This is a genomic window from Aliivibrio fischeri ATCC 7744 = JCM 18803 = DSM 507, assembly GCF_023983475.1.
Classification (GTDB): Bacteria; Pseudomonadota; Gammaproteobacteria; order Enterobacterales; family Vibrionaceae; genus Aliivibrio; species Aliivibrio fischeri.
In genome coordinates this window covers 634,383-1,095,755 of the sequence record NZ_CP092713.1, presented here as the reverse complement: position 1 = coordinate 1,095,755, position 461,373 = coordinate 634,383, and the positions used below count along the sequence as shown (strand labels likewise).

Genomic DNA, 461,373 nt, shown 5'->3' with positions numbered 1-461,373 from the left:
CACAGGATTTCATATAAAGTATAATTATCAAGGCTATTAATTAGATCTAAAATTTCTTTAGTTGTCGATTTAAACTCAAGCTGTAAATCAACGAAATCCCAGTCTTTATAATGAGCCTGGAAGCTTTGAGCTAATTCACCTAGTTGATTCCATTTATAACCGGTTTCAGGGAAATCTACAGGCTTTCCATCTGATTTTAGCTGATACCATTTAAGAACAAGCTTACCCCAACCTATTAAATATGAAAGAGTATCGCAAACACTAACTTTTGTATTTTTTACGTTTCCTTCAATTTCCAAATCACGAGATAACTCCGGTGGAATAGATTGATAATCAACCAATAATTTAGATGAAATAGAGCTAATCGCATCAACTAACTCATCTTTATTTTTTTGGACTGAGGACATTTTAGACTCCATTCACATAACGCCTGCATAACACGTTTGCTGCCATACAGATTAAGCCCAAATTTACCACTTAACACGGTAAACTCAAAGAAATCTAGAATGCCGAATGTAGCAAATCGTGTTGATGCAATTGTTAGCTGCGATTTAAATTTTTAACCTTGCTAATTGATGTTGGCTTGTAACTTTAATACCGTGATTTTCAAGTAAAGTGCAAGTTACGCCCTTTCCTGAGACCTTAACACCTTCAAACTTACCATTATAAATACTGGAGCTGCCACAAGATGGACTTGATTCAGTTAAAATTGCATATTCAACGTCATTATCTAGGCACATTTTAAGAGTTAGTTCAGCGCCGTTTAAAAAGGCCTTCGTTACATCGCTACCATCTTTGCCAAGTATTTTAGCTGAGCCATCAAGGACATCATTTCCTGTACCACCGCATATTTCTGCGGGAATGCGTGGTATCGGCAAGCCGCCAGCAACTTCAGGGCAAAAGGATATAATGTCATTTGATTCAATAAACTCATCAAACTCGCTCGTATTTACCTCAAGATTATTCCCGTCATAGCGGACTTTGCAGCCTAATAAACAAGAACTCACTAATACTTTTGCCATTTTAATTGTCCATAAAATTAAAAACTAGACCTATTGCTTGCATTGTATACTATGAAATCGAGGGCTAATTAAAACATATATGAAAATCCATAAAACTAACACGACAAAGAAGCAGCTAACGCCGCAATAACACGTGCGAACGACTTACTTTCCAAACCAATTACACTCCAAACCGCGAATGCCGAATGTAATTAGCATCGTGTTGATTGCTTTGTTACACGATCTTTGTCAACGCTTCGCTTTAATTGGTAAAGAACTGATTTACCGAGATTTACGGTGAACTGAGTTTAATTAGACTAACTCAATTAAGCGAGCAAAATATCACTTCAACGGCAAAAACTGCGAGATGAAACAATCCCTTTTTCTTACACCATTTGTACGATTTTGTTTCAGCAAGTTTGGAGCTGATAAACCAAATATCCTCGCCACAATTGGGATTGATAATGCTGAGAAGAAAACACTAATGCAGGATAAAATGAGGCAAAACCACGAACAATTGAAGCGTGAATTAGTTTCTGAAACCAATGAACTTTTGGAAATAATGTTCAGTTGCCGAACCTAATGAAATGAAAACTAAAAGGAAACAAAGAAGAAGGAAAACCACCCTAATTTCACATCTAAAAATCGGATGGTTCTATCGCTGAACTGAGCAAAAAACTGCTATCTTTAGTTCGTGTAACGCCTGCATAACACGTTTGCTACGATACAGGCTTAACTGAATTTTACTGCCTTAATCACTGAAACTAAAGACAAACTGACAACGCCGAGTGTAGCAAATCGTGTTGATGCATTTGTTATGTGCGTAACCAAATATTCATGCGTTCTTCAGATTTTTTAACTGCATCGATAGAAAAAAGTTTAGGGTATTTTAAAATGACTGCTTCAAATGCATATTTTTCTAATCCCATTTCAACTAAAGCTGTATATCCTTGTGTTACTGATTCTCGATTAACTGCTCTCTCAACTGCTTCAATTATTCCATGACGCTTTATCATTTGCCAAGTGCGACTAGCTCGTGTTGTTTTACCATTCTTTTTAGTTAAAATAGCTTCATACGCATAAACTGCTTCAAGAGATAATTTTTCCGCCATTGTTTGGCATCCATATAGCTCAGCCCTAATTTCGATAGCTCTAACTTGAGCTTGTTGTGCCAAGTCACTCTCTCCCAATCTAAGAGCGTTTTTTCTAAACTTCGCACATGAATCTACAGTTTTAAGATTTCTAACTCGATTATCCATATCAATTTCCTTTTGAAAGCACATAACGCTGGCATAACACGTTTATTACTATGCCAACCAACCTGAATTAACCGCCTTAATCACAAAACTAAAGACAAACCCAGAACGCCGAGTGTAATAAATCGTGTTGATGCGATTGTTGTGCGGACTTACTTTCGGCTTGGCTAGCTTGGCTAGCTTGGTAACGAACTGCTCTGCCAAGATTTTCTAAGCCCTGATTCTAATTTACCGATGACAATTAAGCGAACAAAATGTTCTTAAATTGCGAGATAAAGTGAATGGAAAACAGATACATTTTTTACGCCATTTGAACGACTTGGTTTCAGCAGATTTTTAGCTGATAAACCAAATATCCTCACCACAATTGAGATTGAAAATGCGGCGAGTAAAACACGGATGCAGGGTAAAATGAGGCAACACCAAAGAACCATTGAATCGTAAAAATGCCTCTGAAACGCCTGAACTTAGGCCGACAATGCTTAATTGCCGAACCTGATGAAACGAACGCTAAAAGGGAACAAAGAAGAAATTTACGCTTACTAAGCCGAAACTACGAAAGCTGCGATTCTATTGATGAACCGTGCAAAAAATTTCGGACTCAGTACGCACAACGCCTGCATAACACGTTTGCTACGATACAATCCTAGCTGAATTTTAACGCCTTAGTCACTGAAACTAAAGGCAAACTGACAATGCCGAGTGTAGCAAATCGTGTTGATGCATTTGTTATGTGCGTAGCAAACTTTAAATACCATATTTATTTACTTAGGTTTTGATAACCCTCTTTTCTTATATTCTTTTTCGTAAATCACTTCATTTATTATCCACCCAAAGTAATTCAGGATTAGTCCAAAAACGAACAAAAAAGGAATTTGAACGTATAAGTCTAATCGGTATTCTTCCCATGAACGAACTTTGTCGAAAACAATAAACCCAACCAAATACCCAAAAAAAACCGCGCCACCAATGAGCAAAGTTTGTTTGAGCACATAATTTAGCTGTCCTTTTTTACGTGTAAGAGCCCAGCGTTCAAAGCGTTTATTTTTCCATTGTTTGATCATAACTCACACTCTTTGCTTAATTAATACAAAGACTAAGGTATACCTTTCACGATAAATAAAATGTGCACTAGTTCAATAGAAAAGAAAGACCACCTATAAGCAACAAAAAAGCACATAACGCCTGCATAACACGTTTGCTACCATACAGATTAAGCTCAAATTTACCACTTAACACGGTAAAGCAAAAGAAACCTAGGATGCCGAATGTAGCAAATCGTGTTGATGCATTTGTTATGTAGCGATTACAACTATAAAATACATTAAACTTTCACCGCTTGAGTTCTATTCACAAACTCAAGCTCGACTTCTTCTTCTGGAGTCATAAAATATAAATCAAGAGGTATCTGTATAGATAACTCTGATAATTCAAATTTTATTAAATCAAGCTCTGAAAAATGATTATAAATAACTAACACATCAACATCACTTGAGTTTTTCTCATTATCCAAAATTGAACCAAAAAAATAAAAATCCACATTTAGTCCAGATGCATTTAAACGTACGTTAATTGCTTTAATTCGCTCAATTATATTAATCAAGTCCAAACTCTATTTAAATCTCCCATTAACTCACCCCAAGATAAGAGTTTTATTCCTGCACTGTCAGCTGCAGTTTGACTACTAGTTGATCTTCTACAATTAGGGTTTGAAGTCAAAATCGCTTGAAATTCACCAAATGTTGTTATGCCATTTCTGACGGATGCAGCAGTTAAGTCATAATCATTTAGAACTAAAATTGTGACCGGAGGCAATCCATCTCTTTCAATATAAAACCTTCGATTGTCCAACCTTTGAATATTATTAACACGAGAATGCTGTCTAAGTCCTGGAATCACAAACTCCATTTCAGCATCCAAGTATCCAGCCATTCCACCTAAGGCTAACGCTCTAAATGCATCACCGAGCCCCCCTATACCAAATCCGGCAGAATTAGCTAAAGCATAAACATCACCGACGATATATGCATCCTTCTTAATATTTAGCAAGAAATCAATATTACCCACATCAATCCCACTTAATGAATCTAGAGTAGTACGATCTTCTGAAATACATGCCACATTAAAAATGTGTCCATTCTCATGAGTTATTCTTAATAAATTCTCTATTATTTCAATACTCTCAACTTTATCATGATCTAAAAATCTTTCTTCGCACCAACGACTTAAACTCATAATTACCCCAAAATATTAAGTATTTCTTGTGGGAAAGTAATGCCATTGGCATTACTTCTACCTGTATGTTTAGCATTAAAATCATCTACATGCTGCTTATATTCTTCAAATACTCCCTCTTCACATTCAATAAGTAAATGTCTATTTTCTTCAATTATTTCAACGATTTTATGATTGTTTGGCAAAATAAAATCAGCTATTTTTCTTAACCATTGTTCAGGCATATCACTTTCAGGGTTAAAACGCTCTTCAGTCATAGGTCCATATGTATCAAATATCTTTTTATTCTGTATAAAGAAAGGAGTTATTGCTTTTTTTACTTGCTCTCTTGTTTCAAATAATTCTTTTTCAGGTATTGATTTAGCTTCGGAGTGCAATTTAAGAAGATCTAATAATTCATCTTTTGTTAAACCATTTACAATGGTTAAATCTCTTCCAGCCATGTAATTGTTTGAATTATCGCCAGAAGATTGCTTTTGAGTACTAATCATCTGTTTTTCCTATTTTAAGATCTCGACCAGCCATATTGTTAGTTGAGTTTTTTCCTGATTTTTGTTGTTGCCCTGAATCGCTCCCTTTAAAAAAGAATTTCCAAATTAACGATATTCCTACGACTCCAATACCACTAAGAAACCACTCATGATTAGCACCTAACCATTCTTTAATCGATATCATCATTTCCATTATTACTTCCTTAATTGTTAAACTTTTAAGCTACATAACGCCTGCATAACACGTTTGCTATTATGCAAATTAAGCTTAAATTTACCACTTAACACGGTAAACTCAAATAAACCTAGAATGCCGAATGTAGCAAATCGTGTTGATGCAATTGTTAGCTTTCTTAATGAATACGTGAATACGTCTTTCCACTTATAACCCTCTGAATTTGTAGAATATTTTTACCTTTAATTATTTCAAGAATTTGCTGTTCAGTATAGCCACAAGAATTCAACTCACGTACTTTTAGAACTTGTTCTACTGATAACCTGTCATCTGAACTACAAATTACTTTTGCGGCATATTCATCGTCTTTCCATAATTCACTGATAAGTAAATTGGCGATACCGGATCTAGGGTTTATTTTTTGATACTCTAAAACCGCAGCATCTCTTTCAGCAATAGTAACCCTGTCACTATTTAATAATCTAAATTTGTGGAGGAACTTCATACCTTTAAAGCCGCCAGGTATCATATTTAAAGACACCTTGTTTTTCATACACTGGTCAACCATAGTTTCTTCCCAAGCCATTATCTGCTCGTATGTATGGTCACCAACAATGAGTTCACTACTTAATAGGACATTTTTATTTCCAGTAAACTCTCTCCACGTTTTGTGAAAAAGCTTGTTACTTCCTGATTTTATTTCATTAAAATGTTCACTCATTCTTTTTAACCAATCACGGCTAGTCACCCCAATATATACATATTCTTTTTCTATATCTCCATCTTCACTACGAAGAGCTATTTTATGACAATACCCATAGTGTTGTTTTTTAATTTTCGGAAAACCTTTCATTATATATTGTAATGGAAACGAAATAGCCCATGGTGTACCATCAAATTCAGCAACGACTGCATGTACAATTACCCTTGATTCTTCTTTATTTCTTTTAAACTCTTCAAAAGCAAAGTAAGGTTTAACCATTGTTTTAACTGGTTTATCTTTTATACATTCGTGGACTATATCGAAATCTAAATCCCAAAATAAATTCCACGACCCTTGTATATAATTTTGGTTGCTTTTTAATAATTTTTTCCCTATACCAATTAAGGATTCTGGTACATTAGGTATATCTGTTTTATACGCGCCTTTAGCATCCATAATACTAATACCTGAATCATTCATTGCAGATAGAAAACATTCTAATAAGTATGAAAAATTAATTACAGAAATCGGAGTCCACTTTCCGACAATACTTCTGACTGCATCTTGATCAATATACTGATACTTATGATTTCTAGCATTTTTGGTTAACTTCTTAATCTTAGACTTAACATCATGCATTTCATTCATATCTAATACAGGTGGATAAAATTTCTTCTTAAACATATTTACCTTCTAGGGAACGAAATTCTTAACATGAGAGCTAACGCCTGCATAACACGTTTGCTGCCATGTAGATTAAGCCCAAATTTACCACTTAATACGGTAAACTCAAAGAAACCTAGAATGCCGAATGTAGCAAATCGTGTTGATGCATTTGTTATATTTGAGCGTCATAGCCTAATGCTCGACTACATTTTTCAAAATTTGCTATATTTGATATTAATTTTATTGCACTCTCGTTAACTTCCTTTCCAATTGATAACTGTTTAAGAAAAAACAAAATGTTCATCCATGATTTCATATGCTGACTACTCAATTCAGTGCATGATTGTGTTATTGACATTAGTAATTCAAGCTCGAATTTAGCCAGATTTGCAGCTTCTTCATAAAAAGCACTATCAACAGTTTCTTCAGAAACTTTAGACATAAGCTCAACAAAAAGAGTCTGATTTTCTAGGTATTTATTTGCGTGGAATTTAAAATCAGCACAGGTTTCTTCATGTATGATTTCAACATCTTCAAATATTCTTCTGATTAAAACTCTCAATTGATGCCTTAATCGCCGTTCAATTTCTATTTTTCTACGTAACTCAGACAGTTTTTGATTTTCTTCTAACCGCTTTAGTTCTAATTCTGCTTTTTTCTCTAATTTGACGCGTTCAAATTCTCGTATAACATCAATAACAAATAGAAATAGTAAAACCTCAATAACCATTCCCGATATTTCCGGTAACAAATTACCTGAAAAATAGTCCCACAATGGGTAAGTTATACCATTTTCATTTTGTTCAGTCGTAGGGTAAATCTCAAGGGTTATCCGTAATAAACTCAAAAAGAGTAAAATTAAACCAATATATACATTTTGCATCGCTCTACTTGAATCAAAGAATGCTCGGAGAATTGTCCTTCTCACCTATTTACCTCATTTTTAGCCAAAAGCTAGATTAAAAATATAACGCCGCAATAACACGTGCGAACGCCTTAATTACCAAACCAATTACACTCCAAACCGCGAATGCCGAGTGTAATAGCATCGTGTTGATTGCTTTGTTACACGATCTTTGTCAACGCTTCGCTTCAATTGATAAAGAACTGATTTACCAATAATATTTAGAAACCAATTCTAAATTACAAAAGCTAATTTAGCGAACAAAAGAACCGTTCAACTGCAAAAACTGCGAAACGAAGTAATCCTTTTTCTAGCATCATTTGTACGATGTAGCTTCAACAATTGTTTAGCTGATAAACCAAATATCTTTGCCACAATTGGGATTGATAATGTTGCGAGGAAAACACTGATGCGGGATAAAATGAGGCATAACCAAAGAACAATTGAAGCGTAAAAATGTCTCTGAAACGCATGAACTTAGACCGACAATAGTCAATTGCCGAACCTGATGAAATGAACACCAAAGGAAACAAAGAAGAAAGAAAACCACCCTACTTTCACATCTAAAAATCGAATGGTTCTATCGCTGAATTGAGCCAAAAAACTGCTATCTTTAGTTCGTGTAACGCCTGCATAACACGTTTGCTACCATGCAGATTAAGCTCAAATTTACCACTTAACACGGTAAAGCAAAAGAAACCTAGAATGCCGAATGTAGCAAATCGTGTTGATGCATTTGTTATAACCATCTGATAATGTTACTGAAACCGTAACTGTTTACCTTCAACATTATAATCACTACCTTGATCATCTTATTTCCAGCAAGTCATGCTCTTTGGCACCGATAACTATCAATTATTTGCTTTATTTTTTCGTCGTAACAATAACGTAATTAACTAGAGTTAATCCAATGACAAAACACCAAAATTGTAAGCTAGGTAGCACCGTTGAAACAGATCCAACAAGTAAACCAGATCCAAGCCCTATTGCAATTTTTTGAAGAGTTGTCATTTTCAAAGTCCTTTTTTATTCAATGATTACTAAATAGCTGCAATCTATAGTATTAAATCAATTCTACCTTAACTATCACTTAAACAATTAATATTTAAGTGTATTTGAGAAATATCTCACCTAGGTTATAACGCTGGCATAACACGTTTATTAACATGCAGACCAACCTGAATTTTATTGCCTTAATCACAAAACTAAAGGCAAACCCAGAACGCCGAATGTAATAAATCGTGTTGATGCGATTGTTGTGCGTGCTTACTTTCGGCTTGGCCAGCTTGGTAAAGAACTGCCCTGCCAAGATTTTCTAAGCCTAGATTCTAATTTACCGATGCCAATTAAGCGAACAAAATGTTCTTAAACTGCGAGATAAAGTGAATGGAAAACAGATACATTTTTTACGCCATTTGAACGACTTGGTTTCAGCAAGTTTGGAACGAATAAACCAAATATCCTAACCACAATTGGGATTGGAAATACTGCGAGCAAAACACTGATGCAAACTAAAATGAGGCATAACCAAAGAACAATTGAAGCGTAAAATAGCCTCTGAAACGCCTGAACTTATGGAAATAATGGCTAATTTGCCGAACTTGATGATACGAAAACCAAAAGGCAACAAAGAAGAAATTTACGCTTACTAAGCCGAAACTACGAAAGCCGCGATTCTATTGATGAACCGTACAAAAAATTTCGGACTCAGTACGCACAACGCCTGCATAACACGTTTGCTACCATACAGATTAAGCTCAAATTTACCACTAAACACGGTAAACTAAAAGAAACCTAGAATGCCGAATGTAGCAAATCGTGTTGATGCATTTGTTATAAATACTATTTAGACTTAGATGAAGAGATTCCGCTCTAATTCTAAAAGGCGTTTTTTCAATGATAAACCGCCACCATAGCCAACAAGCTCACCTTGGCTGCCAATTACCCTGTGACAAGGAATTATAATTGCCAATCCATTTGCACCATTAGCATTTCCAACCGCCCTAACCGCGCTTTCATTGCCAATTGATAAAGCCAAATCTTGATACGTTACAATGTCACCGTATTTCACTTTATTTAATGCGCCCCACACCGATTTTTGAAAATCCGTACCAACCAGTAATAAAGGAATATCGAAAACACTTCGTTCACCAAGAAAGTATTCTTCAAGTTGCGTTTTGGTCGATTCTAAAACATCGTCGTTTCTTTCTACGAATTCAGCGTTAAGGCTGCGCTTAATACGATCATCAACTGTACTTCTCATTTTACGATATCGAAAGTCACAAAGACAAAGCTTACCGTCATATGAGCCAAGCACAAATTCGGCATAAGGATGTTTAAAGTGTTGGATATTAATCTGATTCATTGAATGTCCTTATTATGAATAACTTACCCGTATTTATAACGCCTGCATAACACGTTTGCTACTATGCAGATTAAGCTCAAATTTACCACTTAATACGGCAAACTCAAAGAAACCTAGAATGCCGAATGTAGCAAATCGTGTTGATGCATTTGTTATAAGCACATTCTCACACGGTTCATATGAACAAATTGAGCATCTTCGGATGTTACTTGGAAACCAAATTTACGATATAAACCGCCTACCCGATTACCTTGCAAATAACACAATTTCACTGGTTTATTTTCACTATCAGCAAACTCTAAACATTGACTTAAAATCTGACTTCCTATGCCTTTTCCGTGAAAACTTGGTAATAAAAAGAAACGGCAAAAATAGAAATGATCACCTTTGTTTTGAAGCAAATAGCTACCTACTGCGTCACCTGATATTTCAATAATGGTTGGCTTTTCTTCATCCCATTCATCTTGATGCATTTCACGTTGGATTTTATCGTCCCAACCAAATACAGCCTTAATTGGCTCAAATTCAGCTGCCTTTTTAAGTTCAAATAAGAACTCAAAATCACTATCTTTCGCTGAACGCGTAGAAAATTTCAAACCTTTACCTCTGGCTCAAATAACCTTAATAAATCGGTGCTTATAACGCTGGCATAACACGTTTATTACTGTGCCAACCAACCTGAATTAACCGCCCTAATCACAAAACCCAAGGCAAACCTAGAACGCCGAGTGTAATAAATCGTGTTGATGCGATTGTTGTGCGGACTTACTTTCGACTTGGCCAACTTGGTAAAGAACTGCTCTGCCAAGATTTTTGATACCCTGATTTTAATTTACCAATGGTAATTAAGCGAACAAAATGAACATAAAACTGGAAATAATGTGAAGAAAAACAAATACATTTACAACGCCATTTGAACGACTTGGTTTCAGCAGATTTTGAGTTGATAAACCAAATACACTCGCCACAATTGGGATTGAAAATGCGGCGAGGAAAACACGGATGCAGGTTAAAATGAGGCAACACCAAAGAACCATTGAAGCGTAAAAATGCCTCTGAAACGCCTGAATTTAGACCGACAATACTTAATTGCCGAACCTGATGAAACGAACACTAAAAGACAACAAAGAAGATAATTTTCGATGACTAAATAGCGCTTACAAAAGTCTCGTTTCCATTGAGGAACCGTGCAAAAAATTTCGGACTCAGTACGCACAACGCCTGCATAACACGTTTACTACCAAGCAATTATACTTAAAATTAACACCTTAAAACGAGAAACACTCGGCAAACTGAGATTGCCGAGTGTAGTAAATCGTGTTGATGCATTTGTTATAAGCACATTCTCACACGGCTCATATGAATAAATTGAGCATCTTCTGATGTTACTTGGAAACCAAATTTACGATATAAACCACCTACCCGATTGCCTTGTAAATAACACAATTTCACTGGTTTATTTTCACTATCAGCAAACTCTAAACATTGGCTTAAAATCTGACTTCCTATTCCTTTCCCGTGAAATTTTGGTAATAAAAAGAAGCGGCAAAAATATAAATGGTCGCCTTTGTTTTGAAGCAAATAGCTACCTACAGCTTCACCTGACATTTCAATGATGGTTGGTTTTTCTTCATCCCATTCATCTTGATGCATTTCACGTTGGATTTTATCGTCCCAACCAAATACAGCCTTAATTGGCTCAAATTCAGCGGCCTTTTTAAGTTCAAATAAAAACTCAAAATCACTATCTTTCGCTGAACGCGTTGAAAATTTCAAACCTTTACCTCTGACTCAAACAACTTTAAAAAATCGGTGCTTATAACGCCTGCATAACACGTTTACTACTATACAGACTTAGCTGAATTTTAACGCCTTAATCACTGAAACTAAAGGCAAACTGCAACGCCGAGTGTAGCAAATCGTGTTGATGCATTTGTTAGCTGCGTCGTTCAATAATTGTATGAATTAAATCAGTCACTAGCATTTGTAATGTTGTGTGTAATAAACGAACATCCGTCGCTGCTACTTTTATATGATCTCCAGATAAATGCTGATCGTAGCCCAACTTTTGTAGCCTTACAGTTACCTTACCGCCATTATGAACAATCGAGTTACGCAATTCTCGTGAAATAGAAATCGATTTAGATGACCAATATCTAGATAGTCCGCTTTCGCCAAAATATTTTATCAATAGACTGTTAAATTTACGGTCAGTAACTCGGAGATCCTCCTGCTCTAAATAGCTTAATAATGAAACTAGTAAACATTCATATGCATAATAAAATGAGCAATAGGAACTTTCTGCAACTTTCCAAATTGCACCATTAAATCCAATATTGTTAAATAAGCTATCCCACCTTACTATTTGGGTTTTCTCTAGATTATCATCCGGTATTGATGCCAGCCATGGTAAAGTAAACATTCGAGCAGTTCCCCACCATTGATTTACAAAATCATCAACAATGCTATCTAATCCTTTACCTTTAGTGATGATAAATATATTTTCAATCCATTTCTTATCATGTAAGTCTTCAAAGCTTGAATAGCTTTCCTCAACAAATATTGTTTTCAATTTTCCCCCTAAGCAGTGGAGTTACCCACGTTTTGTAGACACCACATTAAGTTAGAACTACAGTCTAATCAAGGGGTGTTATATGAGTAAACAAAGAAAGTCAGCGTACACGGAAGAGTTTCGAAAAGAAGCTGTACGTCTCTCACAACTTCCAGACCGAACTGCAACACAAGTTGCTAAGCAGCTTGGTGTCAGTGCGCAACAAATAGCTAATTGGAAACGTCAATTTACACGCCTCTCTGATAAACAATTCAATACCCTTGAGGGTATTGATTATTCAAAGCAGGAGACGAAAGAAATGCAGCAATTAAAACTTGAAAATATGCGACTCAAAGAAGAGTTAGAATTCTTAAAAAAGGTCTCTGCGTACTTTGCGAAGCGCCAAGAGTAAAGTACGAATATATTCATAGCTTTATCGGAGAATACACGGTGACGCTGATGTGTCGCGCTTTGAAGGTATCTAGATCTGGATATTATCGCTGGAGATGCCGCTCACCGAGCGAGCGGCTATTGAGAAGACAACATTTTGAGCTGCTAATTATGCAAACTTATGCTGAGTTTCGAGCTCGTTATGGAGCAGTTCGAATTACCAGGGAATTAGTCGCACAAGGTGAGACCTGCAGTGTTAATTATATTGCTGATATTATGGTAGAAAAGCAGATAAAAGCACGTAATGGCAAGTCATTTAAATATATCAAAGATGTTGCTGCTATAACGAACGTAGCTGATAACTTATTACGTCGAGATTTTGAATCGCCAGTAGCAAATCAAAAATGGGTAACAGACATTACTTATATCTGGGTTAAAGATCGTTGGCTATACTTAGCTACAGTAATGGATTTACATTCTAGACGTATTGTTGGTTGGTCATTGAATACAACAATGACTGAACAACTGGTGACTGATGCTTTGAAAATGGCATTCACATCACGTAAGCCCCCTAAGGGGCTTATTATCCACTCAGATCGCGGTGTACAATATCGTTCTCAAAAGTACCAAGACTTTATGCGTAGACATGGCGGAGAGCCAAGTATGAGTCGTAAAGGTAACTGTTGGGATAACGCAGTAATGGAATCATTTTTCAGTCGACTAAAAGTCGAACTGATTTATGCGGAAGATTATCAATCTATAAATGAAGCCAAAGCTGGGATCTTCGAGTACATCGAAGTGTTCTATAATCGTAAAAGAAGGCACTCAGCGTTAGGCTATGTAAGCCCAGTTGAGTATGAAAATAAGTAAAATAGAGAGTGTCTACTTTTCGTGGGGTACTCCAGCAGCTAACGCCGCAATAACACGTGCGAACGCCTTACTTCCCAAACCAATTATACTTCAAACCACAAACGCCGAATGTAATTAGCATCGTGTTGATTGCTTTGTTACACGATCTTTGTCAACGCTTCGCTTTAATTGGTAAAGAACTGATTTACCAATAATATTTAGAAACCAATTCTAAATTACAAAAGCTAAATTAGCGAACAAAAGAAACGTTCAACCACAAAAACTGCGAAACGAAGCAATCCTTTTTCTAGCACCATTTGTACGATTTGGTTTCAGCAAGTTTTGAGTTGATAAACCAAATATTCTAACCACAATTGGGATTGAAAATGCTGCGAGCAAAACACTGATGCTGACCGAAATGAGGCAAAACCATGAACAATTGAAGCGTGAATTGGTTTCTGAAATCCATGAACTTTTGGCAATAATGGTCAATTGCCGAACCTGATGAAATGAAAACTAAAAGGCAACAAAGAAGAAGGAAAACCGCCCAACTTCCACATCTAAAAATCGAACGGTTCTATCGCAGAACTGAGCCAAAAAAACTGCAATCTTTAGTTCGTGTAACGCCTGCATAACACGTTTGCTACCATGCAGATTGAGCTCAAATTTACCACTTAATACAGTAAACTCAAAGAAACCTAGAATGCCGAGTGTAGCAAATCGTGTTGATGCATTTGTTATATTCACTCTTACGTCTAAATGAATAACTGACCGACTGTTTTCATCGGAATGAACATTCTTACACGACCATTGATTTCACAAAGAACCTCGAAACCATATTTTGCGTAGAATGACTCTGCTTGTTCAGTTAAACAATCAACAACAATGGCATAAGCTCTCATGTGAGAGTTAATTTCCCAAAGGTATTCGAGAGCTTTGATTAAGCTAACTTTACCTAGCCCACTTCCATGAAATTCTTTATGAACTGCAAGTTGAGCTAAAAGGAAAACAGGAACTGGATAGCGCGGTAATTTTTTAGCCATCGATTGTGGCAACGTATCACGACTAATCGAACTTGGCGCAATACTATAAAATGAACAAATTGGATATTTCTGATTTGGTAATGGCACTAAAGCAGGCAAAACCATTGTGCGGCTGATACCTGCTTGCATATGTTTAGCAGCTTGAGTTTGGATAAAATCATTTAACTCTTTTTCCCCACAGTCAAATGATGCTCTATCGTGCTGTGATTTATCCAACTCTTTGAAAGTTTTGGAATAACTCACTTAAACTCACCACTTTTAGTAAATGCAGCCGCTTCAAGTAATGCGTTATTCGGAGCCTTAGCCTCATCACAAGCAGCCATGAATTGGTCAAATACATTTGCTTCAACAGTGATGCTTTCATGCTCAGAAATCACCTGAGTTGAATCTTCGTCCATTAGACGAACAACATATTCTGTTAAGCTTTTTAAACCAAGTAAAGCTGATGCTTTTTCAGCCTTAGCTTTGATTTCTTCATCCAAGCGGATATCAAGTCTTGCAGTAGCCATAAAACCTCCAATTGTACGGAGTAATTCCGTATTTGATCTAAGTATAAGATTTAAACAACCAAAGCGCAACTTGTACGGAATTAATACGGATTTAATTTTTAAGCTTTGTGAATATAACGCCTGCATAACACGTTTGCTACTATGCAGATTAAGCTCAAATTTACCACTTAATACGGTAAAACCAAAGAAACCTAGAATGCCGAATGTAGCAAATCGTGTTGATGCATTTGTTATGTTGCTTAATCCGCTAGAAACTAGAATTTGGCTGTTTGAGGAATTCTAATTCTTCTTTTGTTGAAATACGGCCAAGAATATCATTTCTATGTGGATAACGACCAAATTGCTCAATAATCACTTTGTGCTTATGTTCGAAGTCGATATTACTTTCAATTCCAACGGATTCAAATAATTTAACGGCTTCAATATGGATTAACTTTGATTCGCTATGCATAAATGGCATATACATAAAAATACGTTGTGCATCTGTTAATTGCTTATCTAAACCATTAGATATCGCAAATTGAGCTAAAGACAAAGCCATAGGGTCACAAGAAAATGAGTCTGGTTTATCACGATAAATGTTACGTGAAAACTGATCTAAAATGATGATTTCAGCCAATGCTCCTAGCGCGGTTTGACGCCAAGAAAATAATTCACCAGCTTTTGCTTCATTATGAATATCTGAAAAACGAGTTTGAATCATCAAATCTAATTCTTCATTTTTCTGCCACCAGTCCTTTGGCTCAAGTTCATTAAACCAAAAGTCTATGATTTGATTATACATTCTGCCCCCTATTTATATGAATTTTCATTGCAACATAACGCCGCAATAACACGTGCGAACACCTTACTTTCCAAACCAATTATACTTCAAACCACAAACGCCGAGTGTAATTAGCATCGTGTTGATTGCTTTGTTACACGATCTTTGTCAACGCTTCTATTAACTTGGTAAAGAATTGATTTACCAAGATTTACTGTAAACTGAGTTTAATTAGACTGACTCAATTAAGCGAGCAAAATATCCAACCAACGACAATAACTGTGAAACGAAACAATCCCTTTTTCTTACACCATTTGTACGATTTGGTTTCAGCCTGTTTTGAGCTGATAAACCAAATATACTCGCCACAATTGGGATTAAAAATGCTGCGAGCAAAACACTGATGCAGACTAAAATGAGGCAAAACCATGAACAATTGAAGCGTGAATTGGTTTCTGAAACCCATGAACTTTTGACAATAATGTTTAATTGCCGAACCTGATGAAATGAAAACTAAAAGGCAACAAAGAAAAAGGAAATCCACCTTACTTTCTCGCCTAAAAAACTAACGGCTCAATCGCTGAACTGAGCCAAAAAAATGCATTCTTAGAGTTCGTGTAACGCCTGCATAACACGTTTACTACTATGCAATTATACTTAAAATTGACGCCTTAAAACGAGAAACACCCGGCAAACTGAGATTGCCGAGTGTAGTAAATCGTGTTGATGCATTTGTTATACGATTAATTTAACCCAAAATTTGAATTAGCTTCCTCACTGTAGATTCCATAGCCTTTGCCAGTTGGCTGTTTTTGTATATTAAACTGCCCAATTGCATCAATTAACGGTGCTTTCTTAAAAGGAATATGAATGGCATTAACTGACCCGTTTTCTATTCTCTGTTTCAAAGATTTTGGCCAATAATGCGATAAATTCTTAGGATTACGAATCGCATTCTCTGTATTAATAATAGAAGACGCATACACAATAATTACTGGCATTTTGCATTTATCAATTGCGTGTTCAATTTCAAATGGCACCCAGTCAGTATCATCTTTCGTTGTTTTACCAATAATTAAAACAAGGTGCTTAGAATTATTAAGTCTTTGAACTAAACGAGAACGTAACGTTATTTTTTTACTGCTATCACGTACGGATGCTGTCTTTTCATGACTGTTAATAAATGAAAAATCATCATCAGTTTTATTTGTCCAAGCTTTCATCAAATTATAAAATTTGATATCTGAGGCTGTAGGATCTGTTGTTCCATTCGCATGAAATGCGATATATGTACCATTTCTATATGCCATCTTTATCCCTATAATGTTTGATAATAACTTTCTATGATATTAAGACTAACTTCATCTTTAACACTTTGATGTAAGACAATATCAAGACCATTAATTAATGTAAGTTTGTCATTTAATGTTATAGATAACAGTAAGAATTCAAGTAACTTTTGTTTCGGTAGTTCAAGTCCTGAATGCCCCCCACCAATAAGAGGTACATTAACTCTATTTCCTTGTGAGTTTTGTTCAATATAATCAAATAAATCACATAATACTCTTTGGTACTCTGATTTAGTAACTTCAGCTCGATAGTTCTCATTAAATTTAGTCAATGCAACTAAAAAGTATCGCTTGCCTTCATAAGGAACACAAGCAACCGTTCCAAGTGCATAGCGAGAATGATTACCTTGCTTTCTAGTTTTATTTACTTCAACCGGCACTATATTTTTTAATGATGCTGAAATTAAACGTTTCAGTAGTTTTTCGTTACCTGAAAAAAAACGTTTCACGAAAATACCATGTATCGTATTAGAACTAACAACTTTTTCATCAACTAACGTATCAAAATAATCATTAACAGGAATGACGACAACCCCTTCTTTTTGAAAAAGATCACCAAACCCAACATCAACCTTTAAATTCTCTCCCAGTTTCAACTTAACACTATTTTTAGGCAATACAGATATAACACCATAAATGATATTTATAATAATAATCGAACCTAAAAACAACCATTCACAATCTTTAACCAGATCATTTAATTGAGCTGAAAAGATTGCCCACAAGACAGTAACTATACTGCTAGTTATCCCTAAAGAGAGTAGAGTATTACGAACAAACAATCTAAAAGTCTTCATTATTACCTCTTTTAATCGTATAACGCCTGCATAACACGTTTGCTACGATACAGACTTAGCTGAATTTTACTGCCTTAATCACTGAAACTAAAGGCAAACTGACAACGCCGAGTGTAGCAAATCGTGTTGATGCATTTGTTACACGATCTTTGTCAACGCTTCACTTTAATTGGTAAAGAACTGATTTACCAAGATTTACTGCTAACTGAGTTTAATTAGACTGGCTCAATTAAGCGAGCAAAATATCCATTCAACGACAATAACTGTGAAACGAAACAATCCCTTTTTCTTACACCATTTGTACGATTTGGTTTCAGCAAGTTTTTAGCTTATAAACCAAATATCATTGCCACAATTGGGATTGAAAATGCTAAGAGCAAAATACAGATGGTGACCTAAATGAGGCAAAACCATGAACAATTGAAGCGTGAATTGGTTTCTGAAATCCATGAACTTTTGGCAATAATGGTCAATTGCCGAACCTGATGAAACGAACACAAAAAGGCAACAAAGAAAAAGGAAAACCACCCTACTTTCTCGCCTAAAAAACTAACGGCTCAATCGCTGAACTGAGCCAAAAAACTGCAATCTTAGAGTTCGTGTAACGCCTGAATAACACGTTTGCTACCATGCAAACCAAGCCAAATTTACCACTTAACGCTGCAAACCAAAAGAAACCTAGAATGCCGAATGTAGCAAATCGTGTTGATGCATTTGTTATATTTCAAATGCATAGCTTCCAGTTTCTCTGTCAAGTACTATGACTTTTCTAAATGCTTTCTTATCAATGCTAGACTTCAACATTCCAACATATTCGTCATAATCACCATATCCTAATGTATCAACTAAAACTAACCACCATTCTTTATAAGAATTTATATAGGGCTTAATTTTTGATGACTTGATATTAATACAATAAGTTATATTGTTTAATACCTCTTCACCAACCCAACCTCCCGTGTCATGCTCAGAGAAACATCCTAATCTAAAAGCAGAACTTAGCTTATCTGAATCACATCTTAAAAATTTAATTGAAAGAGCGTCCGTAACTTCATATTCCTTAACACAATCGATATTTGTAGCTGATTCAAATGAAGAAAGTAAATTATTTAATTTTCTTCCCGTTTTTTTTCTATCCCCAAAAGGTCTCTTTACCTTAATTTCAACCCAAAATTGACCGTCAGAAAAATCTGGTTGAAATGAGTGTAATATTCTTTTGATAAAGGAAATAATTGCTGACCGATCATCATCTAATCTTTTAATTTTACCTTGGATCTCAATATGTTCATTTAATCTAGTAACTTCAATAGCTATATCTTTATTTAACCGAAAATCAGGAGGTCTATTTCCATCTGGTTCATAGCATATTTTCCCAATGTTTAGTCCTTCGAGATAATTATGAGCTACTATTTCTTCTATATTCATACCTACGGTTTTCCATTAAAAAATATAACGCCGGCATAACACGTTTGCTATCATGCAGATCAAGCCTAAATTTACCACTTAATACGGTAAACCAAAAGAAATCCAGAATGCCGAATGTAGCAAATCGTGTTGATGCATTTGTTAAATTGCAAAAAACTATTTAGCTTTATTATTCTTAGCTTTTTTCTTTTCTCTTACCCAATAAACAGAACCATGCGTCTTTTTCATTTCGAATAAATCGATAGCTAAAAATAAATCGCTAAGTTTTTTGAAACCATAATTTCGAGGATCAAACGACGCATGATTTGATATATGCGTACCTATTTGCCCAAGCATTGTCCAACCATCATCTTCATCAACAGCACCAATAGCTTGTCTTAATAAATTCATAAGCTTAGTGTCACTTTTTATACTTTGGGTTTTCTTTTGAACAGGTTTATTTTCAACATCTTCTTGATCAAGATAGAGGAATTTAGAACAACTATTAACAAAAGCAGAAGGTGCTTTACGTTCACCAAATCCGATTATAAATTTCCCGTCAGCTAAAGCCCTAGTGACCAATGGAGTGAAATCACAATCAGAAGATACTATACAGATAATATCTACATCCTTTGTATACAAAACATCCATTGCATCAATCACCAAAGCAATATCTGTCGCATTTTTACCTTTTACTAAATCAAATTGCTGTATAGGCTGTATTGCGTACTCATGTAATACATCTTCCCAAGACTTCAAGGTGCAATTTTTCCAGTTACCATAAGCTTTACGAATATTAACAACTCCGAACTTAGCTAATTCAGAAAGAATTGAATCAATTTTAGCTGCTGGAGCATTGTCTGCATCGATGAATAATGCAATTTTCTCTTTATCTTTCAATATACTTTCCTTTGCGATTTAACGCTGGCATAACACGTTTATTACTATGCAAACCAACCTGAATTAACCGCCTTAATCACGAAACCCAAGGCAAACCCAGAACTCCGAGTGTAATAAATCGTGTTGATGCGATTGTTGTGCGTGCTTACTTTCGGCTTGGCCAACTTGGTAAAGAACTGCCCTGCCAAGATTTTCTAAGCCTAGATTCTAATTTACCGATGCCAATTAAGCGAACAAAATGTTCTTAAATTACGAGACAAAGTTCATGGAAAACAGATACATTTCTTACATCATTTGAACGGTTTGGTTTCAGCAGGTTTGGAACTGATAAACCAAATATCCTAACAACAATTGGGATTGAAAATGCTGCGAGGAAAACACTGATGCAAACTAAAATGAGGCATAACCAAAGAACAGTTGAAGCGTAAAATAGCTTCTGAAACACCTGAACTTAGGGAAATAAGGGCTAATTTGCCGAACTTGATGAAACGGAAACCAAAAGGTAACAAAGAAGAAATTCACGCTTACTAAGCCGAAACTACGAAAGTCTCGGATCTATTGATGAACCGTGCAAAAAATTTCGGACTCAGTACGCACAACGCCTGCATAACACGTTTGCTACCATGCAGATTAAGCCCAAATTTACCACTTAACACGGTAAATCCAAAGAAACCTAGAATGCCGAATGTAGCAAATCGTGTTGATGCATTTGTTATGTGTTTGAACTCATCGTGTATTCCATGTGCCCTGTATGCTCACACACTTGCTCACTGATTACAGTAAAACCTTGAGATAAATAAAATTGATAGCTTGCCACATTCTCAGAATATACATTTAGAGCAAGCACTGGGCATTGCTCTTTGGCATGGGAAATTAACTGCTTACCAATCCCCTTACCTTGATACTCTGGTGATACAAAAATTGCAGCTAACATATTTTCATACAAAGAATAGAATCCAACAACTTTTGAGTCCACCTCGGCCACATAAGTTATAGATGCAGGGATGTAAATATCACGCATATTATCAACTTGCGATACCCAAAATTCAGCAGATACGAAATCATGCGCTTTAATTGAGGAGTTAAGCCAAATATCTAAAACTGCATTGATATCTTGTGGAGTATATTGTCGTATCATTTCACTCTTAACCTTTTGTTTAATTGATAATAAACCTACATTATTTTCTATTCTGCAATCAACGTATTGAAGATTTACGACAAAATAAGCCTATATTTCCATCGGAAACACATAACGCCTGCATAACACGTTTGCTACTATGCAGATTAAGCCTAAATTTACCACTTAACTCGGTAAACCAAAAGAAATCTAGAATGCCGAATGTAGCAAATCGTGTTGATGCATTTGTTATATGCAAACAACCATTCTTACTATGAGGTCATTACTTTGATGCCAAAAATGGTAAACAATCCACCAGTGACATAATCTATAACCCTAGAAATGCGAGCATAAACGCTTTTAGCTGATTCATGGGAAAACACCGTAGCTAAGAATAAATGCCAACCAAGTGTAATTGAAACCATTGTTATCATAATTGCTAATATCATCGTTGCACTCATGTTTTCAGGCATGGAAACACTGAATAAACTAACGACGAAGAAACCCGTTTTTGGGTTTAAAATACTGGTGATAAAAGCTGAAATAAAAACCTTTCTTTTCGATGGTAATATCGTTTGATTGATTTCTGTTAACTCACCTAACCTCCTTATTTTTCGAGTTAGATAAATCTGACGCATTCCCAAATACAATAAATAACTACCACCGACCACTTTCATTAAACCAAATAATTTAGGGAAATGAGAAAAGAGAATAACTAAGCCTGAGCCTCCAAAAAACGACCACAATAACGTCGCACAACTAACACCGAAAGCAGAAAAAGCCGCAATTTTACGATCGTAATTAAGTGCAGTGTTGATCGTTAAAAGAACATTAGCACCAGGGGTCGCGACAGCTAGCATCCAAATTAAAGCTACATGAAGAAGAACCAATAAATATTCCATCATCTACAATCCAATAAAATAGCCTTTAAGCTTAAAATGCATATAACGCCTGCATAACACGTTTGCTACGATACAGGCTTAACTGAATTTTACTGCCTTAATCACTGAAACTAAAGACAAACTGACAACGCCGAGTGTAGCAAATCGTGTTGATGCATTTGTTATGTGTGATTTAATGAGTTGACTATTTAGCCGAGTATTTCTAATTTCTTTTTCTTAAACTCTTCATCTGAAATAATACCATCCTCTTTAAGTTGATGCCATTTTAGTAATTCGTCAGCCGAAGTGTCACTCTTATTTTTTGCGATACTATTAGGTTTATTACTAAAATTTGTCAAATAAATTAAAAGTCCAAGCAAAATACCAGGAATACAAAAAACTATGAAACCATGCGGTTGGTTTGCAGCTAAACCGAAAAGTGTTAAACCGCAAGCTACTAAAATCAATACAATTTTATACTTTTGAATGATGCCTATCATTAAAATAATCTCAAGAATATATAAGCCATTATTTTACCACAGGTAAATTGCAGAGATCTAGAACATCACATAACGCCTGCATAACACGTTTGCTACGATACAGACCTAGCTGAATTTTAACGCCTTAATCACTGAAACTAAAGGCAAACTAACAACGGCGAGTGTAGCAAATCGTGTTGATGCATTTGTTATGTGATATTTGCTTAAACTCTTCTTTATGAACAGCTAATTGGCTACATACAGCCATAACTGAAAACATAAAATCAGCATTTTTTAAAGTACCCAACTCACTATTTTTAGCTTCCTCAATCTGAGAAGGTGCGCATTCATACACATACTTATTGAAAGCAGCTATCGAATCACTCACCCCGTTTGGTTCCAGGTTATGAGCTAACTTATTTCTTAATCTATTTAATCGTTTAGCTGACTCCCAAACCCAATCAATTTGATCACTAAAAGGATAAAATGCTTGAACAATACAAATTGCTTGATGGCAATCAAATGATGTTCCTGAATCACCTTTTAACGCTGCTGGATGACTAGTTAATACAATTAAGAATTCACGGATAGACTCTTCAAGTAATAAGTGACCTTTAAGCACCTGTAGTGTTTGATCGTTACCTATAGGGAAATGTAATCCAAATTTTTTTGCATCTGACATACGTTGATATCTCCAATCACATAACGCCGCAATAACACGTGCGAAAGACCGACTTACAAAACCAATTATACTCTAAACCGCGAATGCCGAATGTAAATAGCATCGTGTTGATTGCTTTGTTATACGAGCCTTGCTTTCGCTCCGATAAACTTGGTAAAGAACTGATTTACCAAGACTTGCTGTAAATTGAGTTTAATTAGACTGACTCAATTAAGCGAGCAAAATATCATTTCAACGGCAATAACTGTGAAACGAAACAATCCCTTTTTCTTACGCCATTTGTACGATTTGGTTTCAGCCAGTTTTGAGCTGATAAACCAAATACCCTAGCCACAATTGGGATTGAAAATGCTAAGAGGAAAACACTGATGCAGATTAAAATGAGGCATAGCCAAAGAACAATTGAAGCGTAAATTGGTTTCTGAAACGCTTGAATTTGGGGCAATAATAGTTCAATGCCGAACCTGATGAAACGAACACCAAAAGGCAACAAAGAAAAAGGAAAACCACCCTACTTTCACACCTAAAAAGCTAATGGTTCAATCGCTGAACTGAACCCAAAAACTGCATTCTCAGAGTTCGTATAACGCCTGCATAACACGTTTGCTACGATACAGGCCTAGCTGAATTTTAACGCCTTAATCACTGAAACTAAAGGCAAACTGACAACGCCGAGTGTAGCAAATCGTGTTGATGCATTTGTTAGCTGCGCCTTTCCAGTTTGAATAACAAACTAGCTTTTACGGCCAGCCACTCACTATTAATTATCGAAAATACAACGGTATCTCGATAGCTACCATCTGCCATTTGTTGATGATTTCTAATTACACCGTCCTGCTTTGCGCCCAAACGAGCGATTGCATTACGTGAAGCGTGATTATGCCAATGAGTTCTAAACTCAACTGCGATTGCTGAGAGGTTTTCAAATGCATGAGAAAGAAGAAGGAACTTACATTCGGTATTTACTGATGTTCTCTGGTAGCTTTTCGCATACCACGTATAACCGATTTCTACCCGTTTATTCACACAATCAGCGTGGCATAAACGAGTTGTACCGATTATGGTTTGAGTTTCATTATCAATGACAGAAAAAGCCAAAGAACACCCAGCGCCTTGTTCGCTTAAAGCCAATTCAATATAACCGTTTACAGTCTCTTTATTTGGTATTTTCGTATACCATAAGTCCCAAAGTTCACCATCAGAAGCCGTTTCAACAAGAGCTGACGCATGATCTAGTTGTAGTGGAATTAATGTGACTATTTTCCCTTTGAGCTCCGTACCTGAGAGCCATTTCTCATCTTGCATACTAAATTCCTTCTTTGAAGCAGCTAACGCCTGCATAACACGTTTACTACCATGCAACTATACTTAATATTGACGCCTTAAAACGAGAAACACCCGACAACCTGAGATGCCGAGTGTAGTAAATCGTGTTGATGCATTTGTTATATTTTCATTTCACTAAGCTTGTGGATGTACCTTCGCGGAGCGACTCTGTTTTACTAATTTTGTTAATTCATCAGATGAAAGAGTTTCTAAGTACTGTATTAGTTCTCTTTGTACTTTCCTTTCAGGAGTATCCTTTAATGGATCAATAGACAAAAGATAGTCTGTTAAGCCTTTCTTAATTATTTTCACTTGAGCTTGGTAAATTTTAAGAAAATCAGGAATCTCATTACAATACGGGTTAGTAATCGTTAGCTGGTTATCCGAATTTGATAGCCACTCAAGCATAACTTCATTAACGTGCTCATCACCGAAACCGTAACCAATAACTACTAACTCTTGAACATTGTTGATTCTACTTTTAAATGCATTAAACAATGCAACAGGAGCGATCTGCTCAAATTTACCTTTGAATTTATGACCCCCAGATAATAATGAACGCCTTAGAAATTGTAGCTCACCAGAAGAGTCATTAACAAACAATTCATTAACCCCTCGGTTTTGCATTTTTTGGCAAACTTCTAAACTCTTTGATTCAATATTTCTGATTGCAGACACAAAAGAACCGAGACTTCCATTACCTACTGATTTTAAATATGTTTTCTTATCTTCAATGGCGAAAATATCAAAAGATCCGTGAAGTTTCAGTAGGTTTATTCCTTTCTCATTTTCTTCATAGAAGTCTAATTTTTGTTCCGATAGTTCTTCCGAAGTAATTAACCTAAATTCACCTAGATTCATGTAGTTGTGCTCTCTATTGGCGTAAAAACCGTCTTTTAAGCCCAAACAATAATAAGCACATAGCTCTTCGATAATCAGATCATGATTAAGAGAAAATATTTCGATTTTACCTTGTTGCTCAAGCAATGCCTCCAATCCAAAATAATTTTTAAACCTAAATTTCATTTTAGGTAAGCACTTTTCTTGCATCTCCAGTAACAACAACTGAATACACTCAGTAACCTGCTTGATTAAACCGCTAACAATCTCTTCTTCTTGAGGTGTTTCCGCTTCTAGTTTCCAATTTTCTAAATACTTCACCATTTCTTCATAGTGCATAGTTTCACTTTGAAAAACTGAAACAAATCTCTTTTTTATACTTTCGTCATCGTGAAAATTGAATAAATTTATATCCAATCTAGATAAAATATTTTTCGACAACGTACTCGTAAACGCCCAAACAAGCGGCATACCACATTCGACTGAAGCACCTGCACCTAAAAATAAACCTTTCACTGAACCTCCTTGAAAATATAACGCCTGCATAACACGTTTACTACTATGCAATTATACTTAATATTGACGCCTTAAAACGAGAAACACTCGGCAAACTGAGATTGCCGAGTGTAGTAAATCGTGTTGATGCATTTGTTATAAGCACACTCTCACACGGTTCATATGAACAAATTGAGCACCTTCTGATGTTACTTGGAAACCAAATTTACGATATAAACCGCCTACCCGATTACCTTGCAAATAACACAATTTCACTGGTTTATTTTCGCTATCAGCAAATTTTAAACACTGACTTAAAACCTGGCTTCCTATTCCCTTTCCGTGAAAACTTGGCAATAAAAAGAAACGGCAAAAATAGAAATGGTCGCCTTTGTTTTGAAGCAAATAGCTACCGATTGCTTCACCTGACATTTCAATGATGGTTGGTTTTTCTTCATCCCATTCATCTTGATGCATTTCACGTTGGATTTTATCGTCCCAACCAAACACAGCCTTAATTGGCTCAAATTCAGCCGCCTTTTTAAGTTCAAATAAGAACTCAAAATCACTATCTTTCGCTGAACGCGTAGAAAATTTCAAACCTTTACCTCTGGCTCAAATAACCTTAATAAATCGGTGCTTATAACGCCTGCATAACACGTTTACTACTATGCAATTATACTCAATATTGACGCCTTAAAACGAGAAACACCCGACAACCTGAGATGCCGAGTGTAGTAAATCGTGTTGATGCAATTGTTAAATGCCTTACAGATCATCTAATACAGTAGGGTCAAAACTCCAAAGGTGATCAGGATTACGGGTACATCTTACTATTGTTTTTTTATCATTTTCAGGTCCTATACTTCGTAACTTAAGTTTTCCTGTACATTTCGGACAATCGCCTTCAATTACCGTTTTATAAATCCTATCATCTATTCCTGCTTCAATATTTAAAAATGCCCAAAAATGAGCAAATTTTTGTCTTTTTAAAGCAATCCCCATTACAAAGGCAAATCCACCTAATGGCATTAATAACAATAACCACGTACTACCAAAACTCCAGACACTAAAGATACTTGCAAAACTACCTAACATCGAAATTATACCACTATAAATCAACCATGTTGTTTTTAAGTGAAAACCAAATAAACTCAATGGCTTAATTTGTTTTCTTTCAATATAAGCAACATCTTTAGGGTCATCTTTTGGTCCGGTATACAGATTGATAGTGCTATTATCAATAGTACTATTAATACCTACATTTACAGAGTTATCACCAGTAGTAATATCCGTGGATGACACTGGTTTTAATTTTGTACCACACTCAGAACAAAACTTATTTTTATCACTTTGTTGTAAACTACAGTTTATACACTTCATAAGATCACCTTTGATTTCACATAATGACTGTATATAAACACATGTGTTGATTATTTAAAAGAGATATATAAACCTTAGGCATTTAACGCCTGCATAACACGTTTGCTACGATACAGACCTAACTGAATTTTAACGCCTTAATCACTGAAACTAAAGGCAAACTGACAACGCCGAGTGTAGCAAATCGTGTTGATGCATTTGTTATAACCGTTTTTCCATGCGTGACAAATCCCAACTCTCACCATCAAATGATAAGCTATTAGTTACCTGCTCAAATTCTACAAAACCCAGTTTTTCGTAACATGAAATAGCTGATTTATTGTGACTGAAAACACCTAATGTCAGTAAATTAGCTTTGTAATTAACCTGAGCCTTTTCAATAAGTAGCTGTAGCATGGTTTGAGCTAAATTCTGGCCTCGATATTCAGGTGAGATAAATACGCGACAGATACGAAATTCATTAACTGAAACTTGGTAAAGCTCCACAAAACCAACCGGATTATTCTCAACAGTAAATAGAAATGGAAACACCTGTAACTGCTTACAATGAGTTTCAATTTGTTCGTGAGTAAGAGGATATTTATAAGCTGGCCCGCCCCACAAATAACAAAGTTTTTCGCTATCTATCCAGGCAGTAAGCTGATCATAATCCTTATATCCAAAAGCCTCTAATTCCATGATTTCCTCTTGAGGTTATAACGCCTGCATAACACGTTTGCTACGATACAGGCCTAGCTGAATTTTAACGCCTTAATTACTGAAACTAAAGGCAAACTGACAACGCCGAGTGTAGCAAATCGTGTTGATGCATTTGTTATACCTTTTATATGACTAGTAAAAGATCAACCTGTAATAATTTACAGTAATAACATAACTAAAATTGTAATAAAATCATTATGACGTAGATAAAAGAAATATCTAATATCTTAATTAACTACCAATATGGAGTTTGTAGTAATGATACATAACCAAGAGTCACTAATTAGTAAATTTGGTTCTCCTTTTGAACGTGTCGAGCAGGCTATAAAATCTGTTCAGCAAGGTAATGGCGTTTTGTTACTTGATGATGAGTGTCGTGAGAATGAGGGAGACCTTATATATTCAGTAGATTATCTGACCTCAGAACAAATGGCTCTAATGATCCGTAATTGTAGTGGTATAGTATGTTTATGTCTGACAGAAGATAGAGCTGACGACCTTGAACTTCCACCAATGGTTAAAGATAATGAAAGTGTAAATCAAACAGCATTTACTATCTCAATAGAAGCTAGAAAGGGTGTAACAACAGGTGTATCTGCATCCGATAGAGTTACAACAATTAAAACGGCCTGTAAAAAAGAAGCCATAGCATACGATCTTGCCAGACCTGGACATGTTTTCCCGTTAAGAGGAAAAGATGGCGGTGTTTTAACTAGGCGTGGACATACTGAAGGAACAATTGATATAATGGTGTTGGCTGGACTCACCCCAGCAGGTGTTTTATGTGAAGTAACAAATTTTGATGGTTCAATGTCCAAGACGCAAGAAATAGTTACTTTTGCAGATAAACATAACTTGCCTGTTTTAACCATCGATGATATCGCGTTATACAGACAAAAAATCAGAAAGTAATGCTTTATCAAAATTAGTAAAACAATAGAAATTTAAAACTAAGAATTGACTTTTTTATCTACTTAATTAGAGAGTTTCTTATGGAGAAAATTGCATTAATAACCGGAGCTAGCCGAGGAATAGGCAAAGCTATTGCCCATTACTTTGCTCAGGAAGGTTATTCATTAATCTTGTTGGCACTTACAAAAGAAAATCTAGAACAGATAGAAACAGAATTACAAAAGTTATATTCATCGTGCGTAATAAAAACCGTAGCAGTAGATTTCAACAACCCAAGTGCTGTTGAGTCTGAAATAAAATCCATTATTAATTCATATAAAAAAATTGATGTTGTTGTTAATAGTGCTGGAATATTAAGAGCAGGAAACACCAGCTTAACTTCCTATGAGCTATCTGAGTTAATGAATGTCAATGTACTCTCCACTATGATTATTTGTAATTTATTAGCCGAAAAAATGAAAATTCAAGGCTTTGGAGAGATATATAACATAGGGTCAACAGCAGGTTTAAAATCTGTACCCAAAATAGCGGCATACTCAGCAACCAAATCAGCAATAATAAGTTATAGTGAATCACTCTATAATGAGCTTCTCCCTTTTAATATTAATGTTTGCTGTTTATGCCCTAGTGTTGTTAATACTGACATGACAGATGATGGTCGAGTTGATAATAATTTAAAAATAGAAACTCAAGACTTAACTAAATGCTTTGAGTTTGTACGAGACCTTTCTTCTAATGCGAAAATAAGTATATTACCAATACGCTGTAAAGTAATGGATTTAGAAACACACTAAAGGTTGGTGTGCCCCTCGAAAAGCGAACACTTTATTTTACAAATTTACTTTCAAATTCAAATGGACTCAAGTTGTTTAATGTTGAGTGACTGCGCTTACGATTATAGAAGATCTCAATATATTCAAATATGCCAGTTTGAACATCGGTAACTGTTTGATAATTCTTTGGGTAAATCAGTTCGACTTTTAGTCGACTGAAAAAGGATTCCATTGCTGCATTATCCCAGCAGTTTCCTGTTCGACTCATACTTTGGACGCAACCATTATCATTTATAAGTTCTTGATAATTGTTAGAACGGTATTGAACTCCTCGATCTGAATGAATGATTAAACCTTGTTTAATCTTTCTTCGACGGAAGGCCATTTTTAATGCATCTGAAATAAGAACCTCAGTCATTGAGTCGTCTAATGACCACCCAATTATTTTCCTTGAAAATAAGTCCATAACAACGGCCAGGTACATAAATTTATCGTTAACCCAAATGTACGTAATATCTGTTGTCCAACGTTCATTGGGGCTTTCAGCGGTAAAGCGCCGGTCTAAAATGTTGCCTACCACATTACGAGTTGATTCAACTCGTCGTCCATAACGGAAGCCTTTTCCGTTATGGGCTCTAATACCTCGATCCTTCATGATCTTTGCTACATAATTAGTTGAACAAGGATATCCTAGCTTTACAAGCTCATTCCTAACTCTTCTAGAGCCGTATTTAGCCTCAAACTCAGCAAAGGTTGATAATATCTTCTTTTCAAAGTCTAGCCTCCTTTTGGAGGCTTTGCTTAATGATTTATTATGCCATGCATAAAAACCAGTTGAAGATGCTTTTAAAACTCGGCAAAGAAAACGAACACTATAGTTACTTCTAAAATCACGAATAAGTGCGTACTTTACTCTTGGTTTTTGGCAAAGTACGCCGCTGCCTTTTTTAAGAACTCATTCTCTTTTTTTAGGTCATTTAGCTCTTTTCTCATCTTACGCATTTCTGAGTTTTCTTTTATTGAATAATCGATACCATCATGAACCGTAAACTGTTTATTTGTCAGAAGGTTAAACTGTCTTCGCCAGTTATAAATTTGATTAGGGTGTAACCCTAATTCCTTCGCGACGGAAGCCGTCGTTCTATCTTTTTGATCTGCGAGTCGGACAGCTTCTTTACGATACTCTTCAGGGTAAGATTTAGTATAATGCTTGCTCATGGTAGCCTCCAGATAGGTATAACCTAAGTATAGAATGTGTTCTAATTCTGTGGGCACACCAAGGTATAACGCTTGCATAACACGTTTACTACTATGCAATTATACTTAATATTGACGCCTTAAAACGAGAAACACCCGACAACCTGAGATGCCGAGTGTAGTAAATCGTGTTGATGCATTTGTTAACTGCGATTCAATTAGTAATGATAACGACAAGAAATTATCGTCAAATGTGAATCATTAACGGTATAAACCAGTCTATTTGTATCATCAATCCTACGTGACCAAAAACCAGCTAAGTTTTCTTTCAAGGGCTCAGGTTTGCCAATGCCTTCAAACGGTGAACGCTTTGCATCTGTGATTAACTTATTAATACGTTTAAGCGTTTTCTTATCCTGCCCTTGCCAATATAAATAATCATCCCACGCTTCATCAGTCCAAGCTAACATTCGACTCATTCAAGCAAGCCTCTTTCCGTAGTTTGACCTGCATTGTATTGAGCTATTGATTTGTTTAAATGAGCAGCATTCGCAGGAGAACGTGATAAATATATCGTTTCCATTAAACTGTTATAATAGTCCATAGACATTACAACCGCGTCTTCAGAATCTCGACGAGTGATAACTGTGCAGTCTGCATCATTAACCACGCCATCAAGAACAGATTTAAGACCATTTCTGGCTTCAGTAAAAGAAACTATACGCATAATTACCTCTTTGTTGAGTTGTACCTAATATTGAACAAGTATAATTCATAAAAACAAAATGTACAATATATTGCACAGGTAACAAAGAAGCAGTTAACGCCTGCATAACACGTTTACTACTATGCAATTATACTCAAAATTGACGCCTTAAAACGAGAAACACCCGACAACCTGAGATGCCGAGTGTAGTAAATCGTGTTGATGCATTTGTTAACTGCGATTCAATTAGTAGTGATAACGACAAGAAATTATCGTCAAATGTGAATCATTAACGGCATAAACCAGTCTATTTGTATCATCAATCCTGCGTGACCAAAAACCAGCTAAGTTCTCTTTCAATGGCTCAGGTTTGCCAATGCCTTCAAACGGTGAACGCTTTGCATCTGTGATTAACTTATTAATACGTTTGAGGGTTTTCTTATCCTGTCCTTGCCAATATAAATAATCATCCCACGCTTCATCAGTCCAAGCTAACATTCGACTCATTCAAGCAAGCCTCTTTCCGTAGTTTGGCCAGCATTGTATTGAGCAATTGATTTATTTAAATGAGCTGCATTTGCAGGAGAACGAGATAAATATATCGTTTCCATTAAACTATTGTAATAATCCATAGACATTACAACCGCATCTTCAGAATCTCGACGAGTGATAACTGTGCAGTCTGCATCATTAACCACGCCATCAAGAACAGATTTAAGACCATTTCTGGCTTCAGTAAAAGAAACTATACGCATAATTACCTCTTTGTTGAGTTGTACCTAATATTGAACAAGTATAATTCATAAAAACAAAATGTACAATATATTGCACAGGTAACAAAGAAGCAGTTAACGCCTGCATAACACGTTTGCTACGATACAGGCTTAGCTGAATTTTACTGCCTTAATCACTGAAACTAAAGGAAAACTGACAACGCCGAGTGTAGCAAATCGTGTTGATGCATTTGTTACACGATCTTTGTCAACGCTTCCATTAACTTGGTAAAGAATTGATTTGCCAAGATTTACTGTAAACTGAGTTTAATTAGACTGGCTCAATTAAGCGAGCAAAATATCCAATCACCGCCAATAACTGTGAAACGAAGCAATCCCTTTTTCTTACGCCATTTGTACGATCTGGTTTCAGCAAGTTTGGAACTGATAAACCAAATATCCTTTCCACAATTGGGATTAAAAATGCTAAGAGAAAAACACTGATCCAGGCTAAAATGAGGCATAACCAAAGAACAATTGAAGCGTAAATTAGCCGCTGAAACGCCTGAATTTAGGACAATAATAGCTCAATGCCGAACCTGACGAAATGAAAACCAAAAGGCAACAAAGAAAAAGGAAACCCACCCTACTTTCACGCCTAAAAAACTAACGGCTCAATCGCTGAACTGAGCAAAAAAACTGCAATCTTAGAGTTCGTGTAACGCCGCAATAACACGTGCGAACGCTTTACTTTCCAAACCAATTATACTTCAAACCACAAACGCCGAGTGTAATTAGCATCGTGTTGATTGCTTTGTTACACGATCTTTGTCAACGCTTCGCTTTAATTGGTAAAGAACTGATTTACCAAGATTTACTGTAAACTGAGTTTAATTAGACTAGCTCAATTAAGCGAGCAAAATATCACTTCAACGGCAAAAACTGCGAGATTAAACAATCCCTTTTTCTTACATCATTTGTACGATTTTGTTTCAGCAAGTTTGGAGCTGATAAACCAAATATCCTCGCCACAATTGGGATTGATAATGCTGAGAAGAAAACACTAATGCAGGATAAAATGAGGCAAAACCACGAACAATTGAAGCGTGAATTAGTTTCTGAAACCCATCAACTTTTGGAAATAATGTTCAGTTGCCGAACCTAATAAAATGAAAACTAAAAGGAAACAAAGAAGAAGGAAAACCACCCTACTTTCACGCCTAAAGAACTAACGGTTCAATCGCTGAATTGAGCCAAAAAACTGCGTTCTTAGAGTTCGTGTAACGCTGGCATAACACGTTTATTACTATGCAAACCAACCTGAATTAACCGCCCTAATAACAAAACCCAAGGCAAACCCAGAATGCCGAATGTAATAAATCGTGTTGATGCGATTGTTGTGCGGACTTACTTTCGGCTTGGCTAACTTGGTAAAGAACTGCCCTTCCAACATTTTCTAAGCCCTGATTCTAATTTACCGGTAGTAATTAAGCGAACAAAATATCCTTAAATTGCGAGATGAAGTAAATGGAAAACCAACACACTTTTTACATCATTTGAACGACTTAGTTTCAACAAGTTTAGAGCTGATAAACCAAATATCCTAACCACAATTGGGATTGAAAATGCCAAGAGTAAAGCACGGATGCAGACTAAAATGAGGCATAACCAAAGAACAATTGAAGCGTAAAAATGCCTCTGAAACGCCTGAACTTAGGGAAATAAGGGCTAATTTGCCGAACTTGATGAAACGGAAACCAAAAAGCAACAAAGAAGAAATTCACGCTTACTAAGCCGAAACTACGAAAGTCTCGGTTCTATTGATGAACCGTGCAAAAAATTTCGGACTCAGTACGCACAACGCCGCAATAACACGTGCGAACGACTGACTTTCCAAACCAATTATACTTCAAACCACAAACGCCGAATGTAATTAGCATCGTGTTGATTGCTTTGTTACACGATCTTCGTCAACGCTTCTATTAACTTGGTAAAGAACTGATTTACCAAGATTTGCTGTAAATTGAGTTTAATTAGACTGGTTCAATTAAGCGAGCAAAATATCCAATCAACAACAATAACTGTGAAACGAAACAATCCTTTTTCTTACATCATTTGTACAATTTGGTTTCAGCAAGTTTGGAACTGATAAACCAAATGTCCTAACCACAATTGGGATTGAAAATGCTGAGAGAAAAACACTGATGCAGGATAAAATGAGGCATAGCCAAAGAACAATTGAAGCGTAAATTAGCTTCTGAAACGCCTGAATTTGGGGCAATAATAGTTCAATGCCGAACCTGATGAAACGAACACCAAAAGGCAACAAAGAAAAAGGAAATCCACCTTACTTTCACACCTAAAAAACTAACGGCTCAATCGCTGAACTGAGCTAAAAAACTGCGATCTTAGAGTTCGTGTAACGCCTGCATAACACGTTTACTACCATGCGATTATACCTAAAATTGACGTCTTAAAACGAGAAACACCCGACAACCTGAGATGCCGAGTGTAGTAAATCGTGTTGATGCGATTGTTATGTATACTGGTTATTGTTACATTGATTCTGACGATATTTAATGAACTCATCTCGCCAACTTTCTAATTTTGGAATAACTAGAGATAATGAAAGTTCGTTCTCAGCACATAAATGCGAAAGTATATTGGAAAGTGGATATTCAACAGACCCTGAAACATTCAAAACATCTTTAAACGTTTGTTGATCTATTTCACCTTCACCAAACCAATCCCATTCAGCTTCATGTTTCCACCAATTTGCAGCAAAATTGATTATCGCAATATAAGGAATACCTTTAGGTGATTTATTACCAAGGTTAAGAGCATTTTTTTTACTTACTTTAGAGTTAAACATCGTATCTGCTATATATTGCTGCATTGCAACGAAACCGATGCCAATAAAGTATTCAGCTCTATCATACAAACCAAGTGCGTCTGGATCCTCTGATTTATTACTTTCTAAAATTAATGAGCTTAACTTTTGATCTAGCATCTCAAGCAACTCAGTTAATTCTCGAGTTTTGAGATCGCAAACCTGGCCTTTTTGAAAAATATACACTTAATTTCCTTCAGATTGTATACATAACGCTGGCATAACACGTGCTGACGACCAACTTTACCAAACCAATTACACTTCAAACCAAAAACGCCGAATGTAATAAGCATCGTGTTGATGCGATTGTTGTGCGTGCTTACTTTCGGCTTGGCCTACTTGGTAAAGAACTGCCCTGCCAAGATTTTCTATGCCCTGATTCTAATTTACCGGTAGTAATTAAGCGAACAAAATGTTCTTAAATTGCGAGATAAAGTGAATGGAAAACAGATACATTTTTTACGTCATTTGAACGGCTTGGTTTCAGCCAGTTTTCGGCTGATAAACCAGATACCCTAACCACAATTGGGATTGAAAATGCTACGAGGAAAACACTGATGCAAACTAAAATGAGGCATCACCAAAGAACAATTGAAGCGTAAAATAGCTTCTGAAACGCCTGAACTTAGGGAAATAAGGGCTAATTTGCCGAACCTGATAATACGGAAACCAAAAGGCAACAAAGAAGAAAGGAACGCTTGCATAACACGTTTATTACTATGCCAACCAACCTGAATTAACCGCCTTAATCACAAAACTAAAGACAAACCCAGAACGCCGAGTGTAATAAATCGTGTTGATGCGATTGTTGTGCGGACTTACTTTCGGCTTGGCCAACTTGGTAAAGAACTGCCCCGCCAAAATTGTCTGAGCCCTGATTCTAATTTACCAATGGCAATTAAGCGAACAAAATGTTCTTAAATTGCGAGATGAAGTAAATGGAAAACAGATACACTTTTTACGCCATTTGAACGACTTGGCTTCAACAAGTTTGGAACTGATAAACCAAATATCCTCGCAACAATTGGGGTTAAAAATGCGGCGAGGAAAACACGGATGCAGGCTAAAATGAGGCAATACCAAAGAACCATTGAAGCGTAAAAATGCCTCTGAAACGCCTGAACTTAGACCGACAATGCTTAATTGCCGAACCTGATAATACGAATACTAAAAGGTAACAAAGAAGAGGATTTGCGATAACTAAATAGCGTTTACAAAAGTTTCGTTTCTATTGATGAACCGTGCAAAAAATTTCGGGCTTAGTACGCACAACGCTTGCATAACACGTTTATTACCATACAAACCAACCTGAATTAACCGCCTTAATCACAAAACTAAAGGCAAACCCAGAACGCCGAGTGTAATAAATCGTGTTGATGCGATTGTTGTGCGGACTTACTTTCGGCTTGGCTAGCTTGGTAAAGAACTGCCTGGACAACATTTTCTAAGCCCTGATTCTAATTTACCGATGCCGATTAAGCGAACAAAATGTTCTTAAAATGCGAGATAAAGTAAATGGAAAACAGATACATTTTTTTACATCATTTGAACGGTTTGGTTTCAGCAGATTTTGAGCCGATAAACCAAATATCCTCGCCACAACTGGGATTGAAAATGCTGCGAGGAAAACACGGATGCAGGCTAAAATGAGGCAACACCAAAGAACAATTGAAGCGTAAAATAGCCTCTGAAACGCCTGAATTTAGGCCGACAATGCTTAATTGCCGAACCTGATGAAACGAACGCTAAAAGGCAACAAAGAAGAGAATTTGTGATAGCTAAATAGCGCTTACAAAAGTCTCGTTTCCATTGAGGAACCGTGCAAAAAATTTCGGACTCAGTACGCACAACGCCTGCATAACACGTTTGCTACCATGCAGATTAAGCTCAAATTTACCACTTAATACAGTAAACTCAAAGAAAACCTAGAATGCCGAGTGTAGCAAATCGTGTTGATGCATTTGTTAAATGCCTTTTTACGTTATATACTGAACCCACATACTTAATGCGCATGAGTGGTAACGTTATGAGAAATCAATATAATACACAAGCGGTAAAGAAAGCGACCAATTTAACTTTAAATAGTGACCTACTTGCTGAAGCAAAACGTTTAAAAATAAACCTTTCAGCAACAATGGAAAAAGCACTTTCACAAGAAGTGAGTAAGTTGAAAAGACAAGAATGGTTAGAGCAAAACTCTGAAGCTATTGATGCTTGCAACGAACTAACCGAGAAACACGGTCTTTTTTCCGATTCATACCGAGTATTTTAAATGTCTCAATTTACGCTATATAAAAACAAAGATAAAAGTTCAGCTAAAACCTACCCATATTTTGTTGATGTTCAAAGTGATCTACTTGATAACTTAAATACTCGATTAGTCATTCCATTAACACCAATCGAACTACTTGATAAGAAAGCACCAAGTCACCTTTGTCCTACAATTCATATTGATGAAGGTGACTTTATAATGTTGACTCAACAAATGACAAGTGTTCCAGTTAAAATCTTAACCGAACCTGTTAATGAGTTATCGACTTTCAGAAATGAGATCATTGCTGCAATTGATTTTTTAATCACTGGCATTTAACGCCTGCATAACACGTTTGCTACGATACAGACTTACCTGAATTTTAACGCCTTAATCACTGAAACCAAAGGCAAACAGACAACGCCGAGTGTAGCAAATCGTGTTGATGCATTTGTTATACCTTTTATATGACTAGTAAAAGATCAACCTGTAATAATTTACAGCAATAACATAACTAAAATTGTAATAAAATCATTATGACGTAGTAAAAGAAATATCTAATATCTTAATTAACTACCAATATGGAGTTTGTAGTAATGATACATAACCAAGAGTCACTAATTAGTAAATTTGGTTCTCCTTTTGAACGTGTCGAGCAGGCTATAAAATCTGTTCAGCAAGGTAATGGCGTTTTGTTACTTGATGATGAGTGTCGTGAGAATGAGGGAGACCTTATATATTCAGTAGATTATCTGACCTCAGAACAAATGGCTCTAATGATCCGTAATTGTAGTGGTATAGTATGTTTATGTCTGACAGAAGATAGAGCTGACGACCTTGAACTTCCACCAATGGTTAAAGATAATGAAAGTGTAAATCAAACAGCATTTACTATCTCAATAGAAGCTAGAAAGGGTGTAACAACAGGTGTATCTGCATCCGATAGAGTTACAACAATTAAAACGGCCTGTAAAAAAGAAGCCATAGCATACGATCTTGCCAGACCTGGACATGTTTTCCCGTTAAGAGGAAAAGATGGCGGTGTTTTAACTAGGCGTGGACATACTGAAGGAACAATTGATATAATGGTGTTGGCTGGACTCACCCCAGCAGGTGTTTTATGTGAAGTAACAAATTTTGATGGTTCAATGTCCAAGACGCAAGAAATAGTTACTTTTGCAGATAAACATAACTTGCCTGTTTTAACCATCGATGATATCGCGTTATACAGACAAAAAATCAGAAAGTAATGCTTTATCAAAATTAGTAAAACAATAGAAATTTAAAACTAAGAATTGACTTTTTTATCTACTTAATTAGAGAGTTTCTTATGGAGAAAATTGCATTAATAACCGGAGCTAGCCGAGGAATAGGCAAAGCTATTGCCCATTACTTTGCTCAGGAAGGTTATTCATTAATCTTGTTGGCACTTACAAAAGAAAATCTAGAACAGATAGAAACAGAATTACAAAAGTTATATTCATCGTGCGTAATAAAAACCGTAGCAGTAGATTTCAACAACCCAAGTGCTGTTGAGTCTGAAATAAAATCCATTATTAATTCATATAAAAAAATTGATGTTGTTGTTAATAGTGCTGGAATATTAAGAGCAGGAAACACCAGCTTAACTTCCTATGAGCTATCTGAGTTAATGAATGTCAATGTACTCTCCACTATGATTATTTGTAATTTATTAGCCGAAAAAATGAAAATTCAAGGCTTTGGAGAGATATATAACATAGGGTCAACAGCAGGTTTAAAATCTGTACCCAAAATAGCGGCATACTCAGCAACCAAATCAGCAATAATAAGTTATAGTGAATCACTCTATAATGAGCTTCTCCCTTTTAATATTAATGTTTGCTGTTTATGCCCTAGTGTTGTTAATACTGACATGACAGATGATGGTCGAGTTGATAATAATTTAAAAATAGAAACTCAAGACTTAACTAAATGCTTTGAGTTTGTACGAGACCTTTCTTCTAATGCGAAAATAAGTATATTACCAATACGCTGTAAAGTAATGGATTTAGAAACACACTAAAGGTATAACGCCTGCATAACACGTTTGCTACCATGCAGATTAAGCCCAAATTTACCACTTAATACGGCAAACCAAAAGAAACCTAGAATGCCGAATGTAGCAAATCGTGTTGATGCATTTGTTATAAGCGTACTGATTATTCAGATATTTTCTGTTCGATGTGCCTACATGCTGGAAATGAACTACAACCCCAAAATTCATTGCCAACTGATTTACCCTTTTTAGCCACTTTAAGAACCATATTCGACGAACATTTAGGGCACTGTTTATCGGTGGAATCAAGGTCAAAGCTAGGCATTTCAGGTTCAGCATTTGATAAGACACTTTGTAAACTGAGTCTGATACTTTCGATACTGTAAGCTTGTTTAGCTGGTATACGAATAAGTGGGAAATGAGCCGATTCACAAGCGCTCTCTAAAAATTGGTCTCTAGACTTTCGTTTAACATTATTATGAGAACTGTCGTCTAGCTCGATTGCACAGATAACTGACAAATCATCTTGATTACACAAAACAAAATCGAAGTGCTTAGCTGATATTTTATTAAACGCGATCTGCCATGCTGATTTTGTCATTCCTTTTTCAGGCGCAATAACATCAGCAACACGAACTTTACCAAAAACTAGCACATTATCAGTAGCAACGGTTTGTTGTAGCACACCAAAAAATGAACGTTCTGCGGGAGTAAATAATGCCCCGAGTTGACGATAAGAATGTTCACTTTTAGGCGATGATTGGCTTAATTTAAGCTTAGTAACAAAAGACAAAACTAGAACAAAAATCAAAGCTATTACGATTATAATTTCCACGATATCTCCATTAATTCAACCTTTTACTTCCATATCTTGGCCTAGTTTAAAATAACCAAGAAACCGCTGTAATTATCATTTCAATTTAAGCTTATAACGCTTGCATAACACGTTTATTACTATGCCAACCAACCTGAATTAACCGCCCTAATCACAAAACCCAAGACAAACCCAGAACGCTGAGTGTAATAAATCGTGTTGATGCGATTGTTGTGCGTGCTTACTTTCGGCTTGGCTAGCTTGGTAAAGAACTGCCCCGCAAAAATTGTCTAAGCCCTGATTTTAATTTACCGATGCCAATTAAGCGAACAAAATGTTCTTAAAATGCGAGATGAAGTGAATGGAAAACAGATACACTTTTTACGCCATTTGAACGACTTGGCTTCAACAAGTTTGGAACTGATAAACCAAATATCCTCGCAACAATTGGGATTGAAAATGCTGCGAGGAAAACACGGATGCAGGTTAAAATGAGGCAACACCAAAGAACCATTGAAGCGTAAAATAGCCTCTGAAACGCCTGGACTTAGGGAAATAAGGGCTAATTTGCCGAACCTGATGATACGAAAACCAAAAGGCAACAAAGAAGAAATTCACGCTTACTAAGCCGAAACTACGAAAGCCGCGATTCTATTGATGAACCGTGCAAAAAATTTCAGACTCAGTACGCACAACGCCGCAATAACACGTTTATTACTACGACGGCTTAACTGAATTTTACTGCCTTAAACACCGAAGCCAAAGACAAACCTACAACGCCGAATGTAATAAATCGTGTTGATTGCTTTGTTATACGTTTGCAACCCACACTTTATGGACTTTCTTTGAAGAAATCATCCCCGACTTAACTAGTCCTGTTAAACAACCATACCTAGAATGACCTTCGACCAAATGATAATTAGATTTACTTAACAACATAATTGGGGATCTTAACCATGTTGAATATTCTTTCCAATGTTGCACAATTGCTCGGTTGTGACCAATTAAATCCCAGTCATTATCAATAGATACTCGTTCCGACTTCATTGCACAAATTATTGACCAACGTTCAAATTCAGGAAATATTGATGCACAAGCAATATCATCGAAACTTAATTCAATTAATTCCCATTTTAATTTAGAAATATCAATTTGTTCATATTGTTCTTGAAATTCACTATTTCCGCCATGATCAGAATACAGCTGCTCAATTACATCTAGCGGAGTATTCGGCAAATGAAGTACAAGCTCGCCAATATCAATATTACCCGCTTCATCAGCCTTAAGTTTCATTAGCTCACTAAATTTCATAGATTCCTCATCCAAATTTTCCGAAACGTATAACGCTGGCATAACACGTTTATTACTATGCAAACCAACCTGAATTTTACAGCCTTAATCACAAAACCTAAGACAAACCCAGAACGCCGAGTGTAATAAATCGTGTTGATGCGATTGTTGTGCGTGCTTACTTTCGGCTTGGCCAACTTGGTAAAGAACTGCCCTGCCAAGATTTTCTAAGCCCTGATTCTAATTTACCGATGCCAATTAAGCGAACAAAATGTTCTTAAATTGCAAGATAAAGTGAATGGAAAGCAGATACGTTTTTTACGCCATTTGAACGACTTGGTTTCAGTAAGTTTGGAACTGATAAACTAAATATCCTTGCCACAACTGGGATTGGAAATGCTGCGAGGAAAGCACTGATGCAGACTAAAATGAGGCATAACCAAAGAACAATTGAAGCGTAAATTAGCTTCTGAACGCCTGAACTTAGGAAAATAAGGGCTAATTTGCCGAACCTGATAATAACGAAAACCAAAAGGAAACAAAGAAGAAAGGAACGCTTACTAAGCCGAAACTACGAAAGCCACGATCCTTTTGATGAACCGTGCAAAAAATTTCGGACTCAGTACGCACAACGCCTGCATAACACGTTTGCTACCACAGACTTAACTAAATTTTACTGCCTTAATCACTGAAACTAAAGACAAACCGACAACGCCGAGTGTAGCAAATCGTGTTGATGCATTTGTTAAATGTAATTTACGCCATACCTACGTATCCTGGGGTTGATTGAATTCGATGACACCAATTTTGAATTGCTGGATATTGAGTTAAATCGAAACCACCTTCATCTGCAACATGACTATAAGCATAAAGAGAAATATCAGCAATTGTCATTTCATCACCAACTAGATACTTAGTTTTACTCAATTGGCTTTCCATTAATTGTAGAGCTTTATGGCCACCCTCTTGAAGTGAAACATATTCAGCTTCCCTTTCTTTTGGCATACCTAAATATTTTTGAATAAAACGAGCGACAGCAATGAATGGCTCATGACTGTATTGTTCAAAGAACAACCATTCATACACCTTTGCTTTTAAGTACGTATCTTTTGGTAGAAATGCTGTATTTTCAGAAAAGTACCCTAAAATTGCATTTGATTCACACAGATAACGTCCATCATCTAATTCAACCGCAGGAATTTTTCCATTCGGGTATTTAGATAGAAATTCAGTTGTTTTTGTTTCACCATCTAAAATATTCACATGAATCCACTCATGCTTAATATTTAAAAACGATAGTAACATCTTAACTTTCAAACAGTTTCCTGATTGTAGGTCACCATATACTTTCATTTACGCCCTCCTTGACGATTACATTTAACGCCGCAATAACACGTGCGAACGACCGACTTTCAAAACCAATTACACTCCAAACCACAAACGCCGAGTGTAATTAGCATCGTGTTGATTGCTTTGTTACACGATCTTTGTCAACGCTTTGCTTTAATTGGTAAAGAACTGATTTACCAATAATATTTAGAAACCAATTCTAAATTACAAAAGCTAATTTAGCGAACAAAAGAACCGTTCAACTACAAAAACTGCGAAACGAAGCAATCCTTTTTCTAGCACCATTTAGACGATTGGTTTCAGCAAGTTTGGAGCTGATAAACCAAATATCTTTGCCACAATTGGGATTAAAAATACTGAGAGCAAAGCACTGATGCAGAGTAAAATGAGGCAAAACCATGAACAATTGAAGCGTGAATTAGTTTCTGAAACCCATGAACTTTTGGCAATAATGGCCAATTGCCGAACCAGATGAAATGAAAACTAAAAGGCAACAAAGAAAAAGGAAATCCACCTTACTTTCACACCTAAAAAACTAACGGCTCAATCGCTGAACTGAGCCAAAAAGCTGCAATCTTTAGTTCGTGTAACGCCTGCATAACACGTTTACTACTATGCAATTATACTTAAAATTGACGCCTTAAAACGAGAAACACCCGACAGCCTAAGATGCCGAGTGTAGTAAATCGTGTTGATGCATTTGTTATATGCTTATTTTTTCTGCTGAGATACTGGCTCTTTAGATTTTCTAACATACTCAGTCGTTGGCGGTCTTTGATTGCTTTGTGGAACTTTTTGTTCTGTCATTTCGTTACCTCAATAATTATCGTAATAAAGCCTAATATCCCTAAAGCCCATGCGCTATAGATTAATTCATTATATGCGTGCTCTAAATTTATTGATTTGTCATCAATCACAATTGAGAGTTTTTCAAGAGTATTAATATAACTATCAAAAATATACGAGGTACGCTCTTCGTCATCAGAATTTTTGATATACAAGATAGCAGCACTACTTTTAGGTAACACTGGACAAGCACCAATTTTGATAGCTAAAATCGCGTGCCCCCATGAACAAACGGCACAAAACAAAGCAACACAAAATAAGATTAATTGTATCCATTCTTGTGGCTCGACAGGAACAAATAAAGAATCTTTAGAAAAAGCCCCCCATGCAGAGATTCCACCAACTACGGCAGTAAGAAAAGCTAGAAATTTAGAACACTTCTCTTCAAAATGCTTAAAGCGTGACTGTTCATCATCGTACCGTTCTTTCAAGTAATCTAAACTATTAATTTTAACCTCCTTATTGCATATAACGCCTGCATAACACGTTTGCTACCATACAGATTAAGCTCAAATTTACCACTTAATACGGTAAACTCAAAGAAACCTAGAATGCCGAATGTAGCAAATCGTGTTGATGTGATTGTTATGTGTTAACAGGTTAAATTTTAGACAATAGTTTTTCTTTCTGATTATTATATTCACTTTCCGTAATCGCATTTATATCCAATAACTTTTTCAATTTTTCTATATCGTCATATACGTTAGCATCATTACTCGTTTCTTGAGATTTAGCAGTCTCTACTCGAGCTATTTCCATCAACAACATATTTGTATACTTTTCTATTTCATCAACGGTCGTTTTTGTTGAACTTGTCATTTTTTTACTCGATAGTTCATTAAACATCTTTTTCAGAATCGGATTTCCAGTAACTGTTGATTCGTTTGAACAATAAATTTCAATATAATCTTGTTGTGCACGCTTCAGCCTTTCAATGTTATCCAAAATTTCATTTTCATCATTTTTCCCTAAAACAAGTAATATAATACCCGAAATTAGAGGTGATAAAATACAGGCTAATAGAAACCATAAAAAACCACTTCGATTATAGTTTGAAGCAAAATAACCCACTAAAACTGCAAATAAGAACCAAAGAAAAAAACCGCCAAACATAATAATACCTCATATAAATTTAATAGATTGAATTATACAGGATGATAACTCAAAAAAACACATAACGCCGCAATAACACGTGCGAACGCCTTACTTTCCAAACTAATTATACTTCAAACCACAAACGCCGAGTGTAATTAGCATCGTGTTGATTGCTTTGTTACACGATCTTTGTCAACGCTTCGCTTTAATTGGTAAAGAATTGATTTACCAAGATTTGCTGTTAAACGATTTTAATTAGACTGGCTCAATTAAGCGAGCAAAATATCCAATCAACGGCAATAACTGTGAAACGAAACAATCCTTTTTCTAGCACCATTTGAACGATTTGGTCTCAACAAGTTTTGTACTGATAAACCAAATATCATCTCCACAATTGGGATTGAAAATGCTACGAACAAAGCACTGATGCAAGCTAAAATGAGGCAAAACCATGAACAATTGAAGCGTGAATTAGTTTCTGAAATCCATGAGCTTTTGGCAATAATGGTCAATTGCCGAACCTGATGAAACGAACACCAAAAGGCAGCAAAGAAGAGGGAAAACCGCCCAGCTTTCACATCTAAAATCGAACGGTTCTATCGCCGAACTGAGCCAAAAAACTGCAATCTTTAGTTCGTGTAACGCCTGCATAACACGTTTGCTACCATGCAGATTAAGCTCAAATTTACCACTTAACACGGTAAAGCAAAAGAAACCTAGAATGCCGAATGTAGCAAATCGTGTTGATGCATTTGTTATAACCATCTGATAATGTTACTGAAACCGTAACTGTTTACCTTCAACATTATAATCACTACCTTGATCATCTTATTTCCAGCAAGTCATGCTCTTTGGCACCGATAACTATCAATTATTTGCTTTATTTTTTCTTCGTAACAATAACGTAATTAACTAGAGTTAATCCAATGACAAAACACCAAAATTGTAAGCTAGGTAGCACCGTTGAAACAGATCCAACAAGTAAACCAGATCCAAGCCCAATTGCAATTTTTTGAAGAGTTGTCATTTTCAAAGTCCTTTTTTATTCAATGATTACTAAATAGCTGCAATCTATAGTATTAAATCAATTCTACCTTAACTATCACTTAAACAATTAATATTTAAGTGTATTTGAGAAATATCTCACCTAGGTTATAACGCCTGCATAACACGTTTGCTACGATACAGACTTAGCTGAATTTTAACGCCTTAATCACTGAAACTAAAGGCAAACTGACAACGCCGAGTGTAGCAAATCGTGTTGATGCATTTGTTAAATTTATATTTCGTGAAAATCAAAAGTAATAGATGAATGAGCTCGATTACAAAACCCATGAATAGATTTATCGACAATGTCTGCGAAATTTAGAACTTCTTTATCTGAAATACACACCATAGATGATATCGTCTCTGTATAGTGAGGACTAACTAATCTAGTTACAAATTTAAGCCTCAAATGATGAAATATATCTTTTAGGATAAAGTACTTAGAAACTTGCAAACGCTGTTTCATTAACTCTTTTGGATCGCTCGATATAATAAAATTTCCTTCCGAAACTTCATAGGAATACTTTTCAAAATCCATTAATACATTTCTACCTGAAGGAAAGATGAATCTTGAAAGTGCATAAATCTGCATGTCCACAAATTGTAGCCAATTTGAATCTACGCTTGAAAAATCCTCTTTAGGCACAGGAGGATCAAGTAACACTTTTCGCTCTAGAATATTAACTGAGTTTTCGATCGCTTGTTTTAGCCCTTTCAATTGCGCGCCTTGTACATTATCAGTAACTACAGTAATTTTACTATGTCTATTTTGCTCCAATGTCTTGAACAAAGCTTCATATGCACAACGATATCTTTCAATATTCTTCCATTTCGGTTGAGACTCCGAATATATAAATTTCTTCTTGTTTAAAGACACAGAGTGAAACCTGTAAAAACATGGAAATGTTTTTAAAAATTTCGCCCACAGAATCCATCGTGACAAAGCATCATCTCCGTTATCTTTGTCAACACCAGCATGCATTCCGCTACCTTTTAAAAACCATTGTTCGGCATTATTTTCTGGTCTAAAAGTGTTCTTAAATTGACTAAGTTCCGGCAAAATTTCATGTTTTTCTTTTGCTGAAACTAAGCAGCCACCAATAAATAAATGATCATCATTTTCTCTTTCATCTATATACAAAATAGTTTCATCATCAGGGTGGAAATATTGTGTAAGAAACCCTGACCAACCATTAACACCCGGCAGAATTTTATGCCCTAGCATCAACATTTGGTCTATAGTGACCTGATTAGCATCAGGCATAAAATAATCAAAATCTTCAAGTTTTAATTTATAAGGCACACTGCCTCCTATATAGATTTAACGCCGCAATAACACGTGCGAACGACCGACTTTCAAAACCAATTACACTCCAAACCACAAACGCCGAGTGTAATTAGCATCGTGTTGATTGCTTTGTTACACGATCTTTGTCAACGCTTTGCTTTAATTGGTAAAGAACTGATTTACCAATAATATTTAAAAACCAATTCTAAATTACAAAAGCTAAATTAGCGAACAAAAGAAACGTTCAACTACAAAAACTGCGAAACGAAGCAATCCTTTTTCTAGCACCATTTGAACGATTTGGTTTCAGCAAGTTTGGAGCTGATAAACCAAATACCCTAACCACAATTGGGATTGAAAATGCTACGAGCAAAGTACGAATGCAGGATAAAATGAGGCAACACCAAAGAACAATTGAAGCGTAAAAATGCCTCTGAAACGCCTGAATTTAGGCCGACAATGCTTAATTGCCGAACCTGATGAAACGAACGCTAAAAGGCAACAAAGAAGAAGGAAAACCACCCTATTTTCACATCTAAAAATCGAATGGTTCTATCGCCGAACTGAGCCAAAAAACTGCAATCTTTAGTTCGTGTAACGCCTGCATAACACGTTTGCTATCATGCAGATTAAGCTCAAATTTACCACTTAACACGGTAAACTCAAAGAAACCTAGAATGCCGAGTGTAGCAAATCGTGTTGATGCATTTGTTAGTACTCTTTTCACCTAAAACGGAATATCATCATCAAAATTCATAGGTGGATCAACTGGTGCTGATTGTCCCCAAACTTGAACTTGTTTTTGCTGCTTACTTTGACATTTAGAGCATCCTTTAGATGTATCTTTATCTATGTCAACTTTACTTAAATGAGAACCACACATTAAGCATTCTGGGATTTTAAATAATTCATTTCCACATCCTCCGCAATACTGAGTATCTGCTATCGGATAACCGCATCGGCATTGATAGATCAGTTTACCTCCACAAGACGTACAATGAATATCAGTACATTGCTCTTTAAAATTAGCACCTTTATAAAAACCATTTGGTGACCAGTGTGCATCAGGACATTTTAAATGATTACATAAAGCTTTACTTGGTGTGTTAATAGTAAAAAGTCCTGTATTTGATAGCCCTCTTAATTCTCTTATAACTTCATCGACAGTCTGATAACGATCTTCTACTTTATATTCACTCGCTTTCATAATTAATTTACGTAAAGCATAAGAGATTGAAAGATCTGGCTTATCCAACGCTGAAAGTGTTGGAACTCCAGTTAGAAGTTTACACAGTGTTAAACCAAGAGAATAAATATCTGCTCTTTGGTCTACATTTTTCATATCTACATTTTGTTCCGGCGATATATATTCGGCAGATCCTAAATGATCACCAGTCCTCGTTGCTCTCGTAAAATTAGGATTACCTGAAGGAGCAAAGCCTATAGAGAAATCTATTAAATAAGCATGGCCATTCGTAGATAACATAATATTTGACGGTTTAATATCACGATGAATTATACCTTTTGAATGCACTAACAATAGAGCGTCTAATATTTGAGTAGCAATATTTATAACTTTATCTTGCTCTAATGCACCATTTTTAAGTATATATTCATCTAAATTTATTCCATCAATATGCTCCATCACTATATATGGGATAGAAGTATCATTTAGCGGCACTTCGCCATGAGTAATCACATAAGGGATTGCTGGATGCTGTGCTTCTGCGAGAATAAACGCCTCACGTTTAAATTTTTTTCTTAACTCAGCATTATTTCGAACAAACAAACTATCGAAGAACTTTATCGCTACAAAGCGCTCAAGAGATGGCTGCTTTGCTTTCTTTGTTTTGCCTGAAAGCCCTGAACCAATATCTTCAAGTAATTCAAAACCCTGACGTTTCAGGTGACTAACATATTTTTCCAAATTAACCTCTAAACTGCTGAGAGTACTAACGCCTGCATAACACGTTTGCTACGATACAGACCTAGCTGAATTTTAACGCCTTAATCACTGAAACTAAAGGCAAACTTACAATGCCGAGTGTAGCAAATCGTGTTGATGCATTTGTTAACTGCCTATGCCGAGGTCTCGCTTTTCCATATATTCAGCTAATTCATTAGCTCCTGAATATTTACTCTCTTTCAACGCAAGATGAACTCCATGCTGATCTTCTATTTTTCTTTGTTGCCCTAGTTTTTCTACACCTTGATAATCATCAATTACAATCTTAAAAGCTACTATCGCGTTTTTTAGCTTCGCTTGATATTCAGTTGACATTATATCTGAATTTAAAAGTAATTCAGGTTCATGAGCTAAAATTGTATCGTCCATAACCTCATTTACGCCCTCACCATCAATAATTTCTACTATTCCATAACAGTGAACAGCGGCATAATTCCATGTTGGTACTGCTGGTTTATATAAATACCAAGTTGGTGAGATATAAGCATGAGGTCCATTAAAGACAATTAACACTCTTTGATTTTGAAACTGTTTCCAGTGCTTGTTAGCTTTAGTAAGATGACCATACAAAGTACCTTTATTTCCTTCATCCGATTTCAATACAAATGGAATGTGTGTTGCGGTTAAATCTGATGAGGTTAATACCCCAAAGTTATTATTTTTTATAAAGTTACAAATCAAATTATGATCTTTCATTTCCATATTTCTAGGTATAAACATACGAATCCTTTCTCGTTGATTAAAAAAGCAGTTAACGCCTGCATAACACGTTTGCTACGATACATACTTAGCTAAATTTTACTGCCTTAATCACTGAAACTAAAGACAAACTGACAACGCCGAGTGTAGTAAATCGTGTTGATGCATTTGTTAAATGCCTTTTTACGTTATATACTGAACCCACATACTTAATGCGCATGAGTGGTGACGTTATGAGAAATCAATATAATACACAAGCGGTAAAGAAAGCGACCAATTTAACTTTAAATAGTGACCTGCTTGCTGAAGCAAAACGTTTAAAAATAAACCTTTCAGCAACAATGGAAAAAGCACTTTCACAGGAAGTGAGCAAACTAAAAAGACAAGAATGGTTAGAACAAAACTCTGAAGCTATTGATGCTTGCAACGAACTAACCGATAAATACGGTCTTTTTTCTGATTCATACCGAGTATTTTAAATGTCTCAATTTACGCTATATAAAAACAAAGATAAAAGTTCCGCTAAAACCTACCCTTACTTTGTCGATGTTCAAAGTGATCTACTTGATAACTTAAATACTCGATTAGTCATTCCATTAACACCAATCGAACTACTTGATAAGAAAGCACCAAGTCACCTTTGTCCTACGATTCATATTGATGAAGGTGACTTTATAATGCTGACACAACAAATGACAAGTGTTCCAGTTAAAATCTTATCCGAACCTGTTAATGAGTTATCGACTTTCAGAAATGAGATTATTGCTGCAATTGATTTTTTAATCACTGGCATTTAACGCCTGCATAACACGTTTACTACCAAACAATTATACTTAAAATTGACACCCTAAAACGAGAAACACCCGACAACCTGAGATGCCGAGTGTAGTAAATCGTGTTGATGCATTTGTTAGCACTAATTTATCTGAAGTTTCTTCTTACACTGTTTATGTAATTAAAGTCTGTTTGACATTGTACTGAAGGCATCATCATACTTTTAATTCCAGTAACTAATCCAGCCCCAGCAACTCCAGCAATTAATGGATACATTTGAATCATAGATGCTAACCCTGCCGAACCAAGTCCAGCTCCGACTACACCAGAAAAATCTGAATTAATTACATGCTTTAAATTAGTTGTTATACGTTTAAAACCAGATTCATTTATGGTTCTATCTATATCTTTTAATGATAATTCTAGACGTGATAATTGAGCGTTTTTTGCGCGAGGGATATCTTTAGATGTTATTATTTTTTCATTTAACTCATCTAAATAACAACGAAAAGCTACTAGCTCATCATTCCGTTTATGTTTAAATTCAAGAATATCTAATAATGGCGTATCTTGGCTAGGTACTGGAAGCATGTCATAAAGTTCAACTTCAACCCCTAAACCAATAGATGACTGTGTATAAAATGGAACATTTGATAATTGAGCCATAGTCCAACAGCCAGGTTCATCTTCCTGATTCTTTTTAAAAGCAGCTTCTTGCGCTGCAATGAAAAATTCACCTCTACCAGAACTAACTGTCCCTCTAAAATTTACATGAGTCCTTTTCAGTACTCCGGTAGTTTGAAGGTAATCAATGTCATTGGAACTAATATGAATTAAAGTATTTGTTGGATAATCAATCTCATCCCAATAAAGAAGATATTTCCTAAGTTCAAGTGGGTCAGGGTCTCCGCCACAACTAATCCCACCAGTATAAACAGATTCAAATGGTGGTGACACAACAATCCCTTTCTTATTCATTTCTAACCTCTATACTCAAAAAAGTAGTGCTAACGCCTGCATAACACGTTTGCTACTATGCAGACTTAGCTCAAATTTACCACTTAACACGGTAAACTCAAAGAAACCTAGAATGCCGAATGTAGCAAATCGTGTTGATGCATTTGTTATGAGCGTACTTAAGGTTTAAGAAAAGCGATATAAACCTGAAGTGCCCCAATAATTATTAATACAAATGTAAGTACACTCATTGCTTTCGATTGGCGAAGAGTTTCTTTGTGTTTTCTGTCATCTTGTTCATACTGTGATAATGAGACCATTGCATAGCTAGAAATTTTATATAAATTGCTTTCTTTTGTGAGGTCACCACTCGCAACTAATGATTCAAGTAATAAATCATTATAGTTAGAATTACGATCGCGGTCAGGATGGTAATACCAACGCTGTGTATGCAACAAATCCGATAATCCTAAAGAAGTTACAGAAAATGATTTATCATCAATAGTTTTTTCTAAGATCAATCGAAGCGTTTCCATTCTTTCTGAACGTGCTAATTCTTTACTATTATAAAATATCTGCGTCGCTTTATTGGCTCTAATTACAAATTGATAATATGGTAGTACACCTTTTAACAGATAATCATTTAAACTAAAATATTGAATGTTATTTGTTTTATAAAAATGCGTAATTTCTAATTTTGCATTTTTAACTTCTTCGAATGAAATTGTTATTTCTTCAGTATAACCTTTAGCTCCCCATGCTTTACCATGCACTCCTTTGTTATCAATACTTTCCGCAAGCATATTACAAGAGTCATCTCCAACTATATACATTACGTAACAATCAACATCTTGAGCCTTATCACCAGTACGAGGGACTCTACTTGGTGCTGGTTTTGACAAAATCCTTTCGATTGCCCACTTATAAATTTTATTCAATTCCCACCTCCATTCTATCTAAAACCAATAAAGCTCATAACGCTTGCATAACACGTTTATTACTATGCCAAACAACTTGAATTTTACCGCCTTAATCACAAAACCCAAGGCAAACCCAGAACGCCGAGTGTAATAAATCGTGTTGATGTGATTGTTGTGCGGACTTACTTTCGGCTTGGCTAGCTTGGTAAAGAACTGCTCTGCCAAGATTTTTGATACCCTGATTTTAATTTACCAATGGTAATTAAGCGAACAAAATGAACATAAAACTGGAAATAATGTGAAGAAAAACAGATACATTTTCCACGCCATTTGAACGACTTAGTTTCGGCAAGTTTAGAGCTGATAAACCACATACACTCACCACAATTGGGATTGAAAATGCGGCGAGGAAAACACGGATGCAGGTTAAAATGAGGCAACACCAAAGAACAATTGAAGCGTAAAAATGCCTCTGAAACGCCTGAACTTAGGCCGACAATACTTAATTGCCGAACCTGATGAAACGAATACTAAAAGGCAACAAAGAAAATGAGTTTCGATGACTAAATAGCGTTTACAAAAGTCTCGTTTCTATTGATGAACCGTGCAAAAAATTTCGGACTCAGTACGCACAACGCCTGCATAACACGTTTACTACTATGCAATTATACTTAATATTGACGCCTTAAAATGAGAAACACCCGACAACCTGAGATGCCGAGTGTAGTAAATCGTGTTGATGCGATTGTTATATTTTACTACGCCATAGCAAAATTGATCGTGTGCACCTTAGTTAAATTCACATTTTGTTTTGCTTGCCAGAGATCGTAATTGTCTTGCATTGTTAGCCAACTTTCAGGCGTACGACCGAGTGACTTTGAAAGACGTAACGCCATTTCAGGTGAAATTGAGCTCTTACCCTTTATCACTCGATTTAGAGTTGAAGCAGCAACATCAAGTTGTTTAGCAACAAAGCGACAACTATAGCCAAATGGTTCCATATAAACGTCATGGATAAACTCACCTGGATGTGGGGGATTGTACATAGCCATTAATGGTAATCCTCGTAATTTAAAATGTAAGCATTACCATCGACAAACTCGAAAGTAACACGCCAGTTACCATTTACTGTAATTGACCAAATGCCATCTCTATCCCCTTTCAGAGGATGAAGTTTGAAACCCGGCAAATCAACATCATCAATAATGGTTGCAGTATCTATCGCGGCTAATTGCATTCTCAATTTGCGATCATGTTTCGCTTGAATACCCGCTTTACTGCCAGTCTCAAAAAACTTTTTAAGACCTTTGTGCTTAAATGTTTTAATCATACGAAGAGTGTAGCGCGTTGCGCATTATGACGCAAGTTTCAATAAAAAATATAACGCCTGCATAACACGTTTGCTACGATACAGACTTAACTGAATTTTACTGCCTTAATCACTGAAACTAAAGGTAAACTGACAATGCCGAGTGTAGCAAATCGTGTTGATGCATTTGTTAACTTTATTTTTTATATACAAAAAAATCAGAATATTTATTATTATAACGACTATTCAAGTGTTCCGTTAAATTTCCAACTTTTTCATTAAATAAAGCAAACTCAGACAACATTCCTGACATATCTTTTGTGTCCATAGTATAGTAATAATTAATCTGGCTTTGCAATGACCCTGTAATTACAATAATACTTTGCAGCTCTTGTAATATTTTTTGGTGCGTTTTTTCAGATATTGAGGTTAAGGATACTCCCCAGAAAGCGAGTTCAGCATGCACTAGAAACAATTTTCTTCTTTCTGTGACAAGTTTATGCAATGCAAGGTTACTCATTGTTAATAACTTTTGACACTGCTCAGAATCAATAGGAATACCTCCAGCTTGTGGGACTGATAGATTAAACGGGTACATTAGCTCAACAACGTGATCCCCTATTGCAACCAAAGCCGATATATAATCTTTTGAAGTTTGATAAGAATCTTCCCTTTTTCTTGATTCAAGCCACATTGAGTATGTTTTGTATACAATTAAAGCTGTAGCGAACGTTGATATTGCTGCTATTATGTCAGTCCATGAAACATCCTTAACCAAAGCTTGATAATCAGTAGCTTCAATTAGCACACCAAGTAAAAAAATAGCTATATAACTTATAATTTTAAAAACCATTACACTTACCAAAATAGAGTTAACGCCGCAATAACACGTGCGAACGACCGACTTTCAAAACCAATTACACTCCAAACCACAAACGCCGAGTGTAATTAGCATCGTGTTGATTGCTTTGTTACACGATCTTTGTCAACGCTTTGCTTTAATTGGTAAAGAACTGATTTACCAATAATATTTAGAAACCAATTCTAAATTACAAAAGCTAATTTAGCGAACAAAAGAACCGTTCAACTACAAAAACTGCGAAACGAAGCAATCCTTTTTCTAGCACCATTTAGACGATTGGTTTCAGCAAGTTTGGAGCTGATAAACCAAATATCTTTGCCACAATTGGGATTAAAAATACTGAGAGCAAAGCACTGATGCAGAGTAAAATGAGGCAAAACCATGAACAATTGAAGCGTGAATTAGTTTCTGAAACCCATGAACTTTTGGCAATAATGGCCAATTGCCGAACCAGATGAAATGAAAACTAAAAGGCAACAAAGAAAAAGGAAATCCACCTTACTTTCACACCTAAAAAACTAACGGCTCAATCGCTGAACTGAGCCAAAAAGCTGCAATCTTTAGTTCGTGTAACGCCTGCATAACACGTTTACTACTATGCAGATTAAACTGAATTTTACCGCCATAAACACAAAAACCAAAGACAAACCTACAATGCCGAATGTAGTAAATCGTGTTGATGCATTTGTTATGTGTTTGAACTTAAAGTAAATTCCATTTCTATTAGCCCATTCACTTCCACGGTTTGCGTAAACCCTTTTTCTTTATATAACTTGATTGCTGGATTTTCACTGAACACACGAAGAAGTAACTTTTTTGATTGATGCTGTCTAGCGTGATTTATAATCATATCGAGACTTTTCGCACCGATACCCTTACCGTGAAATTCTGGGCTTAACTGTAAGTCTCGCAGAAAAGTGGTTGATTCGTTATAGCTAAAACGGACAATACCAACTCGATGATTATCCACGAATATTTCAAAGTTATCCAAGAGAGCCCAATTGTTGATAAATAGATTGCTATCCCAAACGATATTCCGAGTTAAATAATAACTAACCATATTGGATTGAGTTAGTGACTCAGCATATTTTAGCTCAGAAGCTCTTTTAAACTGGATATCCATACTTACCCCTTGGGAACACATAACGCCTGCATAACACGTTTGCTACCATGCAGATTAAGCCTAAATTTACCACTTAACGCGGTAAATTCAAAGAAGCCTAGAATGCCGAGTGTAGCAAATCGTGTTGATGCATTTGTTATATTCACTCTTACGTCTAAGTGAATAACTGACCGACTGTTTTCATCGGAATGAACATTCTTACACGACCATTGATTTCACAAAGAACCTCGAAACCATATTTTGCGTAGAATGACTCTGCTTGTTCAGTTAAACAATCAACAACAATGGCATAAGCTCTCATATGAGAATTAATTTCCCAAAGATATTCGAGAGCTTTGATTAAGCTAACTTTACCTAACCCACTTCCATGAAATTCTTTATGAACTGCAAGTTGAGCTAAAAGAAAAACAGGAACTGGATAGCGCGGTAATTTTTTAGCCATCGCTTGTGGCAACGTATCACGGCTAATCGAACTTGGCGCAATACTATAAAATGAACAAATTGGATATTTCTGATTTGGTAATGGCACTGAAGCAGGCAAAACCATTGTGCGGCTGATACCTGCTTGCATATGTTTAGCAGCTTGAGTTTGGATAAAATCATTTAACTCTTTTTCCCCACAGTCAAATGATGCTCTATCGTGCTGTGATTTATCCAATTCTTTGAAAGTTTTGGAATAACTCACTTAAACTCACCACTTTTAGTAAATGCAGCGGCTTCAAGTAATGCTTTATTCGGAGCCTTAGCCTCGTCACAAGCAATCATGAATTGATCAAATACATTTGCTTCAACAGTGATGCTTTCATGCTCAGAAATTACCTGAGTTGAATCTTCGTCCATTAGACGAACAACGTATTCAGTTAAGCTTTTTAAACCAAGTAAAGCTGAAGCTTTCTCAGCCTTAGCTTTGATTTCTTCATCCAAACGGATATCAAGTCTTACAGTAGCCATAAAACCTCCAATTGTACGGAGTAATTCCGTATTTAATATGAGTATAAGATTTAAACGACCAAAGTGCAAATTGTACGGAGCTAATACGGATTTAATTTTTAAGCTTTGTGAATATAACGCCTGCATAACACGTTTGCTACGATACAGACCTAGCTGAATTTTACTGCCTTAATCACTGAAACTAAAGACAAACTGACAACGCCGAGTGTAGTAAATCGTGTTGATGCATTTGTTATAAGCACCTTTCACCAGATAAACTATTTGTAATGGATTGATGATTTAGTTTCAGGTATTCGATGTCAGCTAAATAAGCAAGATGATGTCCATTACTGATATTTTCAATAAATGCCTCATTACCGTTGTCAGCTTCACTTTGCATAAAATCGACTAAGGTTTGAACCCTATCTATCATAGTTTCAACTAAATTCTCACGTTCAGCATTTGATAAACCATAAGAATCACAAAACAACTTAGCCCTAGTCGATTGTGAGCTTAAATCACCTAATGCATCATACTCATTGGTCTTAAATGGTGCCCAACAATAAACAGCATAAGCAATATCCCAAAGCCTTGGTGCAGGATGAGCCGTATCAAAGTCAAAAATACCGACAGTTCGATTTCCATTTAAAGCTACATTGTAAGGAGCGAAATCTCCATGACAAATAACTTCATACGGTTTTCTACTTGGTAGCATCCATTCTGTTTTTTGAAATGACGGACTAGAAATAAATGAAACTGTTGAATCATGATATTGACGCAAAAGCTTACCAGCAGAAATTAATGCTTCATCCGTGGCAATATTTCCAGTTAATGGATAATTGTAAACCTCACCCAAAACATAAGACAAAATCTCATTTCCATTGTCGTCAAAACCAAATGATTTTGGAGCGCCATTAAAGCCTTCACTTTCGAGGTGAGACAGTAACTTATGAATTGAAACAGACCAAAAACCACTTGGTCGATATACTTTATCTTCAGAGCGAAAAACTAGCCCTTCGCGCCCACCTTGAAGTTCTTCCATCATAATCCCTTTTCATGAAAAAACCGTGCTTATAACGCCTGCATAACACGTTTGCTACGATACAGACTTAGCTGAATTTTACTGCCTTAATCACTGAAACTAAAGGCAAACTGACAACGCCGAGTGTAGCAAATCGTGTTGATGCATTTGTTATAAGCGTACTGATTATTCAGATATTTTCTGTTCGATATGCCTACATTTTGGAAATGAACTACAACCCCAAAATTCATTGCCAACTGATTTACCCTTTTTAGCCACTTTAAGAACCATATTCGATGAACATTTAGGACAATGTTTATCGGCGGATTCAAGACCAAAACTAGGCATTTCAGTTTCATCATTTGATAAGACACTTTGTAAGCTGAGCCTGATACTTTCGATGCTGTAAGCTTGTTTAGCCGGTACACGAATAAGTGGGAAATGAGCCGATTCACAAGCACTTTCTAAAAATTGGTCTCTAGACTTTCGTTTAGCATTATTATGAGAACTGTCGTCTAGTTCGATTGCACAGATAACTGATAAATCATCTTGATTACATAAAATGAAATCAAAGTGCTTAGCTGATATTTTATTAAACGCGATTTGCCATGCTGATTTTGTCATTCCTTTTTCAGGTGTAATAACATCAGCGACACGAACTTTACCAAAAACTAGAACATTATCCGTAGCAACGGCTTGTTGAAGTACACCAAAAAATGAACGTTCTGCAGGAGTAAATAATGCCCCGAGTTTACGGTAAGAATGACCACTTTTAGCCGATGATTGGCTTGATTTAAGCTTAGTAATAAAAAATAAAACTAGAACAAAAATCAAAGCTATTACGATTAGAATTTCCACGACATCTCCATTAATTCAACCTTTACTCAATATCTTGGCCTAGTTTAAAGTAACCAAGAAACAGTTGTAATTACCATTTCAATTTAAGCTTATAACGCCTGCATAACACGTTTACTACTATGCGATTATACTTAATATTGACGCCTTAAAACGAGAAACACCCGGCAAACTGAGATTGCCGAGTGTAGTAAATCGTGTTGATGCATTTGTTAAATGCCTTCTAACTGTATATACTGAATCCACATACTTAATGCGCATAAATGGTAACGTTATGAGAAGTCAATACAATACACAAGCGATAAAAAAAGCAACCAATCTAACATTAAACAGCGATCTACTCGCTGAAGCAAAACGATTAAAAATAAACCTTTCAGCAACAATGGAAAAAGCATTATCACAAGAAGTAAGTAAACTAAAAAGACAAGAGTGGTTAGAACAAAACTCAGAAGCTATTGATGCTTGCAACGAACTAACCGAGAAACATGGTCTTTTTTCTGATTCATACCGAGTATTTTAAATGTCACAATTTACGCTTTATAAAAACAAAGATAAAAGCTCAACTAAAACGTACCCTTACTTTGTAGATGTTCAAAGTGATTTACTCGATAACCTAAATACTCGATTAGTCATTCCATTAACGCCAATTGAACTACTTGATAAAAAAGCCCCAAGTCACCTTTGTCCTACAATTCATATTGATGAAGGTGACTTTGTCATGCTAACTCAACAAATGACAAGCGTTCCGGTTAAGATCCTAACCGATCCAGTTAATGAATTATCGACTTTCAGAAATGAAATTATTGCTGCAATTGATTTTTTAATCACTGGCATTTAACGCTGGCATAACACGTTTATTACCATGCAACCCAACCTGAATTTTACCGCCTTAATCACAAAACCCAAGGCAAACGCAGAACGCCGAGTGTAATAAATCGTGTTGATGCGATTGTTGTGCGGACTTACTTTCGGCTTGGCTAACTTGGTAAAGAACTGCCCTGCCAACATTTTCTAAGCCCTGATTCTAATTTACCGGTAGTAATTAAGCGAACAAAATATCCTTAAATTTCGAGATGAAGTAAATGGAAAACCAACACACCTTTTACACCATTTGAACGACTTAGTTTCAGCAAATTTGGAACGGATAAACCAAATATCCTCACCACTATTGGGATTGAAAATGCCAAGAATAAAGCACGGATGCAGACTAAAATGAGGCATAACCAAAGAACAATTGAAGCGTAAAAATGCCTCTGAAACGCCTGAACTTAGGGAAATAAGGGCAAATTTGCCGAACTTGATGAAACGGAAACCAAAAGGCAACAAAGAAGAAATTCACGCTTACTAAGCCGAAACTACGAAAGTCTCGGATCTATTGATGAACCGTGCAAAAAATTTCGGACTCAGTACGCACAACGCCGCAATAACACGTGCGAAAGACTTACTTTCCAAACCAATTATACTTCAAACCACAAACGCCGAGTGTAATTAGCATCGTGTTGATTGCTTTGTTATACGAGCCTTGCTTTCGCTCCAATTAACTTGGTAAAGAACTGATTTACCAAGATTTGCTGTAAAACGATTTTAATTAGGCTGGCTCAATTAAGCGAGCAAAATATCCAACCAACGACAATAACTGTGAAATGAAACAATCCCTTTTTCTTACACCATTTGTACGATTTGGTTTCAACAAGTTTGGAACTGATAAACCAAATATCCTAACCACAATTGGGATTGAAAATGCTGAGAGAAAAACATTGATGCTGGATAAAATGAGGCATAACCAAAGAACAATTGAAGCGTAAATGAGCCGCTGAAACGCCTGAATTTGGGGCAATAATAGTTCAATGCCGAACCTGATGAAACGAACACCAAAAGAAAACAAAGAAAAAGGAAATCCACCTTACTTTCACGACTAAAAAACTAATGGCTCAATCGCTGAACTGAACCAAAAAACTGCATTCTCAGAGTTCGTATAACGCCTGCATAACACGTTTATTACTGTGCAAACATACTTAAAATTGACACCTTAAAACGAGAAACACTCGGCAAACTGAGATTGCCGAGTGTAATAAATCGTGTTGATGCGATTGTTAGAAAAACGTTAGCGCAATTCGTACGACGAAAATTTACTCACTAAAAGAATAGAAATCAACCTCAATACCTGCCTCTACAAACATATCATATGCCGTTTTACCACTAATATCCCATTTAGAGTCAGATTCACCAGGTTTTAAGGCTACAACTCGTTTAACCCCAGCTTGAATAATTGGGCCTGCACATCTTGCACAAATAGGTTTTCCCCATACATACAATGTTGAGCCAAAAGAACGAGAACCAGCAGCAATAATAGCGTTCACTTCTGCATGAACAACTAATTCTAACTTAACATCTGAGTCATTTAATCTATCGGCTGAATCTTCGACTCCCATTGGAAATCCATTATAACCTATAGATATATCGCCACCTTTCTTTGAAAATAGAGCGGCTCCCACTTGTGCATTTGGATCTTTAGACCATTCAGATGCGTGTTTTGCCAACTTACAAAATCGAATATCCCATTTACTCATAGGTTTTGATTCAATTAAAAAATTCATTACTATAGCCTTCTTTATTATTATAACGATTATTTACCAAGTAACATCAATAATGACATTACCTAAATTATCAGTTTGATTTAATGTTTGTGTTCTTTGGAAACCTCGTATTGCCGTATGATCTGTATGCTTAACGCTTCCAACAACATCACCATTAGAATTAAGAACAGAGTATGTATAAATATCCATCTCAGCCATAGTCCCTTTAGAGCGGCTACTAATTAGTTTAATTGTTTCACCTTCATTTAATTTTAATCTTGTTTTCAAAGTTTACTCCTTTATAAAATTAGTTTTTCTAACGCCGCAATAACACGTGCGAAAGACCGACTTACAAAACCAATTATACTCTAAACCGCGAATGCCGAATGTAAATAGCATCGTGTTGATTGCTTTGTTATACGAGCCTTGCTTTCGCTCCGATAAACTTGGTAAAGAACTGATTTACCAAGACTTGCTGTAAATTGAGTTTAATTAGACTGACTCAATTAAGCGAGCAAAATATCATTTCAACGGCAATAACTGTGAAACGAAACAATCCCTTTTTCTTACGCCATTTGTACGATTTGGTTTCAGCCAGTTTTGAGCTGATAAACCAAATACCCTAGCCACAATTGGGATTGAAAATGCTAAGAGGAAAACACTGATGCAGATTAAAATGAGGCATAGCCAAAGAACAATTGAAGCGTAAATTGGTTTCTGAAACGCTTGAATTTGGGGCAATAATAGTTCAATGCCGAACCTGATGAAACGAACACCAAAAGGCAACAAAGAAAAAGGAAAACCACCCTACTTTCACACCTAAAAAGCTAATGGTTCAATCGCTGAACTGAACCCAAAAACTGCATTCTCAGAGTTCGTATAACGCCTGCATAACACGTTTGCTACTATGCAGATTAAGCCTAAATTTACCACTTAACTCGGTAAACCAAAAGAAATCTAGAATGCCGAATGTAGCAAATCGTGTTGATGCATTTGTTATATGCAAACAACCATTCTTACTATGAGGTCATTACTTTGATGCCAAAAATGGTAAACAATCCACCAGTGACATAATCTATAACCCTAGAAATGCGAGCATAAACGCTTTTAGCTGATTCATGGGAAAACACCGTAGCTAAGAATAAATGCCAACCAAGTGTAATTGAAACCATTGTTATCATAATTGCTAATATCATCGTTGCACTCATGTTTTCAGGCATGGAAACACTGAATAAACTAACGACGAAGAAACCCGTTTTTGGGTTTAAAATACTGGTGATAAAAGCTGAAATAAAAACCTTTCTTTTCGATGGTAATATCGTTTGATTGATTTCTGTTAACTCACCTAACCTCCTTATTTTTCGAGTTAGATAAATCTGACGCATTCCCAAATACAATAAATAACTACCACCGACCACTTTCATTAAACCAAATAATTTAGGGAAATGAGAAAAGAGAATAACTAAGCCTGAGCCTCCAAAAAACGACCACAATAACGTCGCACAACTAACACCGAAAGCAGAAAAAGCCGCAATTTTACGATCGTAATTAAGTGCAGTGTTGATCGTTAAAAGAACATTAGCACCAGGGGTCGCGACAGCTAGCATCCAAATTAAAGCTACATGAAGAAGAACCAATAAATATTCCATCATCTACAATCCAATAAAATAGCCTTTAAGCTTAAAATGCATATAACGCCGGCATAACACGTTTGCTATCATGCAGATCAAGCCTAAATTTACCACTTAATACGGTAAACCAAAAGAAATCCAGAATGCCGAATGTAGCAAATCGTGTTGATGCATTTGTTAAATTGCAAAAAACTATTTAGCTTTATTATTCTTAGCTTTTTTCTTTTCTCTTACCCAATAAACAGAACCATGCGTCTTTTTCATTTCGAATAAATCGATAGCTAAAAATAAATCGCTAAGTTTTTTGAAACCATAATTTCGAGGATCAAACGACGCATGATTTGATATATGCGTACCTATTTGCCCAAGCATTGTCCAACCATCATCTTCATCAACAGCACCAATAGCTTGTCTTAATAAATTCATAAGCTTAGTGTCACTTTTTATACTTTGGGTTTTCTTTTGAACAGGTTTATTTTCAACATCTTCTTGATCAAGATAGAGGAATTTAGAACAACTATTAACAAAAGCAGAAGGTGCTTTACGTTCACCAAATCCGATTATAAATTTCCCGTCAGCTAAAGCCCTAGTGACCAATGGAGTGAAATCACAATCAGAAGATACTATACAGATAATATCTACATCCTTTGTATACAAAACATCCATTGCATCAATCACCAAAGCAATATCTGTCGCATTTTTACCTTTTACTAAATCAAATTGCTGTATAGGCTGTATTGCGTACTCATGTAATACATCTTCCCAAGACTTCAAGGTGCAATTTTTCCAGTTACCATAAGCTTTACGAATATTAACAACTCCGAACTTAGCTAATTCAGAAAGAATTGAATCAATTTTAGCTGCTGGAGCATTGTCTGCATCGATGAATAATGCAATTTTCTCTTTATCTTTCAATATACTTTCCTTTGCGATTTAACGCCTGCATAACACGTTTGCTACGATACAGACCTAGCTGAATTTTAACGCCTTAATCACTGAAACTAAAGGCAAACTAACAACGGCGAGTGTAGCAAATCGTGTTGATGCATTTGTTATGTGATATTTGCTTAAACTCTTCTTTATGAACAGCTAATTGGCTACATACAGCCATAACTGAAAACATAAAATCAGCATTTTTTAAAGTACCCAACTCACTATTTTTAGCTTCCTCAATCTGAGAAGGTGCGCATTCATACACATACTTATTGAAAGCAGCTATCGAATCACTCACCCCGTTTGGTTCCAGGTTATGAGCTAACTTATTTCTTAATCTATTTAATCGTTTAGCTGACTCCCAAACCCAATCAATTTGATCACTAAAAGGATAAAATGCTTGAACAATACAAATTGCTTGATGGCAATCAAATGATGTTCCTGAATCACCTTTTAACGCTGCTGGATGACTAGTTAATACAATTAAGAATTCACGGATAGACTCTTCAAGTAATAAGTGACCTTTAAGCACCTGTAGTGTTTGATCGTTACCTATAGGGAAATGTAATCCAAATTTTTTTGCATCTGACATACGTTGATATCTCCAATCACATAACGCTGGCATAACACGTTTATTAACATGCAGACCAACCTGAATTTTATTGCCTTAATCACAAAACTAAAGGCAAACCCAGAACGCCGAATGTAATAAATCGTGTTGATGCGATTGTTGTGCGTGCTTACTTTCGGCTTGGCCAGCTTGGTAAAGAACTGCCCTGCCAAGATTTTCTAAGCCTAGATTCTAATTTACCGATGCCAATTAAGCGAACAAAATGTTCTTAAACTGCGAGATAAAGTGAATGGAAAACAGATACATTTTTTACGCCATTTGAACGACTTGGTTTCAGCAAGTTTGGAACGAATAAACCAAATATCCTAACCACAATTGGGATTGGAAATACTGCGAGCAAAACACTGATGCAAACTAAAATGAGGCATAACCAAAGAACAATTGAAGCGTAAAATAGCCTCTGAAACGCCTGAACTTATGGAAATAATGGCTAATTTGCCGAACTTGATGATACGAAAACCAAAAGGCAACAAAGAAGAAATTTACGCTTACTAAGCCGAAACTACGAAAGCCGCGATTCTATTGATGAACCGTACAAAAAATTTCGGACTCAGTACGCACAACGCCTGCATAACACGTTTGCTACCATGCAGATTAAGCTCAAATTTACCACTTAACACGGTAAAGCAAAAGAAACCTAGAATGCCGAATGTAGCAAATCGTGTTGATGCATTTGTTATAACCATCTGATAATGTTACTGAAACCGTAACTGTTTACCTTCAACATTATAATCACTACCTTGATCATCTTATTTCCAGCAAGTCATGCTCTTTGGCACCGATAACTATCAATTATTTGCTTTATTTTTTCGTCGTAACAATAACGTAATTAACTAGAGTTAATCCAATGACAAAACACCAAAATTGTAAGCTAGGTAGCACCGTTGAAACAGATCCAACAAGTAAACCAGATCCAAGCCCTATTGCAATTTTTTGAAGAGTTGTCATTTTCAAAGTCCTTTTTTATTCAATGATTACTAAATAGCTGCAATCTATAGTATTAAATCAATTCTACCTTAACTATCACTTAAACAATTAATATTTAAGTGTATTTGAGAAATATCTCACCTAGGTTATAACGCCTGCATAACACGTTTGCTACCATGCAGATTAAGCTCAAATTTACCACTTAACACGGTAAAGCAAAAGAAACCTAGAATGCCGAATGTAGCAAATCGTGTTGATGCATTTGTTATAACCATCTGATAATGTTACTGAAACCGTAACTGTTTACCTTCAACATTATAATCACTACCTTGATCATCTTATTTCCAGCAAGTCATGCTCTTTGGCACCGATAACTATCAATTATTTGCTTTATTTTTTCGTCGTAACAATAACGTAATTAACTAGAGTTAATCCAATGACAAAACACCAAAATTGTAAGCTAGGTAGCACCGTTGAAACAGATCCAACAAGTAAACCAGATCCAAGCCCTATTGCAATTTTTTGAAGAGTTGTCATTTTCAAAGTCCTTTTTTATTCAATGATTACTAAATAGCTGCAATCTATAGTATTAAATCAATTCTACCTTAACTATCACTTAAACAATTAATATTTAAGTGTATTTGAGAAATATCTCACCTAGGTTATAACGCCTGCATAACACGTTTGCTACCACAGACTGAACTGAATTTTACTGCCTTAATCACTGAAACTAAAGACAAACCGACAACGCCGAGTGTAGAAAATCGTGTTGATGCATTTGTTAAATGTAATTTACGCCATACCTACGTATCCTGGGGTTGATTGAATTCGATGACACCAATTTTGAATTGCTGGATATTGAGTTAAATCGAAACCACCTTCATCTGCAACATGACTATAAGCATAAAGAGAAATATCAGCAATTGTCATTTCATCACCAACTAGATACTTAGTTTTACTCAATTGGCTTTCCATTAATTGTAGAGCTTTATGGCCACCCTCTTGAAGTGAAACATATTCAGCTTCCCTTTCTTTTGGCATACCTAAATATTTTTGAATAAAACGAGCGACAGCAATGAATGGCTCATGACTGTATTGTTCAAAGAACAACCATTCATACACCTTTGCTTTTAAGTACGTATCTTTTGGTAGAAATGCTGTATTTTCAGAAAAGTACCCTAAAATTGCATTTGATTCACACAGATAACGTCCATCATCTAATTCAACCGCAGGAATTTTTCCATTCGGGTATTTAGATAGAAATTCAGTTGTTTTTGTTTCACCATCTAAAATATTCACATGAATCCACTCATGCTTAATATTTAAAAACGATAGTAACATCTTAACTTTCAAACAGTTTCCTGATTGTAGGTCACCATATACTTTCATTTACGCCCTCCTTGACGATTACATTTAACGCTTGCATAACACGTTTATTACTATGCCAAACAACTTGAATTTTACCGCCTTAATCACAAAACCCAAGGCAAACCCAGAACGCCGAGTGTAATAAATCGTGTTGATGCGATTGTTGTGCGTGCTTACTTTTGACTTGGCCTACTTGGTAAAGAACTGCCTGGCCAACATTTTCTAAGCCCTGATTCTAATTTACCGATACCGATTAAGCGAACAAAATGTTCTTAAATTGCGAGATGAAGTAAATGGAAAACAGATACATTTCTTACACCATTTGTACGGCTTAGTTTCAGCAGATTTGGAACTGATAAACCAAATACCCTAACCACAATTGGGATTAAAAATGTGGCGAGGAAAACACGGATGCCGGCTAAAATGAGGCAACACCAAAGAACCATTGAAGCGTAAAAATGCCTCTGAAACGCCTGAATTTAGGCCGACAATGTTTAATTGCCGACCTGATGAAACGAACGCTAAAAGGCAACAAAGAAGAGGATTTGTGATAGCTAAATAGCGCTTACAAAAGTCTCATTTCTATTGAGGAACCGTGCAAAAAATTTCGGACTCAGTACGCACAACGCCTGCATAACACGTTTGCTACGATACAGACTTAACTGAATTTTACTGCCTTAATCACTGAAACTAAAGACAAACTGACAACGCCGAGTGTAGCAAATCGTGTTGATGCATTTGTTATGCGTACGGTTTATCCGATAGTTTCAACCATTCAGATTCTGAAGGCATTGTGGCAAATTCTTCGACGTTATCGCAGATAAATGCCTCATCCCAGTTTGCTCGCGAATTAACATAGACATGAGCCTTGATTGTTGTTTCTAAATCTTCAGACATCAATCCTGCTGGTACCCAATATTTATCTTTGCTTGAGCTAAGGTTCGGCACAGGGCTTCCACAACACTGGCAAAATTCCGATTTAAAGCCTGAACTTGAAACATAACGACCAATAGAATTTGTACCCGAAAGCCATTTGAAACTATCCGCTTTAACAATTAAAGCTGAATTCGATGACGACCCAGATACTTTGCGACAAAGCGAACAATGACACTGATAAATCGGAGGTAAGGCACCAGATAGCTCAAACGACACCTCGCCACACAAACAAATACCTTTCAAACTCAAACTCCCTTAATCAAAAAAGTACGCATAACGCTGGCATAACACGTTTATTACTATGCAAACCAGCCTAAATTTAGCTGCCCTAATCACAAAACCCAAGGCAAACCAAAAACGCCGAGTGTAATAAATCGTGTTGATGCGATTGTTGTGCGTGCTTACTTTCGGCTTGGCTAATTTGATAAAGAGCTACCCTACCAATACTTCCTAATTTTAATTTACCGAAAAAATATCACGCATTTATAAATCTTATGAACATCAATCCTAGGTGATGGTACTTTACCTCTTTCAACGAATAAAGCATCATTCGGTATATAGGCTTATTAATTTCCATTCATCACCTTTAATCTCTCAAGTTGGAGTTTTTGTAGTAGCGTTAACAACTTCAAAGTTATCAGACTACAAGCTATCTATCTCAAGATTAATGATAGTTTTAGACCGTCGCTCATAATTACCTCTATTATTTATCGTTTAAATTGTTTCGCTTGTTGCAAGTTGAATAAAGTTTATCAAATACTTTTGAGAAACCATTCAACGAAATCTTATCAGTCGTAGTAAATACTTTGTCATAAGTAGTAGCACGAAACTGAATTGAGTTTCCAGACTTCATAGCTTTAATTAGATTATATTGCTCTTTATAATGACCAATATACCAATCAGGATTATCTTGAAACGTTTCAAATCGTTTATCTCCCATTTCTCCCGGCGTTAGGATCTCAAAGTAACCTTGAATAGTTTTTTTAAAACCATAACCTTGACTTTCACCACGGGATTTATTGTCAGTTACCCAATTTATTGTAGTTCCAACTTCACCTATCCAATCATTGAACAGTATGATGCGTTTAATGTCACCAGAATCATCACAACTGAAGCGCATATTACTTTTCGGAGAAGTAATTTGAGTTATAGTTTCACCAGTAAATTCATCAACATTATTTTCAAAGTCCCAAGATCCAGCCATAGTCGTAGTCGATAAAAGAATAGGAAATAATGCTAGTGCTGATTTTATTACTTTCATATTACGCTCCAATTTTGTTATTTCATTTAAGTGAGTTAAATATATATATTCCTCGTGAAGAATGGAAATTTTTTGCATTATTCGAACGATTTAATTTCAGAATATTTGGAATTGATAAACAAAATATTCTCGCTATAATCGGGATTGAAAATACTGCCAACAAAACATTGATGCAAACTGAAAAAGGCATAACCAAAGAACAATTGAAGCGTAAAAATGCCTCTGAAACGCCTGAATTTAGGCCGACAATACTTAATTGCCGAACCTGATGAAACGAATACTAAAAGGCAACAAAGAAGAGGATTTGTGATAGCTAAATAGCGTTTACAAAAGTCTCGTTTCCATTGATGAACCGTGCAAAAAATTTCGGGCTTAGTACGCACAACGCTGGCATAACACGTTTATTACTATACAAACCAACCTGAATTAACCGCCTTAATCACAAAGCTAAAGGCAAACCCAGAACGCCGAATGTAATAAATCGTGTTGATGCGATTGTTGTGCGTGCTTACTTTCGGCTTGGCCAGCTTGGTAAAGAACTGCCCTGCCAAGATTTTCTAAGCCTAGATTCTAATTTACCGATGCCAATTAAGCGAACAAAATGTTCTTAAATTGCGAGATAAAGTAAATGGAAAAAATACATTTTTTACGCCATTTGAACTGCTTGGTTTCAGCAGATTTGGAGCTGATAAACCAAATATCCTTGCCACAACTGGGATTGAAAATGCTAAGAGGAAAACACTGATACAGGCCAAAATGAGGCATAACCAAAGAACAATTGAAGCGTAAAATAGCCTCTGAAACGCCTGAACTTGGGGAAATAAGGGCTAATTTGCCGAACCTGATGAAATGAAAAGCAAAAGGAAGCAAAGAAGAAATTCACGCTTACTAAGCCGAAACTACGAAAGCCTCGATCCTTTTGATGAACCGTGCAAAAAATTTCGGACTCAGTACGCACAACGCCTGCATAACACGTTTGCTACCATACAGACCTAGTTGAATTTTACTGCCTTAATCACTGAAACTAAAGACAAACTGACAACGCCGAGTGTAGCAAATCGTGTTGATGCATTTGTTACACGATCTTTGTCAACGCTTCTATTAACTTGGTAAAGAATTGATTTACCAAGATTTACTGTAAACTGAGTTTAATTAGACTGGCTCAATTAAGCGAGCAAAATATCATTTCAACGGCAATAACTGTGAAACGAAACAATCCCTTTTTCTTACACCATTTGTACGATTTGGTTTCAGCCTGTTTTGAGCTGATAAACCAAATATCCCAACAACAATTGGGATTGAAAATGCTGCGAGCAAAACACTGATGCAGACTAAAATGAGGCAAGGCAATGAACAATTGAAGCCTGAATTAGTTTCTGAAACCCATGAACTTTTGGCAATAATAGTCAATTGCCGAACCAGATGAAACGAATATTAAAAGGAAACAAAGAAGAAGGAAAATCACCTACTTTCACACCTAAAAAACTAACGGCTCAATCGCTGAACTGAGCCAAAAAACTGCGATCTTAGAGTTCGTGTAACGCCTGCATAACACGTTTACTACTATGCAATTATACTCAATATTGACGCCTTAAAACGAGAAACACCCGGCAAACTGAGATTGCCGAGTGTAGTAAATCGTGTTGATGCATTTGTTATATTTTATAGTTATTCTTACTTGTCCAGCCAATTCGCCCTATACAAGTGCCATTTAAAATTCTAACTTTAATCATGCTTGTAAAAGGAGTTTGCTCCTCGCTTAGTAATTTAACTTTAGATCCTGATTCCGCATAACATGCATCTTTATAATCAAAAACATCAGATGTTTTGGTTATAGCAGTAGTTCCGCCATCAGGATTGCTTAAATAAGGTTGTTTTTTTTGTTGTTCTTTTGTATTTTTCTGCCAACCTTCTCCTCCAAAATCTTGCATTACTAAAGTAAAAACCTGACTCTTACAACTGTTACTATTTTTCATTGCTTCAGCAAGTTCCTCTTGCCTCACACCTAGCCAATCTTCCTCTGTGTACTCTGCATCCACTTGACTTTCAGCAGATACCAGATTTCGTATAATTTTGCCTACATTCGCCTTAGCACTCGCAGAAATTTTAAGACTTGTTCCATTGCCAAATTGCTGCGGTGTTGTACATAGGGCTTGCGCAGCTTCCATTGCCATATTGACTTTATCACTCGAAGCAAAAGAAGAAAAAGAAGAGACGGACAACATCCATACAATTGCAACTCTATTTGTACTTTTCATAACTTCATTCCTATTAATTACAATCAACGGAACTGTACATAAACACAACTGTGAATGCAAACAGTAAATATCATATAGGAAAAATATAACGCCTGCATAACACGTTTGCTACTATGCAATTATACTTAAAATTGACGCCTTAAAACGAGAAACACCCGACAACCTGAGATGCCGAGTGTAGTAAATCGTGTTGATGCATTTGTTATGCGCACGCCTCAGAACGGGATATCATCATCAAAGTTCATTGGTGGTTCAGCATATTGCTTTGGAATAGCTTGAACTTGAGGCGGATTAAATATCTTATCTAAACTATCTTCATTATCTAGAAGATAGTCACCTCCATCACCTGTGAGTTTATAACCAAACCACTCATTACCATTAAAATCACTATCTATAACTCTTTCGATTAAATTGAGTTTCTCAAGCTTAATTAAAGATAAGTTGAACTTATAATCTGGGATTGAACTTTGAAATTCAGAAGAATTTAAATACATACGATCTGTTAATGTTGGTAATAACGTCCCCATCATTTTAATCATCGAATCCGTAATTTGGTGTTCAGGCATCCCTTTTTTGCTATTAACTTTTACAATATCTCTAGACTGACGTTGAAAAAAACCTAGTTTTTTAATCTGTGTTATAAATCTAGTACAAGCTGCATTTACTGCCGATTCCATATCTCCATCACCACGATTTGGAGCATAATCACAAGTATTTATCCCAAGAAGGTCGGTTGGCATATGCAGCTTTTCATCTCGCGGTTTTAATATAAAACAGCGTTCTTTTCCTAAAGCACCTATAAATAATCCAAGTTCAAATAAAACATTATCACGGACGGTTGGCTTTAAGTTTTCTCTCATATTAGTGAGGTCATCAGGAGTAAAGATAAATAATGCAAAATCCACATTATTTGCTTTAGTTAACAATGAGCTTAAAGTATCACCGCCAGGTTCAAAGATTTTATCCCAAATGGTTACTTCAACTTTTCGATCTAAACAGACATTACAAGCGCTTGCGACATCATAGCTTTCCGAAGACGATCCAATAAATAATCGTGGTTTTTCCATTTACTTTACACCTACTTTTAACAAGGCTTTTATTATAACACAGGCAATTCAATAGGTTAATTTGACTGCGCATAACGCCGCAATAACACGTGCGAACGACTGACTTTCCAAACCAATTATACTTCAAACCACAAACGCCGAGTGTAATTAGCATCGTGTTGATTGCTTTGTTACACGATCTTTGTCAACGCTTCACTTTAATTGGTAAAGAACTGATTTACCAAGATTTGCTGTTAAAGGATTTTAATTAGACTGACTCAACTAAGCGAGCAAAATATCCAATCAACGGCAATAACTGTGAAACGAAGCAATCCTTTTTCTAGCATCATTTGAACGATTTGGTTTCAACAAGTTTTGTACTGATAAACCAAATATCCTCGCCACAATTGGGATTGAGAATGCCGCGAGGAAAGCACTGACGCAGAATAAAATGAGGCATAACCAAAGAACCATTGAAGCGTAAAATAGCCTCTGAAACGCATGAACTTAGACCGACAATAGTTAATTGCCGAACAAGATGAAACGAGAGCTAAAAGGCAGTAAAGAAGAAGGAAGGCCACCCTACTTTCACGCCTAAAAAACTAACGGCTCAATCGCTGAACTGAGCCAAAAAAACTGCAATCTTTAGTTCGTGTAACGCCTGCATAACACGTTTGCTACTATGCAGATTAAGCTCAAATTTACCACTTAACACGGTAAACCAAAAGAAATCTAGAATGCCGAATGTAGCAAATCGTGTTGATGCATTTGTTATGGTGCAACTTTTAGTTATCGATTAAGTTGAGTCCAGCTTGATTGCCCGTCGAGTTTAATCATATTGAGTTCATGAGAAAGCCGAAAGCGTATACCAATATATTTTACACTTGGAACTAATGACAACCCTTTAACAAACAGTTTCGCAGAAGATTTCTTCTCAAAAAGTGGGACATTTAAACTTTCAAGTTCAGAAAGAATCTTACTGTTAACCAGTATGTTACCCTCATTATCGTACTCAACATGAGTAAGACGAACCAATTTATAATTTATTTGATCCATTGGTAATGTTGGATCAAAAGCATATAACATTTGGTTTTTATCACCTTTATTAGCTAACAAATAAACCATTTTAATCTCCTGCACCATAACGCCTGCATAACACGTTTACTACTATGCGATTATACTTAATATTGACGCCTTAAAACGAGAAACACTCGACAACCTGAGATGCCGAGTGTAGTGAATCGTGTTGATGCATTTGTTATATGGCTTTTTTTCTGTGTATTTCTAGTGACCGCATGACATCACCTAACTCTTGGTTTAACAAAGACCAAGAGCTTGCTACTTGTTGGTTGAAAGCCTCATAGGAGGCTTGCTCAATTATTAATTGTGAAATCGTTAAAGAAGAAAAACTACTTATTAAAGCTAACTTATTTAACGCAATGTCTTCGAGTGGCAATAAATCATTTACACGTTCTTCAGTTTGTTTATTAGCTACAATTTGACGACTCCCCCCAACCTGCCCACAAAACACCGCTAATTCTGCGTAAGCAAAATCGATAGTCGTTTTAGTTTCCTTAGCTAAATTAACACCACTACAGATTGACTGTAATGAGTTTGAGATAGATTGAATTAATAATAATTTTTGTTGTGATTCAGCCAAGTTAGCTGATTTTTTTGCTGAAAATGCTGACATAAATGCAGCACAAGATGACAAAAACGCCGCTACTACTGCTAATAAACTAATTACCTGACTCCAATGCTCAATTACTAATTCTACAAATTTCATTTTAACTCCATAAATGATGAAACCATATAACGCCTGCATAACACGTTTGCTACGATACAGACCTAGCTGAATTTTAACGCCTTAATCACTGAAACTAAAGGTAAACTGACAACGCCGAGTGTAGCAAATCGTGTTGATGCATTTGTTATGTGTTTATACTGTTGGATAGACCAATTTCTCATTATTGTTTCTATAATCATCAGCCCAAAGTAGTTTAATTGTATGCTTACTCGGCGTTTGCGTATGTACTATTGCAATTAACTCAACAGACCCAAAAGTTTCTAAAGATTCAAGAGGAAACTTATCATGAATTTCCGAATCAATGACAATATGATTACCTTCAGGAAATTCAATTCTAACATTTCGAGCAACAGATTTACCTTTATTCAAAACCTTGAGCTTATACTTATTATTACCAAGATGAATAATATTAGCGCTCAGATCAGCCTTTTTATCGCTTAATACTTCACCTGTTTCTTTATCAACTAACAGCTTATTTAGTCTCTCTTGACTATCAATAAGTGACTTTTGACGTTTGTTAAAAACCACTGTTTTCCAAGTAGCATACGATGACAAAATCAAAGCAAATGTTGAAACAATATCACCAAAATCAATTGTAATAGCCATTATTTAAACCTAATATTCTTGTTGCCCTTAACTGCATTATGTAACATTTCCCGTATTTTATCTGCTGCGTCTTCAAGTATCTCTGGCTTGACTTCTTGAATGTTTTCATGAACAGCTTCACTATTTTCTAGCAATAACTCATCCTTAGTGAGTGAGCGGTTGCACCGTGCACATTCCATTACTTCTATTGCATGGTCTGCTCCACGCTCAATATTAAAATCACTACAACCACATGTAGGACATAACATGCGAATACTTCTCTGATATTTCTCTGGGTTCATAGTTTTCTCCTAAAACACATAACGCCGCAATAACACGTGCGAACGCCTTACTTTCCCAACCAATTATACTTCAAACCACAAACGCCGAGTGTAATTAGCATCGTGTTGATTGCTTTGTTATACGAACCTTGCTTTCGCTCCAATTAACTTGGTAAAGAACTGATTTACCAAGATTTGCTGTAAAACGATTTTAATTAGACTGGCTCAATTAAGCGAGCAAAATATCCAATCAACGACAATAACTGTGAAACGAAACAATCCCTTTTTCTTACACCATTTGTACGACTTGGTTTCATCAGGTTTTGAGCTAATAAACCAAATATCCTAACCACAATTGGGATTGAAAATGCTGAGAGGAAAACACTGATGCAGGCTAAAATGAGGCAACACCAAAGAACAATTGAAGCCTAAAATAGCCTCTGAAACGCCTGAATTTGGGGCAATAATAGTTCAATGCCGAACCTGATGAAACGAACACCAAAAGGAAACAAAGAAAAAGGAAAACCACCCTACTTTCATACCTAAAAAACTAATGGTTCAATCGCTGAACTGAACCAAAAAACTGCATTCTCAGAGTTCGTATAACGCCTGCATAACACGTTTGCTACGATACAATCCTAGCTGAATTTTAACGCCTTAGTCACTGAAACTAAAGGCAAACTGACAATGCCGAGTGTAGCAAATCGTGTTGATGCATTTGTTATGTGCGTAGCAAACTTTAAATACCATATTTATTTACTTAGGTTTTGATAACCCTCTTTTCTTATATTCTTTTTCGTAAATCACTTCATTTATTATCCACCCAAAGTAATTCAGGATTAGTCCAAAAACGAACAAAAAAGGAATTTGAACGTATAAGTCTAATCGGTATTCTTCCCATGAACGAACTTTGTCGAAAACAATAAACCCAACCAAATACCCAAAAAAAACCGCGCCACCAATGAGCAAAGTTTGTTTGAGCACATAATTTAGCTGTCCTTTTTTACGTGTAAGAGCCCAGCGTTCAAAGCGTTTATTTTTCCATTGTTTGATCATAACTCACACTCTTTGCTTAATTAATACAAAGACTAAGGTATACCTTTCACGATAAATAAAATGTGCACTAGTTCAATAGAAAAGAAAGACCACCTATAAGCAACAAAAAAGCACATAACGCCTGCATAACACGTTTGCTACGATACAGGCTTAACTGAATTTTACTGCCTTAATCACTGAAACTAAAGACAAACTGACAACGCCGAGTGTAGCAAATCGTGTTGATGCATTTGTTATGTGCGTAACCAAATATTCATGCGTTCTTCAGATTTTTTAACTGCATCGATAGAAAAAAGTTTAGGGTATTTTAAAATGACTGCTTCAAATGCATATTTTTCTAATCCCATTTCAACTAAAGCTGTATATCCTTGTGTTACTGATTCTCGATTAACTGCTCTCTCAACTGCTTCAATTATTCCATGACGCTTTATCATTTGCCAAGTGCGACTAGCTCGTGTTGTTTTACCATTCTTTTTAGTTAAAATAGCTTCATACGCATAAACTGCTTCAAGAGATAATTTTTCCGCCATTGTTTGGCATCCATATAGCTCAGCCCTAATTTCGATAGCTCTAACTTGAGCTTGTTGTGCCAAGTCACTCTCTCCCAATCTAAGAGCGTTTTTTCTAAACTTCGCACATGAATCTACAGTTTTAAGATTTCTAACTCGATTATCCATATCAATTTCCTTTTGAAAGCACATAACGCCTGCATAACACGTTTGCTATCATGCAGATTAAGTCCAATTTACCACTTAATGCGGTAAACCCAAAGAAATCTAGAATGCCGAACGTAGCAAATCGTGTTGATGCGATTGTTAGCTGTTTTCATCACGATAGTAATAAACTTTTGTTTTGTTAATCCGTGAATAAATCCATAAACCCAATACGATTAAAGTGATAAAGAAAATACTAACAAAGAATAGAAAAAGTGGAGCCACTACCAAGGCCATCACACCTATTACTGGCGTCTCGTTCAATTTAATCGATGACATATCGAACATGCTTGAAATTCCAAATAAAAGCCCTACAGGTAAAGAGCCTATCAGAGCTCCGATTGTGAGGTGTTTATATATTGTTCCTGCACTTAATTTTTTAAATTCCATATTAATCTCTTTTATTATGATTAGTTACGTCCTTGGGGTATCTTAGGTTAAATTAGAACAGCATAGAAATTCAGCTTATACGGTAGTTTTCTAAAAGAAACGGTATGTTAATCACGACTTTCTGAGGAAATCACTCCAGAGTAACTAGCTCACTAGGAGTCACTTCACAGTAAATAAGAAGATAATTGGAAATCTCAATTTAAATTTTCATTAATAATTACTTCAATATGCATCGAAATGCTCAAAACCTACTTTTCATTGAAATAGAAATATGAAGTAGTTCAACAGCTAACGCCTGCATAACACGTTTGCTACCATGCAAACCTAGCTGAATTTTACTGCCTTAATCACTGAAACTAAAGGCAAACTGACAACGCTGAGTGTAGCAAATCGTGTTGATGCATTTGTTATATGCGCTTATTTTCGTTCACAATAAGTTAAATCGTGAACATAATCATGCATTAAATTTTGTTTATACCCCATTTTATCAGAGCATTGAAGTAAGCCATTTGGCTTAATAACTAAGAAATAATTTGCATAATTGACAGTTAATCCAATAACTCCAAAAATTAGCATAGGATAATATTTTAACTTTCTAACCACCCTGTTTTTATAATTAAACTTATCTCTTATTGCTAAGACTCCCAAATAAAGTAATTCAAGAAAAAATCCATTAGCAGTAAACACGACCACAGGAACAAATGAATCGAAACTAAACAATAGCGAATCACCGACTTCAACACCAAAAATTAGAGGTGTAATTAATTGATAGCTAATCCAAAATATGATAAACCAAAAAATAAATATAATTAAAAAAGATATTATTAATTTTTTTCTACTGTGTTCCATCAAAAACCTCAATAACTTCATTCACTACAGACTCAAGAAAATTAGTACTATTAACAACTAACTTTTCTTGAAAATCCGTTTGCTTATCTGTCCACCAAACTACGACACTAGTTGCAGCAAAAATAACACTACCGCCCACAAATGTTACAGGAACTAAAACTGATGCAGCCATTCCAACACCTAACGAAATACCTGAAACTATAAGGACATTAACAAATAACTTTGCCTGTTCTACCCCTAACTTAGTTAACGTATATTCATCATTAACTATAAATTGCAGTACGTTTATTCCTGAGCCAACCAAAATCTCCATTGGAGCACTAACTTTAACAAATCTAGCCATCCCTTTAACGGAATCTAGAGCGCCTAAACCTAGTTTTATAACTTGAGCATTATTAGCTTTAAATACACCACCATGAAGTAACGTTTGGCTCCATTTGTCATAATTTTTAAGAATAACATAATCTACACCATCAATATTCTTAACTAATGCCGTAACCCCTAACCCTCCTAGAGCTTTTGCCGTTTCTTTGGCATCATAAAGTCCAGTAACCGTATTCTTTAATGTTTTCAATTTATCGAAAGAATCAAAAAAAACAGCCCACTCATCAGGTTCAAGAACAGCAAACTTAACAATATCTTGTGTATATTCTACATTTAGCTCCTTTTCCCCATCTTTGGCTAAAGGGTTATAAGGTGGCCAATATCCCGAACCACTTGGTATTCTGATTGGTTGTGATGTTTGCGAATTAGCGCTATTAGTGCGTGCTGTGGTTATTCTCTTGCTTTCACCTGATTCTAATTCCGAAAGTGGACTACTTGTAGGTGGTTGATATTTGTCTCCGATATTAACTGTCCCACTTCCAATAGTTACCCCTCCACAACTAATTTCACCACCCGTAATAGCAGCAGGTTTACCATTAATAAAGACAGTTGAAGAGCCTGATGATATTGTCCTAGGATGCGGAGGATGTTTGGGCTTACTATGTGGAAGTAAAGGGTCACCGACCCTTGCTGCTGGTTGGCCATCAAATTTTACATCTGGTGAACCAGATAAAATTGGGGTTTCAGGGAAACCATCATGAGCCGTACCTATATCACCAACTTTAACGCCTTTAGACATAACATAATCCTTTATTTATTATACTGATGCTAGTATATGACTATTGTCTGCACGAGCTAATAAATAAGAGATAACTTCGGCTTTCTTCACGTTTTTGATAAGCATATAACGCCGCAATAACACGTGCGAACACCTTACTTTCCAAACCAATTATACTTCAAACCACAAACGCCGAGTGTAATTAGCATCGTGTTGATTGCTTTGTTACACGATCTTTGTCAACGCTTCTATTAACTTGGTAAAGAATTGATTTACCAAGATTTACTGTAAACTGAGTTTAATTAGACTGACTCAATTAAGCGAGCAAAATATCCAACCAACGACAATAACTGTGAAACGAAACAATCCCTTTTTCTTACACCATTTGTACGATTTGGTTTCAGCCTGTTTTGAGCTGATAAACCAAATATACTCGCCACAATTGGGATTAAAAATGCTGCGAGCAAAACACTGATGCAGACTAAAATGAGGCAAAACCATGAACAATTGAAGCGTGAATTGGTTTCTGAAACCCATGAACTTTTGACAATAATGTTTAATTGCCGAACCTGATGAAATGAAAACTAAAAGGCAACAAAGAAAAAGGAAATCCACCTTACTTTCTCGCCTAAAAAACTAACGGCTCAATCGCTGAACTGAGCCAAAAAAATGCATTCTTAGAGTTCGTTGGTGTGCCCCTCGAAAAGCGAACACTTTATTTTACAAATTTACTTTCAAATTCAAATGGACTCAAGTTGTTTAATGTTGAGTGACTGCGCTTACGATTATAGAAGATCTCAATATATTCAAATATGCCAGTTTGAACATCGGTAACTGTTTGATAATTCTTTGGGTAAATCAGTTCGACTTTTAGTCGACTGAAAAAGGATTCCATTGCTGCATTATCCCAGCAGTTTCCTGTTCGACTCATACTTTGGACGCAACCATTATCATTTATAAGTTCTTGATAATTGTTAGAACGGTATTGAACTCCTCGATCTGAATGAATGATTAAACCTTGTTTAATCTTTCTTCGACGGAAGGCCATTTTTAATGCATCTGAAATAAGAACCTCAGTCATTGAGTCGTCTAATGACCACCCAATTATTTTCCTTGAAAATAAGTCCATAACAACGGCCAGGTACATAAATTTATCGTTAACCCAAATGTACGTAATATCTGTTGTCCAACGTTCATTGGGGCTTTCAGCGGTAAAGCGCCGGTCTAAAATGTTGCCTACCACATTACGAGTTGATTCAACTCGTCGTCCATAACGGAAGCCTTTTCCGTTATGGGCTCTAATACCTCGATCCTTCATGATCTTTGCTACATAATTAGTTGAACAAGGATATCCTAGCTTTACAAGCTCATTCCTAACTCTTCTAGAGCCGTATTTAGCCTCAAACTCAGCAAAGGTTGATAATATCTTCTTTTCAAAGTCTAGCCTCCTTTTGGAGGCTTTGCTTAATGATTTATTATGCCATGCATAAAAACCAGTTGAAGATGCTTTTAAAACTCGGCAAAGAAAACGAACACTATAGTTACTTCTAAAATCACGAATAAGTGCGTACTTTACTCTTGGTTTTTGGCAAAGTACGCCGCTGCCTTTTTTAAGAACTCATTCTCTTTTTTTAGGTCATTTAGCTCTTTTCTCATCTTACGCATTTCTGAGTTTTCTTTTATTGAATAATCGATACCATCATGAACCGTAAACTGTTTATTTGTCAGAAGGTTAAACTGTCTTCGCCAGTTATAAATTTGATTAGGGTGTAACCCTAATTCCTTCGCGACGGAAGCCGTCGTTCTATCTTTTTGATCTGCGAGTCGGACAGCTTCTTTACGATACTCTTCAGGGTAAGATTTAGTATAATGCTTGCTCATGGTAGCCTCCAGATAGGTATAACCTAAGTATAGAATGTGTTCTAATTCTGTGGGCACACCATCGTGTAACGCCTGCATAACACGTTTGCTACTATGCAGATTAAGCTCAAATTTACCACTTAATACGGCAAACTCAAAGAAACCTAGAATGCCGAATGTAGCAAATCGTGTTGATGCATTTGTTATAAGCACATTCTCACACGGTTCATATGAACAAATTGAGCATCTTCGGATGTTACTTGGAAACCAAATTTACGATATAAACCGCCTACCCGATTACCTTGCAAATAACACAATTTCACTGGTTTATTTTCACTATCAGCAAACTCTAAACATTGACTTAAAATCTGACTTCCTATGCCTTTTCCGTGAAAACTTGGTAATAAAAAGAAACGGCAAAAATAGAAATGATCACCTTTGTTTTGAAGCAAATAGCTACCTACTGCGTCACCTGATATTTCAATAATGGTTGGCTTTTCTTCATCCCATTCATCTTGATGCATTTCACGTTGGATTTTATCGTCCCAACCAAATACAGCCTTAATTGGCTCAAATTCAGCTGCCTTTTTAAGTTCAAATAAGAACTCAAAATCACTATCTTTCGCTGAACGCGTAGAAAATTTCAAACCTTTACCTCTGGCTCAAATAACCTTAATAAATCGGTGCTTATAACGCCTGCATAACACGTTTACTACCAAGCAATTATACTTAAAATTAACACCTTAAAACGAGAAACACTCGGCAAACTGAGATTGCCGAGTGTAGTAAATCGTGTTGATGCATTTGTTATAAGCACATTCTCACACGGCTCATATGAATAAATTGAGCATCTTCTGATGTTACTTGGAAACCAAATTTACGATATAAACCACCTACCCGATTGCCTTGTAAATAACACAATTTCACTGGTTTATTTTCACTATCAGCAAACTCTAAACATTGGCTTAAAATCTGACTTCCTATTCCTTTCCCGTGAAATTTTGGTAATAAAAAGAAGCGGCAAAAATATAAATGGTCGCCTTTGTTTTGAAGCAAATAGCTACCTACAGCTTCACCTGACATTTCAATGATGGTTGGTTTTTCTTCATCCCATTCATCTTGATGCATTTCACGTTGGATTTTATCGTCCCAACCAAATACAGCCTTAATTGGCTCAAATTCAGCGGCCTTTTTAAGTTCAAATAAAAACTCAAAATCACTATCTTTCGCTGAACGCGTTGAAAATTTCAAACCTTTACCTCTGACTCAAACAACTTTAAAAAATCGGTGCTTATAACGCTGGCATAACACGTTTATTAACATGCAGACCAACCTGAATTTTATTGCCTTAATCACAAAACTAAAGGCAAACCCAGAACGCCGAATGTAATAAATCGTGTTGATGCGATTGTTGTGCGTGCTTACTTTCGGCTTGGCCAGCTTGGTAAAGAACTGCCCTGCCAAGATTTTCTAAGCCTAGATTCTAATTTACCGATGCCAATTAAGCGAACAAAATGTTCTTAAACTGCGAGATAAAGTGAATGGAAAACAGATACATTTTTTACGCCATTTGAACGACTTGGTTTCAGCAAGTTTGGAACGAATAAACCAAATATCCTAACCACAATTGGGATTGGAAATACTGCGAGCAAAACACTGATGCAAACTAAAATGAGGCATAACCAAAGAACAATTGAAGCGTAAAATAGCCTCTGAAACGCCTGAACTTATGGAAATAATGGCTAATTTGCCGAACTTGATGATACGAAAACCAAAAGGCAACAAAGAAGAAATTTACGCTTACTAAGCCGAAACTACGAAAGCCGCGATTCTATTGATGAACCGTACAAAAAATTTCGGACTCAGTACGCACAACGCCTGCATAACACGTTTACTACTATGCAATTATACTTAAAATTGACGCCTTAAAACGAGAAACACCCGGCAAACTGAGATTGCCGAGTGTAGTAAATCGTGTTGATGCATTTGTTATGTGTTTTAAGTTACTTATAAATAATTATTTCCATTATATTTTTGCGAGGAATCACTTGGATAACATTTTGCTGGATTACTATTAAGAAATCACCAGAAGTAGTAAGAAGCATTCCCTCAATAGAACTAATATCAGCTTTATTAACTGAATATTTAACAGCCACTTTAGTTGAATAATTTGTAGTTTCTATTTGGTTAGACAGAAATTGTCGAGCTTCACTTTCAATTTTCTTTGATAACTCACCACCAGATAGGTATGTAATTAAAGAAAAAGGTAAAATAAATAATATTGAAGCTATAGATAATTTGAAACCAGAATCACGCCCCTTTGTAAAACGATATATTACAATAACATAGATCACTAGCATTACCCCAGAGACTTTAGGGTAGAACATTAAACTCCCAAATAACGCATAAAAACCATTAACTAAAATAGAATAAACATTAGGAGTGTTTACCACTGCTGAAATATTTAATTGGTTGTAACCTCCTGCAAAATAACTCAAGCCCAATATATACAAAAATGCAGAAGCTAATACAGGTAACAGTGTTAAATCTATAATTTTTTTCTTTATTTCTTTTGTAGTCATTAACTCAACCTTTTAAACACATAACGCCTGCATAACACGTTTGCTGCCATGTAGATTAAGCCCAAATTTACCACTTAATACGGTAAACTCAAAGAAACCTAGAATGCCGAATGTAGCAAATCGTGTTGATGCATTTGTTATATTTGAGCGTCATAGCCTAATGCTCGACTACATTTTTCAAAATTTGCTATATTTGATATTAATTTTATTGCACTCTCGTTAACTTCCTTTCCAATTGATAACTGTTTAAGAAAAAACAAAATGTTCATCCATGATTTCATATGCTGACTACTCAATTCAGTGCATGATTGTGTTATTGACATTAGTAATTCAAGCTCGAATTTAGCCAGATTTGCAGCTTCTTCATAAAAAGCACTATCAACAGTTTCTTCAGAAACTTTAGACATAAGCTCAACAAAAAGAGTCTGATTTTCTAGGTATTTATTTGCGTGGAATTTAAAATCAGCACAGGTTTCTTCATGTATGATTTCAACATCTTCAAATATTCTTCTGATTAAAACTCTCAATTGATGCCTTAATCGCCGTTCAATTTCTATTTTTCTACGTAACTCAGACAGTTTTTGATTTTCTTCTAACCGCTTTAGTTCTAATTCTGCTTTTTTCTCTAATTTGACGCGTTCAAATTCTCGTATAACATCAATAACAAATAGAAATAGTAAAACCTCAATAACCATTCCCGATATTTCCGGTAACAAATTACCTGAAAAATAGTCCCACAATGGGTAAGTTATACCATTTTCATTTTGTTCAGTCGTAGGGTAAATCTCAAGGGTTATCCGTAATAAACTCAAAAAGAGTAAAATTAAACCAATATATACATTTTGCATCGCTCTACTTGAATCAAAGAATGCTCGGAGAATTGTCCTTCTCACCTATTTACCTCATTTTTAGCCAAAAGCTAGATTAAAAATATAACGCCTGCATAACACGTTTACTACTATGCAATTATACTTAAAATTGACGCCTTAAAACGAGAAACACCCGGCAACCTGAGATGCCGAGTGTAGTAAATCGTGTTGATGCATTTGTTATAAGTACATCACACCGCAAAACCAAAGTGACTACCATCTGACATTTCAACATCAAGACGTAACTTGCCACCCGTAGCTTCAATATATTTTTTTAGTGATGACAATTTAATATCTTGCCCTATTTTTTCCATACCAGAAATAGTCGGTTGTTTTACACCCATAGCTAGAGCTAATTCATTCTGAGTTAAAGCAGCTCTTTCACGTAATTCTGCTAAATGAATGTTTAATAACATTTCTGTTGCCAACTCTTGAGCTTGAGCAACAACTTCTGGCTTTTCATTCGCCATTATTTCTTGAAGTGTACGAGCCATATTATTACCCTCTATTATTCAAATGAGCTTGAAATTCTTGATCTGCTATTGGGATCATCTGTTTGTAAAAACGTTTTTCATTACCGCCTTTGTTACCAGCACATAATAAAATACCTTTACGCTCAGGATCGAAAGCAAAAAATGCTCTCAATGGGTCACCGTTACTTTGAACACGAAGCTCTTTCATATTTGTAAACTTCGAGCCATAAACAGTATCAGCGTAAGGCCTAGAAAGGTGCGGACCTTTATTTTGAAGTAACAACATACCTGCGATCACATTTGCACGTTCTGAATCGTTTAGTGAATCAAACCATTCATCAAATGTATCCGTAGTAATAACTTCCCACATAATAATTCCCTACAACCTTAATATAGGCCACATATTATATAGGATCAAACCGATGATCAAGTATTGATGCAAATTTGTACTTATAACGCCGCAATAACACGTTTACTACAACATAAACTAAGCTAAATTTTACCGCCTTAATCACTGAAACTAAAGACAAACCTAGAATGCCGAATGTAGTAAATCGTGTTGATTGCTTTGTTAACTGTCATCTAAAGGGATGAGACGATTTTGATAATGATAAATATACTTTGTAGAGACACCCAATTTAGCTAGTAAATGGGAAACTACAACTAATTGAAAAATTCTGCCTACATCAACATAATCATCAATTGATAATTTTTTCATCATTACTTTAGGTCGACCAACATGTGCTAATTCATTCCTTAGATTCGATATATTCTTTCCTAACTCTTCTTCATTAATTTTACTAAATACCTTTTTCAAACTTAATATTAATTCTGGCGAAGCATATGTCTCTATTGGTCGAGTGTATTTTTCACCTGTCTTTCCGCCAAGGTCTGCATTAATGGCCTCTAGCTGAGTTGAGTATAGAATAATATCACTATGTGCATAATGAAGAGTCTTAAATCCCGTCTCATATTGATGCGATACGGAAAGCACTTGAAAATCATCATATAAGTCAAACCAACGACTCAAAGCAGACTCCATATCAATTTGCTTCCAATTTAGAGGCATCAACATATGACTTATATCTTGTTGAGCAAGTTTTATAGTTCTCCTTTCCAAGCACATGCTATTCAATACTTGTACCGAATCTTCATTATCAAAATAAAACTCAATTTCATCTGGGAATTTAGGTCGAGCCATTAATATAGAAAATAGCGCAGCTATTTTTATAATATTTTGAAGTGTTTCATCCGTATTCAGGGCTAGAACAGATTTATATTTAAAAGTATACTGAAAAGTTTTTCTTAGCGTAAAATATAACTTTGGATGCTCTCCTTTTATTTTCTCTAACGAAAGCTTCAGCTTTTCTTGAGCTTCATCATCTCTAGTATGTATCAGATTAATAATGTCATCACCAACGACCGAATATGTAGCGTTATTTCTAACTTCAATCAGCCAATCATTTCCTTTTGTAGTTAGGATTGGTTCGTCTTGATATTTAAGTTGGCTAATAAATCCTTGGGGATGAATAAATTCTTGCATACCATTAAATGTAAAGTTGGCAAATTTAACATTTGAAATATCGTTAACAAAAGCTCCAATTAGTAGATAGTAAAAACCATGTAATCCTGATTTAACAGTTACATCACCTAAATAATGAGTTCCACGATCAAAGTCAAATTGACCAACCAAAGTACATTTTTTACCATTATTTAAAAATCCAAATAACTTGTCACATTTTGTCGGCGCAGCACTATTTGATAAACAATATTCTAACTGTAATCCATTTTCAGGAGAATATTTTATTTTACCGGCAAACCGTCCATCATTAGAATCATAGCTCGGAAAAAACTCCCCAAAAAACTCATAAGACTCAAAACAATTGTATTTTTTCTTTGTCAATTTAACCTCCAATGACAGTTAACGCCTGCATAACACGTTTACTACTATGCAATTATACTCAATATTGACGCCTTAAAACGAGAAACACCCGACAACCTGAGATGCCGAGTGTAGTAAATCGTGTTGATGCATTTGTTATGCCTATACGTTTCGATAACAATAAATAAATTCTTTTATAGAAATCAATCTCGAAACTTAAAATGAAATGCTATTCGTACTAGCCTTAACCCGATAAATATTGATAGACCAAATACAGTCCCTAATAATGCAGACCAATACGAATAACCACAAAGTATGCTGAATATTAATTGAACAATAGATTGAACAGTAATGAACCATGCGACGAAATGAAAAAACACAATTGGTTGCTTTTTTGTAAATGGGTTTATTTCCCAAGACGGAACAACCCACAGTTTACTTGAATACGGATTAAATGCCTGAATACCAATGATAAAAAACAAACCTAAAAGACTTGCAACAAAAATAAGCAGTAGAGATTTTAATTGTTCAATTAATGGTAGATTTGTACTTTCTAAAGGAACTGTATAGTAAGTTGACATGATACTTATGCATGTGCTCAAAGTAATAATTATTATCCGAAAAATACGCCAATTCATAAGTATTCCCATAAATGCTTTATAACATAGGACGAATACTTAACTAAAAATACAATTTGAACAATATGCTCTATTATAAAGTTGCTGCATAATGAGCAAAACCGTATTTCAAAGCAAAACTGAGGCATAACGCCTGCATAACACGTTTACTACTATGCGATTATACTTAATATTGACGCCCTAAAACGAGAAACACCCGACAATCTGAGATGCCGAGTGTAGTAAATCGTGTTGATGCATTTGTTAGGTGAAATTAATCGAAGCCTGAAAATCGTTCATCGCCAGACACTAGAACTATTGTTTTTTTATTCTTTCTAGCTAATTTAGCTCTGGCAATTCTAGCTTGCAATCTAGGTTGTATATAATCTCGATCAATAGAGGATTGAATATAATCTCGATTAATAGAAGACTGAATAAATGCAGCTCTGTAAAAATCAGCGAGTGTAGTATGAACATCATATACATTTGTTCCGATTTTCATAGTATGCATAATTGTTATCTGTCTACGAATCGCTAATACTTTCACAGATTGTACTGTTGTATCACGTTTACATAATAAATTAGCATATAACATAAGCAGCTCCGCATTCTTTATCTTCATACCTTAGTGTTACTCTTGATACAGGAAAATGCAAGTTAATTCCTAGATTACCATTCATCGCTTTTTTATAAATTGAATCCACATTTTCAGATATAGGTAGTGCTATATATGGAAATGCACCAATCTCAGATCTATGCCTTTTAATTATTTCATTAACTGCACCAATCACATTGATAATCTCCTGCTTATTGAGTCGCTTCTCTCTATCATAAGTTTGAGGACGTTTATTCAAAACTTGGCTTTCAGGTGTGAACTTAATGCCTCTTGGCATATTAAATTGCCCCCAATCAAATACAGGCCAACCATGATCGTATGTATTTTGTAACTCTTCTAATTTCAAAACCTCTTCACTTTTTAATGTATTACAATCTAAACAACCACAAACAGGATAACAACGCTGTCGGTTACAGACATGATTAGGAACTAACTCATCCAAAAAAGCCCAAAATTTATGTGTTCTTTTTTTGGTAAAATTAATTATTTCAAATTCAACTGACTCATAAAATGGATCTGAACATCTAGGAGATTCCTCACGAATAATTTCATATACCCGAAAAGTAACTGTATCTTCAACTTTTGACAACTATTAACCCTCTTAATTTTCACCTAACGCCTGCATAACACGTTTGCTACCATACAGACCTAGCTGAATTTTACTGCCTTAATCACTGAAACTAAAGACAAACTGACAACGCCGAGTGTAGCAAATCGTGTTGATGCATTTGTTACACGATCTTTGTCAACGCTTCACTTTAATTGGTAAAGAATTGATTTACCAAGACTTACTGTAAACTGAGTTTAATTAGACTGGCTAAATTAAGCGAGCAAAATATCATTTCAACGACAATAACAGTGAAACGAAACAATCCCTTTTTCTTGCACCATTTGTACGATTTGGTTTCAGCCAGTTTTGAGCTGATAAACCAAATATCCCAACAACAATTGGGATTGAAAATGCTGCGAGCAAAACACTAATGCAAACTGAAATGAGGCAAAACCATGAACAATTGAAGCCTAAATTGGTTTCTGAAACCCATGAACTTTTGGCAATAATGGTCAATTGCCGAACCTGATAAAACGAATATTAAAAGGCAACAAAGAAAAAGGAAATCCACCTTACTTTCACGCCTAAAAAACTAATGGCTCAATCGCTGAACTGAGCCAAAAAAACTGCAATCTTTAGTTCGTGTAACGCCAGCATAACACGTTTACTACTATGCAATTATACTCAATATTGACGCCTTAAAACGAGAAACACCCGACAACCTGAGATGCCGAGTGTAGTAAATCGTGTTGATGCATTTGTTATAACAAAGATTTCTGGACAATTGCTAAGGCATCTTCATACGTAGAATTAGCTTCAATAAACTGCTTAATGAGAGACCTATTTTCAGGGGTTATATTTGCCCAACCTCTATTCCAAGCTTTATAAGCATGCCATGAATAACCAAAATAAAGTTCACGCCTCATTGTTTCCATCGAACGTTTCACTGCTTTTAGATATATATCTGTCTCGTCCTGAAATGTGTTTACACATTTAGGACTTTTATATGACAAATCAAGAAAAAACAAAGAATAAGCGAACTCAACGCGATTATTCATTAGGCTTTAAATTGCAGCTTGTTGCCGCTATAGAAAAAGGCGATATGACCTATAAGCAAGCTCAAAACATTTATGGCATTCAAGGTCGATCTACCGTACTTACTTGGTTAAGAAAACACGGTAAGATGGACTGGTCTCAATCACCTAAGATTATTATGCCTAAATCCCCGAAAGCGAAAGAATCGCCTGCACAAAAAATTAAACGTTTAGAGCGAGAGCTTGATGATGAAAGAATGCGTAATTTATTACTTAATGAAGTAGTGAATATCATGGACGCAGAACATGGTGCAGGCCTTAGAAAAAAGTATATTGCCAAGGAGCAAGAAGTCTTCAAAAGCAGAAAATGATCAGCTTAGAGCGAGCTAGTCAGCTACTTGGCATTACAAGACAATGTATATACCAACAAGAACGTAGAGCTCTGAAACGTGCCGTTGAACTTTCACCGGTTAAAAATATGGTGCAAGAAATTCGTCGATATATGCCTCGTATTGGAGGTAAAAAATTATATTTTTTACTTAAGCCCAAATTCATCACTCATGGCATAAAGTTAGGCAGAGATAACTTTTTTTCCTATTTAAGAAATGAGTGCTTATTAGTAAAACCTAAACGAAGTTATACAAAAACTACCTATAGTAAGCATTGGATGAAAAAACATCCTAATTTACTTAAAGAAGTAACACCTCAAGCATCTGAAGAGGTTTTTGTTAGTGATATCACTTACGTTCAATCACAAAAAGGTATTCATTATTTATCTTTAGTAACAGATGCTTATAGTCGAAAGATAATGGGATATGAATTAAGTGATGAAATGAAAGCTACTGATGTAGTCAAAGCTCTTGATATGGCGATAGATAGCCGTCAATATCAAAGGAGTACGATTCATCATTCAGACCGAGGATTACAGTATTGTTCAAAGGTTTATCAGGAAAAATTGAATAAAAATGATATTAAGCCATCAATGACGGATGGTTATGATTGCTATCAAAATGCATTAGCAGAGCGAATAAATGGGATACTTAAACAAGAGTTTCTTTTGTATGACTGTAAAGATTTAGAGGAGTTAAGGCATTTAGTTGAAGAATCTATTTTTATTTATAATGAAATGCGGCCACATTTAAGCTTGGGAATGAGTACACCAAATCAAGTACACAAAAAAGCCAAGTGCGTACGCACTTAGCTTTCAATTAAAAATCGTCAACGTATTTTAGGACGAGACAATCTTCAAGGGATGTACCTTTTATATCTAAAATACTAGCAATATATATCAACCAATTAGCCAATTGAACGTATTGATCCCACGCATTATTTTCATGAGTAAGTTCCGTTTTTGATTCTATGATCTTACCTAGTGCTTCTACGACCCTTGTATTATTAATACTAAAACCAGCAGCTGCAATTGAGGAAATAACTTCATAAAACGAGTTATACACACTCAAATAAGTCTTTTTATATGAATGATTTTCGAGAATAACCTTTTTAATATTACTAACTGAGAATTCAACACATTTTTCAGCTTCGGCTAAGCGATCATTAAGCAATATGAAAAATTCGAGAACATCAGTGTTATCAATAACTCTTATTCCATAGCAATGCGAGTAGTAATCTTTGACCTGCTGAACAACCGGTGATCTAGAGACAAGAAAAATATTTGAGCTAACTACATGGTTTTTAGAAAAACCTTTATAGTCACTAATAATTGCTTTTAAGTTAGTATCACCAAGTGAGTAGCCTAAAATAACTACAGTGTTTTCATGTAGAACTGTGCTTAATTTCCTAGAAAAGTACGATTCTCCATTTAAAAACTTAAAGTAATCATCTGAAGTGATAATCATATTATTAGCAGAATCAATTGAACCATGTACATGGTAAACTTTAGCTCGAGATAGTGACCTTGGAATTGGAAGCCCTGGTGCGATAGAGTGACAATCAGATTCACCAGAAATTTGCTCAAGTAGCTTATCGTAGTTAGTTGTCACTGCACGAAAAGATCTTTTAGACATAAATTCAACTATAGGTTCTATATCATCAGAAATATCTACAGACTCTATCAAACGTGCGGTTTCTGTATGTATATTTAAGCCAATACTCGACAACTCTATCCCGATGACTTGAGCACACTCTTCTAAGCTCAAAGGATTTTTTCCATCTTCTGGGAATAATGCGTTCTTCGTATCTTTTCCATTTGGCAATAAATCAGTCAAATCTTCCAACAATCCTTGCCAACTTGGAGCCCTTCCACCTGTAACTGCTTTTGAAAAACCTGTACCAGTGAAAAAACATATTCTATTGGAAGCTGCTGCATATGCTATTTCAAATATTTCACTCAAATTTAGAACTCCTCTTTGTTATAACGCCTGCATAACACGTTTGCTACCATGCAGACCTAGCTGAATTTTAACGCCTTAATCACTGAAATTAAAGGCAAACTGACAACGCCGAGTGTAGCAAATCGTGTTGATGCATTTGTTATGTGTACGCTTACACCGATACGCTAAGATGATATATTCATTTCGATAAGTTTCAAACCATACATCTCACCCGATAAATCATATGCCGCAGAACGATTGTTCATAAAACCATGCTGAAAAGGAGTGATGTCTGTGTTTACATTTTCATAGGATAAAACCCTATTGCTAATATCGAGCACATCAAATGCACTCTCTGTACAGGGGAAAACTACCTTTAGTGGAAATTTAGGCTTAATATCAAGATGATTTCGTATTTGTGCCGGATAAAAACAGATTGCTCCCCTGCACTCTAAATTATCCAAATTAGATACCCTCCACACCGCGCTTGCTCCTGCACTAAAACCAATAATTAATTCCGGCTTCTCTATTGAAAGAGACTTAGAAACCAAAGAGAAGTATTTATCATGACCGCATTGCTCAATAAAAGCTTCATAAGCGTCTTGCTCACTAAGAAAGTTATAACGTACGCCTTGATATGGCTCAATAACCACAGGATTTATCATATAATGAGCTAGATGCCTGATTAGGTTATCAATCGACTCACATAGTCCGAAGATATCTGTAACTATTACAATTTTCATTTAATACCGAGTCCTTTTGGTAGAGTCTCTATGTACACATAACGCCTGCATAACACGTTTGCTACCATGCAGATTAAGCCTAAATTTACCACTTAATACGGTAAACCAAAAGAAATCTAGAATGCCGAATGTAGCAAATCGTGTTGATGCATTTGTTATGTGCTTACTAAATATATGCTTGAAATTCATCCACATTAAATCGTATTAGTTTATCTTTTTCTATACGAAAAGAGTCACTGTACCGAGGACTAATCTGTGTAAATTTATTTTTTTTACAAAACCTAATTAAATCTTTATTCTCTATTTGCTCAATTGCTATTGTCGGCCAAGGTGTAACATCTGATAAATAATTAAGAAACGATTTTAATCTGCCTTTATTCTGCAATTTTTCATCAAGCCGTATTGTAGCAATAACCATACAATTACCAACAATATCATTAGTTCTACACCTCAATAATAATTGCCAGCCATCAGCTTCCATATCACAACTAGACCATTCATCTGCTCCATATTTATCGATTAAGTCCAACCACATTTCAATTTGCTGAATTAATGACGGTGCTTCCATAAGCTGCCACATTTTCCAATCCATTTTAGTTTTCAACTTTTCCTACCTTGCACATAACGCTGGCATAACACGTTTATTACTATACAAACCAACCTGAATTAACCGCCCTAATCACAAAACCCAAGACAAACCCAGAACGCCGAGTGTAATAAATCGTGTTGATGCGATTGTTGTGCGTGCTTACTTTCGGCTTGGCTAGCTTGGTAAAGAACTGCCCCGCAAAAATTGTCTAAGCCCTGATTCTAATTCACCGATGGTAATTAAGCGAACAAAATGAACATAAAACTAGAAATAATGTGAAGAAAAACAAATACATTTACAACGCCATTTGAACGGCTTGGTTTCAGCTAGTTTGGAACTAAAAAACCAAATATCCTAACCACAATTGGGATTGAAAATGCGGCGAGGAAAACACGGATTCAGGCTAAAATGAGGCAACACAAAGAACCATTGAAGCGTAAAAATGCCTCTGAAACGCATGAATTTAGGCCGACAATACTTAATTGCCGAACCTGATAAAACGAACACTAAAAGGCAACAAAGAAGAGGAGTTGCGATAACTAAATAGCGTTTACAAAAGTCTCGTTTCCATTGAGGAACCGTGCAAAAAATTTCGGACTCAGTACGCACAACGCCTGCATAACACGTTTGCTACCATACAGGTCTAGCTGAATTTTAACGCCTTAATCACTGAAACTAAAGGCAAACTGACAACGCCGAGTGTAGCAAATCGTGTTGATGCATTTGTTATGTGAATTGCCTAATTGATCCCATGAGCCTTTTTAAAGCGTCTTACTTTTGTTCTCATATTTTTCATTGGTGACGATGTATTAAATTGGATCATTCGTCCTAACGTCCATTGCTCATACCACAGGATTTCATATAAAACATAATTATCAAGGCTATTAATTAGATCTAAAATTTCTTTAGTTGTCGATTTAAACTCAAGCTGTAAATCAACGAAATCCCAGTCTTTATAATGAGCTTGGAAGCTTTGAGCTAATTCACCTAGTTGATTCCATTTATAACCGGTCTCAGGGAAATCTACAGACTTTCCATCTGATTTTAGCTGATACCATTTAAGAACCAGCTTACCCCAACCTATTAAATATGAAAGAGTATCGCAAACACTAACTTTTGTATTTTTTACGTTTCCTTCAATTTCCAAATAACGAGATAACTCCGATGGAATAGATTGATAATCAACTAATAATTTAGATGAAATAGAGCTAATCGCATCAACTAACTCATCTTTATTTTTTGGGACTGAGGACATTTTAGACTCCATTCACATAACGCCTGCATAACACGTTTGCTACGATACAGACTTAACTGAATTTTACTGCCTTAATCACTAAAACTAAAGGCAAACTGACAATGCCGAGTGTAGCAAATCGTGTTGATGCATTTGTTAGACGAATTACTTTGACCAAAACTCATTTGCTACAAATTCATGATGCTTAATCTCATTTCGACTATCAAAGTGAGATTTTGTAAACAGAGAATATAAAGAGAAAATAATATCATGAGATGCCTCTAGAATGTCTGCTGCATCAGAATAAACCAAGCCAAAATCTGATGCATCAAAAACTCTACGTCCATCTTCCTTCGTGGTTTGGAACTCTTTATGAGAAATCATTTTATTTCTTGCGTTATTAACCCTTATCCCAAGCTCAGACGAAATTAAGTTTTTATAATTCTCCGTAGCTTTATATAAAAGTTCGTCAAAGTATAATTCTTTATCCTTAGCTTCTTCTTGACGAATGTACTCAATTGATTCTTCAGATAATGAATCACCTATTGAATACACCTGACAACTAGATACATCGCAAAACCATTTTTTCAACTTCTTCCGAAAATCTAGATCATCGAGTACCTTGATTATATTTGGTACACTCGCAACTTTAGAATGCGAATCAAACATAATAGCTCTAACTTCAGAAAGTACGTGCATATATAAAGAAAAACGAAGTGTATTTACTCCGCTTGCTGCATAAGAATCCTTCCAACGATCTAGGTGCTTTGATTCTCCAAGTAAGTGAATGAGTAATTTACTATTTTGGTCTGCAAGAAAATAGGTATTGACTATAGTCGATACTAACATTTCACATTTTTCTATTCGTTTAATAATTACGCTCATATTAACCTCAATTCGCCTAACGCCGCAATAACACGTGCGAACGACCGACTTTCAAAACCAATTACACTCCAAACCACAAACGCCGAGTGTAATTAGCATCGTGTTGATTGCTTTGTTACACGATCTTTGTCAACGCTTTGCTTTAATTGGTAAAGAACTGATTTACCAATAATATTTAGAAACCAATTCTAAATTACAAAAGCTAATTTAGCGAACAAAAGAACCGTTCAACTACAAAAACTGCGAAACGAAGCAATCCTTTTTCTAGCACCATTTAGACGATTGGTTTCAGCAAGTTTGGAGCTGATAAACCAAATATCTTTGCCACAATTGGGATTAAAAATACTGAGAGCAAAGCACTGATGCAGAGTAAAATGAGGCAAAACCATGAACAATTGAAGCGTGAATTAGTTTCTGAAACCCATGAACTTTTGGCAATAATGGCCAATTGCCGAACCAGATGAAATGAAAACTAAAAGGCAACAAAGAAAAAGGAAATCCACCTTACTTTCACACCTAAAAAACTAACGGCTCAATCGCTGAACTGAGCCAAAAAGCTGCAATCTTTAGTTCGTGTAACGCCTGCATAACACGTTTGCTACGATACAGACTTAGCTGAATTTTACTGCCTTAATCACTGAAACTAAAGGCAAACCGACAACGCCGAATGTAGCAAATCGTGTTGATGCATTTGTTAAAAGTAAAATTCACCTAATGTTACTATCCATAATTTTCATTAATTCCTGTAAATTACAAATCATTGGTTTGGGACAACGTTCAAATATATCTTCGTACCCAGATTTAGTAAATGATTCTAAGTTAGTATATTCATCATCAGGAAAATGTTTATTCATAGTTTGAGCTATACAATCTAATGATTTGTTTAAATTAATAATTGTCTCGTCTACGCTTTCAATCATTTTCTCAGTAGTATCATACAATCTGCATAGGTTATTATAACCAAAATGTTCAACAATTAAATGTATACCTATATTATTGCCCATCTTAACTTTCTTATCGAGACTAGTTCTATAACTATCGTAAAGTTCGTTTCTACGTTGGATCAAAGAAATTGATTTTTGATATGAATTCTGGCCCTTAGCCATGGCTTTATAAACAGGTAACTCTTTATATTTAGCTAAAACATAACCAACCTCACTATTAACTAATTCCTTCATTATTCCACTATCTAAGCACCACATGATCGCTGTAGCTCGAAGTTTTTCATTATAATTCGGCTTTAAAATACATACTTTATAATCAAGCAATTCATTAATTTGTGCACTCATTACATAAAAGCTATTGAGTAATATTGAATGATCTTTTTTACTTTCAATTTTAAGCATTTGACGAATAGAAAATTTATACGCTAGATACGCACCTAAAGCAGCACCAAAAAATGCAGTGCTAATTGGCATAACCAAATCTTTAAGTAATGAAATCGTCGTTGGATTGGTTTGAACTCCAAAAAATGCACCCAAATCGACTTGAAAAGCTAATAATGTAACGAGAAATACTAAATTTACAAATACCGAAATTATGATCAACATGAAATAATCCTTTTTACTTTTAACGCTTGCATAACACGTTTATTACTATGCCAAACAACTTGAATTTTACCGCCTTAATCACAAAACCCAAGGCAAACCCAGAACGCCGAGTGTAATAAATCGTGTTGATGCGATTGTTGTGCGTGCTTACTTTTGACTTGGCCTACTTGGTAAAGAACTGCCTGGCCAACATTTTCTAAGCCCTGATTCTAATTTACCGATACCGATTAAGCGAACAAAATGTTCTTAAATTGCGAGATGAAGTAAATGGAAAACAGATACATTTCTTACACCATTTGTACGGCTTAGTTTCAGCAGATTTGGAACTGATAAACCAAATATCCTAACCACAATTGGGATTAAAAATGTGGCGAGGAAAACACGGATGCAGGCTAAAATGAGGCAACACCAAAGAACCATTGAAGCGTAAAAATGCCTCTGAAACGCCTGAACTTAGGGAAATAAGGGCTAATTTGCCGAACTTGATGAAACGGAAACCAAAAGGCAACAAAGAAGAAATTCACGCTTACTAAGCCGAAACTACGAAAGTCTCGGATCTATTGATGAACCGTGCAAAAAATTTCGGACTCAGTACGCACAACGCCTGCATAACACGTTTGCTACCATGCAGATTAAGCTCAAATTTACCACTTAATACGGTAAACTCAAAGAAACCTAGAATGCCGAATGTAGCAAATCGTGTTGATGCATTTGTTATAAGCACATTCTCACACGGTTCATATGAACAAATTGAGCATCTTCGGATGTTACTTGGAAACCAAATTTACGATATAAACCGCCTACCCGATTACCTTGCAAATAACACAATTTCACTGGTTTATTTTCACTATCAGCAAACTCTAAACATTGACTTAAAATCTGACTTCCTATGCCTTTTCCGTGGAAACTTGGTAATAAAAAGAAACGGCAAAAATAGAAATGATCACCTTTGTTTTGAAGCAAATAGCTACCTACTGCGTCACCTGATATTTCAATAATGGTTGGCTTTTCTTCATCCCATTCATCTTGATGCATTTCATGTTGGATTTTATCGTCCCAACCAAATACAGCCTTAATTGGCTCAAATTCAGCTGCCTTTTTAAGTTCAAATAAGAACTCAAAATCACTATCTTTCGCTGAACGCGTAGAAAATTTCAAACCTTTACCTCTGGCTCAAATAACCTTAATAAATCGGTGCTTATAACGCCTGCATAACACGTTTGCTACCATGCAGATTAAGCTCAAATTTACCACTTAATACGGTAAACCAAAAGAAATCTAGAATGCCGAATGTAGCAAATCGTGTTGATGCATTTGTTATGTTTTAGTTGTCATTCAAAGTTGAAAGAACTACTTATAAAAGCATCTTTATTTTCGTCACACAGCTTAAGAATTGCTTGTTTTACATCGTTTGTATAAAATTGCCACTTGGACAAGTTATACTCTTTTATCGCACTGAGCACATACCAATGAATAGAGTTCATTTTATGGTCTGTATTTTTAGGTCTATAAGCTTTCAATGCTGTGTAATAAAGATGGTAGTCTAGCTTTCCCTTATCATTAGTTAGAGGAAACTCTTCATTTGGTAACGATTTTGAAAACTCTATAACCTCTAGCATAGTTTCAATTTCGCGCTCATCACGTAAAAAACAAAACGTTTCTTCTTGATGCCTATTTTTAATAGACTTTAAAGTAATTTCCTCAAACCACCTCTTATGATTGTACTCGGGTAACGCTTTGATGCTTTCATCGTTGATTTCCAGATTAAAAGATATTACTGACTTTGAAATTTTGTCTTTAATTAACTTTTGTTTGTCTGTAGGGAAATTGCCCTTAATTGCACTATCTATTCGCTTATTGGTACTCTTTTCTGGAATGTCTCCATCGTTTACTGCAACAATGCCAAATGAAGGTATACTGAAACTATCTTGCAACTCCATACCATATGTAAAAAAACCGTAGAGGCAAGAAACTTGATTCATCCACGAGCCTGAAAAAATATACTTAGCAGAAACACTTTCATTTCTATCCCACAAAGTTTCAATAACTGACTTTGCTAGTTTATCCTCTATAACTATGTATATTGACGGAATGAACTTATAATTATACGATCCAGTCCTGTACTCAACTTTTGTACCCAATATGTCCAAACCTATATCTACATCCACTTTTATCGAATTATTCATGTCCTACCTACCCTAACCAATCTAAAACATAACGCCTGCATAACACGTTTGCTACCATGCCGATTAAGCCTAAATTTACCACTTAATGCGGTAAACCCAAAGAAACCTAGAATGCCGAATGTAGCAAATCGTGTTGATGCATTTGTTATACCGTTGATTTACGCTGCTGCTCTTTAAATTTATCTATTGAGGTTCGGATCGTTTTTTTTGACTCAAACTCTGGAGTACAAGAGTAGATCAGCCACTTATGGATAAGGCTGGGCTTCCCTTTGAAGGCAACAAATGATCGTATTTTTGCGTACCGTTGAAGTTGTTTAGAGTCAGTATAGATATGGGTTATAACAAACGCCCTCTCGTAAGCCAAAAGATAATAAAATACATACACATATGGTAGTAAAGATACCGACAGCAACATCGGAACCAAGAAATCCCTGAATGTATCAACACTGATAAACTTACCTGGCTCATTATATATATTTAAGATTGAGTCGATGAAAATCAAAGTTCCCATTATGGCTAAAATATAGTCAGATATTTTTTGTGCTTGCTTATACTCTGGTTTACCTTCGGTAAAAGCACTACAACACGCAAATAGTGTAGCTGTCGTTACTAGAAATAATTCAGTTATAAAACCGTAGGAATGAAACGCTACTAGGAACTCAATTAGTACAATCAGCTTAACTTGAGAATTTAACGATGCTTTCAAGTACTCTTTGGGTTCGGTGATCTTAGTCGTATTCATAAGCTGAACAAAGCCAATAAACACAAACCACAGTATCGTATTTTTAAGTTGCCCTGCATTCCAAACATCTACGCTATAAAGTAAATATACGACAACTGAAATATATAAAAGTAGAGTGCCAGTAGTTATCAGTATGGCTTTTTGACAAAAAGATTTTAGGACTAACTCTATAGCCGGTAGAACTTCCTTACTTTTTATCGAAGTCCAAATGAAGACAACAATGACCAGAGTAGCTGTAGCTAACTCTCGATTATTAAAAATATCCAAATGCCCTCCTGAGCCTAAAAACGGTATAACGCCTGCATAACACGTTTGCTACTATGCAGACCAAACTGAATTTTACTGCCTTAATCACTGAAACTAAAGGCAAACTGACAACGCCGAGTGTAGCAAATCGTGTTGATGCATTTGTTATGAGAATGTCTCACCCAGTGTGAACGACATAAATTGGCTGTGTGGATCAGGTTTGTAATCAGCAAAGGGATCACAATATTGAAAACCAAATTTTTCATAGATATTACGAGCTGGTTTGAAGAACTCTTGTGAACCGGTTTCCAAGCTAATTTTCTTATAACCCCTATCAGGGTCCGCGCATGTTATTTACGCAGTGATTTCTAATATTTCGGGATATAATTTTTTAAAATAGCTTGAATTCGAAGTTTAGAAATGATCTTATACTGTTAACAAAACAGAAGAAGACAAAATAATGAATTACGACGAGTTTAAAGACCATTTTAACATATTAAGCGATACACGTCAGTCGAGAAAATCGACGTATAATTTCTTTGAAGTCATGTTCCAAGTGGTTACCGCAATGTTGTGTGGAATGAAGACCTGGGACGAGATAGATACCTTTGGTGAAGAGAATTTAACGTGGTTTAGAAAATTTAGCGATTACTCTCATGGAGTACCGAGTCACGATACCATTGCTCGAATAGTTAGTTTGGTTGACCCCGATGAATTTTCAATTTGTTTTACACGGTGGTGCAATGATATTCAGCATGAAAAATCATTAGATACGACTCATGTAGCGATTGATGGGAAATCATTAAGAGGAACATATGACTATAGTAAAAACAAATGCTTAACTCATATGGTAAATGCTTATTCTGTTGATACAGGCTTGGTTTTAGGCCAATTAAAAACAGATTCCAAAAGCAATGAAATAACGACAATTCCTGAAATACTAAAGCTAATTAAAGTTAAAAACAGAATTATTAGTCTTGATGCAATGGGCTGTCAGAGAACAATTGCAGCAGATATTGTTAATAGAAAAGGTGATTACTTATTAGCAGTGAAAGGTAACCAAGAACGTTTACGTAATATGTTTTTAAATAAATTTTCTTTTGCTCAACTTGTTCATTTAGAGTGTGATAAATTTGAAACGGAAGAAGTCGGTAAGCGCGGAAGAAAAATGGTTAGGTCTTATTATGTTGTGCCATTTACAGAAGCATTTGGAGACTTCTCTGTTGATTGGGACGGTCTAGAAAGTTTATGTATAGCAGTGACTTATAATAAACATAACAAAAGTAACTCAGGGTCTTTAGGTATTAGATATTTCATATCATCTAAGAAATTATCAGCAGAAGAGTTTGGTAAATTATGCCGAGGCCATTGGGGTGTAGAAAGTATGCATTGGTGGTTGGATAGCGTAATGAAAGAAGACGACAGTAAGATAATGTATCAGCATGCTGCAGAGAATTTATCTAGGATCCGCCAGATGTGTATGAACTTCATAAAATTGGTGGATTTAAAAGGAACGTTAAAGAAACGGCAGTTGAAATGTGCACTTAATACAGACTTTAGAGAGATGGTATTATTTGGCACTTAGCTGTAATTTAACATTTTAGCAACTCATGCGTGGACCCTGTAACCCCTATCCGATGAAACCTTTAATACATGATTGAGAAGAAGCGTACCTACACCCAATTTTCGCGCATGATTAGAGGTTCTCATTGACTTCAGTTCCGCATGATTTGAATCCAATTCCTTAATTGCTGCACAACCTAATAACTGCTCACCTTTCCAGCAGCTAAAGAACGTAATCTCGGGTACTTTTAGAGCGCTGACATCTAAAGCGTGCACACTTTCAGGAGGAGACATTGCATACATATCTTCCAGGTGTTCTTTTAATAACTGAACAACTTCACCGCCATTCAAATCATCTATTTTAATATCCATATTTAAAATTATCCCTTAATTCTCATAACGCCGCAATAACACGTTTGCTACCATGCAGACTTAGCTGAATTTTAACGCCTTAAACACCAAAACCCAAGACAAACCTAGAATGCCGAATGTAGCAAATCGTGTTGATTGCTTTGTTATGCGCGACTTGACTAATTTGAATTTTATACCATAATCACCATATTATTTGGTATTTTAAGGTTAAGGCAATGGCTAAAAACACAAGTATTACTTTAGGTGATCATTTTGAAGGCTTTATTGGCTCACAAATTCAATCAGGAAGATACGGCTCAACCAGTGAGGTTATTCGATCTGCATTACGTTTACTTGAAACACAAGAAACAAAATTGCATACATTACGTAACTCTCTTATTGAAGGAGAAGAAAGCGGGGTCGCTGATTACGATCTAGATTCATTTATTAATGAACTTGATAGCGAAAATTCAAAATGAAGCCATTCACATTAACGATTTCAGCAAAAAATGATCTTAAGGACGTAGCTATATTTACGGCTCGTCGTTGGGGAAAAGAGCAACGAAATATTTACCTTAAACAGTTTGATGATTCTTTTTGGTTGTTAGCGGAAAATCCAGATATAGGTAAAGGCTGTGATGAAATTAGGAATGGTTATCGAAAATTTCCCCAAGGTAGCCATGTAATATTTTACAAACAAACAGGTAGCCAACAAATACAGATAATTAGAATCCTGCACAAAAGCATGGACATCTCCCCTATTTTTGGCGCATAACGCCGCAATAACACGTTTATTACTACGACGACTTAGCTGAATTTTACTGCCTTAAACACCGAACCCAAAGACAAACCTACAACGCCGAATGTAATAAATCGTGTTGATTGCTTTGTTATGTGTGTGTTTCCACATCAAACGAAAACTCTCCCCAAGGTAATTCACAATCAGTTGATAAGTTAGCTATTTCAGAAAATGTTTCACTAGCTAGTCCCGCGAATTTTCTGTACGGCAAACCAGATAAGAGATTTCTTTTGGACATAGATTCAAGCATCCAAATTGTACCAATACATTCTTGGTATGCTGCTAATGCAATAAAAAAATAATTTTCTTGAAACTTTTTCAGCTTACTACGCTGTGATGGAGTTGAAGATATAAAATCTCTAACTATTGAGAGCTTATCTCTTTTAAATTGTAACCAATTCTCAAAGCCTTCTGATTGCAAGTCATGTTCAAATAAAGCAAAACGTGCCTCATCAAAGTCAAATTCATCGACAATTTCTTCAACAATACCTTTTAATTCGGAGATGTAACGATCTAAATCCATATTTTTTCCTATAAACACATAACGCCTGCATAACACGTTTGCTACCATGCAGATTAAGCTCAAATTTACCACTTAACGCGGTAAACTCAAAGAAACCTAGAATGCCGAATGTAGCAAATCGTGTTGATGCATTTGTTATATGCTACAGGCTTAGTCAGCTTGATTTAACTGCAATAAGTCCCATTTTGTACCGTATAAGTCTTTAAATACAACAACTGTGCCGTATTCTTCAACACGTGGCTCTTCAGTAAATTCTACACCTTGAGCTTTCATAAACTCATAGTCACGCCAGAAATCATTAGTTTGAAGAAATAAGAAAACACGACCGCCAGCTTGATTGCCAACTGATTTTAATTGGTCATCATTACTTGCTTGAGCCAATAGTAAATTTGTGCCCGTTGAATTAGGTGGAGATATTTGAACCCAACGTTTACCACCGCCTAAATCAGTATCTTCGACAAGTTCAAATTGTAGTTTTTTGGTATAAAATTCAATTGCATCATCATAGTTTTCAACAACTAAGGCAATATTACCAATTCTTTGTTCGATAGACTTATTCATTTATGGCTCACTATAGTTCAAAAATGGAATTCTACCCTATTTAGCTCATAAACTCATTTTTGCATATAACGCCTGCATAACACGTTTGCTACGATACAGACTTAGCTGAATTTTACTGCCTTAATCACTGAAACTAAAGGCAAACCGACAACGCCGAGTGTAGCAAATCGTGTTGATGCGATTGTTAAATGAACTCTTACTGCAAACCACGGTCATTGAGAACAAATTGGCGTAACTCGCGCTCTTCCCTCATGACGTAAAGAATATATACAATATCATCGTTAGTTACTTTGTAAAAAATACGGCATGGCGGCAATACAATTTCACGATAATCTAAATGAGGAAGCTCAGGAACACTACGGCCTGATAATGGAAAATCCTCTAAACACTCAACACGATGGAAAACTGATTGAACTAACGCCTTAGCCGCTAAGATATTATTAATAGCGATATATTCTGCAATTTCGTCCAAATCTAATAATGCTGATTCAGTCCAATTAATTACAGCCATTTATTCATCTTCTCTTTTGCGACTTCATGAGAAACTACACGATTATCTGAAATTGCTTTTTCACCGCGAGCAATACCTTCAAGAATAGCAATTCGTTTTTGCATAAACTCGTAATCATCAACATCTAACAAATAAGCCGACGGTTGACCGTGCTCTGTAATTAACACTGGTTCTTTTGAAGCATGAAGTTCAGAAAGAATCTTGGTTGCTTGACGTTTTAATGTAGTGACTAATTCAACTTTCATATTCAGTTTCCATTATCGAAAGAACAAAGTATCACTATTGTATCACTTAATTATCCATTGAGACAGTTCATTTAACGCCTGCATAACACGTTTGCTACTATGCAGATTAGGCTCAAATTTACCACTTGATACGGTAAAACCAAAGAAACCTAGAATGCCGAATGTAGCAAATCGTGTTGATGCGATTGTTATGATTCGTTTTCTCGCAACGTACTACCTATAAAATAAAAATTATATTTCTTACAAGTTCTCTCTAACTTGTCAGAATTAACTGTCTCTACAAGGCTAAAACTGTTGTGATCATTTAACTCGTTATAATTGCCGACATATTTAACTGAAGGGTTTATACGCACAATATTGAACCAAAATGAGCCATAATGCTGTGTTCTTACAACATAAAGAGTTGAATAAGGGTCTCCTTCATCTGCTCTGACTAATTGCAATGAGACACGCTGACCGTTATCCATTGCATCAAATGAATAACTATAAGCATACTCACCATTATCTGACGGCTCAATCAAAAACAAACCTGGAGCATAGTAATTTTTTGGTAACTCTTGAGGAAACAAAAAGCCATTTGACTCAAGGAAATAGCTTAAATAGAAAACAGTATTATTCATCTCTTTAGCCTTATAACTTTGTTCCCATTCAGGTAGCTCTCACCTTTTTTTGACTCCCATTTGTGCTGATCTGAATATACTTTAGGTCCACCAATAATTGGAGACCATACGACATCCTTAGAAAACTTAAATGTGCGTGTTTGATTCAGATGTCGAATCAGCCCTCGTTGATCTGCTGCCTCTGCAGCAGTCAAACTTAATATGTCGAAATCCCAGAAATCATTATCGTCAATCTGGAACTCTACAACAGTTTCACACCCATGCATTTGGACAGCCCAAGCCTTAGCTGCATAAAGAGCAGTACCCAAATAAAATCCTTGCCCAAGTTCTCCACCGCCAAGGTTTACACTTACATTCCCTTGTAAAAGATCGTCCGCATATTCATCGGACGTGCCATGATATGTTGATGTTTTATCCAAATTATTCATGTCTTCCTCATAGAATCATAACGCCTGCATAACACGTTTGCTATTATACAGACTTAGCTGAATTTTAACGCCTTAATCACTGAAACTAAAGGCAAACTGACAACGCCGAATGTAGCAAATCGTGTTGATGCGATTGTTATGGTGATTGTCTTGCACCTAACTGAAATGAGCAATATAACAATTACTTTAAACTTGCTTGGATGATTAGCAATTCAATGTCTTCGGCAGAATTATTTAATAAGCCATGAGTACCAAAACGTTTATTCACAATCATATCGCCAGCAATAACTCGTTTAGTTTCACCCTCAATAATCATTGAGCCTTCACCTTTGAGGATTATATACATTTCTTCATCATCTTCGTGAGAATGCTCCCCCATTGAACTACCTGGCGGCATAATGACACGAATAGCAAAGTCCCAAGCACCATCAAAATCTTTACGTCTAAAGGCACGGTAAATATCAATAGAGCCAACACCATCATGGCTATTGTTATCAACTTCTTTATCACAGTTGTAGAAATTACGAATCATTGCTATCCCTTTCTATTCTTGTCCAATTAATAATATTTCTTACCGCTAAGAGGTTAAATTAAAAACAGTTTACGCTCTACCAAAACCACACAGAAAATGTCACAAAAATTACCATAACGCCTGCATAACACGTTTACTACTATGCAGATCAAGCTGAATTTTACCGCCATAAACACAAAAACCAAAGACAAACCTACAACGCCGAATGTAGTAAATCGTGTTGATGCATTTGTTATGCCTGTTCTGATTTTGCCCACGAACTATTTGGGTGAACTTCATATCCTAAACTTTCTAACCTAATCCGTTCCTGTTTCAAATCTTTAATTACTTTCTTCAATGCACGATTTGATACTTTATGTTTATTCAATGTCCCATCAATTACAAATAATTTTTTAGTGCCTGAACAAAGTAAATGCCCATTTGTTATCGTGCCAACAATTGAATCATTAGGAGCAATTTCATTTGGGATACCCAAAGAACAACTAGGATAAAATAACTCTCCACGATCATCTATACCTTCAATTCCACTATAATATGCAGTTTCGCTGCCAGAGTTAGAAATAAAAATCCGAGCACACAAATAAGTACCAACACCATCCTTATTTATTTCAACACCTCGATTTATACGTATTTTTAATTTCGGCTTTCTTTGTCGAAATTGATAAATATTGACTCCAATACTCATTAACGCAACTATTGTGGAAATAATCTCATATTTACTCATAATTCCCTCAAAAGGCATAACGCCTGCATAACACGTTTGCTACCATGCAGATTAAGCCCAAATTTACCACTTAATGCGGTAAACCCAAAGAAATCTAGAATGCCGAATGTAGCAAATCGTGTTGATGCATTTGTTATAAATTAAACTTTACTAAGTTGATTATCTTTGAAGATACACTGAATTGATAGCCACTTAATTAAAGGAATTGCTAAGCTTAAATTATCTGATTCAGGCGTATAAGGTTCAAATATTGCAGTCGTTTTGCCTTTCCGAGTTTTTTTTGAATGAACAACAGCACACCTTATTGAGTACAACCAATTTGCAACATTTGTGATTAAATTATCTTTATCATCAGAATCAAAACCATTAATTGAAACACTAGACGATGATTTTATGCATTTTGTTAACTGAACTTTATATCCCCCCTCTTGTTTAGATATAAAGTCATAGATTTCACTTTCATTTGATATTAATTCAACCACACATTTTAGTTGTTCTCTTTCAATGTTAGCTTTTTTACTTAACAATAAAGGTGCTTCTTCAAAATAATATTCAAGAACATTATAAAAACCAACAAAACCCTGTAAAGGATTGCTCTCTTTTAAGCCGGAAAAATAATACGATAATAGTAATGGATTATATAACGCTGTACTTTTTATCGTCTCAACTGGAATAACCAATTCAGAAGTATGCTTATAGCTACTATCTAATGTGAAATATTCTTGATTAGGCTTAATATCTCTTGGCGTGATTGAGTAATCTAATTTTTGAGCTTGATAATAATCAAGTAGACCATCTCTACATTCAATTAACTTTATTTTCCCAAAATATCCATCACGATCTTCATCGGGTAAAACCTTTACTATGGCTTTTTTATCAATTAGTTTAGCCATTTGACTAACATAATCATCTATTATTGATTCAGAATAGTTTTCAATTAAACACCAATGACTAAAGTCAGTATTATCATCAGAATCAATAGTCTCTATATCAATAACCGATTCATCATTTGCTTTATCAAGAATCAAAGCTTCTGTACAACCTTGATCATAGTATGAATACATATGATTATTTGATACTACATATTTCATATCCGTTACTTTTGTAGAAATTCTACTACTATCATCAGTCGTGCTATAAACGAACAGATAATTATCTAATAAATACTCTATTTCTCGATCACTCATTCGATCAGAATGATTTTCAAATCTAACTTCAGCAACACATTCTAAATGCTCTAAATAATAAAAAGCTTGAGAGGTTAAAATCGGTTCACCATGAATGGTTGGATGAACAACGACACTATAGTCTAATCCATAAAAGTAAAGGATCTTAGATAAGCCTTTCGTTTTTGATAATTGACATCTTATTTTTATTGCCACAATAATACCCTTTAATTTATAACGCCTGCATAACACGTTTACTACTATACAATCATACTTGAAATTGACGCCTTAAAACGAGAAACACCCGACAACCTGAGATGCCGAGTGTAGTAAATCGTGTTGATGCAATTGTTATGTAACTTTCCAATTTTGTTAATATAACTTTAAATACTTAATAAGCTCAATTGGCTGAAATGGTTGTGTGAACTCTTGATTTATAAATTCAATTACATTTTCAGCACCAACAGAGTCCACGCCTTCAATTGTATATTTATTAGATTTATTTAAACCAAGCCAATTATCCAAAAGCTCTTTATCTCCGGTCTCTGCGGTATAACGTAAAAGAGCGTTTGAAAAACTTAATTCTTCCAATTTATAACATTGCTTACTCGCATAATCACTTGCAAATAAAATAACATCTTTCTTTTGTTGATCTGTCAAAGTACCAAACCAATTACTTTTTATTGGTTTTAATACAAAGCTTTCACGCTGCTTACTGCAAGCATCTACTTTTACATTTAAAGCTTGGTACTTATAGCTAAGATCTTTTTTTAAAAATTCAGCCCAACTTTCAGATAAGACAGAAGACGAAAATATACAACTAACAATTAATAATATAGCTTTATAATGCATTGTATACACACTCCCAAAATTTACGTTCCTCACCACTTGTGTCTAACATTGCTCTCATAGCAACATTTTCTAAGCGTTCTCTTTCAATTGGAGCAATCGCTTTTACTGCACTTTCATACAACTGCCAATCATACGTTGAAACATTATAAGAAGCAGATGCTAAAGCTACTCCTTTGTAAGAATCTCTACCTGCAAAAATTTGGAAGAAAGGAATAGCAAACAGGATCTTCTCCAACACCGAAGACATATCAGTAATGTGCTCCATTTGTTCGATATATTCTTTTGTTCTATTACTTGGTTCAAATCCTTTGATTGAACAATACTCTTGCTTGGCCATGATACCCTCCATCATTTGATACGTTTTATTCTATACCAAATTAATAGGCATCAATAGATGTCAAAATAACTGAAATTACAGTGATTTTGACCATTACCTTTTGTTACATAACGCTGGCATAACACGTTTATTACTATGCAAATCAACCTGAATTAACCGCCTTAATCACAAAACTAAAGGCAAACCCAGAACGCCGAGTGTAATAAATCGTGTTGATGCATTTGTTATATTTATGACTTTTTAGATTCGTTTAAAGTTTCACTTCCTTTATTTGACTCAGGAATAGCATGATCTAGAACCATTACAACCCGTGGCGGAGTGGCATCAAAATCAGGCTCAGGTTGAGTACTTTGTTGTTGAGTCTGTGTAGCTTGCTGTTCACTGTTATTTTCTGGCATATTTATATCCTCTTTGATTAATGTTGACACCGCTAGAAATACTAACGATATTGATAAAAGCCATACTGATATGGATATTTCACTATGAGCTTTAATTAGAAACTGTGATTTTCTTGTATTTGCTTCTCTAGCTAAGAGTAAAGCTTCTTTACAAGTAACCGTTAATCCATATTGATTTGTAGGTAAACTTTTAGCTTTATAATCAAGTAAGAATTCATCATCTAGCGGGAGTCTTGGCATATCTGTAAATTTTAAAGCTCGGAATAACAGACTCCATGATGATATAAAAGAAATATATGTAATCAATACAGCTGCGATCGTTACCCAATCTATGATATTTTTTGGTTCCAGTAACGATGAACCAGAAAATCGAATCAAAGCAGTGAACCCGACAATTAAAATAGAAAATAAGCTTATATACTTACTTGCTTTATCTTCGATATTTTTAAATCGTTGTAATTCATCATCAAATGAAGAACGGGCATAGTTGTATAAAAATTCATACTTATCATTTTTCATTTCAACATCTCAATTATCACCTGAATAAATATAACGCCTGCATAACACGTTTGCTACGATACAGATCTAGCTGAATTTTACTGCCTTAATCACTGAAACTAAAGACAAACTGACAACGCCGAGTGTAGCAAATCGTGTTGATGCATTTGTTATATTTTTATAAATTGGCAAAGAAACCACGATGCGCATTAACTTTATTCTTAATTTCTTCGAGTTCAGAATTGAACACTGCACCATCATTAAAGGCTAAAAGCTCTCCTAAACTAAGTTCTATCACTTTATTTAGTGGCTTTACTAATATAAAACACTTACCAAAACCTAATGAATCAACTAGATCCGGGCTAACACGCTCACTTTCGGTACAACTTATCAACCAATTTAACTTCCTATTTATATTAAGATTCAACGCAATGTGCCCATTAGTGGGAATTAACGAAATTGTTGTACCAAAATCCACGCCACATTCTTGCTTTAAAAAAGTATCATTTTGATTATAAGCACCTGCCCCTTTTATCTTTGGTTTTTCATCATTAGGCTTAAACCACAAAGCTTTATATAGTTCCTCAGCAGCAGAACCAACAATCGCATCTTTTCCAAAATAAACATAAGAAAGCCCAATTGCTAGTTTAGCCAAAAAACGTATATCGAAATCAATATACATTGAAACTTTATTCTTACGCTCTTGTCCATTTGAACAATTTGATTGAAAATAACTAATCCGTTTTAAATCTAACTCGTTGGGTTCAGAAAACTCTATAGTTTTAGGATCTGCACCATCAACAATTGTACACATTATTTTATCTACTTTTTTACCGATAAATACGTCCTTAAATGCATTCCATGATATTTCAGGAGCTTTTAAAGTGCGATTCGAAAACATAAAGTACGCTTTAGAGCGTATTTTCTTTACAGTTCTAGGATTTCCCCCTGTATACCAGTATTTCTGATCATCATGTGGTCGAACCCAAAAAACTTGTTCGCCTAAAGGCCCTAACCAATATTCACAAACCTCATCAGCTTTCATATCTGGTGGGGAAAGATCACAAATTCCCATACATCGAAAAGGTAAACCATTAGTTAGCTTTGGATCGAACAATGAATATGCGACTTCACTCAGTTGATTAAAAACCATAAAATCTTTTTCAAATGCGGCATCTACAAACAGCCCAAGGTTGCTATTACAATCGATACAGACATCTCTAGTTTTTAAACTATCTGGAGCTTGCGAGCCACCTAAAAATTGCGGAATAACATGCTCTAAACTAAACTTCTTAATTTCTTTTTTCTGTCGACAATAAATACAAGTTTTCATAAAACCTCGAAAAAAATATAACGCCTGCATAACACGTTTACTACTATGCAATAATACTTAAAATTGACGCCCTAAAACGATAAACACCCGACAACCTGAGATGCCGAGTGTAGTAAATCGTGTTGATGCATTTGTTATGAGTAAATTACAACTTCAGTCCTTTTCTGTACATTAAAACGGAACAAAATGAGAGCCATAACACTTCTATTATTACAATAATGCCCAAAAACAAACTAAACTTTAAAGCAAATATATATGCAGCGATTAGGCATCCATAAAGTATCGTCGAAGAAAAAATCCCACTCAATACACCAACATGCTGAAAGTCATAATTATCATCTTTGCCATAACCCATAACTGCGGGCATGAATACACAATTTAATATAAACACAGGTAACGATAATGACGAAGCAAGCAATACAAATTTAATCCCATCTAATTCAAGAAAAAGTTCGGGAAGAAAAAGGTAAATAATTAGAACACCAGGAGCAATTACCGATAAAAAAAGAACCAATAATGTTGTTGTGAATAATCCATCTATACTTTTCAAATCTGAAACTATTGTCATTTTTATACATTTCTCCATTTTACTCATAACGCCTGCATAACACGTTTGCTGCCATGCAGATTAAGCTCAAATTTACCACTCAACACGGTAAACTCAAAGAAATCCAGAATGCCGAATGTAGCAAATCGTGTTGATGCATTTGTTATATCAATATTGAATCGCGTCCAGAGCCTTTTTAACATCAAAAGTATCCCCAAAAATACCGGAGTTACTTAACCTAACAACGTTATTTAAAAATGACTCATCAACAATTAACTTGTGATTTTCTATCAATGTGTTTTCCTTAAAAGCTAACCAATTAGATAAAGGGACTATATCACCTTCAAGCTTATACTTTAGGTACAATTGATATACATATTCTTTTTCTTCAGCATTTACACATTTATGCATTAAATGATCTTTAATTAAGAGTAAAGCTACCTTTCTTGAGTTATCATCTAATGATCTTAGCCATGAGTCATTAATTTTTGTAACCGTAGCTTCAGGCAAAGAAATACATTGCTGCATTTTTTTCTCAAAAACATGTTGAGCGTCACCTACACTAGCATAGGCGCTAGTGGCAAAAAATAACAAAAAAATACTAACGGGTAGCTTCATAAACACACTCCCAAAACTTAGCTTCATTACCATTAGAAAAAATTCTTGCTTCATCTGCAATCTTATTTACTTCATGCTTAGTCACAGCATGTGAAGACAACAAAACATGATTAAATACTTCCCAATCATGTTCATAAATTTTCTTTAGTTGTTTTCCTGTCGATACTCTTCCAGTAAAGATCTCAATAAGTTGAGTTGAAGCAACTGAAGTTGCTAACAGATTTCCTAGTTCAACTTTACTATTAACTCGATCTAAATACCCTTTCATTTTCGATGACACTTTAATTTCATCGACCTTACAAAACCTTAAAACTGACATTATATTCCTTTATTGTTAATATATTTTGCGATTGATACTACCTTGAATCTTGAATTTTAGCACGCCTAAAAGAGTAGTCATTATGAGCTTTTCACCAGTGCTTTTATTGATATAACGCTTGCATAACACGTTTATTACTATGCCAAACAACTTGAATTTTACCGCCTTAATCACAAAACCCAAGGCAAACCCAGAACGCCGAGTGTAATAAATCGTGTTGATGCGATTGTTGTGCGTGCTTACTTTTGACTTGGCCTACTTGGTAAAGAACTGCCTGGCCAACATTTTCTAAGCCCTGATTCTAATTTACCGATACCGATTAAGCGAACAAAATGTTCTTAAATTGCGAGATGAAGTAAATGGAAAACAGATACATTTCTTACACCATTTGTACGGCTTAGTTTCAGCAGATTTGGAACTGATAAACCAAATATCCTAACCACAATTGGGATTAAAAATGTGGCGAGGAAAACACGGATGCAGGCTAAAATGAGGCAACACCAAAGAACCATTGAAGCGTAAAAATGCCTCTGAAACGCCTGAACTTAGGGAAATAAGGGCTAATTTGCCGAACTTGATGAAACGGAAACCAAAAGGCAACAAAGAAGAAATTCACGCTTACTAAGCCGAAACTACGAAAGTCTCGGATCTATTGATGAACCGTGCAAAAAATTTCGGACTCAGTACGCACAACGCCGCAATAACACGTGCGAAAGACCGACTTCCCAAACCAATTATACTCCAAACCGCGAATGCCGAATGTAAATAGCATCGTGTTGATTGCTTTGTTATACGAGCCTTGCTTTCGCTCCGTTTAAATTGGTAAAGAACTGATTTACCAAGATTTACTGTAAACTGAGTTTAATTAGACTGGTTCAATTAAGCGAGCAAAATATCATTTCAACGGCAATAACTGTGAAACGAAGCAATCCCTTTTTCTTACACCATTTGTACGGCTTGGTTTCAGCAGGTTTTGAGCTAATAAACCAAATATCCTAACCACAATTGGGATTGAAAATGCTGAGAGGAAAACACTGATGCAGGCTAAAATGAGGCATAACCAAAGAACAATTGAAGCGTAAATTAGTCGCTGAAACGCCTGAATTTAGAGCAATAATAGTTCAATGCCGAACCTGATGAAATGAACACCAAAAGGCAACAAAGAAAAAGGAACCCCCCCCTACTTTCGCGCCTAAAAAACTAATGGTTCAATCGCTGAACTGAACCAAAAAACTGCATTCTCAGAGTTCGTATAACGCCGCCATAACACGTTTATTACGATGACGACTTACTTGAATTTTAACGCCTTAAACACCGAAACTAAAGACAAACCTACAATGCCGAATGTAATAAATCGTGTTGATGGCTTTGTTATAAGCAGAATTCAATGCTAAAGAAATCAGTTAGTTGATGATTGTGATTAGGTTTCCAATACTGCCAACCATTCTTTTGATAAAAGCTAACTGCCCGTTTATTTTCTCGGCTAACTGATAATACCGCACCGTTACAACCCATTAATTTCAATTGCTCGATTAGGAATTTATGGATGGTTTCAGAAAGACCTAAACCTCGATAATTTGGAACTAAATAAATCAGGTGAATGTACCCAAAACCTGCAATTTCAGAATGAGACTTAAACTCCAGTTGCCCTATCAATTCATCGCCAGACCATAAATGGAAATAACCCCATTCAGGCGAGCCAAGTCTAGAAAGTAGTTTGGTATAATAAACCTCACCATTTTGACCAATCGTTTCGAGGTAGCCTTCAGAAGTACCAAAACTACAAAAATAAGAGTCTTCACGAAACTGAACACAGTCTGTAAAATTGGCATCTAAATCTATTGGTTCAAACCGACAATCCATTGTAACCCCTTGAACTAAAAAAAGCTTATAACGCTGGCATAACACGTTTATTACTATGCAAACCAACCTGAATTAACCGCCTTAATCACAAAACCTAAGACAAACCCAGAACGCCGAATGTAATAAATCGTGTTGATGCGATTGTTGTGCGTGCTTACTTTCGGCTTGGCCTACTTGGTAAAGAACTGCCCTGCCAAGATTTTCTAAGCCCTGATTCTAATTTACCGGTAGTAATTAAGCGAACAAAATGTTCTTAAATTGCGAGATAAAATGAATGGAAAACAAATATACTTTTCACGCCATTTGAACGACTTGGTTTCAGCAGATGTGGAACTGATAAACCAAATAGCCTTGCCACAATTGGGATTGAAAATGCTGCGAAGAAAACACGGATGCAAACTAAAATGAGGCATAACCAAAGAACAATTGAAGCGTAAATTAGCTTCTGAAACGCCTGAACTTAGGGAAATAAGGGCTAATTTGCCGAACCTGATAATAACGGAAACCAAAAGGCAACAAAGAAGAAATTTACGCTTACTAAGCCAAAACTACGAAAGCCGCGATCCTATTGATGAACCGTACAAAAAATTTCGGACTCAGTACGCACAACGCCTGCATAACACGTTTGCTACTATGCAGATTAAGCTCAAATTTACCACTTAATACGGCAAACTCAAAGAAACCTAGAATGCCGAATGTAGCAAATCGTGTTGATGCATTTGTTATAAGCACATTCTCACACGGTTCATATGAACAAATTGAGCATCTTCGGATGTTACTTGGAAACCAAATTTACGATATAAACCGCCTACCCGATTACCTTGCAAATAACACAATTTCACTGGTTTATTTTCACTATCAGCAAACTCTAAACATTGACTTAAAATCTGACTTCCTATGCCTTTTCCGTGAAAACTTGGTAATAAAAAGAAACGGCAAAAATAGAAATGATCACCTTTGTTTTGAAGCAAATAGCTACCTACTGCGTCACCTGATATTTCAATAATGGTTGGCTTTTCTTCATCCCATTCATCTTGATGCATTTCACGTTGGATTTTATCGTCCCAACCAAATACAGCCTTAATTGGCTCAAATTCAGCTGCCTTTTTAAGTTCAAATAAGAACTCAAAATCACTATCTTTCGCTGAACGCGTAGAAAATTTCAAACCTTTACCTCTGGCTCAAATAACCTTAATAAATCGGTGCTTATAACGCTGGCATAACACGTTTATTACTATACAAACCAACCTGAATTAACCGCCCTAATCACAAAACCCAAGACAAACCCAGAACGCCGAGTGTAATAAATCGTGTTGATGCGATTGTTGTGCGTGCTTACTTTCGGCTTGGCTAGCTTGGTAAAGAACTGCCCCGCAAAAATTGTCTAAGCCCTGATTCTAATTCACCGATGGTAATTAAGCGAACAAAATGAACATAAAACTAGAAATAATGTGAAGAAAAACAAATACATTTACAACGCCATTTGAACGGCTTGGTTTCAGCTAGTTTGGAACTAAAAAACCAAATATCCTAACCACAATTGGGATTGAAAATGCGGCGAGGAAAACACGGATTCAGGCTAAAATGAGGCAACACAAAGAACCATTGAAGCGTAAAAATGCCTCTGAAACGCATGAATTTAGGCCGACAATACTTAATTGCCGAACCTGATAAAACGAACACTAAAAGGCAACAAAGAAGAGGAGTTGCGATAACTAAATAGCGTTTACAAAAGTCTCGTTTCCATTGAGGAACCGTGCAAAAAATTTCGGACTCAGTACGCACAACGCCTGCATAACACGTTTGCTACCATGCAGACTTAGCTGAATTTTACTGCCTTAATCACTGAAATTAAAGATAAACTGACAATGCCGAATGTAGTAAATCGTGTTGATGCATTTGTTATGTTTACTCTATCGATTTTATTAAAGAAATCGTAGCGTCAGCATACCTATTAGAATCAAGTAAATCGTATTTTCTTCCTATAGTTCCAGAAGCTATTTTAACAATAGTTTTAATATCTTCGATTAAAAGCTTAATTTGATCAGGAGTGATCTCATTTTCATTATAAATTTGCTCAACTGTCTTATGTGTTTTTCGATGCCCTATTGATTGATCTCGTATTCCCTTGATTGAGATAATGTAATTCTTATTTCTATTTAAAATAAAATCTATTTTATAAACCGCTCCATCCTTACCATTTTCCAAAAGCGATTTTTTCAAAGAGCGCATTCCAGAAAGGTCTTCCGCACGATCAAATATTTTTGATAAATTAAGGAATATACTCTGTAAAAAAATAGGAATTGACGCATGAAAAAAATCAACATGAGCAAGCTTATCTAACGCATTTTTATGTTGTGACATTCCTTCTCCAACTATAGTCCACCAAAGTTGGTAACTCGCTTCAGCTTTAAGTAGTGAATCTTCGATATCCATTAGTGTTTTTTCAATTTTGCTCATAACCTTCCCGTAAACATAACGCCTGCATAACACGTTTGCTACCATGCAGATTAAGCTTAAATTTACCACTTAATACGGTAAACCAAAAGAAACCTAGAATGCCGAATGTAGCAAATCGTGTTGATGCATTTGTTACATGCGACTCAAAGAATGAGCAGAAACTCTATCTTTAGCCAATTCAATAACTGCATGACCTAATTGAACCAAAGTACCAAAACTTGGTGTCGTTTCAGGTTTTAATGAACGATAAGCACTCGTTCTACTTTTAATTCCTGCACGCTCAATTACAACACTGTGGCCAAATTGTTCAACATAAGAACGAATAGCCGCTTGCAAAATGTCAGCTCGACCTTCTTGCATTGAATCCCATGAAGCCTGCTTTATTACCATTTCCATTTCTTTAACGTCAAAAGGCGTTAAATCAGATTCAGTATAACTACCAACCGTGATTTCTTTTAACGTTGCCGCTGATAATTCAACACCACTCCAATCAAGAGAGCCATCAGCAGTTAATGCAAACTTTTGAAAATTAGTCACATGCCTAAATGCTTCTTTTTGGAAATACTCAGTTAAGTTAGCTTCACCGGTATAACCGTCACTAAAAGTAAGCTCAAGTGTAAAATCAGCTACCAAATCAACATCAATTACTTTCAACATACGTCACCTATAATTTACCCGGATTAATACCAGCAACTGCTTGTTTCCACATTGCCATCAATTTTACTCGATTGCTTTCAATGTGAGCTTCTGCTCGTTTTCGTTGCTTATTTGGTAAATAACCCTCTAAGCACTCTCCTGTTTCAATTGCTATGATTAGCTCATAGCTACCATATTTGACATGAATATGAGGCAATTTATGCTGCTTGTTGTCGAAAAAATACAGACAAAATGAAAGCCCAAGCAATGCATCTATCTCTGGCATAGCAACCTCTAATTATCAAATCTGGTTAAACTATAGCACCGTATCTCAAAAGAGACAACCTTAGCATGTAACGCCTGCATAACACGTTTACTACTATGCGATTATACTTAATATTGACGCCCTAAAACGAGAAACACCCGACAATCTGAGATGCCGAGTGTAGTAAATCGTGTTGATGCATTTGTTAGGTGAAATTAATCGAAGCCTGAAAATCGTTCATCGCCAGACACTAGAACTATTGTTTTTTTATTCTTTCTAGCTAATTTAGCTCTGGCAATTCTAGCTTGCAATCTAGGTTGTATATAATCTCGATCAATAGAGGATTGAATATAATCTCGATTAATAGAAGACTGAATAAATGCAGCTCTGTAAAAATCAGCGAGTGTAGTATGAACATCATATACATTTGTTCCGATTTTCATAGTATGCATAATTGTTATCTGTCTACGAATCGCTAATACTTTCACAGATTGTACTGTTGTATCACGTTTACATAATAAATTAGCATATAACATAAGCAGCTCCGCATTCTTTATCTTCATACCTTAGTGTTACTCTTGATACAGGAAAATGCAAGTTAATTCCTAGATTACCATTCATCGCTTTTTTATAAATTGAATCCACATTTTCAGATATAGGTAGTGCTATATATGGAAATGCACCAATCTCAGATCTATGCCTTTTAATTATTTCATTAACTGCACCAATCACATTGATAATCTCCTGCTTATTGAGTCGCTTCTCTCTATCATAAGTTTGAGGACGTTTATTCAAAACTTGGCTTTCAGGTGTGAACTTAATGCCTCTTGGCATATTAAATTGCCCCCAATCAAATACAGGCCAACCATGATCGTATGTATTTTGTAACTCTTCTAATTTCAAAACCTCTTCACTTTTTAATGTATTACAATCTAAACAACCACAAACAGGATAACAACGCTGTCGGTTACAGACATGATTAGGAACTAACTCATCCAAAAAAGCCCAAAATTTATGTGTTCTTTTTTTGGTAAAATTAATTATTTCAAATTCAACTGACTCATAAAATGGATCTGAACATCTAGGAGATTCCTCACGAATAATTTCATATACCCGAAAAGTAACTGTATCTTCAACTTTTGACAACTATTAACCCTCTTAATTTTCACCTAACGCCTGCATAACACGTTTGCTACCATACAGACCTAGCTGAATTTTAACGCCTTAATCACTGAAATTAAAGGCAAACTGATAACGCCGAGTGTAGCAAATCGTGTTGATGCATTTGTTATGTGCTTATACAAGGTCACATTTTTTAGCTTCATCTAACAACTTTTTCAAACTAGTTAGTAAATGACCAACGCTATTAACCACCAATTTTTTGTCCAGTAAATGTATACGTCTCATACGTTCTTTATGAGCATCAATCAATGGTAAATCAATCGATTCAACATCAAATTTAAATTCGTTAGATACTCCTACCGATGCTAACTTAGAATTTGGTGAACGCTCTAATTGATCTTTTGCCCAACTTTTAAATCCAGTGGAAGTTATAAAATTTGGTTTGCGATTATTTCCAGTATTCACTTCCATGTAAACTTGCTTGTCATAAAAAGTAATTACATTTAATGTTGATGGTTCATAAATATCTATTATTTTCATATTGAGATCTTATTGTTTTAGATAACTTTTCAATTAAAAAACTATTTTTGCACATAACGCCTGCATAACACGTTTGCTACCATGCAGATTAAGCTTAAATTTACCACTTAATACGGTAAGCTCAAAGAAACCTAGAATGCCGAATGTAGCAAATCGTGTTGATGCATTTGTTATGTGTTTGAACTCATTGTGTATTCCATGCGCCCAGTATGCTCACACACTTGCTCACTGATTACAGTAAAACCTTGAGATAAATAAAATTGATAGCTTGCCACATTCTCAGAATATACATTTAGAGTAAGCATTGGGCATTGCTCTTTGGCATGGGAAATTAACTGCTTACCAACCCCTTTACCTTGATACTCTGGTGATACAAAAATTGCAGCTAACATATTTTCATATAAAGAATAGAATCCAACAACTTTTGAGTCTACCTTGACCACATAAGTTTTAGATGCAGGAATGTAAATATCACGCATATTATCAACTTGTGATACCCAAAATTCAGCAGATACGAAATCATGCGCTTTAATTGAGGAGTTAAGCCAAATATCTAAAACTGCATTGATATCTTGCGGAGTATATTGTCGTATCATTTCACTCTTAACCTTCTGTTTAATTTGATAATATGCCTACATTATTTTCTGTTGAGCAATCAGTGTATTGAAGATTTACGACAAAGTAAGCCTATATTTCCATCGGAAACACATAACGCCTGCATAACACGTTTGCTACCATGCAGATTAAGCTCAAATTTACCACTTAACACGGTAAACTCAAAGAAACCTAGAATGCCGAGTGTAGCAAATCGTGTTGATGCATTTGTTATGTTTTAATTTTTACGTGTGTGTGATTTAATGGAAATCACAAGCTGCCATATCAGAGTTGCATACATGATATAAAATATAAGACTTATAAATTCTATACCACTATAAAGAAACCTTGAGAACGGTATAATACTTAAAGCAATACCATTAAAAAAATCAACAACGCTTGCAATTTTCGAATTATACTCAGGGTAAATTTTATAAAGGTAATTATTTTCATACGAAAATACGATAGCTTGAAATATTAGAGATAATACAACAACCAAACACGCAGGTCGAAAATAGCTTCTACCAAACTTAGAGATTTTATCATTAAGTAAAAAAACTATTTTCTCTTGAGACCATGACTCTCCTGCCATATCATTTTTATGCCTTTCCATTTCCAAAGAAAAGTACTTATTTGCTTCTATATGATTACCTACTTTATCAAACGAATGTTTTATTATTCTTAATGTTTCTCTATTTGTATTATTTGATAAAAGCTTTACGTTTAGGAAATTTGGCATTTCTTTCAGGTTTGCATTTTCCAAATCTAATCCAGAGTTGAATGTCGCATTCCTGAAGTTAACGAAAGACAAAAAAGTCACATATTTAAAAGTTGTCGGCTTTTCACCCTCATAACCAAACTCACAACACTCAAAACCAGCAAAGTCACTGAAAATACTTTTGAAGAAGCTAACTTTTTTAACTTTAGAGTCATACATATCAAAAACTTTCCCAAAATTTGAATTTATAATATTCAAGTTTCTAATATTGTTTTCTTTAAATTCAAATTTGGACTCAAACTCAACATTCTTAATAGTAATCTCATCAAATGAAGTTTTATTTAATATAAATTTTGATTTTATCGTGCTGTCGGAAATAGATAGTTTACTAACATTCTGCTGAAATGAGTTTGAGTTATTGAAAATAGAATTATTTACAATGATTCCATTAATATTTATTTCAGAGTTAAATTCACAATCATTAAATACAGAGTAATCAGATTTTTCTAACAAGTTAAAATGGTCACTAAATGAGACATTACCACTAAACTTACAATTTTGATATAAAACTCGATTTACGTTTCCAAGCATATCTAACGGATAAAGCGTCCATTCCTTAAGAAATTCACAATCTTGAAAAAATGATTGGAAATCATTCAAATCAAAGTAAAGATACAAGAATTGGCAGTAGTTAAAATGTGCTCCCTTTATCTTTTTTAGCAGATTAAAATAATCAAAACGATCACGACTATCTCTTTCAGGGAACTTAATATGGTCAAAAACTATTATCTGTTCACGAGCAAACGCCTCTACCGCCTCGGACTCTAACTCATCTAATAAAAAAGATCTAAAGTCATCTTTCGATACAATTGGTCTAGTCAATGGCAGTTCGTATACCTGTTTTAAGATGTAATTAATTAATTCATCATAGAATTTGGATAATACAAAATTGTTATGGAAATCTATCCCATAATCATTTTTCTCGCAATGCAGAGGACATTCACTCTGTTCTCGTACAGCAGAGTTACTACATAAATCAGTAGCACATTGATTTTCCAACGACTTTCTCCTTACTTAATTTTAAAACATAACGCCGCAATAACACGTGCGAAAGACCGACTTCCCAAACCAATTATACTCCAAACCGCGAATGCCGAATGTAAATAGCATCGTGTTGATTGCTTTGTTATACGAGCCTTGCTTTCGCTCCGTTTAAATTGGTAAAGAACTGATTTACCAAGATTTACTGTAAACTGAGTTTAATTAGACTGGTTCAATTAAGCGAGCAAAATATCATTTCAACGGCAATAACTGTGAAACGAAGCAATCCCTTTTTCTTACACCATTTGTACGGCTTGGTTTCAGCAGGTTTTGAGCTAATAAACCAAATATCCTAACCACAATTGGGATTGAAAATGCTGAGAGGAAAACACTGATGCAGGCTAAAATGAGGCATAACCAAAGAACAATTGAAGCGTAAATTAGTCGCTGAAACGCCTGAATTTAGAGCAATAATAGTTCAATGCCGAACCTGATGAAATGAACACCAAAAGGCAACAAAGAAAAAGGAAAACCCCCCTACTTTCGCGCCTAAAAAACTAATGGTTCAATCGCTGAACTGAACCAAAAAACTGCATTCTCAGAGTTCGTATAACGCTTGCATAACACGTGCTGACGACCAACTTTACCAAACCAATTACACTTCAAACCAAAAACGCCGAATGTAATAAGCATCGTGTTGATGCGATTGTTGTGCGTGCTTACTTTCGGCTTGGCTAGCTTGGTAAAGAACTGCCCTGCCAAGATTTTATAAGCCCTGATTCTAATTTACCGATGCCAATTAAGCGAACAAAATGTTCTTACATTGCGAGATAAAGTGAATGGAAAACAAATACATTTTTAACGCCATTTGAACGACTTGGTTTCAGAAGATTTGGAACTGATAAACCAAATATCCTTGCCACAATTGGGATTGAAAATGCTGCGAGAAAAACACAGATGCAGGCCAAAATGAGGCATAACCAAAGAACAATTGAAGCGTAAATTAGCTTCTGAAACACCTGAACTTAGGAAAATAAGGATTAATTTGCCGAACCTGACGATACGAAAGCAAAAAGGCAACAAAGAAGAAAGGAACGCTTACTAAGCCAAAACTACGAAAGCCGCGATCCTTTTGATGAACCGTGCAAAAAATTTCGGACTCAGTACGCACAACGCCGCAATAACACGTGCGAACGACTGACTTTCCAAACCAATTACACTTCAAACCACAAACGCCGAGTGTAATTAGCATCGTGTTGATTGCTTTGTTACACGATCTTTGTCAACGCTTCACTTTAATTGGTAAAGAATTGATTTACCAAGATTTACTGTAAATTGAGTTTAATTAGACTAACTCAATTAAGCGAGCAAAATATCATTTCAACGGCAATAACTGTGAAACGAAACAATCCCTTTTTCTTACACCATTTGTACGATTTGGTTTCAGCCAGTTTTGAGCTGATAAACCAAATATCCCAACAACAATTAGGATTGAAAATGCTGCGAGCAAAACACTAATGCAAACTGAAATGAGGCAAAACCATGAACAATTGAAGCATGAATTGGTTTCTGAAATCCATGAACTTTTGGCAATAATGGCCAATTGCCGAACCAGATGAAACGAATATTAAAAGGCACCAAAGAAAAAGGAAATCCACCTTACTTTCACACCTAAAAAACTAACGGTTCAATCGCTGAACTGAGCCAAAAAACTACAATCTTAGAGTTCGTGTAACGCCTGCATAACACGTTTGCTACCATGCAGATTAAGCTTAAATTTACCACTTAATACGGTAAACCAAAAGAAACCTAGAATGCCGAATGTAGCAAATCGTGTTGATGCATTTGTTACATGCGACTCAAAGAATGAGCAGAAACTCTATCTTTAGCCAATTCAATAACTGCATGACCTAATTGAACCAAAGTACCAAAACTTGGTGTCGTTTCAGGTTTTAATGAACGATAAGCACTCGTTCTACTTTTAATTCCTGCACGCTCAATTACAACACTGTGGCCAAATTGTTCAACATAAGAACGAATAGCCGCTTGCAAAATGTCAGCTCGACCTTCTTGCATTGAATCCCATGAAGCCTGCTTTATTACCATTTCCATTTCTTTAACGTCAAAAGGCGTTAAATCAGATTCAGTATAACTACCAACCGTGATTTCTTTTAACGTTGCCGCTGATAATTCAACACCACTCCAATCAAGAGAGCCATCAGCAGTTAATGCAAACTTTTGAAAATTAGTCACATGCCTAAATGCTTCTTTTTGGAAATACTCAGTTAAGTTAGCTTCACCGGTATAACCGTCACTAAAAGTAAGCTCAAGTGTAAAATCAGCTACCAAATCAACATCAATTACTTTCAACATACGTCACCTATAATTTACCCGGATTAATACCAGCAACTGCTTGTTTCCACATTGCCATCAATTTTACTCGATTGCTTTCAATGTGAGCTTCTGCTCGTTTTCGTTGCTTATTTGGTAAATAACCCTCTAAGCACTCTCCTGTTTCAATTGCTATGATTAGCTCATAGCTACCATATTTGACATGAATATGAGGCAATTTATGCTGCTTGTTGTCGAAAAAATACAGACAAAATGAAAGCCCAAGCAATGCATCTATCTCTGGCATAGCAACCTCTAATTATCAAATCTGGTTAAACTATAGCACCGTATCTCAAAAGAGACAACCTTAGCATGTAACGCCTGCATAACACGTTTACTACTATTCAATTATACTTAAAATTGACGCCTTAAAACGAGAAACACCCGACAACCTGAGGATGCCGAGTGTAGTAAATCGTGTTGATGCATTTGTTATGCGTATTTTTCTGGCAACACTATATTTAAACTTTCATCTGCACTCGGCGGCTCAAAATATTGAGTAACATGATGAAAAACAGCCTCTGTATCAAAGCCAGCTCTCTCTGGTTGTTCGATACGACGTTTTTCTATTTGATATAAACACTGACTATCAGTTAAATCTAAATAGATTAACTCGTGCTTACAATTCAACTCTGAGCAAAGTGAAGTAAACCATAACCTTTGTTTTACTGTATTCGCGGGAAAATCCATCACGACATTTGTGCCCACTTTCAAAAGATTTTGGACATGACTTTTTATAAAAGGCTTAATCGCACCTGAAAACTGAATGTAATCATCGAATGTTTGGATTTGATTCGGAAAATGAGCCGATAGCCACTCATCTTCTGATATTAATACTGCATTATTATCAATAGCTACAACCTTCGATTTTGTAGATTTCCCTGCTCCCATTTTCCCACAAAAGAAAAACAGCCTTCCCTGATGTTTCATTATTACCTCCGAAATACGCATAACGCCTGCATAACACGTTTACTACTATGCAATTATACTTAAAATTGACGCCTTAAAACGAGAAACACCCGACAACCTAAGATGCCGAGTGTAGTAAATCGTGTTGATGCATTTGTTAAATGAATTTATAAATAGCTACAAAACTCAAATATGACAATAATAAGATTCGAAATAAGTAAGTACCCTAAAAGTAAAAAACCGATAACAAAGAACACCCAACACAAACTCTGACCACATACTCTACTACTTTCATGATAATCATAAACTTGCCAAAAAACATCAGGCATATCGCTTGATTTGAAAGAATAATTCTTTGGTTCTTTACCAATACTTATAGTCATCGTATCAACATTAGGGCTATCTATATCACTTGTTGATGCTTTAATAACGTTAAACTTAATTTTATTAAATAAAATTTCAGATTCTTTATGGTTCAATTTTAATATTGTTTTATTTAAAAAGTTAATTGATAAGCCTTCTTTACAAAAATCAGAATAAGAGTTAAATTTCTTTATAATCAAGGGACACATTGATATATATATCATCGATGATAAAAAAAATGCAATCGCGCTAAAGTATAAACAAAGTAAACTAAATGATGAAACTATACTAATACTGAAAACACTATTCATATATTCTTCTGTTACATTACCCATTTTAGTTATAGCAGGAACCAAGAATATCCAAATAGATGTAGAAGTAATTAACTTTCCGGTGGATAATTCTTTAATTGTACTCCAACTGTTCATGAAAATAACCCGCCTTTTAATTCTTCTTTTTTCACTATATCTATGGCAATGTCCAGCTCTTTTAGAACTTTAGGTTCAATGATTAAACTTACATGCTTGATAAAATCATTTTTTATATCCATATCATCTAGAAACCCCATTAAATCCATATAATGAATATTTCTAATTTTACTCCCTCTTACTTTATAGGACTCTTCTACTTTAGATATTGATATTGTTTTATTTTTCAATAAAGCCCTAATGTACTTAGAAATTACCTCATCAAAATCTTTACATAAACATTTAATAATGAAATTATCTGTACTTAGGAAAACCCCCATTGTATTTAGTATAAATTCTTCATGGTTTTCAATAGATCTAGTACCAACTAACGATGATGAAATCAGACTATCAATTATATTTCTCTTTAATTTATTCTTACTATTAACAAAAACTTGAATACTTGGTATTAAGTAATACTGATTATATCTAACCTTATCAATCGTTGACAAAAAACTCAATTCACCATCAAATTTCTGCCAGTCGTTAATTCTATTCTTATAAAATTCAGATGCATTAGTTTCTGTTTGTAAATTAATAAATAATGCACTAAAATATTGAGCAACACTTTCATGGATATATTCATAATCAAATCCATCTCTTTTTAGCAAACAAGTTACATGTGTCAAATCATATAGGTAATCACTTGAATCAGTTAGTTTAAATCCTGAAATATTGAGAGCTTGCCTTATAAATCGGTTAACTTCACTTTCAGTGAATGTTCTTATTTGCTCTTTTCTTGTAAGATAGCATAACGTACTAAAAACAGATTTTATTTCATCATCAGCTAATTTTGATTTACTTGCTCTATTATAGCTTCCTTTAAAACCATCATGCCTTGATAATATTGCAGAAAAAAGATCTTCATAAAAGCCTAATTTTGTTTTCGGTATTTTTAATCTTTTATTATACACTACAATAAACCAAGTAAGCATTAATGGAGTATCTAATACTTCATAGTCAAATTGGTTTGATTCTTGAATCTTTGCTAAAATGGGTTTAGATAATGACTCATTATTCAAAGTGACTTTTATAAAAGGTGCTATATCATCTTTTTTCAATAAAGAAATATTATATTTTTTAAAATTTGTATTTTTCGATATTTCCGTATTATCTCGACTAGTCACAATTAACTTTACATTAGAATATTTTAAGCATATGCTGCTTAAAGATTCATTAAATTCATCCCTAACCTCTAATGATAGTTCATCAAAACCATCTAAAAATAATGAAACTCGTCCTTCATTAAGTAAAAAATCAAATAATTTATTTGAACATTCAAGTCCCATATCATTTAGTTTTTCACAAGCACTCTCAATAATTTGATTCGCTTGTTTTATTTTTCTAAGCTCTAAAAATATAGGCAATGTATCACCTGTATTCAATTCTAAAAACTGAAGATACTTCAATAAAATTGATTTCCCCTGCCCTAACCTACCATTAATTAATATACCATTCTTTCCATTGATTCTAATCAATTCTTCAATGATGGTTTCTTTACCCCTTGGGCACAATACTTTAGGAGGATGAAAAAAACTGTTAATCAATTTACTTGTTTCTGGAGAAAGTAGGGTATAAACCTCTTGTTCCTTTTTTACATTTAAATGAAACTTTTCGATAGAAGGCTCGTCATCTATCCATGCTTGAATTTCTGAAAGGTTAGACCCAGCAGCCTTACTGGTGTACGTTTCAATATTCTTTTTTAAATATGTACTAGATTTATTTATCTTAGGTATTTTCATTTGATTAGCCAACAAAAAAACGTTGATTTTACAAGGTATAACACACGGTATCAATGGTTAATTGTATAAATTAATTTAACGCCTGCATAACACGTTTGCTACCATGCAGATTAAGCTCAAATTTACCACTTAATACGGTAAACCAAAAGAAATCTAGAATGCCGAATGTAGCAAATCGTGTTGATGCATTTGTTATGTTTTAGTTGTCATTCAAAGTTGAAAGAACTACTTATAAAAGCATCTTTATTTTCGTCACACAGCTTAAGAATTGCTTGTTTTACATCGTTTGTATAAAATTGCCACTTGGACAAGTTATACTCTTTTATCGCACTGAGCACATACCAATGAATAGAGTTCATTTTATGGTCTGTATTTTTAGGTCTATAAGCTTTCAATGCTGTGTAATAAAGATGGTAGTCTAGCTTTCCCTTATCATTAGTTAGAGGAAACTCTTCATTTGGTAACGATTTTGAAAACTCTATAACCTCTAGCATAGTTTCAATTTCGCGCTCATCACGTAAAAAACAAAACGTTTCTTCTTGATGCCTATTTTTAATAGACTTTAAAGTAATTTCCTCAAACCACCTCTTATGATTGTACTCGGGTAACGCTTTGATGCTTTCATCGTTGATTTCCAGATTAAAAGATATTACTGACTTTGAAATTTTGTCTTTAATTAACTTTTGTTTGTCTGTAGGGAAATTGCCCTTAATTGCACTATCTATTCGCTTATTGGTACTCTTTTCTGGAATGTCTCCATCGTTTACTGCAACAATGCCAAATGAAGGTATACTGAAACTATCTTGCAACTCCATACCATATGTAAAAAAACCGTAGAGGCAAGAAACTTGATTCATCCACGAGCCTGAAAAAATATACTTAGCAGAAACACTTTCATTTCTATCCCACAAAGTTTCAATAACTGACTTTGCTAGTTTATCCTCTATAACTATGTATATTGACGGAATGAACTTATAATTATACGATCCAGTCCTGTACTCAACTTTTGTACCCAATATGTCCAAACCTATATCTACATCCACTTTTATCGAATTATTCATGTCCTACCTACCCTAACCAATCTAAAACATAACGCCGCAATAACACGTTTATTACTACGACGACTTAGCTGAATTTTACTGCCTTAAACACCTAAACCAAAGACAAATCTACAATGCCGAATGTAATAAATCGTGTTGATTGCTTTGTTAGGCATTTACCATCGATGCATTCTATTAATATCTTCTGATACAGAGTTAGCTTGCGCGAAACCATCCATATCTGGAAAAATGTTTGATTTATTAATATCAAAAACTTCAAATAATATATCTAAAGCTTCTTCTTTAAGCTCCGGAGTTAATTCAAATTTTCTATACGCTCGCTCATCAGATGGGAAAGCCAAACTGCCAGCAGCACTATCTATGACCTTGCTGTACATAAACTGACTATGCTGTGCTGCAATACGCGCTGATACACCAGGAGATTCCCACGTTATAGGGTCATCACGAAAATCATCGACGATGCTTTCATATGAACGAACTTCAAGTTCTTTTTCATGCCCCTCTAAATACCATGTGTCAAAAGCTACAAGTAAGCCGGATTTATCTGGATTTTCACTACATGCAAACCAAATTCCAATTAATGCATTTCTCGTAAAGTCAACTAACCGAGTTGCAGCTCCGTGATGCTGTAATTTAGCTAATAATTCAAAATCTGATAACTCTTTTCCATTTTCATGTCTATATCCACGATGAGTTGCATGTTGAAGTAAAGTGGTCTCGTAATTAATCATTGCTCGGTTAGAGTCTGAACTCTTATACCCATTAGAGTTTTGTAAACGACGATATGCCGAACTATCTAAACGCCACTCAATATTACTCTGTCCACGCCACATCCAAACTCGATGCTGATGCTTACCTGAAGGTTCACATACATTTGATAATAATTCAGAAAAACTCACTGGTTTAAGAACTTTACCATGTAAATGATGTTTAACTTGTTCCATTCTTACCTCAATACCTGATGCCTAACGCCTGCATAACACGTTTGCTACCATGCAGATTAAGCTTAAATTTACCACTTAATACGGTAAGCTCAAAGAAACCTAGAATGCCGAATGTAGCAAATCGTGTTGATGCATTTGTTATGTGTTTGAACTCATTGTGTATTCCATGCGCCCAGTATGCTCACACACTTGCTCACTGATTACAGTAAAACCTTGAGATAAATAAAATTGATAGCTTGCCACATTCTCAGAATATACATTTAGAGTAAGCATTGGGCATTGCTCTTTGGCATGGGAAATTAACTGCTTACCAACCCCTTTACCTTGATACTCTGGTGATACAAAAATTGCAGCTAACATATTTTCATATAAAGAATAGAATCCAACAACTTTTGAGTCTACCTTGACCACATAAGTTTTAGATGCAGGAATGTAAATATCACGCATATTATCAACTTGTGATACCCAAAATTCAGCAGATACGAAATCATGCGCTTTAATTGAGGAGTTAAGCCAAATATCTAAAACTGCATTGATATCTTGCGGAGTATATTGTCGTATCATTTCACTCTTAACCTTCTGTTTAATTTGATAATATGCCTACATTATTTTCTGTTGAGCAATCAGTGTATTGAAGATTTACGACAAAGTAAGCCTATATTTCCATCGGAAACACATAACGCCTGCATAACACGTTTACTACTATGCAATTATACTCAATATTGACGCCTTAAAACGAGAAACACCCGACAACCTGAGATGCCGAGTGTAGTAAATCGTGTTGATGCATTTGTTATGCCTATACGTTTCGATAACAATAAATAAATTCTTTTATAGAAATCAATCTCGAAACTTAAAATGAAATGCTATTCGTACTAGCCTTAACCCGATAAATATTGATAGACCAAATACAGTCCCTAATAATGCAGACCAATACGAATAACCACAAAGTATGCTGAATATTAATTGAACAATAGATTGAACAGTAATGAACCATGCGACGAAATGAAAAAACACAATTGGTTGCTTTTTTGTAAATGGGTTTATTTCCCAAGACGGAACAACCCACAGTTTACTTGAATACGGATTAAATGCCTGAATACCAATGATAAAAAACAAACCTAAAAGACTTGCAACAAAAATAAGCAGTAGAGATTTTAATTGTTCAATTAATGGTAGATTTGTACTTTCTAAAGGAACTGTATAGTAAGTTGACATGATACTTATGCATGTGCTCAAAGTAATAATTATTATCCGAAAAATACGCCAATTCATAAGTATTCCCATAAATGCTTTATAACATAGGACGAATACTTAACTAAAAATACAATTTGAACAATATGCTCTATTATAAAGTTGCTGCATAATGAGCAAAACCGTATTTCAAAGCAAAACTGAGGCATAACGCCTGCATAACACGTTTGCTACTATGCAGATTAAGCTCAAATTTACCACTTAATACGGTAAAACCAAAGAAACCTAGAATGCCGAATGTAGCAAATCGTGTTGATGCATTTGTTATGCGAATCACCTACGATACTCACTAAACGCCATCACAGCTGACGGTCTAGGTATACAAGAAACCCATTCTTGAGCTTCTAAAACTTCTACATTTAGATTAAATGAAGAGCTATCCGCGTGCATTCTATAAAATTTAACGTTGGAATTTTCATTGTGTAATAACTTAATTATACTAGCAACAATCCAAGTATCACATCGCATTCCAAAATATATACCAGTCAGATAAAATGGTGCTGATTTACTACCATAAGACTTTGAAAGTAGACGCCATTCTGATTCATAACTCCATTCACTTGCCTTAGTGAAAAAATATTGTTTTTCTATTAATTCACGAGCTTGAGCTGAGTCACTACAAATATATTCTTGAATTAACTTTGCGCTGATGCCTCTAGTTCCTTTGTAATCGATTTCCTTTGGTTTCCTAGCTGCCGTTTCAATATCAAATTCTAAACAGACTCCTTTATGCTCATTCGCATAATGGCTCCACATTAATGGCGAATCGTTTTTACGCGATAACGACAAAACTCCAATGTTTTTCATAACTAGGTCTAACTGATTTTTAATTTCATACAGCAACTGAAAACTTAATGATTTTTCATACTGACCTTCATATTCGGTGGCATAGTATTTAAATCGTTCTATATTTTCTTTTGCTGCAATCTTCCCTTTATTCTTACACAGCATCATATAGCACAAATATTCTAATTCTTTTATATTCAAATCGTTTTCAATTATTGGTGAACAATCTAAAGGGTCATTAAAACAACTAGGATCAGAAAAATAGATTTCACTACTACATAATTCTTTAATTAAGAATTCACTAAACTTTCTATATTTATAAAGTTTCATTTTTATCCCACTATTCGCATAACGCCTGCATAACACGTTTGCTACGATACAGACTTAACTGAATTTTAACGCCTTAATCACTGAAACTAAAGGCAAACTGACAACGCCGAGTGTAGCAAATCGTGTTGATGCGATTGTTAGTTTCATCATTGCCGACTAAGTAACAAATTAATCCCTGACATAGCTAAAAACATAGAGCAGGCTTTATTAAAACGTCTTGCCATGCATGGTTTTGAAAACCAACTTCTAAGGTATAAACCAAAAATAGCATAGATTGATATAGCAAACATTTCTAAAATCAAGAATGTAGAACCCAAAATAAAAAACTGCTCATTAACGTTACCACTAACATCAACAAATTGTGGTAAAAAAGCAGTAAAAATCAGAATAGCTTTAGGGTTCCCTGCCGCCAATGTAAATTCTTGTTTTACTAATTCAACATAATTTCTATTTGTTGTTTCATTAGACATTGGACTCTCTTTTGAGCACCAAAGTTTAAAAGCAATCCAGAGTAGATAAGTCGCTCCAATTAACTTGATGAACAAAAACAACGTTTCAGAGGTATATAACACAACAGCTAAACCAGAAGCTGTTAATGCTATCATTACCGAAAATGCAGTGATCCGTCCAAGCCCCGCAATAAAGGCGGTCTTAAATCCATAGCACCGAGCATTATTCATTGCCAATAGGTTATTAGGGCCAGGTGTCATATTTAGAGCAAAACACGCTGGTATAAAAAAGATAAGTTTCCAGATTTCCATTACATCCTCCTTGATGGAACTAACGCCTGCATAACACGTTTGCTACCATACAGGCTTAGCTGAATTTTAATGCCTTAATCACTGAAACTAAAGGCAAACCGACAACGCCGAGTGTAGCAAATCGTGTTGATGCATTTGTTACACGATCTTTGTCAACGCTTCGCTTTAATTGGTAAAGAATTGATTTACCGAGATTTACTGTAAACTTAGTTTAATTAGACTAGCTCAATTAAGCGAGCAAAATATCATTTCAACGGCAATAACTGTGAAACGAAACAATCCCTTTTTCTTACACCATTTGTACGGCTTGGTTTCAGCTAATTTGGAACTGATAAACCAAATATCCTAGCCACAATTGGGATTAAAAATGCTGCGAGGAAAACACTGACGCAGGATAAAATGAGGCAAAACCATGAACAATTGAAGCCTGAATTGGTTTCTGAAACCCATGAACTTTTGGCAATAATGGCCAATTGCCGAACCAGATGAAACGAATATTAAAAGGCAACAAAGAAAAAGGAAATCCACCTTACTTTCACACCTAAAAAACTAACGGCTCAATCGCTGAACTGAGCCAAAAAACTGCGATCTTAGAGTTCGTGTAACGCCTGCATAACACGTTTGCTACCATGCAGATTAAGCTCAAATTTACCACTTAACACGGTAAAGCAAAAGAAACCTAGAATGCCGAATGTAGCAAATCGTGTTGATGCATTTGTTATAACCATCTGATAATGTTACTGAAACCGTAACTGTTTACCTTCAACATTATAATCACTACCTTGATCATCTTATTTCCAGCAAGTCATGCTCTTTGGCACCGATAACTATCAATTATTTGCTTTATTTTTTCTTCGTAACAATAACGTAATTAACTAGAGTTAATCCAATGACAAAACACCAAAATTGTAAGCTAGGTAGCACCGTTGAAACAGATCCAACAAGTAAACCAGATCCAAGCCCAATTGCAATTTTTTGAAGAGTTGTCATTTTCAAAGTCCTTTTTTATTCAATGATTACTAAATAGCTGCAATCTATAGTATTAAATCAATTCTACCTTAACTATCACTTAAACAATTAATATTTAAGTGTATTTGAGAAATATCTCACCTAGGTTATAACGCCTGCATAACACGTTTGCTACGATACAGACTTAGCTGAATTTTAACGCCTTAATCACTGAAACTAAAGGCAAACTGACAACGCCGAGTGTAGCAAATCGTGTTGATGCATTTGTTAAATTTATATTTCGTGAAAATCAAAAGTAATAGATGAATGAGCTCGATTACAAAACCCATGAATAGATTTATCGACAATGTCTGCGAAATTTAGAACTTCTTTATCTGAAATACACACCATAGATGATATCGTCTCTGTATAGTGAGGACTAACTAATCTAGTTACAAATTTAAGCCTCAAATGATGAAATATATCTTTTAGGATAAAGTACTTAGAAACTTGCAAACGCTGTTTCATTAACTCTTTTGGATCGCTCGATATAATAAAATTTCCTTCCGAAACTTCATAGGAATACTTTTCAAAATCCATTAATACATTTCTACCTGAAGGAAAGATGAATCTTGAAAGTGCATAAATCTGCATGTCCACAAATTGTAGCCAATTTGAATCTACGCTTGAAAAATCCTCTTTAGGCACAGGAGGATCAAGTAACACTTTTCGCTCTAGAATATTAACTGAGTTTTCGATCGCTTGTTTTAGCCCTTTCAATTGCGCGCCTTGTACATTATCAGTAACTACAGTAATTTTACTATGTCTATTTTGCTCCAATGTCTTGAACAAAGCTTCATATGCACAACGATATCTTTCAATATTCTTCCATTTCGGTTGAGACTCCGAATATATAAATTTCTTCTTGTTTAAAGACACAGAGTGAAACCTGTAAAAACATGGAAATGTTTTTAAAAATTTCGCCCACAGAATCCATCGTGACAAAGCATCATCTCCGTTATCTTTGTCAACACCAGCATGCATTCCGCTACCTTTTAAAAACCATTGTTCGGCATTATTTTCTGGTCTAAAAGTGTTCTTAAATTGACTAAGTTCCGGCAAAATTTCATGTTTTTCTTTTGCTGAAACTAAGCAGCCACCAATAAATAAATGATCATCATTTTCTCTTTCATCTATATACAAAATAGTTTCATCATCAGGGTGGAAATATTGTGTAAGAAACCCTGACCAACCATTAACACCCGGCAGAATTTTATGCCCTAGCATCAACATTTGGTCTATAGTGACCTGATTAGCATCAGGCATAAAATAATCAAAATCTTCAAGTTTTAATTTATAAGGCACACTGCCTCCTATATAGATTTAACGCCTGCATAACACGTTTGCTACCATACAGATTAAGCTCAAATTTACCACTTAATACGGTAAACTCAAAGAAACCTAGAATGCCGAATGTAGCAAATCGTGTTGATGTGATTGTTATGTGTTAACAGGTTAAATTTTAGACAATAGTTTTTCTTTCTGATTATTATATTCACTTTCCGTAATCGCATTTATATCCAATAACTTTTTCAATTTTTCTATATCGTCATATACGTTAGCATCATTACTCGTTTCTTGAGATTTAGCAGTCTCTACTCGAGCTATTTCCATCAACAACATATTTGTATACTTTTCTATTTCATCAACGGTCGTTTTTGTTGAACTTGTCATTTTTTTACTCGATAGTTCATTAAACATCTTTTTCAGAATCGGATTTCCAGTAACTGTTGATTCGTTTGAACAATAAATTTCAATATAATCTTGTTGTGCACGCTTCAGCCTTTCAATGTTATCCAAAATTTCATTTTCATCATTTTTCCCTAAAACAAGTAATATAATACCCGAAATTAGAGGTGATAAAATACAGGCTAATAGAAACCATAAAAAACCACTTCGATTATAGTTTGAAGCAAAATAACCCACTAAAACTGCAAATAAGAACCAAAGAAAAAAACCGCCAAACATAATAATACCTCATATAAATTTAATAGATTGAATTATACAGGATGATAACTCAAAAAAACACATAACATTTAATTATACCCACCACATTCGTAATCTCTACTGAATATATTTCTGTACGTATAAACTCAACATTCTATTTCAAAACCAATAACCTAGCACCTAAAACCACTGAAATTTCAAAATAATTATACGTAATTGGTTCGTATATCTCACTTTTAACCTCACATCCATGTAACTGATTAAATAGACAATTCCATCAAAATTTAATCAAACCTCCAAATATACGAACCCAAATTGAAACTCTGAATAGGTGACTTACACTCAATACACCATTAACCACCACATACAAAGCAAAATGGATATCCCATTAGATCTAAAACCTGATTCGCAACGCTTCACCGATCAACTTCGAATCTTCATTCGAACACGAGCACTAGCTTATAACACAGAGAAACAATACATATATTGGATAAGTTGCTTCATTCGTCATAACAACTACACATCAAAAGACGAAATTAACGCTTTTGACATACCAGACTACCTTGAACATTTGGTCGTTAAACAAAACGTATCGCCAAATACACAAAAAACCGCTTTAAACGCACTCATATTTTTATGTCGTGAATATCTACAACAATCAGTCGATAACCTTGAATTTAAGCGTTCTAAAAAAGCGACTAAATTGCCAACAGTATTTTCTCATAGTGAAGCAATATCCGTTATAAATGAACTTAACCACCCCACTAAGCTGATAGCACAGCTTATGTATGGAAGCGGTTTACGAATAAACGAAGCATTAAGGCTAAGAGTCGATGACATCGATCTTATCCATAAAACCATCACCATAAGAAACGGGAAAGGTAATAAAGACAGGACGACTGTACTACCCGATAGCATCATTCCAGAGCTTAAAACGCAACTCGCCTTTGTAAAACAGCAACATAAAATGGATGCGATAAATGGTGATGATGAAGTTTATCTACCTAATGCCATTGCAAAAAAATACCCTCACAGAGCAAAAAGTTATGGTTGGCAATATGTATTTCCATCAAAACAGATCAGCAAAGATCCACGTTCAGGCCAGCGTCGTCGGCACCACATGTTAGATAGAAGCGTTCAAAAGCAAGTAACCAATGCAATAAAAAAACTTGAGATAGATAAGAAAGCCAGCAGCCACACATTTAGGCATAGCTTTGCGACACGAATTTTAGAACGGGGTGGAGATCTAAGGACAATACAAGAATTATTGGGTCATTCTGATATCAAAACGACCCAAATTTATACTCACGTAATAGGCTTACACTTCTCAGGAACGAAAAGCCCATTAGACTTTGATTAAAAATAGTTACATTTCATATTGGCGATGTTTTAGTGAATAGAAAATAGCTCTAATCGCTTTCGCCAAAAAGAAAACAGCAACAACAACAAAAAACTTACTAACAATAAAGCCCGGAGTTAAATAAGAAACAATCGCACAAAAAGCGCCAATTAAGGCCGATAGCATCCACTCTTTTTGCATGATTACACAACTAATCGAGCCATTTCGACACCCGAACCTCTTACTTCATCAATGTGCTCAATCACATTCTCATTCACAAATAAAATATCCACTTCGATCTGCTCAGAAAGCCATACTTTTTTAGCATCACGAGTTTCAAGTTTATCCCACTCACGATTAATCGCATTCGCTAAACGAACCGTTGCTGCCAGTGGAGAATAAATGTTATCAACTTTTGGCTCGTATTGTTCTGAAATAGCAAAAACCAACTCTTTAGAGAAACTCCAACTCTCAGCCAGTTTAGCTCCTAAAACAGCACTATCCGTATTGATAGTTGAACGTTGTGCACTAACTTTCGAGCTACCCGCTTCCATTTTCTCAAAGATCTCAGGAACTTTATCTGCCATAACAGTATAAATCATCAAATCACCGATGTTATGCAGCATACCCGCAGTAAAAGCGTCATTAGGATTAACTGCACAACTTTCACCAATGGCTTTACTTAATACGGCAACTTCAAAAGTTTCTTGCCAAAAGCTTTCAAGATCAATCACTTCAACATAAGGAAAAGCACTGACAAGCGAAGAAGCAATAATCAGAGTCTTAAGCGGTTCAAGGCCTAAGCGTACAACCGCTTGATTAACTGATGATACGCTCTTGCCACGCGAGAAATGCGCAGAGTTAGCCAAACGTAATACACGACCACTCACCACTTGCTCAAGTGAAATTGTTTTTGATAAATCTTGCAACTCAACGTCAGGATCATTTACCAATTCCATCATTTCACGGATCACTTTCGGAATTTTTGGTAACTCGTGAGCATGACTTAAAATTTCATTTTGTTCCATATTCTTTCTCCACAACAAGTCGCTACTTTTTCTTTTTCATCACAGCCACAGTAAAGCGGCTTGTGCAGACTAAGCGGTCTCGTTGATCTTTAATATCAATCACCCAAACGTGGGTAGTTGCACCTAAATGTAAAGGCTTGGCCGTGGCGAAAACAGTTCCTTCACGTACAGCTCTAATATGGTTGGCATTTATCTCTAAACCAACACAATATTTTGATTCATCAACACACCAGTTTGCCGCGATAGAAGCAACAGACTCAGCTAATGCAACTGATGCCCCGCCATGCAGCATGCCTAATGGTTGGTGAACCGTCGAAGTCACAGGCATAGATGCAGTAATCGAATTATCATCATATGCACAATATTCAATGCTTAACGCTTCCATCAAGGTATTACGAGACGTCGTGTTTAAGACAGTTAAATCCATCTCACGTTTCCAAATACTCATTTTCACTCCCAATGTAATCGTTAATATATATATCGACAGTTTACACTCAACCTGTACGTTGAAAAACATATTTTCGCTTGTTGAACGCTTTTACTAACTGATAAACTTCACAAAAATATTTGGTTTAACTCATGTAGGATAACTATGTTAAATAAAAGCATGATTACTAACTTGATTTCGTTAATCTTGTTAGGTGTTGGTTATTACACGCAACAAAATACACTCTATTATATTGGCCTATTTGCTTTCTCTGGGGCATTAACAAACTGGCTTGCTATTCACATGTTGTTTGAAAAGGTTCCAGGTCTTTATGGTTCAGGAGTTATTCCTGCACGCTTTGAGGAGTTTAAAGCCAGCATTAAGCGTTTAATGATGGATCAGTTCTTCACCAAAGCGAACGTAGATAAGTTTTTATCAAATGAAATGAGCTCTGCTACGAACATTAACCTAGAGCCTGTGATTGATAAGATTGACCTTTCACCAGCCTTTGATTCTTTGGTTGAGGTGATCATGAACTCTCAATTTGGTGGCATGCTTGCAATGTTTGGTGGTCAAGAAGCCATTGACCCAATGCGTGAACCGTTTATTGAAAAAATGAAAGCATCAATTACTGAGATCAGTCAGCAAGAGCAATTTAAACAAGCACTAAAAGAAGAGCTTGAAGCCCCAGAAATGATGGAAGACATTCAATCGACGATTGAGGATATTATTGACCAACGCCTAAATGAACTTACTCCTAAAATGGTGAAAGAAATGGTTCAGGATATGATCAAAAATCACCTTGGATGGCTTGTTGTTTGGGGGGGAATTTTCGGTGGTGTTATCGGAATGCTTTCCACGCTAATTTAATCCATACCAAACTCTAAGATACCCATGTTTTAAGTACCAATGTCTTAGATACAAAAATGCCAGCATTAATACGCTGGCATTTTTTATGGGTTCAATCTCAAATTAATGGATTGGTGCGCTATCGTCAGCACTGAATTTACCAAAGTGTGCTTCAAGCACTTCTGGTGTTAACTCACCCGCTTCTTCAAGACGTTTTAGCTCAGCAACAATCGCTTTTTGCTCTTCAATTGATGGCAACGCTTCTTCTGGTTTATCAGCTTCTTGTTGAACCATTTCTTGAAGTTCTTTTTCAAAATCACTCATGATTATTTTCTCAATTCATAAAAACAATTAGAGGGATTCTACAAGAGAACCCCTCAAAAGGTAAACCTAAAGCCGTCTGTTAGACTTTAAAAGCACCAACTAATTGATCTAATCGTTGTGAAAGTGCGTTCAATTGCTGACTTGAATCCGCAAGTTCTTGTGCTGTGGCGGTGGTTAACTCATTAATACCATTAATCTCTTCGATGTTTTGGTTAATCGTATAAACCACAGTAGATTGCTCTTCTGTTGCCGTTGCCACTTGCGTATTCATATCAGAAATATCCGTGATACTTTTTGCAATACCCGCTAACACTTGTGTTGCACTGTCTGCAGATTCAACACCACGAGCCGTTACACTGTGACTTGCTTCCATCGCATCTACCGCATTTTTCGCTTCATTTTGCAGTTGATCAATCATCTTCTGGATTTCATCCGTCGATTCTGATGTGCAACTTGCTAATTGACGAACTTCATCTGCAACCACAGCAAAACCACGACCATGATCACCAGCACGAGCGGCTTCAATGGCTGCATTTAACGCAAGTAAATTGGTTTGCTCTGAAATACCACGAATAACGTCAAGGATAGAGCCAATGTCTTGTGTTGTACCCGCTAATTGCTCCACCACATGGCTGACTTGAACTAAATCACCTTCAAGTTGGGTAATTGCATCACGAGAATCAATCACAGTTTGACGACCATCTTGAGTACTTGCTTCAGCTTTACTTGCTGATTGTGCTGCATTCGCCGCATTGGATGCAATTTCGTTAATCGTACTACCCATTTGGTTAATAGCCGTTACGACTTGAAGCGTTTGGTCACGCTGCATTTCACTGTTATCACGCGTTGATGTTGCTTTTAACGCTACATTTTCAGCCGTAGTGTGTAATACATGGCCAGTTTCAACCACTTCAGAAACCGTATTGTGAATTTTCTCGACAAAACTATTAAAGCCTTTTGAAAGTTCGGTTATTTCATCATTACCTTTCACTTCGATACGATGCGTTAAGTCACCTTCCCCATCACCTAGTTCTTTAAAGCGATGTGCAAGTTCGTTCAGTTTATTAGTGATTGAGCCTGCGCCCCAAATCGCTAAAGAGACAAATACCGCAATAATCACCACAATCCACATAATGATGTCTTGGGTAGAGGCATGCAAACTTTCAAACACTTCAGAAACCGGTACTTCAGCAACAATAAACCACTCCATTGAAGGAATGTAATGCGAAGCAATAAAGATCTCTTGGCCACCTTTTTCCATGCGGCTCAAATTGAAGTTTTTCTTTGTTAGTAATACCGATGCTTCAGCAGAACCAACCACATCTGTAATGGTTTGCTTGCCCATAATCGCTTTGTTTTTATGGATTTTGATATTACCATCACCATCCATTAAATAAACAAAACCCGTTTGTTCAATTCTAAATCCATTTAACAAAGCCACCATATCATCTAATGATTTAGATAAACCAGCCATTGAAACGCCATTTAGCTGTTGGAAATTAACAAACAGTTTTACTTCACCGTTTTGTTCGGTAAATACATTCAACATACGCTCAGGGCCACTCTGTGTGAACCCAAAAAACCAACCGTCTTGTTGTTTGTTTAGTTGACGTAAAAAACCATCCTGATTCCAATAGTTTGCTGTTTGACGGTTAGCAACAGATGCATCATTTAGATTATGTTGTTGTTTTAGTTTATTTAATTGACCAATAAGAACATCTTGGTCTTCAGGAGAGATGTAAGGATCAGAAATAGCATCGATAATGAAAGGGTTATTAGACATTTGCTCAGCAGCAGCAGAAAGTACTGCCACCTCTTTATCTACTTCTCCACCAATTCGATCAAGAATAGTCGGAAGTTCGAGCGTGGTTAGCCTTTCATCTAAAGTTTCGTACGCTTTTTTTTGGGCAACAATACCCACAAGAGAAGTTGAAGCAATGATAGCGATAACGATACCGGCGACGAGTTTCTGTTTTATTGTTAGATTAATCATAATTTTTCCACAGCTAAAATAGACCCTTCATATAACGACCGCTCATTCCATAACTTTAATAAATAATTAGAAAAACATTCATTAATTAAATAGTTGAATAATTTCGAACTAAACCCAATCTTATTAGGAACTAATGTGACTTTATTGAGTCACAGACAATAATTACTAAACAATCCAGACATTGGGTGAACTATGCCAGCGTTAAAAATTCAACAATTACAAACTTACCTTGAATCTCAAGTCATTGGTCAACCAGATTTAGTAAAGCAGTTATTAATTGCCCTACTTGCAGATGGTCATATTTTAGTTGAAGGTCCTCCGGGTCTTGCAAAAACGCGTGCAGTTAAAATTTTGGCAGACTCTATTGAGGGAGATTTCCACCGTATTCAATTCACTCCTGACTTATTGCCATCAGACTTAACCGGTACCGATATTTACCGTCAAGAGACCGGAGAATTTACATTCCAACCGGGTCCAATTTTCAACTCATTAGTATTGGCTGATGAGATCAACCGTGCGCCAGCCAAAGTCCAAGCAGCGATGCTAGAAGCCATGGCTGAAAAACAAATTACAGCGGGTCGAAATACCTATCAACTGCCTGAGCTATTCCTAGTCATGGCAACGCAAAACCCAATTGAACAAGAAGGGACTTACCCACTACCAGAAGCGCAGCTTGATCGTTTCTTAATGCATTTAGATGTGGATTACCCTGGCGCACAAGACGAACTAGCCATTCTTCGTTTAAATCGTGGGGAAGCCTTAGGTGAACAAGCACAAAGACCGCAACCATTAGCACAAAGTGAAATATTCAGTGCTCGTAAAGAAGTGTTATCCATTTACATGGCACCTGAAATTGAGCAGTACATTATTCGTATTACAATGGCGACACGTAAGCCTGCGCAATACTGCCAAGAGTTAGCAAACCAACTTGAAATGGGGGTTAGCCCACGTGCGACATTAGCGTTAGATCGTTGTGCTCGTGCACATGCATGGTTAGCTGGTCGTGATTACGTAAGCCCTGAAGATGTTCAAGCTATGGCTTATCCTGTGTTACGTCACCGATTGCTATTAAGTTTCCAAGCGCAAGCAGAAGGCACAACGGCAAATAAAGTCATTGAGCGTTTATTACAAATGGTAGCGGCGTCTTAATTCAATCAAGACACATTGCTAAACGTTAATTCGACATAAGCAGATATTGTGAAGAAAACAAATACACTAACACTGCCACCACACAGCAATGGCGTTACCTTGTCACTTAATGAGTTGGTTCACTACAAGAACCACTCATTACAGTGGTTACCGCCAGCACAATCTGTATGGTCAAAAATGAATGGCAGTCATCAAAGCCGTCAAAAAGGCCGTGGCATGGATTTTTCTGAAGTACGCCAGTATCAACCGGGGGATGACATTCGCTCTATTGATTGGCGTGTCACTGCACGTACAGGAAAACCACATACCAAGCTCTACAGTGAAGAGCGAGAACAACCAACCATGCTTTTTGTGGATGTCAGTGACACCATGCGTTTTGGTTCACAGCTTCTATTCAAATCCGTTCAAGCGGCGCATTTTGCCAGTTTGCTCAGTTGGATAACCTTAGCTGAAAAAGATCGCGTTGGTGGGATCATCTTTGATGGTAAATCGACACTCGATTGTAAGCCCTCTTCTCGTCAGAAAATGGTCTTACAATTTCTTCAAAAGGTCATTGAGCGTCATAACACCACGTCATCAAATACAGAGCAAACGACAACGCAACAAACGGATTCTTTTGTTAAAGGGTTACAGCAGTTACAACGTTTGTGTCCAAAAGGCAGTGAAATCGTCATCATCAGTGATTTCTACGCACTTACGGACGATTGTAAAGCGATATTCAGTCAATTAAGCAAACACAATCGCATTCAGTTTGTGATGATAAACGATCCATTAGAGCAAGGGGTGACCCGTTTTAATGGCGTAGAGCATGTGTCTGATAACAAACGTTCGGCATGGTTAGACTTCTCCTCTCTTTCCACTAAAAATGCCTTACAACAACAGGCGAACCTACATAAAGCGTATGTACAAAACATGGCAATGCAATTGGGCATTCATTTACATACCCTATCGTCAGGTTTTCCTTTATTAAATCAATTAACCACTGCACAGGATAAAGGAAGTAACTAATGTCTTTATCTTCAACAGCAGCACCAAATGCTGAATCACCGTCCGCCCCATTGCCTTTAGCGGATTTACACTTACCAGAAGCACCAAGCTTCTCGCTGTCATGGCAAGGTTACGGATTCATTTTTCTTATTATTGCTTGTATTGCTCTTCTTGTTTGGGCTTTTATGGCTTATAGAAAAAAACGACGCCTTCAACGTGTCGCTTTATCGGAATTAGCGAAATTAAAGCCAGAACAGACTCGTGATGTAGCAAAGCTATTAAAACAAGCGGCATTGAGCCATTTCTCTCGTCAGCAAATTGCAGCACTGCATGGACTCGCTTGGTGGAATTTTATTGAACAAAAGCTTCCGACTAAAAAACAAGCCAATGTTCACTTTGCTACTCGCTCAGAAATGCTCGAGAAAGCCTTATACGGCAAAGTGCCTTTATCTGAAACCAATCAAAAACGCTTTTATGATGATGTGCGTTACTGGTTGATTCATGCATTGCCTGCAAAACAACAAAAAGCAGAGCAAGGAGCAAAACATGATTGAATTTATGTGGTGGTGGGCATGGTTTTTCTTGCCAATCCCATTGGTGATCTATTTCTTAATGCCAGAAAAAGAAGCTGGCGAAGCGATTCATTTGCCTCGTTTACCAGACCAAGGTGAATACAAACAACCGAATAAACGCATTAATATCGGCTTATTATCATTGGCTTGGCTTTTATTGGTAGCGGCACTTGCACGTCCTGTCTGGTATGGTGAACCTGTGGATATTCAACCAGAGCACAGAGACATGATGCTGGTGGTGGATTTATCTGGTTCCATGGCTGAAGAAGACATGAAAACCAGTAATGGTGATTTTGTTGACCGCTTAACCGCGGTTAAGCAAGTGGTGTCCGATTTTATTGACCAACGTAAGGGCGATCGCCTTGGCTTGGTGCTGTTTGGTGATCACGCTTATCTTCAAACACCCCTCACCTTTGATAGAAACACGGTACGTGAACAATTAGATCGTACCGTGCTAAATCTTGTAGGCCAACGTACCGCAATTGGTGAAGGCTTAGGGCTGGCAACCAAAACCTTTATTGAAAGTAATGCACCGCAAAGAACCATTATTTTATTAAGTGATGGTGCTAATACGGCCGGTGTACTAGAACCATTAGAAGCGGCACAACTGGCAAAAGATAATCATGCCAAGATTTACACCGTTGGTATTGGCGCTGGTGAAATGCAAGTACGTGGATTCTTTGGAAAACAAACGGTAAATACCGCTCGTGATCTGGATGAAGATACCTTAACCAAGATTGCAACAATGACTGGCGGACAATATTTCCGAGCTCGTAACGCCGATGAACTTGCAGAAATTTATCAAACCATTGATGCATTAGAGCCTGTGACTCAAGCAACACAAACTTGGCGTCCCCATGAAGAGTGGTTCCGTTACCCACTAATGGGCTATTTGTTTGTTCTTTTCATTATTGTTGGAGTAAGAAAACGCCATGGTTAATTTTACTTTTCTCTATCCGATGTGGTTTTTAGCCCTCATACCATTAGTGGCTTTGATTGTTATTCAACGAAAAAACCAACATCACGGTGGCTTAATCGCCCCACACATAGCAAAACAACTTGGCATGATTCAAAAAAAGAACGGCCATGGCTTTTTATACGGACTCATCGTTATTTGGTTTTGTGTGACAACAGCACTTGCTGGACCAAGTTTTGGCTATAAAGAAACACCGAGTTTTCAGCTTTCTGGTGCTCGAATTCTTGTTATGGATATGTCTCGCTCTTTGTATGCGACGGATCTTAAACCCAACCGTTTAACCCAAGCAAAATACAAAGCCAAAGATCTTCTGCCTTACTGGAAGGAAGGCATGACAGGGTTAGTGGCTTATGCCAACAGCAGTTATTTAGTAAGTCCGTTAACAGGTGACAGTAAAACGTTAGATAATCTCATTACTAACCTATCTCCTGAAATCATGCCTTATAAAGGGAAAGGAAGTAATTTATCGGCAGCGATTACTCAAAGTATTGAGATGATGAAAAAATCTGGCCATCAACAAGGCGATATCGTTGTCTTAACTGACGGTGTTTCCTCATCACAACTTGAAAAAGTGACCGCATTAGTTGATGGCACTAAATGGCGTATTAGTTTATTGGGTGTCGGTACCACTAATGGTGCACCTATCGAGCTACCTAATGGACAATTATTAACGGATAACACGGGTAAAACGGTCGTCGCAAAACTCGATCCACAACCATTACAGCAAATAGCGACGGAAACGAATGGTGTGGCGCAGCTTATCCAATCGGATAACAGCGACATTGATGCTATCGTTCGGTTAACCAAAACACCTTTAGAGCAAGTAACAAAAAACAGCGATACACAAGTGAACAGTCGTGCAAACCACGGATACTGGTTACTCTTCCCTATTGTATTGCTTTCACTATTTGCTTTTCGAAAAGGAATGATTTTAGCTTTATTGCTTGTATTGCTGCCTGTTGATAAATCCATGGCGAATACGTTGTTATCAAACGATTACAACGCTCACCAACAATATGAACAAAAAGAATATCAAGCGGCCAGTGAACAGTTCCAATCCAAACAATGGAAAGGAGCGGCTCAATATAAAGCGGGAGATTATAAAGGCGCTATTGAAAGCTTAACTGGCCTTAGTGATATCCAATCACAATATAATCTTGCGAATGCATTAGCGCAAAATGGACAACTTGAAGACGCTAAAGCTCAATATGAATCTTTATTGCAAGCCCATCCCGATATGAAGGATGCTGAAGATAATCTGAATTTAGTAAAAAAAGCTTTAGAAAAACAGCAAGAACAAAAGCAGAAAGATGATAGTTATAAAAAAGACAAAGATGGTGATACATCATTAAAGAAAGATTCGAATGGCGATAAAAAACAAAGCCAAGATAATAAGGACGGCTCTGAGCAATCTTCAGATTCTAAAGACTCGCAATCTCAAGATTCACAGCAGAATCAGCAGAATCAGCAGAATCAGCAGAATCAGCAGAAAGATAAATCTCAATCTGAAAGCGAGTCAAAATCAGATAAACAAGAAAAATCCGATGCTTCTTCTCAAGATAAAAAGAAACAAGAACAGAAAGAAAAATCAGCACAAGCAAGCGATAAGCAAAAAGAGCAAAGCAACGCTGACAAAGAGAAGAAACAAGCTCAAATGCTGTCTCAACAAGGTCAAGTTGATAGCGATGCAAAAACAACGGATCCACGTTTACAAAAACTAGAGCAATCTGGTGCTAAAGAAGACGAACTGCTTCGTGCCCTACTCTATTTACAAGCTCAACAACAAGAGCCACCACAAGCTTCTGAGAACGAATGGTAATACCGATGAAAAGACACTTAAACTACCAATCTTCAATAATGAAAATATCACTGATGAAGAAAATACTATTACTGATTACCCTAACTCTTAGCGGGGTGTCATATGCCAACGCCCAAGCTATTGCAACCGTTAGCAAAAACAACATTACTGAAAACGAAGTTATCCAACTGATGGTATCAGTAGATAAAAGCGCAGATCAAAGCAAGTTTGATATTAGCCAGCTCGGACCGGATTTTCGTTCAGGCCAAGTCAGCTTTGGGAGCTCTCGTTCATTAGTTAATGGCGATTACAGTGTTCAAAGCCAATGGACTGTATCGATTGCACCAACCAAAATGGGGATATTAACCATTCCAAGTATGGAGGTTGCAGGTGAACAAACAAACCCAATCAATATTCGTGTAAATAAAGACGCAACGGCACCAAAAAGCAGCGATATTATCAAAGTCAGTGGTGAGTTAAGTAAAAACGAATTGTACGAAGGTGAAACGGCACAGTTTAATGCCAAAATAGCCATCTTTGCCGATATTCGTCGTTTAAAAGATCCAAATATCATTACTCCTCAAGGAAGCGGTGTTGAATTTTCTCCTATTGGTGAAAGTAAACAATATCAAACGGTTATTGATGGTTTACAAGCAACTGTGGTTGAACAGGTATTTAGTCTAAGCGCAAACAAAGCAGGTAAATTAACCTTTGATGGCTTGGCTTTTACGGGTGGGTTAATACAAACCGATCGTTACGGTCGTAGCACCAAGTTAATTCCCTTAAACATAAACCCAAAACAATACTCAATTAATGTCTTAACGAAACCATCTGATTACAAGGGAACATGGTTACCAACCAGTGATTTGAAATTAGGTCAGCAATGGCTCGTTGATGGCAAAGTCCTAACCAACACAGAGGTTGAAGCTGGCACAGCCATTACTCGCCAAATCACTCTAATGATGGCTGATGTACCACCAGAAAAGTTACCATCTATTGATATCAACTATCCAAAATCAGTTCGTATGTACGACGAAAAGCCGACCATTGGTAAAGACAGCCAAGGGAATAGTGTTATGACCATTAAACAAGTGATCATTCCACATACATCGGGCCAAGTTGAATTACCAGCGGTATCAATTCAATGGTGGAACAGCAAAACGCACAAAGCAGAAGTCGCAAAGTTAGATTCATTAATGCTAACCGTGACACCAAACAGTCAAAACAGCGAACAAATGATCGAGCGGCAGACAAATGAGCAATCAAGAACCGTAATAAAACGAGAAGTTGATCACGGTATTTGGCCTTATACCACCCTAGGTTTTGCTATTTTATGGCTATTAACACTTATTGCTTGGTATAAAGCGCGAAACAGTGTGAGCAAAGAAACATTAACGGTTACATCGAATCACGGCATATCAAACAGTGATATTTCTGTATTAATTACTGCACTTAAATCAGACAATACCATACTTGCACATCAGATCATTCAAGACCATGCTGATGACTGGAAAGCAAAAGGAATCAATACAGATAAAGTCAAAGTGCTCATTGAGAAATTAAGCTATGCTAAATACTCAAATAAATCAGAAAACCCTGATAAAGAAAGGCTTATTAAAGAGATAACTCAACAATTAAAGGTGAGTAAAAAATCAAAATCAAGCCCAGCAGAACTTGAAGCATTATAGGCTTTAACTGCATAAATGAATTTAAGGCTGGCTATATGTCAGCCTTTTTTATGTCTCACCACACCTCAGCACTTCCACTCTTTCTTAATCTCATCCAGATAAGTACTTTCTTCGTATTTTTAATTAACTTTTTTAATTTTTCACTAATGGTTTGCGCAAACGATCACGCTCAAATATTCAGATAAAAATGGATGTATCTTCACACAATGTTCGATTTACCATTGACTTATTCGACGGAAAGCTCAATTATCACCTTATCAAATGTTCACTACCATCGCATTTGCTCAAACAAGCACAGATGGAAGCGAGACGGACTTTAAAAGAATGTGCTAAATCGCATATGACAAGTAAGGGTAAGTAGTATGACAACTAAACTAGAACAACTTCGTAAACTAACAACAGTAGTAGCTGACACGGGTGACATTGAAGCAATCGCAAAGTACACGCCTGAAGATGCAACAACGAACCCTTCTCTAATTCTAAAAGCGGCAGAAATTACTGAATACGCACCACTAATCGATGCATCGATTGAATACGCTAAAGCGCAAAGCAACGACAAAACGCAGCAAGTTCAAGATACTTGCGACATGCTTGCAGTTAACATCGGTAAAGAAATTCTTAAAGTCGTACCTGGACGTATCTCAACAGAAGTAGATGCTCGTCTTTCTTACGATACTGAAGGCAGTGTGGCAAAAGCACGTCAACTGATCAAAATGTACAACGATGCAGGCATTACTAATGACCGTATCCTTATCAAACTGGCTTCTACTTGGGAAGGCATCCGTGCTGCAGAGATCCTAGAAAAAGAAGGCATCAACTGTAACCTAACTCTTCTATTCTCTTTTGCTCAAGCTCGCGCATGTGCTGAAGCGGGTGTTTATCTGATTTCTCCATTTGTTGGCCGTATCATGGACTGGTACAAAGCGAAAGAAGGTCGTGACTTTGAGCCAAGTGAAGACCCAGGTGTTGTTTCAGTTACTGGTATTTACAACTACTACAAAGAACATGGCTACAACACAGTTGTGATGGGCGCAAGCTTCCGTAACATTGGTGAAATCCTTGAATTAGCAGGCTGTGACCGCCTAACAATTAGCCCTAACCTACTTCAAGAACTTGAAGAAGCAACAGGTGAAGTGGTTGAGAAACTGGTTGATACAAACGGCAATAAAGCGCGTCCTGCAGCAATGACTCACGCAGAGTTCCTATGGGATCATAACCAAGACGCAATGGCAGTTGAGAAACTGGCTGAAGGTATCCGTAACTTTGCGGTTGACCAAGGTAAGCTAGAAGCAATGATTGCTGCTAAGCTATAAAACTAGGAACTAGGAGCTAGAACGCTTCGCTACGATAAGAGCAAAAGCAATCACATCGTATGTATTCCTTGCTCTTATCGTTTCTAGAAGCGAAGCGCATATCGTCTCTAGCTAACCACCATATTCAAATCGGGTTGAACTTCTTCAGCCCTTCATTTTCAAATATTCGAGTTAAAAAACATTATGAACCGTAAACATCTAGCAAATGCAATCCGTGCTCTAAGCATGGACGGCGTACAACAAGCAAACTCTGGTCACCCTGGCGCTCCTATGGGCATGGCTGACATCGCTGAAGTTCTTTGGCGTTCTCACTTAAATCACAACCCAGCAAACCCAGAATGGGCTGATCGCGACCGTTTCATTCTTTCAAACGGTCACGGCTCTATGCTAATCTATTCTCTGCTTCACCTTTCAGGTTATGAGTTATCAATTGATGACCTTAAAAACTTCCGTCAACTTCACTCTAAAACTCCGGGTCACCCAGAGTATGGCTATGCGCCAGGTGTTGAAACAACTACGGGTCCTCTAGGCCAAGGTATTACCAATGCTGTTGGTATGGCGATGGCTGAAAAAGCATTAGCGGCACAATTCAACAAAGAAGGCCACGATATCGTTGACCACTTCACTTATGCATTCATGGGTGATGGCTGTCTGATGGAAGGTATTTCTCACGAAGCGTGTTCACTTGCTGGTACATTAGGTCTAGGCAAATTAATCGCATTCTGGGATGACAACGGTATCTCTATCGATGGTGAAGTTGAAGGTTGGTTCTCTGATGACACACCTAAACGCTTTGAAGCGTACGGCTGGCACGTAATTCCAGCGGTTGATGGTCACGACTCAGACGCTATCAATGCAGCAATTGAAGCGGCAAAAGCTGATCCTCGCCCTACTCTTATTTGTACGAAAACTATTATCGGTTTTGGTTCTCCTAACAAACAAGGTACACATGACTGTCACGGTGCTCCACTAGGCGCTGACGAAATTAAAGCAGCAAAAGCACAATTAGGTTGGGAGCACGGCGCATTTGAAATTCCGCAAGAAGTTTACGCAGAATGGGACGCGAAAGAAGCAGGCGCAACTAAGGAAGCGTCGTGGAACGAGAAATTTGCAGCTTATGAAGCAGCATACCCAGAACTTGCAGCCGAATTTACTCGCCGCGTAAACGGTGATTTACCAAAAGAATGGGAAGAAAAAGCATCAGCTATCATTGCTGATCTTCAAGCTAACCCAGCAAACATCGCATCACGTAAAGCGTCTCAAAACGCATTAGAAGCATTTGGTGCTATGTTACCTGAATTCATGGGCGGCTCTGCTGACCTTGCACCTTCTAACCTAACAATGTGGTCTGGTTCTAAGTCTCTAGAAACAAATGACTTCTCTGGTAACTACATTCATTACGGTGTTCGTGAATTTGGTATGACAGCAATCATGAATGGTATTGCTCTGCACGGTGGTTTCGTACCATACGGCGCAACGTTCCTAATGTTCATGGAATACGCTCGTAACGCAATGCGTATGGCTGCACTAATGAAAGTGCAAAACATCCAAGTTTACACGCACGACTCTATCGGTCTTGGCGAAGATGGTCCAACTCACCAACCAGTTGAGCAAATCGCTTCTCTACGTCTAACGCCTAACATGAGCACATGGCGTCCATGTGACCAAGTTGAATCTGCTGTAGCATGGAAACTAGCTATCGAGCGTAAAGATGGTCCATCTGCACTTATTTTCTCTCGTCAAAACCTTGCACAACAAGAGCGTGATGCAGAGCAATTAACGAACATCGCTAAAGGTGGCTACATCCTTAAAGATTGTGAAGGCCAACCTGAGTTGGTCCTTATTGCAACGGGTTCAGAAATTGAACTAGCAGTTGAAGCAGCAGCACAACTGACAGCAGAAGGTAAAGCGGTACGTGTTGTTTCAATGCCATCAACAGATGCATTTGATAAGCAAGACGAAGCATACCGTGAAGCAGTGCTTCCATCAGCGGTAACTAAACGTATCGCAATTGAAGCGGGTATTGCTGACTTCTGGTACAAGTACGTTGGTTTTGGTGGCAAGATCATCGGTATGACAACATTTGGTGAGTCAGCGCCTGCTGATGAGCTATTCAAAATGTTTGGTTTCACTACTGAAAATGTAGTAAACACAGCAAAAGAATTGTTAGCTTAATAACAAACGCTTTTATAAACAAAAGCCTCGCTAATTCAGCGAGGCTTTTTTATATTGAGAAATAATTTTGAATTAAATACAACTTTTATGCGTATCGATTCATCTCTTCTGAATCTTCTGGCAACGTTTTAAAGCGTTTATGTAGCCACATCCATTGTGATGGTTCTTTCTCAATTAAACGTTCGATCTCTCTATTCAATACATTTGCAGCCGTTACAGCATCACGGCGTGGAATATCATCACTAATGTCATCCCCTATTTCTAGAGTATAGTGGTTATCAGTACGTATACTGGTACCCGACATAACAGCACACTTTGTCATATCAATTAAGAAACTTGAACCCATGGTTGTTGCCGCTTCTTGAACAGCAAAAAATGGAACAAACACTGAGTTACGGCGGCCATAGTCATGATCAGGTAAATACCACAAACGATTCCCTGACTTAAGAACTTTAATCATGCTTTTAACATCATGGCGATCAATCATCTTATGACCTTTACGTGTTCGTCCACGATGTTGAATAAATTCATAAACAGGATTGCTATTAGCACGATACACGCCATAACCAGGAGCAAAAAGACTAAAGATTCGAGCTGTCATTTCAAGATTTAAAAAATGACAACACAGCACTAATACGCCTTTACCTTCTTGCTCTTTTTCTAACATTTTCTCTTGGCCAATAATGGATATATGACGCTTAACACGCCAATCAGGCCAAAACCAAGCCATACCGGTTTCAATTAATGCTAATCCAGTATTCTTAAAATTTTCATTCACTAATCGCTCAATTTCTGTTTGTGAATAATGAGGAAAACATAATGCTAGATTTTTTCGAGCAACGTTCGCACGCTTTTTTAAGCAAAATTTAGATAAACATCCGATTCCATTTCCTATTCTTTTAAGGACGACGAACGGAAGTACATTAACCAATACAGCAAGAAAAGAAAAAGATAGCCATACAAGCCAGTACTTTGGAGACAACAGCGCCCATGTAAATTTAGGACTTGGAACTGTTTTCATTTTTTCACCCATCAAAACTAAGACACCTGTCTCGGAAATATAATTAAAGTGAAATTTTAGTTGAAAAGTTTAATAAGCTCAATCAAGTTTGATTAAATTATTTTCAAAAATATCAATTACCTTGATTGAGGCTTATTCATTATAAATAGTTACGTTTTGAATCATTATTTAATTCGACAAATTAGAACTGTGTCGAATAACTTATAAAATACAATATTAATTATAATACTTCATCACTATTAATTGTTTCATAAAGTTCTTTTAACAAACCTGATTCAATATTAATCAAACCATCAGATAAATGTATATAATTACCTTCAGTTACATTTAGCAATATATTCTTTCTGATATCTTCACTTTCTTTTGATTCTTTATTTTGAAAATGAAAATGTTGTATTTTCTCATAAACCATTTCTGAAACCTGATCAATTTGTTCTTGTGTTAAACAAACTCGAGACATTCCTACTACTGGTCTTTTTGCTTGTGATAATACTTCAAGCCTTAATTTCTCGGTAAACAAAGTATCTAATTTAGAACCTTCAAAAAAGGTATAATAAGGAGGAGTAAGAAAGCATGGTGAACCATCACTTTTCAGTTCAACCAAACCCATAATTTCCAATGCTCTCAAATAGATATAAACACTCTGTTCATTCAAATGGTTTTCATTAGCCACCTCTTGTACATCTCTTCCTTTGACATGAACTTCATAGAAAAAATCATACAAATAAGGGTGGTTATAAAAGATTTCGTCAAGAACTTCGGTTCTCGTTCCTTCTTCTTTATTGTGAATGTCACGTGCAATTTGTGAAAGTTCTTCTAGATTGGTATTTAATACGGTTGCATATTCCATTAATTTATCAATACCAATTGAATTACTATGAAAATGTCTTTTTAATGTCGAAATAGGTACATTTACTTTTAATGACAATTCATTATAAGTAAGATCATTTTCTTTTAATTTAACTCGTAATGCATTTAATAATAAACTAGCACAAAACCCCATAACGACTTCCTTGATGTTATTTCTTATTTTTTCAATTTACTTTATATCATTCTAAATTACTAGTTCGGTTTCATTTTTTGGAGTGAAGCAACTCATAAATTAAAACCCTCTTAGTTATAAAACTGTAATCATTGCACCACTTTCGCGCAAAGGTTACAAATATGTAACAACGTCAATTTAATGACAAATAATAATAACAACGTCAGTTATCGCTCATGATGAGCACTTTATCGACATGGAAGTCATATATGCGGACAAAACAATTAAAACAGTCAGCACTATCGAGCTTCATTTTTTGTACTTCAGCACTAGTTCACAATGCCTATGCTGAAGATACGAACAAGGAAGAAATACCTGCTGAATCCACAGAGATAGACCAAGACTCAAATTTAAAATGGGGCGGATCATTAAGCCTTGGGTATGACAGTAATCTTTACTCAGCTTCTGATTATCGCTCAAGTCGTGCTATTTCATTTCATGGTTCACTTCATTTGGCATTTTGGGATCACTACTCTCTTTATTCCAATACAGGTGGTTACCGTACATTACAAAATGCTGAAGGATTCTATTCTACAGATACTGTTGTTGGTCTATCGCGCTCATCACTGCTCACTTTTGGTGATACAGGACGTATGTCTATCAGTGGGCAATTTTCAATCCCAACATCACAAGCGTCTCAAGATAGTTTTCTCAATACAGCTTTTCGTATACAAACCCCATTTACTTTCAAGTTAGCGGACGTTGGTTTCCTTATTGCACCTCGTGTTCGTAAAAACTTTCACCAGTACACTACCTCACCATCTGGCAACGTAAATATATCGTGGGGATTATCTTTATTATTAGGGGCAAATTATAACTATGGCGATGCTTTCTTCTCAGTATCGGCATTAGGAGGAACCTCTATAAATTATAACGGTCGCTGGGCAGATGGTTACAGCTATGGTGGTAACGTCAGCGCCGGTTATAACCTTTTAGAGGACCTTTCTATTTCATTAACACTGGCTTCTTCCGGTGTATATACAGATGCAGCACAAGGAACATTAGGCAGCTTTGATCTTTTTGATGAAGCAAAAGCTACCTATTCACTTGGCATGACTTATTCGTTTTAGGGATAAAATAATAAAAACAGGATGTGAACAATATGACATATAAAAAGCTTACATTAGCTGCAGCGGTAACCGTTGCACTCACTGGCTGTGCGCCAGAAGAACAAGAATATGACACTCTTGATAAAGACCTTACTGAAGTTAAAGTACAAGATTTACGTGTTGAAGGCCGTTGGTTTTACGCTCCAACTACCGGAGCTGCACCTCGCTTTGCTGTAACTCAATTTCCTTTTTTACAAGGTATGGGACGTTATGTTGAGCTTTGCTTTTCAGATGAGGGCTTAGAAGTTCGTGGCTATGACAATAATAATCCAGAACTTTTACTACCAAAAGATAAAAATGGCTTCTGTTTACCGCAAGATGAAAGCAATATCGGCTCTGATGACCAAGTTAACTTTCCTCATGTTATGACCATCCCTGGTAGTTATGCGAAATACCAATGCCGTGAAGATAACTACGGTGATTGTACTAACGTCGAAGAAAAAGATTCAGATCCAAACCTTGGCAACACTACTTTTAGAAACAATACCCACTTTACGCCAAGCCCAGAATCGACACTAGTTAGTGACTTAAACTGGGATGAGTTATATGGAACCAAAGACGGCTTAACACCTCAAGGTTCACCAGAAGTGATCTCGTGGGAATTTGATCCAAAGAAAGGAGTATTAAACTTCGAGCTTGAGCAAACATTTAAGATCAATTTTGACAAACTATCTCGCTATATGGATTGGTCAGCAATGGAAGAAGAGATGGCAAAAGGCTCATTTAAGTCTCGCTTCTATTACTCCCTTGTTCATGAAAGTCATTTAGCGTCTGAAGACTATACACCTATTGTTTATCCTGATGGAGATGACGATGATTTTGGTTTCTTTACAACAACCACACTAAAACTCGATCCTATTACTAATAAATACAACGATATAACCTATTTAAACCGCTTTAATCCAGCAAAAAGCAGCATCGACTATTATCTGTCTGACAATTTCTTTGAAGATAAAAACAAGATTTATCTTGATGCCACCATTGAAACCATTAATAAAATGAATTTAACATTGAATGTGCTTGAGCCAAACAGTGGAAAGCCATACATCCAAATTGTTAATAAAACAGAAGGCATGGGTATTCATGCGGGAGATTTACGTTATAACGTGATCAACCTTGTTGATGAGCCTCTTGATAATGGCCTACTAGGTTATGGTCCATCCATTGCCAACCCAAGAACGGGAGAAATAATTAAAGCACATGTAAACCAATACTCGGGCGTAGCTCGTACTGGATCGTCGTACTACTGGAATAATTTAGTCCGTTTATACAATAATAAACAATTAGCAAATGTGGATTATTTTGTGCCTGCAGAAAAGCCTGTCGTTCCTAATGAAGCACCAGATCAAGAAGCAGACGTTGAAAATCAGCAAGTTCAACAAGCAATGAATAATCAAGTTGTTAGGCAACTTGAAGCAAATCGAGTTGTAAATGCAGATCCTTATGGTTCTCAACTAGCTCAATATATTGAACCAATTCAGGACAATTATTCTCTTCCTCCTGTTCAACTAAATCACCTTAATCCAGTTCATGATCACTCTAGTTTTGAAGACGTAGCTAAAGCAGACATGCAACGACTTCAACTTTGGTCAGAAAATAGCGTATACCCTATTGAAGCAATGTGGATCTCAGCCACACAAAAAACCATGCTCGAAAATCTGAATTTATCGGACGCTTATTTCACAGAAGTTTATGATGGTGATCATCTACAAGCCAAAGTATTGAAAAAATGGAAGCAACTGTCTCCTGAGCTACAAAGAAAAGCGGCAGATATGCTTACTATCACCACTTACACGAATACCTTAGTGCATGAAATAGGACATAACCTTGGGTTACGTCATAACTTCAAGGGATCTAACGATTCAAATAACTACCTATCGCCAGCGCAAGCTGAAGCATTAGGCATCAATGGTATTCCGGCATATAGCTCAACAATGGATTACGCACCAAGTATGTTTGATGAGATCCCTACGTGGGGACTTTATGATGTCGCTGCATTTAAATTTGCTTACGGCCGTAAAGTAGATGTAATCGACTTTTCACCATCACCGCAAGTAGATAAACCAGAAGATCTTATTGAGCAAGCACCTGAGTTCATTGCCCCTGATGATCGTGAATTAACAGAAGAAGAACAAACGCAATTAAATGCATGGGAAAAAACTCAAGCCATCCTTGATCAATACGGAACGTGGAATAATTATTTATACGCTCACAACGAACAAACAGAACAGTATAATAGCTATCAAAACTTTGCCTCTAGTGGCATTGTGGCTCACTTAAGTACAGATAATCCATACATCACATGTACAAAAGTTGAACCGCTTGGAGATATCAATAGTGATGGCTCTGATATGTCTAAATATACTTGTGATTTAAATAAGTTTGACCAACTGGCATTACAAGAGCATCAAACGGATGCCGTTAAATATGGTGTTATGCATTATTTTAAGCAAGTTGAAAACCAAAATGTTAGTAGCAAATTTGAACGTGTTGATTTTGACTTCTGTACCGATGGAAATGTCAGCCTGAATAGTGACTGTAACCGTTTTGATGAAGGGACCAACTTAGAAGAAATCGTTCTTTATAAATGGCAGCGTTATCTTGATAACTATGAAAATACAAACGCTGGGATCTTAAGTGACTCAGGATTAACAACAGGAAATTATATTCGATACATTCAGAGTCGTTTTTCATTCATGAACGAAATTCGAGAAGTAATCGAAGATACTGAACTTCAGGATAACTTTTTTTCTAAGCTAGGCTATACAAGACCAACAGATAAACCCCTTGATTTTTTTGGTTTCATTACTGAATCAAATTGTCGAATTGGTAAGACAAACGACTTATGGTATTGTGAATACGGAAATGCAACAAAACAAGCCGCAAGCTTCTTTTTGAGTGTATTAAAAACACCTGAGCATCAATGTATTATCGAAACAAAACAAAGCACATCTCCTGAAGCCGCAGTTATCGACACTCAACTTGTTTCATTTGGTGAATATCTATCATTAAAACTAAGACGCCACATTCCTGAAGATTATGATATTTCTTCTGCCTCTTGTTTTGATGATGTCATTCAAGAAGCAATCGCAATAGTAAGCAATGATATAGATACTAAGAACTTCACCCAAGCAACACTGGAGACCAAAGGTGGCAAATTTTTAAACTCTGTAAGTAGCTTTTCTCCAGATAATAACTACTCTAACTCAGTATCAACATTAGGTATTTGGCCAGATAAAGCTTTATCTTCATACTTCTTAGCTCGTCGTAATACTTTACGTTACACTGATGAACCAAGCTTTGCTGCACTAATGGATTGGCCCGGTGTTAAGCAAGAGTTTGATAATATAATGGAGCACTTAGTAGCAGGTACCCCACTTGCTTCCCCGGTTGAAATGATTAACAGCAAAGGTGAAACAATCATTCCTGAAATACCAGTAAGCCTTCACTTTACTGATAAATTAGAAGCTTTACCTCCTATGCCATGTGGTATTACTGATTTTTTAAATATATCGTGTACTGCTCGTGCAGACATACCTACGATGTTAATCGCAATGGCAGCAAATAATATTCACTCTCCTGATTATGACGTTCGTGATCGTTCACTCAACCAATTTAACAGTTGGGTAAAAGAGAGAGACAGCTATTATCTACCAGATGAGAATATAACCTTCGTATTAAACAATAAAAAATACGCAGCAACTCAAAAAAATACACTTGCTTGGAAATACGCTCATCAGCTAGAAGCACTTTCACCAAGTGAATTAACAACAACTTTAGCCGCATACACAAGAGCAGAATTACAAACGGTTCTTAATACGTGGGATAAATTCCTAAATATGACAACTGTACCTGTATATCAAACTGTTATTGCGTTTAAAAATCATGAGTTAATTCGTTCAATGTCAAACGAAGTAAAACCTGTTGTAGATCAATTACATGCTTGGGGTTTCGAAACATTAACAAATGACGCGCTAAACTATGGTATTAATACCGTACTTGGTAACTTAATCGAAAGTGGCGTTCTAACTCGGTTAGATAATGGGGATTTCAAAGAAGAAGCAACAGGCAAGGAATATCCTATTAATGACATTATTAATATAACTGTTTACCTTCAATTTATTTACCATAGAGACCCTGATAATTTTGAATTAATTCAAACCGTTACCCAAAATTATCAAGAGAAAATAGAGTCAGCAGTAGAACCGCGAGAAATTACTTTGTGGGAGCAGGATCCTTTATTAATAAAGGCCTACTTAGATAATGATTTCCGCGTAATTGACAATAATTACCAAAGAGTAAAAGAAACTTTAAATAGACTTCCTACCGTAGTAATACGCCATTAGGAACATTTTGCACAAACAAAAGCCAGCTAAATCGCTGGCTTTTCTTCATCTCAAACATTAAGAATCTAAAGGATGGTAATTACGTCTTCAAATGCCTTACGAGACTTAGGCAAAGAGGCATTATAATCTTCGCTTGGATGATGATAACCAATGGCTAAAGCAACATGACATTCATACCCTTTTAATTCATCAGCAAAAATTTCACTCAATAATTCAGGATCAATGCCTTCCATTGTTGTTGAGTCAATGTTCAGTCTAGCTAATGTATGCAGAGCATTACCAAGAGCTAAATAAGCTTGAGGCTTAGTCCATGCTTTATGCTCACCATTTTCATCACAGTTCAATTCTACAAACTTAAACGAAGCAAAAGCAGCTTCTTTTTGCTCTTCAGTAATACGCTTGTCAGCAACCGCTTTAGATAAAACCACATCATAATCATCTCGTGTATACGAAAGCTTATTTGCAAATAAAATCACATGAGAACACGCTTTGATGTGAGGTTGATTAAACTGATGCATATTTGCAAACGAATCATGCATACGTTGCTTCGCTGCATCGGATTCAATAACAATGAATTTCCAAGGCTGTGAATTAATTGAAGAAGCAGATAAACGCAGAGCCTCAAGCAAAACCGCTAAATCTTCTTGAGATACTTTCTTTGATGGGTCATATTTTTTTGATGTATAACGATTTTCAAGATCATGAATAATTGGATGCGTCATAATAATAAACCTTACTTGTGAAATTTTAATCCACAGACATTCTTGTCTGCACAACTTATGATGTCAACAAGCAAGGCATACTCAATATTTAATTTGCCATAGTGACACGGTTTCGTCCGTTATTCTTAGATTGATACAGAGCAGCATCGGCACGTTTGTATGCATCTGAAAACGTCGTATCATCATCTACAACACCACCAATTGATACTGTTACCTGTAGATCTGCAATTAACTCTTTTTCTATCTCTGATCGTATTCTTTCGGCTTTTTCTTCTGAATTCGTAACGCTAACCGAGTCCAACAAAATGATAAACTCCTCTCCACCCCAACGAATACAATAATCTTGATTACTTCTTACTGAGGCTAAAATACGTTGCGCAATTTGTTGAATGACTTCATCACCTTTCTTATGACCATAGGTATCGTTAATTTGTTTGAAGTTGTCTATATCAATAATCAACAATGAAAATGCCTTCATTTTTTTTAGGCGTTTTTCATAAAAGTCACGACGAAAAAACCCTGTCATCGTATCATATTGCAACAAAAACTTGCTGCGCTTTACATTATAGCCAATTGCAAACAAAGCTAAGGTAATGAACAACGAAGGAAAAATTATTTTCTTTATTAAATCAACAAGGTTTATTCCTAATGTAAATGGATCTAACTCAGAGCATGGGAGATAGGCCGACTTTTGATATAAATTATTTTTGTTTTGACTGTTTACAACCATGTTTTTGATTTTGTTATAGTGCTCTATTCTCTCATGTAAAAGTGATGCTTTAATATCAACGACTAACAGTGCATCTAAGTGTCGTTTATTATAAATAGGATAATATATCGAGCGAATATTCTCACCCGTACCATCTTCTATGTACTTTTCCGTCAACTTCAAGTTACAACCATAAAAAGATTGATAGGTTTGTTTTAAATTTTCATTATCTACAATGCGTGCGATAACGTTATCTTCCTCTATCTTCTCATAAAACAGCTCATAGCTATCTCTGATCGGATCTAAATGAAAATAACTCGATGGGTTCTGGAAGACAGCGATTGTCCATAAATTATCGCCAATGAGCTTCTCTAACTCAGTTCGTAATTTACTTATCCCTTCTGATAAAACCTTAACTTCTGTATCTCGAGTAACAACGACTGTGACACCATTTCTAGAATAACGCCCTTCATCTAATGTGATAGACGTAGCATTATTATAATAAGATGAGAAACGTCGGCTTATCGAATAGACATTTTTGTAATCATCTACAATTTCACGCTCTAATCGATTCACTGAAATGACATTGAAGAAAAAATAGCAAACTAAACAGACGCAAAAGATCAAAGTCCACATTTTCAAAATAATAAAAATATAGCTTTTTAACTGTGGCAACATTAATCGTCTTAGCATTGTCATTCTTTGAGTAGTAAAAGGGGCGAAATATATAGCAACAATAAAAGGAATCAATCTTTGTTTTTTATAAAGTGAGACATTGTCTCCAATTGGAGAAAGCCTAACATAATTACTCACAAGAGATATTCATTTGAATTATAGAGACTTAAAATTCATTCACTAAAGCAACAATTAAAACAAAACTTACAACATAAATTAAAATCCTCATCGAAACATCACGATACAAAAAAGCGTATTTTTTGTGATCTAAGTTGTCATTTTAGCTAAAAATGTATGCTAGGGTTTTAATGTATTGTTATCAAAAGGAGAGAAGTAATTATGAAACCTGAATTTGTTTATCAAGTGCCAGCGGAATTTGGTGCTACAGGTTTGGCAACAGCAGAAAAAGAAGCAGAAGCTTTGTATTCTGAGTTACTAGGTAAAGGCGCAAGAAACATGACAGAAGTGAAAATAGAATTGAAAGATTCTAATGTCATTGGCAGCTGGGTTATTGATGGCGAAAGATACTTCATGTAACTAACATAACAGTAGCAAAATGGACCTATTGTTTGATAGGTTCATCCATTTTTTAAAACCTCACATCGAATACCACTACACGACCTATTGTTTCTTCAGCGCTCATATTTCATATGTTTTTTATAATTTTATTTTAACAATGCCATTATTCATAATATAATGTGAAGTATCTCGCATAATTGACTTTATATATGTTTAAACGTGTAACATTTGGTTTCAGAATAAGAAAACAACTTAAAAACAATAGAGTAACTCTTCCTCCGAGGTTATCTCTATTCCAAAGAGTTAGGCTACCATCCTCGTTAAAAATAGAAGAAAACGTTGCGTTTCGTGCCGGCTATTTATTATGGAGCATGGGGGCATACTCATATAGTTATAGTCAACTTGAAAGAAATACAATCGTTGGACGTTATTGCTCAATCGCTAAAGATGTGACTATTTTAGGCTACCAACACCCTCTACATCGTTTTACGACAAGTACTGTAACCTATTCTAATGATGAGTTTGCACTATCTGGTTTGCAACATGGTTCATTAAAAGAAAATAAAGACTACGTTCCACAACCCATCATCATTAAGAATGACGTTTGGATTGGAGCTAACGTAGTACTAAAACCAGGCATTACAATTGGTAATGGCGCTGTTATTGCCGCTAATGCAGTCGTAACTAAAGATGTTCCTGATTACGCTATTGTTGGCGGGATCCCAAGTAAACTTATAAAGTATCGTTTCAAAGAAGAAGTGATTAATGACTTATTAGATATAAAATGGTGGGAATATGACTTTTTAGACTTCCAATCTATCCCATTAGATTCTGATATTAATGACTTTATTCGAGATTTTAAACAGTTAGTTGATAGTAATAGCATCAAAAAATACCATCCAAAAACATTTACCATATAATTTTATTCTACGTACACAAAAAAGGGCCGCAAACTGCGACCCTAACTTATTCGTTATTTCAGAGAAAGTGAGTTATCACTCTTTACCGCTTATTCTTTACCAAAAACGTTGTTCTCTTGCTCTTGTACTCGGATGAAAGTAGTACGCTTAGTTAGCTCTTTAAGCTGTGCTGCACCTACGTATGTACAAGTTGAACGTACGCCACCAAGGATGTCAGAAATCGTGTTATGAACAGAACCACGGAATGGTAATAGTACAGTTTTACCTTCAGCAGCACGGTACTTAGCAACACCACCAGAGTGTTTGTCCATCGCGCTTTGTGAAGACATTCCGTAGAATTTCATGAATTGCTTACCATCTTGTTCAATAACTTCACCGCCCGACTCTTCGTGACCAGCTAACATACCACCAAGCATTACGAAATCAGCACCGCCGCCGAACGCTTTAGAAACATCACCAGCGCATGAACAACCGCCATCACCGATGATACGACCACCAAGACCGTGAGCAGCGTCAGCACATTCGATAATTGCAGAAAGTTGTGGGTAACCAACACCTGTTTTAACACGTGTAGTACATACTGAACCCGGGCCAATACCTACTTTAACAATATCTGCACCAGCAAGGATAAGCTCTTCAACCATATCACCAGTAACAACGTTACCTGCAGAAATCACTTTATCAGGGAATTCAGCACGTACTTTTTCAACATACTGCACTAAATGCTCAGAGTAACCGTTTGCTATATCAATACAAATAAAGATCAAGTCATCTGTCAATGCCATGATGTCTTTAGTTTTTTGGAAATCAGCTTCTGAAGTACCAGTAGAAACCATTGCATTTTTAAGAACAGATGCATCGTTCTCTTTAATAAACTCAGCCCAATCAGCAACAGTATAGTGCTTATGTACAGCAGTCATTACACCATGCTCAGATAATGCTTTCGCCATTGCAAAGCTACCTACAGAATCCATGTTAGCTGCAATGACAGGTGTACCAGACCATTGACGTCCGCTATGTTTGAATGTAAAATCGCGGGTTAATTCAACCTGAGAGCGACTTTTCAGCGTTGAACGCTTAGGACGAAACAGTACATCTTTGAAGCCTAACTTTAATTCTTGTTCGATACGCATGATAAATTCCTCGTCTTATCGATAAGGCTCTACTATCTCTTGTTGCCTTTGGCAGAAGGCAGTTAACAAACCAAGATAGCAGGCACAAAAAAACCGGGGCGCTGGCAGGCGCTCCGGTTTTCAGTATTATAGGTCCAGAAACCTTTTTAGCAAGTCTGATAATTCTATTTTTTTTGTGATACCATTGATTAAATTGCAAACAAAAAGCACTTACCAGTTAATTAGACTTTTAAAATATAATAATTAGATAATTACTCTGCATTTCTTCCAACTCTTAGACTTTTATAAAACCACCTAATTAACGCCCATCGGTAACTTTCTTCAAACAAGTAAACGTTTGCTATTATCAGTTAATATCCAAGACGATCAACTTCTCATTTTTTTACTATTTTCATGAATGGATATCGAATTTAATGTGATATACTCACGGAAAATTCACTCATTAACTGATCTTTAATACATGAAGTTTCCTGGCCAACGTAAGTCTAAACACTATTTTCCAGTTCACACTCGCGATCCTCTAGTGAATCAAATCAACCAAACGCCTAAACTTGAACGCACTCATCTTATCGGTGTTGGTCAAACAATCGTAGATATCGAAGCAAAAGTAGATGATGACTTCCTAAACCGTCATCAATTAAGTAAAGGTCATTCACTAGTTCTTGAAGAATCAAAAGCTGAAGCTTTATATAAAGAACTATTTGAAAGAAACTTGATCAGTCATGAGTATCCTGGCGATACTATTGGTAATACTCTTCATAATTATTCTGTTCTAGCTGATAGCAAATCTATTCTTTTAGGTGTTATGAGCGAAGACATCAAAATCGGCTCTTACGCTTATCGTTACTTATGTAACACAACAAGCCGTATGGATTTAGACTACCTTCAGCCAGTTCAAGGCCCTATTGGTCGTTGTTACACATTAATTTCAGAAGACGGTGAACGTACGTTTGCTATCAATGAAGGTGACATGAACCAATTATGCCCAACTCATGTTCCAGAGCATATTTTCGAAAAAGCATCAGCACTAGTGATTTCTTCTTACCTTGTTCGTGGTAAAGAAGGCGACCCTATGATGGACGCAGTGCGTAAAGCTATCGATTGTGCAAAATCTCATAACGTTCCAGTGGTTCTTACTTTAGGTACTAAATACGTTATCGAAGGTAAAGCAGAATGGTGGCAAACCTTCTTAAAAGAAAATGTGACTGTTGTTGCAATGAATGAAGAAGAAGCAGAAGCATTAACTGGTGAAAAAGATCCTCTACTAGCGGCAGATAAAGCTCTTGAGTGGGTTGATCTAGTTCTTTGTACTGCAGGCCCTATCGGTCTATACATGGCTGGTTTCACAGAAGAAAGTATTAAACGCGAAACAAGTAAGCCCCTTCTACCGGGTAACATTCCTGAATTTAACCGCTTCGAATACAGTCGTCCAATGGTTAAAGCGTTATGTAAAAAGCCAATTAAAGTATCTTCTCACATTGCTCCATACATGGGCGGCCCTGTTGAGATTAAAAATACGAATGGTGCTGGTGATGCTGCATTATCAGCTTTATTGCATGATATGGCTGCAAACTTCTACCATAAAGAGAATGTGCCAAATTCAAGCAAACATGATGCTGAGTATTTAACCTATTCTTCTTTCTCTCAAATTTGTAAATACTCTAACCGTGCAAGTTATGAAGTATTAACTCAACACTCTCCTCGCTTGTCTAATTCAATGCCAGAGCGTGAAGATTGCTTAGAAGAGGCATACTGGGAACGTTAGTCCCATTAGTATGGTTTATTTATAAAAAATCCGACGGTTAAACGTCGGATTTTTTGTATATATAGCCCTAATATAAATTAAGTGCGGTACAACACTTTAACCACGTGCCAACCAAATTTAGTCTTCACTAAGTGCGGAACCAGAGTTTCACCACTGAAGCACACCTTATCAAATTGAGGAACCATTTGACCTTTCTTGAATTCACCTAAATCACCGCCTCTTTTACCAGAAGGACAACTTGAATACTTCTTCGCTAATACGTGAAATTTAGCGCCTTTTTTAAGCTGTTGGATAATGTCTTCTGCTTGTTCTTTATGCTTAACAAGAATGTGTAACGCAGCTGCAGTATTCGCCATGAATGCCTCAATTAGTTTAAATAACGATTTATCATAATTATATCGTTTATATCGCCATAATTGATAGTCTCACCTTTAAAAACCGTCTCAAAAAAACTACAATCTCCTTTATAAAAGAACATCAAAAAGGCTATCACTTATGAAAAGCAAGGCGAATCAATCGCAAGGTATGCTGCTATTCAAACTCACGCTTTCACAACGGTTTGCTATTGGCACCTTGAAAGTTCGTGAGATCGTACCTTTCCAGCCTCTCACATCTATCCCCTATTCTCATCATCATGTTTTAGGTACCGCAACCATAAGAAATATGGCGATTCCCATTATCGACATGGCAGCAGCGGTTGGATTTCGACCATTACAAAAAGAAGAACTTGATAGCTGTTATATCATCATTACTGATTGCATGCGTACTGTTGTTGGGTTCGCAATCAGATCTATCGATAAAATAATAGAATGTGATTGGAAAGCAATTGAAGCCTCTCCACCAACCGCGGGTTCTAATGTTTTTGTTACTGGTATTACACGAGTTGAAGATAAAATCGTTCAATTACTTGATGTTGAGCTGTTACTATCAAAAATCTATCCAGAAGATACTTCTAATTTATATCCTATCTTAGCGGACGTTGAGAGGGAGAAACTAAAACCGTTAAACATACTATTAGTTGATGACTCTTTTGTTGCACGTAAACAGCTTTCAACTGCACTCGACAGTATTAATATCCCTTATGATGTTGCAACAAACGGTTTAGATGCTTATGAAATACTAAAAAAAGCATCTGATGAAGGTAGACCATATAATATCGTTGTTAGTGATATTGAAATGCCGGGATTAGATGGATACGAATTGGCTTTTGAGATTCAAAATGACAATCGACTAAAAGATGCTTATGTAATTCTTCATACCTCACTTTCAAGTGAGATCTGTGTAGAGCAAGCACACCAAGTCGGTGCTCACGAAGCCCTAACAAAATTTGAAGCGACGGAATTAGTTCAAGCAATGCTTCGTGGTGCAAACCACAACAACCGAGCTGCTTAATTAACGCATACAAAAATAACTTACACATACAAAAAACCGCATTACCCTAGGATAATGCGGTTTTTTTATATTTTTGTTTATTACTTAAAATTAAAGAATTAAAAGTACAGACGAATTACCGATACGGCTACACACCCAGGACGGCGACACTTTTCGATTTCAACTTTAACTTCTGTCTCAATCTCTAAACCACGCTTGATTGGTGTCACTGACATCAGTGTGCTTCTTGCTCGAATACGCTTACCCGCTTTAACTGGATATGGGAAACGCACTTTATTTAAACCGTAGTTAACAGTCATTTTTGCTGTTGGGAACAGTAAGTTATCACTACCAACGTTATCTGTCAGTTTTGATAACATAGAAAGCGTAAGAAAGCCGTGTGCGATAGTGGTTTTAAAAGGAGATTCTGCCGCTGCTCTCTCTGGATCCGTATGAATCCATTGTGGATCTTCTGTTACTGCACCAAAACTGTTAATTCGCTCTTGATCCATTAATGACCAATCGCCAACGTGAATTTCTTCACCTAAACGAGCTGTTAGCTCTTCAAAAACGTTTTGTGTTTCTAAGTTCATTTCAATTGGCTCAGGCTGAACAGCTTCTTGCGCCTGTCCATTAACAGTACGCTTATGCTCTTTAACCCACGAAATAATGTGAATATTGTTGGCTTTATTTAAAAATTCAATCCAGTAATCATATATGGTCGGTGACATCCAGTCTTTCAACTCGAACGGATGTTTCGCAAGATATTCACGCTTATGCTTTAGAAAATCGACAACCTTCATAGAGAAACCTTATTTGATATCTAATCGTAAAAACAATGCTTAATAGCCAGATTGCGTAATTGTGTTACACATCACGTTTTTTTTGCAAATCTTTTCCTAGCTTACACTTGTTCGCTGTAATCAACTTTTTCTTTATTAAACAAACTACTATCGATAATGAACACTGTTCAAAAAAAATCCATTATGAGAAGTAATGCTCATATTTCAGCAAAAACATCATAGAAAGACGTTAAAATACACACTAATTTCACGCTTATTTTAGTGGCTATTGTGCTCTAATTATGAGTTTTCAATCGCATTTCTGATAATTAACACAAATTAGTTTAGGTTAAACATTCCCAAAATCAATAAAACAAAAAACCTCTGCAGTAAATACAGAGGTTTTTCTAGTAACTCGAACTTATTAAGGATCACCAACGATCACACATTTCTTGTTGTTATTAATTATCCGCGATAATAACGCTGAGGAACAAATGGCATCTTCTCAACCGTCATTGGCAGTTTTTTTCCTCTTACATCTGCAAAAACTTCAGTACCAAGACTAGCAAGATCAGTTCGTACATATGCCATCGATACTGGCTTCCCTGCTGTTGGCCCCGCTGTACCACTTGTTACAATGCCAATTTCATTATCATTCGCATCATAAAGCTTACATCCTTCACGCACAGGCGCTTTAGTTTGCCCAACAAGACCGACACGTTTACGATTTACATCTTTTGTTTCAATCTGCTTTAAAATAACATCAGCACCAGGGAAACCAGCAGCACGTTCACCATCAGCACGACGGTTTTTACTTATTGCCCATAAAAGGCTAGCTTCTAGTGGTGTCGTTGTCGTATCTAAATCATGTCCGTACAAACATAGGCCGCATTCTAGACGCAATGAATCACGAGCACCTAAACCTATCCATTCTACTTCTTCAAATGACGTTAAAGTCTCTGCTAATTCTGCTGCTTTATCATTTGGTACTGATATTTCATATCCATCCTCTCCTGTATAACCAGAGCGACTGACATAGCATTCAATACCATTGATCTCTACCACAGCGGTATCCATAAATAGCATATTAGCCACAGATGACTGAAGTCGAGACAATACGTCGGCAGCTTGTGGGCCTTGAAGCGCTAATAAAGATCGATCTTCAATCACCTCTATTTCGACATCAGCAGGTAAATTAGCTGCTAAGTGCGCAATATCTTGTTCTTTACACGCCGCATTAACAACAACAAACAGATGAGCACCAAAGTTAGCCACCATCAAGTCATCCATAATTCCGCCATCATCATTCGTAAAAAATGCATAGCGCTGCTTTTGAGAAGGAAGATCAATAATATCAACAGGAACTAAAGCTTCTAATGCAGCAGCGGCATTTTGTCCTTTCAGTCTAAGTTGCCCCATGTGCGACACATCGAACAAACCAGCGGCATTACGAGTATGAAGGTGCTCTTTTTTTACACCAAGTGGATATTGCACAGGCATTTCATACCCTGCAAATGGCACCATCTTCGCGCCTGCTGCTACATGAATATCGTAAAGTGCGGTTTTATATAATTGATCTGACATTCTTCTATCTCCATTTGCCTTATTGTATGGCTGAATTTGTCGTTATAAAAAGTGTTGAGCTGTTTATTCTATTTTGCTGTCACCCAAAGAATTTGAGCGTCTTCTTTACTGATCGAAATTAATACATGCCCCATGCTCGCATCGTAATAAACGCTATCTCCAACAGCCAAGTTTACTGGTTCATAAAATTCACTGTAAAAACAGACTTCCCCTTCAAGAACTAATAAAAACTCTTCACCATCGTGACGAACCCATTCTGCATATGCATCAAAATCTCGTGCTCGAATTCGACTTTTAAAAGGCACCATTTTTTTATTAGATAATTGCGTGGCAAGTAACTCATGTTCATAGGTTGCTGTTGGATGAGGCTTACCTTGCTCAGCTAACGTAATATCACGTCTACCTGCCGCCCCTTTTGTTTTAGGTGGTTCAAAGATTTGTGGGATATCAATATCCAACCCTGTCGCTAACTTTTGCAATGCTTGAAATGTTGGTGAAATCTGTTCATTTTCTATTTTTGACAAGGTTGAACGTGCAAGTCCAGTTCGCTTACTTGCTTCTTCGAGTGTTAAACCAAGTTGGATTCGTATGTCTTTTAATCTTTGACCAAGATCCAATGGAGCAATCGGTTGCTCTTCGTTATTTTTCTCAACTTTAACGATTTTCGCTTCCTGCATGTTTATTTTTTCTGCGCTCACATAGCGCTCCTTGTGCTTATGAATCATCCAAATTGCTTTATTAATATTCACTTTACTGAAAGAAATTGCGAGATAAAAGGAAACAACAATGTCTAAATAGTGCGCTAGGTAGCAAAAAAGGAAACAAAGTTTCTTATTGGAAACTTCGTCGTTGAATGTTGCATTTCACACTTGTATGTTTATCGAATGTAATGTGATGGCTGTTATTAATACAGATAACACTCTATTTGGTTTTATTTTATACAATTTCGCTTAACGCTATTTGCTTAATGCAATTCACTCTGGAGAAGTATCATGGAAAAAGATCTTAAATTTACAGCAAGCCACGAATGGGTACGTGACAATGGCGACGGTACAGTAACGGTTGGTATCTCTGATCACGCTCAAGGTCTACTTGGTGACGTTGTATTTGTGGACTTACCTGATGTTGATGATGAAGTAACCGCCGGTGAAGGATTCTCACTCGTTGAATCAGTTAAAGCTGCATCGGATATTTACTCACCAGTGACAGGGGTGATTGTTGAAATCAATGAAGAGCTTGAAGACAGCCCAGAGCAAGTAAACGAAGAACCGTACGAAAGCGGTTGGATTGCTCGTATTAAGCTTTCAGATTCATCTGAATTAGAAAGCCTAATCCCGAGCGACACTTATCTTGAAAGCCTAGACGAAGAATAAAAATCATAAAAAGGATTAAGATAATGAGTCAGCTCCTTCAACAATTAGGCACGGATAACGAGTTTATTCGTCGCCATAATGGACCCGCTTCTTCTGAACATCAGCATATGCTCAACACTATTGGTGCTGAAACGTTACAACAATTAATTGAAGAAACCGTTCCAAGCTCAATTCGTTTGCCTCAGCCAATGCAACTCCCTCATGGTTTATCAGAAAATGCCATGCTTGCTGAGTTAAAACAGATCGCTCAACAAAATACACTCAATACCAGTTATATCGGTCAAGGGTATTACAATACTCACACACCTAATGTAATTTTACGTAATGTGTTGGAAAACCCGGGCTGGTATACCGCTTATACTCCTTACCAACCTGAAATTTCTCAAGGTCGTTTAGAAGCTTTACTAAATTATCAACAAATGGTGATGGATTTAACCGGACTTGAGATTGCTAACGCTTCCCTACTTGATGAAGCAACGGCAGCAGCAGAAGCCATGACTCTATGTAAGCGCGGCGGAAAAAGCAAAAGCAATATTTTCTTCGTTGCTGATGATGTTCACCCACAAACATTAGCGGTTATTAAAACTCGTGCAAAGTTCATCGGTTTTGATGTCATTGTTGATAATGAATCCAATCTTGATTCTCATGATGTGTTTGGTGCCCTACTGCAATACCCAGGCACAACAGGTGAAGTAAAAGATCTTACGGATCTTATTGCTCAAGCTCATACCAAGAAAACACTCGTTGTTGTTGCAACCGATCTATTAGCGTCTGTGTTACTTAAACCTGTTGGTGAGATGGGGGCAGATATTGCGATTGGTAGTGCGCAGCGCTTCGGTGTACCAATGGGGTACGGTGGTCCTCACGCCGCATTCATGGCGACACGTGAAAAATTAAAACGCTCAATGCCGGGCCGTGTCATTGGTGTCTCGATTGATTCAAAAGGCAATCAAGCACTTCGTATGGCAATGCAAACTCGTGAGCAGCATATTCGTCGTGAGAAAGCGACATCGAATATTTGTACCGCTCAAGCATTACTGGCGAACATGGCTTCTTTTTATGCCGTGTATCATGGTCCAGAAGGGTTGAAAACCATTGCTCGTCGTGTCCACCACTTTACGGCTATTGTGGCAAAAGCATTACAAATGGCAGGTTTTGAGCTAGAGCACCAACATTTCTTTGATACCTTAACCGTTAAGACTGAACAGCAAACAGATATTTTGTACACTAAAGCGTTAGCTTCAAGTATTAACCTACGCAAATTTGATACAAAATTAGGGATCAGTTTTGATGAAACAACTACGGCTTCGGATCTGGTTACCCTATTAACGGTATTTGGTATCGATAATGCGGAATGTGAAACCCTATCTGCTGAAGTAGGGAAAGATGAATTTGCTGCCATACCTAAACATTGTCAACGAACGTCTTCCTTCTTAACTCATCCAGTATTTAATACGTACCATAGTGAAACACAAATGCTACGTTATTTGAAAAAACTGGAAAACAAAGACTTTTCTTTAACTCATGGCATGATCCCGCTCGGTTCTTGTACCATGAAATTAAATGCCGTTGCAGAAATGCTGCCTGTTACATGGCCAGAGTTTGGTGGTATTCACCCATTCGCACCACTAAACCAAGCCGCAGGTTATACAACACTAGCAACATCACTAAAATCCATGTTATGTGAAATCACAGGTTATGATGAGTTTTCATTGCAACCAAACTCAGGCGCTTCTGGCGAATACGCAGGTCTAATTGCGATTCAACGTTACCATGAGAGCCGTGGTGATGCTCACCGTAATGTTTGCTTGATCCCAAGCTCTGCACACGGTACTAACCCAGCTACTGCATCTATGGTATCGATGAAAGTTGTCGTGGTGAAGTGCGATGAGAACGGCAATATCGATATGATCGATCTCGCTGAAAAAATTGAAAAGCATCAAGAAAATCTATCAAGCATAATGATCACTTACCCTTCTACGCATGGCGTATATGAAGAGCAAGTACGTGAAGTGTGCGACATGGTACATGCAGCAGGTGGTCAAGTGTATCTTGATGGTGCCAATATGAATGCGCAAGTTGGTTTAACAAGCCCAGGTTTCATCGGCTCAGATGTATCTCACTTAAACCTACACAAAACCTTCTGTATTCCACACGGTGGTGGGGGTCCGGGTATGGGTCCTATTGGTGTTAAATCACACCTTGCGCCTTTCCTTCCGGGACACTCAGAAAACGGCGTTCAAGGAACGGATTATGCTGTTTCAGCTGCGGATTTAGGCAGTGCCTCTATCTTACCAATATCATGGGCATACATTGCTATGATGGGTGAAATGGGTCTAACTGAAGCGACAAAAGTGGCGATATTAAATGCCAACTACGTAATGGAACGTCTACGCCCTCACTACCCTGTTTTATACCGTGGTACCAATGGTCGTATTGCGCACGAATGTATTATTGATATTCGTCCATTAAAAGAAGCAACAGGCATCAGTGAAGAAGACATTGCAAAACGATTAATGGACTTTGGTTTCCATGCTCCAACCATGTCATTCCCAGTTGCAGGAACCTTAATGGTTGAGCCAACGGAATCTGAAGACCTAGCTGAACTGGATCGTTTCTGTGACGCGATGATAGCGATTCGTGAAGAGATGAATAAAGTTGAGCAAGGTGAATGGCCATTAGACAACAACCCACTGGTTAATGCACCACACACACAAGTCGATTTGATGTCTGATAGCTGGGAACATCCATATACTCGTGAAGTAGCATGCTTCCCATCATCACAATCAAAAGATTCTAAATACTGGCCTACCGTCAACCGTGTAGACAATGTGTATGGTGATCGTAATTTAATCTGTTCATGCCCAAGCATTGAGAATTACGAAGAGTAACACTCACCACTAACAACCTATCTATATAAAATAGACAAGCGTATGTTTGTCTATTTTTTATCTAAAAAATGAATCATTCCTTTCCCTTTTGTTACGGTGAAATAACCGTAATCATGATGTAACTCACTAATTTATAAATAAAAGATTTTATTTTTAAAAATAATGATAATGAGCACAAATTAATACTAGCAAGATGGTAACCTGTATGTCAGAATCCATCGCTTTTTTATGCTTGTTTATTAAGACGTTACATACAATTTATCTATTGATAGCATGATTTATCATTGTTGAAACCGTTAGTTTACGGACCTTTTCAATATCTCAACAATGTAATCAATTATTGGAATTTCTCATTTGAAAATAGCTTTAAATCTTAATTTTGTTAGTAGTGCGCTATCAGGGTTAACCTCTGTGTTTAAACGTAAGAATTCGCAGTCTTCATCACGCTCTTACATTTATGATTTATCCGCAATTGCATTACTTCTTTTACCTCTAACGTTATCGAACGCAACCGCTGTTCTACTCGGGCATTTATTTAACTTTTTTGAATTTAAAGAACTTTCAAGCCTTCTTTTTCATTTATCGAATTTATTAATTAACATCTACCCACTCTCTTTTTGTGTTATTGCAGGGTATTACTTATCGCATAAAACGACCTTTAGTAGCGCAACGTTTATCATCTACGCTTTAGCTCTGTTTTATCTGCTTTCAATAGAGAATGGAAGTTTATCTACGCCATTTTATTTTCCGAATAATCCACTACTTGCTCTCTTAAGTGCTCTGATCACATTCATGTATTGCACTCGCTTTAATCTACAGCAACTAGAACCACAGGCTTTGGATTTTTCTTCTCGTTTGTTTAAGCACGTCTTCCACTTTTTTACTTTTATCAGCGCCGCCTTTTTATTGTCTAAATTGATGATGAAAGTCATTAATTACATGACGGCCTTAATCGGCAACATGAGTGCTGACCCTTTAACCTTTACTGGTGGGCTAATCTACCAAACCATTCTTGGGTTATTAGGCGCGATTGGCATTAATGGCCACAACATGTTGTTTGCCGTTAAACAGACCATCTATTCTGAAACTCAACAGAATATGACGGATTGGGCAGCAGGAGAAGCAACGTTAAATATCATAAACCAAGGATTTTATGATGCGTTTATGTCAATGGGTGGATCTGGGAACTCCATCAGTTTATTACTTTGTATTCTTCTATTTTCAAAAGAAAAAAATCATATTATGTTGGCTCTCGCCGCCTTCCCATTGGTCATGTTTAATATCAATGAGGTTTTGCTGTTTGGCTTACCAATCATCTTTAATCCATTACTGATCGTCCCATTTGTTGCGTTACCATTAATCAGTTTTTTAATTACTTATTTAGCTATCTTTTCAGGGGTGATATCTCCAGTCGTTAATATCGTTAACTGGATGACTCCACCATTATTTAGTGGTTATGTTGCAATGGGAGAAAGCATAGAAGGTTCAATATTACAGCTTGTTATTATCATTGTAGGTATTTTTGTATATCGTCCTTTTTATCTTGCATTTGCAGGGAAATACGCACTCAATCACCCTGCGGTACTGAGTAATACGAATATAGAACAGTCTATTTTTAAAAGCCTATTAGATAATGTTAGAAGCTCTGCAGCGACGAGCTTAAAGCATTCTTCAACCCAGCAACGCTTATCTCGAATGCTGCACGAAGATGGCTTTGTAATGCATTATCAATTACTTCAATCTGTTGTTGAGAAAGACGTTATCTCTTTTGAGGCATTATTGCGCTATCAAGATCGTGAAGGCAATTTATGCCCGCCTACCTTTATTAGCGATTTCCAACTGCTTAATATGATGCCAACACTGGATAAATTGGTTATTGATAAAGTCTTAACTGATATACAGAAAATGGATCTCAACGAAGATCGACGTGTTGCTATCAATATTTCTGTCGCTTCTATTGAAGAACATGGTTTTGCTGAGCACGTAATCGATCGTCTAAAGTTCTTTTCAATTCCACCACATTGGCTAGAAATTGAGATAACAGAAGAAGCAATTTTGAGTGATAACCATAATCTGCTGAGTACATTAGAGATCTTAAAGTCCCATGGAATTAAAATCGCTATGGATGATTTTGGAACCGGTTATGCTTCGTTCCCACATCTACTAAAATACCCATTTGATAAAATTAAGTTAGACCGCTCTTTGCTATTAGATGCTTCTACAACTAAAGGTAAACAGTTATACCAATTAATCGCTCAAATGGGTGATGTAGCAAATTGTGAAGTGGTAGCAGAAGGTGTTGAAACAGAAGATGAATTTAAATTTGTTGCCGAGTGTGGTGTTGATAAAGTACAAGGCTTTTTGATTGCGCGACCACAACCGCTTTCAGAGGCGCTAAAACTAATAAAACTTAACGAGCAGATTGATACCAATCGTAATAAATAACGGGTCATCTTAGTCGCTGATTAGAAGGCTTGATAACTGCGTTAGAATTTTCGATTATTAAATAAAGGACTATTCCACATAGTCCTTTTTACTACCACATAACGAACACAGCAGCGATTGCTATCAATATTAACGCTAATATATCTTTTCTTTTTATCCCTTCTTTTAGCCAAAAGAAAGAGATCAACATAGTAAAAAAGACTTCAACTTGACCTAAGGTTTTTACTAATGGCACCGTTTGTAATGACATAGCACTAAACCAACCAAGTGATCCTATAAAGCTGGCTATACTGGTCATAACAACCAATTTAGGCTTTATAAACATCGCCTTAAGTGTATTGAAGTCTCTAATTAAAAGATAAGAAACAAGCGCGATGGTTTGAAATAGAATCACCAAGAATAAAACCCAAGCAGCACGATGTGGAAAAGGCAGTGATAAGGTTAAACTCGCCTCTCTTACCCACAATGACGTTAACGCAAAAGAGGTACTGCACGCCAAACCTATGATTGCCGTTTTGAATGAAATACTACGAAGGCCATCAGGACAACTTAATAAGAAGACAGCAACCGCGCCTATTGCCACCCCTAACCAACCAAATAATGATAAAGACGTGCCAAAGAATAAAACGCCAAGAAAAGCAGACACAGGGGCTTCACTCTTTGCGAGCCCAGCTCCAATGGCAAAGTTTTTCTGTTTAAACAATACCACCATCAAACCTGTGGCGATGATCTGCATTACTGATGCAGCAATAATGAAAAAATACGAATAAGCCGTAAAGCTTGGTAAATTAACAGGTTCAAAGTAATAAAGAAGCCACAAATATATTGCCGCTAATGGTCCTGCCCACAAAAATCGTGACAACGTCACACCTGTCACATTCAATTCTTTACTTAATCGACTTTGAAACGCATTCCGCCATGATTGGCTAAACGCTGCAAGTAACGTAAATAATATCCAACTCACACATCATCCTTTATGAATCACTTCCTTTTCTCACATGATACATAAGTGAACCTCTATAGATAGTCGTTGTGAGTGATTATTTTATACTTTTACCATCGCTCTATAATCAGAAGGGGTATAACTGGTTTTATTCTTAAATACACGATAAAAATAGTTCACATCTTGAAAGCCACAACGTGTTGCTACCTCAGTTAAACGGAAGGTGTATTTCTTTAGCATAAACTTAGCACGTTCAATTCTCACCCAAGTAATATAATCAGCCAATGTCATATGTCCTTGTTGTCTAAACATACGCGATAAATGATTTGGTGAAATATTAAAACGATTCGCAATCGTGGTTCTATCTATGCTTTTATGGAAATTCTCTTGAATATAAATGCAAATTCCCTGATACAGATCTTCACTGCGCTTTTTAGGTGATACTGTTTCACTTGGCTCACCTAACATAGACTTACTGTAACTGAGTAACGCAAGAAGCAGATATTCGTCGATCTGTTTTTTGTTTGGTTCGCGGGCTAACGCATTTAACGCTTCTAAAATATTATCAATAGCGTGACCTGTACGAGTCTGGATACTGTACTTTTGTACGTCGTAAAACCCCTCTTCTCCTTTACGCTTACTCACTAAGCTAAAGCCAACTTGTCTGCGACCAAAGAGCAAACTAAGTACAGAGCAATCCTCACTCCAATCTGGCTTATTCCAACAGTTCGGTGGGATATACAAGGCATCACCAGCCATGACTTTAACTTCAGTAATGCCAAATTCGGGATCTTCTATTTGGTTTCGGTATTCACCACTAATCACCAATTCTAGACGAGGAAAGTTTACCTGATAACAACATGCAGGAGGCGTTACTTTATCTCCAGCAAACCAGATCTGATTAAAGCTTTCTCTCTCAGCCAACAAGGCCTCTAAAACGGTATTAAATACTAAATCCATGATAACCACTTTACGAAAATAACCGCATTTTTATCCACTTTAATAATCAAGTGCATGATTACTATTGATAAAAACCACAATGAGAAACACACCAAACAATCATGTAACTCTTTATTTATTAAATATTTTTTTGATTTGTACATTATAGATATTTCGTTTTATAAAAATAAGAGCTGAATCACACTTGCTGACAGATGTTACAATAATCCAGTAAATGTCTTTCTCGCACACTTACACAAAGCCCTTATTCCATTCAAACTGTCCCTACATAAGTAACCCATCATTAACAGGGAATATTTCATGATTACTGACTTAATCAATGAACAACTCATTTGTTTAAACCTGAAAGCTCAAACTAAAGACGACGTTTTTTCTGAAATGGCTGAACATTTGTTCCAGCAAGGCCGCATCAGTGATAAACAACAATTTTTAGCGGATATCTATGCTCGTGAAGAGTTAGGAAATACCGGATTTGAAGAAGGCGTTGCCCTTCCTCATGCTAAAAGTGCGGCAGTTATTTCTCCTGCTGTAATGATTGGTGTTAGCAAAGAAGGCATCGAATACGGTGCTGAAGATGGTCTTCCATCTCGTCTATTCTTCATGATCGCTTCACCGGCAAATGGTGCAGATCACCACATTGAAGTACTTGCAGAGCTATCATCTAAGTTAATCGAAGACGGCTTTATTGAGAAATTCTTAAACACGACGTCTTCAAAAATGGCACTTGAATTACTGCTTCAAAAAACTGACGAAGCAGAAGCTGTTGAAGCGAATAAAGGGTTCTTGATTGGCGTTACTGGTTGCCCTGCAGGTATTGCACATACTTACCTTGCATCTGAAGCGCTTGAGAAAGGTGCCGCTGAATTAGGTTATCAAATCAAAGTAGAAACGAACGGTTCTATTGGTGTTAAAAATAGCCCAACAGCCGAAGAAATCGAAAAAGCAGAAGCGATCATCGTGGCTTGTGATAAGCAAGTGGATCTGAATCGTTTTGCTGGTAAAAAATTAATTCAAACTGGCGTAAAAGCGCCAATTAAAGATGCGAAAGGGTTAATTACTCAATCACTTTCTCAACCACCTTTTGTGGCTGATAACTCTAATGCATCATCTGAAACTAAAGACAAAACATCACAAGCTCGTTCTGATCTATACCGTTACCTAATGAATGGCGTATCTCACATGATCCCATTTGTTGTTACTGGTGGTCTATTGATCGCACTGGCTCTAGCGCTTGGTGGTCAACCAACAGAAAGTGGAATGGCAATTCCTCCTGGTAGCCTATGGAATAAAGTGCTTGATGTGGGTGTGGTTGCCTTTACTTTAATGATCCCTGTTTTAGCCGGTTACATTGCTTACGCTATTGCTGATCGCCCTGCTCTTGCTCCTGGCTTGATTGGTGGTTGGATTGCAAACAACGGTTCATTCTACGGTGCCGAAGCGGGTACTGGTTTCATTGGTGCTATCATCGCTGGTTTATTAGTGGGTTACTTCGTTAAATTTGTTGCTAACATTAACTACAACAAATTTATTCAACCGCTTGTTCCTATTATGATTGCCCCTATTGCAGGCTCTCTATTTATCTCAGGTCTGTTTATCTTTGTTATTGGTGCTCCAATCGCAAGCTTAATGGATTCATTAACTGCGCTGCTTACTACAATGAGTACAGGTAACGTTGTATTACTTGGTATCGTACTGGGTGGTATGGCTGGCTTTGATATGGGTGGTCCATTCAACAAAGTAGCCTTCCTATTCTCTGTAGGTATGATTGCAAGTGGTCAAACTCAATTTATGGGTGCAATGGCATGTGCGATTCCTGTTGCTCCACTAGGTATGTCTTTAGCAACCGTTATTGGTCGTAAATTCAATATCTTTGAAGAATCTGAAACCGAAGCGGGTAAAGCGGCTGGTGCAATGGGCTTAGTAGGTATCTCTGAAGGTGCGATTCCATTTGCAGCTCAAGATCCACTGTCTGTTATCCCTGCGAACATGCTTGGTTCAATCACTGCTGCAGTAATGGCTTTCTCATTTGGTATTACAAACAGTGTTGCTCACGGTGGTCCAGTTGTTGCGCTTCTTGGTGCAATGAACAAACCAGTACTAGCAATTGCATGTATGGCAGCAGGTACTGTTGTGACTGCTCTAGTTTGTGTATCACTTAAAAAGATGCGCCAGAACAAAAATTCTGCTCCTGTAGCTGCTTAATTGCTCTGACACTATTGACGACAATCCCCCTGTCGTTGATAGTGTCTTTCTAGTTTTATGACGAGTACATTATGAACGCATTAAAACCTCAAACTTTTTACCCAATGACCAACGTAATTCAAGATTATGCTTGGGGAAGTCACACTTCAATCGAAGCCTTATTTGATATAAAAAACAACACAGGTAAACCTCAAGCTGAACTTTGGATGGGTGCTCATCCTAACGGTTGTTCTGCAGTTACTGTTAATGGCGACTCTGTTCTTCTATCTGATTTAATCAATCAAGATAAAGAAGCTTTTTTATCAAAAACAACAGCTGATGCCTTTGGTGAATTACCGTACCTTTTTAAAGTACTGGCAGCAGAAAAAGCCCTTTCTATTCAAGTTCACCCAAATAAACAACAAGCGGTTGATGGGTTTGAAAAAGAAGAAAAAACAGGCATTGCCCTAACGGCTTTCAATCGTAACTACAAAGATAACAACCACAAACCTGAATTGGTTTACGCATTAACTGACTATAAAGCGATGAACGGCTTTAGAGATTATCAAGAAATCGTCTCTTTGTTCTCTGCAATGCAGCTTCCAACTATCGCATCTTATGTTGATGACTTAGCTCAAGAACCAAATTCAAACGGTTTACAACGTTTCTTTAAAGCGATTCTTTCTTTAGAAAATGAAACCAAAGAGCGTGCTGTTGCTGAATTACTTGATTACGCATCAAGCAGCACTGATGAGCTATTTGTACTGCTTCAAGAGCTTGCGATTCAATATCCGAATGATGTAGGTTTATTTGCTCCACTTATGCTTAATGTTATTACGTTAAAACCGGGTGAAGCCATGTTCCTAAGCGCATGTACACCGCACGCTTATATTCATGGCACAGGGTTAGAAATCATGGCAAACTCTGACAACGTATTACGTGCAGGGTTAACACCTAAATACATGGATATTGATGAATTAATGTCTTGCACTGAGTTTGTAAGCCAACCTCTTTCATCATTACTTACTCAGCCAAATACGGTTGATGGTGGTATGAGCTACCCTATCCCTGTTAATGATTTTAAATTCTCAGTATTTACCGCAACCGATGCGTTAACGCTAGAAACCAACAGCGCAGAGATCTTATTCGCTATTGATAGTGATTTAACTTTAACTCACGAAAATGGTGAATCGGTAACAGTTGCAAAAGGCCACTCTGTTTTTATTCCTGCTTATGCAAAACGTTACTCGTTAACCAGCAATGGTAACGTAGCGAGAGCGTATAACTAAAGGGTCTAGGGTCTAGGGTCTAGGGTCTAGGGTCTAGGGTCTAGGGTCTAGGGTCTAGGGTCTAGGGTCTAGGGTCTAGGGTCTAGGGTCTAGCAGAATGCTGGCTTGGCGGTTGTCGTTAAGCCAGCTTTTTTATGCCCGCAATTTACATTATTGCCGTTACAATAATTGGCACATTGCATATAAGATTAAGGCTTGAAGCCCTTTAGGCTGCCTTGTGTGTACCAATCTTTGACTGAAATCCTCAGATAATAAACTCCGCGTTAAATACGTCGCAGCCATGATCATCTCTTTGGTTGGTTTTTCAGGAAGCACCAAAGCAATAATGACATTCACATCTCCCATCTTGGATGCCCAATCAACTGGGTAATCACTGCGAATAATGGCGATTGTCGGTTTTTCTACATAAGGGGAAATAACATGTGGTAACGCGATCTGTTTTGCCATTGCTGTCGATGAACGCTCTTCACGCTTTATCAATGCAAGCAATAGCTCATCAGATTCTTTTGGATAAATAAGTTGAGACAAACCTTTTAGGATTTCAAACTTAGACAGTACGGCTTGCGCTTTTACGTAGTGGAAATCCACCTCACACTGGGGGGTTAATTGAGGGTAAGTATTGGTAATGGTTTCTGAGAAATCACACAATTTATCTGAAGCAACAAAATCAAACGTCGACGACAATAAATCCGTTAAAACAAAATTGGCCCACTCCGCATCCATACCCACTGTAATTAATTGACAAAAATCACCAGGACACAGACCGACTTGAAGTAATCCCAATGAACTTTCAGCGTTTGTACTTCTATTTTGAGTAATATTATCGATATAAACCAAACTCTTAAACTTTTTAGCAAGACGGGTTAATTGACTTGCAACTTGAGGTGGCAAGCCCTGATCTTTTACAAAAAAAGTAATTCGGTAATCGATAGTATTAAGCTCCATTAGAAAAGGTGTTTTTTCAGTATACCTTCAACATCCGTTAATATGGTTTCAATTGGGAATTGTTTTGAATTAATTCCTAAAAAACGGTTCTTATCTTCAATCTCGATATCCGATGCAATAATAACCAAATCAGCACTGACGATATCAACGGGTGTCAGTACATTTTCTACCCCCATTGCACCTTGTGTTTCCACTTTAATTGAGACACCTAACTTTGCTGCCGCTTTTTTCAATACATCCGCAGCCATATAAGTATGTGCGATTCCTGTAGGACAAGCGGTAACTGCTACAATTTTCATTATTAACTCTTTTCTTATTACAATTTAAATGTTCGATATATATCTGTTATTTATGATAAATTGCTTTATATAAATGAATAAGGATGAAACTCACACTTTACCAATTAGGTTACAATAATCCAGTAAATGTATTTTTTATCCAGTTATAAAAACTCAAAGATCAACTAAGATTACGCCCTATTACCGGTAGATAATGGAATTGTTATGGATATCACCTCTCTTATAAACGCCAATGTTATCTGTTTAGACCTTAAATCCACATCTAAAGAAGATATCCTTCAAGAGATGGTTCAAATTTTAGATGATGCCGGAAAACTCTCTAATAAAACACAATTCTTAGCCGATGTGTGGGCCCGTGAAGAGATAGGCAACACAGGTTTTGAGGATGGTATTGCTATTCCTCACGCAAAAAGCTCTGCCGTACTCACCCCTTCTGTCGCTATTGGGATCAGTCGCACCGGTATTGATTATGGTGCTGAGGACGGTGAACCTTCTGATATCTTTTTTATGCTCGCCTCAACTGATGGTGATGATAACCAGCACATTGAAGCCCTAGCACAGATCTCCAGTCGTTTGATTGAAGATGGTTTTACCAATAAACTCAAAAAAGCCGACACAAAAGAAGAAATACTCGATCTTTTTACGGATATTATTCAACCAAGTACTGAATCAACCGACATTGAAAATGCTCCATCTCAAATAGAGAAAAGTGAGTTAACGCGTAAACTAGGCCGCACCAAAGAACATTTATTATTTGGTACATCGCACATGATCCCATTCATCGTTGCTGGTGGTGTATTACTTTCCCTATCTGTGATGATCTCAGGTCAAGGGGCCGTACCAACAGAAGGTATTTTGGCTGATATCGCTCAAATGGGCATCGCAGGGTTAACGCTATTTACTGCGGTATTAGGTGGTTATATCGCCTACTCTATTGCAGATAAACCGGGACTCGCTCCTGGCATGATAGGTTCATGGATTGCAGTTCAACAATACAATACCGGTTTTTTAGGTGCGATCATCATTGGATTCTTTGCTGGCTTTGTGGTTCGCAGTTTAAAGAAAATTAAACTGCCTGAAAGTATGGCTTCGTTAGGGTCTATCTTTATTTATCCCCTTGTTGGCACCTTCCTCACTTGTGCAGCAGTAATGTGGGTAATAGGTGCTCCTATATCTAATGCCATGGCAGCGCTAAACGAATGGCTCGCTAGCATGGCAGGCTCAGGAAAAATCGCTTTAGGTGCAATTCTAGGTGCGATGGCCGCTTTTGATATGGGTGGACCAATTAATAAAGTGGCAACCTTATTTGCTCAAACTCAAGTGAACACTCAGCCATGGTTAATGGGCGGTGTTGGCATCGCTATTTGTACTCCACCACTGGGAATGGCACTGGCGACGTTCTTATCTCCAAAGAAATTTAAACGTGATGAGCGAGAAGCCGGTAAAGCGGCTGGTATTATGGGAATGATAGGCATAACTGAAGGTGCGATTCCATTTGCTGCTGCCGATCCCGCTCGTGTTATCCCAGCGATTGTTGCTGGTGGCATTGTCGGTAATATTACTGGTTTTGTATTTAATGTATTAAACCATGCTCCTTGGGGAGGATGGATTGTATTACCTGTTGTCGATGGCAAAATTGGCTACATTATAGGAACACTTTTAGGTGCATTCACCACTGCCGCTATTGTTATTTTACTTAAGAAAAACGCGGTAGAAGATGATGAACAGATACAACAAGAATTCACTTTTGAATCCGTTAAAAATGAAGGTGAAGCCGACGTATTAGCAGTCACGGCTTGCCCATCAGGAGTCGCTCATACTTTTCTTGCGGCTAAAAGTTTAGAAAAAGCGGCTCATAAACTCGGTATTAAAATCAAAGTAGAGACCCAAGGCGCTGATGGTATTAATAACCGTATTACCCCTCTTGATATAAAGAACGCCAAGCTGGTCATTTTTGCTCATGATGTGGCAATCAAAGAACCTCTTCGTTTTAAAGGAATGCGGACACTGGATATTGCCACCAAAGATGCCATGTACAGTGCAGAGCAACTGCTCAATGATAATTTAACGAAACATCACAAGCGTTTTTCAAGAGCGTAAACTCAGTCAGGGTTGATATGGTTGTAGTATCAACCCTTACCTTAAAACCGTTAATCATCTCCACACTTATTCAACATTTCCAACAATCAGATACACAGAATCTAAACCATTTTCTGCTCGTCCATAAGACAGAATAATCGGCCCAATAGGCGTATCTATTCCTCCAAACAATGAACCAGAGAAAATAAGCGGTGCGGAGCTAATGTCTGTTGATTTCATTGACCATAAACCACCGTATTCTGCTGATGCCCCCAAATAAACCGCTGTTTTAAACATGCCTAAATCATTCTCAAACCAACGGTATCGATAAGTTAAGCGTCCATAAATTTTATTTGCACCAATCAAACTGTTTCGTGGCAAGCCTGATAAATGATTAAACCCGCCAAGCTCAATCGGATTAACTGGAACCAAGTAATCATCGCTATTCGTTATCCCATATTCCGCACTACCAATGAAAGTGTGTCTTGCAATGCTTCTGGCAAATAACGCTTCTGCTGTAAATTCATCAATGTATTGTTCTGAATGATCAGAGCCATCTACATCTCGGCTATTTACCTTATCGAATGCATATAAGTAACGTGCATTTATTAACGAACCATGCGTTGGCAATGAAATACTGTCTAAACTATCAAAATTGTATTCGAACGTTGCACCTAAGCGTTCATATTCCGTTCTCCCATACGCTGAAAGTCCGGTTAATTCATGGCTTCCTTTTGCATATAAGATCCCTGTTTTTAACTGCTGATCTTTTGTTGCTTCTACACCAAACAAAGCATCCACGGTAAAATCTCGAAGATTAACAGGATAAAAGCTCATGCTGCTGTTTGGCTCTTTATCTTCTAAACTGCTTGTTGAAATTGAGCGTTTTTTATCGCTATACATCATGTTTGATTGCACAAAGAAATGATGATTCAGATAAAGAGGATAATGAATGGTCGCATCAAATATCTTATCCGTACCTAATTCAACATTTGTACGTAATTCAGCACCATAATTGTTTAAATCGGTAAAATTAATTGATGCTCCAAGACCATACTGACTGTGCGTATCAAAATCCTCTTCTAAGAAAAAACGAAAATTTAAGTAATTAGGTCCCCACTCTTTCTCTTTGGCGGTCACTTTTAATACATTTTCATTGTTATCTTCTTCAACTAAATAAGTAATTGTTTCAAAACGATTGGTTGCATATAGAGCGTGAATTTTGCCTTCAATATAATCACTGTTAAGCGATGTTCCTTTCTCAAACTGAATAAAACGCTCTAGTTTGTCGCTCTCATAATGACTTCGATTTTCAACTTCTACTTTATCAATGATTGCGCCTTGAGCTAAGCGAACGTTAGCTGATTGCTGTTTTTTCCTGTTGCTGTATTGAGCATATTCATTAGGAGTAACCGCTAAAGATTTTAGACGTGATTTCAGCGTCATTGCTGTATCGTAGCCCTCTTGATACGCTCTTGACATACTTGAGAAATCCGTCGTTTCAATATCACCAACTCGAGGCTGCAATAAAATATCTTTATCTGTTAAAAATTCCGCTTGCTCTTGAGTACTGCGTTTAACCATAAAATTAGTTAATTGAGATGCCACATCAAATAATGAGCCTATCTGCTCTTTAGTCATATAATTTGAGCTAATATCCACCGCGATGACAATATCCGCCCCCATCTCTTTTGCCAGTTCAACGGGCATATTATTGGTTACGCCACCATCGATAAGCAGCTTATCCTCAAACTCATAAGGTGGTAAGGCGCCAGGTACCGACATGCTTGCCATCATCGCATCAACTAAAAGGCCATGATCGATAACCACTTCTTCCATTGAAACAATATCAGTCGCAACTGAACGGTAGCGAATAGGGAAATCATCAAACGATGCAACGGACACGGGATTACCAGATGTTTCACGTAAAATCTTGAGCATATTCTGCCCTTGAATCGCTGACTTTGGTGATTTTACTCCCTCTTTTCTGATTCCTAGCGATGGATTTATTGCAAACCTGTCTTCGTACTTTTTATCTCGACTATTTTTCTCTTCTCTGCCAACCTCATCTTGATAGCCACTGTACCAATCTACGGTATGCAAATACGCTTCAATCTCAGAGGCCGATTTCCCTGTAGCATAAAGCCCACCGACATACGCCCCCATACTAGTACCAGTAATAATATCTATGGGTATATTTAACTCTTCAAGCGCTTTTAATACGCCAATGTGTGCCGCCCCTTTTGCACCACCACCAGCAAGTACCAAAGCAATTTTAGGGCGAGATGGTTCTTTTATTGGCTCTGCATATAAATACGGTGTAAAAAGAAATGTAGCTAAAAAAACAAACCATAATTTCAAGCGAAAAACATGACGCATAATCACCATCCAGATAAGAATAATCATTAATTTTCATAAGAATATCAGGTTTAAAAAAGCAGAATTTGATCGGGGTAACGCTATTAGATTAACACTCTTCTATAAACAAACCGTCACTTTCACTTTAACTGAATTGCCTGTCATTTTGACTATTAAAATAGTGATTCCGTGTGTTTTTTTATAAGCGCGAGTTATCGTATTGAAATAAACAATTAAGTTGATATTTTGGCAAGCTAAATAAAATAGAACAAAAATATTTTGCTAGAGGATTAACAAATGGCTAAGCCAATCCAACTGGGTTTTATGGCTTTAATTATGGCTTGCTCTTTACCTGCATTTGCTAAAGGTGAACGCTACGGTATTGCTGCCAATTTTAAAACGATAGAATCTACTGAGTACGAACAAGGAATGAGTGGCGAACTCAGCACAATCAGTTATGGCTTAGTTCATACGAGACCAATTGACGAAAACAATAACCGTTGGCGTTGGTTGTTTGGTTTTAATTATCTTTCTGATTATATTGAAGCGCCAGCAAATGGTGTGTATCAAGAAGTCACCAATTATGAATTCCGTATTGTTCCTCAATATGCACTTGGTAATTGGTGGGCTTTTACACCATACGTAGGTGCAGGATTATCATTAGGATATAGCCAATATGGAAATCGTTGGAAAGTAGACCACGAAGGTTACAAATATGGTAATCAATTAGATGACATTGATCAATTTGAAGTAGGTGCAGTTCTATCATTTGGTACTGTTATTAAGCTTGGAAGTAACCCAGATGCTCATTTACAGATCATCCCTCAAGCTTCTTACATTCAACCAATTTATAACGATGGCCTAGGTGGGCTTGAGTTATCTGTATCTTTGTTATTCTAAGGACGTCTTGTGCATTTAAACCAACTCACCCTGTTTATCACAAAGTCACCAGAAGAGTATACAGGTAGCAAACATATTGAAATGCCAGAAGGCGGAGGTTCATTAGGTCGAAATCCAAGCAATACGGTAAGTTTAGTCGACCATAACCGCTTTATTTCTGGCTCGCATTGCTTAATTAGTATTTACGGTGATACCTATTACCTAAGTGATGTTAGTACTAATGGTACGTTAGTTAACGGAAATAAGTTATTAAAAAACCAGCCAATTTCACTTTACGATGGCGATACGATTGTTCTTGGTCGATACGAAATATCTGTTGGATTAGAAAAACTATCTAACTCAGTAAACATTGCCGCGGATATTTCGGAAGAAACAGACTCAACCGATCCGTTAGTTAATCTTGCTGAATACACTCCAGATGAAGAACAAGATAAAGGTAACATTGCAGATCTGTTTAAAGAAACTCGTATAGATAAAGTTGATAGCAGTGATCCTGTTGCTCATCTAAATTTCATTACCCAAACCAATAATGATGATCATTTATTGCATGGGAATGAAAAAAAACACGAACAAAAAATCAATGAACCAGTCCATACTCGTCAATTACTTGATGATAGCGATAGCGTACACTCAGAATTTGATGTCCCTAATTTAATTCCTGAAGATTGGTTTTCTAATGATTTAGCTAATACATCAATGCCACCAGTTCAAATTGATGAACCAATAGCCACATCTTCAGAGTCAGAACCCATGGTACATTCATTTGTTGACTCTACACCAGAGACAATAATTCCATCAGTTACTGAGCAGTTGGCTTGGGAAGATGTGACTCAAACCATTCAACCGTCAGTCTCAACAACTGAACCGAAAAGTGATGAGTTTTTTATCGCACCTTCAACATCTATGGATGTGTATCCATCACAATCAATAGAAACGTCATTCAACTCAAAAATGAGTGATGATGCCGCATCTGCTTTTTACAAAGGTTTAGGAATGTCAGCCTCGCAAATAGAACAAACAGACGAGCAATTCTTCCAACAGATGGGGAATTGTTTACGCCTATGTATCAACAATTTGCAAAAAGAACTCTCTGAGCTAAAAGCAATAAAAAATAATGAACAAGACGATTCAATGACTAATATTGTTGAACTCATGCTGTCTTTAAATCATCAACAACTGCTATCACCTAACGAATTGATAGAACAGATATTAGATGAACTAGACAGTCATAAATTAAACATGACTAACGCAACCAATGACGTCATCAACAATAAGTTACTGATGCTGCATCCTGAAAAATTTGCTCAAGACGTGCGTTCACAATCACGCTTTAAAGCAAGCGGTAAATTATGGAAAGAATATATCGAGTTTTATCAAAACCATAATAACGAAAAGATTGATATATCCAGCTCAGTCGTTCAACAAAAAATCAAAGAGCAATACACAAAAAGATTAAAGGCTTAACATGCGAAAATTACTCACGTTTTCTCTTATTTTTTTATTATCTGGCTGCACTATGTGGGATCAGTTTAAAGAATCAACAGGAATTACCCCTGAAACCTCTTCTATCGAGTTAATTATTACAGCAGATAAAGTATTAAATGTTCGTGAAGGTGGGCAATCATCACCCGTCATATTGCGGATTCATGAACTAAACTCCCCTGTTCTTTTTCGTAACCTTGATTTCTTTGCGTTATTTGAAAATGACAAAGATGCACTTGGTGATGAATATATAAAACGATACGAATACCAAATTCAGCCCGGGGATGTAGTTCATGAGACTCTGGTATTAGACCCAGCGACTCGAGCTATCGGTTTCTCTGTAGCATTTAGAGACATAAACGGATCATCTTGGCGTAAAGTCGAGTTAATCGAAGAAAAAAGCGAATACTTCTTAAAGCTAAACCTAAAAGAAAGTGAACTTAGCTCCAACAATACTCGCGGTATTGAGCAAATATATTTTTAAGGATATCAATAATGTCATTATATAACCCTGTCGTTTGGCAAGATGGAATGTTCATGAAACCGCAACATTTCCAGCAGCTAGATCGCTTTCAAGGTAAACAAAGTGGAATGCTAAGTGGGTTTGAATCACCTCTTCACTGGGGCATAAAGCGCATTGAAATTAATACCGAGTTACTGGCTTTAGGAAAAATTGGTATCACACACGCAGAAGGTATCTTGCAAGATAGAACCCCTTTTGATTTACCACTGCACGCTTCTTTACCAGAGGTAAAAGATGTCGATGCATCCGTTGCGAATAAAGTGCTGTACCTATGCTGTCCATTGCCTTCTGAACGTTCAGAATTATTTGGTACAGGTAAAGATGGTGCTCGCTATTCTATACACACACAAGATGCAGTAGACGCGTGTTATGACAGTGAAGAAATTGCCAATATTACCATTGGTAAACTGAATTTTTGTTTAATGTATGAAGATGAAGATAAGAGTGCTTACACCTCTATTCCAATCTTAAAAATTTCAGAAGTAAAACCAGATGGCAGTATTATTCTTGATAATGCTTACATCCCTACATGTATTGATATCAACGCATCTACGGTATTAAAGAAATTTACTACTGAATTTGCCTCCATGCTTCGTCATCGTGCTGAATCCATTGTGCAACGCTTAGGTGTGGTTGATCAGCAAGGTGTTTCATCGGTTTCTGATTTCATGCTACTTCAAGCATTAAACCGTTATGAACCTTTATTCTGGCACTTTGCCAACATTGAAGGCGTACACCCTGAAGCGTTTTATCGTGTTTTATTGCAAGCAGAAGGTGAATTAGCAACCCTATGTTCGTCGTCACGCCGACCACAAGAATTCGTTCCTTATAATCACGGTAATTTAACGAGTTGTTTATCAACCATCTTACATAACTCGAAAGTGACCTTAAGCGTAATGTCAGAACAACGCGCTATTCCTCTTCCTCTTAAAGAGCAAGGTTATGGTATTCGTATTGCGCCAATTTCAGACAGAAGTATCGTTGAATCAACTACCTTTATCTTGGCAGTTAAAGCTGACGTTACTCTTGATATACTACATACTCAGTTTGTATCTCAAACTAAGATTGGCTCTATCGATAACATTCGTGAACTTATCAATCTACAACTGCCAGGTATCAATATTAAACCTATGCCGGTGGTTCCTCGTGCATTGCCATATCACGCGGGTTACACCTACTTTGAGTTAGATAAATCAAGCGAAGAATGGGCGGCACTAAATAAAGCTGCAGCCATTGCAGTTCATGTTGCAGGTGATTTTGCAAACTTATCTCTACAGCTTTGGGCCGTTAGACTATGAGTTATGTTGAAGACGACGTAACAGTTGTACTTTTTCAACCTGAGCCGGGCAAACCCATGGAGGTTATGCCCGCCCCTGATTTATCTCGCAATATTTCAGTCAGTGAATTGGATATTTCATCTATGGGGATCAACCCATTAGTTGACCAATTCTCATGGCTTATTGCGAGTTTATCTTGTATGTCTTCCATTCCATGGCTTGATGATCCTATGCCTTTTCGTGAGCAAGTCGCTCGTGAAATACGTAAAGGTGAACGTATGCTCAACGAAATGGAAGTCGACCGTGCATCTATTCTGGTTATCCGTTATTGCTTATGTGCTGCAATGGATGAATCGGTATGCCGTCAAGAATGGGGAGCCAACAGTAACTGGAGTCAGAACAGCTTATTGTCTGAATTTCATAATGAAACCTCAGGTGGCGATAAGTTTTTTGTCATTTTAGATAGATTAAAAGCAGATCCTCGCAAGTATCGTCATGTAATCGAATTCTTATATTTACTCCTACAACTGGGTTTTAAAGGTAAATATGGTCGAGCTGAGCGTGGTGCTGAGAGTTTGACTGAGATCGGCAACACTATCTACCGTTTAGTTCGTGACGAGCGTCTGGCTGAGCAAGAGAAAGTAGCATTAGTTGATGTCAAATCTAAGTACTTAAAAAAACCATTAAAACGCGTACTGCCTCCAAAGTTGATCCTTGGCGTCAGTGCTTTACTATTTGCGGTCATGTATGCCGCTACGTATCTCGTTATTGATGTTCGATTCCAAAAGCTACTGTCTCTTTATCAGTAGGTTTTCTGCATTTCGACATTATAGAAAAGGTCATTAAATTATGGGCGTTACTGTTGCGGCAAATGGATTAAGTGTGGTTCATCAAGGCTCTGGGGGTGAAGCTAATGCTACCCTGCCTGATGTGTGCTTAACGAAGGTAGGTAAACCTATTGTACCTATCCCTTATGGAAATAATGCTAAATCCGCTGACTTAGCTAAAGGCACAACCACCATCACAATGGACGGTGGAAACCCTGTTGCAATTAAAGGAAGCACATTTTCAAAAAGTACTGGTGATGCCGGTGGTGATAAAAAAGGCGTAGCCTCTGGCACCATTGAAGCTGAAGCCGAATTTATTTCCGCCTCTCCTACCGTTAAATTTGAAGGTAAGGGTGTTTGTCGTTTATCTGACCAAATGACAATGAACAAAGCCAATACCATGTGTTTAGGTGGTGCACAGAATCCTTCTGTGTCACTAACTCTTGAAGAAGAAGGAACTTATACGGTTGATATTACATGCAAATACCCAAATGGACTTGCTTACGCTAATGCTCCATTTGAATTAAAAGATTCGCAAGGTGGTATTCTTGATGGTGGTATATTAGATTCAAATGGTAAAGCTTCCTGCTCTGGCTTGCCTCCATCTGAGTGTTCATTGATTCTAAAAGAAAGTAATGATTCATACTCACCAATCGCACCATTAATAGCAAATCAGCCTTCAGAATTGTACGAAGACCCACAAGACTTTTGTACTTTCATTGCTGGCAGACGAGCGCCTTTTTGGGAAACAAAAATTGGTGTTAACAGCGATTGGGGAATATTAATTTCACCATCATTAAGTGACGATGACTTTAAAAATATGGTCTTTGAGCAAAGTAGGTTATTATCTCCTTTTTCCATAAGCCTAAATCATTTAAATGATTTTGCTAACGCGTTCATTTCTGCGCTTTTCCACATTCAAGAAGACCGTGAAACATTACATAAATATGAGTCATTGCTAGAGCTGCTTTTTGAACAAGTTAATGAAAATGGCAACATTCTCCGTATATTATTTCAAGCGGATATTACCGAGCCACCAGCAGAGTTACTTGCTCAATTAAGATATTTAGGCACAGGTAATACGGCTAATTATATACAAACAATGCTGTGGACTATTATAAATAAACAAATCTGCTCTCATTTAGATGAATTAATCACCGCTTTGAATGAACGATTAGATTACATTTTACTTCAAGCACAAACCCACTCTTTCTCAGGTATTGAGGAAGGAATTAATAATTACAAAAATGGTTTGAATATCTTGTCACGTTCACTTCCTGATATTTTTGGTCAAATACTAGAAAAAACAAATGATAAACTTCTTTCTATCTATGCAATGTCTGTAGGGTCAATCGTTAGCATTACAGGAACGACAGGCTTTACTACGAATTCAGGTGAAATAAATGCCGTTGTATATACAAAAGCCAACAATATACATCGACCTTCTATCGTGACTTTTGACGACATATTTTCAGACTAGGTAAAAATTATGGACGCAGTATTTCCAATCACTCAACGTAATGGTGAAGTTTTTCATACTCTCAGTGATTTCAAACAGCTTTTTGAATCAGTAAAAAGTGGTCGCTATATTCTTAGCCAAGGCCATGGATGGCACAGTGGTGTTCATCTCACTACGCAAATGGTTCCATGGGGAAAAGGTATCCGCCCTATACAAGCCATGCTAAGTGGAAATATTGTTGCATACAGAATAAACCCAGAATATTTAAAAAGTACTTATCAAGAACAAGAATTGTCTTTTAGCAATAACTTTGTATTAGTTGAGCACATAGCAAAAAGTCCAAAGCCAGATGAGGAAGCCGATTTTTATTTTTATTCTCTTTACATGCATCTCGCTCCACCTAGTGATATTGGAGCAAATGCTTCTATAACTACTCGTTATCGACTATTGAAAGCAAGAAATGTTCGTACCTTCAAATTTGATGCCGAACCTGAACGCAGTAAAAAAAATAAAACAGTTACATTACCTACAGGCAGTGTACTTGAATACCTATACGCCGATGAGAATCAAACGAAACCCTACGTTATAGGTTCAAAAACCTATCATAATATTAAATGTCGAGTAATTTCTTTAGGTAGCAATACTGATAAAGAAGTAAACAGTCTTAAAGGAAAAATGGTTTGGTTCGCATCAGGACTAAACTCCCCTTTTGATATTTTAAATAACCCTGAAGTTGTATCCAAAGAGCCCATGAATGAGCCAGAATGGATGTCACATCCACTGGCACAAATAAGGGATGGTTCCGTTCAAGTAATTAAAGTCGCTAATACTGACGGTACCCCCATCTCAGAAACTATTATCCCTATTAAAGCAGGCGATGATATTGGTTATATGGGATTACATGAATACAGCCAAGATACTCATGCAACTAAGAAAGAAGATAACCGCGTTCACATAGAAATATTCTCTATTGATCAACCATCAGAGTTCTTCTTAAAAAGCATAGGGGCTAAAAATGCAACAATGAGCGATTTTACTCTCATTGATGGGTCTTCAAGTTCAGGTGCTTTAGATGAATCAAATACATTCTTTCAAGAAATCGCAAGTAAAGTAACAGAAGAAAATAAAGATGGAACGAAAGTCGACTTTTCAACTTATACGCCAAAAAATCTCAAGGTTTATTTAAATACAAAACAAGAAAAATTTGAGAAACTTATCGTTAAGCATCCTAGTGAATGGTACGATCAATCAGATACGCATATGTTTAATGCTGTTATTGAAACGGGTCGAAAATTGCTAGAAGATAAGCTAATAATGCGATTTATGAGCAAGGAAGAATATGATAAATCTGATTATAAAAAACTCATTTTAGAGGCTCATGATAAGTTGGTTGATCATGAAAAAGAGCGAATAGATAAACTCGCTTGGATACAAGAAGCATCAGAACTAGAGATACCAAAAACGCTTTGGCACTTCTGGCCTTTTTCATTATCTACAAGTGAATTAATTACTTTTGAAATGATTTTTGCTGCAAATTTAAAAATGAATGAAAAACAATGCCGTGCAATACAACCATATATAAATAAATATGCTATTAATTATAATATGACAAACCCAAAAGTCATTGCGCACTTCTTATCTCAAGTTGGTCATGAAAGTCACTTTGTAGCTGCAACTGAAAGTTTAAGTTATAGTAAAAAAAGAATGAGAGAATATTTTGGTTGTAAGTATGGAAAGGATAATTACAATCGTGAAAATGACAGTTGCGACTTAGGTCAACTTAGACCCAAGTTATGGACCCATGAAGATGATTACGCCAGAAACTCTAAAAAACTAGCTAACTACGTTTATGCAGATCGTATGGGGAATGGGAACGAAAATTCTGGTGATGGTTATAAATTCAGGGGACGTGGATTAATCCAAATTACAGGTAGAGATAAATATACTGCTTTTACTGCATATCACAACTCTAAAAATATTGATGATCAACAAGACTTCTTAATTAATCCAGAATTAGTTGCAGATAGTTTAGACTATGCAACCTCTTCTGCTTTTTATTTCTGGTATAAATTTAAAAAAATCAATGACGAGTTTTCATCTTCTGCATCAGTTATCGATATTACAAAAAAAGTGAATGGCGGAACTAATGGTTTAAAGGATAGAGAAAAGAGATACAAAATGGTTACTAAACAGATGGGGATGTCAAGCAATGAATAATACACTAAAAACAATATTAATATTAATATTGTTTTCTTTTAGCAACTTATCAAAATCAAATGAAATAAAAACCCCTGATGAAGGAGTCATCAATTTTATAAAACAAAATGATGAAAATTATCCTTTAGCTCTAACTATAATAAATAATGGAAAAACAACTTTAATTGACAAATATTCTTTTGAAGGTGGAGAGCCCGAGCTAAATGATTCTTCTTTTTTACAGATCGATAATAATACATTATTCCTAGTACTAATATCATGGAATGTAAATCATTACGATATTAAAGGAACTCAATATCAAACTTTCATTTACAAATATGAAAATAAAACATTACATCAGTACTCAGAGCTAAATAATGACAGTAACCTAAGTGGATTTATTGGTTACACGAATGATTTAAAAAATCAAGAATATGATTATAACAATATAGAAGAAATAAAAAAATATTTACAAAAAAAGTTACACTATGGAGAAAATGATTTATTTTCATGCATATTAAATAACAACAAAAAAGTAACACTAAAGAATAAAAACAACCGAAATTATTATGTTTACAGAAACAATAATAACATAGAGTTACAATATCCATTATCAAATGAAAAACCTATTTCATTTGATAATGGAAAAGATACAATTTCTTTTAGCAGAGGCGGTTACATATATTATATAACAAAGAAAAAAATAAATGACTATAATTTATCAGTTAAAAATGATAACAAAATAATATTTAATAAACCATGCAAAAATATAATAACCCCTTTCCCATCAAATATTAACGAATATTTTAATTAAACTTCACCATTAAAACACTAGCTATCTTGCTGGTGTTTTTTATCACTCGACATCAACTTACTTTCCACAAAAACTATCATTTCAGTGAGATTAAAAATCACGAACCGCATAGAATCTGCGTACTATAAACTTTATTGAAATTAAACTAACTTCGCTTAAGAAAAAATAATTAATGCACAGCTCTCTTTATCTTGTATGTCTTCCATGGCTTGATGATCCTATGCCTTTTCGTGAGCAAGTCGCTCGTGAAATACGTAAAGGTGAACGTATGCTCAACGAAATGGAAGTCGACCGTGCATCTATTCTGGTTATTCGCTATTGCTTATGTGCTGCAATGGATGAATCGGTATGCCGTCAAGAATGGGGAGCCAACAGTAACTGGAGTCAGAACAGCTTATTGTCTGAATTTCATAATGAAACCTCAGGTGGCGATAAGTTTTTTGTCATTTTAGATAGATTAAAAGCAGATCCTCGCAAGTATCGTCATGTAATCGAATTCTTATATTTACTCCTACAACTGGGTTTTAAAGGTAAATATGGTCGAGCTGAGCGTGGTGCTGAGAGTTTGACTGAGATCGGCAACACTATCTACCGTTTAGTTCGTGACGAGCGTCTGGCTGAGCAAGAGAAAGTAGCATTAGTTGATGTCAAATCTAAGTACTTAAAAAAACCATTAAAACGCGTACTGCCTCCAAAGTTGATCCTTGGCGTCAGTGCTTTACTATTTGCGGCCATGTATGCCGCTACGTATCTCGTTATTGATGTTCGATTTCAAAAGCTACTGTCTCTTTACCAGTAGATTTTCTGCATTTCGACATTATAGAAAAGGTCATTAAATTATGGGCGTTACTGTTGCGGCAAATGGATTAAGTGTGGTTCATCAAGGCTCTGGGGGTGAAGCTAATGCTACCCTGCCTGATGTGTGCTTAACGAAGGTAGGTAAACCTATTGTACCTATCCCTTATGGAAATAATGCTAAATCTGCTGACTTAGCTAAAGGCACAACCACCATCACAATGGACGGTGGAAACCCTGTTGCAATTAAAGGAAGCACATTTTCAAAAAGTACTGGTGATGCCGGGGGTGATAAAAAAGGCGTAGCCTCTGGCACCATTGAAGCTGAAGCAGAATTTATTTCCGCCTCCCCTACCGTTAAATTTGAAGGTAAGGGTGTTTGTCGTTTATCTGACCAAATGACAATGAACAAAGCCAATACCATGTGTTTAGGTGGTGCACAGAATCCTTCTGTGTCAGTTACAGCTGAAGAAGAAGGAACTTATACTGTTGATGTGAGTTGTTTTTACCCTGATGGAAGTGCTTTTAAAAATGCGGTTTTTGATATTGTGGATCCAAATAATTCAGTATTAGGTTCAGGAACTTTATCTACTAACGGTACGGGGTCAGCTTCCGGTATTCCAGCAGGAGAAATCCGCATTATTTATCAAGAAAGTGCCGATGATTTTATAGTTCAGTCACCAAGAAGTGTTAATCCTCATTATCGAGAAAAACTTACCGACGATGTATTTTTCGATCTTGCAGCTCAGGGAAAACAAACCTTTTGGCAGCCTGCTCGTATGCAAACGGTCGTTGAAACTTGGGGAACAATGAGAAAAACATTATCTTCAGACCCCTATTTTTATAACATTGTAGAGCTAGAAACTAAATCTCATTTTAACCACCAGCACTCAAATTATTCATTCAGTACATTAGCTGAATATATATTGGCAAATGTAGATTCGAAAGACGATAGCTGTATACCTAAATTAATCGCACAAACATTACCACTTATATTGGATGAAGGTGAAATTTTATCAACCCTTCTCCTGCTACCTAAGCATGAAACAACCAACCATTTCTTAGCGTATATGCGTGCTCGTGGGAAAGGAAACCCTCATACATATTTACAAAATTACGAATGGAGCAAAGCAAAACAATTACTTAATAATGAGCTAGAAGCATTGTTAACAGAAATTAAGCTACGTATTCAATCCCTAGGCTCTGAAGCCGATAGATTAAATTATTCTTATTTATCAAAGGATATCTATTCTTCACATGTTGACACCATTAATTCGTTCACAAAAACATTAACAGACAAACTAGCAACTGCCTTTGCTGATTTAGAAAAAAAAGTTAGTTCATTACTTAATAATGGTACCCCTGTCTCCGTTATTCTGAGTGATAAAAGCCTTTATTCTGCTGAGGCTCAAATCATTAGCAATGTTGTTAATACGAATCCCAACATCGATTTAGAAGAACAACAATGGATAAAGGTACGTGCTGTACATGATGATCGCTGGCAAACCCCATTTTTAGCTGAAAATATCAAGATCACAACGAACTCTGTCGTTCATGCAGAAAAAGCAGCTCTTAATAAAAGCTCATTCTCAAGTACTATTTCCGACACTAAAGAGTTGGCGATAGAAACACAACTTAATGAAGGTGGAGTTATTGCATTTGATAATCTAAAACCAAATACAGACCTTGTTATCGCAGAGTTTAAAGGTGAAGCAGGAATAGAAAAAGAGATTGAAAACTCACGTAAGAGCATTGAGGCTTATCTGGATGGCATCTATAACACTCTTGTTCAAGATATGTCAGGCTTCCAAAAGCAATGGGAAGACGAAGGGTTATTTAGTCTAGATGACGGTGTAATTAGTGGAGCTAAAGGTTGGGGAAGTGATCTTGTTGAGCTATTTTCACCACGTATCTGGCAAGATATTGGAGATACCCTTTCTTCATCAGGCTCTGATGCTTACGATTATTTATATAACTACGCAAACGACACCTATGATTCAATAACAAAATCAATTACAGATGAAGAAGGAAATCTGCGTAACGTTACTTGGTTCATTGCTCAACTTCAAGAAGATCTCGGTGATATACAACAAGCAACATTCGAGACCATTGATGATGCAATAGAGAGTGCTCAGACACTATATGCCGATGGTGAAGATTTCTTACGTAAACTCGAATGTATTGCCAAAAATAGACAAGCTATTTTAGATTTACCAAAAAATCTTTCAGATGGTGATATTGATGCCATTGAAGTTTTTGTTGATACAATCCTAATGGAGATTGATCCTGAATGGGCAAAAGAAATAAAAGAAAGTGAACATTTTTCAAAAGCGCTTGCTGTAATCCAAGATCATTCAAGTGCTATGCTATATAACGCTTATTTAAGTCTAATTATTGAAGCTATTCCACCCAATTTTTACGCTTACCATGCAGGAAAAGCAGGTGCTTACATTGCACTAGAAGTAATTTTCACAATAGCCCTATCTGTACTAACACTAGGAGCAGGTGCAGCAACTCGAATCGCAGCTGTTACAGCAAAACTGACTTTAGGAACTAAACGCATATCGACACTAAATCATGCATCTAAAGCTTTAAGTGCATTCATGGATACAACAAAAGGCATGGTAGACGTGTTACAAGATTACGATAAATTAGCAGATAAACTAATTAAAAGACCAATGGGATCAATTAAAGGCAAAGGTAATGAAACCTTAACCATGACTAAAACCAATGTGAAACGAAATGGAAAGTGTCGTTTATGTCACTCTGATGAGCATAAAACACCAAAACTATATCGTGGTGAAGTGAATTACATATAACGAGATCATTTTATGAGTATAATAGAAAAAGCAATTTCCAAAGAAGAAATCGACTTTATAAATGGTACAGTAGAAAAAAAAGGGTATAGGAAGCGTTGGATCTCTAAAGTAAAAAAAATCTCTAACCACCCTTTCAATCACGGTATTCATATGGACACTCACCATTTGATATCTGCCGAAGCTGTAACAATAAGTGGTTTAGGTTCATTATTAGAAAAAAAAGGGTATGATATTAATGCATTAAATAATTTAGTTGGTTTTCCGGCAACTTTACCTGGAGCATGTCAACTTCACTGTCAACTTCATCGTGGTGATCATATTTTTTCTCAACCAAAAGAAGAACCTTACCACAAATATGTATCAACACAAATAATGGATTTAATTCAAGACATTCAAAGTTGCTATGGAAAAACCAAAAAAAGAGAAACAAACCACGAAATTCATTCTGAAGTAATGGACCCTGTAAGTAGAAAGACGCTAAAAAGAATAAACAAATTTAAGCTACCTTTAACAGATATTTACCTAAACTTTAAAAAAGGAAATTGTGGTTGTGCTGGTTCGGGAAACATAACAGAAGCCAGAATATCGAAAAATATATGTATAAATAGAATGCATATAGGTATAGATTATAGATACCCTGAAAAAGGAAACACAATTAAAGGTAATAAAAAAATCATTACATTTAATCAACAAAATTGGGAGCCAAAGGTTGGACAATGAACAAATACAACGATGAATATTATATAGTCTTTGAAAATTATAATAATGAAACATTATATTTAAGTCCTCTACAAAAAACATTTGATAGAAATTATACTTATACAAAAATAAACATGGGGCAAGAACCTCTTTTTTTCGAAAATGCCTATAAAGATAAAGACTTATTAAACTCAATACAAAGACCAATTAAAAATGCACACTTAAACCTAAACTATCCTATTATTTCTAATAAAATAAAAGATGACATAAATAATTTTGAAATTGATAATTTCCAACTTTATCCAACAGTCATAATTGATGACAATGGTGATTTTTATGACAACTTCTGGTTTTTTAATATTTATAATAAAATAGATGCATTAAATCTCAAACACTGTATCATTGATGATTATGATGAAGATGATAAGCGACATGATATTGATAAATATTATCTTGACGTAAATAAACTCAATTCGATACAAGAAGAAAAACGATTGATTTTCATCCCAGAAAAAGCAAGTGGTGCTCCTGTTTTTGTCCATAAAAAAATAGTCGATATTTTTAATAAACATAAAGTAGACACTTTGAAGTTCATAAAAGTTTCAGAATGGGAAATGGGGAAACAATTTTAATTCATCATAAACACCAGCTCTCTAGCTGGTGTTTTTCCATCGGCCCACATTAACTTCCTTCCCCCTACCTCCCACGATAAACACAAAAAAACTATCACTTTAGTTATTTTAACTATCATTTCAGTGAGATTAAAAATCACGAATCGCATAGAATCGGCGCACAATAAATTTTATAAAAATTCTATGGCTATTCAATTTACTTCAATCGTCGAGAGCGGACGATTCAAAGACAGAAAATTTGCTCGTTTGGTGTTAAATACAATCATTTTAATCATTGTGCTTATGGTGATGACTTTAGAAATCTTAGATGATTATGATATCTTGGACATATTCAATGATATTCAAGATAATATCATTGCCTTTACAACATTGTGTTATATGAGTGCCCTGTATTCTTATGGCTATCAACTTCCATTATTTAAGCATCAGTGGCAAGTATTCTTAATTTTGTATTTAACGCTTGCTCAAGCAGTTTACGTATTAGGTTATCTTACGTATACACAATATGACCAGCACTCTATTATTTACTTACTTAGCTATTGTTTATTCTGGAGTCTTTTTTATGGTTATTTGATTTATACAATAAATAATCTTAAAAATGACATTAAATAATCATCATCATTAATGACGATTTCTCATGTATAAAAAAACGCCAGTGAATTATTTATTCACTGGCGTTTTTATTACATCTAACTAATTACTATGCAGCCTTTCTTGTTAACCAATCATCACGATATACAAAAGCAACGTTGTCATCTAATGGCACCGTTCTGCTTACTGTTGTTGCATTTACACCATAAGCATTTGTACCGTCAACAGTAATAGTTATATCAGAATTTCTCCAACCAGAAATATCTTCCACCGTAGTAGTCCAAGTTCCATCTCGTTGTATCTGTACAGTTTGATTAAAGTTCTTAGCAACTTGATCTACTGATTGAACAGTAATATCAATACTATCACCTTCAGCAAAACCTAAACTTGTCCCCGTAATGACTAAACGATCTGAATCATCAGTCCCTATCACATCGTCACCAGCGATCAAATCCAATGTAATTTCAGGAGTTACAGCTACTTGCTCACTATGCATATTACCTTGATTACCAACCACATTTTCATAACCAGCAGAAACGATTAATTCTTTATAACTTTCAACACCAACATTTAAAGAAGAGATAGTACCTATCCACTCCGTAGCTGGTGCTGTTACAGAACTAAAATCAATTGGTTGTCCTAAAGACGCTACAACATTAGATACATTTTCACTAAATCTAATCGTAACTTGAACACTACTATTATTTAAGGGTGTTGTTGGTGTTATTACAACACTTGAAACTGTAGGTTTTGCTTTATTCAACGTTACAGTACCAGAGACAGATGGCGCCGCAATGCTATGTTGATTAGTCCCGGTTACTTCCGCGGTAATTGTGCCATCAAGCCAAGAACTCATATCTAATGCTGACGTAGTCCAGTTACCACTACCATCAATAGTTACAGATTCTGAAGGAATAGCGGTGCTATCTGCAGAATTACTAAAAGATAGTGTTAAATTATCACCAGAAGTAAAACGAGTCGAACTACCCGTTATAACGACATTCGCAGCTTCACTTTCATTAATAAGTCCATCCGAGATTGTATTAATTGCAATTGAAGGTGTTAAATATAAAATCCCACTAGTATCAGCATCCCCCACATTACCATTAGTATCCACATAGCCCGTAACAGTTAATGAAAGCTGATCATTTAGAGTAGCAGGGACATCAACTGTACCAATCCATTTTGCCGTACTTACGCCTTCTGTCCACGTAACAGCATTAGCACCTAAATGAGCTGAAGCATTTGTTACGTTCGTAGAAAAATCAACAGTGACTTTCACTGTATCTCCATTATTTGCATGAACTGGATCGAACACAACGTCTGATACTGAAGGTAATAACCCAAGCACATTAACCTCTTTAGACGCTCCAATACCTGGCATAGTAATCGTACTTGTATAACTGCCATCAGCTACAGAAATAGTGACAGATTTATTTTGACCTTTTGGTGCGGTATATACAGCAGTCCAAACTTTTGCTGGTCCTGCTGCCCAACCGCTGAAGTCTAGAGCTCCTGTAGCCCCTGAGTCACTTGCCACTACCGTTACATCATCTTTAGTAAAACCAATTACATCTTCTGTAAAAGTAAATGTAATGGTTGATTGGGCCTCTGAACCTAAATCATTTGCACTACTTGTAATACTGAGTGATGGTGTTGTCGCTGCCGTAACCTTCATAGCACCTGTATTACTTGTCTCTTGACTAATATAGTCTTCCGCAGTCACCGTCGCCGTGTAGTCACCAGCAGGAACCAAATAATGGAAAATAAATGGTTCTGTAGGACCGGTCGGTTTTGTTACCGATTGCGGTGTATATGTTTGCGAACCAGTTTTCAATGTTGATGTAACACGGTTTTCATTTAAATTCGCATCACTCACCATTGATTTAACATTGTACTGGTAATAACCACTGCTAGGTACAAATGTCATTTGTTCGCCTTGTACTGCACCAACCATTGGAGCTACAAAATCTACATAGCTATTAGCACCGGCATCACCAAAAGTCATACCTTTGTAAATGAAAGTAGTCATGTCACGTCCAATATTATCCGTTGCTGTCAAAGTTAATGTGTATTGACCTTGCTGACCGTCATTAAAAGTAAATTGACCGCGCGCAGTATCACCAATAAATGAGCCAGTTACAGGAATCTCCCCTTTGCTATTTACTAGTTTTAACGTGTAATTCGACATCGTAATTGAATTAGCCGATGTAGCTTTAATCGTTAAATCTTGTAATCGTTCTTTCAGAGCAATTTTATTACCCTGCAATTCTGAATTACCGATAAAATCCAATGTCAATTCAGGCTTGCTTAAATCAAGATTAATTGTTTTAGTACTCTTTAAGCCAACATTATCCGTAGCTGAAATAACAACAGTTAATCTATCTCTTCCTTCGATTTGACTCTCATCTAGATCAATAAAAGTAAAGTCAGATGTTTTCTCTTCTTTAAAGTTAATTGCTTTAACTTCGTAGATAACTTCTCTTAATCCACTACCTGAAATATTATCGTATAGATCAAAAGTAGCTCGGATCTTATCTGCTATTGGTGATCGACTTAATTGATAAGTATCTTCAATTGTTGGAGCTTCATTATCAAGAAGCACAGTCAGAGAGTCCTTAGCCGTTTTACCCCATACATCTTTTGCAAGTAATTTGATAACCACATTATCTTTTGCATAATCATCTGGAAGTAAACCTTTAAATGTAGAACATGTAGCTGTGGCATCATCTGCACATACTATAAAATCAGAAAAATGCTTATCCGGGTCATTACTAAATGTATAGTCAGTATCAGCTAATGAAACGACCACATCTTCCAATCTTGACTCGTCAAATAACTTAACTTTAAAAGCAAATTCTATCGACTTTCCATCAATATACTGGTTATCAACTAAACTCGTCACATCTGCTTCAAAGTCTCCTGTTGGAATAATCAACTGTAATATACTCTTATCTATTGGCGTTATCTGAATAGCATTACCCGCTTTATCTTTAACACCATTTGCTTTAACAAAGTGCGTTGTTTCAATACCATTGATAAATTGATTGTAATTTTCCTTATAGGTACAACGAACAAGAGAGTCATCACTTGTTGATCTCTCACAACCTAAAGGACTAAATGTATTACCATTTTTTTCTAACGTAGGTTCTTTTGTTAGGTCAATGTTTGAGTCCGCATCAATATAATCAACATTAAGCTGTAATTTCTTAATATTAGACGAGTCAACAGTAACATCTGCCGCTTTTAATCGATAACCACTAGCTTGATCTTTAATATATGGAGCAACAACATCAGCCATTTTAAAACTAAACTTCTGTACTTTCTCTGCATTATTAGCACCAATTGTTCGAGTAATAAGCACTGGGTTATCTAAAAAGTTTTTATCTACCGTAATATTACAAATCGGCGTTGTTGGTTCATTATATTTCGCGTAATACAAAGTATCGATTGGTGGTGTATCATTGCTATAATTCTCACGAACCCAGCACTCTAATGACTTTAATCCACCATCATTTACTTTCTTAAACTGAACATTCACATCTTTATTTGATATATGCGATGTAAAATCAATTGGGTAAGTAATAGCTAACTCAACCCCTTCAGTTTGAACCATTAAAGAACGAGAAATGTTAGCTTTAAGCAAATCGTTTTCATTATTTGCTTTTGTATTATTTGTTGCAGAGATAGATATAGCATAAGTACCATCAACATTAGGTTTAATCAATGATTCCCATACCGTTGTATCACCAACTTCTGATTTCTTTGTAAAGTTTAATGTAGTACTTCCCGTTGTACCTTGTAATTGATAGCTGCTAACAATTGATGCAATACCACTTTTATCTTCAAGCGTTAAAATCAGTTTTACGTCCTTTTTCAACGTAGCAATATCGCTAGGAACCGTTGTGTCATCATCAGCGTAAACCATGGCTAAACTTGCAACAGGTGCAGTCTCATTTACTTTTACATTAAAAATTTCCGAATTTGTATTTCCTCTAATATCTTGAGCTTCCACTTTAAGATTCGCATCAGTAGGAGAATCCAATAGGATATCATTAGGATGATCAGGTTTAGGTTTACTACCAGGGTCACCTACAGGTGGCGTTGAACCAGTATAAACCCAAAACTTTACGGTATCTCGGTTCACACCTGTAGACGAAGTGTCGCCGATTAGACTTAAATCTAGTGCATTTAAATTAAATACAAAATTAGAGCGATAATATTCAGAAGGTGAGTAGTTAGTTAATGATAGCGTTGGCCCTTCAATATCGAATTGCATACCAATTTTATTTGTAAAACGCGTAAATCCAAATTGATCTTGAGCCTTCACTACAAGATCGACTAAATTAGAATTTGGCGCTAATACGATACGATCTGTATCAACATTTCGTAATACGATAGAAAATGGATTCTCTGGCGTAACTACAGCAGTATTTTCTTGAATAGCAATACGACTACCATCTGTTTTTTCCTGATATACAGAGACACTTTCAACGTCGGAATCATCAGTAATTTGCGCAATATTGATATTAAAATTACGTCCCATAACATGACTGCCGTTCGACACTTTATCTGTTAACGATGGATTTGCTAAAAGGATACTAGGCCCTTCTTTATCTACTTTAAAAGTATGTGTACCCTCTCCTGTATTACTTGGATATGCATCATTTATAGCGGTAATTTTAAATTGATTATTCACTCCATGCGTAAAATGCTCAGCAACTAACTGAATTTGATAATTTGGTGCAACTCCTGTTAGATAAGCAGGATAATCCGAACACGCTTCACCATCTGCAACGGAACATTTAACAACATCAATCCAACTCGCACCCGGTCTATTTAATTTTACTTGAATATCCTTTGGTGCACTTAATGCTCCCCATTCTATAATACTATTCGGATTCCATTCTTCGTTACCACCGATAAACTTATCTTCTGCTCCTGTGGTTACTTCTGGCTTTGAAGAATCAATATTAAGTACATATTTAGGTGCAGCAATATCTTGAGCTTTTACCTTATTACCAAGTTCATCTTCGCCTTCTAGTGCAAATGACCACTCACCATCATCAAGATCCACTGTTTTTTCAGAAGCATCAGAACATACCGAACTTTTACATAATGAAACAACAATTTGATTTGTCGAATTCACATAAAAATCATCTTTAGTTAGTGTTTGTTTTACTAACCCTTTAGATAAAACGATTTGCCTAACATCAGGCTTATCACCGACAACATCTGTCACTGTAAAGTTTAAATTTTGTTTGCTGTTTAAATTCAAATATGTATTTTGATCATAATCAGGTAAAGCCGAAAACGGAGGTTCATATACAAATGTCGGAGCGCTGTTATCAATGATATACATAGTTGAATAAGGCGCACTTGAGTACCCATAGTCGTTACCATGAGAGTCTGCTGCCTTAACATCCATATTAAACGAAGCAATACCTGAATAAGTTGGATTTAATGTATTAAAATCAAAATTATATCTTTGAGTAAACTGATTATTTCTACTGTCTTCTTTATAAATAATGCCAGAAATGCTACTTACAGCTCCACTTTGGTTTACCCAAGACGCATCAAAAACAGGAGGTCGAGTGGTGTCATTGATCCCAGATGGATCTTCCAACAATAATTCAGAGCCCACGATTCCAGCAACGTACCATTGATTATTTTTTTGAATTTGACGACCACTAGTAGGTGTTAATGTCACAGAAGGAGGTTGCGTATCAATAGAAGAACCAGAGTCACTAAACAAGGCACTGCCATCTAAATATGGATTAGCCGTTGCATAATTATCTGCATAAGCAAGCGCAATTGAATCAGAGATATCAAGATCATTAGTCAAGTAATTGAAATAAATATTTGCTAAATCAGAACGATAGGTATTTTCGCTAAAGTTATAGCCACCTAAACTGATCCCACCATTTTTACCAGTACCATTTGGTTTACCATCAAATGAAAAATCATCATAAAAAGACTTAGCGAATGACACACTATCATCAATGGCACTCTTATCTGAAAGAATAACTAAAGACTCCAACAGGTATCGATGCTGAAATGGCAAACTTGGATTCGATGGTGTATGAGCTTCTATCTCTTCATTTGTAGCATAAGCTGTTAAAATTGGATTAAATCCAAAGAAACTGTCTCCTTCAGTTAGCATCTTATTTACTTTAACTAGAATTTCTTTGGCCTTTTCTTTGCTCTTATTTGGTTCTTTTTCCCATAAATAGTCAAAGAAACCACTCTGATACACAGCTAATTCTGTTATGTATACATTTTGTCCTTCATTAACCAGCACATGAGCCGAAAAACCTGAATCAGAATCCAAATAAGCAACTTGTTGCTCTTTTCGAGACCATTTGTTGTGTATGGTTGAATCTAGTTTACTAGAAAGTGAAACTTTTATAACTTCGCCAATGTACTCAGAATTAATAGAGCAACCAGCAACATCCAAAGTCATAATATTAGGCTCACTAATTAATGATTTTTGTTCCGTTGTACATGTTGCTATAAGCTGTGTTGACCCATTATCCGCATAAACTTCAAAACTCGCAGTTGCATTAATAAATGGGGTAACAACTTTTAGTTCAGGCAAATTGAATGTTGTTCTAAATGACATCGTTTGTTTCGCCGAAACATTTCCAGAGCCATCGGTAGTTGTTAGCGTTATTTCTTGTACATGATTTTCTCCGACAGAACGGAAACCATTACCAAAGATCTCCTTTGTATACGGAATATAATATATAACTTCTTTCGCATAACCATTTTCGTCGAAGTTAATTGTCTCATGAGGAATAGTATTAGAATCAGCACTTGTGACAGCATTACTCTCAGAAGGAGAACTTTGCCCATCTTCTGTTGCTTTGTAATCAACACGCAAAATTAAATTTTCAGCGGAAGTACCTAAATTTTCGCCAGAAACAGCCCCTTCAATAGGATCAGAAACTTTAACTTTTATGTACGGGATTTTATTTATATTTAAAATTGCTGGATCAAAATTTTCATAATCAACCGTAGGATGGCTAATTAATAAACCATCCTTTGCATACCGATATGGAATATTTAAGAATTTATTAGCAAGATCAATAGTAGAAAATGAACTGGAGCTATAGGATTCAATGAGCTCTTGTCGCACATTGTTTATCACTTGAATAAAACTCATCGGTGTATCGGGATATGATATAGCTTGGTTAGGTTTAGTGGTATCAGAAAGAACATTATGAATAGTTTCACTTCTGTTCCCATTTTCATCAGTAACAATTAAAGAAAACTTAGATAAGGCATTTGAGAAAAGCTCTTTTCCAAAACTTTCTTGGAACGTACATTCATAACCATGCTCGGCAGGGCGTTCATGACAAGTGACAGGTTGAGGTTCACCATTATTAAAACTAACAGTGAATTCACTCAATTCTGATGAGTCTTCTTTCACAAACCCTTCAAGTAAATAATCATGACCTAAACTTGGGTTAAAAGTGGTGGCAGATTCAATTTCAATCACTGGAGCGAAGTTATCCCATTGAAAAGGAATTTCGTAAGGTGTGGTATTTTCGTTTCCAACAATATCTTCAGCGTACACAACCAGTTTTGCATCTATGATAGTCTCACTAATTGCATCTAGTTTACTAGTATCGATCAAAATAGATGCTTTATTTTCACGTGCACCTTCAATAAAAGTATCGGTGTTAATGTTGCAATAACCATCGCCGAAACCAACTTCAGGACATGCGAATTCAGTTGACCAACCAAGATCATCTTGATACTGCAGAGAAACTCTTAATGATTTAGTACCTACATTATCTTTCACTAAAAGATCTAATGAGTCTAATCGAACTAAAACATCTTTATCACTTCGTTCAACCGTTGGTTCCGTATCATCAATAGGAACTTCCGTTCTCGGAGGGAAAACTGTCATAGTTTCAGGAGTTGTACCTAACTTATTTACCTTACTAGCAAATGGTTTGTAATCGTTAGGATTTGTACCAGAGACATTAAGCCTATTGTTGTTAACCGTAATCAATATATATTGCGAAAGGATATTAGTATATGTTTCGACTGATACAGACTCTTTACCAAAAGATATCTTTTTGTCTAATCCACTAATATTATCTGTTTCATAACCATCCAATTGACCATCAGCACTAATATCTCGGTACATAATGTCACTTAGTGTAAATGACGTATAAATGCTACTGCTATCAGACGCTGGATACTTTTTAATTAAATCACTTGAAAAAACAGAATAAGCGGTAAGGTATGCTCCATATTGATGCCCAGTGGTAACGTAAGCACTTTGCCCTCCTTTAACAATATCAATTGGTTCAACAGTAATGACATCAAAACCATACATGTTGCTAATAGTTGAATTGGCACTATCAATTGCACCTTCAGCGTCCATGCCTAATTTGTGGATTTTATAATCAGCAAGCCCTTTAGATATTAAAGACAACGGCGTCAACATTATTCGATTCGCTTTATTTTCATAAAAAAACGCTGTCGATTCAAACTTAAGCGTCTTACCATCACCTTCATAAACAACTTCCCCTGTGGCAGGATCAGTATAGGCACCACCAAAAGCTTGAAGAAGTACAGGCATAGAACCACTATTCACCTCCATGGAGTAATCTCCTTTAGATGAGGTTCGTGTTTCACCTAACTTTTTACCAATAGCTCCATTAGCATATTCCCATAGTACAACTCGCGCACCAGCAATTGGAGCATCAAATAAAATCCCTGATACTGATGTCGTTTCTCGTTTGGGTGGAGAAGTATCTTTACTTTCACCACCACATGATGAAATTAATAGAATTAAGCCTAGCCCAGCAAACAGTTTTAAAAATGAAAATATACGCATAAATATATAAAAGCGAGTTGTAGTTATAAGACTGCATGCATTATATTTATTAGTAAATAAATGACAACGTGACACATAAACCATGTAAATAGTTAAAATAACTATAAAGATAGTCATTTTAACTATTGCACATTCAATAATGAAAACTTAATAACAAAAACGACCGTCATATTATCCAATACACACCCACTTCATAATTAAAATAAATAGTGTAGAATACCTTCATTTTCCAGTTAAGATCAAAAGATGAAGTTGAAATACCTTACTTTTATTAGTATCAATCTTGCATTTATTATTTTATCTATTTCTCTATTATATTTTTCATCTAATCATTCAGGCATTACAAATGCCTCCCAAATTTCTACTTCATCTCAAAAAAACGTTTCCGATAAGGAAAAACAAAAACCTGATAATCTGGTTATAAATGGGACAATAAAAGATTCATTTTTTAGTTCTGCACTAAATGCAGGGTTAACGAGTAAACAGATATTTTCTTTTACAGAGGCATTACATTATAGCGTTAACTTTATTGATGGAATTGAAGATGGCACACCATACTCAATTGTTTTAGATAAAAACACATCTCATATCCGTTCATTTTTCTACACAGAAAACAATCGACCCCACACGATCCAACTTGCAGAAAATGGCATATACTACAATGAGTTAGGAGTTAACTTGTCTTCTAATAAACTCATTTTACCAACTGGAAACCTATTTCGAATTAGTTCTCATTTCTCTAATAAACGTAAACACCCTGTCGTTGGTATTGTTCAAGCACATGTAGGAACTGATTACGCAACACCAATAGGAACTCCTGTAATGTCTGTTTCTAAGGGTATTGTTTCTAAATCAGAATACCATCCTCTTGCAGGCAATTTTATATCGATTAAGCATAACAATGGCATAACAACACGATACCTTCACCTTAATGATAGATACGTAAATAAAGGAGACCATGTATATAAAGGAGAGATAATAGGAAAGACAGGCAATTCAGGCAGAACAACAGGACCTCACTTACATTTTGAATATATTGTTAATAATATTCCACAAGATTTCACAAAGCTACATAATGATATAGAAATGCCACTTAATAATAAAAATCAGAAAAAACTATTAAAATGCATAAACTTATCTAAAACACTAATAACAAAAATATTAAAAGAAGTATGATCTTAGTTCCAAATATCAAACCAAATTAACATAACTACTATGAATGACTTTGAGTTTTATTATTTTTGACACACCTGTATCAACTTGCGCAAGATCACAATTAGAGTAAATGACTATTAAATACTGCTTTTTTTATGGGATTTTTTATATTTAGGAGTACAATCACGCCATATTATAAATAGAGGTGAAAAATATAAACCTCAATAAATATAGAATGCTAGGTTTAAAGTTTAATATGAATCTTTCAGATTTTGCACGACGCCCAATATCTATAGAAATGCCTTCAGGTATAAACCCAAATTCACTGGATGATTTCTCAGAAATTAAGCGTGAAGTTAACAAATTAAATACGGTTACGTCTAAGATATCTTGGAAACATGTATTCAAACTTTCAAAAAGCATTTTAGAATCTGAGAGTAAGGATATTAGATGCGCTTGTTATTACACTGTTTCAGCAACCCATATTGATGGATTAAAAGGGTTAGTTAATGGCTTAAACGCTCTATTAGATATCTGCGTTATTTATTGGCATTCAGGATACCCTGATGTAAATAAAACTATTGCTCGAATGGGTGCATTTGAGTGGTTAACTGAACACGCCATAAAAAAACAAAAAACATTAAAAATATCCCCTACTGATCTAGTGCTTATCGAAACTGGGCATAAATTAACATTAAAGATAGAAGAAGAGCTTCGTTCTCACTACGGGAACAAAAGCCCTTCCCTCGGTGCAATTCGTCGTATCTTCTCACAATGGATCGAAGAAATTCAGGCAACAAAATTAAGTCTCGAAGAACAGCGTCTCAAAAAAGAAGCTATAGAAAAACAAAATAATTCTGGTATTAACGTTAATGTATCTCTCCCACCAAGAGATGAGAGTAAACAGACAGTTCAGCCTACAATGACTCATACCGCAAAAGATAAAAATATAAAGCCAATGGTAACGATTTCGCTAGCATTTATCTTTATTTTGACATTATTGTTTGGGCACTTTTTATACGCAGATAATCAAAAAAGCACGTTACTTATTAATATCCAAAAAGCTGACTTAACGACCATTAACCCTTTAATATCTCAACTAGAGAATAAGGAAGATGATCTTAAACAATACGTAAAGACAGCACTAATCAAACAAGCGTTACATTTAAACAAAGACTGGGAGGTTACCTCAACAAAAGTCGATAAAATCAACGAACTAGAAACATTGAATCATAGTTTAAAAAATTTATACCCTGATTCTGCTGCAGTCAAAAAATTAGAATATGAATTCAATCAGCAACGTGCTGATTTTGAAAATGAATACAGTGATATCCATCAACGTTTTCTTAAATCAAGGACGATATTTGCCAATGCAAAAAATCATAATTCAGACGAAAATATTGTTAAAGCATACAGTTACAGTAATTCACTCTTCCCTTTATTAGGAAGAATTGAATACGCTGAAAAACAAAACTCATTAGAAGAGCTAGATCGCACTCAATATTTACTTAATGTTTATCAACACAAATTGAATACAATACGAAAAAACATTCAGCAGTAAGTTGGCTTAAATTTAAACAATATAAAAAATAATTATGATTAAAAATACTTTGGCTAGAACACCTTTCATTTTATCAACAGTAATTTCAGCATTTTTTGCATTACTTTTAGTTGGTGTATATTACTTATGGTTCAATCAAGCAGACCTACGTTTATTATGGGGGATGCTTGGTATAATTTTTTCCATCTACGCTATTTTTAACCTGACTCTTTACATAAAAAAGCGTAAAAACAAAAGCCACCAAAATATCGAAACAGAAGAAGATACACTATCTATGGTTTTAAAGCCTCTGCTTCATAAAGCAGGAAAGAAACCAGTGTATCTTGTTCTTGGTAATAAAGGATCGGGTAAAAATCAATTCTTAAATGTTTCAAACGCCATTAAACCAATGGATAAAGTAAAAAACGTTAAAAATGATTTCTTTGAATGGTCAGAATCAGATTCAGCTGTATACATCAAGCCTAACCATCGACTAACTTTTCAAGAAATATCAAGTAATGATAGCTTGCTGTGGGATGCTTTAATTAATGAAGTGATCAAACATAAACCTCGTAAACCTTTTGCGGGCTGTATGCTATTGATTGACTTTGAATTTTTAATCGTACATGACGATGAACAAACTGATTACACATTAAACGCCCTACTCCAACGACTGGAATCTATAAAAGAAACAACAGGTGCAACATTACCTCTGTACCTTATTATGACCAAGTTAGATAAATTGGAAGGTTTTAAAGAATACATTCACTTCAGCCCTCTTAAATCGAGCGTTGAGTTTTTAGCTATTCCGCTCAAAGACGCGAAAGGTGCAATTTTAGATTATTTCCGCGACAGCTATAAAAACATAGTGAAAGTAATGGAATCAAATGCCCTTGACTCATCATCGTATACTAATAATCCTGATGAAAAGCAGACAATCTTAGCTTTTCCTAAACAATTTGAACTGTGTGAGAAAGAAATATCTCGCATAATCGAACGATTAAACGAATTAAATCAAGGTACTTACTCCATTGATATTCGTGAAGTGTTTTTTAGTTCGAGTTTACAAGGTGGCCGAAAATATAACTTACTAGCGAAAAGCTGTAGCAACTATTTCAATTTACCGATTATTGCATCTGAGCACGGACAATTAACTGAGACGCCTTATTTTACCCGTTTCTTAGTCGATGCTAAGGTGTTGCCTGAATCTGATTATTCTGCTGAAAACCAGCATTATTTAAAACGTATTCAGCAACATAGTCGTATCGCTTTTACTGTTTCAGCTATCCTACTTACTAGCGGTGGATATTTCTTATTCCAAGCACTTGATAGTAATTTACGAGTTATTAACCAATTAATTCAAGTTGAAGATACCAATCTTAGTGATTATCACAGTAAAGATTTCACAGCAAAATTAGTAAATGCTCAAAAAGCAATCTCACCAACCTATTCAGCATGGTTAAATGGAAATCATGCGTTAGATGAAGAAATTCTAACCATGAAAGTAAGTCGTTTAGAGCCTACAACAAAAATTGCATATAATGCTCTAATTGCGCAAATTGACGAATTTTTAATGCCTGTCATTTCTGAAGGCTATGAGAATTTATTGACTAAAAATCAGAATTCAGTTTCTACGTCATTACCTTTATTAAAAGGGTATTTGATGCTGAATGATCCAAGTAAGCGTGACATTCCTTATTTAAAACAGCAAACATTTGATGTGTTATCAACGTTAAGTAATGACTCAATCACAATACAAAATACCATGAGCTATCTTGATGCGTATTTCAGAACTCAATTTGCTCCTATTGATATAAATATGGATCTCGTTCGTGCTACCCGTCGTAGTCTATTGGCAAAGTCAAATGTTGATTTAGTCTATGCTCAAATTTTAGATCAAGCGAAAAGCATTGATTTAGATACATTAGACATTCAAAGAGCTGTTGGTTTTGATTTTACTAACATTTTTGAAAAACCAACTAATGATAATAATTTGCAAATTAGCAAGGTATATACCGCATCTGGTTTTAGTTCATTCTATCGTCCGCACATTGACCTTTTATCAAAACGCGTTATTGCTGATAACTGGGTGCTTGGTTTATCTCAACACATCATCCCTACTGATGATGAACAAAAAGATTTTAAAAGTGATGTTCGTAAAAAATACACTGATGATTACATTAACTATTGGCGTAATGCATTAAGTGAATTAAAGATTAAGAATTTTTCAAACATTTACGATCTGAATAATGCAATCGATCTTATTTCTGGACCATCATCTCCGATGACGACCGTATTAAAACAACTGTATTCGAACACACAGTTTTCCTCAACGGCTGACATCACTTCTTTGATGGATGCAAAAAAAGATCTAAAAGGCGCTTTAGAAACAGCAACGGATGCAGTTAAAGAGATTATAGAGCCTGACTACGTTTTAATGTCTCGCGTAGAACAAGCCTTCACTTTGCTTAACCAGCTACAAATCAGTGAGACAAAAAACTCACCTACTCCATGGGATGATATTGTTGCTTCATTAAACCAAGTAAGAACATATGTAAAAGATATAGCTGATTCGCCTAACGTACATCAAGCGGCCTTAGATGCAGCTAGAGCTCGAATGAACAGAGCTGAGGCTGATCCATTAGTACGATTAAAACAAATCGCACAAAAATCACCAGAGCCGGTACGAAGCTGGCTATTAGATATTGTAAACCAAACTTGGTCAGTAATGATCGTAGAGGCAACGAAAGGGATTCAAACTCGTTGGTATAGCGAAGTTTATAGTATTTTTAAAGCTACAGGATTAAATCGTTATCCATTTAATACTTCAGCTACAGAGGAAATTTCTCTTGAAGATTTTGAACAGTTATTTGCAACTGGCGGTGTACTCGATGTATTTATTAAAGATAACTTAGCACCATTTTATGACATTAATTTGTGGACAGCTAAACGCGTTGATGGACAAATAATGTATTTATCTCCTCAATTTTTAGTTCAATTGAAAAACTACAATATTATTCGTAATACGATGATCAACAAAAGTACAAATAAGGTATTTATTCCTTTTAATGCGAAAGTCATCGACTTAGATTCAAGTGCCATTAGAGCCAATATTAACTTTGGCAGCACAATTATGAGCTACTACCATGGACCAAGTAAGGTACAAGAACTTCAGTGGCCACCAAAAGGTGGTGATTTTGAAGTTAAATTTACCCTGCAAGATGTGACTGATGAAGGAAAGCAGCACACTTTATCTAAAAATGGTCAATGGGCTATTTATCGCCTACTAGGCGAATCAACCTTATCTGACATTACAAATACAAATTTTGTGAGTCATATAAATGTGTCAGGACGTGACATAAGCATGCTATTTACGCCTTTGACACAAAACAACCCTTTTACTTTCGCTGAGCTTGCAAACTTTAAGCTACCAGAAGTAATAAACAAAAAATAAATATAAAGACACCACCTATAAAGGCAGGGAACAACATGTCAAACATGAATCTACAAGGCTTGGATAAATTAGATAGAAGAATTATTTCTAATCTATTATCAAACGGTAGAGAGTCTATTGCGAATCTTTCGCGTAATGTAGGTTTATCACGAACAGCGGTTGCTGAACGTATAAACCGACTTGAGAAAACGGGGATCATTAAAGGATATACAGCGCAAATCCGCATGGGAAATAAAGATGAAAATGCATCATCTTATTTGCTTATCTCATGCAATAAAGGACAAAAAGACAGCGTCTCTGATGGATTAAAGGAAATTCCAGAAGTGAAGATGACGAGTATTGTTGGAGGAACTTACGATATTATCTGTTTAATTGAAGCGCCCGATTTACACCGAATTCATTACTTATGTAGTGAAATCGAATCGTTATCGGGCATAAAAGAAGTGAAAAATACCATCGTGTTGCACCAGCCAGTGTGTCGATAAGTTTTTTCACTATTTAACCAGGTGTAGGAAGCGATGAATAAGCGCCAACTTATTAATCGTTTTCTACACCTTTAGTTACTGCCTACTATTTTAATTTTCGTTTCCTCTCCTTTTGCCGATCCTAGCCAAAATGTTTGTCCAAGCTCATTTCCCAAACCATCACCTAATTGATTTATAGGTAATGATTTATTTCGTACAGTAAGCTTTAGGTCCCACGCCATTGGATCGCATAAAATAAATTTCATCAGTCCAATCAACGTTTCATGTAACGCACCACCGGGTAAAAATTTTACATAGGTATCAAAATCAATATCATCAATACACAGATTAAATTTCCCCGTTAAATCAGCCATACTTTGACCTAAGTGAAAATCTCCACCTAATTGACAATTCTTTCGGTTAAGACAATTTCGTTGAGAAACCGCAATAGTAATCCGTCTGTATACCCATTCTTCTATGTATACATTTGAGAGCGAAAAGTAATGGGAAACGATACCAGAAACAAGTTTTGGTGAACGTGTACGCGTCGAAAGTTGATTAACATAGGAAAGTAATTTCGCCCTGTCTAAATCAACTTCATTACTTTCTTGAATTACGCTAGATAATCCAACTAAATGCAATAAGCGCCCAGAAAAAGGATCCTTAGCATCACTCTTATATTGAATATGATATCGATATTTTTTCCATACTCGATAAAGCATACTTATGTATCTATGATGGAAAAAATCGAAAAACTCTTTTACAGGATTATCGTCAGGATCTCTTCCTGCTAACTTTTCCGTATACGAAGCCGGTAATGGCGAACTCACACCATGCAGCCCCATAAAGTTAACTTCTATTTGTGTATAAGTCGCATCGTTACGCTCAAATTCAGTAATAAATTCAATATCACTTTTAGGGAAACTAAGTTTTGGAGATACGCTAAATTGAATATATTCATTCTTTACGTATTGATTCTCACCAATAGCTTTATATTCAATACCCGATAAATTCTGATAGTGCTTTTCAAGTAAAGAGACCGCTTGAAAGAAGCTATAATCACATGGTTTATTAACAATATATTGAATCATAATATAGTTTGCTGCCCACTTAGACTTGGCCAGTCATACATCTCACCAGTATGTTCATCTATCACTTCAAGTTCAGTGAAGGAATTGATACTTGAATATAAGCGTATAAATTCATTTAAAATACTTGCTAACAAATACATATCACCTTCATTAACAAAATAAGAAGAGTTCATTCCAACTTTAAATTTTACACCACGTATTGCAACACCTCTAAATATACGGTCTGTAGGCGACATGGTGGCTGACTTAATACCATCTAAGCGGTGTATAGAAGCCCTATGAGCCTGTCTATCTACACGCGATTGATAGTCATAGGTAGACAATAAAACTTTCAGTACATCTATATTCGCTAATGACAGATAGTTAAGTGACATATTCGCAATCAGTTGCCATTGTAGTTCACCATTAACTTGTGGACTTACTGACTGAGTAGGCTTCGTTATATTTGAAAACGTGGCATACGTTGGTGATTTATGTGTTGTATAGATAATATCACCAACGGATAAACGCTCAGATAAGTCAGCATTACTGCACACCAACTTCATCAATACAGTTTCTGAACCAAGTTCAGATACTTGATTGTTATGCGAGTGGAATGAAATATAACGCTCTAAACCTCGGCCATTAATACGCTCACTGACTTTCGTTTTATAAAAATCACGCTTATCTCTTTGGTTTATTTGATGCTCAAAAGATTCAAATTCAATTAATTTTTTACGACAACGCTCAGCCTTACTCCAGCTTTCAACGCTTTCAACAGAATACACTTCATAATGTTCTTGATTTGAGCTCTGAGGACGCACTCTATATTCATTTAATTGATGATCAAGTCGAATTGGATCACCATCTTTTTCAAATAGGTTGACACTAGGTGTACAATGTAATTTAAAATGTTTATTTTTAACAATAACTTCTGATGGAAGTGCTCTAGAAAACGCAAAAGAGATCTTAACTGTACTTCTTTGTGGTATACCACCTAACCATTCAAGTCCTTTTAAATCAAAAAACATGAATTTATCAGGCAAAGAAAAATATTCTTGTAATAAGCGATACCCTGAAAAAGAGTTTTTACTGTATGGCAATATTCCTTCATCATCCCCAAATCCAACAGGAATAACTTGATCAGCACGTAGACGGTGCTTATATCCACCACCAACATCTAATTCAACATATTCTAGATAGCGAAAAAGCCATAAATATAAGCTGCGAGTAATATGTTGTTCACCATGTAAGTGAAACCGTAGTGTATCTAATTTAATTCTTGATAGCTCTAAACCATTGTTCGCTGCAATCGTCAGATGCAGAGATGAGTTAGTTCGACTGTTGTTCTGCTCTATTTGTTGAATAGACAACGGGTATAAAGCAACATCATAGCAAGTTCGGAATTGACACTGCGTCCCTTCCACTTGCTCACTTGCCATTTCTGCACCACGTTCAACAATAATTTTTTCAGTCACACTACCTGAATGAGGAACCAATTCACTGATGCACATTGAAGGCACAGATCGCATGTAATGTGGCCAGAGAAGAGAAATAAGTGACTGGGTTAATTCTGGCAATTCATCATCAATTTTTTCACGAACACGGCCAGTTAAAAAAGCAAAGCCTTCTAATAAGCGTTCAACATCAGGATCAAATGTACCTTCAGATAAAAAGTGCGTCAGTTTAGGATGATACTTTGCAAATTCACTGCCGGCTTCTTTTAGATAAGTAAGCTCATCTTGAAAATATTTGCTATTGCTCACTATTAACTCCTACTACACATTAAACTGACCGTCGACGCCCATAAAGATATTGATCGCCATTGGGACTTTACCACCGTTATGAATCACTTCTCCACCGATGCCAAAACCGAGTTGAAGTGGATTATTGTTATCATGACGATAATGAACCTCAACATTACGCATTCTTGGTTCAAACTTTTCGATAGACACTTTAATATTCTGTTGAATATTACGAACTAAATTGGTGTTATTGGACAACACATCATTAAAATCAGGTAATCCATAATCGTTATCTATCATCGCGTTTCCTGCGTGAGTATTAAGTAAATCAGCAAGGTGGAGATGAATAGATTCAATTAAATGCTTATGTGAAACGACTTTTTCGTAACAATTTTTTGGTTCACCTAATTCAATTCGCTCAAGTAATCGATAACCTTTTTCCATAATTTCTTCTTAAAAAAATAAGCGATCAGAAATCTGATCGCTTATAAATGCACAGCAAATTAGTTTTGATCCAATTTTCCAACTAGAGATAAATCAAAACTCGCCCCCATGTACTTAAAGTGTGGACGAACTGACATTGATACTTTGTACCAACCTGGATCGCCTTCAACTTCAGATACTTCCACTTTTGCAGCACGTAGAGGTCGACGACCACGTACTTCTGCTGGCGGATTCTCTTGATCAGAAACGTATTGACGGATCCATTTGTTTAGCTCGATTTCTAAATCAGAACGTTCTTTCCATGAACCAATCTGTTCGCGTTGAAGCACTTTAATGTAGTGTGCTAAACGGTTAATAATGAACATGTAAGGTAATTGAATACCTAATTTATAGTTCATTTCAGCTTGCTGACCTTCTGGCGTATTCGGGAATACTTTTGCTTTTTGTACCGAGTTTGCAGAGAAGAATGCTGCATTATCAGAACCTTTACGCATAGTAAGCGCAATAAAGCCCTCTTCTGCTAGCTCGTATTCACGACGGTCTGAAATTAAGATCTCTGTTGGGATCTTAGTTTCAATTTGTCCCATTGACTCGTAGTTATATACTGGAAGATCAGATACGGTACCGCCACTTTGTGGACCAATGATGTTTGGACACCAACGATACTTAGCAAAAGATTCACTGATCTTAGATGCCATTGCGTAAGCTGAATTACCCCATAAATAGTTATCATGACCATCTTTTACGTGTTCATTATAATCAAATGCTTTGATTGGATTATCTTCTACTGAGTAAGGAGTACGAAGCATCATACGAGAAGTACAAAGACCAACATAACGTGCATCTTCATGTTCACGGAATCCACGCCATTTCGTGTATTGTGGGCCTTCAAATACAGACTTAAGATCTTTTAAGTTTGGTAATTCTTCATAACTGTCTAGTCCGAAGAATTTAGCCGACGCTGACGTAATAAATGGGGCATGTGACATTGCACCAACGTTAGCCATGTATTCCATTAGTTTAATATCAGGAGATGATGCTGACATTTGGAAGTCACAGATAACGGCACCAACAGGTTTACCACCAAATTGACCGTATTCACGAGTATAAATTTGCTTATAAAGGCCAGATTTAACTACTTCTGGAGCATCTTCAAAATCATCTAAGACTTCATCTTTTTTCGCTGAAATCAATTCAATCTGAATATTTTCACGGAAATCAGTATGATCGACCAAGTACTTTAGGCCACGCCAAGTTGATTCAATTGCTTGAACTTCTTCATTATGTAAAATTGCATCAACTTGCTTTGATAATTTCTGATCAATTTCAGAAATCATTAAATCAACTAGCGACTGGTCGACTTTATCTGATGTATTTGTACTTAGTAACTCACCAATGAACGCTTCTACGCCGCGCTTAGCAACATCAAAACCTTCATCACTTGGTTTTAAACGAGTTTCATTAAGAATACTATCTAGTAATGAACCAGACTCAACGAGTGCTGCTTCTTGCTCTGGAGCTTGTGCTTCTGCTGTCATAATACCCTCTATTCAGCCTTAGCTTCTTCTTTAGCCGAACCAATATTTAGCTCTTCTAATAATTTTTGTCGTGCTTCTTCATCTTGAAGTACTGCTGCAATTTTCTTACGGAATGCAGGAACATTGCCTAATGGACCTTTTAAAGCAACTAACGCTTCACGTAATTCAAGTAAACCATTCAGCTCTGGTACACTTTTCGCGATAGCTTCTGGCGAAAAATCTTTCATGCTATTAAACGTTAAGTCGACACCTAACTGAGCACCTTCTTCATCGCTAAGTTTATTATCAACATTTACTTTAACGTTCGGAGAATAACCTTCCATAACATCATTAAAGTTATCTTTATCGATATTAATCGGAGTACGGTCTTCAATTGGAGTCTCATCAGTACGAGCTGTAAAGTCACCAACAACCATCATACTTAGTGGCAGTTCAACGTCTTCTTGTACATCCCCTGTTGCAGGAACATAACGGATATTAATACGCTCTTTAGGAGCAACCGAGCCATCACGTGACATAATTCATCCTTATTTCTTTGGTTATTTTGATACCAATATTATTAATAATTTAATTAATCTAGTTGGTATTATTAATTGATAGCCACTGTTGGTACTTTTCAGGCATGTGCTCTTTTACGGGGTACATTTCTGATAAGACTTCATTAACCAACAAGTCAAGCTGATTACATAAATGAGGTTCCCAATTGCTAAGATTTATTTCTTCTTTAATCGACCACATTTTTTCAATATATGGCAAACAAAGAGGCAATAAGCCAACAAAGCGGTACGCCTTAACTAATTTATAATGGAGCATCCATTGGCCTCGTCCTGACGGATCACTAGCCAAGTTTTGGGCAATACGTGATACGTACTCCCCTAAATTTTCTAACGTTATTTCCCCCTCAATCAAGCTATCGTCTTCTGTGTAGTCAACAGATACAGCAGCAACAGCTACGGGTGTAGTCGTTGTATTCGAAGAAAGCCATTTCAATGTCTCTTCATCAGCAAATGGGGTTGAATTGGCAAAGGTTAATAATTCAATGCCTTCAAGTTGAGAAATAAAGTACTGAGTCTCTTGCTTAACAGCTTCTGCTGCTTCGTGATGATCCAAATTAGTAAGCATTTGAAACATCAAATAATGACCAGTTAGCCAAAATGGAGCATCAGTTAACGTTCTTTCTAGACGCTTAATCACCTCTGCTTCTGTTTCTTGTTTGGCTTTATCTCGATATTCACTTAACTGATCTTGCGATACCGCAAGGCTTAGTGGTGTCTTTTTATCATTATCATGTGGAGGTAATTCATCCACTTCACACCATGTACAATTACGGTGTAACCGATAAGCAAGTGGTGTTGATATATCAGAATGCAACATAAATTCCGCTACTTTCTTCAACGTTCGCTTAGAGGCACTTGGAGAAGAAAAGTCTGTATCAATATCAACTTCTTGTTTAACTGTATTAACCGTTTTCGGTACTTTAGTCGCAACCTGTGATAGTGTTTTAACTTCAGTAACCGCTGATGTAGTCTCTTCTACCAGTGGTTCTGGTTCACTAGTCATTTTTACTGAAGTGTTGGTATTTGTTTCACTCACACCAACAACTCGTTGTGAGATTCCATTTAATACTGATGTGATCAAATAAAATTCAACATCAGAATCTGAAAACGCCTCATGATATTGATCGCTAATTTCATTGATTCTTTGTAAATAAGAAGCAACACTTTCCCAATTAGTTGTTGAAGTATCAAGCTTTGGCAATGTTGTTTCTAATTGAGCAACAAACCACTCCATTGCGCCATCACGAGCACGTTTACGTTGTGGGAATAGTTCGGTACCAAACAAAACTAAATTTTGCTTCAGTAAGTTAAGTCCTTCATCTAGACCGATAAATCCATTACGCTCAATTAGTGCTCGAACCAAGTAACAAATAGCTTTTAAATCTTTACTATAGGTAGTCAACACTTCAATGGCATTGGTCTCAACTACTTTCCAATCAACGGTTTCACCAAATAAAGAGCCAAATTTTTTAATTTCCAGTTCCATTAATTCATAACAAAACTCGTACTTTGATTCTTCACCAGTAGGCGAAGCTTCAGATATCGGTTTCAATAACAGTTCAACATTCAAACTTGTCATATTAGATAGTGACCTTTTTTTGATAAGCGTTTAATGCTTTTTCAATCGCTAACGCACCCTCTGCTGGCGTGTCTTGTTGAAAGCTTTTATCCAACGAATCTTTAGCAATTTTTTTAAGTAAATCGGATACTTCTTTAAAACGAGCAGGAGCAACACCATGAAGATCTTCTAACGCAGTCGTTAACTTGTCACTCTCAAAGACCATTTCACCTGTTACGGTACCAAATAAAACGTATTCACTGCGTTTGACAATCAATTCCGCTTTTTTAGAACTCAATTCAACGGTATCACCATACAATTTTATGGCTTCGTTAATCTCATCAATCGCTTTACTGTAAAAATGCGTTTTAGCATGTTCATCAACCGAACTAATAACTTGATTTAATACTTGTTTAGGTAAAACATAAGCGTAGTAATATGAGTTTGCTTGGCTTTTAATCCAAGATTTACGCATATATTCCTCGACTCCTTTGCTGTCTCCTAACATCACATTTTTAGCTAACGCTTCATCTTCTAGCATCGAAGAATAATTGTATTTTTGATGTTCTAATTTAAGATTATTTACGCTTGCCATTAATTTTGTTAATCGTCGATCTACAGATGATGATAAAACAACATTGCGATCCAGATAATCACGCAAGATAATCATATCTTTATGAATCGAATCTAGTTCCGTAAATTGATTCACTTGGCTCAAACGCTCTTTTTTTAACTCTTCTTGTTCTTGTCCATACCAAATGCGTAGCTGACTGTTTTGAACATCAACCGCTTCACGATATGGTGCTAGTGATACAACATCAGATGAATTATTATCCAATGCGTTTTCAATTTCCCATGGAGGCTGAGATAAGAAAGTAGCCGCTTGTGCTGGTTTTATTCGAGATGACGTATCAGATAAAGAAACAGCATTGTTATCAGCTACCGTAAAAGCAAAGCTTTTTAATAAAACGGTAAATGTAATCAAGCACAAACACGCAGCCAAACTCGCTTCTAAATACTTGAATCGACCCAAACGAAAAACATCATACTTACTACTTTTTCTCAGGACTAAATCTGCATTTCTTAACTGCGTAAACAAAGGGGCATTGTGACTTCCTTGCATTACGTTCATGTCAATATGAGCAAGAGCTTGAGCAAATGAGATCGGTGTTAAACCATGCGTTCTTGGTTTTGTCACAACTAAACGAAGTAAATTCCAAACCGTTTTAGGAATCGTATGTGGACGTTTACGCTGCTGTAATAATGCTTTCCAGTCGTTATTATCTGAATAGCCAGTAAATAAAGCGCAAACTAACAATGCCATTGAATAAACATCGTCTTGTGGCACCGCTTTTCCTGATTCTATATATTTAGGCGAAGCATAAGAAAGACTGGCTTCATTATATTTTCTGGAATCATTAATATACTGAGCAGCACCAAAATCAATCAATTTAATACTGTCATCTTCACAAATAATTATATTCGATGGTTTGATATCTAAATGACAAATACCTTTGGTGTGAATATATTCTAATGCACCAGCTAGTTGATAAATTAACCATGCAATGTGATCATGACGAAAACTTTTATATTTATGGCGCGTCAGTTTTTCAGCTACAGATTCCCCTTCAGCCCATTTATACATAAAATATGGGCGTTCAAACTCATTACCGAGTTTAATGAAATCAATAATACTTGGGTGTTGAGAAACTTCTAAATGCGTCGCTTCTGCTACAAACATCTCCAGAACGTGTTCAGGTTGCTCTGAATTCAATACCTTACAGCAGATTTGCTTTTCAGGTTCATCTTTCTTTGCTAAGCGGTATAAGGTTGTTTTCTGATTATGGGACTCAATAGTTTCTAATACATCAAACTGTGAAAATAAGACATGCTCTAGCCTTGGCTTTAGTTTATTCGCCAATGTTTGTTCATTCTTTTTTTTCTTTTCGATCGCTTTAACAACTAACTGATTAATAAAGTCGTTAGTTGATCCCTGCAATTCAGACACTGAATACTCTTTATAGCCACTTATTTAATTGGTACACAATATTAATAAGTATGGGTGTTATTTTTCAATGCTATAAAACAAAACGAACACTTTCTCTAGACATTTAGTTAAAGTGACTAGGCAAATAGAAAAAATAACACCATGCTTTTCTTTTTATTTTTCTCTATTTAATATAAATAAAGAACGAGTATTATTTTGATCAAATAAAAAAGCAGTAGATAGTATACCTACTGAGCTTAAATGATTCATGGTTGCTAGTGTAGCAATGCCTGAACCACCTCCAATCGTTCCCCAAAACTCATTAGTTAATGTTACTTGTTGAGCATAAGGGATCACCTCACTTCTTGCACCAATAGCAAAACCATAATCTTCCGTATGCGCACGTTGATTTGTCATATCGCTATAAATAGGTCCTAAATTATCATGATGTTTACTTGCCGCACGAATCAATCGAGCGCAACCTCTTCTATCACTCGAGTGCCAATCAAATTGTGAATACACGATTTTACTTTGTGGTATCAGTTTTAGTGTATCAAGTACATTCCGTTTAGTTAACACCATGCCAGCGCCTCCCTCACTAGGTAATACTCCCCATGGATTAGTCCCTGACATTGCATCTCTAGAAGACATTAATGCTTCTTTTTTTTCGTATAGACTATCAATAGCAATACACATAATTGCATCTGGTTCAGCTAAACTATTTAAGCATTCTTGTAAAAAAGCATTCCCGCTATTTTTACTGAATTTTATATTAGATAAATAATCTGAAAAATCGCTCTCATCAATCCAATTACGCAAATCATGCTCTGAGATTTCTTGGGGAACCGATAGTAATAATGGCAAGGGTTTTAATGAAACATGCAGTCTATCTAACAGCGGTGTAATTAATACATTTAGTGTTTCTTGTACCTTAGTCATTAGACAAGTCTGATCAACAAATTCTAAAGACGCTACAGTATATTTTTCGTTACCGTCTTCATAAGTTGCAAAACGATCAATATCGGCTCGGGCAATCGCAATGGCTAGCTCTGTATTCATTCCTGTAGGAACAACAATATCAGAGTCTAAAATATATTGATGTTGATATATACTCATTAAGACAATTCCACTAGATATGATGATGTCAACAAATGCTCTCTATTTTGGCAAGGAAACGCCGCTGTATATGTCGCCTCAATACGTTTATTTTCAGTATCAATCCATAATGTATACATCGGCATATTTATTTTTTCTTCTTTGCCATTAAAGACCGCAACTGCTTGAAATTTTTCACTTGGGATCCGAAAAGACAGTGCATCATTATGACAAAAGCCACTCACCATTAACCGTTCACCACCTTGTAGATAGCCATTACACTGCTGATCTTGCGGTGCCGATTGATAAAAACGAGCATCAAAATCTATAGGCCAAACTGGTCGTCTTTCTTCAAACCATTTTTCATCAAACGTCCCAGCCCATTTTGCTCTGTCATGAAAAAATGGAGGCATTGGACCAAACCCAGCAACTTTTACTTTTTTACTGCTTGCCTGCCAATTTTGATCTGGATAAAAAATAGAAGGAACCTTTGCTTTTAAAAGTTCAACATTAGTCTCTGCGGCTCCACCACCAATTCTGTTTCGCTCATCACCACCAATAGCGTTTGAATAATCAATATCACGCTCAATAAATGACTGAGTCGTAGATACTGTGATACTGCCACTATGATCAACCCAATGCCTCTCACCCACAACTTTAAGCGTTTTATCGATATGTTCATCGATCAATACACGACATAATTGACTGTGTACTGGTTTCTTCGCGTAACTGCGAGCCTTTCCGTAAATTAATACATCTGTGTTTTTTTTATAAATAGGAAAGTCATGGTCAGCAACCATTGCAGAAAAACCAGGTTCACCAAGATAAATTGGGTCATCATTTAGTTCGAGATTATCGACTTCTTCGCTCCAACTACCATCTAAAAAAGTCCAAGCTCTTTTCATACTAAGAACCCAAACTTCATGACCTTCTGAATCACGTTGAAAACGCCCCTTTAGAGTAAATGGTGACTCAGAATCAATATCCCACAGCTGCATGCTTACCTCTTAAATTAAATCGCTCTCTCACTAATGGAATCGATTGAATATTATCAAAAAGGCCTTCCTGATCTTGTAAAGACAATTGAGGATGCCAATAAAAATGCACTCGGCTCATAATACATAGCTCTCGCCATAACCATTCACGTAAACTGGATGACAACTCAGAGCTTTTCATTGCTCTAATTGAAGAATCAAACGTTAATTTCTGCCCCATTCGAAGCGGAACTGATTTAACAACCTCAATTTGTTCTTGCCACTCAACAATTTCATGCAATGCATCTTGCCATTCAATGGTATTCCCTAATTTTGAAGGTGAAAATGGAAACTCTTCGCCATAAACAAGAAATAAACCTTCACACCAAAGCTGCGCATCCACTTCATCTAGTTGCATAAGATGCTCGATAATCAACGGCACTAGTTCAGTATCCCCACTTAAAATAAAATGGATAACCGCTTGCTCTTTTTCTATATCAAATAATGAAAACTCTTTAAGCGTTAATAGCTTTGAATACGTATTTGCTGTTTCTGAGGAAATAGTATCAACGGAATATTGTTGCCTAAACCACGTAGCTCTATCTTCTTTTAATATCAAGTTTTCAAATAATAAATCATCAGCATTCGTTAATTCTTGAAGCCATTCAATACTACTACCTACATTCATCAACGCTAAATAAGAATGAAGCATCTTTTCTGGTAATTTTTTGTCTTCAAGCCAATGCTTAATCAATGAAACACTTACACTTTGATTTATTACTAAACAACGATAATAAAGCTCGCGCTTACTCGCTCCACCTTCAATAAAGCGAGCTAATAGTTTATGAATATGGTTAGAATTCGAACGAAGAATTAGAGACATAGCCAACTCAGGATCCAGCTGATCAATAATACTGATCCCTAATAGAGTTAGCTCATCGTTATCATGTTGACTCTCGATATTCTTACTTAAGCACAACCACGCTAAAACTTCCGGATACTCACTATAAACAACATAAACAAAACCACGATGAATACGTAATAATGCAATAAATACTTTTTCAATTTCGCTAAGTTGAGTTTCTAAAAGTGTAAGATAATCAATCTCTTTAGCTGGATATCCATTTTGATGAAAACGATATTGTTGTTTGATATAAAACGATGCTGTCTCTGCAGCTAAAATGGCTTTTGTATAAAGAAAATTAACCATATTTTCGGAAAAAGAACTCAATTGCTCTTGCGCTAATGCGATATCAGCAATTGCTTGCTGTTTATCTGCATCTGTCAGCGTTTTTTTTACATCATCAACTAAATAGCGGTATCGATTCATATATCATCCTAATTAACTGCAATGGTCGAACCTTGAATTTTTTGCGCTTTTTCAGCTTGTGAAGTAATGTATTTCGCTTGAGTTGTCACTCTTCCATCACGACCGCTATATTTGGTTTGCGTCGCACCACTTCTTACTATCAATTCATTTTCAGCTTCAATAATCAATGATTTTGCTCTTAATATGACAGGCTGATCATCATCGAGTAACGAGAAAAAGATATCAGTTAAAACAGGCAATGTAATATCACCATTTAAAAATTCAATACGACAAGTTAAGCCACTTTCAATAGCGAATTTCAATTCCGATTTACGAAATAAACGACCAATTTTAGCCAAAGCAGTGCTGCCCGTAGCTAAACCATCAAATTCAACGTAAATACGGTCAGACATTGTTGGATGTAAAGATATCACTTTCCCAAAACGAGGAACGCAAGCTAATGATTCAGCTTGCGAATTTTCGTCTATGGCACCAGTAACTTCTATTGAATTAGTTAACTGCAACCTTACCACCTTTCACTGTTACGGTACTTGAACCTTCAATAGTAATCGCATTACCTGCTAATTTAATCGTGCCGTCACTGCTCATGACTAAAGAAGAACTTCCTGTTTGCAATACAATTTTACTGCCACTAATAATTTGCGTTGCGCCATCGGTCTTATAAGATGTATTTCCTTGGACAGAAACCGTTAAATTTCCTCCAACGGTTTGATTATCATCGGCAGAAATATCACTATTACGAGATGCCCCAACAGACAAATTACTATTTTCTGTTACGCTCAAGTCATCATTTTTACCAATACTTGTTGTACGGTTGTCACCAATATCTAATATTGAATTATTGGTTACTGATTGCGTTTCATTTGCATTGTATTTAACTGTTACATCTTGTTCGACCGTTTCAGTAAACGTACTATTAACCGTTGTTGTTTTATGTCCTTCAATCGTTTCTTTGTGATCGCCTTTCACTTCATTTGTTTGATGACGTTCGACAATTAAAAACTCATCTTGACCAATAGTTCTATAGCGATTATTCAAGATTTTGGTCGACATGTCTTTTTGTGCGTGAATATAAACTTCTTCTTGGTTAGCTTCATCTTCAAAGCTTAACTCGTTATACCCTGTTCCTTTATGAGTTTGAGTTCTAAAGGTTGTGCGTGTTTTATTTTCAGGTAAAGAATATGGCGGGTAATGAAGCCCGTTATATACCGCACCTGTAACTAATGGACGATCAGGATCACCTTCTAAAAAAGCAACGACTACTTCATGACCAATTCTTGGTAAATATACAGCGCCCCATGTCGGAGCAGCCATCGACTGACTAACACGGATCCAACAACTTGAATGCTCATCACTTTGACCATAACGATCCCAATGAAATTGCACTTTGATACGCCCAAGCTTATCAGTATAAATTTCTTCGCCTGCTGGTCCGACAACAACAGCAGTCTGTGGACCATCAACAACAGGAGCAGCAATTTTAGGCGCCTTAAACTCAATATCACGCGGTAAACAACTAAACTGATTTTGATATGTGGTTGGCATTTCGTTGGCTTCATCTTCATGAACTTGAGGATCATAACCACTATGCGTTACCGTCAAAATTGTATAATCTCGATTAAGTGCTCTTCTTGGATGTTTATCTAGAATAAAACTGTAACCCGGAATTAATCGCATTACATTACTTGCAGCTTCAATCTGATAATTATCAACAACACTTTCAGCCATCAGTTCATCAGCACGAACTAATCCTTGAGACGGCTCAATATAACGTCCAGGATAATCAAAAAAAGCTAAATCAGTATCAATTAGTCCCGAACTTTCCATTTTTTGAGGAATACGTGGCTGTTCATAATTATAATCAGTATGAGTTACATGGCCGGTACGTACTCGATTAATTGATTCTAAATCAAAGATATGTTCTCTATCCGCATTACCACCACCATCAGCTTGATAGATAACAGGGCCAACATATGAAGAGTTTAACGGAGTATTTTCCAACTCTGCAATAGCGTCGTTTTTATCAACAATAACCATTGTGTGATTAGCTGTTGTATGTTCAAAGTAGTACCACAGGCCGTGCTCAGCCAACAAACGCTGTACAAAATGACTATCACTTTCGCGATATTGTAAAACGTATTCTTTTGTCGGATATAAAGCCGAAATATCAAATCGATAATCAGTTACTGTTGCACCATCTAATACTTCAGTAACAATATCAACCACGGATTTTTCTTGGAAAATACGACAATCTTGACGTTGCGTTAAAAACCACAACTGTGGTACTAACGTAATTTGATAACGTGAAAAACGACGTCCTTCACCTAGATAACGAACTTCGTTAACGACACCATGAAACTGGCGTGCTGTTCCAACACCTTGACCAAATATACTTAATAATGCAGGTTTTCTGATCAACTCATCAAACGTAATATCTGCATCAAGTGAAAGTAATGATAAGCTGACATGAAACGGTTTAGACAGCTCCTCTACTACATTAAAGCTCTCGACACGAAATTCGTGTTCTGTGCCAAGAACTTCAAACTTAAATTCTATATCGCTAACCATATCTTTTACCTGATACTAATATGCAAAATAGGGCCAACAATGTGGCCCCTTGTATTAATTACGAAACGATTACGCTTCGCGTGGTGTACGCCAGTCGTCATTACCAGCAGTGCCACATGTTTCGTGAGTCACTTCAATTGCACGGTAAGTAAACTTAAGCACTTCTTCAGTTACACGATCAGACATTGCAGCATCTTGGCAGTGAGCCATACGAGTTTGCATATCAACTAGTAGTGCATCAATCAGTTTGATTGTGTAGTAATGCTCTTGCTTACCTGAAGTCGACGTACGGTAGAATTTAATATTACACTCAGGAAGTTTTTCACCAGACACTAATGAGTTAAATAGTAATGGAGAACAACGGTCTTGTTGTTTAGTTACAACTACAGGACGGTGTACACGTTGACCAGTTGGTTGACCACTTTGAGGATCACGTGGAACAGTTAAAACATGGTCAAGTTCTTGAACAAGGAATTCATCAACGTGTGCTTCTTGCCATACGTTACCAACTGAATCTGCTGAATAAGCATCTTTAGTAATATCGCCTTGAGTTTCACCTTTAATTGACATATATGCTGGAGTTGGCATGCTATTATCCTTTCATTAATAATTATTTAAATTTGTTTAAGTTTACCAAATCGTTTATCACTACGATTGTGTTCAAGATATAGCAACTGGCATGCCAACTTTTAAGTAATTTAAAATCAATAACTTACAAAATCAAAGCTATTTACATACAATTTATTGAAACCATTTATTGTTTATTTATCCAATAAATTGGATAGAAGAAACATTCTATCTTCAAATAAACATAATGATAGATGATATAAATATCAAATAAGAAAAAAGTCATAATGACATGTATTTTAGTTATTATAACTACAATAAAAATCATAATAACTACACTGTATAAATAATAACGTTAATAATAGATTTAATTATCTATATTTCATCTAAAACTAGGCCTTATAAATAGGCTTTCAAAAAAAAGTTTATTTTATATTTAGTATAATCAGCCAAATTTTTACTCTGGCTAATGATTGAAACTAACTATGATAAATATAAATCTCTCTTCTTTAATACAACGTCTACACCCTATTACAAAGGTAGCTCTTGAAGATGCAGCTGCATTAGCTGTTTCTGAACGTGCATCTGAAGTACAAATCGAACACTTTTTATTAAGCTTGCTTGAACGCCCAAATAGCGATTTTGACCAACTACTCGCTCATTTTGAATGTTCTGAAAATTTATTGCGCCAAGCAATCAAATCAACGCTAGAAAACAGTCATAAAAGCAATGGTGGCAAACCAGTATTTTCAGCAATGCTAATTGAATGGTTACAAGAAGCATGGTTAGTTTCATCACTTGACTTATCAGAAACCCAAATTCGCTCTGGTGCATTACTGCTTACATTAATTAGCAATCCATTAAGATATGGTCAACATGGTTACTCTTCTCTGTTGGAGAACATCAACCCAGAAACACTGAAACGTAACTTTGCTGAATTAACATCACGTTCAATTGAATCTCAAGTCGCTACATCAGAACAAACTCATGCTCGCGAAGACGGGTCAGCATTAAGTAAATTCACAACAGACTTTACTGGCAAAGCACGTAAAGGTGAAATTGACCCAGTATTCTGTCGTGACCAAGAAATTCGACAAATCATTGATATCCTAGCGCGTCGACGTAAAAACAACCCTATCGCGGTTGGTGAACCAGGCGTTGGTAAAACAGCCGTAGTTGAAGGTTTAGCACTTAAAATTGTTCAAGGCGAAGTTCCTGATTGCTTAAAAGGTGTTGAGCTTTACGGTTTAGACATGGGATTACTTCAAGCAGGCGCAAGTGTAAAAGGTGAATTTGAAAAACGCCTAAACGCTGTGCTAGACGAAGTTAAGAATTCTCCAACCCCAATTATTCTTTTTATTGATGAAGCACATACGCTTGTTGGTGGCGGTAATCAAGCTGGTGGTAGTGATGCCGCTAACTTATTGAAACCAGCGCTTGCTCGCGGTGAAGTAAAAACCATTGCAGCAACAACTTGGTCAGAGTATAAAAAATATTTTGAAAAAGACCCTGCTTTAGCACGTCGATTCCAATTAGTTAAACTGGATGAGCCATCAACTGAACAAGCCGCTTTAATCATTCGTGGTCTGCGCGCCGTTTATGAAAAATCACACAATGTTTATGTCCGTGATGATGCAATTACTGCTGCGGCAACCCTATCTGACCGTTATATTTCTGGTCGCCAACTACCAGATAAAGCCATTGATGTATTAGATACAGCATGTGCTCGTGTAAACATCAGTTTAAACGCTATTCCTGCACCAATCGAAACGTTACAACAAGAAATTGCAGCTCTAGAGCGTGAACTTGAAGCATTAGAGCGAGATCAGTTACAGCAAACAGGTGATCGCCATGCCCTTGCTGCAATTCCAGAATTAAAAGCTCGTATGGATGAAGCGTTGGAAGAGCAATCAATACTTCAACATCAGTGGAAAAAAGAGCAAGCTCTAATTAATGAAATGATTGAGTTACGTGCACACTTGCATGATCTGACATTAGGTACACCTTCTAATGAAGAAGTTGATGATGAAGATAGCCAAGACAAGCCTGCATGCTCTCAATTTACAGAGGAAGAAACACGTCAAGCAATTCATACTTGTAACGAACAACTAGAGGCTGCACGTGGTAATAGCCCTCTTGTTCACTTTGAGGTAGGTCCTGATGAAATCAGTCATGTTATTTCAGATTGGACAGGCATTCCTATGGGCAAAATGCTACAAGATGAAGCAGAAACAACATTAAATCTAGTATCGTCATTAACTGAGAGCATTAAAGGTCAGCCTTATGCTATTGAAGCTTTAGCTGAAGGATTACAAACAGCGAAAGCTGGATTGGTTAATCCAGATGCGCCAACCGGTGTATTCTTACTTGTTGGCCCAAGTGGTGTTGGTAAAACTGAAACCGCACGAGCAATTGCAGATCAAATGTTTGGTGGTGAACGCTTCATGACGACCATTAACATGTCAGAATTCCAAGAAAAACATACGGTTTCACGTTTAATTGGTTCACCTCCAGGTTATGTAGGTTATGGCGAAGGTGGTATGTTAACGGAAGCAGTACGTCAACGTCCTTATTCTGTTGTTCTACTGGATGAAGTTGAAAAAGCAGATCCAGAAGTATTGAATTTATTCTACCAAGTATTCGATAAAGGCACATTAAATGACGGTGAAGGTCGAACTATCGACTTTAAGAACACCTTAATCATTATGACAAGTAACCTTGCAACTCATGAAATTGAATCTTTAGTACAACAATCGAAAGATATCGATGCAAATATTGTTGCAGAGGCCATTCGCCCGACGTTAAACAGCCACTTTAAGCCAGCGTTATTAGCTCGTATGAACGTATTACCGTTCTTACCTCTAAATGATGAAGCAATGACTGATATCATCATTCATAAGCTAAATAAAGTATCTAAACGCTTAGAGAAGCACCATAAATTAACCTTAAGCTACAACGATGAGCTAGTGTCATTCATTCTTGCTAATTGTCGCCTTGCGGAAACTGGTGCTCGTAATATTGATGCTGTAATTAACCGTCAGCTATTACCTCAACTTTCAACTCAATTATTAGCACACGATAAAGATGATACACATACTCAAATCGTGATTTCAATTGATGAGCAAGGAACACTAGGTTATGTCTTTAGCTAAGTCAGACAGCCTAAATAATGCTCTACTTGCGATCAGCCAGTCTTTGGCTGATCGCAGCCAATTAGCGTTGACACTCGACGCTATTTTGGCCGCAGCTCGTCAATTGACGTTTGCTGATCATGGTATTATTTATGTATTAGATCAAACAGGGCAAGCTTTGCTTCCAAGTGTTGTACATCATAATGAACATATTTTGGCAGAACACCCTTGGCAACCGCTTACCCTAGAGAGCATTGATGAAACAGACCCGTTTAGTTTTGCTATTCAAAACGGCGAAGTGGTTCTTATCAATGATCTTTACCAATATAACGGCTACCAATGTGATGAAATTTACCAAAATGAATCTATTTTAAATCGTAAGAGTAAAAACCTCCTCGCATGGCCACTGATTGATAATGAAAAAAACACCGTTGGCTTATTAGTATTATTTGATCTCAATGTGATTAATGATGAGGCAAGCTTAACCTGCTTTTGTCAAATGGCTGCCACCAATATTCGCCAAGCAGTATGGCTTGAAAAATATGGTTACATGATTAAAGAATTATCTGAAGATAATGCAAGTTTAACTCGTGAAAATAATCAGTTAAAACAGCGTAAGCAAAGTCAATATAGTGGCCCAATAGCCGAAAGTGAAGTGATGCTAAATGCCTTAGCTCGTTTGGATAAAGTATTATCGTTACCTGTAGACGTACTTATCCGTGGAGAAACAGGAGTAGGTAAAGAAGTTATAGCTAAATATATTCATGAGAACTCTAATCGATCTAAACAAGCTTTAATTGTTCAAAACTGTGCAGCTATTCCAGAGCAACTTTTAGAGTCTGAACTATTTGGTCATAAAAAAGGGGCATTTACCGGAGCTGATAAAGATAAAATCGGTTTATTTGAAGCAGCTGATGGCGGTACGCTTTTCTTAGATGAAATTGGTGATATGCCTCTTTTATTACAAGCTAAGTTATTACGTGTTTTACAGGAACGTAAATTTAGACCTATTGGTGGCAATAAAGAAATTTCTGTTGATGTCAGAGTATTAGCAGCGACTCACGCTAATTTAATGGAAAAAATCAAAAAAAATGAGTTTAGAGCCGATTTGTTTTATCGTCTAAATGTATTTCCAATTACGATTCCACCATTAAGAGAGAGAACAGAAGATATTATTCCTCTATCAGAGCACTTCATTAAGTTAGTCAGTGCAAGTATGAATATAGAACCACCGGTACTCAACCAGCAAGTTCGTAAACAATTACTTGAATATTCATATCCAGGTAATGTGCGTGAACTCAAAAACATTGTTGAACGAGCCGTTTTTTTATCTGATTTTGAGACCATTGCCTCCATCGAATTTGGAGAGAATGAAGTCACTCAAAACAAAGAAATAAAGATACAATCAGAAATAGATCCAGCAATTAATGAAACTGATTTACCAGAAATGGCATCATTAAAAAACATTGTTGGTAATTACGAAAAAAACGTATTAATTGATTGTTTAAACGCTTGTAATTGGCAGACAAAACGCGTGGCTGAGCATCTTGCTCTACCATTAAGCACTCTTAACCACAAAATGAAAAAACATAACATTTCATCTGAACAGATACTTTAAATGAAACCATACTTACTATTATTACCAGCAGCGCTTGTTGTTGCTGGTTGCTCCAATCAAACATCAGTACCAGATCCACTAGCTCCCTATAAAAATGTACACATTATAGGAAACAAGAAACAAAGTATTGGTTCATTTAACTACTTATCTAAAGATGTCGATGGGTATACGGATAAACAAGTGATTGTTTATTTTAACGAAATCCCTTTCACTAGCACGTTCAATTTATGTGCTGATAAAGGTGTCTATATTGCTAACTGCAAAAGTACAGTAAGTATATTTCCAAGTAAAAACAAAGGTGTTATTTTCAACTACGATTTGAATTTTTATAATGGTAGCTACCCCGCAAGAGTTGGCAGTATGAATATACTACTACCAAGCACAACCACTCGTAAAATGGATAACCTAACCCAATACACGTCGGCAAAATTCAGTGAAGAGCAATTCTTAGAAAGTGAAACACTAGAAGAAGCCACATTTATTTTGATGAAGTCATCTTAATATAAGTAATTAGCTTGCTTTTTTAGGTAATAAAAAACCGCCCGATGGCGGTTTTTTATTAAGAAATCAGCTTATACCTTGTTCAGATGGCGCAGATCGAGTTTCAGTTTTATCTTTTATCCAACCTTTCAACCATTTTTTCTGTTCTTCTTTACCTTTTTTCTGCAAAGATTCCCATTTTGTTTGAGCCGATATATTGACCTTATCTAATTTATTTCCTACTTGAGTCCAAGGTAAATTCCCCTCATAAAAACTCTTACTTTCTGGCAATGTTATCGCTAATGGAGAACCTGATAAATATTTGCTTTCAACCTTATCAATACCTTCTTGATATAAGCCAAAAAGACGTAATTCAGAAGAATAAATTTCACCAGTGTCGTCATCGAGTATTGGTCCAAACGGTCTTAGTCCTTTTACCTTTTTACCCGTTGGGGATATATAGTCTAAATCGAATTTCATGATATAAACTTTTCTACTTCGCGTCCCTACATGCAGCATTGATTGTGGTGCACCTTTGACTCTTTCAAGCACTTGAGAAGCAAAATTTACAAAGGATTGCTTCTCTTCAGTTTGAGCATCAAATTCAACATAATTAGAGTCTATATCTTTATAGGTATTGCCTTTCGAATATTTCTCTATATTTTCAAGCTCATAATTAATGTCCATAACATGGAAAACAGAACTAAAATAACTTGGCCCTTTTCCCTTTGAGTCAGCCTTTCCAATAATTGAATCCTGTTCCTCAATACTTAACTTTAGCTGCATAGTGATTTTATCAAGATTAAAACCAATACTCTTATAATCTTCACGATTATCTTTATCTGCTAATAAGGCCACATAAATCGATGCTGATTGTTCTTTCCCCCAATTAAATTGTTGCGAATTTATTGGTTTTTGCTTATCAAACCACTCAAATTTATTTCCTATATTTAGTGCAGCAAGCGGGGTGACATGCCCTTCTATATATGGCTTTTTACCAGCACCTTTACTACTTTCATTCGCTTTAACAAAGCTTTCAACGAGCAAATCAGCTTCATTAATTACCGCACTTTGATTACCTAATCCATCAAAGAGATATAACGGTTTAGTTGATGTATCAACACTCCCATCACTATGACATTGAAGCCCATAGGTATTATTATCATCAATGCCATACTTCATGTGTGAAGCAATATTTTTCATTTGCTTGATTTCAGAAAGCGTTTCTCCCATCGAACCGATAGTTTGCATCTCAATACCTTTTGAACTAGGTATTACAATTGAGGTATCGAGTATCAATAAATTATTATTAAGCTTAAAGAAATATGACAGTGCTTTATATTTATCGTCTTTTTTCCATGAATCAAAGCTTTCCCACTGCGAATAACCAGAAAACAAAGGCTTAAGACCGGGAATTTCATACTCACCGAACCAATAAGTGGGTTCAAACTCAACAGCAGTTAACGTTTGTGTTCCTTCTTTATCTGCAACATAGTTATCACCTAATTGTTGTGTGTAATATGAAATCAGCTCATTATCTGAAGCCCCACACACAGTTAAATCAGACACTTCTTTTGCTGATAACAAAACTTGATATTGAGGGCCATTAACATCAAGCCAGCCACGATCACAACCATAACTTAATGTTGCTTTAAAGAATTTCTTCGCATCTTCTGAAGCGTCTTTGGTTAATACTACTTGTAACTTAACACGAGTGAATGGTGTGATACGGTTTGTTTTACCTTCTTCTTTCCACTCTGAATAAGGCATCCATGATTTATCATCATCTCGATCGTTAAGCACCAATAAACGACTAAAACCAATATCGTCAGATTTCACGTCTTGAGCTTTATTGTCAAACAACTTAGCAAAATCCACAAAACCATTCTCTTTATCATCCATATACAAACTGGTCTGTACTGGGAATCCAGTCGTAAACTTACCTTGAATTTTAGCTCGCTTAGCCAGATGTTTTGTTCGTGAATATTCTGAATGGTAAGAATATTCATTCACTTGTTGCCCATAAAAATAATTAGCACCAGACAATGACTTACTCACGTTATCATTTCTCACTTGGTTCAACCAATTCTGAGCCATGGTGTTATAAGAAGATAAAGGAGCTTCCCAATTGTCATTAAGAATATACGTCTCTATATAGTCTTGAACTCGATCGCTTGTAAGTTCTTTTTTATAGTCACTATTTGAACTGCTACTTAATGAAATTCTGGCAAGTAATTCAATTAAACCATTTAATGCTAATGCTCGAAGCAAGAAGCGTTTTTGTAACTCACGAGATGTTTTTTGTGCCTTTAAAAATTCAACTATTTTATTTTTATCAGTATATCTTTTACTTACAATGTCTTCTTGCAAGCCGCGATACAGTTGCAATACCTCAATGTGAATCTTACCTAGCTGATTTAACTCATTAATGTTCTTATATTTAGCTTTAAAATCCTTGTAAGCCCCTTCGGTTAGCATTGAATCTAAAAAGCTTAATCCGCTATCAGCAATACTAGATCCTTCTTTTATCAATAGAACCCCAGCTGCAACTGGAGCAATAGGTGTTAACATTGCTACACCCATTAAAGAATTAAATACCGCTGATACTTGCTCTTTTTGATTATTATCTAATCCTAAATCAAAAGCTTGTTTGGCTTGACGAATTTTTTCTAAATCAATCATACCAGTCCGACTCGGCGGCAAAGCTAACGAATAAAGAGGTGGCAATAAACTGATTTCAACACGTCTATCAATAGCTAATGCTGAGTCATCCCCTGTTTCACTCATATCTACTTTGGCATTGTCAGCACTCATAGGTTGAGTGTTGCCATGTGACAAAGTAATAATACGTTCAGATAATGTTTTATCATCGGCTTTAATTATTATCGCGTTTTTAATTTCATCAGCACGATTAAATGCAACGAGGTTATTTGCCTTATTACTGCCTATTCGTCCTGCATGACCCTCAATTTGAATTCGATAATCTGGATGTGCTTTTAATAATTCAGCAATTCTTTCACAAACCATATCAATATCACTTCGTAATGTCGTACCTGTATTCGGTAGTTCCCACGAATTGAACTTAAAATTGATATGAATAATTACTTGCGAATTTTTTGACACAATACGAGCTATTTGCTCCTTGCCTTTATTATTCAGAATCGATGTTGCATCAAGAAGTTGTTGGGCCCAATCAGCCTCTGCTTTTACCATCACAATTTTTTGCAAATAGTCTGTAGCTGCACTATCAAAGTTATCTTGTTCTTTGGCCGACTGTTTCTCCAACTTACCTTGTTTATCTACTAGTTGATAAAAATCATACATACTGCCAATAGTGTCTATAATAGGTAAGCCTTTAGCCAATTTTGTATAAGCACTTCCTTCAAACCAACTTGCAGCGAGGTTTCGAGTACTAACGGATGCCCCGTGCTCTTGAAAGTTTTCTTTAATTTCTTTTAGCGCGTTCTGCATAAACGTCTTATTAGAAAAAACTTTACGCACCGTCCTTTCTAAAGTTTGTGGAGCAGTTAAATTAAATCGTTGTACTCTTTCAGTTACCTTAACCGCTTTTGTAAACGCATCACGCGCCTCTTTGACCGATTGCAACCCAAATAAGAAACTCGCTCCTGCAGTAAGCGGCTCAGGTAAAACACCCTCAACGGTTAATTTACCCCAAATATTTTTTGCCACACTGGTTGCAATTTGTTGGCTAGATAAATCACCAAATACACCAATGCCTTTTGTCGCAAAACCTTGAGCGTAAGATTGCGCTGTCTTTTGCACTGCGGATGCAACACCAAGCGTGGCGACACCAGTGCCTTTTAACGCAACGGGGTTTCCTTGTTGTGTCATAAAATCAGAATAGCTAGGTAGTGCCTTTGGATATTGATAAATTAAACACTCTTCAAGCGAGATTAAATCACCGCATACCATCGCCAATTTACCAAAACCGCTTATTGGTTTAAAAGTGACATTTTCATGCAGTTCATAAGTATAGACGTCTTGTACCGTTTTGCTGTCAGGATGCTCAATACTAGCTTCAAATTTTAGTTGCCCTTGCTTTACTGAATCAGGAAAAATAGCGTCTATTCCTTCATCTAAAATTGCTTTCTGTCGTTCTAAATATTCTTCAACCCAAAAACGCGTGCGAAGCAGAAAATAACCATCATCAATTAGTGTAGGATCAAAATTAAATACGACACTAGGTGTTATTTTTTTATAATCTTCTGGGTTATTTGTTTGTCTCGTCCTGAAATGTGTTTACACATTTAGGACTTTTATATGACAAATCAAGAAAAAACAAAGAATAAGCGAACTCAACGCGATTATTCATTAGGCTTTAAATTGCAGCTTGTTGCCGCTATAGAAAAAGGCGATATGACCTATAAGCAAGCTCAAAACATTTATGGCATTCAAGGTCGATCTACCGTACTTACTTGGTTAAGAAAACACGGTAAGATGGACTGGTCTCAATCACCTAAGATTATTATGCCTAAATCCCCGAAAGCGAAAGAATCGCCTGCACAAAAAATTAAACGTTTAGAGCGAGAGCTTGATGATGAAAGAATGCGTAATTTATTACTTAATGAAGTAGTGAATATCATGGACGCAGAACATGGTGCAGGCCTTAGAAAAAAGTATATTGCCAAGGAGCAAGAAGTCTTCAAAAGCAGAAAATGATCAGCTTAGAGCGAGCTAGTCAGCTACTTGGCATTACAAGACAATGTATATACCAACAAGAACGTAGAGCTCTGAAACGTGCCGTTGAACTTTCACCGGTTAAAAATATGGTGCAAGAAATTCGTCGATATATGCCTCGTATTGGAGGTAAAAAATTATATTTTTTACTTAAGCCCAAATTCATCACTCATGGCATAAAGTTAGGCAGAGATAACTTTTTTTCCTATTTAAGAAATGAGTGCTTATTAGTAAAACCTAAACGAAGTTATACAAAAACTACCTATAGTAAGCATTGGATGAAAAAACATCCTAATTTACTTAAAGAAGTAACACCTCAAGCATCTGAAGAGGTTTTTGTTAGTGATATCACTTACGTTCAATCACAAAAAGGTATTCATTATTTATCTTTAGTAACAGATGCTTATAGTCGAAAGATAATGGGATATGAATTAAGTGATGAAATGAAAGCTACTGATGTAGTCAAAGCTCTTGATATGGCGATAGATAGCCGTCAATATCAAAGGAGTACGATTCATCATTCAGACCGAGGATTACAGTATTGTTCAAAGGTTTATCAGGAAAAATTGAATAAAAATGATATTAAGCCATCAATGACGGATGGTTATGATTGCTATCAAAATGCATTAGCAGAGCGAATAAATGGGATACTTAAACAAGAGTTTCTTTTGTATGACTGTAAAGATTTAGAGGAGTTAAGGCATTTAGTTGAAGAATCTATTTTTATTTATAATGAAATGCGGCCACATTTAAGCTTGGGAATGAGTACACCAAATCAAGTACACAAAAAAGCCAAGTGCGTACGCACTTAGCTTTCAATTAAAAATCGTCAACGTATTTTAGGACGAGACAGTTTTATCATCACTTGGATCAGGTTTAGTAACAAAACTCGTAGCCAATACATCCTCTGACTCACCTGAATTGTCTTGTTTAGGTTTCACTTTAATAAGAGAAATCTCTGCCCCCACATACAAATCACTGCTGAACACCACCCCAAGCGAGTGAAAAACTGGAGTAATGATGCCTTGAATTTCTGTTACTTCACTCGCTATAATTTTGTTATACCAAGCATTGTAATCATTCTGCTCATCTGTCAGTGGTTTATCGAGCCCTTTATAGGGCTCTGCTAACTGACTAACTTTGATTTTATTGATAGTAAATTCAATCGGCTTTTTATTCTTTAATTTTAATTTATTGGAATAAATATCTTTTAGTGAATCATTTAACGCTTTAACGCTGGAGTGTGTTTCAGCCAGTTGTCCAATCACATTTAATGGCGGAAACATTAGTGAATATGGTTTATCTAAATTTAATTCACTAACAGTTAATGGCTGCTTATGACGTAAAAAAGTTTGTTTTTTTGCTACAGTTTCAGGTACCGTATTCTCATCAAAATAACCCAGCTGACATAATAAACCGTCTTTATTCGTGCCCCATAGAACTGGCTTTTTAGCGTCATCTACCAAAACAGGCGTAAAAGAAATTGGGCGAACATTACGTAAATCAGCCTCGGTTACATCAGATGATTGATGCCAAGCGCTATATGACTCGTTACCTTGTTCATCTTCTGTTTTATCAAAATAAACCCCAAGTAGGTATATTCCATGATCATAAGTAGTTAAAGCAGACATCATTTGTTCTCCCTGAACCACAAACCATCATTAGCTAAACCATTATATAAAATTGCATCTCCTGATAACGCACCGTAATAGAATGCGCGCCATGACCACACACGATCTCCAACACGATCAACAACTCTAACTTTAGCAAAGCTATTTAATGCACTAAAATGTGCGTCTTTCCCTAAAATTTGAGCAGGCGTATAATCTGTAGTCATTTGCTTAACTGTTCCTTTTTCTATATCAAAAAAGAAACCATAAGAAGGATTAGATCCCCAAGCGTAGCGACCAGTTGGACTAATCGATCTTACGTCTAATTTTCTTTGTTCTCTAGGTAATGATTTTGAAGACTTTAACAAAACGCCTTCATTTGATATTAAATTAAGTTTATATACCCCATAAACATTTAGACTAACCAAGGTATCATCTGTAATTTTAGCAAAGCTACTAAATTGAAAATCAATCTCACTAATTTCACCAGTTTCTGAATCCCAACGAGCATAACTATTTATAGCATCATCAAAATACAAATAGCGACTGTCTTCCGACCAAAGCATATCAAGTGGCGAAGTGAATTTATGCATATTCGAAACCTTACCCGTTTTTAAATCATACACACCTTTCTGACCACCAGTTCCCGCCCAAGCGACGTAACGATTATTTGGTGAACGAGTTAAAGTACGAATAGCAGCAAAACCAATGGTTGCATCTGTCACCAAACGCAAATCAGTGCCATCAGTTTTCATGCTCCAAATTTTAAGCCCACTCTCATATTCATCTTCTGAGCTTGAGTTCGCCCATGCAAATTGAAAACGCGGTAAATCGTATGAGCTGGCGTCATTAAGATCTTCTTTTGGCCACTCTTTTGCTTTTTCAACAAAGTAACGAGGAAAATCTTGATACATTACTTTTAAATCTTTTTTTGTCGTGAATTGAATGTCACCACTGCTTTCCATGGTGTAATAGTTATGCTCACCCACATAAGTACGTTCTGGATGCTGTTCAGCCCTTAATTGAGCCGCTTCTGCTGCGGCGCTTTCAGGGTCATTACACCCCATTAAAGTGATGCTAAATAGTGCGAGTAATAGTATTTTTTTCATTGTTCTAGCCTATTAATTCTGAAATTTTAATTTTTGTTTTCAAAACGGATAATTCGTATTCTGTTGTCCCTAAATCAGCACTTGCGCCGCGAATAATATCCACCTCTTCAACTTCTTTTGGCCAACCAAAGAATGGGAGATTTAAAAAACCTTCATCATCAGCTTTTGCTTGTCTGAAATAAACTTTCTGTGACCATTCTTCCTCTTCATTTCTTAACATCATGAAATCATCAGGTTGGTCTGTTGTTCTGCAAATTCGGTAGCGTAATGTAATTTGATTTTTTGGTGGCATAACAGTAATTGCAGCAATGTTGCTATCATTCTGCTCATTAATAATATGAGACCCAAATGAACTACTTTTTGCTAAAGGAAGTGCATATATACGTTCTCCTTCAAACGCTTGTTGCTGACTGTAAACCGACATTTCATCAATAGACACTGCGATATTGACATAATTAGCTTCTAGAGAACTTATTTCTGAATCGGATAATGAAGCTTGGCTGTAATACATATAACAATCAGCCTGAACTTCACCTAACAATTTATAAGGCAACCATACATGAGGCATTGGATAACTCATTGCTTGGCGTTCGTTAGAAGCATTGTTTTTTATCGGACTTTCAAAAGTAGTAAGAAGAATTTCATCGTGCTCAAAATCCACAAATTTCAATTCAACTTCTTCTGCAACTAAATTAAATACTCTTGATTGTTCACATACATCCAACTCACCTGAAAATACTTTTTGGCCTTCTTGATATAATTCAAATCTTTCAAAGGACATATTGGCTTCAGGGAAAAATTCAGATGCATTAATATTCACATGTCGTGTTGGCAGAGGTTCTTGTCTTTCATGCTGTATATCAAGATCACAAAAGTAACCATTGGAATCAATCGTAATTTCTCGCCATACTTTTCCATTCCAAATTACATAAAAATAACCAATTTGATGTAAAGAATACTCTTCACTTAATCTCTTCATTGGAACAACAGGCACCAATACAGTATCCCACTCATCCATTTCAGTCTCTTTATCAACAGGCTGAATATTTTCTGCAAGCAGAAGCTTTAATGGCTGTGGAGTGCCATTCATTGGAATAGTGAGATAAAGGTTTCTCGGTTCTGGCTCTAAATCTTTAAATGTCGCAATACTACGATGTGAAGCATGAATATCGGCTCTTGGTTTCGCTATTTTCTCTTTTTGCTCACCTGATTTAGCCAATAAAAGTGACGCCGCATTATTTGGCCACTGACCTACAAACTCAATAGAAATCTTGTGTTCTGGCGATGGGTTAACGGGTGTAAATGACAGATTACGAACCAAAGGCACATCATCAGTAACAGGTTTAAAATTTGCTTTAACAAACTTAGCAGGTTGAGTTGTTTCAACTCTATCTATTTGCTTCTTCAGTTGTGGATATTGTGCAAGTTGGGTATCACTTAACCCCGTTTTTCTTACCGTTGTAGATACAGCGATCCACTCAGCTTTTGTTAGCTTTTGGTTTAAAGAAAAAAGCAGTGATTGTACGCTCTTACTTGCGGAGATAGACAAAGATTGGCGTAGTTGTACAGGTAATTGATTGATGATGTTCTGTGAATTTTTTCCGCGCGAAAGCAACCTAACGAATTCATCAGGTGTAAGGATATATTCAAGCTCTTTGTGTGATAAAGAAGAGCTGGGAATAAGCTTGCAGTTAAAATGCATGTAGGTCTCCACAACCATAAACAAAATACAGTAATTGGTTGTAGTGATAATTAAGCTGATAAGGCTTAGGTATAACGATTTGGTGAGGCGATTCTACTTATTTTTCCTCTATCATTCAATTCACTCACACGAATTAATTCACATCCAATTAATCATATGAAATTTATGTGATCTTAAGTCAGGTATTCATCTATTTTTATTTTATATAAGCCAACGACAATAGACCGTACCAATACTTTATGTTTTGTTTATTCACACACTATGCTTTTAAATCTAATACCAACATATAAAAAAACGGAATTTTGTTAACAAGCTCAAGACACCCTAGTTTAAAAAAGCACAAACAATAACAAAAACAAAACAAATGATTCATATGAAAAATTGATGGAAGCACTTACAACGCAATCAAAAGATAAGTTATCTTTATCATTTTTGAAACATAAGTTTTCACACCATAATCAAAATAAACCTACCTGTAAATTTGACATTGAAAAAACACCTCTTTTAAAAAGTCAAAATAACAACGAAAACCTGACTTTTATGTCAAAAAAACAGACATCTAACATATTGCAGTCGCAATTCCAAGAATTACTTTAGAAGCAAGATCACAGTTTGAAAAACTCTTGATATCCTTAAAAATTCTTCTGGTTAGAATGCTCGAAAATTTAATTCAGCTATTAATTTGATATTAATAAATGAATTTTGCGTGGTTCGATTCGAGGTTTTTGCCTAATTATAGTGGTTTAGGAATTAACCTTTTCGTAACAGAATGAACTCCTTTTAAACGGTTCATTCAATCATAGGCAAGGAAGCGAATGATGATGAAATCTATCCATCGCACACCTTTATAATTAATAAATTTATCTAGATAAGATAAATAAAAAAGAAGAAAAAGCAGTGATAAAATTAAATAAAATAACAGCCGCTATTACTAGCGTCATGTTCAGCGGATATTTATACGCCGCTGATGCAAGTGCAACTTCTAACGTTGTTACTTTTGTTCCTGGTGAAACAAAAGTTCAAAATGGAGATATGGTTTCTTTCAATGGCGACTGTTTTGTTGCTAAAAATAATCCAGGTGTTTGGGAATCTCCTACCGCTGATTCATGGTTCTGGGATGTTGCTGAATGTTCAGGTGAACCAAACCCAGGTCCGGGTCCAAATCCAGGACCAAACCCGACTCCAGATCCTGATTTAGGCGATATTATTCCGTTTATTCCAGGTAAAACTCAAGTTGAGAATGGCGATGTGGTTTCATACGAAAACCAATGTTTCATTGCTCAAAACAACCCAGGTGTTTGGGAAACGCCAAGCGCAAGTTCTTGGTTCTGGACGCTAACAGAATGTTCTGACGAACCTGTAAATCCTGAACCAGAAGTGACTGAGTTGTCGATCCTTGCTCCTACTGCTGGACAAGTGTTAACCGCTAACGAAGCTATCTCAATCAATGCACATGTTGATGGTAACTTAGCTGCTAAAATTGAATTTTGGGCGAACAATACCAAGCTTGCTGAAAAAACAGTAAACCAAAACAACACTCAATACTCTCAAACTTGGACGCCAAGTGAAGAAGGTAATGCGACGATTAACGTATTTGTTTTCGATAAAAATAACCAAAAGATCGAGCAAAAGTCAGTATCAGTTACTGTAAAAGCAGAAGTAACTGAAGATTTCGTTGCACCTGTAGTTAAATTTGTTACTCCAGCTAATGGTTCAACAATGAACGTTGCTGAGAGCCTTTCTATTTCTGTTAATGCAACAGATGCTGATAACGATTTAGCGACACTGATTGTTAAAGCAAACAACAAAGAAATCTGTTCATTTGACGCAGCGAATACAGACACATTTGCGTGTGACTGGCAGCCAACTCAAGCTGGTAATGTAACTCTGAATGCTATCGCTACTGATGCACAAGATCTTTCTTCTACAGCAACAGTAAGAATCACCGTTGAAGAAGATGTGGTAGAGCCACCGGTTGAGCCGCCTGTAACTCCAGGTGACTTATGTAAAGACTTTAATGTTTATCCTGATTGGACTCGTGGTGATCACGCAACAGGTGGTGACATTATGGTTCATGATAACATCGCTTACTCAGCAATCTACTGGACTAAAACCATTCCAGGTAGTGATGACTCATGGGCTCTTCACCTAAATTGTGATGGTACTGAACCGGGCACGGCTCCGCTTCTTTCTCTACCAAACCCAATGGATCCAGTACGTCTAGAAGTAGCTGGCTGGCCAAATACATTAGTTGTTGCAAGCCCTGCTACTTCAGCACCAACGACATTAACGATCCAAGCAAGTAACAGCGCTGATTTAACTGATTTCGATAAACTAACAAGCACGTTTGTATCTATCATTAATGCAGCTGCACAAGCGGGTTCAGCATCTATTATCATCAACTCTGATGTTCTTGATAAAGCGACTCGTGATAATGCGTTATCTTCAAGCAGTATTTCTGTTAAAGAAGCACTAACACAAGCGATGGATATCACTGGCAATAAGATTGATATTGATGACATCAACGCTCTAAGTAATGATTTAAAAGGTTGGGCAAACGCTCATCACCTAATCATCTCTACTCTTGCGCCAGAAGCAAGTTACGGTTGGTCTCTAAGCATTGGTGACTTTGCTTTTGATACGCACTCAGGTAGACAATCTGTTTGGGATGAGGCGTCTAGTTTCTCTGCGGATTTACTGAATAAATTAGAGCTTTATAAAGCTGAACTAGCAACAAAAGCTGACTTTATTGCGTTCACAAAATCAAACACGACTGAAGCGTTATCAAGTGACCAATGGCACAATGCTTTGGAATACGTTAAGCAAGTTTCTGATTACGTGAAAACACCGGTAATGCTAAACAACATTCCAACAGATCAAGCTTCTGCTTACTTCATGGGTGACAAGACTAGCAAGCCACAAATCCGTAAAGCGGCATTCAGCAACGTGTTCGCCATTCTGTTTGATAAAAACACGGCAGAACTAACAGCTAAAATTGAACGCTACCAAGATGCTAAAATGCCACTGTACTACGTTGGTAAAACAACAGAAAACGGCAAACTAACGGTTATTGATGAACTAAATAACCAATTAGCAAATGCTGAAGATGCAATGAACAACACTGCATTCTTGTATGAAACGCCTCAATCACAATGGATTCCGTCTACGGTTTACAAGTGGGCTGACTTCATGGAAGGCTTGAATGCAATGCATAACATTGGTGTTGCAGGTAACAAGTTCTGGTTATTAGATGAAAATGTAGATGATGCTACAAACATCAAATATGCAAAAGTAGCGATTGCTGCGTTCCTAGCTCAAAGTATGCAAGAAACCATTCGTTACAATGCGTGTGATGAGAACAACTGGTCTGAAATCAAATACGGTGCACCTGCTGATTACCCAATGTCTGCAAGCTGTGGTCAACTTGGTCAAAAATACGCAGATTACGGTGTTAACCCTATTTCAGGTTTAGATCACGCTTACTCTTGTCCTCGTGATGACAAAATGGAAGTAAGTGCCCTAACCCATGCGAAATGGTACGGTGCTCCAGCTCCTGTATTTGCTGCACCTGATGCTGTTCTTGAAGAGCGTGGTTTACTTGTAAACGGAAGTGTGGGTCGTTGGACAAACAATGGTCACTGTAATGATGTACCAACGGCTGTAGATACCTCTAAACAAGTATGGGAACGTGATACATGTAAAACTTACGTTGATCAAAAAGCAGGTAGCTTTATTTGGGATGGCAGCAGCCAAGAAAGCGTTCAAGGTTGTGGCTGGTGGGGCCGTGGTGTAATTCAAACTACAGGTCGTCAAAACTTCGGTACACTTAACCACTACTTAGGCCGTTCACACGTTGACCCTGAGACAATTGGTAAAACAATTGATGGTGTTGTTGTTGAAGCGCCACCAGAGAACCCGCTATACGCTGAACTGGATTTCTGTTCAAACCCAGGCTTAATTTGTAGCTCTGAAGAGAACAAAGAAATCAAGTGGATTGCTGGTCTATTCTACTGGGTTACATCAGTACAAGCGTACCCTGATGAGTCTGGTCAATACGGTAACTGGAACTACCACAACGAGCTTAAGAAGTATGTTGATGGTGGAATGAAAGGTACTGAGTTTATCGATGATGTATCTGGTATCGTAAACCGTGGTTGTCCTGATTTAGTATGTTCTACTGGTGAAGTTCATAACGTTAAAGAACGTCGTGCTAACTTTAAACTGGTACTAGAGCAACTAGGCCTTAACCCACAATAATTTGGTTAAGCTAACTAGGTAATTAATTATCTAGTACAGTTAAATGAATAAGAACCCTACTTTTCGAAGTGGGGTTCTTTTTTTGTAATAAACAAAGTAAGAATGAAGTGGACAAATCAGAAGTGGTTTTATAAAAATGACAGATACAAAAAACACGCAATAAAGCGTTTAGTTTTAAATAATAATTGGGAGTTTGAAACTAGAACAATCTCTAAAGAGGAGAAGCAAGAGATTGGAGCGTACAGCGGGAATCGAACCCGCATCATCAGCTTGGAAGGCTGAGGTAATAGCCATTATACGATGTACGCACATCGTTGGAACGAGATAGATAATGCCATACTGAGCGCAGAGGTAAAGCACTTTTTTACACTTAACTAATTGATTGCATGATATTTAAGCATAATATGCAAATTTTAATCTCTTCACACCATACGGAAAGTATAAATAGTAAGCACCGTCAGCCTATTTGTTACCAAGTTACCCGAACGATACTTACTTTTTTATATTACAAAAATTGCTTAGACTTTAATTCAATGGCGGTCGGTTGTTTCTCTATCCATTTTTTTATTCGCAGTATGCGTTGTTTTTCATCTAACCCATCCCACTCATTAGCAATATCTCCACTGACTCCCTGTTTACCCTTAGCTCCAGGTTTCATCCATGGCATGGTTTGATCATTTAACTGACTATGATTCAATGTCGGCATGGCTAACTTTAATGTTTTACCATCTAAAGACACGCCAGATTCTGTATTAAGCTGCTTAAGCTCAGTTACGTTTAAATTAAACAAATGATCCTTACTTTGTACAATGTCACCAAATGGACGTAACCCCGACGCATTAATTCCTGTTGGCGTCATATACTTAAGGTTAAAGCTGATCACATGAACAGCATATGCTTTCTTCTTATCCAATGAAGAAAAGCTATTATTTAATTCATGAATAGACAGATTTAAAAAGGTACTAAGTTTATCGGTTAATGCCTCTTTACTTTCTTTATCTATTGAAAGATTCCAAGCACCATTATGACAAATCTCCCCAACATAATTGAGTGTTGATTGATAAATTGGCCCACCTACTTTTTTGACATTTGCGTTTTTATTCAAATAACTTTCAGTATAAGAGGACGAATTTTCAGTATGGTTACTCGCTTGGTGATAATGGTACGATGTTTTTTCTTCCTCTGACACATAACCTGCTGTTTGTAATTGCACCATGGCGTCTACTCTTTTCCAATCCACCTTTAAGGTTTCATATTCGTCTTTATGGCTCTCACCGCAAACCAATATATGTAATGTCTCTAATTCATCCGCTTTATCCCATGAAAAACCACTTATTGTCTGCTTTTCATTCTTGGGTTTAGCTAAATAGCATTTGTTTTTGTAATCAACACCTACCGCTTGATAAAGTACTTTATCAATGACATTTATAGAAACGCTTTCACCAACAGTCTGTGAATAAGTAAACTCTTCAATCTCTAATAAACGTCCTTCAGAAATAAAATTAAGGGTTTGTGTCGAACCACTACTGCTGTCTTCCAGTATGACTTTATGGCTATTTTCGCTGTGCACACCAATATGAATTTCATCATGATTATTCTCATCAAATAATATGGCTTGATGATGCTTACTGTTCGGTTTTTGCAATTGCAGTTCGTAACGCATATATCTAAAACCACCACTAGATACATATTCTTCAAAGGCGCTCTCTTTCATCTTTATTACTTTATGAAGCCCAAGCCAATGCAATGTATATAATGAGTCAACTCGCTGTTTACTTACTATCGGTTTCAAACCATAAATACGTTGGCTACCAAAATAATAGAAAGGCTCAAATTCAATCGCAGTTAACGCTTTTTCTTGACCAAATACAGCCTTTAATTTCTCATCTTGATAGGTAAAATCAGATAATGTCATTGGTTTAAATAACACACTGAATTTTGGCCCATCTATATTTACGCCATCAACTCGTTGATAACCGACTTCATATGGGAAAACAGATTTACTCTCATCATTTAAGACAACTTGTATTTTTAAGCGATGGAATGGTGATAAGCGATTAATCTTAACTCTTTGATTTTCTTTCTTCCATTTTGAATACTCATCCCACTCTTTACCATCTTGGTCTGAGACTAAAATTCGTTGAAGTGCAATCTCATCCAGCTCAATACCTTCTTGTAAAGGAGAAAAATTCGTTGAAAATTCTTCAAATAAATTCATTGCCGTTTTGTTTTCACTTGGTAGTTCATACAATAATCCCTGAACAGGAAATGCACGACTAAACTTTCCGCTCACTGTTCCTTTATCTTGTGGCGCTTGATATTGCAGATAATTGGATGCAGGAACCGGTGTAGGTAAGGTTTGATAATATAGGGGGATATCTTGCTTCTGCTTCTGTTTGCACTGATTGATCCAATCGAACCCTAAATCAGTACTTTTAATCGTATTGACTGACCATGAATCATTTTGCAGATACTTTTCGATATAGCCCTTAATATCGTATTTATCTAACGTTAAATTTAAATTTTTACCTGATTGCATCTTCTGGTTTTCACTATGAGCATACAGCAAAACCATCATCAATCCGTTAAAAGCCAGTGCTCGTAATTGATAACGCTTTAGTATTTCATTTTTAGTTTCATCTTTAGATAAATACGCAGTTAAGCTCTCATAACTCGTGAGCTTGGTTTCTAACTTACTGTCCCACTGTCTTAACTGACTTAATAATTCCATTTGTATTTTGGCTAAATCAGCAAGATCGTCTTTCGCCCCTTCTGTTTTGACAATGGTTTCATAAGCATAATCAAAAAGCATTTCATCTAAGAAACCTAAACCAGATTGAACAATATTAGAACCTTCCTTTATTAATAACATGCCTCTTGCTGCAGGCCCTATAACAGGAATAAAACAAGCAACCCCTACGAGTGATTCTAACAACGCAAGTTGGGCAGCTAATATTGCATCATCCTTTTTTTGCATTGTATTTAGCGTAATTAGACGAGAACGTTCTAGCACCCCCATTCCACTTCTACTTGGTGCATACACAATATCAAGAACCTTTAAGTAAGCTTTTATCTTTACTCTACGGTTTACTTTTAATTTAAGATTATCTGATGAAACTTCTCGCCCTGTGGCCTCTACTAATGGCTGAGTTTCACCAAAAGCAATCACCGTTATTTTTTCTTGAAGTGTTTTAGGGAATAGATCAGCAACATTTTGTGCCCGTTGCTGCGATAAGTTCATATTATATTGATTGGTGCCGACCTGACAGGTGTGGCCTTCAATAACGATATGAACATCAGGTTGTTTCTCTAAGAAAGAAACAATTTCTGCAATGCCTTGACGAACCATCGATGTATCTGCGGTTTTCTTATCAAACTCAAAAACCACTTCAATCCCAGAGCCGTAGTCGTCATTGAACAAGGTCTTATTTTTAATTGTTAATTGCTCAAAAGCCTGTTTATTTTCTTTATTTATCTCTAATTGCGTTTCCGTCCAGACTGGAATATGTTTCAAATATTCACTCGCAACCTCAGCCATATTGCCACGCGCTTTTTCTGCTTTTTTCTTTTGCTCAGCAATTTCTTTTCCGTGATTAAAAAGCGCAGCAATATTATTTAATGTGTCAACAGCAACTAACCCTCGCCCTGCCAAATCGGCACCTTGCAACCATGTTTTTGATAATCGTCCAACTGCGGCTTTGTATTTTCCATCTTTAAATTCTTGGTTGGCTTTAGCGAGGTATTCGGTAAATTTACCGTACTTCTCTTTATCAAAAATGGTGGATTTAAATAATGCAGATGCACCAAATTCAGCACGATAAGTAGCACTACCTGCTTGTAATGCGGTTAGCTCTTTTAATTTACCAAGCCCTTCCCCCATTGATTGCAAACCAAATAAAATTTCTCCCGTGGCTTGCATTGCTGTTGGTAAATTCTTATTTTTTATTTCTTCCCAATACAGCTTGGCAATATTATTTACCATTGCTGTTGGGCCATTATCTAGTTGTGGCGTTAAGCCATCCGCCAACAAATCCATACCAAGCATCATGCTTACTTTGTTAGCTCCGGTTAATACCGCGAGGCTAGTTAAAGCAGGGCTTTCAAGGGCTTTTGTATTAGTTGCTTTTCCTTTTAAATGCGCAGTAAGATGCGAAAGATATTGTGGAAATTGGCAGATTAAAGATTCTTCAAGGGAGATCATATCCCCACACACAATGGCCATTTTTCCTAATGGTATGTAATTATCAAAACGTATGTATTCTCGGAGTTCGTATTGGTAGCCATCTAAGAAACCAAATTTAATTTTGTCGATATTACTATTTTGGATGTACTCTGGAATTATTTGGTTTTCAAAGTTACGAGGGTCAAAAGTTACTTTAATACTGTAATACCCTTCTTCGAAGGATTCAGGGTTAACATTGATAAGTGCACTTGGAAGTGTAACAACACCCTTTTTAGGTGCTAAAACAGGTATATCTTCCGCAATAGGTTTCCAAATACTTTGATTATCTTCTCGAATAAATCTAGAAATAGTAACTCGTGCATTTGTATACACATCGCTTGAAAAAACAACACTACAAATCGCTTGTGATGGTAATAAAAACCCTTTTAAAGACTCTCCTTTTTTAGATATCTCTTCATGCCATTGGTTATACTCTTTCTGTTCCTGAGATAACGCCCCATTTGATGATGGCTCAAATGGCTTGGCTAGTTGCTCTATCCCTATCTCAGTTAAAGAAAATGTCACTTCATTGTCTTTATCTTTGTCTATCATAGAAGAATAACGGTATAACTCTTTTGCTATCTCTATTGCCGAGGTTTTACTAATCGCCAAACGACTTAAAATGGCTAACGGCGGAAAACACAATGAATACTCGCCATCATCTAAATGGTTGACCACACTTTTATGCTGAAGGTATTCAAAATCACCACTTTCAGCAATCGCTTGTACACCAGTATCAAGTGCATGGATCAGTCCATGTTTATCTGTTCCCCAAATGCCATTGGTTTCTCGCTCTTCTACTCGTTCACTTAACTCTTTTATATTGGCTATTAAGGGGGTAAGTGGAACAGGGCGAATGTTATCTACACCATTATTCTTTCTATCACTTCCAAGGGTTACAATTTTGGGATTTGAATGCCAATTTTTATATATTCTTTTTTTATTACTATCAAAATTAAATCCAAATTGTGTTGAAAACAAATAAACTCCTTTGGCTAACATTTTGTTATTACTCATCATTTATCCTCCTTGATAAAAGCGCCATTATTCGCAAAACCGTTGTATAACCATGACAGTGTTGCTGAATGGCCTGAGCATACTTGCGGCCAGTTCATCCATTTATCCTTAGGGACGGTTTTATCTTCATTTAATTTCAGAAATATTACACCTCCAGCACCATCTCTGACATAATTAGCATTCAACCCTAACTGCTCAAAGTATTGATAATCACCTACTTCTGAACGAACAATTTTCTCATTTTTAACCTCTTTGGTTTCTAAATTAATAAAATAACGATATTGTGCTGATTCACCCCATGCATACTTTCCATTAGGGCTGATTGACCTGCTTTTCAAAAAATATTTTCGATCATACGAAAGTGAAATGTTCTTAGCCGCTAATTTATCCTCTTCAGCTGTAGATAAGCCTATTGAATAAAGTCGTTTGTTATTACTCTCGTTAAAAACAACAATCCCATAATCAGAAACTACATACCGCTTCCCACCGTATATCACCCCCACTTCTGAAAAATGAAAATCATCGTCCATTTGGGTAGTTTTTCCTGAGACAATATCGTATTTCCAATATTTAGCTCTGTCTTCAAAATACAAATAGCTACTGTCTTCCGCCCAGAGAAATTGAGAATGACCAAGATCAGAGCCTAAAACTATCGACTCTTGGGTTTTTAAATCAAAAATGACTTTATTGACGCTGTCACTCCAAGCTAAATAACGATTATTTGGTGACCGACGCATCATTCGTATTGGAACGGCTTCATTCTGCTTATTCATCGGAACAACGTCTAAAAAGTCAGTAACTAACCGTAAATCCGTACCATCTGTTTTTATGCTCCAAATCTTATCTCTCGCTTCATAAATCTGTTTTTCAGTCATTACGGAATACGCATCGTGTTTCCCGTTATTCCACCTGAAATCCACTCTCGGTAAGTCGTAAGAATCCGCATTTGATAAATCTTCTCTTGGCCACTCTTTAGCGCTGTTCACTACAAAGCAGGGCTTCATTATTCCCGGTATCGTGCCATTGGCTTCTTTCGTTAAGATGTAGTTATCTTTAGTGACATAAACACGGTTATCATCCCACTCTTGCTCGTTAAGTAATTCGACGTCAGTTTTTGGTGGTTCGACGGCTGTCCTTGGCGTTGAAGAGTCGTCTTGGTTGCATCCGTTTAGGAAAATAAGCGCAGCTAATGCTGTCCATAGGTATTTTAAATTCATGGTGTCCCTACACTAATTCACTGATTGCAATGTCTTGGTAAATGATGATTGGCGGTTGCTCAGGGTGATACTCATTCCCTTTGTTTACTCGTTTTAACGTGACGGTTTTAACCTCACTTGGCCACCCCGTAAATCGAATAGATTGATAACCGTCATCCAGTGCTAAGGCTTGACCTAAATACACCTTTTGTGACCATTTGTGCTCTGTATTAAATAACTCAAAGTAGTCATCAGGTTCATCGACTGTAGGATGTTGGCAATAAGCAAAAACAATCTCATCTTGTGGTGATGATATAAATAAAACTGCAATGCCTTGCTCGCTTTGTTTTTCAATTGAAGTTGGTAAAGCCTGACTTGAAAGTGGCGATTGAAGTGCAATAACAGACGCTCCATCATCACTAAATTGTTGTAATTCAGTATAGCTATCAAGCCCTTCTATACGCTGTGCCATGGTCTCTGGATTGCTGGTTAACTCAGATAATTGATCATCAGTCAGTTGCGATAAACTATGATATGCAAAAAGAGTTTGAGGTTGACCTGCGATTTTATAAGGCACCCAAATATGTGGTAATGCGTGCCCAGAAACGGGGCGTATATCACTCTTTTTTGAGCCAAATAAACTTTCTGTTGTTTCTAACTCGATTGAATAATGAGTTGGAGTTTGAGGCAACTCAATAATTACTTTATCTTCCGTTAAATCAAAAACTCTTGCCTGCCCATAAACATCAAGCACGCCACTAAAAACCGTTTTTCCATTTTGTTTTACATCAAAAGGTTCATCTGAAAAATAACAGCCATACTCTGGATGTGTTAAGGCAATATCTACATATCGATTAGCGACTTTTTCACCAGAATTGGCTTTGTTCTCACTCTTTAAATCGATATCCATAAACTGGTAATCTTTAGTGATTTTTAGTTCTCGCCAAACGTTATTATTCCACACTATATAAATATAACCGGATGGGTAAAGAGAAGCTTCTTGTGGAAGAAAATTATTATCTTTTGCTTTAAAAGGCACCACAGGCACTAACACATTATCCCACTCTGCCATTTCTGTTTCTTTGATTACAGGAGATAATGATTCGCTCAGTAACAGGTTTATCTCTTTGGCTGAGTTCATACTTGGTAACGTCAAATACAGTGATCGATTTCTATCATCCAAATACGTAAATTCGACGAGACTCCTGTGTCCGTTTTTGCTGTCTTTTTTCGGCTTTACTGTCTTTTCATTGATGTTTTTTAATTTTGAAATCGAGATGGATGCGGCGTTATTAGGCCATTGCCCCGCAAACTCGATAACGATTTTATTATCATTCTTTTTTTCAGAAATAGGAGTAATGGATGAGGCGTTTGAACTTGAACGAAGTAAGGTCGGTTTTACTTTTAAACGAGAACGAGTAACCGAGGGGTTAACCACCTTATCAATACGTTTTTTTAGACCACTTCCTTGAGCTAAATGCAGAGTATCGATACTTCTATGTTGGTTCATTAACGATAATGCTGCCCACTCTCCCTGTTCGACCAATTGACGAATACGACTGACGGTTTGAAATACCCCTTGTGAATCACTGATTGCAGAATGACGCTGTAAATTAATAGGTAACGACGCTTTTAATGAAGACAGATCGGTAAAACGATTAAGGTGATTCAGTAATTCATTGGGAGTGAGTATATACGGTAAGTCTTTTTGGGTCAGTAGGCGACCGGGGATAAGTTTAAATTGGCAGAGCATCTGCATCTCCACATTCAGTGTATTGAAAGTATCTAAAAATAAATTGCCTGCTATATAAATATGAACAGAGAACTCAGTCAAACCCTATTGCCCTTCACACTTATCTTCCTAGGTCGACATCTCTTGTTTTTGTAAATATCCAACCTCTTAGTTACATTCTTAGTTTTGTACTTAATTCTCCTGTACGGACGAGAAACCAAAAACGGCCCAATTAAGGACCGTTTCATTGCTGTAATCTTTAGGTAAACGCCTAGCCTAACTGATTTCCAGCCACCAATTTGCTTTTATTAAACATATTCTCTGGAGTTAATTTAGCGAGTGTTACTACCAATGTAACCTGCGCTATTAACGCTAATATGAAAATAAGTGGGTTATCAAAAATGCCTGCAATTAGAAAACTGACAAGTGCGATTCCACCATTTAATAATGCATAAGGAAGCTGTGTCTTAAAGTGTTCGAACTGATCACATCCTGCTCCTGTTGAAGACAAGATCGTTGTTTCAGAAATTGGTGAACAGTGATCGCCAAACAAACCACCAGAAAGTACAGCACCAATACATACAAACATCGGCGCATCAATTGCGATAGCTGTCGGGATAACCAAGTGCATCATAATTGCAAATGTTCCCCATGACGATCCCGTAGCAAATGAAATGATCGCTGCCAGTAAAAAAGATACCGCTGGCACTAACCAATATGGAAAGCCGTTTTGAGCTTGCTCTGCAATATAAGCTGCCGCACCTAACTCTTTACCAACTGAACTCAGAGTCCATGCAAGAATAAGGATGATTGCAACTTGCATCATATTACCCATCCCTTTCATGTACACAGAAATACCATCCGATAGACTTCTTACTTTATTCATTGCCATTAAAATAATTAGTGTAAATGCGGCAAAGAAGTAAGCGGTAGACAAAGCAGAACGAAACACTGAACCAGATACTTTTTCAAATGGGAAACCTAGAGGTGCAAGCATAAATACCAAAACAGCTCCCATCACCAATAGCGGTGCCCATACAAACGAGGCTTTTGCATTTTTATGCGTGAATATTTCTTTTGAAATATCAGACGACGCATGAAGTTCGCCCTTACTTGCTATCGCTTCAGCTTTTGCCATTGGGCCAAAATCCAATTTCTTTAATGCGACAAGTGGAACAATCGCTATCGCTAAAATTGCGTAGAATTGATATGGAATAGCGCCTAAAAATGCATCCCAATCTGTAATATCAGTGACATTTAATGCAGTAAATTCTTTCTGTATTAACCCCATGATATACACACCCCAACCAATGAATGGAATTAAAATAGCCACAGGTGATGAGGTTGAATCAATAATGAAGGCCAGTTTTTGACGAGAGATTTTTAATTTATCGAAAAGAGGACGAAAAACTGGACCAACAATTAATGGCGTACCTAAATCAGAGAAGAAAATGATGATTCCCCCTAGCCATGCCGAGGTTTGGGCCTGAAATTTACTTTTGACCCAAAGCGTTACTTTTTCTGCAAATGCAAGGCCACCACCCGACTTTTCCATTAGTGCAACAAACCCACCAATGAAAACCAGCAATACAATCACTCCGGCATTATAGCTATCTGTTAGTTGAGGTGAGATATAACTTTTAACCATGACACCAAATGTTTCAAACGGATCAAGCGTGGTAAACAAACCGTTTAGCATTGCTACTCCACTCAATACTCCCGCAAAAAGACCAACGACCACATTACGTGTCGTTAACGAGATAATCAGCGTTATAACAATGGGAATGAGGGAGGTAATGTCTGTCTGCTCCATAGTTGCGTTCCTTTTTATACTGCAAAAGAGTAAATAGTTATTCAATTAAAGTGACTATATATTTCACAAGGGAAAATGTATAGTTTTTTATTCACTTTTTGTGAATTTAAAATCACCCAAGATTCTAAAGTCTCATTTTAAAAACGCAGATGAATTCAACAGAGGAATTTCAACACACCCTCTCATAACAAAAATCGATAAATTAAGATGGAAATCTACTAATTTTATAAACTAAAGATTAAAAGTGCTTAATTAACAGCACATTTAATCTTTACTCTCTTTTTTATTCATTCAAAACACTCTTCAATCATATACAAACCTGTTAATGAGAGAGCAAAGGTATGCCAAGAATCATTACATTATTAATAATCCTGTGTCTTACATTTAATAGTTATGCAAAAGAAACCATTTGGACTAACGATAATGTTCACTTCAATTCACTAATCTACGCTCAAAATTCTGATGATGCTTTTATTCAATCCGTAGTAACTTATGATTGTAAGAAGATCGAGATTTCAGTGGGGTTTAATGAAGCACCTCAATCCTCTTTAACGGCTGTGATTAATGACAAAAAAATTAAGCTCAATAAATTTGGTGTGAATTATTATGGGTATGCTGTATACAAACCACAAAATGAAACAGCAGAAGAACTGTTATTGGATCAGTTTAGACAAGAAGAGTCGATTCATTTAACGGATACTCTTGGTGATAGCTACTATTTCACGACTCAATATTACTCTCAAGCAATGAAGCATAGACTCACAACATGCTTAAAAAATCGAGAAAAGTATTCGCTGCAAGATAATAGCTAACTAATAATGATGGGATTCTTTCATTGCTTTCTTTAGACATTCAGCGGCTTTTAGAAAAACAGGGCCTTTATCTGAATTTTGGCTACTGATTAGCCCGCATCCCCATGAGATATCACCATCAAAAAATGCAACATCACATCGCTTTATTTGTTTGGACTTTACATACGGTTCCGCAAGGTGTGTTGGTAAAATACTCCAAGTAAACGGTGACTTTTCCAAACACGATACAAGAAAATCAATGCGTGTTAAGACCTGATAATTAGCGCTGAATATCGCCACGTTATCAAGTTCAGCGGAGAGTAAACTTTGCAATATTAGCTGTTTCTTTGTTTGCATTAATTGAAGTGAACATGGCTCATGATCAAGTAATTCAGAATCAGCACTTACATATACACCAAAATGTATTGAACCAATATTAATCCCTGCCAGACCTTTATGAGGCTTACTGCGATAAGATATTAACTGCAACGTTAGATCAACTCTCCCTTCTTGAATTGATTGGATAGCGAGATCCTTTTGTTGCGATAAGTAATTCACTCTCGTATATGGAAATGCACTTGATAGCTCTTGTTCTGTTTTAAACAATACTGATACCGGCATTGTTTCGTCATAACTGATGGTCAAGCTGTCTTCTATATCGCTACCTATATTATTTGCAATATTTTGAACTTCTAAACGTTGTTCAAGCAGTAAGGTAGCGTACTTATATAAACGGGTAGCATCTGGGGATAGCTTTGGCGTTTTTCCTTCTCGATTAAATAGCTCAACACCCCAATCAATCTCAAGAAATGCAACCAATTGATGAACCGTTGATCTGTCTTTTTTAAGCTTTCTTGCTGCAGCACTAAAAGATCCTTGCTCTACCACCGTTGCAAATGCTTCTAATTGATCAAACGTAAATGTCGCCATAATTCTTCACCTTTTGTTGGGTTAATCCCAACATACCAGAGATTACATGTGCGATAAAGCACGCAATAATAACCATATTGATGAAACACATCCTCTTCCATTAAGGAGAAACAATGATGAAACGTTCTTTTATTTCGACTGCTTTAATTGGTGCACTTACTTTATCGACCATTGCTCCAGCCGCACAAGCATGTACTCGTATACTCTGGAAGACACAAGATCACGGTACGTTTGTCACTAGAACAATGGATTGGTCAGAACAAACACATCCACATTTAATGAATTTCCCTGCAGGCAGCTCTTATTTAACTCACAGTGAAAAATCAAATAAAGTGACATCTAAATACGATGTAACAGGCTTAACTACCTATGGTTTTATTACTGATGGCGTTAACTCAAAAGGCTTAAGCGGTAATGTTTTGTACGACGGTGAAATGGACTTAGCGGTTAAATCATCTAGTAAAAATGGTTCATTAACTTACTTACGTAATATGTTATCTCAGTATAAATCCGTTAATGAAGTGGTTGCCGCTATCAATGAAGAAGCACCTTCTATTGAATTTGTTGAAGGTGTGCCGATTCGTATTGCTCTTCACATCTCATTTCAAGATACCACAGGTGATAGCGCCATTGTTGAATGGAGAAATGGAAAACCTCAAGTATGGCATGGTAAACAATACACTGTAATGACAAACCAACCAGGTTACGCGCAGCATCTTGCTAATGTAGAGCGTTCAAAACGTGGTTGGGGTGAACAAGAACAACAATGGAGTCAAACGAACCTTGGGACTGGCGGCAATACCAATCCAGAAGACCGTTTTATTCATGCAACTTACTTTTCTGGTCACTTAAATGAACCAACAAGCGTAATTAACGGTATTTTAAAGTTAGATTCAACAAGTTTTAAAATACCTCACGATGCACCAAATAAAATGATCAATGGAAAAATGGCGGGTTATGCGACGGAGTACTCTGTAAATCGCCACCTTGATTCTGGTGAAACAGTAGTCCGCTATCAGTGGGGCGATGCATTTAATCAAGTGCAATACAACGTTAAAGAAATCCAGCAGTCAGGAAAATTTGTTAACTTTAATATTTCAACGCCAAACTTAGCTGGAGATATTACGGAAAAAGCGATTCATTCAGCAAAATAGTTTTAGCTAATACCATACATAAGAAAAAAGCCGAATGCATAATACATTCGGCTTTGTTACTACTATAAAGTAAAAATTAACTATCAGCAGGAAAAACGACGCCAGTTTGTTTGCGGATTTCAGTGGTTACTTTTGATATAAGCAATGAACGCTCAACCGCTTGCATATCCATTTGATTCGATTGAACTTGCTCGGCAAATTTAAACGCTTCATAAAACATTGGGTTGGCGTTTTGTTCAAGGGTCAAGTCTTCTGTTTCTCCACCACGATTCACTTTCGTTACTTTTTGGCCAATAGAGATCATCTCAGCTAAGATCGCCCCCTCTTCACCTTGGATCTCACTAGGTACATAAGAATCACTGGTCTTAGAGTGCATAACAACAACATCAAAGCCATCGTAACCACAAATGATACTGCCGTTACCATCAACGCCTGAATCTAGCAGATGCGCCTGTGCTTGAATTGATGTTGGCTCACCAAATAACTCAACCATAGAACCTACACAATAAAAACCGATGTCCATAATCGAGCCATTTGAAAACTCAGGATTAAAAGTATTTGGGTTTTCACCATTAAGGTATTTAGGGTAACGAGAAGAGTACTGACAATAAGTGATGTGCGCTTTTCTAATCGCCCCTAAACTTGGCAAGTGTGATTTAATTTGCTGAAAGTTTGGTAAATATGGCGACATAAAGGCTTCAAACAGCACCACATTATTCTCTTGTGCGGTTTGATAAGCGAGTTGTGCCTCTTGGTAATTTGAGGCGACTGGTTTTTCACAAATGACGTGTTTACCCTGCTTCATCATCTTAATAGATTGTGGAGCATGAAATGAATTAGGGCTTGCAATATACACCGCATCCACGTCATCACACGCCGCTAATTTATCTAAACAATCAAAGGTTAAATTGACGCTAAACTTATCAGCAAATGCTTTAGCTTGTTCAAGTGAGCGTGAATACACTGCAGATAGTTGATATTTGCCACTCTCTAGTGCAGCCGCTAAAAATCGTTCGGTGATCCAATTGGTTCCAATAACAGCAAGTTTTATCATGATTCAATCTCTTTATTGGTTTTCTGTTGTTTATTTCGCTTGAAGTGCTTGAGTTTTAAACTGTACACCCGCCCAACCGGTTACCATAAAATTACGAATATTTTGATGGTCATCCCCTTGTGGATTCTCTAATACGTCATGACGATAATATTGCCCAAAACACGCTAATGTTTGATCTACACTGAGTTGATTTAATAAAGCGAAAGCAAAAATCTTACATGAACCATTATTTTGATCAGCCAAATTAACCGTATTACCATTCGCAAATTCGGTTGGTGTAAAGTCATAGTGAGACTCAATCACGGCCATGGTTTCGGTAAATTCAATCAATTCAGGCTGTGTGCTTAGTTTTTCAATAAATGCGTTTAACGTCATCATGACTTCCTTTTATCAACTTGTTTCTATCTGATCCAATACAAAAAAACCTAGATAGACGTTCTACCTAGGTTTCAATTATTTCGCTAATACATCTTGCCACTGTGGGTTTTTATTCATGTAATGAACCACATAAGAGCAGACAGGCACGATCAATAAATTAGATGCTCTCATCTCATGTAAGAACGACTCCATCATCACTTTACCGTAGCCTTTTCCTTGTAGCTCATCAGGGATCCGAGTGCTTATTACATCAAGAATATTACCTTTCTTTTCGTAGTAAACTTTGGCAACTGCATCGCCTTCCAGAGCAATTAAGTAACATTTATTATCAGGATCATGAGTTATCATATTCATGCCTACATTTCCCTATTCTTTTAAAGTACATCTACTTTAATCAGTTCCACTTAAAAATGCGAGTTTCGTTTCCTTCTTGTGGCGCTTCTGGGATATTTAACGACAATAAGAATGAAATAAAGGCCATTCCAGCACCTACGTAAAACACAGCCGCTGGTGACACAAGCCATATCAAGCCAAAGCTCACAGGGATAACCACTGCTGCAATATGGTTGATAGTAAAGGCCACACCCGCCGTTGATGCCATATCAGCCGGATCGGCAATTTTTTGGAAATACGTTTTAATCGCTAATGCTAAAGCAAAAAACAGATGGTCGATAATGTACAGTGCTGCCGCCATTTCTGAGGTTTGTACCAATGCATAACCAACAAAAACAAAAATTAAACCGATGTATTCAAACATAAGAGCTTTGCGCTCACCAACAACACCAATCCAACGTCCAATCTTTTTAGCAAATAACCAGTTAAATACGTAGTTGGCTAAGAACAATAACGTGATTTCAGAAGCCGAATACCCGAACTTCTCAACCATTAAGAAGCCAGCAAACACCATAAAGATCTGACGACGAGCACCACTCATGAAGGTTAATGCGTAATACAACCAATAACGCTTACGTAGTACCAATTTCTTGGTTTGTTGTGTTTCGGTTTCAAAATTTGGAAACGATAACCACATAAAGATCGTCACGATTAATGCAATTGAACCTGCAATGAAGTAAATCCATTTAAATTCTAATTGCACTAATTCAAGCAATACCCATAACACGCCATAAGTACACAAAGAAGCAAGCGCACCAATAGAGATAAGTTTACCGAGCATCTCTGGGGCTTCTTCTTTGGTTAACCATTGCAGCGATAGAGACTGTTTTAAGGTTTCAAAATAGTGGAAACCCACCGACATCAATAATGTTGTGCATAATAAGCCATATACACTTGGGAAGAAGCCAGTAATCGCAACACCTACCGCTAACATCACCAAAGAGAGGATCATGAACTTCTGCTCACGAATAAAAAGAAGGACGAAAACAGCAGTAAAGGCTAGAAAACCAGGGATCTCGCGCACACTTTGCAATAAACCAATATCTGCACCAGTAAAAGCCGCTTTTTCGATAACAAAGTTATTTAAAAGTGCATTCCATGTAGAGAAAGCAATAGGAACAACAATAGATATTAAAATCAAAAACGTTTTGGGATTTCTCCACTGAGCTAAGCTCGACATGATAGTGACTCTTATTAATATTTAGATTTACACACTGTAACATATTTCGTTGAAACATCGTCTTAGCCCATGGCGATCTTTACTTTATTTACCTTTTAATAATGAGACTAAGTACTGAATACTTTCTGATACTTGTTCTGTTTTGGTATAAATCCCAACACTGCCTGATTTTTCTGATCCTTGTGGAAGCGTCACAATTCCCAACTCCGCCATTTTTTCTTTAACTTGATCGGTATAAGGCATGATCGCATCACTGGTTTTTAGCATATCAATACTGGCTTTTAAGGAGTTAAGTTCATACACAACTCCTGTTTTTTGCTGTTTAAGATTGAACGCTTCCATACCTTCATCATTCAAAATCTTCGTGTGTCTGATGTGATCAGGGGTGACTTTTATTAAAGGGTAATTATCCAACTCATTTGATGTTAGATCATTTGATAACAATGGATGCCCTTCCCTTACAAACCACGCTTCTTGTTCGATAAATAAAGGCATAAACAATACACGATGTCTTGGATCGATATTTTCGATTTCATGACCGATAAAAAGATCAATATCACCATTGAGTAATTGATTTAACATAGAGAGCCCATTACCAAACTCGATATACATTGAGTTATTTGGATGCTGCTCTACAAATTGTTTAATTACTTCAGAAGCAAAGCACTCCCACCACGCCTCACCAATACCTAACTTTATCTTACCCTGACTTCTGGCTTTCATGTCGGTCAGTTGATGCATCATTTGACTGTGTTTTTCAAATAAATCCTGTACATAACGATAATAGAGCCAGCCAGAGCTTGTCAGTTCAACCCCTTTAGATTTTCGATGAAACAAAATCACATCCAAGCTTTCTTCTAGTTTCTTAATTGCTGTCGTTAATGTCGGCTGACTAATAAACAGTTTTTCAGACGCGCCTTTAATGCTGCCTTGACGAGCCACTTCATAAAAATAGCGTGATGATTTATCCATAATAAACACTCAGTAATTATTCTGACTTCACAATACCCATGATATAAATTTTTTCTATATCAGAGTTCAAATTATCAATTATTCATCAGCGTTTTTTTTCGCTATATTGCGTTTAATTTCTTTTAGTTAGTGGAATAAAAAATATGGAAAAGCGTTGGTGGCATAACAGTGTTGTTTATCAAATTTACCCTCGTAGCTTCTGTGACTCGAATAATGATGGTATTGGTGATCTACAAGGTATTATTAGTAAACTGGATTACTTGCAAGGTCTTGGTATTGATGTAATTTGGCTTTCTCCTGTTTATCAATCTCCAATGGATGATAACGGCTACGATATCTCTGATTATCAAGCGATTGCGGCTGAATTTGGCACCATGGAAGACATGAAGCGTTTAATGCAACAAGCAGAAGATCGCGGCATTAAAGTGGTAATGGATTTAGTGGTTAACCACACATCGGACGAACACGCTTGGTTTGTTGAAGCAAAAAGCGATAAAAATAGTCAATACCGTGATTTTTATATTTGGCGTGATGCAGGTGAAAACGGCGAAGCACCAAGTGACATTGGATCCATTTTTGGTGGTTCAGCATGGCAGTGGGATGAAGAGAATCAACAATACTATTTCCATTTATTCTCTAAACGCCAACCAGATTTAAACTGGGAGAACCCAGAAGTTCACCAAAAAGTATTTGATATGATGAACTGGTGGATTGACCAAGGTATTGGTGGCTTCCGTCTAGATGTTATCGATTTAATCGGCAAAGAAGTCGACAAGAAAATCACAGGTGATGGCGAGCGTCTGCACCTGCTTCTTCAAAAAATGAACCAAGCGACATTCGGTGATAAAGACTTGCTTACGGTGGGCGAAACATGGGGAGCAACACCTGAAAGTGCTCAACTTTATAGTGATCCTGCTCGTCATGAGCTATCAATGGTGTTCCAGTTTGAGCACATTACCCTACTTTGGGAAGATGGTGTCTCGTCCTAAAATACGTTGACGATTTTTAATTGAAAGCTAAGTGCGTACGCACTTGGCTTTTTTGTGTACTTGATTTGGTGTACTCATTCCCAAGCTTAAATGTGGCCGCATTTCATTATAAATAAAAATAGATTCTTCAACTAAATGCCTTAACTCCTCTAAATCTTTACAGTCATACAAAAGAAACTCTTGTTTAAGTATCCCATTTATTCGCTCTGCTAATGCATTTTGATAGCAATCATAACCATCCGTCATTGATGGCTTAATATCATTTTTATTCAATTTTTCCTGATAAACCTTTGAACAATACTGTAATCCTCGGTCTGAATGATGAATCGTACTCCTTTGATATTGACGGCTATCTATCGCCATATCAAGAGCTTTGACTACATCAGTAGCTTTCATTTCATCACTTAATTCATATCCCATTATCTTTCGACTATAAGCATCTGTTACTAAAGATAAATAATGAATACCTTTTTGTGATTGAACGTAAGTGATATCACTAACAAAAACCTCTTCAGATGCTTGAGGTGTTACTTCTTTAAGTAAATTAGGATGTTTTTTCATCCAATGCTTACTATAGGTAGTTTTTGTATAACTTCGTTTAGGTTTTACTAATAAGCACTCATTTCTTAAATAGGAAAAAAAGTTATCTCTGCCTAACTTTATGCCATGAGTGATGAATTTGGGCTTAAGTAAAAAATATAATTTTTTACCTCCAATACGAGGCATATATCGACGAATTTCTTGCACCATATTTTTAACCGGTGAAAGTTCAACGGCACGTTTCAGAGCTCTACGTTCTTGTTGGTATATACATTGTCTTGTAATGCCAAGTAGCTGACTAGCTCGCTCTAAGCTGATCATTTTCTGCTTTTGAAGACTTCTTGCTCCTTGGCAATATACTTTTTTCTAAGGCCTGCACCATGTTCTGCGTCCATGATATTCACTACTTCATTAAGTAATAAATTACGCATTCTTTCATCATCAAGCTCTCGCTCTAAACGTTTAATTTTTTGTGCAGGCGATTCTTTCGCTTTCGGGGATTTAGGCATAATAATCTTAGGTGATTGAGACCAGTCCATCTTACCGTGTTTTCTTAACCAAGTAAGTACGGTAGATCGACCTTGAATGCCATAAATGTTTTGAGCTTGCTTATAGGTCATATCGCCTTTTTCTATAGCGGCAACAAGCTGCAATTTAAAGCCTAATGAATAATCGCGTTGAGTTCGCTTATTCTTTGTTTTTTCTTGATTTGTCATATAAAAGTCCTAAATGTGTAAACACATTTCAGGACGAGACATGGTGATAAATGGAAGCCTAAACCACTTGATCTCGCCCTATTTAAACAAGTGATGACCAAATGGCAAGTAGAGCTAAACAATAAGGGTTGGAACTCGCTATTTTGGAATAACCACGATTTACCTCGTGTTGTCTCTAAATACGGTTGTGATGGCCAATATCGTGTTGAGTCGGCAAAAATGCTGGCAACCACTCTGCATATGATGAAAGGCACGCCTTATATTTTCCAAGGTGAAGAGATCGGCATGACGAACGTCGCATTCGATACGTTAGAAGAGTACAAAGACATTGAAACGTTGAACTTCTATCAAGTAAAAACCGAATCTGGGGTTAGCCATGAAAGCATGATGAAAGGGATCCATGCCAATAGCCGTGATAATGCGCGCACACCAATGCACTGGGATAACTCTGATAATGCAGGATTTACTCAAGGTACACCTTGGATCAAACTGAACCCGAATTACCCTGAGATCAACGTTGCCGCAGCGCTAGAAGATAAAAACTCGATTTTCTATCACTATCAAAAACTGATCGCTCTAAGAAAACAGAACCCAGTGATTGTCTATGGTGATTTTATTCCTCTGTTTGAAACGCACTCTGCCGTGTTTGCTTATGAGCGTAGAGATGCAGACCAACACTTAGTCGTGCTAAATAACTTCAGTGCAGAGCCACAAACATTAGCATTGCCTGAGCATATTGCTAACCGCTCTGTAGAGTGCTTGATCAGTAATCTTGAGCCAACAACACAATTAGGCTCTGAGTTGATATTAGCACCTTATCAAAGCTTGGTTTTAGCGCTTTAAAGATTATTAAAAACAAAAAAGCCACCTGACCTTCTTTTACTATTAACTAGTCCAGAAAGTAAGGTGGCTCTTGATTTATATCATGCTAATTTTTATATTTCTTAACCACTGTAGCTATTCCCTGACCAAACCCTATACACATTGTTGCTAAACCGTATTCTCCTCCATGAGTTTCTAGTACATTAATAACACTACCTACAATACGAGAACCTGAACAACCAAGTGGGTGCCCTAGTGCAATTGCCCCTCCATGCATATTAATATCATCCATTCGGTTCGTTAATTCCATTTTTCGAATACAGCTGATTGCTTGAGCGCCAAAGGCTTCATTTAGTTCAAATTTATCAATGTCATTTAACGTTAATCCTGCACGTTTTAACGCTTTATTTGAAGCAGGTACTGGGCCAATCCCCATAATTGCAGCGGGTACACCAGCAGTCGCCATTGAAACAATTTCTGCTCGAATAGTTAAACCTAATGATTTTGCTTTTTCTTCACTCATTACCAACAATGCAGAAGCGCCATCCGATAGTGCTGATGACGTTGCTGGTGTAACCGTACCAGCAGGTGAAGGGTCAAAACATGGACGCAATTTACTAAATGATTCAATGGTTGCATCTTCACGAATCACTTCGTCTTTATCTACTATAATAGGTGCTCCCATTTCATCATGACCAGGTGTAGGAACAATTTGATCTTTAAAGTAACCTTTATTTTGAGCTTCAAGACTCAACTTATGTGAACGCACACCAAGTTCATCTTGTTCTTGACGTGAAATATGATTCAATTTTGCTAATGCTTCTGCCGTTAGTCCCATAGCTGCCGATGCTTGCGCCATGACAAAATCGGATGGTCCCGATAAATCAACACCATGTGTCATAGGAACATGTCCCATGTGTTCAACACCCCCAACAATAAAGACATCACCTTCACCCGCCTTAATTTGACGAGCTGCGATATGTAGAGCATCCATTGACGAACCACATAAACGGTTCACCGTTGTTCCTGTTACTTCAACAGGCAACCCGGCTTGAAGTGCAACTATTTTAGCTAAATTAGCGCCTTGCTCTAAAGTCTGCTGCACACAGCCCCACACAACATCTTCTACATCTAATGAATCAACCTCTGGGTTTCTCTCCATAAGAGCTTTGATCAAATGAGCACTTAATTTATCCGCACGAATGTTACGGAAAACACCATTTTTTGATTTACCCATTGGGGTACGTACAAAATCTATAATTACTGCTTTAGTCATGATCTATTCTCCAATTAAGCGTGCATGTTAGGGACGGTGTAAGTAATGTTATCAGCAAGAACTTCTGACATTTCTGCCGCAGATTGTTGAATTTCTTCTGGTGTTTTCATATCCATTTGGTAAACCAAACCACCGCGGAATGGTGGGAAACCAGTACCATAAATCATAGCTAAGTCCGCTTCCTCTTTAGAGGCGATGATATCTTCATTAAGTGCACGTTTGGCTTCAAACATCATAGGTAAAATTAATGCATTAATAATTTGCTCTTCTGTTAACTCTAAGGTCCCTACACTATTAAATAATGTGGAAGCTTTCTCATTAAATTCTTTAACTGGACGACCGCGTTTATCTGTTGACCAATTATAAAATCCACTACCATTTTTTTGACCTAGCAAATTATTATCAAACAACCTTTGTACAATATTATTCTCAGGCAGAGGCATATGTGAGTAGTTTTGAGACATCAGTTCAAGCACATGAGCAGAGGTATCCATTCCCACAACATCAATCAATTCAGCAGGTCCCATTGGCATACCATATTTCTTCATTGTTTTTTCAATAAAGCTAAAATCAGCACCTTTCGCCAATAAATTAGAATAAGCTCGCATATATGGTGTTAATATACGGTTTACAAAAAAACCAGCACAGTTATTAATAACTATTGGTGTTTTCCCAATTTGATTTACATATGTAACTGCTTTTTTCACTGTTTCTTCGCTAGTTTTCTCTCCACGAATAACCTCAACAAGAGGCATCTTATTAACTGGATTAAAGAAATGAATGCCAATGAAGTTCTCAGGATAACCTAAAGAAGAAGCCAACTGTGTAATACTGATTGTCGAGGTATTAGAAGCAATAACGGTATTTTCTTTTGTTGCATCCTCACACTCTTTTAAAACAATACTCTTCACTTTTGGGTTCTCTACTACAGCTTCTACCACCATATCTGCTTGCTTCAAAGAGTCGTATGTTAATGTTGGTATAATATTATTTAATGCCGTTGCTGCTTTTTTAAAGTTAATTTTTCCACGCTTAACTGGCTTCTCAAGTAAGTTAACCGCTGTACTTAAGCCAAGATCTAAACCAGCTTGATTAACATCTTTTAATGGTGAACGAATGCCTTTAATTGCATTAGTATGAGCGATGCCTCCCCCCATAATCCCAGCACCAATCACTGCACATTCAACCGTTTTTTCTCCAGCTAATTTTTTTGCCTTACTTTTTACGGCTAAATCAGCTAGATACACATGACACATTGCTGCTGAATGACCAGTATTAATTAAGCGCTCAACGACACCTGTAATTTCATTCTTCAAAGACTCATCACGGCTCTCGTTTGCTGATTGTTCAATCACATTGACAATCGTCATTGGAGCAGGGTAATTAGGGCCAGCAGCTTTCGCTATCATTCCTTTGGCAATACCAATGGACATTTTTAATTCATAAGTAGATAAAGGGATTTTTCCTTTTTTCATTTCACGAATAACTTTATAATTTCGTTTACCATCTATGCACTCAGTAATTAAATTAACTGCCGAGGCTATCATATCCTCAGATTCAACAATGCCATTGATAAAACCATCTTTTAATGCTTTTTCTGCTTTAAAATTTCGACCCGAAGTTAACCAAGTCAATGACGTATCAAGACCAACAAGACGAGGCATACGCGTTACCCCTCCCATTGCTGGGAAAATACCAATCTTAACTTCAGGAAAACCAACAGAAATATTAGGCGTACCTAAACGAAAATCACTTGAAAGAGCAAACTCAGCGCCCCCACCATAACAATGGCCCTTAATAAGGCTTACCGTCGGAAATGGAAGATCTTCAAGTTTATTATAAACAGAATGCGTATAGGCTAGATGCTCTCTAGCACCGCCTTTAAATAAAGGTAAAAACTCATTAATATCAGCACCAAAAGCAAAATTGTCTGTTGAGGTGGTAATGATTAACCCATTAACTTTTGTAGTAAGCAGTAGTTGATCAAGTAAAGTACTTAACTCTTCGATGACGGCTTTTGACATTAAACGAGCCGGTGAAAAAAAATCTAAAACAGCGATGTCTTTCTCACCAAGAGTAAGATTAAAATGAGCACCGTTAAACAACATAATGATATCCTTTTTATGATATGAAATAGGAAGTCAATTCATCATGACTTCCTATTTAAAATTCTAGTGAATTAAACCGCTTTTAATTGCTTCCGTTTTTAAGTGTTCACGTAAGTCTGGATGAGCAATACTAATTAATAATTCAGTTCGTTCTTCATATGACTTATTCATCAAACGTACAACGCCATATTCCGTCGCTATATAATCAACATCTGAACGTAAATAGGTAACCGGCGTTCCTTCAGGAAAACCCACCATAATATTTGAAATTAGGTCGCCTTCTTTATTGGTATACGCTGATTTAAGCGCAATAATAGATTTACCACCTTTGGACATTTTAGCTGCACGAGCAAAATCATATGCTCCACCAGTACCAGAAATTTGTCGATATCCCATTCCTTCAGCCGTCACCTGTCCTGTTAAATCTACTGCAATACATGTATTAACAGAGGTAAAACAATCATGTTTAGAAACAAGATATGGGTCAGTCACTTCGTAACATGGCTCTATGACTAAATTATCCGCTGTTTTTAAGTAATCTAATAAATTCTGATCACCCATAGCTAATGTACAAGTAACATTGGCACTCGGATCTACAGCACCAGCTTGAATTAATTCAACCATTGAACTGGTAAGCATTTCAGTATGAATCTTTATGTTTTTCTTGTTTTTAAGGGCATACCCGACAGCATTAGAAATTGAACCAATTCCAATTTGTAGCGTACATCCATCATCGACAATATCAGCAACAATTTCACCAATTTGAATATCAGTATCACTGACCTTCTCACTTGGAATTGCAATTAATGGAAGGTTTGACGTTGTAACAGTTGTCGCTTCATCAAGGTGAATACAGTTACGATAACCACCACAATGAGGCACGTTTTCATTAACAATTAAGATCACTTTTTCTGCATAACTTGCCATCAATTGGGAACCTAGCCCACCAATGGGACCTAAACTACAAAACCCCTCGTCATCCGGTGGTGATACTTCTAATGCTACAACATTTGGTTTTAGTTCTAGGAATAAGTCTTTCATACTACTGTAATGTGTTGTATTTAATTCCATATTTCCTAATGAACGCATAGCACGCTCTAATGGACCTAAAAAAAGACTTCGATAATAAATACGTCCTTTATATTCTGGTAACATGAATTCTTGTTTAGGGTTTAAAATCATTCCACTGATTATTTCAACATCTTTAAGTTTTGAGCTCATTTTTTCGAGAGTCGTCAAAAACTCATAAGAAACACCAATAGCACCACTAACCCATAGACGATCACCTGATGTTATTTCAGATACAGCCTCTGACATCGATACAAAATTTAATTTATTCATAGCATACTCTTTTACTAATTTTATTGATGAATAGCGTTAATCGTTATTTGTAATCCACTCCTTCAATTTCAAATCCATTTATTTGAGAAAATTCTTTTCTATATCCTTCATAATCACCTACGCTTGGATCTTTATAGTTAGATGAATTAATATTCTTAATCATTTCTTTTATTTTATTTTGAACTTCAGGATTAAGTTCGAAGTTATCTGCACGAATTAATCTCTGATCGTCAGTAGGCGTTCCATTTGGGTTATATAAATAACCTTGCATAATACGATGCATATGCTGAATTGCAGTTTCATCTTCACCACGCTCTTTTAGCTCTTTCATTAAAGCCAAAACATAAGTCGATAGACCTGGAATAAATACAGAAGCCTTAGACACAATAGCCTTACAAACAGCAACATAAGCATGGCCATTAATATCTGATAATTTGGTATCTAATAAATCAGCAGTTTGATGTAAGTGTTCTTTGGCTTTACCTAACGTTCCGCCAAAGTAAACAGGATAAGTAACTTCTGACCCTATATAAGAGTATGCAATAGTTTTAAAATCCGTATCTAAAACATCTGCTTCTTTTAATACTTCTACCCATTCTTGCCAATCTTCTCCACCCATCACTTTAACAGTAGCCTCTATCTCATCGTTATTTGCAGGCTCTAAAGTCACTGGAATCATCATTTCAGGCTCAAAACTAATAAAATTACCTGTGAATGGAGAATCAATAGCTTTTAGTTCAGATTTCCACTTACCTTCCCCATTTGGCTTAGGACGGATCCCTGTAGCTAAGCTATATACTAAACAATCAATTTTCCCAAAGTTTTGTCGAATATAATTAATTACCTTAGTTCGCATTTCTAAACTAAAAGCATCACCTATAAAATCTTCAGCAATTAATCCCTCTTCTTTTGCGAAATGTTGAAAAGCTAAATTATTATGATAACCAGCGGTACCCGTATCACTTTCTGTAGGCGGGCGTTCATAAGAAACATTTAAAGTATTCGCTCTTCCACCAAAAGCTAATGAAATTCTTGAGGCAAGCCCTAATCCTGAAGAACCACCAAGAACCAGAACGTTTTTAGGTGCATTATTTATTTGAGGCAAATTTTTCACATCTTTAATTTGCTGTCTAACTTGCTCTTTACACCCTAACGGATGACAATTAGCAGCAACGACACCTTTGATTATTTTAATATCACTCATAATAACTCCAATATAAAATTAAATTTCATAACTACAATTATAAAAACATATTACACAACACTTAAATATGACTTATATCTCATTTGAATTTTAATGGCTGTCATAGATAAATAAGTGGCTTAGAATGTCAACCAGTAACTAAACAACCATTAAAAATCTAGATAAATTGAATATCCTCAAAGAAATAATCAATTTGCTTTACATGTAAAATTTCATCTTTATCAAAAGTAAATTCTTTTTCTTCATTTATAACACCGACAATTAATTTACTATTGTTTAATTTACTAACATCAACTTTTTCATGGTCTAATATACATACATAACCATTCTTATTTGGTTTAGTTATATTAATAATATATTTATTATCATTTGGTTCATCAATAACCTGCATAGCTTGAGATAACGATATTTTTTTTCTTAAATAATCCTCATGCCATTGATTATCAAAGTCAAAATTATTCATATTATTCTCCATATTTAGATAGATAACTAAAAATAATACGTTACACCGATACGGAATTGTCGTTTATCATCTGCTACTTTAAACGAGCTACTTGAGTGAGACCCTTTATTATTAACATGACTAAATGTTTCTTTATAAACTCCCATTAGCCACCATTTTTTATTATCAGTTAAAGGTGTTCCGATCATTGTTTCAATTAATAGATCTTGTGTAACTACATTATCAAAATCGAGGTATGAGTATTGAGGGTTTATCATCATATATGTCCCTTTCTTACCTAGATAGATGGAATTAAACAAATTTAATTGCATACCAGTACCATCATCCATACCGATTCTTTTTGCGCTATTATTTACGTCGGCCTTAACTACAGCCACATTTGGGAAAAGAGACCAATTACTTAACACTGGAATTTTTGAAATAGCACCAACGGCTACTATATTGTCTATTGACGTCGAATCATCATTTGATTGGTCAAGATAATCTAAGGAATAACCTGCTTTTGGTAGCCATTCATAACCTGTCCCAAACACTTGATACCAACGCGCTCGGAACTCACGTAAATCCATACCGTTTTCATAACCAGATTGCTCTGCGCTTTCTTTTTCAGCTACTGTCGCTGATAACATTGTTAAAAACTGATTGTCTTTATTAAATGAACCACCTACATTAAATATTGATTGCACAGCAAAATCATTATCATTGCTATTTGTGCCTACATAGACCTGAAGTGAAGACATAAGACGAGTAACATCAGCAGGATCTGGTGCATCTTCAGAAAACGCTGCATTTGAGAATGTAAGAAGTAAACTTAATGGAATTAATTTGTTCATAATTAAACCTTAATTAATATTATAAATTTAACACGAAAAAATTTAACTCATTTCAAAAGCAAATAAAAAAGTAATAAAAGCTAATATATTTTTTCATGCCACTACGAGGATTAATATAATATTAATTTAACTTTTTATATTCTTGCCAATTTAAGCCAATAATTTGATTAAATTTGCCAATGATATTGTTTCTGACTTTGATCACATAAACCAATTAAAAAATTCAATTATCAAATAATATTAACTAAATGCGCCATACAATTGACCTACTGCGCCATAGAGCATAGATGTGATTTAGTTCACCGACAACAATTGACAATTTTATTAAAATGCCACCATATGTAGCTCATACTAACTTTATAATTATTATCAGTAGGTTAAGGTGAAAAGATGCTCAACCAAACAAACACTAATCACTATTTTTTGCATGCTGGTTGGTACAAACTACTTGCAACCCAGATAAAAGAATCCAATGTTGATATAACAAAATATAATACATACAAAGATATTACAGCTAATAATGATGGTGAATATGACATTCGTTCATTGCGAACTCTCCATAGTGAAATTATTAACGATTATCAAAACTTTAAAATATCAATTCAAGCGGCAAAACATGTAACCCCTTTTACTTTTGGATGTTATTCAATCGCTCTTTCTACATGTCGTTCGCTCTATGACTTTCTCAAGATAGCATGTGAAAACTTCATTTATATCGCCCCTCAAATTCGTTTATCCCTAAGCCAGAGTAATGGTGATATTGATCTTATACTCATTCAAAACCATTCCCCAAAAGATTCGAGAGTCACTAAATCTGGTTATGTGATCATTATTTGTACATTATTAGAAATGATGCGTAATCTAAACAATAAAGAATCTATTCCATTTCAGTTATATGCTCCAGATTTAAACTATGAAAATGATGAAAAAAAATACTTAGAGCAAAGGTATAACTGTACAAAACTAATTAATAAAGCAATTATTAAATTAAAATTCAAAGAAAAAGATCTTATTCATACCGTAAAAAACTATCATCCAGAAATACACCAACATAACTTATCATTTGTTCATCAACGTGTTGAAAAACTAAATAAAAGTGATATTTGCTTACAAATATGTGATATTTTCGAAAAATATGAATCTCTAAAAGATATTAATATCAATTCCGTTGCTGAACAATTACATACAAGTACTCGAACCTTAAATCGACGCCTTGCGAGTGTTGATACTAATTTTACTAATACTCTCAATTGCTATCGCTTAGATAAAGCAATTCGATTATTAAAAAATCCTGAAATAAGCATGACTGAAATTACTTACCAATTAGGATTTTCTGAATTAAGTAGTTTTTCTCGAGCATTTAAACGTTGGACTGGAGATTGCCCTACTAAATTACATACTTCATCAATTATTAATAATTAACTAAATCAGACAATGATTTAGCAGCTCGTGCCATTTTTTCATCAGAAGACTTGCATCACAAATATTATTGAAATTTTATTTAGAATAAAAATCGGTTATTACAGTAAATTAATTTATTTTAAATAATAAGGTACTACGATGAAAAATATAATGATATTTTTAATCTTCACTAGCGTATTCCTAACTGGTATTGCACAAGCATGTACTGGAATAAGACTAGTTGCTAACGATGGTTCACCAATATTTGGTAGAACCGAAGAATTTGGAGATGATGTATTCGAAGTTAACTGGAAAATTTTCCCGCGAGATTACACATTTCAAGGTTATACGCCAGATGGTAGCAATGGAAAACAGTGGAAAAGTAAATATGGTTTTGTAGCAGCTACTCCATTTGAAGTTGAACAAGCAGTTGAAGGGCTTAATGAGCATGGCCTTCAAGTTGGTGTATTCTATTTTCAACCATATGAGCAAGCAATATATCAAAAGTATATCCCCTCAAAAGCCAAAAATTCAATCGGTGGCTGGCAACTTCCTACTTATATAATATCTCAAGCAAAAAATGTTGATGAAGTAAGGTGGCTACTTAGTAAAGTAAATGTGGTTGATGCAATACCTTATCCTTATTATAAAGACTGGAACGTTTCCCCTAAGATCCACCTTGCTGTCAATGATGCACAAGGTAATTCTGTTGTCATTGAGTATTTAAATGGTGAGTTACATATTTTTGATAACCCATTAGGAGCGATAACCAATAAACCAAGATTTGATTGGCATCAACAAAATTTAAAACAATTCACCAACTTGCCAATTGACCAGCCCGTACCTTTTCAGAATAAATCAAAAGAAGTAATGAGGACAGGTCTCGATATTGATAGACTAGAAAGTATATCTGGCGAAATAACATCTGAATCTAGATTTATAAGAGCTGCTATGTATAGCCAAACAGCAGAACCCTTTGATACAGCATTAGAAGGCGTTCATGCCGCATTTAATATCTTAAATAACTTTGATATTCCTAAAGGGTTTAAACGTTATCGCCACTCTGATGGAAAAGAATATTCAATGTATTCTCAATGGACAACAGTTAGTGATTTAAGAAATAAAAAAATGTATATCCGTTCTTTTTATAGCCCTAGTGTAAAGTTGATTGATTTAAATGAAATTAATTTTAAAGATGGGAAAGTAAAAACATTTGAAATACCAATGAGCTTCGAGTTTGATAAAATAAAAATTAACTCTAACTAATACCATTAAATAAATTTAATTTAATTTAATTATCTCATAAACCAACTAATAAGTATTTAATAAAAAATAATATATATGGAGCAAAAATGAATAAATTCATCAAAACAACAATGTGTATTGCCGCATTATTCAGTAGCATTAGTTTTGCTTGTACAACTGTAGGGTGGTTATCCGACTATGGTATGATTATTAGCCGAACTCAAGACTGGTCCGAAAACTCTTTCCCAACACTCACTCGTATCGAAGCAGGCACAGTTCGCAATTTACATGGAACACCAACTGGCGATACTTATAAAACTAAATATACAATTGCTGGCATTTTAGCTTATAGCGGTCTTATACATGATGCTGTAAATGAAAAAGGCTTGCAGATGAATGGGCTTTATTACAAACCAATGACTCTACCAAAAGCTGAAAAAGACTCTGTTAGCCAATTAGAACTTGGCGGGTATATTTTAGCAATGTATTCGAGTGTAGAGGAAGCGGTAACTCATCTTAAAACGTTAAAAGTTGGTTCGGTTTCTATGCCAGGGGCTCCAGCTCCAATCCTTCTCCATTGGGCTATAACTGATAAAACTGGAGACCGTGCAGTTATTGAATATGACGCTGATGGTTTAAAAATCTATCGAGGTGAAGATGCAATGGTAATGACAAATCAACCTTCTCAGCAAATTCATTTAGATAATGTTAAAACAATCAAAAAGTTTGGTCCTGGCGTTAATTTTGGTTCAAAAGGAAATACTAATCCCGAAGATAGATTTAAAGAAGCAACTTATTTTAGATCTCAACTTAAAGGTGCTACATCTTCACGTAATGCAATGCTAAAAGTATTTAGTGTTGCACCTACTATTCCACAAGATGCTGCTAATATTTTAAATGGTAAAAAATCCACATATGCTACGGAATGGCAAATGACAACAAACCTAACTACTGGTGAAACTATTTTTTCTTATCACTTCAATGACACATGGAATAATTTAGAGTGGAACTATAAATCAATTATTGAAAATACAGATTTTAAACCGCTACCGCTATATAAATAATAGTAGTCATTAATATCAATAAACCGTTCACTGTGCGTGGACGGTTTTATTTTCTTATATTTATTCAATGTGAATTTTTACATCCCTTTAAACAAACTTTGAGCACTTCTGCTTACGGGTAATTTCACACCACCAATGTGAACACACAAATGCCCCAGTAAATCCTTTTTCACTTTTTCTATTTGAGCAACATTAACGATACTTGAACGGTGAATTTGCCAAAAATGATCAGGATTGATCTTTTGCTGTAACTCTTTTAGCGAACTGCGAATAAGGTATTCCGTTATGTTGATATCATTTTGCTTGGCATAAACCGAAACGTATTTATCTTCTGCTTTAAAATACAAGACATCTGAAACAGAAATTAAATGCAGATCCTCACCTTTGTACGCTTTAATCCAGCTTAAATATTCTGGTTGTTGCTGTGCAGATAACTGTTGTATCTGAGCAAAAAGCTCACTCAATACATTTTGATTTTGTTTAGGCTCTGAATGTTTATTTTGCTGAGTTAACCTTTGTTTTAGTTTTTCACAGGTAGCTTCAAGTCTGGTTTCAGAGATGGGTTTTAACACATAATCAATCGCATTATTTTCAAACGCTTTTACCGCAAATTCGTCGTAAGCGGTAATGAACACAATTAACGGCGCTACGGTACTTTTTTGTAATTTTGCTGCCAATGCCATACCATCTAATTCTGGCATTTTTATATCTAAAAAGGCGATATCCGGTTGGTGTTGCTCTATTGCATCAAGCGCTTCTTTACCGTTAGCACATACCGCTACAATATCTAAATCAAGCCAAAGATCGGATAACATTTTTTCTAAATGAAAGCGTAATAATGGCTCATCATCGGCAATAACGGCGGTAATGGATTGACTCATGAATACTCCCTATTTAGTTGAAGTAATTTATCCGATGGAATTGTCAGCTCTGCATTTACACCACCGTCTTTATTTTCAGTGATACGAACGGAAGCACTGCCATCGAACAAATCATGCAATCGCTGTTTGATATTATTTAAGCTCATCCCATGTCCTTTACTTGGTGACACTAACTCCAATCCAACTCCATTATCAGAGATAACAACAATAAACTGATTATTCTCTTGCTTAAACTGAACCATAAGCTGCCCTCCCTGCGCACTCGGCTCTATACCGTGAGTAATGGCATTTTCAACCAGAGGCTGAATTAACAGAGGTGGCAGAGAAATAGGCTCAATTATCTGATTATCAATCTCATACGTTAAACGATCCCCTAAGCGGATCTGTTGAATCGATAAATAAGCATTTAATAACTCAATTTCTTGCTCAACGGTAATTAATGGATTCCGGTTTGTTTTTAGCGATCCTCGGAGTAAATCCGTCAGCTTTTCTAGCATCAATTTTGCTTTATTGCTGTCTAACTCAATTAACGCACTGATATTCGCCAATGTATTAAATAAAAAATGTGGCTCAATTTGACTTTGAAGCTGACTTAATTGGCTTAATACTAGCGCCTTTTCTTGCTCTAGCTGTTTACGTTTAGAGAGTGCCAACGCTTGCTCTGCTATCATGGTTTTCTCAGTTGCGTGAAAGTAATAGAAACAAATAGCAGTAAAGATTAACCCTAATAATACAATGGGCTGAAGTGCTTCTAAGGTGGCGAAATCGTCATATTTATTTAGCCATAATGATGCGTGAAATGTACCCAATGTGATAGAAAGCACCATAGCTAATACGGTGGAATACGCTTTTTTTAAAGTGGGAAAGTTATTCTCTAAGACAAATGAGCATAAAACGGCACTATAGCCATAACCCAAACTAATAATGATGTGCTCATAAAATGGTGATGGCCAAATATTGCTCGTCATCATGGCGATAACCACACAGAATACCGTTGTGATAAGTAAACTTTTCACTAATTGCATTATCGTTTCTTTTCGCTCACTCATTAGAATCGTCCTTTTATATTCAGTAACAGCATATGCTTATCGGATAAATTTGCATACGCTGAGTCGCTTTTTCCTGTCAAAAAACGCGCGGCAAGTTCCATTTCCACACTTGAATCACCTGAATCATGAAGCAAATAATTTAGCCATTGCGTTGCTATCACTCCGTTATCTTCTGGTGAATACAAGACATCAAATGTTGGGGTAAACTGACTTAACCATGAGATGTCTTTACTCCACTGCCACGCTGTCCATGCGTTAGGATCCAAACTCCAATGAAACATCATGTTATGTTGAACCATATTGACATGATTAAAGCCTTGTTGATATGACGGTGTTGCTACAGTAAGCGCATTATTCCACTCGTTTTTACTCCATGCTCGACTGTCATACCAATACTCTACAACGACACTGCTTCCGATTTCATTTGCCCAAGTTAACCCTACTAGCGCTTGATAGGCATTTTCTTCTTTTTCTAACGTGACAGGATAACGTGTGATACTTGGCTGCTGATAAGAAAGATACTTGGATTGATACACTGCCGATCCATGAAACTCCCACGCGGTATCTAGCACTGTAACAACACTTGCGCCCAATAACCCTTGTCGAACATCATCATAATAAGCGACCCATTGGTATTCTGTATCTCCCACTAACGCATAGCGTCTTATGCCAATCCCTTGCTGTTCACTTTGCTCTTCTAACTCACTTCCTTTTTGCTGCGTCCATGATGAGTCGGTATAAATTAACGACCATTCACCTTGATCATCAAAATAAGAGACCGAAGCGACACCGGCCCCTTCCTCTACCTGTATACCAACAGGGTTTCGACGATAAGGCGTAAAAATATCCAGCGGGCGATAACCATAACCAACACCCCAATCGACTCTTACTTTACCTAGTTGTAAATCCAATGGAATATCGGCAATATCAATGCTGCTTTGCCAAAATAATTCACTGACAATTAACTCAGCTTCTGCACTTTTATCTTCTGATTGAATGCTAGATTGGGAATAAAGATCATTGCCTTTAAGAGCCACCACCGCATTCCAGTTCTGATAACCGATTTGAACATCCAATAGCCCATTAAACGACTCTTGGTGTTCATTGTCTGTCATTGGAGAAAAAACCGTCTCTCGCTGTTGAACCGTTTCGGCACTCAGCATCCAATCCCACTCGAAAGTCATCTCAGAAGCTTGAGCGCTTAAAGAAGCCACCCAAGCACTACAATATACTAGCCGTTCTAGCCAAGGTTTCATGATCACAAATCCAACTGTTTGGTGCGTGACAGATAAGCAGGGTTATAATATTTATCGGCAATCTCTGTTGGTGTAATTTCTTTATATTCAATCACCGTTTTTTGATTGGTTTGAATTTGATCATTTAACACCATTGAGATCACTTTGGTTTCGCCTTCTCTTATCCCTTTAATAAACCACGCTTCTTTAGCCATTTTTCCTGAACGTAAATAGAGATCAGCTTTAATCGGAAAACCCGTTCCTTGCTCTAACCATAAATCGATAGTGAAATAACTCGCGCCTTTTGTTGTCGCTTTTAGTTTAATCTTTTCAGTTTGAACCGTTTGACCATCGGTTAGTTCGACTGTTGTCGATTCGACCCACTCACCTTGATAATCTTCACTCCACGTTAACGTTGAAATGTCACCCACTGAGGCTTCACCGAGTAATTTTTGCATCGGTGTAATGCGGATTGGGCGGCGGCTTTTGGGCATGAGTAACCAATAGTTATCCCCTAGCATCAGCATCTTTTGTCCGGCTTCCACTTGAGAATTAAACAACACCAAAGATTCTCGATCTTCTCGTGTGTATACCGTGTATTGGCGTGTTTTATCTAGCTCCTCATTTTTGTATAGCTTAACCTCAGAAACCACTTTTGCTGAACTTTCACCTAAGCGAAAATCATCGGCCTTTTTCACCAATTGTTTCACTCGAGCCTCAGTTAGGCTGTGCGTGTTATCAATATTTTGCGTTGTTGCGATTGCAGTAGATTGAAAACCAATAAGCACAAACAGAATAAATAAGTGAGATAATTTAGACATAAATAAGCGCCTCCGTAATGGGTTTTTTTACGCCTTTTTTGGCAGATAAGTACGCTGCCAGTAAACAAATACACACAACACCAACGCCTGCATAAGCCACTAATTCAAATGAGAAATAAATATTCAGTGGGTACCCATCCGTTCTTCCCGGTGGTGGTGGCATCTGCACATCAACCACCAACAGCAGTATTGTCGTTAAGGCTGTTATTACTGCACCAAGAACCACACCTATCACTGCAAGTAAGCCCGCTTCTCGTAAGAATGAGTGAATGATCTCGTTAGGATAGCTGCCTAATGCGGATAAAGTGCCGATTTCACGTGTTCTTTCTGTTACGGACATCGTCATGGTATTAAATAACGCCACAAATACCACTAGCCCCATCACAAAGCCCATCACACCAAAGATAAGATCATATAAATCTTTCACTTTGTTGTAGAAAAATGCGCGCTCTTGCCATGGAGTGATTTCAACGTCGTAATCAAGTGGCATTGTTTCTAACTCTTGAGCTAATCGTTGATGTAACTCGGCAGTTTTTTCAGTATCAAATAAAAAGACCGATAAGGTGCTTACTTTCTCTGATAACAGTAACTCTTGTGCAGAATCGATATGAATATAAAGCTGACGTTTATCTAACTCGGGAACCCCCGTTGAATAGGTGCCATGCACTTTAAAATCAAACGCATTAAGTGCCCCTTCGCTGGTGGTTGCCAGTAAAGTTACCCAATCACCCACACTGACGTTGAGGTTTCTCGCTAAATCGACCCCAAGCATGATTTCAGGCTCCATGACATCGTATCGACTTGAGGTAATGTCGGTTAACGTTTTTCCTGATCTCATGTCTAAAAATGGGCCTTTCATATCGAACTCTCGATCGTTCACCCCAGTTCCCATGAAAATCGTCGATTTTACGCCATTAGAAATTAGCCCAGTAAAATCAATTCGAGGTTGTACGCCTCTTACTTCATCGTATTTCATAATCGTGCGAATTAATTCTGATGTATCAGATAATCCATTACTTAATGGCATCTCTTCATCGCTTTCAAAGTAACCCGGTTGGCTTAATGTAAGATGGCCCGTATCTCTTGCTGTCGATTCTTTCAATGAGTCATAAGTATATAAACCAAACCCACCCGCACTGGTTAATGCAAATACGGCAATCGTAATAATTAAGATAGAAAGTGCGCTACGACGGCCGTTTCGCAATAAATTCAACCACGCTAAACGCAGAGAATAAGGTAATAGTGAAATTAACTTGCCCATGACACGGCCTCCTTGCTGATGGTTCCATCCAGTAAGTTGATGCACGTATCGCAATGTTGCGCCATTCGATAATCATGCGTTGCAACAATAAAGGTGGTGCCAATTTCCTTCCCGAGCGCTTTCATAATATCAATCACGGTCTCTGCGGTTTGGCTATCTAAACTGGCTGTTGGCTCATCCGCAATAACCAAACTTGGTTTATGAACTAAGGCACGAGCAATGGCGACACGTTGCTGTTGTCCACCAGAAAGATTATCTGGTCGATGGTGAATAAAATCACCTAGTCCCACTTTTTCTAACATCTCAATGGCTAAGAGCGTTTGATCTTTACTGCTGTATCCATTTAATACTAATGGGTATGCTACGTTCTCTAATGCGGTCATCACGGGAACTAAATTAAAACGCTGAAACACAAAGCCCAGTTGGTGACGTCGTAACTTAGCGGCTTCAATAGGGTCTTTAGGGTAAAACTCACCGTCCATTTTTATTTCTCCCTGATAATCCATATCAAGTAAGCCTAAGATGTTTAATAAGGTACTTTTACCTGATCCCGATGGTCCGCATAACGCCACCATGCTGCCTTTTATGATAAAACCATCTACTTTTTTCAGAGCCTCCACTCTCTGAGAGCCAAGCTGATACGTTTTTTCTATACCTTTAAAACTGATCATCATTATCTCCTAATTACTTGCGCTAATAAGCGATTGAGCGTTAAGGGTTTCTGGGTGAGTGTTATCTTGTTTTAGCATAACGGCGAGCCATTGATTGGCTTGTGCTGGGTCTTCTGCTCTAAGTGCCGCTTGTACTGCGTATCCGTATACCCAAGCCGTCGCTTCATAAGGCTGTTGTTGGAATGTTGGCTCTGAAAGTAGAGCTAAATAGAGAGCATAACCACGCTCAAAGTGATTAAACATATCAGGAAGTTGTGAATAGGTTGCCGCCGCTAGCGCACGAGTGAGATAAGACTCTGGCAAACCTGAAACTATCGGCTGTTCTTCAATTGGTGCATCTTCTGTCGCGAGTAAATTTAACCCTTTCCCTATTTTCGCTAGTCCTTGCTCAACGTATTTCATTGCGGTCCATGGCATCATGGCATCTCGACCTTTTAGGGTTTCTGCACTCCCTAAATAGACAAGTGTCAGTGGTGTTGCTCCATCTTTTTGAATCAATTCCTCAAAACGATCATAAGCCGGCTCGACAAGATCTTCATTTCCAGCCGCCGCTTGGTTATATGTAGAAATGTCTTCATCCGTTAACGCTGCTTGAGTTGAAAACGTCATGACACTGATTAATAAACTTACCGTTGCTGTTATTCGTTTCATCTGTCTGTCCTTAATTACATGATCCTGTTTGATGTTCACAGATTAACTAAGACAAAACCAAAAAAACGTTGAATGCGACGAACGGTAAATAGAGAGGATGAATGGTAATAATGAGTTTAAATACTTGTCATCGATACCTATTCTGGTTAAGTTTAATGCTTACTAATTAAACAAGGATGCGTGTAATGGAAATAGTGATTCGCCGAACAGAAGTAAAAGACATTGATGGGTTGTGTGAATTATACAGCCAACCTCAAGCTCAGGCGCAAACTCTCCAGCTCCCTATTCCATCACGTGCACTCTGGGAAAAACGACTCTCAGCAATACCTGACAATGTTTACAGCTATGTTGCCCTTATTGATGGGAAAATTGTGGGGAATATTGGCTTTGAGCACGTAACACGCCCAAGAACCCAACATGTTGCGCACTTTGGTATGGGGGTTCACGATGACTATCACGGTCGTGGTGTTGGAAGTAAATTATTAGAAACGGTGTTAGATCTTGCTGACAACTGGCTCAATGTGAGACGCATTGAAATTGATGCGTTTGTCGACAATCATGCAGCTCTAAGGTTATATAAAAAATTCGGGTTTGTTATTGAAGGAGAAGCGATTGATTCTGCGTTTAGAAATGGTGAATTTATTAACACCTATTATTTGGCTCGCATTAATCGTAACTAACCTCTCCTTTCTTTAGTAGCAAAACTTCCTTAAACGTGGCGGACTGTTTCTGAATATTAGAAGCAACCGCCATACTTAACGTAATTGACTGTCTTTACTTGCCCTGCGGTTATAAGCACTGAATGCTTTTTCACGTGCATCTTCTTTTGCCTGGCACTCAACACACAACTCTACACCCGGTATTATGTTTCGTCGTGCTTCTGGAATTAATTCCCCACACTCCAAACAATAGTTCGTATCATTGTGCTCATGATGAAGATGCGAACGAGCACGGTTAATTGCATCAATTACGGTGGCATCTATTTGTTCTTGGACGCCACCATCTCTTGTAAATCCATTAGCCATAATGGTCTCCAGTTAATGAAATAACGACTAGGAGAGCATTATCTATTATTAACGGTATTTTGATAATATCGCTAAATGTGAATTACTATTACAGCTGTGTAATAAACAAAATTAAGGGGATATTAAAAAAGCCGCAAAATTAACTTACGGCTTTCATTCATAGCTAGAGCATTAAATATGTAGTTAAGCGATAGTTTTTACGTACTCTTCCCAATATTGAGTAGCAACCTTAATCGCCTCTTCTCTTGGGTAGTTTTCTGCTCGTTTATTTGCCCACAATACATTAGCGACATTAAAAATAACGGTGTTCGCCATTAACTGTAATTGTTCTGATTTAGTACCTAACAAACAAGATTGAGGGACTGGTAAGTCATTAATTAGAGCTTCTTCCCAATACAGTTCTTCACACTCTCCTTTTGATGCACACCACAGTGATTGGCTGACTTTAGGGTTAAATTCAGATTCTCCACCCATACCTTTAAAGCACAATGCCAATTCAGAGCAGTCGTCTGTTGCTTGTTGTAAGCGAGACTCTGCTTCGCCATGCAGTTGCGGTAAACCAGGATGAAAGCTGCCACGTAATGAAATTGGCGCTGATGCAGGGTTTAACATACGCGCACAGGTATTCGCAGGGGTACGTAAACCGTATTCATGTTGCCATAACAGCATGGTTTCTACTTGCGGCGCATAAACCGATAGAGGCAAATAAGCGATATTGCCTTCATTTAGTACTTTTTGTGTTTCTGCAATGCTTGTGCAACTTGGAATGTTTAATTTATCAATTACTTGAGATACGTGCTCTCGAGTGCTGCCCAGCTGTAAGTGACCATGAATTAACACTCTAAAGCCTTTGTTCGCAAGAATTTGTGCCGCGTATAACTGCCACGAAGGACCTTGAACCTGACGCTTACCTGCAAAACACGCCCAATCAATATCAACATTAAGATCTTTTAATTCAGGTGTCTGAACATTACGAACAAATTCACGAATAGCCGTGGTAAAGCCACTTATCTCATCAACCGTTTCATTCTGAACTCGGATAAGCATCATCAACATCGCCATTTTATCGTTACTAATATCGCCGGAAAGATACTCTTTCATCACTTGATAAGCTTGTTCAAACGTCAATGGTTTACGGCTGCGTTCACCACGGCCTACGGTTCTAATGCATTCTATAATTGAGCTCATGACTGTCCTTGTATTTTCTTTATAATCTTCAACTACACAGACGTTATCACATAAACAAAAAAAACCAAGAGGTTCATAATAATCTACACACCTCTTGGTTATTTACTCAATCATTCAATATCTTAATGCGCTTTCTCTTCTCGCTCGACACCTCGAAAGAAAATAGGAAACAACTTAATTAATCGATAACAAATCCAAATTAAAATACTAGTGACAATAACAGCAACAACAATAGACGACACTCGATATAAAATAGAGAAGAATGCGTCTTTTTGTCCCGGAATTGCACCTGTAATAGGTATTGTTAATGCTGCCATCGCAGAGAACCCTATTCCTTTAATAGCAGGATTTTCACTGGCTAGCCATTTACAAAAATACCCTGATGCAATCGCAAAACTTAATATATATAAGATTGGATTATCGTATAAATCATATAACACTAATTGAATAGCCATGGCTGCCGCACAACCGGCTAACGTCCCTACGATTCGGATACGAGCCATCATCAATGAACCCACTAATGTCATTGGCGAAAGCATAATTAGCATCGACGCTTGAGCGGATAGTGAATCATTTAAATTTGCGATTTCGAAAATCAAAAACACAATCATGGCGACCATCCACCCTAAAGCAGTTTGCTCTAGCATGTCTCTTGGATCTTTACTTTGCCCTTCTACTTTTAGGATTGGTGTGTGCGCTTCAATTGGATCAGGAAACAAATAAAAAGCCATGGCGCAAATTGGCACCATCATAATGGCAGCAACCCATACGCCAATAATAAAGTTCTCTAAATCAAAGGTCGGATATGAACCAAAATTCAACAAAATTGAACCAACCAATAATCCCGTATATCCGAATAAATAACTGGCTTTATAGTGCATAGCATGGCATTTAAAAAGCAGCATAATACCAACGGCAACCGTCATCAATAATGGGTATGGCTGTAAAAAACCAACGATCAATGACACTTGAATCCCTACCCAAAAAATACTGATTAACAGTTGTATAAACATTTGAGCATTCCAACGGTTCAAATTAGATAAAATGAACAATGGGAACAAGGTACCAAACATACCATTCGACCAGCCAAATACCGTACACATGGCAAATCCAACAACACAACCAAACCAAATTCGTAATGCTTTCATGTAAGCCTCACACTAATAAATGTAATGTAAGTAGCTGATCATGGTAATTAAACTATGGCCAATGTAATCAATCACACTGTTTCCTGAAGTGTAAATAATTACAGTTGCACGTGAACCAACAAATAATCTCGGAGACAATGGCTCACCGCTCGTTAAATTAACACGTACACGTTGTGCATCTCGCACCCAACGATTACTGACTTCAACACTACTTAATTGACCATTGGCTTTTTGTTGTGCAGAAGCGACACCATAATCACGGCTCTCTACAATTAATGGAAAGACTTCACCAGGCATTGCATCGTAAGCAACTTCTGCTCTCATTCCTTTAACCATTTCTGAAGTCGCTTTCTCACGGTAATCGGCAGAAACCCACAGTGAATCCGTTGGGATAAAAGTCAATAATGGCTGATTAGCATTTGCGAACACACCTACATGCAATTGCATATTGGTAATGATCCCTTCATTCTGAGCAACCACTTGCGTATGCTCTAAATTTAACTCTGCTTGTTTCAAGCTATTTTTCGCTGATAACACAGCACTGCTTTGCCCATTACCTTTGCCTAACTTCACTTCAAGAGCATGAACTTTCTGTTGTGCCGCCATTAAGTTCGCCGCCGCTTGATCTCGTTTAGTTAGTGCTGAATCCAAACCTGAAGCTGAAACTGCGCCAGAATTCGCTAAACGCTTAATACGATGATATTCACGATTGGCATTATTCGCTGTCACTTGTGTTGTCTTTACATTTGATCGTGCAGCTTCTATATCTGCAACTAACGACGCTTCTTGTTCTTTTGCTTGCGCTAACGCTATCTTCGCTTTTTGCACAGCAAGTAGATATTTTTCATCATCAATTTTAAATAACAACTCTCCCTTCTTAACCAACTGATTATTTGTATGGTTAACTTCGACAATACGGCCTGACACCTCAGGAGAAATTTGAACAACAAACCCTTGAACTTTACTTTGAGTCGTTAATGGTGTGAGTCTATCCGCCATCACTAAATAAGCGGTAACGATAAGAAACAATACAATTAGAATTCGCATCCATTGTTTAAATTTTTGTTCTGCAGCTTGCATATATATTCTCAATAAAATCAAAATTGACGTGATCTAGTTCTCATTATAAGGCGTGATTTCAAAACGAATAGATGGCAAAATAGAACACATAAGACCTATAAATAGGACAATAATGTGTACGAAAACCGTAAATCTTTGCCTTCATTTGATGATATTTATCTCTTTGTCCTTGTAGTAAGGCATAAAGGGATAAGTGCTGCAGCACAATTCTCAGGCCTACAACGTTCGAAAGTCAGCCGTCGATTACAAGAATTAGAAAAGGCGTTAGGTCATCAATTATTAATCAGAACCACAAGATCAATTGAGTTAACCAAACAAGGAGAATGGTTATATCAACAAGCATCAAGCCCAATTAACACCTTGGTTGACGCAAGTTTATTGATGAGAGATCACCATATAACACCAAGAGGAACGTTAAGAGTCGCAATACCTCCTGCGCTTGGTATGACAGAAGTATTCTCAACATTGATTGAAAAATACATAGAAGAAAACACCGAGGTTAAATTAGAAATTGAGCATCACGTTCAATCATTAGACTTACGCAGAAGCAATATAGACTTACAAGTATTGCCAAGTTACATCGAACCACTGCATGACGATTACATCCAGCAACGTTTAATTCAAATCCCATATAGTATGGTTGCTTCTCCAAATTATTTACGTGTTAATGGTCACCCAGATAATGTTACTCAATTGGATCAATTCCACTTATTGGCAAGTCGATATAATAAAAGTTTATTGCCTCAAGGATTAAATTATCAGCTATTTAGTGATGATCTGAATTTATTACAAAAATTAGCAATATCAGGAAAAGGAATCGCTTTACTGCCATCCATTCTAATTGAGGAAAATATTAAACAAGGATCGGTTGTTGAAGTATTACCCAGAAAATCATTTACCGATTTAACTATTACTTTAATTTATCCAACACCACACTATTTACCTGAAAAAACACGGTCAATGGTAAATTTATTTCGAGAGACATTTTCTGATTTACCTTAACAATCATAAAGATAAGAAGAAATTACCTCGTACTTAGCATTTTAATCATAATAGAATTTTAAAATGCTATGTCCTAGATTTTCGATCAATATATTATTAACCACATGAATAGGACGGGTTAGCAAAAACGGAGAAAAATGTCCATAAATGCTACAACCTTTGTCTCAAAAATACGTTTTTTTTGACAGTTTGTCAGAAAGATAACCAAATTTAGGGCACGTTATTTTTTATTATAACTACTCAACTAGCCCAAGTGAGCCCTAAATATAAAGCCAATATCATCAAATGATATTGGCTTTATTCTTTTTACTTAAACAGTAAACTAAATAATTAATTATCTAGAGCTTCAAGATGAATGTATTTACCCATATTTTTGCGTTTTACACTTGGCATGTATGGGATTTCACCTAATTTTGGCGCAGGCATTTTATCTTCTAGCATCTTAATGATTTCAGCGTAGTTTTCTGTACCTGGGTTTACTCGGTTAGCTACCCAACCAATAATCTCTAAACCATCATGTTGAATCGCTTCAGCCGTTAGCATTGCATGACTTAAACAACCGAGTTTAATCCCAACAACCAATACCACTGGCAATTTTTCTTGCTGTACCCATGTTGATAAACAATCATCTTTAGACACAGGAACACGCCATCCACCGGCACCTTCAACTAAAACAACATCTGATTTCTCTTTTAATGAAGCTAAACCTTCAGATAATACGGAGTAATCAATAACCACATTTTCTGCTTCTGCTGCAATGTGTGGTGATGCAGGCATTAATAACGCATATGGGTTTACTTCTTCATAGCGTAATTCAACATTGGCTACAGCACGTAAATGGATTGCATCAGAGTTTTGAACGCCTTCGCCTTTGTCTTCAGAGCCTGCTGCTACTGGTTTATAAGCAGCAGTTCGTAAACCTTTCATGTTTAACGCATCTAAAATCGCTTTTGAAGCAACGGTTTTACCCACATCTGTATCTGTTCCTGCAATAAAAAATGCATCAATCATTACTTATAACTCCGTAGCCTACCTGATATGTAGCAGGTAAGTGGTTTAATTCACTTCTAAATATTTGATACGCTTCTTCCACTGCTAATAGCTTTTCTTTGCTCAATAATCCTGAGCTGCGACCATTAGGTAAATGCGTTGCTCCAATTCCTTTTAAATCTTTCATTAAAGCAAGAGCGGAAGAATACGTCATCTCGACAGACGTGCAGTGTAGTGTAAAGTTGTTGCATTCAGATTGCGCTAACGCAATTTTTACCATAGATGGCGTAATAAAATCGTTAACATGTTGATATAAATCAACCTTTGACCATGCTTTTTTCAATTCAAACAGTGAGCCATCTAGCAAAGTTGAGAAAATAACCTTGCTTTTATTATGGCTAATTCGTCTCATTTCTCTTAGTGGTACCGATAAATCTTGGCACCATTGCAGCGCTAAACTAGATACGACACCATCAAATTCATCATCCATGAACGGAAGGTCTTCAGCATCCCCTTGAATATAGGTAATATTGTGATCACCACATCGTTCTTTCGCTTTCTCTAACATGATAGGCGATAAATCAAGCGCTACAACGCGTGCTCCACGTTTTAACAAGGCTTCGCAGCAATAACCGGTTCCACACCCCACATCTAAAATTCGTAGACCAGTGAGATCGGTTGGTAAATAAGACAACAGCGTATCTGCCACTTGGCGTTGAAATTCTGCTGAACGATCATATGTATGCGCCGCTTTACTAAATGCGGCTTGAATCGCTTGTTTTTCTTTATTTGATGTTGAATTAAACATATCGATGGCAACTGCTGGATTCACCATAACACCTCATCCTAATTCGTTTATCGCTTGTGTCAGCGCTGAAATATCTGCTGATGAATGATTTGCACTTAAGGTCACTCTTATGCGAGCTGAACCGACTGGAACCGTTGGTGGACGAATTGCTGTTGTCCATAACCCCCGCTCTTTTAACGAATCAGCGAGTATCATCGCATCGCTTGCTTCTCCTATGATGATAGGCTTAATTGGCGTTGGTGTTTTTTCTGCGCCTACAAAATTCATTAATTCAGATTCAAATTGCAGGCTTAATTCATTGAGTTTTTCACGTCGCCATTCTTGTTGTTGGATCATCAATAAAGCGTGTGACAACGTATGTGCTTGAGCTGGAGGCATTGCCGTAGAGTAAACATGATGACGTGCAAATTGCGATAAATAATCACCACACTCTTGATTGCAAAGCACAGCCGCACCAGACAATCCGAACCCTTTTCCGAAAGTCACAATTAATATATCCGGCGTTATCGAATAAACATCACAGCAGCCTTTACCATTACTACCTAACACTCCACACCCATGGGCATCATCCACCATTAACCAAGCATCATTTGCCTTAGTGAGTGTTGCAATATCAGCTAATGGCGAAAGATCCCCATCCATACTAAATACGCCTTCCGTCACCACCAATGTTGGCTCACCTGATGAACGATTTAACAAACTCTTTAAGTGGTCAACATCATTGTGTTTAAAGCGTTTCATTACTGCGGGAGATAACATTCCCGCTTCCATTAGTGATGCATGATTCAATTTATCTTGTAATACGATGTCGCCCTTTTCTAATAATGAAAAGAGTACCGCTTGATTCGCACTAAAACCTGAATTAAACAAAATAGCACAATCAAAGCCAAGCCATTCCGCCAACTGAGATTCCAAATCGGCATGAGGTTTAGAATACCCAGTAACTAAAGGTGACGCACCACTACCACTTCCGTATAAAGATAGTCCCTCTTGCCACGCCTCCATCAACTCTTTGCTACTCGCCAAGCCTAAATAATCATTTCCAGAAAAATTCAAATAGCTTTTACCATCAATAATTAATGTGGCCTGATTTCCTTGCGACACCACTCGACGTGAGCGATTTAGCCCTGCTTGCTTACGTTGATTAAGTGCAGAGCTAATACGTTGATTAAACGCTTGCTTCATAGAACAAGTCATCTTTATTTGGACGAGCTGCAACACGTTCTGCCACTCTATCAAGCAATTCATGCTCTTGAATTTGATCAGGTTTTTGCGCTACTTGCTCACTGTTCACACCCAATTTTTTGAAAAGTTGCATGTCTGTGTCTTCATCTGGATTTGGCGTAGTTAGCAACTTACACCCATAAAAAACCGAGTTGGCACCAGCCATAAAGCATAACGCTTGCATTTGCTCATTCATGCTTTCGCGTCCTGCAGAAAGACGTACCGCAGATTCAGGCATCATGATGCGAGCAACGGCGATCAAACGAATGAAATCAAATGGGTCAACGTCTTCAGCGTCTTCTAATGGGGTTCCTTTTACTTTTACCAACATATTCACAGGAACAGATTCTGGATGTTGAGGTAGATTCGCTAATTCAACAAATAGACCAGCACGATCACTTGCACTTTCCCCCATACCAATGATGCCACCAGAACAAATTTTCATCCCAGCATCACGAACGTGAGATAGCGTATCTAAACGATCTTGATAAGTTCGAGTGGTAATAATATTGCCGTAAAATTCAGGAGAGGTATCGAGGTTATGGTTATAATAATCCAAGCCAGCTTCTGACAGTTCACCCGCTTGATCGGCGGTGATCATACCTAGGGTCATACACGTCTCAAGGCCCATTTCTTTCACGCCTTTAATCATATCCAATAGATATGGCATATCACGTTCTTTTGGGTTCTTCCAAGCAGCCCCCATACAGAAACGAGTAGAACCTGAGTTCTTTGCTTTTTTCGCAGCGTCTAAAACACTTTCAACTTCCATTAAACGTTCACGATCAACATCAGTGCGGTAGTGAGCACTCTGTGGGCAATACTTACAGTCTTCAGGACAGGCTCCTGTTTTAATTGAAAGTAGTGTACTCACCTGTACATGGTTAGCTTGTTGATATTTTCTATGTACCAATTGAGCCTCAAAGATCAAATCCATAAACGGTTTATCCATCAAGGTTTGTACTTCAGCTACGGTCCAGTTATGTCTCACTTCCACGTGTAAATTCCTTTATTATTTTATGGCTCAACAACCATATAATGACTGTTTTATACTTGGCTAGTCTACGGTTAAACGATACACTGTCAACCTAAAGAAAAGAATAAAGTTTACAACTGGTGAATAAATGAGCATTAACGTCGATTTGGATTTTGACCGTCAACACATCTGGCACCCATATACTTCAACATTAAACCCACTGGCTTGCTATCCAGTCACTCATGCAAAAGGGGTTAATATTTACCTAGAAAATGGGACTGAACTTGTTGATGGCATGTCGTCATGGTGGTCTACCATACATGGATACAGCCACCCTCACCTGAATCAAGCATTAAAAGATCAAACCGACAAAATGGCACACGTGATGTTCGGAGGCATTACTCATCAACCTGCTGTTGAACTTTGTAAGAAACTGGTCGAACTCAGTCCATCTCGATTAGAACAAGTATTTTTAGCCGATTCAGGTTCAGTAGCAGTTGAAGTCAGTTTAAAAATGGCACTTCAATATTGGCATGCGAAAGGTCAGCCTCGATCTAAATTCTTAACCGTGCGTCATGGTTATCACGGTGATACCTTCGCAGCCATGTCAGTCACCGATCCTGACAATTCCATGCATGGACTTTATAAAGGCTTTTTACCTGAGCATCTGTTTGTTGAATCACCAAGCAGTAAGTTCGGTGGAGTGTGGAACCCTGATGATATCCTTCCGTTAGAAGCCATGTTAGCAGAGCGACACAATGATATTGCAGCAATGATCCTTGAACCCATTGTTCAGGGCGCTGGCGGGATGCGCTTATACCATCCTCAATATCTGAAAGAAGTACGCCGCTTGTGTGATAAATATGGCTTACTTTTGATTTTAGATGAGATAGCAACAGGCTTCGGTCGAACAGGAAAGTTATTTGCTTGCGAGCATGCCGAGATTGAACCCGATATTATGTGCATTGGTAAAGCACTCACTGGGGGCTACATGACGCTTTCAGCAACACTCACCAGTAAAGTGGTTGCAGACACGGTATGCAGTGGTGATGCAGGATGTTTTATGCATGGTCCTACATTTATGGGCAACCCACTTGCTTGTGCCGTTGCCAATGCCAGCCTAGATCTAATCCAACAAAATCATTGGCAAACTCAAACCAAACAGATAGAAACCTGCTTTTCTGAATTATTACCCCAACTTAAAAAACATAACGTTGTTGCAGATGTTAGATGGTTAGGCGCTATTGGTGTGGTAGAGCTAACCACGCCTGTTGATATGGAGAAAATTCAAGCACACTTTGTTGAACAAGGGGTTTGGATAAGGCCATTTGGGAAACTCATTTATATGATGCCTCCATTCATTTCTCAACCTGAGCACATTACTAAGCTTGTTAACGCCATTGATAGTGCCCTAGAAACTCTGTTCTAATAATAAAAAACCGATGCCTTTACAGTAAAGGTATCGGTTTTTTAGACGCTCAAATTCAACGTCGATATTTGTCGTTATTTAACTTTAGGTTCATTAGTAAAATCATCTTCTACTAACTTATAAATAATAAAGATAGCAAGCTCGAGTAATGCAGTAAGAATCAAGCTCATGATCACGTAGCGCTCAGCAAAAACACCAATACCGTGTAAGATTGTTGATTGAATAACAAACGCGCCAACTACGCCTAAAATCAACAGCTGTAAAAATTTAATAAACTTCAGCATTTAAATTCCTTCTTTATCATTATCTTAAATAATTGAAATCAACCTTTATAGAGTACACCAAAACAGTGGTGACATAATGATTAATTTCAATAAGATGCTTTATCTTTTCCTTTAGAAGCGACTTTTCTTACTTTTATGACGTATTACTCTGGCTTCCAATCATCATTAATTTTAGACGTTAAGATGTGATCTTCCCATGCACCATTAATATATAAGTACTTTTTCGCTTCACCTTCTTTAACAAAACCAAGTGCAGCAAGTACTTTTGCGCTCTTTTCGTTACGTGGAATATAAGCGGCCATGATTCGATGTAAATTTTGAGCTTTAAACATCCAATCCATAGTGACATTCACCGCTCGTCGCATGATCCCTTTTCCTTGATACTCTGAATCCAAAGAATAGCCAACATGCCCAGCATGAAAAGGAAAACGAGTGATATTACTGTAACTCACCGTCCCTATTATCTTATGCTCGTTTTTATCAACCACCACAAAATAAAAGGCCAAGTTATGTTTATGCAATTCTACAAGCTGCAATAAACGCTGCTTCCAGCCTTCAGGTGTAAAAAAAGCATGACTTCGTTTAGGCTCCCACGGAGCAAGATGATGACGATTACGCATAAAATAGTTGGCAATCGTCACTGCATCACTGCTTTTTATTAAACGAACTTGGTAATGCTCAAACTCAAAACTTACATCCATGTCGTTTCTCTCTATTTTTTACCAATTCCATAATCACGCAATTTATTTGCAATTGCAGTATGTGATACACCTAAACGCTTGGCTAACTTACGACTTGATGGAAATTCATTATATAAACTAGATAAAATACTCGACTCATAAGATTTCATGATTTCATCCAGTGAACCATCAGTATTAATATTAAGACTTCTTGGCGCATTTTTATCAACAATTGGAAGCATAAAATGAGAGGTAGATAGTTGATTTCTATCCATTTGCGTTAATGCTTTTAATGTTGTGCTTCTAAGCTGACGTACATTACCCGGCCATGTGTAACTAGCTAAATAATCGTATACTTCTTCGTCTATGCTTGGCTTAACAATTCCTAGCTCTTTACTTAGTTGCGCTACAAAAAAGTCAAACAAGGTTGCCACATCAGAAATGCGATCACGCAATGGCGGTATCTCTAAAAACAGCACGTTTAAACGATAATACAAGTCTTCACGGAATAAGCCTTGCTCTACCAACTCAAGTAACTCTTTTTTACTTGCCCCGATAATGCCAACATCAACATGGATCTCTTTTTCTTCACCCACACGACGGAAATTACCATCTTGAATAAAGCGTAAAAGTTTAATTTGAAGTAGTGGACTCATCTCACTGATTTCATCAAAGAAAACCGTACCACCATCAGCTTGTTCGATGATTCCTTTCTTCCCTTCTGGCATATTAGGGAACGCACCTGGAGCATAACCAAACAGCTCAGTTTCAGCCACATCATCAGGCATCGCTGCACAGTTCACAACCATAAAAGCCTTACCTGAACGGATAGATGCATTGTGACATGCACGAGCCAACATCTCTTTACCCGTTCCTGTCTCACCTTGGATCAATAATGATTGATCAATGTCAGACAGTTTTTTAGCTTGAGAAATAAGTTGTTTATATTTAGTTGATGAACCGACAAAGTGCTCAAAACCTAAATTTGATGATTCAGGTATAAATGGACGTGCGTTTTGCGCTTCGATAGCGGGTTTGATAATGACAACCGCACTGGTCAAAATTGAAGTGTTACTGTCGTCTGTAATGTAAACCGGCATGATCTCCATGATGTAGTTCATGCCATCAATCAACATAGGTTCACGTTGTCGAATACGAGATTCTTCTAACCATAATTGCACATTAAAATCTGGCAATAAAACCGTTGCTGATTGGCCAATAAGCGACGTTTTATCCAATTTAAAGAGTGATACTACCGCATCATTAATTGTGTCTATCTTGCCTTTTAAATTGATAGAGAAAACAGGGTCTGGCAAGGTACTTAATACAGCTAATAACTCAGTATTTCGACGTTCACTTGGTAAAAATTGAATTTTTCTGACATCCATCACACCATCAAGTCGACGAATTTTCGCCATTAATTGACTAAACTCATCAAAATCGATTTCTGGAAAGTTAAGATAGATTAAGCCTGACTTATCAATTTCAATGTCACGTAAATCAATATGTTGAGAAGCTAAAATATCTAATAACTCACGAGTAAGACCTAAGCGATCCTTGCATTGCACTTCAAGACGCACAAAAATTCCTCAATAATAAGGGTGTCAAAATATGTTTACACCAGTTTGCGTGAGAGAAAAAAAAGAGTCAAGAAAGAAGTGATCCAAAACGCTTTTTAATTCGTTAGTAAATCTAACAAATGGGGGAAATTATCATGACTATTAATGTTGGCATCAGTTCTTGTGTTATCGGAGAAAGCGTTCGCTTTGATGGCGGACACAAAAGCAATAAATTCGCATCAAACGTATTATCACCCTACTTTAATTACATACCAATCTGCCCAGAAGTAGGCAGCGGTATGTCTGTTCCACGACCAACCATCAGATTAATGACAAACGATGAACGCATCGCCTTAGTTGATTCTAAGGATTCAAGCATTGATTATACGGATTCCATGCTTGAATTCTCAAATAAAACCGTTGATGCCCTAATGGATGCAAATCTATGTGGTTACATTGTTTGTGCCAATTCACCAAGCTGTGGCATGGAACGCGTTAAAGTTTACAGTAAGAACAATGCCACTAAAAATGGCGTTGGCTTGTATACCGGAACGCTAATGAAAAAAATGCCGTGGTTACCTGTTGAAGAAGACGGTCGATTAAATGATCCCGTTTTAAAAGAAAACTTCATTACACGTGTTTTTTGCTTACACGATTTATATCAATCTATGGATGGACAACCTACCGCAGGAAAAATTGTCGCTTTCCATTCTCGTTATAAATACACATTAATGTCCCACTCTACTGTCGGCTATAAAAACCTTGGTAAATTAGTGGCTCGTGTTGCTGAATACGATATTCACGAATTTTTCAATCTATACCGAACTCAGCTAATGCAAACCATGAGTATTCGAGCTACCCGTAAAAATAACACCAACGTATTAATGCACTTACAAGGTTATTTCAAGAAAGATCTAGATTCACCTCAGAAGCAGGCTTTAGCTGAGCTCATTCAAGAGTATAATCAAGGTTTATTGCCTTTATTGTCTCCTATCACTTTGATTAAACACCATTTAAGTATGCACAATAATGATTACTTAAAACAACAATCCTTCTTAAACCCTTACCCACAAGAGCTAAGATTACGCTATGGATTATAAACACAACTTACAATGTGTTTGGTTCCGACACGATTTGCGAACCATTGATAATCCGGCATTACAGGCTGCTATTGAGAATCAGCAGCCTACTTTTGCTCTATTTATTCATTCTGAATCTCAATGGAAAAGGCACAATAAAGCGCCGATTCAAATCGATTTAATCAAAAGGCGGTTAGTGGAATTAAAAAATGAATTAGAGCAACTCAATATTCCGTTGATCGTTATTTCTAGTCCTTTATTTTCAGAGATACCAGCAAAGATAACTGCGCTATTTAGTGAGCTCAGTGTTAATGCATTATTTGCAAACAAAGAATACGAGCATGATGAACGACTTCGTGATACTCAAGTATGCGAATCATTACTCAATACAAACTGCTCTCTTTTCGACGCCAAATGCATACTACCCGTTGGTACTATTATTAACCGAACTCAACAGCCTTATAAAGTGTTCACGCCATTTAAAAAAGCGTGGAAAGCCTCGTTTTATCAACAACAGCCACACATTACCAAAACCGGGAAATCCGTTCTGTGTGACCCCAAATTGATTAAAAAGCTATCCCTAAATAATGATGACTCTTTTGCTTTTTCATCTTCAAATGAAAGCGGAAGTTGGCCTGTTTCGACAAAAGCAATTATTGATATATTACGTCAATTTTGCCGTCAAAAAGTAAGCCAATACCATAACAATAGAGATTATCCCGAGATACAAGGCACAAGTCAGTTATCCCCTTATTTGGCCATCGGCGCTATATCAGCAAAGCAATGTGCGTTGCGTTTACACCTAGAAGCGAATTATGAATTAAATCAAGGAGAGGATATTTGGCTTGATGAGTTAATATGGCGTGAATTTTATACGCACCTACTTCATTTTTATCCTAATTTATCAAAAAATCAGGCATTTCTTTCTTATGATAAATACATTAAGTGGGATAACAACCTAGACAACTTTGAACGTTGGTGTAAAGGTGAAACGGGCTTCCCGATTGTTGATGCAGCAATGAAACAGTTAAATACCACAGGTTGGATGCATAATCGATTACGCATGATCACCGCCAGTTTTCTAGTTAAAGATTTACACATTGATTGGCGTTGGGGCGAACAATACTTTATGTCAAAGTTAATTGATGGTGATTTTGCATCGAACAATGGTGGTTGGCAATGGTGTGCGTCTGTTGGATGTGACAGCTCTCCTTACTTTCGCATCTTTAACCCAATAACTCAGGGGAAAAAGTTTGATGCAGATTGCACCTTTATTAAGCATTGGCTTCCTGAATTAAAAGCGCTGAGCAACAAAGAAATTCACCATCCTAATCCTGCACCGTTATTGAAATCGGATAACTATCCTGATCAAATTGTTGATCACGCTCAGCAAAGAATCAAAGTTATCGAGGTTTATAAGCAGGCAAAACAACTGGATATTGCAACTTAACCACGCTTGAGTATGATTAATACATCTATTACTAAGAGATGTATTAATCGATGCCTTTACCTTTTGTTCTCGCAGGTCCTATTGTTCGAAAATCCTCAGAAAGTGAAATTAATTTGTGGATTTCAACATCTCAAAAATTAACAGGGAAAGTACTCATTACTGTTAAAGGGCATCAGCAATGCTTCGATATAACCCCATCGCAAGGCATCCAATTAGGAACCAACGCATGGGTTTATCTTTTACATTGCCAAGCCACATTCCCTGCAAACGAAGCTATCTCTTACGATATTGATACTCAATATGGATTGCTCTCAAAACTATTACCTCATGCTCTGTATGATAATGAATCTTCATTTACACTCATCATCAAAAATACAGCCGACTACGTGTTACATGGCTCGTGCCGCAACCCACACTATGCAAGTAAAGACAGTTTAGTTATTGCTAATCAACAACATCAAGCGCAGCAACCAGAAGAAAGAGCAAGCCTATTGATGATGAGTGGTGACCAAATCTATGCCGATGATGTGGCAGGACCAATGCTTTACGCTATTCAGCAAGTGATACCTAAACTGGGCTTATTTGAAGAAACCTTGCCCCATTCTGAAATACAAAATTGCTCAGAACTCTTTGTGCACCCTCATAATTTGTATCATAGAGATAAAATCCTACCTCATTATGTAGAGAAGAATAATTTCTTATCTCGCTGTAATTTGTATCGCTCTCGTCCAATATTCAGTTCGACTAAGCATGAAAATCATTTAATAAGTATCTCTGAGTTCTTTGTTATGTACTTATTAGTATGGTCTCCAACGCTTTGGGAAACGATTTCTTTACCAGAAAAACACCCTAATTTAGACGGTAAATGGCAAAAGATGTGGCAGCAAGAGAAGCAACAAATTGATCTTTTTGTCGATGGACTAACTGATGCGCAGCAATTATTTGCGCACATACCTACTTATATGATTTTTGATGACCATGATGTTACTGACGATTGGAATCTAACCATTGGTTGGGAGAATGCCGTAAACGGCCATCCACTCGCCTCCCAAGTCATTGGTAATGGATTAATTAGCTACTTTCTCTGTCAAGGTTGGGGAAATAACCCAGAGCAGTTTGATGCTGAGTTTTTAGATGCATTTAGAGATCTTTTTTCTCAATATAACAATGAAGAACATCAAAAATTAATTTGGACTCTAACTCGCTTTGAACAATGGCATTACTCAATTCATACCACTCCGAAAGTTGTGGTTCTGGATACTCGTACTCGTCGTTGGCGATCAGAATCAAATACCAATAAACCTTCTGGATTAATGGATTGGGAGGCTTTACTCGATTTACAACATGAGTTAATTGATCAAGAGTCGATCATTATTGTGTCAGCGGCACCCATTTTTGGGGTTAAATTTATTGAAGCATTACAAAAAACCATGACATTACTAGGTCAACCTTTGGTTATTGATGCTGAAAACTGGATGGCACACCCAGGCTCTGCAAATACCTTACTGAGTATTTTAACTCACCCTAAAACACCACAAAACTTTGTTATTCTATCTGGCGATGTGCACTACTCATTTGCCTACGATATTAATGTACGTCACAGCAAATCAAGCCCTGATATTTACCAAATTACGTGCAGTGGATTCAAAAATGAATTCCCTAATGCTCTCTTACGTTTTTGTGATTTTATGGACCGTATTCTTTATAGTCCGCACTCACCTTTAAACTGGTTTACAAAGCGAAAAAATCTATTGGTATCAAAACGAGATCCATCAACATCAAATCAGCATAAGTTGATTAATCAAAGTGCGATTGGAGAGTTAAAGTTAGATGATAAAGGCAAGCCAACACAGATATCCATTCTAACTGCAGAAGGAAAATCTATCTCGTTCTTGCCTAAATAAACGCTAGAAAACTAGCTTGGGGAAATTAATCGTTGAGTGTTGCGTCTAAGTCGCACTCAACTTCCATTGAATTATGGAAATACAGACCGGCTTCAATTGCATCTAGCCATTCTAATTCCATCTCTTCACGATATTTTATGTTATCGAGATAATGATTACTCATCTATCATTTCCTTATTTGAGTATATGAGTGTTCTGATTATACAAACCTGCTATGACATTACTGTGACAGAGTTAAAACTACCATTCTGTAAATTTTAAATTTATCACACCTACTGAGAATGATTCTTATTTATATTGATAATCATTTCCATTTAACCTAAGCTATAGGTTTGTTATCTAATGAATTCTTATTATGAAATCCACACCACTACTGTCACTTATTTCATTACTGCTTTTGTCAGGATGTAGTCAAAACATTCACCAAAAGGCTGACGTTGAACCTTCTGTAGAGAGCTTTTACGATTACCAACTGCTTTCTCCTAGTAGTGACGTCATTGCGCTTACCTCTCTACCTGATGAAATACGCAATGCTGATGTTGTTTTGATTGGTGAATGGCACACACATGCGGGTGTCCATCGTTTCCAAACGGATTTATTTAAACAATTAGCGCAAGAAAACCCAAATTTAGCGTTATCGATGGAACAATTTACCCGTGATAAACAAGATATCCTCACTCAATATCTGTCTGGGGAAATTGGTGAACAAACCTTAATGAAAGAAGCGAACGCTTGGCCAAATTATGAAAGTGATTACCGTCCGTTAGTTGAATTAGCCAAATCTTATCAACGTGATGTTATTGCATCAAACGCGCCAAAACCGATTGTAAAATGTATCGGTCAGCAAGGTATTGATTATCTCAACAAACTCAATGACACCGAGCGTACATGGCTTGCCGCTAACATAGATACGGCTGATTCTGCATATAAAACGAAATTCTTTAATTCAATGCACCATGGAGATGAATCTCAAACCAAAAAGCAGTATGCCGCTCAAATAACATGGGACGCAACTATGGCTGAAAGTATTGTTAACTACATCGATCAACACCCAAATTCACAAGTCATGCATATTGCTGGTAAATTTCATATTGAAAACGGATTAGGTACCGCTGCGCAGATTCTAAAACTGAACCCAAACCTGAATGTGGTTGTGGTGACACCAACTGAAGCGATAAGCCCAGAGAGTATAGATTATCAATTAAAGGTATTAACACCGCCTAAGCGTTTCGTTAAAAAAGAGAACATGATGAACGCTTATAAAGATCTAAAAAACCGTAATAAAGATCTGGTGTGTAAATAATACCATTCTCAATAAATACCTAGCTAAAATGCAAAACCCAACGATGGAGTAAAAATGCCAATCGTTGGGAATCCTCTAAACTGCTTATTAAATAAATGCTTTATTGTAACCCACGGTCGTTAAGAACAAACTTGCGTAACTCACGCTCTTCTCTCATGACATATATGATATAAACAATATCATCTTCTGTTACTTTGTAGAAAATTCGACATGGTGGCAATACAAGCTCTCGATAATCCAAATGTGGTAATTCAGGAACACTACGACCAGATAATGGAAAGTTTTCTAAGTGCTCAACATTACGAAACACAGTTTGTACTAACGTTTTGGCAGCCAAGATATAATTTATAGCGATATATTCTGCAATTTCGTCCAAATCCAATAAAGCTGATTCAGTCCACTTAATTACAGCCATTTATTCATTTTCTCTTTTGCTAAGTCATGTGAAACAACACGATTATCTGAAATTGCTTTTTCACCGCGAGCTATACCTTCAAGGATTGCAATACGTTTTTGCATGAATTCATAGTCTTCAACGTCTAACAAATAAGCTGATGGTTGACCATGCTCTGTTATCAAAACAGGTTCTTTTGAAGCATGAAGCTCAGAAAGAATTTTGGTAGCTTGACGCTTTAATGTAGTAACTAATTCAACTTTCATGCTCTGTTTCCGTTATCAAAAGAATAAAGTATCACTATTGTATCACTTCATTGTCCATTGAGATAGTTCATGTCATACGACATAGATCGCTTTAATGAACTCTATTTTCTAAATCAAAAAACTAAATAAATACGTAAACCAATTATCTGCATTGTTATAACGCTCAATAAAAAAACCACCTACCTTTGACGGGGGAGTAAAAAGGTAAGTGGTTTTGGTATTCTTTAAGTGCGCTATTTTCGGATAACAAGTATGACTTCCCCGACTTGTATTCCCCATTTATAAATGGCGGTTTGATTGATCACCACTGACTCTGATATTTGATAAATCCAATCATCAAATTCAACTTCATACTGTGAATCATCCACCTCCAATACCATGGCATATTTCCAATGTAGCGCATTACCCGCACTCTCTCCGGTGGCTTGTTCAAGAATGTCATTGGCTTTTCCTGTATAGGTTTGGTTACCTAAATCTTGAATAACCCAAGTGCGATTTTGTTTTTCACCATCGTTAAATAAAAACTGTTCATCTAAAGTTAACGTGTTTTCTTTCCAACTGGCTTGCAAATCAACCGTGAATGTTCTTACTACTTTGCCATCAAATCCTTTTATTATTCCCTCTGCTTTTAAGTCACCCTGAAAAAAATCTTTCATTGAGAATGATGGGGTTACTTCAGCGTAATCACTGACCTCTTGAGATGAACACCCCATTAAAACGAAACTGAGCAGCACAAAAATAAGCTTTTTCATTACTCAGCTCCTATCAGTTCTAATCGCAGATCGGGATACGTTGTTTTTTCTGACACCCAAATATCCAAGAACAACTGTGAGAAATCGGAATTTGCGATGCTTCCTATGGGTTTATTGTTTAAAAAGAATGCATTGGTTCCGTTTTCATCAATAGTAAATACAAGTTTATCTTCTGGTTTCACATCTGGAAAAACGTTCTCTAATTGCTCTAACCAACTATTTAAGTCTGGATGGTTAATGGCTTGTTTTTGCCATTGCTCTTTTGTCGCTTTTATTAAGTTTTCTTTGGATATGTTACGGTAATACTCTATTTCTAATGCCTGTGGGTATTCACCATAAGTAAATTGACCTGATGAAGTAAAAAGTTGTGCCTGATAAACAGAAATAAGATACCAAGTTAATTCAGATTTACCGCTACTTTCTAACCCAGATAATGGCGCAGATTGAACACTACTTGTTATTAACAGCCCCGCTAGAATGAGCATGTTGATTTGCTTCGACATGTGAACTCCCCCTTTCCTGTATTCTTTGATTTATTCGTTTCTGAATAATAATAAATACGGGTAAATTGACAGCCCAGATCACCGCAACGGCAAATAAAGTGATATTTAATGAATAGACAAACTCAACACCGCCAAGTCGTTGTCCTGCAAGATAGTTTAAAGGCCCCGCAATGGCACCAAATAAAGAGATAGCGACGATATGAAAACGGCTTAACCATTTCAAGCTGTGATTTAACGCAATAGAGAAGTGAGCCCAAACCATAATTAACCAAATAGGAATAATGGCGTTATTGGCAAAAGAAAAGATATCGATTAACGATAAGAAGGAATCACTAATAACACCAATAATACCAATAACCGTGATCATCATGGCATCTTGTTTTCGACTTGGTGATACCCATAAATGGATCAATACTGAAAGTAATAAAAAAGGAATAGCTTGCTGCTTGTAAATGATAGCAGCAAGCCAGGCAAGCTGAAACCATACGGCATTAATCAGAGGGAAATAACGTTGCATGGCAGCCTCCTAAACGATAATTTGCAAACATTAATCTATAAAAATCACTTGCAAAAATTTACTAACAATCTATATCAATGGACTTAAATAACACCATGTTGTGGTTTTGCGGCAACAAGGTGAACAGTACTGATTTTTCTTTCAAGAAACCCACCCTCGCAATAACATAAATAGAATTTCCAAAGACGAATAAAGTCATCACCATATCCCATCTCTTTTAACTCGCCGGCAGATTTATCAAAACGTTGATACCAGTGATTCAATGTTTTGGCGTAATCCAACCCAATATCATGCAGTGAAGTGATCACCATATCCGTGTTCTCAGCCACTTTATTTGCCATGACGCTCACAGAAGGTAAACACCCACCAGGGAAAATGTATCGCTGAATAAAATCAACACTCTTACGGTATTTGTCATAGCGTTGGTCAGAGATGGTAATTGCTTGAATAAGCATCTTTCCTTCCGGCTTTAGATGCTGGCTACACACATCAAAGAAAGTGCTTAAATATTCGTGTCCTACTGCTTCTATCATTTCAATCGACACTAACTTGTCGTATTGACCTTCTAAAGTACGGTAATCTTGTTTTAACAAGGTAATTGAGTCTTCCAAACCCAACTGTTTCACTCGCTGCTCGGCATACTCGTATTGAGCGTCTGATATGGTTGTGGTTGTGACTTTCACGCCATAATGCTGTGCAGCATAAATGGCTAATGCTCCCCAGCCTGTTCCGATCTCAAGAAGAGTTTCACCGGGTTTTAGCTCCAAGCGATCACAAATGGTTTGTAACTTAAATAACTGTGCTTCTTCCAAATTGGCTTCTTGATGTGGATAAATGGCACTTGAATACAGCATTTCTTTATCAAGGAATGTTTTATACATTTCATTCCCTAAATCATAATGAGCCAGTATGTTTTTCTTCGAACCATGCTCGGTATTCTTATTGCGTTTATGGTTTAACAAGTCGAAAAATTGAATAATTTTACTAAAACTGTTTTCAACTCTGTCTAACACGCCCTGCTCACGACCTAACACTTGAATCACTTTGGTTAAGTTCGGACTTGTCCACCATCCAGCAACATAGGCTTCGCTGGCACCGATACCACCACCGAATAAAATTTTTCGATACGCTTGCGTATTATGAATCTCCACAACGGCTTCTAACGTTGCATCTGGATTTCCTAAAGTCACTTGGCCAATTTGATCGTAAATGGTTAAAGATGCTTGAGACATTTTTCCTAAATAGTCGATTAACACCTTTCTAGCTAACCCATCAATCCAGCTCATCGGTTCTACTTGTTGATTTTCTATCGAAACAGAATTCATTTGATTATTAGACATGGTTCCCCCTATTTTTCTGGATGAGGCACAAACGGTATTCGTTTTAAGCATAATTTCAGTGCCTGCCAGTAAATTCCATATACTATTTTTACGGTCATCATCGGAATTGAGATCACTTGTTGTTTAATATTTTTTGAATTAAATGGTTTTCTTGTCATAGAAATGGTCGCATCAAAGATTTTTTCTTGGTTTTTATTCAGACCACGATTTTCTAAATGCAATGAGAGGTGTTTATTGGGCGCTTTAACAAACCAATGATATTTCATATCTAAGTTTAAAAAAGGCGAAACATGAAAAGCTTTATCAATGATTTTATCGGAATCCATTTTTATTAAATAATAATGGGTTTGATTCCATGGCGTATTACTCACTTCCGCTAGCAAATAAGTCAATTGGTCATTTTTATCATAACAGTAATACAAATTGATTGGACTAAAATAGACGCCAAAACAGCGCACTTGGCCAACAAATAAAACTCGTGTTTGAAGTGATAAGCCACCAAGTTCTTCCACTTTATCCCACACCGCTTGTTTTAACGGTTGCTCTGCCTTACCAAGATAATCTGAACGGCGAAATGACAACGGTGAAAAGCGATTTTTCCTAAACCACCCAACGGACTCTGTTTGCTCTAACTCATCAAGATCTAAAGCAATAAAAAACATTTCATAGCTAAAACTGTGCTCACGTGTTTGAAAACGGCGATGTCTAACATCACCGTGATAAATACAGGAATGGATCAAATCTGCTTGATGCACACTCATAAACTTATCCCAAAGCGTTGGCACACATCTAACGCACTTCTTACTCCATCTTCATGAAATCCGTTGTACCAATAAGCACCAGCAAAGTGTGTATGATTATGTCCGCACACTTCTTCTCTACGTTGCTGAGCTTCTAATGTATCTAAATTAAATACTGGATGATCGTATTTATACATTCCTAATATTTTGTCTTTATGAATAAGCGGTGAATTATTCAACGTCACGCAAAAGGTGGTTTCTTTGGTTTCTAGACCTTGAAGAATATTCATATTATAGGTCACGCTAGAAGGACGATTTTTGTCGGTCACATCCAAATGATAATTCCATGCAGCCCATGCTCGCTTTTGCATAGGTAACAAGCTTTCATCCGTATGCAGCACCACTTCATTCTCTTGATAAGTCAGTTTTGATAGCACCTCTTTTTCTTGCTCTGAAATATCAGTTAGCATCGCTAGCGATTGGTCACTATGACAAGCTAAAATCACCTCATCAAATTCATGCTCGTGCTGATTATCAATGGTTAATGTCACTCCATTATCATGACGAACCACACCAGTAACAGGACTGTTAAGGTGGATATTATCTTTAAATGACTCAATCAAAGGGGCGATATAAGAATGCGAACCATTAGGAATAACATACCATTGTGGACGATTTGCTATGTCCAATAACCCATGATTATGGAAAAAACGAACAAAGAAATGCAACGGGAAGCTTTTCATATCTTGAAGGCTAGATGACCAAATTGCGGCTCCCATCGGTAAGATATAATGCTCAGCAAAATAGGTACTGTAATCATCTTCGTGCAACATATCACCCAAGGTACAGTCAGCATCAATATGATCTTGATGCCATAAGGCTTTACATTGCTTATTGAAACGTAGAATTTCACTAATCAATGAGAGAAATTTAGTATTAAAAATATTTGAACGTTGAGCAAATAACGTATTTAAATTATGTCCATTATATTCCAAACCTGAGATCACGTTTTTTACACTAAAACTCATTTCTGTTTCTTGCCCAGATAAGCCAAGTTGAGTTAACAGCTCAATAAAATTTGGATACGTTCTATTATTAAAAACGATAAATCCAGTATCAATATCCCACTCTTTTCCTTCCGCTTTTACTGTTTTTGTTGCAGTATGCCCACCAATATAATCATTGGCTTCAAATACAGTAACTTGATGCTCTCTACTTAATAAATGTGCGCAAACTAAGCCCGAAATACCTGTTCCAACTACGGCAATTTTTTTCATTTTCGTTTCATCCTTAAAGCCATCCATTGCCAAATACACGAAGGAAGCGCCCCCATCAAGATGAGAAAACGAGTAAAAGGAAATGGAAAATGAATGTGTTGTTTATTGTTATTAATTCCATTAATAATGTGATCAGCGGCTTTATCCGGCTCTATCAACATTGGCATGGGAAAATCATTTTTATCTGTTAATGGTGTTTTTACAAAACCAGGCGCAATAACACTGATGGTTAATCTTTCTTTTGGTATATCCAATTGCAGTGATTGCGCTAAATAATGAATAGCAGCCTTACTTGCTCCGTAAGCTTCAGCGCGTTGAAAGGGAACAAAAGCAGCACTTGAGCCCATTAACGCAAGATGACCTCTTTGGTTCATTTTAGGAAGTAATGCTTGCAAGCAATAACCAATAGAAATCACATTTGTATTGATGACTCGCTCAAATAACTCAGCATCAAATCCCATTGCATCATCAATGTATTCACAGGTGCCGGCATTAAGAATCGCAATATCTAAAGACTCAACCTCGGTAAGTACATCAATAATTGCATCATGATGATTCATATCAAATGCAATTTTAACTAACTTATCACTCTTCTCTGCATCAATAAGCGACGGTGATTTTAGGTACGCTTGGAAATTACGACCGCACGCATATACTTTGTCACCTGCTTGTAGGTACTTTTCAACTAAAGAAAGTCCAATTCCGGAAGTGGCTCCTGTGATTAATACATTTCTCATGCTTGCACCCTCTTTTTAATGAACTTAACCATAGGGCCAATAAGAGGCAAATGCTCGTAAACCATTTGTCCCATATCAAGAAAATCTCTGTGATAGAAAACTTTATCATTGAATTTAATATGAGAGACACCTTCAACACTGATGCTTTTACCTTTACCTATTTTTGGATGCTTGTAATTCATCGTCCAAAAAAGCGTCGCTTCACCTTGTGATAAATTAATGTCTTCAATGACATGATGAATGGTAAATTTGCATTCGATAAGGTTAGTGTACAGATGTGTGAAGTAATCGGTTAGTTCATCAATTCCATTAATTTCGTGGACAGCATCAATGAACTGAACGTCAGAAGAATAGATTTCTGAGAGATGGTGCAGTGTATGTTTGTTTAAACCGCCGTATAAAGCGATAAATTTTTGAATAAAGCCAGAATGATCCATATCTGTACTTCCTTTTATCTTAGTCATACACCTATATACGCTTAACGAAATATAAAAGATCACATCCTGTGATCTTTTATATTCATAATTTAAGTATGGTTGCTAATACAATAAATTTCCAATTGGATTGAATAACTTACTTAACCCTTGTTTAAAGTATAGTGGTGCATTTTGAACCGTGTAACACAAACAGCCTTCTGACGTTTTAGGGCTGTGGCTATTTGAAGCGTCTAGCCAAATAAAATCCCCTTTTTGATAATGACCAGATTCATCTTCAAAACTGCCATCGAGTAATAGGGTTAACTCAAATCCTTTGTGGGTATGATGAGGAATTTCACCACCGGGCTTAATATGAAGTAAGTTAGAACGCGTGTCTTGTTCCTCATTTAAACGAGTTCGACTCACTGCACCTAAATGATTCCATTTTAAGTTGTCGTATCGATGTAAAATGTAAGGAAGCTGATATTCTTTATCATCAATAAATAGTGTATATACAGGCTCTGGAGCTAAATAAGTTGGCTCTATTTCTAAGGCCATGATATTAGCTAACATAGAGTCGAAACCATCACTGTCACTTGCTTTCTCATTGGCTTCTTTTTCTTCTTTACTGCCTGTTGAATCCCATGTTTTGCTCGCAAGACGATTTGTAATAGCATCAAGTTTCTTTTGACACTGTGGACATAATTCACAGTGTAACGAAATAGCCACCGCTAATGATTCGGGTAAATCACCATTTGCATGAGAACTCAAAAGCTCATCTTTGGGATGGTAAGTGATCTTATTCATGCTCATACTCCTGACGCAATTTAGTTAACGCTAAGCGTAATCGAGATTTTATCGTTCCTATTGGCTCTGCAAGCTGTTCAGATAACTCTTGCTGAGTTAGCCCTTGCACATATAATCCTTCAATGACTATTCGTTGAGGTAATGGCAATAGCATGAGTGCTTTTTCAAGGTTCTTATTCTCGAGGAAATCAACCGAATGAGTTTCAACTTGTTTGTCGTATAGTGGCCACAAATCCTCACTAATTGTATCTTCTTTATTAGTTTGAATTTTTCTTAACATATCGAAGCTATGGTTACGCATAATAGTAAAAATCCAACCTGAGGCATTGCCTTTACTACGATTGAATAATGTGGCTTTTCGCCAAACTAACGTCATCGTTTCTTGAACTAAGTCCATTGCTAAACTTTGATCATTAAATCGTTTTAAACCATACATTTTGATCTTAGGAGCAAATCACTTAAAAAGCTCAGCGAATGCAACTTTATCTTGCGTCTCACCGACTTTTCTTAACCAAGAATCTATTTGAACCGAACTGTCTTTGTCACTGTTCGGTCTATCTGCAATGCTCACTCGAGTGACAACCTCTACCTGTTGAATATGCATATCGACTCCCTCTATTTTTTATCTATTACGAGAGAGAGAATAAAAAAGATCACTATAAAATATAAAACATCTTATTTTGAGCATAGTTTAATGATCACAAAATCAGAAGAAAACTAAAAAAGTAATGATATAAATAAGTTAGCAAATTAAATGTACTTACAATTAATCAGTTGAATTATAGTCAAATTAAATAATAATGAATTTTTTTAACCGTGATTTTCTATGAAAAAATTCATTCTGCTTCTTCTAATTTCATTTTCTACATCTGTATACAGCTATGAATACGGTGATCCAGTCAAAGGAAAAGTAAAAGCGCCTAGTTGTATTTTCTGCCATGGTGAAACAGGTAAGGCAAGCAATAGTGCGTACCCTAATTTGGATATGCAAAATGAAATGTATCTATATTTATCGATGAAGTCCTATCAAAACGATGAAAGGAAAGGCCCTCTTGCACAAATGATGAAGGCCCAATTACAACGATTAAACGATCAAGATTTAAGAGACATTGCCGCTTTCTATGCAAAGGCATCTAAAAGCGAAAACAAATAATCGATTTCTTCTATGGTGTTGTAATGCATAAAGCCAATGCGGACAACACCTCCTCGCTCATAAAAACCTAGCTGTTTAATTAAACCAATTGCATAAAAATGTCCGCTCCATACACATACATTATATTCCGCCAATATTTTTGCTATCTTTTCAGGCTTTATCCCATCAATACGAAGTGCAAACGTTGGAGTGCGCTCAGACAATTTATTCTTATCAGTAATACCATATAAACGAATCCACGGACGTACAGCGAGTTTATTTAAAAAATGCTGTGTTAATTCATCTTCATGTATTTGGTACTGTTCAAAGCTCTTTTTCAACCTATCCCTTAAAGAAAGGGACTCATCTCCCCATTGAGCCAAGTATTCAACAGCACTCGTTAAGCCCGCTAAAGCCTCAAAACTTTGAGTTCCCGTTTCAAATCGACCGGGTCCAACATTTATCGCTGGCTCAACTTTATAGGGGGATAAAGCGTACATCCATTTTGGCGATACATAAGCAATGCCCACATGAGGCCCAAAAAATTTATATGCCGAACACGCTAAAAAGTCACATCCAAGCGCTTGAACATCAATAAGATGATGTGGGGCATAATGAACAGCATCCACATAAACCATGGCGTTCACTTGATGTGCTGCTTCAACGATCGATTTCACATCAACAATTGATCCTGTGGTGTTAGACGCATAAGTGGTTGCGACTAATTTTGTTTTTTCTGTTAACAATGAATAGAAGTGATCCATATCCAAAGTACAGTCATCTTCATTAACTCTTACTTGGTGAACAATCACCCCTTTATCTTCTGCAGCTTGCTGCCAACTTGATACGTTTGAATAGTGATCAAGTGCCGTAACAATAATCTCATCCCCTCTTTTCCAGTCTCGGCTAATAGATCGACTCAGCTGAAAAGTAAGTGAAGTCATATTAGGGCCAAAGATGATGTTTTCTTCGCTCTTCGCATTGAGCAATGCCGCACAAGAAAGTCGAGCTTGATTTAATACATCATTCGTATTTTTACTGGAAAAAAAGTGTCCGCCCAAGTTTGAATTGAAAAAACCAAGATAGTGAGACATGGAATCAATCACCCTTTGAGGCACTTGTGATCCACCCGGCCCATCAAAAAAAATAACGGGTTTATTGTCTACCTCTTGCGTTAAAGAAAGGAACTGCGTTCTAACGTTATTAGGAGTGAAATTCATCAACATTATCCTTAGCGGTTAAAACAAAAACATCCATATGACCTTCTTTCTGCTGATCAATTAAACGGATTGGTTTACCGTTGTGCCAAAGTTTTCTATCGTCAACAAGGGCAACATCACCATCTGCTAAGATCTTCTTAAAGAATGGCGTTTCATCAGAATTTTCATAAACTAATAATTCTCCACCTTCTATATTGGAGCGATCGATACCAATAATGGCAATGTGGTCGAAACCATCTTGGTGCACACCCTCTGGCGCTATTTCAGTTTCATCATATATCGCAGCAATGCGCATTTGATGAATTTCAATTTCTTGTCCATTTGGAAGATCATTTAAATCCATAAATATCTGGCACATTTCTAACATACCATCACTATGTAGAATACCTGACTCTATGGCTTCAAACTCACGAAGAACATCACCTTGAAAATGATTAATATCTTCGCTTTGAACAAAATTATGCTTATTAGTTTCGATAATTTTTTCATTAACAATACGGATAACTGAATACCGTCGTAAACGATAATTACCATCTGCATAAGTTGTTTTTGGAAGACCAGAAAAGGAAGGAGCAAGTTGATGAACAGCATCATGACTCAAATGAGTAAGCTGTAATGACATTTCGTGTGAGTGATACATAATGCCTCCTGCATAATATATTTAACAATTAAGTTACACTTTATTATTTACGCAGAAATCCTGATAAATCAAACTAAACAGTTATTTCATTTACTCAAATATATAAAATTAAGATATAAATTCAATATTATTAATTTATTTAGTCATTAACACCAAGCAGAGCCAACCTAAAGATAAAATAACAACATCCTTCACTAAATTAACGCTAACATTATAATTTAAAAGGTATTTATTTTGGCTGAGTCTGCTTATTCCACAATAAGACCAATAACATACTTATTGTTATCACTAAATAAAATATGCCTAAATTTACTTGGTCCGTTACCCAGTTTTTTACTAAATAGCCACCTAAAAGACCGGAAAGACACATTTGAACTGAGCCTGATAGCGCGGAGATAGTTCCTACTTTATGTGTATGGGGGGCAAGTAATAAATTGATAGATAATGGAAAGCTGATCCCTTGTGCTATTGCAAGTAAAGTAAACGCAAAAACCAGTGAAAAAATGGACGTTGAAGCGAAAAGTAACCATAAACCCGAGATAGTCATAATCACTAACGCTAAGCTCATTAATTGATTTATCGACCATCGTTTATTTAAACTATTAAGCAAAAAGCTTCCCATCATAAGCCCAGCAGATGGGATGATCATGGTTTGACCATATTCTGCTGCGGTTAATCCAAAGCCGTCTTGTAGTAAAAATGGCAAAAGAGAAACGGAAACCAAACTTGCGAGATAACTTACCCAATTTAAACCTGCACTAGAGATAATTTGAGGGTTTCTAATTAATGCAGCGTAATCTCGTAACGTCTGAGTAATACTGAACTTTTGAGGCGCATAAGGTAACGTTTCAGGCAAAATAAAATAACCGATTACTAATATTGAAATTAGATAAATAAGTACAAAGCCAAAAACCCATTGCCAACTAAAGTGCCATGCAATCCATCCTCCAATAACAGGAGCAAGAATAGGTAAAATAGATGCAGTAATCGATATGTAAGACATAGCTTTAGTTAGGTGGTAACCACTATAACTATCTCGTAAAACACTCCGCCCTAATACAGATGCACTACCAGCACCCAACCCTTGTAATAAGCGACCTAAGACTAATGCCGTAAAATTATCGGTCATTGTGAAGCAAAGTAACGTACCAACTAAATACACGCCCTGACCTAATATAAAAATAGGACGTCTTCCTAACGCATCAGATAATGGGCCATAAAATAGCTGTGAACCACCAAATCCGACCAAAAATAACGTCACAAGTAACTGAACATCAGCAGAAGATATACCCAGTTCTTGACTAATAAGTGGTAAAGAAGGCAAATAGATACTTACACCGACTTGCCCCGTAGCGATGATCATCATAGCTAAAAGCAAAGGTGTTTTATTTAATCGGCTTGGTGACAATGTATTCGTATTATTTTTATTCATAGTGTTAGTTTACATTGACCCTATATAAATGATAATAGACTATATAGGAATCACATTAATTCCTAACAGGACTGAATTATGGATTGGATTGAGAGCGTTAAAAGCTATATCAAAGTCGTTGAAGAAGGCAGTTTTAATGCAGCGGCCTACCAACTAAATACTTCGGGTTCAGCAATTAGTAAACGTATTAATTGGCTTGAAGAGCGTGTTGGAGTTCAACTCTTAACACGAACCACACGTTCTGTTCATCAAACAGAAGCAGGGCTGCTTTTTTATCAACGAGCAAGATTACAGTTAGATCAATGGCAACACCTAGTTGATGAAACACGTGCCATAAACCAAACTCCTGCAGGACTATTAAAGATCGGCGCAACACTTGCAGTTGGATCCAAATTTATCATTAAATATCTTGATGAATTCTTAGCCACTTATCCAAAAATCAAAGTTCAACTAATTACGACTCTTCCAGGACAAGTTCCTGAGCATAATGTCGATGTGTTTATCAGCCGTGAGTTAGAGCAACTCAATACGTTTAGCTACAAAGCTACGCATTTATTTGAGCATCACTCTGGTTTTTTCGCTTCTAAAGATTATCTCGATAAATATGGGACACCAAGTAACATTAATGAACTAAAGAAACACAATATGCTCATTTGGGGTGAACGACCAATAAGGGAAATTAAGTTAGCTAACAATAAAAGAGTTACGTTACGTGGTAACTTTGCAACCACCAACCCTGAAGCATTATTTCATGCAGCAAAGCGAGGTATGGGGATATTATTAACCAGCCAGCAAATGGTTATAGATGATCTTCAATCTGGTGCATTAGTTCCTATTCTTCCAGACATTACGGCCGACCATACTAGAGTAAATGCGTATTACCCTACTTTAGATTATGAGCACACAAGAACTCAATTATTCATTAAATATCTAAAAACTAAATTAAGTTGAACTTGCATCACATTATTAACCAGAAGGATGTATTGCATTAGATTATAAATTCCGTACTCTGTGCCTCTATCTTTGTTGATTAAGTTGTAAGTAAATGAATACGGCAATTCTTTGGGCGTTCATCCCCACTTTCTTTTTTGTATCTGTAACTCCAGGTATGTGTATGACCTTAGCACTAAGCCTTGGAATGAGTATTGGATATAAACGTACACTTTGGATGATGATTGGAGAACTGATTGGTGTAGCACTTGTTGCTGTATCTGCCGTATTAGGCGTTGCTGCAATTATGCTGAATTATCCGTGGTTATTTACAATTTTTAAAGCCATTGGAGCGAGTTATCTAGCCTATATAGGTATACAAATGTGGCGCTCTAAGGGGAAACTCGCCATGTCAGGTGAGCAAACCGAAGTCGTGAAAGGTAAAGATTGGGATTTAGTTGTTCAGGGGTTTGTTACAGCGATTGCAAATCCGAAAGGTTGGGCATTTATGATATCTTTATTACCACCGTTTATTGATGGCAATCATGCAATTGCACCACAATTACTGGCTTTGGTCTCAATTATCTTGATGTGTGAATTTCTGTGTATGACACTTTATGCGGTTGGCGGGAAAGGGTTAAAGCGTGTTCTTGGACAATCAAATAACGTCAAAATCATGAATAGAATTGCCGGTAGCTTGATGATTGGTGTTTCAGTATGGTTATTCATGAGCTAAGTTTGATTTACACTCAATAATACAAATCGATGCTAGTTCTTCATCACTAGAGCTAGCATATCCAATTCTTCATCAGTAAGAATTGCATTATCTACTCGTTCACTATCTGCCGTTTTTTCTTTCAGTTTTTGACTTACCATTGACTGAAGATTGCGCAGTTGTTGTATACTTAAACTGTTCAATTCAATTTTTACGCTTTCTTGATGATTCATAAATATTCCCATTCATTTTTCGTTAATCATTGACAATATTAATAGTAGTTTCCTTTTTCCTACACATTGTCAGACAAATGTAAAAGATAAAAGTTGCAAAAATAAGTTAAACTGATCGCACTATTGTTATATGGAGGAAACAAATGCGCATTCAAGTAGATACACACACCCATACTTATGCTAGTGGCCACGCATACAGTACAATAATAGAAAATGCATTTGCTGCATCGCAACTCGGTCTACCTATGTTCTGTACAACCGACCATACCTCTTCCATGCCTGGCGCACCCCATTACTGGTTTTTTAATAACCAACGTGTTCTTCCTAGATTTATACATAACGTTGCGATCGTTCGTGGCTGTGAAGCGAATATTTGCAATGATGGTGAAATCGATATTCCACCTTCGGTTGATTCTCATCTCGATTGGGTTATTGCTAGCTTTCATGAGCCTGTATTTCCATCTAAAGATAGCCTAGTACACACTCAAGCATTGATCAAAGTAATACGTTCAAATCGAGTAGATGCTCTGGGACATTTAGGAAATCCAAATTTTGATTTCGATTTTGAGGCCGTTATTGCTTGTGCAGCAGAATATAATGTTGCTATAGAGCTAAATAACACCTCACTAAAAGGTGAAACTAGAATTGGAAGTATTGATCGCTGTTATGAAATAGCTAAAGTCGCAAAAAAACTAGGTGCATACGTAACAACGGGCAGTGATGCGCACTTCTGTGAGGACATTGGTAAATTTAGTAAAGTTGAACAACTTATTGATGATATTGATTTTCCACTGGATAAAGTGATTACCCATACACCTAAACAATTTTTAGACTTCTTGGCGCTTAGAGGAAGAGCTCCGATTGAAGAATTTAAAAAATTAATGGTTTAAATAAATTAATCAGGAAAGTGTATTAGCACTTTCCTGACTTAAACTTAATTTAGCATACTAAGAATCTTCACTCACTTTTCTTAGATTTGATAGATAATTAACCCAGCCTTTTGTTTCATTTGTACTGGTAATATCATTGGCTTTTTTCGCCTTAATTAAGCTTTCTTCGATACGATTCAACTTATAATATGCTTTTGCTTGTGCTAGTAAAACCGCTTGTTTTCTCTTAGGATCCTTCACCTTAGCTAATGAAGCCAAAGCCAATTGGTACTCTTTTTGTTGAAGCAATAACTGAGCTTCTTGCCAATAATATCGTGGAGAAACTTTAGCTGCTTTCCCCCAATAAAGGATTGATTGCTGCCATTCTTTTGCTTGTTGCCAATACACGGCTTGTTCAACCAATAAATCAACATCTGTATTTGCTTTTGATAAACGCTTCAACGTAATAGCAGCCTGCTCTGGAATACCTTGCTTTGCATATAGCTGAGCTAATAACATAATATCTTGTTCAGGTAAGGGTAAGCCTTTTCTATCTGCTAATATCAAAACACTTAATGCTTGTTTTGTTTGATGTAACTGTAAATGTGCAGTCACAAGTTGACGCCACCATGTCAATTTTTCTGGTTCAAGTACAATGAGTCGCTCTAAAGTTGGGATCACAGATTTCCATTGTTTTAATTGAACTTGAGAGCCAAATTTTAGTGATAAAGGCGTTAACGAATCTGGCTGGCGATAAGATTCATATCGCTGAATCGCTTTTAGTGTAGAGCTAAATTCCGAGAGTTGATAATGAATTTGAGCTATTCTAAGCCAAAGTTCATTTTCTTTTTCATTCTTAGGAATCGATTTAACTAACTGATAATAATGAGGGAGTGCTTTTTTATATTGTTGATCCATTAACAAAAGATCTGCAAGCATTCTCTCCGTTACCCATGCTTGAGTATCTTTTAACTCGCCACTGGATACCGCGTAATCTAACTTTTTTATCGCTAACGATTTTTGATTATTTTCCCAATAAAAAACACCCAGCATACGGGCAACAAACGCTCTATCATAAGCTTTCGACGTATTGACACCACTAAGCACTTCTATTGCTTCATTTAACTTTTCTTGCTGTTGTAAGCTTTGTGCTCTTTGCACTTTATTGGCTGTATATTTGCTTAATCCCGCCGAATGTACATTTACAGCCCACGCAACTAACATGCTCATTAGTACTAATTTCTTCATCATTCGGCTAATTTAAACTCCAATCTTACGGTTTGGTTTTGCTGAATAATCGCTTTTCCTTCGACCAACTTAGGCTGATATTTCCACTGTTTTAACGCACGCATCGCATCACGATCAAATAGTCGTTTTGGCTTTGCTTCTTGTACAGAAATCGCAAATGGCTTCCCTGTCTCATCAATAGAGAATGACATAATCACATAGCCTTCAATACGTCGTTTTAAAGCACGGCTTGGATATTTAGGCTCAACCCGATACAAAGGCATCGCTTGTTGATTTGTTTTAAAACTTCCAAATGTTGGTGCGCTAATTTTTAAGCCATTTATTGCGGTATCTAAGCCAGATGAAGACATTGGTGTCACAGGCATCACTGAAGAAACGTCAGATTGAGACTGTAAAAGCTTTGCTTCTGGCGGCTGCTCTAATGGTTTAGGCTGCTCTGGTACAGAACGTTGGCGACGCTGTATCTCACTTTCCGGTTCAACCATCATCATGGTAAAGCTTAACTGTTCACTTGCCTCAGGCTTTGCTTGATTACCATTATCAACCATCCATGCCATTAAAGAAAACAAAGCGATACTAATGGCAACAGCAATTGGCAACGCCATTAATAACCTAAACATTATCGCTTCTCCGCTGCTAATGCGATTTGCTTAACACCAGCACCTTTTGCAGCATCCATTACTTTTACAACCGTTCCGTTATAAGCATGTTCGTCAGCTTGAATCACTAGTGAGGCTTCAGGTTGCTCTAATAGCAAATGCTCAAGAGTGGCTTGCACACGCTCTACATCTACTACCCTCTTATCGATATAAATGTCATTTGATGAATTAATCGCAATAAATATGCCTGCGTCTTTCTGGCTAACCACATTCGATGCTTCTGGTCGATTTACCTCAACCCCTGATTCACGTACAAACGAACTGGTTACAATGAAAAAGATCAACATAATAAATACGATATCTAACATGGAAGTAAGATCGATTTGTGCTTCTTCTGTTTTTGTATCACGTCTTCCGAGTCTCATTTCGGACTCCTTAATGATTTTTCAAGTTTTAATTCACGTAAACGGCAGGTCTTTGAAAGTCGAGCATGAACAAATAGGCCAGCTAGTGCTGCAACCATTCCAGCCATTGTAGGCAATGTCGCTAAAGAAATACCCGATGCCATTAGCTTAGGCTGGCTACTGCCTAATGTTGCCATCACATCAAACACGGAAATCATTCCTGTTACTGTGCCTAATAATCCAAGCATTGGGCAAATTGACACTAACCATTTAATAAAATTCAAATGCTGATTAAGTTCTATATGCGCTTGATTTAGCCAACTATCTCGAATTGCATGAGCATGCCAAGAATCATGCTCTTCACGTTGATGCCATTGCGAGATCCATAATTGACGTCGCTTTGGAAAGTAAAAAAACAAGTAAATTACCCGCTCAACGACAAACAACCAACATACAATGACAACAGCAGCAAGCCACCACAGAATCTGTCCGCCCTGCTCCATAAACTGCATTAAGGTATCAAGCCAATTATGTAACCATGACACTGCCATTAGATCTCATTTCCTACAGTCGATTTTGCTTGTTGTTTTTCAGCTTGAATCGCCACTAAACCAATACCTTGTTTTTCTAAAATACTACGAATATTTTCAGCTTGAGTACTTAAGATATTGTGTGCAAATAGTAACGGCATTGCTGCGACTAAACCAAGAACGGTAGTAACAAGTGCCATGGATATTCCCCCAGCCATCACTTTAGGATCACCATTACCAAACTGAGTAATCACTTGGAAAGTTTCAATCATGCCTGTTACGGTTCCTAATAGCCCTAACATCGGTGCTAGTGCAGCAAGTAGCTTGAGCATTGAAAGACCTTTTTCAAGTCCTTGCTGTTCATCGACTATCGCTTCTAATAGTCGTAATTCAAGAGACTCTACATTACGATGCTTTTCTTCATCATAAACAGATAAAATTCTTCCTAATGGATTATTTGTAGGGGTTTCGGGTGTCTTTAACTGTTTTTTGATTTGCTGCTGTACAAGAGCAAGTTTACTTCCTCTAAATATCGCAATAATTAAGCCGATAGCAAGTAAGGCAAGAATAATCTGACCAACGACACCACCTGCTTGTAATCTCTCAAATAAACTTGGCGTTAGTGCCAATTGATCTAGCATAAAACCTCTTGAAGGATCGACAATCATCGTCTCGACATTTCCTTCTGACAGTTCAGATAGAGAGTTTAGCCTTGGTCCATTTTCAGGTTGTTTACTGTAATAAGTGGCGTCTTGACGTTTACCATCCCAATGTAAATAACCTTGTTCAGAGATTAAGCCAATAGAACCAATACGGTACGCTAATTGTGGAGCGATATTCCCTTCCCCATCAATCACCTTTACCTCTGTTTCTTTTAATTCAGCACTTGCTTGGATCTGCTCATCCATACTTAGCCATAGATCCGTTAACTGAGGTAACGTAGGTAATGTTTTTGCAGCAACGATGCTTGTGACCGCCTGCGAATATTGCGTGCTATCCGCTCCAGTAACACTGGTTTGGTTTTCACTTTCTAACTCTTTTGCCGCTTGTCTAACCACGCCAAATAGCTCACCTAAGCTCCCTGTATCTAAGCGTAGTTTTTCTTCTTGTTTAGCTAATTCACCTTCGTTTTTACTGAAAGTTTTCGCTAGCATATCTATTTGATTTTGAACTTTGCGTTTACGCTCTTCTAGCGCTTTCTTTTGAGCTAAGTATTCTTTTTCTGTTAATTTAAAACCAGATTCTCTTTGAGCATTATGTGTTGCTTGTTCTTTATTATGGGTCTGTGCACTCTTTGTTAACTCACTTTGAGCACTCGCAGTAAACGAAAGACTTAATAAACCGATGCAAAGAAGTTTTACTACATAATTCATTTTATTTCTTCTCCGCAATATTTAGTGATACAGGTAAAGTAAGCAAACTTGGGGCGATTTCTTTATTTGCTACCGCATAAGCTTTATCTAACTCAGAATTCAACGAGGAATCTAATAAGATCCACGCTTTTGCTTTCTGATCCCAAGTCCAATATTTATCTTGGTTAAAGTTACGCGCAATTAAGGATATGCGGCCTAAATAAAGGATATTTGCTTGAATTTTCTTACCATTATCAAAAGAAATTTCTCCCTGATAAACTCCAAGCTTGGTCCCATAATCTAGCTCGATTTGATACGCCTCTAAAATACGACGATATTTCTCAGCATCGCTCACATTCGCAATGGTCATCATTGTTTCTAACTTTTCAATACGCTGATAACGTTGTTCTGCACGAAGTGGCTTGTCATTTTTAACCGTATTTTTCAAACCATCGATCATTTTATACATCAAAGGCACAACACCTTGTCTTGTTTGCTCAATGTCTGAAATTTGTTGATTAATATTCTTTAATTCACGATGCTGATCATCAACTAATGCGGTTAAATGCTTACGATAAACATCTAGGTTTTTTAACTCATCTTCTAGTTGTTCAATATCTGCCTGATATGACAGTGTATTATCTGCACTCTTATTGATACGCGTTTGGCTTTGAGAAGCTTCGGTATTTGTTTTATTTTGAATTGCTTGAGCCGAGCTTAAATCACTCGCGTTCGCGACTACCGTGTGGGTTATTGCTATCAACAACAATGCTTTTTTCATCATAATCAAATTCTTTATTAATCAGTAATAAATACAATTAGCTTAATGGTATCAGTTACGGCCCAACAAAGTAACGTAACGCAGTTAAGCAATGCGATAAAACTCGTAGTTAACCTAATAACAAATAAACACTTAAAAACAAAAAACGGAAGACCCTATTGGATCTTCCGCTTTAAAAGTGAATCAAATAATACAGTTACAAATTATACTTATCGAGGATCTGATTCTTATATATCTCCGCTTGTGTGCCGTAAATGATTTGAACACCATTACCAGAGCGGATCACCCCTTTTGCTTGCAATGATCGCCATACCTCATCAGAGGCGACAATATCCGTCTCTTTTACTGTGACTCTCAAACGAGTAATACATGCATCAAGACTCTCAATATTGTTAATGCCTCCGAGTTCCTTCACGATATCGTCAATTAATTCTGATGATTTGTTCTTTTTATAACTGTCTCTTGTTTGCAGTTTATTATCTGCATCATTTCGCCCTGGAGTTGAATAATTGAACTTACGGATCATAAAGCTAAAGATAAAGTAATAAACCAGTGAATAAATTGGTCCTAAAATCAGAATCCATTGATAGTCCGTTTTCTCTGTACCTTGTAATAGACCAAAGAAGGTAAAATCAATCAGACCTCTTGAGAAAGTAATACCTACCGCCACATCTAGCATGTGCATTAACATGTAAGATAACCCCTCAAGTACTGCATGAATCGCATACAATGCAGGAGCAACAAATAAGAAGGTAAACTCTAATGGCTCAGTAATACCGGTTAAAAACGACGTTAGCGCTGCCGAAATTAAAATGCCTTTAACCATCTTTTTATTTTTGTCATCGGCACAACGATACATAGCAAAAGCTGCAGCAGGCAAACCAAACATCATAGGTAAAAAGCCACCCGTCATTGTTCGAGTTGCTTCAGAGCTAAAATGCGTTACTGTTGGGTCAGCAAGTTGTGCAAAGAATATTTTCTGACCACCAGAAACCATTTGCCCAGCAACTTCCTGCACTCCACCTAATTCGGTATACCAAAATAGAGGATAAATAGCGTGATGTAAGCCAAATACATTAAGAATACGCATTCCAGAACCATAGAAGAATGTACCTATGTATCCCATTGCGGAGAATGCCTCACCTGCTGCAACAATGCTTTTAAAGATAGTTGGCCAAATAATCGGAAACAAAAATGCCAAAGGAATAAAGTAAAGCATTGTCATTACTGGAACTAAACGGTTTCCGCTAAAGAATGCCAAATAATCTGGTAACTGTTTATTTGAGAATTTATTCGTTAAATATGCGGCTAATAAACCGCAGATGATCCCACCAAACACCCCTGTTTGTAAGGTAAACATTCCTAGTTCATGCGTATAAAGAGATGACAGGCCTACTGCTTCTACTGGGTCATATCCCAAAGCAATGAGTCCATCGACCGTTGTCGTTTCAGGCGTTAATCCCTGGAAACCTAATATTGTTCCAATAACGGTGTGAAATAATAGAAAACCAATCACTGCAGAAATTGCAGCTGTTTCTTTGTTTTTGTTTGCCATGCCGATTGCAACACCAACAGCAAATAAGAGCGGTAAATTCATAAAAACAAACAAACCGGCTTTGAAACAAAGAATCAAAAATTGGTTAGCCACAGTACCGGGCTGTAAAAAGGTTAGATTATATGTATCAATCAGTGGTCCACTGGTAAACGCCCCACCGACTCCCAGTAAAATACCAGCCATCGGCAACACTGCTATTGGTAGCATAAATGCTCGACCAATCCTTTGTAGCATTGAAAATATGTTTTCCATTTTTATCTCCAGTTAACAAATAGACCTAACCAATAAACAATCTGATTTTTATTTCACTAAATAAATTATTATGAAGTTATGCTCCAAAAGATAACATTATGGAGTTTAACTTCAAGATGTAAAAATTGTAATGTAGATCTACTTCAATGAATTTTTGATAAAACGAAAATTAAGTGTGATTTCGAGCGGATTTAATCGAGAAGTGAGTATTTTTCTATAATGCCGAATTTAAAACAAAAAAAATGGAAGCGATGAGTCGCTTCCATTTAATTTGATTAAAGGAAAATCAGGAATTAACCTTTAAGACCTTGTTTCTTTAGGTATTCTTCGTATGTACCGTGGAAATCGTTCACGCCATCTTTTGTGATTTCGATGATGCGTGTTGCAATTGAAGATACGAACTGACGGTCATGAGATACAAACATTAATGTACCTTTGTAGTTCTCTAGAGCCAAGTTCAATGCTTCAATTGATTCCATATCCATGTGGTTTGTTGGTTCATCCATAAGAAGGATGTTTGGCTTTTGCATGATCAGCTTACCAAATAACATACGACCTTGCTCACCACCAGAAATCACTTTAACTGATTTCTTAATGTCGTTTTGAGAGAAAAGCATACGACCAAGAATGCCACGAACCACTTGTTCGTCATCGCCTTCTTGTTTCCACTGACCCATCCAATCTAATAGGTTTAGATCTTCTGCAAAGTCGTGGCCGTGATCTTGAGCATAGAAGCCGATATTGTTGTTTTCAGACCATTTGATCATGCCTGACATTGGTTCCATTGCACCAGCTAACGTGTTTAAGAACGTTGATTTACCGATACCATTCTCACCGATGATCGCGATACGCTCACCCACTTCAACCATTAGGTTTACACCGTTGATTAAAATGTTTTCGCCGTAACCTTGTTTTAAACCTTCCACTTCTAACGCATTACGGAAAAGTGGTTTCTCTTGGTCAAAACGGATAAATGGAGATTGACGGCTTGATGCTTTGATCTCAGTTAATTGAATTTTATCCAGTTGTTTTTGACGAGAGGTTGCTTGTTTCGCTTTTGATGCGTTTGCAGAGAAACGGCTTACGAACGTTTGTAAGTCAGCAATTTGTGCTTTCTTCTTCGCATTATCTGCTTGAAGTTGTTCACGAGCTTGTTCTGCTGCTGTCATGTACTCATCGTAGTTACCTGGGAACAGGCAAAGCTCACCGTAATCTAAGTCAGCCATGTGCGTACATACTGAGTTTAAGAAATGACGGTCGTGCGAGATGATGATCATTGTACAGTTACGAGCAAGAAGGATATCTTCTAACCACGCGATAGTGTGCATGTCCAAGTTGTTCGTTGGTTCGTCAAGAAGCATGATATCTGGTTCTGCGAATAGAACTTGTGCTAAAAGAACACGAACTTTAAGACCAGGAGCAACCTCACTCATTAAACCAAAGTGCTGTGATTCAGGAAGACCTAAACCTAATAGAAGTTCACCTGCACGAGCTTCAGCAGAGTAGCCATCCATTTCAGCGAATTCAGTTTCTAAATCACCAACACGCATACCATCTTCATCAGACATTTCTGGTAAAGAATAGATACGGTCGCGTTCTTCTTTGATTTTCCACAGTTCTTTATGACCCATGATAACAGTGTCAATTACTGTGTATTCTTCAAATGCGAACTGATCTTGACCTAATTTAGCCATACGCTCATTAGGATCAGTTGATACTGTACCAGCTGATTGCTCCAACTCTCCACCCAAGATTTTCATAAAGGTAGATTTACCACAGCCATTCGCGCCGATTAAACCGTAACGGTTACCGTTACCAAACTTAACAGAAATATTTTCAAAAAGTGGCTTATCGCCAAATTGCATTGTGATGTTAGCAGTCGTTAGCACAGTACATTCCAATTATTGATCAATGAGACAGAAAAAAGCTGGCACAAAAACCAGCTTTTCAAATTTAGGGGGAGTATAGCAGCATTTGTGATTTCCATCACTTTTTATTCTGTTTCTGCTTAATAAACGCTAGAGGAGTCTGCCCTACTTGCTTTTTAAAGAAGGAAATAAAAGCACTGTCAGATGAAAAATCCAACTGAAATGCAACATCACTTACTTGCGTATTCTCACATAATAACTCGATTGATTTTAACACTCTCCATTGTTGCTTCCATTCCTGATATGACATTCCAGTTTCTTTTTTAAATAATCGAGTAATCGTTTTACTGCTTGCTCCTATCTTTTTAGACAATGTTTGCAGATCTGGAGCGAGAAAATCCGGTTTCTGTACCTGCTCACTAAATGTGATTAAACGTTTTTCTGTAGGCAAAGGTAAACTAAACGGTTGTTGATGTGCTTCATAAAAAGATTCCCAAAAGAGTGCTGTTGTGTGTAACGTTTCTGATTTGGGTTTATCCCATGGCCACATTGCCATCTTATTAATTAACGCTCTAAGTAATTCGTCCACCTCGATCATCACAATGTCTTCAGGACATGGGAACTTATCACAATCAAAATACAACGATCGGTACGCTACAACATTTGTCATAAACGCTCGGTGAGGTGTATTCGCTGGTATCCAAACGGCTTTTGTGGGTGGCAAAACACACATTGAATGAGATAAAGCAAAACTCATACAGCCTTCAGGTGCATACAATAATTGCCCTTTCTGATGATAGTGCATCCCTGAATCATGACGACCAACATCAGCAGCAATACCAATCACATCTGCGGGCAATTTATCTGCATCAAATTTAGTTTCATCTGAAATAATAGCCATAATGTCCGAATCTTATTGTTTTTGGTTTTAATGTTGTTAATGGAACAATCGTAATTAGAAATATACTGTTTGCCAAGTTAATTCACACGAGATACACAATGAACACAAAACCTTCACTCTGGCTTATGGTACTTCTTTTGATGTTTCCTCAAATCGTTGAAACCATTTACAGCCCAGCACTTGGCTCAATAGCAGATTCATTTGCTGTAACTTATTCACAAGCTTCGCAAACCATTTCAATTTACTTTTCAGCTTTTGCTTTGGGTGTCGTGGTATGGGGAATTTTAGCGGATAAATTAGGTCGCAGACCCACCATGCTACTCGGGTTAGTCATTTACAGTTTAGCCGCCTTATCTGCGTTGCTAACAGACAGTTTCACCTATCTGATGATCGCTCGTGCTGTTAGTGCGTTTGGTATAGCAGTCGGCTCAGTGATCACACAAACCATGCTACGTGATGCATTTGATACCAAAGAGCTCAGTAAAGTATTCAGTTTGATGGGAATGGGGATTTCTATTAGTCCCGTTTTAGGGATGCTACTCGGTGGTCAACTTACTCAATTCGGTGGTTACCATTATGTATTTATCGCTTTATTTATTATGGCTCTAGTACTAGTTGCATATAATCTTGTAGCTTTACCTGAAACTCAGAAAACAAAGCAACCTCTAGAATTAAAACAACTCGGACTCAAAATGCTAAAAGATATCAATATCTGGCGTTCTGGTTGCCTTGTCGCTTTATTTAATATTGCTTTGTTTTCATATTACCAATTGGGAGCTTTTAAATTCGAGCAATTAGGACTGTCCTCGCAAGAGTTTGGTTATAGCGGGATCGTGTTAGGTCTAGGTACATTTATAGGGAGTTATTTAAATAAGTATCTTATTTCTAAACAAGTTTCATTACTGCGTTTATTGCAACTATCTGCTCTTTTATTGACTTTAGGTGGAATACTAGTGACTTATTTAATCGATTCAATTTGGTTTTTACTGCCTATGATCTTAGTTGTTATGTCTTTTGGTATCGCCATTCCAAATATTCTTAGCGTGGCGTTAATTGATTATAAACAACAAGCAGGCAGTGCTGGAGCTCTGTTTGGACTTATGTATTACTTAATGATAGGTGCAGGGCTTAGCTTGGCAGGTTCGATTCAACACCTTGGCATTGTTTTACTGATGTGTGGAGTTATCTCCTCTCTGCTTGTGGCTTTTAAAAAATAATAACATGCTCGCTCTTACATTAAATGAGCGAGCATATCTAATTTAGTGAATAGATTTAATATCTTATCAACGACTCACACGATAACCAATTAATGAAGGAACTTCACAATCCATAGTTTCTATGTAGATATTTCGCTCTCTCCACATCACTTCCATATCGTATAGACAAAATGAATATTGTTTAGGGTCAATCACCCATTTATGTTTAATTTTTACTGATACAGACGTAAATAATTCATTATCATTTCCCCACCATGCTAAAACTAAATACTTATAATTCTCTCCATCATGATAAATAGCAAACGCGGCGGTTTCTCGCCAATTAACCTCTGATTGAGACTTAACTGTGGCAAGTCGTTTATTAAACATTGAGATATTAATTGGTTTATTTATGGCCGATATTGTATAAATTTTAATTCCATCAATATCTATCCAATGCACATCACTTTCTATTGTTCTCGGTTGGTACATGACTCATCCCTAGCCAGTAAATAAAAGATATAAAACAGTTGTCATTATTATAGGTTATGGAAATAGAATAAGATGACCAATCAACATTGTGTATAAATTAACCACCAAAACCTTTGCAATGCGATCAACTACTCTTTTATCTGAGCTTTTATTGCAACAAATACTTCTAATAAAAATACATAAAAAAGGCCTAAACCGAAGTCTAAGCCTTAATCATCTTAATTTTACTCGTACTCAGCAGAATACGTTTCTTTATATGTATGAGAATAAAGTTCAAATAAGTTGCCAAATGGGTCTTCTAAATACACCATTTGTGATGTGTTGTTATCATCTTCTGGGTGGTAACGCATAATATCCATTCGTACTTTACCGCCAAACTCTTCAGTTCGAGCGATCACGCCGTGAAAGTCATCTGTTTGAAGACAAAAATGGAAGATACCGATTCGAGAGAAATCAACTTCATGACGTTCTTGACGCTCTTTCATTTCAAATAACTCAAAACCAATGCCGTCTTTTGTTAATAAGTGCGCAATATTGAAGCCTTTAAAGCCTTCACCAAATACAGCAATACACATTCTGCCAATTGCGGTTTCACGCTCTTCTTCAACTTTTGTGTTACCCATTACCACTTCAAGACCAAGCGCTTTTGTGTAAAACTCAACCGCTTTGTCCATATCGCCAACCATGATGTACTTTAATCCCAATATTAAAAACTAGTCAAAGCCAATAAAACCAGCTAAATAACAATGGTTTAATAGATTTAAAAACCAACCTATCATGTTGACAACTATCAAACATCGACTAATCTGATTATTATATGTCAATAAATGAAAGGTTAGATATGAGAGCAAGTATCTTAAGGGAACTATCTTTGCTAAGTAATGCGTTATCACCTGAATATTATGATTACTTTGCTCGGATAGTCCAAACTAGCACTGTTAATTACAAGAAAAAGTTTTTTTTGAATATTTACTCATCATTCTGTTTCTTAACTAAACCTAACAGCTATACCGCAATTGATATATTAAATTGTGATGATAATTTCAACAAACACTTTGAACTATTTGTTGGCTTTATATATCAAGAAAATCAAAGTTTACTCAGCACTAATTACATATACCTGTGTGTATTTAAAAAAATTTTCAAAACAATTGCGGCGGATAAGCACCTTAACTTCAATGACTTGAAAATAAGTAGGCTTGAAGTCAGTGATGATATACAAAAGTGTATAAATAGCTTCAACGAGTTGAATGTTGATAGAAATAAACTTAATTACCTTAACGGATGGCAAGTACTCTCAAAAGATGGTACTGAATTTGAGTTACACCTTAATTCTATCTATACCACATATGGGGTTGAATTTACGGCGCAAGTTCACAAGGCATTAATTGACTATGGGCATACCCAAAAGAAAAGAAGCTTACAAACTTATGTTATATATATAAAAGCGTTTTTTGAAGCGATGGTTTTAGTATGTCCAAATCACGATGAAATTAAAAAATGTCTTAGCCGTAGCCACGTTCAAAGCTTCTTCAACGATATAATGAATGTATGGTTCGCCTCACATTTATCGAGAGGTAATGAGCCCAAAACATTTTTTTCTTATTGGCACAAAATTGTAAAGATATATACTGAATCCTTTATTGATACTGGTATATTTGATCTCCCCATAAAACCGTTTATTGTTCCAAAGTGGAAATATCCCAAAGATACCGCTCCAACATTTTCAGTAGGCGCTCAAGCGACGGAAAAGGAAAAGCAACGTTGGTTTGTAGATATACCTATTAAAATTAACGATGAAGAAGCGATATCAATTATCAAATCAAAGATTGATGACGACTTAGCGTACATTCACCAAATATGTATGACAAAATTTAAAGAATTTAAAGAAAGAACTAAACGAAACGCTATTTTTATCAAAACAGGCAATGCTAAACCCCTTTTGGGAACTAAAAACGACCATAAATATCGAGGCTTTGTTGGTGAGAATAACCTTGCCAATACAGTAGCAACTTTTTATACACATGGTTTTAATCCGAAAAAATTTGGTAATTACATTAATTTTTTAGGTTTCCAAGGTAAAAATAGTATTTTGTTGGAAGAATTAAATCTTCCTACAACTTCCTCTTTGGCAGTCCTATTAACATTACTTGTAATGGAACACCCTGAAATTACTCCGGCATGGCTAGAAACATGGGAACTGTACGATAAAAATGGAAAACAAGCAGGTTTTAAGAAATCGAATAATCAGTATATAGCGGTGAGCAACAAAGATAGGAAAGGAATAATCACTGCCCAGCAATCCGTTGTTTTAAATGATCGTTCAAAAGTTGTGGTCGAGTATTTGATTGAGCATACGTCGTTTGCTCGTAAGCAATTAAAGGCAAGTGGTAAGGCCGCTTGGAGAAAAATGCTTCTCACTGCATCGACAACAGAGGTCAAACATATCAGCTCTATAAATATTATCAATAATGCTTCGCAATATTTAGAGTGGATAAGTAACCCATTACTAGTTGAATCTAGTAGTTTAATGACACCATGTAATGCAATAAAGCTCGCCAAATTAATATCTCTACGCTCAATTCGTAAACATAGAGGCCTTCAGATTTACCTTGAAACCTGTTCTATGGATGCTGTAGCTGAGGCTTTGGGACACAAGAAAAAAGACTTGGTATTATTGGCTTCATACCTCCCCAAACCACTCATGGACTTTTTTAATGATCGTTGGATACGTCAATTCCAGAATGCAATTATTCTTGAAGCGATGAAGAACTCACCATATCTACTCGATGCTACCGATTTGACGGCTGAAGATATTGAAGAGTTTCTTCGTAATCATGGTCTTGGTCATCTGCCTCCTCACTTTGATTGCAGACTTCAAGAGCAAACTGATGAAAGAAGCATAAAAGAGTCCAGCTTCGACGAAATCTCATTTCTAATTTCGACATCGTTATTACAGTTACTCATAGCAATTAGGGCGATTGTAGAAAATGAAGAAAATAAACATACATTTTTAGATATTGTAAACGATTGGTACGAGTCAGCGGTGTTTATCCTTAACTCTCTTTCTACTGAGCAGTATCGTTCTGATACAGAGCTTGCATCAATGCTCCATGACGCTAATCAAAACGCATTAGATATTAACTTAATTCGTGGAGCAATAACATGTTAAGACTTATCGAGAAAATTTTTGATGAAAAGCTGAGTTTTGAAAGCTTGGGTTCGCAAGAGTTAGAGCAACTGATTCAAGAGTCAATTGCCAGCAATGATTATCGTGCATTACAAAAACTAACCAATATATACACAGGAGTTTATGAATACAATGACCGTAAACCTTGGTGGTTACTTTCTGATTTTGATGATGATGTATGGTTAATTGACTTTACCAGTGATGAACAAAAAACAAGGAAAAAATTTGATACTAAAACAAAGGAGTTAAATTGGAGTGCTGTTTATCTTGACGATGGCGAGCGACTAACAGCCATCAAGCACAAAAAACTATTAAATAGTTTCAAATATTGGATAGTCGCTATCGATAATCCGTTAGAAAATGGCGGAAAATTAATTGCCGTAAGAACCGCATATGGAAGGTTTAATACTGTCATTCACTTAGTTAACGCAATATTACTACACTCTAAATCATTAAAGCTTGCAAAGTTTCAATTAGTCAATGTAAACGATGATTTTTGGCTGAATATCCTTATACAAATAGCCATCCAAGGAAGTTTTTCAGGAATTTATAGACCTGATATTAATCTCGAGAAACTTTTAAACAAAGAAAGCTTAAACATTACAAGTGAGCAAGCGGAACAATTCAAAAAAAAATACCCATATTTATCTAAGAGCCTAGCTAGTGATGAAATAAAGCTATCATTAAATGATAAAGCCAAAGCTTGTGCGTGGCTCTATGAGCAAGGTTACTACAGGCTCGAGGGTGGGTCTCCTAGACTTCAAGGAAATTCCTCTATTTTGGCTTCATTACTATTCAATGGCACCATCCTATCAACCGATTTTGTACTTCCTGCATACCCTGAGTTGAGCTTAAAAGGTCATTTACTCACGACAGAATACGCTGCTATAGCAAATAAAAATACAAGTTCTGAGCTAACTCAGAAAGTAATTTCAGACTACATAAATGCTATTCGCTTTATTTATACCAACTTTGAACGAAATAATGCCTGCTCTCCCAATATTCTCGGTCAACACATAACCGCAGTCAGTGTGAGTCAAAATGAACTTGTTAAGCTGAAAAAGGCAGGAAGGACACGCACACTTTCTCCTGAGTTTGTTTTTAATTTAATTCGCCAATGTTACGAGTTTACCAAAGAACATTTACCCAAAGATGACGTAACTAATTCAAATGAAACATCTCTACTCAGTGAGATTTTACAAAGCGTAACGAAGGGGGCATCGAAGTCGGTAGCAAAACGTAAAAACCGGTCTAAATCGGCTAAAAAAGTGAAGGAATTTACCGAAGTTCTACGAGATAACTTACCAACAACGGAACGTAAAGATTGGTTCCATAGTGAAGCAATGAATTTTTTGAGCAGTGATTACCTTGCTAAGGGCATTAAGCAAATTCACGTATTTGATATAAATATTCTAGATCGGCACAAAAGAATCAGGGCTAACGAGAGTCTGTTCGATCTATTTGATATTCTGCAAGGCTCTATTCAAATCCTTGTGGGTGTAATTATGGCAAGGAGACAAGATGAACTCATAAAACTTAAAGCTCATGGTAACTTGTCACCCAATATCAATCCATTCACCGATAAAGGATCAACATCCAACTACAGCTTAAAGTTCAATATTAAAAAGACAGGGATTGGTGGAAACAAAGGAAGAAATGAAACAGCAAAGAGACCAATACCACGGTCTATCGCAAAACTGATTTGGCAACTAGAGCAGTTCAACATTGAAGTCATTCGACGAAAATTAAACAACGGTCCCCTATCTCTATTTAATTGTTTAACTTCGAGGACTTGTAGGTTCAGTAGTTTGAACTACCGAAGCTTTAATAACCACCTTAATGCTGTATGTGACTACTTTGAAACACCTTTGGTGCAATATGACACAGGTGAATATCGCCGTAACTATGTACGCCAACATCAACTTAGACGATTTTTTGCAATGGTTTTTTTCTGGTCTAAGCGCTTTAAAGGAATGGAGTCTTTACGTTGGATGCTCGCTCATTCAGACATAGAGCACTTATATCACTATATTTCAGAATCAGAGTCAGGTGTAGTTCTTACAGGTGTTAAAGCCACAACCATAACTCGCAGCATAATTGACCCTTCATCCGAACTTCACAATACCATCGAAATTGAAGAATTGCGTAAAGTCATTGCAAGGCGTGTGTTAGGCAACGAAGCTAAAGCTGTAGAGCTCAGTACTTTGAGTGATGCCAGTGAATACTATAAGGATGAATCCTATAAAACCATACCGCATATCAGTCAAATACAGAAAGAACAAGCCATCGAAAATGAAATCATAGATATGCTTGAAGTAGGTTCGATCACATTAGAGCCAGAGTTTTTTACGATTACTGAAGCTAATGGTGACGAAGTACGAACATTTAACTTAATACTAAAAATAAAAGACCTTGATTAGGGGATTCTCAATGAAAGCAAAAGAAAAAAACCAAACTAAGGTATTTGAAACCGAAAAGCTTCTACTCGAAATTATCAAAGATCCTCATGGCTATAAAGGCGATGCTGAGCTATATAAGGCACTGAAATCTCAAGCAGCTATAGCGAAACTTGAAAACCCAGATAGACAAATATTCTCATGTTCGCTGAATACCGTAAAAAGCGTCTCTGAAGCTCTTTTGGATAGAGGTTTTTTAGGTCTGGATAAGTTAAGAATTAACGCTAAGGCTGCTATAGAAGCTGCTCTGCATTCAGAAAAAACAGGAAAACCAAACAAGCAATCTATAACAGGTTTAAAACTAAAAATAGATGAGTTGGAAGAGCAGCTAATTGCAATGCGCTTTGCTTGCTTTAATTTAACAACAGTAGTTGATGAACTTCACTCTCAAGCTAAAACATTGGCAGTGCACAACGGTACTCTTGACCAGCGTATCGAATTGTACAAAGAAGTAAACGCAAGACTCGAAGTGAAACTCAGTCACGCACAACAATCTGATGATTTTAATAAGTTTATAACTGAATTTACAAGGTTTCTAGATGCCACTACATAAGCTAAATAACCATAAACAATGGACTCATATTGGGTTTGACAAGAAACTTCAATTTCGCAAGCCCATCAACATCCCTTTTATAACTTACAGCAACCATCTACCGTGTGTTGAGGCAAATGCTTACATTCACTATTTGGTTGTGACAAACAAAAAGCAAGGCACTCTTCGTAGTAAAGCGCACAACATTAATACCTTGGTTCGTTTTGTTGAGAATCAACCTAGCATCACTAAATTCAGCCAACTTAATGATTCAACCTTTAGGCTGTTTATTCAGGGGCTACAGGTAGAACGTAAAGCTAACGGTGAGCTGAAAAAGTCGAATAACACGGTGATTACCATAGCCCATAGTTGTATCGATTTTTTGCTTTTTGTGCAGTCATTCCATGACCTAAGTAATTTTATTGGAACAGATAAAAGCAACTCGATTCGAATATTGAAAAAAAACTACAAACGTAAACCTGAGGGATACAAAGGTTTTAGTGAAGGGGTAAAGTACACTCATTCTGCTTTTCCTACTCCAGATGCAAAAAAGAAACGCCATCCAGTATCAGAAGAGGATGCCATAAAAATTTGGCAATATATCAAGCTTCAAACATCAAAAGACAAACGCAAGCGTGATATGGCGCTTTATACAACCATGGAACAAACTGGAGCTCGTGTTGAAGAATTGAGTTTAATGAAGTGGAGTGACTATGAGGAAGCTAGGCGAACGGGTTCACTTAAATTAATTACCTTGAAGCGACAGGATGACAAAACTACGCGTTATGTCCCAGTCCCCAATATTTTACTAGCAAGTATTAGTGATTACGGAAAAGTTAGAAAAAAAATCATGAAGAAAAAGAAGGTTAAACATGACTTTCTTTTTATCAGCTTAACAACAGGCAAACCGATTGCAGCAGGCTCTTGGACAACCTACATAAACAACTGGCAGAAAGAATTAGGGATAGAAGGAGCCATCAGCCCTCATTTGTGGAGACATGCATTTGTCACTGATAAACTCAAAGAACTAATTCTCACTGATGCTGAAATAAACAATAAAGATGATTTCAGAAGGCGCTTATTACACACTGCTACCTTTAAGCAACAATTGCAGCAATGGACAGGCCACACTAACTTAAATTCATTAGATACTTATATAGACTTAGTGTTCGCTGATTTAAATGGCTATACGACTGTTTATAACGCAGTATCGCTATCAAGTAGTGTAAAGTTGATGGAGCGTCAGATTGCAGTATTAGAAGAACAGATACTCAAAAAGGAATTAAAAACTACTGCAGCTCTTATTGAGATCAAAAGTTTATTAAATGCATTTAAATCCGATATTAAGAAATGCACTGAAGAAAAACCCATGAAACACTAAGCTTTATAATTTTTTGTTATCAAAAATATAATTATTGATAATTATTAATTTCAGGATTATTTACCTATACTTCTCACATCAAAACAATTACATAAATATTTGGAGAAAGTAATGAAAATGAATCATGTTGGCCTAATGGTCGGAAATATGGATAAAGCAGTAGAGTTCTACACTAAAGCTTTAGGTCTTCGCATTGTAATGAACAATACCAAGGTTATTGAAGAGCGTGAAAGTGCGATTGGCCGCATGTGTATCGCGGTATTCGGTGAAGGCTTTAAAGGTTTTAACATTGCTCATCTTGTAACAACTGATGGTATTGGTGTTGAGTTATTTGAAATGAAAGATCGCCAAGAACGTCATGAAGTTGATTTCTCTCGTCTAGGCATTTTCCATTTCTGTTTACAACTGCCAAAAGAGCAATTTGATTCAGCTATTAAACGTGTTGAAGAGTTCGGAGGTAAGGTTCGTATGGATATCATGCGATACCATCCAGAAGACGATTCAAAGCAAGCACAAATGGTTTACCTAGAAGACCCATTTGGCAACTTATTTGAATTTTACTCACACTCTTACGAAGATACATATGCGTCAGATTATGAGTAATAAATAGAGTCATAAAAGCAGTATTACTCGTTGTTAGCAATACTGCTTCTTTTTATCTACGTTGTAGTATGGGTTGTTGTGGTCAATAGCCTCTACTCATACAAATACTTCTGAAACCCAATAAACGTGTCTCGTATCGCCAAAGGAGATCCAAACTCTACGGCTGCATCACTAATCGTATTGTATTTAAGCTCAACCAAACTACGCATTTTCTGTGCAGCTAGTTCTTGTACACCATCTTCAATATATTTATCCAAAATGAATTCTATAAACTCAACTTGTTTATAGGAAAAATGACTTGAAATAGCCGGTTTCGCAATGGCGACACGCTCTTTACGTGTATGCGTATCTCTAGCGTAAGCCACAAAAGATAATAAGTCGTATACGTCACTGTCTTTGGCATCGATAATATCTTTCATGCTATCGAGTTTTTCATCGTCGTACCCAGCTTCATATAAATCAGCTAATAGCTTTTCACGGGTATTTGGATTACTCCATATCTCACGTAACTCATCTTCATTAGCAAAAAACCTTGGTAAGTCCCCAAACAATTGCTCAACGAACTGTTTGGCTGTCAGCATTGCGCCATCGGCTCCCATAAACAACACACTCTTCATGTGCTGTATTTGACGCACTTTTCCATCGGTTAACGTAATGAATATCTTCTCTGGTTTACCCGTATCGTCTTCATCATCACCTATAGGGCAACTACACGGCGAGTTTCCGCAGTTATTGCAAGGTTCTACAATACATTGACAAGGAGAGTGAAAACATTTGCCACAAAGCACGTCAGGATCTTCTATGACGCAGTTACACGGGTTAAATCCACAGGTTTCACATACGCAACTACATGGATTGTGATTGCAGATATCACATGGCTCTTGCTCTGGTTTTTCGTCTGGTGGTAACGGCTCACCGTCCCATTCAGGATCAGAAAAATTATGATGGGCTTTTACAAAATCATACACGGTGAAGAATGACTTCCCATCATACATCCGCGTACCACGGCCAATGATCTGCTTAAACTCAATCATGTTTTTACATTCACGCATTAACACAATGTTTCGCACATTACGGGCATCTACGCCTGTCGATAACTTGCGTGAAGTAGTTAAAATGGTCGGAATGGTTTTTTCATTATCACAGAATGTGCGAAGATCATTTTCGCCTGCTGCACCATCATTTGCAGTAATACGCACACAATAGCTTGGGTTAGTCGTCCACCCTTTTTTTACTGCATATTGATTGATTAAATCACGTACCATACCTGCGTGTTCTTGTGTGGCACAAAACACGATGCTTTTCTCAGATGGGTTAATATGATCCATCCAATACTGCACACGCTTTTGCTCACGCTGCGGCATTACTATGATGCGGTTAAAGTCCCCTTCTTTGTAAACTTTGCCAGCTTCAGGCTCGCCTTTAAACGTAACAGCATCGCCAGGTGTGTAAACATACTCATCCATGGTGCCGACTATCGGATACACCTTAAATGGCGTTAAAAAACCATCGTTAATGCCTTGTTTTAAGGTATAGCTGTAAACTGGCTCACCAAAGTATTTATAACTATCGGCATTGTCAGTACGTTTTGGTGTTGCTGTTAAACCTAACTGCACCGCAGGAGAGAAATAATCTAGAATATCGCGCCACGAACTCTCATCATTCGCACCGCCTCGGTGACACTCATCAATAATGATAAAATCGAAAAAGTCTTCTGGGTATTGTCTGAAGTTACAGTTGCTTGTATCTGTTATTACCGCTTGTTCAAATTCTTCATCTTCAACTTCTTCTGCATTTAAGCTGTGTTTATTTGCAGAGTCGGTCATTAGGGTTTGGAAAATTGCCATAAAGATACTGGCGTTTTTAGGTACACCCTTGGCTTTTTTGATTTCACTTGGAGTAATACGCACGACGGCATCTTCACCAAAAGCGCCGAAGTCGTTAAAGGCTTGTTTGGTTAATACATTACGGTCGGCTAAAAATAGAATACGTGGGCGTTTTTTAGCATTACTTGGGTTCTTAGCCGCTTGTAAACTCCAACGACTATTAAACAGCTTCCATGACAATTGAAAGGCAATACAGGTTTTACCCGTGCCTGTTGCAAGTGTGAGTAGAATACGGTCTTTGCCTTTTGCTATTGCCTCTAACGCTTGGTTAATGGCGTTTTCTTGGTAATAACGAGGTTGCCAATCGCCTTTACATTCAAAGGGGATTTTTGCAAAGTTTTCACGCCAAGTGCTCGTAAACGCTGGCTCGGCTTTACCGTCATCACCATTAAATGCAATCGCCCACATCTCTTCAGGGCTTAAATAGCGGTTAACGAGCTGTTCTTCACCCGTCAGCATGTCTATTTGGTAAATGTCATGACCATTTGTGGCATAAGCGAAACGGCACTGTAAACGCTCGGCGTAGTCTTTGGCTTGGCGTACACCTTCGGTGTAACTTAGGCTTTCACGTTTGGCTTCAACAGCAGCGAGTTTACGGCCTTGAAACTCTAAAACGTAATCAGCACTGAGTTTTGAGCCACGTTTACCGCCGCCCAAAATACGGCCAGCAGTAATACTCACCTCTCGGCGAATAATGCTGTGATCAGCTTTACCCCAACCATCGACCGTCAATTTAGGCGAGATTAACTCAGCACGGGTTTCAGATTCATTTCTACTCATGACACTTACCTTGTGTTTACTGTTTAGACTGATGCTTAATCGTGAGTTAATTCACCGCTAAAGGCTTTTTGTAAGATGGACTTTTTAAGTTCGTCTATCGAGTCTAATTTTTGCTGGTAAATTGCTTCAAGCTCAATAACCCTTTCTTTAGCTTCAAATAACTTTTGCGCAATCAATTCCTGCTCAATCACATCATTTAAAATTGGAACAGATATCACCTGCATTTTTTTTGGTGACGTATGTCGAACCTTTAATCCTGTAGCGGTCTCTTGAACCTTTGCTCTGAAATTTTTTGTATTAAATAGATGAAATAAAAATTTCAAACTGACTTTATTTTTAAACTCAGGTGTAAGTTCAACCAATCCTAAACGCTGATTATGAAGAAAGGTATTATTTTCAGGTACTAAAGCAGAAGAGCCTAGTAAACCTACTGCTTGTTCCGTCATAGCAACCAGAAGGTCACCTTTTTTAAGTAAATACTCAGCAGGAAAATCACCTTCATAATATTTTGTTTTCTCACCTCTATATCTATATCCACCATCTTCGTAGAAGCTACCTGGAGTTAATAATATCAACTTCGATTTATCTACAAAAAACTCAGATTTAAATGCAAATCCATGCTTAAAATTACAAATATCTCCTAGGGGTAAATCAACCCAACCTTCACCTTTCTGGCTAAACACTTGTTGCAAGTAGCTATCAAATAACTCGCGGGCGTTTTTTAGGTTTTGTTCGGTTTTAGCACGGGTTTGTTCTAAGTCGGAAAATACAGTATCGAGCAATGCCACAATGCGCTTTTGTTCCACTAAATTTACATACGAAAAGCTTAATGACTCTATTTGCTTTTTATTAATTGATGCAAATACAGCCCCTTCATTACCTGTTATCTCATCTTGTTTAGATAATAAGTAATAATATAAGAAGTCTTTATTTAGCTTTTCACTCGGTCTAATTGCAGCTAGACCTCGGCCAATACAAATATTCTGTGTTGAGAAATTAATAGGGCCAACAGGTGCCCTTACTGACATTAAAATATCACCAGCTTGTGCTTCTTTCGTGACTTTTGTCGTCCATTTTTGTGGAGCACCTATAAAACGGTCACCAAACTCCTTTTTCCCTTGATAAAAAGGTAAGCCTTCCACCTCAGTATTGTAATATTTACCTTGAGGTGATTGACCTGCAATTACCTCACAGAAATCACCTAAAGATTGATTTGACCACTCCATTACAACAACTCCTGAATCTTAGCTAAAATCGCTTCAGATTCTTTATCAAGTTTAATAATGTCATCAATAATAGCTTTAGGCTCACGCAGTGGTGCGTCTTCTGCAACATTCGGGTTTTTAACCGATAGGTCATAGGTGTTTTCATCAATATCACTAATTGCTAATGACCATGATTTATCTGAAACCCCTTTTTTCAAATCACCCATAGCGGCTTTTTGCAGCTTAACAAAGTCTTCTAAATCTTTGTCGTTTAGTGGGTTTGTTTTACCCATGTTACGACCGACATTTAGCTCATAAAACCATGTATTAAGCGTAGGTTCGCCTTTGGTAAAGAACAGCACCACGGTTTTTACACCTGCACCTAAGAACGTACCACCAGGGCAATCGAGTACTGTATGCAAGTTACAGTTTTCAAGTAGTTCCTTACGCAGTGCAATTGCCGCTTTATCGGTATTACTTAAAAAGGTATTTTTAATAACTACAGCCGCACGGCCACCGGGTTTAAGCATTTTGATAAAGTGCTGCAAAAACAAAAATGCTGTTTCGCCCGTTTGGATAGGGAAGTTCTCTTGAACCTCTTTACGCTCTTTTCCACCAAATGGCGGGTTAGCCAGAATGATGTCGTGTTGACTGCTTGGTTGAATATCTTGCAGATTTTCAGACAGTGTATTGGTGTGTAATACGTTAGGCGCTTCAATGCCGTGCAAAATCATGTTCATGATAGCGATAACATACGCCAGAGATTTTTTCTCCTTGGCATAAAACGTATCTTTTTGCAGTGTCGCTAAGTCAGTGGTGCTTAATTTTACTTTTTCGCGGCCACCTTGACGTAGATAATCAAAGGCTTCACACAAGAACCCCGCAGAACCTGCTGCGCCATCGTAAATAGTTTCACCGATTTTAGGCTGAACGACATCGATCATCGCTCGGATTAATGGGCGCGGCGTATAGTATTCACCACCGTTACGACCTGCGTTACCCATGTTTTTAATTTTAGCTTCATACAAGTGGCTCAGTTCGTGTTTTTCTTGCTGTGAGCGAAAACGTAATGTATCAATTTTTTCCAATGCGTCACGCAGTGAATAACCACTTTGAATCTTGTTTTTTATCTCGCTAAAAATCTCACCAATTTTGTATTCGATGGTGTTTGCGCTATCAGCACGTTGCTTAAAGCCTTTTAAGTATGGGAAAAGCTTGCCATCCACAAAATCCATCAGGTCATCACCCGTTAAGGCGTTGTTATGATCAAACTTACCATCTGCATCTTTAGGCGCAGCCCAGTTACTCCAACGGAATTGTTCTTCGATGATGTACTCGTAAGTTTCCATCATCATTTCCGCTTCTTGGGATTTGGTGAACTCAAGATCGTCAAGGTACTTTAAAAACAGCATCCATGAAGACTGTTCTGTGTAATCTAGCTCAGAAGAGCAACCTGCATCTTTATGGAAGATGTCATCAACGTTCTTGAATACTTGTTCAAACATGTTTTGAGTGTCCTGATAGCGGCTAAGTTATGGGAAGAAGGTCTAATATTCTCCTGAGAAACCCATAACAAATTGAATTATGTAATTAGGGAGGAATATACCCTTTTTCTTTAGTCTTTACTTTGATTTAGTGATGCAATGAGTTTTTTTCTTTCACTCTCAGTCATTTGAGAAATTAAACAGGCTAACTCGGCTGCACTTTCATCTTCACAGAAGAAATAATTAAGCGGCACACCTAATTCATCAGCGATAAGCTTTAAGGTTTGAATATCAGGGGTGTGCTTGCCTTTCTCGTATTGATTCATTCGAGGGCTTGCTGAACTTTCATCCATACCTATACACACTCCCAATGCTTTTTGAGAGAGTTTCGCTTTTTTACGAGCTTGTTTGAGTCGCTCTGGGATTGGACTAATAAATAACACTTAAATTTCATTTCGGTAGACTCTAATAACTAAGATTGTCTTAGTTTTATCGATTCCTGTATACTAAGCAATACTTAGTTTTTAGTTAATGTGATTTTGAAAATGAAACGGTCTCGAAGAATTAGTGCGGTGATGCACAAGTTATTGATAGAAAATGGGTTAAATGGGTTCACTGTGCTAGAAGCTAGAGATTTGTGGCTATCACTTAATAATATGAACACCAATTCTGCTGAAGCTCGCAAAAAAGTGTATCGTTCCATTTTACACTTTGAAAAGAAATGTTGGTTGCGAACTGAAGGATCTGGACGGGCAAAACGTTACTTTCAAACTGTTCAATTTAAAGAGTTACATAAAAATGTAACCACGAATAATCAAGTAAATACAAAATCTCAGGCACTCGTTCAAGACTATTCTATTTTGAACAATGAGCGTAATGAATACAAGGGCGAACTGGAGATAGTACTTGGGGAGGTTGACGAGTATCAGTCGGTCATATCCCGATTTCCTGAGCTAGAAAATAAACTGGCCCCTTTGCATCAGCAGGCTAAGGAGCGCGCTGCTTTATTGCTCGGTAAAGTGAACGTTTTAACAAAAGTTCTTAACACTCTTTATGAAGGAAATGAAGCATGTTGAGAAAGTGGCAAAGTGAATGTTCTGACAGAGCATTGGAGAAATACCAATCTAACGGCTCCCATTTTTTTTGCCAAGCTACACCAGGGGCTGGAAAGACGGTTCTTGCTGCTAATATTGCATTAAGACTGCTACAAAACGACATGGTGGATCTTGTGTTGTGCTTTTCACCATCGTTGACGGTTTCTGATAGTATTAAGAAAACCTTTTCATCATTCCTTAATTGCACATTTAATGGTGGGATGGGAGCTATCGGACAATCTTTAACCTATCAATCTATCCAGTTCCTTAATGATGAGTTTTGGCAAACATTACGCAATCATAGAGTCTTTGTTGTTTTTGATGAAATACACCACTGCGCTGGCTCTGAGGTTGAAAATGCGAACATTTAGGGGCAGCAAATTCTAACAAAGATACAAGGGCTTGCTACTTTTACACTTGCACTTTCAGGAACACCATGGCGATCAGACTCTTTACCTATTGTGATGGGTGAATACAGCGACCCAGAAGGACAACTTCTTGTCGATTACCAATATACTCTTGAACAAGCGATTACTGATGGTGTCTGTAGATCGCCTAAAATCGTGTTAATTGATAATGAACACTTGTCTGTTAGTAGTAGCGAAAAAGTGGAATCTTTTTCATCAATATTAGAGATGCTTAAGCAGACAAAAGCGTCTTACCAGAGTGTAATTCACAACCAAGAGGCTATAGAATATCTACTAAGTTTAGGGTGTGAACGATTAGCAAGAGTGCGCTTAGACTCTCCAAATGCCGGCGGACTCATTGTTGCTGCGTCAGTTCAGCATGCACACGAAATCAAAGAGGTTCTCTCTCAGAAATTTGGTCAAACCGTTTCAATTGTTACTTATCGACATGAAGAACCGCTAGCAGAAATAAAACGTTATCGACAAAGCGACACTCAATGGATCGTTAGTGTCGGAATGATAAGCGAAGGAACGGATATCCCTAGACTTCAAGTGTGTTGTCATATGAGCGCTGTAAAAACGGAACTGTATTTCAGGCAAGTGCTAGGACGTATTCTTCGAATCGACTCTTCCACGGCTCAACAAGCATGGTTATTTACATTTGCAGAACAAAACCTTATCCAGTTTGCTGAGCGAATTGAAGACGATATTCCTGAGTCATGTATTTATGCGAACATGGGAAAACCAATCAAGACTGAACTCCCTAATAAACGAAATGGTTTGAATGATAAAAAACCTTTGCTTGAGCCTCTAAGTCACACAAGTTCAAATGTATCTTGGGGAAATGGTATAGGCAGTTCAACCGCTCTTTATGGCACTCAAGGGACGTTTGATGAACTTCGGCTTGGAGCTTTTAAGCAGCGAGTAATCTCGGCATTTTCTACCATATAATAAAAGTAGACGCATTACTCAAAGGGGCAAACGATATAGTTATCCTTACCATCTGATACTCGGCAGTATTTATCTTATTGCCAAAATTATGACTATAAATCTAATATCAGTGAGGGCTATCGAGATTTTTTAGTTTGTTAAACAACAGTATCCAGTATAATCTTTTTATTTATAGTAGCTTATGGTGATTTAATGCCTAAAACAAGAGATAATCATTATGTGCCTCAGTGGCATCAAAAGGGCTTTGTTAGTGAAAGAGAAAACGAGCTTTGCCATCTCAAGCAAAAAATAATTATATTGCCGAATGGGACTGAAAAAATTATCCCTCCATCCAAAAAGTGGCAGACTCCGACCCAACGTTTTTATCAAAAAGACCTATACACGACTTTCTTTGGAGATGAAATCAACGATGAAATTGAGAAAAAATTGTTTGGGTATATTGATGATAATGGCTCACATGCTGTAAAGGCGTTTCTAACAGATGACCCAGCTGAATGGCATCAGCATTTTGAAAGTTTCTTTTCGTATTTAGATGCCCAAAAAATAAGAACACCAAAGGGCTTAGATTGGATAAAAAGCCATTACCCAGAGCTTAGTCAAAATGACTTGATGAAAGAAATGCAATCAGTAAGGTCGTTGCATTGTACTCTGTGGGCTGAGGGAGTACGAGAACTCGTTTCAGCCGAAGATTCAGCGGTTAAATTTATAGTTTCAGATCATCCTGTAACGGTATACAACAATGCATGCCCACCTGACTCAAAGCTATGTAAATACCCCAACGATCCAGATATTTCACTAAAAGGCTCACAAACTATTTTTCCATTAGATAAAAATAGATGCTTAATTTTGACCAATCTTGAATATGCAAAAGCCCCTGAATCAGTAGACCCTCTAGAGCCTCGCACTAACGCAGCAAAGATGCGTCAAAGCATGGTTAATACCATAGAGTTTATCAATACTCGAAAGTTGTCAGATGAAGAAGTAACTAAGATTAACTATATAATCAAAAGTCGTTCAAATGAGTCTGTAGCTGCTGGCTCTGATTCTTGGCTACATCCTGATAACGAAGTTCATTGCGATTGGGCTGATTTAAAACATGTATTGTTACCACCATCTAGCGAACTTTATTGTTATGGTGGGGAGATGCTTGCAAAATTTGATGATGGCCATGTTCATTATCAAGATGAATTTGGCCGGCAAACACCCGAAAGTAGTTTTCTTAAAAAGACAATTGATGAAAAAATGCTAGGTCCCAATGACAGCTGTGGGTGCGGTAGTGGTAGAAAGTTCAAGAAGTGCTGTAGAGATATACCGATAGAGAAGCGTTCGACTTGGTCGTATCTAAGTATTAGGGAACGAAATCTAGCGTTGTGTAATGCAATCAGAGACGTTCTGGGGCTCAATAAAGGAAAGTCATGGGATGATGTTAGGCGTGAATTGTCAGATGAACAGGTGTCAGAAATCTATAGGTTTTATTCCGTACTATGGCCCACTGATACTGATATCTATTCTATGTTGCCTAAACCTGATGGTAAGTTTCGTGGACTTTATACTGGCCCATTAGATATTAGAAGGATAGGTATACACGCACTTGCTATGGCACCTCATTTTGAGGAGTTTCTGATTCAACACCCATTTATCAATCCTAACAATGTAAAGCCTGAATTTAGTCCTGTTGAAACACCTAATAGTTACAAATATCAGGCCCTGAAAGATTTTCGCTTCATGTTAATGATTGAGCCATATATTGGTTTAGGGTTGGTAAATCTCATTCCTGATCCTTGTTGCTTTGACTATAGCTTACATCGTGAAATGCTAGACATGGCAGCTTCTAGAAAAGGAACTTTCATTAGCCCGTCAGATCACCTGTTGCACTTGCATTTGATGACAGAAGACCTTTTAAACTCTACATATATGAGGCCTCGAGAAGTACGAAAGAGAATGCTATTGAGTGAGTTTCCTCATTTGACAGACAGCCAAGCTGAAGACGTGAATGATACTTTAAATGAGAAAGCCAAAATTGATCCATTAATCCCCTTACAAGACTTAGGAGGTCAGTTTATGCCCTTTAGCATGGCACCAAACTATGAAATGGGTTTATTTTTAGCTCAAGTAACAGGTTCGGTAATTGTAACCGACAGTGAATCTAGATGGGTTGAGTTTCATACAGCTCAACATCGAAACCAAGGAATAGCGACTTATCCTTGGAGTGAAGTTTACGATACAGTCACGATGGTTCCAGTAGACTCTCAAGCAATGAATTCGTTTCGTAAATCAACAAGTGCGAATTTTGTTATGTACCGAGATTGGCTGAAGTCTTCCCATGCTTTAGTAGCTTCAAATAACTCAGAACAAAATGCAATATCTGAGAAGAAGGCGCAGGCTGTTGAACTAGATATAAAAATCAAAGCTCATGAACCTGGGGGTGATTCAATTAACTTTACAGCTTTAGTTCCCGAAGGAGGTCTTTATGATAAAAATGTGCAACGATTACTTCTAAAGTCAAACTGTACTGATTACAACGACAAAGCATTAGCTGTGTATTACTTGTCTTCATAGCATTTCATTTTTAAGGTATGAATTGCCACCCAACTTGTAAACCTTAACAAGTTCAATTTTGCTCAAACTCAGCTTATCAATATCTAGCAGTTTAGTGTAACACCTCTAAACTGTTTCTATCCAGAGGTGTGCAAGAGCCTATCGCAGCTAACACACCTCATCAAGCTGAGTTGTTTTTATCCCTAGAAAATAAAGGTGAATAAGTTGTTTAATTATATCTACACGATCGAATAAAAATGCTCATTCCCCATTACTATCAGTTACTTATAAATTATGCAAGTTGCATTATGCAACTTGCATAATTAACTTTTAAATGGGATGGCAGTCTGTGGTTAGCTTTAAATTAAATACTGCCCAAAAGGTTACTGGAGAATATTTTAACTCGTTTACGCCCCAAAACTTGTTAAATCAAATACTCTACAAAATTTATGTGCGTGCATTTTTGGGAATATGAATAGGTTGGAAGCCGTACTTTCCAGATATCGCCGGAGTTATACGATAACTTTCGGCAATTTATGAAGTTCACACGCTATAAACGATGCGTTATGGGCTTTGATTGAGCCGTGACTAGAGTCACTCTTCCACTTAATCCCACATTTATTGGCTGCTAGATTTAAACTATTGGAATTGAAAAGCTCACAAAGTGAGCTTTCCGTTGACATTAGCTAGCCTATGATGCGTTTAAATCGAGTTCTAAAGGCTTTCTCACCACCTTCCATTTGGAAACATATAAACGCTTTGACCGCCTCTTCCTGAAGTCCTCCTGATATATGAGGCTCTAACCTTTGAGCTTGCTGTTTCATCCCTACCACTAGCTCAGCATCCCCGTTCACAACAATTGGCGCAGAGTGAGTTACGACAACTAATTGTCTGCGTTTCTTATTATTTGAAATCGCAGGGATCACAGAACTGGCAAGCATTGCGCAGTCCAAGTCATCTTCAGGCTGATCGAGGATAAGTGGGTCTTCGCCATATGACATCAAAAACGACAACATAGACGCAGATTTTTGACCTGGTGACGCCCTTTCTAATTGACGAAATTCACCAATCGAGTCTTGGAACTGAATTTGAAGACCATCATCAGGAAACCAACAATGTAAGTCATCCAATCTTTCATCTTGTAGTTGTCCCAATCGAGTTCTTAGTGAGCCGTGTATCCCGGCATAGTCACTACTACCTTCCTTTTTGACACAAGCGATATGAAAACGCTTTAGTTTTGCCAACTCAGAATATCGCTGCTCCGCACTTTTAGGATTGAATTTGTTAAAACTGTTTAGGTCGTACAACAAGCTATTCGGAGTACCTTCATCAAAAATGTGACTTTCGAATCTTTCGATTCCAGAGGCTGCCTGGTAACTTTTGACTAATCGGTCGCTCGAACATGCCAGAGGAAGCACCTGGATTTTCAGCTCCACTAAACCAAGATCAGCAATAAACTGATTGCGAACTGTGGTTAGATTCTCCCTATGAGTGACAAGCTGCTCGTATACATCAGCTTTGTTTGCTTGAATCAAAGCAAGTTCGTCCTTCAAACCTTGCTCGTTATTTAGAACCAGCTGGAACTCCGCTTGCGAGTCCATAAGAGCACTCAGCTCTTCATGGTCAATGCTCGCGTTGTTTAAATCAGATACCTTGGTACTCAACTCACTAGTATTATCAGAAATTCTAAGCTTGAGCGTCTGAAGATAGCTTTGCTCAGATGACTTAATTAATTTTGCCTTTGATTCATCAATTAATGAGAGTACAGCTGTACTCAAGGTGTCGTGAATTTCATTCACCTCTAGTTGCCACTTACCTAAATCAGACTCAGGATCGTCAATATCTGTTACGGTACTCTCCGCGCAAGCACTTTCCAGCGTCTCGATTAAGTCGTCCACTTTCTGCTTACTGCCTTCAGCTTTGCTTAACTCTTCCTTATCGTTAGTAAGCGTCTGTTGAAGTGACTCTAATCCGGCCTCTTTTAAGGTTTGAAGCTTACGATCAACGTCTTGTAGTTGGCCTTTAGTAATTGTTAGGTTTTCGATAGATCGCAGGGCTTCACGCTCGTCAGAACAGTACTGTTTGTATTTAGTTTCAAGATTGAGTTTATCTTGTTCCCACTTAGCATAATTTACCGTTTCACTTTCATCGATTACGCGAAGAAATGAATTCGGTTGAGTCGCCATTTCATACAACATTTTTTGTGAGTAAATCGAGACTGGAAAGCGCGATGTATTAAAGGTTTCTTCCTCCTCCCACAGCCCACTTACCTTATTAAGGTGATGAAAATGAGTATTTGTCGGTGACCATGTCAGCTTGTATCTCTCTTGACCTTTACGGTACTCAAGTTCGATGAATGAGTCAGGTGACATAGCCCCGTCCGGCCCCGCCTTTTTGAATACATCGATATTGCTTTGTTGTATTAGAGGAAGGTTTTCATCACGACGGAGACTCAAGCGTATCGCTTCTATCAACGTTGACTTACCCGAACCACGACTCCCTACAATTGATGTATACCAAGGGCTTAGGTCAATGCTAATGGGATTACCATTGACGTCTTGGCACATCTTGGTCTTTAAAGTTAATTTGGTGATTTGCTGCGATGGGATCGCTGGTGGCTGTTTAGGTCCGCGTTTTATACAGTGCTTAGGATCAGACAGTGCGACCTTTAACCCTTCAAAAGAAGGTTTTATCATCTTAACCCAAGTGTAACCCTGACCCATCTCATCAATAGAATGCGCGTCAGACCCTTTTACCCAAGCCAGATCCTCGATGAGCTTCTTCTGATAAGTTTCGAGAGCATCCATCTCACCGATTAGCTCTATAGCATCAGGATTTGCATCAAAAATACTGCTTACTGACCCCTGATTGGAATTCTTGAAAATTCCTTTATGCATGTCTACGTGCGCCAGAATGGCCAAAGCAGGTGTAGAAAAGCCATGGATAGCCTCAATAATCCCGCGTGTACCATATGTCAGCTCCAATGAATGATTCTTGCCTTGGGTGGAAGGAAGACCGCAACTACCCACCAGCTCACTAATGGTTGAGGACGTAGCGTCGTCATGCAAGATAGCAAGAACATGTACGTTACCCGCTGCAGTGAGCTCCACTGCAGGCATAATAACAATGTCCCGATACCCATTACTCACACCAGAATCAGACTCAGCTTTGAGCGCATCAAGTTCTGCTCGAATGGTATCTAGACCAGACCCCGTATTGTGGTCACTCAATACCACGCAATCCACTTCATTGGACATTTGACCAAGGAGCCATTCACGGCTAGTACAGATAAGTGACCTGTCAGACCTAGGAAAGTCATCCGAGGCAGGAGAATGACAATGAAAATCAACCTTAAACCACTTGCTACCAACAATTTGCAACTTGTGCTCCCAATGCAAATAAGCAACTCTATTATTATGTGTACCGAATGCTATACGAGATTGTTATTTCTTTCAATGTGTTGCAACACATTTACGCTTACATTTTATGGGAAATGCGGTAGTCATATAGTGAATGTCTGAATCGTTATTCTACCTAATCCAAATCAGGTCACTCAGTTTAACGGCTTTCCATGTTTACGCTAGATCCTATCTGATGTTCCCCCTCTAAGGTATAAACTTTACTTCATGAGCTAACTAATTAGAATCAACTCACATTATATAATGAATATTTATTCATCTGGCGAACACCCTATAATTGATTTATGTTTCTTTTTCTAGAAAGTAGAGAGGGTAGAAGTGAAATGGATACGGATGTATCAAAGGCAGGTATACTAAAATCAATGCAGCTATCCGTTACAACCTATCAGTAAGATATAGAATATATACTGACAACATTTGAAGGTGAAAAGCAATATTAGGAAAAGCCTACGTGATTCATTTTCATAATTTACCTCAAATTCAGTTTTATAATTCGTTGTTCGTTTCGATGAGGTAATAATAGTAAACCCTATGGATAATATGAAATTATCAATATTTATCACTTTAATAATTTATTGTTATACAAAAGTAAGGGGCTCAACCTAAATCAGAGCCTTTAAACTAATATCAATTAAGAGCGTACATTCTTTATAAAATACCGCTCTAATTCTTCAATGTGACCACTACATAGAATTTCTACTGCATTTTTAATGTGTTGCAGTGGCCAATCCCACCACTTTATGGCTAATAATATTTGAATTAAGTTTTCATCAAACCGTTTTTTAACCACCACATTATTTCCTACCACAACGGAATAAGGTGCCACATTTTTAGTAATAACGGCTCTAGCTCCAATGATTGCCCCATCTCCAATATGAACGCCAGGCATAATCATTGCCTCACTACCAATCCATACATCGTTACCTACAATGGTATCGCCAGCTCTTTGAAAGCCATCTTTCACCCCTTCACCAAACTCTTTTTTTGAAAATGGAAATGTTGATATCCAATCGGCTCTATGTCCTTGATTGCCAGCCATCATAAATATTGCCCCTGATGCAATAGAGCAAAATTTACCTATTCGGAGTTTATCAACCTCTCCAAACTGTCCGCTCTCCCACACCTCTTGTGTCGAAGCATCTCCTAATAAGTAACGAACAGCTTGCTCCTCAAAGGTCTTAGAATGATAAAAACCCGAATAATAGCTATAATCTCCAACTTCAATATTTGGGTTTTTAACCTGTTCTTTGAGGTTTTGACCTTCAAGCCAACTATTAAACGCTTCCATTTATTCTCTCTCTTAAATTAATCTTGCTGAAAGTATAATCAGTCTCTATTATTTCCAGTAGAGACCATTTAGATAAACAGAATTACCATATGGAAATAAAGTGGCTTAACTATGTCCCTATTTATGTAGCCTTATGTGAAGAAAAAAGCATTGCTGGAGCAGCGAAAAGATTAAAGTGTTCGAATGCACACATAAGTAGACAACTACAACAATTAGAAAGCATTTTATCTGTTCAACTCATTCACAGAACAACGCGACAATTCAATCTTACTTATGATGGAATTGAGTTTTACAAACAAGCAAAGCATCTACTAGACAGCGCCGAAGCCATCAACGCAAAATTATTATCACCAGAAAGCATGGCAGGTAAGTTACGTATTGCTGCTTCTGCGTCATTTGGTTCGATATTACTAACAGAGCCCCTCGCTGAATTCTGTCGAACATACCCGAAAATAGATATTGAAGTTATCTTTACAGAAAGTCCTCTGGATCTTATCGAGTCTGGTTTTGATGTGGCTTTTTATCTGACTAATTCCCCACCGGAAGGTTATGTTGGTCATTATTTTCGCTCATTGCAGTGCAAACCCTTTGCTCATATAAATTATATGCGGAACCAAGGGGAAATTACCCACCCTTCACACCTAAATAAGTTAAACCATATTCTTTATAAAAATACGGATTTCACACTAAATAATTGGACATTTAATAAGATAAAATCAAAAGAGAATGTAGCGATTAATCTTGAAGGCTCGTTTAGCGTTAATTTGGTTGCATCTATGGTAGACGCAATGCTAAATGGGTGCGGTGTTGCTATGTTGGATGAGTTAGCGTTGTCTAAATTGTCACAAACAAAAAGAAATGAAATCGTTCAATTAATCCCAAGTTGGGAAACACAACCAATACTCCCTTTATATCTTCTCTATCCTAAAAGGAAACATTTACCTCAACGAACAAAGCTATTCGTTGATTTCTTTCGGGATTACTTAGGTAGTATTTAATAAAAGCAATATGTTACCAACCAATACAGTTTATACATTGCATCTCATAACGTCTGTTTTCTATTAGGTGAATGATAAAAATGCTCAATAACATTTGCTAATGTATTTTATGATGCTAATAAGCAACCTTGATAACTCAGTTGTTAAAGAAAGAAACTAATTCTCCTATCTTTTTTTAGATTGATTTATTAACTACTTCCATGTATTCCCATTGAAGTAAAACCCAAAATGGTGCATACTCTAGCCCAAATGATTAATAATAAAAAAGATATGGATAAACTCAACTACGCACAAAAACAAAGATTGGCTTACATTGACTTTAAGTTGATGTTTGTAGGTCACTTTACGCGTTCAGAAGTGGTCGAACACTTTAAGATGGGCTTATCTAATGCCACGAGAGACATTAACCTCTATAAAGAATTGGCAAGCGATAACTTAATCTACGACAACGCAGAAAAGTGTTATTTCCAAACAGCCAAATTTACCCCACTGTTTAATCACAACAATAACGACACACTTGCCAAGCTAGCCACTAAATTATCAGGTGAAGACAGTGTGATTAACGGGTTAGGTATTCCTTTTGAAGCGCCAAGCCAGCTTAATGCACCTAACATTGATATTGTCGCCGTATTAACTCAAGCGGCATTAAATACCAAAGCCGTCAACATCCGTTATGTTTCATTAAGTAGCGGTGAAAGTAATCGCATCATCGTGCCTCACTCCATTGTCGATAATGGATTACGTTGGCATATTCGTGCTTACGATTGTCAAAGTAAACAATTTAGAGATTTTGTTATTTCACGCATCATTAAAGCAAAATTATCAGACAACGTAATCAAAGAAGAGCAGACAATACTGGCAGATAAACAGTGGATGCGATTTGTGCCATTAGAATTAGTACCGCATCCAAGCAATGTCAATTATCCAAAAGCCATAGAGTTAGATTACTCAATGCAAGATGGAAAACTCAATATAGAGGTTCGTGCGGCATTAACAGGCTATCTACTTCGCCGTTGGAATGTCGATTGCTCTGAAAACGCCACTCAACATACAGCAGAACATCAACTGTGGTTAGCTAATAGAGCCACCCTGTATGGAGTAGACAATCTACACTTAGCTTCTGGCTACATAGTACAAACAACATCAGACAACACAAAGACCACTCATTTAGGAGCAAACAATGGCAGAGCATAAACTATACCTCGGCGACCTAATCGGTGGCAGTTTGATGATCAAAGAAAGCCAACTGATAGCAGAGCTATTATTGACTGACCCAACCAAAGAGCAATGGGATGATGCAATTGTCGATCAAAATATTCTACAAAAGCGCTCACCTGCGTCAGCAAAACGTAATGCCGCAACCATAAGAAAACGCATTGGCTCACTTAATAGTGATTTTCTGCACGCGCTGTCAAAAGCCAATCACGAAGAGGCCGCACAATTGATGATGGCTGCAACACTCATCAACTCTCCTCTTCTTGCTGATTTCATGCGTACCGTCGTTATGGATGCCAAACGCATGTACCGTGAAAGCATAGACAGCAAAGATTGGGAATACTTCTGGGAAGACAAATCTCGCCTTTACCCTGAGTTTGCCGAGATGTCTAAATCATCGACCTACAAAATTGCTCAAGTTGCTTTTAAAGTCATGACCGATGGTGGTTTTTTAGAAAGCACAAAAACCAAGATTTTAACCAACATCTATATTACGCCAGATGTTCGAACTCTTCTTATTGATATGAATAAAGAAGACATTATCCAAGCGATGGAAGCTTACTAATGCAGCAATTACAACAACGACTCGACACAATCCAATCGCGTCTGGAAAGCGAAGGCTTTCTGCAAAACAAAGAACTGGGTGGTGAAATCGGTTTTTATATTTTCGATTACAAACCAGAGCAAGAATTAGCGGTTCGTGAGCACATTTCAGTATTAGAGAAAAAGCTCACCAATCGAGGTTACACCTTTGCTAGCATCAACCTGTTTGAGATGATCGTTAAGCTACTAGAATCACGTCGTTTATTAGATAAATCCTTCAAAATGCAATTTGAGAAAGGCGATGAAGCCCTATTTAAAGCATTAAAAGGCCCACTAGAGCAAAACCGTGTCGCTGAATTTATCGTTCAAGAAGCCAATATTGAGAATTGTGATTTCATTATGCTTCATGGCCTTGGTAGTGTATGGCCTATTGTTCGAGGTCATGGCTTACTTAATGCCTTACACGCTAAAGTAGGACAAGTACCAACAGTGATGTTCTATCCTGTCGAATACGATGGTGCATCATTAAAGCCATTTGGACGAATCGAATCCAACAACTATTATCGAGCCTTTAAGCTTGCTTAATTGCCTTATATAACAAGTCGTAATGCAACACGTTACAAAAACAGAGTAACCAAGTGCATTAAACAAAATTAAAATAAAAAATTAGCTAGGAAACCATCATGCAGTTACAGCAGCTATTTAATAAAGACATTACTCGCCCTATTAATGGCGTAGTAAAAGCCGATCAAGTTGAAAACGACACCGTCTTCATTGAATTAGACGAATACGTTATTACCGCCGAGCTTAAAGGCCATATTGAGCAATTTTTCAAATACTACATGCCATCAGTGGATGACCCTAAAAAAGCATCAATGACGGGCAAATCAGGTATTTGGGTATCAGGCTTCTTTGGCTCAGGTAAATCGCACTTCATCAAAATCATGTCTTACCTACTTAAAAATGTAGAGACCACCCATGAAGGCGTAAACAAACGAGCTATTGACTTCTTTGAGCAAAAACTTGAAGAAGACCAAATGCTGCTGGGCGATATGCGTCGTGCCATTCAAAAAGAAAACAACGTTATTCTATTTAACATCGATAGCCGTGCCGATACCGATGATAAAGAAGACGCAATTCTGAAAGTATTCCTAAAAGTGTTCAATGAAAAAATGGGCTACTCGGGCGATCACGCTCATATTGCCGATTTAGAACGCGACCTAGATGCTCGTGGCAAACTGCAAGAATTCCATCGTGTATTTGAAGAGTTGTCTGGTTCATCGTGGCTAGAAGAGCGTGATTCATACGACTTCTACCGTGATGACCTAGCTGCTGCATTTGCACAAGTAACAGGTCAATCAGAAGACGCAGGCCGTCAAGCCATTGAGCGTTTAGAAAATAACTTCAGCCTAGACATTCAAAACTTCTGTAAATGGGTAAAACAGTACCTTGATGGCAGCTCAGAGCGCCGTATCAGCTTCTTCGTCGATGAGATTGGTCAGTACATCGGTCAAAATACCCAAATGATGCTTAAGCTACAAACCATTACCGAAAACCTAGGCACTATTTGTGAAGGTCGCGCATGGGTTGTTGTTACCTCACAAGAAGACATTGATGCCGTATTAGGCAAAATGCAAGAAGGCTCACGTAAGAACGATTTTTCACGCATCCAGCAACGTTTTGATCGTATCTCTCTTTCAAGCTCCAACGTAAACGAAGTTATCGAAAAGCGTCTGCTTGATAAAACAGATCCAGCAAAAACGGCACTAACTGCACTATACAATGAAAAAGGCGACATCATTCGTAGTCAGTTAAGTTTTGAGCACACCAACAAAGCCGAGTTCTCAAACTTTACTGGGGCAGATAATTTCGTATCAAGCTACCCGTTTGCGCCATACCAATACAACCTTATTCAAAAGGTCTTCTCAGGCATCAGTCAGGCTGGCGCGGCAGGTACACACCTAGCAAAAGGTGAGCGTTCATTAATTGAAGCCTTCCAAACCGCAACAAATCAATTTGTTGATGACAATATTGGTCGTTTGATCCCACTTTACAGCTTCTACCCATCTATTAAGAAATTTTTAGATACCGCAGTGGTACGTGATATCAACCAAGCATCAGGCAAAAGTTCAATCAATGCTTTTTCTGTTCAGGTACTACAAACGCTATTTATGATCCGTTATGTTGATGAGATGAAATCCATCATCGACAACATCGTAACGCTATGCATCTCAGAAGTAGATCAAGACAGACGTCAACTTCGTATCGACATTACCAACAGCCTAGACGCATTAGAAAACAACAACCTGATTGCTCGCCAAGGTGATGAATACATCTTCTTAACCAACGAAGAAAAAGAGATCGAAAAAGAGATCCAAAATACAGAAATAGAATCGTCGGATGAAACCGCAGAACTAAGCAAGATTCTGTTTGAAGAGATCTTAAAAACCAACAACAACTACCGTTACCCAGAAAACAAGCAGGATTTCCCTGTTTCACGCTTCTGTAATGGTCAACCGTTTGATCGCACAACCGATAACGACTTGCTGTTAAAAGTGATTTCACCTATCGACTCTAGCTACGATGAAATGAACGATGCGGTATGTGGCAACGAATCATCAGACTCTATCCTTATCAAACTGCAAGACCAATCGCGTTTATTTGGTGAGCTACGTACTTACATTCGTACCGCAAAATACACCAAGCGCAATGCAGGCCGTGATGCCGATATGGAAGTCTTGATCCGCGCAAAAGCCGCAGAAAACAGTGCTCGTCGTAAACAGCTCGTCGCTGAGCTAGAAGAGCTAATCAAACAATCGGATTTCTACGTACTAGGTCAAAACTACAACACCAAAGGTGCAACACCAAGTGCTATTGTTGATAATGCTTACTGCCATGTGATTGAAAACACCTTCAGTAAACTAAAATACGTACAACCGTACACAGGCGATATTCGTCAACAAATTCAACAAACCCTAATTGTTGATGATTTAAGCCAAATGAACATCGACTTATCTGATGTAGAAACGAACCCTCGCGCACTCACAGAGATGGAACAGCATATTGCCATCAGTGATGAGTACGGTCGCCCTATTACTGCTGGTGACATGGTGAAGAAATTCTCTCGCCGTCCATTTGGTTGGAATGACAACGAAATTATCTTGATGATCGCACGTTTAGCGGTTGCTAATAAGCTGACATTGCAAGCCAACCAACAAGAAATCACTTTACGCAGTGCCTTTGAACATCTGGATAAAACCGCCAAGCGTGCAAACTTACGTATCCGCCGTATTCAACAACAATCAGAAGCGAACCTGAAAAAGGCCGCAACTCTGTATAAAAACGTGTTCCATAAAAATGCGCCATCAACAGAAAAAGAGTTATTTGAGCAAGCAAGCCAACTATTAATAGGCATGTTAGCTAAGCTGAAAGACTTTAAAGCTAAATCCACCACAGGCACATTCCCTGGCACAAATGAAATTGAAGATGGCATCATGCTGCTTTCATCATTACTTGAGCAGCAAGGCAGCTTTAAGTTCATTGATGAATTACTGCGTAAAGGCAACGAATTAGAAGACTTTGAAGAAGAGTTTGAAGATCTAGAAACCTTCTACGAAACTCAGTTCTCAACATGGCAAAACCTAGCAAGCGCACTCACCGTTGAGTTTGCTAAAAACCGCTACTTGCTTGAAACCTCAGAGAGCGCAAAAACAGCATTAGATAAGCTAGAAGCGATTTATAAAGACAAACGTCCTTACGGCAAAATCCGTCAAGTACAAGGCTTAATTGAAACGGTACAAATCGTTAATAATGAGTTTTTGGCAAGCAGCCGTACTAACGCAACAAATAAGCTGCAAGCAGCGATTGAAAATGTACAGGAACACATCTCAGAATCAAAAGCACCTGATAACATCAGTCACAATGCCCTGCGTCCACTGCAACAGTCACTGCAACGTTTAGATAAACTAACCAGCATTGCAGAGATGAATGAAGAAGTGCGTAACTCTAATGAGTTGGTTGAACAAGCCGAGCAGATCATCAATGCTTATATTGATCAACAAACCAAAGAAGCAGAGCGTCAAGCAGCATTAGCCATAGAGCGAGCAAAACAAGCAGCTAGCACACCAGATGCATCAGAGTCATCAAATAACTATGGGGTAACAACCAAAGAAACCCTAACAGTGGCAGAGCCAATCGTAAAACCGAAAGCGAAAAAAGTGGTAACGATTGATACAGGCTCTATCTTCCGAGATCTTGGTGACAACAGTTACTTAGAGACCGAGCAAGAGCTAGACGCTTACCTTGCTGCACTGAAAACACAGTTATCAGGGTTAATTGCATCTAATCATAAAGTGCGTATCAAGTAATTCAATTCCGTCACCACAACTCGTGGTGACGAGTAACTACTGCTATCACAAATGTGTGGTATTTAATTTTTAGTGAGACAGGTATGCTGTTAACGGATACAAAAAGAGAATTATTTGAACAAACACCAATTGAAAGCTTGAGCGTGTGTAAACTGTATCACGTTTATGAACGCCGCAACGAGTGGGCTGATTGGAGCGGCTATACACAACTTGTATCTCGTTCAGGCAAACGTTTAAAAACAAAATTAGAAGATGCTGAATCTTATGCCGAAAGCATGAGGAAACAAGGAACTAAGTTTTTCATTGACGAAACCCCTGCCCTTTTGTGTAAAAACAAACATGGTTTGATGGTTGTAACAGAGTTATTCTCTAAAGAACCATTAAAATCATCAGTTGAGGTGTTCACAAATATTAAGAATTTAGTGCAGACACCCCATGAGTTATTGATAAACTTACCTAAGTTGCAATGGCTAGCATATGACATGTATAGCCCATGCGAGAAAATTCAACTGACTGACCTAAATAACTACTACAAACGCTCATCGTCTCCTGGCCATTCTTTATGTTGGTCTCTCAAAGTATCAGATATTGATTCAAGAGCTATTCAAAGCGTTGTCAAAGAACTAAATTCGACCATCAAGGCGTAACGATAATATATGAACACCAATAAACTAAAATCCTATGCACCTAAGGCACGTATCACCTTTATGGAAGCCGTAACGAAACGAGCAGCATTTCTTGGCTTATACGCTGATCGCATTGCAGAAATGACCATTGATGGCGACAGCGCCGTCATTGAAGGTCGTGTCTTTACTCGTCAGCAAGGCCAACAACGTGCCCAACTCGTTAAACGTATCGAAGCGCTAGGCACGAACAACGGTAAGTTCGTATTAAAAGATGGTTTTAACCAATTCATTAACGAAACGGCCTTTACGTGGTTCAACCGTTTAACGGCTATCCGTTATATGGAAGTGAATGAATACCTTGATCATGGTTTCCGTGTATTAAGCAAAAGCGAAGGCGCACAATTTGGTGAAGGCTTTGAGATTTTAGGCTCAGCGGCAGACATAGCCGACGACCTAAACTTAAACAAAGAAAGCATCATTGATATGGTGCTAGATGGCAACAAAGAAGAAGAGCTTTACCGCGCAATTCTTTTAGGTCAATGTCATCAACTAAGCGAAGCCATGTCTTTCATGTTTGAAAAACTGGATGATGCAACCGAGCTACTCCTGCCAGATAACCTGACAAAAACCGATTCAATTTTGAAAGACTTAATCAACGATATTCCTGAAGATAATTGGCGAGAGATTGAGGTCATTGGTTGGCTATACCAGTTCTACATCTCTGAGCACAAAGATGCGGTTATTGGTAAAGTGGTTAAGCGCGAAGATATTCCTGCGGCAACTCAGCTATTTACCCCTAACTGGATTGTTAAATACCTAGTGCAAAACTCGCTAGGTCGCCAATGGCTTGCTACCTACCCTGACTCTGAATTAAAAGAGAAGATGGAGTATTACATCACCCCTGCCGAGCAAAGTGATGATGTTATTGAGCAACTAAAAGCCATTACGCCAACCAGTATTGATCCAGAAGAGATAAAAGTGCTTGACCCCGCTTGTGGTTCAGGCCACATCTTGGTGGAAGTTTATGAAGTGTTGCGTGAAATCTACCTAGAACGCGGCTACCGCTCACGTGAAATTCCAGAACTAATCCTTACTAAGAACATTTATGGTTTGGACATTGATGATCGCGCAGCGCAAATGGCAGCCTTTGCAGTGATGATGAAAGCGCGTGAAGATGATAAGCGCATTTTCTCTCGTGACATCAAGTTAAACATCCACTCGATTCAATCGACTGAAAACTTGAATATCAACCAGTTGTGGGCAGATTTGGATCTTGACGGTAACAAACAAGCAGGCTCTATGGATGACTTGTTTGCAGAGCCGCAACTAGAATTAGTTGAAGCATCAGCAGAAAACAAGGTTTACCTTGATTTACTGCGCTACCTGAAAGAGCAGTTTATTGATGCGAAAAACTTAGGGTCATTGATTGATGTTGATAGCCAACATCTTGAATCTCTAACTGCATTACAAGAAAAACTAACTGATAAAGCACAAGGCAGTGAGCCAACGGCAAAAGAAGCAGCACAAGCACTAATACCTATTGTGGAACAAGCCATTACATTAGCCAATAAATACGACGTAGCCGTTGCAAACCCACCATATATGGGTTCAAAAGGCATGAATGCGGCTTTGAAAGACTTTGCTAAGAAATCCTACCCAAACTCAAAATCCGATCTTTTTGCTATCTATGTTGAAAAATGTCTAGAATACGGAAAACCTAATGCTGAAGTTGGTATGGTCACTCCATACGTCTGGATGTTTATTAGTTCTTACGAAAAACTAAGAAATAAGCTAGTAAATGACCATACCATAAATGGATTAATCCAACTTGAATACAATGCCTTTGCTCCCGCATGTATACCAGTTTGTACATTCACAATTAGTAAGTCATATACACCGAATTATCAAGGCTCTTATATTCGACTGTCTGACTTTAAAGGACATGAAAATCAAGCACCTAAGACAATAGAAGCTATTTCTAATAAAGACTGCGGCTGGTTTTTTGAAGCGAAACCTGATGATTTCAAAAAAATACCAGGAAATCTTATCGGTTACTGGATCCACGACTCCATCTTTAACTCTTTTAGCAAACCTAAATTATCTGAAAAATTAGTAACTAGAGAAGGTATGGCAACCGCAGATAATGATCGATTCTTACGTCGTTGGTATGAAGTATCTCAGTCTGATATAAAATATGATTGCGAATCTGAGCTAGATTCTCTGAACGGAGGGAAATGGTTTCCATACAATAAGGGAGGGAACTATAGGAAATGGTATGGAAACAATGAGTACGTAGTTGAATATGAAAATGCAGGTAAAAATATCAAAAATAATTTTGATACAAAAACTGGTAGACTACGTTCTCACAATTATAATGGTGAATTTGCATTTAAAGAAGGTTTAACATGGTCAGCGTTAAGCTCTGGCGGATTTTCTATCCGTTACAGCGAGAAAGGCTTCCTGTTTGATTCCAAAGGAGCTAAAGGGTTTACAAGTCATCCATATACGATTCTAGGTTTGCTAAATAGCGAACTATCTTCTCAGTATTTGTCCGTACTTGCGCCTACTTTAGATTACAAAGTTGGAGATATCATCCAAATTCCTTACGAAGATTCAATCGAGCAATCCGATATTCCAAAATTAGCAAAAGACTGTGTAGAAATATCTAGAATCGATTGGGACAGTTATGAAATATCTTGGAATTTTAGTAAGCCATATTTACTTGAAAAAATAGACAACCATGAATTGTCTCACCAATATAATAACTACCTTAATATAGTTGAAAGCTATATTAGAAGAATGAAAGACAACGAGCAAAATATTGACAAAATATTATCGGAGATATATGGTTTTGAATGTCAATTATCGAGTGAAAAATATGTTCCTTCATTAAAATCTAACCCAAACTTTCGATATTCGACAACAAGTTGTAATGCAATAGCTAAACAGAAGTCTGATACTTTCAAAGATATATTAAGTTACTCCTTAGGCTGCATAATGGGTCGCTACTCCCTAGATCGTGAAGGCTTAGTCTACGCTCATTCAGGAAACAACGGCTTCAAAGAACTTGTAGCAGAAGGCGCATATAACACCTTCCCTGCTGATGATGATGGTATCGTACCATTAGCTGATGAAGAATGGTTGTTTGATGATGATGCCACTACCCGCTTCCGTGAATTTGTGAAAACGGTTTGGGGCGAAGAGCACCTTCAAGAAAACTTAGACTTTGTGGCAGAAAGCCTGTGCTTGGATGCAATTAAGGCTAAGAAAGGTGAGAAATCTATTGATACGATTCGTCGTTATTTCTCAACACAGTTCTTTAAAGACCATTTAAAGACGTACAAGAAGCGCCCTATTTACTGGCTATTTAGCTCAGGTAAAGAGAAAGCGTTCGAATGTTTGGTTTATTTGCACCGTTATAACGAAGGCACGCTGTCACGCATGCGTACCGAATACGTCACGTCGCTTATGGGTAAACTTGAAAGCCGTAAGAACATTCTTAACGATTCAAAAGCAACGGCAACGGGCGCAGAACTACGTGCGATTGACAAGGAACTGAAAACCATCGATAAGAAACAAGCAGAGCTTGTTAAGTTCGATGAAGAGTTGAAGCACCTTGCTGAAATGAAGACCAGCATCGACCTCGATGATGGCGTTAAGGTGAACTACGGCAAATTCGGCAACCTACTCGCTGATGTGAAAGCAATTCACGGCAAAGTGCCAGAGAAGATTAAGTAGTTACTGATTTAATTAGTATTGGATATGCACAGCCTTCGGGCTGTGCTTTTTTATTTATTCATGTAATGGTTAAAAAATGAATGATATAGAACTAGCCCATAAAATTGATAGTGCTGTGGGTAAAAATTACGAACAAGCTTTTGAGGCTCGAAGTTTATATCAAGGTTCTGAAATACACTTTGTAAGAAAAGCCTTAGAAGCATTAGTTTTTAATGCACTTGATGAATATCAACTTCCAACAAGTTCAAACTTACACGATAATATTCAGGTAATGCAGTCTAGTAAGTTATTTTCCGATGAGATTACTTCCCTATGTCATGAAATTCGGATTCTATGTAACCAAAGCTTGCACTTTTCACCAATGCAAGCAGCAACTAATGAAAAAGAACATATTGCAGCCTTCGACCAATTCGAAACATTACTTTGTGTCTATTTCTTATCTATCGGCGGACAGCTTGCTAATTATAAGAAAAGCCCTTTAGATTCATGTGATTTACAAAAAGCCATCCAACAAATTTATATTGAAGAAAATTTAACAAGCCCACAATTAGCAAGCGTAGCTTATTATTGGTATGAAAAGCACCATGGTGACAGAAATCCTATTACGGGAGAAATTGACTCATTAGGAAACCCTTTCTTTCTTGAATCAGCCGTTGCTTTAATGAAACAATACCTTACAAATAATGATGATTCTTTGCTTAAAATTTATCTATGCTTTTTACATGAACCTGCACTTATCGATAACCATTTCGATGAACTTTACTCAATTGCAGAGTCTAAAATCAAAGAAGGGGAGATAGAATATTTAAGTAATTTAAGTTCTGCATCAATATTCACCAGGCGAAATATACTTCAAACAGCTAATCATTATTATGCTATGTACCAGGAATATAAAGATGAGTTCACTGATATCTTATTGCTAAATTTTTATAACATGTTTTGTGGCAGTAACCCATTATTTCAAGAAGTACAACCAAATATAATCTTAGCCAAAGAAGCTTTACTGACAGCCGTCAATAAAGAGTCAAGCCAAGCACTACAATTTTATGCCACAGCTTTATTTAAAGGTACAATATTCAAACAAGATTTTAAAAAATCATATGACGTTTTAGGGCAATTAGAGCTTCAAGATCCTGCTCTAGCAAAAGAAACAAAATCAGTTCTACAAAAGCAATTTCAACAAGGCAATATTACAAACATATCAAATAAATCTCATTCACCTATTCTATCAAGTAACACGATTGGTAGAAATGAACCATGCACTTGCGGCTCTGGTAAAAAATATAAAAAGTGCTGTGCTATTTGATTAAGCGTAATATATTAACTATTTAAAATCATATACTAACCCACTCTATTTACATTTAAGGTACTTACATTGAGTAGTGAAGCGATATTGTCTCAAATAGAATCCCAAGATTCTTTAGAGGGTGTTAATGCTATTTTAACTGACTGTATGGCAAATCAGTCAATCCAGGGAATTATTAAAGGCAATAACTTACATCGAGTTCTTGATGTTATTATCGATTTTGCCACAGATGATGATGATCCTTTAAGCCCACTAAGATTAAAAACTGCGGCATCCCTTGGTCGTCTTGCTGCCGTCGCTCGCAGCAGACAAAGCGAGGTTTACGCTTACCTTCCTCAACTATTTAATGATGAGCCTTGTGACTTTGAAATGCTAGCTGATGGTGACGAAAAGCATTATGCAGCCCAATCAATCAGTCATGTAAAAGAGCCTTGGGTAATGGACTATTGCTTAAGACAAGCTGTTTTAGCTGATACTGCCGAAAATGCACGAAGAACGCTAATTCAAAATGCGCTTGTACATTGCCAAAATTTAAATGACCTTTTAAACCTAGGTAAAGAGTCATTTACCTATTTATCCGTTATTGATTCTGTTGATACAAGAATGAAGAGAGCTAGGCGTATTACTCGCGCTTGGAGTGAGATAATCAAAGATTGGAATGGTGATGTTGGTGAAAATACAGGTAAATCTTTAGCTAGTTGGTTACATGCTATTCTGATGCAGTCATCCCCTTCTGTAGAATCATCCGTAATGATAGATATTGTTGATGATGCTTTAGCAATCCTTATTCGTACAATTGAGCTTAGATTCTCGAATGCACTATTAGCTGAAACTTATCAAGTATTAGAGGTATCTCGAAACGTTCTTAGTAGTGGTGTCTGGAGTGAAATAAACAAAGAATCTGAATATCTCCCACGAATTAAAACTAATTTAAAAGAAGCGGCTCTTGTTCTTGCTCGCCAGAATAGAACTGATAGCAATATAATGAAACAACTAGCAAAAGCTTATTACTCTAAAGCACAAGTTATCCCTGCACTTAAACGGCACTTTAGTTCTAGCCAAGAGTTAGATCCTCAAGTTAAAGAATGGTGGTTGAACGGCGGTAAGCAAGAAGTATCAACTAGAGAGCCTGTACACGCTGTTGGTAATTCAGAAGATCAACAAATTGGCTCATTACTTATTCAAGTTGAAACCAGTCAAAATACAATGGAGAAGCTTGAACGAGCGGTTGTTCCATTCTTAGAGATTTCAGATCCTCCACTTGCTTCCACAGTTAAAAAGGCATCAAGCGGCTTCGGAGATATGTCTCGAATTGCCCGCCAATTAGCACGAATGCGAAAACTTACTCATACCGATAACCTTGGGCAAATTTTAGAATACAACCCATTGCAACACGAAATGTTAGGCGGCCATCAATATGGAATACGCAAAGTTAGAGTCGTAAGGGATGGTATTCAAAAAGAATTCGGTGGAAAAATAAAAACACTCGTAAAACCATGGGTAGAGGCAGTAGAGAATCAAGATGACGAATAAATTAGAATCACAAATATTGCTTCAAAACCTACTAGAGCGTTTCAAACCAGCGCAAGGCGGTGGATACATTCTACCTGGAGAGCTGACAGAAAGAGAACACCGCGCTTTAATACATGCTCTTAATAACTTGGAAGCAGTGGATAATATTCCAGTAACAGTTAATGAAACTAAGATAAATATAGCACCCAACGTAATAATAGAAGAAATACAGAGTGATGATTCGCACCTTTCTAATTTAAACCAAGAACCTAATGAGGAAGAAGAATCAAAAGAGCCAATTAAGGAGAAGATAAAGAAGATAGAGAACATTAAACAAACTGAGCTTAATGAAACTGAAGCTGAAGCTGAAGCTGAAGCTGAAGCTGAAAATAATGAATCACCTATCCATTTCACTCAACTAAATACAAGCACCATGTTGTTGCCACCACCGAAAAACAATTGTCGTGTCTGCTTAGATTTTGGCACTGCTATGTCTAAAGCAACACTGATTTCAGAAGAAATTGATGATGAATTTATAGAAGATATTGAGGTCATTTCATTAGGGATACCTGGTGACCAAGAAGAAATTAGCGAAAATATGCTTGTTTCATCAGTTTTCATTGATGATATTGGCAAAATTTGGTTTGGACAATCTGCCGTACAAATGTCTCATATTCAACCACCAGAAGCTCACAGGCAACGACTTGATAACATCAAGCGCTACCTATCCGAGGAAGGACTGTCTGCAACAGTAGGAAAACAATTTAATCCTACAAACTCAGCCATTACTTACGAAGACATGGTTCTTGCTTATCTTAGTTATTTTACTTGGACAATGAACCAAGCAACCTCTCTTCAAGGTATAGAAAAAAACGTTTTACGCCGATTTGCAATGCCGTGTTTCGATAAAATGAAACATGTACAAGTCGTTGCTAAATTAAAGCAATTACTTGGTGAAGCACAAATACTAGCAGATACATTTGACGCTCAATTCTCTTCAGGGGTTGAACTATCTGATTTTCTTAACGCAATCCGCCAAATAAGAAAAAATAAGTTCCATTTCAATTTTATCCGTGAAGACATTACCGAACCCCTAGGAGTGGCAGGCTCACTTATCTCTTGGGAGGAGGATGTGGACTCTTTAGTTATGGTAATTGATATCGGTGCTGGCACCAGTGACTTCAGTTTGTATCGTATGAAATATGACGAAAAATCAAAAAAAAGTGCTGCTTTAGAAATAAAAGACTCGAATCGAGGGATTACTGAGGCTGGAAACCATCTAGATAAACTGCTTCAAGGAGTAATTCTAAGCAAAGCCAATATTCGACAGGATAACCCTTTATATCTTAATACATTTGGTGCATTAAACTTACATTTAAGAGATTATAAAGAATCACTATTTAAAGATGGTTTTATCTCAGCCACTCTTTTTAATGGGGATGTCGTTGAAGTTACCTTAGAGGAGTTTATGGATTTGCCTCAAGTTGAAGCTTTTTCTAACTCTTTAAAATCTTGTATGCAGGAAATTTTAAATAATATTTCACCAAGCTTTGTTAAAGCAGCCCCAATAACGCACTTGCTGTCGCTCTTACTGGTGGAGGAGCTGAATTACCAATGGTTAAAGTGCTTGCTAGTGGAACAATTACGGCTCACGGAAAAACGCTTAACCTAATTCAAACACAAACCTTTCCTAAGTGGCTAGCAATTGAGTATCCAGATCTAGAGCAAGATTATTCTCGTATCGCGGTATCATTAGGTGGTGCAAGGAAGAATATTCTTCAGGCATCTGGACCTGCAAGTATTACATGCGATCCTGTTGGCAATTATGAATTAGCACCCAACTGATTTATGAGAAATATGAAATGTAAGTAATCTGGACAGAGTAATTGAAAATGTGACGGTATAAAACCGTCACATATTACTTAACTTCTTACAACCTCATACGGCCATCGATAGCTGCTATACAAGAAAGGTCGACTTCCCTCCTTCTCCGTTTCTACAACTGAAAGTATAACTTTCGTACCTAATGGTAACTCTCGAATCGCTTTTGCACATTCAACTTTCATGTCTTTTGAAAATACATCGCTCGACGATGGTCTAACTCCATTTTTTCGACGAGTTGAATCATAAAAAACTTCACAAGTAATTTTTACGTACTCACTTGAATCTCTTCGTCCACCAGACCCCATAATCTTCTCCTTATTTCACCTTATAATAATTATAATTAAAACCTACAAACATGACTTTAATTCATCCATTGTGTTGGAGTAACTTAAACACGATACAATATTTTTATTTCGTTTTAACAATCGATTATAATCATCCACTAACTCATTATGCTTTGCTAATAAATCATTATATTCACTAGCAAGACCTCGATATTTATCAGCACAGCTATCTAAGTCTGATTTACATACAAAACCATCATAACCACAAGTATTTGAATCAAAACAAACTGAATTGTAATCGACGCATTTTGAGTATGAAGGACATATTTTATCATTTGAGTCGAGACAAGCAGGCTCTCCTGATGAACACGAAAATGTATTACCATAAGCAAATACTAAATTCGGTATCATCATTAATATAATTAGTATGATTTTCATCACCAACCTTTATTATGATCTACTTTTTAATGACCAAACATCGTTTCAAAATCAGGATGATTAATGATTTCTCTAATTAACTCTTGCACCGTAGGTAGGAAAGATTTCGGCATATCCTGACCGCAAGCAATCCCCCCAACGAAGCTAGCTTTATACTCTCTTTTATAATGAACAGTAAAGCTCTCGCCTTTAGTATTCGATATTGTAATATTAAATGTCCAATGAGCATCCGAAAGACCTGAACTAACATCCGTATCATTCAGGTGCCCTTTAATTATAATGTTCGATTCTTTTGAGTATGCACCTGCCATCTTCAATTCTTCGATTAATGCATCTTGGATGTATGCTTCAAAAGATCGACCATCCGTCATTTCTACATTATTTGCCAAACGGCACAGAACTTTATAATTTGTCTTAGTTGCAGTAAATTGCTCTACATTAAACTTATACCCAAATGTTTTTATTTTAGTTTGGTTATCAGCAGTTGCGTGGTATCTATCAACTGGAACAGCACATCCTGAAACAATAAATACAACAAAAAACGAAATAATAACTTTCATATTCAACATAATTAAAACCTCTAAACGCATTACTAATTGCAAGTAATCTACATTTACACATACAAACCATTATATTTAACATATAATGGTACCAACTATATAACTTGGTTATTATCCAATAATTAAATAGCCCGCGATTATCGTGTCAAAAAATAATTAATCAATATTAAAAACTGTTTTTTACGGACTTTATTAATGAATAATTTTTATGAATATGATTGAAATAACTCATAGTTAGATTCCGATTCAATCAATATAATAAAGAACTAGAAGATAAGAAAATTAATACCTTATTATTATCCAATTACTATGATGGCGACTTTTCAGTAGACATCGATACATTAAACGTTAAACTACAAGCTCAAAAAATCGCTAAAGTACTAGCACAAGTAAATGACGTTGTTGAACAAACCAGTTGAGCCTTTCCTTAATTCGACGATCTGACCCTATGTAGTTAATGCATGGTGAAGGTTGAGATCAATTCTTTGGTATATCAAATCGTTACCACTCAACGAACGAAAAGCATTAGATACAGTAAGAAGTCACTGGCTGGTGGAAAGGTTAGTTTTAGTTCAGGTAGGTTTAGGGGATACCGCGCGTTGATTATGAGCACCTTCGTCGTTTCTAAATGAACTTAACCACCAAAATGTAAACTACATTCGTTAATGAAGTAGCCCTACCTTATTAACGAATGAAAAATTGCTTACACACTGACAGCAACGTTCAGTAAATAGTTGGTTTTAACTTCAATAATCTAACTGCTAGAAATAATACAATTAACTTATTCAAAATTAAGCGTTTCCTAAACAATAATACTGGAATTAATCATGAAAACATTTTTAAAATATTTAGCAATATGTATTTTTTTGAAAATAATTTATGCTGTTGCTACTCCTCCATCTCCATCAACTGAAAAACTAGTAGATGATGCATTAGGCTATACCTCATTAGACGCTACTTTATGTGCTACAATCAACTCCGAGCAAAAACATAACACTAGACACTTCCCATATGCAATTGATAGCGTTGAATCGATTAAAAGTATTGGGGCAATATGGAACGGTTCACAATGCGTTATTATCACCAGCAGAGAAGTAGACCCGAACGCAGAAGTAATTCGCTCTAGTACTTCAGTAAGTGAGGTAATTACATGGTATCAGTCAGCAGAGTTCAAACAACAGATACTAAACAGGAAAACACCTAAACCAGATTCACTCTATCGCAGGGCAAAAAATATCAAGGTTGTAGAAGCAATACATATCAAGGGTACTACTATTAATTTACGTGTTACCACATTAGAGCAATAAACGGGAGTTTGAAGAACTGATCACCCTCTAACAATTAAGGCATCTTTTGTTTAGATGTCTTAATTAAAACGAGAGGTGTTATGTGTAACAATATGTACTAGCTCTAGTTTGCTTAGCTCACTCTGTTTAATTGGTTGCATTTAATAACTCTTAATAAACATTAGAGGAAAAGGCACTAATATCTAATGCCTTTCCTATTACTTACTATGTGTTAGATGTATTTTTTTATAAAAGCATTATCTCTTACAATGACTGTTAGTTTTGGGATGGATAAAAGCCAAATTGACATAGCTATATGATTGAATATAAAAGAAAGTGAACCACCTATTGCCGCCTGAAAAATCTCATAAACTAATGCAAAAAGTATAAAACCCACAATTGAAGCAGCAATAGCAGTCACAGCGCGACTAGTTGTCACAGGTTTGCTCTTATCTAAGTTTCGATAATACAGAACCGCCATGACAAGCCCACCAATAGATAAAACACCATTCACCCATTCACTTACAGGGAAGAAGCTAACAACCTGGCAAACTACTCCAATACCGAACCAAAAAACCAGAATTTTTAGACTGTAGTACATTGTAACCATTTTAATTTAATTCCTAGCAATTGTTTAACCAGAGCTGCGTTAATCTGTAGTCATTCTTCTACCAAGCCGTAACGCAGCCTAACTCTTGCTTATTATATACCACGTAAGCATTAGAATATATTAGTTAAATAGGAGCTGGTTACGTGAAGTTTAAGTGACTATTAACTTGTTTCTGTACAAAAATGAGTTAGTAAGGGCGTTGTTGATCAAATCAGGTAAAGAGCGTAGTTATCCTATAGAATGTACCTGTTAGTTTTTGATAGCCCTAGAACTTTGTTGATTGCTTTGATATTTGCCAACTCAGAGATAGAGCGAGAGACTTGCAACCTACGAAGCAGAATCAATTGCGATGTAGTGTAGTCAGGAGAACGCAAGGGGACATTCACCAATAGAAATATCGACAAGTTAAAAATCTCTATCACGTTTACCATGGTGGCTCCTGCATTGCCACGACTCAACAGCTGAGTTGTCAATCCAAAACGTCACTGAGTATCGTTTGCACAAGGCTTTATTATATTCACTCCTATTAATTATCTTCTTTCGACTTACCCATAATATCATCATATATCTACAGCATGGGAGCAAAACGCTGGGTTGAGGAAAGGTTCAACTGATTTAGTCAACAACATCTATTTAAAGTGATAAACTACTCGGTAGTTACCACTTAACTCAGCCTTATACATTGGCGAAGATTGAATAATGAATATTGAACAACTAATTACTGGCATTAAAGCCAAATTCGACAAATGTCGTCTCGTCTTTTGGCAAGATACCGATGGGGAGTTTACTGATGAACTCCTTTCACTTCAGTTAGACACGTCATATGGCCCTGCTACTATCATTGAGATAGATGCACTTTCGCACCTTGAAGTGAAACACCGTATTGAACTGCAAGAGCCAAATACGGCATTTTTACTTTATAGCCAACAAAAGCCAAACGAACCGATTCGTGATTGGTTGTATGACATTCGACTCTATGCTCAAGAGTTCTACGCTGACAATAGCTCAATGATATTGAACGATATTGGTATGAACATGGAGTTTCGTCCTGTTATTGCTAAATTTAAAGGCTTTTTTTCTAATAAGCAACGTGTTGCTCGTCTGAAGAAAATCTTACCTAAATCTGCTTCTGAGCGTGAATTAGAGTTAGCTCTTATCGCAGCAACGTTAAAGCTCGACACACCTACCTTTACGAATATTTTGCAAACTCTGTTCGCTCAATTGGCTAACGATTTTGATGCTGATTCACTTTTAGATGAATTAGATAAATACAATTTAACACAATCATTCTGGTCAATCGCTTATGATGAGTTAGGCTACATCATTGAATCAGCTCAAGAAGAAAATCGCCAGCCTACATTACAAGATCTTGCTGTTAAATTATTATTTACTGAGTGCCATCAATCTCTTGTTAATAGTGGATGCTCATCTACGGATGCCGTTTTAGAAAGCTTTAGTGCTCACTTACTGCCTATGCTTACCAACGAGCAAATTGAAGCGGGTTACAGTATTGATCGTATCGGAATGAACTCTGGTCGCCGTGCTCATGTCGTTAACTTTGTTGTTCAATTACGTGAAAGCCGTGTTTATCAAGACAGCTATAATCTAATTACAAAACGCATTGAACACGATTTTGAAATTCGAAATAAACTTTCTCTTATCTCGAAACCAGAAAAATTGATGTATGTGGAAACCTTTGAAGTTGCGGATAAACAGTTATCACTTTTACTTGCTAAAAATATCAACACTCTTGAGCAAGAAGAAGTAAATACCATCGCTTCACATCGTTTAACTACGCACTGGTGTCATGTTAAACCAATCTTTGTAGACACTAAATACGCCTGTGTTTATCAAGCGTTCAAAGCTGCCAAGCAATTCTATGCTTTAAAAGCAAAATACATTGATGGATTCGTATTTGAATCGGCAAGAGCACTGTATCGCGCTTATGAAAGTGAATTGTTTATGTTTGATTCTGCTTATCGCGTCTTCTGCGAAAACGCCAATCAAGTCGCACACCATGGTTCTGATATTTTAAAGAACACACAACTTGTGGCAAGCATCGAAGATCTCTATGTTAACTGGTATCTGCATGACCTTGCTATTGCTTGGGGTAATCACGTAGATAGTGAAAAACTATTAGATACGTGGAAATTTGATGGCATATTCAACCAATACAATTTCTATAACAATGAAGTTGAACGTATCTTCCAATCAAAACAAGTTAAGCGTGTTTTTGTAATCATCAGTGATGCCCTTCGCTATGAAGTTGCTCATGACATTCATGAACAAATCAATAAGGAACAACGCTTTAAATCTACCATCACTTCTCAACTTGGCGTTGTACCAAGTTATACCCAACTAGGAATGGCCTCTCTGCTTCCTCATCAAGAGCTGACTGCGCATATTGGTAAAGACGTTACTTATAAAGTTGATGGATTAAGCTCTCATGGCCTTGAAAAACGTAACACGGTTCTTGAGAAATACAGTGGTATCGCGGTGAAATCTTCTGATGTACTTAACTGGAGTAATGATGAAGGCCGTAAAGCCATTGCTGATGCACGCGTTGTGTATATTTACCACGACCAAATCGATGCCATTGGCGATAAAGCCGTAACAGAGAACCAAACGTTTGAAGCCTGCTCTGATGGTATTAAACAAATTAAATTATTGGTTGAACGCATCATTAATAAGTTAAATGGTAATCGTATCTTAGTTACGGCTGATCATGGTTTCTTATTTAAATCGAGCGACGTGGTTGAATCGGACAAAACCGCGCTTACCGTTAAGCCACATGGCACAGTAGAAGGGAAGAAACGTTACTTAATTGGGCAACAACTTCCAAAAGACAGTTTCTATTGGACTGGAGATATAGCGGTAACTGCGAACTTATCTTCTAATAGTGATCAAGCTGAATTTATGATCCCTCGTGGTTCTAACCGTTTCAATTTTGTTGGCGGTGCTAAATTCATCCACGGTGGCATTATGCCGCAAGAAATTTGTGTTCCTGTTTTGCGCATTGAGCATTTAAAAACAGCAAAGCAAAAAACAACGGCAAAACAAAAAGTGGGCGTGGTTCCTTTAAGCAACCCTCTCCGCTTAGTGACACTCACTGAAAAAATTGAATTCTTACAAACCAATGCTGTTGGTGATGAATTTAAAGAGCGTAATCTAACGATTTGGATTGAAGATCCTGATGGCGCGGTTGTCTCTAATAAGGCTCAAGTGTTGTTTGATTCTGAATCCAATAATTCTGATGACAGAAAACGTAGTGCTATTCTCTCTTTAAACGGTACTGGTTTTGATCGCACAACAACATACAAACTTGTTATGTTAGATACAGAACAAGGTGATCGCTTTAATAGTTACTCTGTAACCATTGATTTGGCGATTCAAGATGACTTTGACGACCTTTTTTAATGGATAATAATGAATGATTAACGATAATATTGCTCAAGAAATTAAAGAAGCAAAAGACATTGACCTTGATGATCTAATGACTTCCGAATTTAAAGGTCGCGTTGTTCGTAAAGACTTAACTAAGCAACTAAAAGAAGGCGCTAACGTGCCTGTATACGTGCTTGAGTATCTACTTGGTATGTATTGCTCTGCAACGGATAATGACCTTATCGAAGCAGGTATGGTGCGTGTTAAGAAGATACTAACAGATAACTACGTTCGTCCTGATGAAGCTGAGAAAGTGAAATCAATGATCCGTGAACGTGGTACACATAAAGTCATTGATAAAATCTCGGTAAAACTGAATCAGAAAAAAGATGTTTATGAAGCCAGCTTATCGAATCTCGGCATTAAAGATGCCGTTATTCCTGCAAGCATCATTAAAGATAATGAGAAGTTATTAACGGGCGGTATCTGGTGTATTGTTACACTAAGCTATTTCTTTGAAGAGGGACAAAAAACATCCCCTTTCTCTGTTCTTAGTTTAAAAGCAATACAAATGCCGTCTATGAATATGGATGAGGTGTTTAATGCTCGCCGTAATTTCTCAATGGATCAATGGCTAGATTTATTACTACGCTCGATTGGTATGGAGCCTGCAAATTTAGAACAACGTGCTAAATGGCATATTTTGGCTCGTATGATCCCATTTGTTGAGAATAATTATAACGTATGTGAGCTTGGCCCTCGTGGTACGGGTAAATCTCACGTCTACAAAGAGTGTTCACCAAACTCTCTGCTTGTATCTGGTGGTCAAACAACGGTGGCTAACCTGTTCTACAATATGTCTTCACGCCAAGTTGGTTTGGTTGGCATGTGGGATGTTGTTGCCTTTGATGAAGTTGCTGGTATTCGATTTAAAGATAAGGATGGCGTGCAGATCATGAAAGACTACATGGCTTCAGGCTCATTTAGTCGTGGTCGTGATTCGATTGAAGCAAAAGCCTCTATGGTATTTGTGGGTAACATTGACCAAAGTGTAGAGACTCTCGTTAAAACCAGTCACCTACTCGCTCCTTTCCCTCAAGAAATGATTGATGCCGCTTTCTTTGACCGTTTTCATGCTTATATCCCTGGTTGGGAAATTCCAAAAATGCGCCCTGAATTTTTCACAAATCGCTTTGGCCTAATTACGGATTACCTTGCAGAATACATGCGTGAAATGCGCAAACATGCGTTTGCAGATGCGATTGATAAGTTCTTCAAGCTAGGGAATAACTTAAACCAACGTGATGTTATTGGGGTTCGTAGAACAACGTCTGGCTTATTAAAGTTACTTGTCCCTCATGGTGAGTACACCAAGGAAGACGTGCGTGTTTGTTTAACTTACGCCTTGGAAGTGCGTCGTCGAGTAAAAGAGCAACTTAAGAAAATAGGTGGTATGGAGTTTTTCGATGTGAATTTCTCTTACATTGATAATGATTCACTTGAAGAGTTTTTTGTGAATGTTCCTGAGCAAGGTGGTTCACAAATCATTGCTCCAGGGACACCAAATCCAGGGGTAATTCACTTTGTTAGTCCAGGGAAAGCAGGAAAGCTTGGTGTATTCCGTATTGAAACCCAAAAAACAGCGGGGAATGGCAAGCTCTCGACTTCGGGATTAGGCTCTGATACTGAAGCAAAAGAGCAAGTAAAAGTTGGCTTTGAATATTTTAAAGGAAACCTTTCACGAATTGCTGCCAACAATCAATTCTCTGATCATGAGTTCCATCTGCATTTTGTTGATTTACAAATGTCAGGAAACTCTCATAGCTCTAGCCTTGCTGCATTAATTGCTAGCTGCTCTACTCTGCTTGCTAAACCAATGCAAGAGTCTATGGTTGTTTTAGGTTCGATTACTTTGGGTGGCGTTATCAACCCTGTTCAAGACCTTGCAGGCTCTATGCAGGTCGCTCTTGAAGCTGGAGCGACGAAGATTTTAATCCCAATGGCATCAGCAATGGATATTCCGACTGTTCCTGCGGAGACATTCACAAAGTTCCAAGTGAGTTTCTACAGTGACCCTGTTGATGCGGTTTATAAAGCGCTTGGGGTTCATTAAGTGGAAACTCCTCACTTCTTCACCAAACTAAAATTTTAATCACTGGTTTTACGACGGTTTTTAATCTTTATATACCATAAACAAACCTACAAAAAAAGCGAGCCATCATAGCTCGCTTTTTATTATTCTATATTTTAGAAGAAATTACAGCAGTTCAACAGACTGTTGAGCGATAACAAATTCTTCATTAGTTGGGATAACCATAGCAACCGCATTCAGCATTTCTGATTTAGCAATAATGCCATCAGCGCCAAAACGAGCACCTTCGTTACCTGCAACATCTTCAACAAAACCAAGAATCTTAAGGTTGCTTAAGATCTCACGACGGATTGGTAATGAGTTCTCACCGATACCACCAGTGAAGATGATGCCATCTAAAGAATCTAATGCAGCTAGGTAAGAAGCCACGTACTTAGCAACACGGTATGTAAACACTTGGAATGCTAGTGTCGCACCTTCGTGTCCCTCTTCCATCGCCTCAAGGATACCACGAGCATCACTTGTTAGACCGGACACACCTAGGAAGCCAGACTCTTTGTTTAGAGAGTTAAACACTTGCTCTTGTGACCAACCTTTCTTAAGTAGGTATTCAATGATACCTGGGTCTAAGTCACCACAACGTGTACCCATCATTAGACCTGAAAGCGGAGTGAAGCCCATTGATGTGTCTACACTGTTACCGTCTTTAATTGCACAAACTGATGCGCCATTACCTAGGTGAACAGAAATAAAGTTCGACTCTTCAATCGGTTTATTGATCATTTTTGCAGCTTCACGACTTACAAAGTAGTGACTTGTACCGTGGAAACCGTAACGACGAACCCCAAAATCAGTATATAACTCTTTAGCAATAGCACCAGTGTATGCACGCTTAGGCATAGTTTGGTGGAACGCTGTGTCAAATACCGCAAATTGAGGGAGAGAAGGGAAGGCTTCAACAGCAGCACGAATGCCAATAGCGCCAGCTGGGTTATGAAGAGGAGCTAAGTCAGATAGACTTTCAATTTCTTTTGTTACTTCTTCATTAATACGAACTGTCTTAGTAAATTTTTCACCGCCGTGAACGATACGGTGACCGATAGCAACGATACCATCAGTAAAACCTAACTCTTCTGTTAGACCTACTAATTTACCAATAGCTATCTTATGGTGGTTTTCATTACCTTCAATGGCAATTTCTGTTTTCTGTCCTTGATACTTCCAGCTCATACGAGCATCTTCAAGGCCGAAACACTCACCTAACCCGCTTAATACTGCATCACCAGAAACAGAATCGATTACAGCAAACTTAAGTGAAGAGCTGCCTGAATTGATAACTAATACGTATTCGTTGTTCATCATTATTCTCTTTTATAGATATGTAGGTTGCACATAGAGTCGTGCCTTTTGTTGCTACAACCCATTATTCAACTATTTTTTAATGATTCAACTTTTGTTTTAGCACCTATCTACATTTTTGTCATAAACATGTCTTAGATCAATTTTTGAGAAATTATTTTTTAACTATGTAAACGTTTTCTTTAAATAAATTTTACAAACATTCTGTTAACTAGATCGTAGTTGAATTATTCAATATGGGATATTTATTGATTTGTAACTAACATCACTTAGGATGATGTAACGACTGTAATTAACTAAAAATAATAATGAAAATATTAATTTGTGATGATTCAAAAATCGCTCGAAAATCATTAGCTCGTCATATAAAAAGCACCAGTGAAGTTAATGTTTTCTATGCTGAAAATGGTAAAGAAGGGTCACAGATTTTATCTGAGCATAACATTGATGTTCTCTTTCTTGACCTTACCATGCCTATCATGGATGGTTTTGAAGTATTGGCTTCTTTGCCAGTAAATTCTTATCAAACTCATATCATCGTTGTCTCTGCTGATATACAAGAAAAAGCCAGACAACGATGCTATGAGCTTGGTGCAAAAGAGTTTATTGAAAAACCATTTAGCAATGACGTTATTCAACAAGTATTTAAAAAATATCAAATACCGTTACTCAACATTGTTGCAGATTCTCAATCAAAGAGAGTGAAAAACAGTTCATCCATTGACATTATCTCAAGTATTAAAGAGATCAGTAACATCGCACTTGGTGCCAGCGCTGCTCTTATTTCTGAACAATTTGATCGCTTCATTGATATGCCCCTACCCAATGTCGCTACATTGCATCACTCTGAGTTAAAAATGGTTCTTCAAGATATTATTAATAACTCTGAGTACCGAGCCATATCTCAACGTTTTGTTGGATATGGGATCAACGGAGAGGCACTTGTTTGTTTACATGGTGATAATTTAAAAGAATTGCTTAGCGTTAATGAAAGCGGTAAAAATACAACGACCAATGAAGCGATTCTGGATATCGCAAACCTGCTTGTCTCTGCCTTTCTCTTATCTTTTAGCAAACAATTAGACATCGCCATTTCATTGCGCCAACCCATCGTTTTAAATAGTGACCAATTAAAAGCAGCACTCAAAGATAATCACCAATTCTTAGGTGAATATGATAAAGATATTTTTACTATTGAGTTTGTTTATTCTGCAGAAAGTATGGATTTAAAATGTGATGTTATCTTCTTAATGGATAACGATTCTTTGTCTGCCATTAAATCAATTTTAGAGAGTGTTTTATAATGAATTCTGATATGAGTGATTTTCATTGGGCCATGCAGATCATTGGTGATTTAGATGCAGGCTTAATTGTGGTAGATAAAAATTTTAAGGTGTGTGCTTGGAACAACTTTATGCAATCTTATAGCGGCATTACCGCTGAGAAAATTCTTAACCATAATCTATTTGAAGTAGTTCCTGATTTACCAAAACCTTGGCTAGTTAAAAAAGTCATGACCTCCTTTAGTTTAAATACTCGTGGTTTCTCCTGTTGGGAAGATAGGCCTTATCTATTTAAATTTAAGAACTTTACGCCTATTTCGAATGGGTTAACCGAGATGCGTCAAAACATTACGTTTTCTCCTCTAACAGACGTAAATGGTAACGTTTCGCACATCAGTTTGATCATCCATGACGTTACCGAAATTGCAAAAAACACATTGCACCTAGAAAATTCCAACCACCAGCTTTCTACACTAAGTAAAATCGATGGCTTAACACAGCTTTATAATCGTGCTTATTGGGAATCATGCTTAAAAAAAGAATTTAATGAAGCAAGAGCGGCGGAAAGAGTGTCATCCATTGTGATGTTTGATATTGACCACTTTAAGAAGGTCAATGATAACTTTGGGCATACTGTAGGTGATGATGTGATTCGTGATGCAGCAGAACTATTAAGAAAAACCTCGCGTAACACGGATATTTGTGGACGGTATGGTGGTGAGGAATTTACCGTTATTCTGCCATATACAAACGCTGAGCAAGCTTTCTATTTCACCGAGCGTTTACGTAAACGCATTGAAAACAGCACAATTTCAACTGAAAGTGAAGAGATTCATTACCGAGTAAGTTTAGGTATTTGTGAGCTATCAAACGAACATCCTGATCACTTATCATGGCTAGAAGCGGCTGATAAAGCACTTTACTATTCAAAAGAAAATGGACGAAATCAATCTAACGTGTTTTGCACCACCTTAATGCCATAAATCACTTCTATCCATTTTATCTAGACAGAAAAAAACCGAAGTGATAATACTTCGGTTCTGATTACAACAAGTAAAGTCGCTTCCTGCAACACTTACCCAGCTATGCGTAATGCCAATATTGCGCTGAACACTTTACCGATCGGCGACCAAACCATCATAAAGCTCTTCACGCAGTGGACCCTGCCCAAAAATGTACGGGTCCGTATAATTATCGTTATCCTTTTACACCACCGGCTGTCAAACCACCTACGAGGAACTTCTGAGCTAGTAAGAAAACCAATGTAATAGGTAATGCTGATAATACTGCAGCGGCCGCAAAATCACCCCATAAGTAGTTCTGAGGGTATAAATATTGTTGCATACCAACTGCTAATGTGTATGAGTTTACATCAGAAAGTAGTAAAGATGCTACAGGAACCTCAGTAATTACCCCAATAAATGACAAAATAAATACAACAGCCAAAATTGGAACAGATAATGGCAGTAAAACAAGACGGAAAGCTTGCCAAGGCGTAGCACCATCTAATGCGGCTGCTTCTTCTAACGAACCATCTATCGTTTCAAAGTACCCCTTGATCGTCCTGCGATCCCACCAAGATAGGCGAAGATCAAGCCACCATGCGTATTTAAGCCTAAGAATGGTATGTACTGACCTAACTTATCAAATAAGGCGTACAGAGCAACCAAAGCCAATACCGCTGGGAACATTTGGAAAATCATCATACCTTTTAGTAGTGTTTCTTTACCTTTAAAACGCAGACGGGCAAAGGCATAAGCACTGGTTGTTGATAAAGCGACAATTAATACAGAACTGATAGCTGCAATTTTAACTGAGTTCCATAACCAAGTTAACACAGGGAATGGAGGCTGAGTGGTTGAGCCATCAGCATGCTCAACGGCAATACCTAGTGCAAGTTTCCAGTGCTCTAACGATGGACTTTCCGGAATAATACTGCCTGTTGCAAAGTTACCTTCACGGAATGAAATCGTAATAACCATCAATAATGGGAAAATGATCATTGCTAAGAAAATCCACATTGCAATGTGTGTTGCCCAAACGCGATATTTTAAGTTTTTTCCTTGAACCATTGGCATATCAATGAATCCTTATTTTTTGAAGTTAAGCAGCTAAATATCACTTTGGATAAATAGCTACTCAAACATTAATTATTTGATAATTTTGTAAAACGTAGGTTCAGTAGTGCCAAACCACCTACTAGTAAGAAGATCAACGTCGCTATTGCACTTGCCAGACCAAAGTCTTGACCACCACTACCTTCAAACGCTATTCGGTAGGTATAACTTACTAATAAGTCCGTATAACCCGCAGGCTCTGTTGTACCTATCATGTTTGGACCACCTTTAGTTAATAAGGCAATCATTACAAAGTTATTAAAGTTAAAAGCAAATGCCGCAATTAATAATGGTGTTAATGGTTTCACCATCATAGGAACCGTGATCTTCAAGAAGTTTTGAAGCGGTCCAGCACCATCAATGGCTGATGCTTCATACAAATCTTCAGGTATAGACTTCAATAGCCCCATACATAAGATCATCATGTATGGAAAACCTAACCAAGTATTTACAATCAATACCATCACTTTTGCGGTGAACGGATCAGAGAACCAATTTGGTTGAATACCAAACATGCTGTCTAATAGCATATTGATCTCACCAAAACTTTGGTTAAACAAGCCTCGGAAAATCAAGATAGAGATGAACGCTGGTACCGCATAAGGGAGTATCAACAATAAACGATAAACGGCACGTCCTTTTAACTCTTCCCATTGTACAACTGCGGCAAGCACTAGGCCGATCGCAAGCGTAAATACAACAGTACAAGTTGCAAAAATTACTGTCCAAATAAAGATACTAATGAAAGGCTCTTTGATGCCATCATCTTTCCAAATACGCTCAAAGTTTGCGCCCCCCACATTAACGATAAAGCCAGGTGAAATTGGGTCTCCAACAAAGACATCGTTATCATCGACTTCTTGATAAAAACCCGTATCGTGATTTGCTTTAAAATACGTTTCTGTTTTATTGTTATAGAGCGTTTCGCCATCTTCTTGCATAACAAACAATGGCCCAACCGCTGCAAACTTACGTAACCCACTCATTTGGATCTCTTCACCTGATGGCAAAGAAAGCGTGATAAGGTTTAAATTTGGACGCTTAGCAATAATCTGCTTAATTGTTGCTTTTTTGCCTTTAACAGAATCCACAGGAGCTAATTCCAATTTACGCTCAACGGCCTCTGCTAAATTAAAGGTTTCTGTTGCAAATAATTGTCCAGAGTCTTTAATCGTTAACGCATAACCATTCCCTTGATTCATTAACTGAAAACTATAACTTTTTCCGCTTTGGTATGTTTTCGTTAAATGCACAGCTTGTGCTCGTTCAAGGGTGACTTGGTTCGTTGCGCTGTAGTTTGTAAATGCTAAACCAACCGTATAAACCAATGGGAAAATAATGAATAAAATCATCCCTGCGATACCCGGATAGGTATAACGGTGAGCGTAATTCTTTTTACTACCAAACACGTAAACTGCGAGTGCCGTTAATACGAGTGTTAACATTGCAAATGCAGTTTCACCACGAGAATACATAAGAACACAAACGTAACCATTCAGTGCTGCTACGGCAGATAAAATCCCCCATTTCAGTACAGATTTATAATTCGTTTGAGAAGCAACTGCTGTTGTCATAAGCTTCAAGACCTTTTAAAAATACCAACCTAGTAAGCCCACTTAGATAAAATAGGCTTACTTATGTGGATATTAAAGAAGAGATGATTCGTTATTATTAGGAGAGAAGCGAACTCCACTCCTAATTGTATGACTAATAAGGTGTTATTTAGTCATGCGTTTTTCAGCAGCAGCCAGTGCATCAGTCACCATTTGACGACCGTCAACAACGTTACCTAATGCTTCTTCCATGCTGTACCAGAAAGTAGTGAATTGAGGAATGTTTGGCATGATTTCACCATTCATTGCGTTATTCATCGTCGCAGCAATACGAGAATCGGTATCAAGTTGCTTTTGGAATGAATTTAAAGCTACAGCACCTAGAGGTTTATCGTCATTTAAACTTTTCAGACCTTCATCCGTTAGCAAGTAACTTTCAAAAAACTCAACGGCTAAATCTTTGTTTGGAGATACTGCACTGATACCACCAACCCATACACCAACGAATGGTTTAGATGCCTGACCATGGAATTTAGGCAGTGTCGTTACGCCATAATCAATGCCCGCTTTTTCGATGTTTGCCCAGCCCCAAGGACCGTTGATCATCATACCCACATTGCCTTTAACAAATTCAGACTCTGCAACTGAATAATCCATATCTGCCGAAATGGTTTTGTCTTTCACCATGGTTTCGATGAACGTCATTGCATCTTGAACGCCTTTTTGGTTTACACCAGCGTTTTTAATGTCGTAACCTTCAGCGGTTTTCTTAAAGGCATATCCACCATCAGCAGCTAATAAAGGCCAAGTAAAATAAGCGCCGCCACGAAGTGGCCACATGATCGCTTTTTGGCCATTCTTCATCATTTCCTTATCTAAAGCTGGAATTTCTTCCCAGTTTTTAGGTGGATTTTTGATAAGAGCTTTATTGTAAATAAGAGATACAGATTCAATCGCTACTGGATAGGCAATTGTTTTACCTTTGTATTCTACTGCATCCCATGCAAAATCAACGATTTCAGACTTCAACTCTTCTGAAGGTTTAATCTCCGCTAATAGACCCGCTTCAGCAAAGCCACCAAAACGGTCGTGTGCGTAAAAAATCATGTCAGGACCATCGCCTGCTGCTGCTACTTGTGCAAATTTTTCTTCTGCTTTGTCTGGGAACGATACAGTTACTTTAATTCCTGTATCTTCTTCAAAACGTTTACCTACTTCAGCCATACCTTCGTAAGCTTTATCACCCGTTACCCAAATCGTTAATTGACCTTCTTCAATTGCAGCAGAAGCGTTAATAGAACCAAGAGCTGCCATTGTGCATAGTGCGACAGTACTGAGGACTTTTTTCATTGTGAATCCTTCCTTTTATAATTAATGAATCATCGGTAGGGTTGAAGTTAAAGTAGATGATGATTCAATTCTCAAGGTGTATTTTCATCAATTCATCACTCTTATTCATCCTCCTACTCTCTACGCCTTTTTAGTAGCCAACCAAAAGCGTGATCTCCATCGTGATATGTGTAGTGTAAGTTCACAAAACCAAGTTGAAATGAGATCGCGTTCACATTGAAATTTAAAAAAACTTTGAACTCCATCTAATTAGTTTAAAAACGTGATCCAAGTACTCCTCCCCCCTACTCCCCCAGAAAAAAAACAGAGGAGGAGGATGACTCAACCCATGTTTTGCTTAAGAATGTAGTCATAAAGCCAATTCCATTGGTAACGAATTTTTAAAATTGAATAATGAGGATGGACACAATGACGAGTGTCACTTTACGCAACGTTTGCAAATCCTACGGCGACGTTAAGATCTCGAAAAATGTAGACTTAGATATCAACTCTGGTGAGTTTGTTGTATTTGTTGGCCCATCTGGCTGTGGTAAATCTACATTATTACGCTGTATTGCAGGCTTAGAAGACATTACCTCAGGCGATCTATACATGGGTGATAAACGCATGAATGATGTTGAACCGTCTAAACGAGGTGTCGGCATGGTCTTCCAATCTTATGCACTATACCCTCACCTTAACCTATTCGATAACATGTCTTTTGGCCTTAAATTGGCAAAAGCAGACAAAAATGAAATCAAAAAACGTGTTGATCATGCAGCCGATATTCTGCAACTAGGTCACTTATTAGAACGCCAACCAAAAGCGTTATCAGGTGGTCAGCGTCAACGTGTTGCCATTGGACGTACTTTAGTTTCTCAACCTGATGTGTTCCTTTTAGATGAGCCTTTATCCAACCTTGATGCAGCACTACGTGTTCAAATGCGTATTGAAATTGCAAAACTGCATAAAAAGCTAGGCTGCACCATGATCTACGTAACCCATGATCAGGTTGAAGCAATGACAATGGCAGAAAAAATTGTCGTACTCGATGGTGGTTACGTATCACAAGTAGGCGCACCTCTTGAGTTATATCATTACCCTAAAAACCGCTTTGTTGCTGGCTTTATTGGGTCTCCAAAAATGAACTTTATTAGCGTCTTTATTGAAGAAGTTGAGAAAAGTCAAGTTAAAGTTCAATTTAAAAATGGGGCTTCATTCTGGATCCCCGTTGATGGTTCAAACGTAAAACGTGGCGAACGCATGTCTTTAGGTATTCGTCCTGAGCATTTAGTCCCTGCTGAAAATGGCGATGCTGTCATCGATGGAGATATTTTAGTCGTTGAAAAATTGGGATATGAAACACAAATCTACTTAACAATAGAAGATGGTGATGCGGATATGATATACCGTGTTCCTGACACTGCTCTAGTAAAAGCAGGAGAACAATTCTCCGTTGGTATACCAGCTCATCGTTGCCATTTATTCCATAACGATGGAAAAGCATGCCAAAGACTCTATAAAGAAGCTGGCGTATAACAAAAACAAAGAATAAAAAGAGCCCAACAATGTATTGGGCTTTTGTTGTTTTATGCCAATACTATACTTAATAAACTAATAGTAAATTGGTGTTAGTATGAGAGGAATATTGTGAACACACATCAAGCTTTTCCCTTCCCTTTAGGGGCAACATTAACTAATACTGGATGCAATTTTGCTGTTCATCATGATTCAGCATTCCCTTTATCTCTTATTATATTCAAAGAAGATGGTAGCTATACCGAGCACTCCTTTACAGAAGAATACGGCACAATAAAATACACACACCTTACAGGGATAAAAGAAGGTGCCGTGTATGGTTTTAAAATCATTAAGAACGAAGAAGATCTTTTACTGCTTGATCCTTACGCTAAGGCTTTAAAAAACATTCCCAACTACCAAGTTCCATATACAGCAAAACAAAGTTGGTCCCTAGCGCAAGCTATCGTTGTTAACGACGATTTTGATTGGCAGAACACTACTATGCCAATGATCTCTCGTGCAGAAACCATTTTACTCGAAACCCATGTAAAGGGTTTTACATTTTTAAACCCAAATATTGATGCAAATGTTCGTGGTACTTATTTAGGTTTGGCTGATCCCGCAACGATTGCTCATATAAAAGAGCAAGGGATTACGAGTGTTCAACTTCTCCCTATTGCTGCTTGTATGCATGAGCCACACCTACTTGAAATGGGTATGGTGAATTACTGGGGTTATAACTCCCTCTCTTTCATGGCTCCAGACCCTCGATATGCGATTAATGATGCGGTTACTGAATTAAAGACGACCATTAGAGAACTACATAAAAACAACATAGAAGTCATTTTAGATGTGGTCTATAACCATACGGCTGAAGGTGGTAACGGAGGCTGTACTTTTAATTTAAAAGGCTTAGATCAAGATTATTATTTACATCACAATGGTAATTACACCAACTATACAGGTTGCGGTAATACCCTAGATATCACGCACCAGCCTAGCCTCAATTTAATAATGGACACATTAAGATATTGGGTTGAACATTATCATATTGATGGTTTCAGATTTGATCTGGCCGCAACCCTAGGCCGTGAATACGATCAATTTAATCCCCATAACGCCTTTTTTAAAGCTGTCGCTCAAGACCCTATTTTAAAAAATACAAAGCTGATTGCTGAACCTTGGGATATAGGTCCTAATGGTTATCAAGTGGGAGAATTTCCAGATGGTTGGAATGAGTGTAGCGATAAATACAGAGACACAACAAAAAGCTTTTGGTGTGGCGAACAAAACTACTTAAAATCCATGGCAACACGTTTAATGGGCTCTCGTGATCTTGTTAGTGCCTCTCGTTGGCCTCACAAATTACCCGTTAACTACGTAAGTTACCATGATGGGTTTACCCTTCAAGATTTAGTGAGCTACAAAAATCGTCATAATCATGCTAACGGTGAAAATAATCGTGATGGCCATGGCGATAATCGCTCCGATAACTACGGTGTAGAAGGACCAACAGAAAACCCTAGAATCATTGCGTTACGTGAAAAACAGAAGCGCAATATGATGACTACTCTATTATTTAGTTTTGGAATACCACATCTTCTAGCTGCAGATGCATGCTCGCATACACAACAAGGTAATAATAATGCTTATTGCCAAGACGGTGAAATTAGCTGGGTTAATTGGAATTTAGATCCAACTGCGCAAGAATTTAAGATCTGGCTTTCTGATATGATTCATGCAAGACAGAAACATATTGTTCCAATCATTAATGCTTTTAGCGGTTCAAAAAGAAGCCATCAAAAAGTCGAGTGGTATACACCTGATGGACGAACCATGACACATAGCGATTGGCATGGAGCAAAATCACTGTGCTTACATTTGAATATTTACGATGGTGAAAAAGAGTTGTTAATTATGATTAATCAATCAAACATACCGACTCGATTTGTTCTCCCTAAACTGACTAAACAAGCGAACTGGTCTTTAGTCTGTGATACTCAATATTCCAAAGTAAAACCAAAACCGATTGTTTTTGATTACAGCTTATCTCCTCTTTCTATCGCTGTATTCTGCAGTAAATGAAACAAATAAAATAAGCATCAAACAAGGTACATAATAAAAAAGGAGGCTAAAAATAGCCTCCTTTTTGGTAACTAAGCTGAAATTAATCGTCTTGCTTAACCTCAGATTTTACACGTCCTTTGTGATATGTCCTATACGCTAAAACCGTCAACGTAATTATTAATTTGGATGTTATCCAGATCATATACGAACAATCTACCTTTATTCAAAATGGTGTGTAAAAGAGAAAGTCTCTTGTTCTTAGTAGCCCCAATGTCATGGAACAGTCAAAATTATATCAAAATACACCATTATTGTCACACCGTTACACATAAAGGTAACAATGCGTACATTTTTCTATAAAGGTATCGCTTTTACTGCTAGATAATTTCAGCCAAACGATCTTGCACCACACCCACAATCAAATCTGGTTGAAACTTTGAAATAAAGCGGTTACAACCGACCTTTTGCACCATTGCATCATTGAAGCTGCCACTTAATGATGTGTTCAATGTGATGAATAAATCATTCATACGGTGATCATTTCGCACTTCATGAGTTAATCGGTAACCATCCATCTCTGGCATTTCGGCATCAGTGATCATCAATAATATTTCATCATTAACGTTTTTGCCTTCATCACACCAACTTTTCAATAGATCTAAAGCTTGGCGACCATCACTTCTTTCGATCACTTCAAGTCCTAATTGTTGTAATGTATTTCGAACTTGAGCTCTAGCAGTACTTGAATCATCAACAATAAGTACTTTTCTGCCATGCATGTGAGCAGCTAAGCGTTCATCTAACACACCTTCTGAAATAGTAATGTCATAATCAATAATGTCCGCCAATACTTTTTCGACATCGATAATCTCAACAATACGTGTTGTATTTGGTTCAACTTCAACTTGAGTAAGCGCAGTTAAAAAATTATTGCGACCTACGGTTTTTGGTGGTGGTTGAATGTCTGCCCACGTTGTATTGATAATGTTCTGTACTTGTCCAACTAAGAAGCCTTGAGTGGTACGGTTATATTCGGTAATAATTAAGTTGGTTTCTTCTTCACTCCCCATCGGTCTCATACCAATGGCGCCACGCAGATCGATAACAGGCACTGACTCACCACGTAAACTTGCTACGCCTGATATATGATGATGTGAACCCGGTAATTTGGTTAATGCAGGAACCTTTAAAATCTCTTTTACTTTAAAAACGTTAATTGCAAAAATCTGAGTGGTATTAAGTTTAAAAAGTAACAATTCCAATCTATTTTCACCCACTAACTGGGTACGTTGATCAACGCTATTTAACATTCCACTCATAGATATAGCTCACTTAATAATATAGTGCCGTCAAAATAAACGGCGATGATTTTTATAACACTTTAATATATAGGTTATCGGCAGATTTGAGATGTCTTTAACAAGTTAGTGCAAAAAAATAGACAATAATGTTACTATTCTTCGCATAAGCACCAGATAAGGTGTGTGTTGTACTAAATTAAAGGAATTTTTATGTCGCAAGCCCAGCCATTACTCGTTCGTATGATGAATACAAACATCGTTATACAAATTTTAATAGGTATTATCGCAGGTGTGGCTCTCGCTACGTTAGCGCCAGACCTAGCTATCTCTGCAGGACTTTTTGGTGAACTATTTGTTAGTGCATTAAAAGCCGTTGCTCCAATACTTGTATTCATTCTTGTTGCTGCTTCTATCGCTAACCAAAAGCGTGGACAGAACTCAAATATGAAACCAGTTATCGTATTATATCTTGTTGGTACGTTCTGCGCTTCATTAACTGCTGTTGTAATGAGTTTTCTTTTTCCTACCACATTAACTCTTGTTATCGACGCAGCAACCAATACCGCTCCAGAAGGTATTGTTGAAGTCATTAATACCCTATTATTTAAAATCATTGATAACCCAATCAATGCACTAATGACGGGTAACTTTATTGGTATTCTTGGTTGGGCTGTTGCCCTAGGCTTAGGTTTACACTCTGCATCTGATGCGACAAAAAAAATCTTTGTTGATTTATCAAACTGTATCTCTGCAATCGTAACGGTTGTTATCCGCTTTGCACCAATTGGTATCTTTGGCCTTGTATCTCACACGTTTGCTGAAACCGGTTTTGCTGTACTTGCTGGTTACTCTCACCTATTAGCAGTATTACTTGGTTCAATGGCGTTCATCGCTTTAATCGTAAACCCATTGATCGTTTATATCCGTACTCGTCGTAATCCTTACCCATTAGTATTTTTATGCCTACGTGAAAGTGGTGTAACGGCATTCTTCACACGAAGCTCTGCGGCAAACATCCCAGTTAACATGGCATTATGTGAGCGTCTTAACCTACATAAAGATACTTACTCTGTATCTATCCCACTAGGTGCAACCATCAACATGGCAGGTGCTGCTATCACAATCACAGTACTAACGCTTGCTGCAGTAAATACTGCAGGTGTGGAGGTTGACTTAGCAACAGCATTATTACTAAGCCTTGTAGCTGCAGTATCGGCATGTGGTGCATCAGGTGTTGCTGGTGGCTCACTACTACTAATCCCATTGGCTTGTAGCTTATTTGGTATTTCAAACGACATTGCGATGCAGGTTGTTGCTATCGGCTTTATCATTGGTGTTGTACAAGATTCAGCAGAAACGGCTCTAAACAGTTCAACAGATGTACTGTTCACCACAGCGGCGTGTCGTAAAGCAGATAATCCATACAAGCCACTAGTTCAACCAACAAACTAATCACTGGTTTATAAAAACGCATAAAAAAATGGCCGCTCGTTTGAGCGGCCATTTTTATATTAAAATACCAACCTAAATCTCTTTGTGTTGATACAAATAAATGGAATATGACATGGCTAATAAAGCACATAGTGTCGCAGGTATTGCTAACGTATTAATTTCTAAAATTGGATAAAAATACCCACCAATGGTGCCACCAAAAATAAAACCAAATGCAATATAAAGATATAGAGCCAGTCGACGATGGTGAATAGGCTCTCCCTTAAGCTTCATTCCAAGCATGATACCTAAATCGGTTAATACACCAGTTACATGTGTCGTTCGAACAACCGCACCACTATACGTCGTAACCAAACCATTCTGTAAACCACACGCAGCAGAAGCGAAATAGTGCCCCCACTGACTGCCTTCATTAAGAACAATCATTGCAGCAAACAACAATCCACTTTCAATAATTAAAGCAAAATTATAACGACGACCAAGCTTTAAAGCTGAACAACCGACAATCAAACTGCTTAATGAAGACCCAAGAATAAAGCTAATAATGATAAATAATAAGTGCCAAGTCGTATCATTAAACCCAAGTAGTTGAGTGCCTAATAATGTCGCAGTCCCTGATAAGTGTGAGATAGATTGATGTTGGAAACCAAGTAAACCAACAGAATTTGTAATGCCTGCTAATAAAGCGAGAAAGAAGGTGCCGTATTCGACCCATTTAGGAAGTTTTGAAATCACGATACATTACCTAGCCAGTAAAGAGCGTTATTCTATACCTTAGAATCAAAATGTGCATGATCTACCGCAAAATAAAAAGGAAGACATTACGCCTTCCTTTAAAAGTTAACTCATTTTTGATTATTTATTAACTATTTATAGCTGTTCGATACATTTCTATGTATTTTAGTGCCGCTTTATTCCAGCAAAAATCTTGTTTCATAGCATGCAATTGGACACGTTTTACTTCATTGAGGTTTTGGCTATAAAGCAATAACGAGCGCATAAGCACAAGTAATAACTCCATAGGTTCAGGATTTTTAAAGCTAAATCCTGTCGCATTTTCAATATCATCATCGTAGTTATTGACGCTGTCTTTCAACCCTCCTACTTCACGAACTATTGGCAAAGTACCATAAGCCATGCTGTAGATCTGATTTAAGCCACAAGGTTCAAACTCTGATGGCATGATAAAGAAATCGGAACCAGCCTCTACCCAATGCGCAAGTTTATTATCGTACGCTTCAACAAACGCAAACTTGTCACTATGCTCTTGTGCTATCTCTGTTAGACGAGCAGCAAGTACGGGGTCTCCTGTACCTACAATGACAAGCTGTAAATCGTTTTTCAGAAACTGCTCTAAGATAGGTAACAAATACTGAATGCCTTTTTGATTAGTCAAACGACAAACCATACCGTACATAGCAACGTCTTTTTGAGGTAATGATACTTCTTGCTGCAATGCAGCCTTACATGCCTTTTTACCTCGAACCATACTTATTCGATTTACTTTAAATTGCTTAGGAATGTAACTGTCTTTTTCTGGGTTCCATTCACTGTAATCACAGCCATTTAAAATCCCAATCAAATCTGATTCGCGATCTTGAAAGTCACTTGCCATGCCATGAGACCCTAGCTCAGTAAGTAACTCTTTTGCATAATTCGGACTAACCGCATTAATCTTATCGGCGCACTGAACCCCAGCCTTGAGCATACTAACGTGCGTATGACTTATCGACGCTTCTGGAACAAAATGAGACTTAAATTCAGACAAACAAGCAATTTCATCGTAATGAAAAATACCTTTAAACACTGCATTATGAATGGATAACACACTTCGGGTTTGATGGTAAAACTCATTTTCCGCATAGCGTTTTTTCAATAAATAAGGAATGAGCCCTGTATGCCAGTCATTTACATGAATAATATCAGGTTTCTTATTCAGTAATTTAGGAAGCAGATCTAATGTCGCCGCACTAAAGAAAGCAAAGCGTTCGCCATTATCAGCATAGGCTTGATTATTTTCAGCATACATCTCAGCACGTTCAAAATAATCTCCAGATTCGATGGCAAATACCGAAATTCCATCAATACTAAGTGATCTAACTTGATATGCAGTATGAGGCCAATGCTCTAATTGCGTCGTTAGAATAATTTCAGCATCATCTCGACCAGCAATCGTCTTATAAGCAGGCATAACAATCTGAACATTATGCCCTTGCTCTTTTAATGACTTAGGCAGAGCCTTGGCAACATCTGCCAAGCCTCCACTTTTTATTAACCCGTCAACTTCAGATGCTACAAATACAATTGATAGCGTCTTAGTAACCAACTCTCTCTCCTTTAGGGATAACAACAATACCCTCATCTGATACGTGGTATTTTTTCTTATCTTCTTGAAGGTTTACACCTATTTCAGTTCCAGGAGCAATATCCGCACCTTTATCGACAATCACTCGGCGCAAAACACAGCCTTTACCGACTTTTACATTACCTAACAGAATACTTTCACTAATATCACAAGCGGATGCAATATTACTTCTAAAACCCAGTACTGACTTTTCGATACGTGAACCACGGATATAACTGCCACCACAAACGAGACTATCAATGATCTGCACTCGACCATTATCTGAATCAGAGAAAGTCGCAGGTGGTAATGGTGGATAATAAGTATGAAGCGGCCATTTACGATTATATAAAGAAAATGGTGCATCTTTCTTTAATAAGTCCATATGAGCTTCCCAATACGACTCGATCGTACCCACATCACGCCAATAAACTTCTTTCTTCTCGCCAGTAATATGATTCGTACTGAAGTCATAAACGTAAACATTGCCTTCAGGAAACATTTTAGGAATGATGTCTTTACCGAAGTCATGTGAAGAGTCTTCAAGCGCCGCATCATGGATCAATTCTTTACAAAGACTTTCTGCTTCAAAAATGTAATTACCCATTGATACCAAAGCGATACCAGGTTGACCAGGAATACATTTAGGGTTTGATGGTTTTTCTTCAAAACCGATCATTTTGCCATGTTCATCAACTTCAATAACACCAAAGCCAGAGGCATCCTTTGCAGGCATGCGTAGTGCTGATACCGTTAATGCTGCTTTTTTCTTTTTATGAAAATCAAGCATTTGGCGGATATCCATTTTATAAATATGATCAGAACCAAAAATACATACGTGTTCAGGATCTGTTGATTCTATAAAACTGATATTTTGATATATTGCATCAGCTGTTCCTTCATACCAACGCTTACCTGTTCGCATTTGAGCAGGAACAGGGTCAATAAAACGGTCGGTTATTCCATTCACATTCCAACCTTTTTTCATATGTTGAAAAAGCGATTGAGATTTAAATTGAGTTAATACATAAATTCGCATTAAATCTGCATTTACAAAATTATTTAATGCAAAATCAATTAAGCGATAACTGCCACCAAATGGTACTGCAGGTTTTGTTCTTGATTCCGTTAATGGACGTAGACGTGAGCCTTCGCCACCAGCCAAAATCATCCCTAATACACCAGCCATGTGTTCTCCCTGAGATTATTATTAATATAGATAGAATTTCTTGAATTCTTTATTTTGAGATTAAGTTAACATAAATTTTTTACAAATCTGTGAAATGTTTCGTTTATATTCACTTGCAAAATGAATTCATTCAATACTGTGCTCCAGCTCAATCTTTAAGCTATATGCAACACAAATGGTTAACAATAATTTTACCAAGCCATTATATAATCATGCGTACTTTAAAATATGTATTGAAACTTAACTATCTCAGTGCAATTATTTCTCCTCATTCGCTTTCAGGAAGTGTAGATATGGCAGTAAGCCTTTTTAAGCAGTTGCAAACAGTTTGGGATTATCACCTTGTAAATCAAGAGATTAGAAAATCAGATGCGATCTTTGTTTTATGTAGCTACGATCTAAGAGTGGCAGAACATGCAGCCCAACTCTATTTAGATGGTTATGCTCCGTTACTTATATTCTCAGGGGCTCAGGGTAGAGCAACAGAAGGATTATTCACTTTAAGTGAAGCTGAAACATTTGCAAATGTAGCAAAAGACATGGGAGTCCCCTCCTCTGCTATTATCGTTGAAACAAAAGCAACCAATACAGGTGAAAATATCTTTTTCACTCAAGCACTATTAAAAGAAAAAAATATATCGGTTTCATCACTTCTTTTAGTTCAGAAGCCTTATATGGAACGTCGACTATTAGCGACATTCTTAAAAAACTGGAATGATATAGAATTCTGTATCAGCTCACCTAATATTAGTTTTATCAATTACCCTACCGATGAAATTACATTTGATCATATTGCTAGTATTATATTAGGTGAATTACATAGATTAAAAGTTTATCCCACATTAGGTTATCAAGAAGCACAAGAAATACCTGATGAGGTATGGCAAGCATTTGAAAATTTAACTCAACTTGGGTTTGATGAGTATTTACTGACTAACGATAATTAATATCAATTTAAATAAAGAACAGGTTGCTCATTCTTTTAATAAAAAGCCCTAAATCAGAAACTGACTTAGGGCTTTTTTCATTCATACTTGTGATTTGTTATTTTAAACGATAAAAGACCGTAGAAAGCGGTGGTAACGTAATAACAATAGATTGTGCTAATCCTTGAGACTCAACCTTCTCTGTAGACACTTCACTAATAACAGAGTAATCACTGCCCCCATAAAAATGAGCATCACTGTTTAAAATCAACTCATACTGACCAGCAACAGGCATTCCTAAACGGAAATCCTCTCTTGGTGCTGGTGTAAAGTTACTAACAACGAGGATTCGCTCACCATTATCACCTAAACGTTCATGAGCTAGAACACTCATTTCTGCTTCATCTTGTAGTCGCCACTCAAAACCAGCAGGCTCACAATCTTTTTGATAAAGCGCAGGCTCTGTTGTGTATAATTTATTTAAATCACGCACTAGCGATTGCATACCAGAGTGACGCTCAAATTGAGTTAAGAACCACTGTAATTGACCATCATGATCCCACTCTGCACTTTGAGCTATTTCAGCCCCCATGAAGTTTAATTTCTTACCCGGCTGACCATACATATACCCCATATAGGCACGTAAGTTTGCCGTTTTTTGCCATTCATCTCCAGGCATTTTATCTAAGATTGAGCCTTTTCCATAAACCACTTCATCGTGTGAAAGCGAAAGGATAAAGTTCTCACTAAATGCATAAACTAGCGGGAAAGTGATGGTATCGTGGTGATATTTTCGGTGAATCGGATCTTCTCTAATGTAATTTAAGCTGTCATGCATCCAACCCATGTTCCACTTAAAGCCAAAGCCCAAACCACCAGCAAAAGTAGGAGCAGAGACCCCAGGAAAAGCCGTTGATTCTTCCGCAATGGTCATCGAATTAGGATAATGTGAATACACCTCTTCGTTCATCCACTTTAATAAAGCGATGGCTCCGTGGTTATGATTTCCACCTTCCCAGTTAGGGATCCATTCGCCATCATTACGTGAATAATCAAGGTAAAGCATTGATGCTACAGCATCGACACGCAAACCATCGATATGGAAATGCTCAAACCAATATAATGCATTAGAAACTAAAAATTCACGCACATGAGGTTGGTCATAATTATAAATAAAGCTCTGCCAATCATTGTGCCATCCACGACGAGGGTCTGGATCATTAAACAAAGATGTTCCATCAAAATTGGCCAAACCATGTGAATCCGATGGGAAATGAGCCGGAACCCAATCTAATACAACACCGATGCCAACTTGGTGGCATTGATCGACAAAATATTTGAAATCATCAGGCGTACCAAAACGGCTAGTTGGTGAAAATAACCCAATTGGTTGATAGCCCCATGAACCATAAAATGGATGTTCTGATACTGGCATTAACTCTATGTGCGTATAACCCATATCTAAAATATAAGGTATTAATTGCTCAGCTAATTCACGATAGGTTAAGAAATCGCCATTTTCATTTCTCTTCCAAGACCCTGCATGCAGTTCATAGAATGAAAGCGCTTCTTTCTGCTTTTCAGTTACTGGTCTTTGCTGCCATTTGACATCATTCCACTGATAAGAGGTTTGATCATATACCACAGATGCAAATGATGGATACTGCTCATTATGAGCGCCATAAGGATCCATTTTATGAGGAAGTGATTCGCCATTTGGTCCTTTTAACTCAAATTTATACTTAGTACCAACAGCATGTTCAGGTATAAATAACGCCCAAAGTCCGTTATCTATCCGTTGCATAATATGACGACGACCATCCCATTGGTTAAAATCGCCAATAACACTAGCTGAAGAAGCATTTGGAGCAAAAACTAAATAACGCACACCTTGAATTTGCTTACCGTCACGAACAACACTAAATAGATGTGCACCTAAATGGTTATACATCTCTTTTGGTGTATGAACTTGCGCATCCGTAGGGGAAATATTGTGGTATTGATATGGGTCATCAAGAATTTGTTCCGTTCCATTCCAATCGATAATTAATTGATAATGAACTTCTGTCATATCAACGCTTTCATTTAATACAAAAACACCCGAATGTTTCGGGTCTAAAAGCAATTGATATTCAGCATGGTTAGCTAGTCGTACTTTTACCGATGTGGCACCTGGAAGCCAAACTCGTAGTGCTGTCGTTTGGCTTTGATATTGTGGACCTAGAAAAGAAAATGGATCAGAAAAAGCAGCCCTTTCGAGCTGCATGTAGATGTCCTTTTCTTTACGTTCAACAAGTAAGTTCAACGTAAATACTCCTTTTATTTTTGGCTTGCTTGAGCGCGAATGTCGGTTAGTCGTTTGGTTAATTCATTAACCTGCGGACGATTAAAAATGTCGTCCAGAGTAACAGACAGTTTACGACGCCAGTTTGGATATTCATTTACCGTTCCCGGTATGTTAACTGGTTTATCCATTTCTAGCCAATCTTCAAGCTGTAAACTGAGAAGTGTGCTCGATCCCGCTGCAAGATGACATTGCAACGCATCACTTAAGTATCTATCCATAGGAACAAACGAAGCATCACGGCCCACACCTTCTGGTAAATACCCATGGAAATCGACACTGTTTAAGATCTCTTGTTTTGATTCCGCACGAGTATTAAACAATTCTTTTAGTTGTTCAGGATCTGGATATAAACCGATCTCTTCACCCATTTTCAAATCATCACAATGCCAGAAACCACGTAACGTTGGCATATCATGCGTACATAATGCCGACATTGATTGCTCTTGATAATGCGTTGGTGAATAGAAACCACCGTCTTCAGACGTTTCAAAGAAGAACACTTTGTACGAGTGAATCCCAGCGTCTGCAAGCAAATCAACAATCTCATCTGGTACTGTACCCAAATCCTCACCAATCACAGAACATTGGTAACGATGACTTTCTAACGCAAGAATAGACAGCATATCTTCTACAGGATAATGCATGTAAGCGCCTTTAGTTGCATCTTCACCTTTAGGAATCCACCACAAGCGTAGCAAGCCCAATACATGATCAATTCGAAGTGCACCACACGCTTTCATGTTTGCTCGTAACAACTGAACATACGCTTCGTAACTTGTTTCTTTTAGCGTGTGAGGATTTAAAGGCGGTAATCCCCAGTTTTGTCCCAATGGACCTAAAATATCTGGCGGCGCACCAATGCTCACATCCAGACATAAGTTACCGTGATCAGCCCACGTTTCAGAACCTGAATCAGCAACACCAACGGCCAAATCACGATACAAACCAACGTCCATGCCTTTATTTTCTGCGAATTGTTGCACATCGTTAATTTGAGTAAATGCCACCCATTGTAAGTACATATACAAATCAACTTGATCACGATTATCTGCAATGTATTTTTGCACAGCTTTATTATCAAAGTGCTGCAATTCATGAGGGAATACAGGCCAGCCCCAAATACTATTATCTTGGCTGTATAAGCTGTTATGCAATGCATCAAATGCAGCTTGATGTAATAAGCTCTCGCCACCTTCGGCAACAAACTCTAAGAAGGCTTTTGCTCGTGCACTTTTCTTATCTAAATGACGAGTTTTAAACTCGCTAAATAGCAATGGAAGTACACTCATTTTTAGAGCAGAGACTTCTGAGTAATTCACCCAATGAGATTGACGAGCATCAGCTAAACGCTGTTGGAATTCTGCACTACCAACCAACTCTTGAGCTTGGTTACACAGTGCAAACTCAGGAACTGAACATACATCAATGTATAAAATATTTAGCCAACGACGAGAGGATGGACTGTATGGGCTCGCCCCTTCAGGGTTAGCAGGAAACAGTGAATGAATCGGGTTTAAACCAACAAAATCACCGCCACGAACAGCAATATCACCCACGAGTTGCTTAAGATCACCAAAGTCACCAATACCCCAGTTATGCGGTGTTCTTAATGTGTATAATTGAACGCTTGGTCCCCACATTTTTTTGCCTTTAAGCATTGCATCTTGTTTGAAACACGCTTTTGGCGTCACAATTAATGTCATTTCATAAGGTGCTTTACGACGCTTACGAATCACTTCTAATTTATGGTAACCCCATGGCAGAGTTGGTAAAGAGAATAACAATGTACCATCATTTTCACGCTCGTCTGAAACGATTTGAGATTGTAAGTACCCTTCTAATACTTCACCCTCTTCAGTGGTGATTTTCCAACTAAATTCACTGATACGAGCACTTTTACCAAGATTCATTTCGACTTGAAGCGGTTCATTATCACGAACAACCTGCACAGTAGAAAGTACGTCTTTTTTATGTTTCTTTTCAGCAGAACTTAAGAGTGTTTTATCATTCTTAGTGTCATAACCTAAAGAAGCCAGTAGACGAATTAAGGTTTCATCACTGACTTTTGCTTCATTGCCCCAGGCACTTACATAGCTATTTTTTAACCCTGCCAGCTCTGCGACTTGATGGAGTACATTGTTATTATCTTTCATCGCTTTTCTCCAAGGGCAGTACGATACTGCCCTCATATTATAATTTTATTAATTAACGGTTTACTGATTCCAGTTTCCAAATGTTATTTACATAATCACGGATACTGCGATCTGAACTAAATTTACCAACCAAAGCAGTGTTTAAAATAGCCATTTTCGCCCACTGTTTTTGGTCACGATATGCTGCATCAATGTCGTTCTGAGCACGAACATAATCAGCAAAATCAGCAAGAACTAAGTATGGGTCACCGCCATACAATAGGTTGTCACGAATTGCAGATAACAGACCCACTTTACCCGGAGTAAATTCATCACCAGCTAATAAATCTAATGATGCTTGTAATAATGAATCGGCTTCATAGTACTTATACGGGTTATAACCTGATGCTTTTAACGCCTCAACTTCATCAACCTCTAAACCAAAGATGAAGATATTTTCGTCACCGACTTCTTCACGGATCTCAACGTTTGCACCATCCATCGTACCAACAGTCAATGCACCATTTAGCGCCATTTTCATGTTACCTGTACCTGATGCTTCTTTACCTGCTGTAGAAATTTGCTCAGATACATCCGCAGCTGGAATGATAATTTCAGCCATGCTCACACGATAATCAGGAATAAATACAACTTTCAGTAAATCAGACACACGAGGATCGTTATTTACTTTTTCTGCCACTTTATTAATTGCAAAGATGATCTCTTTTGCTAAGTGGTAACCCGGCGCGGCTTTTGCTGCAAAGAAGAACACACGTGGGTGCATATCAAAACCAGGTTCGTTCAATATACGATGGTATAAAGAAAGAATATTTAATAAATCCAAATGTTGACGTTTGTATTCATGTAAACGCTTAATTTGCACATCAAAGATCGCATCGGTATTTAGTTCAATACCCATGTTTTCTTGAACCCAATTAGCTAAACGCTGTTTATTTTGTTTTTTCACAGCCATGAATTCTTTTTGGAATTTCTCATCATCAGCAAAAACAGCAATATCACTCAGTTGATCAAGATGTGCAGGCCACTCATTCCCAATTTTTTCAGAAATAAGGTTTGAAAGATCAGGGTTACAGAATTTCAACCAACGACGAGGAGTAACACCGTTAGTTACATTCGTTAGTTTTCCTGGGAAATATTCATTAAACTCAGGGAATAAATCACGCTTAACTAACTCAGAGTGAAGTGCTGCCACACCATTCACGGCATAAGATGAAACCACACATAAGTTCGCCATACGTACCATACGATGTGTGCCTTCTTCGATGATTGATAACTTACGTAATTTATCCACATCACCTGGCCACTTCAGTTTCACGCCTTCTAAGAATAGGTAGTTAATCTGATAAATGATTTCCATGTGACGAGGTAAAAGTCGAGAAATCAGTGATTCACTCCATGTTTCTAACGCTTCAGGTAACAATGTGTGGTTGGTATAAGCAAACGTGTTTGAACAGATTTCCCATGCCGCATCCCACGATAAACCACGAACATCAATAAGTACGCGCATTAACTCAGGAATACCAATTGTTGGGTGTGTATCGTTTAATTGGATCGTTTCATATTTAGAAAGATCTTCAATCTTATGACCTGCAGCATCATGACGACGTAAAATATCTGCAATAGAACACGCACAGTGGAAATACTGTTGCATCAAACGTAATGTTTTGCCTTTCTCGTGGTTATCATTTGGATACAGAACTTTTGTTACGTTACCAGCATCAATTAAGGCGTGTTGCGCTTCAAAGTAATCACCATTATTAAAGCTTGCAAGGCTAAACGGTGCTTTTGCACGACATTCCCACAAACGTAATGGGTAAACCGTATCACTTTGGTAACCAACAATAGGAAATCCCAAGGCATACCTTCAACTGACATACCTGGTACCCAGCGACGTTTCTCTTGGCCTTTTTCAGTGTACGTTTCTACATGACCATAAAATCCAACTTGCTGTGCAAAATCAGGACGAGCCACTTCCCAAGGGTAGCCTTCTACTCCACACCATGCATCAGGCGCTTCTTTTTGTCGTCCGTCTTCAAAAGATTGGCGGAACAAACCGTATTCGTAATGCAAACCATAACCAATCGCTGGATATTCTTGCGCAGCTAATGAATCCATAAAACACGCGGCTAAACGACCAAGACCACCGTTACCTAAAGCAGGGTCACGCTCTTCTTCTAATAAATCCGTTAAATTATAACCAAGCTCACCCATTGCTTCAGTGATCTCTTCATAAAGACCCATACTAATTAGGTTGTTGCCCGTTAGACGTCCAATTAAAAACTCTAAAGATAGATAGTTTACGCTGCGTGCGTTTTTAATTTTTTCGTCATTTTCTGTAGCAACAAGATCAAATGTCGTTAATTCAGCTAGGGCTTTACCCATTGCTAAATACCATACTTTAGCGCTCGCTGTTTTTTCATTTGCAGCGAATGTTGTCACTAAATGCTGCTTTACAGAGGCTTTAAACGCCGCTTTATCAAATTTTTCTATGTTATTCGTTTTCATCTTAAATCTCTCACGAAGGTTCATAATCAACTGTTATCAATCCTGCCTTGTTCGAATAAGAGTCACATCCTCCTTTTTGGGGGATGAGATAAGGGTGAGATAAAGGCGTAGTCCTGATTAATCAAATAACCTGTGACACGACTCAAAGTTTGTAGGCTGACAGTAAAAACCTTCGTGATATTGGACACGTTTTTACAGCATAAAAAACAAAATGATAACAAGGTCACAAATTTAAAGATTAAATAAAACTATTTAAAAAACGTATTAAATAAAACTCATGTATAAATTCATCAAGATAAAAATAAAGGTTTGATCACATTTATAGGGCGTAGTGGATAGATTAAATCTCATTATTGAGGATAATTAGCTCAGTATTTTTTAAAAGAACAATAATTATGTTAATACCATCGAAACTGCATTTTCCAAGACGATTACATAATGCCATTCTCCGCCAACGTGTTTTAGATACGCTAGAGAATGCGATGCATTACAAACTTGTTTTATTTCGATCTCCGGCTGGCTACGGAAAAACAACCATGGCTGCACAGTGGTTATCTGACAAAGACGCTACTGGGTGGTATAGCCTAGATGAGAGTGATAATGATGAATATAAATTTGCAAAATACTTTGTACAAACAATAAGTAATGCAACTCATACTGAATTATCACACTCAAAAGCGTTAACTGAGAAACGTCAGTTTGCTTCATTATCAAGCCTATTTTCGCAAGTCTTTACTGAGCTAATCTCGTTTCAAGATGAAGCTTATATCGTTCTCGACGACTATCACTTAATTACCAATGACACCATTCACCTTGGCTTAAAATTCTTCTTAAAACACCTTCCAGATAATTTGACACTGGTAATAACAAGTCGCTCTCAACCACCTCTAAATACAGCAAATCTACGTGTGAGAGACTTATTAATTGAAATTGATAATCAAAGTTTGGCGTTTGACCAATCAGAAACATCTCTATTTTTTAATCAACGCCTAAATGAGAATATTGACCAAGAAGCCATCACTCATGTTCGTGAGCATGTTGAAGGCTGGCCATCTGCACTTCAATTAATTGCACTGCACAGTATTCAAAACAATCAATCCTTAAATAATTCAGCACAAGTCATGGCGCAATTAAACCATGCGCACTTATGGGATTATTTAGCGGAAGAAGTGTTTGATCATTTGGATCAAGAGACGCAGCAATTTTTAATGCGTTGTGCTGTTTTTGATCATTTTAATACCACACTGCTATCTAAAGTAACGCAACGAAAAGATGCCCAGTTGCTTATTGAAAATCTAAACCGATTCGGATTATTTATTAATACAAATGGTGAACAAGGTGATTGGTATAAGTTCCATAACCTCTTTGCAGAGTTCTTAACCCACCAAAGACAAAACCACCTAGCTCATGAAGAAATAGACCTGCAAAAATACGCAGCAGAAGCATGGCTTGAGCATGACAATATCTATCAAGCACTTCGTCATGCGAAAAACGCCAAAGATGATATTCTGATCGCTAATATACTTACGCAGCATGGCTGGCATTTATTTAATAATGGGGAACTTTCTTTATTAGAGACCACCATTTCAGATCTTCGTCCTGAGGTATTATTTACCTCTCCTCGCCTTGTTATTATTCGCGCATGGTTAGCTCAGAGCCAGCATAATTATCTACAAGTAGATGATTTACTCTCTGAAGCACAACGTGAAATGGCTGATAGAAATATTGTTCTTGATAGGCATATGCAAGGAGAGATCGATGCACTGCGAGCACAGGTTGCCATCAATAAAAATGAACCTGAAGCTGCACTTGCCTTTGCAGAAAAAGCACTTGAAGAATTAGAAACCAATAAATACCGCAGTCGCATCGTCGCAACATCTGTTATTGGTGAATATCACCACGTTTCAGGAAACCTTGCACAAGCACTTGCTCTAATGCAACAAACTGAAAAAATGGCCATGACCTATGGCATCTATCATCAAGCTTTGTGGGCAATCTTACAACAAAGCGAGATTTTAATGGCACAAGGGTTTATGCAAGCGGCTTTTGACCTTCAAGATAATGGTTTTAAATTAATTGAAGACCAAGACTTACATCAGTTGCCATTGCATGAATTCTTACTTCGCTCTCGAGCTCAAATTTACTGGTTCTGGTTCCGTTTTGACGAAGCTGAACAATGTACTTGGAAAGGTTTAGATGTTCTCTCTCCTTTTGATGAAACTAAACACTTGCGTGGCTATTCAATGCTTGCACGCTTGGCCGTTGCTCGTGGCGAACTTGATAAAGCTGAACGATACCTTGATAAATGCCAACAGTTACTTGGCCAAGCGGATTACCATATTGACTGGAAAGCAAATGCCTCTTCTGCTCAGCTATTTTACTGGCAAGCAAAAAACAATTCAGAAGCTATTCAATATTGGTTAGCACAAGCGGACAGACCAGAGACTCGTTGTAACCATTTTACCCAATTACAATGGCGTAATATTGCAAGAGCTCAGTTCCACCTTGGGGATATTGATACCGCAATTGAAACACTACAAACCTCTCAAGCTATTGCTCAACAACATAAGTTAATCACCGATATCAATCGTAATGCGATCTTAGCTGCCATTTTACTGTATGAAAACAAACAGATTGATGAAGCCGTTGAAGCAATGCACCTTGCTATTAAGCAGTCAAACCAAACAGGGATCATTGGTAGTTTTCTAATGGCGGGACGAAACGTTTTAAAACCCCTTGGGAAATTACAACAAAAAGGTAATGTTACTGAGCTTGAAAAACATCGAATTGAACAATTGCAAAAAGCGCTATCAAATAATGAACGCTCTCGTTCAGCTCACTTCGATGAAACCTTTATTGAAAAAGTATTAAATACACCAGAGGTTCCCGAACTAATAAGAACGAGCCCACTTACCCATCGTGAATGGCAAGTGTTAGGTCTTATTTATTCTGGCTTTAGTAATGAACAAATTGCAGCTGAATTTGATGTTGCACCAACCACCATTAAAACTCACATTCGTAATTTGTATCAAAAACTGAATCTTCCAAATCGAAAAGCTGCTATCGCTATGGCTGACGAATTAGTAGGAATGATGAAGTAATCAAATTTACGACATTTTTTACACAGAACTTATGTATAATCATGCCATCTTCATGCATTGTGCATAAGTTTTTTATTTGTATCGAGATAAAATGAATTATTTAACAACGTTCTTTAAAGGCATGGCAATGGGAGCCGCTGATGTGGTTCCTGGTGTATCAGGTGGTACGATTGCTTTTATTACTGGCATTTATGATACGCTTCTAGAAAGCATTCGACGTATTAATCCATCAATCTTAGGTTTATGGAAACGCGAAGGTTTTAAAGCTGCATTTAATCACATTAACGGCTTCTTTCTTATTTCTCTATTTGGTGGGATCTTAACGAGCATCCTGACATTAGCGAAATTCATTACGTGGATGTTGCACACCCACCCTATTCCATTGTGGTCGTTTTTCTTCGGATTGATCCTAATTTCAATCGTACATATTGCGAAACAGATTGAAAAATGGTATTTAGATCGTTTTGTTATGTTGTTTGCTGGTGCTGCTTTTGCTTATAGCATTACCGTTCTTAACCCAATGACAATGACACCGTCAACTTTCACTTATATTCTTGCAGGCTCTATTGCTATTTGTGCGATGATCTTACCGGGTATTTCAGGAAGCTTTATTCTTCTGCTTATCGGCATGTACGGCCCAGTACTTGGGGCAGTTAAATCTCTTGATTTAGTGACTATGGGATTGTTCGCATCAGGCTGCTTAATTGGCTTATTAAGCTTCTCACATGTTCTTTCTTTCCTATTAAGAAAGTTCCGTGATATTACGCTAATCTTCCTGACAGGCTTAATGGCAGGCACATTAGGTAAAATCTGGCCTTGGAAAGAAGTGTTAGAATGGCGCATTAATTCAAAAGGTGAGCAAGTTCCATTAATAGAGCAAAACCTATCTCCATTTAATTACGAACAAGTAACGCAGCAACCAGCACTCATTGGTTTCGCTGTATTTGGCGTTATTTTAGGTATTGGTTTAGTTCTTGGTCTTGAAATGTACGCTAAGAAAAACGAGAAAGAATCGTAATTGATTGGTGTAAACTGATAAATCAATAAATACAAAAAAGGAGCATTCAATATGCTCCTTTTTTTATATCAGTAATACTGCTGATATTAATTAGTGATGATTTGGTTCACGAAGATAAATAATCCAGTAACCCATACCAACGAAGATGCCACCACCAATGATATTACCAATCGTAACTGGGATAAGGTTATTAATCACAAAATTATGTAATGTTAAATCTGCAAAATCCAATGCTGAATAACCACTTGCTGCCCAGAACTCTGGAGAAGCAAAAGTCTTAATGCCAATCGCCATTGGGATTTGGAACATATTTGCAATACAGTGCTCAAAACCTGCTGATACAAACATTGCTACAGGTAAGATCATAACCAAAATTTTATCTGTTAATGTACGACCAGAAAATGTCATCCATACGCCAACACAAACTAATACGTTACACATAAGACCTAGTGCAACAGCTTGCCAAAAACCATGATGCAACTTGTGTTGTGCAATTTTCATTGTGTTGATACCAACGGCACCACCATCGTTCATGTATTGTTTTGCAACTAGCATGATACCAACAAGTAGCATAGCACCAATAAAGTTACCAACATAAACAACGGCCCAGTTCGCACATAAATTTTTCCAGCTGATTTTACCACTTGCACGAGCAACTAAAGTTAACACCGAGCTGGTAAATAGTTCACCACCGGTTACCACAACTAAAATAAGACCAAGACTGAAAGCCAAACCGCCAACAAAATGGGACATACCCCATGGCATTGATTCAGCACCAGTAGTTACTGTGGTATAGAAAATAAAAGCAATACCGATATGTATTCCGGCAGTAATTGCTAATAAAAATGATTTAAATGGATCTTTGGTTGCTTTTGCTACGCCAACTTCAGCAGCGCGTTCTGCCATTTGTGGCGGTAGTAAAGAATCGAATTGGTTCATAGTAGAAACATTTTGATACAAGTGAATAGGAGGGTCGGATAATCCTCCTATTTTGTTCGGAATACAAGCAATTTTATTGTTGAAGAGTATTAATTTTAAGATTTGAATAAAGTATAAAAAAATATTTATTGAAACTAATAAATAAGCATTGATTAAGTAAAAATAAGATTTAAATTTTGATATCTATGCTTTCTCTATGACGGCGATCTTTATTTACTCTACGATCATACAACACAGGTTTTGATGGATACGTTCGTCGCTCTTCTTTTTTTCTAAGCTCTGCTTGGTAGGTTCCATCCACATCTACGGTATCAATAATTTTTTCATCAACATTTGGTAAGGATTTTTTACTCATATCCCCTCCTTAACTCTTCGTTTTTTACAAAACAACAATTGTTACTTATTTGTTATTATTAACATAACAAGGGCAATTAACCAAGTGATCATTCACAACCCCCGTTGCTTGTAAAAAGGCATAGCAAATCGTAGATCCTACAAATTTAAAACCTCTCTTTTTTAAGTCTTTACTTAATTTATCTGATAATTCGGTTGTTGCAGGTACATCAGACATCACTTCCCAGTGATTAATGATCGGTTTCTGATCGACATAAGCCCAAAGGTAATTTGAAAAACTGCCAAATTCTTGCTGTATCTTTATAAAAGCATTCGCATTCGTAATCACTGAATTAATTTTAAGTCGATTACGTATAATTCTGGAATCTTGCATTAAGGATTCCACTTTATCTTGGTCATATTGAATGATCTTTTGTAAATCAAAACCATCAAATAATAATCGATAGCCTTCGCGTTTCTTTAAAATCGTCGACCAACTTAAGCCAGCCTGAGCGCCTTCTAAAGTTAAATACTCGAATAACTCATGATCAGAATAAACAGGCACTCCCCATTCATTATCATGATATTCCCTATCTAAATCAGAAACCTCTGCCCAGTGACATCGCTCTTTTCTCATTTCCTTACCACCTTTTTTATATACAATTTAACTGAGCTCACACAACAGATAATGCATGCATATCCAAAATTTAACTTATGTTACCATTCATTAACCAGTTTAATTGAGCCGATATATATGAAAGCATTCGCAGTTTTGATCAAAGCCTTTCTTATCCTATTACTATTGTGTACTGGTTTTTTCTTTACTGAAATAAGCACCTATGTAAAAAGCTATGTAAGCCCCAAAATTCAGCTTGAAAATACTTGTCATTTATCAACACAAATTTGTCAGCAAGGTGACGTATCCATCACGCTTGAAAAAGATACATTAACGCCGTTACAACCTAGCTCTATTTTAGTGAACTGGCCTAATCAAAATGCCAAAAACCTCATTATTACTCTACAAGGTTACGATATGGCAATGGGAAACCCGACATTTAAATTATTACCCAATGCAGACAAAAGCTACTCTGGCGATATTTTACTTCCTATTTGTACACAAAATACCATGATTTGGGTCGGAACAATTAGTGATGGTAGCACCTCTATTAATGTTTCGTTAAAGGCAGAACAATGAAAAAACTCTTAATTATCACTCTTATTATTTTATCAGGATTTGGGTTAAAGCAGCTCTATTTATCAAAAACAGCCAACAATACATTACTTTATGGTGCACAAAATCAACCAATAAACCTTTTTGACGAAACCGACCCTAGAATACGTATTGTTTATTTTGGCTTTACTCGATGCCCTGATGTTTGCCCAACATCTTTAGCTATGTTATCAGGGGCTTTCAACCAAATTAACAAAACAACTTTATCCCAATTTAAACCCGTATTTATCACGTTAGACCCTGAACGTGATGATGCAGAGCATGCTGCTGAATATGCCCACTATTTCCATCAATCAATAGAAGGTAGTTCAGGTTCACTTCAAACCATTACACAATTAGCTGAACGTTATGGCGTTGTTTTTCATAAAACGGAACTGCCTAATTCAGAATTAAAATACACGATTGACCATTCGTCTTATTTTTACTTTTTAGAACCCAATGGCACTTTAATTACCAAAGTGCCGCATACAATAACACCAGATCCCATAGTGAAAGCAATTAATGAACTTTCGCAGCTATAACGACACTTTAAAAGGAATATTAACCATGAAAAAAACATTGCTTGCTCTTAGCGCCCTATTTATTAGTTCGGCTTCTTTTGCACAAAGTGATTTGGTCATCGAAAATCCATACGCACGCGCAACGCCACCAAATGCAGTAAATAGCGCTATTTTCATGACCATTAAAAATAATGGTGATAAAGACCGTACTTTGGTTTCTGCTACGACATCAGCGGCTAATAAGGTTGAACTTCATACTGTTGTAAAAAGTGACGGAATGATGAAAATGCGTGAAGTGGACTCCATGACAATAGCAAAAGACTCAGAAACGGTTTTAAAGCCTGGTGGCCTACATATCATGCTTTTTGAACTAACAGGTCCGCTAAAAGAAGAAGAATTTATTGATGTAAGCCTTAACTTTGCAAATGGTGATAAAGAAGTATTTAAAGCGCCAGTGAAGAAAGTCATGGCTGGAATGAAGCACAAAATGTAATCATGTCTTATTAGTAAGTCAGCATGTCCGATTAGAGATATATGTAATTAATTGTACCTGTCAAACTGCATCCCATTATCCTCTGATGAGATGCAGTTCACATGTATTATCTTTTACCGCTATTCACCGTACTCATTTGGGGCGGAAATTCTATCATCAATAAGATGGCAGCTTCTGCTATCGAACCTAGCGCAATGAGCTTTTATCGTTGGGCTTTTGCCATGCTGATTTTAACTCCGTTTTGCTTACCATCTGTTATTAAATCTCGTCATGTGATCCGTCCGTATTTAAGCAAATTGGCTTTCCTAGCCTTACTTGGCATGGTATTAAACCAATCTCTTGGTTATTACGCAGGTTTAACGACTACGGCTTCAAATATGTCGTTAATCACCTCACTAGTGCCATTAATCAGTATCTTTCTTAGTCTCCCGTTATTGGGAAAACGTATTTCAGCATTAAGTATTGTCGGTGCGGTGATTTCACTTGCGGGTCTAACATTTATGCTTGGTCACGGAGATATGACTTTCTTTTTACACCAACCAATTACAGAAGGTGATGGCTTGATGGTAATCGCAGCCCTCTCTTATGGTGCCTATTGCGTATTATTAAAACGCTGGAAAATGCCAATTACTAACTGGCAACTTATTTACATGCAAGGTATGTTTGCTGTCGCAATGCTAACCCCATTATGGTTAACAAGTGATAGCCTATTACCAACAGAAAGCTCGATTCCACTCATCATGTATGCATCAATTGCCGCTTCTATCTTAGCGCCTTGGATGTGGGTAAAAGCAATTGATGTAATTGGTGCAGAATCAAGTGCAATGTTCATGAACCTACTTCCTGTAGTAGCGGTATCGTTAGCTGCAATCCTACTAGGTGAGAAAATTGAAAGTTATCATCTAATGGGCGGAATAATGGTTATTTCAGGTGTTATCTTGGCACAAATTAAAACCAAGAAAGCCAAACAAGAAGCAAGTCTACTTATCAAAGCTTAATTACGCTTAACGAATTAGATATAAGAAAGCCGGCTCATTGTGAGTCGGCTTTTTTGTGGGCATTCATGAGTTATTGCAGAATAATTGGAAATTAGTTACTAACCATTTCATGATGTTCAACTAACTGCTTATATAATATGTCTTTTAATTCCATACGCTGACGCTTTAATGCATGCATACTATCATCACCAATTGGACTACCTGATATCTCTAGTTGTCGAATGTCATAATCAAGTTGATGATATTGTTGGAGATCAGCTTTAAATTTAGGATCATCATGATTAAGCTGAACAATATCCAATTTAAGCTCTGGAAAATCTAAGATAAAAGCGTGGTTTTCATTTAGCATTGGCACTTCCTTTTCTATCAAATTACCTACCAGTATAGGAGCAATCCATCAAAAGAAATGTGCCGCATCACTCAAAGTTAATCACAAATCTTCTAGGCAGGAACTAACCCTCAGCAAGCTGGTCTTCGTGCTTAGCCACTTTATGTCCATCTTCTGTACAGCCCTCTTTCCAGTAGCTGCTGATATAAAGATCGTCTTTATCAACTTCCTTTTCATTACGGAAATACGTACGAAGCGCTCTCATGTTGTTAAACTCACACGCACTCCATACAGCAACTCGACCGGCTTTCCACTCTTGTGAGCGAACCATATCTGTTAATCCTTCCTCATCAGATTTAATGACCCATACAAGTTCAATACCTTGTGGTTTCGTTAAATCTTGTTTATCTGACGGATGATTAATTTCAATAACCGTATAACCTATTGCCGTTGTAGGCAGAGCTTCAAGTTTTGCAGATAATGCCGGTAAAGCCGTCATATCAGCAACTAAGAAGAACCAATCTGCTTCTGCATTTAATCCTTTGATACTTCCTGGGCCTGCAATTGAAATCGTATCGCCATTAACGGCATTTTGAGCCCAAGCAGAAGCAAAGCCTCCAGTTTCAGCCGTCATCGCTGCATGCGCATGATGATGGCGAACAAAGTCAACATCCAGTTCATTCTCCTCTTTTCTCAAATTACGCACGGTATAGGTGCGCATCATTGGACGAGTGCCGTCAGGAATACCAGAAAGATCGGTTCCACCATTGTCATTAAACAACAGCTTGATGTAACCGCCTTCACTTTCCATATTAAAATCAGACAGATCTTCAGCTTTAAAGGTAATGCGCTGCATATTAGAAGTAAATTGCACACTCTTTAAGACAGTCAGCACTCGTGGTGAGGGTTTATTACTCATAACTTAATCCTTTATTGTCCGTAATACATACAAATACGTTGGCCATTAACTTCATGGATATCAAACTCGGTTTCATATATTTCAGACAACACCTCTTTTCTAATAACTTCAGCAACGGTACCATTGGCCACCACTTTGCCTTTTTTAAGTGCCACAATATTGTCTGAATAGCATGATGCAAAATTAATATCGTGAATAACAATAACAACCGCTTTACCTAGTTCATGAGCCAACGTCTTAATGTTTTTCATGATTTGCAATGAATGTTTAATATCTAAGTTATTTAGCGGTTCATCTAAAAATACATAATCCGTATCTTGCGCAACAACCATAGCGATGAACGCTAATTGACGTTGACCACCACTTAATTGGTCTAAATATTTATTCTGAATAGGTTCGAGATCTAAATAGCGAATTGCCTTATCCATCACTTCATTATCGTGCTTTGTGAGTTTTCCTTGGCTATATGGAAAACGCCCAAAGGCAACAAGCTCACGAACCGTAAAACGCATATTTAAATTGTTAGATTGTCGAAGTACCGCTAATTTCTTCGCTAGGGCTTTAGTATCCCAATCCACCACTTCTTGGTTTTCGATGAGGACACTACCGCTGTCTTTTGCTAATAAACGACTTGCCATGGATAACACGGTACTTTTACCTGCCCCATTCGGCCCAATGATCGACGTAACTTCACCTTTAACAAAAGAAGCGGAAGCTTGGTCTACTACTTTTTGCTGACCAAATGATTTAGATAGTTGAGATAATGAAATCATACGTTTCTCTATTGAATTTTTTGTCTAACTAACAGTGATAAGAAATACAAACCACCGATAAAATTAATTACTACGCTTAATGTCGTTTCAAACTTAAATATGTTTTCGATAACCCATTGTCCTGAAAGCAACATCGACATTGCCATTAAACTGCTTCCCAGTAGCAAAGTACGATGACGATAGGTATGAAAAAACTCTTTCGCTAAGTTCGCTACCAACAAACCAAAGAACATCACAGGGCCAACTAATGCCGTTGAAACCGAAATTAAAATCGCCACCAAGATAAGTACTTGTTTTGTCACTTTACCAACATCAACACCCAAACTGGTCGCGTTATCATTATCTAGCCAGAACACATCAAGAATATTCGACATTCTAAAAAGAACCGCACTAATAAGAAGTAATGGAATCACACAAAAATAAACAAGATCTTTGTTAATGTTATTAAAACTGGCAAACATACTAGATTGGATCGAAGCAAAATCGTTCGGGTCGACTAACATCGTGAAGAAAGAAGAAATGTTAGAAAATAGCTGTCCAAAAATCACCCCAAGCAATAATAAGGTAATGACGTTACTGTTATTTTTCTTGAAATAAAATCCAAATAACAATAAAGAAAATCCGACCATTATCACAACTGACATCGCAAAGTTTAAAAATGGATTTAATATGAAAACACTAAAGCTACCAAAAATAACAACAACCAATACTTGAGTGAGTAAATACAAGGCATCAAAGCCCATGATACTCGGCGTTAAAATGCGGTTATGCGTAATGGTTTGAAAAACCAAAGACGACTGAGCAATCGCAATACTGGCTAAGATCATCGCCAATACTTTAGGTACACGGCGTGACAAAAAGTATTCATAATTTGAAGCGTCAAGCCCAATACCAATAAACAAAAAGGTGAATAATACGGTACTGAAAGCCAATGCCGTTAATTTAATTGAATCAGACATTTTGCTTACCTTTTACAATAAAGAAAATAAACACCATTCCACCAAGAATACTAATGATCATAGAGATAGGAATTTCATAAGGGAAAATGATCACACGTCCCACAACATCACACGCAAGAATTAATATCGCACCAACAATCGCTGTTAATGGAATATTCCTACGTAGGTTATCACCATAAAATTGTGCCACTAAGTTAGGAACAATGAGTCCAAGGAAAGGTAATTGCCCAACAATCATTACTACTGTTGCCGACATAACAGAAACTAAAATGATGCCAAGAAATAGAATTTGCTTGTAATTCAGACCAATATTAGTAGCGAAGTCTTTACCCATGCCAACAGCAGATAGACGTGTTGCATACCAATAGCTGATCACTGAAATAGGGATTGCGATATACAGTAATTCGTAATTACCTTGAAGAATGTTGGCAAAGTTGGCTACTGTCCACGCTGAAAGGTTTTGTACTGCATCGTATTTATAGGCAACAAAAGTAGCAGCAGAAGAGACAACATTACCAAAAATAATACCGATGAGCGGTACATAAATGGCATTTTTAAATTGAATACGATGAATAAACTGAATGAAAAGAAGCGTACCACCAATTGCCATTGCAAAAATGAGTAGTAAATTATCACCATGCCCAAAGAGTACTAAACTCAATACGTAGCCCAACATAGCGCATTCGATGGTGCCAGAGGTTGATGGTGCAGCAAATCTGTTTTGACTGATCTGTTGCATGATTAGACCGGCAATACTCAAACCCGCACCAGATAATAAAATCGCTAATAAACGTGGTAAACGACTTACCATAAGAAGCTCTAAAGCTTCTGTATCACCACGGAATATAGCCGACAGCGGTAAATCAGCAACGCCAATAAATACCGAAGCAAAACTCAATACAATAAGAACAAGCAATAACTTTTTCAAAGCTAACCTCAGCCTGCACAAAGCGTGCTATCTCAATGAAATAACACGCTTTACAGTGGAATTAGAAATAAATTTAAAGATGAATAGACTGTTTTACATCAGCAATCATTTGATCGGTTGCAGTAACGCCAGAAATCGCTAAATACCATGCATTAATGTCTAGGTAAGTTAAGCTACCGTTCTTATATGCATCAGTTGCTTTTACTAATGGGTTAGCAAACTCTTCACGTGTACGACTTTTATCTTTATTGATCAATTTATCTTTATCAATAATCAGAAGGTTTGATGGGTTTACATCACGGATAAATTCATACGATACCAAATCACCATGACGAGATTCTTTAATACCCTCTACCGCCTCTTTAAATCCAAAGTCTTTATAAATAGAAGAAAAACGCGATTGAGCTCCGAAGGTTGTGATATTACCACCAGCACTCATAACCGTTAATGCTGCAACATTATTTGCTTTATTGTGTTCAGCAATAGCGTTAAATTCAGCATCTACGCTAGCGATTTTCGCTTCAACTTTATCTTGAATTTCAAAAATATTACCTAGCATACGCCATTGTTGTTGTGTGCTTTTCCAATAGCCCGTAGAGTCAGCAGCAAATACGATTGTTGGTGCGATTTCAGACAGATCTTTATATGCTTTTACCGCTCGTGAACCAATAATGATCACATCCGGTTTTTGCATGTAAATAGTTTCAAAATCAGGCTCACTTAAGCTACCAGAAGAAGCATATTCTTTCGTTTTATACTTCAGTAAGTAAGAAGGCATTGTCGTCGCCTGAGTTACCGCAACTGGTTTAATACCAAAATAATCAATGGCATCTAACGTTCCTGTACCAATAACAACAACACGTTGAGGTTTTGTCTCAAGCGTCGTTTTGCCTAATTGATGAGAAACAGTAATCGTTTCAGCATAACTTGATGCAGAAACTAATAAACCAAATAACATTGTAGCGATACTTTTTTTCATATTCTTTACACTCAAGTGATAACTATTCGTATTTCGATTCACTATAATGAAAATGGTTATTATTAACCAGAATAAAAAAGTAAAGATTGTAAAGGCGTAATAAATATAAGGCTATTAAAAGAGAGTTGAGATAATTGTGGTTCTATAGGCAATAAAAAAGGTTCATCGCAGATTAGCGGGAATTGAAAACAAAAACGGCAGTTAGTGGTAAAGTTACATCGCCAAACACAACTTTTCACAAACTGCCGTTTTCATGCCAAATAATACTTTTTTATCATCCTTCTGGAAAGGTTTTCAGATCGTAAAGTCTCATAAAACTGATTCATTAATCTCTATAACCTTAAAACCTGACTCCCCAGCATTCTGCTCTTGCGGGCGACTCTCTGAATTTACTCACGATACTCAGTGGCGAACTATTAAAGACGCTATGATATTAGGAACTCCAGTTGAACTTTTGATTCAGACTAGGCGCATTACATGTTTGCTATGCGGTACAAAAACGGAAGCAATATCTTGGCTTAAACCATACTCACGCCTGACTAATCGATTGATAGAATATATTGAACAACTGCTGCCTTTGCTGCCGATTAAACATATTTCAGAACTGACTGGAGTACATTGGCACACGATAAAGAATATTGATAAACAACGACTTAAACGAGTTATCCCTGACATACCATGGGATAAATTACGCCAACTAGTGATGGATGAGTTTGCCATATTTAAAGGACATCGATATGCAACAGTGATTGCCGATGCGCAGACACATCAAGTGCTTTGGATTGGTTTAGGTAGAAGCCGAACTGATATCAGGCCTTTCTTTGAAGAGCTTGGTAAGCATGCCGAAAATATCGAAGCAGTGGCTATGGATATGAATACAGCTTTCGATCTCGAAGTGAAAGCTCATTGCCCTAATGCACGTATTGTATACGATCTTTTTCATGTGGTAGCCAAATATGGACGAGAGGTAATGGATAGGGTTAGGGTAGATCAAGCGAATCAACTCAAAGAAGACAAAAAAGCTCGTCGTTGGATTAAGCGTTCACGCTGGATCCTTTTGAAAAATAGAGACAATCTAGACGTAAATCAACAGAGTTATTTAGATGAAATACTTTCGGTAAACCACGATTTAATGGTGACTCATTTGCTAGGAGAGCAATTAAAAGAGCTCTGGTATTGTGACTCAGAAACGCAGGCAATAGAACTATGGGATGTATGGTGGCAACAGGTAAATGAGAGTGGGATCAAACCACTAATCAGTTTTGCACGAAAGTTAAAACCATACCTTCACGGAATTGTTAGTTCGTCTTTATATCGATTAAATACATGTACACTGGAAGGAATAAATAACAAAATTAAGTTAATCAAAAGAATGGGGTATGGCTACAGAGATACGGACTATTTCTTTATGAAGATAAAAGCGGCTTTCCCCGGAAAGCCGCGATGAACCATAAAAAAGGCCATTATAGGGGGAATGATAATGGCCTTAAAAATACATAGCTGGTTTTCTTTAGTGTAAGTGTCTCTTCGTTACTTCACATGAAAGAGTCTCATGATCAAACAAGAAACGAAACGCGTGCGAGTTAAAATATTTCCCGTCACTCCATAACACTTCACCAAAGATCTTACAGAGATCCATGTCTGAAGCTGAACCTTTCTTATCGATTAATCCAATAACAGATAAAACTTGGCTCTCTATATCCTTGGGACAATTTTTAATTGACCATTTATGAGTCATACTCATTTTTTCCATAATAATAACTAGCCTAATGTGTTTTTATTTATTGTGCTCAAGTCACAAAACACATTTTAACCCAATGATAACTTAAATCAAGCTTTTTTGTGACTTAAGTCTCACAAAGTGAAATTACTGACAAATTATAGAAGTATAAATAATCAAAAATGAGACCTTTATCATTGATATTTTACATATTTAACACATAAAAAAGGCGCTGTATTAATACAAACGCCTTCGAGATACCACTTTAGTGTTAATGCAAGCTATTGGTATTTAAGGATATTTACTTTCTAAAAATGACATAATGTCGGCAGACTCATACATCCATTGTGTTTCACCATTTTCATTATCAATACGCAAGCATGGTACTTTTATTCTTCCACCTCCCGCTAACAAAGCGGCTCTGTGCTCTTCATTATTTTTTGCATCTCGTAATTCAATGTTCAGTGATTGACGTTTAATCGTTCGACGCACTTTCACACAAAAAGGACACGCTTCAAATTGGTACAAAGAATACTTTGCTGTTTCTGCATCAATTTCAGTCTGTTTAGCAGGATCTCGCTTAACTCCTGAAGGAGAAAATACACAATCCAAACCTAAAATAACCTTACCAAGCACGAAACGAATGACTTTCATGTTTACTCTCCTAAATAATGCATCAATAGCTAACAACGTTGAGCAAATAGATGTTAACTAATGTGAAATATAATAATTATTGTTTTAAAGTTACTGGATTGTAACAGCTTTATTTATATAAAAAAAAGCCTCAAAAGAAATCATCTTATGAGGCTTTAAATTTATCGTTGTTAAAAAGCTAGAACTTATTCAAACTCAACTAGGTTACGTTCAAACTCTTCATGCTGTTTTAGTACTTTATCTTCAGGCTTACCTGTTAATTTACTAACGGCAATAATTGCAATAGTTGCAAAGATAATTCCAGGAACAATCTCATAGACATCAAATAAACCGCCAGTTAATTGCTTCCAAACAACAATCGTTACCCCACCAACAATAATACCAGCAAGAGCACCATTACGGTTCATTCCTTTCCAATAAAGGCTAAGTACAATCGCTGGACCAAATGCCGCACCAAAACCTGCCCATGCGTAAGATACGAGACCAAGAACAGAACTATCAGGATTCATTGCTAATAATAGAGCGATAACAGACAAAGCAACGACAGCGAAACGACCCACATTTACGATCTCTTTGCTTGTTGCGTCTTTCTTCACTAATTGTTTGTAAAGATCTTCAGATAGCGCCGAAGAAGATACAAGTAATTGCGAATCCGCCGTACTCATTATTGCCGCTAAAATAGCAGCTAATAAAATACCAGCAACAACCGGATGGAAAATCGCATTTACTAACAACATAAATACTTTTTCACCATCAATCGCCTCACCTGGCATAGAACCTGTTACATATAGTAAGCCAACAAGACCAACAAGTACGGCGCCAAACATGGATAGAGCAGTCCATACAACAGCAATACGACGCGCTGTCGTTAAATCTTTATTTGTACGGGAAGCTTGGAAACGAGCCAAAATATGTGGTTGTCCAAAGTAACCAAGGCCCCATGCCACTAATGAAATGATTGCAATTGCACTTAGTGGTTTGCCATCCATTCCTGTCCATAAGGTCATTAACTCAGGGTTAATTGCGACAAGCTCTGAACTCAATTGTCCGAAACCACCTTGCATAGCTGCAATAGGTACAATCATCAACGCAGCAGACATTAAAAGACCTTGAACAAGATCGGTCCATGCAACGGCTAAAAATCCACCGAATAAGGTATATGAGACGACACATAATGTTCCAATTACCACAGCCACTTTGTAATCTAAACCAAATACAGTCTCAAATAACTTACCACCAGCAACCAAACCAGAACTCGTATAGAAAAGGAAGAAAAGTAGAATGAATAGAGCTGAAATGGTTTGAATGAGTTTCGATTTGTCATTAAAACGGCGAGACAAAAATTCAGGAAGAGTTAATGAGTCATCCGTTGTCATGCTATAGGTTCTTAAACGTTTTGCACAAATTAACCAGTTTAACCATGTACCAACAAGTAAACCACCAGCAAGCCACAACGACTCTAAACCAGCTGCATAAGCGTAACCAGGTAAACCAAGCAGTAACCAACCACTCATATCTGACGCACCTGCTGACAATGCTGCCGGCCATGGACCTAATGTTCGTCCACCCAAAAAGTAATCTGATGAGCTACTCGTTCGTTTATATGCGTATACCCCAATCGCTAACATCATTATCAAGTAAGCGATAAAAGTGCCTGTAATGGCAAAGTTATTTTCAATCATTTTATTTCCTTTGTGTTATTGGCAGTAATTAACGTCACTCTTGCTATGTTGAGCTTTGCTCTGTAGTTATGGCGCAAAAATGACGGTGTAATATTCATCCTATTGAATATCAGTGGTTACCACCTCCAAGTTCCAGCAGCGTAGCGTTACCACCTACCGCTGTAACATTAATTGTTCGAGTGCGCTCAGTAATAAAGCGTAGAACAAAATGAGGATCAGTAATTGTCGTTAAACCTTCTTGATCCGTTTCTGCGATCAATTGCGCTAATAATCCATCCCTTTGTGCTAATTGTTGATTCAATTCAATTGCTTTTTGAATATCTCCAACAAAACAGACACCAGCTAATCGCTCATCATTTATGTCTACTGCTTCTCTATCCACTTGCTGAACGGTAAATTCAGGAACATTCACCTCATGCAAACTATTAACAATGACAGAAGCCACTTCAGAGTCTTCACCCGAAAGGGCGACAATAATAGCGTTTCCGGCTACTAATGCTGCAGTTATTTGACCAATTAATGCAACAACCGATGCTTTTTTATCCGATGTGATGTAAAAAACACCTCTTGGAGCGGTATAAAGTTCATTACTTTCACCTGTCGGTCCGGGCATTAACTCAACGTCAGTGATAAGTTGTTGCGCTCGTTGACATTGATATCGAACCATTTTAGCCGCAAGTACACCACAATGCGGATTCTCAGCTAACTGATTTGCCCAAGTAAGTAATTTTTCAACTCGAAGTGATGCTGACTCAGATTGCCACTCAGCCAATCCTTGAGAAAACACCGAATCAATGATTTGTGTCATTTTAGTCATGGGATTCTCCTTTCTCATTTTAAAGTCGTTGTATTTGCTTTTGTATAACGCATTAGATAACGAGGTCCACCCGCTTTAGGTCCAGTTCCCGATAACCCTTGCCCACCAAACGGTTGAACACCAACGACGGCACCAACTTGATCACGATTGATATAGCAGTTACCCACTTTGATGTTTTTCTCTATCCGTGTGTATGTCACTTCATTACGGCTGTGGATCCCCATGGTTAATCCAAATCCGGTCGAATTAATCTCAGAAATGACCTTATCTATATCGCTGGCTTTAAAACGAACAATATGAAGAATCGGACCAAACTGTTCATTTTCTAATTGTTTAATTGATTCAATTTCAAACGCACTTGGTGGAACAAAATCTCCCTTTTCAGACCAATTAGGTAGATCGGCTTGTGCAACCAGCACACCTTCTTTTGTCATTCTTTCAATGTGCGCCATCAACTTATCTTTCGCACGCACATCAATAACTGGCCCAACATCAGTACAGTGTAACTCAGGCAATCCGACACTTAGCTCAGCCATTGCCCCTTTAATAAGGTTGATAATTCTATCGGCAATATCTTGTTGAACAAATAACACTCGTAAAGCTGAACAACGCTGACCGGCAGAGGCAAACGCGGAGCGCATTACATCACGTACCACTTGTTCAGGTAATGCAGTGCTGTCTACTATCATGGCATTTTGGCCACCCGTTTCAGCAATAAAAGGGACTGGAGAAACCCCTTCTCCCTCAATTAAACGGTTCGCTAAGGTGCGATTGATGAGTTGTGCAGTTTCAGTTGAACCAGTAAAAGCAACGCCAGCCACACGATGATCAGAGGTCAATGGAGCACCGACGGTTTTCCCATCACCCGGTAATAAATGTACCGCTTGCGGAGCTATTCCCGTCTCTAATAACAATTCAATAGCTCGAACTGCAATCAATGACGTTTGTTCTGCTGGCTTAGCTATAACCGTATTACCAGCAACTAATGCTGCCGTTACTTGACCTAAGAAAATGGCAAGAGGGAAATTCCAAGGGCTAATACAAACAAAAACACCTCGCCCTTGACGTTCAATTTGGCGAGAAATATCATCAAAACCGACGATGGTTTCTGCCGTTGTAAAATTCAATTTAGCTTGAACTGCGTAATAACGACAAAAATCCACCGCTTCACGCACTTCATCGATACTATCATGAATCGTTTTTCCTGCTTCTTTATGACATAAAGCGACAAGTTCAGGCATGTTCATCTCTAACTTATCAGCCAGAGCTTCAAGGTAATCAGCTCGCTCAGCCACTGGCGTTTGCTGCCAAATAGGAAAGTAATCATGAGCAATATCTAACGCGTTGGATACTTGCTCTTGTGAACTCCAGACCAATGAACCAACGTCATTTCCACGATCATAAGGAGAGCTAATAACATGAAGCGCAGAACCATGTTCCTTGATCATGCTTTCGTAATCTCGGATGTTGTTCACGATTGGACCGCCCTGCCAATACGTTTTCATTTGTTCTTTTACTTGATGTTCAAATGGATGGGCTTCACTTTCAACATCTAAGTTAATGCTGTATGAATTTTTACGATCAGAGAAAATATATGGTGGTAGTGGAATTAATTGATTCTCTAATGATGGACACGCTAATAAAGAATCAACAGGATGAACCGTTAAGCTTTCAATTGGACAATTCGCATCAACCAAACGATGAACAAAAGAGCTGTTAGCTCCATTCTCTAATAAACGTCTTACAAGATATGGCAGTAAATCTTTATGGCTGCCTACTGGTGCATAAATACGAACACTGCGATTAAACATATCCATAGCGTGTTCATAAAGTGCATCCCCCATACCATGCAGTCGTTGAAATTCGAATTCATCATGTGTTGCCATAGAGGCAATGGCAGCAACTGTGTGTGCATTATGACTAGCAAACTGTGGGAAAATCTTACCTTTTACATGCTCGCTTAATAAGTAACGAGCGCAAGCTAAATAAGATACGTCAGTGGCCTCTTTACGAGTAAAGACAGGATATCGTGCAAATCCAAACTGTTGAGATAATTTTAATTCCGTATCCCAATATGCACCTTTTACTAACCTAAGTGGAATGAGGTCTCCTTGTTCTTTTGATAACGCCGTTAACCATACCAAAACCGGCAACGCTCGTTTCGAATAAGCTTGAACAACCAGTCCGAACTTTCCCCACCCTTTTACTATGTCGCTACGATATAACTTTTCAAAAAGCTCAAGAGATAACTCTAAACGATCCATTTCTTCTGCATCGATAGTAATACCCACATCCAATTCTCGTGCACGTTCTAATAATTGCAGCACAGATTGGTACATCTCATTCATGACTCGTTCTTTATTCGCAACTTCATAACGAGGATGCAATGCTGACAATTTGATTGAAACCGTTGGTTCTGGGGAATTCGCAATACTTGCAGCACGGCCAACGCTTTCAATAGCCATGATGTAATCTTTAAAATACTTATGAGCATCCGTTTGCGTTAATGCCGCTTCACCTAGCATATCGAAAGAATAGGTATACCCTTTCTCTCGCATCGATAACCCTTTTTTCTGAGCTTCTTCTATGGTTCGCCCAAGTACGAACTGATGCCCCATTATTTTCATGGCTTGATTCATTGCTTGGCGAATCACAGGCTCTGAAAATTTATTAACGAGTCGGCTCAAGGCATTAGATGGAGAACCATCAGCTTTGACATCCATAGATACAACTTTACCCGTTAAAAGAAGTCCCCATGTAGAAGCATTCACAAAGGTAGAATCTGAGTTTTTTAAATGAGACTTCCAATCTGCAACACTCAATTTATCTCGAATTAATGCATCCGCAGTTTCAGTGTCAGGAATACGCATTAGCGCCTCAGCAAGACACATTAATAATATGCCTTCCTTAGTATCTAAACTGTACTCGAGCAAAAGTGCATCTATCATTTGCACCGCTTTTTTGTCATCACGAACACGCTGTATCAGTATCGCTGCGTGCTTTTCCATCATAACGGCTTCACGGTCTGTTGGTTTAGCTAATGGCAATAGCTGGTGCAGCCACTTGGCTTCATCAACCATGTAGAGAGGAGAAATAGCAGACCATAATGATTCTAACGGTTGCTCAATTATAGATGAGGACAATACTTCTTTCGCTTGAAACATACCTGTTTCCTCTTGTTTATCTGACATGATTAACTATAAAGACAGAACCTCATAGCTAAGCTAGTTATTATTAGAGTTTATTGCGAAAGATTCTATTTTCTATTTAGTCTGAATACTTGTCAAAACCTCCGATTTAATTGTTAAATCATCCATACGGTTACAAAATGAGAACAAAAGCGGTAATTTTTAATTACGAATAAAGTTCATATTACGGTAGTGGCTGGGAGAATCTCCCACTTTTTTCATAAAAGCATGGCTAAAAGCACTTTGATTAGCAAAACCAGCTTGTTGTGCAATTTCACCTACAGTAAGGGTACTTTCTCTTAATAATTTCTTTGAGTACTCAATACGCTTTGTAACGATATACTGATGTGGAGTTAAACCAAATTCTTGCTTAAAAATGGCATAAAATTGACTCTCCCCTAAAAAAACAGTGCTTGCTAACTGTGCAATTGTGATCTTAGTTCCGAGATGTAGTGTTATAAAATTGTCGATCACATCTGGATTTAAACGTTTTATTTTTTTTGCTGAATTTTCATCAATTAAATGACGCTCTAACAGGGAAATTATCGTGTTACTGCATGTTCTGCTTAGTAAATGATCATCAATATTTGATTGTATTTCACACACCAATAATTGAATTAAGTGCTGAATTTGACTATCAAGCTGATAATAGCCCATTTTACAAAACAATTTTTTAACTCTTGATGCCAATTCATCATCAGTAAAAAACTGAGGAAAATTAAGGACTAATATTTCTGATTGATACAAACTTAAAAAAGCATGCTCTTGATTCGCCGGAATAACTGCTACTTTACCAGCATAAATAACACTTAAATTATTATTTATTTCAAACTCAGCTTGTCCTTTCAAACCTATCACTAATTGATGATAGTGATGAGAATGCAGTTCTCTTTCTTCCGGCAACATTATGATTTGAGTTGGTGAAATCCAGTCAATTTCCATCATCAATCCATTTAACTCATCTAACCTGATTTAAATTCAGTTTAACCAAGATCATAAAAACAATCTATCTATAACCACCACATGAAAGCATGATCATGATTAAACATTTTACTGCCAATGTATTTTCTACTTATAAATGACAGATACCTCAGTACAACAAACCACCAAAACCCTTTAATTACAAATAGTTATGGTTAAATATCAAAACTAAGAATATATCGTCTCATTAATTAACTTGATCATGCTTTCATACTATCGAAACAATGATCAAGGTTAGTAGATTAGATTATATAAATTACATACTATTTTGGTATAAATTTTGCTTAACACTTAATGTTAAATCTATGAATAACAGATACTCATCTGCATAGATCATTTGCTACATGAAAAGTGAAATATGTAGATCAGTATCAGAATACGTGAACGAAATTTATTTATGTCTAATATTAAAAGCAGAAGAATTATGAATCGTAAAGGACTACCCGCACTAGCTTTAATCTTGTCACCAGCGCTCTTTACGCCAGTTGCGCTTGCCAATACTGAAACACAAATAACAGCTCCAGCTGCTGATTCAGTCGCGTCTATTGATGCGAAGCTTGATCATAAACGCAGTGAAGTTAAACAACTTGAAGGAACTGTTAGAAATGACCAAAATCGACTACGTGATTTACGTAATCAAAGTGATTCTTTAGACAAAAAAGCAGAACAATTAGATGCGAAACGTAAGTTAGCTCAGCGCAACTTAGATGAGCAATACAACCGCATGATTGATGACCCTGATCTTGATATCACTCCTTTCCAAAAACAATACCAAGACTCGTGGAAAGAAGTAAAAGAAAATCAGATTGCTAAGCTTGCTATTCAACAAGATATTCAAGAACAAACTCGTGTTCTAAAAAGCAATAATGCTAAAAAACAACGTGCATTAGACGAACTGGAAATTCTTGGAGAATCACGCCAAGAAGCTCGCGTTCTTCGTTTACAAGAAGAACTAGCAGCACAAGATAGTTTAGATGTTATTCATACCATTACATGTAAAATGTCGATGACCCTTGAAGCATGTGCAAGCCAAGGTAAAACATTGAGCATGCAAAAAGCGGTAAATAACTTCCAACAACAACTCATCAATGGTTTTACTGAAACAGATATCGTAAAACAACACGTTGATAGTGTATCGTTAAATATTCACGTATTAGATAGCGCTATTATTGATAGTGGTTTTAATGGTAGTAACCGTTACACAACTAAGCTTCAAGCTTCTTTACGTGCTCGTCCTAACTCTACTGCTGCTTGTCAACTTCTTGGACTTGAAAACCGTTACTGTATTGAGCAATCAAACTCTTCTTCTTTGAACGATAAAATCAAAAAAGAGAAGAAATGGGTAGGTATTACTATTCGTTCAAATCGTCATGAAGATAACGTAACAGTAAATGGCGTTAATTACGGTAGTACACCAGTAGACGTTATGCTTCCAGCTGGTCAACATCAGATCACTGTTGAGAAGTCAGGTTTCGAACCTTACCGTCGCCAAATGTCATTAACTAAAGACATTACTGTATGGGCTGATCTTAAAGAGCAAGAAAACCGTCCAAAACCAGGTAAAAAGTTTTCTGACCGATTAGGTAACAACCAATTAGCTCCTCAAATGGTAGTTATTGGTTCTGGTAATTTCCACATTGGTAAAAACGCAGCTAACAATGTAACGATTTCTAAAGCTTACTCTATTGGTGCAACACCTGTTACTGTAAATCAATTTAATGCATTTGTTGCTAGTACAGGTTATATCACTGAAGCTGAAAAAGGCGCAGGTTGTAATGCTATCAATGGCGGCGAAACCAAACGTCACCAAAACCAAAACTGGCGTAAACCGGGTTTTGAGCAATCTAAAAACGCTCCTGCCGTTTGTATTTCTAAAAATGATGCTGAAACTTACGCTCAATGGTTAACAAAACAGACAGGCTTTAAGTACGCACTTCCAACAGAAGCACAGTGGGAAATTGCAGCTCGTGCAGGTAGCAAAGATGCATACTGGTGGGGTGACGATATTGGTTCAGGTAATGCAAACACAGGTTGGGGCGGCTCAACGTGGGCTAACAAGTCAACATCTCCTGTAGGCAGCTTTGGCGCAAACCCTTATGGTGTTTACGATACGGCAGGTAACGTATGGGAATGGACAAATGCGAAATCAGGTATCGTTCGTGGTGGCGCATGGAGCTTTGCACCAACAAAAGCAAAAGCTTATGAATCACTAGAATTGAACCCATCAACCAGTGCTAACTACACAGGTTTCCGAGTAGTTCGCGAGTTATAATTTTACTCTGTCCATAAACAACAAAGCCGCTGAATAGTCATGTTCAGCGGCTTTTTTATTAACAGATAAGTCGTCTTAACTTAGAATAAATCTTCTCATACACCATTGTATGCATATGATTATTAATGTTTATTGTGCAAATAAACTCACAGTCATCATATCTTGGTAAATTCCAGCCATTGCATTGGGTGATGCTTGATTTTCAATGTGAATACGTAATACCTCTCCCTTCTCTTTAGAAAAAGAGCGTACTTCATATTCTATCGGTGCACTTAATTTACGCTTCTGCCCATTAACCGTTACAAAATAAGGGATCCTTTTATTAGATGAATCTAAATTCACTAAATCTCCCCTATTTTCAGAAATCAACTTTACACGCACATTTGTGTTACTTTGAACCATGAAATCAATGGTCCTGTGATTACTTTTTGTTAAGTTACCCATATCTAATCGGATCGTACTCCCTGAATAACTTAACCAACGCCCACTATAGCTATTAATTTTTGCATTAACATAAGGTTTTGCCCTGTACTTAAAAGAAGCAATTCGTTCTGACTTAACGCCCATCGTATCTCTTAAATAAAACATCATTTCACTGCTATAAAGGCCGGGCAACAGTTGTTTCCCTTTTGCTATATATAGCCAAAATTTCACTCGATTTTTACCTAAAATAGGCAATTGATAATTCCCTTTGCCATTTTTTATTAACGGTTGTCTATCTGAATTAAATAAAGATGAAATTACGTCACTCTGTGGGCCTTTGATGATTCGGTCACTACTTCGCCCTAATGGTTCTATTTCAATAGCCTTTGCACAACGTCGGAATGCATGACCTAATTCAATATAAGCAGGAAACCACAATCCACCACGATCCCTGAAAGAGCGCTCAACAGGCGTAGTTGATATGATAGCCTTCCACTCACCTTGACACGACTCATTGGGTTCACTTGCATTGACAGGAAAGCAAATTACGATGAACAACAAATAAAAAGCACTACACAATAACCAATTTATATTATTTTTATTTATCATTGTTACATCCCCCTTCACAGGTTATATAGATAACACCTAAATCAACTAAACTAGTCTCTTGCTTGATAATCTGAATAAGTACATCAGGCATATCCATACCATCTGGAGTCAGTGTGTATTTTCCTGACGTTAGTCCTTGAACAAAAAAACGACCTTGTTTATTGGTAAAAAATCGAACGCTTTTGTGATCATTTTTTATTGTTCCTTGGTAATAATCCAAAGGGCTTTCATCATTAAATAACAAGACACCTTTCGCGGTATAAGACGCATCTGAACCAATTTGCATGAAGTGTCCAGTGGCGATTCCTGGTGTAAATGATATTTGTCCTTCCCCCCAGTCATACCCTATCGGAGCATCAGTAACGTTATAATCAACATGATTAGTTGCATAAGGTTGAGATAACGAAAACATACCATTAATTAAAGACGTCGCTTGAGCAGTTGCTACACCATCTTGTGTCACATCTAAATCAGCAGTGCTATTTGGTAATGTTGGATGTAAAGAAGCAATCACAAATGGCCCTGACGGAACCCGTCCCCAACCAATTTGATTATCAACAATACCTATTGCTGTAGAAGCTCTAAGTGATGCTTGATAGTTTTCATATCCCGTAGCTTGCATTTCATGTCTTGATATCTCACTTTCAACTCGAAAACGATTTGCCGTATAACTTGCAACTGCTTTTTGATTTACTTGATAATCATCCTTTTCCGCTTCAATTCGATAACCAGCATCCCCAACTCGTTCAAGTCCTTCATTATTTAAATATATTCTTGAACGCTGACTTTCACTGTTATAAGAAACACCCATTCGGTGGTCGTCATCTTTAGAATACCAACTCCAATCTAGCGTAAACAATATTCTAGAATCAGGTTCTGTGTAACGTTCAGACTCTTCATATTCCATCCCAACTCCAACAGCTAAGTTACGTTTTCTCCAATTCAGGAGTGTCGTAGCTGTTATTTCTTTATCAGCTATTGGATAGGTTGTGAGTCTTCCTGATAACGTTAAATCAAACTCAGAAGTGATCTGCCAAAAGTAATTACCTAAATATCGCAAATAATCATTTTCATATTCGCTTTCTAGCCACGGCTGCCTAACAAATTGTTTAGAATGTTCAATAGCAAGCCGTAAATTTGGCGATTGGCTATCACCTCTTCCGATGACACTATGCTCGTAATCCAGTGAGGTTATTTTTCCTTTATCATGCAGCTCTCCATCACTTATAGAAAAACGCCCTGTTAAATTACCAAAATCAGAGCTAAGCGTAGCTATGCCACCAATAACTTGCCCATCGGTTGTGTGTAGTCCATTAACCCCTAAAGTTAACCAACTTAGAACCCCATATTCAATGAAACCAGCACTTACAACAACATCACTATAATCAATCCCGTCATCGTTATAATTTAATGGTTTACCACTTGAAAAAGCGTAATCAAACAACCCTTCGTCTAGTAACTTACTATTATAAAATTGTGTGAATTTAAGCGTTTCTTGCCTTCCTGATAAATAACTCACCTCAACCGTAATATCATTCGCTCCATTTCCTAGCATTAGGTTTTGCAAATTATATCGCCCTGGCTCTAGCCTTCCGCCAGATATACGCTCACCATTGACATAAACATCGACCTCAGCTGATTCGAGTAATACTAATTGTTGGCTACTTTCAGGACTAATATCTCTATTGGGCTGTAAATCAGCATAACGACTTTCAATTGAAATCCCCCCCAATGCGATATTAGTAATATGCCCAGACTCACCACTACTAATATCTCCAACAGATATTCGTAAAGGCATATTAGGTTCATCATAAAAAGCTTTCCATTCACCTCGCTGAAATCGAGTTTCTTCTTGATCGCTATAAATATAATTAGCCAAAAGAGCATTCACCCCTTTTGCACCACCAATATTCAATTGAGATAGCCAATCAACAGATGTTGACCATGATTCAGTGTTTTTATCCCAATTCATGTCATAACGAGTATTTATGCTATTAAGCCACGCAAAATTTCCACTTTCTGTTGGAATAAATAGAGGGTATCCGTTGGAAAGGTTTATGTCTTGCTCTGCTAATAATTCAGACGACACAGTGACCAAGATAACTAAATTTTCAGGATCTAACTCAATACCTAGACCATTTTCAGCTAGTAATTTCGGTTCAATATAAGCATTTAAGGAAGTGTTTTTCTTTTCTATATTATGCCACCACTCAGGGCTTATCCTCGCTCCAAGTATGGCTTTCAAGTCTTCTTTTCCAATACCTGTTAATGACATACCATCAACCTCAACAGGTACTTCTCCTATTTCTTTATCACTATAAATAATCGGTAGCGTTAAATTAAATGCCGCAAAAGCAGGTACTGTTATCCACAAGGAAATACAACATAGGACAATCCATCGCCACATTATTTATCTTCTTATCATTTCATATTGACTTAAATTATTGAGTCAAGTCACTCACCAGCAAACTAGCACTTTGTCCTGGAACTAAATATTGAAGAGAAATAAAAGGTTCAATATCAGACCATTTCCATGTGTATTTCTTATCGTCTAAACTGACATTCCAGGTCTGTTTACTTACATCTACGACACTGCTACCTACATTATCAATCATCAGAACTGATTGATTATTTTCATTTGTTGATAATTGACTTTTTACGGTTTCATTAACTTTATTTGGTGAAACAAAAACAAGCCCACCAATTCGGAACAGCATTTGAATACTATCGCTACCCATTTCATCTTTTAATGGCAACTGACTTACAATAAGGCGATAAGATTCTGCAATTTCTTTTGGTGAACCAATATATTGTACTTTTATTGTCTGTGAAGCGCCGGGAGCAATAAGTGCTTGTGGAGGGAAAACAAAGATATCTGCACTCTCAATCAAAACTTCCGATTCTTCTCCTGTTACTTGTCTTTTTCTGACTTCAATTTCAACAGGAAGAGGTTGTAGTGAGGCATTTGTAATTTTAAAGAAACCTGAATTGTCTTTACCATGGTCACTAAAAAAGTTAACCATTGGAAAAAGCTCAAATGCACTAAGATGAAATGGAAAAATAAGAGTTAATAAGAATACATATATTTGTTTTTTCATATAAACCTCAATGGGGGGATATTATCCCCCCAAAAACTACTCTGGTTATCATTACATATGGAATAAGCTTACATACATAGAACCTGCATATTCACCATGACGCGCACCAACTTGTGGTAATGATTTAATTTTTAAAACATGTTTAGCTGACATTGATTTATCAAGGCTATTGCTAATATCAATTTCTTTATAAATACGAGTAACGTTTGTTGAGCCATCGTTTACGACTTTTTCCCCTTTAAACTTATACTGCATAGGGATCACATCCCCATTACCATTTTTAAACTGGAAACCGTCAATAAGTAGGTTTGCTTTACTACCATACGAGTTACACCACGCTTTAAATGCGAACTTCTTCGTATCCGATTCTTTCGCTAAATCAAACGTGATAGTTTCTAAATTTTTGTTTGCAACCATTTCACAGCGCTTAGGAACTTCACCTTTAAATTTCACATGAAAATCTGCACGCCCTTCATCACTACCAACAACCCAATCAGATGCAGTTGCACCTGTAGAACATAATAAAGCTAAAACAGCTCCACCAATTAAACCTTTCATTAGTCTTCTCCTTTCCTTAGTTGACTATTTTATATACATCAACTTGACTGTACCGCTATAAATATAGAGATAAAGGAGAAATAGGATATAGGCCATATGTCTAGAGTTATCACTTAAAAGGGGGATTATTGGCCTAACTCATCCTATACTGTTGGTGTTATTACTTTCTTTTCATTATCAACGAGTAAAGAGAAAAGTTGCCTACGTCCATTTTTTCCCGTTTTTAATAAAATACTCGAAACATGACATTTAATCGTGCTTGGACTGACATTCATTTGCATTGCAATTTCCTTATTACTGCTTCCTTGTAATAAATATAGAAAAACCTGCTGCTCCCTAACCGTAAGTGCATACTTTACCGCTAATATATTAATCGAGTGATTTGATTGATGACCAATATGAGTGGCTTGTTTAAGCGACAATGACATTGCCTCTCGACTAAACCATAACTGCCCAGAAATAACGGTCCTTATCGCTTTGGGTAGCATTTCTATCGTATATGCTTTATCAATTAGGCCAGAGAAGCCCAACGCAATAAAACCAGCACTACTCTCTGTATCACACTGCTTTGCATTTACAATAACCCACTCCCCGCCACGTTCACCTGGAGACACTAAATTTAATGATGGATTACCCAAACTTTCTTTATCATAAATGACGATCGTTCCCGGTCTTATATTCCACAAATTAGATAATGAAGTTAAGTGTTGGAAATTATAGCTAACAAAGATCGTAGATAGCCCTCCGATAAGGATATCAGCCCATTCATTATTTGTTGATACAATATATATTTCGCTGTATTTATTCATTTCAACTCATACTGTCTATAGGTTAAAAGTATTAAGATCCCTCACTGCAATAGTTTATATATTCAGTGCAAATAACATATAACAGAGTAATAAATCACTCTAATGCAGTTATCACAGTTATTAATAAAACAGTATTTAAATCTATTTTTTGAGATGCTCTTCGAATATGTATTAATTTGTCGTACCTGCTTAAGACATATGGCTAAAGCAAACAAGGTGGGGTTTATATCTGCTTCTATTCTGTGTGGTCAAACCTGATGTTTAACTTCTGGGGTTACATCTCTTGTTCGTGTAAATCGCTATTTTAATAGTTACATTCCCAATATTGTGCATATTTAATAGTTTAGAAATAATGTAAATCCTGAGATACTTTATCCATGATTCATTAGCCAATAGAAAATATGCAAGAATCCTTAGATATCAGTTGGTCGTTAATGGGGCTGTTTAGCCTTACATTAATCATTCCGTTTTCAATTAATCGCATTTACCAATTAGATCTCGCTAAAGACATGGCTATCAGTGTGATTAGAATGATCACACAACTGGCTTTTATTGGTCTGTATCTTGAATTTGTCTTTCAATTAAATAATCCATTGTTAAATGCACTATGGATTATATTAATGATTGCTATCGGCTCTAGCTCTATCATTGCTAAAGCCAAACTACCAAAAAGACGCCTGCTGTTTCCCGTAGCTACTGGTTTATTTATTGGACTTTCACCATTGGTCATTTTACTTAGTTCGGTAATCATTCAACCAACCCCACTTTATAGCGCTCAATATGTGATCCCTCTAGCTGGTATGTTATTAGGCAATAGTTTGAGTGGAAATATCGTTGCTTTGCAAAACTTATTCACTGCATTTAAAGAACGAGAGAGTGAGTATCATGCCGCTATCGCTCTTGGCGCATCTCCGCACTATGCAACTCTTCCTTTTGTTCGTGCGGCAATGCAAAAAGCCTTTGCTCCTATTATGGCATCAATGGCTACAACAGGCTTAGTTACCCTTCCTGGCATGATGACAGGTCAAATCTTAGGAGGGGTTAACCCTATGGTTGCTATAAAATATCAACTGCTTATTTTAATCGCTATTTTTGTTATGCTGACCATATCTGTCACTATCACATTACAACTGACCCTCAAGAACAATATTTCAAAAGAAGGGAAAGTATTAGTGCGTTTTCTTAATTAACGATCCAATAAAAAGAAATAAAGGAGCCTTCTTACATGGAATACTCAACACTTGGTAGCAGTAATCTCTCAGTTTCTCGTATCTGTTTAGGTAGCATGACTTGGGGAAAACAAAACACCCAAGAAGACGCCAATCAACAAATTGATTATGCGCTAAGCCAAGGCATTAACTTTATCGATACCGCTGAAATGTATGCGGTACCGCCATCACCTGATACCTACGGTAAAACAGAAACCATCATTGGTAACTGGCTAGCAGCGAATCCTGAACGACGTAAAGAAATCATCTTAGCCTCTAAAATTGCAGGTCCAGGTTTACCTTGGGTTCGTGATGGTGGAGCAATCACAGGTGAAGCCGTTATTGCTGCGGTTGATGCCTCACTTGCACGATTACAAACAGATTATATTGACCTCTACCAACTGCATTGGCCAAACCGTACTTCCCCACATTTTGGTAAGCACTTTCCAAATCAATTCAAATTCAGTGAATTCGATGCAAAGAAAGAAGAAGCCGATATGCTTGAAATTTTACAAGCACTAGATACTTGTGTAAAAGCAGGGAAAATCCATCATATAGGATTATCAGACGATACTCCGTGGGGCATCAATACCTATCTAAAATTGAGTGAAAAATACGATTTACCAAGAATGGTTTCAATTCAAAACGAATTCAGTTTATTGCATGCAAAAGACTGGCCTTATCTCATTGAAAACTGTATTCATGAAAATGTGGCTTACCTACCTTGGTCACCACTGGCTGGCGGCATGTTAAGTGGTAAATATTTAGATGGAAAAATGCCAGAAGGCAGCCGTTGGACCTTCTCACAACGTAATGGTATTTTCCGAGATACACCTGCTGCAAATGAAGCAGTACGCGCCTATATGAATGTTGCTGAGAAACATGGTTATACGCCTTGCCAATTGGCATTAGCTTGGTGTGATCAAGTAGATGGCGTTACATCGACTATTATTGGTGCAACCTCTCTAGAGCAATTAAAAGAAGATATTGAGGCGTTCTCAAAACCATTAAGTGACGAAGCTATTTCAGATATTAATGCAGTATTTAGACAATACCCAATGCCGTTTTAATGCAAATATAGCTAATTGAATGCTCACTACATAGAAAAATGGCGCATCTTATCTTGATGCGCCATTTTATTCTTTTAATCTCTGAGTAAGAGTTTACTTAGCTTCTAACGATAATAATACGCTGCTGGTGTCTTGCTCAATGTCAAAGCGACTATCCAGTAAGAACACACGAGCGGCATCAACTTTTACCACATCCACCAAATACGCTTTTACTGCTTGTGCTCGCTGTTGAGCTAATTGCCCAAGTTCGCCTTCATTTATTTTTTGCTTATTTAAAACCAAATTATATAAAGCAATATGCCAACGTTTATTTAACTCTTCATCCGTTAACTCTATATCTTTTGCTTCTTCTTCGTCTTCAATTCGATCTTTTACTTCAGTGGCTTTTTCACCGTACTCCGCTTTATATATACTTTGCAAAGCGTCTGATAATGGACCCGAAGTTGGCATTGAACTCGCTGTTAAGTTTTGAGGTAATTCATTTTCTGGGATTTTAGCCGCTTCCACTAACAATTGATTAAAATGTTCTAACTCAAGCGCCTTACTGTCTTCTTGCGCATTCACAGCGCCATCAACAGTTAATTTTAGTTTAGGACGAGTTTCTAATGCTTTACCTAACGTCTGTAGTTTCTCTTGCTCTTCTATTGTTAACTCATCAGTACCAAATTGAAAGGCAATGACATTTAATTCTTCATCAGAGCCAGCAAGACCTGCGATAAATGAAAATGGTGCAGTAACCGCTTTAGTGATGATATTTGAAATCGTACTCCAAATGACAGCACCTAAACTAAACTCTGGATCATTCACATCACCAGATACTTCAACCCCAAGATCAATCACTCCATCGTTATCTTGCAATAAAGCGATCGCTAACTCTAACGGTAGTGAGGTTGCTAAATCACTATCACTGGCTTTACCTAATTTCAGTTGATCGATAATCACATGGTTCTCACCTTTTAGCTGATTATTTTCTAACTGGTAATTAAGCGCTAATGTTAATTGCCCTTTATCGATATAGTGACCTGCATATGTGCCTGAATATGGATTTACCGTCGTCAACTCTACACTCTTAAATACCACATCCAAATCTAAATACGGTTGCTTAAGTAATGGGTTAATCTCCCCTTTCACTTTTACTGGTGCGTATTTCTCAATGTTACCGCTAATATCAACCGTCGCCTTTGTTCCTGGAATACTCGATACATGGCCAATGTTGCCTTTTAGTTGTTCGATACCAGAAGAGAAATTCGGCGTCAGTGAGTTATCAGCAAAGAAAGCCGAACCATTATTAAACGCTATCTTTCTCACGCTTAATGCAAACGGCTTCTGACCCTTTTTCTTCGTTGTCGATTTTGATTTTTTGGCTTTAGGTTGAGCAACAATCAAATCACCGATATTGGTGGAACGATCTTTGTTAATCACCACTCGAGCATAAGGCTGACTAACACTTAGCGTATCAATAGCTAACTTAGACTTTTGTAAATCAAAATCAAATTTGTTCACCGCTAATGAGCGCCATTTTACAAACGGTTTTCTCAGCTTATTATCACGAATAGAAAGATGATTAACTTGCACCCCACCATTCACGATAACCTTGCCTTCTGCATTAGCATTTAACTTAGCTTGTGTATTCACTTCACCTTTAGTGAGCGTAGCATTTACTGCTGTTGCTAAATAAGGCTGAAACTGAGCAAGTTTTAATGATTTAACATCAATATCAGCCATTACGGCTTGTTGTTTAGCATCAGCCTGGCCCTTAACGCTTATATCCCCTTTGCTATTAACTGAAGCAAAGAAATCAAAATCAATAGGCTTAGATAAATCACTAACAATTTGACTCGTCGTTAAATTAATAGGAGAAATCTGCCACAGGTTGGCTTTTTTAGTAACAACCTTTTCTTCTACGTTTAACTGGTAATCTTTAATTTCTATACCATCAAGCGTTACCAACCATGACTGAGAAACTTCTGTAGATTTTGGCTCTGTTTCTACTGAATCATCTTTATGTTCTTTTGGTACTTCAGCAATAAACTTAGGTGTGAATAAATTAACAAGGTCAGCGCCCTTATCATCAACTTTTGCTGAAACCTGTAAGCCTTGTGAAGTAACAGATGCAATCGTAACCGTTTGCTTTTCTACATTCGTTGCAATGCCATTTACAGAGAAACTAGGCAGTGAAACAATGGATTTATCTTCTGCATTAAAATTTAAGTGATTAACAGAGAAGACGCCTTCATCAGTAGTGATGCTCATCGTATCGTCATTTTCAGTATCACCGATGGTTTGAGCCACATAATAGTTCGATGAAAAATTCACATTCCCTGAGGTTAATTTGGCAATAATGTCTTTTTCAATAAAGCCCCATAAGCGTGGTAATTCAATCTTCTGAACATGAATATCACCGACCACTTCTAACGGTTTTAATTGCACTTGACCTTTGAGCTCTACCTTGCCCGAATCTGCATCTGTAATTTGTAGACGATACTCATTCTTATACTCAACATTCGTTAATAAGCTTTGTGTAGAAAATGAACCCAACGTGAAGTTGATATCTGGATAGACTAACTCTGTTTCAGTGACACCATCAAAAAATCTGACATGACCTTGAGCTAGTCTTGTTTGTTTAATCAAAACAGGAAATAACGCTTTATGACGATCAATTGGCTCTTCTATTGATGGTTCTACTTTTTCTTCTGACGCCAAATTACGTGCAACAGCACTTAAAATATCATTGAAATTAAATACCAATTGTTCGGTATCATTTAAACGTTCAATATCAACATAAGGTTTATCTAATGCGATATATTCAACTGAAATTGCTGCATTAAAAATCGACTCCCAAAAGTTAATTTTTACGCCTGCATTCTCAAAGCGCACAAAGGAAGTTGAAGATTCAGCGTCCTGAATGGAAAACTGATGAAGATCTAATTGAAGAGTAAAAGGATTAAACGTCACGTCAGTTAACGTCACAGGACGTTCTATAAGTTTAGAAAGCTGTTCAGGGATCTGCTGCTTAGCAATATATGGTACCAATAAGCCAAACAATGCAGCATATAAAAGATAAGCACTTAATGCATACGTACTCCAGCGAATACGACGAGGAAAAGAACGAAACTTTTCAACTACAGCTTTAAATTTGTTCGACATTTTTACCTACTACTCCTACGTCTATAGCAGTCTCATGACGTATTAAGCATTCTTAATATAATCATTAACGATTCAAAATCAGTAATTATTACTTTTATCTATAGACAGAACAAAAAACATCAAAATTCTATCTATACAATATGCTTATGTCTAGCAATCTCCTTTGATTGGCTCGCAAAATCATAAGATATTTAATTTGGAATGAAAATCACACTCGAATACGTTTATTAATCTGAACTCTAGAACAACTAGAATAAGAGAAAGTTTCGTGGCATAGTCACTTTAAATACAGCAAGTTACCTCCTTAATAAGGACTGTTTACATGAAAAAAAACCGCCTGCTTACTGCTTTAGCATTATTTTTTTGCTCAGCCCCAAGTTTTGCCAATATATCTAATTTAACGGCAGCGCAATGCCAAGCAATGATTGGTAAAGGCGTTATGTCAACAAAAGCACCCGTTCAATGTGACCGTTTACGTAATGTCACCTTTAAGCATTACACGTTTAATGGGAAAACAGCGGCAGGTAAACTTGTTGTCTTAGATGCAGTGGCGCCTCACGTTGAACGTATTTTTGATGAGTTGTATCAGCAAGGCTTCCCAATAGCTCAAGCTAAACCTATTGAGTATTACGCTGGCAATGATGTTAAATCCATGGATGCTAATAACACCTCAGCATTTAACTACCGACCAATTGCAGGTAAATCTTCCCTCTCTTTACACGCTTATGGCGTTGCTATTGATATTAACCCGTTACAGAATCCGTTTGTTGAATTTACTTCATGGGGAACCGCGACATTCAAACCATTAAAAGGTCATGAATATTCAAACCGAATGCTGCAACGTTTAGGTAAGGAAGATAGAAAGGGATTTGCAGAGGAAGTGATTAATATTTTTGCTCAAAATGGATTCATTTATTGGGGCGGATATTGGGATACACCCATTGATTTTCAGCACTTTCAAACCAGTCGTGATATGGCGTATTTAATGACTGCAATGCCAACCAAAGAGGCGTCCGTATTTTTTAATCATTATGTTGATTGGGTTCAGTCATGCCAACAAAATTACGGTTCTAAGCAGATGAATAAATTCAAAGATTACACTTCATATTTGCAAACAGAATTAAAAACAACAACGTCTTTAAACCGTTTGTATAAAGCTAACCCTAGTTCGGTTATGCAAGCAATAAACAAGAAAGTCCAAGTATCAAAATCTCAATGTTTTAAATAAAAATCCTGAACCTGAAAAGCATAAACCCGTTGAACTCTCATTCAACGGGTTTATTTTTACTCAGCTTATAACGCTTATTTGTTTAAACGATTCGCAGTCCAAACATACAGAAGCTCTAAAGCAATCGTTGCACCAGCCAATGCCGTGATATCACTTTGGTCGTACGCAGGTGATACTTCTACCACATCCATACCAACCATGTTGATACCTTGCAAACCACGGATGATTTTTAAGATCTTATCTGAGTTCAAGCCACCACATACTGGTGTACCTGTACCCGGAGCAAACGCAGGATCAAGACAGTCAATATCAAACGTTAGGTATACTGGTTTGTCACCAACAATGCCTTTTACTTGCTCGATAATGGCATCAACACTCATGTCATTCGCTTGCATTGCGTTAATCACATTAAATCCGTGATCTTTTTGGTCATACTCAGTACGAATACCGATCTGAACAGAATGCTCCGGTGAAATAAGACCTTCGTTTGGTGCATGATAGAACATAGTACCGTGATCATAACGACTACCATGACTATAAGTATCAGTGTGAGCATCAAAATGAATTAATGCCATTTCACCGTATTTTTTACCATAAGCACGCAGCAAAGGCAGAGTAATAAAGTGATCACCACCTAAACCTAATAGGGTTTTACCGCTATTTAGAATCGCATCAGCTGCCGCTTCGAGGCGTACTGTTAAATCTTCTGCATCGCCCGTGTCAAAAACAAGGTCACCTGAATCAATCACTTTTGTATGATCAAATACATTGAAATCCCATGGGAATTTTTTACCTTCCCACGCTAGATTTACTGATGCACGACGGATCGCATCAGGACCTAAACGCGCACCAGGGCGACCTGAGGTTGCCATATCTAATGGTGCACCTAACACGACGATATCTGCATCGTTATCAATTGGGTTTTGTACCAATGGGCGACGCATAAATGTCATTGCATTTGAGTACAATGAATAATCTTTTTTGGTGAATAAATCGTTCATTAAAAATCTTCCAAATAGGTGTAACCCATTAAGCCTTGCTCTAACTCTTCAAGCACGCTTTGTTGTTCTTCTTCTGCAACTTTCGCTGTTACCATGTCTTTGTAGTTTTGACGGATCAAATCCACATCGATATGTACATAACGCATCATATCTTCAACGGTATCGCCTTCATTGATGTAATCAATATTTGCTTCGCCATTTTCATCAACATTAACAACAACGCTGTGAGTATCACCAAATAGGTTATGCATATCACCTAAGATTTCTTGGTATGCGCCCACTAAGAAGAAGCCCATTAAATAAGGCTCATCAGGGTTCCAAGCTGGTACTGGTAACGTTGTTTCAATACCTTGACCATCAACATATTGATCAATCGTACCATCTGAGTCACACGTAATATCCAATACAACAGCACGATGCTCATCCGCATTATCAAGACCGCTTAGTGGTAACACAGGGAACACCTGATCAATACCCCACGCGTCTGGTAATGATTGGAACAGAGAGAAATTCACAAAGAACTTATCCGCTAAACGCTCACTTAACTCATCCAAGATTGGACGGTGGTAGCGGTTCTTGGTGCTCATTTTTACGCTTAACTCATAGTTAATACGTAATGATACTTGCTCTGCCCATGCTCGATGCTGAAGGTTAATCATACCTGTCGCAAACTGATTATGAGCCTCTGCTACGTCACATTGAGTATCGTTATAAATCTCAATTAACGCACGATCATCGCTGCCGTTTTCTAACTGTTCTAAGTTACGCCACATATTGTGTAATAACAATGGATCATCTGCACAAGGCGCTTCTATTGCTTCTGGCGTGTAGCTTTCTGTACCAATAACATTAGTAATTAACACTGCGTGATGCGCCGTTAACGAACGACCAGATTCAGAGATAATCACTGGCATTGGTTGCGAGTAAAGCTGACAAATATCACCAATCGTCATTACGATATTACGTGCATATTCCGCCAAACCGTAGTTCATCGAGTTTGATGACTGACTGCGCGTTCCATCGTAATCCACCGCTAAACCACCACCGACATCGAGGTATTTTAGTTTTGCGCCAATATCACGTAATTCACAGTAAAAACGAGCCGCTTCACTCACACCATTACGAACATCACGAATGTTTGCCATTTGTGAGCCTAAATGGAAATGCACAAGCTCTAAAATATCTAATTGGTCTTCTGCTTTTAGGCGGTTAATTACCGTCAATACTTGAGAAGCAGATAAACCAAATTTCGATTTTTCGCCACCACTTGCTTGCCATTTACCCGCACCTTGAGAAGCAAGACGAATACGCAAGCCAAGACGTGGTTTAACACCTAATGCTTTTGCTTCAGACAGAACTAAATCTAATTCTGATAATTTTTCTAGAACGATAAAAACACTGTGACCAAGTTTCTCACCAATCAGTGCTAAGCGAACGTACTCACGGTCTTTATAACCATTACATACAATAACTGAACTCGCTTTTTGAGCTAGCGCTAATACAGCCAATAGTTCAGGTTTACTGCCTGCTTCTAAGCCTAATTGCTTCTGCTCTAATTGCGCCTGACTTGCAAGAATTTCATCAACCACTTCTTTTTGTTGGTTTACTTTAATTGGGTAAACAAGAAGGTAGTGGTTTTCATATTGGTATTCATCAATCGCTTGGTTAAATGCATTACAAATATTATGCACACGCTGATGAACGATTTGGGGAAAACGAACCAAAGCAGGCAATCCAATATTTCGCTGCTCTAATTGATTCACAATATGACTTAGTGGAACTTGGTGACTCGCGTCAGTGCGTGGTGAAACATAAACCTCACCATTGTCATCAATACCATAAAAACCTTGGCTCCAGTGCTTTACATTATACTCAGCACGGATACGTTCCAAATTAACCGAATGTTCCAAATCTAGACCTCACACAATAGGGCCATCAAAAGAAAATACTTCGTTGGAATATCGAAGCATAACCTAACAATCCTTGTAACCTAACAAGTTGTCGACGGCATTAACTAACATTCTTTAAACGTAGTCCAATAATGAATATTTATCGTAAGAATCGAAAAAATTTGTCGTTATTTTGGTTCAAAATTGAGAGATAAAACTGTAACGCTTTTTGTCATTATCCTTGTTTATCTGATACGAAACAGTAGAATCTCATTCAACATTTGCTGTAATTAATATGTTCTTATGCCAAAACTGAATCTGCATCGCCGTGACTATGTTTCAATCTTAGGAGGCGATATCTCTGCAGATAAATTAGAGCAATCGCTCAACCCTCATTTTGAAAAACCACACAATAAAATCACTCCAAGCCCTTATCTAACAGAAAAGAACCTTACTCGTCGTTGGGATAAACTTGCAAAACCTGAACTCCAATCAGAACTTCTTGATCCACACACCCAAAATCAAATGCATGTGTACGAGAAAAACATCGAGCATTTTATTGGCACGGTGAAACTGCCTGTTGGTCTTGCTGGCCCATTACGTGTGAATGGATTATTTGCCAATGATGATTACTTAGTGCCTCTTGCCACCACAGAAGCCGCCTTAGTCGCCTCTTATAACCGTGGAGCACAGCTATTGACGGCAAGTGGCGGCGCAAGTGCAATGCTGTTAAACGAAGGGGTAACACGAACGCCTGCGTTTGCCTTTTTTGGTCTAGCCGAAGCGGGACAATTTGTGGCATGGGCAGTGACTCAATACGACACATTCAAACAACTAGCAGAGTCCACCACCTCTCATGGGAAACTCAGCGACATTAATATCAGTATTGAAGGCAATCATGTTTATTTAGTATTCGAGTTTTTAACTGGTGATGCTTCAGGACAAAACATGGTAACCATTGCGACCAATGCCGTGTTTAGCTACATCATGGAAAACTCCCCTATCACGCCTGAAAATGCTTATTTAGATGGCAATTTATCAGGAGATAAAAAAGCAAGCAGCCAAACCTTGCGCAGTGTTCGCGGCAAAAAAGTCACTGCCGAAGCACACATTCCTGCGGAGTTAGTGAAAAAGTACCTACACACTACCCCTGAAAAAATGATGCAGTTTACTCAAATGAGTACAGTTGGTGCGACGCTCAGCGGAACTATAGGTATTAATGCACATTATGCTAACGCCCTAGCTGCTCTTTATATCGCTTGTGGGCAAGATGCGGCGTGTGTGGCTGAATCAGCCATTGGGATGACTCGCATTGAAGTCGATAGAAATGGGGACTTATACGCAAGTGTCACTCTGCCTAACCTTATGCTTGGTACAGTTGGCGGTGGTACCGGATTACCAAGTCAAAAAGCGTGCTTAGAATTAATGGGATTACATGGTGCTGGTAAATCTCAAGCACTGGCTGAAGTATGCGCAGCTTTATGCTTAGCTGGAGAGTTATCCATCGTAGGGGCATTCTGTGCGGGGCACTTCTCTCGAGCACATCATAAATTAGCTCGTTAATTAAAATAATGTCAGGTTTCCATATAAAAAATGGCACTTAATATGGGTGCCATTTCTTTTATTTGTTATATATCGTTTTATTATTTCTGCTCAACAAAGATAAGTTCATTTGTTTTAAAACCAAGTGATTTAGCAGTTGATACAAAACGTTCAATCACTTCTTGGTCCACTTTTTTAGTTCGAGAGAGTAGCCATAAATAATCGAGGTCAGGACCTGAAACAAAAGCATATTGATAATTTTCTTTATCTAACTCAAAAACAACATAAGAACCATAGAAAGGACCAAAGAAAGAAACTTTTAAATACCCCTCATCACTTCCATCAACAAATTTTGCTTTACCTAAAGCCTCATTCCATTGTTGATCTTGATCTGAAAAACCACGATTAATAACCTTTACACTGCCATCCTCATTAATTGAGTATTCTGCACTTACTTGACTCAAACCATCTTCAAAAGAATGATCCAAACGAGCTATCTCATACCAAGTACCAAGATAGCGATTCAACTCAAAGCCTGTAACGGGTTCTACGCCTTTTGGCATTCCCAAACATCCATTGAGCATCATCAAAATAACAGCCCCAAAACCCACTTTACTTATACTTTTAAACATCATTGTCTCCATTACTCTTATCTTTTTGTTATTACGATACTTTTCAACAAAAAGATCATCCCATAGTTAAATATGACTGCGCCTTTATTTATTACGGTTTGGAATATTCATTATTCCTAAATGGTATTTATTTTTATTTATCATAAAACCAAAAATAAATTTGTGACTAATCGCATTTTTATTATACGCATGAGTACTTTTCATGCCCTTTTGATAATTAATATAAGAGCACTTTATGAAACCCTTTTTTAGCTACTCTTTAACTGCCTCTGCTGTTTTGCTCAGTTTTAATGCCTTTTCTAGCGGATTATTTCTTCAGGAAGCAACCGTTGCGAATGCTGGTACAACAGGCGCAGGAGACGGCGTTTACACTGAATCTGCGGCTGCAATGTGGACAAACCCTGCCACCATGTCCTACATGGGAGAAAGTAAAACAACCATCAATGCCATGGCGTTTGATTTAGAAATGAAATTTAATGATAACAATGGTTCAGAAGATGGCAGAGCACATTCAATTTTACCTTCAGCCGGCGCTTTTCATACTCAAGCGATAACAGACAAATTACACTTTGGTTTAGCGCTTGGCGCTGTTGGTGGCTCAAGTTTAGACTATGGTAGTGATTGGGCTGGCAGTAAACTATTAGAAGATATCAGCTTGACTGCAATGCAGTTAAATCCTGCTTTAAGTTATCAAGTAAATGAACGATTATCATTAGGGGCTGGCTTACAATTTAGTTGGGCTTCTTTTGAGCAATCAATGTCAGGAATTACCGCTGAAAAAGATTCTGATTGGGCATATGGCTATAATTTAGGGGTTATGTATCAAGTTTCTGAACAAGCATCCATGGGCTTAAGCTACCGTTCAAAACTTGAGCATGAATTTAATAATAACATTCGCTTAGATAACGCTAATCCAACACTTTCGAGTGGAATGATCATGCCTGATATTGTTGATCTCAGCACCAATTATGCATTAAGTAAAGATGTAAACTTATTAAGTAGCATACAGCTGCACCGTTGGAGCCACTGGGATTCGACCATTTTAGACGCAAACCTAGGTAATGGTGGTGCCGAAATAAAACGAGATTGGGATGATGTATGGAAATTTGCCATCGGTGCTGATTATCGTCTGAATTCTGATTGGCGTTTAAAGGCCGGATTCTCATATGAAACCTCACCTCAAGATGATCCTTCGATGCAATGGGTAGATTTACCGGTAGGTGAACAATATCGCTACTCTGTTGGTGCATCCACATCATGGGACGGTATTACAATGGATATGTTTTATGAATACGCCGATTTAGGCTCTGTTGATATGGATCGTTTAAATGTAGATGGCTCCTTCGACGGCAGAATCCACTTTGTGGGCGTAAACTTTACTTTTTAAAGAAAAAATAAATGGCCTACCAATTGAGTTGGTAAGCCATTTTAATTTGTCGGATCGTTAAAATTGATAGTTAAATTCAATTCGGTGATCACCGTCTGCAAAGTGTGTATCTTCAGTCCAATTAGCAAAATAACGAATATTAGATCGTTTCGTGATCTGATAACTAATAGCGGCTTCGTGAGTTAACATTGCGTCATTATCTACGCCGTAAGCATTATTTTTATATTCATCAGATCCTGAAACCGTCCCTAAATACATTGGGTTATAGTTAATCCAAATTTTGTCGGTAACTTCAATTTTACTATACAGCCCTGCCACATAAAAAGAACCGTGCAAATCATAACGATCTTGTGCCTGAGCAGCACCTTGATCGCCAACATCATAGGATTCTCCAGCAGCTAAACCCAAACCAGCTAAAGGATATAAACTAACAGGGCCCATTTTTGGAAGAGCCTGTATAAAACTGTAAGAAGCTGAGCCTTGGTTACGATCAAAATTCCAATCAACATCAATCTGAGCACCACGGCCATTGGTTAAATCAACACTAAAATTACGGAAACGTATCGAGTCAATACTATCATCATTATTTGCACGAGCATCGCCATTCCAACCAACAGCCTCACCAGCAATACCTTTGATCTCGATGACATTCATACCCATCGTAATATCACTGCCCGTATCATACGTTTGACCTATTTTTAAGTTCAATCCCTTATCGGTATAGCCTGCACCAGCTTGAGTATAAACGGCCAATGGATCTGACATATCTTGAACATCATCTTGTTTGTCGTCAGCAAGCACAGTACCACTAAAAATAGACAGTCCAACAAGCGTAAATAACGATCTTGTCGTACACTTCTTCATTTCAATATCCCCTATAGTTATAAGCAAAGTCAAAGCAATGCATTGAATATAAATATTTTTATCAACAAAGGGACGATACGCGATGGATACAGCTGAGCCAATGATATGGAGGTTATATCGAATATAACTATTTTGATATGTTAGATTTTTATCCACCAAAACCGTACAATCAACGGATTGAATATTCAAAAACAATATTGTTATTAAATAGGTAAAAGATTTGCACACATTAGCGCAGTTACAATCTGGTGAATTACAAGGAATTACCCGATTACAATTAAGTGAACAACTCACTGAATTTCCAAAAGAAATCTTATCTCTTGCGGATTCATTAGAGATCTTAGATTTATCAAACAATCAACTAACTACGCTACCAAATGAGATAAATCAATTATCGAAATTAAAGATCTTTTTTGCATCAAATAACCCGTTTACTGTATTTCCTGATGCTCTGGCACAATGTGAAAACCTTGAAATGATTGGGTTTAAGTCATGCCAGATTAAACAGATCCCCGAAAACGCTTTTCCACCGAAATTACGCTGGCTTATCTTAACGGACAACCAACTCAAAACAGTGCCAGATGCTTTAGGTGAATGTAATTTAATGCAAAAACTGGCATTAGCCGGAAATAAACTAACCGAACTACCAGATAATTTATCTCAGCTACACAATTTAGAATTACTGCGTATTTCTGCAAATCAATTAACAAAATGTCCAGATCAACTACTTGATTTACCAAAATTGGCTTGGTTTGCTTTTGCTGGTAATCCATTCTGTAAATCAGATCTAAAAATCAAATCAGTACCTACGGTCTCTTCAAGTGACTACACGTTAGAAAGTGTATTAGGTCAAGGCGCATCTGGCGTTATTTCTAAAGCTCATTGGAATAAAGCGCAAACGGATTTCCCACAAGAGATCGCTGTTAAAGTATTTAAAGGCGAAGTCACAAGTGATGGATACCCTGAAGATGAGTTGCAAGCGTGTTTAAAAGTAGGCAATCACCCAAGTTTGGTACAATCGTTAGCACAAGTTAATGAAGAAAATCATCTCGCGTTGATCATGAACTTGATCCCTGCGCATTACAAAAACTTAGGTTTACCACCTAGTTTAGAAAGTTGTACACGGGATACTTTCCCTAATGGATTCAGTTTATCACTCGAAAAAATAAATAAAATGACATCAGAAATGTGCAATGTATTCAACCACCTGCATGATAATCAAGTGTGTCATGGGGATCTATACGCACACAACACGCTATTTGATAATGAAGCAAATATTATCTTTGGTGATTTTGGTGCCGCCAGTATGTACCACATGCTAAGTACTACACAGCAACAAAAGATAAGAACCATTGAAAAGCGAGCACTTAACCATTTTATTGATGACTTAATGAGTGTATGCGAACACTAAAGAGAAACTAAAATTTACAATGTAAACTTCAAAAATTAAAAAGCCTTAAATAATCCTACAGTTAAGGCTTTTTATTTAATTATTAATTAGTTAACTATTAAAAAAGTAACAGATTATTCCGCTACTTTTGAAATGGATAAATAGAACCTAAATGCATGATTTGCGTTAATTCATCTAATGCTGAGCGAGATTCTACTAGCAATTGAGGATCCGCAAGATCTTTATCTTCAATACGGTCTCGATAATGCTTATCAGCCCATAGATTAAGAGTCGTAAATAGCTCTTCACTCATTAACGTATGTTGATTTACCGCCTTTTGCTCAGCTTCATTTAACACGACTCGCAAACGCAAACACGCTGGTCCACCACCATTTTGCATACTCTGTTTTAAATCAAAGGTATGTAACTCATCAATACCACACTTTTGCTCTACTAGCTCATTTAAATAAGCCCATACTCTTGAATTTTGACGACAATGCTCAGGAAGAATAATCAAAGTAGTTCCATCAGCTTTAGTGATTAACTGACTATTAAACAGATACGTTTCTACGGCATCTTGAACGGATACTTTATCAGTTGGTACCTCAATAACATTAAAGCCAGAACCATAAGAAGCACATAAATCAGATTTCACTTTTTCTTGATTCAAAAAAGCTTGTTGGTGACAAAACAATGTATTCTTATTTCCCACAGCAATTACATCGTTATGAAAGACACCTTGGTCAATAACATCGGGATTCTGTTGTGCAAATACGGTAAATTGCTCACGTAAACCATGTGTACGAGCGATAGCCTCACTCGCTTCTAATGTCTGACGTGCTGGGTATTTTTTCGGAGCAAGGTAACTCTCATTAAAGGCGCTTTTTCCAAAAACAAAAAACTCCACCCCTTGTTCACCATACTCACGACAAAAACGAGTGTGATTTGCAGCGCCTTCATCACCAAAGTAATCACTGTGTGGTAATGCTTGATGGTGAACAAAGTGCTCCTCATCAGAAAAAGTGGCTTTTAAAATATTTCCCGTGACTTGGTCCTCTATCGAACGGTGAAACTTATTAATTAAATTAGCTGGTGTAAAATGGACTTTCCCATCTGTTGTATCAGCACTTGGAGAGACAGTACCTGCATTGGCCGTCCACATACTTGATGCAGAAGAACAAGCAGCAAGTAATTGAGGTGAATATTGATATGACTTTTTTAGTATTTCAGAATCAGAGCCAGAAAAACCTAAACGTCGAAGTGTATGGATATCTGGACGCTCCTGTGGTGCAAGCACCCCTTGAACAAACCCCATATCATGCAATGCTTTCATTTTTTCCAAACCTTGCTTTACTGCTTGTTTGGGATTAGACACACCAGATTGATTGCTTTTAGAGGCGATATTACCAACCGACAAGCCGCTGTAATTATGTGTAGGCCCAACGAGCCCATCAAAGTTTGATTCAACTGCTTTCATATATTCCCTCATGACTGTTAACTGCTACTTGTTAAGCTCTTTGGCTCACTCTTTGGCTCACTCTTTGGCATCGATATTAGCAAACTTATCTCTAATCAGTAGCATTTGATATCATCAAACAAGCGCACTATCACAACTTTTATTTAACATTTACCACAATTTAATTAACTATTCTCTGTCATAAAATAACTATGCAGATTTTTATTCTGAAACGTTATAAAGCCTCCTTACACCACAAAAACCATCATTGATAAAACCTATTAAAATGATAGTTGATAATAATTCTCATTTGCATTTACTAATGGTTTTTTATTATGATGACTACTAATTCATTTTCTCAATCGCTTTCGTTGTCGCAATTTTCTTTGCAACATAAACGCTTAATATTACCTATCACTTTACTAGCATTAGTTGGTGCAGAAACAACACGAGACCTTACCGTTACAACTCTATCTGATGCTTTTTGGGCGGTTTCAACCTACGTTGCTTTTACCTTAGTTATTTATCATTACCTTTCAAATATCATGGGTAAAACCAATCGTATTACTGCTTTGTATAACAAATCTCGTACTAACCAAGTTGTCTTCTCATCTCTACTTGGCGCACTTCCAGGCTGTGGTGGTGCCATTGTTGTTACGACTCAATATATTAGCGGAAAGGTAGGATTCGGTTCTGTCGTCGCAGTATTAACAGCAACCATGGGAGATGCCGCTTTCTTATTAATTGCAGCTCAACCAAAAGTTGGGTTTGGTGTAATGGCATTAGGCGTTGTTGTTGGTATTGTTTCAGGGATGGTAGTAAACGCTATCCATAAAGATGACTTCTTGCGTCCTGAATCACCACAAATTAAAGAACCAACTAAACAAGATATTCCATGTTTACAAGTAAAAGCGATTAATCTACAAGGCACTTTTTGGAAGTTGGTATTAATTCCAGCAACAATTGTTGCGGTTTTAGGCTCATTCCAAGTCGATATTAACCAATTGTTTCACCTACCAGAACATAGCATTGAATGGATTGGAGCAATATTAGCGATTGGCAGCATGATGTTATGGGCATTAACTAAAGAGATCAGTGATTATCAATCGACTGTTTCTGAAGATAATAAGTGCGTAAGTTCTCACCCTATACAAAAAGCAGCACAAGATACGAATTTTGTTTCTGCCTGGGTTATTGTTGCTTTCTTAATTTTTGAATTAACCACTTACTTTTCTGGTATCAACTTGCACACGGTGTTTTTAGGTTATGGAATGTGGATGCCATTAATTGGTTTAGCAATTGGTTTACTGCCAGGCTGTGGCCCTCAAATTCTGGTAACTAGTCTATATCTATCAGGAGCTATGCCAATGTCTGCACAACTTTCAAATGCAATTTCAAATGATGGTGATGCACTTTTCCCTGCGATTGCACTAGCTCCAAAAGCGGCAATGGTTGCAACCTTCTACTCAGCAGTTCCTGCCTTTGTGGTTGGCTATGGTTATTACTTCCTATTTGAAATGTAGTGCTTCACTAACTAGATAAACTAAACCTGAAAATGCGAATAGATTGTCTCGTCCTAAAATACGTTGACGATTTTTAATTGAAAGCTAAGTGCGTACGCACTTGGCTTTTTTGTGTACTTGATTTGGTGTACTCATTCCCAAGCTTAAATGTGGCCGCATTTCATTATAAATAAAAATAGATTCTTCAACTAAATGCCTTAACTCCTCTAAATCTTTACAGTCATACAAAAGAAACTCTTGTTTAAGTATCCCATTTATTCGCTCTGCTAATGCATTTTGATAGCAATCATAACCATCCGTCATTGATGGCTTAATATCATTTTTATTCAATTTTTCCTGATAAACCTTTGAACAATACTGTAATCCTCGGTCTGAATGATGAATCGTACTCCTTTGATATTGACGGCTATCTATCGCCATATCAAGAGCTTTGACTACATCAGTAGCTTTCATTTCATCACTTAATTCATATCCCATTATCTTTCGACTATAAGCATCTGTTACTAAAGATAAATAATGAATACCTTTTTGTGATTGAACGTAAGTGATATCACTAACAAAAACCTCTTCAGATGCTTGAGGTGTTACTTCTTTAAGTAAATTAGGATGTTTTTTCATCCAATGCTTACTATAGGTAGTTTTTGTATAACTTCGTTTAGGTTTTACTAATAAGCACTCATTTCTTAAATAGGAAAAAAAGTTATCTCTGCCTAACTTTATGCCATGAGTGATGAATTTGGGCTTAAGTAAAAAATATAATTTTTTACCTCCAATACGAGGCATATATCGACGAATTTCTTGCACCATATTTTTAACCGGTGAAAGTTCAACGGCACGTTTCAGAGCTCTACGTTCTTGTTGGTATATACATTGTCTTGTAATGCCAAGTAGCTGACTAGCTCGCTCTAAGCTGATCATTTTCTGCTTTTGAAGACTTCTTGCTCCTTGGCAATATACTTTTTTCTAAGGCCTGCACCATGTTCTGCGTCCATGATATTCACTACTTCATTAAGTAATAAATTACGCATTCTTTCATCATCAAGCTCTCGCTCTAAACGTTTAATTTTTTGTGCAGGCGATTCTTTCGCTTTCGGGGATTTAGGCATAATAATCTTAGGTGATTGAGACCAGTCCATCTTACCGTGTTTTCTTAACCAAGTAAGTACGGTAGATCGACCTTGAATGCCATAAATGTTTTGAGCTTGCTTATAGGTCATATCGCCTTTTTCTATAGCGGCAACAAGCTGCAATTTAAAGCCTAATGAATAATCGCGTTGAGTTCGCTTATTCTTTGTTTTTTCTTGATTTGTCATATAAAAGTCCTAAATGTGTAAACACATTTCAGGACGAGACAGATGAAACAACAAAGGCGACAGTATTATGCTGTCGCCTTTTGTATTAAAACGTAAAACAAAACGTGATTTACTTAGGCTGTAGATCCAAAATAAAATCAATATCTTCTGCACTGTGGCGTTCTGGCACTTGCTCCCATGGTTCGCCCCATGAACGGTTTACAATACGTCCACGTTGAACCCCTTTTCGTTGCGCTATCTCTTTTGCCCATTCAAGAACATGCACATAGCTTTCGACATCTAAAAACTCTGCTGCATCATATAAATTCCCTAATACTAGATTGCCATACCAAGGCCAAATAGCCATATCAGCAATACTATATTCATTACCAGCAATGTATTTGGTGGTAGCAAGCTGCTTATCAAGCACATCTAATTGGCGTTTTGCCTCCATTGAGAATCGATTAATGGGGTATTCATATTTTTCTGGCGCATACGCATAGAAATGACCGAAACCACCACCTAAATAAGGAGCCGAGCCCTGTAGCCAAAATAGCCAATTTAATACTTGAGCACGACCAGAAACATCTTTAGGAATAAAATGCCCAAACTTATCAGCCAAATACAATAAAATAGCACCAGATTCAAATACATGAAGTTCAGGATCAACAGAATGGTCAACTAGCGCAGGGATCTTTGAGTTTGGGTTAATATCAACAAAGCCAGATGCAAATTGATCTCCCTCTCCAATATTAATTAAATACGCGTCATATTCGGCCTCTTTAATCCCTAATGCGAGCAACTCTTCCAATAGAATCGTCACTTTTTGTCCATTTGGTGTCGCTAAAGAGTACAGCTGTAAAGTATGTTCACCAATAGGCAATTCTCGCTCATGCCTTGCCCCTGAGTATGGTCGATTGATGCTCGCCCATTGACCACTGCTGTCTGTTTCTGATATCCAAACTTTTGGGGGTACATATTGATTATTCATACTCGCTCCTTACTCATTCATGCTCAATATTTACACATTATTACTATAGACCACTTCTAAAAAACCATGTATTCGCTATACGGAAAAAATAGCCAAAGCACCTTGATAAGCATAAAATCACAGCTCTATCGCTATTAACTATTTAAGGTTCATAATGTCAGCGTTTTTTGGCGCATTAGCGTTTATTGTTTGGGGATTAGTTCCTATTTATTTCCATCAACTTGGTACCATGGAACCTATGTTGATCCTATCAAGTCGTATTTTTTGGTCAGCGATAATCTTAGTGGCACTTTTCGCCTACAAACCCAAGTTAATTAATAAAGCCCAATGCACTCCTAAAAATATTGCCTTAGCTGCTGCTGCAGGTATTTTGATGAACCTATCTTGGCTCGGTTTTGTTTATGCCACCATCAGTAATAATATTATGGCGGCTTCTCTAGCCTTCTACATTACGCCTGTAATGGTGTTTTTTATGGGCTTCATTTTCTTTAAAGAGCAAATCCAAAAAAATCAAAAAATTGCGTTATTTTTAATGGTATTGGCTATTGCTGTCTATGTTGCTTTAGATAAACAATTACCTTTACTTAGCTTGGCTATCTCTGTCTCTTTTGCTAGCTATATCGCCATAAAAAAACTGGTTACATTTAATACCTTTGGTGCCATTTTCTTTGAACATATTATTTTTGCTCCCCTAGCCCTATTGTATATAACAACCCATTCATCTGGATTATCTTCAACAGAATGGGGATTATTAGTGGGGACAGCCCCACTGCAACTGTTGCCTATTTTGCTACTAACAATTTCATTACTCAAAACACCATTAAGTAAAATCAGTTTATTGCAATACATTGAACCGACATTCCACCTAGCATTAGCATTGTGGGTTTATCATGAGCCTATTTCTTTAGGTCAAAAATCAGCACTGATTATTGTGATTATCTCCATTATGATCGCCTCTCTAAAAGCAAGAAAAAAGATAACCATTGAGAGCATTAATAAAAGCTAATTGGTAAATAAAAATCTAACTCAAACTCTTCGTTTTCATTTAAAAAATGGTTTTTGTGATAACGAACGTAAGCCGGTGTTGATCTCAATTTAAATCCCGACGCCGGCAGCCATCGCTCTAATACATGACTAATCTGTGGAAGAAGTTGCCCATATACACCACTCAACTTAAATACGGCGTGTAAACCTCCAGGGATCACCATTTGATTCACGACACCACGATATTTAAGTGGTTTATCTATTGCTATACATGCGACATATCGACATTTAGCTAATTCAACCCATGCGGGATTAGAATGATGCAAGCCAAATTGAGTTGAGAAATCACGCTCTTCTGAATTTGCCCACGCTTTTAATATTAACCATGCATTTCGAATAGAACGA

The 461,373-nt window shown here is 37.0% G+C and carries 408 protein-coding genes, 1 tRNA gene and 11 pseudogenes (2 of these 420 running past the window's edge); 124 read left to right on the top strand and 296 right to left on the bottom strand.

The genetic code is table 11. From position 1 onward, the window contains the following. The 15 genes from AVFI_RS18485 to AVFI_RS18415 all read right to left on the bottom strand — a co-directional run. Positions 1–407: the 5' portion of a ClbS/DfsB family four-helix bundle protein gene (locus AVFI_RS18485; protein ID WP_054776264.1), read on the bottom strand. 109 nt of this gene lie to the left of the window's left edge; the window shows 407 of its 516 coding nt (coding positions 1–407); its start codon is at positions 405–407; its stop codon lies off the left edge, out of view. Between the two features lie 144 nt (positions 408–551). Further along, on the bottom strand, positions 552–1,022 hold the full coding sequence (locus tag AVFI_RS18480; RefSeq protein ID WP_155663022.1) for a DUF523 domain-containing protein: 471 nt from the start codon (positions 1,020–1,022) through the stop codon (positions 552–554). A 794-nt stretch (positions 1,023–1,816) separates the two neighbouring features. Continuing rightward, positions 1,817–2,260, bottom strand: coding sequence for a hypothetical protein (locus AVFI_RS18475; RefSeq protein ID WP_155663023.1), 444 nt, complete (start codon positions 2,258–2,260; stop codon positions 1,817–1,819). 761 nt (positions 2,261–3,021) lie between these two features. Further along, on the bottom strand, positions 3,022–3,321 hold the full coding sequence (locus tag AVFI_RS18470) for a hypothetical protein (protein ID WP_005423980.1): 300 nt from the start codon (positions 3,319–3,321) through the stop codon (positions 3,022–3,024). 260 nt (positions 3,322–3,581) lie between these two features. Then, positions 3,582–3,860 (bottom strand): nucleotidyltransferase domain-containing protein, encoded by a 279-nt coding sequence (locus tag AVFI_RS18465; protein WP_054776313.1) that lies wholly within the window; start codon positions 3,858–3,860, stop codon positions 3,582–3,584. Then, positions 3,857–4,492 carry a hypothetical protein gene (locus AVFI_RS18460; RefSeq protein WP_054776312.1) on the bottom strand — a complete coding sequence of 212 codons (636 nt, stop codon included), beginning with the start codon at positions 4,490–4,492 and terminating at the stop codon, positions 3,857–3,859. The genes AVFI_RS18465 and AVFI_RS18460 overlap by 4 nt, the downstream gene beginning before the upstream one ends. A 2-nt stretch (positions 4,493–4,494) precedes the next feature. After that, positions 4,495–4,983 carry a hypothetical protein gene (locus tag AVFI_RS18455; RefSeq protein ID WP_054776311.1) on the bottom strand — a complete coding sequence of 163 codons (489 nt, stop codon included), beginning with the start codon at positions 4,981–4,983 and terminating at the stop codon, positions 4,495–4,497. Beyond that, positions 4,976–5,176, bottom strand: a complete 201-nt coding sequence (locus tag AVFI_RS18450) for a hypothetical protein (protein WP_107295950.1) — start codon at positions 5,174–5,176, stop codon at positions 4,976–4,978. Before AVFI_RS18450 ends, AVFI_RS18455 begins: the two co-directional genes overlap by 8 nt. 160 nt (positions 5,177–5,336) lie before the next feature. Beyond that, positions 5,337–6,545 (bottom strand): hypothetical protein, encoded by a 1,209-nt coding sequence (locus AVFI_RS18445; RefSeq protein WP_188863995.1) that lies wholly within the window; start codon positions 6,543–6,545, stop codon positions 5,337–5,339. A 154-nt stretch (positions 6,546–6,699) separates the two neighbouring features. Continuing rightward, positions 6,700–7,410 (bottom strand): hypothetical protein, encoded by a 711-nt coding sequence (locus AVFI_RS18440; protein WP_155663025.1) that lies wholly within the window; start codon positions 7,408–7,410, stop codon positions 6,700–6,702. 885 nt (positions 7,411–8,295) lie between these two features. After that, complete coding sequence (locus AVFI_RS18435) at positions 8,296–8,442, bottom strand: hypothetical protein (RefSeq protein ID WP_196582636.1); 147 nt, start codon at positions 8,440–8,442, stop codon at positions 8,296–8,298. Positions 8,443–9,283: 841 nt separating this feature from the next. Continuing rightward, positions 9,284–9,796, bottom strand: coding sequence for a methylated-DNA--[protein]-cysteine S-methyltransferase (locus tag AVFI_RS18430; RefSeq protein WP_155663167.1), 513 nt, complete (start codon positions 9,794–9,796; stop codon positions 9,284–9,286). Between the two features lie 152 nt (positions 9,797–9,948). After that, complete coding sequence (locus AVFI_RS18425) at positions 9,949–10,392, bottom strand: GNAT family N-acetyltransferase (RefSeq protein WP_054776380.1); 444 nt, start codon at positions 10,390–10,392, stop codon at positions 9,949–9,951. 736 nt (positions 10,393–11,128) lie between these two features. Beyond that, positions 11,129–11,572, bottom strand: coding sequence for a GNAT family N-acetyltransferase (locus AVFI_RS18420; protein ID WP_054776381.1), 444 nt, complete (start codon positions 11,570–11,572; stop codon positions 11,129–11,131). A gap of 160 nt (positions 11,573–11,732) precedes the next feature. Continuing rightward, positions 11,733–12,368 (bottom strand): hypothetical protein, encoded by a 636-nt coding sequence (locus tag AVFI_RS18415; protein ID WP_054776335.1) that lies wholly within the window; start codon positions 12,366–12,368, stop codon positions 11,733–11,735. An 82-nt stretch (positions 12,369–12,450) separates the two neighbouring features. Between AVFI_RS18415 and AVFI_RS18410 the strand changes: the two genes are divergently transcribed. Further along, positions 12,451–12,759 (top strand): transposase, encoded by a 309-nt coding sequence (locus AVFI_RS18410; RefSeq protein ID WP_214651632.1) that lies wholly within the window; start codon positions 12,451–12,453, stop codon positions 12,757–12,759. After that, positions 12,714–13,607 (top strand): IS3 family transposase, encoded by an 894-nt coding sequence (locus tag AVFI_RS18405; RefSeq protein WP_188863971.1) that lies wholly within the window; start codon positions 12,714–12,716, stop codon positions 13,605–13,607. The genes AVFI_RS18410 and AVFI_RS18405 overlap by 46 nt, the downstream gene beginning before the upstream one ends. Positions 13,608–14,102: 495 nt before the next feature. Here the strand turns inward: AVFI_RS18405 and AVFI_RS18400 are convergent, their stop codons facing one another. From AVFI_RS18400 to AVFI_RS18320, 17 genes are all read right to left on the bottom strand, one after another. Then, positions 14,103–14,333: a cupin domain-containing protein gene (locus tag AVFI_RS18400; protein WP_054776343.1), complete on the bottom strand. Its 231-nt coding sequence runs from the start codon at positions 14,331–14,333 to the stop codon at positions 14,103–14,105. An 8-nt stretch (positions 14,334–14,341) separates the two neighbouring features. After that, entirely contained in the window at positions 14,342–14,872 is a 531-nt protein-coding gene (locus AVFI_RS18395; protein WP_199414926.1) for a GNAT family N-acetyltransferase, read from the bottom strand. Beyond that, positions 14,869–15,138: a type II toxin-antitoxin system TacA family antitoxin gene (locus tag AVFI_RS18390; protein ID WP_054776342.1), complete on the bottom strand. Its 270-nt coding sequence runs from the start codon at positions 15,136–15,138 to the stop codon at positions 14,869–14,871. Before AVFI_RS18390 ends, AVFI_RS18395 begins: the two co-directional genes overlap by 4 nt. Positions 15,139–15,385: 247 nt before the next feature. Next, a complete protein-coding gene (locus AVFI_RS18385; RefSeq protein WP_054776341.1) occupies positions 15,386–15,922 on the bottom strand; it encodes a DUF924 family protein in 537 nt (178 codons plus the stop codon). 722 nt (positions 15,923–16,644) lie between these two features. Continuing rightward, the gene (locus AVFI_RS18380; RefSeq protein ID WP_054776326.1) at positions 16,645–17,211 is read right to left on the bottom strand and encodes a TIR domain-containing protein; all 567 of its coding nucleotides are present in this window, start codon (positions 17,209–17,211) and stop codon (positions 16,645–16,647) included. Between the two features lie 8 nt (positions 17,212–17,219). Then, the gene (locus tag AVFI_RS18375) at positions 17,220–18,047 is read right to left on the bottom strand and encodes a macro domain-containing protein (protein WP_155663021.1); all 828 of its coding nucleotides are present in this window, start codon (positions 18,045–18,047) and stop codon (positions 17,220–17,222) included. A gap of 717 nt (positions 18,048–18,764) precedes the next feature. Continuing rightward, entirely contained in the window at positions 18,765–19,472 is a 708-nt protein-coding gene (locus tag AVFI_RS18370; protein ID WP_054776323.1) for a hypothetical protein, read from the bottom strand. A gap of 156 nt (positions 19,473–19,628) precedes the next feature. Further along, complete coding sequence (locus AVFI_RS18365; RefSeq protein ID WP_061030751.1) at positions 19,629–20,351, bottom strand: NYN domain-containing protein; 723 nt, start codon at positions 20,349–20,351, stop codon at positions 19,629–19,631. Positions 20,352–21,063: 712 nt separating this feature from the next. Continuing rightward, on the bottom strand, positions 21,064–21,489 hold the full coding sequence (locus AVFI_RS18360; protein WP_054776361.1) for an N-acetyltransferase: 426 nt from the start codon (positions 21,487–21,489) through the stop codon (positions 21,064–21,066). 251 nt (positions 21,490–21,740) lie between these two features. Further along, entirely contained in the window at positions 21,741–22,370 is a 630-nt protein-coding gene (locus tag AVFI_RS18355; protein ID WP_188864000.1) for a LysE family translocator, read from the bottom strand. A 188-nt stretch (positions 22,371–22,558) separates the two neighbouring features. After that, positions 22,559–22,849 carry an SHOCT domain-containing protein gene (locus AVFI_RS18350; RefSeq protein ID WP_065622842.1) on the bottom strand — a complete coding sequence of 97 codons (291 nt, stop codon included), beginning with the start codon at positions 22,847–22,849 and terminating at the stop codon, positions 22,559–22,561. A gap of 148 nt (positions 22,850–22,997) precedes the next feature. After that, positions 22,998–23,510, bottom strand: coding sequence for a hypothetical protein (locus AVFI_RS18345; RefSeq protein WP_199414945.1), 513 nt, complete (start codon positions 23,508–23,510; stop codon positions 22,998–23,000). A 702-nt stretch (positions 23,511–24,212) separates the two neighbouring features. Further along, positions 24,213–24,815: a GNAT family N-acetyltransferase gene (locus AVFI_RS18340; RefSeq protein ID WP_054776305.1), complete on the bottom strand. Its 603-nt coding sequence runs from the start codon at positions 24,813–24,815 to the stop codon at positions 24,213–24,215. 156 nt (positions 24,816–24,971) lie between these two features. After that, entirely contained in the window at positions 24,972–26,192 is a 1,221-nt protein-coding gene (locus tag AVFI_RS18335; RefSeq protein ID WP_188863987.1) for a hypothetical protein, read from the bottom strand. Between the two features lie 135 nt (positions 26,193–26,327). Further along, positions 26,328–26,771 (bottom strand): GNAT family N-acetyltransferase, encoded by a 444-nt coding sequence (locus AVFI_RS18330; RefSeq protein ID WP_054776304.1) that lies wholly within the window; start codon positions 26,769–26,771, stop codon positions 26,328–26,330. A 168-nt stretch (positions 26,772–26,939) separates the two neighbouring features. Continuing rightward, on the bottom strand, positions 26,940–27,554 hold the full coding sequence (locus AVFI_RS18325; protein WP_188863988.1) for a zinc ribbon domain-containing protein: 615 nt from the start codon (positions 27,552–27,554) through the stop codon (positions 26,940–26,942). Between the two features lie 201 nt (positions 27,555–27,755). Continuing rightward, positions 27,756–28,232 carry a GNAT family N-acetyltransferase gene (locus AVFI_RS18320; RefSeq protein WP_054776303.1) on the bottom strand — a complete coding sequence of 159 codons (477 nt, stop codon included), beginning with the start codon at positions 28,230–28,232 and terminating at the stop codon, positions 27,756–27,758. A 279-nt stretch (positions 28,233–28,511) separates the two neighbouring features. Between AVFI_RS18320 and ribB (AVFI_RS18315) the strand changes: the two genes are divergently transcribed. Together ribB (AVFI_RS18315) and AVFI_RS18310 are read left to right on the top strand one after the other, a co-directional pair. Further along, positions 28,512–29,165 carry a 3,4-dihydroxy-2-butanone-4-phosphate synthase gene (gene ribB, locus AVFI_RS18315; RefSeq protein WP_199414935.1) on the top strand — a complete coding sequence of 218 codons (654 nt, stop codon included), beginning with the start codon at positions 28,512–28,514 and terminating at the stop codon, positions 29,163–29,165. A gap of 80 nt (positions 29,166–29,245) precedes the next feature. After that, on the top strand, positions 29,246–29,959 hold the full coding sequence (locus AVFI_RS18310; RefSeq protein ID WP_054776348.1) for an SDR family NAD(P)-dependent oxidoreductase: 714 nt from the start codon (positions 29,246–29,248) through the stop codon (positions 29,957–29,959). 31 nt (positions 29,960–29,990) lie between these two features. Here AVFI_RS18310 and AVFI_RS18305 read toward each other — a convergent pair whose 3' ends face one another. The 7 genes from AVFI_RS18305 to AVFI_RS18275 all read right to left on the bottom strand — a co-directional run bounded on the left by AVFI_RS18305 (position 29,991) and on the right by AVFI_RS18275 (position 35,630). Next, positions 29,991–30,836: an IS3 family transposase gene (locus tag AVFI_RS18305; protein WP_054776360.1), complete on the bottom strand. Its 846-nt coding sequence runs from the start codon at positions 30,834–30,836 to the stop codon at positions 29,991–29,993. A gap of 11 nt (positions 30,837–30,847) precedes the next feature. Next, positions 30,848–31,156 carry a transposase gene (locus tag AVFI_RS18300; RefSeq protein ID WP_023604646.1) on the bottom strand — a complete coding sequence of 103 codons (309 nt, stop codon included), beginning with the start codon at positions 31,154–31,156 and terminating at the stop codon, positions 30,848–30,850. Positions 31,157–31,353: 197 nt separating this feature from the next. Beyond that, complete coding sequence (locus AVFI_RS18295) at positions 31,354–31,614, bottom strand: Txe/YoeB family addiction module toxin (RefSeq protein WP_054776274.1); 261 nt, start codon at positions 31,612–31,614, stop codon at positions 31,354–31,356. After that, positions 31,611–31,862 carry a type II toxin-antitoxin system Phd/YefM family antitoxin gene (locus AVFI_RS18290; RefSeq protein WP_012551877.1) on the bottom strand — a complete coding sequence of 84 codons (252 nt, stop codon included), beginning with the start codon at positions 31,860–31,862 and terminating at the stop codon, positions 31,611–31,613. The genes AVFI_RS18295 and AVFI_RS18290 overlap by 4 nt, the downstream gene beginning before the upstream one ends. A 225-nt stretch (positions 31,863–32,087) precedes the next feature. Further along, complete coding sequence (locus AVFI_RS18285; RefSeq protein ID WP_017019086.1) at positions 32,088–32,348, bottom strand: Txe/YoeB family addiction module toxin; 261 nt, start codon at positions 32,346–32,348, stop codon at positions 32,088–32,090. Further along, positions 32,345–32,596, bottom strand: coding sequence for a type II toxin-antitoxin system Phd/YefM family antitoxin (locus AVFI_RS18280; protein ID WP_012551877.1), 252 nt, complete (start codon positions 32,594–32,596; stop codon positions 32,345–32,347). Before AVFI_RS18280 ends, AVFI_RS18285 begins: the two co-directional genes overlap by 4 nt. A 2,494-nt stretch (positions 32,597–35,090) precedes the next feature. Beyond that, entirely contained in the window at positions 35,091–35,630 is a 540-nt protein-coding gene (locus AVFI_RS18275; protein ID WP_188863941.1) for a hypothetical protein, read from the bottom strand. Positions 35,631–37,470: 1,840 nt separating this feature from the next. Between AVFI_RS18275 and AVFI_RS18270 the strand changes: the two genes are divergently transcribed. The 4 genes from AVFI_RS18270 to AVFI_RS18255 all read left to right on the top strand — a co-directional run bounded on the left by AVFI_RS18270 (position 37,471) and on the right by AVFI_RS18255 (position 39,739). After that, positions 37,471–37,716 (top strand): type II toxin-antitoxin system CcdA family antitoxin, encoded by a 246-nt coding sequence (locus AVFI_RS18270; RefSeq protein WP_012535294.1) that lies wholly within the window; start codon positions 37,471–37,473, stop codon positions 37,714–37,716. Then, positions 37,717–38,034, top strand: a complete 318-nt coding sequence (locus tag AVFI_RS18265; RefSeq protein ID WP_054776277.1) for a CcdB family protein — start codon at positions 37,717–37,719, stop codon at positions 38,032–38,034. 257 nt (positions 38,035–38,291) lie between these two features. Continuing rightward, on the top strand, positions 38,292–38,945 hold the full coding sequence (ribB, locus tag AVFI_RS18260; protein ID WP_199414935.1) for a 3,4-dihydroxy-2-butanone-4-phosphate synthase: 654 nt from the start codon (positions 38,292–38,294) through the stop codon (positions 38,943–38,945). An 80-nt stretch (positions 38,946–39,025) separates the two neighbouring features. Continuing rightward, entirely contained in the window at positions 39,026–39,739 is a 714-nt protein-coding gene (locus AVFI_RS18255) for an SDR family NAD(P)-dependent oxidoreductase (protein ID WP_054776348.1), read from the top strand. 136 nt (positions 39,740–39,875) lie between these two features. Here AVFI_RS18255 and AVFI_RS18250 read toward each other — a convergent pair whose 3' ends face one another. The 9 genes from AVFI_RS18250 to AVFI_RS18210 all read right to left on the bottom strand — a co-directional run bounded on the left by AVFI_RS18250 (position 39,876) and on the right by AVFI_RS18210 (position 50,128). Then, a complete protein-coding gene (locus tag AVFI_RS18250) occupies positions 39,876–40,547 on the bottom strand; it encodes a DUF2726 domain-containing protein (protein ID WP_054776327.1) in 672 nt (223 codons plus the stop codon). A gap of 789 nt (positions 40,548–41,336) precedes the next feature. Then, positions 41,337–41,837 carry a hypothetical protein gene (locus tag AVFI_RS18245; RefSeq protein ID WP_188863992.1) on the bottom strand — a complete coding sequence of 167 codons (501 nt, stop codon included), beginning with the start codon at positions 41,835–41,837 and terminating at the stop codon, positions 41,337–41,339. A gap of 735 nt (positions 41,838–42,572) precedes the next feature. Further along, complete coding sequence (locus tag AVFI_RS18240) at positions 42,573–43,169, bottom strand: glutathione S-transferase family protein (protein ID WP_054776377.1); 597 nt, start codon at positions 43,167–43,169, stop codon at positions 42,573–42,575. A gap of 800 nt (positions 43,170–43,969) precedes the next feature. Then, positions 43,970–44,443 (bottom strand): hypothetical protein, encoded by a 474-nt coding sequence (locus tag AVFI_RS18235; RefSeq protein WP_054776372.1) that lies wholly within the window; start codon positions 44,441–44,443, stop codon positions 43,970–43,972. A 169-nt stretch (positions 44,444–44,612) separates the two neighbouring features. Further along, positions 44,613–45,125, bottom strand: a complete 513-nt coding sequence (locus AVFI_RS18230; RefSeq protein ID WP_188864032.1) for an SHOCT domain-containing protein — start codon at positions 45,123–45,125, stop codon at positions 44,613–44,615. Between the two features lie 862 nt (positions 45,126–45,987). Next, on the bottom strand, positions 45,988–46,134 hold the full coding sequence (locus tag AVFI_RS18225; protein WP_196581848.1) for a hypothetical protein: 147 nt from the start codon (positions 46,132–46,134) through the stop codon (positions 45,988–45,990). Positions 46,135–46,386: 252 nt separating this feature from the next. Further along, complete coding sequence (locus tag AVFI_RS18220; protein ID WP_054776363.1) at positions 46,387–47,457, bottom strand: DUF3800 domain-containing protein; 1,071 nt, start codon at positions 47,455–47,457, stop codon at positions 46,387–46,389. Positions 47,458–48,169: 712 nt separating this feature from the next. After that, positions 48,170–49,369 (bottom strand): serine/threonine-protein kinase, encoded by a 1,200-nt coding sequence (locus AVFI_RS18215; RefSeq protein WP_188863951.1) that lies wholly within the window; start codon positions 49,367–49,369, stop codon positions 48,170–48,172. 144 nt (positions 49,370–49,513) lie between these two features. Next, on the bottom strand, positions 49,514–50,128 hold the full coding sequence (locus AVFI_RS18210; protein WP_188863950.1) for an FMN-binding negative transcriptional regulator: 615 nt from the start codon (positions 50,126–50,128) through the stop codon (positions 49,514–49,516). Positions 50,129–50,340: 212 nt separating this feature from the next. Between AVFI_RS18210 and AVFI_RS18205 the strand changes: the two genes are divergently transcribed. Continuing rightward, a complete protein-coding gene (locus AVFI_RS18205) occupies positions 50,341–50,586 on the top strand; it encodes a type II toxin-antitoxin system CcdA family antitoxin (RefSeq protein WP_063646723.1) in 246 nt (81 codons plus the stop codon). After that, positions 50,587–50,904, top strand: a complete 318-nt coding sequence (locus AVFI_RS18200; RefSeq protein ID WP_012535038.1) for a CcdB family protein — start codon at positions 50,587–50,589, stop codon at positions 50,902–50,904. Between the two features lie 124 nt (positions 50,905–51,028). On the opposite strand, the gene AVFI_RS18195 is transcribed toward AVFI_RS18200, so the two are convergent. The 10 genes from AVFI_RS18195 to AVFI_RS18150 form a co-directional block, all read right to left on the bottom strand. Beyond that, a complete protein-coding gene (locus tag AVFI_RS18195) occupies positions 51,029–51,859 on the bottom strand; it encodes a DUF6236 family protein (RefSeq protein WP_188863947.1) in 831 nt (276 codons plus the stop codon). A 158-nt stretch (positions 51,860–52,017) separates the two neighbouring features. Next, complete coding sequence (locus AVFI_RS18190) at positions 52,018–52,776, bottom strand: hypothetical protein (RefSeq protein WP_054776271.1); 759 nt, start codon at positions 52,774–52,776, stop codon at positions 52,018–52,020. Between the two features lie 740 nt (positions 52,777–53,516). Further along, positions 53,517–53,810: a HigA family addiction module antitoxin gene (locus AVFI_RS18185; protein WP_017023495.1), complete on the bottom strand. Its 294-nt coding sequence runs from the start codon at positions 53,808–53,810 to the stop codon at positions 53,517–53,519. Continuing rightward, a complete protein-coding gene (locus AVFI_RS18180) occupies positions 53,810–54,088 on the bottom strand; it encodes a type II toxin-antitoxin system RelE/ParE family toxin (protein ID WP_012534781.1) in 279 nt (92 codons plus the stop codon). Before AVFI_RS18180 ends, AVFI_RS18185 begins: the two co-directional genes overlap by 1 nt. Before the next feature lie 175 nt (positions 54,089–54,263). Continuing rightward, entirely contained in the window at positions 54,264–54,920 is a 657-nt protein-coding gene (locus AVFI_RS18175; protein ID WP_188863946.1) for a hypothetical protein, read from the bottom strand. A gap of 697 nt (positions 54,921–55,617) precedes the next feature. Beyond that, positions 55,618–56,052 carry a GNAT family N-acetyltransferase gene (locus tag AVFI_RS18170; RefSeq protein ID WP_188864035.1) on the bottom strand — a complete coding sequence of 145 codons (435 nt, stop codon included), beginning with the start codon at positions 56,050–56,052 and terminating at the stop codon, positions 55,618–55,620. Positions 56,053–56,206: 154 nt separating this feature from the next. Beyond that, positions 56,207–56,737, bottom strand: coding sequence for a GNAT family N-acetyltransferase (locus AVFI_RS18165; RefSeq protein WP_005423934.1), 531 nt, complete (start codon positions 56,735–56,737; stop codon positions 56,207–56,209). Beyond that, positions 56,734–57,003, bottom strand: a complete 270-nt coding sequence (locus tag AVFI_RS18160) for a type II toxin-antitoxin system TacA family antitoxin (RefSeq protein WP_054776285.1) — start codon at positions 57,001–57,003, stop codon at positions 56,734–56,736. The genes AVFI_RS18165 and AVFI_RS18160 overlap by 4 nt, the downstream gene beginning before the upstream one ends. Positions 57,004–57,235: 232 nt before the next feature. Next, positions 57,236–58,024, bottom strand: coding sequence for an aminoglycoside phosphotransferase family protein (locus AVFI_RS18155; protein WP_054776284.1), 789 nt, complete (start codon positions 58,022–58,024; stop codon positions 57,236–57,238). 165 nt (positions 58,025–58,189) lie between these two features. After that, positions 58,190–58,861, bottom strand: coding sequence for a DUF2726 domain-containing protein (locus tag AVFI_RS18150; protein WP_054776283.1), 672 nt, complete (start codon positions 58,859–58,861; stop codon positions 58,190–58,192). 271 nt (positions 58,862–59,132) lie between these two features. On the opposite strand from AVFI_RS18150, the gene AVFI_RS18145 reads away from it, so the two are divergent. Beyond that, a complete protein-coding gene (locus AVFI_RS18145) occupies positions 59,133–59,378 on the top strand; it encodes a type II toxin-antitoxin system CcdA family antitoxin (protein WP_054776282.1) in 246 nt (81 codons plus the stop codon). Then, on the top strand, positions 59,379–59,696 hold the full coding sequence (locus AVFI_RS18140; RefSeq protein WP_188863966.1) for a CcdB family protein: 318 nt from the start codon (positions 59,379–59,381) through the stop codon (positions 59,694–59,696). Positions 59,697–60,987: 1,291 nt separating this feature from the next. On the opposite strand, the gene AVFI_RS18135 is transcribed toward AVFI_RS18140, so the two are convergent. The 10 genes from AVFI_RS18135 to AVFI_RS18090 all read right to left on the bottom strand — a co-directional run bounded on the left by AVFI_RS18135 (position 60,988) and on the right by AVFI_RS18090 (position 69,121). After that, on the bottom strand, positions 60,988–61,455 hold the full coding sequence (locus AVFI_RS18135; protein WP_199414924.1) for a dCMP deaminase family protein: 468 nt from the start codon (positions 61,453–61,455) through the stop codon (positions 60,988–60,990). Between the two features lie 33 nt (positions 61,456–61,488). Further along, on the bottom strand, positions 61,489–61,722 hold the full coding sequence (locus AVFI_RS18130; RefSeq protein ID WP_054776281.1) for a hypothetical protein: 234 nt from the start codon (positions 61,720–61,722) through the stop codon (positions 61,489–61,491). Between the two features lie 731 nt (positions 61,723–62,453). Further along, positions 62,454–63,083, bottom strand: a complete 630-nt coding sequence (locus tag AVFI_RS18125; protein WP_188864000.1) for a LysE family translocator — start codon at positions 63,081–63,083, stop codon at positions 62,454–62,456. A gap of 174 nt (positions 63,084–63,257) precedes the next feature. Further along, a complete protein-coding gene (locus AVFI_RS18120; RefSeq protein ID WP_061030751.1) occupies positions 63,258–63,980 on the bottom strand; it encodes an NYN domain-containing protein in 723 nt (240 codons plus the stop codon). 97 nt (positions 63,981–64,077) lie between these two features. Beyond that, positions 64,078–64,590, bottom strand: coding sequence for a hypothetical protein (locus AVFI_RS18115; protein WP_199414945.1), 513 nt, complete (start codon positions 64,588–64,590; stop codon positions 64,078–64,080). Between the two features lie 840 nt (positions 64,591–65,430). After that, a complete protein-coding gene (locus AVFI_RS18110) occupies positions 65,431–65,577 on the bottom strand; it encodes a hypothetical protein (RefSeq protein WP_196582636.1) in 147 nt (48 codons plus the stop codon). Positions 65,578–65,946: 369 nt separating this feature from the next. Beyond that, a complete protein-coding gene (locus tag AVFI_RS18105; protein WP_196582636.1) occupies positions 65,947–66,093 on the bottom strand; it encodes a hypothetical protein in 147 nt (48 codons plus the stop codon). Positions 66,094–66,348: 255 nt separating this feature from the next. After that, complete coding sequence (locus AVFI_RS18100; protein WP_054776377.1) at positions 66,349–66,945, bottom strand: glutathione S-transferase family protein; 597 nt, start codon at positions 66,943–66,945, stop codon at positions 66,349–66,351. 720 nt (positions 66,946–67,665) lie between these two features. After that, positions 67,666–68,103, bottom strand: coding sequence for a GFA family protein (locus AVFI_RS18095; RefSeq protein WP_065594262.1), 438 nt, complete (start codon positions 68,101–68,103; stop codon positions 67,666–67,668). Between the two features lie 460 nt (positions 68,104–68,563). Next, entirely contained in the window at positions 68,564–69,121 is a 558-nt protein-coding gene (locus tag AVFI_RS18090; protein ID WP_054776260.1) for an invasion associated locus B family protein, read from the bottom strand. On the opposite strand from AVFI_RS18090, the gene AVFI_RS18085 reads away from it, so the two are divergent. Beyond that, positions 69,100–69,390, top strand: coding sequence for a hypothetical protein (locus AVFI_RS18085; protein WP_214651624.1), 291 nt, complete (start codon positions 69,100–69,102; stop codon positions 69,388–69,390). The two genes, AVFI_RS18090 and AVFI_RS18085, sit on opposite strands and share 22 nt — an antisense overlap. A gap of 1,386 nt (positions 69,391–70,776) precedes the next feature. Here AVFI_RS18085 and AVFI_RS18080 read toward each other — a convergent pair. From AVFI_RS18080 to AVFI_RS17970, 23 genes are all read right to left on the bottom strand, one after another. Continuing rightward, a complete protein-coding gene (locus AVFI_RS18080) occupies positions 70,777–71,379 on the bottom strand; it encodes a hypothetical protein (protein ID WP_054776258.1) in 603 nt (200 codons plus the stop codon). A 215-nt stretch (positions 71,380–71,594) separates the two neighbouring features. Continuing rightward, a complete protein-coding gene (locus tag AVFI_RS18075; RefSeq protein WP_188863953.1) occupies positions 71,595–72,446 on the bottom strand; it encodes a TIR domain-containing protein in 852 nt (283 codons plus the stop codon). A gap of 768 nt (positions 72,447–73,214) precedes the next feature. Next, a complete protein-coding gene (locus AVFI_RS18070; RefSeq protein ID WP_054776257.1) occupies positions 73,215–73,550 on the bottom strand; it encodes a hypothetical protein in 336 nt (111 codons plus the stop codon). Positions 73,551–73,683: 133 nt separating this feature from the next. After that, positions 73,684–74,211 (bottom strand): hypothetical protein, encoded by a 528-nt coding sequence (locus AVFI_RS18065; RefSeq protein WP_188863954.1) that lies wholly within the window; start codon positions 74,209–74,211, stop codon positions 73,684–73,686. A gap of 153 nt (positions 74,212–74,364) precedes the next feature. Next, entirely contained in the window at positions 74,365–74,838 is a 474-nt protein-coding gene (locus tag AVFI_RS18060) for a hypothetical protein (RefSeq protein ID WP_054776255.1), read from the bottom strand. Continuing rightward, a complete protein-coding gene (locus AVFI_RS18055) occupies positions 74,838–75,119 on the bottom strand; it encodes an ECs_2282 family putative zinc-binding protein (RefSeq protein WP_054776254.1) in 282 nt (93 codons plus the stop codon). The genes AVFI_RS18060 and AVFI_RS18055 overlap by 1 nt, the downstream gene beginning before the upstream one ends. A gap of 735 nt (positions 75,120–75,854) precedes the next feature. Continuing rightward, positions 75,855–76,154: a hypothetical protein gene (locus tag AVFI_RS18050; protein WP_005423980.1), complete on the bottom strand. Its 300-nt coding sequence runs from the start codon at positions 76,152–76,154 to the stop codon at positions 75,855–75,857. A 233-nt stretch (positions 76,155–76,387) separates the two neighbouring features. Continuing rightward, on the bottom strand, positions 76,388–76,831 hold the full coding sequence (locus AVFI_RS18045) for a hypothetical protein (protein WP_155663023.1): 444 nt from the start codon (positions 76,829–76,831) through the stop codon (positions 76,388–76,390). A gap of 138 nt (positions 76,832–76,969) precedes the next feature. After that, a complete protein-coding gene (locus tag AVFI_RS18040; protein WP_005424073.1) occupies positions 76,970–77,257 on the bottom strand; it encodes a hypothetical protein in 288 nt (95 codons plus the stop codon). A 417-nt stretch (positions 77,258–77,674) separates the two neighbouring features. Continuing rightward, entirely contained in the window at positions 77,675–78,106 is a 432-nt protein-coding gene (locus AVFI_RS18035; RefSeq protein WP_155673215.1) for a hypothetical protein, read from the bottom strand. Further along, positions 78,093–79,229: a type VI secretion system PAAR protein gene (locus AVFI_RS18030; RefSeq protein ID WP_236782112.1), complete on the bottom strand. Its 1,137-nt coding sequence runs from the start codon at positions 79,227–79,229 to the stop codon at positions 78,093–78,095. Before AVFI_RS18030 ends, AVFI_RS18035 begins: the two co-directional genes overlap by 14 nt. Before the next feature lie 694 nt (positions 79,230–79,923). After that, on the bottom strand, positions 79,924–80,769 hold the full coding sequence (locus AVFI_RS18025; protein WP_054776360.1) for an IS3 family transposase: 846 nt from the start codon (positions 80,767–80,769) through the stop codon (positions 79,924–79,926). Between the two features lie 11 nt (positions 80,770–80,780). Continuing rightward, positions 80,781–81,281: a transposase gene (locus tag AVFI_RS18020; RefSeq protein ID WP_252653960.1), complete on the bottom strand. Its 501-nt coding sequence runs from the start codon at positions 81,279–81,281 to the stop codon at positions 80,781–80,783. After that, on the bottom strand, positions 81,272–81,715 hold the full coding sequence (locus AVFI_RS18015; RefSeq protein WP_054776380.1) for a GNAT family N-acetyltransferase: 444 nt from the start codon (positions 81,713–81,715) through the stop codon (positions 81,272–81,274). Before AVFI_RS18015 ends, AVFI_RS18020 begins: the two co-directional genes overlap by 10 nt. A gap of 160 nt (positions 81,716–81,875) precedes the next feature. After that, positions 81,876–82,319 carry a GNAT family N-acetyltransferase gene (locus tag AVFI_RS18010; protein ID WP_054776381.1) on the bottom strand — a complete coding sequence of 148 codons (444 nt, stop codon included), beginning with the start codon at positions 82,317–82,319 and terminating at the stop codon, positions 81,876–81,878. 752 nt (positions 82,320–83,071) lie between these two features. Next, the gene (locus tag AVFI_RS18005; protein WP_188864028.1) at positions 83,072–83,650 is read right to left on the bottom strand and encodes a hypothetical protein; all 579 of its coding nucleotides are present in this window, start codon (positions 83,648–83,650) and stop codon (positions 83,072–83,074) included. Between the two features lie 137 nt (positions 83,651–83,787). Then, a complete protein-coding gene (locus AVFI_RS18000) occupies positions 83,788–84,498 on the bottom strand; it encodes a hypothetical protein (RefSeq protein ID WP_155663025.1) in 711 nt (236 codons plus the stop codon). A gap of 212 nt (positions 84,499–84,710) precedes the next feature. After that, the gene (locus tag AVFI_RS17995) at positions 84,711–85,013 is read right to left on the bottom strand and encodes a helix-turn-helix domain-containing protein (protein ID WP_130088419.1); all 303 of its coding nucleotides are present in this window, start codon (positions 85,011–85,013) and stop codon (positions 84,711–84,713) included. Between the two features lie 4 nt (positions 85,014–85,017). Beyond that, positions 85,018–85,362: a type II toxin-antitoxin system RelE/ParE family toxin gene (locus AVFI_RS17990; RefSeq protein ID WP_017020975.1), complete on the bottom strand. Its 345-nt coding sequence runs from the start codon at positions 85,360–85,362 to the stop codon at positions 85,018–85,020. Positions 85,363–85,563: 201 nt separating this feature from the next. Further along, entirely contained in the window at positions 85,564–86,895 is a 1,332-nt protein-coding gene (locus AVFI_RS17985; protein ID WP_188864001.1) for an ApeA N-terminal domain 1-containing protein, read from the bottom strand. Positions 86,896–87,077: 182 nt separating this feature from the next. Next, a complete protein-coding gene (locus AVFI_RS17980; protein WP_139070511.1) occupies positions 87,078–87,455 on the bottom strand; it encodes a hypothetical protein in 378 nt (125 codons plus the stop codon). 310 nt (positions 87,456–87,765) lie between these two features. After that, the gene (locus AVFI_RS17975) at positions 87,766–88,086 is read right to left on the bottom strand and encodes a hypothetical protein (RefSeq protein WP_199414941.1); all 321 of its coding nucleotides are present in this window, start codon (positions 88,084–88,086) and stop codon (positions 87,766–87,768) included. Then, positions 88,073–88,696, bottom strand: a complete 624-nt coding sequence (locus AVFI_RS17970; protein WP_199414940.1) for a hypothetical protein — start codon at positions 88,694–88,696, stop codon at positions 88,073–88,075. Before AVFI_RS17970 ends, AVFI_RS17975 begins: the two co-directional genes overlap by 14 nt. Positions 88,697–89,663: 967 nt before the next feature. Between AVFI_RS17970 and AVFI_RS17965 the strand changes: the two genes are divergently transcribed. Next, a protein-coding gene (locus AVFI_RS17965; protein ID WP_408580437.1) for an IS3 family transposase occupies positions 89,664–90,892 on the top strand; the annotation gives its coding sequence in 2 pieces (ribosomal slippage) (positions 89,664–90,027 and positions 90,027–90,892; 1,230 coding nt in all). A 7-nt stretch (positions 90,893–90,899) separates the two neighbouring features. On the opposite strand, the gene AVFI_RS17960 is transcribed toward AVFI_RS17965, so the two are convergent. The 10 genes and pseudogenes from AVFI_RS17960 to AVFI_RS17915 form a co-directional block, all read right to left on the bottom strand. Next, positions 90,900–92,042, bottom strand: coding sequence for an SIR2 family NAD-dependent protein deacylase (locus AVFI_RS17960; protein ID WP_188863999.1), 1,143 nt, complete (start codon positions 92,040–92,042; stop codon positions 90,900–90,902). 164 nt (positions 92,043–92,206) lie between these two features. Beyond that, on the bottom strand, positions 92,207–92,764 hold the full coding sequence (locus AVFI_RS17955) for a dienelactone hydrolase family protein (RefSeq protein ID WP_054776332.1): 558 nt from the start codon (positions 92,762–92,764) through the stop codon (positions 92,207–92,209). 166 nt (positions 92,765–92,930) lie between these two features. Continuing rightward, positions 92,931–93,368 carry an N-acetyltransferase gene (locus tag AVFI_RS17950; RefSeq protein WP_188863998.1) on the bottom strand — a complete coding sequence of 146 codons (438 nt, stop codon included), beginning with the start codon at positions 93,366–93,368 and terminating at the stop codon, positions 92,931–92,933. Positions 93,369–94,092: 724 nt separating this feature from the next. After that, positions 94,093–94,608 carry a ClbS/DfsB family four-helix bundle protein gene (locus tag AVFI_RS17945; RefSeq protein ID WP_199414934.1) on the bottom strand — a complete coding sequence of 172 codons (516 nt, stop codon included), beginning with the start codon at positions 94,606–94,608 and terminating at the stop codon, positions 94,093–94,095. A 144-nt stretch (positions 94,609–94,752) separates the two neighbouring features. Continuing rightward, on the bottom strand, positions 94,753–95,472 hold the full coding sequence (locus tag AVFI_RS17940; protein ID WP_188864014.1) for an AbiU2 domain-containing protein: 720 nt from the start codon (positions 95,470–95,472) through the stop codon (positions 94,753–94,755). Positions 95,473–96,179: 707 nt separating this feature from the next. Further along, positions 96,180–97,022: a hypothetical protein gene (locus tag AVFI_RS17935; protein ID WP_188864018.1), complete on the bottom strand. Its 843-nt coding sequence runs from the start codon at positions 97,020–97,022 to the stop codon at positions 96,180–96,182. Between the two features lie 714 nt (positions 97,023–97,736). Next, on the bottom strand, positions 97,737–98,180 hold the full coding sequence (locus tag AVFI_RS17930; RefSeq protein ID WP_252653959.1) for a GNAT family N-acetyltransferase: 444 nt from the start codon (positions 98,178–98,180) through the stop codon (positions 97,737–97,739). 173 nt (positions 98,181–98,353) lie between these two features. Then, a complete protein-coding gene (locus AVFI_RS17925; protein ID WP_054776367.1) occupies positions 98,354–99,208 on the bottom strand; it encodes a hypothetical protein in 855 nt (284 codons plus the stop codon). A gap of 145 nt (positions 99,209–99,353) precedes the next feature. Continuing rightward, positions 99,354–100,217, bottom strand: a complete 864-nt coding sequence (locus tag AVFI_RS17920; protein WP_069582294.1) for a hypothetical protein — start codon at positions 100,215–100,217, stop codon at positions 99,354–99,356. Between the two features lie 144 nt (positions 100,218–100,361). Beyond that, positions 100,362–100,529 (bottom strand): annotated as a pseudogene (locus AVFI_RS17915) (GNAT family N-acetyltransferase); the annotation flags it as partial. Between the two features lie 127 nt (positions 100,530–100,656). On the opposite strand from AVFI_RS17915, the gene AVFI_RS17910 reads away from it, so the two are divergent. Further along, on the top strand, positions 100,657–101,781 hold the full coding sequence (locus tag AVFI_RS17910) for an ISAs1 family transposase (protein WP_188864016.1): 1,125 nt from the start codon (positions 100,657–100,659) through the stop codon (positions 101,779–101,781). A 35-nt stretch (positions 101,782–101,816) separates the two neighbouring features. Here the strand turns inward: AVFI_RS17910 and AVFI_RS17905 are convergent. Beyond that, positions 101,817–102,131 (bottom strand): annotated as a pseudogene (locus AVFI_RS17905) (GNAT family N-acetyltransferase); the annotation flags it as partial. 215 nt (positions 102,132–102,346) lie between these two features. Here AVFI_RS17905 and AVFI_RS17900 point away from each other — a divergent pair. Next, the gene (locus tag AVFI_RS17900; protein ID WP_054776237.1) at positions 102,347–102,589 is read left to right on the top strand and encodes a type II toxin-antitoxin system ParD family antitoxin; all 243 of its coding nucleotides are present in this window, start codon (positions 102,347–102,349) and stop codon (positions 102,587–102,589) included. Continuing rightward, positions 102,586–102,885 (top strand): type II toxin-antitoxin system RelE/ParE family toxin, encoded by a 300-nt coding sequence (locus tag AVFI_RS17895; RefSeq protein WP_017019248.1) that lies wholly within the window; start codon positions 102,586–102,588, stop codon positions 102,883–102,885. The genes AVFI_RS17900 and AVFI_RS17895 overlap by 4 nt, the downstream gene beginning before the upstream one ends. A 115-nt stretch (positions 102,886–103,000) precedes the next feature. Here the strand turns inward: AVFI_RS17895 and AVFI_RS17890 are convergent, their stop codons facing one another. The 41 genes and pseudogenes from AVFI_RS17890 to AVFI_RS17690 form a co-directional block, all read right to left on the bottom strand. After that, a complete protein-coding gene (locus AVFI_RS17890; protein WP_054776238.1) occupies positions 103,001–103,432 on the bottom strand; it encodes a hypothetical protein in 432 nt (143 codons plus the stop codon). Positions 103,433–103,582: 150 nt separating this feature from the next. Continuing rightward, positions 103,583–103,993 (bottom strand): VOC family protein, encoded by a 411-nt coding sequence (locus tag AVFI_RS17885; RefSeq protein WP_188863935.1) that lies wholly within the window; start codon positions 103,991–103,993, stop codon positions 103,583–103,585. A gap of 196 nt (positions 103,994–104,189) precedes the next feature. Next, positions 104,190–104,504, bottom strand: coding sequence for a type II toxin-antitoxin system RelE/ParE family toxin (locus AVFI_RS17880; protein ID WP_188863934.1), 315 nt, complete (start codon positions 104,502–104,504; stop codon positions 104,190–104,192). Further along, positions 104,495–104,749, bottom strand: coding sequence for a type II toxin-antitoxin system Phd/YefM family antitoxin (locus AVFI_RS17875; protein WP_012551865.1), 255 nt, complete (start codon positions 104,747–104,749; stop codon positions 104,495–104,497). The genes AVFI_RS17880 and AVFI_RS17875 overlap by 10 nt, the downstream gene beginning before the upstream one ends. Before the next feature lie 188 nt (positions 104,750–104,937). Continuing rightward, on the bottom strand, positions 104,938–105,369 hold the full coding sequence (locus AVFI_RS17870) for a hypothetical protein (protein WP_188863933.1): 432 nt from the start codon (positions 105,367–105,369) through the stop codon (positions 104,938–104,940). After that, on the bottom strand, positions 105,366–105,797 hold the full coding sequence (locus AVFI_RS17865; RefSeq protein WP_054776240.1) for a hypothetical protein: 432 nt from the start codon (positions 105,795–105,797) through the stop codon (positions 105,366–105,368). Before AVFI_RS17865 ends, AVFI_RS17870 begins: the two co-directional genes overlap by 4 nt. Positions 105,798–105,978: 181 nt before the next feature. Next, positions 105,979–106,329: a cupin domain-containing protein gene (locus AVFI_RS17860; RefSeq protein WP_054776241.1), complete on the bottom strand. Its 351-nt coding sequence runs from the start codon at positions 106,327–106,329 to the stop codon at positions 105,979–105,981. 232 nt (positions 106,330–106,561) lie between these two features. Beyond that, positions 106,562–107,053, bottom strand: coding sequence for a peptidase T (locus AVFI_RS17855; protein ID WP_188863932.1), 492 nt, complete (start codon positions 107,051–107,053; stop codon positions 106,562–106,564). A gap of 140 nt (positions 107,054–107,193) precedes the next feature. Beyond that, a complete protein-coding gene (locus tag AVFI_RS17850; RefSeq protein WP_188863931.1) occupies positions 107,194–108,435 on the bottom strand; it encodes a hypothetical protein in 1,242 nt (413 codons plus the stop codon). 156 nt (positions 108,436–108,591) lie between these two features. Further along, on the bottom strand, positions 108,592–109,071 hold the full coding sequence (locus AVFI_RS17845) for a hypothetical protein (protein WP_054776245.1): 480 nt from the start codon (positions 109,069–109,071) through the stop codon (positions 108,592–108,594). Then, on the bottom strand, positions 109,061–109,408 hold the full coding sequence (locus AVFI_RS17840; RefSeq protein WP_054776246.1) for a hypothetical protein: 348 nt from the start codon (positions 109,406–109,408) through the stop codon (positions 109,061–109,063). The genes AVFI_RS17845 and AVFI_RS17840 overlap by 11 nt, the downstream gene beginning before the upstream one ends. 230 nt (positions 109,409–109,638) lie before the next feature. Continuing rightward, the gene (locus AVFI_RS17835) at positions 109,639–110,325 is read right to left on the bottom strand and encodes a hypothetical protein (protein WP_188863930.1); all 687 of its coding nucleotides are present in this window, start codon (positions 110,323–110,325) and stop codon (positions 109,639–109,641) included. 157 nt (positions 110,326–110,482) lie between these two features. Then, on the bottom strand, positions 110,483–111,637 hold the full coding sequence (locus tag AVFI_RS17830) for an HNH endonuclease (RefSeq protein WP_188863929.1): 1,155 nt from the start codon (positions 111,635–111,637) through the stop codon (positions 110,483–110,485). 145 nt (positions 111,638–111,782) lie between these two features. Then, entirely contained in the window at positions 111,783–112,232 is a 450-nt protein-coding gene (locus AVFI_RS17825; protein WP_188863928.1) for a hypothetical protein, read from the bottom strand. 120 nt (positions 112,233–112,352) lie between these two features. Next, positions 112,353–112,802 carry a hypothetical protein gene (locus AVFI_RS17820; RefSeq protein ID WP_188863927.1) on the bottom strand — a complete coding sequence of 150 codons (450 nt, stop codon included), beginning with the start codon at positions 112,800–112,802 and terminating at the stop codon, positions 112,353–112,355. Then, on the bottom strand, positions 112,786–113,121 hold the full coding sequence (locus AVFI_RS17815) for a hypothetical protein (RefSeq protein ID WP_054776253.1): 336 nt from the start codon (positions 113,119–113,121) through the stop codon (positions 112,786–112,788). The genes AVFI_RS17820 and AVFI_RS17815 overlap by 17 nt, the downstream gene beginning before the upstream one ends. 1,371 nt (positions 113,122–114,492) lie before the next feature. Beyond that, positions 114,493–114,984: a GNAT family N-acetyltransferase gene (locus AVFI_RS17810; protein WP_054776359.1), complete on the bottom strand. Its 492-nt coding sequence runs from the start codon at positions 114,982–114,984 to the stop codon at positions 114,493–114,495. A gap of 722 nt (positions 114,985–115,706) precedes the next feature. Beyond that, on the bottom strand, positions 115,707–116,150 hold the full coding sequence (locus tag AVFI_RS17805) for a GNAT family N-acetyltransferase (RefSeq protein ID WP_054776380.1): 444 nt from the start codon (positions 116,148–116,150) through the stop codon (positions 115,707–115,709). A 742-nt stretch (positions 116,151–116,892) separates the two neighbouring features. Next, positions 116,893–117,444, bottom strand: a complete 552-nt coding sequence (locus tag AVFI_RS17800) for an AbiU2 domain-containing protein (RefSeq protein ID WP_188864027.1) — start codon at positions 117,442–117,444, stop codon at positions 116,893–116,895. A gap of 132 nt (positions 117,445–117,576) precedes the next feature. Next, positions 117,577–118,101 carry a type II toxin-antitoxin system antitoxin DhiA gene (gene dhiA / locus AVFI_RS17795; protein ID WP_054776368.1) on the bottom strand — a complete coding sequence of 175 codons (525 nt, stop codon included), beginning with the start codon at positions 118,099–118,101 and terminating at the stop codon, positions 117,577–117,579. Beyond that, positions 118,095–118,366: pseudogene (gene dhiT, locus AVFI_RS17790) on the bottom strand (type II toxin-antitoxin system toxin DhiT). Before dhiT (AVFI_RS17790) ends, dhiA (AVFI_RS17795) begins: the two are co-directional and overlap by 7 nt. 194 nt (positions 118,367–118,560) lie before the next feature. Beyond that, complete coding sequence (locus tag AVFI_RS17785; RefSeq protein ID WP_199414941.1) at positions 118,561–118,881, bottom strand: hypothetical protein; 321 nt, start codon at positions 118,879–118,881, stop codon at positions 118,561–118,563. Continuing rightward, the gene (locus AVFI_RS17780; protein WP_199414940.1) at positions 118,868–119,491 is read right to left on the bottom strand and encodes a hypothetical protein; all 624 of its coding nucleotides are present in this window, start codon (positions 119,489–119,491) and stop codon (positions 118,868–118,870) included. Before AVFI_RS17780 ends, AVFI_RS17785 begins: the two co-directional genes overlap by 14 nt. Positions 119,492–119,641: 150 nt before the next feature. Further along, positions 119,642–120,007: a hypothetical protein gene (locus tag AVFI_RS17775; protein WP_188864037.1), complete on the bottom strand. Its 366-nt coding sequence runs from the start codon at positions 120,005–120,007 to the stop codon at positions 119,642–119,644. A gap of 170 nt (positions 120,008–120,177) precedes the next feature. Continuing rightward, entirely contained in the window at positions 120,178–120,603 is a 426-nt protein-coding gene (locus AVFI_RS17770) for an N-acetyltransferase (RefSeq protein ID WP_054776378.1), read from the bottom strand. A gap of 236 nt (positions 120,604–120,839) precedes the next feature. After that, the gene (locus tag AVFI_RS17765) at positions 120,840–122,378 is read right to left on the bottom strand and encodes a hypothetical protein (RefSeq protein WP_188864011.1); all 1,539 of its coding nucleotides are present in this window, start codon (positions 122,376–122,378) and stop codon (positions 120,840–120,842) included. A 1,830-nt stretch (positions 122,379–124,208) separates the two neighbouring features. Further along, positions 124,209–124,733, bottom strand: coding sequence for a type II toxin-antitoxin system antitoxin DhiA (gene dhiA, locus AVFI_RS17760; RefSeq protein WP_054776368.1), 525 nt, complete (start codon positions 124,731–124,733; stop codon positions 124,209–124,211). Further along, positions 124,727–124,998, bottom strand: a pseudogene (gene dhiT, locus AVFI_RS17755) (type II toxin-antitoxin system toxin DhiT). The gene dhiA (AVFI_RS17760) and the pseudogene dhiT (AVFI_RS17755) overlap by 7 nt, the downstream one beginning before the upstream one ends. A 185-nt stretch (positions 124,999–125,183) precedes the next feature. Further along, the gene (locus AVFI_RS17750) at positions 125,184–125,681 is read right to left on the bottom strand and encodes an AAA family ATPase (RefSeq protein ID WP_081304305.1); all 498 of its coding nucleotides are present in this window, start codon (positions 125,679–125,681) and stop codon (positions 125,184–125,186) included. Positions 125,682–125,827: 146 nt separating this feature from the next. Continuing rightward, positions 125,828–126,451: a hypothetical protein gene (locus AVFI_RS17745; RefSeq protein ID WP_188863993.1), complete on the bottom strand. Its 624-nt coding sequence runs from the start codon at positions 126,449–126,451 to the stop codon at positions 125,828–125,830. Further along, on the bottom strand, positions 126,448–128,232 hold the full coding sequence (locus tag AVFI_RS17740) for an NACHT domain-containing protein (RefSeq protein ID WP_188863994.1): 1,785 nt from the start codon (positions 128,230–128,232) through the stop codon (positions 126,448–126,450). Before AVFI_RS17740 ends, AVFI_RS17745 begins: the two co-directional genes overlap by 4 nt. A gap of 206 nt (positions 128,233–128,438) precedes the next feature. Then, entirely contained in the window at positions 128,439–129,293 is an 855-nt protein-coding gene (locus AVFI_RS17735) for a hypothetical protein (RefSeq protein WP_054776367.1), read from the bottom strand. 155 nt (positions 129,294–129,448) lie between these two features. After that, positions 129,449–130,237, bottom strand: a complete 789-nt coding sequence (locus AVFI_RS17730; protein WP_054776371.1) for an FRG domain-containing protein — start codon at positions 130,235–130,237, stop codon at positions 129,449–129,451. A 138-nt stretch (positions 130,238–130,375) separates the two neighbouring features. Further along, positions 130,376–130,801: an N-acetyltransferase gene (locus AVFI_RS17725; protein WP_054776378.1), complete on the bottom strand. Its 426-nt coding sequence runs from the start codon at positions 130,799–130,801 to the stop codon at positions 130,376–130,378. 276 nt (positions 130,802–131,077) lie between these two features. Further along, positions 131,078–131,455: a hypothetical protein gene (locus tag AVFI_RS17720; RefSeq protein ID WP_139070511.1), complete on the bottom strand. Its 378-nt coding sequence runs from the start codon at positions 131,453–131,455 to the stop codon at positions 131,078–131,080. A gap of 130 nt (positions 131,456–131,585) precedes the next feature. Then, positions 131,586–131,768, bottom strand: coding sequence for a hypothetical protein (locus AVFI_RS17715; RefSeq protein WP_199414932.1), 183 nt, complete (start codon positions 131,766–131,768; stop codon positions 131,586–131,588). Further along, positions 131,765–132,607: a DUF2971 domain-containing protein gene (locus tag AVFI_RS17710; RefSeq protein ID WP_141676987.1), complete on the bottom strand. Its 843-nt coding sequence runs from the start codon at positions 132,605–132,607 to the stop codon at positions 131,765–131,767. The genes AVFI_RS17715 and AVFI_RS17710 overlap by 4 nt, the downstream gene beginning before the upstream one ends. Before the next feature lie 146 nt (positions 132,608–132,753). After that, complete coding sequence (locus tag AVFI_RS17705) at positions 132,754–133,368, bottom strand: LysE family translocator (RefSeq protein ID WP_188864002.1); 615 nt, start codon at positions 133,366–133,368, stop codon at positions 132,754–132,756. 843 nt (positions 133,369–134,211) lie between these two features. Beyond that, positions 134,212–134,358, bottom strand: a complete 147-nt coding sequence (locus tag AVFI_RS17700; protein ID WP_196581848.1) for a hypothetical protein — start codon at positions 134,356–134,358, stop codon at positions 134,212–134,214. 252 nt (positions 134,359–134,610) lie between these two features. Further along, complete coding sequence (locus AVFI_RS17695) at positions 134,611–135,681, bottom strand: DUF3800 domain-containing protein (RefSeq protein ID WP_054776363.1); 1,071 nt, start codon at positions 135,679–135,681, stop codon at positions 134,611–134,613. A 150-nt stretch (positions 135,682–135,831) separates the two neighbouring features. Then, positions 135,832–136,344 (bottom strand): SHOCT domain-containing protein, encoded by a 513-nt coding sequence (locus AVFI_RS17690; protein ID WP_188864032.1) that lies wholly within the window; start codon positions 136,342–136,344, stop codon positions 135,832–135,834. A 355-nt stretch (positions 136,345–136,699) separates the two neighbouring features. On the opposite strand from AVFI_RS17690, the gene AVFI_RS17685 reads away from it, so the two are divergent. Further along, positions 136,700–137,683, top strand: coding sequence for an integron integrase (locus tag AVFI_RS17685; protein WP_155662880.1), 984 nt, complete (start codon positions 136,700–136,702; stop codon positions 137,681–137,683). Between the two features lie 6 nt (positions 137,684–137,689). Here AVFI_RS17685 and AVFI_RS17680 read toward each other — a convergent pair whose 3' ends face one another. The 3 genes from AVFI_RS17680 to AVFI_RS17670 are packed head-to-tail and all read right to left on the bottom strand — an operon-like array spanning position 137,690 to position 139,138. Continuing rightward, positions 137,690–137,863, bottom strand: coding sequence for a hypothetical protein (locus AVFI_RS17680; protein WP_005422942.1), 174 nt, complete (start codon positions 137,861–137,863; stop codon positions 137,690–137,692). 2 nt (positions 137,864–137,865) lie between these two features. Continuing rightward, positions 137,866–138,690 (bottom strand): HDOD domain-containing protein, encoded by an 825-nt coding sequence (locus AVFI_RS17675; protein ID WP_065596802.1) that lies wholly within the window; start codon positions 138,688–138,690, stop codon positions 137,866–137,868. Between the two features lie 22 nt (positions 138,691–138,712). Beyond that, positions 138,713–139,138, bottom strand: coding sequence for a hotdog fold thioesterase (locus AVFI_RS17670; RefSeq protein WP_005422946.1), 426 nt, complete (start codon positions 139,136–139,138; stop codon positions 138,713–138,715). A gap of 144 nt (positions 139,139–139,282) precedes the next feature. Here AVFI_RS17670 and AVFI_RS17665 point away from each other — a divergent pair, with 144 nt between their 5' ends. After that, a complete protein-coding gene (locus AVFI_RS17665) occupies positions 139,283–139,987 on the top strand; it encodes a DUF445 domain-containing protein (RefSeq protein WP_017019695.1) in 705 nt (234 codons plus the stop codon). Between the two features lie 102 nt (positions 139,988–140,089). Here AVFI_RS17665 and AVFI_RS17660 read toward each other — a convergent pair whose 3' ends face one another. Together AVFI_RS17660 and AVFI_RS17655 are read right to left on the bottom strand one after the other, a co-directional pair. Continuing rightward, positions 140,090–140,290 (bottom strand): hypothetical protein, encoded by a 201-nt coding sequence (locus tag AVFI_RS17660; RefSeq protein WP_005422950.1) that lies wholly within the window; start codon positions 140,288–140,290, stop codon positions 140,090–140,092. 79 nt (positions 140,291–140,369) lie between these two features. Next, positions 140,370–142,283 carry a methyl-accepting chemotaxis protein gene (locus AVFI_RS17655; protein WP_054775820.1) on the bottom strand — a complete coding sequence of 638 codons (1,914 nt, stop codon included), beginning with the start codon at positions 142,281–142,283 and terminating at the stop codon, positions 140,370–140,372. A gap of 192 nt (positions 142,284–142,475) precedes the next feature. On the opposite strand from AVFI_RS17655, the gene AVFI_RS17650 reads away from it, so the two are divergent. The 8 genes from AVFI_RS17650 to tkt all read left to right on the top strand — a co-directional run bounded on the left by AVFI_RS17650 (position 142,476) and on the right by tkt (position 152,941). After that, positions 142,476–143,432 (top strand): AAA family ATPase, encoded by a 957-nt coding sequence (locus tag AVFI_RS17650; RefSeq protein ID WP_054775819.1) that lies wholly within the window; start codon positions 142,476–142,478, stop codon positions 143,430–143,432. Positions 143,433–143,480: 48 nt separating this feature from the next. Further along, positions 143,481–144,440, top strand: coding sequence for a DUF58 domain-containing protein (locus tag AVFI_RS17645; RefSeq protein ID WP_054775818.1), 960 nt, complete (start codon positions 143,481–143,483; stop codon positions 144,438–144,440). After that, the gene (locus tag AVFI_RS17640) at positions 144,440–144,973 is read left to right on the top strand and encodes a DUF4381 domain-containing protein (protein ID WP_054775817.1); all 534 of its coding nucleotides are present in this window, start codon (positions 144,440–144,442) and stop codon (positions 144,971–144,973) included. Before AVFI_RS17645 ends, AVFI_RS17640 begins: the two co-directional genes overlap by 1 nt. Further along, positions 144,966–145,931, top strand: coding sequence for a vWA domain-containing protein (locus AVFI_RS17635; protein ID WP_054775816.1), 966 nt, complete (start codon positions 144,966–144,968; stop codon positions 145,929–145,931). The genes AVFI_RS17640 and AVFI_RS17635 overlap by 8 nt, the downstream gene beginning before the upstream one ends. Next, entirely contained in the window at positions 145,924–147,786 is a 1,863-nt protein-coding gene (locus AVFI_RS17630) for a vWA domain-containing protein (RefSeq protein WP_155688183.1), read from the top strand. Before AVFI_RS17635 ends, AVFI_RS17630 begins: the two co-directional genes overlap by 8 nt. 5 nt (positions 147,787–147,791) lie before the next feature. After that, positions 147,792–149,453, top strand: a complete 1,662-nt coding sequence (locus tag AVFI_RS17625; RefSeq protein ID WP_188863695.1) for a BatD family protein — start codon at positions 147,792–147,794, stop codon at positions 149,451–149,453. A gap of 362 nt (positions 149,454–149,815) precedes the next feature. Next, a complete protein-coding gene (gene tal, locus AVFI_RS17620; protein WP_054775815.1) occupies positions 149,816–150,766 on the top strand; it encodes a transaldolase in 951 nt (316 codons plus the stop codon). Between the two features lie 183 nt (positions 150,767–150,949). Continuing rightward, positions 150,950–152,941, top strand: coding sequence for a transketolase (gene tkt, locus AVFI_RS17615; RefSeq protein ID WP_199414894.1), 1,992 nt, complete (start codon positions 150,950–150,952; stop codon positions 152,939–152,941). Positions 152,942–153,026: 85 nt separating this feature from the next. Here the strand turns inward: tkt and AVFI_RS17610 are convergent, their stop codons facing one another. Next, positions 153,027–153,962 carry a Kdo(2)-lipid IV(A) acyltransferase gene (locus tag AVFI_RS17610; RefSeq protein WP_444546275.1) on the bottom strand — a complete coding sequence of 312 codons (936 nt, stop codon included), beginning with the start codon at positions 153,960–153,962 and terminating at the stop codon, positions 153,027–153,029. A gap of 220 nt (positions 153,963–154,182) precedes the next feature. Then, a complete protein-coding gene (locus AVFI_RS17605; RefSeq protein WP_063658863.1) occupies positions 154,183–154,965 on the bottom strand; it encodes a helix-turn-helix transcriptional regulator in 783 nt (260 codons plus the stop codon). A 248-nt stretch (positions 154,966–155,213) separates the two neighbouring features. Here AVFI_RS17605 and AVFI_RS17600 point away from each other — a divergent pair, with 248 nt between their 5' ends. Further along, complete coding sequence (locus tag AVFI_RS17600) at positions 155,214–156,074, top strand: hypothetical protein (protein WP_188863692.1); 861 nt, start codon at positions 155,214–155,216, stop codon at positions 156,072–156,074. A gap of 32 nt (positions 156,075–156,106) precedes the next feature. Further along, a complete protein-coding gene (locus AVFI_RS17595) occupies positions 156,107–160,459 on the top strand; it encodes a zinc-dependent metalloprotease (RefSeq protein ID WP_188863691.1) in 4,353 nt (1,450 codons plus the stop codon). A gap of 65 nt (positions 160,460–160,524) precedes the next feature. On the opposite strand, the gene AVFI_RS17590 is transcribed toward AVFI_RS17595, so the two are convergent. Together AVFI_RS17590 and AVFI_RS17585 are read right to left on the bottom strand one after the other, a co-directional pair. Then, positions 160,525–161,181, bottom strand: a complete 657-nt coding sequence (locus AVFI_RS17590) for an NAD(P)H-dependent oxidoreductase (RefSeq protein ID WP_054775812.1) — start codon at positions 161,179–161,181, stop codon at positions 160,525–160,527. Positions 161,182–161,269: 88 nt separating this feature from the next. Further along, positions 161,270–162,466 carry a GGDEF domain-containing protein gene (locus AVFI_RS17585; RefSeq protein ID WP_252653958.1) on the bottom strand — a complete coding sequence of 399 codons (1,197 nt, stop codon included), beginning with the start codon at positions 162,464–162,466 and terminating at the stop codon, positions 161,270–161,272. 438 nt (positions 162,467–162,904) lie between these two features. Here AVFI_RS17585 and AVFI_RS17580 point away from each other — a divergent pair, with 438 nt between their 5' ends. Continuing rightward, the gene (locus tag AVFI_RS17580) at positions 162,905–163,102 is read left to right on the top strand and encodes a hypothetical protein (protein WP_005422977.1); all 198 of its coding nucleotides are present in this window, start codon (positions 162,905–162,907) and stop codon (positions 163,100–163,102) included. 191 nt (positions 163,103–163,293) lie between these two features. After that, positions 163,294–164,004: a CatB-related O-acetyltransferase gene (locus tag AVFI_RS20455; protein ID WP_080951892.1), complete on the top strand. Its 711-nt coding sequence runs from the start codon at positions 163,294–163,296 to the stop codon at positions 164,002–164,004. Positions 164,005–164,093: 89 nt separating this feature from the next. On the opposite strand, the gene AVFI_RS17570 is transcribed toward AVFI_RS20455, so the two are convergent. Then, entirely contained in the window at positions 164,094–165,137 is a 1,044-nt protein-coding gene (locus AVFI_RS17570; protein WP_005422978.1) for a GMP reductase, read from the bottom strand. A gap of 460 nt (positions 165,138–165,597) precedes the next feature. Between AVFI_RS17570 and AVFI_RS17565 the strand changes: the two genes are divergently transcribed. Further along, positions 165,598–166,902, top strand: coding sequence for an inosine/guanosine kinase (locus tag AVFI_RS17565; RefSeq protein ID WP_005422987.1), 1,305 nt, complete (start codon positions 165,598–165,600; stop codon positions 166,900–166,902). Positions 166,903–166,979: 77 nt separating this feature from the next. On the opposite strand, the gene ppiC is transcribed toward AVFI_RS17565, so the two are convergent. After that, positions 166,980–167,258, bottom strand: coding sequence for a peptidylprolyl isomerase PpiC (ppiC, locus tag AVFI_RS17560; protein WP_005422988.1), 279 nt, complete (start codon positions 167,256–167,258; stop codon positions 166,980–166,982). A 139-nt stretch (positions 167,259–167,397) separates the two neighbouring features. Here ppiC and AVFI_RS17555 point away from each other — a divergent pair, with 139 nt between their 5' ends. Continuing rightward, positions 167,398–168,294 carry a chemotaxis protein gene (locus AVFI_RS17555; RefSeq protein WP_054775811.1) on the top strand — a complete coding sequence of 299 codons (897 nt, stop codon included), beginning with the start codon at positions 167,398–167,400 and terminating at the stop codon, positions 168,292–168,294. A 98-nt stretch (positions 168,295–168,392) separates the two neighbouring features. Here AVFI_RS17555 and AVFI_RS17550 read toward each other — a convergent pair whose 3' ends face one another. The 3 genes from AVFI_RS17550 to AVFI_RS17540 all read right to left on the bottom strand — a co-directional run bounded on the left by AVFI_RS17550 (position 168,393) and on the right by AVFI_RS17540 (position 171,316). Then, positions 168,393–169,076, bottom strand: a complete 684-nt coding sequence (locus tag AVFI_RS17550; RefSeq protein ID WP_054775810.1) for a MaoC family dehydratase — start codon at positions 169,074–169,076, stop codon at positions 168,393–168,395. Positions 169,077–169,520: 444 nt separating this feature from the next. Further along, on the bottom strand, positions 169,521–170,639 hold the full coding sequence (gcvT, locus tag AVFI_RS17545; protein WP_188863689.1) for a glycine cleavage system aminomethyltransferase GcvT: 1,119 nt from the start codon (positions 170,637–170,639) through the stop codon (positions 169,521–169,523). A gap of 68 nt (positions 170,640–170,707) precedes the next feature. Beyond that, positions 170,708–171,316: a helix-turn-helix domain-containing protein gene (locus AVFI_RS17540; RefSeq protein WP_050997529.1), complete on the bottom strand. Its 609-nt coding sequence runs from the start codon at positions 171,314–171,316 to the stop codon at positions 170,708–170,710. A 315-nt stretch (positions 171,317–171,631) separates the two neighbouring features. Here AVFI_RS17540 and gcvH point away from each other — a divergent pair, with 315 nt between their 5' ends. The 3 genes from gcvH to AVFI_RS17525 all read left to right on the top strand — a co-directional run bounded on the left by gcvH (position 171,632) and on the right by AVFI_RS17525 (position 177,348). Further along, positions 171,632–172,012 (top strand): glycine cleavage system protein GcvH, encoded by a 381-nt coding sequence (gene gcvH / locus AVFI_RS17535; RefSeq protein ID WP_012534636.1) that lies wholly within the window; start codon positions 171,632–171,634, stop codon positions 172,010–172,012. Positions 172,013–172,035: 23 nt separating this feature from the next. Continuing rightward, the gene (gene gcvP, locus AVFI_RS17530; RefSeq protein ID WP_188863688.1) at positions 172,036–174,903 is read left to right on the top strand and encodes an aminomethyl-transferring glycine dehydrogenase; all 2,868 of its coding nucleotides are present in this window, start codon (positions 172,036–172,038) and stop codon (positions 174,901–174,903) included. 411 nt (positions 174,904–175,314) lie between these two features. Beyond that, on the top strand, positions 175,315–177,348 hold the full coding sequence (locus AVFI_RS17525; protein ID WP_065596995.1) for an EAL domain-containing protein: 2,034 nt from the start codon (positions 175,315–175,317) through the stop codon (positions 177,346–177,348). Between the two features lie 91 nt (positions 177,349–177,439). Here the strand turns inward: AVFI_RS17525 and AVFI_RS17520 are convergent, their stop codons facing one another. Beyond that, on the bottom strand, positions 177,440–178,312 hold the full coding sequence (locus AVFI_RS17520; RefSeq protein WP_188863687.1) for a DMT family transporter: 873 nt from the start codon (positions 178,310–178,312) through the stop codon (positions 177,440–177,442). An 81-nt stretch (positions 178,313–178,393) separates the two neighbouring features. Next, on the bottom strand, positions 178,394–179,251 hold the full coding sequence (locus AVFI_RS17515; RefSeq protein ID WP_005423022.1) for a helix-turn-helix transcriptional regulator: 858 nt from the start codon (positions 179,249–179,251) through the stop codon (positions 178,394–178,396). A gap of 300 nt (positions 179,252–179,551) precedes the next feature. Between AVFI_RS17515 and AVFI_RS17510 the strand changes: the two genes are divergently transcribed. Together AVFI_RS17510 and manA are read left to right on the top strand one after the other, a co-directional pair. Next, the gene (locus AVFI_RS17510; protein ID WP_065596862.1) at positions 179,552–181,453 is read left to right on the top strand and encodes a PTS fructose transporter subunit IIABC; all 1,902 of its coding nucleotides are present in this window, start codon (positions 179,552–179,554) and stop codon (positions 181,451–181,453) included. A gap of 71 nt (positions 181,454–181,524) precedes the next feature. After that, positions 181,525–182,721, top strand: coding sequence for a mannose-6-phosphate isomerase, class I (gene manA, locus AVFI_RS17505; RefSeq protein ID WP_054775809.1), 1,197 nt, complete (start codon positions 181,525–181,527; stop codon positions 182,719–182,721). 159 nt (positions 182,722–182,880) lie between these two features. Here the strand turns inward: manA and AVFI_RS17500 are convergent, their stop codons facing one another. Together AVFI_RS17500 and AVFI_RS17495 are read right to left on the bottom strand one after the other, a co-directional pair. After that, a complete protein-coding gene (locus AVFI_RS17500) occupies positions 182,881–183,666 on the bottom strand; it encodes a PTS sugar transporter subunit IIA (RefSeq protein ID WP_011263542.1) in 786 nt (261 codons plus the stop codon). After that, positions 183,666–183,965: a PTS fructose transporter subunit IIB gene (locus AVFI_RS17495; protein ID WP_005423026.1), complete on the bottom strand. Its 300-nt coding sequence runs from the start codon at positions 183,963–183,965 to the stop codon at positions 183,666–183,668. Before AVFI_RS17495 ends, AVFI_RS17500 begins: the two co-directional genes overlap by 1 nt. Before the next feature lie 204 nt (positions 183,966–184,169). On the opposite strand from AVFI_RS17495, the gene AVFI_RS17490 reads away from it, so the two are divergent. Beyond that, positions 184,170–186,065, top strand: a complete 1,896-nt coding sequence (locus AVFI_RS17490; RefSeq protein WP_188863686.1) for a fructose-specific PTS transporter subunit EIIC — start codon at positions 184,170–184,172, stop codon at positions 186,063–186,065. A gap of 66 nt (positions 186,066–186,131) precedes the next feature. On the opposite strand, the gene AVFI_RS17485 is transcribed toward AVFI_RS17490, so the two are convergent. Further along, a complete protein-coding gene (locus AVFI_RS17485) occupies positions 186,132–188,423 on the bottom strand; it encodes a patatin-like phospholipase family protein (RefSeq protein WP_188863685.1) in 2,292 nt (763 codons plus the stop codon). Positions 188,424–188,699: 276 nt separating this feature from the next. On the opposite strand from AVFI_RS17485, the gene AVFI_RS17480 reads away from it, so the two are divergent. The 13 genes and pseudogenes from AVFI_RS17480 to AVFI_RS17420 all read left to right on the top strand — a co-directional run bounded on the left by AVFI_RS17480 (position 188,700) and on the right by AVFI_RS17420 (position 203,437). Then, entirely contained in the window at positions 188,700–189,302 is a 603-nt protein-coding gene (locus AVFI_RS17480) for a hypothetical protein (protein ID WP_054775808.1), read from the top strand. A gap of 9 nt (positions 189,303–189,311) precedes the next feature. Further along, positions 189,312–190,766, top strand: a complete 1,455-nt coding sequence (tagH, locus tag AVFI_RS17475) for a type VI secretion system-associated FHA domain protein TagH (protein ID WP_188863684.1) — start codon at positions 189,312–189,314, stop codon at positions 190,764–190,766. Between the two features lies 1 nt (position 190,767). Further along, entirely contained in the window at positions 190,768–191,268 is a 501-nt protein-coding gene (gene tssJ, locus AVFI_RS17470; protein WP_012535132.1) for a type VI secretion system lipoprotein TssJ, read from the top strand. 11 nt (positions 191,269–191,279) lie between these two features. Then, positions 191,280–192,605 carry a type VI secretion system baseplate subunit TssK gene (gene tssK, locus AVFI_RS17465; RefSeq protein ID WP_012535575.1) on the top strand — a complete coding sequence of 442 codons (1,326 nt, stop codon included), beginning with the start codon at positions 191,280–191,282 and terminating at the stop codon, positions 192,603–192,605. After that, positions 192,602–193,393 carry a type IVB secretion system protein IcmH/DotU gene (gene icmH, locus AVFI_RS17460; protein WP_155656042.1) on the top strand — a complete coding sequence of 264 codons (792 nt, stop codon included), beginning with the start codon at positions 192,602–192,604 and terminating at the stop codon, positions 193,391–193,393. The genes tssK and icmH (AVFI_RS17460) overlap by 4 nt, the downstream gene beginning before the upstream one ends. A 40-nt stretch (positions 193,394–193,433) precedes the next feature. Further along, the gene (locus AVFI_RS17455; protein ID WP_199414925.1) at positions 193,434–194,891 is read left to right on the top strand and encodes a DUF4150 domain-containing protein; all 1,458 of its coding nucleotides are present in this window, start codon (positions 193,434–193,436) and stop codon (positions 194,889–194,891) included. A gap of 9 nt (positions 194,892–194,900) precedes the next feature. Then, a complete protein-coding gene (locus AVFI_RS17450) occupies positions 194,901–197,087 on the top strand; it encodes a glycoside hydrolase family 19 protein (RefSeq protein ID WP_236782109.1) in 2,187 nt (728 codons plus the stop codon). Continuing rightward, positions 197,080–197,880 (top strand): hypothetical protein, encoded by an 801-nt coding sequence (locus tag AVFI_RS17445; protein ID WP_188863981.1) that lies wholly within the window; start codon positions 197,080–197,082, stop codon positions 197,878–197,880. Before AVFI_RS17450 ends, AVFI_RS17445 begins: the two co-directional genes overlap by 8 nt. A gap of 199 nt (positions 197,881–198,079) precedes the next feature. Further along, a pseudogene (gene icmH / locus AVFI_RS17440) lies at positions 198,080–198,679 on the top strand (type IVB secretion system protein IcmH/DotU); the annotation flags it as partial. A 40-nt stretch (positions 198,680–198,719) separates the two neighbouring features. Beyond that, a complete protein-coding gene (locus AVFI_RS17435) occupies positions 198,720–201,494 on the top strand; it encodes a DUF4150 domain-containing protein (protein ID WP_199414895.1) in 2,775 nt (924 codons plus the stop codon). Positions 201,495–201,506: 12 nt separating this feature from the next. Next, complete coding sequence (locus tag AVFI_RS17430; protein WP_063651947.1) at positions 201,507–202,214, top strand: AHH domain-containing protein; 708 nt, start codon at positions 201,507–201,509, stop codon at positions 202,212–202,214. After that, the gene (locus AVFI_RS17425) at positions 202,211–202,825 is read left to right on the top strand and encodes an imm11 family protein (RefSeq protein ID WP_054775942.1); all 615 of its coding nucleotides are present in this window, start codon (positions 202,211–202,213) and stop codon (positions 202,823–202,825) included. Before AVFI_RS17430 ends, AVFI_RS17425 begins: the two co-directional genes overlap by 4 nt. 183 nt (positions 202,826–203,008) lie before the next feature. Continuing rightward, positions 203,009–203,437, top strand: coding sequence for a hypothetical protein (locus tag AVFI_RS17420; protein ID WP_041941208.1), 429 nt, complete (start codon positions 203,009–203,011; stop codon positions 203,435–203,437). 88 nt (positions 203,438–203,525) lie between these two features. On the opposite strand, the gene AVFI_RS17415 is transcribed toward AVFI_RS17420, so the two are convergent. Further along, entirely contained in the window at positions 203,526–212,270 is an 8,745-nt protein-coding gene (locus tag AVFI_RS17415) for an Ig-like domain-containing protein (protein WP_188863749.1), read from the bottom strand. A 246-nt stretch (positions 212,271–212,516) separates the two neighbouring features. Between AVFI_RS17415 and AVFI_RS17410 the strand changes: the two genes are divergently transcribed. From AVFI_RS17410 to AVFI_RS17395, 4 genes are all read left to right on the top strand, one after another. Next, a complete protein-coding gene (locus tag AVFI_RS17410; protein ID WP_188863750.1) occupies positions 212,517–213,446 on the top strand; it encodes a peptidoglycan DD-metalloendopeptidase family protein in 930 nt (309 codons plus the stop codon). A gap of 214 nt (positions 213,447–213,660) precedes the next feature. Then, a complete protein-coding gene (locus AVFI_RS17405; RefSeq protein WP_252653957.1) occupies positions 213,661–214,986 on the top strand; it encodes a type VI secretion system ImpA family N-terminal domain-containing protein in 1,326 nt (441 codons plus the stop codon). Positions 214,987–215,020: 34 nt separating this feature from the next. Beyond that, entirely contained in the window at positions 215,021–218,419 is a 3,399-nt protein-coding gene (gene tssM / locus AVFI_RS17400; protein WP_188863752.1) for a type VI secretion system membrane subunit TssM, read from the top strand. A gap of 35 nt (positions 218,420–218,454) precedes the next feature. Continuing rightward, a complete protein-coding gene (locus AVFI_RS17395; protein ID WP_012535053.1) occupies positions 218,455–218,904 on the top strand; it encodes an Lrp/AsnC family transcriptional regulator in 450 nt (149 codons plus the stop codon). 71 nt (positions 218,905–218,975) lie between these two features. On the opposite strand, the gene tssG is transcribed toward AVFI_RS17395, so the two are convergent. The 13 genes from tssG to AVFI_RS17330 all read right to left on the bottom strand — a co-directional run bounded on the left by tssG (position 218,976) and on the right by AVFI_RS17330 (position 234,337). Further along, positions 218,976–219,974: a type VI secretion system baseplate subunit TssG gene (gene tssG, locus AVFI_RS17390; RefSeq protein WP_012534801.1), complete on the bottom strand. Its 999-nt coding sequence runs from the start codon at positions 219,972–219,974 to the stop codon at positions 218,976–218,978. Next, entirely contained in the window at positions 219,971–221,719 is a 1,749-nt protein-coding gene (gene tssF, locus AVFI_RS17385) for a type VI secretion system baseplate subunit TssF (protein WP_188863753.1), read from the bottom strand. Before tssF ends, tssG begins: the two co-directional genes overlap by 4 nt. Before the next feature lie 12 nt (positions 221,720–221,731). Beyond that, the gene (gene tssE / locus AVFI_RS17380) at positions 221,732–222,142 is read right to left on the bottom strand and encodes a type VI secretion system baseplate subunit TssE (protein ID WP_012535040.1); all 411 of its coding nucleotides are present in this window, start codon (positions 222,140–222,142) and stop codon (positions 221,732–221,734) included. A gap of 59 nt (positions 222,143–222,201) precedes the next feature. Beyond that, positions 222,202–223,680, bottom strand: coding sequence for a type VI secretion system contractile sheath large subunit (gene tssC / locus AVFI_RS17375; RefSeq protein WP_054775934.1), 1,479 nt, complete (start codon positions 223,678–223,680; stop codon positions 222,202–222,204). Positions 223,681–223,688: 8 nt separating this feature from the next. Then, a complete protein-coding gene (gene tssB / locus AVFI_RS17370; RefSeq protein WP_012535409.1) occupies positions 223,689–224,198 on the bottom strand; it encodes a type VI secretion system contractile sheath small subunit in 510 nt (169 codons plus the stop codon). A 58-nt stretch (positions 224,199–224,256) separates the two neighbouring features. Beyond that, a complete protein-coding gene (gene tssA, locus AVFI_RS17365) occupies positions 224,257–225,816 on the bottom strand; it encodes a type VI secretion system protein TssA (protein ID WP_188863754.1) in 1,560 nt (519 codons plus the stop codon). A gap of 1 nt (position 225,817) precedes the next feature. Then, on the bottom strand, positions 225,818–227,803 hold the full coding sequence (locus tag AVFI_RS17360) for a serine/threonine protein kinase (protein ID WP_188863755.1): 1,986 nt from the start codon (positions 227,801–227,803) through the stop codon (positions 225,818–225,820). A 153-nt stretch (positions 227,804–227,956) separates the two neighbouring features. Further along, positions 227,957–228,898: a hypothetical protein gene (locus AVFI_RS17355; protein ID WP_065640096.1), complete on the bottom strand. Its 942-nt coding sequence runs from the start codon at positions 228,896–228,898 to the stop codon at positions 227,957–227,959. Then, complete coding sequence (locus AVFI_RS17350) at positions 228,898–229,875, bottom strand: DUF2169 family type VI secretion system accessory protein (RefSeq protein ID WP_012535636.1); 978 nt, start codon at positions 229,873–229,875, stop codon at positions 228,898–228,900. The genes AVFI_RS17355 and AVFI_RS17350 overlap by 1 nt, the downstream gene beginning before the upstream one ends. Continuing rightward, on the bottom strand, positions 229,856–231,181 hold the full coding sequence (locus tag AVFI_RS17345; RefSeq protein ID WP_188863756.1) for a hypothetical protein: 1,326 nt from the start codon (positions 231,179–231,181) through the stop codon (positions 229,856–229,858). Before AVFI_RS17345 ends, AVFI_RS17350 begins: the two co-directional genes overlap by 20 nt. Before the next feature lie 8 nt (positions 231,182–231,189). Then, positions 231,190–231,573, bottom strand: a complete 384-nt coding sequence (locus AVFI_RS17340) for a hypothetical protein (RefSeq protein ID WP_236782076.1) — start codon at positions 231,571–231,573, stop codon at positions 231,190–231,192. Between the two features lie 97 nt (positions 231,574–231,670). Next, positions 231,671–233,749 carry a type VI secretion system Vgr family protein gene (gene tssI, locus AVFI_RS17335; protein ID WP_054775927.1) on the bottom strand — a complete coding sequence of 693 codons (2,079 nt, stop codon included), beginning with the start codon at positions 233,747–233,749 and terminating at the stop codon, positions 231,671–231,673. Between the two features lie 69 nt (positions 233,750–233,818). Continuing rightward, complete coding sequence (locus tag AVFI_RS17330; protein ID WP_012535131.1) at positions 233,819–234,337, bottom strand: Hcp family type VI secretion system effector; 519 nt, start codon at positions 234,335–234,337, stop codon at positions 233,819–233,821. Between the two features lie 464 nt (positions 234,338–234,801). Between AVFI_RS17330 and tssH the strand changes: the two genes are divergently transcribed. From tssH to AVFI_RS17315, 3 genes are read left to right on the top strand one after another with little or no spacing between them, the layout of a single operon-like run. Continuing rightward, a complete protein-coding gene (tssH, locus tag AVFI_RS17325) occupies positions 234,802–237,468 on the top strand; it encodes a type VI secretion system ATPase TssH (RefSeq protein ID WP_065603738.1) in 2,667 nt (888 codons plus the stop codon). After that, a complete protein-coding gene (locus tag AVFI_RS17320) occupies positions 237,455–239,065 on the top strand; it encodes a sigma-54-dependent Fis family transcriptional regulator (protein ID WP_065641565.1) in 1,611 nt (536 codons plus the stop codon). Before tssH ends, AVFI_RS17320 begins: the two co-directional genes overlap by 14 nt. After that, positions 239,066–239,566, top strand: a complete 501-nt coding sequence (locus tag AVFI_RS17315) for a hypothetical protein (protein WP_054775926.1) — start codon at positions 239,066–239,068, stop codon at positions 239,564–239,566. Positions 239,567–239,632: 66 nt separating this feature from the next. Here the strand turns inward: AVFI_RS17315 and AVFI_RS17310 are convergent, their stop codons facing one another. Further along, positions 239,633–243,478: an OmpA family protein gene (locus AVFI_RS17310; RefSeq protein ID WP_236782077.1), complete on the bottom strand. Its 3,846-nt coding sequence runs from the start codon at positions 243,476–243,478 to the stop codon at positions 239,633–239,635. 348 nt (positions 243,479–243,826) lie between these two features. Between AVFI_RS17310 and AVFI_RS17305 the strand changes: the two genes are divergently transcribed. Next, positions 243,827–245,055 (top strand): IS3 family transposase gene (locus AVFI_RS17305; RefSeq protein WP_408580437.1). Its coding sequence is split into 2 segments (ribosomal slippage): positions 243,827–244,190 and positions 244,190–245,055, totalling 1,230 coding nucleotides; the frame shifts between segments, so codons are not numbered across the junction. A 27-nt stretch (positions 245,056–245,082) separates the two neighbouring features. Here AVFI_RS17305 and AVFI_RS17300 read toward each other — a convergent pair. Genes AVFI_RS17300 through AVFI_RS17290 form a run of 3 tightly spaced genes read right to left on the bottom strand, consistent with a single transcriptional unit; the run spans position 245,083 to position 248,664 of the window. Next, the gene (locus tag AVFI_RS17300; RefSeq protein WP_236782099.1) at positions 245,083–245,877 is read right to left on the bottom strand and encodes a hypothetical protein; all 795 of its coding nucleotides are present in this window, start codon (positions 245,875–245,877) and stop codon (positions 245,083–245,085) included. Further along, the gene (locus AVFI_RS17295) at positions 245,874–246,962 is read right to left on the bottom strand and encodes a TolB-like translocation protein (protein ID WP_188863864.1); all 1,089 of its coding nucleotides are present in this window, start codon (positions 246,960–246,962) and stop codon (positions 245,874–245,876) included. The genes AVFI_RS17300 and AVFI_RS17295 overlap by 4 nt, the downstream gene beginning before the upstream one ends. A gap of 4 nt (positions 246,963–246,966) precedes the next feature. Next, positions 246,967–248,664 (bottom strand): hypothetical protein, encoded by a 1,698-nt coding sequence (locus AVFI_RS17290; protein ID WP_188863863.1) that lies wholly within the window; start codon positions 248,662–248,664, stop codon positions 246,967–246,969. 897 nt (positions 248,665–249,561) lie between these two features. On the opposite strand from AVFI_RS17290, the gene AVFI_RS17285 reads away from it, so the two are divergent. Beyond that, positions 249,562–252,921, top strand: a complete 3,360-nt coding sequence (locus tag AVFI_RS17285; protein WP_054776101.1) for an Ig-like domain-containing protein — start codon at positions 249,562–249,564, stop codon at positions 252,919–252,921. A 233-nt stretch (positions 252,922–253,154) separates the two neighbouring features. Here the strand turns inward: AVFI_RS17285 and AVFI_RS17280 are convergent. The 5 genes from AVFI_RS17280 to AVFI_RS17260 all read right to left on the bottom strand — a co-directional run bounded on the left by AVFI_RS17280 (position 253,155) and on the right by AVFI_RS17260 (position 262,901). Continuing rightward, positions 253,155–253,229 (bottom strand) — tRNA-Gly (locus AVFI_RS17280). Between the two features lie 197 nt (positions 253,230–253,426). Next, complete coding sequence (locus tag AVFI_RS17275; protein ID WP_188863862.1) at positions 253,427–258,163, bottom strand: OmpA family protein; 4,737 nt, start codon at positions 258,161–258,163, stop codon at positions 253,427–253,429. Beyond that, positions 258,160–259,377, bottom strand: coding sequence for a hypothetical protein (locus AVFI_RS17270; RefSeq protein WP_188863861.1), 1,218 nt, complete (start codon positions 259,375–259,377; stop codon positions 258,160–258,162). The genes AVFI_RS17275 and AVFI_RS17270 overlap by 4 nt, the downstream gene beginning before the upstream one ends. A 7-nt stretch (positions 259,378–259,384) precedes the next feature. Continuing rightward, positions 259,385–261,190 carry a hypothetical protein gene (locus tag AVFI_RS17265; protein WP_252653956.1) on the bottom strand — a complete coding sequence of 602 codons (1,806 nt, stop codon included), beginning with the start codon at positions 261,188–261,190 and terminating at the stop codon, positions 259,385–259,387. 169 nt (positions 261,191–261,359) lie between these two features. After that, a complete protein-coding gene (locus AVFI_RS17260) occupies positions 261,360–262,901 on the bottom strand; it encodes a Na+/H+ antiporter NhaC family protein (protein WP_065624237.1) in 1,542 nt (513 codons plus the stop codon). A gap of 341 nt (positions 262,902–263,242) precedes the next feature. Here AVFI_RS17260 and AVFI_RS17255 point away from each other — a divergent pair, with 341 nt between their 5' ends. Next, positions 263,243–263,713 carry a hypothetical protein gene (locus tag AVFI_RS17255; RefSeq protein ID WP_069581439.1) on the top strand — a complete coding sequence of 157 codons (471 nt, stop codon included), beginning with the start codon at positions 263,243–263,245 and terminating at the stop codon, positions 263,711–263,713. On the opposite strand, the gene AVFI_RS17250 is transcribed toward AVFI_RS17255, so the two are convergent. Continuing rightward, entirely contained in the window at positions 263,714–264,622 is a 909-nt protein-coding gene (locus tag AVFI_RS17250) for a LysR family transcriptional regulator (RefSeq protein WP_017018742.1), read from the bottom strand. A 113-nt stretch (positions 264,623–264,735) separates the two neighbouring features. Here AVFI_RS17250 and AVFI_RS17245 point away from each other — a divergent pair, with 113 nt between their 5' ends. Continuing rightward, positions 264,736–265,776, top strand: a complete 1,041-nt coding sequence (locus AVFI_RS17245) for a linear amide C-N hydrolase (protein ID WP_072054232.1) — start codon at positions 264,736–264,738, stop codon at positions 265,774–265,776. A gap of 76 nt (positions 265,777–265,852) precedes the next feature. Here the strand turns inward: AVFI_RS17245 and AVFI_RS17240 are convergent, their stop codons facing one another. From AVFI_RS17240 to AVFI_RS17220, 5 genes are all read right to left on the bottom strand, one after another. Next, positions 265,853–266,830, bottom strand: coding sequence for a Gfo/Idh/MocA family protein (locus tag AVFI_RS17240; RefSeq protein ID WP_054776099.1), 978 nt, complete (start codon positions 266,828–266,830; stop codon positions 265,853–265,855). A 30-nt stretch (positions 266,831–266,860) separates the two neighbouring features. Beyond that, positions 266,861–267,208 carry a HopJ type III effector protein gene (locus AVFI_RS17235; protein WP_054776098.1) on the bottom strand — a complete coding sequence of 116 codons (348 nt, stop codon included), beginning with the start codon at positions 267,206–267,208 and terminating at the stop codon, positions 266,861–266,863. 75 nt (positions 267,209–267,283) lie between these two features. Next, complete coding sequence (locus tag AVFI_RS17230) at positions 267,284–267,562, bottom strand: GNAT family N-acetyltransferase (RefSeq protein ID WP_054776097.1); 279 nt, start codon at positions 267,560–267,562, stop codon at positions 267,284–267,286. Between the two features lie 40 nt (positions 267,563–267,602). Then, positions 267,603–268,781: an MFS transporter gene (locus tag AVFI_RS17225; RefSeq protein ID WP_005423059.1), complete on the bottom strand. Its 1,179-nt coding sequence runs from the start codon at positions 268,779–268,781 to the stop codon at positions 267,603–267,605. An 84-nt stretch (positions 268,782–268,865) separates the two neighbouring features. After that, the gene (locus AVFI_RS17220) at positions 268,866–269,753 is read right to left on the bottom strand and encodes a LysR family transcriptional regulator (protein WP_063651869.1); all 888 of its coding nucleotides are present in this window, start codon (positions 269,751–269,753) and stop codon (positions 268,866–268,868) included. A 143-nt stretch (positions 269,754–269,896) separates the two neighbouring features. On the opposite strand from AVFI_RS17220, the pseudogene AVFI_RS17215 reads away from it, so the two are divergent. Then, positions 269,897–270,730, top strand: a pseudogene (locus AVFI_RS17215) (alpha-amylase family glycosyl hydrolase); the annotation flags it as partial. A 39-nt stretch (positions 270,731–270,769) separates the two neighbouring features. On the opposite strand, the gene AVFI_RS17210 reads toward AVFI_RS17215, so the two are convergent. Further along, positions 270,770–271,998 (bottom strand): IS3 family transposase gene (locus tag AVFI_RS17210; RefSeq protein WP_408580437.1). Its coding sequence is split into 2 segments (ribosomal slippage): positions 270,770–271,635 and positions 271,635–271,998, totalling 1,230 coding nucleotides; the frame shifts between segments, so codons are not numbered across the junction. A 42-nt stretch (positions 271,999–272,040) separates the two neighbouring features. Here AVFI_RS17210 and AVFI_RS17205 point away from each other — a divergent pair. Next, positions 272,041–272,841 (top strand): annotated as a pseudogene (locus AVFI_RS17205) (alpha-amylase family glycosyl hydrolase); the annotation flags it as partial. A gap of 85 nt (positions 272,842–272,926) precedes the next feature. Here AVFI_RS17205 and fadA read toward each other — a convergent pair. The 6 genes from fadA to AVFI_RS17175 all read right to left on the bottom strand — a co-directional run bounded on the left by fadA (position 272,927) and on the right by AVFI_RS17175 (position 280,045). Beyond that, entirely contained in the window at positions 272,927–274,096 is a 1,170-nt protein-coding gene (fadA, locus tag AVFI_RS17200; protein WP_054775748.1) for an acetyl-CoA C-acyltransferase FadA, read from the bottom strand. 14 nt (positions 274,097–274,110) lie between these two features. Next, entirely contained in the window at positions 274,111–276,204 is a 2,094-nt protein-coding gene (locus AVFI_RS17195; RefSeq protein WP_155662163.1) for a 3-hydroxyacyl-CoA dehydrogenase NAD-binding domain-containing protein, read from the bottom strand. A gap of 63 nt (positions 276,205–276,267) precedes the next feature. Continuing rightward, positions 276,268–277,545 carry an acetyl-CoA hydrolase/transferase family protein gene (locus AVFI_RS17190; RefSeq protein ID WP_072054226.1) on the bottom strand — a complete coding sequence of 426 codons (1,278 nt, stop codon included), beginning with the start codon at positions 277,543–277,545 and terminating at the stop codon, positions 276,268–276,270. 43 nt (positions 277,546–277,588) lie between these two features. Then, the gene (gene fabV, locus AVFI_RS17185) at positions 277,589–278,749 is read right to left on the bottom strand and encodes an enoyl-ACP reductase FabV (RefSeq protein WP_017018753.1); all 1,161 of its coding nucleotides are present in this window, start codon (positions 278,747–278,749) and stop codon (positions 277,589–277,591) included. 157 nt (positions 278,750–278,906) lie between these two features. Continuing rightward, positions 278,907–279,212 carry a hypothetical protein gene (locus AVFI_RS17180; RefSeq protein WP_054775747.1) on the bottom strand — a complete coding sequence of 102 codons (306 nt, stop codon included), beginning with the start codon at positions 279,210–279,212 and terminating at the stop codon, positions 278,907–278,909. A 26-nt stretch (positions 279,213–279,238) separates the two neighbouring features. Then, entirely contained in the window at positions 279,239–280,045 is an 807-nt protein-coding gene (locus AVFI_RS17175; protein ID WP_017018755.1) for a hypothetical protein, read from the bottom strand. A 390-nt stretch (positions 280,046–280,435) separates the two neighbouring features. Between AVFI_RS17175 and AVFI_RS17170 the strand changes: the two genes are divergently transcribed. The 3 genes from AVFI_RS17170 to AVFI_RS17160 all read left to right on the top strand — a co-directional run bounded on the left by AVFI_RS17170 (position 280,436) and on the right by AVFI_RS17160 (position 283,755). Continuing rightward, entirely contained in the window at positions 280,436–281,467 is a 1,032-nt protein-coding gene (locus AVFI_RS17170) for a helix-turn-helix domain-containing protein (RefSeq protein ID WP_188863651.1), read from the top strand. 138 nt (positions 281,468–281,605) lie between these two features. Next, positions 281,606–282,712, top strand: coding sequence for a linear amide C-N hydrolase (locus tag AVFI_RS17165; protein WP_017018757.1), 1,107 nt, complete (start codon positions 281,606–281,608; stop codon positions 282,710–282,712). Positions 282,713–282,798: 86 nt separating this feature from the next. Continuing rightward, on the top strand, positions 282,799–283,755 hold the full coding sequence (locus AVFI_RS17160) for a linear amide C-N hydrolase (protein ID WP_054775745.1): 957 nt from the start codon (positions 282,799–282,801) through the stop codon (positions 283,753–283,755). Positions 283,756–283,832: 77 nt separating this feature from the next. On the opposite strand, the gene AVFI_RS17155 is transcribed toward AVFI_RS17160, so the two are convergent. The 7 genes from AVFI_RS17155 to AVFI_RS17125 are packed head-to-tail and all read right to left on the bottom strand — an operon-like array spanning position 283,833 to position 290,324. Continuing rightward, positions 283,833–284,636 carry a LytR/AlgR family response regulator transcription factor gene (locus AVFI_RS17155; protein WP_155662158.1) on the bottom strand — a complete coding sequence of 268 codons (804 nt, stop codon included), beginning with the start codon at positions 284,634–284,636 and terminating at the stop codon, positions 283,833–283,835. Continuing rightward, the gene (locus AVFI_RS17150; RefSeq protein ID WP_155662157.1) at positions 284,633–285,685 is read right to left on the bottom strand and encodes a sensor histidine kinase; all 1,053 of its coding nucleotides are present in this window, start codon (positions 285,683–285,685) and stop codon (positions 284,633–284,635) included. Before AVFI_RS17150 ends, AVFI_RS17155 begins: the two co-directional genes overlap by 4 nt. Beyond that, positions 285,685–286,941 (bottom strand): hypothetical protein, encoded by a 1,257-nt coding sequence (locus tag AVFI_RS17145; protein ID WP_054775744.1) that lies wholly within the window; start codon positions 286,939–286,941, stop codon positions 285,685–285,687. The genes AVFI_RS17150 and AVFI_RS17145 overlap by 1 nt, the downstream gene beginning before the upstream one ends. Positions 286,942–286,943: 2 nt before the next feature. Beyond that, positions 286,944–287,741, bottom strand: a complete 798-nt coding sequence (locus AVFI_RS17140) for an outer membrane lipoprotein-sorting protein (RefSeq protein WP_155662155.1) — start codon at positions 287,739–287,741, stop codon at positions 286,944–286,946. Continuing rightward, positions 287,734–289,002, bottom strand: a complete 1,269-nt coding sequence (locus AVFI_RS17135) for an ABC transporter permease (RefSeq protein WP_065603692.1) — start codon at positions 289,000–289,002, stop codon at positions 287,734–287,736. Before AVFI_RS17135 ends, AVFI_RS17140 begins: the two co-directional genes overlap by 8 nt. Then, the gene (locus AVFI_RS17130; protein ID WP_054775743.1) at positions 288,990–289,673 is read right to left on the bottom strand and encodes an ABC transporter ATP-binding protein; all 684 of its coding nucleotides are present in this window, start codon (positions 289,671–289,673) and stop codon (positions 288,990–288,992) included. Before AVFI_RS17130 ends, AVFI_RS17135 begins: the two co-directional genes overlap by 13 nt. A gap of 9 nt (positions 289,674–289,682) precedes the next feature. Beyond that, positions 289,683–290,324 carry a hypothetical protein gene (locus tag AVFI_RS17125; RefSeq protein ID WP_054775742.1) on the bottom strand — a complete coding sequence of 214 codons (642 nt, stop codon included), beginning with the start codon at positions 290,322–290,324 and terminating at the stop codon, positions 289,683–289,685. A 185-nt stretch (positions 290,325–290,509) separates the two neighbouring features. Between AVFI_RS17125 and AVFI_RS17120 the strand changes: the two genes are divergently transcribed. Next, on the top strand, positions 290,510–291,004 hold the full coding sequence (locus tag AVFI_RS17120; protein WP_011263568.1) for a GNAT family N-acetyltransferase: 495 nt from the start codon (positions 290,510–290,512) through the stop codon (positions 291,002–291,004). A gap of 75 nt (positions 291,005–291,079) precedes the next feature. Here AVFI_RS17120 and AVFI_RS17115 read toward each other — a convergent pair whose 3' ends face one another. From AVFI_RS17115 to AVFI_RS17100, 4 genes are all read right to left on the bottom strand, one after another. Then, entirely contained in the window at positions 291,080–291,349 is a 270-nt protein-coding gene (locus AVFI_RS17115) for a DksA/TraR family C4-type zinc finger protein (RefSeq protein WP_005423103.1), read from the bottom strand. Between the two features lie 183 nt (positions 291,350–291,532). After that, positions 291,533–292,537, bottom strand: a complete 1,005-nt coding sequence (locus AVFI_RS17110; RefSeq protein WP_065641583.1) for a glycosyl transferase family protein — start codon at positions 292,535–292,537, stop codon at positions 291,533–291,535. A 122-nt stretch (positions 292,538–292,659) separates the two neighbouring features. Beyond that, entirely contained in the window at positions 292,660–293,685 is a 1,026-nt protein-coding gene (locus AVFI_RS17105; RefSeq protein WP_065641584.1) for a DUF2955 domain-containing protein, read from the bottom strand. Between the two features lie 12 nt (positions 293,686–293,697). Continuing rightward, positions 293,698–294,765 carry an HlyD family secretion protein gene (locus tag AVFI_RS17100; RefSeq protein WP_054775741.1) on the bottom strand — a complete coding sequence of 356 codons (1,068 nt, stop codon included), beginning with the start codon at positions 294,763–294,765 and terminating at the stop codon, positions 293,698–293,700. Positions 294,766–294,879: 114 nt separating this feature from the next. On the opposite strand from AVFI_RS17100, the gene AVFI_RS17095 reads away from it, so the two are divergent. Then, on the top strand, positions 294,880–295,767 hold the full coding sequence (locus AVFI_RS17095) for a LysR family transcriptional regulator (protein ID WP_054775740.1): 888 nt from the start codon (positions 294,880–294,882) through the stop codon (positions 295,765–295,767). 330 nt (positions 295,768–296,097) lie between these two features. Here the strand turns inward: AVFI_RS17095 and bioD are convergent, their stop codons facing one another. The 4 genes from bioD to bioB are packed head-to-tail and all read right to left on the bottom strand — an operon-like array spanning position 296,098 to position 299,786. After that, the gene (gene bioD / locus AVFI_RS17090; RefSeq protein ID WP_005423112.1) at positions 296,098–296,778 is read right to left on the bottom strand and encodes a dethiobiotin synthase; all 681 of its coding nucleotides are present in this window, start codon (positions 296,776–296,778) and stop codon (positions 296,098–296,100) included. Continuing rightward, positions 296,771–297,592 (bottom strand): malonyl-ACP O-methyltransferase BioC, encoded by an 822-nt coding sequence (bioC, locus tag AVFI_RS17085; RefSeq protein WP_065603684.1) that lies wholly within the window; start codon positions 297,590–297,592, stop codon positions 296,771–296,773. Before bioC ends, bioD begins: the two co-directional genes overlap by 8 nt. 6 nt (positions 297,593–297,598) lie before the next feature. Further along, entirely contained in the window at positions 297,599–298,750 is a 1,152-nt protein-coding gene (bioF, locus tag AVFI_RS17080; RefSeq protein ID WP_065641585.1) for an 8-amino-7-oxononanoate synthase, read from the bottom strand. Then, positions 298,734–299,786: a biotin synthase BioB gene (gene bioB, locus AVFI_RS17075; RefSeq protein WP_011263575.1), complete on the bottom strand. Its 1,053-nt coding sequence runs from the start codon at positions 299,784–299,786 to the stop codon at positions 298,734–298,736. The genes bioF and bioB overlap by 17 nt, the downstream gene beginning before the upstream one ends. Before the next feature lie 127 nt (positions 299,787–299,913). On the opposite strand from bioB, the gene bioA reads away from it, so the two are divergent. Continuing rightward, positions 299,914–301,194 carry an adenosylmethionine--8-amino-7-oxononanoate transaminase gene (gene bioA, locus AVFI_RS17070; RefSeq protein ID WP_188863650.1) on the top strand — a complete coding sequence of 427 codons (1,281 nt, stop codon included), beginning with the start codon at positions 299,914–299,916 and terminating at the stop codon, positions 301,192–301,194. Between the two features lie 74 nt (positions 301,195–301,268). Here bioA and AVFI_RS17065 read toward each other — a convergent pair whose 3' ends face one another. The 3 genes from AVFI_RS17065 to tyrR all read right to left on the bottom strand — a co-directional run bounded on the left by AVFI_RS17065 (position 301,269) and on the right by tyrR (position 303,738). After that, entirely contained in the window at positions 301,269–301,478 is a 210-nt protein-coding gene (locus AVFI_RS17065; protein WP_005423119.1) for a hypothetical protein, read from the bottom strand. 143 nt (positions 301,479–301,621) lie between these two features. Further along, positions 301,622–302,179, bottom strand: a complete 558-nt coding sequence (gene rimJ, locus AVFI_RS17060; protein ID WP_054775739.1) for a ribosomal protein S5-alanine N-acetyltransferase — start codon at positions 302,177–302,179, stop codon at positions 301,622–301,624. Positions 302,180–302,190: 11 nt separating this feature from the next. After that, positions 302,191–303,738, bottom strand: coding sequence for a transcriptional regulator TyrR (tyrR, locus tag AVFI_RS17055; protein WP_012535036.1), 1,548 nt, complete (start codon positions 303,736–303,738; stop codon positions 302,191–302,193). Positions 303,739–303,872: 134 nt separating this feature from the next. Between tyrR and AVFI_RS17050 the strand changes: the two genes are divergently transcribed. Genes AVFI_RS17050 through AVFI_RS17040 form a run of 3 tightly spaced genes read left to right on the top strand, consistent with a single transcriptional unit; the run spans position 303,873 to position 308,150 of the window. Continuing rightward, positions 303,873–304,817, top strand: a complete 945-nt coding sequence (locus AVFI_RS17050; protein WP_155653871.1) for a YbgA family protein — start codon at positions 303,873–303,875, stop codon at positions 304,815–304,817. After that, positions 304,807–306,246 carry a deoxyribodipyrimidine photo-lyase gene (gene phrB, locus AVFI_RS17045; RefSeq protein ID WP_188863649.1) on the top strand — a complete coding sequence of 480 codons (1,440 nt, stop codon included), beginning with the start codon at positions 304,807–304,809 and terminating at the stop codon, positions 306,244–306,246. The genes AVFI_RS17050 and phrB overlap by 11 nt, the downstream gene beginning before the upstream one ends. Positions 306,247–306,296: 50 nt before the next feature. Beyond that, complete coding sequence (locus AVFI_RS17040) at positions 306,297–308,150, top strand: metallophosphoesterase family protein (RefSeq protein WP_188863648.1); 1,854 nt, start codon at positions 306,297–306,299, stop codon at positions 308,148–308,150. Positions 308,151–308,175: 25 nt separating this feature from the next. Here the strand turns inward: AVFI_RS17040 and AVFI_RS17035 are convergent, their stop codons facing one another. Continuing rightward, positions 308,176–308,313, bottom strand: coding sequence for a hypothetical protein (locus AVFI_RS17035; RefSeq protein WP_012535300.1), 138 nt, complete (start codon positions 308,311–308,313; stop codon positions 308,176–308,178). Positions 308,314–308,505: 192 nt separating this feature from the next. Between AVFI_RS17035 and AVFI_RS17030 the strand changes: the two genes are divergently transcribed. Further along, entirely contained in the window at positions 308,506–309,453 is a 948-nt protein-coding gene (locus tag AVFI_RS17030) for a ChaN family lipoprotein (protein WP_054775738.1), read from the top strand. A 100-nt stretch (positions 309,454–309,553) separates the two neighbouring features. Here the strand turns inward: AVFI_RS17030 and AVFI_RS17025 are convergent, their stop codons facing one another. From AVFI_RS17025 to AVFI_RS16965, 13 genes are all read right to left on the bottom strand, one after another. Next, positions 309,554–309,868: a type II toxin-antitoxin system RelE/ParE family toxin gene (locus AVFI_RS17025; protein ID WP_054775737.1), complete on the bottom strand. Its 315-nt coding sequence runs from the start codon at positions 309,866–309,868 to the stop codon at positions 309,554–309,556. Continuing rightward, complete coding sequence (locus tag AVFI_RS17020) at positions 309,859–310,113, bottom strand: type II toxin-antitoxin system Phd/YefM family antitoxin (protein ID WP_012535573.1); 255 nt, start codon at positions 310,111–310,113, stop codon at positions 309,859–309,861. The genes AVFI_RS17025 and AVFI_RS17020 overlap by 10 nt, the downstream gene beginning before the upstream one ends. Before the next feature lie 233 nt (positions 310,114–310,346). Further along, the gene (locus tag AVFI_RS17015) at positions 310,347–310,865 is read right to left on the bottom strand and encodes a DUF3833 domain-containing protein (protein WP_054775736.1); all 519 of its coding nucleotides are present in this window, start codon (positions 310,863–310,865) and stop codon (positions 310,347–310,349) included. Then, on the bottom strand, positions 310,865–311,368 hold the full coding sequence (locus AVFI_RS17010; protein ID WP_041941211.1) for a chalcone isomerase family protein: 504 nt from the start codon (positions 311,366–311,368) through the stop codon (positions 310,865–310,867). The genes AVFI_RS17015 and AVFI_RS17010 overlap by 1 nt, the downstream gene beginning before the upstream one ends. Then, positions 311,316–311,885 (bottom strand): DUF2878 domain-containing protein, encoded by a 570-nt coding sequence (locus tag AVFI_RS17005; protein ID WP_012535183.1) that lies wholly within the window; start codon positions 311,883–311,885, stop codon positions 311,316–311,318. Before AVFI_RS17005 ends, AVFI_RS17010 begins: the two co-directional genes overlap by 53 nt. Positions 311,886–311,968: 83 nt before the next feature. Continuing rightward, complete coding sequence (locus AVFI_RS17000; protein ID WP_373367049.1) at positions 311,969–313,210, bottom strand: class I SAM-dependent methyltransferase; 1,242 nt, start codon at positions 313,208–313,210, stop codon at positions 311,969–311,971. 23 nt (positions 313,211–313,233) lie between these two features. Continuing rightward, a complete protein-coding gene (locus AVFI_RS16995) occupies positions 313,234–313,986 on the bottom strand; it encodes a DUF1365 domain-containing protein (RefSeq protein WP_188863647.1) in 753 nt (250 codons plus the stop codon). Then, entirely contained in the window at positions 313,983–315,242 is a 1,260-nt protein-coding gene (locus tag AVFI_RS16990) for an NAD(P)/FAD-dependent oxidoreductase (protein WP_188863646.1), read from the bottom strand. Before AVFI_RS16990 ends, AVFI_RS16995 begins: the two co-directional genes overlap by 4 nt. Continuing rightward, positions 315,239–315,979, bottom strand: a complete 741-nt coding sequence (locus AVFI_RS16985) for an SDR family NAD(P)-dependent oxidoreductase (protein WP_012535541.1) — start codon at positions 315,977–315,979, stop codon at positions 315,239–315,241. Before AVFI_RS16985 ends, AVFI_RS16990 begins: the two co-directional genes overlap by 4 nt. After that, complete coding sequence (locus AVFI_RS16980; protein ID WP_012535096.1) at positions 315,976–316,416, bottom strand: nuclear transport factor 2 family protein; 441 nt, start codon at positions 316,414–316,416, stop codon at positions 315,976–315,978. The genes AVFI_RS16985 and AVFI_RS16980 overlap by 4 nt, the downstream gene beginning before the upstream one ends. Before the next feature lie 102 nt (positions 316,417–316,518). Further along, the gene (locus AVFI_RS16975) at positions 316,519–317,202 is read right to left on the bottom strand and encodes a ChrR family anti-sigma-E factor (RefSeq protein WP_188863645.1); all 684 of its coding nucleotides are present in this window, start codon (positions 317,200–317,202) and stop codon (positions 316,519–316,521) included. After that, entirely contained in the window at positions 317,195–317,638 is a 444-nt protein-coding gene (locus AVFI_RS16970; protein WP_236782085.1) for a sigma-70 family RNA polymerase sigma factor, read from the bottom strand. Before AVFI_RS16970 ends, AVFI_RS16975 begins: the two co-directional genes overlap by 8 nt. 18 nt (positions 317,639–317,656) lie before the next feature. Next, entirely contained in the window at positions 317,657–317,806 is a 150-nt protein-coding gene (locus AVFI_RS16965) for a hypothetical protein (RefSeq protein WP_236782084.1), read from the bottom strand. Between the two features lie 222 nt (positions 317,807–318,028). Between AVFI_RS16965 and AVFI_RS16960 the strand changes: the two genes are divergently transcribed. Beyond that, positions 318,029–318,355 (top strand): c-type cytochrome, encoded by a 327-nt coding sequence (locus AVFI_RS16960; RefSeq protein ID WP_017018789.1) that lies wholly within the window; start codon positions 318,029–318,031, stop codon positions 318,353–318,355. Here AVFI_RS16960 and AVFI_RS16955 read toward each other — a convergent pair. The 3 genes from AVFI_RS16955 to AVFI_RS16945 form a co-directional block, all read right to left on the bottom strand. Further along, positions 318,322–319,554, bottom strand: coding sequence for a cysteine desulfurase-like protein (locus AVFI_RS16955; protein ID WP_188863644.1), 1,233 nt, complete (start codon positions 319,552–319,554; stop codon positions 318,322–318,324). The genes AVFI_RS16960 and AVFI_RS16955 overlap by 34 nt on opposite strands. After that, positions 319,538–320,194 carry a 2OG-Fe dioxygenase family protein gene (locus tag AVFI_RS16950; RefSeq protein ID WP_005423158.1) on the bottom strand — a complete coding sequence of 219 codons (657 nt, stop codon included), beginning with the start codon at positions 320,192–320,194 and terminating at the stop codon, positions 319,538–319,540. The genes AVFI_RS16955 and AVFI_RS16950 overlap by 17 nt, the downstream gene beginning before the upstream one ends. 229 nt (positions 320,195–320,423) lie before the next feature. Beyond that, entirely contained in the window at positions 320,424–321,626 is a 1,203-nt protein-coding gene (locus AVFI_RS16945) for a multidrug effflux MFS transporter (RefSeq protein ID WP_188863643.1), read from the bottom strand. 78 nt (positions 321,627–321,704) lie between these two features. Here AVFI_RS16945 and AVFI_RS16940 point away from each other — a divergent pair, with 78 nt between their 5' ends. Together AVFI_RS16940 and AVFI_RS16935 are read left to right on the top strand one after the other, a co-directional pair. Further along, complete coding sequence (locus tag AVFI_RS16940; RefSeq protein ID WP_017018793.1) at positions 321,705–322,577, top strand: LysR family transcriptional regulator; 873 nt, start codon at positions 321,705–321,707, stop codon at positions 322,575–322,577. A 94-nt stretch (positions 322,578–322,671) separates the two neighbouring features. Continuing rightward, a complete protein-coding gene (locus AVFI_RS16935) occupies positions 322,672–323,292 on the top strand; it encodes a LysE family translocator (protein WP_005423161.1) in 621 nt (206 codons plus the stop codon). Positions 323,293–323,324: 32 nt separating this feature from the next. Here AVFI_RS16935 and AVFI_RS16930 read toward each other — a convergent pair whose 3' ends face one another. Further along, a complete protein-coding gene (locus AVFI_RS16930; protein WP_005423162.1) occupies positions 323,325–323,504 on the bottom strand; it encodes a hypothetical protein in 180 nt (59 codons plus the stop codon). A gap of 143 nt (positions 323,505–323,647) precedes the next feature. On the opposite strand from AVFI_RS16930, the gene AVFI_RS16925 reads away from it, so the two are divergent. Further along, positions 323,648–324,394: a phosphatase gene (locus tag AVFI_RS16925; protein WP_065603673.1), complete on the top strand. Its 747-nt coding sequence runs from the start codon at positions 323,648–323,650 to the stop codon at positions 324,392–324,394. A gap of 57 nt (positions 324,395–324,451) precedes the next feature. Here AVFI_RS16925 and AVFI_RS16920 read toward each other — a convergent pair whose 3' ends face one another. The 9 genes from AVFI_RS16920 to AVFI_RS16880 form a co-directional block, all read right to left on the bottom strand. Next, a complete protein-coding gene (locus AVFI_RS16920; protein ID WP_188863642.1) occupies positions 324,452–325,624 on the bottom strand; it encodes a tetratricopeptide repeat protein in 1,173 nt (390 codons plus the stop codon). Next, positions 325,621–326,241 (bottom strand): energy transducer TonB, encoded by a 621-nt coding sequence (locus AVFI_RS16915; protein WP_065603669.1) that lies wholly within the window; start codon positions 326,239–326,241, stop codon positions 325,621–325,623. Before AVFI_RS16915 ends, AVFI_RS16920 begins: the two co-directional genes overlap by 4 nt. Continuing rightward, positions 326,241–326,645 carry an ExbD/TolR family protein gene (locus AVFI_RS16910; RefSeq protein WP_054775732.1) on the bottom strand — a complete coding sequence of 135 codons (405 nt, stop codon included), beginning with the start codon at positions 326,643–326,645 and terminating at the stop codon, positions 326,241–326,243. The genes AVFI_RS16915 and AVFI_RS16910 overlap by 1 nt, the downstream gene beginning before the upstream one ends. After that, positions 326,642–327,175 carry a MotA/TolQ/ExbB proton channel family protein gene (locus tag AVFI_RS16905; protein ID WP_054775731.1) on the bottom strand — a complete coding sequence of 178 codons (534 nt, stop codon included), beginning with the start codon at positions 327,173–327,175 and terminating at the stop codon, positions 326,642–326,644. Before AVFI_RS16905 ends, AVFI_RS16910 begins: the two co-directional genes overlap by 4 nt. Next, the gene (locus AVFI_RS16900; RefSeq protein ID WP_054775730.1) at positions 327,175–328,527 is read right to left on the bottom strand and encodes a MotA/TolQ/ExbB proton channel family protein; all 1,353 of its coding nucleotides are present in this window, start codon (positions 328,525–328,527) and stop codon (positions 327,175–327,177) included. The genes AVFI_RS16905 and AVFI_RS16900 overlap by 1 nt, the downstream gene beginning before the upstream one ends. Position 328,528: 1 nt before the next feature. Continuing rightward, positions 328,529–329,290, bottom strand: coding sequence for a DUF3450 domain-containing protein (locus AVFI_RS16895; protein ID WP_017018802.1), 762 nt, complete (start codon positions 329,288–329,290; stop codon positions 328,529–328,531). 193 nt (positions 329,291–329,483) lie between these two features. Continuing rightward, positions 329,484–331,094 carry a PTS transporter subunit EIIC gene (locus AVFI_RS16890; protein WP_054775729.1) on the bottom strand — a complete coding sequence of 537 codons (1,611 nt, stop codon included), beginning with the start codon at positions 331,092–331,094 and terminating at the stop codon, positions 329,484–329,486. Between the two features lie 293 nt (positions 331,095–331,387). Further along, positions 331,388–332,983, bottom strand: coding sequence for an ABC-F family ATPase (locus AVFI_RS16885; RefSeq protein ID WP_005423173.1), 1,596 nt, complete (start codon positions 332,981–332,983; stop codon positions 331,388–331,390). Between the two features lie 97 nt (positions 332,984–333,080). Further along, the gene (locus AVFI_RS16880; protein WP_065596286.1) at positions 333,081–333,863 is read right to left on the bottom strand and encodes an AraC family transcriptional regulator; all 783 of its coding nucleotides are present in this window, start codon (positions 333,861–333,863) and stop codon (positions 333,081–333,083) included. Between the two features lie 98 nt (positions 333,864–333,961). On the opposite strand from AVFI_RS16880, the gene AVFI_RS16875 reads away from it, so the two are divergent. Beyond that, the gene (locus AVFI_RS16875; RefSeq protein WP_188863640.1) at positions 333,962–335,080 is read left to right on the top strand and encodes a multidrug effflux MFS transporter; all 1,119 of its coding nucleotides are present in this window, start codon (positions 333,962–333,964) and stop codon (positions 335,078–335,080) included. Between the two features lie 66 nt (positions 335,081–335,146). On the opposite strand, the gene AVFI_RS16870 is transcribed toward AVFI_RS16875, so the two are convergent. Further along, on the bottom strand, positions 335,147–335,551 hold the full coding sequence (locus AVFI_RS16870) for a hypothetical protein (protein WP_012535576.1): 405 nt from the start codon (positions 335,549–335,551) through the stop codon (positions 335,147–335,149). A gap of 224 nt (positions 335,552–335,775) precedes the next feature. Next, complete coding sequence (locus tag AVFI_RS16865) at positions 335,776–336,237, bottom strand: VOC family protein (RefSeq protein WP_188863639.1); 462 nt, start codon at positions 336,235–336,237, stop codon at positions 335,776–335,778. Positions 336,238–336,368: 131 nt separating this feature from the next. Here AVFI_RS16865 and AVFI_RS16860 point away from each other — a divergent pair, with 131 nt between their 5' ends. From AVFI_RS16860 to AVFI_RS16840, 5 genes are all read left to right on the top strand, one after another. Then, positions 336,369–338,723 (top strand): hypothetical protein, encoded by a 2,355-nt coding sequence (locus AVFI_RS16860; protein ID WP_252653949.1) that lies wholly within the window; start codon positions 336,369–336,371, stop codon positions 338,721–338,723. Further along, positions 338,717–341,161, top strand: coding sequence for an integrase (locus tag AVFI_RS16855; RefSeq protein ID WP_188863960.1), 2,445 nt, complete (start codon positions 338,717–338,719; stop codon positions 341,159–341,161). The genes AVFI_RS16860 and AVFI_RS16855 overlap by 7 nt, the downstream gene beginning before the upstream one ends. A gap of 10 nt (positions 341,162–341,171) precedes the next feature. Beyond that, positions 341,172–341,750 (top strand): hypothetical protein, encoded by a 579-nt coding sequence (locus tag AVFI_RS16850; RefSeq protein ID WP_236782100.1) that lies wholly within the window; start codon positions 341,172–341,174, stop codon positions 341,748–341,750. After that, entirely contained in the window at positions 341,737–343,110 is a 1,374-nt protein-coding gene (locus AVFI_RS16845) for a tyrosine-type recombinase/integrase (protein ID WP_199414914.1), read from the top strand. The genes AVFI_RS16850 and AVFI_RS16845 overlap by 14 nt, the downstream gene beginning before the upstream one ends. A gap of 111 nt (positions 343,111–343,221) precedes the next feature. Beyond that, complete coding sequence (locus AVFI_RS16840) at positions 343,222–343,713, top strand: VOC family protein (protein ID WP_054776165.1); 492 nt, start codon at positions 343,222–343,224, stop codon at positions 343,711–343,713. 92 nt (positions 343,714–343,805) lie between these two features. On the opposite strand, the gene hsdR is transcribed toward AVFI_RS16840, so the two are convergent. The 4 genes from hsdR to AVFI_RS16820 form a co-directional block, all read right to left on the bottom strand. Beyond that, a complete protein-coding gene (gene hsdR, locus AVFI_RS16835; RefSeq protein ID WP_199414915.1) occupies positions 343,806–346,379 on the bottom strand; it encodes an EcoAI/FtnUII family type I restriction enzme subunit R in 2,574 nt (857 codons plus the stop codon). A 35-nt stretch (positions 346,380–346,414) separates the two neighbouring features. After that, a complete protein-coding gene (locus AVFI_RS16830) occupies positions 346,415–347,605 on the bottom strand; it encodes a restriction endonuclease subunit S (RefSeq protein WP_188863921.1) in 1,191 nt (396 codons plus the stop codon). Further along, positions 347,605–349,089 carry a class I SAM-dependent DNA methyltransferase gene (locus AVFI_RS16825; protein ID WP_188863922.1) on the bottom strand — a complete coding sequence of 495 codons (1,485 nt, stop codon included), beginning with the start codon at positions 349,087–349,089 and terminating at the stop codon, positions 347,605–347,607. Before AVFI_RS16825 ends, AVFI_RS16830 begins: the two co-directional genes overlap by 1 nt. 110 nt (positions 349,090–349,199) lie before the next feature. Then, entirely contained in the window at positions 349,200–349,511 is a 312-nt protein-coding gene (locus AVFI_RS16820; protein WP_188863923.1) for a helix-turn-helix domain-containing protein, read from the bottom strand. Positions 349,512–349,613: 102 nt separating this feature from the next. Between AVFI_RS16820 and AVFI_RS16815 the strand changes: the two genes are divergently transcribed. From AVFI_RS16815 to AVFI_RS16805, 3 genes and pseudogenes are all read left to right on the top strand, one after another. Beyond that, on the top strand, positions 349,614–350,144 hold the full coding sequence (locus AVFI_RS16815; RefSeq protein WP_188863924.1) for a hypothetical protein: 531 nt from the start codon (positions 349,614–349,616) through the stop codon (positions 350,142–350,144). Next, positions 350,138–351,520: pseudogene (locus AVFI_RS16810) on the top strand (DEAD/DEAH box helicase). Before AVFI_RS16815 ends, AVFI_RS16810 begins: the two are co-directional and overlap by 7 nt. Positions 351,521–351,712: 192 nt before the next feature. After that, entirely contained in the window at positions 351,713–354,079 is a 2,367-nt protein-coding gene (locus tag AVFI_RS16805; protein WP_188863925.1) for a DUF4238 domain-containing protein, read from the top strand. Positions 354,080–354,744: 665 nt separating this feature from the next. Here the strand turns inward: AVFI_RS16805 and ppl are convergent. Both ppl and AVFI_RS16795 read right to left on the bottom strand, forming a co-directional pair. Then, entirely contained in the window at positions 354,745–357,438 is a 2,694-nt protein-coding gene (gene ppl, locus AVFI_RS16800; RefSeq protein ID WP_199414916.1) for an anti-phage protein Ppl, read from the bottom strand. Between the two features lie 670 nt (positions 357,439–358,108). Next, a complete protein-coding gene (locus AVFI_RS16795) occupies positions 358,109–358,765 on the bottom strand; it encodes a CatB-related O-acetyltransferase (RefSeq protein ID WP_188863622.1) in 657 nt (218 codons plus the stop codon). 89 nt (positions 358,766–358,854) lie between these two features. Between AVFI_RS16795 and AVFI_RS16790 the strand changes: the two genes are divergently transcribed. The 11 genes from AVFI_RS16790 (at position 358,855) to AVFI_RS16740 (ending at position 374,915) form a co-directional block, all read left to right on the top strand. Next, positions 358,855–359,763, top strand: a complete 909-nt coding sequence (locus AVFI_RS16790; protein WP_188863623.1) for a LysR family transcriptional regulator — start codon at positions 358,855–358,857, stop codon at positions 359,761–359,763. 270 nt (positions 359,764–360,033) lie between these two features. Then, positions 360,034–360,957 carry a WYL domain-containing protein gene (locus AVFI_RS16785; protein WP_054775725.1) on the top strand — a complete coding sequence of 308 codons (924 nt, stop codon included), beginning with the start codon at positions 360,034–360,036 and terminating at the stop codon, positions 360,955–360,957. Further along, complete coding sequence (locus tag AVFI_RS16780; RefSeq protein ID WP_054775724.1) at positions 360,944–361,543, top strand: DUF1819 family protein; 600 nt, start codon at positions 360,944–360,946, stop codon at positions 361,541–361,543. The genes AVFI_RS16785 and AVFI_RS16780 overlap by 14 nt, the downstream gene beginning before the upstream one ends. Further along, positions 361,543–362,106 (top strand): DUF1788 domain-containing protein, encoded by a 564-nt coding sequence (locus AVFI_RS16775; RefSeq protein WP_054775723.1) that lies wholly within the window; start codon positions 361,543–361,545, stop codon positions 362,104–362,106. Before AVFI_RS16780 ends, AVFI_RS16775 begins: the two co-directional genes overlap by 1 nt. 98 nt (positions 362,107–362,204) lie before the next feature. Beyond that, positions 362,205–365,888: a BREX system P-loop protein BrxC gene (brxC, locus tag AVFI_RS16770; protein WP_188863624.1), complete on the top strand. Its 3,684-nt coding sequence runs from the start codon at positions 362,205–362,207 to the stop codon at positions 365,886–365,888. An 83-nt stretch (positions 365,889–365,971) separates the two neighbouring features. Continuing rightward, a complete protein-coding gene (locus AVFI_RS16765) occupies positions 365,972–366,535 on the top strand; it encodes a hypothetical protein (RefSeq protein WP_188863625.1) in 564 nt (187 codons plus the stop codon). Positions 366,536–366,544: 9 nt separating this feature from the next. Beyond that, positions 366,545–370,252, top strand: coding sequence for a BREX-1 system adenine-specific DNA-methyltransferase PglX (gene pglX, locus AVFI_RS16760; RefSeq protein WP_188863626.1), 3,708 nt, complete (start codon positions 366,545–366,547; stop codon positions 370,250–370,252). Positions 370,253–370,328: 76 nt separating this feature from the next. Further along, a complete protein-coding gene (locus AVFI_RS16755) occupies positions 370,329–371,558 on the top strand; it encodes an SEC-C metal-binding domain-containing protein (protein ID WP_236782083.1) in 1,230 nt (409 codons plus the stop codon). A gap of 69 nt (positions 371,559–371,627) precedes the next feature. Next, the gene (locus tag AVFI_RS16750) at positions 371,628–373,091 is read left to right on the top strand and encodes a hypothetical protein (RefSeq protein WP_054775719.1); all 1,464 of its coding nucleotides are present in this window, start codon (positions 371,628–371,630) and stop codon (positions 373,089–373,091) included. Next, positions 373,081–374,742, top strand: coding sequence for an acetate and sugar kinases/Hsc70/actin family protein (locus AVFI_RS16745; protein WP_188863627.1), 1,662 nt, complete (start codon positions 373,081–373,083; stop codon positions 374,740–374,742). The genes AVFI_RS16750 and AVFI_RS16745 overlap by 11 nt, the downstream gene beginning before the upstream one ends. Continuing rightward, positions 374,685–374,915 (top strand): hypothetical protein, encoded by a 231-nt coding sequence (locus tag AVFI_RS16740; RefSeq protein ID WP_054775715.1) that lies wholly within the window; start codon positions 374,685–374,687, stop codon positions 374,913–374,915. The genes AVFI_RS16745 and AVFI_RS16740 overlap by 58 nt, the downstream gene beginning before the upstream one ends. Positions 374,916–374,992: 77 nt before the next feature. Here AVFI_RS16740 and AVFI_RS16735 read toward each other — a convergent pair whose 3' ends face one another. The 3 genes from AVFI_RS16735 to AVFI_RS16725 are packed head-to-tail and all read right to left on the bottom strand — an operon-like array spanning position 374,993 to position 376,245. After that, complete coding sequence (locus AVFI_RS16735) at positions 374,993–375,259, bottom strand: hypothetical protein (protein WP_188863628.1); 267 nt, start codon at positions 375,257–375,259, stop codon at positions 374,993–374,995. Between the two features lie 42 nt (positions 375,260–375,301). Beyond that, positions 375,302–375,676, bottom strand: coding sequence for a hypothetical protein (locus AVFI_RS16730; protein WP_215727937.1), 375 nt, complete (start codon positions 375,674–375,676; stop codon positions 375,302–375,304). A gap of 26 nt (positions 375,677–375,702) precedes the next feature. Next, positions 375,703–376,245, bottom strand: a complete 543-nt coding sequence (locus AVFI_RS16725) for a hypothetical protein (RefSeq protein ID WP_188863629.1) — start codon at positions 376,243–376,245, stop codon at positions 375,703–375,705. Positions 376,246–377,063: 818 nt separating this feature from the next. Between AVFI_RS16725 and AVFI_RS16720 the strand changes: the two genes are divergently transcribed. Next, positions 377,064–377,543, top strand: a complete 480-nt coding sequence (locus tag AVFI_RS16720) for a hypothetical protein (RefSeq protein ID WP_188863630.1) — start codon at positions 377,064–377,066, stop codon at positions 377,541–377,543. 211 nt (positions 377,544–377,754) lie between these two features. Here AVFI_RS16720 and AVFI_RS16715 read toward each other — a convergent pair whose 3' ends face one another. Together AVFI_RS16715 and AVFI_RS16710 are read right to left on the bottom strand one after the other, a co-directional pair. Then, entirely contained in the window at positions 377,755–378,132 is a 378-nt protein-coding gene (locus AVFI_RS16715) for a hypothetical protein (RefSeq protein ID WP_188863631.1), read from the bottom strand. Between the two features lie 408 nt (positions 378,133–378,540). Then, positions 378,541–378,693, bottom strand: a pseudogene (locus AVFI_RS16710) (IS5/IS1182 family transposase); the annotation flags it as partial. 138 nt (positions 378,694–378,831) lie between these two features. On the opposite strand from AVFI_RS16710, the gene pglZ reads away from it, so the two are divergent. Next, positions 378,832–381,549, top strand: a complete 2,718-nt coding sequence (pglZ, locus tag AVFI_RS16705) for a BREX-1 system phosphatase PglZ type A (RefSeq protein ID WP_054775710.1) — start codon at positions 378,832–378,834, stop codon at positions 381,547–381,549. A 40-nt stretch (positions 381,550–381,589) separates the two neighbouring features. Continuing rightward, positions 381,590–383,629, top strand: a complete 2,040-nt coding sequence (gene brxL / locus AVFI_RS16700; protein ID WP_199414899.1) for a protease Lon-related BREX system protein BrxL — start codon at positions 381,590–381,592, stop codon at positions 383,627–383,629. 144 nt (positions 383,630–383,773) lie between these two features. On the opposite strand, the gene AVFI_RS16695 is transcribed toward brxL, so the two are convergent. Further along, complete coding sequence (locus tag AVFI_RS16695) at positions 383,774–384,967, bottom strand: acetate/propionate family kinase (RefSeq protein WP_012534931.1); 1,194 nt, start codon at positions 384,965–384,967, stop codon at positions 383,774–383,776. Between the two features lie 308 nt (positions 384,968–385,275). On the opposite strand from AVFI_RS16695, the gene AVFI_RS16690 reads away from it, so the two are divergent. Beyond that, complete coding sequence (locus tag AVFI_RS16690) at positions 385,276–386,271, top strand: response regulator (RefSeq protein ID WP_054775709.1); 996 nt, start codon at positions 385,276–385,278, stop codon at positions 386,269–386,271. After that, on the top strand, positions 386,271–387,233 hold the full coding sequence (locus tag AVFI_RS16685; protein ID WP_017018808.1) for a sensor domain-containing diguanylate cyclase: 963 nt from the start codon (positions 386,271–386,273) through the stop codon (positions 387,231–387,233). The genes AVFI_RS16690 and AVFI_RS16685 overlap by 1 nt, the downstream gene beginning before the upstream one ends. 214 nt (positions 387,234–387,447) lie before the next feature. Here the strand turns inward: AVFI_RS16685 and malG are convergent. The 3 genes and pseudogenes from malG to malE all read right to left on the bottom strand — a co-directional run bounded on the left by malG (position 387,448) and on the right by malE (position 391,270). Next, a pseudogene (gene malG, locus AVFI_RS16680) lies at positions 387,448–388,328 on the bottom strand (maltose ABC transporter permease MalG). A 68-nt stretch (positions 388,329–388,396) separates the two neighbouring features. Then, the gene (gene malF, locus AVFI_RS16675) at positions 388,397–389,941 is read right to left on the bottom strand and encodes a maltose ABC transporter permease MalF (protein ID WP_005423193.1); all 1,545 of its coding nucleotides are present in this window, start codon (positions 389,939–389,941) and stop codon (positions 388,397–388,399) included. A gap of 144 nt (positions 389,942–390,085) precedes the next feature. Next, positions 390,086–391,270, bottom strand: coding sequence for a maltose/maltodextrin ABC transporter substrate-binding protein MalE (malE, locus tag AVFI_RS16670; protein ID WP_005423196.1), 1,185 nt, complete (start codon positions 391,268–391,270; stop codon positions 390,086–390,088). 408 nt (positions 391,271–391,678) lie between these two features. On the opposite strand from malE, the gene malK reads away from it, so the two are divergent. Both malK and glgX read left to right on the top strand, forming a co-directional pair. Continuing rightward, on the top strand, positions 391,679–392,788 hold the full coding sequence (gene malK, locus AVFI_RS16665) for a maltose/maltodextrin ABC transporter ATP-binding protein MalK (protein WP_017018810.1): 1,110 nt from the start codon (positions 391,679–391,681) through the stop codon (positions 392,786–392,788). A 111-nt stretch (positions 392,789–392,899) separates the two neighbouring features. Then, entirely contained in the window at positions 392,900–394,855 is a 1,956-nt protein-coding gene (gene glgX / locus AVFI_RS16660) for a glycogen debranching protein GlgX (protein ID WP_188863632.1), read from the top strand. A gap of 359 nt (positions 394,856–395,214) precedes the next feature. On the opposite strand, the gene AVFI_RS16655 is transcribed toward glgX, so the two are convergent. Then, positions 395,215–396,156 carry a chemotaxis protein CheV gene (locus tag AVFI_RS16655; RefSeq protein ID WP_005423206.1) on the bottom strand — a complete coding sequence of 314 codons (942 nt, stop codon included), beginning with the start codon at positions 396,154–396,156 and terminating at the stop codon, positions 395,215–395,217. Between the two features lie 192 nt (positions 396,157–396,348). Between AVFI_RS16655 and sstT the strand changes: the two genes are divergently transcribed. Continuing rightward, a complete protein-coding gene (sstT, locus tag AVFI_RS16650; protein WP_005423208.1) occupies positions 396,349–397,590 on the top strand; it encodes a serine/threonine transporter SstT in 1,242 nt (413 codons plus the stop codon). A 72-nt stretch (positions 397,591–397,662) separates the two neighbouring features. Here sstT and AVFI_RS16645 read toward each other — a convergent pair whose 3' ends face one another. The 3 genes from AVFI_RS16645 to glgC form a co-directional block, all read right to left on the bottom strand. After that, positions 397,663–398,325, bottom strand: coding sequence for a YoaK family protein (locus tag AVFI_RS16645; protein WP_005423213.1), 663 nt, complete (start codon positions 398,323–398,325; stop codon positions 397,663–397,665). Between the two features lie 127 nt (positions 398,326–398,452). Next, entirely contained in the window at positions 398,453–399,916 is a 1,464-nt protein-coding gene (gene glgA / locus AVFI_RS16640; protein WP_188863633.1) for a glycogen synthase GlgA, read from the bottom strand. Then, the gene (gene glgC, locus AVFI_RS16635; RefSeq protein ID WP_012535032.1) at positions 399,906–401,123 is read right to left on the bottom strand and encodes a glucose-1-phosphate adenylyltransferase; all 1,218 of its coding nucleotides are present in this window, start codon (positions 401,121–401,123) and stop codon (positions 399,906–399,908) included. Before glgC ends, glgA begins: the two co-directional genes overlap by 11 nt. 293 nt (positions 401,124–401,416) lie before the next feature. Between glgC and AVFI_RS16630 the strand changes: the two genes are divergently transcribed. After that, the gene (locus tag AVFI_RS16630) at positions 401,417–402,070 is read left to right on the top strand and encodes a YdcF family protein (RefSeq protein WP_005423219.1); all 654 of its coding nucleotides are present in this window, start codon (positions 401,417–401,419) and stop codon (positions 402,068–402,070) included. 97 nt (positions 402,071–402,167) lie between these two features. Here the strand turns inward: AVFI_RS16630 and glgB are convergent, their stop codons facing one another. The 3 genes and pseudogenes from glgB to AVFI_RS16615 all read right to left on the bottom strand — a co-directional run bounded on the left by glgB (position 402,168) and on the right by AVFI_RS16615 (position 409,054). Then, positions 402,168–404,315 (bottom strand): 1,4-alpha-glucan branching protein GlgB, encoded by a 2,148-nt coding sequence (gene glgB / locus AVFI_RS16625; protein WP_188863638.1) that lies wholly within the window; start codon positions 404,313–404,315, stop codon positions 402,168–402,170. 53 nt (positions 404,316–404,368) lie between these two features. Then, on the bottom strand, positions 404,369–406,549 hold the full coding sequence (gene malQ / locus AVFI_RS16620) for a 4-alpha-glucanotransferase (RefSeq protein WP_012535246.1): 2,181 nt from the start codon (positions 406,547–406,549) through the stop codon (positions 404,369–404,371). A 52-nt stretch (positions 406,550–406,601) separates the two neighbouring features. Continuing rightward, positions 406,602–409,054, bottom strand: a pseudogene (locus AVFI_RS16615) (glycogen/starch/alpha-glucan phosphorylase). A 395-nt stretch (positions 409,055–409,449) separates the two neighbouring features. On the opposite strand from AVFI_RS16615, the gene malT reads away from it, so the two are divergent. Both malT and AVFI_RS16605 read left to right on the top strand, forming a co-directional pair. Beyond that, on the top strand, positions 409,450–412,155 hold the full coding sequence (gene malT, locus AVFI_RS16610; protein WP_188863634.1) for an HTH-type transcriptional regulator MalT: 2,706 nt from the start codon (positions 409,450–409,452) through the stop codon (positions 412,153–412,155). A 91-nt stretch (positions 412,156–412,246) separates the two neighbouring features. Continuing rightward, positions 412,247–413,173 (top strand): polyprenyl-phosphate transporter, encoded by a 927-nt coding sequence (locus AVFI_RS16605; protein ID WP_188863635.1) that lies wholly within the window; start codon positions 412,247–412,249, stop codon positions 413,171–413,173. Between the two features lie 90 nt (positions 413,174–413,263). On the opposite strand, the gene focA is transcribed toward AVFI_RS16605, so the two are convergent. From focA to AVFI_RS16590, 3 genes are all read right to left on the bottom strand, one after another. Further along, a complete protein-coding gene (focA, locus tag AVFI_RS16600) occupies positions 413,264–414,112 on the bottom strand; it encodes a formate transporter FocA (protein WP_005423230.1) in 849 nt (282 codons plus the stop codon). A 169-nt stretch (positions 414,113–414,281) separates the two neighbouring features. Continuing rightward, a complete protein-coding gene (locus AVFI_RS16595) occupies positions 414,282–414,467 on the bottom strand; it encodes a hypothetical protein (protein WP_005423231.1) in 186 nt (61 codons plus the stop codon). A gap of 45 nt (positions 414,468–414,512) precedes the next feature. Continuing rightward, entirely contained in the window at positions 414,513–415,082 is a 570-nt protein-coding gene (locus tag AVFI_RS16590) for a DNA-3-methyladenine glycosylase I (protein WP_012534880.1), read from the bottom strand. Positions 415,083–415,199: 117 nt separating this feature from the next. Here AVFI_RS16590 and AVFI_RS16585 point away from each other — a divergent pair, with 117 nt between their 5' ends. The 4 genes from AVFI_RS16585 to AVFI_RS16570 all read left to right on the top strand — a co-directional run bounded on the left by AVFI_RS16585 (position 415,200) and on the right by AVFI_RS16570 (position 417,667). Continuing rightward, entirely contained in the window at positions 415,200–415,640 is a 441-nt protein-coding gene (locus AVFI_RS16585) for a hypothetical protein (protein WP_012535635.1), read from the top strand. Further along, positions 415,637–416,197, top strand: a complete 561-nt coding sequence (locus AVFI_RS16580; protein ID WP_065641616.1) for an SCO family protein — start codon at positions 415,637–415,639, stop codon at positions 416,195–416,197. Before AVFI_RS16585 ends, AVFI_RS16580 begins: the two co-directional genes overlap by 4 nt. A gap of 25 nt (positions 416,198–416,222) precedes the next feature. After that, positions 416,223–416,669 (top strand): copper chaperone PCu(A)C, encoded by a 447-nt coding sequence (locus AVFI_RS16575; protein WP_005423235.1) that lies wholly within the window; start codon positions 416,223–416,225, stop codon positions 416,667–416,669. 101 nt (positions 416,670–416,770) lie between these two features. Next, the gene (locus tag AVFI_RS16570) at positions 416,771–417,667 is read left to right on the top strand and encodes a DMT family transporter (protein WP_017018822.1); all 897 of its coding nucleotides are present in this window, start codon (positions 416,771–416,773) and stop codon (positions 417,665–417,667) included. Between the two features lie 91 nt (positions 417,668–417,758). Here AVFI_RS16570 and AVFI_RS16565 read toward each other — a convergent pair whose 3' ends face one another. From AVFI_RS16565 to AVFI_RS16540, 6 genes are all read right to left on the bottom strand, one after another. After that, positions 417,759–418,016, bottom strand: a complete 258-nt coding sequence (locus tag AVFI_RS16565; protein ID WP_054775707.1) for a YdcH family protein — start codon at positions 418,014–418,016, stop codon at positions 417,759–417,761. A 103-nt stretch (positions 418,017–418,119) separates the two neighbouring features. Then, positions 418,120–418,914, bottom strand: a complete 795-nt coding sequence (locus AVFI_RS16560) for a siderophore-interacting protein (RefSeq protein WP_054775706.1) — start codon at positions 418,912–418,914, stop codon at positions 418,120–418,122. An 11-nt stretch (positions 418,915–418,925) separates the two neighbouring features. Then, on the bottom strand, positions 418,926–419,687 hold the full coding sequence (gene vctC / locus AVFI_RS16555; protein WP_011263643.1) for an iron chelate ABC transporter ATP-binding protein VctC: 762 nt from the start codon (positions 419,685–419,687) through the stop codon (positions 418,926–418,928). 8 nt (positions 419,688–419,695) lie between these two features. Beyond that, positions 419,696–420,646, bottom strand: coding sequence for an iron chelate uptake ABC transporter family permease subunit (locus AVFI_RS16550; protein WP_188863636.1), 951 nt, complete (start codon positions 420,644–420,646; stop codon positions 419,696–419,698). Beyond that, the gene (gene vctD, locus AVFI_RS16545) at positions 420,639–421,574 is read right to left on the bottom strand and encodes an iron chelate uptake ABC transporter permease subunit VctD (RefSeq protein ID WP_012535029.1); all 936 of its coding nucleotides are present in this window, start codon (positions 421,572–421,574) and stop codon (positions 420,639–420,641) included. The genes AVFI_RS16550 and vctD overlap by 8 nt, the downstream gene beginning before the upstream one ends. Positions 421,575–421,647: 73 nt before the next feature. Continuing rightward, on the bottom strand, positions 421,648–422,553 hold the full coding sequence (locus AVFI_RS16540) for a siderophore ABC transporter substrate-binding protein (RefSeq protein ID WP_065596706.1): 906 nt from the start codon (positions 422,551–422,553) through the stop codon (positions 421,648–421,650). A 253-nt stretch (positions 422,554–422,806) separates the two neighbouring features. Here AVFI_RS16540 and AVFI_RS16535 point away from each other — a divergent pair, with 253 nt between their 5' ends. Then, positions 422,807–424,000 (top strand): ISL3 family transposase, encoded by a 1,194-nt coding sequence (locus tag AVFI_RS16535; protein ID WP_199414938.1) that lies wholly within the window; start codon positions 422,807–422,809, stop codon positions 423,998–424,000. Between the two features lie 63 nt (positions 424,001–424,063). Here AVFI_RS16535 and AVFI_RS16530 read toward each other — a convergent pair whose 3' ends face one another. From AVFI_RS16530 to AVFI_RS16505, 6 genes are all read right to left on the bottom strand, one after another. Then, entirely contained in the window at positions 424,064–424,291 is a 228-nt protein-coding gene (locus tag AVFI_RS16530; protein ID WP_005423266.1) for a hypothetical protein, read from the bottom strand. A 273-nt stretch (positions 424,292–424,564) separates the two neighbouring features. After that, on the bottom strand, positions 424,565–424,927 hold the full coding sequence (locus AVFI_RS16525) for a glutaredoxin family protein (RefSeq protein ID WP_012535389.1): 363 nt from the start codon (positions 424,925–424,927) through the stop codon (positions 424,565–424,567). Positions 424,928–425,112: 185 nt separating this feature from the next. Then, on the bottom strand, positions 425,113–426,609 hold the full coding sequence (gene putP / locus AVFI_RS16520) for a sodium/proline symporter PutP (RefSeq protein ID WP_012534829.1): 1,497 nt from the start codon (positions 426,607–426,609) through the stop codon (positions 425,113–425,115). Between the two features lie 109 nt (positions 426,610–426,718). Continuing rightward, on the bottom strand, positions 426,719–427,426 hold the full coding sequence (locus AVFI_RS16515; protein ID WP_188863822.1) for an aldehyde dehydrogenase family protein: 708 nt from the start codon (positions 427,424–427,426) through the stop codon (positions 426,719–426,721). Positions 427,427–427,440: 14 nt separating this feature from the next. Next, entirely contained in the window at positions 427,441–430,590 is a 3,150-nt protein-coding gene (gene putA / locus AVFI_RS16510; protein ID WP_188863823.1) for a bifunctional proline dehydrogenase/L-glutamate gamma-semialdehyde dehydrogenase PutA, read from the bottom strand. 186 nt (positions 430,591–430,776) lie between these two features. Then, positions 430,777–431,556 carry a helix-turn-helix transcriptional regulator gene (locus tag AVFI_RS16505; RefSeq protein WP_017018830.1) on the bottom strand — a complete coding sequence of 260 codons (780 nt, stop codon included), beginning with the start codon at positions 431,554–431,556 and terminating at the stop codon, positions 430,777–430,779. Between the two features lie 463 nt (positions 431,557–432,019). Between AVFI_RS16505 and AVFI_RS16500 the strand changes: the two genes are divergently transcribed. Beyond that, positions 432,020–433,867, top strand: a complete 1,848-nt coding sequence (locus tag AVFI_RS16500; protein ID WP_017018831.1) for an SUMF1/EgtB/PvdO family nonheme iron enzyme — start codon at positions 432,020–432,022, stop codon at positions 433,865–433,867. A gap of 129 nt (positions 433,868–433,996) precedes the next feature. Here the strand turns inward: AVFI_RS16500 and AVFI_RS16495 are convergent, their stop codons facing one another. The 5 genes from AVFI_RS16495 to AVFI_RS16475 all read right to left on the bottom strand — a co-directional run bounded on the left by AVFI_RS16495 (position 433,997) and on the right by AVFI_RS16475 (position 439,364). After that, positions 433,997–434,899, bottom strand: coding sequence for a hypothetical protein (locus AVFI_RS16495; RefSeq protein WP_054776036.1), 903 nt, complete (start codon positions 434,897–434,899; stop codon positions 433,997–433,999). Next, positions 434,889–437,306, bottom strand: a complete 2,418-nt coding sequence (locus AVFI_RS16490) for a fimbria/pilus outer membrane usher protein (protein ID WP_188863821.1) — start codon at positions 437,304–437,306, stop codon at positions 434,889–434,891. The genes AVFI_RS16495 and AVFI_RS16490 overlap by 11 nt, the downstream gene beginning before the upstream one ends. Before the next feature lie 34 nt (positions 437,307–437,340). Next, a complete protein-coding gene (locus tag AVFI_RS16485; protein WP_188863820.1) occupies positions 437,341–437,997 on the bottom strand; it encodes a fimbrial biogenesis chaperone in 657 nt (218 codons plus the stop codon). Positions 437,998–438,048: 51 nt separating this feature from the next. Continuing rightward, a complete protein-coding gene (locus AVFI_RS16480) occupies positions 438,049–438,555 on the bottom strand; it encodes a hypothetical protein (protein WP_005423300.1) in 507 nt (168 codons plus the stop codon). Positions 438,556–438,698: 143 nt separating this feature from the next. After that, positions 438,699–439,364, bottom strand: a complete 666-nt coding sequence (locus AVFI_RS16475; RefSeq protein WP_005423301.1) for a helix-turn-helix transcriptional regulator — start codon at positions 439,362–439,364, stop codon at positions 438,699–438,701. Positions 439,365–439,765: 401 nt separating this feature from the next. Between AVFI_RS16475 and AVFI_RS16470 the strand changes: the two genes are divergently transcribed. Together AVFI_RS16470 and AVFI_RS16465 are read left to right on the top strand one after the other, a co-directional pair. Further along, on the top strand, positions 439,766–440,554 hold the full coding sequence (locus tag AVFI_RS16470) for an ABC transporter permease (protein WP_054776037.1): 789 nt from the start codon (positions 439,766–439,768) through the stop codon (positions 440,552–440,554). Positions 440,555–440,589: 35 nt separating this feature from the next. Beyond that, the gene (locus AVFI_RS16465) at positions 440,590–441,642 is read left to right on the top strand and encodes an aldo/keto reductase (RefSeq protein ID WP_054776038.1); all 1,053 of its coding nucleotides are present in this window, start codon (positions 440,590–440,592) and stop codon (positions 441,640–441,642) included. A 93-nt stretch (positions 441,643–441,735) separates the two neighbouring features. On the opposite strand, the gene AVFI_RS16460 is transcribed toward AVFI_RS16465, so the two are convergent. Continuing rightward, positions 441,736–444,789, bottom strand: coding sequence for a DUF748 domain-containing protein (locus AVFI_RS16460; protein ID WP_188863819.1), 3,054 nt, complete (start codon positions 444,787–444,789; stop codon positions 441,736–441,738). A 322-nt stretch (positions 444,790–445,111) separates the two neighbouring features. Here AVFI_RS16460 and AVFI_RS16455 point away from each other — a divergent pair, with 322 nt between their 5' ends. Next, the gene (locus AVFI_RS16455) at positions 445,112–446,017 is read left to right on the top strand and encodes a M15 family metallopeptidase (RefSeq protein ID WP_188863818.1); all 906 of its coding nucleotides are present in this window, start codon (positions 445,112–445,114) and stop codon (positions 446,015–446,017) included. A gap of 74 nt (positions 446,018–446,091) precedes the next feature. On the opposite strand, the gene speB is transcribed toward AVFI_RS16455, so the two are convergent. Together speB and speA are read right to left on the bottom strand one after the other, a co-directional pair. Next, positions 446,092–447,018 (bottom strand): agmatinase, encoded by a 927-nt coding sequence (speB, locus tag AVFI_RS16450; RefSeq protein ID WP_011263658.1) that lies wholly within the window; start codon positions 447,016–447,018, stop codon positions 446,092–446,094. Continuing rightward, positions 447,018–448,910 (bottom strand): arginine decarboxylase, encoded by a 1,893-nt coding sequence (gene speA / locus AVFI_RS16445; RefSeq protein WP_373367054.1) that lies wholly within the window; start codon positions 448,908–448,910, stop codon positions 447,018–447,020. Before speA ends, speB begins: the two co-directional genes overlap by 1 nt. A 300-nt stretch (positions 448,911–449,210) precedes the next feature. On the opposite strand from speA, the gene AVFI_RS16440 reads away from it, so the two are divergent. Continuing rightward, positions 449,211–450,470 carry a hydroxymethylglutaryl-CoA reductase gene (locus AVFI_RS16440; protein WP_012534689.1) on the top strand — a complete coding sequence of 420 codons (1,260 nt, stop codon included), beginning with the start codon at positions 449,211–449,213 and terminating at the stop codon, positions 450,468–450,470. Positions 450,471–450,550: 80 nt separating this feature from the next. Here AVFI_RS16440 and AVFI_RS16435 read toward each other — a convergent pair whose 3' ends face one another. After that, a complete protein-coding gene (locus AVFI_RS16435) occupies positions 450,551–451,081 on the bottom strand; it encodes a lipocalin family protein (protein ID WP_065624306.1) in 531 nt (176 codons plus the stop codon). Between the two features lie 235 nt (positions 451,082–451,316). On the opposite strand from AVFI_RS16435, the gene AVFI_RS16430 reads away from it, so the two are divergent. Continuing rightward, positions 451,317–452,468 (top strand): OmpP1/FadL family transporter, encoded by a 1,152-nt coding sequence (locus AVFI_RS16430; protein ID WP_188863817.1) that lies wholly within the window; start codon positions 451,317–451,319, stop codon positions 452,466–452,468. Between the two features lie 57 nt (positions 452,469–452,525). On the opposite strand, the gene AVFI_RS16425 is transcribed toward AVFI_RS16430, so the two are convergent. Beyond that, positions 452,526–453,332, bottom strand: a complete 807-nt coding sequence (locus AVFI_RS16425) for a hypothetical protein (protein ID WP_012535017.1) — start codon at positions 453,330–453,332, stop codon at positions 452,526–452,528. Between the two features lie 220 nt (positions 453,333–453,552). On the opposite strand from AVFI_RS16425, the gene AVFI_RS16420 reads away from it, so the two are divergent. After that, positions 453,553–454,743, top strand: coding sequence for a leucine-rich repeat-containing protein kinase family protein (locus AVFI_RS16420; protein WP_188863816.1), 1,191 nt, complete (start codon positions 453,553–453,555; stop codon positions 454,741–454,743). A 121-nt stretch (positions 454,744–454,864) separates the two neighbouring features. On the opposite strand, the gene astB is transcribed toward AVFI_RS16420, so the two are convergent. Further along, complete coding sequence (astB, locus tag AVFI_RS16415; RefSeq protein WP_188863815.1) at positions 454,865–456,199, bottom strand: N-succinylarginine dihydrolase; 1,335 nt, start codon at positions 456,197–456,199, stop codon at positions 454,865–454,867. A 314-nt stretch (positions 456,200–456,513) separates the two neighbouring features. On the opposite strand from astB, the gene AVFI_RS16410 reads away from it, so the two are divergent. Further along, positions 456,514–457,701 (top strand): putative manganese transporter, encoded by a 1,188-nt coding sequence (locus tag AVFI_RS16410; protein ID WP_012535665.1) that lies wholly within the window; start codon positions 456,514–456,516, stop codon positions 457,699–457,701. 84 nt (positions 457,702–457,785) lie between these two features. Here the strand turns inward: AVFI_RS16410 and AVFI_RS16405 are convergent. Continuing rightward, a protein-coding gene (locus AVFI_RS16405) for an IS3 family transposase (RefSeq protein WP_408580437.1) occupies positions 457,786–459,014 on the bottom strand; the annotation gives its coding sequence in 2 pieces (ribosomal slippage) (positions 457,786–458,651 and positions 458,651–459,014; 1,230 coding nt in all). Between the two features lie 109 nt (positions 459,015–459,123). Further along, positions 459,124–459,984: a glutathione-dependent disulfide-bond oxidoreductase gene (gene yghU / locus AVFI_RS16400; protein ID WP_065640037.1), complete on the bottom strand. Its 861-nt coding sequence runs from the start codon at positions 459,982–459,984 to the stop codon at positions 459,124–459,126. Positions 459,985–460,138: 154 nt separating this feature from the next. On the opposite strand from yghU, the gene AVFI_RS16395 reads away from it, so the two are divergent. Beyond that, positions 460,139–460,990, top strand: coding sequence for an EamA family transporter (locus tag AVFI_RS16395; protein ID WP_188863718.1), 852 nt, complete (start codon positions 460,139–460,141; stop codon positions 460,988–460,990). On the opposite strand, the gene AVFI_RS16390 is transcribed toward AVFI_RS16395, so the two are convergent. After that, positions 460,977–461,373, bottom strand: partial view of an AraC family transcriptional regulator gene (locus AVFI_RS16390; protein WP_065621450.1) — the 3' portion only. The gene runs 473 nt beyond the window's last position; the window shows 397 of its 870 coding nt (coding positions 474–870); the start codon falls outside the window, past its right edge — the gene reads right to left on this strand; the stop codon is at positions 460,977–460,979. The genes AVFI_RS16395 and AVFI_RS16390 overlap by 14 nt on opposite strands.

What these genes read in the sequence shown, in the direction of transcription:
- AVFI_RS18480 (WP_155663022.1), bottom strand. Translation starts at nt 1,022, where the DNA reads ATGGCAAAAGTATTAGTGAGTTCTTGTTTATTAGGCTGCAAAGTCCGC.
- AVFI_RS18475 (WP_155663023.1), bottom strand. Translation starts at nt 2,260, where the DNA reads ATGGATAATCGAGTTAGAAATCTTAAAACTGTAGATTCATGTGCGAAG.
- AVFI_RS18470 (WP_005423980.1), bottom strand. Translation starts at nt 3,321, where the DNA reads ATGATCAAACAATGGAAAAATAAACGCTTTGAACGCTGGGCTCTTACA.
- AVFI_RS18460 (WP_054776312.1), bottom strand. Translation starts at nt 4,492, where the DNA reads ATGAGTTTAAGTCGTTGGTGCGAAGAAAGATTTTTAGATCATGATAAA.
- AVFI_RS18455 (WP_054776311.1), bottom strand. Translation starts at nt 4,983, where the DNA reads ATGATTAGTACTCAAAAGCAATCTTCTGGCGATAATTCAAACAATTAC.
- AVFI_RS18450 (WP_107295950.1), bottom strand. Translation starts at nt 5,176, where the DNA reads ATGGAAATGATGATATCGATTAAAGAATGGTTAGGTGCTAATCATGAG.
- AVFI_RS18445 (WP_188863995.1), bottom strand. Translation starts at nt 6,545, where the DNA reads ATGTTTAAGAAGAAATTTTATCCACCTGTATTAGATATGAATGAAATG.
- AVFI_RS18440 (WP_155663025.1), bottom strand. Translation starts at nt 7,410, where the DNA reads ATGCAAAATGTATATATTGGTTTAATTTTACTCTTTTTGAGTTTATTA.
- AVFI_RS18435 (WP_196582636.1), bottom strand. Translation starts at nt 8,442, where the DNA reads ATGACAACTCTTCAAAAAATTGCAATAGGGCTTGGATCTGGTTTACTT.
- AVFI_RS18430 (WP_155663167.1), bottom strand. Translation starts at nt 9,796, where the DNA reads ATGAATCAGATTAATATCCAACACTTTAAACATCCTTATGCCGAATTT.
- AVFI_RS18410 (WP_214651632.1), top strand. Translation starts at nt 12,451, where the DNA reads ATGAGTAAACAAAGAAAGTCAGCGTACACGGAAGAGTTTCGAAAAGAA.
- AVFI_RS18390 (WP_054776342.1), bottom strand. Translation starts at nt 15,138, where the DNA reads ATGGCTACTGCAAGACTTGATATCCGCTTGGATGAAGAAATCAAAGCT.
- AVFI_RS18385 (WP_054776341.1), bottom strand. Translation starts at nt 15,922, where the DNA reads ATGTATAATCAAATCATAGACTTTTGGTTTAATGAACTTGAGCCAAAG.
- AVFI_RS18380 (WP_054776326.1), bottom strand. Translation starts at nt 17,211, where the DNA reads ATGGCATATAGAAATGGTACATATATCGCATTTCATGCGAATGGAACA.
- AVFI_RS18375 (WP_155663021.1), bottom strand. Translation starts at nt 18,047, where the DNA reads ATGAAGACTTTTAGATTGTTTGTTCGTAATACTCTACTCTCTTTAGGG.
- AVFI_RS18370 (WP_054776323.1), bottom strand. Translation starts at nt 19,472, where the DNA reads ATGAATATAGAAGAAATAGTAGCTCATAATTATCTCGAAGGACTAAAC.
- AVFI_RS18360 (WP_054776361.1), bottom strand. Translation starts at nt 21,489, where the DNA reads ATGATACGACAATATACTCCACAAGATATCAATGCAGTTTTAGATATT.
- AVFI_RS18355 (WP_188864000.1), bottom strand. Translation starts at nt 22,370, where the DNA reads ATGGAATATTTATTGGTTCTTCTTCATGTAGCTTTAATTTGGATGCTA.
- AVFI_RS18350 (WP_065622842.1), bottom strand. Translation starts at nt 22,849, where the DNA reads ATGATAGGCATCATTCAAAAGTATAAAATTGTATTGATTTTAGTAGCT.
- AVFI_RS18345 (WP_199414945.1), bottom strand. Translation starts at nt 23,510, where the DNA reads ATGTCAGATGCAAAAAAATTTGGATTACATTTCCCTATAGGTAACGAT.
- AVFI_RS18340 (WP_054776305.1), bottom strand. Translation starts at nt 24,815, where the DNA reads ATGCAAGATGAGAAATGGCTCTCAGGTACGGAGCTCAAAGGGAAAATA.
- AVFI_RS18325 (WP_188863988.1), bottom strand. Translation starts at nt 27,554, where the DNA reads ATGAAGTGTATAAACTGTAGTTTACAACAAAGTGATAAAAATAAGTTT.
- AVFI_RS18320 (WP_054776303.1), bottom strand. Translation starts at nt 28,232, where the DNA reads ATGGAATTAGAGGCTTTTGGATATAAGGATTATGATCAGCTTACTGCC.
- ribB (WP_199414935.1), top strand. Translation starts at nt 28,512, where the DNA reads ATGATACATAACCAAGAGTCACTAATTAGTAAATTTGGTTCTCCTTTT.
- AVFI_RS18310 (WP_054776348.1), top strand. Translation starts at nt 29,246, where the DNA reads ATGGAGAAAATTGCATTAATAACCGGAGCTAGCCGAGGAATAGGCAAA.
- AVFI_RS18300 (WP_023604646.1), bottom strand. Translation starts at nt 31,156, where the DNA reads ATGAGCAAGCATTATACTAAATCTTACCCTGAAGAGTATCGTAAAGAA.
- AVFI_RS18295 (WP_054776274.1), bottom strand. Translation starts at nt 31,614, where the DNA reads ATGAGTCGAATGTTAGCTTGGACTGATGAAGCGTGGGATGATTATTTA.
- AVFI_RS18290 (WP_012551877.1), bottom strand. Translation starts at nt 31,862, where the DNA reads ATGCGTATAGTTTCTTTTACTGAAGCCAGAAATGGTCTTAAATCTGTT.
- AVFI_RS18285 (WP_017019086.1), bottom strand. Translation starts at nt 32,348, where the DNA reads ATGAGTCGAATGTTAGCTTGGACTGATGAAGCGTGGGATGATTATTTA.
- AVFI_RS18280 (WP_012551877.1), bottom strand. Translation starts at nt 32,596, where the DNA reads ATGCGTATAGTTTCTTTTACTGAAGCCAGAAATGGTCTTAAATCTGTT.
- AVFI_RS18270 (WP_012535294.1), top strand. Translation starts at nt 37,471, where the DNA reads ATGAGAAATCAATATAATACACAAGCGGTAAAGAAAGCGACCAATTTA.
- AVFI_RS18265 (WP_054776277.1), top strand. Translation starts at nt 37,717, where the DNA reads ATGTCTCAATTTACGCTATATAAAAACAAAGATAAAAGTTCAGCTAAA.
- ribB (WP_199414935.1), top strand. Translation starts at nt 38,292, where the DNA reads ATGATACATAACCAAGAGTCACTAATTAGTAAATTTGGTTCTCCTTTT.
- AVFI_RS18255 (WP_054776348.1), top strand. Translation starts at nt 39,026, where the DNA reads ATGGAGAAAATTGCATTAATAACCGGAGCTAGCCGAGGAATAGGCAAA.
- AVFI_RS18245 (WP_188863992.1), bottom strand. Translation starts at nt 41,837, where the DNA reads ATGAAATTTAGTGAGCTAATGAAACTTAAGGCTGATGAAGCGGGTAAT.
- AVFI_RS18240 (WP_054776377.1), bottom strand. Translation starts at nt 43,169, where the DNA reads ATGAAAGTATATGGTGACCTACAATCAGGAAACTGTTTGAAAGTTAAG.
- AVFI_RS18230 (WP_188864032.1), bottom strand. Translation starts at nt 45,125, where the DNA reads ATGTTTGGCGGTTTTTTTCTTTGGTTCTTATTTGCAGTTTTAGTGGGT.
- AVFI_RS18225 (WP_196581848.1), bottom strand. Translation starts at nt 46,134, where the DNA reads ATGACAACTCTTCAAAAAATTGCAATTGGGCTTGGATCTGGTTTACTT.
- AVFI_RS18210 (WP_188863950.1), bottom strand. Translation starts at nt 50,128, where the DNA reads ATGTTTATACCTAGAAATATGGAAATGAAAGATCATAATTTGATTTGT.
- AVFI_RS18205 (WP_063646723.1), top strand. Translation starts at nt 50,341, where the DNA reads ATGAGAAATCAATATAATACACAAGCGGTAAAGAAAGCGACCAATTTA.
- AVFI_RS18200 (WP_012535038.1), top strand. Translation starts at nt 50,587, where the DNA reads ATGTCTCAATTTACGCTATATAAAAACAAAGATAAAAGTTCCGCTAAA.
- AVFI_RS18195 (WP_188863947.1), bottom strand. Translation starts at nt 51,859, where the DNA reads ATGAATAAGAAAGGGATTGTTGTGTCACCACCATTTGAATCTGTTTAT.
- AVFI_RS18185 (WP_017023495.1), bottom strand. Translation starts at nt 53,810, where the DNA reads ATGGCTATGTACAATCCCCCACATCCAGGTGAGTTTATCCATGACGTT.
- AVFI_RS18180 (WP_012534781.1), bottom strand. Translation starts at nt 54,088, where the DNA reads ATGATTAAAACATTTAAGCACAAAGGTCTTAAAAAGTTTTTTGAGACT.
- AVFI_RS18175 (WP_188863946.1), bottom strand. Translation starts at nt 54,920, where the DNA reads ATGGTTTTTAAAATTATAAGTTATATAGCTATTTTTTTACTTGGTGTG.
- AVFI_RS18170 (WP_188864035.1), bottom strand. Translation starts at nt 56,052, where the DNA reads ATGGATATCCAGTTTAAAAGAGCTTCTGAGCTAAAATATGCTGAGTCA.
- AVFI_RS18160 (WP_054776285.1), bottom strand. Translation starts at nt 57,003, where the DNA reads ATGGCTACTGTAAGACTTGATATCCGTTTGGATGAAGAAATCAAAGCT.
- AVFI_RS18155 (WP_054776284.1), bottom strand. Translation starts at nt 58,024, where the DNA reads ATGGAAGAACTTCAAGGTGGGCGCGAAGGGCTAGTTTTTCGCTCTGAA.
- AVFI_RS18145 (WP_054776282.1), top strand. Translation starts at nt 59,133, where the DNA reads ATGAGAAGTCAATACAATACACAAGCGATAAAAAAAGCAACCAATCTA.
- AVFI_RS18140 (WP_188863966.1), top strand. Translation starts at nt 59,379, where the DNA reads ATGTCACAATTTACGCTTTATAAAAACAAAGATAAAAGCTCAACTAAA.
- AVFI_RS18135 (WP_199414924.1), bottom strand. Translation starts at nt 61,455, where the DNA reads ATGAATTTTTTAATTGAATCAAAACCTATGAGTAAATGGGATATTCGA.
- AVFI_RS18125 (WP_188864000.1), bottom strand. Translation starts at nt 63,083, where the DNA reads ATGGAATATTTATTGGTTCTTCTTCATGTAGCTTTAATTTGGATGCTA.
- AVFI_RS18115 (WP_199414945.1), bottom strand. Translation starts at nt 64,590, where the DNA reads ATGTCAGATGCAAAAAAATTTGGATTACATTTCCCTATAGGTAACGAT.
- AVFI_RS18110 (WP_196582636.1), bottom strand. Translation starts at nt 65,577, where the DNA reads ATGACAACTCTTCAAAAAATTGCAATAGGGCTTGGATCTGGTTTACTT.
- AVFI_RS18105 (WP_196582636.1), bottom strand. Translation starts at nt 66,093, where the DNA reads ATGACAACTCTTCAAAAAATTGCAATAGGGCTTGGATCTGGTTTACTT.
- AVFI_RS18100 (WP_054776377.1), bottom strand. Translation starts at nt 66,945, where the DNA reads ATGAAAGTATATGGTGACCTACAATCAGGAAACTGTTTGAAAGTTAAG.
- AVFI_RS18090 (WP_054776260.1), bottom strand. Translation starts at nt 69,121, where the DNA reads ATGAAAGTAATAAAATCAGCACTAGCATTATTTCCTATTCTTTTATCG.
- AVFI_RS18080 (WP_054776258.1), bottom strand. Translation starts at nt 71,379, where the DNA reads ATGAAAAGTACAAATAGAGTTGCAATTGTATGGATGTTGTCCGTCTCT.
- AVFI_RS18075 (WP_188863953.1), bottom strand. Translation starts at nt 72,446, where the DNA reads ATGGAAAAACCACGATTATTTATTGGATCGTCTTCGGAAAGCTATGAT.
- AVFI_RS18070 (WP_054776257.1), bottom strand. Translation starts at nt 73,550, where the DNA reads ATGGTTTATTTGTTAGCTAATAAAGGTGATAAAAACCAAATGTTATAT.
- AVFI_RS18065 (WP_188863954.1), bottom strand. Translation starts at nt 74,211, where the DNA reads ATGAAATTTGTAGAATTAGTAATTGAGCATTGGAGTCAGGTAATTAGT.
- AVFI_RS18060 (WP_054776255.1), bottom strand. Translation starts at nt 74,838, where the DNA reads ATGGCTATTACAATTGATTTTGGTGATATTGTTTCAACATTTGCTTTG.
- AVFI_RS18055 (WP_054776254.1), bottom strand. Translation starts at nt 75,119, where the DNA reads ATGAACCCAGAGAAATATCAGAGAAGTATTCGCATGTTATGTCCTACA.
- AVFI_RS18050 (WP_005423980.1), bottom strand. Translation starts at nt 76,154, where the DNA reads ATGATCAAACAATGGAAAAATAAACGCTTTGAACGCTGGGCTCTTACA.
- AVFI_RS18045 (WP_155663023.1), bottom strand. Translation starts at nt 76,831, where the DNA reads ATGGATAATCGAGTTAGAAATCTTAAAACTGTAGATTCATGTGCGAAG.
- AVFI_RS18040 (WP_005424073.1), bottom strand. Translation starts at nt 77,257, where the DNA reads ATGGAATTTAAAAAATTAAGTGCAGGAACAATATATAAACACCTCACA.
- AVFI_RS18035 (WP_155673215.1), bottom strand. Translation starts at nt 78,106, where the DNA reads ATGGAACACAGTAGAAAAAAATTAATAATATCTTTTTTAATTATATTT.
- AVFI_RS18030 (WP_236782112.1), bottom strand. Translation starts at nt 79,229, where the DNA reads ATGTCTAAAGGCGTTAAAGTTGGTGATATAGGTACGGCTCATGATGGT.
- AVFI_RS18005 (WP_188864028.1), bottom strand. Translation starts at nt 83,650, where the DNA reads ATGACTACAAAAGAAATAAAGAAAAAAATTATAGATTTAACACTGTTA.
- AVFI_RS18000 (WP_155663025.1), bottom strand. Translation starts at nt 84,498, where the DNA reads ATGCAAAATGTATATATTGGTTTAATTTTACTCTTTTTGAGTTTATTA.
- AVFI_RS17995 (WP_130088419.1), bottom strand. Translation starts at nt 85,013, where the DNA reads ATGGCTCGTACACTTCAAGAAATAATGGCGAATGAAAAGCCAGAAGTT.
- AVFI_RS17990 (WP_017020975.1), bottom strand. Translation starts at nt 85,362, where the DNA reads ATGTGGGAAGTTATTACTACGGATACATTTGATGAATGGTTTGATTCA.
- AVFI_RS17980 (WP_139070511.1), bottom strand. Translation starts at nt 87,455, where the DNA reads ATGTCAACTTACTATACAGTTCCTTTAGAAAGTACAAATCTACCATTA.
- AVFI_RS17975 (WP_199414941.1), bottom strand. Translation starts at nt 88,086, where the DNA reads ATGTTATATGCTAATTTATTATGTAAACGTGATACAACAGTACAATCT.
- AVFI_RS17955 (WP_054776332.1), bottom strand. Translation starts at nt 92,764, where the DNA reads ATGAAAATTGTAATAGTTACAGATATCTTCGGACTATGTGAGTCGATT.
- AVFI_RS17945 (WP_199414934.1), bottom strand. Translation starts at nt 94,608, where the DNA reads ATGTCCTCAGTCCCAAAAAATAAAGATGAGTTAGTTGATGCGATTAGC.
- AVFI_RS17940 (WP_188864014.1), bottom strand. Translation starts at nt 95,472, where the DNA reads ATGAGCGTAATTATTAAACGAATAGAAAAATGTGAAATGTTAGTATCG.
- AVFI_RS17935 (WP_188864018.1), bottom strand. Translation starts at nt 97,022, where the DNA reads ATGTTGATCATAATTTCGGTATTTGTAAATTTAGTATTTCTCGTTACA.
- AVFI_RS17925 (WP_054776367.1), bottom strand. Translation starts at nt 99,208, where the DNA reads ATGAATAATTCGATAAAAGTGGATGTAGATATAGGTTTGGACATATTG.
- AVFI_RS17910 (WP_188864016.1), top strand. Translation starts at nt 100,657, where the DNA reads ATGAATTACGACGAGTTTAAAGACCATTTTAACATATTAAGCGATACA.
- AVFI_RS17900 (WP_054776237.1), top strand. Translation starts at nt 102,347, where the DNA reads ATGGCTAAAAACACAAGTATTACTTTAGGTGATCATTTTGAAGGCTTT.
- AVFI_RS17895 (WP_017019248.1), top strand. Translation starts at nt 102,586, where the DNA reads ATGAAGCCATTCACATTAACGATTTCAGCAAAAAATGATCTTAAGGAC.
- AVFI_RS17890 (WP_054776238.1), bottom strand. Translation starts at nt 103,432, where the DNA reads ATGGATTTAGATCGTTACATCTCCGAATTAAAAGGTATTGTTGAAGAA.
- AVFI_RS17885 (WP_188863935.1), bottom strand. Translation starts at nt 103,993, where the DNA reads ATGAATAAGTCTATCGAACAAAGAATTGGTAATATTGCCTTAGTTGTT.
- AVFI_RS17880 (WP_188863934.1), bottom strand. Translation starts at nt 104,504, where the DNA reads ATGGCTGTAATTAATTGGACTGAATCAGCATTATTAGATTTGGACGAA.
- AVFI_RS17875 (WP_012551865.1), bottom strand. Translation starts at nt 104,749, where the DNA reads ATGAAAGTTGAATTAGTCACTACATTAAAACGTCAAGCAACCAAGATT.
- AVFI_RS17870 (WP_188863933.1), bottom strand. Translation starts at nt 105,369, where the DNA reads ATGAATAATACTGTTTTCTATTTAAGCTATTTCCTTGAGTCAAATGGC.
- AVFI_RS17865 (WP_054776240.1), bottom strand. Translation starts at nt 105,797, where the DNA reads ATGAATAATTTGGATAAAACATCAACATATCATGGCACGTCCGATGAA.
- AVFI_RS17860 (WP_054776241.1), bottom strand. Translation starts at nt 106,329, where the DNA reads ATGATTCGTAATTTCTACAACTGTGATAAAGAAGTTGATAACAATAGC.
- AVFI_RS17855 (WP_188863932.1), bottom strand. Translation starts at nt 107,053, where the DNA reads ATGAGTAAATATGAGATTATTTCCACAATAGTTGCGTTAATGAGTATT.
- AVFI_RS17845 (WP_054776245.1), bottom strand. Translation starts at nt 109,071, where the DNA reads ATGCATTATAAAGCTATATTATTAATTGTTAGTTGTATATTTTCGTCT.
- AVFI_RS17840 (WP_054776246.1), bottom strand. Translation starts at nt 109,408, where the DNA reads ATGGCCAAGCAAGAGTATTGTTCAATCAAAGGATTTGAACCAAGTAAT.
- AVFI_RS17835 (WP_188863930.1), bottom strand. Translation starts at nt 110,325, where the DNA reads ATGAAAAATGATAAGTATGAATTTTTATACAACTATGCCCGTTCTTCA.
- AVFI_RS17830 (WP_188863929.1), bottom strand. Translation starts at nt 111,637, where the DNA reads ATGAAAACTTGTATTTATTGTCGACAGAAAAAAGAAATTAAGAAGTTT.
- AVFI_RS17825 (WP_188863928.1), bottom strand. Translation starts at nt 112,232, where the DNA reads ATGAGTAAAATGGAGAAATGTATAAAAATGACAATAGTTTCAGATTTG.
- AVFI_RS17820 (WP_188863927.1), bottom strand. Translation starts at nt 112,802, where the DNA reads ATGAAGCTACCCGTTAGTATTTTTTTGTTATTTTTTGCCACTAGCGCC.
- AVFI_RS17815 (WP_054776253.1), bottom strand. Translation starts at nt 113,121, where the DNA reads ATGTCAGTTTTAAGGTTTTGTAAGGTCGATGAAATTAAAGTGTCATCG.
- AVFI_RS17810 (WP_054776359.1), bottom strand. Translation starts at nt 114,984, where the DNA reads ATGGATTGTCGGTTTGAACCAATAGATTTAGATGCCAATTTTACAGAC.
- AVFI_RS17800 (WP_188864027.1), bottom strand. Translation starts at nt 117,444, where the DNA reads ATGAGCAAAATTGAAAAAACACTAATGGATATCGAAGATTCACTACTT.
- dhiA (WP_054776368.1), bottom strand. Translation starts at nt 118,101, where the DNA reads ATGTTGAAAGTAATTGATGTTGATTTGGTAGCTGATTTTACACTTGAG.
- AVFI_RS17785 (WP_199414941.1), bottom strand. Translation starts at nt 118,881, where the DNA reads ATGTTATATGCTAATTTATTATGTAAACGTGATACAACAGTACAATCT.
- AVFI_RS17775 (WP_188864037.1), bottom strand. Translation starts at nt 120,007, where the DNA reads ATGAAAATAATAGATATTTATGAACCATCAACATTAAATGTAATTACT.
- AVFI_RS17770 (WP_054776378.1), bottom strand. Translation starts at nt 120,603, where the DNA reads ATGATACGACAATATACTCCGCAAGATATCAATGCAGTTTTAGATATT.
- dhiA (WP_054776368.1), bottom strand. Translation starts at nt 124,733, where the DNA reads ATGTTGAAAGTAATTGATGTTGATTTGGTAGCTGATTTTACACTTGAG.
- AVFI_RS17750 (WP_081304305.1), bottom strand. Translation starts at nt 125,681, where the DNA reads ATGAAACATCAGGGAAGGCTGTTTTTCTTTTGTGGGAAAATGGGAGCA.
- AVFI_RS17745 (WP_188863993.1), bottom strand. Translation starts at nt 126,451, where the DNA reads ATGAACAGTTGGAGTACAATTAAAGAATTATCCACCGGAAAGTTAATT.
- AVFI_RS17740 (WP_188863994.1), bottom strand. Translation starts at nt 128,232, where the DNA reads ATGAAAATACCTAAGATAAATAAATCTAGTACATATTTAAAAAAGAAT.
- AVFI_RS17735 (WP_054776367.1), bottom strand. Translation starts at nt 129,293, where the DNA reads ATGAATAATTCGATAAAAGTGGATGTAGATATAGGTTTGGACATATTG.
- AVFI_RS17730 (WP_054776371.1), bottom strand. Translation starts at nt 130,237, where the DNA reads ATGGAACAAGTTAAACATCATTTACATGGTAAAGTTCTTAAACCAGTG.
- AVFI_RS17725 (WP_054776378.1), bottom strand. Translation starts at nt 130,801, where the DNA reads ATGATACGACAATATACTCCGCAAGATATCAATGCAGTTTTAGATATT.
- AVFI_RS17720 (WP_139070511.1), bottom strand. Translation starts at nt 131,455, where the DNA reads ATGTCAACTTACTATACAGTTCCTTTAGAAAGTACAAATCTACCATTA.
- AVFI_RS17710 (WP_141676987.1), bottom strand. Translation starts at nt 132,607, where the DNA reads ATGAAACTTTATAAATATAGAAAGTTTAGTGAATTCTTAATTAAAGAA.
- AVFI_RS17705 (WP_188864002.1), bottom strand. Translation starts at nt 133,368, where the DNA reads ATGGAAATCTGGAAACTTATCTTTTTTATACCAGCGTGTTTTGCTCTA.
- AVFI_RS17700 (WP_196581848.1), bottom strand. Translation starts at nt 134,358, where the DNA reads ATGACAACTCTTCAAAAAATTGCAATTGGGCTTGGATCTGGTTTACTT.
- AVFI_RS17690 (WP_188864032.1), bottom strand. Translation starts at nt 136,344, where the DNA reads ATGTTTGGCGGTTTTTTTCTTTGGTTCTTATTTGCAGTTTTAGTGGGT.
- AVFI_RS17685 (WP_155662880.1), top strand. Translation starts at nt 136,700, where the DNA reads ATGGATATCCCATTAGATCTAAAACCTGATTCGCAACGCTTCACCGAT.
- AVFI_RS17680 (WP_005422942.1), bottom strand. Translation starts at nt 137,863, where the DNA reads ATGCAAAAAGAGTGGATGCTATCGGCCTTAATTGGCGCTTTTTGTGCG.
- AVFI_RS17675 (WP_065596802.1), bottom strand. Translation starts at nt 138,690, where the DNA reads ATGGAACAAAATGAAATTTTAAGTCATGCTCACGAGTTACCAAAAATT.
- AVFI_RS17670 (WP_005422946.1), bottom strand. Translation starts at nt 139,138, where the DNA reads ATGAGTATTTGGAAACGTGAGATGGATTTAACTGTCTTAAACACGACG.
- AVFI_RS17665 (WP_017019695.1), top strand. Translation starts at nt 139,283, where the DNA reads ATGTTAAATAAAAGCATGATTACTAACTTGATTTCGTTAATCTTGTTA.
- AVFI_RS17660 (WP_005422950.1), bottom strand. Translation starts at nt 140,290, where the DNA reads ATGAGTGATTTTGAAAAAGAACTTCAAGAAATGGTTCAACAAGAAGCT.
- AVFI_RS17655 (WP_054775820.1), bottom strand. Translation starts at nt 142,283, where the DNA reads ATGATTAATCTAACAATAAAACAGAAACTCGTCGCCGGTATCGTTATC.
- AVFI_RS17650 (WP_054775819.1), top strand. Translation starts at nt 142,476, where the DNA reads ATGCCAGCGTTAAAAATTCAACAATTACAAACTTACCTTGAATCTCAA.
- AVFI_RS17640 (WP_054775817.1), top strand. Translation starts at nt 144,440, where the DNA reads ATGTCTTTATCTTCAACAGCAGCACCAAATGCTGAATCACCGTCCGCC.
- AVFI_RS17635 (WP_054775816.1), top strand. Translation starts at nt 144,966, where the DNA reads ATGATTGAATTTATGTGGTGGTGGGCATGGTTTTTCTTGCCAATCCCA.
- AVFI_RS17630 (WP_155688183.1), top strand. Translation starts at nt 145,924, where the DNA reads ATGGTTAATTTTACTTTTCTCTATCCGATGTGGTTTTTAGCCCTCATA.
- AVFI_RS17625 (WP_188863695.1), top strand. Translation starts at nt 147,792, where the DNA reads ATGAAAAGACACTTAAACTACCAATCTTCAATAATGAAAATATCACTG.
- tal (WP_054775815.1), top strand. Translation starts at nt 149,816, where the DNA reads ATGACAACTAAACTAGAACAACTTCGTAAACTAACAACAGTAGTAGCT.
- tkt (WP_199414894.1), top strand. Translation starts at nt 150,950, where the DNA reads ATGAACCGTAAACATCTAGCAAATGCAATCCGTGCTCTAAGCATGGAC.
- AVFI_RS17610 (WP_444546275.1), bottom strand. Translation starts at nt 153,962, where the DNA reads ATGAAAACAGTTCCAAGTCCTAAATTTACATGGGCGCTGTTGTCTCCA.
- AVFI_RS17605 (WP_063658863.1), bottom strand. Translation starts at nt 154,965, where the DNA reads ATGGGGTTTTGTGCTAGTTTATTATTAAATGCATTACGAGTTAAATTA.
- AVFI_RS17600 (WP_188863692.1), top strand. Translation starts at nt 155,214, where the DNA reads ATGCGGACAAAACAATTAAAACAGTCAGCACTATCGAGCTTCATTTTT.
- AVFI_RS17595 (WP_188863691.1), top strand. Translation starts at nt 156,107, where the DNA reads ATGACATATAAAAAGCTTACATTAGCTGCAGCGGTAACCGTTGCACTC.
- AVFI_RS17590 (WP_054775812.1), bottom strand. Translation starts at nt 161,181, where the DNA reads ATGACGCATCCAATTATTCATGATCTTGAAAATCGTTATACATCAAAA.
- AVFI_RS17580 (WP_005422977.1), top strand. Translation starts at nt 162,905, where the DNA reads ATGAAACCTGAATTTGTTTATCAAGTGCCAGCGGAATTTGGTGCTACA.
- AVFI_RS20455 (WP_080951892.1), top strand. Translation starts at nt 163,294, where the DNA reads ATGTTTAAACGTGTAACATTTGGTTTCAGAATAAGAAAACAACTTAAA.
- AVFI_RS17570 (WP_005422978.1), bottom strand. Translation starts at nt 165,137, where the DNA reads ATGCGTATCGAACAAGAATTAAAGTTAGGCTTCAAAGATGTACTGTTT.
- AVFI_RS17565 (WP_005422987.1), top strand. Translation starts at nt 165,598, where the DNA reads ATGAAGTTTCCTGGCCAACGTAAGTCTAAACACTATTTTCCAGTTCAC.
- ppiC (WP_005422988.1), bottom strand. Translation starts at nt 167,258, where the DNA reads ATGGCGAATACTGCAGCTGCGTTACACATTCTTGTTAAGCATAAAGAA.
- AVFI_RS17555 (WP_054775811.1), top strand. Translation starts at nt 167,398, where the DNA reads ATGAAAAGCAAGGCGAATCAATCGCAAGGTATGCTGCTATTCAAACTC.
- AVFI_RS17550 (WP_054775810.1), bottom strand. Translation starts at nt 169,076, where the DNA reads ATGAAGGTTGTCGATTTTCTAAAGCATAAGCGTGAATATCTTGCGAAA.
- gcvT (WP_188863689.1), bottom strand. Translation starts at nt 170,639, where the DNA reads ATGTCAGATCAATTATATAAAACCGCACTTTACGATATTCATGTAGCA.
- AVFI_RS17540 (WP_050997529.1), bottom strand. Translation starts at nt 171,316, where the DNA reads ATGCAGGAAGCGAAAATCGTTAAAGTTGAGAAAAATAACGAAGAGCAA.
- gcvH (WP_012534636.1), top strand. Translation starts at nt 171,632, where the DNA reads ATGGAAAAAGATCTTAAATTTACAGCAAGCCACGAATGGGTACGTGAC.
- gcvP (WP_188863688.1), top strand. Translation starts at nt 172,036, where the DNA reads ATGAGTCAGCTCCTTCAACAATTAGGCACGGATAACGAGTTTATTCGT.
- AVFI_RS17515 (WP_005423022.1), bottom strand. Translation starts at nt 179,251, where the DNA reads ATGGATTTAGTATTTAATACCGTTTTAGAGGCCTTGTTGGCTGAGAGA.
- AVFI_RS17510 (WP_065596862.1), top strand. Translation starts at nt 179,552, where the DNA reads ATGATTACTGACTTAATCAATGAACAACTCATTTGTTTAAACCTGAAA.
- manA (WP_054775809.1), top strand. Translation starts at nt 181,525, where the DNA reads ATGAACGCATTAAAACCTCAAACTTTTTACCCAATGACCAACGTAATT.
- AVFI_RS17500 (WP_011263542.1), bottom strand. Translation starts at nt 183,666, where the DNA reads ATGGAGCTTAATACTATCGATTACCGAATTACTTTTTTTGTAAAAGAT.
- AVFI_RS17495 (WP_005423026.1), bottom strand. Translation starts at nt 183,965, where the DNA reads ATGAAAATTGTAGCAGTTACCGCTTGTCCTACAGGAATCGCACATACT.
- AVFI_RS17490 (WP_188863686.1), top strand. Translation starts at nt 184,170, where the DNA reads ATGGATATCACCTCTCTTATAAACGCCAATGTTATCTGTTTAGACCTT.
- AVFI_RS17485 (WP_188863685.1), bottom strand. Translation starts at nt 188,423, where the DNA reads ATGCGTCATGTTTTTCGCTTGAAATTATGGTTTGTTTTTTTAGCTACA.
- AVFI_RS17480 (WP_054775808.1), top strand. Translation starts at nt 188,700, where the DNA reads ATGGCTAAGCCAATCCAACTGGGTTTTATGGCTTTAATTATGGCTTGC.
- tssJ (WP_012535132.1), top strand. Translation starts at nt 190,768, where the DNA reads ATGCGAAAATTACTCACGTTTTCTCTTATTTTTTTATTATCTGGCTGC.
- tssK (WP_012535575.1), top strand. Translation starts at nt 191,280, where the DNA reads ATGTCATTATATAACCCTGTCGTTTGGCAAGATGGAATGTTCATGAAA.
- icmH (WP_155656042.1), top strand. Translation starts at nt 192,602, where the DNA reads ATGAGTTATGTTGAAGACGACGTAACAGTTGTACTTTTTCAACCTGAG.
- AVFI_RS17455 (WP_199414925.1), top strand. Translation starts at nt 193,434, where the DNA reads ATGGGCGTTACTGTTGCGGCAAATGGATTAAGTGTGGTTCATCAAGGC.
- AVFI_RS17450 (WP_236782109.1), top strand. Translation starts at nt 194,901, where the DNA reads ATGGACGCAGTATTTCCAATCACTCAACGTAATGGTGAAGTTTTTCAT.
- AVFI_RS17445 (WP_188863981.1), top strand. Translation starts at nt 197,080, where the DNA reads ATGAATAATACACTAAAAACAATATTAATATTAATATTGTTTTCTTTT.
- AVFI_RS17435 (WP_199414895.1), top strand. Translation starts at nt 198,720, where the DNA reads ATGGGCGTTACTGTTGCGGCAAATGGATTAAGTGTGGTTCATCAAGGC.
- AVFI_RS17430 (WP_063651947.1), top strand. Translation starts at nt 201,507, where the DNA reads ATGAGTATAATAGAAAAAGCAATTTCCAAAGAAGAAATCGACTTTATA.
- AVFI_RS17425 (WP_054775942.1), top strand. Translation starts at nt 202,211, where the DNA reads ATGAACAAATACAACGATGAATATTATATAGTCTTTGAAAATTATAAT.
- AVFI_RS17420 (WP_041941208.1), top strand. Translation starts at nt 203,009, where the DNA reads ATGGCTATTCAATTTACTTCAATCGTCGAGAGCGGACGATTCAAAGAC.
- AVFI_RS17415 (WP_188863749.1), bottom strand. Translation starts at nt 212,270, where the DNA reads ATGCGTATATTTTCATTTTTAAAACTGTTTGCTGGGCTAGGCTTAATT.
- AVFI_RS17410 (WP_188863750.1), top strand. Translation starts at nt 212,517, where the DNA reads ATGAAGTTGAAATACCTTACTTTTATTAGTATCAATCTTGCATTTATT.
- AVFI_RS17405 (WP_252653957.1), top strand. Translation starts at nt 213,661, where the DNA reads ATGCTAGGTTTAAAGTTTAATATGAATCTTTCAGATTTTGCACGACGC.
- tssM (WP_188863752.1), top strand. Translation starts at nt 215,021, where the DNA reads ATGATTAAAAATACTTTGGCTAGAACACCTTTCATTTTATCAACAGTA.
- AVFI_RS17395 (WP_012535053.1), top strand. Translation starts at nt 218,455, where the DNA reads ATGTCAAACATGAATCTACAAGGCTTGGATAAATTAGATAGAAGAATT.
- tssG (WP_012534801.1), bottom strand. Translation starts at nt 219,974, where the DNA reads ATGATTCAATATATTGTTAATAAACCATGTGATTATAGCTTCTTTCAA.
- tssE (WP_012535040.1), bottom strand. Translation starts at nt 222,142, where the DNA reads ATGGAAAAAGGTTATCGATTACTTGAGCGAATTGAATTAGGTGAACCA.
- tssC (WP_054775934.1), bottom strand. Translation starts at nt 223,680, where the DNA reads ATGACAGCAGAAGCACAAGCTCCAGAGCAAGAAGCAGCACTCGTTGAG.
- tssB (WP_012535409.1), bottom strand. Translation starts at nt 224,198, where the DNA reads ATGTCACGTGATGGCTCGGTTGCTCCTAAAGAGCGTATTAATATCCGT.
- tssA (WP_188863754.1), bottom strand. Translation starts at nt 225,816, where the DNA reads ATGACAAGTTTGAATGTTGAACTGTTATTGAAACCGATATCTGAAGCT.
- AVFI_RS17355 (WP_065640096.1), bottom strand. Translation starts at nt 228,898, where the DNA reads ATGAGTATATATCAACATCAATATATTTTAGACTCTGATATTGTTGTT.
- AVFI_RS17350 (WP_012535636.1), bottom strand. Translation starts at nt 229,875, where the DNA reads ATGCAGCTGTGGGATATTGATTCTGAGTCACCATTTACTCTAAAGGGG.
- AVFI_RS17345 (WP_188863756.1), bottom strand. Translation starts at nt 231,181, where the DNA reads ATGAATCGATACCGCTATTTAGTTGATGATGTAAAAAAAACGCTGACA.
- AVFI_RS17340 (WP_236782076.1), bottom strand. Translation starts at nt 231,573, where the DNA reads ATGTCTGACCGTATTTACGTTGAATTTGATGGTTTAGCTACGGGCAGC.
- tssI (WP_054775927.1), bottom strand. Translation starts at nt 233,749, where the DNA reads ATGGTTAGCGATATAGAATTTAAGTTTGAAGTTCTTGGCACAGAACAC.
- AVFI_RS17330 (WP_012535131.1), bottom strand. Translation starts at nt 234,337, where the DNA reads ATGCCAACTCCAGCATATATGTCAATTAAAGGTGAAACTCAAGGCGAT.
- tssH (WP_065603738.1), top strand. Translation starts at nt 234,802, where the DNA reads ATGATAAATATAAATCTCTCTTCTTTAATACAACGTCTACACCCTATT.
- AVFI_RS17320 (WP_065641565.1), top strand. Translation starts at nt 237,455, where the DNA reads ATGTCTTTAGCTAAGTCAGACAGCCTAAATAATGCTCTACTTGCGATC.
- AVFI_RS17315 (WP_054775926.1), top strand. Translation starts at nt 239,066, where the DNA reads ATGAAACCATACTTACTATTATTACCAGCAGCGCTTGTTGTTGCTGGT.
- AVFI_RS17310 (WP_236782077.1), bottom strand. Translation starts at nt 243,478, where the DNA reads ATGGTATGCGGTGATTTAATCTCGCTTGAAGAGTGTTTAATTTATCAA.
- AVFI_RS17300 (WP_236782099.1), bottom strand. Translation starts at nt 245,877, where the DNA reads ATGATGTCTGCTTTAACTACTTATGATCATGGAATATACCTACTTGGG.
- AVFI_RS17295 (WP_188863864.1), bottom strand. Translation starts at nt 246,962, where the DNA reads ATGAAAAAAATACTATTACTCGCACTATTTAGCATCACTTTAATGGGG.
- AVFI_RS17290 (WP_188863863.1), bottom strand. Translation starts at nt 248,664, where the DNA reads ATGCATTTTAACTGCAAGCTTATTCCCAGCTCTTCTTTATCACACAAA.
- AVFI_RS17275 (WP_188863862.1), bottom strand. Translation starts at nt 258,163, where the DNA reads ATGATGAGTAATAACAAAATGTTAGCCAAAGGAGTTTATTTGTTTTCA.
- AVFI_RS17270 (WP_188863861.1), bottom strand. Translation starts at nt 259,377, where the DNA reads ATGAATTTAAAATACCTATGGACAGCATTAGCTGCGCTTATTTTCCTA.
- AVFI_RS17260 (WP_065624237.1), bottom strand. Translation starts at nt 262,901, where the DNA reads ATGGAGCAGACAGACATTACCTCCCTCATTCCCATTGTTATAACGCTG.
- AVFI_RS17255 (WP_069581439.1), top strand. Translation starts at nt 263,243, where the DNA reads ATGCCAAGAATCATTACATTATTAATAATCCTGTGTCTTACATTTAAT.
- AVFI_RS17250 (WP_017018742.1), bottom strand. Translation starts at nt 264,622, where the DNA reads ATGGCGACATTTACGTTTGATCAATTAGAAGCATTTGCAACGGTGGTA.
- AVFI_RS17245 (WP_072054232.1), top strand. Translation starts at nt 264,736, where the DNA reads ATGATGAAACGTTCTTTTATTTCGACTGCTTTAATTGGTGCACTTACT.
- AVFI_RS17240 (WP_054776099.1), bottom strand. Translation starts at nt 266,830, where the DNA reads ATGATAAAACTTGCTGTTATTGGAACCAATTGGATCACCGAACGATTT.
- AVFI_RS17235 (WP_054776098.1), bottom strand. Translation starts at nt 267,208, where the DNA reads ATGATGACGTTAAACGCATTTATTGAAAAACTAAGCACACAGCCTGAA.
- AVFI_RS17230 (WP_054776097.1), bottom strand. Translation starts at nt 267,562, where the DNA reads ATGAATATGATAACTCATGATCCTGATAATAAATGTTACTTAATTGCT.
- AVFI_RS17225 (WP_005423059.1), bottom strand. Translation starts at nt 268,781, where the DNA reads ATGTCGAGCTTAGCTCAGTGGAGAAATCCCAAAACGTTTTTGATTTTA.
- AVFI_RS17220 (WP_063651869.1), bottom strand. Translation starts at nt 269,753, where the DNA reads ATGGATAAATCATCACGCTATTTTTATGAAGTGGCTCGTCAAGGCAGC.
- fadA (WP_054775748.1), bottom strand. Translation starts at nt 274,096, where the DNA reads ATGACTAAAGCAGTAATTATAGATTTTGTACGTACCCCAATGGGTAAA.
- AVFI_RS17195 (WP_155662163.1), bottom strand. Translation starts at nt 276,204, where the DNA reads ATGTTGTTTAACGGTGCTCATTTTAATCTTACTCTTGGTGAGAAAGAC.
- AVFI_RS17190 (WP_072054226.1), bottom strand. Translation starts at nt 277,545, where the DNA reads ATGAATAAATTAAATTTTGTATCGATGTCAGAGGCTGTATCTGAAATA.
- fabV (WP_017018753.1), bottom strand. Translation starts at nt 278,749, where the DNA reads ATGAGTGATATTAAAATAATCAAAGGTGTCGTTGCTGCTAATTGTCAT.
- AVFI_RS17180 (WP_054775747.1), bottom strand. Translation starts at nt 279,212, where the DNA reads ATGAATAATTTTGACTTTGATAATCAATGGCATGAGGATTATTTAAGA.
- AVFI_RS17175 (WP_017018755.1), bottom strand. Translation starts at nt 280,045, where the DNA reads ATGAACAAATTAATTCCATTAAGTTTACTTCTTACATTCTCAAATGCA.
- AVFI_RS17170 (WP_188863651.1), top strand. Translation starts at nt 280,436, where the DNA reads ATGCTCAACCAAACAAACACTAATCACTATTTTTTGCATGCTGGTTGG.
- AVFI_RS17165 (WP_017018757.1), top strand. Translation starts at nt 281,606, where the DNA reads ATGAAAAATATAATGATATTTTTAATCTTCACTAGCGTATTCCTAACT.
- AVFI_RS17160 (WP_054775745.1), top strand. Translation starts at nt 282,799, where the DNA reads ATGAATAAATTCATCAAAACAACAATGTGTATTGCCGCATTATTCAGT.
- AVFI_RS17155 (WP_155662158.1), bottom strand. Translation starts at nt 284,636, where the DNA reads ATGAGTCAATCCATTACCGCCGTTATTGCCGATGATGAGCCATTATTA.
- AVFI_RS17150 (WP_155662157.1), bottom strand. Translation starts at nt 285,685, where the DNA reads ATGAGTGAGCGAAAAGAAACGATAATGCAATTAGTGAAAAGTTTACTT.
- AVFI_RS17145 (WP_054775744.1), bottom strand. Translation starts at nt 286,941, where the DNA reads ATGAAACCTTGGCTAGAACGGCTAGTATATTGTAGTGCTTGGGTGGCT.
- AVFI_RS17140 (WP_155662155.1), bottom strand. Translation starts at nt 287,741, where the DNA reads ATGTCTAAATTATCTCACTTATTTATTCTGTTTGTGCTTATTGGTTTT.
- AVFI_RS17135 (WP_065603692.1), bottom strand. Translation starts at nt 289,002, where the DNA reads ATGGGCAAGTTAATTTCACTATTACCTTATTCTCTGCGTTTAGCGTGG.
- AVFI_RS17130 (WP_054775743.1), bottom strand. Translation starts at nt 289,673, where the DNA reads ATGATCAGTTTTAAAGGTATAGAAAAAACGTATCAGCTTGGCTCTCAG.
- AVFI_RS17125 (WP_054775742.1), bottom strand. Translation starts at nt 290,324, where the DNA reads ATGAAACGAATAACAGCAACGGTAAGTTTATTAATCAGTGTCATGACG.
- AVFI_RS17120 (WP_011263568.1), top strand. Translation starts at nt 290,510, where the DNA reads ATGGAAATAGTGATTCGCCGAACAGAAGTAAAAGACATTGATGGGTTG.
- AVFI_RS17115 (WP_005423103.1), bottom strand. Translation starts at nt 291,349, where the DNA reads ATGGCTAATGGATTTACAAGAGATGGTGGCGTCCAAGAACAAATAGAT.
- AVFI_RS17110 (WP_065641583.1), bottom strand. Translation starts at nt 292,537, where the DNA reads ATGAGCTCAATTATAGAATGCATTAGAACCGTAGGCCGTGGTGAACGC.
- AVFI_RS17105 (WP_065641584.1), bottom strand. Translation starts at nt 293,685, where the DNA reads ATGAAAGCATTACGAATTTGGTTTGGTTGTGTTGTTGGATTTGCCATG.
- AVFI_RS17100 (WP_054775741.1), bottom strand. Translation starts at nt 294,765, where the DNA reads ATGCAAGCTGCAGAACAAAAATTTAAACAATGGATGCGAATTCTAATT.
- bioD (WP_005423112.1), bottom strand. Translation starts at nt 296,778, where the DNA reads ATGATTGATGCATTTTTTATTGCAGGAACAGATACAGATGTGGGTAAA.
- bioC (WP_065603684.1), bottom strand. Translation starts at nt 297,592, where the DNA reads ATGGTGAATCCAGCAGTTGCCATCGATATGTTTAATTCAACATCAAAT.
- bioF (WP_065641585.1), bottom strand. Translation starts at nt 298,750, where the DNA reads ATGAAGCAAGCGTTTAATCAACGTATTAGCTCTGCACTTAATCAACGT.
- bioA (WP_188863650.1), top strand. Translation starts at nt 299,914, where the DNA reads ATGAGCATTAACGTCGATTTGGATTTTGACCGTCAACACATCTGGCAC.
- AVFI_RS17065 (WP_005423119.1), bottom strand. Translation starts at nt 301,478, where the DNA reads ATGCTGAAGTTTATTAAATTTTTACAGCTGTTGATTTTAGGCGTAGTT.
- rimJ (WP_054775739.1), bottom strand. Translation starts at nt 302,179, where the DNA reads ATGGATGTAAGTTTTGAGTTTGAGCATTACCAAGTTCGTTTAATAAAA.
- AVFI_RS17050 (WP_155653871.1), top strand. Translation starts at nt 303,873, where the DNA reads ATGACTATTAATGTTGGCATCAGTTCTTGTGTTATCGGAGAAAGCGTT.
- phrB (WP_188863649.1), top strand. Translation starts at nt 304,807, where the DNA reads ATGGATTATAAACACAACTTACAATGTGTTTGGTTCCGACACGATTTG.
- AVFI_RS17040 (WP_188863648.1), top strand. Translation starts at nt 306,297, where the DNA reads ATGCCTTTACCTTTTGTTCTCGCAGGTCCTATTGTTCGAAAATCCTCA.
- AVFI_RS17035 (WP_012535300.1), bottom strand. Translation starts at nt 308,313, where the DNA reads ATGAGTAATCATTATCTCGATAACATAAAATATCGTGAAGAGATGGAA.
- AVFI_RS17030 (WP_054775738.1), top strand. Translation starts at nt 308,506, where the DNA reads ATGAAATCCACACCACTACTGTCACTTATTTCATTACTGCTTTTGTCA.
- AVFI_RS17025 (WP_054775737.1), bottom strand. Translation starts at nt 309,868, where the DNA reads ATGGCTGTAATTAAGTGGACTGAATCAGCTTTATTGGATTTGGACGAA.
- AVFI_RS17020 (WP_012535573.1), bottom strand. Translation starts at nt 310,113, where the DNA reads ATGAAAGTTGAATTAGTTACTACATTAAAGCGTCAAGCTACCAAAATT.
- AVFI_RS17015 (WP_054775736.1), bottom strand. Translation starts at nt 310,865, where the DNA reads ATGAAAAAGCTTATTTTTGTGCTGCTCAGTTTCGTTTTAATGGGGTGT.
- AVFI_RS17010 (WP_041941211.1), bottom strand. Translation starts at nt 311,368, where the DNA reads ATGTCGAAGCAAATCAACATGCTCATTCTAGCGGGGCTGTTAATAACA.
- AVFI_RS17005 (WP_012535183.1), bottom strand. Translation starts at nt 311,885, where the DNA reads ATGCAACGTTATTTCCCTCTGATTAATGCCGTATGGTTTCAGCTTGCC.
- AVFI_RS17000 (WP_373367049.1), bottom strand. Translation starts at nt 313,210, where the DNA reads ATGAATTCTGTTTCGATAGAAAATCAACAAGTAGAACCGATGAGCTGG.
- AVFI_RS16995 (WP_188863647.1), bottom strand. Translation starts at nt 313,986, where the DNA reads ATGAGTGTGCATCAAGCAGATTTGATCCATTCCTGTATTTATCACGGT.
- AVFI_RS16990 (WP_188863646.1), bottom strand. Translation starts at nt 315,242, where the DNA reads ATGAAAAAAATTGCCGTAGTTGGAACAGGTATTTCGGGCTTAGTTTGC.
- AVFI_RS16985 (WP_012535541.1), bottom strand. Translation starts at nt 315,979, where the DNA reads ATGAGAAATGTATTAATCACAGGAGCCACTTCCGGAATTGGACTTTCT.
- AVFI_RS16980 (WP_012535096.1), bottom strand. Translation starts at nt 316,416, where the DNA reads ATGGATCATTCTGGCTTTATTCAAAAATTTATCGCTTTATACGGCGGT.
- AVFI_RS16975 (WP_188863645.1), bottom strand. Translation starts at nt 317,202, where the DNA reads ATGAATAAGATCACTTACCATCCCAAAGATGAGCTTTTGAGTTCTCAT.
- AVFI_RS16970 (WP_236782085.1), bottom strand. Translation starts at nt 317,638, where the DNA reads ATGTATGGTTTAAAACGATTTAATGATCAAAGTTTAGCAATGGACTTA.
- AVFI_RS16965 (WP_236782084.1), bottom strand. Translation starts at nt 317,806, where the DNA reads ATGCATATTCAACAGGTAGAGGTTGTCACTCGAGTGAGCATTGCAGAT.
- AVFI_RS16960 (WP_017018789.1), top strand. Translation starts at nt 318,029, where the DNA reads ATGAAAAAATTCATTCTGCTTCTTCTAATTTCATTTTCTACATCTGTA.
- AVFI_RS16955 (WP_188863644.1), bottom strand. Translation starts at nt 319,554, where the DNA reads ATGAATTTCACTCCTAATAACGTTAGAACGCAGTTCCTTTCTTTAACG.
- AVFI_RS16950 (WP_005423158.1), bottom strand. Translation starts at nt 320,194, where the DNA reads ATGTATCACTCACACGAAATGTCATTACAGCTTACTCATTTGAGTCAT.
- AVFI_RS16945 (WP_188863643.1), bottom strand. Translation starts at nt 321,626, where the DNA reads ATGAATAAAAATAATACGAATACATTGTCACCAAGCCGATTAAATAAA.
- AVFI_RS16940 (WP_017018793.1), top strand. Translation starts at nt 321,705, where the DNA reads ATGGATTGGATTGAGAGCGTTAAAAGCTATATCAAAGTCGTTGAAGAA.
- AVFI_RS16935 (WP_005423161.1), top strand. Translation starts at nt 322,672, where the DNA reads ATGAATACGGCAATTCTTTGGGCGTTCATCCCCACTTTCTTTTTTGTA.
- AVFI_RS16930 (WP_005423162.1), bottom strand. Translation starts at nt 323,504, where the DNA reads ATGAATCATCAAGAAAGCGTAAAAATTGAATTGAACAGTTTAAGTATA.
- AVFI_RS16925 (WP_065603673.1), top strand. Translation starts at nt 323,648, where the DNA reads ATGCGCATTCAAGTAGATACACACACCCATACTTATGCTAGTGGCCAC.
- AVFI_RS16920 (WP_188863642.1), bottom strand. Translation starts at nt 325,624, where the DNA reads ATGATGAAGAAATTAGTACTAATGAGCATGTTAGTTGCGTGGGCTGTA.
- AVFI_RS16915 (WP_065603669.1), bottom strand. Translation starts at nt 326,241, where the DNA reads ATGTTTAGGTTATTAATGGCGTTGCCAATTGCTGTTGCCATTAGTATC.
- AVFI_RS16910 (WP_054775732.1), bottom strand. Translation starts at nt 326,645, where the DNA reads ATGAGACTCGGAAGACGTGATACAAAAACAGAAGAAGCACAAATCGAT.
- AVFI_RS16905 (WP_054775731.1), bottom strand. Translation starts at nt 327,175, where the DNA reads ATGGCAGTGTCATGGTTACATAATTGGCTTGATACCTTAATGCAGTTT.
- AVFI_RS16900 (WP_054775730.1), bottom strand. Translation starts at nt 328,527, where the DNA reads ATGAATTATGTAGTAAAACTTCTTTGCATCGGTTTATTAAGTCTTTCG.
- AVFI_RS16895 (WP_017018802.1), bottom strand. Translation starts at nt 329,290, where the DNA reads ATGATGAAAAAAGCATTGTTGTTGATAGCAATAACCCACACGGTAGTC.
- AVFI_RS16890 (WP_054775729.1), bottom strand. Translation starts at nt 331,094, where the DNA reads ATGGAAAACATATTTTCAATGCTACAAAGGATTGGTCGAGCATTTATG.
- AVFI_RS16880 (WP_065596286.1), bottom strand. Translation starts at nt 333,863, where the DNA reads ATGGCTATTATTTCAGATGAAACTAAATTTGATGCAGATAAATTGCCC.
- AVFI_RS16875 (WP_188863640.1), top strand. Translation starts at nt 333,962, where the DNA reads ATGAACACAAAACCTTCACTCTGGCTTATGGTACTTCTTTTGATGTTT.
- AVFI_RS16870 (WP_012535576.1), bottom strand. Translation starts at nt 335,551, where the DNA reads ATGTACCAACCGAGAACAATAGAAAGTGATGTGCATTGGATAGATATT.
- AVFI_RS16865 (WP_188863639.1), bottom strand. Translation starts at nt 336,237, where the DNA reads ATGGTTGGCGATATGGACAAAGCGGTTGAGTTTTACACAAAAGCGCTT.
- AVFI_RS16860 (WP_252653949.1), top strand. Translation starts at nt 336,369, where the DNA reads ATGTCAATAAATGAAAGGTTAGATATGAGAGCAAGTATCTTAAGGGAA.
- AVFI_RS16855 (WP_188863960.1), top strand. Translation starts at nt 338,717, where the DNA reads ATGTTAAGACTTATCGAGAAAATTTTTGATGAAAAGCTGAGTTTTGAA.
- AVFI_RS16850 (WP_236782100.1), top strand. Translation starts at nt 341,172, where the DNA reads ATGAAAGCAAAAGAAAAAAACCAAACTAAGGTATTTGAAACCGAAAAG.
- AVFI_RS16845 (WP_199414914.1), top strand. Translation starts at nt 341,737, where the DNA reads ATGCCACTACATAAGCTAAATAACCATAAACAATGGACTCATATTGGG.
- AVFI_RS16840 (WP_054776165.1), top strand. Translation starts at nt 343,222, where the DNA reads ATGAAAATGAATCATGTTGGCCTAATGGTCGGAAATATGGATAAAGCA.
- hsdR (WP_199414915.1), bottom strand. Translation starts at nt 346,379, where the DNA reads ATGAGTAGAAATGAATCTGAAACCCGTGCTGAGTTAATCTCGCCTAAA.
- AVFI_RS16830 (WP_188863921.1), bottom strand. Translation starts at nt 347,605, where the DNA reads ATGGAGTGGTCAAATCAATCTTTAGGTGATTTCTGTGAGGTAATTGCA.
- AVFI_RS16825 (WP_188863922.1), bottom strand. Translation starts at nt 349,089, where the DNA reads ATGTTTGAACAAGTATTCAAGAACGTTGATGACATCTTCCATAAAGAT.
- AVFI_RS16815 (WP_188863924.1), top strand. Translation starts at nt 349,614, where the DNA reads ATGAAACGGTCTCGAAGAATTAGTGCGGTGATGCACAAGTTATTGATA.
- AVFI_RS16805 (WP_188863925.1), top strand. Translation starts at nt 351,713, where the DNA reads ATGCCTAAAACAAGAGATAATCATTATGTGCCTCAGTGGCATCAAAAG.
- AVFI_RS16795 (WP_188863622.1), bottom strand. Translation starts at nt 358,765, where the DNA reads ATGGAAGCGTTTAATAGTTGGCTTGAAGGTCAAAACCTCAAAGAACAG.
- AVFI_RS16790 (WP_188863623.1), top strand. Translation starts at nt 358,855, where the DNA reads ATGGAAATAAAGTGGCTTAACTATGTCCCTATTTATGTAGCCTTATGT.
- AVFI_RS16785 (WP_054775725.1), top strand. Translation starts at nt 360,034, where the DNA reads ATGGATAAACTCAACTACGCACAAAAACAAAGATTGGCTTACATTGAC.
- AVFI_RS16780 (WP_054775724.1), top strand. Translation starts at nt 360,944, where the DNA reads ATGGCAGAGCATAAACTATACCTCGGCGACCTAATCGGTGGCAGTTTG.
- AVFI_RS16775 (WP_054775723.1), top strand. Translation starts at nt 361,543, where the DNA reads ATGCAGCAATTACAACAACGACTCGACACAATCCAATCGCGTCTGGAA.
- brxC (WP_188863624.1), top strand. Translation starts at nt 362,205, where the DNA reads ATGCAGTTACAGCAGCTATTTAATAAAGACATTACTCGCCCTATTAAT.
- AVFI_RS16765 (WP_188863625.1), top strand. Translation starts at nt 365,972, where the DNA reads ATGCTGTTAACGGATACAAAAAGAGAATTATTTGAACAAACACCAATT.
- pglX (WP_188863626.1), top strand. Translation starts at nt 366,545, where the DNA reads ATGAACACCAATAAACTAAAATCCTATGCACCTAAGGCACGTATCACC.
- AVFI_RS16755 (WP_236782083.1), top strand. Translation starts at nt 370,329, where the DNA reads ATGAATGATATAGAACTAGCCCATAAAATTGATAGTGCTGTGGGTAAA.
- AVFI_RS16745 (WP_188863627.1), top strand. Translation starts at nt 373,081, where the DNA reads ATGACGAATAAATTAGAATCACAAATATTGCTTCAAAACCTACTAGAG.
- AVFI_RS16740 (WP_054775715.1), top strand. Translation starts at nt 374,685, where the DNA reads ATGGTTAAAGTGCTTGCTAGTGGAACAATTACGGCTCACGGAAAAACG.
- AVFI_RS16735 (WP_188863628.1), bottom strand. Translation starts at nt 375,259, where the DNA reads ATGGGGTCTGGTGGACGAAGAGATTCAAGTGAGTACGTAAAAATTACT.
- AVFI_RS16730 (WP_215727937.1), bottom strand. Translation starts at nt 375,676, where the DNA reads ATGAAAATCATACTAATTATATTAATGATGATACCGAATTTAGTATTT.
- AVFI_RS16725 (WP_188863629.1), bottom strand. Translation starts at nt 376,245, where the DNA reads ATGTTGAATATGAAAGTTATTATTTCGTTTTTTGTTGTATTTATTGTT.
- AVFI_RS16720 (WP_188863630.1), top strand. Translation starts at nt 377,064, where the DNA reads ATGAAAACATTTTTAAAATATTTAGCAATATGTATTTTTTTGAAAATA.
- AVFI_RS16715 (WP_188863631.1), bottom strand. Translation starts at nt 378,132, where the DNA reads ATGGTTACAATGTACTACAGTCTAAAAATTCTGGTTTTTTGGTTCGGT.
- pglZ (WP_054775710.1), top strand. Translation starts at nt 378,832, where the DNA reads ATGAATATTGAACAACTAATTACTGGCATTAAAGCCAAATTCGACAAA.
- AVFI_RS16695 (WP_012534931.1), bottom strand. Translation starts at nt 384,967, where the DNA reads ATGAACAACGAATACGTATTAGTTATCAATTCAGGCAGCTCTTCACTT.
- AVFI_RS16690 (WP_054775709.1), top strand. Translation starts at nt 385,276, where the DNA reads ATGAAAATATTAATTTGTGATGATTCAAAAATCGCTCGAAAATCATTA.
- AVFI_RS16685 (WP_017018808.1), top strand. Translation starts at nt 386,271, where the DNA reads ATGAATTCTGATATGAGTGATTTTCATTGGGCCATGCAGATCATTGGT.
- malF (WP_005423193.1), bottom strand. Translation starts at nt 389,941, where the DNA reads ATGACAACAGCAGTTGCTTCTCAAACGAATTATAAATCTGTACTGAAA.
- malE (WP_005423196.1), bottom strand. Translation starts at nt 391,270, where the DNA reads ATGAAAAAAGTCCTCAGTACTGTCGCACTATGCACAATGGCAGCTCTT.
- malK (WP_017018810.1), top strand. Translation starts at nt 391,679, where the DNA reads ATGACGAGTGTCACTTTACGCAACGTTTGCAAATCCTACGGCGACGTT.
- AVFI_RS16655 (WP_005423206.1), bottom strand. Translation starts at nt 396,156, where the DNA reads ATGAGTGGAATGTTAAATAGCGTTGATCAACGTACCCAGTTAGTGGGT.
- sstT (WP_005423208.1), top strand. Translation starts at nt 396,349, where the DNA reads ATGTCGCAAGCCCAGCCATTACTCGTTCGTATGATGAATACAAACATC.
- glgC (WP_012535032.1), bottom strand. Translation starts at nt 401,123, where the DNA reads ATGGCTGGTGTATTAGGGATGATTTTGGCTGGTGGCGAAGGCTCACGT.
- AVFI_RS16630 (WP_005423219.1), top strand. Translation starts at nt 401,417, where the DNA reads ATGGCAGTAAGCCTTTTTAAGCAGTTGCAAACAGTTTGGGATTATCAC.
- glgB (WP_188863638.1), bottom strand. Translation starts at nt 404,315, where the DNA reads ATGCAGCTCGAAAGGGCTGCTTTTTCTGATCCATTTTCTTTTCTAGGT.
- malQ (WP_012535246.1), bottom strand. Translation starts at nt 406,549, where the DNA reads ATGAAAGATAATAACAATGTACTCCATCAAGTCGCAGAGCTGGCAGGG.
- malT (WP_188863634.1), top strand. Translation starts at nt 409,450, where the DNA reads ATGTTAATACCATCGAAACTGCATTTTCCAAGACGATTACATAATGCC.
- AVFI_RS16605 (WP_188863635.1), top strand. Translation starts at nt 412,247, where the DNA reads ATGAATTATTTAACAACGTTCTTTAAAGGCATGGCAATGGGAGCCGCT.
- focA (WP_005423230.1), bottom strand. Translation starts at nt 414,112, where the DNA reads ATGAACCAATTCGATTCTTTACTACCGCCACAAATGGCAGAACGCGCT.
- AVFI_RS16595 (WP_005423231.1), bottom strand. Translation starts at nt 414,467, where the DNA reads ATGAGTAAAAAATCCTTACCAAATGTTGATGAAAAAATTATTGATACC.
- AVFI_RS16590 (WP_012534880.1), bottom strand. Translation starts at nt 415,082, where the DNA reads ATGAGAAAAGAGCGATGTCACTGGGCAGAGGTTTCTGATTTAGATAGG.
- AVFI_RS16585 (WP_012535635.1), top strand. Translation starts at nt 415,200, where the DNA reads ATGAAAGCATTCGCAGTTTTGATCAAAGCCTTTCTTATCCTATTACTA.
- AVFI_RS16580 (WP_065641616.1), top strand. Translation starts at nt 415,637, where the DNA reads ATGAAAAAACTCTTAATTATCACTCTTATTATTTTATCAGGATTTGGG.
- AVFI_RS16575 (WP_005423235.1), top strand. Translation starts at nt 416,223, where the DNA reads ATGAAAAAAACATTGCTTGCTCTTAGCGCCCTATTTATTAGTTCGGCT.
- AVFI_RS16570 (WP_017018822.1), top strand. Translation starts at nt 416,771, where the DNA reads ATGTATTATCTTTTACCGCTATTCACCGTACTCATTTGGGGCGGAAAT.
- AVFI_RS16565 (WP_054775707.1), bottom strand. Translation starts at nt 418,016, where the DNA reads ATGCTAAATGAAAACCACGCTTTTATCTTAGATTTTCCAGAGCTTAAA.
- AVFI_RS16560 (WP_054775706.1), bottom strand. Translation starts at nt 418,914, where the DNA reads ATGAGTAATAAACCCTCACCACGAGTGCTGACTGTCTTAAAGAGTGTG.
- vctC (WP_011263643.1), bottom strand. Translation starts at nt 419,687, where the DNA reads ATGATTTCATTATCTCAACTATCTAAATCATTTGGTCAGCAAAAAGTA.
- AVFI_RS16550 (WP_188863636.1), bottom strand. Translation starts at nt 420,646, where the DNA reads ATGTCTGATTCAATTAAATTAACGGCATTGGCTTTCAGTACCGTATTA.
- AVFI_RS16540 (WP_065596706.1), bottom strand. Translation starts at nt 422,553, where the DNA reads ATGAAAAAAAGTATCGCTACAATGTTATTTGGTTTATTAGTTTCTGCA.
- AVFI_RS16535 (WP_199414938.1), top strand. Translation starts at nt 422,807, where the DNA reads ATGCCAAATAATACTTTTTTATCATCCTTCTGGAAAGGTTTTCAGATC.
- AVFI_RS16530 (WP_005423266.1), bottom strand. Translation starts at nt 424,291, where the DNA reads ATGACTCATAAATGGTCAATTAAAAATTGTCCCAAGGATATAGAGAGC.
- AVFI_RS16525 (WP_012535389.1), bottom strand. Translation starts at nt 424,927, where the DNA reads ATGAAAGTCATTCGTTTCGTGCTTGGTAAGGTTATTTTAGGTTTGGAT.
- putP (WP_012534829.1), bottom strand. Translation starts at nt 426,609, where the DNA reads ATGATTGAAAATAACTTTGCCATTACAGGCACTTTTATCGCTTACTTG.
- AVFI_RS16515 (WP_188863822.1), bottom strand. Translation starts at nt 427,426, where the DNA reads ATGACTAAAATGACACAAATCATTGATTCGGTGTTTTCTCAAGGATTG.
- putA (WP_188863823.1), bottom strand. Translation starts at nt 430,590, where the DNA reads ATGTTTCAAGCGAAAGAAGTATTGTCCTCATCTATAATTGAGCAACCG.
- AVFI_RS16505 (WP_017018830.1), bottom strand. Translation starts at nt 431,556, where the DNA reads ATGGAAATTGACTGGATTTCACCAACTCAAATCATAATGTTGCCGGAA.
- AVFI_RS16500 (WP_017018831.1), top strand. Translation starts at nt 432,020, where the DNA reads ATGAATCGTAAAGGACTACCCGCACTAGCTTTAATCTTGTCACCAGCG.
- AVFI_RS16495 (WP_054776036.1), bottom strand. Translation starts at nt 434,899, where the DNA reads ATGATAAATAAAAATAATATAAATTGGTTATTGTGTAGTGCTTTTTAT.
- AVFI_RS16490 (WP_188863821.1), bottom strand. Translation starts at nt 437,306, where the DNA reads ATGTGGCGATGGATTGTCCTATGTTGTATTTCCTTGTGGATAACAGTA.
- AVFI_RS16485 (WP_188863820.1), bottom strand. Translation starts at nt 437,997, where the DNA reads ATGAAAAAACAAATATATGTATTCTTATTAACTCTTATTTTTCCATTT.
- AVFI_RS16480 (WP_005423300.1), bottom strand. Translation starts at nt 438,555, where the DNA reads ATGAAAGGTTTAATTGGTGGAGCTGTTTTAGCTTTATTATGTTCTACA.
- AVFI_RS16475 (WP_005423301.1), bottom strand. Translation starts at nt 439,364, where the DNA reads ATGAATAAATACAGCGAAATATATATTGTATCAACAAATAATGAATGG.
- AVFI_RS16470 (WP_054776037.1), top strand. Translation starts at nt 439,766, where the DNA reads ATGCAAGAATCCTTAGATATCAGTTGGTCGTTAATGGGGCTGTTTAGC.
- AVFI_RS16465 (WP_054776038.1), top strand. Translation starts at nt 440,590, where the DNA reads ATGGAATACTCAACACTTGGTAGCAGTAATCTCTCAGTTTCTCGTATC.
- AVFI_RS16460 (WP_188863819.1), bottom strand. Translation starts at nt 444,789, where the DNA reads ATGTCGAACAAATTTAAAGCTGTAGTTGAAAAGTTTCGTTCTTTTCCT.
- AVFI_RS16455 (WP_188863818.1), top strand. Translation starts at nt 445,112, where the DNA reads ATGAAAAAAAACCGCCTGCTTACTGCTTTAGCATTATTTTTTTGCTCA.
- speB (WP_011263658.1), bottom strand. Translation starts at nt 447,018, where the DNA reads ATGAACGATTTATTCACCAAAAAAGATTATTCATTGTACTCAAATGCA.
- AVFI_RS16440 (WP_012534689.1), top strand. Translation starts at nt 449,211, where the DNA reads ATGCCAAAACTGAATCTGCATCGCCGTGACTATGTTTCAATCTTAGGA.
- AVFI_RS16435 (WP_065624306.1), bottom strand. Translation starts at nt 451,081, where the DNA reads ATGTTTAAAAGTATAAGTAAAGTGGGTTTTGGGGCTGTTATTTTGATG.
- AVFI_RS16430 (WP_188863817.1), top strand. Translation starts at nt 451,317, where the DNA reads ATGAAACCCTTTTTTAGCTACTCTTTAACTGCCTCTGCTGTTTTGCTC.
- AVFI_RS16425 (WP_012535017.1), bottom strand. Translation starts at nt 453,332, where the DNA reads ATGAAGAAGTGTACGACAAGATCGTTATTTACGCTTGTTGGACTGTCT.
- astB (WP_188863815.1), bottom strand. Translation starts at nt 456,199, where the DNA reads ATGAAAGCAGTTGAATCAAACTTTGATGGGCTCGTTGGGCCTACACAT.
- AVFI_RS16410 (WP_012535665.1), top strand. Translation starts at nt 456,514, where the DNA reads ATGATGACTACTAATTCATTTTCTCAATCGCTTTCGTTGTCGCAATTT.
- yghU (WP_065640037.1), bottom strand. Translation starts at nt 459,984, where the DNA reads ATGAATAATCAATATGTACCCCCAAAAGTTTGGATATCAGAAACAGAC.
- AVFI_RS16395 (WP_188863718.1), top strand. Translation starts at nt 460,139, where the DNA reads ATGTCAGCGTTTTTTGGCGCATTAGCGTTTATTGTTTGGGGATTAGTT.